Here is a 452588-nt window from a genome sequence, read left to right on the forward strand (position 1 = left end):
CGGAAGAAAATGACGAACACCAGCTCAGGCGGCAGGCCGAGTACCGTAGCTACGGCTTGAAGCCCGGCACCATCGCCTATCACTTCCAGCCCGAGTTCGGGTTGCTCTCCCTCAAGGAAGCTCTCTTCGAGAGCCCCTACGGCAACCCGAAGACTCTCGAAATACCCCTGACGGAGGAGCCCATCCACGTCGTCGTCACTATGGCATCCCCGCAATACCTGCGCTGTGACAACAGCGATGATGGCTCGCGTGGGATTGCCTACTACGACAGACCGAACTGGTACTTCGAGGGCTGGATCGTCGGTTCAGGCTACAACCCTGGCGGCACGCTCGTACGGGTGCGTGTGTCTCTCGCCTGTGACGACACCGGACGCTTCGACACTGGCTACGTCCAGGAGATTTCGGAGAACTTCGACCCGGAGGACCCGATCATCGTGAAAGACACGCCAAGCCTCCCGTAGTCGTACCAACACCTCACCCCGCACCCTGAAACGAGAGCACCCCGCTGCCCGTTCAGGCTGGCGGGGTGTTTCTCATTTCAGGGGTTCGCTGAGTTGGCGTTACGCGACCTTGGCCTTCGCGTACGCCTCCTTGATGTCCGCCGGGACACGGCCACGGTCGTTCACCTCGTAGCCGTTCTCCTTGGCCCACGCGCGGATCTGTGCAGTGTCGCTGTCGGCAACCCGCGCTGTACCTCCACGCTTGCCACCACGCGCCTGGCTCGTCTTCCTGCCCTTGTCGACGTACGACTCAAGAGCCTTACGCAGCTTGGCCGCGTTCTTCTCGTTCAGGTCGATCTCGTACGTCTTACCGTCGAGGCCGAACACGATCGTCTCGGACGCTTCGGACCCGTCGAGGTCATCGAGCAGTTGGATAATGGTTTGCTGCGCCATCGTCGGTTAGTCCTTCTTCGTGTTCCATGTGAGCAACCTGTTTTGTTGCTGACTTTTTATCAGCGTGGTGACTGTGGGCGCAACGCGACGAGAAAATCAGTGCGGTAGAACCTGCCTGACGGTCGCGGGGTTCTTCATTTCTGGAGGTGCCGCTTGGAGCCGATCGACCACCAGGTCGTGGCCGGCCCACGCTGGATCGCCTCGTTCAAGACGACCGCGGAGCAACCTCGCGCCCGAGCTGCCATCGGTAGCGCTGCACTCGGACGAACTCCGTTCCTTCCTCCAGCACGGTCCGGACGGCTTGAAGGTCGACCGCCGGCTCATCGGGAAAGTGCGCATAGATCAGCTCGTGTACCTCAGCAGCAAGCAGCGGTTCGGCCTGCCGTGCCAAGACGATGGCCACTTGCTGCCGGATCGTAGGCCGCGATGGTGCAGCGAGGATGACCTCACGCAGCTTCTCAACGCCCCGTCGCTCCCTCGCCATTGCCGCTTCCAGCTTGGTGCCGACCACTTCGAGTGCCTTGACGGCAAACGAAGCAGCCGCCTTCCTCCTGTTGGACTTCTTGAGGAGTAGCGCGCCGCCACCCAGAACGACGGCGCCAATCGCCCACGGGGAGATGCCGGTCTGCCGTCCCAGGAGCTTGACCAATCCCACTGCACCCCTGGCCGGAAGCGCGGCTGCGTTCACCGTGACGGCCTGGTCCCTCACACCATCGGCAATGTCGAGGACGGACTTCGCCGCTCGTTGCCAATCCTTCGGGGCGAACCCAGGCTTCTTCAGGTGCTTGTCATCTGAGAACACGACGCATGGCGCAATGAGCTTGGCCAACCAACCTGTTGGCACGTCGTCAGTGTCGGTGATCGCCAAGACCTGTTCGTCCGGGCCGTCGACGTCTGACATCGTGACGAACCGCAGCGCCGGTAGGTACTCAGCTTCAAAGTGGGCGCGGAGGGTGGCGAGTGGCACCAAACCACGCTCAGCCATCCTCGGAAGGTGCTCGTACGTCTCATCAAGGACGTGGTCGGCAGCATAGAGAGTTGCGGTGCCAGCGTCGCTCATCCGTAGCAGCCGCGACCGGAACCCCTTGCGGCAGTCGTTCTCGATACTGCTCAACAGCGCGTTGGTGTCCACGATGCCGACCAGATGCGGCGCGCTTGGACTGTAGGGATCAAGCGACGTGCGTCTGGCGATCGGTGCGCGCTGGTCTTCCGTCATGGATCAACGGTAGTCGTCGGGTATGACAGCCTCCATCAGGTTTCTGCGGTGAACAGGAGGCAGCCTCACGGCATGACGAACGCTGCGCTGTACTTCGCCCGTGTCACCGCGACATACAGCTTCGCTCTGTCCCCGGCCTGACTAGCGTCCTTCGTCTTGCAGTACTTGATCATCGGTGCCGTGGGAAAGATGAGCACCCGGTCGAAGGTGCTGCCCTTCGAGGTGCCCATGTTCATTGCTTCCAATCCGCACGTGTCAGAGTTCTTGTTGTAGCGCAGCACGACCGGGGCATACTGCTCTGCATACGCCGGAGCGTCTGACTTCTTGATCTCGAAGATTCCGTCGTGGCCCGTGATTTCTGTGTTCTTAGAAACTGTACGTGCAAGGTCGGGGTACAAATCATCCGCAAAATCGCAGATTTCTTGGTTGCACCGATAGCTCTCCACACGGTTCTCAACCAGGCATAGCTCAGCACGCTTACTGAGCCAGTCGACGATGCCGCTTCCCTTGAACTGCTTGTTCTTAGCCGCGTTGTTCGTCACGAAGGTGGCCTGGCGAGGGTCGCCGACGACAGTGACGGCAATCGGCGACTTCATGAGAAGGTCCAGGAGTTCGAGGTCATACCCCGCCATGTCCTGGATTTCGTCAATGTAGATGTGGTCGTACATCCGAGACAGCCGGTCGACGACCATACCCTTACTCAGCCTGTTAGCCTCGAAGGAAAATGCCGATACGCCATCCCGATAGGCAGACTTGCCACGGTCTAGGTAGTACTGCTGAGGCTTACTCTTGGGGATGTACCTTGAGCGCTGACCTACGAAGTTGAGTCCACCCATCATGCCAGTCTCGCCAAGAACGAAGCTTTGATAGGGACGAGCGCACTCATTGAGAAGGAACGTGAACCAGCCCATGACTGTGACGTGTCCTGGAAGCACTCCCGTGCCCGCACTCAGCCGGTTCACGATCTGATGCAGGTTCTCGTTGGTATAGGTCGTCACCAACACGCGTTTGCTCGGATCAGCAACGACGCAGTCGATGATGTGCTGGGTCTTCCGCGAGCCGGCCGCCGCGATGACGGCCAGGTTATTAGACGACTGCATCCCTGATGTACTCCGGCATGTTAATGGTTTGGTCGCTCTCAAAGATTGCCAGAGCGCAGGTTGTCTTGTTGTTCTTCATGTCCTTGAGCAAGTCGTCTTCGGTTGTGAAACTCTGGCCAAGTACAGTGTTCATCGTCGCCAGGTCATTCACCTTGAAGAGCTGCGGTTCCAACGTCTTAACGTTCGCGTCCTCGCCCACATGGATAGAGATGTTCGTGAACGCAGCGTAGACGCTGAACCCCTGCTTTACGACACTAGCGTCCTTACCGTCATTGTCAGTAATGACAGCGACGCGGTTCTGAGTCAGTAGCGACGCAATATCAAGAAACCGCTTGAAGGAGAGGCCACGGACGTTGATAACGTCCACTCCATCTTCGGCGGGCAGTGCACCGTGCACGTCCTTGTAGGCGCGTTGGACGACAAGCTCATCAGACGGCCCTTCAACGAGGAGTGACCGCTTCGCCAGCACCACACGAAGCGTGTCGTAGCCGGAAAGCTTCCTGAAGTAATTCTGTGTGTCGGCGGGGAGGCTGTCGAGCCGGATACCTTCCGCCGAAGAGAGCAAGACGAGCTTTTCGAGTCCAAGTTTATTCAATACGTAGGAGCTGTGCGTGGTGATGAAGACCTGCTTATCCTCGCACTTGTCACTGATCTTCTTGACCAACTTACCCAAGTTCGGGAACGACAGGTGGTTTTCTGGCTCCTCAACGAGGACTACGTGTGCGTCCTCAACCTTCTTGTTCAGGGCAAGCAGAATCTTAAGCGTGCTCTGCTCTCCCTTGCCGACGAACTGAAATGGTAGTTCGTCCAGATGCGGCACGATGCCGCTTTCCCAACTAGTTCTCTGCGATACGTCGATGTTCAGCGTTAGCTCGCGGTCACTCACGTCGCTTGGAGCGCCCCGCAGTGCTTCGTTGATTTTCACGATCGCCTCATCCTCCGCGAACGTCTCACGGAGATTGCGGTACGCACGCGTCAGCTTTACGCGTTCATCCGCCTTAAGGTACGAATCGATGATGTGCTTCATGTAATAGTCGACGCCACTTTGAAGATGAATATTCGCAGCATCGATGAGTGAGGCTGTGGCCGGGATACTTCGGAAGGTGATGCCATTCCCTGAAAAGGCCAGCCAATCAACCTTATAATACTCAGTCGGAACCAAGCGGACCTGAGCAGGGTTGGCGATGAACTCCTTGTACTCAGGCTCGTAATCCGGATTAAGCGCAACGCGGATACGCACACCCGGCTCATTGGCCTTCAAGAGATTATTGGTTCCCGACAGCTCGGCAGGCGCCGTCTTACTGTCCAAAAAAAGATCAATGATGATCTCTGGTGGCCTTGCTTCCCGCCCTTCTCGCAAGGCAGTGATGTATTCGTCGGCGGCATCTTTATGGAACAGATAGGGCGAGAGATCCTGGGCTAGGAGTCGACCACGGAGCCTGCCGGTAAGTGCAAGACTGATGGCTTCCAAAATCGTCGACTTACCAGCGTCATTGTCGCCAACCAAGATGTTCATCTTGGGGTCGAAGTCGAGCTTGAAATTACGAAACGTCCGGTAGTTCTGAATGACGATTTTAGAAAGCATACGTCCCCCTAGTATAAAACTTTCCCTTTCCGAAGGCGAGCATAAGTTTGATCAGTGGAACCACACTCCCCATGAGGTTCCACAGCACGCCTTCGAACAAGTGACGAAGAGCGTAGCAGGCGTCCCGTCAGTTACAGAGGCAGAGCCGACAAAGTCGAACAAGCTATCTATTTACTCTGGCCAAAGCTTTTGGATATCGCGGAATCTTTTCAGCCATCTGGCTTGAAAGCGACGCTAGCTCTACACCCTGAACGGAAATGACTTACCAGTAACAAAGGAGCGCCTGTGCTTGTACGAAGCAGAGGCGCTCCTTTGTGAAGTTGACCACCCAAGGGCTACGTGCGTTCAGAGCTCTCGCCCGCAGCAACCCTGCTTTCGTCCGTGTCGTAGCTGCTCCATTTCCTGTAGCGCAGCCACCCAAGGGAAAGCGGTCGTGTCCTCCGTGACCCGCCACGGGGCGGTAGTTGCAGCCGTTCAAGGTGCCAGGCACGTCGTCCAGTCGCGAACCAATGTGACTGCTGCATGCGAAAGATGCAGCGGTGACAGGCGTACAGCGGCAGCGTCGAGTCGTGTGCAGTCATGTCGCCGACGAGCGCCACGGGTACGCGCACCGCTTCGCAGCGGAAGCACGCCCCGTGGTACCAGTCGAACAGATCCCATATCTGGCCTGGCTTCATCGGGCGGTCACTCGTCCTAGAACGCCACCACCAAGAGTCTGCCGGCCGCGGCCCCTAGCTTCCATCGTCCAAGTGCGCAGCACACATATGCTCAACGGTCGTATCCATCAGGTGCTCGAAGAGGCCCGTACGGGCCTGCTGTTCCACCGGTCCGCTGGCGGCACGGATACCTTCGGGCAGCATCAGCGGCGGACGCTGGTGGTCGAAAGAGGGTTCCTCTACCGCCGCCCCGAGGGGCAACTCAGCCCACACGACCTTGCCACCGCTGCGAGGACGAAAGACGTCCCACTGTTTAGCGAGCGACTCAACAAGCACCAGGCCACGTCCGCTCTCCGCGTCAAGCATGGGGTTCTTCCGCACAGGGATCGCGGCGATTCTGTCCCAGACATCGGCGTACAGACTGGCCTCGATGGCGCGGAGCTGTATTCCGATGACGTGTTCAACCTTGATCTGCCAGGGTTTCGGCTTGAGGGCAGTGATACCGCTGGCCTTGACGGCGTTGGTGACGAGCTCGCTCATGATGAGCGTCGCTACCTCGGCGTGCTCTTCCAACTGCCAGCGCTTCAAGGTGTGTCGGACGAACATCCGCGAGCACGCCACGGCCGAAGGCACGGCGGTCATCCGGACCGAGGCAGCAAGCAACGGGATCGGGGTCACGGCGTCGGAGGGCATGACACCTCCTCATTGGTAGAGGCGACGATCCAGACCTGACCGCCGATTTCTTCTTGCAGCAGCTCTTTCGCGAGGGTCGCGAGCATTGGCAGCGTGTTCAGGTGCTCGCTGGTCGGCACCACTACGTTTCGGATGTCGTGTCGCTGGCAGTACCGAGTCATCGCCTCAAGCGCGGTCGTCCGCGCGGGCTCCTTCTCGATGAACACTTCGGCGAGCGTGAAGCCCTCGTGTTCGGCGAAACGCGCCATGTCACCGCTCAGGCAGACAACGTCGCCCATGTCGACTCCAGGCAGCACGCGGACGTACCCCAGTGCTCGTTGCTTCGCGTTCACGGCCTGACCCCTTGGACGATCCACAGCCGCGCGCCGATCTCGCTTTCGATGTGGTCGCGCATGGCCGCCTGGAGTCCTGGCAACCGAGCGAAGTGCCACAGCGACGGCACGATGACGTGCTTGACGCCGCTGGTTCTCAGCGTGTCGACCAACAAGAAAAAGGCCGACTCGTCGTCGGCACCCAGTTGTTCGATAAACAGCCGCTCCAAGATGAAGCCCTCGCGGCAAGCGTGAGTGGTCAACTCCGTTCGAATCGTCTCGATTTCATCGCTGTCGTCATCGCCTGCGGTGAGTCGCATGTAGCCGTACATGGCCGGTGGCATCCGTTCCTCCTGGGGACTGGAACGGCTGGCGAGCGGTGGCACCGTCCTCAACCGCTCGCCAACCTGCCTGCCAGACAAGCGCTTTGACCTGCAAAGACACCACAGCAACCGTGCCGCACCAATGACGCATCCGTGTTGCACTCTGCGGTCTGGCCTGCACGGATGGTGTCAACGTGGCTATGGTGATAACCCGCCCTGTACACCCGGAGGGATGGCGATGGCTGCGAAGCGCATACGCCTCGCCAGGCGTCGCAAAGCGGCAGGCTTCACGCAGGAGGGGCTTGCCGAGTTTCTCGGCGTCGAGCGTTCCACGGTAGGTCGCTGGGAGAACGCCGAAACCGAACCACAAGCTTGGTTGCGGCCAAAGCTGGCGAGCGCGCTCAGGGTGTCGGTCGAAGAGCTTCAAGCGCTCCTGGACGACGTGACCGTCACCGACACGCGCCCCAGTGACCGGATGTCGTACGCCTTGGAGAATCCAGCGTCCGCCGACCTGATGGTGGTTGCCTACCTTCACGAACGGCTGCGTCAGCTGGATGAGTCGTACGACAAAGAAGCATCGACGGCGCTGCTTGGTCGAGCCGGACAACTGCACGGCCAGGTGAGGTTCCTTCGGGAGAACGCAGCGAACCCACGGGTACGCCGGGCGCTGTACGAAGTCGAAGCTGATTCAGCGACGTTCATGGGGCAACTGGTCTGGGACGTCAGCCAACGACGTGACCACCACGCACCCCTTGGGTACTTTCAAGAAGCGGTCGAGGCTGCTCGTCATGCCCGTGATCCATCGACCGAGTCATACGCCACGCTGCGGATGGCGTACGTGGCGCTCTACGGTGAGAAGAACCCTGGCCGGGGTGTGACACTCGCGGAGCAGGCCGCCGAAGCCGCCAAACTGGTCAGTCCTTCGCTCACTGGGTTGAGTCTTCTTCACGTCGCCGAAGGTCACGCCATGACCGACGCGACCACCGAGTGCGAAGCAGCGCTGAAGAAGGCGGAAGACCAGTTCGACCGCGTCCACCCTGATGACATCGCCGCCCCGTTCTACACGGTGAACGAGTACAACCGGCTGGCGGGCTCCTGCTACCTGTTCCTCGGTCTGCCTGAACGTGCCGAACCCATCCTCCGTATGACCACGCGGGCACTGGCAGCCAAGAAGAAATCTCAGGCCATCGCGCTCGGCAACCTGACGTTGGCGCTCATCCAGCAACGAAAGCTCGACGAAGCAGCGTCGGCCATGCACCGGACGATTGATGCAGTGGAGCTGACGCGCGGTGGCGGCGGGCTTAACCTGGCGTTTGCTGCTGGTCGGGAGCTGCGGCAGTGGCGACAGGAACCATGGGCGCAGGAGATTAACGATCGGCTGCTGGCCTTGATGGCAGCGATCTAAGTACGGGCGGGGTGTGCGTGAACGACATCGACCAGGCCAAGCAGGAGCTGCGCGAGAAGGTGTGGCGTCGTCTCATCGACGGCGGCGGCGCACCCGCCGACTCGTACGGCAAGATCCCTGGTTTCTACGGTGCCGAGGGCACTGCGGAACAATTGGCTGGTCAGGACTTCTGGCGACGTGCCACCACCGTGAAGGCCAATCCCGACTGGGCGCAGCTTCCAGTACGCGTTCGTGCCCTTCATGACGGCAAACGGGTCTACATGGCCGTGCCGCGCATGGCGTCGCTCGAACCCTTCTACCTGCTCGATCCCAAGAACCTAGAGCTTCCACCCGAGGAAGCTGCCGAGAAGAAGGGCGCGGCTCAAGTTGCCCGCCGGCTCGCGCCAGAGTCGATGGAACCTATCGACGTGGTCGTGTGCGGCAGCGTCGCCGTGAACCGATCCGGGGCACGCATCGGCAAGGGTGCCGGGTACTCCGATCTGGAAGTTGCACTCTTGATCGAGGCGGGCCTCGTGACAGACAAGACGGTAATCGTCGCGCCCGTTCATCAGCTTCAGGTCGTTGACGACGACATCCCCGAGACTGAGCACGATTTCTCCGTGGACTACATCGTCACGCCTGACGAGGTGATCCCGTGCACCAACCGCCGCCGGCCGTCGGGGCTGGTGTGGAACGACCTCACTGCCGAGAAAATTGCCCAGATTCCGGCGCTGGCAGCGCGTCACCAGGCGTAGCTAGACTCCCCAACCAAAGAGCGCCCGACTCCCCCCGTGGTCGGGCGCTCTTTGCGTGTTGATCTTGTTGGTAGATGGCTGGTTTCTCCTCTCCTTCAGACGATCGGCGCGACGCTCCCCCGGAGCGCCCTGGAGGGGTGCTGAAACGCCCGTCATACCCCATCTGACCTGCACGTTTGTGCGCCTCGTCGCCCTGTCCAGAGGGTCTCTCAGCCGATAGAATGACCCCTGTCGGGATGGGTGCATAGCCAGACCTTTGACTACGCGATCGGCAGCAGACCAAGGAGGCGTCGCCAGCCGCGGGCGCGCAGCAGCAGGGCGGCGCCGAAGGCGTCGATGGTGCCCCAGGCCAAGTGGAGGTTGGTGCCCAGGCTGGTCTGGGTGTAGCTCATGTCCAGGCTGCCGAGCTGGGCGGGCAGCCAGTGGCTGAGGACGGTCGGCAGGTCGGGAATGTAGGGGGCGCCGCCGCCGATGCCGTCGAGTCCGGCGGACAGCATCCAGCCCCCACCGCCTGGCAGCGGGAACGCACTTTGGGCATCCAACAGGTGGGCGAGCAGCGTCTCGAACAGGCCGAGCCCAGCGCCGGTCGCCGCGCCGAGCACGACGACATCGGTCATGCCCAGCTGCGAACGGATCTTCAGATTCCAAGCCGCCAACAGCAACGGGACAATCTGGGCAAGCTCCTCCACGGCCGGCACGAGCGTGTAACCGCCGCTGCCCAGGGCCTCGGGCAGCGACTGGCCCGGCTGAGTCACGGCGGCTCGCGCTGCGATGTACTCAATGAGGACAGCGACAACTCCGCTGCCGTACATACCGACCGCGATCGTCACCAGCACCGTGGAGAGTTTCAGCGACCTCACCGGCGAGGCCAGCAAAGCTAATTGCAGCACGCCGTATATCGCCGCGGCCGCCATGACGACTGTCACACAAACCCCCGAAACCCCAAAGACCACGCGCCCAAGCCCCAGGACGTTATCAAGGGCCTCACACAAGCAAACATCCACACCACCACGGCGGACACCGCGTCAGGGCTTGGGCATAGTTTGCGTGCCGAGAAGAACCGCTTGCGCCCACCCGTCCTGACCTCGACACGCTTGTCGTTCACCCGCGGCGCCTTCACCTCAACCGCCCCGGCCAAGGTCGTCACTGACCTGGGCTGGTGATAGCCATTGCGCACCACCAGACGGTGGCCCTTGTCATCGCGCTGATCGGCCAACTCGGCTATGTGGGCGTTGACTTCAGCCTCCAGAGCGGCCGCAAGCATCCGCCGCGCACCCTCACGGACAATGTCGTCGATCAGGGAACCAGTCTCGGTCGTCCATCGGCATTCACTACGCTCAGCACGGGCGTGCCTTCCCGGCCGGCGGTGCAACGTCGGCCTACTCGATGACCGGAAGTCGATCACTCGGGAAAGGTATGCCCCCTTCGCGTCCAACCCGAGGTCGATCCACAGGTCATGAGCATTGCTCGGTGTGGAAGAACAATGGGCGTCTCTTCACCGCCGACCAGGGCGAGATCCTCCAGGACGATCCCGTGGCCGGGCGGACCTACGGCAGGCGCGTGCCCGTGCGCCTGCGCGCGGTACCCCGCGCGGTGTCGTAGCGGGCTGGTAGGGCAGCATCTGCTCAGCCGTCGCCTGCCTGTGAGGGGTCATCATGCGTTCCACCCGTCGTGCCGCATCCACTGTGGTGCTTGCCTGCCTGCTGCTGGCGAGCTGTAAGTCCGGCTCGCTCGGCACGTCGACGTCGTCCGCAAGCCGGAGCCCGGCGGCGGGAGCGTCGGGATCGGCCGCGTCGGCCGGCGGGTCGTCCGGCCCGATCGCGGTGGGGGCCGGTCCGCAGAAGCACTACACGGTGCAGCAGCAGCCAGCCGCTGGCTCCTGCCACTTCCGCTACAAGAACGGGGAGCCGCTCGAGGACCCGAAGTGCACGCCGGGTGCGATCTCCCCGGCGGTGACGCAGGCGAACCTGAAGTCGACGATCTGCCGCAAGGGCGGCTACACCTCCGCCATCCGCCCCTCCGCGTACGTGACCGGCAAGGAGAAGAAGCTCAACGCCGCCTCCTACGGCTACACCGGCAGCATGCGCGATGCCGAATACGACCACCTGATCAGCCTTCAGCTGGGCGGCGACCCCAACGACTACCGCAACCTGTGGGTGGAGCCCGCCGACCCCGGCCACCGCTCGGGCTCGGGCGTCAACAATAAGAAGGACCCGGTGGAGACCAAGCTGCACACCGCGGTCTGCAAGGGTCAGATCACGCTCGCGGCCGCGCAGAAAGCGATCGTCACCGACTGGACCACCGCCCTCGCCACCCTCCACCTCGGCTGACAGCAGCGGATATCACGCAGGGCGCCGCCAACGACCAGGGGCGTTCCTGACCGGGCCGCACTGATGTCGAGTGCAAAAGAGCCCCGGCCGGACGGGGAGACCAGCCGGGGGCCGGCCTCGGTGAGAGCGCCGGACCCGCCGGGGCGCACGGCTCGCCCGGCCTGGCCCGTGTGGGCAGGCCGGGCGAGTCTGCTTCGGGGCGGGGATCACCGTTTTGCGGCTTCTCCCCATTGCCGCTGCACCGTCTCGCCGGTCTCTGCAGAGGAAGGGCGGGAGAGAGGCAGAGGGGCATCGTGTGGGGTGTGCTCGCGTGAATCGGGGCGTGCGGGGAGGGTGTTGGTGACGTCGGGCCGGCTGGCGGCCGTGGCGAGCAGGGTGCTGATCCGGCGGGCGAAGTCCGCGCCGGGGGTGGGCAGGTCCATCTCGGGCTGGCGGAGGTAGCCGACAGCGACGGCGGTGGGGACGTAGGCCATGAGTTCGGTGACCGCGGCGGAGCGGGGGCGGACGCTGTTTTTCGCCAGGTGGCGCAGGACCCGCAGGATCGTGGTGGTGGAGGTGCTGGTGATCCGGTGGTCTGCCGGGTGCCAGGCGGTTGGGGCATCCGCGGTGGGGCCGGGGCGCGGGGTGTCCTGAGTGGGCGGCTCGGGTGAGGGCTGGACGTCGTCGGTCTGGCGGTGCCACCAGAGGGCGGTGTCGCTCTCCCCCAGGGCCAGGTTGTGGAGGTAGAGGCAGTACGCGGCGGCGGCCTGGCCGGCGCCGGCGGCGTACTGCCACCAAAAGCGTGCCCCCGCATCGGTGTCGGTCAGTTGCAGCACGCAGGCGAGGACCAGGGCGCTGCGGGGTTGGGGCACCTGGTCGGTGACGAAGTCGGTGACGGCGGTGGCGGGGGTGTGGGTGACGCGGTCATGGTCCCACCCGAACACCACGCCTGTACTCCCGAACATCTCGTCACAACACGGCCACACCGCTGCCGCCGTCCCTGCTGCGCGCCCATGATCGGGCGCATGCGACGAACTCTCACCACCACTACGACCACAGCCGTGCTCCTGGCCGCCCTCGCGGGATGCAGCAACAGCAATCCAACCACCTCCACCAGTGGCGCCGGGAAGACCTCCACGCCGTCCTCGACCAGCACATCACTCACCGCCGCCACAGCGTTCACGCAGATCTCCGCCAAGGTCGCTACGGCGAAACTGTCCGGCACGGTCACCGCCGCCAACGACCCGGACCACCTCCTTGGCCGACCGAACCAGTACACGTCGAAGGTCACGTTCTCCGACTCCCGAATCAAGGCCAGCGACGTGGCAGGCACGAGCAAGGGGGATGTCAGCCGCGGCGGCGAGATCGAAGTGTTCGCGGACCCTGCAGCCGCGGCAGCGCGCGCGAAGTACATCGAGACGGTCACCAAGTCGATCTCTGCGCTCGCCGAGTACGACTACGTCCACGGGACAGTGCTGGTACGGGTGTCGATGCTGCTGACGCCCACGCAGGCCGCCGGGTACAAGGCGGCGTCCGACGGAATCGGCTAAGGGGTCCTATGTGGTGACGGGTCGTTGGACTGAACATGGGCCGTGGTACGTGGAGTTGGATCGTTCCGGACGGGCTGTGGGAGATCGCGGAGCCGCTGATTCCACCGTCCAAGGTGCGGGTGCAGGGTGGCGGGACCCAGGACACCCCTGATGAGACGCTGTTCGCGGCGATCATCTACGTGCTGGTCAGTGGGTGTGCCTGGCGGGCGCTGCCGCCGTGCTTCGGGATATCGAAGTCGACCGCGCACCGCAGATTCCTGATCTGGTCCCGGGCCGGGGTCTGGGGCCGGCTGCACGAAGCGATCCTGCACCGGCTCGATGACGAAGGGCTGCTCGACCTGTCCCGCGCCGTCCTCGACTCCGCCCACGTGAGGGCCAAAAAAAAGGGGGGCGAACTTGCAGGTCCGAGCCCCGTGGACCGAGGTAAGCCCGGTTCCAAGATGCATGTCCTGTCCGACGCGAACGGACTGCCTCTACGGGTCGGGCTCTCCGCGGCCAACACCCACGACAGTCTCGCTCTGAAGCCCCATGCTGTCCCATTTCCACATGGGACACGAATCCCACGCTGCTGACTCCAAACCCGTGCGCCTTCATGCAGACAAGGCGTACGACATCCCTCACCTGCGGCGATGGCTGTGGGCAAACGCATCGGCGTCCGTATCGCCCGCAAGGGCATCGACTCCAGCGAGCGGCTTGGCCGTCGCAGGTGGGTCATCGAACGCACCATGTCCTGGCTGACCGGCTACCGCCGTCTCAACCACCGCTACGAGCGGAAAGCAGGCAACTACCTGGCCTTTCTCGGACTGGCATCCGCTCTCTGCTGCTACAAGCGGTTCCTCAAACTGACCATGTAGGACACGGTCTTAGTTGTCGGCGTGCTCCGACAGGCAGAAGCGCGGCCCCGCACCTTGAGAGCGGTCTCCTGCGAATACGGTTCCACACCGCGCCGCCACGGAACGGCCACATCGCCACCGCATCTCCCGCCATGCGCGACACCATCGCGGTCATGAGACGAACCCTCGCGGCTACGGCCGCCGTCCTCGCCGCCCTGATATGCGCCGGCTGCTCCAGCAGCAGCTCGCCCAAGTCCTCCCCGGCGCCCACCGGTACGGACTCCGGCCTCGACGCGGCCAAATACCTGAACGGGCTCGAAGGCGACAAGCACTCCAAGCAGCAGATCGACGCCCTGCTCGGCAAGTTGGATGCCCGCTGCGCCGACGACCTTGGCGCGCTGACCGCGGCCGCCACGGTCACGGCGACCAACGTGACCGACGCGAAGGGCACACAGACGACGTACGGCGTCCTGCAGAAGCTCGCCGACGGGCTGCCCTCGTCTGGGAAGGCGTCGTGCCAGAAGCGGCTCCCGGGCGTGGAGAAACAGCTGAAGGCCGGTCGCTGACGAGGCCCATACTGACCCCTTGCCGTCCGCCTGCCTCCCCGATCATTCGAGGAGTCCCGGCCGACCACCGGACCTTATTCGACGTACCTCGTTCTTGGGGATACATCGCGGTATGCTTGCTGCATGACCAGTCGACAAAGGCGCGTCCGCATGACGCTTCCGACGATCACGGTCCTGGATGTTCTCGCAAACAGTGCAGGCGAGAACATCCACGGCTTGGAAATCTGCAGCCGAGCGCACCTCGGCACGGGCACCGTCTACCCCATGCTGTCCCGGCTTGAGAAGGCCGGCTTGGTTTCAGCGCGCTGGGAAGACGACCAGACCTGGCAGGAAGCCGCCAATGAAGAATGGCGCCCCCGCCGCCGCTACTACGAGATCACCGGCGCAGGCAAGGTAGCGCTGACCGAATCACAACAGAAACCGAAGTTCCGAGCCCGCACCGCTCAGGCGGAGGACGTCTGATGGGCATGCACGCGGCGCGGAGACGCAGAGCGCGGCAGATTCACCGCGAGTGGGCGGCGGAGCGGGCCGCGTCCGGCGAATCGACGCAGCCCGGTGTGCACCCTCTGATCGTCTTCTACGCCGTCTCCATGACGTTGATGATGATCCTGTTTTGGGTCGGCGTAGGCCTGGCCCTGAACGACGTCCCGATACCTGATACAAATACAGGCAAGGATGAGACGGTCGCATTCATTGTCAGCACGGGCGGGCTCGGCGCCTGGGCTCCATGGTTTTGGTGGGTGGTCCTCACCGAGTCACTCCCGCCGGAGTCCGCGTGGCACCACCCTCTTCGAGCGTTCTCGAGGGGACTCGCCTACGTCGCCAGCCCTGACGATGCGGCATGGCGCGAGGAATGGCCGGCCCTTCTCACCCGGCGCCCCGGAGAGCCGCGCCACGTAGTACGCACGGCGCTGACCGTCACGGGCTGGGTGTGGGCCGCGTTGTGCTCCCGCGCGGGGTGGATACTCGACGTCTGCTTGCAGTCCGACGCCGTCTGCGCGTTGGCCGCCTTCGGCGCCACCTTCGCGGCCACGTGGGCCGCTTGGGACGCTGCTGGGATCGCCGAGGCTGTCATGACCGCGATCCTCACCTTCACCGGCTGCGTTGCCTCGATCGACGGCCTCTGCAGGTGGCGTGGTATCGAACTGCCCCGGAAGCGGAAGTAGGCCGATTCCGCGGATGCAGGCAGATCAGCGGCCGGGCGGGGGAATCCTGTCTGGCCGCACTGCATTTTGAGGCCCACGGGCGAGTGATCACGGGTTGTGCAGCATAGGGCCCAACACCCTCAGCATCACCGGGAGGCCCTCATGCCCGCTCCCTGTCCTGGCCCCTGCAACAACGCCTGGCGCACCGCCGAAGCCAATGGCACCGACCACGATCTCACCCCCACCTGGGGCGACCCGATCCACTGCGGCCGCTGCACAACGCGCACACTCGCCCAACTCGCCGAGCTCCCCGAGCTGGTCGCCGCGATCAGCCTCGAAGCCCTCAACGGCACCGCCCCGAAGACCACCGGCACGATCAGCCGTACAGCTGTCCCCTCGTGGCCCGGGCAAGCCGCGCGGATCCTCACCGAGCACATCATCGGAGAGCTCCTCGGCCTCGAGGACACGAAGGAGCACTCCTCTTCATGACCAACACCACCCACCTCACCCGCCTGCGCACCCGGATGCTGGCCACCGCGTACAGCAACGCGGACTTCTGGGCTCGCCGTTGGGCCTTCCTCACCGACCAGGCCGTGGGCACGCTCGCCCGCCGTGACCCCGCCGCAGCCGAAGCCCTCGCCGCCTCGCTCTTAACCTCGCGCTTTCGCGAGTGAGTCTGTCCGAGTCTTGATCAAATAAATGGAGAGTGCTGCTGACCTGCAACGATGGGACTTGTCGAGGGTCCTGTCGCTGTAAGGAAAGAAGCACTCTCCAGGTGAAGAAGAGTAGCGGGTCGTACCCCCGTGTCCGTGTCGAGGGCGGCGGCCGTGGAGTTGTTGCCCAGGCCGGTGCCGTGCTGCTGGTCGAGACGGTCCGCAAGTCCGGCCTGGACACCGCGATATCCGCGGCGCTGGCGCCGTGGCGCAAGCCGCGGGACGTGCACGATCCGGGCAAGGTCTTGCTGGATGTGGCCCTGGCCGTTGCACTCGGCGGCGATTGCCTGGCCGACATCGGCATGCTGCGGGCCGAGCCGGATGTGTTCGGCCCGGTGGCCTCCGATCCGACCATCTCCCGCCTCGTCGACGCGCTCGCCGCGTTCGGTCCGAAAGCTCTTGCGGCGATCCGGGGTGCACGTTCCAAAGTACGCACGCGGGTCTGGGAATTGGCCAAGGCAAGCAGTCCGGCCGCCGGCGGCCAGGTGATCGTAGACATAGACGGGGTGCTGGTGCTCGCGCACTCCGAGAAGCAGGACGCCACCGCGACCTGGAAGAAGACCTTCGGTCATCATCCGCTCGTCGCGTTCGTCGACCACTGCCCAGCCGGGTCCGGAGAGCCGGTGGCCGCCCTGCTGCGGCCCGGCAACGCGGGCTCCAACACCGCCGCCGACCACATCGAAACCGCGAGGCTCGCCCTCGCCCAGCTGCCCCAACGCCTGCGGCGGGGACGGCAGACGCTGATCCGCACCGACTCCGGCGGCGGCACCCACGCCTTCCTGGAGTGGCAGCGGCTCTCCCTTGAGATACCGGTAGTGGCAGGAGCCCGCGGCTGGCTGCTGCTGCACCGTGTAGTGCCTTTGCGGACCAGCCCCCGCCGCGATGGGGCCGGACGACCCGCCCGTCGGCACTGCCGTTCCCGACGCTCCCCCCACCGGACTCTGAGAGTCCCAGACGACGTCGACGTACCGAGTGAGACGGACGAACAGCCCGTCAGCAGTAGGCAGGTGAGCAGGATGGGCGGCACGGTACGGCGGGCAGAGCGCATGACGGATCCTCACGGGCAGACGGTGGCTGAGCAGATGCTCCCCCACCCCGATGCCCCTTTACTACACGCCCGTCCGGCGCGAAGACGCACTCGGGCCGGACGGGCGTGGTCCCACACCGGCCTGCTGCGCCATGCGGGACCACACGCGTGCACGAGACGGTGGTCAGCCGCTCTGGATGACCGCCAGGTCCTTGAACGTCAGCGCGCAGTCGGTCTGGGCACGGCTGATTCCTCCGCGGCCTGAGACCGGGCGCCCTCGGAAGGAGCCCTGAGCCGAAGCCACGCGGGCCCGGCTGTCTGCCGGCGGTGGGAGGCACGGCCGGGCGCGAGGTGCGCCGGAGCGCTTCGGCTGGATTTTCATGCGACGGCGCACGGTGTATCAGGAACGTTCTCTTCCAGCGTCGATCGCTTCTTTTCAGAGGCGATCAGATTCCGGAGGCGTTAGATCACCTGCAGGCGGAATCCACCCTTCAGATGCTGTTTTCGCACGCCGATGCGGCTGCTTAGCCGTTAGTAACTCACTCTGATAGCCGAACGAATCGAGAGCACGCTAGTGTCGCGCCGGAGATGGGCCCCGGCTCAAGGCTGGCTACCAACGGACCAGGGCCCCTCCGCATTTTGACCAGCCGTCAATTCCTTGAGGAGAAAAGGTGACTGCTCCCAATGTCGTCCGGGGCACCGTGGTGTCCGGGACGCACCCGGACGGTAGCAATGCCGGTGGGTATTACGCACGCCTGCGTGCCTTCGCTGTCACGGTCAGCCTGGGCCCCATCGTCGTGCTGATTTTGTCCTTCGTCCTGCCGTCCGCCGGCGAATGGCCTGCGGCCGCGGGGGTGGCGCTCGCCGGTGTCGCGGCGGCAGCGGCGCGCACGTCACGGATCGATTTCTTGTGGGCGCGGCTGGACTGACAGTGCGGCTGGGCCGGCGGGCGGTTTCCGCCGGCCCCGGCCGGGACGTAGCTGCGGGGCATCGGTGAGGTGCTGCTTGCCCGGGTGCAGGCGGCGGAGAGGACGGCACAAGTGGCGACTGCAACGCCGCAGCCGGGGGCGTGCGTGGTGTGTGCGGGTCCGCTCGTGCAGAGCTCGGGCGCGGGCCGGCGCCGCAAGTACTGTGGCACTGCCTGCCGTCGGCGGGCTCAGCGGCATCGGCAGGCGCGCCAGGTGGTGCGTGTGGAGCAGCAGGGTCCTTTGGGCGGGGCGGTGGCGGCCGAGGTCCGCCGGCTGGCGCAGCAGTTGCTGGACAGCGAGATGCGCGAAGAGGAGCTGGGCTCGCTGTTGGAGCGGGCCGAGGCGATCCGGCGGGAGCTGGATATCTATACCGCGGCTGCGGTGCAGGATGCCCGGCACCGCGGTGAGAAATGGGAAGTGGTGGCTAGGGCCGCGCATGTCGCGCCGGAGACGGCGCGGGCGCGCTGGGGGCCTGAGCGGGTGGCCCGGATGATGGATCTGCATGCCAACGAGAAGCGGGCTGCTCCCGCCCGCTGGCGTGGGCCGGGTGCGGGCCGGCTTGCTGATGCGACGGAGGGCACGGACGCCGAGCCGCGGGCTGAGGGGGTCTCCCCGGGGGGTCAGTTGGCGTCGGCACTGGCGCAGTTGCAGGCGGCCAGCGGGCTGACCATCAAGGAGGTGGCCGATTTCACCATGCTGTCGCCGTCGTTCATCTCCCGTGTCCTGTCGGGTGATCGCCTGCCGACCTGGGATCTGGTGTGCGCGCTGGCCGTGTTGTTTGGTTCCGATCCGGCTGAGTTGCGGGTGCTGTTCGAGGCGGCGCACGGGCTGACGGCGCCGGGGCGGCAGCCGGTCTCGGCCGCCATCGGGCAGTTGCACGCGGCGGTGCGTGGGCTGTATCTGGCGGCCAAGTCGCCTTCGCCGGAACGGATCGAGCTGCTGAGTTCGAGGGCGGTGAGCGCGCGGACAGCGCGCCGCGTGCTGGCGGGCGTCGATGTCCCGGAATGGGAAGTGCTGGCTGCTCTTGTCTGTGCGCTGGGGGGCCGGCCGGTGGATGTCCAGCCGTTGTGGGAGGCGGTGCACTACACGTTCTTGATGTGCGACGACCCCCGTCTTCCGGAGGGCACCGCGCACATTGTGGTGCCGGGCCGGGGTCGGTGAGCGGATACCGCCGGGCAGCGGCTGCGGGGACGCCCGGAGCCGCTGGGGCCACGGCACGGCACCGGCCACCTGTCCGCGCAGGGGAAGTGTGGGCCGAGCGGGCGGCGCTGGCCGCCTATGCCGCCTTCCGCGAACGCCACTATGAGCCGTATCTGCAGTACGCCGCCCTGCGCATCGGCCGGCGCGAGGCCGCAGAGACGGCGGTCACTGCCGCGTTCACCGAACTCGCTGTGTCCTGGACGGCGGTTTTGGGCAGTGCCGGTCCGGCTGCCATCGCCTGGCGGATCCTGCACCACCACATCGATCATGCCCTGGGGCTGAGTCCCGGGCAGGCGTCCGGCGGGCGGCCGGTGCGGGCGCTGCTGCACGATGTGCACCTGCTGCACCAGGAGATGCACCTGAGCTGCGAGCGCATCGCCGAGGTTTTAGGGATGCCGCCTGACCAGGTGCTGGGGCTGCTGCCGCCTTCCACACGGGAGTGAGAATCTACGCCGGTCCACCTATACGGGTGTGACTTTACGGCTACACTCTGTCACTACTGGGGGCGCTGTCGGGGCGTGCCGGGGTGGGAGGGGATGCGCGTGAGCCTGCCGTACGGGGTCGACGTGACGGTTCCGAGCGTGGCCCGTATGTACGACAGCCTGCTGGGCGGGAAGGACAACTATCCCGCGGACCGTGCGGCGTGCACCGAGCTGCTCAAGCAAGTGCCGAGCATGCGGGAACTGGCTCTGAACAACCGGCAGTTCCTGCGCCGCGTGGTGCATGTGCTGGCCGCGAAGTACGGCATCCGCCAATTCATCGATCATGGATCCGGGCTGCCGACCCAGGACAACGTCCATGAGATCGCCCAGCGGGTGGATGCAGCCAGCCGAGTCGTCTACATCGACAACGACCCCATCGTCCGCACCATCGGCGGCATTCTGCTGGAGAGCAACGAGAACACCGCTGTGCTCCAGGCGGACATACGGGATACCGACGCGATCTTCTCCAGTGAACCGGTGGAGCAGCTGATCGACCTCAACGAGCCGGTGGCGGCGTTGTTCGTGTCGGTCCTGCACTGCATCCCGGATGCCTCCGGGCCGGCCGATCTGATCGCCCAGGTCGCCGGCCGGCTGCCGGCGGGCAGCATGATGGTCGTGTGCCAGCTGGTCAGCGACTCCGCGCAGGTCCGCAACTTCGTCACCGGCTTCATGGACGAGCAGACCCAGGGCCACTGGGGCCGGGTGCGCGAGAAGAGGGATGTCGCCGCCTTCTGCGCCCCGCTGGACCTGATCGAGCCCGGCCTGGTGGAGGTCTCCGCCTGGCGGGCCGAGAAGGACGACGTGCCGGCCCAGCTCAGCTGGGAGTGGGAAGAGTACGGCGGGGTTGGCTTCGTCAGGCCCTGACCGGCGTTCTGGCGGGAGCAGGCGTAGTGAAGGAAGTGGTCAACGCCAGTTGGCGAGGGCTGCTTTCAGCAGCGCAGGGGTCTGTACGGCGGGGCTGGCCACGCCGCACAGGTTGTTGAGCACGGCCTGGTAGCGCTCGGACTCCGAGGGCTTCTCCCGGTATTGGGCACCTTCGTACTGCTCGAGGTACACCATGTCGGGCAGGTACTCGGGAGTGAAGAACCTCAAGTGCACGATCGGGTGCCCGATGGCTCCTACGGCGCCCACCGACAGCGGGGCGATCTGGAGATAGAGGCGATAGCGCAACTCCTCCAGCAGCGCGAGCAGGTACTTGATCTGCCGGTACATCACCCCGGGTGTGCCGACCTGGCGGCGGAAGACTTCGGAGTCCATCACGGCGAGCAGGACCGGTGGGTCCACTTGCCGTCGCAGCATCTCGATGCGCTGCCGGCGCAGGCTGACGCGCTCGGCGATCTCCTTGGCCGGCATGGTCGGATGCGCGGCCCGGATCACGATCTCGGCGTACTCCTCGGTCTGCAGCCAGCCCGGCACCAGTTGGGGCTCGTAGGAGATGATGCGGCGGGCGGCCGGCTCCATGGCCAGCAGGGGGCGCAGAAGGGGCGGCGCGGCGTGGGCGTAGGGCTGCCACGGCTCCGGTTGCGCCGCTTCGTGGACCAGGTCGGCGATCCTGCGCCGCTCCGGTTCATCCCGCACTCCGTAGACGTCCAGCAGTTGCTCGACCTCCGCCTGCTTGAGCGCGGCCAGGCCGTTCTCCATGCGGCTGATCGTCGACTCGGAGGCGTCGATGCAGCGGGCAGCGTGACGGGGCCCGATCCCGGCGTGGTCGCGGCAGCGCCGCAGGTGCCCGGCCAGGGCCTTGCGGTGAGCAGCTGGCCCCCATTCCGGGCGGTGCGGAAATCCGAGAATGGACGGCGCCCTCCGCTCGGCTGCCATACGGGTACTCCTAACGCGCTGTTGAGGAGGCCGAGTATGGCAGCCGGCGGGTGGTCATGTCAGGAACTGGCCATGGCCCTACCTTGAGTTATTTGAGCGCGAAATCGAACTCGCCGTCTTTGACACCGCCGAAGAAGGCCTCGATCTCCTCACGCGTGTAGATGAGAGCGGGCCCGGAGGGAAACCGCGAATTCCGCATCGCGACGCCGCCACCGGGCAGGGCGGCAATCTCCACACAGTTGCCGTTTCCGCCGCTGCGGCGGCTCTTACGCCATTGCGCGCCCTCGATCTCACCCGCACCGACCCCGTTTTCCACCCGTTGCATGCCCCACCGCGCCTTTCTGAACCAGTCCCCGGCCAGCGGGCCCCATGAGGGCGCCTGGCCGGTCATGCGTACGAATATAAGGGCTCCGCAATTGCAGGCCCACGCTTGCAGGAACGAGGAGTGGACCGGAATAGTGACGGTCAAGACGGCACGCCGTGTCCGGCACGGCACACGGCACCAGTTCCGGGGGACGGACGATGACGCCACGTCACGACGAGACCTTGCTGCCACCACGCACGGCTGCAGCGTCCGGCTCCCGAAGACCGCAGGCTCTCTTCCTCGGCGACCCCCCGGCCTCCACCGCGAATCTGGCCGTGCGCAGCGGCCTGGGCAGCACCCCGTTCACCGCCCGCCGCATCCCCGCCACCGCCAACAGCTGCTACATCGCACGGAAGTTCACACGCCAGGCCGTGCTGCGGTGGAACCTCGACGCCATCTGTGACGACGCCGTCCAGATCGCCTCCGAGCTCGTCGCCAACGCCATCCGCCACGGTCAGAGCCACACCGCCGCATCGGACGAGGAGCAAAGTGCCGTGTGGCTGGCACTGGCCCTGCGCCCTCAGACACTGCTGTGCGTGGTACGCGACCCGAGCCGACGCCGCCCGATGCTCACCCCTCCCCCACCCCTGGCCGAACGCCACCGCGGACTGCCCATCGTCAACGCACTCAGCAACACCTGGGGCTGGACCACCAACCCCCAGACACGCGGCAAAACCGTGTGGGCACGCGTCACTTTGCCTGCCGCCTGAGGCACCAGCTCATCTGGTGACTGGCGACGTAGATGGGGGCTGGCAGTGATGCTGCGGATAGGCATGTCACGGGCAGGCCGAGGCGCCTCGCCTTGCCGCTTGTTGCCTGAGCTTGGCGTTTAACGTCGCAGGTCACTCGACCTGCTGATCTGCGGTTCTTTCCGAGACAGCGGAGGCGGCCGTTCTCCACGCTTCGAGATGTCGAGTCACGAAGTACAAGAGAACGGCCGCTGTGTATGAGTCTGTCTGTCGACGCGCCCGCAGGCGAGGCGTTGGACGTGTTGTCCCGCTTTCGGGTCGAGTTCTACGAATGCCTCTACGCCCGCGCGGATGCGCTCTTCGAACTCACCGACGCGGTGCTGTGCGCGGACGGGCCGGTGAAGACGCTGGTCGAGCTGTCGCTGGCGGTCGAGCATCGCCGTGGGCACGGCGCCCTGTACGCAGCCTTGGACCGGGGCTGGACGGAGCCGACGCGGTTGCGCCGGGCCCTGGCCGGCCTGCCGCTGCCAAGGGCGGCCGACGGGCGCATCGTGCTGGCCGTGGATGTGTCCAACTGGTTGCGCCCGGACGCCCCCACCAGCGACGACCGGCTGTTCTGCCACGTCTATGGACGCGGTGACCGCAAGACGGACCAGCTGATTCCCGGATGGCCGTACTCCTTCATCGGCGCGCTGGAGACCGGCCGCACCTCGTGGGTCGCGCTGCTGGACGCCGTGCGCCTGGGCCCCGCCGATGACGCGACCGCCGTCACCACCACCCAACTACGCGATGTCATCAGGCGGTTGACGCAGGCAGGGCATTGGCATCCGGGCGATCCCGAGATCCTGATCGTGATGGACTCCGGCTACGACGTCGCCTACCTCTCCCACGCCCTCGCGGATCTGCCGGTCGTGCTGGTCGGGCGCCTGCGCTCGGACCGCTTCATGCTCCGCGACCCGGGCCCGGCCCGCTGCGGCCCGAAGGGCGGACGGCCCCGCCGGCACGGCGGCGTCCTCACCTTCGCCAAGCCCGACAGCTGGCACGAGCCCGACGTCACCACCAGCACGGACACCACCCGCTACGGCAAGGCCCAAGCGACCGCCTGGGACCGGATACACCCACGACTCACCCACCGCGGCCCCTGGCTGGACCACGCCCAGGAGGAACTGCCCGTCCTGCACGGCACGTTGATCCGTCTCAAGGTCGAGCGCCTGCCGGGCGACCGCGACCCGAAACCGGTCTGGCTGTGGTGCTCCGCCACCGCCGCCACCAGCGCTCAGGTGGACCTGTGGTGGCAGTCCTTCCTGCGCAGATTCGATCTTGAGCACACCTTCAGGCTCATGAAACAGACGCTCGGGTGGACCGCCCCGCAGGTCCGCCACGCCGACACCGCCGACCTGTGGACCTGGCTCGTCATCGATGCCCACACCCAGCTCCGCCTCGCCCGCCCCCTCGCCGAAGACCTCCGCCGCCCCTGGGAACGCCGCACCGAACCCCGCCGCCTCACTCCCGCCCGCGTCCGCCGCGGGTTTCGCAACCTCCGACCGACCACGGCCTGCCCGGCAGCCGCACCGAAACCGTCCCGCCCCGGCCCGGGACGGCCACCCGGTTCGAAGAACAGCAACCGCGCCAAGCGCCACGACGTCGGCAAGACCGTCAAACGCGCCGAGACCATCAAGGAACACCAGGCCCGCCGAGGATAAACGTCAAGCTGAGGGCCACTCAACTGTGCGACTAAACCTGGAAGTTCGGAAAGGCTTGACCAGGGCGAGGCCACCGCGCGCCTACCCCCGACCGTGGAATGCTCACCACCGCCGTCTGTCCGTTGAAGGCAACCAATGCACCTTCCACTGGGACTCCGATCCCCACCCCGAAGACCTTCGCGCCGCCCTCACCGACCCCGTCATCGGACTCGCCGGCGCCGCCGCCCACCCAACCCGTGACGGATGGCCCCTGCACTACAAACTCGCCCGCCTCACCGTCCACGCCGCGACATACACACCCCAGCTGGCATGACCCTGAGGGGCTAATGACGCTCTTGAAATGGCTCTGTCCGCAGTTCCGGATGCTGTTGGTGATCTCTAGCTGTTGCGGGCCAGGACGTTGGTGTCGGCCGCGTGTGGCATGGCCAAGGCCCCTGGTTCGTGGCCGCCCGGGATGGCCGCGGCGGCTCTGTTACCTCCGGGGAGGAAGGCCTTGCACGCGTCCGGGCTGCTTCGGTGGGCCAGCGCTCGTGCCCGACCTGACAGTTGGGTATGACGGCCGCCGACATGCAGGCCGCATACGGATGGAGGGCCCAAAGCCGTATGGTTTTGGGCCCTCCACCTGCAGTAGCGGGGACAGGATTTGAACCTGCGGTGTATTGACCGAACTAACTTAGGCGTTTTCGCAGGTCAGGGGGTGTTTCTGTTAAGTTCCGGCAGTGCGTGATGCAAGGACAGTTGAACGAGATCTGAAGACCTTTGTGCTGCCCGAGATCGGGCGGTTGCAAGCGACGGGAGACGCCTGGGAGCCGTACCGACTGATCGACCCGGAAGGCCGGCCCGTCGAACCCGTCGCGGTCTACTTCAAGGACCTGCTCGCCGCAGACAGCCCTGCCACCACGCTGTACTCGTACGGCAACGACCTGCTCCGCTGGTGGCGATTCCTGTGGGCTCACGACATCAAGTGGGACCGCGCGGTACGTGAGGACGCCCGGGACTTCACCCTGTGGATGCAGCTCGCCGACAAGCCGGTCCGCGTGCACTGGCGACACCGCAGCAAGAACCCGGCCGAGATACCCCGCCGCAAGCCCCCGACCCTCGCGCCGGGAACGCCGAACCCGGTGACCGGGAAGCCGACGGTCGGCAAGAAGTACGCACCCAGCACCCGGGCCCACTGCGAAACCGTGCTGCGGACCTTCTACGACTTCCACCTCGGCCTCAACAGCGGCCAGTTGCTGGTCAACCCGTTCCCTCTGGACCGCAACCGCCGCAAGGGGCGGCCCCACGCCCACCACAACCCGGCGGACGAGTTCAAGCACGAACGGACCGGCCGCTACCGGCCGACCGTCCCGGAACGGATCCCCCGCCGAATTCCGGACGACAAGTACACCGAGGTCTTCGCCGGCCTGCGCTCGCATCGCGACCGCGCCCTGCTCGCCTTCTGGGCCTCCAGCGCCGCCCGGTCGGAAGAGTTGCTGACCGCGACCGAACGCGACGCCCTGCCCGGCCAGCAGCTCATCGGCGTGATCCGCAAAGGCACCCAGGACTACCAGCAACTCCCCACGTCCCCCGACGCGTTCATCTGGCTCCGGCTCTACCAGGAAGAAGCCTGGAAGAAGGGCGTCCCACGAGGCCGCAACCAGCCGCTTTGGTGGACTCTGCGGCGCCCCTGGCGGCCTCTTGAATACGACGCGGCCCGGATGATGTTCAACCGCGCCAACGAGCTCCTGGGCGCCAACTGGACACTCCACGACCTGCGGCACACCGCCACCTACCGCATGACCGAGGATCCCGAAATGTCGCTGACCCACGTCCAGCACATCCTCGGCCACAAGGACCAGCGCACGCTGCAGAAGTACATCCGCCCGAGCCGGGACGAGGTCATCTCGGCCGGTCTGGCACACCACGCCCGACAGGAGGCGAAGAAGAAGAACCCGCCGCCGGCTCCCGCGGCACCCGCCTACAACGAGGACTCGCTGAACACCCTCTTCGGAGGGCTCGTCGCATGACCACCGCAACGCTCACGGCGCCGCCGCAGACTCCGCGCACGCTCGCCGGCGCCGAGGCCACCACGCTTCTGCAGAAGTTCCCGCCCCGCCAGAACCCCGAAGCCTGGCACATGACCGAAGCCGACACCGACTACATCCTGGCGTTGCTCGGCCACCGGCCTCTCCGCGCCGACGGCCGGAGCGCACAGGCCACGCGCATGGTCGGTGCCCGCGCGATCCTGGCCTGGCTGACGAGCTTCCCCGGCTCGACATGGCAGGCCAGTTGGGACGCGAGCCCAGCCGCTCTCTCACCCGGAGGCTGGCACAGCACGGTCCTCGAGTGGGCCGTTCCCACGGTCGGCCGACGGCCCACTTCGTCCTGCTTGGCCTCCGGCGCACTGGCCTTGATCTGCGCGGACGTCATCCGCCCGTCCCCGGCATGGCTGGCGGCCAGTTCCTCGAATGCCCTGCGCCCAGCCATGGCCGCGGCCCGAGATCCCGAAGGATTCGCCCGCCTGGAGGCCGCGTTCCCCGCGGACATCCGGACCACGCGGCATGCCTCCGGGGCACTCAAAGCCGTCGCCCGCATCCTGGCGGCCTTCGGCGGCCGCGTCGAGGACATCGTCGTCGGCGACCTTCTCGCCCTGCTCCAGCTGACCAGTCACGACGGGGCCCGCGGCACCCGGATCGCATACTCCGCCTTGCGTGACCTTGGTCAGTTCCCGCCGGACGCCCCGGCCACGCTGCTGCGGCTACACACCCGCACCGGGCAGGTGACCCCGGCGGAACTCGTGGACCGCTACGACCTGCGCTTTCGTCTAGTCCGCGACCTCCTCGTCGACTACCTCACCGAACGTCAGCCCTCGCTCGACCACAACTCTCTGATCAATCTGTCGGCGGCCCTGGCCAGCAACTTCTGGAGCGACCTGGAACGCCATCACGAGGGCATCGACTCGCTCCACCTGACCCCGGACGTTGCGGCCGCCTGGAAGGCCCGGGTCAGCACGGTCACCCGTCGCCGTCGCCTGCCGGGCGGCCAGGTCGTCGAGACGACCGAACCGCGCAGCAGTGCACCCTCGATCAAGAATCTCGTCCGGTCCTTCTACCTCGACATCGCCCAGTGGGCCCTGGACGAGCCGGCCCGGTGGGGCCCTTGGGCGGCACCTTGCCCCATCACCGAAGCCGACTGCTCGGACAAGAAGGTCAAGCAACAGCAGAAGACCGCCTCGGACCAGCGGACGCGTGAGCGACTCCCCGTCCTGCCCGCGCTCATCCGTGTCGCCGACCGCCAGCTCAGAGAAGCCCGCGTTCGCCTGGATGCGCTCCACGCTGCCCCGCTCGGCACCCAGTTCACCGTCCTCGGCGAGGTCTTCTCCGCACCGAAGAGCACTTCCCGGGCCGGTCTCACGGGCCAGGCATACGACTCCTCAGGCCGTCGACGCGACTTCGAGGCCGAAGAGAAGCGGGCCTTCTGGGGCTGGGCCACCATCGAAATCCTGCGGCACACCGGCATCCGCATCGAGGAACTGCTGGAGCTCGGACACCACAGCATCATCCGTTACAAGCTTCCCACCACCGGGGAAGTCGTTCCGCTTCTCCAAATCGCGCCGTCGAAAACTGACCAAGAACGTCTACTGCTGGTCACTCCCGAACTGGCCGACGTCCTGAGCGCGGTGGTCACCCGAGTCCGCGCTGCGAACGGGGCAATCCCGTCCGTCCATAGCTACGACATCCACGAGAAGGTCTGGAACGAACCAATTCCGCTTCTCTATCAGTGGAACGTCGCTGGCGAAAGGCGGCCGATCTCGTCCAATACCGTCCGCGATGCCCTCAACGATGTGCTCATGGCGACCGGATTGACCGACGTCACCGGAAAGCCGTTGAAGTTCCAACCTCACGACTTTCGACGGATCTTCATCACGGACGCCATCCTCAATGGGTTGCCGCCACACATCGCTCAAGTCATCGCAGGTCACAGCAATATCAACACGACCATGGGTTACAACGCCGTCTATCCGGCACAGGCCATCGAGGCCCACCGGTCGTTCATCTCGCGCCGTCGCACCCTTCGCCCCAACGAAGAATACCGAGCGGTCACATCGGAGGAATGGAAGGAGTTCCTGGACCACTTCGAGCGGCGCAAACTGGCGCTGGGATCATGTGGGCGAGCATACGGGACGGACTGCATCCACGAGCACGCTTGTGTTCGCTGCCCGGTCCTCATCGTGGATCCCGATGAACGAGGGCGACTTGTCGAAATTCGCGACAACCTCAATGCCCGGATCGCCGAAGCCGAACGGGAAGGCTGGCTCGGCGAGGTCGAGGGTCTCTCAGTGAGCCGGGACGCCGCAGATGAGAAGATCGCTCAGCTTGACGCAAGGCAGAAGAAGAAGGACTCGCCAGTGTTCATGGGGATTCCGAGCTTCAACCAGATTGCCGCTCGCACCAGCTCTGCAACCAACGGAGCCTGAGTGTCCCCGATCCGCCCCCGTATCTCAGGACCGGGGGCGGTCGCATTTTCGCCGGTCCGTGACCGGCAACCTTTGCCACGTTGGCGGGGTTTTGCCGGGCGCAGCGAGAAAACGATCGTGCAGCTAGCGGGACCCCGACGGGTCACTGCAGCAAACTGACGATCAAGCGTCATTACGATTTCTACGAGAGTGCATCATCGGCAGATCCGGGGACCACGGAATACTCCTAACTTCCTGATTAATCGCCTCGTCAAGCCGCGCTCGCTCTGGTGTGACCCGCTCCCGCCACAACTCGGCACGCGCCTCTAGGGGCAAGCCATCGACGGATCTAAGGATCTGCTCAGCTCTTCTTTTGACTGCCCATGCAAAATTTCGCACTTCTCCGCTAGCCACCATACACAAGACGTGCTCGAGCTCATGGATGTCGTGATAGGCGTCTCGCATTTCATCAGTTCTAACCGTCTCCGCCAGTGCAGCACGCCGAAGGCGGTCGATCGCACCCTGAAACTGCACGGCGGTGTTGTGACTCAACTGCTGCATTAACCGCTCCCGCTCTATCACAGCCGCTCGGTGAGCCATCTCCATATCGTTTTGGTGCGTAGCCCTCACGACCTCAAGGGCGCTCCGCCGTGAGGCTTCCGCCACGCTCAGCGCAGTGCGGTGATTAGCCTCAGCTTGCTCTAGTGCGGCGCGATGGTTCGCCTCCGCCACCTCCGTCGCCGAGCGGTGGCTCGCCTCGGCCTGTTCCAGAGCCGCGCGCTTCTGCCAACGAGCTACAACCAAGGTCGCTGGTATGCCTGCTAGCGCCAACAACGCTGCAATGCCACTTAGGTCCATGGTCATACATGATGAAGCCGGGAAGCTGCATCTGAACCACAGAAGGGAATCCGTCGCTGCCAGTTCGGCGACTGGAGGAGGCCGCTGGGTTCGCGCTCGGTTCCTTGGCGTGTCAAGCAGCCCTGCCTGTCACGGCACTAGTTCGGAGAAGACCTCTGGGTTATGAGGGCCCAGCGAGCTACCGAGCTGCTCCACCCCGCGTCGATAGACCGCAGCCTACGGCATGCGAGTGGTCCGAGCGCGCCATTACTCGCGGCCGGAGCTGTACGGGCGACTCCAGACGGTGCCTCAACCCCGGTCCGCTGAAGCGATCTACGGTGCGGTGTCTTCAAGGAGTTGAGGGCCGTTGTTGCGGACGTTGTTGACTGCTGTGGAGACCGGCCGGGCGTCCAGGTGGCCGTCGGCGGGCTGGGGCAGCAGTGCACGCAACTCGTCGGGGTCCTGGTGGTGGGGGTCGAGCCACGCGTCGTAGTGCTCCGGGGTGAGCGCCAGCGGCATGCGCGGGTGCACGTGGCCAGCTGCGTCGGTGGCTTCGGTGGTGATGATGGTGCAGGTCATCAGCCAGGCGGACGGGTCGTCGTCCTGCTTGACTGCTGGATCGCGCCAGTACTCGTACAGTCCGGCGAGCGCCATCATCTGGTCGTTCTCGGGGTGGATGAAGTACGGCTGCTTGCGGGCCTTGCCCGTGTCCTGATCTTTGAGCTGCTGCCACTCGTAGAAGCCGTCGGCGGGCAACAGACAGCGGCGCTTGGCGAACGCGCGGCGGTAGGCGGGCTTCTCGTGCACGGTCTCCACCCGTGCGTTGATCATCCGGGCGCCAACCTTCACATCCTTCGCCCACGACGGCACCAGGCCCCAGCGCAGCGGCCGCAACTGCCTGCCCTCCGGTGCGGCGTGATCATGTCCGCGCGCGGTGCGCTCGAGGACAGCCCACACATCGTTGGGCGGCGCGACATTCCAGTTCGGCGCGAGCGTCTCCTCGGCACGCCAGTCGGTGACCTGGAAGAGCTGGACCACATCCTCGGCACTGCGGGTGGAGACGTATCGGCCACACATGCAGCCACTGTGCCACCGGCCGGGCGGATCGAAGAACTGTCTGGCGCCCCCGTGCCGGGTCGTGTCCCGAAGCTGCGGCAGGGCGTCCGTAGTGCCGACGCGGGACATGGTCGCGGTTCTCATAGCCGGGCCCGTGCTCGTACGTGATGAATTGAACCGGTTGGCCAGCTCAACATCGTCACCGAGGGCCGCGACACGACAGGTCGGAGGTGCCGTTGGCCGCGCGAAGTGGACGGTGCTGGCAGATCGCCCGGGGGTGTCGGGTTCAGTCGAGGGTTTCGTCCGACAGGACGACTTCGGCTTGGGCGGCCCACTCCCGTACGGCGGGGCCGTACCGTTGCGCGCTCCAGTACTGGCTGCGGATCATGCCGTCCGTGGTCATCTGCGGCGTCTCGGGGTAGCCGAAGTGCTGGATGAGGCCGGCTGACATGGCGGAGGTAGCCGCGATCAGTGCTGGCCCATTCTCGGCGAGGTCGTCGATGTCGAAGACGGACGTTACTCGGGGTGTCTCCGTTGTCTGATGGGTGCCGAGCTGACCACCGATGTGCCCGCGTGGGTGCCGCAGTTCGGCTGGCAGTTCGGGTGCGACGGGACAGATGGTCGCGGAGACCGTGGCAGGACCGCCGGCGGCAGCCCGATCCCGCGCATGGCGGGCCAGCAGGCGCAGACCGGACCAGATGTCCACGACCAAGTCCTCGTCGAGGATCCGGCTCACAGCCGCGGTCTTGTCCTGGTGGCCCGGCGGGGCAAGGGAGGCGCGGTCGGAGGCGAGGGCGGCGAAGGAGCCGGCGCCACTCTGGTGCAACTCGCACGCGATCCAGCTGGCCTTGGCTGGCTCGCGGCCGCCGTGCGCGATCAGGCGGCGGCTGCCCACCATCACGTGGCGGACATGCACCCCTCGCGGGAAGACGAGCAGGTCCTTGTCGCGGGTTTCCTGCTGGAAGGCACGGAGGGTGCTGGTGTCGAGGGTGAAGTCGCCGCCGAGATCCGGGACCAGGGTGACGACGACGTACGTCTGGTCGCTCACGTCCAGTCGGCTGATCAGGTCGCCTTCGTAGCGGAGCAGGTCCTCGTGGCGGGTCTGGCGGCGGGCGAAGCGGTCCTGATAGGCGGCTGCGACCTCGGACTCGGACAGGTAGATGATGCTGGCCCCGTTGCGCCTGGGGTAACGCAGGCCCTCGTTGACCAGCACCCCGTGCGGGGCGGAGGGGCTGCGGAGCACCGCGATCATCAGCAAGCCCTGACCGGGCTTGTCCGGGTCCTCGATCTGGCGGACGTCGAAGGTGGGCAGCGGGTGGACCATGTCGGCGACGATGCTGCGGTATCGCAGCACCTCGCTGTCGCTGAGCGCGACGCCGGGAAGCTCGGCCGCTCGGGCCTGGTCGTCTTCGGCAACCCCGAGGAGCAGCACTCCGCCGGCCGTGTTGGCGAGCGCCGCCACGTCACCGGCCAAGTCTCGTTTGGCCTTGTCGTTGCCGCCGTAGAGCTCCCCCTTGAACTCCAGGTCGTAGGACTCGGAGACCGAGTTCGTCTTCAGGGCGGCGATCTGGGTGTACGAGACCGTGTCCAGCGGGGCTCCGAAGAGCCCTTCCAGACGACGGGAACGAAGAGCGACCATGCCGCCAGATCCTGCCTGAACCGCCCCCTTTTGTCACCGGGATTACCACCTGTCCCGCTGGTTCCGGCGTGGCACCACGACGGGGTCAGGGAGCGTGTTCCATGTGTTCCTCGAGCTCGACGGCGAGCGCGGGGTCGGGACGGGGCACGAGGCCGTAGTCCTCGTCGGAGTCGGCTTCGAGGCGGCACACGGCATCGGCGAGTTTGAAGTGATCAAGTGCCCAGCTGAACACTCCTGCGGTCGCGCAGGTCGGCACGTCTGCGCGATCGCCGGAAGCGAGCGGGGTGATGGCGGCGATCGCGGCGGCGACGGCGCGGGGGGTGTGGCAGCTGTTGGTGAGGGGCGTGGGGGGCTCGGTGTCGATGCGCGGGTAGAGGTCGCCTCCGGTGTGGTGGTGGAGGGTGAGGGCCTGGCGGTACCAGAAGCGTGCAATGTCGTCCTCGCTGCACTGCGTGTGGTGCAGGTAGAGGCAGTAGGCGGCGGTGGCGACGCCGGAGCCTGCGGCGAACTGCCACCAGAACTGGGCACCTTCGGAGCGGTCGGAGAGGTAGAGCAGGCAGGCGAAGGTGAGCGCCCCGGCTGGCTCGATGCGGGAGCGTGAGTTGACGAGCTGGGCCATGGCCTCCACCGTGTCGGGGTCGCGTACGACCCGGCAGGAGAGGTCTGCCAGGTTCATGGCGGCCCGCCGGTAGACCGGTGGGTTCGCGGGCATCGGCTCTGGGCGCGGCCGGCCGGGGGCCTCGGCTGTGACGAGGCGGGCGCATTCGTCCATGGCGTCGGTGGCCCGGCTCAGCGCCCGGCGTGCGATCCGGCTGAGCATCGCGGCGCTTTCGGCGTCGTCGAACTCGAAGCCGGGCACCATCACCTGGGCCTGAGTCAGCAGGTCGTCGATGTGGTCGTGGTCCTCCCTGCGGGTCATGCGATCTCCTCCGCTTCCGTTTCCTTGCTGTACTGCACTCCGAGGTCACGCGCTAACCGCCGGCGCGCGGCATGAACGTGCGAGCGCACCGTCCCCGCCGAGACGCCCATGATCTCGGCGACCGTCAGCACGTCGTAACCCAGCACGAAGCGCATGACGACGACGTCCATCTGCCGTTCGGGCAGGCGCGCGATGGCGGCGTACAGGCCGAGCGAGGACTCCAGCACCTCCAGCTGTCGGCGCGTGGCCATGCGCACCTTGGCGAAGGTCGCCGTCTCCACCAGGGCCGTGTTGCCGTGGCGCAGCACCATCTGGTTGGCGAGGGTGCGGCGCAGCACGGAGTGGGCGTAGCGCTGCACGCTGGGCTGCGTGAGGACGTCGGACCAGCTCTCCAGGAGCTGGACGAAGACTGATTCCACCGTCTCGATCGCGGCCTTGCGCTCCCCGAGGTGTAGGTACGCGTAGCGCAGGTAGGCGCGGTGGTAGCGCTGGTAGAAGGCCTGGAAGTCAAGCGGCGGGTCTGGCACCGGGCGGGTCATCGGGCCTCCTTCGCGCTCTCACCTGAGGCCGTCGGCTCGGTGGTTCCACGCCGTTCACGGGCGATCTCAGCCGCTCCGACACGAACCCCGGCGCCCAGGAGTCGCCGTCCGAACAATGCGACGTCCCGGCCGAAGACGCGCGCCGCGACTGCCGCTGACGTCACGTCGCCCCATCCCCAATCCACCACGGCTCCCCTATCGGGTCGACGCCGGACGAAGCCCGGCGCGTGATCACTGTATGAAGTCATCCCATCGCACAGAGGCCTCGAACGTTCAGTCGCTCCACAAGACTTTTTGGCGAACAGGCGCACGCCCGTTTACGCGCGCCCCCTTCCCGAAGACGCCGCACGGCCCCTGGTGACGGCCGCTGTTGGTGCCTTCCGCAGATCGAGGAAGAAGATCACGCTGCGGGTACGGCCGTGCCAGCCACCGCTGTAAAGCCCGCCTCACGCGACATGAGGACGAAGTCATGCCGCGCATTCGAACGTATTATCGATTATGGTGGAGGTCTGAGGGGACGCAGATCAGGGAGGGGCACGCGAGAGGCGGGAGGTGCAGCACTGTGGATTTACTCATCTGCACGTCGCCTCCGGATACTCCGCCCGCTACGGCGCATCCCTCCCCGGTGCCCTCGTGCAGCGCGCTGCCGAGCGTGGGATGACGACGCTCGCGCTCACCGACCGGGACACCGTCGCGGGCACGGTCCGCTTCGCCACCGCCGCCGCGGCCGCCGGTATCCGCCCCGTCTTTGGTGTCGACGTCGCCGTCGCCCCGCTCGCCCCGCCCGACCCGGCCGCGGGCCGGCCGCGTACGCCCGTGCGCGGCGGCGCCCACGTGGTGGAACCGCCGTTGCGGATCACCCTGCTCGCGCAGAACGCGGCCGGGTGGGCACGGCTGTGCCGCCTGGTGTCCGCCGCGCACACCGAGGCCGACGGCGCGGCGCCGGTCGTGTCCTGGCCCACCCTGCGTACGTACGCCGACCAGGACCTGGTGGTGCTGCTCGGCCCGGCCTCCGAACCGGTGCGGGCCCTGTCCGCCGGCCGCCCCGACGTCGCCGAGCAGCTGCTCGCGCCGTGGCGGGAGCTGGCCGGAGAGCAGCTGCGGCTGGAGGCCGTATACCTGGGACGGCAGGCCACCGGCGCGGGCTCACTGCGGCTGGCCGCGCGCACCATGGGCCTGGCCGACCAGCTCGGCGTCCGCACGGTGGTGACCAACGCGGTCCGCTACGCCGACCCCGGCCAGCACCGGCTGGCCGACGTACTGGATGCGGCCCGGCTGCTGCGGCCCGTCGACCGCCGGCACCTGGACGGCGGCGAACGCTGGCTGAAGGACCCGGCCGTCATGGCCGCGGCCGCCGACCGCATCGCCCAGGCCGTCGGCGACGACCCCGCCCGGGCGGCCCGCCTCCTGGCCGAGACCGAGGCCACCGGCCAGTCCTGCACCCTCACCCCGGCCGATCTCGGGCTCGGGCGTCCTCACTTCCCCGAACCCTCCGTCGTCGGCGCCGGCCCCGAGCGCGGTTCGGCCATGCGGCTGCTGCGGCAGCGGTGTGAGACCGGGATGGTCGCCCGGGGCCTGGACACCGACGAAAGTGCCGTACGACAGCTCCGCTACGAGCTGGAGGTCATCGGCCGGCTGGGCTTTGAGGGGTACTTCCTGGCCGTGGCCCAGGTCGTCGCGGACACCCGGGCGCTGGGGATCCGGGTCGCCGCGCGCGGCTCCGGCGCCGGCTCCATGGTCAACCACAGCCTCTTCGTCGCCACCGCCAACCCGCTCGAACACCGGCTCCTGTTCGAGCGCTTCCTCAGCGAGAGGCGTACGTCGCTGCCGGACATCGATCTCGACGTGGAGTCCGAGCGCCGCCTGGAGGTGTACGACGCGATCATCAAGCGGTTCGGGAAGGAGCGGACCGCGGTCACCGGCATGCCCGAGACCTACCGGGCCCGGCACGCCCTGCGGGACACCGGCCTCGCCCTCGGGATTCCGCCGCAGGTCGTCGGCGACATCGCCAAAAGCTTTCCGCACCTCCGCGCCCGGGACATCCGCGGCGCCCTGGCCGAGCTGCCGGAGCTACGCCAACTCGCTGCGCAAGCAGGGAAGTTCGGACCACTGTGGGAACTCGCCGAAGGACTGGACGCGCTGCCCCGCGGCTACGCCATGCACCCATGCGGAGTGATCCTGTCGAACGCGGCACTGCTGGACCGGCTTCCAGTACAGCCGACCCCGGCCGGCTACCCGATGGTGCAGGCCGACAAGGAGGACGTCGAAGATCTCGGCCTCCTGAAGCTCGACGTCCTGGGCGTCCGCATGCAGTCCGCGATGGCGTACGCGGTCGCTGAAATCCGCCGCACGACCGGACGCCTGCTTGATCTCGACAACCCCGACCACGTCAGCCTGAACGACCAGCAGGCCTTCGAGATGATCCGCGCCTCGGACACCGTCGGCCTCTTCCAGCTCGAAAGCCCTGGTCAGCAGGATCTGGTGGGACGTCTGCAGCCGCGGCACATGCAGGACGTCGTCGCGGACATCAGCCTCTTCAGGCCAGGACCCGTCTCAGGGGGCATGCCCGCTTTGTATATCGCCGCCCGGCACGGCGCCGCGCCCAAATACCCGCACCCGGACCTGGAGCCGGTGCTCAACGACACCTACGGCGTGGTCATCTGGCACGAGCAGATCATCGCCATCCTCGCAAGGATGACCGGCTGCGACCGTGCCGCCGGTGACGTCGCCCGCCGCGCCCTCGCCGACCCCGACCGGCTGCCGAAGGTCGAGGCCTGGTTCCGTCGCACGGCCGGGGAGCGCGGCTACGCCAAGGAGGTGCTGGATGAGGTGTGGGAGATCGTCTCCTCCTTCGGCGCGTACGGCTTCTGCCGCGCGCACGCGGTGGCCTTCGCCGTCCCCGCTCTGCAGTCCGCATATTTGAAGGCGCACTTCCCGGCGTATCTGTACGCCGGTCTGCTGGAACACGATCCGGGCATGTGGCCGCGCCGGGTCCTCGTCGCCGACGCCCGCCGCCACGGCATCTCCGTGCTGCCCGTCGACGTCAACCACTCCCGCCGGCAGCACAGTGTGGAGGAGACCGGGCAGGGCTGGGGGGTGCGCCTGGCGTTCTCCACGGTCAAGGGCATCAGCGAGGCGGAGACCGCCCGCCTGGCGGCCGGCCAGCCCTACACCGGGCTGCAGGATCTATGGTTGCGCGCCCGCCCGTCCCTGCCGCTCGCCCAGCGCCTGATCCGTATCGGCGCCCTCGATGCCCTCTCCCCCGGCCTGACCCGGCGGGACCTGCTGCTGCAGGCGGTCGAGTTGCACCGGCAGTCCCGCAACCGCACCGCCACCGACGGGCAGCTGCCGCTGGGCGGAGAGCTGGTGACCGCGGCCCCGAGCGGCCTGCCGGAAATGACGAGCCGCGACAAGCTCGGCGCCGAACTCGACACCCTCTCCATCGACGTGAGCCAGCATCTGATGGAGCACCACCACCGGCTGCTGCGCGAGCTCGGCGCGACCGATGCCGCCCACCTGCGCGGCATGGTGCCCGGACAGAAGGTGCTGGTCGCCGGAGTGCGGGCCTCCACGCAGACGCCGCCGATCCCGTCCGGCAAGCGCGTCATCTTCTGCACCCTGGAGGACGGCTCCGGCCTGGTCGACATCGCCTTCTTCGAGGACTCGCACGAGCACGTCGCGCACACCGTGTTCCACTCCGGGCTTCTGCTGGTACGTGGCACCGTCACCGCCCGCGGCCCGCGCCGCACCGTCGTCGGCGAGATGGCCTGGGACCTGGACGAGGTGGCCGCCGCCCGCCGCGACCACGGCCCCCAGGCCGCCCTCGACCTCCTCGGCCGCACCGGCCCGGCCCCCACCCCGGCACAGCCGAACACGCCCCAGCGCACGCTCGCCGACGGCACGGCCGGGGCTCGGATTCACCCATATGCCGATCTCCAGCCCGCCGGGACCCGCTCCGCGGACCTGCGCCGACTCGGGCACCGAAGCCAGGGAAGCGCAGGGTGATCATGATGAGCGGCCGCAGCATCCTCCGACTATCCTTCGACCTGCCGCCCGACGCCGACCCTGAACTCCCGGAACGGCTGCGCCGCTTGCTGGAGGACTTCACACCGCGCGTGCAGATGCTTGAGGACGGTGCCCTCCTCGATCTGACCGGGGCGACCCGATGGTGGCAGCGCGATGCCTGCGGCGTCACCGAACTCGTCCAGCTCCGCGCGCTCGCCTACTTCGGGGTGCGCAGCTCGGCGGCCGTGGCCGGCACCCCGATGCTCGCCACGATGGCCTGCGCCCTCACGCCGCTCGGGCGGCGCACCGTCATCGACGACTCCCCCGAGGCGATCGCGTCCTTCCTGCGGCCCCGGCCCGTACGGGAACTTCCCGGCGTAGGCGGGAAGACCGCCGCGCTGCTGGGCGAGTACGGCCTGCACACCGTCGGCGACGTCGCCGACGTCCCTCAGCACACACTGCAGCGCCTCCTCGGTGCCCGCGCCGGCCGCGCCCTCCACGAGCACGCCCAGGGCCGCGACACCACGGTCGTCGACCCCACCCCGGCCCCGGCGAGCCTCAGCACGGAACACCGCTTTGCCCGGGACGAACTCGACCCGGCCGCCCACCGGCGCATCCTGCTCGCTCTCGCCGACGACCTCGGTGCCCGCCTCCGCACCACCGACCAGATCGCCACCGGCGTGACCTGCACGATCCGCTACGCCGACCTGAGTGCCACCCGCCGCAGCCGGACCCTGCCCGAAGCCACCCAGCACACCGTCCTCCTGGCCCGCGCCGCCTACGCGGTGTACGACTCCCTCGGCCTCCAACGCGCCCGAGTCCGCAACATCGCACTGCGCGCCGACGCCCTTCGGCCCGACGACCGGGCCACCCGGCAACTCACCCTCGACGCGTCGGACGACAAACCCCTCGCGATCGAAGCCGTCGCCGACCGCGCCCGCACCCGCTACGGGCACCAGGTGATCTACCCCGCCGCCCTCGCCATCAGCTCCCGGTCCTCGTCAGCCCGGCAGCGGAACGGAGGCGGTCGTGCAGAGGACGCGCACGGCCGTCGTGCGACATAAGCTTTCCTACCGTTTTGGCGCGGGTCCACGCCGGTCATTCGTAGGATCGGTGAGCCCGAGGACTCCGGGTATGGCAGTGAGCTTGTCGCCGCTCGATGGCTGAAAAGACTTGGCCGCCCGGAGCCCGTGACGGCCACAACCGCTCATTGGGATATGCGACTTGATCGCTGTGTAGGACAACGTCGGCAGGGCCTTCCGCGGGACCGCCTCGTCCGGATCCCACTGGCACCATGGCAGCAGCCGCTGCAGTCCGTACGGGGTGCTGTGGCCTGCGTGCTCGGCTATCTGCCAGCTGTTTTGCGGCCCACCGGGCCCAGCAAACCGCGCAGGTAGTCCCGCATCCGTCGCCGTGGCTCGATCCGGCCGAACCGCTCTCCCACACGCAGCAGCAACGCGTCCTCTCGTCACATCCTGCACTCCGACGTGGAAACGATCACTCACGGGGCCAGGGGACGGCAAGCCACTCATTCGGGTGTTTCCGCACGCCAGAGTGGCCCGCGTCGCAGATTCAACCGGTGCGACCCGGTAACGTTCCGTGGCGTTGGCCGAGGGGGTCCCTCCGCGGACGATCATTTCCTCGCAGCCGCTTTCGCCAAGCTGCGCTCTAAGAGACGGCTGAACACGCCCTTCGGGATTTCCGTTTCTTTGCATCTGGATCAGGAGTCCACGATCATGAACCGGTTGGCGCGCCCTGAACGCCGCATCTCCCTGGACTTGGCAGTGTGACGCACCTGGACTTGATCATGCTGCCGTCGGGGCTGCTGTTGGGCTGCGGCTTTCCTGGAAGCACTCCCGCTGGGCGAAAGCACGCGGCGGCCTGGAGTTCGGCCGTCGGCACCTGCCCTTCATGGCTGCCGCCTGCCTCGGGCTGTTAGTCGGGATTCCGGCCGAAGCAGCCCTGGTCCCCTCGTCCGCAGCTGACTGCCGTGCTGTTCACCGCGGCTAACGCGGCTGTGCCAGGTCTTCCCCGAGGCCGCTCAACGCCCACCGACCTGCGGCACAGCAGACCGTATCCACCATGAAGCCGACAGGAGTTACGAGATCAGTATCGACGAGCAGTACGACGTGATCGTGGTCGGAGGCGGACCAGCAGGGGCGGTGACAGCCGGCTTGCTGGCCAAGGATGGCCGCCGGGTGCTGTTGCTCGAGCGAGAGAAGTTCCCCCGTTACCACATCGGGGAGTCACTCAATCCCGGTTTGCTGCCCGCACTGGAACGGATGGGCCTGCGCGAGCGACTGGACGAGATCGGATACCTGCGCAAGTACGGAGCGACGTTCGTGTGGGGCGCGGGCGTAGAGCCCTGGGACTTCCGCTTCAACGAAGGATCGCCGTACGAGTACGTGCATCAGGTGCGCCGGGCCGACTTCGACGCACTGCTGCTGGCGCGGGCCAGGGAGCTCGGTGCGGTCGTCGTCGAGGAGGCGACCGTCAAGGACATCGTCCAGGACGGCGAACGCGTCACGGGCGTGACCTACCAGACGAAGGCAGCGGTGACCCCGCGGACCGCGCGATGCCGGATGCTCGTCGACGCCTCGGGACAGCAGCACCTGCTGGCACGCCGGTTCGACCTGCTGAACTGGCACGACGACCTGCGCAACATCGCCGTGTGGTCGTACTGGCAGGGCTGCGAGCTCTACGCCGGCAACCGGGCGGGTGACACCCTCGTCGAAAACCTTCCCGAGGGCTGGATCTGGTACATCCCCCTGGCCGACGGCACGGTCAGCATCGGCTACGTGACCCCTGTGGAGCAGTACAAGAAGGCAGCCCCCCAGAACGCGGAGGCATTCCTTCACGAGCAGCTCACCCGTACCTGCGAGGTCAGCCGTCTGACCCGGAACGCGGTCCAGGTCAGCGGCGTGCGCACCATCAAGGACTGGTCGTACCAGGCGACACGCTTCCAAGGTCCGGGGTGGGCCCTGGTCGGGGACGCCGCCGCGTTCGTCGACCCGCTGCTGTCCTCGGGCGTGACGCTCGCAATGCGAGCCGCCGAGCGTCTCGCCGATGGCCTCGGGCGCGTCCTGGACCACCCCGAGTCCGAAGAGGAGGTGCTCACCCGGTACGAGAAGAACTACCAGGAATTCCTCGGCGTGATCCTGGAGTTCGTACGCGTCTTCTACGACCGGACCCGGCTCAAGGAGGAGTACTGGGACGAGGCCCAGCGCGCCATCGACCCCGACGCGTTGCTGAACAGCAAGGTCGACTTCGTCACCCTCATTTCGGGGCTCTTCGGCACCGCCGAGATCTTCGCCCCCGTCGACGTGCCGTAGCGCTCCCACTTAGGCCACCGCGGGAATCCTTCAGAATCTCTGGCCACGCCCCCTGAGGGTGACCGACGATGGGCCTCGCCGACACAGGCGGGGCCCGTTCGATCGTGCTCCCGTGCGCCGGTGTCGCCCCGTCATATTGAGGGCATTCTCGATGCGACCCTGCTCCGCATGAACAGGGTGATCCCCGACCCGTTCGTGGGTGCGCTGCGGGGTGTCGGTGTCGGCGGCTTCGCGGTCCCGGCTGGAAGCAGGGCTCTGCTCATATGATCGGAAGCATAGGAACTCTTCCATGACCGGAAGCACCGTCGCAGACTTCTTCCTGGCCCTCTCGCTCGTCCTCGGAGCCGCCCACGTCTTCGGCGGACTTGCCCGCCGCGTCGGCCAGCCTGCCGTTGTCGGAGAGATCTGCGCCGGACTGCTCGCCAGCCCCATGGTCATCACCACCGCCAACGCTGAGGCCGTCCTGCCCGTCGAGGTGAAGCCGCTGCTCGGCGCTCTCGCCAATGTTGGGCTGGCCACTTTTATGTTCCTCATCGGCTACGAGCTCGACGGTGGCTTCCTGCGCGACCGCCGCGGCGCGGCCCTAGGTGTGGCCGCCGGATCCGTTGTCGTCCCGATGGCCGCGGGCGTCGCGCTGGCTGTTCCGCTGGCCGCCATGTACGCCCCTGGCCATCACACCGCATTCGTCCTCTTCGTCGGTGTGGCGATGTCGGTGACGGCCTTCCCGGTACTGGCCCGGATCCTCGCCGACTGCGGTCTCAACCGGCACTCGGTGGGCAGCCTCGCCCTGGCCTCTGCGGCGATCGGTGACCTGGTCGCTTGGATCGGCCTCGCGGGCGTCGTCGCGTACGCCAGTGCCTTCGGCCAGTGGCAGATGGCGCTGTTGCCGGTCTATCTGGTGCTCATGATCGCCGTGGTACGCCCCGTCCTCGGTGCTGTCGTGCGCCGCGTCCAGGACCGTGACCGGCCCGTCGAACGGCTGATACCGCTGCTGGTTGCTGGTCTGATGCTTTCCTGCGCCGCCACGGAGTGGCTCGGAATCCACTTCATCTTCGGCGCCTTCGCCTTCGGCGCGGTCATGCCGCGCAACGTGCTCGGCACCCTGCGCACCCAGATCATGCGGCAGATGGAGCAGGTTGGGCACATCCTGCTGCCGCTGTACTTCGTCGTGGCCGGAGTGAAGGTCGACCTGTCCACCTTCACTCCGGCCACGGTGCTCACCCTGATCGCCGTCATTGGTGTGGCCGTGCTCTCCAAGGCGGGCGGAGCGTATGTCGGTGCCCGACTGTCCGGGCTGGCACACTCGGTGGCCATGCCCATCGCCGTCCTGATGAACACCCGTGGGCTCACCGAGATCGTCATCCTGGCTGTCGCACTCGAGAAGGGCCTGATCGACCAGAGCTTCTATTCGATGATGGTGGTCATGGCCGTCGTCACCACCGCCATGACCGGCCCGCTGCTGAGACTCCTCGGCGTACATCTCCGGCCAACAATGGGGTCGAGACCGGCACCCTGCCTCGAACTTGGGTGAGCGCACGACCGTGCTGCGGTCCCCTGTGGGACGCTCACGCCGAACGGGCCCGGCCTCCTGCGATGACGGTCATGAACCGTCTTCCACCTGCCAAAGCGGGGCGGCAGGTCCCGCCAAGGGAGGCCGGTCTGCTGCCGGAACAGAATCCCGTTGATCACACGACGGTGGCTTTGCCAGCGTCCACCCCGGCCGCGATTCGCCGGCAAGTGCGGCTCCAGCCGAGCCCGCTCTTCATCCGAAAGACCCCCCGGCCCCATGTCCCCCGAAACGAGTTCCCAGCCAGAGCGTCACACGACCCATCGGACACGGCCTAGCTGTCATGGCGCCGAACCGGTGGTGACGTTCCCGGGACTTGATCGTTTGCAGCGTATGAAGCCCATGCCGCGCATCCTCGCTGTCGCCCTGTTGGCCGCAGCCCCGCTCACGGTCGCTGTTCCTGCCTTCGCCGACGGCCCGAATGGCCTTGGCGACATCACCGCCGGCATGGTGCCCGAAGCAGCCATCGCTGGGTCCGCTGGGCAGGCCAAGCCCAATGTCCCGTTCGGGGTCGCCAAATTCGCCCAGGATCGCGCAGGGGAGGTCTTCGCCAAGGCGCAGGGCAAGTTGAAAGCGGTAGTCAACTCGTAGCGCGGCTGTCGGCCCGTCGACGCCGGGGTGTGTACGAGCCGCTTTACAGGGACGGCCATGGGAATCAGGCCACTGCGTCAGAGCTGTAAGTGCCTGCGGTTCGCGGCCTGAGGGGCCGCAGGGCAACTCCCGGTTCCCCCGAACCGTGTGAGGGGTATCGCCGAGGTGAAGTTCAGAAGGGACATATCTTTGTGCCGTGACCGCGATGCGGACACCAACAGCTCAGGTGACTTCGTCTTCTCCCCTGCCCCGCGCCACGCTGGCGCTGACCCGGCTGCTGCGCAGACAGTCGTACGGATCCGGGTGCACCGGGAGCGATGCCGTCGGGTCCTGGAGAAACGCCACTGTGCGGTGCTGGGGCTTTCCCCGTTCAACTCCTTCTTCACCCCACGGACCATCCGCCTTCTGGTGGCCTGGGCCGACGACTGGTTCGACCAGGTGGAGATCCTGTTGCCCGGCTACGAGGCAGCGTACGGGCAGATCGCTGCCGGGATGGCGCCGCGCGCCGCGGTCCGGCACACGTTGAACGCGGTCAGGACACTGCGCGGGGCCGCCAAGACAGCACTGGCCCGGGTGGGCCGCGAACCGCGGGTCCACACCTGGACGGCCAAGGCCGCCCATCCGCATTACCAGGCTCTGCACCGGGCAGGCATCGACGCCTTCCACAGCGAGCCCCTCTTCCGTGACCTGTGCGAACAGAACGCGCGCGCCTACCTCCGCACAGTAACCGACCGAGTCCCCGACGCCGATACAGTCGCCCGCAACGTCGACTACATCCTGGCCGAAGTTCCCTACTTGCTCGATGTCGCAGGGATCGTCGACGCCGAGAGCGCTGTCTTCTGCTACCCCAAACCCTGGCCTCTCCAGATGGCCCTCTTCGACGGCCAGGTGCCCGCACTCGTTCCCGCAGACCGCCACGGCTACGCCCAGGTCACCTTGGATGCCGTACCACCGGAGGGCCCACATGAGCGCTGACATCCTCGACTGGCCTCTCCCCCCTGGCCCGCATGGCACGCCACCGCCCCTGTACGAGACGCTGCGCAGAAAACGACCCGTCTGCCCGGTGCGCATGCCCTCCGGCGAGGTCATGTGGCTCCTGACCCGCCGGGAAGACATCTGCGCGGTCGCCACCGACCACCACCGCTTCACCCGCAACCTCACCTACCCCGGCGCGCCCCGCATCGCCGGCGAGGACTTCAACAGCGTCAAGGGCGGCATCTTCAATCTCGACCCGCCCGACCACACCCGCATCCGCACCATCCTGACCCCCTACTACACACGCGCCGCAGTCACCCGCTACGCCGGCACGATCCGTGCCCTGGCTCACGCCCTGCTGGACGAGATGATCCAGGGCCCCAACCCGGCGGACCTGATGACCGGATACGCCGAACCGCTGGCCCTGCGATTCAACTGCGACATGCTGCGCATTCCCCTGGCCCTGCGCACCCGCTACCTGGAGTGCTTCCGTACCCAGACCTCCCAGACCGCCGACGGTGCCACCATCGCGGACGCCACCGCGCAGATCAGCGCCCTGGCCCGCACCGTGCTCGACGCGCACAACGGCTCCGCCGCCGACCACCCCATCGGTGCCCTGCTCGCCGCCCACCGCGAGGGCACCATCAGCGAGGAGGAGCTCATCGGCACCGTCGACTACCTCATGGTCACCGGCGTCGACCCGCTCATCTCACCCACCGGCACCTTTGTGGTGACCGTGCTGCGCCACCCGCGCTACCACCACGGCTTGGCCGCCGACCCCGACAGCTGGCCCGCCACGATCGAAGAGCTCCTGCGCTACCACCACAACGGCTACCTCTCCAACCCTCGCGTCGCCACTGAAGACATCACCCTGCACGGCCAGACCATCCACGCCGGACAGGCCGTCATCACCCCGTTCCTGGCCGCCTGCTGGGACCCGGACCGCTATCCCAAGCCGGCCAAATTCGATCCCGGCCGCAGCACGGACGGCTCGCTGACCTTCGGCCACGGTGCCCATTACTGCCTCGGCTCCAGCCTCGCGCGCCTCTACCTGGACATCGCCCTGCGCGAACTCTTCGCTCGACTGCCGGATTTGGCCCTCGCCGTCGACGACATCCCCTGGGACGAGAACATCCTCTTCACCCGCCCCGCCCTACTGCCCGTCACCTGGTGAAGCCTGCAAGGAGACCGCTGTGGACAGCGCATTCGACGACCTGGCCCCGGCCTACGAACGCACCGCCCAGCACATGCCGTTCCGCGAACATGTGGAGGCCCACAGCCTCCTTGCCGTCATCGGCGACATCACCGGCCAGGCCGTCCTCGACCTGGGCTGCGGATCCGGCCTGTACACCCGCCGCACCAAACAGCTTGGAGCTGCCCGCGCCGTTGGCATCGACAGTTCCCACGGCATGCTCGACCACGCCCGCCGCCTCGAACAGCAAGCCCCTCTGGGGGTGACCTACCTGCACCGCGACGTAGCCCACCAGGGACCGGACCCGATGACCGATCACGCCTTCGATCTCGTCATCGCCATCCATCTGACCCCCTACGCCACCACCCACGACGAACTCACTGGCATCTGCCGCACCGCCCGCAGGGCCCTGCGCACCAACGGCGGCCGTTTCGTAGCGGCATGCCTTAACCCTGACTTCAACACCACGCCCGGCTGGTACCACCCCTACGGCTTCGACCTGACCTGCACTAGCACCGCAGAAGGCGCCCCCGTCACCCTCCACGGTCACCTCCCCGGCCAGGAATTCCGCCTCACCGGCTACTACTGGTCCACCCACGCCCACGAAACCGCCCTGGCAGCCGCCGGCTTTGACCACACCACCTGGCACCGCCCCACCGTCTCCCCCCAAGGCTCCCGTCTCCACGGCGCCCCCTACTGGAAGCCGTACCTCGACTTCCCGCACACCCTCATCACCGAAAGCACCGTCCAGCCGACACCACGGCCTACCGGCACGGAACAGCAGGCCGGCACCGAAACCCTCGGTTCCGGTGTCTCCGCCCGGACGCCGCCCCTCGGTTGAAGCGGCTGCCAGGAAGCGAGACACGGCATCTGCGGAGGGCCTGTCCGAAGGGTCGTGTTGCGCACCCGGCCGGAAGGCCGTTCTCTTCGACGTGGGGCGGAACGACGGATTACGTGCTCGAAGTCCTCACCCGGCGCGGTCTCCTCAGCCCAGAGGCAACTGACCGAGCGGCCGACCGTGGTCGGCCTGTGCCTCCAGCAGAGCGGTCACGTCCGGCCCCCTCGTGAAGACGGGGCCTTCCCAGCCCTCTGGAACGGGCGCAGGTTCAAGACGCACCTGGGTGCCATGGGCGCTGGCGGCGTCGAGGAGAGCCTGCAGCACGTTCAGTCCCTCCAGATCGAGGGCGCCAAGGCGCGCCTGCCACGTCTTCGTGGTGTCGTCGAACGATGCGATCGTGCGGAGCCGGTTCAGCTGCGCTTTCCATTGCGGATCGGCGGCTGGCGCCGCCCAGATGGTGACCTGTAACACCCATGCTTGGTCAGGGGGGTTCGGCGAACTGGTCATGCCCTGACGGTAGATGCTGCCACTGGCAGAGCCCGATCGGGTGAATCCGCGCTTGGCGCAGAACCTCCGCCGTGCCGAGCACGTACTGACAGACGTGGACCCGATCCGAGAAACTCACCTGTCCGAACCCGGCCTGCTCGTCATCGACGTGGCGGGCTTCGACGATGCCACCGTCTTCGCCTTCCAGGCCGCGATCGCCCGTTTGTGGGGGACCTCGACGGCCGAGAGCACCACCCGGGATGCCGGCCAGCCCGGTGTGCGGCTGCGGATGTACACCGATCTGCGACAGGTCCTCGGGGAGGCATCTCCGCCGGAGCCCGCGCCGTCGGCAACGTAGACAAGCGTGGTCCGCCACCACGGGGGGAGTGGCGGACCACACCTGCGTCCAAGGTGCCACACACCTCCCTGGCGCGCCCGGTCTGCGGGTGAAGCCCCTGCAGTACAAGGCGACTTCGTCCGAGTACGGGGCCCTCCCCTCCCCCTTGAAGCTCGCTACGCGGGTCCACGAGCTGCTCGGGAGGTGAGCCGATCGGCGGCTGCGGCCACGCCCGTTGTGCCCGCAGCCGGCTCGTCATCGGAAGCCGACGAGACTAGGCGCCGTACCGTTCGGGCTTCGGGGTGCGGGCCATGAGCAGGCGGGCGGCGTCCTGGACGTCGAGTTCGGCGTCGATGACGGCGGCCACGACTTCGGTGATGGGCATCTCGATGCCGTGACGGTGGGCCAGGTCGAGGATGGCCTTGCATGACTTGACGCCTTCGGCGGTCTGCCGGGTGGCTGCGGTGGCCTCCGCCACCGTCATGCCCTGGCCGAGGTGTTCGCCGAAGGTGCGGTTGCGGGAAAGCCGGGAAGCGCAGGTGGCGTGCAGGTCGCCGACGCCGGAGAGGCCGGAGAAGGTAAGGGGGTCGGCGCCGAGGCGTTCGCCGAGGCGGGCGGTCTCGGCAAGTCCGCGGGTGATGAGGGTGGCCTTCGCGTTGTCGCCGAAGCCCAGGCCGGTGGCCAGGCCGATGGCAAGGGCGATGACGTTCTTCACGGCGCCGCCGAGTTCACAGCCGACGACGTCGGTGTCGGTGTAGGGCCGGAAGTACGGGGTGAGAAAGGCGGATTGGAGGGCCTTCGCGGTTGCCTCGGTGGTGCTGGCGATGACGGAGGCGGCGGGCTGGCGGGCGGCGATTTCGCGCGCGAGGTTGGGGCCGGAGATGACGGCGACGTGCTCGTCGGGGATGCCGGTGACCTCGGTGATGACCTGGCTCATCCGCAGACCGGAGTGGCTCTCGATGCCCTTCATGAGGCTGACGAGCACGGCGTTCGGGGGGATGTGGGGGGCCCAGTCGGCGAGGTTGGCGCGCAGGGTCTGAGCGGGGATGGAGATGAGCACGCTGTCGGCGCCGGCCAGGGCCTGGGCGGGATCGGTGGTGGCGTGAATCGAGGCGGGCAGGACGACGCCGGGCAGGTAGGCCGGGTTCTGGTGCCGGGTGGTGATCGCATCAGCGATCTCTGGCCTGCGGGCGTGCAGCGTGACGGAGTTGCCGGCGTCGGCCATCACCATGGCCATGGTCGTGCCCACACGATCCGGCGGACAGCACCGCGACCTGCTGGTTCATCCTGTTTCTTCTCCTTCAGTGGGGTCGTGCGAGCCTAGCGGGCGGGTGAGTTGCGGGTGGGTTCAGCGCGGCGCAGCGTGACGATGACGGCGTGGCGGTCATTGAGGCGGGGCAGCATGCGGTGGGCTTCGGCCAGCATGTGGTCGGCCTGGTCGTGGCCGAGTTCGCGGCGCAGGTCATCTTCGTGGGTGATCCAGAGCTGATATACGCGCCGCCACAGCTCGGGTTCGTCGCGCCGGCGGTCGATGTGCTCGACCGTGAAGCCGGCGGAGCGCGCCTGTGGCCTGATGGTGTGGCGGAGGCCGACGGGCAGGCCCCGGGTGATGACGGCGCGGGCGTCGGGGGCCAGGATGCGGTGGAACTCGGTGAGGGCCGCGGTGCGGTCGCCGGCGTTGAAGAGGGCGTCGAGGCAGACCAGGCCGTGCACGTGGGTGTCGGGCAGTCCGGTTTTTTCCAGGGTGCCGACACGGAATTGGGCGCGCTCGTCCGGGACGAAGTCACTTCGGCGTTCGGTGGCGAGGCGAACGGCGACGGAGGAGACGTCGATGCCGACGAGCTGCACGTTCAGGGCGCGGGCCAGCCACAGTCCGGCGCCGCCCGTGCCGCAGCCGACGTCGGCGAGAACCTGATGGGGGCGCAGCTGCAGGCGGCCGATCAGGGATCCCAGGAGCGTCCAGTCGCAGGAGCTGTAGGGGCCGACTTCGGCCGGGTAGGCGTCGCCCATGGCCTGTGCGTACAGCCGGTAGACCAGGGGGCTGCCGGCGCGGGCGGCGTGGAATCGGTCGTAGTGGGCATCCTGTTGGCGCTCGCGGTCGGTGAGGAGTGTCATCGTGGGATCGCCCTTCGAGTACGGGAGCGGGCACCGGGGGCGATGACCTTGACCGCGGCCAGCGGGTCATCGGGGCCGGAGAGAGTGACGGCGATCGGCTCGTATCCGGTGACGTCCTGGAGGCGGCCGGCGATGGCCTGGACTTGGTCTGCGAAGGTGTCCGCGAGGGCGGGTCCGTCCGCCAGCTGATTCCAGCTTGTCGCGGCGGCCGCGGCCTTTGGGGCGGGTGGGCTGGTGTCGAAGACTTCGTCGCGGGAGGGCAGGTCGTCGCGGGTACCCGCGATGCAGGTGAGACGGGATTGCGCGGCCTCAGTGATGGCCCGGGTCAGGGCGATAGCCGGGTCGGTGTCGCAGCCGGAGCCGGCGAACCAGGCCGGGTAGTCCTCGGACCACAGGTACGCCAAGCACACCGGGATCCCGTACGGGCCCTCGACGGCGGCGAGTTCGAGCAGGACCTGCCGTTGGTGCAGGCGGTCGATGAGAGTGCGGGCGTACGGGTCGTCGACGGTGGCCGGGCGGATGAGGCGGCGCAGGGCGCCGTCGCGCATCTCGTCGGTGTGCAGTACGTCGCGCTCGATGACCTCGTACAGGGCGTGCAGCAACGCCTCCTCACGGGTGTTGCCGCAGGCGAGTCCGGTGCTGGTGGCGCGCAGGACGTCGGGCGTCCACATCGTGCGCGGTGCCCGGGAGATGAGGCGGGTGGGCACGGGCGTGGGCCGACCGGTGGTCAGACCGGTGCCGGTCGTCCATTCCAGCGGGAGATGCGCGAGGCCGGGGTGGGGGACGCGGACGGGCAGCGACCACAGCGGGTAGGGCGGATTGAGGTCCTGGGCGCTGCCGTACTGGTCGACGGGGAGGGGCTGTTCGGCGTGCCACAGCTCGATCGCCTCCATGGCGGCCGAGATGGCGGCGAGGCGGTCGGTGGCGCCCTTGCCCTGGGAGGCGGCGAGCGTGCGGGCGCCGGGGCGGATCGCGGTCGACACGGGTAAGCCGAGGTGGTCAAGGCCGGTCAGGTCGGCGATGCGGGTGATGCCGTAGCGGGGTAGGTGCGGGGCGATGATGCTCCAGGTGTCGTCGGGGGTGCGGGCGCGGACGGTTCCGTTGAGCCGGATCGTCTCAGTGGGCATCGGAGGCCGCCTCCATCTCGGTGCCGGACTGGGCCTGTTCGTCGAGGAGACCGGCCATGAAGACCTTCACGGTGTCGAGGGCGTGCGCAGCGCCGCGGAAGCCGCGGGCGGCCGCCGCGTCCTCCAGCGCGGTGGTCGGGCACCGCCACAACTGCTGGAGGGTGTGCCGGGCCTCGGCGTCCTTGACGGTCTCGGGCATGAAGCCGGTGATCGTGCGGCGGGCCTCCTCGTTCGCGGCGAGGCAGCGAGCCAGGGATGTGCGGTCGGGGGCGCTCTCGTTGGCCAGGAGCCGCGTCACGGTGTTCTCGTCGCGCACGTCGACAGGGATACGGAAGACGACATGGACGGGCAGCGGGCTGCTGTGGTTGCCGGTCAGGCGGCCCATCCGCTCGGCCAGCGGCATCTCCGCCTCGCCGTCGCCGGGATGGCGCGAGAGCTGGTCGAGGTGCTCGTGCCACAGCTGGGGGAAGTCGGGGTCGAAGATCTGCTGGTAGGCGATGCGCAAGCTGGTGGGCAGCTGCAGGCCGTCCACGGGCTCAGCCGCGAAGTGTGCGTGCCAGCGCCGCAGGTACGGGGTGTCCCAGTGCAGGGCGTCCGCCCGGGCCTGGAGTAACGGCTCGATGCCGGACCGGCCGGTACGCAGCGCCTTGAGGGCGTCGAGACGCTTGAGGTCGCCGAAGTGGGGGTCCACGGTGCGTCGGACGGGCAGCCAGACCATCAGAGCGCTGGCGTAGTGGCGGTGGCAGATGGCACGGATCGCGGATTCGGTGCGCTGCGGGTAGTACACCGCGCGGAACTCCTCCAGCAGCACGGTGGCGGTCGCGGCGGAGACGATGCCGTCCTGCTCGGCGAGATCCAGGACATGACGGAGGTTGACGAGCGGCCAGGTCAGCGCCTGCCGGTCGCCGTCAGGTGCCTGGCCGACGGCGACCTCGTCGTCACCGGTGAGCTCGCCGGTCAGGTAGCGGCGGAAGATGCTGCCGACTCCTTGCATGCCGAAGCGATGCAGTTCGGCGGCACGCAGGGCGCCGATGCTGGCGGCGCCGATCACGCGTACGCCCCGCGCGAGGGCAGCGAGGATCTCCTTGTGCCGCAGGGCGGCCGCCTGGTGGTACAGGCCGTCAAGGAGAACCACCGTGTCCGTGTCGGCGATCGCGGGATCAAACAGATCACCGTGGCGCGCGGGAGGCAGAACGCGGACGGCAGGGTCGGCGAGAAGGGGTTCGTCGGGGGGCAGAGTGGGCCCGACGTACACGTGGATCATGAGGGCTCCGGTTGGGGACGGGGAGAGGAAGTGCCCCTCGCAGGTGTGCTGTGAGGGGCACTTCCGTGGTGTCGGGCCCGGCCCGGTCGCCCGCCGTCACACGGCGGTTAGCGGGCTGGGCTTTCGCGCCGGGTCAGATGGCGCTGCGCGTCAGGGACCTTCGTCCTCGACGTCCTCGATCCGTACCGGGCTGGTCGGGTCGATGAGCGTGGTGACCGTCTCGGCGGGCACGGGCCTGAGCTGCGCGGCGATTTGTGACTTCGAGTCCTCCATGGGTTCCTCCTCTCGTCCTGTGTGTTGTGGCAGTTGCGGAGCGGGTGCTCGCGACTGGTGGTGCCACGGATCCGGCACGGGCCGGATCCGCCTGCCCGTCCTTGCGGACGGGAGGTCTGGTGATGCGGACCGCACCGCCGCATGTCGGCCAAGAACCGTGGGCCGGGCGGCGGCGCGGTCATGCTCTGGCCGGGGGCGAGGCTGAGCAGGCCAGCGGGGTCGGGGAAGCGGGCCCGGCCGCCGGGCACGGCGGCGCGTGCTGCGCGGGCGGCTGGCCCGCCTTCGGCCCGCCTGGGCAGCCGGGGCCGGGACCCGGCGCCGGGGCGTAGCTCTCGGGGGAGGGAGCATCGCCGCCGGCGCCGGGCGTTTGAAGGACTCCCCCGTGGCCGAGGGACCGGTCGGGGGTGGTGTCGTCGTAGCCGCGCAGCACGATCACCTGGCGCTGTGGACTGAGCTGGTGCCGCTTGTGGTGGGCCCAGCCGGAGCCGATCGTGGCGAGCTGCGGTGCGGTCAGTCCGCGGCGGAACGCCTCAACGGCGGAATCCGGCCCGGCTTCGTCGGTGAACTTGCCGTCGGTGCCTGGAGGAGCGGGGAGGACGCGGACGAGGGCGTAGAAGGTTCCGGTGGGCTTGAGCCAGCGGCCCACGTCTGTCAGCAGGCGTCCGAAGTCCAGGTACGGAAGGGCGTACCTGCAAGTGATCAAGTCGAGGCATCCTGGCTTCAGTTCGGGCGGGATCGCCTCGGCGTTGATGTCCCACCGGTCGTAGGACAGTCCGCCGCGCAGGCCGGCGGCGGTGGCTTGGCGCAGGGCTTCGGCGGAGAAGTCGTAGCCCCTCACGCTCACGCCCCAGGCAGCGAGTTGCCGGGTCCACTGGCCGCTGCCGCAGCCGAGGTCGACGGCCCTCATGCCCGGCCGCGGCCGGACGAGGCGGTGGAAGTGCATGGTCTCCTTGTCGCTGACGAGCTGGGGGTGGCCGGTGGTGAACCACTGGTCCCAGTCGGCGGCCGCCAGCCTGGGGGTGCTCGCTGGGGCGCTCATGTGTGGGTCTCCGTGGCTTCGTCGACGACGCGGACGCGGCGCAGTCGCGCCACGTCGAAGCGCTTGTCGCCGACCGGCACGCCGAAGAGGTTCACCGGCGAGGGTCCGTCGGGCAGGTCGGGATGAGGTCGGACCGTGCGGCCTGCGGTTCGCGGCCCGGCAGCTGCTCGGGCGGTATTTGGTGGGGGGATGCCTCAGCCATGGGTCTCAACTTCCGTACAGGACAAGGGGGACGATGAATGCGGCGACGGTGAGGACGATGAGGAGCTGCAGGACCCACTGGCGCCAGCCCCAGCCGCGCTCGTCCATCCGGCGGATCGGGCCATTCATCGGGACTCCGGGATGATCAGGTCGATGAACGCGAAGTGGTCGCCGATCCACAGCAGTTCGCGCTCGTAGAGCGCGTCGTCGGGGCTGATCACATGGCGGGAGATGGCGATCACGCCGTCTGCGGCGCCCTGGCGCATCAGGAGGCGGGCGGCCAGCCACCCGTTGCGGTGTTGCGGTGCGGGAGCACGGTCCGGGCGGGAGGCCGTGTCGTGGATCTCGCGCTTGATCTGAAAGGCGTCCTGGGCATATGCGCGCAGCCGTGTGAAGTCGGTTTCGGGATCGCCCTGGGAGGTGGTCAGCGTGTAAAGGATCACGCGGAGTGTGCGGGTGCGGCCGGGCCCTTCCATGGCCGCCCGGATCAGGTTCTTGCGTAGCCGTTCCAGCCGTAACCGGGGGTCAGGCTGCACGTGGGGCCCGTTCTGATGCAGCCACCGGTGCGTCGCGTTGTCCCGGTCCATCCAGCCGGTGGTGTCCCCGGGCGCCGTCGCGCCGGGCGGCGGAGTGCGCGTCATACGGGAACCTCCCCCGGCACCATGCGGGCCCGGACGGTCTTGCTGCGGCCGTCCTCGGCCAGGCTCCAGGTCACGTCCGCTCCGAGGAGGCGTACCTGACGCAGGCCGCGCCCCTTCTTGCCGTGGACGGCGGCCTCGCTGTCGGGGAAGGCGGGAGAGGGGTCCGTCACGTCGATGCGCAGCGCGTCGTCCTCGGTGACCGCCAGGAGCACGTCCAGGCGCGCGTCGGCCTTGTCGGCGGGCCGGGCGTGGCGGATGGCATTGTCCGCAAGCCGGGCCAGGACCTCGACCGCTGCCACGACATCTCCAGGCCAGCCCAGAATGGTCAAGTAGGTGAAGGCTTCCGACCTCACCCGCCGCAGGCTTGCCCGGTCGAGCGCGTAGGAACGCGTCGGCCAGATGCGGTCGATGGGCGCGTCGACGGCAGACGTCGTGCCGGTGTGGTCTTCGTCGGGCCCGCGGTGATCGCGTCGCTGTCCGGCCTGCGGGTACGCGGCGAACGCCGGCACACCGAGCAGCCAGACCCGAAGTGCTGTGCGATCCCCCGGATGCCAAGCGATCTCGTGCTCCGCGGGGGCCACCACCCCAGCAGCCTCGCCTCGGACGAGTGCGCACTCGACTGTCAGCCAACCGGCACGTCGGCGGCGTGGGACGTCGAGCGGCGCGAGATCGTACGCGTGATGCAGGACCGTCCAGCCCTGCGCGCGGGCGAGGTCACCCAGCAGCCAGTGTCTTTGCCGCTATCGACGAGTCAAAGCTGCTGGTGTAGAGGACGACGTGAGCGCCGCTGGAAGGCGTGCCCACGACTTCAAGCGGAGGGGCTGCTGGTGTCACGGTCGGCGCGATCATGTGCTCAGCTCCGGAGCTTTCAAGGCGCGGTTTCCGGACTGGGGGTAACGGTCGCCGTCGGATGCCACGGGGGTCACAGCTCCCCCTGCCGGTCGACTTCGGCCCAGATGACGGAGGTTCCGTCCTTTCGCACGCTGTGGCCGAAGCGATCGGCCGTGTTGAAGAGGAAGTCGAGGAGGTCGAGCCGTGCGGACTCGCCGAGGGAGACAGGTACCTCGGCTTCGACGCGAAACCGCTCGTCCGACTCGTCCTGGCTCGGAGCCGCGCCAAGCGCGGTGGTGAGCATGGAGACGATCGCGGTGGCCTGGACTTTCGGCGAGCTCACGGATCTCCCCTGCATGCATTCGATCACGTAACGTAGTTCTGATGCATTAGCTTGAACCTGATGCATTAACTTGTCAATCGGGATGCTGAAACCCGGTGTCCCACGAGCCGACCAATACGGAGTCCTTGCATGGGTCACGACGAGCCGCCGCAGCACCAGGTGGTTGCCAACGACCTGCGCCGTCGACTCGTCGCTGGAGAGTGGCCCGTCGGAACGAAACTGCCCTCGCGTGCTCAGCTCGCCCAGCACTACGGGGTGGGCTCCAACGTGCTGCAGAAGGCGCAGGAGCGCCTCATCATCGAAGGCCTCCTGGAAGGACGCGCCGGCTCCGGCACCTACGTGGCCAACCCCCGCGAACGGCGGCGCATGGTCCGCTCCCGACACAGGGAACGCCGTGGCGGCAGTCCGTTCCGCGCTGACATGGCCGAACTCGGCCGCCAGGGCACGTGGGAAGCACACTCGCAGGCCCGCACCCCTGCTCCCGAGAACATCGCTCAGCGTCTCGGGATCGAGCCCGGTGACCTGTGCGTGCACACCAGCTACGAGTTCCTCGCGGACCACCAGCCGGCCCAGCTCTCGATCAGCTGGGAGCCCATGGCGATCACCGGTGAAACACCCATCGTGCTGCCAGAGATGGGGCCGCTCGCCGGCAAGGGCGTCGTCGAGCGGATGCGGTCGGTCGGCGTGGACATCGTCACCGCGGTGGAGGTTCCGCGGCCGGGGCGAGCCACTCAGGAGCAGGCCAACCTCCTGGGTGTGCACCTTGGCGACCTGGTCCTCATCATCGAGCGGACGTACTACGACGGTGACGGCCGCGCGGTGGAGACGGCGGACATCACCGTGCCGGACGTCCGCTGGGAAGTCGCCTACGAGTTCGGCATCGAACCGCCCGCTGTCTAGTGCGTTGACCACTAACCTTCGCCCGGGTTGATCGTTCTGTCGCTCGAAGGCCGAGCGTTCTCAGCGAGGCTCGGTGTGAGGGGTACGTTGTCTCATCGAGTTGATCAAGCAGGTCGGGGAACGGGGGAAACCGGTGCATCGGCTCGATGGTGGTGCGGAGGAGGGCTTCACCGAGGTCAAGCAGGTGTTCGCCTCGTTGGCGGAAGCCGACCCGGATCACGACATGCAGGTGGCGGTTTATCACTGCGGGCGGTTGGTGGTGGATCTTTGGGCTGGTCCGGAGATGCGGCAGGACTCGCTGCTCAACGTCGCGTCCGTGGGCAAGGCTGCCGCATATGTCTGCGCCGCGCTGCTCGTACAGCAGGGCGACCTGGAGCTCGATCGGACCGTGGCACGGTACTGGCCGGAGTTCGCGGTGGCCGGCAAGCAGGACGTGACGGTTCGGCAACTGCTGAGTCACCAGGCCGGTTTGGTTGGCGTGGACGGCGGTTTCACCCTCGACGAGCTCCACGATGACCAGGCGGCAGCCGTCCGGCTGGCTTCCCAGCGCCCCTTTTGGCGTCCTGGCACCGCGCACGGCTACCACGGGTTCACCATTGGCCCGATGATCGGCGAGCTGGTGCGGCGGATCACCGGCAGCACTCTGCCCGATTTCCACGCTGCTATGGTGCGCGAGCCGCGGCGCATCGACATGTTCGTGGGGCTGTCCGCCGAATACGAGCCTCGCGTTCTGACCCTCCAGTCACCCGTGCCGAGCGAGCAGGCCGGCTCCGACCCCGTGCCAGCACCGGCGCCCGACAGTCTTGCCGGCCTGGCATTCAGCGTCCCGGTCGCCGACAGGCTCGGCCTCGTCAACGCCCGCCGATTCCGTGCAGCCGGGCCGGTGTCGATGGGAGTCCTGGCCAGCGCACACGGAATCGCGCGCATGTACGCCTCATGCCTTGACGCCGTGGATGGCCTGCCTGCCCTGCTTGCCGCGGAGACACAGGAGGAGTTCGCGCAGATTCATTCTGTCGGCCACGACCTGACACTGGCCTGCCCTAGCCGCTACGGCTTGGGCTTCCAACTGCCCGGCGATGCACAGCCCTACCTGTCCGCCCGCACCTTCGGCCACGACGGTGGAGGCGGTAGCTGGGGGTTCGCGGATCCCTCGACCAGACTCGCCTTCGGCTATGTCCGGCGCCGTATGACCAATCCCGGAGGTCTCGGTCCCGACGCGCACCTGCTGGCTCGCGCTGCCCGCGCCTGCGCCGCCGGTCAGCTCGCCTTCTGATGGTCTTACGCGGGGCTGAGGCCACGACCCCATGTCGGGATCAAGCAGGTGCAGGTGCTCAAAGTTCTTGCTCAACCTTCACTGCGGCAGGACATTGATCAGACGGCTTCGGTTCGTGGGCGGCCCCAGCGTTGCCGGCGTTCGCTGCGGACCTTGGCGCGTTCCCGCCGCTGGGCGGCCAGGACGTCGGGATGGCGGGCGTTGGCGTTGCGCCATCGCAGGTAGTCCTGAAGCCTGCGGGCAAGCACGGTGTGGTTGGGATGGTTCGAGCCGCCCATGACGAAGGTGCGTAACGGCCCGAACTGGGCTTCGATCGGGTTGGCCCACGACGCGCTGGTCGGTGTCAGGCACAACTCGACCTTGTTCTGGCCGGCCCAGGCCCGGATGGCTGGGGTCTTGTTCGCCGAGAGGTTGTCCATAATCACATAGATGGGGGCGCCGTCCGGGCGGGCGGCGCGGATCGACTTCAGTGCCGCCAGGCTGTGGTCGCCGCCTTTGCGGCGGCGGGTCACGCCCCACAGGCGGTCGTCCCCCAGGGAGTAGCACCCGTGGAAGTACCGGATGCCATGGGTGCGGTGGTAGGTGGCGGGCAACCGGTCGGGTTTGCTGCGCCGTGCCCAGGCGGTGCCGTGACAGGGCCGGATCGACAGCGGGCCGAACTGGTCGAATGCGAAACACCGATCCGGGAAACGGCTGGTCACATACTCGATGTGGTCGAGCTTGGCGTCCTTGTCCGGGTCCGTGGACTCCTTCCAGGTGCGGGTGTGCTGGAAGGAGATTCCCTTCTCGTTCAGGACCTGCCGCAGCCGCTCGCGGCCTATGCGCACCCGGCGGCCGGGCTTGCGGGCCAGGTAGTCGCACAGCTTGCGCAGACTCCAGTGCGTGAAGGGCCGCCCCAGCGCCGTCGGGCGGGTCGTGGCCGTCGCGATGATGAATTCGCGGTCCTCATCGCTGATCAGGCGAGGACGGCCTCCCGCCCACCGAGGGTCCAGCGCGGCCAGGCCCTTCTCGTTGAACGCATGGATCACGTCCCGGACGGTGTCCTCATGCGCGGCAACCAGACGGGAGATCGCCGTCACGGGCGTACCCGACGCCGACGCCATGATGATCAGCGCCCGGCGCACCCGCACCGACTCATGCCGGCCTCGCCGGACAATCTGCCGCAGCCACTGACCTTCCTGATCACTCAACCGCCGTGCCCTGACCGGCCCTACCATCCACGACCTCACCCTCAACAACAATCACGTCGCCGTCAACGATGAGGCCACCACCCCGCGCCGCCAACATCCACCAACCAGTCCCCACCCGGCAAACGTTCATGGACAACGCACTAGCCGGCCGCTGTTCGGCTTCACGTGCTCACTGGCCCTCACTGGCCCCACCCAGGGGCAGGCGCACAAGAGGACCGTGGGGCAGCCACAGTTCTCGAGACGCGCAGGCCAGGTCGCTGTTTTGCCCCGCACTTCCAACGCCCGGCTCCCCCGGCGCTGTCGGGTCGGCGGCTTCCTCCAGCGCTTGGCGCAATTCGGCGGCCTGGGTGACTCCTTGCGCGCGCTGGACCAGCCAGTACGGGCCAGGTGGCGTCTGCTTGTGATCTGGCGGCAGGACCACGTGCATCGTCCGCCCGAAGGCCGTGGTCTGCGGCATCCGCCAGTCGGCGGCGGTGCCCGCAGGAACGAGGAAATACAGCACGGAGGCGGCCGGACGCGGATCCACTGTGATCGCACCGGGGTTGCCCAGGTTCTCGATCGCCCGCAGTGCGAGGAACCGCGACGACACCTTGATGGCGTCCCAGCCGACGCCGGCGAGCGCAAGGTGCGTCCCGGCTTCACTCCTCAACTCAGCCGCGCCGCCGATCATCCGCTACTCCGCCCTTCACTGCGCTGAGCGTGAAGGTAGGGCCGGTGAGGCGTGGCGGACGGAACTGACAGTTCCCGGGAACTGCCAGTTCCGTCAGACGAGTTGGAGGCGCTCGGCGAGCCCGGTGACCTGGGAGCGGAACACGGGCCGGACTCGCTTCTGCAGTCCCAGAACGATGTCCCGGACGAGCAGACTGCGGGCGAAGTCCTCCGGGGCGAGGTCTTCGAGGCTGAGCAGGTGGACCAGGACGGCGGCGTCCTCGCGGCGCAGATCGTGGCAGCGGGCGACTTCCAGTCCGAACGTGAACTGCCGCTCCCTGGAAGGAAGTCGGCTGGTGTTGACCTGGTCCGCGAGGTGCAACCCCTCCGTGGCCTCGCCGGCGAGCATCTCGATGCTCATCGCGTGCAGGGCCACGTTGGTGGGGCCGAACACCGTCCATTGGACATTGCTCTCCCCGGCCCTCGTAGCGAGGGGGGCGGCGCGCTGCTCCAGGCGCTGTCGGGCCTGCCACCAGTTGCGGCGGCGAGCGTCGGAGACGACGGCCACCAGTTCAAGAGCGCCCTGGACCGCGTCGGACTCGGGGCTGTCAGGGGCCCGGCGCAGCCGCTCGACGGCCAGCAGCGCGACCTCCTTGGCCTCTTCGACGGCGCCTGCATCGCTGTGCGAGAGCAGGACATGGCCGAGGTTCCACGCCGCGGCGGCGATCCGGACTGGGTCGTCGGCGTCCTCGGCGGCGCGCATCGCTCGGTCGGCGACCATGAGTGCGAGGTCGAGACGGCCGGTTCTGCGGCAGTACGAACGCAGCAGACCGTAGAGGTCGGCAGCCACCCGCAGCGCTTCGCGCCGTGCTGCCGGATCGCTGCTGTGCCGGTGGCTTCGTACAGCGTGCTCCACGTCCGTGATCAGGCCGGGAAGGATGCGGGCGGCCTCGGTGAACCGGTCTTTGGAGGCCTGCCAGGTGTGCCAGGCCTGCTCGACCCTCTCGCGCAGCTGTGCGTGAGCTGCCGGATCAACGCCGCCCGCGGGGGCCTGCCGCATGAGGGCGTGGACAACACCCGAAGCGGCGGTGTGGGGCGCCGGGGGTTCCTCGATCGGGTCCTCGGTCAACAGAGCAGCCACGGGCACACCCAACTCAGCAGCAAGGCGGGCCAGCACGTCGGCGGACGGAGTCTTCTGTCCGGCCTCGATCAGGCGCAGGTAGCGCTCGGTGATACCGCACAGTCCCGCGACGACGGCGACAAGTTACCGTTCGCGCGGCGGTAGTGCTTGATCCTGCGGCCGATGGGCAGGCTCGGCGGAGTCGACGGCACGTCCGCCCCCTTTCCCGGGCATCTCTCGTACCGTCAGCGTAGACACCTGATGGCGGCCGCACGTCCGGTCCGCACGCGTTCGCGAGACCTCGTGAGAGCCGGTCACGGCTGGGGAGTTGGGAGGCACCACCATGACTCGACTGGTCCTGTGGGACATCGACCACACCTTGATCGACACACGGGGCGTGGGCCGCGAACTCTCGGCCTCCGCTTTCGCACGGACCACCGGGCGGCCGATGCACGAGCAAGCGAAGATCGACGGCATCACCGAGGCCGTGATCTTCCGGGAAACCGCGCGCCTTCACGGCATCACGACGGACCGGTCGGACTTCAAGCGATTCGCCCGCGCCCTCACCCACGAGCACCTCAAGCGCCTCGCCGAACTACGGGAGCGCGGCCATGCCCTGCCCGGGGCAGCGGCCGCCCTGGCCGCCCTGGCCGCCGACGGCGTCCGGCAGACCGTGGTATCCGGCAACATCCGAGCCGTCGCCCAGATCAAGCTCCAGGTGTTCGGCCTCGACACCCGAATCCTTTGGGACTTGGGCGCCTTTGGGGAAGACGACGATGTGCGCGCCGAGCTTGTTCGTCTCTCCCTGCAGCGCGCGAATACGACCGCGGACAACGCTGTGTTGATCGGCGACACCCCGGCGGACATCGCGGGAGCCCATGCCAACGGAGTCCGCGTCATCGCAGTGGCTTCCGGGCGCAGCGACGAGGCCACTCTCCGCAGCGCCGGCGCGGAAACGGTCCTCTCCGACCTACGCGACACGGAGCTGCTCGTCAAGCTCGTACACGCCAGCGCCTAGCTGTATTGACCTGAAGCGTTGTTGACACGGCTGATGGGTGGGTGGCCGCCGAGTGCGGAGGACGCCCCTGCGCCTTGTGATCCACCGCATCTGACGCCGCATGCTGCTCCACCAGGAATTACGGGAGCCCTGAGTGGGGGTCCTGAGCCATCGCCGCGTTCAACTTGCCAGTCGGGGCATGGCGAACAGGCCGGTTCGGAGCTTGAGTGCAAGGCGCTCGTCGCTCATGCCCGGCATGACGTCCGTCTCCGGATCGCGGCATGCAGTGAACGGCCTTGTTCAGAGCATGAGTTGAGGTTGGTCAGTCGTTGGGGTTGGTTCCGGGGACGGCTGCCCGAATAGCTTGTGCGGCTTCGCGAGCCGCCGGAAATTGGTCGGCGAGCTTGCAGAAGCTTTGGAGGGTGTGGCGGTCGTCGAGCTGGTCGTCTGGGCCAAGCTGGATGTCGATGAGGTTGTGGAGTTGGAGCCAGCGTGCTCCCCATTCGCTGACGTGGTAGCCGATCATGTCGTCGAGGAAGCGGACTGCAGGTTGGGTGCCATTGAGGCGTCGTTGTCGGGCGAGTGATTCGCGGCCGGCGTAGACCTTTTCGAACTGCCAGAGCAGCGAGAAGTAGTGGTTCATGACTTCAGGCAGGGCTTGGTCGGCGGGTGCGTTGCCGCGTCGGTAGAACTCGAGGGCGCTTCGAGATTGGGCTGTGGCTTCGGTGGTGAGGTCGTTGTAGAGCGTGCGGGCGAGGTCGAAGCCGGCTCGGGCGGCGTTGCCGCGGGCTGCGTAGAGGGCGATGAAGGCGGCGATGGCTGCGATGCAGGCGGAGACGAGGGTGGTGATGGCGGCGTCATGCCGACGAGGTTGTCCTCGCGTCGTCCCGCGCATGCGGCCAAGCGTGCTTCCCAGAGGGAGATTTGAGCTTTGAATGTGCATGCCGGAGAACACCGGGCGCAAACCCCCGATGGCGTCCTGTTGAGCCAGCTCGCCCTGGCGCCGGCCAGGATCAGTCCTGGCGCCAGGAACGCAGCTTCTCGGCGATGCCGTACGAGTCCAGCCGCAGCGCTCGGATGTCGTAGATCAGTTCCCGCCAGAGCTCAAACTTCGTGTCCACGCGTTCCCCGGAGGCCTCCAGGTAGGCGATGGCGACGCCGTATCCGTACACCTCGTTGCGGGCCGGGAGCGGGCGCAGCAGCACGCACTCCTCCAGCATGACCGCAGCCCGCCAGAAGGCGTCGGGATGGTGCTGGTCATGCCGGGGCGGGTCGACCCGGTGGCGCTGGGCCAAGCCGACGAGCACAGAGAAGTCGTTGACGGTCAGGTCGTCCCGGAGGATGTCTTCCTGGCGCTCGAGGAACCACCGGTAGTCGACGTATACGACGGGAGGCACAGGTCAGGCCGCCCGCGAGGTGTCGTGCGCGACGGCCGGCAGCCCGCCGAACTCGGCGTCGAAGGCGTCCATGATGCCGGGTTCGCTGATGGTGCGGCGGAAGGCGGCGGTCGCCGTCTGCAGGGCCCGCTCCTGTTCCTTCTCCCCCGCCACCTTGGCGATGTAGGCCTTCACGGACAGGCCCTCAGCAGCAGCGAGGCCCTGCAGGGTGTCCCTGGTACTCGTGTCGACCTTGACAGTGGTTTCAGCCATGCCTGAAGTATCCCTCAAGGTATACGTGCGGCGCTACCTCCTCCGCTGCTCCGCCCGCTCACGGGCGGTACCTACGCATTGCCTCGCGCTGAAAGGAAGAGCTAAGCCCGTAAATGATCTACGGCGGGCTGGCTGACCTGATCGTCTTCTCGGTCACCCGGCGAGGGCGAGGTTGTGCAGGCGGGCGATGCCGAGCATGGCCTGGTGGACGCCGTCGCCCTTGAGGCGGCAGTCGCGCAGGATCTTCCAGGTCTTCATGCGGGCGAAGGCGTGCTCGACGCGGGCGCGGACCTTGCGGTGGGAGGCGTTGTGTTCCTCCTTCCAGGCCGGGAGTTCGCTCTGGCCCTTCTCTCGGCGGTGTGGGATGACCAGGCCGGTGCCCCGGTAGCCGCCGTCCGCGATGACGGTGGTCGTACCGACGGCGGCTTTCGCTCCGGACAGTTCCCATGCCTTGCAGTCGTTGCGGTTGCCGGGTAGCGGTCGGCCGACGGCCAGGCGAGTGCCGGCATCGCTGACAACCTGGTGGTTGGTGGAGTACCGATAGTTCGACCGTTAGGGCCAACCTCCGACGCCAAAGCCCAGCGAGCTGGGGGCACTGAGCACGTGGGGTCTGGGGAAATTCCCGGGAGACGAAAATATCTGGTTGGTGAGGACACCAAACACGGGACCTACGGCACGGCACGGCTCGGCTCGGCGAGGCTGTCGGCGGCCATGTGGTACCTGGATGAGTGGTGGGTTGCTGCTCTCCAGGACGATCCGTTAGCTGATCAGTTGGATGAGAGGTTGCGGCATCAGTCTGGCGAGCTGGCTGAGATCATTGATCACGCGATGAGGTCAATGCGCTGATCGTATTGGTGGTTAAGGGTCTACGCGGTTTTCTGTGAATGTTTCAATAGCCTGATCGCGAACAAGAGAATCGATCACCTGGGCATCTTCTTGTTCCGCCTTATATTTTTTCTCAGTTTTCTTAAATTTTCGATCTGCCGACTGATATCTGGTTTCGATGTGCGGGCACTCAGGTCCGGACGGGAAAAATACTACCGTGCGGGCAATGGGGTGATCTTCAAGCACCTCTCTCATCAAACTCTGCGTGGGCAGATCTGTCTGAACGCATCTATATGATCCCTGAAACCCAGTGACCTTGAAATGCTTTTTGTTACATGCGCTGGTGCGCGAATGTTCAAGATGGGTAAGCAGGGAGAGTGAAACGGTCAATCTGACCAGGTCTTCATTTTCGGCCGGAGCGTCAAAGACGAATGATGTTGACCACCTTTGTCCTGGTGACATAACTTCGCCCGCCTGCATTACATCATCAAACCTAAGCAGCTTTGTTGGTTTGTCAAAATGGCGCCGGTCGGGCGAATTTAGGTCAAGAAACTTGCTGGCTTGATTGGTGGACATCGCTTCCGCTGATGCCATTCTATGTCCGGTCACCATATACATTGACCCCAGGACCTGCGCCGAATTGGTTCCAGTATTTTTCAGAGTGATGGTCGCTTGGAGTTTCGTGGAGCTCCCTGTGTGACTAATTTCCCTGATTGAGGACGTTACATCCACGCTGGGTCGATCGTGGGATGGCTTATAGAAGTTGAGGTACCAAAACTGAATTAGCCCAGCAGCGGGCAGTAGTGCAGTAAGTGCAATCCATGTCCCAGGCATTGAGACGTGCCGCGCAAAGGCAGCAACGATAACCGCGCTCGCGAAGATGAACATTGCCCATGCGCCGTAAAGGATCACCATATCAATGCCGTCATTGATTGGGCTCCCAATTTCGATCCAGATGGGGATCAAGACCATAGGAATGGCTGAAACCTGGGCTGCGATCACTGCTGGAAGTGCCCATGGGTCGCTGGCGGATAGCTGCCTTCTGCCTCGACGCCTAATAAGCCGAGGCGTGGGTTGTTGGACATTTGCGTAGGGCCACACGTTCCATGCCGCAACTAGGTTCAGAACGCCAACAATGAATCTAATCGCCGCGGACACCCACTGTTCCCGCGGGTAATTTACCATGTCGTATGCGGCACTGGCCCAGAAGACCAAACCATCAACGGCGAGAAAGAATACCAATAGAAATACTCCTGCGCGGCGCATGTTGCCATGCTATACACGCTGCGGGAGTTGCATTTGGACCGCCACGCCATGCTATATCTCTAATAGCGCATTTCTCTGATCATCGGCCCCTTGTGGGAATTGGCGGAATCAGGTTTGGCGGGTGCGCTGCGCGCTTTGGGGTCGAGAATGGTCAGGGCGCGCCGCGTTCGCTGGCGGCTCTATGCGAAGGCTTCTCGACCGTCGAGGATTATGTTTGCTAAGGGCTGTCCCGTAACTGTGGCCGTCATGGTGAGTGGACCCGGATCAACGGAAGTCACAGGAAGAGGAGTTCGACGTCCTTGTCGATGCAGAGGCGTAGAACGAGCGCCAGTTGTCGGGCGTCTTCGATGTGCTGCCCGAGCAAGGGGTCGGCGGCCTGCTCGTGCCATTCGCCGGTGATCGCTTCCAGCCGGGGCAAGATCGCGGTGCACTCGGCCGTCGAGAGCTCACCGCCGCCGTCGTCCGGACGGTCAAGAAGAGGCTCCAAAGTGGTGGAGACATCGCTCCATGAGCGCTCTCCGCCGAAGCCCCGCATCTCGTCGAGGACGAACCCTTCCGCCTGCGCCAAGCGGCAGCGGAATGCGTTGAAGCCGGTGTAGGACCAGGCGACATCCGGACTGGTGGTGTCCCCGTCGCCCGGGAACAGAATCAGCCCCACGCCGTCCTCCTCATCCGTCGAGTACACAGGATCGGCTGGAGAGCGCCACACGTGCAACTGAGATGATCACGCGATGGCTGGTGTGATCACGGCGTCGGAGCCGACCTGGATAGCCCCCTTTACTGGGCTGAGCCCGCGCCAGTTCGCCAAGCTGGTGACCATGTTGCGCCGCGGGGGCGCGGATGCGGTGGGGCGGGGCCGACCGTGGAACCTGACGCTGGAGGACCGGGCACTGCTAATGGCGGCGTACTGGCGAACCAACTTGACGATGCGCCAGCTTGCCCCGCTGTTCGGGGTCTCGAAGTCCGCGGCCGGCCGCATCATCGATCACCTCGGGCCAATGCTCGCTTTCCAGACTCGCAAGCGGTTCACCAAAGACACCGTGCTCATCGTGGACGGCACTCTGGTGCCCACCCGCGATCAGGCCGTGTCTGAGCAGTCCAAAAACTACCGGTACTCCACCAACCATCAGATCGTCATCGATGCCGATACCCGGCTGATCGTCGTGGTCGGCCGGCCTTTGCCCGGGAACCGCAACGACTGCAAGGCGTGGGAGGAATCCGGCGCCAAGGCCGCAGTGGGCAGGACGCTCACGATCGCCGACGGCGGCTATCCGGGCACCGGGCTCGTCATGCCCCACCGTCGGCCCAAGGGCGAGGACCTGCCCGGCTGGAAGCAGGAGCACAACAAGTCCCACAAGCAGGTCCGCGCGCGCGTCGAGCACGTCTTCGCTCGCATGAAGACGTGGAAGATCCTCCGCGACTGCCGCCTCAAAGGCGACGGAGTCCACCACGCCATGCTCGGCATTGCCCGGTTGCACAACCTCGCCCTCGCGGGATAGACGAGCGCCTCGGTCCGCGGCCCGTCACGCCCGAGGCAGCTCGGAGATCATTTACGGGACAACCCTTAGGCGCTGCGCGGCCTCCGCCCCGCCTTCTTCGCGGTCGTCTTCTTCTCCGTGGTCTTCTTGGCTGGCTGCTTCCTGGCCGCCTTCTTGGCGGCGGCCTTCTTCTTCGGCAGCTCGTGCACCGCACCGGACCCGGTGTTCTCGCCGCGGGCGGCCTTCGACTTCTCCACTGACTCCTGCAGGGCGGCCATCAGGTCAAGGACCTGGCCGGGTCGTTCGGGCTCGGGAGCCTCGGGGAGCTCCCGGATTCCCCGCTTCGCCTCGATGATCTTCGCCATGGCGTCGGTGTAGGCGTCCTCGAACTCGGGGCCCTCGATGTCGTCGCGGCTCATCGACTCCATCAAGGCCAGCGCCCCCACGATCTCCTCCTCCGACACCTTCTCGTTCGGCGGGTCGACGGCGCCCGGATCACGGACTTCGTCAGGCCAACGCATCGCATGCAAAACGATCACGTCTTCGCGCACCCTGAGCAGGCCCAGGCGTTCCCGGCCCGACCAGGCGTATTTGGCGATCGCCACCTTCGATGACCTGCTGAGGGCCTGCCGCAGGAGCTTGTACGGTTTCGCCGCCACCTGCCCGTCCGGCACCAGGTAGTACCCCTCGGCAATGCTGATCGGGTCAATCGCCTCCAGCGGCACGAAGGCCTTGATTTCGATGGCCTTCGCCGTCGGCAGCGGCAGTTCCCGCAGCTCCGCATCCGAGATCGGAATGACGTTGTCCTTCGACACCTCATAGCCTTTGCCGATCTCCGACTGGCCGACCTCCCGGTCCTCCAGTTCACACACCTTCCGCACCCGCACCCGGCCCATGTCCTCAAGGTGGTACTGGTGGAACTGGATGCTGTGATTCTCGGTCGCGGACGCAACGTGAATAGGCACGGTCACTAGACCGAAACTGATCGCACCTGACCAAACGGTTCGGGGCATGGCAAACCTCCGCAAAAGCCCCGAGCTCTGCCAGCCTACGAGGGGGCCAGCCGCCGCGCGAGTAGGGCATTGTCAGTGCAGGCGGCGAAGATGACCACATGCCGATCACGATGCAGAACTATGCGCTCACCTGGACCGACCGCGACGGTGTCCCCCGCTCGTCCGCCGTCGCCTACGACAAGCCGAGCGCTGGCAGTCGCCAGCAGGATCTCGAAGCCGCCGGATGCAGCGATGTGCTGATCGTCGAGACCAAGCCCGGTCAGCTGCCCGACCCAGCGGTGTGACTCCCGGGCCTGGCGTGGCGGCGATGGCGGAGGACTCGACGGTGTCGGCGGACGAGACTGCCTTGGCAGGACTGCTCCTCCATACGCCGTGTCGCAGGCCGCAATGGTGAGCCAACGGGTGATCTTCCGCGTGTTCACGCCGCATCCCGAACTGCTTCGGGATCCCGGTCTGGCGAAAGTGCAACAAGGTGACCGGTCGACGTCCTACCCTGCGCTCGGGCCTTCCTGGGGGTAACTCGCGTGACGGACGCAGCTGGGGATCGAAAGCAGTCACCGGTCGATGAACCCGTGACGGCGGTGCGGCAGTTGAGGATGAGCCGCGGCGACCCGTCGAGCCACGAGATCACGGCACGAGGCCTGCTACTCGACCTGGATGTCAACCGGAACAGCGTCCTCACAGTGCTCCTCGATGTCCGCAATTCGAGGGTGAGTGACTGGAACGGCATAAGGGAGGTGCTCATCACGCTTCTGTGCTGGGACGACCCTGACTCGATCCCTACCGAGCAGGACCTCGAGCCCTGGCACACCCTTTGGCGTCGTGCGGACCAGGTCAAACGGGCGGAGCGGGACGCCGAGTTCGAGGCAGAGCTTGCCGCCATGCCCCAGATTCCCTCTCGCCCGCCCACGCTGCCCACGTGGGTTCGCCCCGTTGAAAGCCATGCCAGGCCCCCGAGACCGACTGCGTCTGCAGGGCCCTTGTTGCGGGATGTGTTGATCTTCGCGGGAACGGCCAGCCTGATTCCGTATCTGCAGGCAATCGCCTCGGAGGCCGGATCGCGCACGTTCGCCAGACTGTCACGGGTGGGGATCCGGTTCCGTCCGCGCCGGCTGCGAACTCAAGAGGCACTCGGCCCGAAGATCGCCGTCGCGCAGCGCGCCACGGGACTGCGATTCGAAATGCCCTCCACGCTGCCGACCGAGGCACTTGAGGCACTGGCGACGACGGACCTGGAACAACTTGCCGGGCCTCCCACGCCTGAGTTCATCTTCTGGGACTCAAGTTCCAGGAGTTGGAGGCGTCAGGAGTCACCAGGAGCGTCGCCGTCACGATGAACCAGCGAGCCCACTCAACAAGGAGACCTCGACTTGGCCGAGCACACCCTTGTCTGAAGTGAGTGCGTGGCGGCACTCCATCGCCAGGCGTGGGCGTAGACCTCACGAGCGGTGTGGGCCAGTTCATTCTCTGCCCGTCGCGTACCGTGCGCTGCCAGCGGCCTCGGAGTTCATGGCTATGACGTCCGAGGCCGCCGTCACCGACCGGCCCCACCGAAAGGGCACGACCCGGGTCCGCCGGCCGGGCAGACAGGCGGGCTCAGGCCGTCGACAGACATGCACGCGTCGTGTCACGAACAGAACGAACCGAACCCGGTGAGCGACACGGTCGCGTCAACCCGGCGGCTCGTGCGACCCACCCCGGTCGACCCCGTGAGCGCGCGCCCATAGGGGTGGGCGCCTGCCCGTGCCCGCCCCAGCAGTGCAGCAGCAAGCTCTCAACCGCCTTGCCTGCGGGGAGAGATGGCCGGGCGCTCACGATGGTCGATGATTGAACTAGCTGCTATCAGACCGATACTGACCGTAACTTTTTTGGGGGTTCGGGTGCACGTTCCGGCCTCCGCATGCGCTTCATGGGTGGAGGCGGATGGTGCCTCTGGTGCCAGGGGCGGGGAGAGCGGCACCCGGAGACAGAACAGGTAATGGGGAGGACCTCGTGCAGCAGAGCGCTGCCGCGTGGTTGTTCGAAATCGCGCTCGCCTTCAGGGTGTTCGGCCCGGACGTGGTCCGTGCCTGCCGCCGGCTCTCACGGCCGGCGTGCGGATCGGCATCACCGGGCTGTCGGTCACCCGCGCCCCATCCCGTACCACCGAGCCGACGCGGGACGTGCCGTGAACGGGGAGGCCGGGCCGGAGGAGTCCGGCGGCGCGGTCGGCGTGTCGAAGGCGGTGCCCATCGACCAGTGGGACACGCCCACGCAGATGGCGTTCTGGGCCTTTCACCAGCAGCGCCGCACCGATTACATGCGCTACGCCTACCTGCAGCTCGGCTCCGACGCCAACGCGGAGGAGGCCGTCGACCTGACCTTCGACCAGGCCATGGTCCGCTGGCCGCAGATGCTGCAGATGGAGAACCTGGAGGGCTACGCCTGGACCATCCTCAAGCGCCGCATCATCGACCTGCACCGCAAACGCCGCCACCGCCCGGAACTGATGGAGACCGCCGCGTTCGAGGCCGCACTCGCGGACCCGACCGAGGACCCCTACGACACCCTCACCGACGCGATCGCCCTCTACGGCGCGGTCGCCGCCCTGAGCGAGCGCCAGCGCGACGCGATCGTCCTGTACTACGGCATGGGCTTCAGCGCCGCCGAGGCCGCCGTACTGATGGGCAACGAGGAAGCCACCGTCCGCTCCCAGCTCCGGACCGGCCGCCTGCGCCTCGCCACCCTGCTCAAACTCCGCTGCCCGGAGCCCCCCCGACGGGAAGAACCCCTGATGATCCCCCAACCGCTGCCGCCCGACCGGCCCACCATCGACGACCTGCTGGCCAAGGCCCGCACCCACAACCGCTACGCCAGCTACGACATGGCGGCCGCCGAAGCCCGGATGCGCAGCCGGCAGGCCGCCCGCCACCGCCCGCCCCGCCAGCGCACCGCCGACACCGCCCGCGTCTGGGCCGCATGGACCGCCCCCGAGGACGACCACACCCCAGACGCCGACCGCGCCTGGTGGGACCTGAACGCCGTCAGCCTCCTGGTGCTGTCCGCCCCCGACGCCGACCACCAACTCGGCGACTTCATCGACAGCCAGTACGCCGACAAGACCGGCGCCCTGGTCTTCGCCTGCCTGCTGCACCTGGCCGGCGACAGCAGCGGCGCCCGCTTCTGGTGGCGCTTCGCGGCCGGCGTCGGCCACCTGGTCGCCGAGTACTGCCTCTTCCTCGAGCACGCTCACAGCGGCGAGTACTACGACGCCGACTACTGGCGCGGCCAGCTGCTGCGCCACCACTTCGAACCCACCTACATGTGCGGCGACCGCGCCGATGCCCCCCTGCTCGCCCCGGAACTCATCGGCCAGGTCCACCCGCACATCACCCGCTCCCACCACCCCGAGATCGGCACCGTCCCACTCCCCCGCCCGCCCCTCGTGCAGGAACTGCGCCACCTCACCACCCTGCTGTAGGACGGCGTCCGCCCGGCCGGCACGAGCAGGGCGCCGGGCGACCGCGGAGGTGTCCTGGTTCACACGGCACCTGGCCTCAACAGCGGAACACTCAGGGGTGATTGATGGTCCGTCACTATGTGACCGCGGAGGGGACAGTGTCCCCGGGCCTCACCTATAGCCCATGGGGACGATCGTCCGGCTGAAGCCCCATGGAGCCTTCCGCCGAGTGGCGACCGCCCTCCGCACACGGCCCCGGCTGGCCCCCCGTCCAGCCGGGGCTTTCACGCGCTGACGAACGTATGGGCCCGTCCGGGGCGTTCGACGAACGCTATCCGCCAGCAGTCACCACTTCAGCCGAGGTGAAGGGTGCTCAGGGCCGTGGTCCAGTCGGTCACGATGGCCTTCTGCGCGGCCGCGAGGGTGACCTGGCCCTTACAGACCGCGGTGTGCAGCTTCGTCTCCACCGGGTCCTTCTTGTTGTTCACCCCAGCACCCTTGCGGTGGCCGGGGTCGGCGGGCTCCACCCACAGGTTCCGGTAGTCGTTGGGGTCCCCGCCCAGCTGCAGGCTGATCAAGTGGTCGTACTCGGCGTCCCCCATGCGGCCGGTGAAGCCGTAGGAGGCGGCGTTCAGCTCCTTCTCCTTGCCCGTCACGTACGTGGAGGGGCGAATGCCCGAGGTGTAGCCGCCCTTATGGCAGATCGTCGACGCCAGGTTCGCCTGCGTCACCGCCGGGGAGATCGCGCCCGGCGTGCACTTCGGATCCTCCAGCGGCTCCCCCTTGAGGTACCTGTAGTGGCAGGAGCCCGCGGCCGGCTGCTGCTGCACCGTGTAGTGCTTCTGCGGGCCCGCCCCCACGGCGATCGCCCGCCCAGATGACCCACCGGAGGTGGCTGTCCCGGACGGGCCCGCCGCGGGCGTCCCGCTCGCGGACAGGCCACCGAGCGAGTCGGGCGAGCAGCCCGCCACGAACAGGGCGGCGAACAGGACAGACGAAGCAACATGGCGGGTGGAGCGCATGACAACCCCTCACGGGCAGGCGACGGCTGAGCAGATGTTGCCCCACCCGTCTGCTGCGCTATCACGCGGGGTACCGCGCGAAGGCGCGCGGGCATCGCGCGGCAGGTATCAGTGAGACGGGCGAGACGCCACATACGAGGCCATGAGCGCTCTCCGTGCCCAGCTGGCCTGAATGTCGCCCGGATCTCACCCGCTGCTTGAAGCCTGCCTCTTGAAGAAGTCACCTGCGAACCTTGAGGTCTCCGTCAAGGTGATAACGCTATCGCTCCAGTCTCGTGCGGCTGTCACGATGGCGAGGATTTCTTCAGTGCCTGTGTCTGATGCAAACACGCCAAAACGGGCTTCAGGGTGTCGATCGACGCGCTGCTCGACGGAATCGAATGGGTTCCGGAAGGGCTAGCGACGGGTTCGTTTCGGGTCTGCCCTGCGCTGGTATACCTATGCGCCGCCGATAGTCACCTATGGAAGAGGCGTCGATGCCAGCCGACCAGAACAAGGATCTCATCCGGCGATACATCGAGGCGATCGACGAGAACCGTACCGGCGACTGGGCGTTCCTCGATCACTACATCGCGGACGACTTCGTTGCCCACAATGCTTTGCATCCCGGGGTCAGCATGGACCGTGAAGGAATCAAGCAGGGGGCGGAGCTCTTTCGCCTTGCTGCTCCGGAGTCCCGTCACGACATCAAGATGCAGGTCGCGGAGGGGGACGTTGTCGTCAGCCATATCGTGGGACGCGGCGTACACACGGGAGAATTGCTCGGAATCCCTCCGACCAACAAGGAAATCGAGACCGAGGGCATCGTGATCCATCGCGTCCGCGACGGGCAGATCGTGGAGTACTGGGCAGTGACCGACGTGGCCGGTGTGCTACGGCAGTTGGGCGTGCTACCAGGGCCGCCGGGATAGGCGCTGCCGAACGTGGCTCTGACCGCAGTTGCGTGAGTGCCTGTTTGCGATCCCTGAACCGCTGATCGGCCTATTGGCACCCGGCCAGATCGTTTTCCTCACGTTTGGGCCGGTGGCGATGACGAGGGGGGCTGGGGGCTGCGGTTACGGTTGCGTGGTGGACGTCACAGTCGTGGAGAAGGTGCTGATCGTAGGTGGGGTGTTGAACCTGGTCTACGGGGCGTTGTTGGGCTTTCCCATCGTGGTGATTCGTGCGAAAGGCGCGCCTGCTGCCCCGAAGTATCTGATGTCGGCGCACGTCAGCACGCTACTGCACGGAGCGGCGTTGCTCGGCTTGGTGTGGGCGGCCCGGTTGTCCACCTTGGGGGCGGGTTGGGAGGAGTTGGCCGCCTGGCTGCTCGTTGTCTCCTCCGCGCTGGTCGCGGCGAAGGACACCCTGAATTGGCTCACCGGGGTGCAGGACGAATTCGGCGAGAAGGCCAAGCCCGCGCTGCTGGGTGCGCTCGCCGCGCTGCCCGAGACGGTGGGCATCGGGATCTTCGTCGTCGGCGTCCTCCAGGCGCTGTGAGTGCCTGATTGCGATCCTTGCGCCTCGTCTGAACAGCGATGCGGTGGGCCGGAGGAGTGACAGGTCAGGCGGCTTCTGGCAGCACGTAGCCGTGGGCGACGTCGTGGCGTTCAGTGGGACGCGCCTTGCCGCGGGTGAGCCGCCTGGTCATGAGCGTGATGGCCGCCCATGTGATCAACGATTCGCTCACCGGGGGAAGGTGCAGCGGACGGTGGCGGAGGCGGGCAGGGCCTGAGGGACGACGGGGCGGGGGTCGATGCCGCGGGCCCGGTCGGCGGCCAGGCGGCCGCTTTTGCCGCCCAGCAGGCGCTGCACGGTGGCCGGCGGGACGCCGGCGAGCTCGCCGACGCAGTGGATGCCGTACTCGCCCAGGACCTGCGCCTGGCGGGGACCGATCCCGTGCAGGGCTCCGACGGGCAGCGGCCCCAGCCACTCCGCCACCCGGCCGGGCTCGACAGCCAGGACGCCGCCCGGGCCGGCGACCTGGGCGGAGGCGGTGGCCGCGACGGTGACCGAGGAGCCAATCCCCACCCGTACATCGACCCCGAGCCGCGAGAGCGTACGCACCCGCAGCGCCTCCCCCAGCCGCCGCGGCTGAACGCCGTGGTAGCTCAGCGCCCCCCTTCAGCTCCACCAGGGCCGCGGACGGAGGCAGCGCCTGGACGACCGGGGACAGCTCCGCGAGCAGCTCCAGGACCTCCCGGTACATCTGCTCCGGCAGCCGGTCCGGGCAGCGCACATGCATCACACACGACCCCGACGGCCGCGATCCGGCACCTGCAGTCATCACACCCACCTCCCACACCCCACGTTATCGAACTAGTATTCGAACACGCGGGCGTGAGGATCTAGAATCAGAAATATGTTCGATGACCTGCCTCCCGACCGGGAACGGCTCCACGCACTACGGGTGTGGCACGCCCTGTGGCTGGGGCGCATCGACCGCAAGATCGCTGCAGTCCGGAAGCAGCAGGCCGGACGGGAACAGGGAGAACGCGCCCGGCCCGACCCCCCGCTCCGCCTCCCCGGCTGGGGTCCCGACACCCCGCCGACGGCTCCGGCGCTTCATGACCGCATGTGGGGACGTGCTACTGCAGTGTGTCTGCGCCGGGTAGGGCCTTGGTACTGGTGGGGTCGCCTATTCAACTGTCGCCAGTTCCCCGTGGAACACGCCCTGCCGGTGACTGTGTGTGGTCGCCAGGGTGAATAATCCCCCGCATGGACCAAGGACTTGCGGCGCTGTTGGGCGCAACGGTCGGCGTTCTCGGCACGGTTGCGGCGTCGGCGATCTCCAGTGGGGCGACTCGGCGGCAGTTGGAGGGACAAGCCAAGATCGAGCACTCCCAGTGGCGCAGACAACTGCGGCGAGACGCGTACAGCGCCTTCCTGGCCCCTGCCAACGAGTCGCGCAGCGTTCTGAAGATGGCTGCACGAGCGCTGGTAGGCGGTGCCCCAGATGTGGCGGAGGCTGATCGGCGGCTCCAGATCGCGCAAGATCAGTTGGTTCGAGTGCAAGCAGCTTGGGCCAGCCTCGCAGTCGAGGGACCCGACTCAGTGGAGCAGGCCGCCCACAGCGTCCACCTGGGGCTCCACTCGATGCACACAACCCTTCTCGCCTGGCGCGACTCCTCGGGCGCCCCGGATCGCAACGTCAACTTCGTTGAGCGTCACGCCGTCGAAGTGACCATGGTCTCCGAGCGCCTCGGCAGCTTCACGGCGGCGGCGCGGGCCGCCTTGGACGACGCAGACCTTCCGTCCAGCAGGCGCAGCTGAGGGTCGGCGCAGGCCACGGCAGACTACTGGTGGGCTCGCGTATTCAACTGTCGCCAGTTGATCAATCTGGCTCCGGAATCACTACTGACCGTGAAGCTCCTGGCAGGGATCTGGGTGTGGAGCCCATAACGTCGACGGGACGTAGTACCGCGTCGTAGTGGCGATGACCGGGCCGTGTTGGCGTCCTTATCCTCAGTGGGTGAGTCTGATCGAGGTGGTTCCTGGGCAGGTCGAGCTCGTCGTTCAGGGGCGCTGCACCGGATTGGGATGCGCGGACGGAGCTGCGGAACACCAGTTTCGTGCAGCTGCTCCTTAGTTCCGGACTTCGCCGGCAGGAGGGTGGGTCGCTGCTGACGTTCGAGGTTCCGACCCAGCGGCTTCGCTCCGGCCGATACTGCCACGGACGTGTCGCGGGCGCCGTCACCAGGTCGAAGTGCGGGCGAGTCTTCTACGCCTCTGTCGATGCGGTCGGTCAGGTCGAAGCGTATGTGGCGTCCGAGCGGGCCTGGGCAGTACAGCGCGCTCAGGCCGCGGGCCGCTACGAGCGGCTTCCTGGGATTCGGCTGCTCACGAAAGTGATCCGTGGCCCGAAGCCGAAGGTCGAGTGGGTAGACCGGGACGGCGTCGCTGGGGCCCGCGAGCTTGGGCTGCTGGGCTGGCGGGAGCGTCAGTGGCTCTTCCTGGATGGCCCGGAAGGGCCCGAGCCGGCCTGGTTGTGGCTGACCGAGCAAGGGCTGCCGATGCTCCCGGACCGGTGGAACAGCGCGTTCAGGACCGCGAATCTGCGTTGCGACCAGGTGCTGCTCGCCCCGCCGGAGCGGGTGGTCAAGCGGGAGCTGCGGCTGGCGGAGGTCCGCGGGAAGAGTCCCTACGCGACCCCTCACGCCGCGCGGCATTTTGTCTCTGCTTAGTTTCCGTGTAGTGATTGGCTCCAACTGGGTTGATGGCCTGGGCATTTGGGCTTTGCGCTGAGCCGTGTGGTGTTTCTATTGTCAGCGCCCATGATCTTGAGTTTCTTCTCGTCCCGGGGCTGGGAGTCTTGGGACGTCGAGCATCGGCCACTGATCCCCGAGGGGATGCCTGTGCTCGTCGACGACGACCTGTGCTTCGAGGACGGTCCGGCAGCGCCGCGTTCGGCGGCGGTGGTGAACCGGTGGTTGCGTGAGCTCCCGGCCAGTGGGGCGCCGGCGCCGAGTTCGTGGGAGAACTACGCGCGGGTGGTCAAGGAGTGGATGGAGTTCCTGGCCGAGCACGGGGTGGGGCTGTTCGACTCGCGGGTGCGGCTGAAGGCCGTGTTGAGCCGGTACGCCGAGCACCGGGCGGCGGGTCCGGTGAAGGCCCGGTTCGCGGCGACGACGTGGGGCCAGCATATGAGCATCCTGTCGCTGTTCTACCGGTGGTCGATCAACGAGGGATACGCGACGGCCGAGCCGTTCACCTACCGCGCCGCGCGGGCCCTGTTCGCCGGGACCGGGCGGGAGGTGCGGGTGAATCTGGCGGTCCGCCGCACACCGAAGCCGCACGTGACGATCAAGTACCTGGAGCCTGACTTCACCGAGCTGTTCCGCAAGGGGCTGCGCGGGCTGGCCCCGGACGGCTCGCAGGACACCGGTTTCCACGGGCGGGAGCTGTCCCGCAACGGGGCTGTCGGGGATCACGCGCTGGCTACCGGGATGCGGTTGCAGGAATTCACCTATCTGCTTCCCTGGGAGATCCCCGCGCTGCCGCCGGAGCCGACCGCAGCTCCTATTCCGTTCCCGGTGCCGGCCGGGATCACCAAGGGCAAGAAGTTCCGCACGACGTGGACCTCTTACGAGGCACTGGCAGGGCTGCACGACTACATCGAGCTGGACCGGGCCGCTACGACGGACGGCTCATTCTGGCGGCCTCCGCGGCGCTGGGGCGAGCCGCTGATGGTGACCGAGCCGGATTCCCGGGGAGGGCTGATCAACGGGGTCCGGCGCCCCTGGGAGTCACTGGCTCCGGCCGAGCGGCGCCGGCTGGTCGCTCCGGAGGGCGGTTCGTGTCTGCTGGCGGTGAAGAACGGCGGCGGCCCATTCACCGCCTGGGGCACGGTCTTCGAGCGCACATCAGACCGGGTCCGGGCCCGCTTCGAGCCCCGGTTCCCGCACGTCTGGCCCCATCGATGTCGCCACACCTTCTCCATGAGGACCCTCGAATACCTGGTCACCGGGCACTATCGGCAGGCCGCGAAGCTCGTCCGGGACACCGATGCTGACGCCGCCCTGGTCTTCTACCTGAGCAAGGCGGACCCACTGCTGGTACTTCGTGATCTTCTAGGCCATTCCACCGTCCTGACCACGGAAAAGTACCTCCGCCGCCTGGATACGACCCGTATCTACCGGGAGGCATACGAGGGCGCCGGAGTCGCTGCCGGGCTGACGGATCATCCAGCCGCCGAGCGGGAAGCAGCAGCCGAGTTCGCCGACGAGATCGAGGACGGTGACCTCTGATGCCGACGATGCTGATCGAGGAACCACTCGGCCTCACCTGTGTGTTCAGTGACGGCAGTCGCGCGGAGTACAGCCTGGACGGACTGCCCAACCCGTGTCTGGCCCGGGACCTGGCCCTCGGTCTCGTGGACCTGATCCATCCGCACGGCACCGCGGACTCGGAGGGCACCGTCAACTTCTACGTCCAGTCCCTGCGAAGCATGGTCCGCGTCTTGGCCGCTCAGAGCTTCACCGGTGGTGCCGCTCAGTTGCGGCGAGGGCAGCTGGCCGAGTTCTGGATGTCCAGTCCATCAAGGCTGGAGGCCATGACCCGCAGTCTGCTGGAGGGCTATGCCCAGAGCGGAGGCAAGCTCGGTGAAGAGGTGCTGGAACTCGCTGCCGGACGGCACTTCAACATCCAGCCCAACCGCCAGGCGCTGCCGCCCTATGCGGAGGAGGAATGGCAGCGGCTGACCGAGGTCTGTCGGACCTTGGTCGACGATTCGTACGCCGCCCACCGCCGGGCCCTGGCGGATGCCGCCGACGGACGGCATCCCCTCGAAGGCGGCTGGGAACCGGGCAGTCTGCGCTGGCTGCTGGCCCGGGTCGGGCCTGTCAGCATCGGCGAGTTCGGCCAGCACCTGGAGGTCTCGGCGGCGGTGGTCCGCAATCGCGGCGGCTTTCACGACGCGACTCGGGCCGTCTTCCCGCACCTGGACGTGCTGATCGCCTACCGGCTGCTGTTCGGCATCTACTCCGGCATCGTCCCGGATGGCATTGCCGACTTGGTGGTCGAGGACATCGACTGGGCCGGTGACTCGACGGTCCTCCTCTCCTACATCAAGCGCCGCACCGCGGCGGAGAGCCTGAACCTGCCCCGCCGGGCGGTCCGTTTGCTGGAACAGTGGCTCGCGCACTCCGCTCTGCTGCGGACGTTTGTAACCCCCGGGGAACGCCGCAAACTCTGGGTGGGAGTGAGCCAGGCCGGCAAGTCCCGCCGTGTCCGCCAGGTCGACCGTGTTGCCGTCCAGCGGTGGGCGCTTCGCCATGCGGTTCTGGGGAACGACGGACAACCCCTCAAGATTCACCGCTCGCGGATCCGGACCACCCACGAAGCCATGCGGGACAAAACCTCCTGGACAGGCAGCGGGCGGGCCACGATCGATCCGAACCACGCCCCGCATGTTGAGGGCGATCACTACCTCACCGCCACGACTCCAGCCCAGCAGCATGCTGTCGAGACGGTCATCGAGGACGCCCAGCACGACATGCTCCGGCGGGCTCACCCACCGACCGTGATCACCGAAGAGGACGCGGCCGCTTTGGCGGACGGCTACCCGCAGTTGGTCGCAGAGCTGAACCTGGACGATGCCGTGATTGCCGAGCTGGTCGGCGGACAGCGCGATGTGTTCACCGCCGCCTGCGGGGACCAGCTGTCCGGGCTGCACGGACCGAAGGGGAAGCCCTGTCCGGCCCGACCCTGGGTCTGCCTGCTCTGCCCGCTGGCCGTCTTCGCTCCCCGGCACGCGGGCAACCTGCTGCGGCTCAAGGCGTTCTTCTCCCGGCAGTGGCAGCAGATGCCCGCCGCCCACTTCATGGCCGTCTTCGGCCCTTACACAACCCGCGTCCAGCAGGTCCTGGACCGCTTCGATCCATCCGTCCTGGCCGCGGCGGCCCACCAGGTCGAGGACCTGGACGACGAACTTCCCCTGCGGCCCGAGGAGATGAGCGCGTGAGAACAGCCCTCGCCGCTGCTGCCGCCTTCGACGGCCGGTCCGCGGTCTTCGCCGGCGCCGATGTCTGCCGCGAAGCCGGACTCCCCCTCCCTGAGGGATCCCGCCGTCCGGTATTCGAGGACGACGTCTGGGACTTCACCGATGTCGTCGGCCTGCCTGTCCAACTCGCCCTCAGCACACGCCGTTTCGAATTCACCGGGATCACTGATGAGCGGTGGCGGCTTGTGGGCAAGGAACTCGTCCTGGCCATGCTCGCCCCGCGGCACCCTGCGGTCGCTCCGCTGCCTCGGGCCCATCGCACCGCCCTGCACCTGAGCAGTTGCGCGGGCCGTCTGGACGAGATCATCCGGTTCTGCCGCTGGCTGTCCGAGCACGGGGTGACGAGCCTCGGGCAGGTCGACACGCGCATCTGTGACGCCTACACGGCTCACCGGCGTTATGTCCTCGACGAGCACGGAGCGGTCGTCGGCGAACAGAGTCCGGCAGTCCGTCGTGCGGCCGCACAGGTCGTCGTCGACTTGGTCAACTACCGCGAGTTGTTCACCGCCGACCGGGTCGCGGCAGATCTGCGGCCCTGGGGCGGGGCCACCGCCTCCGCCATCGCCGAAATGCCCAGCGGCCGGACAGAGAACAAGACCCAGCCCGTCGACGACACGGTCCTGCAGCCGATGCTCGCCGCCGCCCTGTTCCTGGTGTCTGCCCTGGGACCGCACGCTGTTGAACTCGCCCACCAGATCCGGGAGGCCGACAAGTTGTCCGCCCGAAAGGCGCGAGGACTTCGCGCGGTCCACGTCGCTCCGGTGGCCGAGTTCACCGGGCTGCTGAGCGAGTACACGGAAACGTGCACACCTTTGCCGATGCTCGCCGACCACCACGTCGCCGACCGGCTTGCCAACGGCTGGTCCGCCGACGACCCCCTCCTGACCGTGGCCACGGGAGTTTTGGCCCGTCAGGCCGGGATCACCCAGTTCGAGGCCCGCTGGATGAGCCGCCTGCGCGACCCACTGGAAGACGCGGTCGCGTCGGTCGGGGTGAAGGAGGTCTTTGCCCGGAACTCTGTCGAGATCACTACGGCGGACACCTTGTCGGTGTTGCCCTGGACGCTGCCTCTGCATCGTCCCCAAGCCGCCGCTCTGGTCGGCATCGTCCGCACCGCCACGATGATCGTGCTGGCCACAGCCTCGGGCATGCGATCGAGCGAGCTGATGGAGCTTCGCATCGGCTGCCGACTTCCGATCGAGGAACCCGTCCCGGCGCTCACCCGATACCGGCTCGCCAGCAAGGTCATCAAGGGACAGCCGCTGGGGGGCACCGACGACGAGTGGGTCGTCATCGAGCCCGTCTATCGCGCCGTCGAACTCGCCGAAGACCTGCATGACGACCGGAAGGAGGGCACCCTGCTCTTCGGGCGATTCGCCTTCTCCGTCCGTTACAAGTGGTTCCGCAACTGGATCAACTCTCCGGCAGGGCAGCGTCTTGGACTCGCCCCCATCCCAGACGGACAGGTCAATCTGAGGCGACTGCGTCGCACACTGGCGCTGGAAATGGCCTACCGGCCAGGCGGCGTGCTGGCCGCCAAGATTCACCTAAAGCACATTGCCGTGGCCACGACAGAAGGGTATGCCTCCCGCCCCGGCGGGGCCCAGGCCGAGCTGCTGGCCGAGGTCAACAAGCACGAGAGCGACCGCAATCTCCAGCTGGTACTGGAAGAGTTCCAAAATTACCAGCAGGGCATTCTCCCGGCCGGGCCCGGCGCCCGGAACCTCACCGAGTTCTTCGCCAGCATTGACGAGAAGCTCGACGCAACGGCAGCAACAGCACCCAAAACACAGCGCAGTGACCGTGACGTGCTGAACCTCCTGACCAAGCGCGCCAAGGTCCTTCACCTCGGGCCCGCTAACTACTGCTGGTTCACCGACCCATCCCGAGCCCTCTGCCTCAAGCTGGCCGGCACTCCGACGGCGGACCGTCCGCTGGTCGGGATGTGTGACTCCGCCCGTTGCCCGCAGGCCACCCATCACCCCTGCCACCGTCCCGTCTGGGCCGAGCACGCCGAACGCACCGGAACCTTTCTTGGACAGCTCGGCACCACACGAAAGACCGAACGCACCCGCCTGCAGGCCGACTACGACCGGGCCACCCGCGTCGTCACCGAGATCGACGCCGCCTGCACCACTATGAACGAGGACTCCGCATGAGAATCTCCGCAGCCCAGCGGACCGAGAACGAGAACCGCATCCGGGCCGCCATGGACCGGCTCCTTCGGGGCGAGATCCCGCCCGGCGGAAAGTGCGACATCAAGACCCTCGCCATCGAGGCCGCAGTCGACCGCACCGCGTTCTACGGCACCCGCCCCTACGCTCACCTCCGCGCCGAGTTCGAACACCGCCTCCAGGCCCTGCAGCAGGCCGGAGAGATCCCCGACCCCCGCGAAGCCCAAATCACCCGGCTCAAGGCTGCGATCGCCAAGCTGAAGGAGCGGTTGGCCCAGTCGGAGCAGACGATCGACGAGCTCACGGACTTCCGCACCCAGGCCCTGGCCCGGCTCGCGGCACAGCACGAAGAGATTCTCCGGCTCCGTGAAGCCGCCGCAGGAACAGAGCGGGTCATCCGCCTTCCCGCACCGCGAACCACCGTGATCGGAAGCTGCAGTTGACCATCCCTACCTGCCCCCGGTGCCACCGTAGTCAGGCGGCTATCGTCGCCAGATGCCTGATGCTCCTGAGAAGTTCAACACTGCGATGACCACCTGGCAGGAGTGGCAGGACGCCCCCTGGGGGCGGCTGCGCTACTCGATCGCCGAGGCGAACTTGCTCCGCCATCTCGACGGTCTGGGCAGCAAACCGCTGCGGATACTCGACCTCGCCGGCGGCGACGGCGGAGACGCCATCCGCCTCGCAACCCGCGGGCACCATGTCACCATCGTTGACTACGCGCCCGCCATGCTCGCCGCAGCCACCGAGCGAGCCGTGGCAGGCGACGTGACAGAGCTGATCAACTGCGTCGAGGCCGACGCCACAGATCTGCCCCGCGACCTCGCCAACGGCGAATTCGACGTCGTGCTCTGCCACAACCTCCTGCAATACATGGACGACGTCCCAGGCACCCTCGCCGCAGCACTTGCCCCGCTGAAGCCCGGGGGCTTGGTGTCCGTCATGGCGATCAACCGGCATTCGGCGCCCTTGAACATCGCCGTCCGCGAGATGGACCCCGCAGCCGCGCTCGCCGCACTCGACACCGATCAAGCCCGGACCCAGATGTTCAACTCGGCACTGACACTCCACACAGCCGAAGAGATCGTCCCCACCCTGCGGAAGCTTGGATGCCGGGACATCGCCCACTACGGCATCCGCAGCTTCTGCGACTACATCACCGACGACGCACGCAAGCACGAACCGGGTTTCTACGCGGAACTCGAACGCCTCGAACTCGCCACCACCGCACGCCCGCCTTACATGCACACCGCCCGGCTCTTCCAGCTCACCGCCTGGAAACAGAACGACTGATGCTGGACCAGCCGCCTGGATTCAGGCGTCCCTCTCGTCATCCAGGCGGCTATGCATCACACCTCAAGGATGTGATGCCAGTCACTCGTGCCCCGCTGAATCGCTACACAGCCCCAGCATCCAAGTCGCGAACGCAGCACCGAACTCGCCCAGGTGAATCGCGACACGGCCATCCCCGCACACAGCCTCTGCGGACACAAGGCATTCGTATGCGCTCTACATGCTCATCGTGCTGAACCAGCTCATGGAAACGCGCTACGGCCTTACTGCGGCAGACCGGCGGGACTTCGCGCTGCTGTTCGGTGACCCCTGGTGGTTGGTGAAGACCCTCCTCGGGCACGCGGACGTGGAGGTGACCAAGCGCCACTACCTCGCGCCCGTCGCGCACCTGCAGCTGGAGTCCATCCTCGCCACTGCTGAGATCACCGACGGCCAGGGCGCGGGGAGGGGCGAGGGCATCGACGACGTGTTCACCCGGCTGGCTCGGGAGACGGCCGACATCCAGGACGTCGAGACACTGCTCGGGGTGACCAGATGAGCGGGCGGGGACGGAGGGCCGTGTTGCCGCCGGCCGACTACCGCACCGAACCGCCGCGTCCCCGGGACGGACTGGTAGTGACGGTAGGCAACAAGGCTGGCGAGAGGAAGGAGTTCGACTTCGCGAAGCTGCCCGCCCGGAGCGTATGCAGCACTCGCTGGCCGCGCTCTTTGCTGCCCAGTCCCGTCGGTGGACGAGCCACTCCTCCGCCGACCACTACTGGAACCAACTGCTGGTCTTCGTGCGCTTCCTTTCCCGCCTGGACAACCCGCCTGAGGATCTCGACGGCCTGACCGCCGCCGCCCTGAAACGCTGGCGCGAGCGGAACATCAACACCAACACGGGCAGGATCACGCTGGCCACGATTCGGGTCCTGCTACGCGCGGACCCGAGGCTGCACACCGGTCAAGTGGCGGAGGAGCTCGCCCGCCGGGTGCCACAGGGAACGCCGAGCAAGCAGTCCTACGAGGATGCGGAACGCGAGCAAGTGCTGCTCACCGCGCAGCGCCAGTTCCGCGCCGCTTGGATGCGCATCCGGGACAACACCATCGTGCTGGAGCGCTGGCGGCTTGGGCAATTGCCCGAAGGCAGCCATGAAGCGCAGCTCGGCAAGGTCCTCGAGGTGATCGCGTGCACCGGAGACGTGCCCCGCGCACGGCGGAGCGATGGCCTGACCAACCTGAGACACCGTGGTCTCCTCGGCGGGGCGCCGTCGAACGGACCTGGGGACGGCTGTTCTTGACCCGGCACGAGCTGACTGCCTTGGCCGTGCTGCTGACCGACCGCTTTGCGTGGAACCTGTCCGTCTACGACCGCATGCCCGCGCCCACCCGGGCGCCGTCGGTTGGTGAGAAGACGACGGTGACATACCTGGTGCAGGTGGAGAAGCGACGGCCCGGGGCGGGCCGGTGGTTCAGCACGGAGAACATCACCGACTCGGGAGCCGCCTCCCCGGGACGTCTGATCACCCAGGCCCTGGACGCCACCGCGCACGGCCGCGCGCTTGCCGCGACGCTGGCCCCCGGCACCGACCTGCTTATGACCGCACGCCTGCAACAAGTCGGGCGCGAGCGCCGCGATCTGGATCGCCCACCGCGCATTGGCCCGCTGGTCTTCGGTGTTTCCCGTGTCGACGCCACCAGCTGGGCTCGAAGCCACGGGCTGAGCGGATCGCCGTTCCAACGCACCAGGCGCACGACGGTCACTCGCGAGGGCAGACCCATGCAGCACACCCAGGGCACCCACGAGAGCGTCTACGTGCTGCCCGACCAGCGTGTCCAGCGAGCATCCCAAGCAGTCTTCGAAGCTGGCGCCCACGAAGCACTCCAGCAAGCGCAGGCAACCGTCTTTGGCGGACACCTCGCAAGGGATCCGAACCCCGCGCATCACGAGACCGCGACGGCCGATTGCGAGGATGACATCACCAGCCCCTGGCCCGCCCCGGACGGGGGCTGCGCAGCGGACTTCCTGCTCTGCCTGGCCTGCGGTAACGCCCATGTCCACCCCGGTCACCACCCCCGCCTCGCCCATCTGCATCAGCAAGTGATGAGCCTGCGCTCGGTGCTGCCCGATCGCACCTGGACGACGCGCTGGCACGACCACCTGCTGCGTCTGAACGACATACGCGACAAGGTCGGCCCGGCCACCTGGAATGCCGCGCTGGGCCGGGTCAGCGACCGGGACCGCACGGTCGTCGCGCTCTTACTGAAGGGGGAGCTGGCCTCGTGACCTCCGCTCTCGTCGATGAAGTCGACCCGTACGTGCTGCCCATGCCGACGCCGGATTCCCCGGTCGTGCTGGACCGGTGGATCAGCCCCAGCAACCGGCACCCCAACGGCCCGCTACGGCGACGCGGTCTGGCCCTTGGCGCCACTCATCGATAGTCCGGGCGCCACACTCTCCAAAATCCATTGGAACAGGTGCCCCACGGGGCTGTGCGGCCAGTTGAAGCTGCCAGCCTGGATCATGATCAACGGCGAGCTGCGACCCACCGTTGTCCAGACCCGCGGCTCCGCCGGCGACATCTTGGATACCTGCCGCGAGTGGATCCGCCTTGCGCACTGGGCGCACGAGCGCGGCATGTCCGACCTCGGAGCTTTTACCGACGAGTGGTGGAGCGCATACACCAGGGAGCGTTGGCAGAGCGGCATCACACGCGCTTACTCCGAAAAGGTCCTCGCCCGGCTGACCGACCTGTGGGCCTACGACCAACTTGCTGCCCACCCCGCGGGGATCCCACGACCTCCCTGGGACACCGAGGGCGTCGACGACTACCTGCCCTTTGCCACCGGTGAAGGCGGTCGTGAGAACACCACCGAACCCTTGGACCCGCAGGTCATCGGGCCACTGCTGGTCTGGGCCGGCCGTATGGTCGACGACCTCGCCGAGGACATCCTGGCCGCCTGGTCCGAACGGCGCCGGCTGCTCAGCATCGCTTCCGCCGGCACCGCCACTCCCGCGGGACGGGCCCGAATTGAGGAGACCCTGCTGCCCCTCATCGCCTCCGGAGCCCCGATACCCAGCACGGGATGCGACGATGGCCACACCCTGGCCCGCGCTTTCATCGCCGCAACCACCGGTGCCAGCCTCGGCCAGGTCGATCGCTTCAAGAAGCAGCACGGGTTGACCAACCTGGCCGCGTACCGGCCCGGCCCCTGCCCACTGGACGTTCCGGTGACCGGCCAGGTCGCCGGACGCCCCTGGCGCCGAGGCCTCGACTTCAATGAGGCCGCCGACCTGATGAAGCACCTCGGCACGGCCGCCATGATCATCATCCTCTATCTGACCGGCATGCGGCCGCAGGAGGCGCAAGGCTTGCGCTCCGGGTGTTGCCCTGACCCGGCGCCCAGGCCCGACGACACCCCCGGACGCCACCTCCATTCGCAGCCACCACGACAAGGGCGTCACCAACGACGACGGCCACCACATCTCCGCCGGCGTCGAGCGGGAGGTCCCCTGGGTCGCCATCGCCCCTGTCGTCCGCTCCATTCGCATCCTTGAGCGCATCGTCCCCGAGGGCGAGCTCCTTTTCAGCGCCGCCCATCACGACTTCCAGGGGGTCAAAGCCCACCATGGGGCGCTGAAGAACGGGACTCTGAACCGCCGCATCGACGGCTTCGTCGCCTGGGCCAACCGCGAAGCCGTCGCCCAGGGCCTTCCGGAACAGGCCATCCCCGAGGACCCGCACGGTGAGCTCGGCATGGCCCGGTTCAGACGCACGCTGGCCTGGCACATCGCCCGCCGCCCGGGCGGGCTGATCGCCCTCGCCATCCAGTACGGCCACATGCGCACCGTCCTGGACGCACGCACGTCCACCGGCTACGGAGTTCGCGGCCGCCGGGGCATCCACGGGGTGCTCGATGTCGAGACGGCCCTTGCCGCGGCCGACACCGCCGCGCGGCTCCGTGACCGCATGGCCGCCGGTGAGAAGATCTCCGGACCGGCGGCCCGTCGCGCTGTCACCGGCGCGACCCAAGCCCCGCACTTCGAGGGCCGCATCGTCCCCTCCACGTTCGCGAGGAAGGCAGCCGCCTATCTCGCTCGGGACGGAATTGTCCTGTTCGACAACCCCGACGCCCTCCTGATCTGCGCATTCAAGCGCGAGACGGCATTGTGCGAACCGACACCGAACGCGACCTCGCCGAATGTGCTCGACTGCCGGGCAGGCTGCGGAAACATGGCCCGCACCGACACTCACGCCAGTCAACTGCGGGATCGCGCCGACGAGATCGACCAGCTCGCCGCGCATGCACCCATGCACATCGGCAACCGGCTGCGGGCCCACGCCGTCCGACTCCGCCAGGCCGCCGTCACCCACGCCGCCACAGCCGAAACTGCCGAGGTCCTGAGATGACCGAGCAACCCACCGACGAGCGCACGCGCATCCGCGCGGCCATGGACCGCCTCCTGGCCGGGCAGGCCACCGCCTCCGACGGGAGTCTCACCATCGCGGCCCTCGCCGTCGAGGCAGACGTCCACCGCATGGCCTTGATGAAGCGGCACGCGGATCTGAAGAAGAATTCTACGAACGGGTACGCACCGAAGCACAGCAGGTCCCCGAGGCGGAGCGCCGACTGCGCCAGTCCGTGGTCAAGCTCAAGGAGACCGTCTCCGACCAGCGAAGAGAGATCAAGGAACTGCGGGAGCTAGTCACCCGTCTCACCCTCGCCGCTGCGGTCCTGACCGACCAGCAAAGCCAGTCGGCGCCCCGCTCGCAGGTCTCAGAAAACGTCGTTATCTTCCGTCCGTCGGAGGAATGAGGCTCCGGGCCGGCTCGAGGGCGATCCCAGGTCGGCGCGAGGCGGGTGCAGGAAGGCTTCGGTTGCCGAGTTCCAGGCCATGGTCCCTTGCTGGCTAGGGCGGCGTTCAGCGGCCCCACCAACGCCACCCTGATCGAGACCGGAACAGAGTCCTACCGCCTGGCCCGCTCCAAAGCGAACAACCAACAGGACCAAGTGATCACCTGCCGCGGAGGTCAAGAACTCACATGCCTGGTGACGGGGCTCGGCCCTGGCTGCCAGCCGGTTTCGGCTGACCAGTGTTCGGCTGCCGTCATCAACACCTCCGTCGCCGGGGCCTTGATCTGCCCGTAGTCCAGCAGGTCCGGAACGCTGAGGGCCAGACGTCTCTTGAACGCCCCCCACGACCGACGAGCAGCCTCATTGGCACGCAAGTAATCCCGGAAGAGAAGAGCGAATCGGGCATTCGCGCCCCCTTCCTCTCGCAGATGCACATTGCACCGTCGAGCGCCGACCGGCGGCGCGAACACCAGCTTGCGGCACTCCTGGCCGCCCGAGATCTCGGTGCGGTTCCACGGCTCAGGACGGCAACGAAAGCCGATCGCCGCAAGCAGTCCGGTCTGCTGGTTTTCGTCGATCGCCTCGACGCGGACCTGGATGTCCACGCAGTCCTTGGCAGCCAGTCCCGGCACCGAGGTGGAACCGACGTGATCTATTGACCGGGCATGCTCGCCCAGAGCGCCGCGCAGCGTCCTGGCCAGCTACTCGAACTCCACTGCCCACTGCGGCTGGTAGTCCACCACTGCTACCGCAGCCGACTCATCGGGAAAAGGCATGCCTACAGCATGGACGACCACGCCGACGCAAGACACGGTGGTCCCAGATCGAGCCGCGCTTCGGGCATCTCACGACGCCTGATCTTCACGAAGCATCCGCGAACCGGGGCCACTTGGAGTCGCCTTGGTGCGGCCGCTGAACACCGCCCTAGCCACCCTTGCCGGTATCCGCGCGCCGGAAGCCGTTCTTGGCCGTTCGGCGCGCGGACCTGAGGGCTCGTCACGGCCATATGGATTTCAGCTGCCACGCCTGCAGGTGGTTGAGGGTGGCGGTGCCGTCTTCGGCGAAGGTGTCGATGCCGGTGCTGGAGGGGTCGGGGAAGATCTGGTCGGTGAGGGTGACCTGTTCGCCGCGAGTGTTCTGGGCGTAGACCTCGACGGAGGAGGCGTCGACGAGGATGTGCAGGCTCAGCCGGCCGCCGTGGAGTTCGAGGGGGGCGCGCTGGATGCCGCCGAAGGTGGGGTCGAAGTCGGTGGCACCGGAGGCAGTGCGGTCAATGTAGACCTCGCCGGTGGTGGTGTCGTAGCCGATGCGGGTGCGCTGTCCGGCGCCGGTGCGCACGTCCACGCCGGAGCGGTCGGCGGTGCCCGGGGTGAGGTCGGTCTGGAGCTCGAGGGCGCTGCCGTGTACGGCGAGCGGGGTGGCGGTGCTCGCGACGCGGGTGCTGGGCACCCGGGTGCCGGCGCCGCGCAACGTGGTCAGTTCTCTGATCGGCTGCTGGTTCAGCTGGACCCTGCCGTTCACGGTCTTCAGGGAGAGCTGGCGGGGGAAGGAGTCGGCGCTGCGCCACGGGGTGGTGGGGATGGCCTGTCCGTAGTTCCAGTTGTTCATCCAGGCGGTCATGACGCGGCGGCCGCCGGGTGCGTCGGTCCACGTGTTGGCGGCGTAGAAGTCGGCGCCGTAGTCGAGCCAGTGGGCGCGCTGGGTGGTGGACAGGGCGGGCTTGTCGGCGGCGGTGAACTGGTCGGCGAGGACGTGGCCCCAGCCGCCGGTGTTCGCGTCGGCGATTTGGAGCTGGACCTTCTTGCCCTTGTAGGCGGCGGTGTTGAAGGAGGCCCAGTCGAGGTTTTCGGAGTCGGCGCCGGTGGCGCTCTGGACGATCTTGCCGTCGACGAGCAGGTTGACGCCGGTCTCATCAGAGCGGGGCTTGGCCTGGGTGTCGGAGAGGACGACCTGGTCGAGGTTGAGGTGGCCCCAGCCGCCCGTGTTGGCGTCCACGACCTTGATCTGGGCCTGCTTGCCCTGCAGGTCGGACAGATCCCAGGAAGCCCAGTTCAAGGCCTCGGAGTTGGGGCCGGTGGCGGAGCGCACCACCTTGCCGTCCACGATGAGTTCGACCGCTGTGGGGGCGTCGGAGCTCGCGGCGTGGTTGCCGCCTCCGATGAGGAAGTCCAGGTACTTCTTGTCGATGGTGAAGGTCGGCGAGGTGAGCGTGCCGGTGGAGGCGTCGCCGTCCAGGAAGCTGTTGGCGAGGCCGCGTCCGAGGTAGCCGGTGACCTGCCCCTGGCCGGGGAGGATGCCCTGGGCCGGTCCGGTGCCGAAGGCGTCGCCGGTCGTCGTCCAGTCGCCGATGGGGCTGGAGTAGGTGCTGGCCTCGAAGTCGGCGAGGGTTTCCCCGCTGGGTGCCGGGCTGTCGCCCAGGACGGAGCCGGGCTGGTACGGGTGGTTGCCGCCGCCGACCTTGAAGTTGATGTAGTCGCTGGTCAGGGTGAACGCGGGCGAGGTCAGGGTGCCGGTGGAGGCGTCGCCGCCGTGGAAGCTGTTGGCGAAGTCCTTGCCCTCGAAGCCGGTGACGGTCTGTTGGCCGTCCACTGGCCCGGTCGCCGGCGCGCTGCCGAACGCGCTACCGGTGGCCGTCCAGTCGCCGAACGAGCCGGACTCGAAGTCCTGCACGGCCGTGCCGCTCGGCGGCGTGTAGGTGGCGCTGTCGTCGGAGGTGAACTTCTTGCCGTCGAAGTCGCCGACGAAGTACTGGGCGCCGGAACCGCCCGCGATGCCACCGGGGTTGAGGTTGACCGCCAGCACCCACTTGGTCTTCTTCGGGTTGCCGTCCACGGGCAGCGGGAACAGGTCCGGGCACTCCCACACCCCGCCGGTCGCGCCGGCCGGGCCGAAGTCGCTCAGGTGGGTCCAGTCCTTGAGGTCGGGAGAGCTGTAGAAGGAGATCTTGTGCTGGTCGGCGAGGGCGACCGCCATCAGCCAGCTCTTGGTGGGGGCGTACCAGAACACCTTCGGGTCGCGGAAGTTGTTCGAGCCGATGTCGAGGACCGGGTTGCCGGCGTACTTGGTCCAGGTGGTACCGCCGTCGGTGCTGTAGGCGAGGGCCTGCTCCTGCTTGCCGGTCGCCTTCTGCGCACTGGTGTACACGGCCACGAGCGGCGGGTTCTTCCTGGTGCCGAAGCCGGTGGTGTTGTTCTTGTCCATCACCACGCTGCCGGAGAAGATCATCTCTTTGTCGTCCTGGGGGATGGCCAATGGGAGCTGCTTCCAGTGGACCAGGTCGGTACTGACGGCGTGGCCCCAGGACATGTTGCCCCAGGTGTTGCCGTCCGGGTTGTACTGGAAGAACAGGTGGTACCGGCCCTTGTACCAGATCAGTCCGTTGGGGTCGTTCATCCAGTTCTGGGCCGGGGTGAAGTGGAACTGGGGGCGATACTGCTCGTGGTAGAGCCCGGTGTCGGCCACGGCCGGGGAGGCGGCGACCAGGCCGAGCCCGGACAGGACGGCCAGCGCTGCGAGGAGTCTGCGGCGCGGACGGGTCGTTCTGGACATGGCGGCTCCTTGCAGGCATACGGGCTTCGGGCCAGCCGCACGGGGACTGGCGCGTGACACGCTTGAGGCATGTCGGGTACGGGCGGGCGGCTCCGCCGTAATCCCGTCCGAGGTCATCGGCGGGGTTGCCTGTCGGGACGGCACGGCACCGGCGGCTCCCGCTCCAGGCTGGAAACGTTTCGCCGAACGTACGGGCAACCCGTCGCCGAAGTCCAGACCCTGCTCAGGAAAACCGCGAATGCGAGGATGAGGACGCTGCACGGTGCCATCGACCACAGGGGGAAGCGTTGCCCAGCCAGCACAACGGCACAGGCCGACGAGCGGCGACGATGCGTGATGTCGCGACCGCGGCCGGGGTGGGGCTTGCCACCGTCTCCCGCGTCGTGAACGGCAAGTCCGTCACTCCTGACCTGGCGGAACGGGTGACGCGCGCGGCCGAGTCGCTCGGCTACCGCCTCGATGTGACGGCCAGCAGCCTGCGCCGGGCCGACCGCCGCACCCGCACTCTCGGGCTGGTCCTGGAGGACGCGGCCAATCCCTTCTCCGCCGCGCTGCACCGTGCGGTGGAGGATGCCGCCGCCGAGCGCGGCGTGCTGGTCCTGGCCGGGTCCACCGACGAGGACCCGGTCCGCGAACGCGGCCTGCTGAAGACCTTCACCGGCCGCCGGGTCGACGGCCTCATCGTGGTGCCCACCGGACAGGCCGACGCCAGCCTCGACGCGGCCCGCCGGGCGGGTACACCCGTCGTCTGTGTGGACCGCCCCAGCACAGCGTCGCAGGTGGACGCCGTGACGGTGGACAACCGGGCGGGCGTACGGGCGGCGGTGAACAAGCTGCACGCGGCAGGTCACCGGCGCATCGCCTTCCTTGGGGACCTTCGCTCCATCTGGACCGCCGAGGAGCGCTACGCCGGGTTCGCGGAGGGGCTGGCGGAGGCGGGATGTGTCCTGCACCGCTCGCTCGTGCGGCGTGGCCTGCACGGTGCGGAGGCCGCCCAGGAGGCGACCCGCGAACTCCTGACTCTGGCCCATGCGCCCACCGCGTTCATCTCCGGCCAGAACCTCCTGACCGTCGGGGCCCGCATGGCCCTGCAGGAGCTCCGCCTGCAGCACCGGGTGGCGCTGATCGGCTTCGACGACCTGCCGCTGGCCGGGCTGCTCGAACCCGGCATCTCGGTGATCGCCCAGGATCCCGCCGCGATCGGCCGGGAAGCCGCTGGCCTGCTGTTCGACCGTCTCGACGGCGAGGACGGCCCGGCCCGCCACCGCGTGCTGCCCACCCGCTACCTCGCCCGCGGCTCCGGCGAGATCCCCGCCGCAGAGGACCGCTGACGACCGTCTCCGCCACGGCGCCCCCGTGCCTGCGGGGTGTCCGAGGCTTGGAAATTCTCTGTAAACGAGTTGATTCCGATGTGTTGACGGGCCGAGCCGCTCGGTGCTTCACTGCCGGAACCGGTACCGAAACCGGTTCCGGAACCGCTCCCGGTATCGGTTCCGTGAGTCTCTGTACGATCGGCCCTTCGGTGCGGGAGGACAGTCCCGCCGCTGCGTGGAGGAGAGGAGGTGGCATGGGAGTCACCATCGCCGACGTGGCCGCCCGGGCCGGCGTCAGCAAGACGACGGTCTCACGCGTGCTGAACAGCAAGGGCGAGATCAACGAGAACACCGTCTTGAAGGTCCGCAAGGCGATCGCGGAGCTCGGCTATGTGCCGAGCGCCGGTGCGGTCGGCCTCGCCCGCGGCACAACCCAGATGATCGGCATGCTGGTCCCTGACCTGGCCTGGGCCTGGGCCGGCATCGTGCAGGCTGTCATCGAGACGCTGGAGACCGAAGGCTTCGGACTGCGCATGCTGACCTGGAACCACGGTGAGGAGTCACTGCGCCGCCTGGGTCTGCAGGTCGCTGCCAAGTCGTTCGACGGTCTGCTGGTGATAGAGCCCGAGGGCGCCATGGGCTACATCACGGAACTGCACGAAGCGGGGCTGCCGGTCGTGCTGATAGACGACCGCTTCCAGCGGCCGGGGTTCCCCTACGTGGCCACCACCAACCGGGAGGGGGGCGCGCAGGCGGCGCGGCACCTCCTGGAAATCGGGCGCCGTCGTCCTCTGGTCGTGACCGGTCCCGAGGCGTTCGGCTGTACCCGGGAACGGCTGGGCGGTTTCGTCGACGTCTATGCGGAAGCCGGGCTCGAGATCGGCCAACGCAGCATCATCTGCGGCGACTTCCAGTTCGACCGCTGCCGGAGCGCGGTGGCGCGCGCTCTCGCGGACGGCGTGGAGTTCGACGCGGTCTTCGCACACAACGACCCCTCTGCGGCCGGCGTGCTGACCGCCCTGCACGAGGCCGGCCTGTGGGTTCCGCAGGATGTCGCCGTGGTGGGCTTCGACGACGTCGAGATGGCCTCGTACACCTATCCGGCACTGACCACCATCCGCCAGCCTATGCGGGAGATGGGTGCGGCGGCGGCGCGTCTGCTGCTGGACCACGTGCACGCAGTGCCGAAGGCGGCCCCGTCGTGCGTCATTCCCACCAGTCTCGTGGTCCGCGGCTCGACGTTACGGCCGAGCCCGAACTGACGCCACGTCATCGCGACGCGTAAGGCGTCGGCGTCTCATCGAACCGTCCGTCTCCGCCGCTCCTGCCCAGCCCCGCAGGCGGAGACGGACCCCCTCCCGACACGGAACTGACCCCACCGGACTTCGCGCAGGCCGGTAGGTCGTCCAGCTCAACCTGAAGCCGGTGCACGTACCGGCACGACCGGCCCCTTCGTCTTTCGGCCGGCCTCACCACCCTGCACGCGCAAGCCTGTTCACGCGTCATCGCCGAGGTGCCCTTTCCGTCGGCGCCTCCCCGATCCGGCACTCCCAGCGACACGCCTGGCCCACCCCCGCCCGGCCGCTACCGCTCCGGGACGGACGCTCCAGCCGCGACCTGCGGCTGACCGTCGATGCCATGCCACCGCGGGCGGCCTCCCCTTCACGAGCCGGCCCATCCGGACGCCCGCCCGCTCCCACTCTTCCTCTTCGCCCCCCGCGCCTGTTTCGCTCAATGGCAAGGAGCCGCACTATGCGTACCCCTACTCGTCACACTGTCAGAACTGTTCAGGTCTTGTGTGTCACCGTCACGGCGGCCCTGGTGGCCACCGGCTGCGGCCGCAGCGCCGACTCCGGGCCCGGCGCGGACGCCCCCGCGAAGCTGGGCAGCGGCAAGGCCACCGGCAAGGTCGTCATGTGGTCCATGGGTGATCCTGACAAGTCCCTTCAGAGCCTGGCCAAGAAGTTCGAGGAGCAGAACCCCGGCGCGAAGGTCCAGATCACGCCGGTGCCCTGGGCCTCCGCCCACGACAAGCTGACCACCGCCATCGCCGGCGGCAACACACCGGACATGTCCGTGATCGGCACCACCTGGATGGCCGAGATGGCCGGCATGAACGGCTTCCAGGCCACCCCGACGTCGATCAAGTCGTCGGACTTCTACCCGGGTCAGTGGGACACCACGAAGTACAAGGACGCCTCCTACGGCGTCCCGTTCATCGCCGACACCCAGGCGGTCTACTACCGCAGCGACCTCGCGGCGAAGGCCGGCATCACGGGCGCCCCGGCAAGTGACTGGGCCGGTTACCTCAAGGATCTGAAGGCCATCCAGGCCACCGCGGGCAAGCAGAACCCGAAGCTGCGCTACGCCAGCGGGTGGCAGATCGGCTTCAACTCCTGGATCTTCCTGCTGCCGCTGGTCTGGCAGCAGGGCGGCGACATCTACGACCCGAGCACCAAGAAGTTCACCTTCGACTCGCCTGCGGTCGCCAAGGCGCTGGAGTACTACGCGAGCGTCCCGACGGAGGGCTTGGGTCCGACCGACAAGACGGACAGTCTGCAGGCGTTCCAGGACGGACAGATCGCCGTCTACAAGGACGGCGCGTGGGTCAGCGGCAGCCTCCGCAAGGATGCACCGAAGCTGGACAGCAAGTGGAAGACCATGCCGCTGCCGAAGGGCAAGCAGGCGGCAGGGTTCGCCGGCGGCAGCGACCTGGCGGTGTTCAAGGACGCCAAGAACTCCGACGCGGCATGGAAGTTCGCCCAGTTCCTCACCGAACCCGCCAACCTCGCCGCCTACGCGAAGGCCACGGGTTCCCTTCCCGCCACGCCGGGGGCGTGGGACGAGGCGAAGCTGAGCGACGACGCGGCGATGCAGGCGTTCGCCGAGCAGCTCAAGGTCAGCAAGGCGCCGCCCGCCATCACCACCTGGCAGCAGGTCGCCGACGCCATCGACTCCGAACTGGAGAGGCTGAGCCTGGGCAAGGCCACTGTCGCCCAGGCGCAGCAGGACTTGCAGTCCAAGGCCACCAGCATCGGCACGGGCCGCTGAACGGCCGCCACGTGAGCACCCCTCGTAGGGACGGATGACATCCATGTCCACGAAAACGCTCCCCGGGCGGGGCGACACCCACGAACCGACCGCCGCACAGCCCGACAGGAGTGCCGGCCGCCGGCGTCTCGCGGTCCGCAGCACCGCGCGCGGCAGGCAGACCCGCGCCGCGTGGATCCTCGCGGCTCCCTTCCTCGCCCTGTTCCTGGCGTTCATGCTGTTGCCGGTTGTCTGGTCGCTGCTGATGAGCCTGACCGACACCCAGAGCGCCGACCTGCGCACTCCGTTGAACGTGTCGTTCACCGGCTTCGACACCTATGTACGGCTGTTTGAGGACGAGCAGTTCGTTCACGCTCTGCGCAATACGGCCGTGTTCGTCCTGGTGGGTCTGCCACTGACGCTGGCCACCGGACTGGCCGCGGCGGTCGCCCTCAACAGCGGCATCGGCCGCTTCCGGGCCGTCTTCCGAGTCGGCTTCTACCTCCCGGTGATCACCAGCGTCGTGGCCATCGCCGTGGTATGGAAGACGCTGCTGGAGCCGCGGGCGGGTCTGGTGAACACCGTTCTGGGCTGGTTCGGGATCGACGGCCCGGCATGGCTGGCGGACACCCGGTTCGCTCTCCCCGTCATGATCGTGATGGCGGTGTGGCGCAACCTCGGCACCGTCATGATCATCATGTTGGCGGGTCTGCAGTCCGTGCCGCAGTCCCTGATGGAGGCGGCCGAACTCGACGGTGCCGGGGCCTGGCAGCGGTTCTGGCGGGTCACCTTTCCGCTCCTGCGTCCGGCCCTGCTGCTGACCGCGGTCACGACCGGTATCGGCTATCTGCAGTTCTTCGACGAGCCGTTCGTGATGACCGACGGCGGGCCGCTGGACTCCACCCTGTCCGCCACGATGTACGCCTACAACCAGTTCGGCAACGGCAACTACGACGTTGCGTCGGCCGCCGGTTACGTCGTCTTCGTCCTCATCATCGCGCTGACCGTGCTGCAGTTCCGCGTGCTGCGAGACAAGGACTGATGCCCCATGAGCACTCTCTCTGCCCTTCGGACGGCCGGGCCGGGCACGGACCGGACTCTGCGGCGGCGTCGTATCCGGCAGAACTGGGGCCATCCCTGGCTGTATCTGCCGCTGTTCGGCTGCCTGCTGCTGATGGTCGCGCCGTTTTTGTGGATGCTGTCCGGCTCCTTCAAGCCCGAGGCGGACATCCGCCGGGTGCCGCCGGTCCTGGTCCCCACCGCGCCCACGCTGGCCAGCTACCGGCAGCTGTTCAGCAGCCTGGACTTCACGACCATGTTCGCCAACTCGGTGATCGTGGCGCTGGCCGTGACCGCGGGCAACCTGCTGTTCTGCTCGATGCTCGGCTACGCCCTGGCCAAGCTGGACTTCCCCGGCCGACGTGCCGTGTTCAGCCTGGTCATCGGCACCCTGATGGTGCCGGGCCTGGTCACCTTTGTCCCGCTGTACGTGCTGGTGGCCAACATGAAGCTGACCGGCTCCCTGCTCGGGCTGATCCTGCCGTTCCTGGCCGCCCCGTTCGGGGTGTTCCTGATGCGGCAGTTCATCTCCACCCTGCCCGATGAACTCATCGACGCCGCCCGTGTCGACGGCTGCCGTGAACTGGCCATCTACTGGAAGATCATCCTGCCCCTGGCCAGGCCGGCCCTGGCCACGCTGGGGATCATCACCTTCCTGGGCTCCTGGAACAACTTCCTGTGGCCCCTGGTCGTGGCCCAGAACGCGGACCAGTACACCCTCCCCGTTGGCCTCGCCCTGGCCAGCAGCGGACAGGACTTCACCCGCTTCGGCGTCCTCCTCGCCGGCGCCGTCATCGTCCTGCTCCCCGTGATGGTCGTCTTCCTGCTCTTCCAGCGCCACTTTGTCGCCGGCATCGCCACCACCGGCCTGAAGTAACCCCCCTCGCCTACCCCCGTCACCTCTCTGACCTGTGACGACTCATGACTTGGAGACCATAGTGGGACACCCGGTCCGCTCTGCCGTGTACCTGGATCCGGACGCGTCCATAGAAGCGAGAATCGAGGACTTGCTGTCCAGGATGACCCTGGCGGAAAAGGTCGGGCAGTTGCTGATGCTCGACGCACAGCACGGGGACCTCGAGGACATCGTGTCGGCCAAACTGGCCGGGTCGGTGCTCCACGTGACTCCCGAACGAATGCCGGAGGCCATGGAACGGGCCACGCGGACGCGGCTCGGCATTCCGCTGCTGACCGCCGACGACTGCATCCACGGCCACTCCTTCTGGCCCGGCGCGACCATCTTCCCGACACAGCTGGGCATGGCCTGCACCTGGGATCCCTCTCTGATCCACCGGATCGCCCGGGCGTCCGCGATCGAGATCTCGACGACCGGGATCCACGGGACGTTCTCTCCGGTGCTGTGCATCACCCGGGACCTGCGCTGGGGCCGGATCAACGAGACGTTCGGCGAAGACCCGTACCTGATAGGCGAACTGGGGGCCGCGATGGTGCGCGGCTACCAGGGCGAGGGCCTCGGCGACCCGACCGCCGTGCTGGCGTACGCCAAGCACTTCGCGGGCTACTCCGAGACCCTGGGCGGCCGCGACGCCAGCGAGGCGGATCTCAGCCCGCGCAAGCTGCGCTCCTGGTTCCTGCCCCCGTTCGAGCAGGCGGCCCGGGCCGGCTGCCGCGGCTTCATGCTGGGCTACCAGTCGATCGACGGGGTGCCCATCACCGCGAACCAGTGGCTGATCAACGACGTCTTGAAGGGGGAATGGGGCTTCACCGGCACGCTGGTGACCGACTGGGACAACGTCGGCCGGATGGTCTACGACCAGCGCACCTGCGCCGACTACGCCGAGGCGGCGGCGGTCGCGGTCAACTCCGGGAACGATCTGATCATGGCCACGCCGGCGTTCTTCGAGGGCGCCCAGGAGGCGGTCGCCCGCGGACTGGTCGAGGAGAAACAGATCGATGACGCGGTACGGCGGGTGCTGCGGCTGAAGTTCGAGCTCGGGCTCTTCGAGGACCCCCGTGCCCCCGACCCCGAGCGGCAGGCGCAGGTGATCGGCTGCCGCGAACACGCCGACCTCAATCTCGAGACCGCCCGATGCTCCCTGGTGCTGCTGCGCAACAAGGGCATCCTGCCCCTTGACGGCGGGCTGACCGCGGACGGCACCGGTCGCGCCGCAGGCACGGGCACGCCGCGGACGATCGCGGTCATCGGCCCCAACGCCGACAGCCCGGAGGCCATGCTCGGCGACTGGGCGGGCGCCACCGGCCAGGTGCCGTGGATGTCCGAAGGACACCCACGCGAGTTGGTGGAGACGGTGCTGGACGGCGTGCGCGCCGTCGTCCCCGCCGACTGGACGATCACGCACGCACGCGGAGCCGACATCGAAAGCCCTGCCTTCGACCCCGACCAGTGGGTCACCGGGCCCGACGGCCAACCGCAGCCGCCCGCCTTCATCCCCGCCCCGGTCGACCAGGCGCAGCTTCGGGAAGCCACCGCCGCGGCAGCGGCCGCCGACTACGCCGTCGTGGTCGTCGGGGACACCATCGCCCTCACCGGCGAGGTGCGCTCCACGGCCACCCTCGACCTCCAGGGAGGCCAGATCGCGCTGCTGGACACGGTCGCCGCCACCGGCACACCCATGATCGTCGTACTCGCCCAGTCCAAGCCGAGCACCCTCCCAGAGTCGGCACTGAACGCGGCAGCGCTCATCGAGGCGTTCAACCCGGGCATGCGCGGCGGCCGCGCCCTCGCCGAACTCCTCCTCGGCCTCACCGAACCCAGCGGCCGGCTCCCGGTCTCCTTCGCCCGCCACGTCGGACAGCAACCCGTCTTCTACAACCAGGTGCGCGGCCAGCACGGCGACCGCTACGCGGACCTCACCCAGGACCCCCTGTTCGCGTTCGGTGAGGGCCTGAGCTACACCACCGTCACCTACTCCGACCTCGTCGTACACGACCCGGAGGTGTCCGCGGACGGGACCGTCCACGCCACGGTCCGGCTCACCAACAGCGGCAGCCGGCCGGCACTGGAGACGGTTCAGGCGTACGTCAGCGACCTGACTACCAGCGTCACCTGGGCCGAGCAGGAGCTGAAGGGCTTCACCCAGGTCGAGGTCCCTCCCGGCGAAAGCCTGGACGTCCGACTCAGCGTCACCGCCTCGCAGTGCTCACTCGTCACGGCCGACAACCGCCGCGTGGTCGAAGCAGGAGAGTTCGCACTTCACGTCGGACCCAGCTCACGACGGCAGCAGCAGCTCAGCGCGGGCTTCCGCATCCGGGCCTGAAAAAACGCCGCTTGAAGGGCCATGTGAAGGCCACGGAGGCCGCTCGAAGCTCCCGCCCAGCCGATCCCTGACCCTGCTGGGCGGGCCCTCCGAACCACCGAAAGGCACGCGCGTGTCCACCCCACCCCGCGATCCGCACCACCCCGTGGCGCACCTGCGCCCGCTCCGCAACTGGATCAACGACCCCAACGGGCTGGTCTTCCACGACGGCCATTACCACGTCTTCTACCAGTACAACCCGTACGGAGCGACGCACGCGAACATGCACTGGGGCCACTTCCGCAGCCCCGACCTGCTGAGCTGGGAGCCGCTGCCTATCGCGCTGTCCCCGACCCCCGGTGGCGTGGACACCGACGGCTGCTTCTCCGGCAACGCCGTCTCCGACGGCGACCGTCTCATCGCCTTCTACTCCGCGCACCGCGAAGACCGCTCGTTCCAGCACCAGCCGGTCACCTCCGCCGTCTCCCACGACGGCGACCGGACCTTCAGCCCGCGGGGCGAACTGCTCATCCCCGAGCTGCCCGAGGGCTGCACCATGTACCGCGACCCGTACGTGTGGCAGGACGGCGACGGCTGGCGGATGCTGGTCGGCGCCGCCCTCACGGACGGCCGCGCCGCCGCCCTCCTGTACGAGTCACCCGACCTGGAGCACTGGACCTACCGAGGACCCTTCGCCACCCGCCACCCGGAGCCCGTCGGCGGCACCGAGGAACTCACCGGCGAGGGCTGGGAATGCCCTCAATACCTCCCGGCAGACGGCGGACACGGTGCCCTCATCGTCAGCACCTGGACCGAACCCACCGGCCCGCAGCGCGTCGCAGCCCTGATCGGCGAAGAGCACGACGGCCACTTCAAGGCCAGCGCACCGGTGTGGGCGGACCACGGCCCCGACTGCTACGCACCCGCCCTGCTGCGCGCACCGGGCGGGCGATGGTTGCTGTGGGGCTGGTCCTGGGAAGCCCGCGACCCAGCCTGGGCCATCGCGGACGGATGGGCCGGCGTCCTCACCCTGCCCCGCGAGATCCACGTCGACGACGACGGCATGCTGCGCCAACAGCCCGCCACCGAACTTCTCGCCCTGCGCGGCGAGCACACCCTCCACGCCGCAGGCGAGACACACGGCCCGCAGCCGGTCGACCTCGGCAGCGTGAGCCGCGCCTTCGACCTGACGGCCCGCCTGGAGCCCACCACAGACGCCGGTCTGCGCCTGCTCACCACCCCGGACGGCTCCGAATACCTCGACATCCGCCTCGATGCCGAGGCCGGCGAACTGGTCGTCGACCGCGACCACGCCTCACTGGACACCCGGGCCCACGGCGGCTTCTACCGGATGCCCTGCCCCACCGGTCGGCCCGTCGATCTGCGCGTGGTCGTCGATCACTCCATCGCCGAAGTCTTCCTGACCACCACCGGCCAGGTCCTCACCCTGCGCTTCTACCCCACAGGGCAGGGCCCGTGGCGCCTGCAGGCCCGCACCGCATCAGGTGCGCGCCTCGGCTTCGCGGTCGACGCCTGGCAGCTGCACCCGCTCGTGATCAAGGAACCGAGCACCGGCGCCGCGTAACCGGCCCTGACGCCGATACGGGCGTCGCTCTGGAGCCGACTCGAAGCCGCTCCCCCTCCCCCCACCTGCCTTTCAAGCACCCGACACACAGGTCCGAAGGAGGATCTTCGATGAGCTCATACGGTCTCGGACGACGCCAGTTCCTCACCACCGCCATCGGCGTCGCCGCCGGCTGGACGCAGGTTTCCGAAAACGCCGTCGCCGCCCCGCAGCGGGAGGAAGCCTCACACGCCAACTCCGTGCGTGTCTGGCTGACAGACGTCTCGGCAGAAAAGTGGGTCGCCCCTCAAAGCGCCGTGCGCTTTGAGACCAAGCGCACGGCCAACCCGCTCACGATCAAGATCGACGACAGCGTCACGTACCAAAGAGTCCAGGGCTTCGGTGCGGCCATGACCGACTCCGCCGCCTGGCTCATCAACAAGCTGCCCAGCGCCGATCGAACGAAGCTGATGCACGAACTGTTCGACCCCTCCACGGGCATCGGCCTCAGCATGGTCCGCTCCCCGATGGGCGCCACGGACTTCAACGCCTCCGGCAGCTACTCCTACGACGACATGCCAGCAGGACAGACGGATCCGGCGCTGTCCCACTTCTCCGTCCAGCATGACGCGCCGTACATCATTCCCGCCCTGCGGCAGGCCCTCTCGCTCAACCCGTCCATCAAGATCCTGGCCACCCCGTGGAGCCCGCCAGGCTGGATGAAGACCTCCGATTCCATGGTCGGAGGCACCCTCAAGAGCGAGTACACCGCCGAACTGGCCGACTACTTCATCAAGTTCATCCAGGCGTACCGCAAAGCCGGCGTACCGATCGCCTACGTCTCACCACAGAATGAACCGATGGGCACGCCCACCTGGCCGGGCATGTTCCTGTCCGCCTACCAGGAATCCCAGGTGATCCACGAGATCGGCAAGGCGTTCGAGGCCAACGGGATATCCACGAAGATCCTGGCATGGGACCACAACTGGGATGTGCCCTCGTATCCCGAGACGATCTTCAACGACCCCGCGGCCTCGAAGTACGCCGCCGGAACCGGATGGCACATCTACAGCGGCAACCCGAGCTACCAGACCCTGGTCCACAACGACTATCCGGGCAAGGAAACCTATCTCACGGAAGCCACCGGAGGTCTTTGGCAGGGCGACAACCAGACGGCGTTCAACGACGCACTGGGCACGTGGATCATCGACAGCATGCGCAACTGGGCGAACGGCGTGATGCTCTGGAACATCGCACTCGACCCCGACATGGGCCCGCTCAACAGCGACACCAACGGCACCCCCATGTGCCGGGGACTCGTCACGATTGACCCGGCCGGCGGCAAGGTGTCCTACAACGTGGACTACCACGCCCTCGCTCACGCCAGCCGGTTCGTCCAGCCCGGAGCGCATCGGATCTACTCGAACACCTTCGGGGAAGGAAGCATAGAGAACGTCGCCTTCCGAAACCCGGACGGCTCCAAGGTCCTGATCGCCTACAACTCGGGGAGCTCCGCGAAAACCTTCAGCGTCGCAGACAAAACACAGTCCTTCGACTACACCCTGAACGCCGGCGACGCCGTCACCTTCACCTACTCAAGGCTCACGCAGAGCGGCAGGAGCCCCGCCGCAGCCAAGGTCTCGGACCCGACGCACGACTTCACGTTCACCTCGCCGTCCGGTCCGGTCACCATCACCTACGATCCGGCACTGCTGCCCTACCAGAACACCATCCGCGCCGGAAAGAACCTGATCACATACTCCCTGCCGATCGGAGCTTCCGTCCAGACGGCGGGAGCGGCGCTGAGCCGCGGCGAGTGGGCCGCCACGGCGTCGGCGAGCGCGGACTGGGGTGTGGCCGCGAGCGCGATCGACGGCGATATCAACACCAGGTGGAACCTCGGGCACGGGATGACGAGCGGCGACTGGTTCCAGATCGATCTGGGCAGCCCCACCAGCTTCAGCAAAATCGTCATCGACACCGGCAAGGACAATTCGTTCGACTACATCACCAAATATCAGGTGTATGTCTCGAACGACGGCGTCAACTGGGGCGGCGCGATCGCGAGCGGCAGCGGCGGCATAGGAAAAGTGGCCGTCGCGCTGCCCGCCCAGACCGCGCGGTACATCCGCGTCGCCAGTACCGCGACATCCGGCTTCTGGTGGTCCATCGCCGACATCGATCTGTACGGTTCTCCGCGTGGAACCGGATCGATCGCGGCTCCGGCAGCGGTGTCGAAGGGCCTTCAGCTGAAGACCTGGACCAGCTCGGAAGGGTCGCACGTCACCGTCGTGTTCAACGGAACCGCCAGGAGCCAGAGTTTCCCGGTGCCCGACGACGGCTCCTCTGTCTATACGCTCCCGAGCGGGACCTCGGCAATGTTCACGACCGAGACGTTGTCGAGCCTCCCGGCGCCGGCGTTCAGCGGTTTGACGCCGAGCGAAGGCATGCCGCGCTCCAGGTTCACGATCAACGGTTCCGGTTTCGGTGCCACACAGGGGCTGGGCACCGTGTATTTCGGATCGGCCTTCGCCAGCATCGATACTTGGTCGGACACCAGCATCACTGCGTACGTTCCGGACGGAGTTCCGTCGGGGAAACACACCGTTTCCGTGAACGGAGCCAGCGGAGCGGCTGCGGGCGGATCTTCCTTCAACGTCGTGGACCTGGCCTCCGGGCTGCCCCGGACGGGATGGGTCGCAACGGCATCAGACGCGAGTTCCGGCGACGCACCCGCAAACATGCTGGACGGCGACTCCGGCACTCGGTACAGCTCCGGAACAGGGCAGTACAACGGCCTCTGGATTCAAGTCGACATGGGGCAGACGCAGACCTTCGGCAAGATCGTGCTGGATGTCGGCAGCAGTACCGGCGACTACGCGCGAAGTGCAGACGTCTACGTGTCCACGGACGGAACCGACTGGACCAAGGTTTCTTCCGTAACAGACGGCCAACGCGTCCAGCTGGTGTCCTTCCCGACACAGACGGCTCGCTACATCAAGGTCGTCAACACCGGCGACGTCGCGAGTAACTGGTGGTCCATCGCGGAATTCAACGTCTACAACTGACCTCAGGCGAAGTCCTGCAGGAGTTCGGTGCCAAGCGTAGGACGTGTGCTCGAGCGGTGCCTCGCGCCCGGGACCGGGGTCTGAGGCCAATGCAATCGCTCTCGGCAGGCAGCCTGTGAAGGCTGCCTGCTGAGCTTGGTCCCGGGTCCAGCGGCGGCCGTACATCGTTCACGACGCAGCACGTGCTGATCACTCAGCAGGTACGTCGGAGCGCAACCCGGTCGCACTCCGGCGCGAAGGCCCGACCTTCACTCTCAGCTCGGCACCATCAACTCGGAGGAGCACGTGGAACGAGTCGCCATTGACGAGGGCTTTGTCCGTGATCTCGTACGGGACCAGCATCCCGAATTGGCCGACCTCGAGATTCGACCGGTCCCCTCAGGCTGGGACAATCAGCTCTGGCGACTCGGCGACGAACTGGCTGTGCGCTTGCCGATGGCCGAACGCGCCCCGGCGCTCTTACGCAAAGAGTTCCGGTGGCTCCCCGAACTCGCCAAGCGCCTGCCTCTGCCCATACCGACGCCCCAGCACTTCAGCGAGCCGACAGCGCGTTTCCCCAGGCCGTGGATCGTCGCAAGGTGGGTTCCCGGCGAACCGGCGGACGGCGCGGAGATCAGAAACGTTCATCAGTCGGTGGACAACCTGGCCCGTTTCCTTCGCGCCCTGCACCAGCCCGCGCCGGTGGACGCACCCACGAACCCTGGGCGCAGCGTTCCCTTGGCGACGCTCGCAGAGGTCTTCGAGTCGAGGCTCGCTGCTGAGGCTGAAGCGGTCGACGTTCGCAGGGTCCGGCAGGTGTGGAGCCAAGCCATCGCCGCACCGCACTGGACAGGCCCAGCGGTCTGGCTGCACGCCGATCTTCACCCCGCCAACGCCCTCGTCTCCGACGGAACGATCTCCGGCATCGTCGACTTCGGTGACCTGTGTGCCGGCGATCCGGCCACTGACCTGGCCGCCGCTTGGAAACTGCTGCCACAGGACGCGGCCGACAGCTTCTTCAGCGCTTACGCCATGACAACGGAAGCGGCGATTCACCGCGCCAAAGGATGGGCGGTGCTGTCAGCGCTCGATCTCCTCTCCATCGGCCGAGCATGGGAACGAGGTCTTCCAGGCGGACAGCCGACCTGGGGCCGTGTCGGCCGCCGCATCCTTGAGCGGGTCTTTGCCTTCGCGTAGCACGACGACACAGTGCGAAAACGTTGCCGCCGTCTGGGACCTGCTCTGGCGCCTGCGGCTCACCCACCTGGTTTCGTAAGCGAGAGCGGGCACCGCTTATCGCTGGTGTTGGGCAGCACTTAACGATCAGTTCGCTCGGAAATATCGATGAGAGCCGACAACACTGGCGCATGTCTGCCGTCGTTGGGTGACCTGTTCCACCATCGTCTACCGGTGATCTTCGCTGATACGGTCCGATCATGCCGCGCCTGGTGGAAGTCCCTGGGTACGTACGTTTCTTGACCGCCTCGGCTGTGTCGGCGTTCGGTTCTCAGGTCACGGGGCTGGCGTTGCAGATCCCTACCGCCGTGGTGCTGAGCGCATCCGCCACGGCAGGGCTTCGGCGTAGTCGCCGGGCGTCCGGTTCATGACGGTCCGCCAGGTTGGTCGGTCGGGGAGAGCGAAACAGGCACGGCTTCCAAGATCATGGAGTTCTCGACGCCCCGTGACCTGCCTGGAAGACCGTGCCTGCCGAAGCATCATCGCTGATCCCGCCTGCCCTTGACCAACTCCGCGAGCATCCAGAGGTCGCGCCGGGAGAAGTGCCCGGACTGCTGGGCCGCCTCGCCCAGGTGCCCGATCCGCGTGATCCCCGTGGAGTGCGGCACGCCCTGGTCGGCGTCCTTGCCCTGGCCGCCCGCGCGGTGGCTGTGGACGGTCACGTAATTCGGCTCTGTCGGTGTCGACGGTCAGCCAATTGGCGTACGACGACCTCCAAGAGCTCCGGTCTGACCGAAGGCAATTCCCTGCGCGGGCGCGCCAAGCCCTACATCAGTAATCGCTCAGGTCGATGAGGACGTTGGCATGCGGGTCATCGGACGGGCGATGCAGGTGGGGATTGTTGAGGTATCCCGGAGACTGAACAGCCCCCAGCAAGCCGGGGCCGGTACGCGGCAGCGGCACATCCACCCCCCACACCTTCCGTTCAGGCGAGTTGATGTAGAGGCGGAGCGTCTGCGCCGGACGCATCAGGAACCCGAGCAGGAACGGCTCACCCTCCTCATCCTCCTCATATGCCTCAGCCAGCTGCCGCAGCACCTCCACCGCCTGAGCGCCCTCGCCCAGAGGCGCAGGCGGGATCTTCTCCACGTCCAGGCGCACGTGATGCATGCCCATCACGTCCTTCACCTTGGAGGTGGAATACAACTGCAAGCCGCTCACGACCTGCGCGAGCGCGCCCGGGATCGCCGCAGGCAGCATCCCGAACGGAAGCTCATACAGGAAGTCGATCCCTTCCGCCTCTTCACCGCAATGCACGGCCACCCGCAGCCCCTCGCGCCAGGGCGGGCAGCCCCGCACCCATGCATACGGCGCGACAGGAATTGCGGTGTAGTGCAGGAGCAGGCGACAGAGTGCCGCCTGCTCCTGCCTTTGCTCAGATGCGGTTAGAGCTTCGCCCATGCCGGACACTTGTTTCCTCGCTGGTTGTGGCAGTACGCCGTGATGACGCCGATGGTGTTTCCCCGCCCGGCGTCGTACCGGCCATCCAGGCTCTTCCTGGCCTGCCACACCACGACGGTGATCTTGACCTGGCGAGGGCGAGGGACACCGGTCTCGAACTCGATGGCATCGTATTCGAGCTTTCGCCCCTGCTCGAATTTACGGTCTACCTCGCCGTGCAGGGCAGCGTAGAGAGTGGAGCACTTCTTGATGTTGTGGGGCCCGCTGAAGTGGATCCAGCCGAACTCGGAGTTCCCGTGGTGGGCGACGATCTTGCGGTCGTCGGGGTCTTTGGTTTCGCACTTGACCCGGTGGTCCCATGGATGTGGCTGGGCAGGCATCGGTACAGCGTTCGCGGTTCCGAAGAACGTAGTGGCACTGATGAGCGCGGCGGCTGCGAGAGTGGTGATCTTCTTCATGGCCATGATCAAAACAGGCTCATCTGGCAGCTGGTAGAACAATCTGAGACAGATCGGGGCCGATTGGAGACGCCCTGCTGGTCCCAATCGGCGGCTCTGGCACCAGATCTGGCCGGTTCGACTCAACCGGCTCGGGTCTCGTTTCCGTGGTGGCGCGGGTGATGAGCGGCATGGTGGCGACCGCGGCACCCGTGCCCAATACCAGCCAGTTCAGGTGGCCGTGGCCGTGGCCGCTGCGGCGCAGCAGGCCGACTCAGCTGTCATGCCGCCGCCGGCTGGAAGAAGATCGTTTGCCTGACCCTTCTCGGCGGTCGCTGACGGATAAGGGGTGGCCCGGCCACGCGGCCGGGCCACCCCTTGGGGCATGCAGCTGTCAGGCGGGCTGTGCGGCGGGCGCCGGGGCGGTGGCCTTGTGAGCCTTACTGGTCTCCCGGAGGGTCAGCAGGCCGGTGATCGTGATCAGCGCCGAGGTCAGGCCGTGGATGCCGAATGCGGCGGCGAGGGGGCCGTGGTGGGCCAAGACGTTGATCATGTCGCCGAACGGGGCGACGGCCTCCATCAGCAGGACCCAGCCCAGGGCGCGGCGGTGGCCCGCCAGCAGGAGGATGCCGATGACCAGGCCCATCGAGAATTCGCGGGTGCCCTTCATGATGAGGAAGCCGTCGCCGTTGCCGGCGGGCCAGGTCGGCAGGCCAACGCCTTGAGTGGACGCTTCCGGGGCCAGGATGAAGGACAACCCGAGGTAGAGGACGAACAGGGCGCAGACGGTGGCCAGGACGGTGTTGACGTTCTTCAGCGACATGGTTCTTCTCCTTTGACGTTCAGCCTGGGGTGGGGCAGGGGTTCAGCGGCGGATGCGGCGGGCATAGCGGGGGCGGTCGATGACGTGCCAGATGACGCGGACCGGCGCGGGTGGGGGCAAGATCGCCTTACTCGGTCTCTGACCGCGCCGGCCTGCCGGTTCGTCTTCGCCGATGCCGGTTTTCCCGCGATCCCGCCACCACCAGTGAAGCCGTGATCCGCTGGGCCGCCATCGGCCTCACGACCCGGCGCCGCCCGGGGTGAGGATTTCCATGAGATGTCCGTCGGGGTCGCGGAAGTAGGCGCCCCTGCGGCCCATGGTGTGCTTACCGCGATAGATCTGCCTGATCTCTTGGCATGCAGGATCGCCGTAGTGGGTGATCCCGCCGTGCTGGATGCGGGCGAGGGCGGCGTCGAACTCCTGCTCGCTGACTATGAACGCGTAGTGGTGTGGCTCGAAGTCGTCCAGCTGGTCGTAGTCCAGACTGACCTGGTTGGCCAGCGTGACCGGCGTGAAGTGTGCCACCGGCGGATCGACACTCAGGCCGAGGATGTCGGCCAGGAACTGCGCCGAGGCTTGCGGGTCACGGGCGGGGACGATGGTGTGATTCAGTTCCACGGGCATGGTGACTCCTCTTCAGGGACGGGACTACGCGTGGTGGGGCGCAAGGCGCGGCCGGCTTCGGGCTCGGCCTTGGCGACCCGGCATGGTGCATGGATGCGTGACTGCCGGGGGGAGGGCAGGGCTTCTCCGGCTGCTCTCTCTGGCTGCAGCTGCCGTGTCATACGTTGATCTGCTCGAATATGTGCGGGTACGACACGATGTCGTCGCTGAACTCGGCCGCCATGCGCTGGAACTCCGGGCTGCCGAACGCCGTGGCGAGCGCCTCGGTCGACTCCCAGACCGCGACGTTCATCAGAAGCTGGCTGTCCGCCGTTCCCTTGTGCATCTGCAGCGAGACGAATCCCGGCTGAGCCTTCATGAACTCCGCCTGCCTCCGAAAGAGGGCCAGGAACGCGTCAGTCCTCTCCTTCGGGACGACGAAGGTGTTGGCCAGGACGATGGGTCCGGTCTTCTCCTTGAACTGCGCGAACATCGGCGTATTCGGGTCGAGACTCTGCAGCTTGGCCATTTTCGGTACTTCCTCTCGCTGTCGGTTGCCCCGCGGCACTGAGGCCGGCCACCGCCGTACCGGGGCCGGCGACGCTCACGACGCTCGCTATCTGTGGCACGAGGGGATCTGACGGTCACTCAAGGGCATCGCTGGTGACACCAAGGCCTCCAGCGACCGCGACCTTGCCAACGCTTGTTGGTCAACTCCGTTGGCCAACGTTGTTGGCAAACGTAGAGCCGCAGCTCTGGACTGTCAACACCTGTTGGTCTACGTTGTTGGCATGACCGGCACCACGGAGAACCAGCAGGCCGCACGGCGTTCCGACGCCACCCGCGCCACGATCCTCGACGCGGCCCGCGAGCGGTTCGTGGCGGACGGCTACGAGAAGGCGACCATCCGGGCCATCGCGCGCGACGCGAAGATCGACCCGTCAATGGTGATGCGCTACTACGGCAACAAGGCGGGCCTGTTCGCGGCGGCCGTCGCGATCAATCCCGGGTTGCCGGGCCTGTCCCTCGAACCGCGCGAGGAGATCGGCCGTACGCTGGTGCGCCACTTCCTCACCCTGTGGGAGGAGAACGGGGAGCTCACCGCGCTGATGCGGGTCGGCGCCACCGACCCGGCCGCCGCCGATCGCATGCAGAGCGTGCTGCGCGAGCAGATGATCCCGCTGGCCCGCCGACTGGGCCACGAGCCCGAGCAGGCGCAGGCGCGGGCTGCACTGTGCGTCTCGACCGTGCTGGGGCTCGCGCTGACGCGCTACGTGCTGCGGTTCCCGGCGAGCGTGGCGCTCGGCCTCGAGGAGATCGTGGACTGGCTCGGACCCACGGTTCAGCGGTATCTCACCGCACCCACGCCCTGAAGAACGCGTCCAGGCACCCAACGCGACCTCGGTCACGGCGGATGCCCTCAAAGGGAAGACCGAAAGGATCAGCCCTGCTTCTGCGGCTTGCCGGACTTGCCGCCGAGCATCATGAGGCCGGCGGGCACGCAGCCGGAGGTCCACACGGCGCAGCCGCAGATCGCCGGGCCCCGTACCCCAGACGGGCATCCACCCCGGAAGCTGCGATGCTCATTGATCACGACCCCATACGCGCCCTAACGCCGCGTCATTCGCCGGTGCCCTCGTCGTCCTCGTCGAGGTGGACGGTCGCCGGGTCACGCAGTGGGCGCAGGCCCTCACGTGGCGGGCGGGCGGCGAAGCTGTATCGGCCCAGGCAGTTGAGGTTGGCGTGCTTCAGCGGGGAGACCCGGGCCACGTCCTCGTTGAGGACGTCATGCTCCCGCTCCTCGGGCGGCCCCCAGACCCTGGTAGCCGGCATCGGCGAGGATCTCGACCGCGGGCCCGTCGGCCAGGAGCTTGACCAGCCCCAACTGGCGGGCGTGGGTGATGTCCGCGCAGCTTCCGGGCTTGGTCGGGCTGCAGAACAGCACCCGGCCGTCCTCGTCCGTGACCACCATGGATTTGACGGCGTTCTGCTTGTTCTTGCCGGAGATGAACTTGTCCCGGTCCTTGCGTCCTTGTGCGGGGCGGCGGACCCGGATCTCGGTGCCGTCGATGATGCCGGTCTTCCCGGACGCGCCGAGATGGTCGACGACCTCGGCCAAGCTTCGCAGCCGCATGTCGGGGCTGATGGTGCACCCCCGCTCGGCGAGCAGGGGCCGCACCTTGCCGACAGCCCGGGTGATGGTCGAGCGGTCCACCCCGAACCAGCAGGCCAGCACGTCGTGGGTGGCCCCGTGACGGAGATGGACCAGGGTGGCCAGCAGCCGGTCGACGAACACCAGTTGGTGCTTCGCACCAGCACCTACGGCCCGCTTCCGTTGCCGGGATACGAGCCTGGCCTGCTGGCGCTCGTGCCACAACGGGCCGATCTCGGCGACGAGTTCAGCGATCACGTCAGCCGTCAGGCCCGTGATCCGCCGGTTGCTGATGATCACTGCACGAGTCGCGTTCCCCACCACATGACCATGATCAACGATCAAAAGCTCGACGTCTTACGGCCAACCATGCACGAGCTCGTAAGGGCTGTCCCGTAAGCCGTGCTTCAGTTGACGGTGGCAGGGTGCGGGGGTGGAGAAGTCGGTGGCAGGCTGACCGCCAGTAAGGGACGATCACGACGTGCACGGCCCTGCTCTTGCCGGACGCGCCCGAACGCGTTGAGCGGTGTGGTGCCGTGCTGACGTCGGATCGATGCTCGGCTTGGTGCCTTCCACGCCGGGCCGGAGAGGACGCATGTGTCGCTCGCTCTTGAAGATCGCTTGGCCATCATCGAACTGGTCTCGTTGCACGGTCACCTCGTTGACGACGGGAGCCTTGACCGCTTGGAGGAGTTGTTCACCGCCGATGTGGTCTACGACCTCACCGACTTCGGCCAGGAGCCGCTGTCCGGGGTGGCAGCCATCCAGGAAGCGGCATGGGCGCTGGGAGCGGCCAACCCTGTCGCGCATCACGTCACCAACGTCGTCGTAACCGCATGGGCGGACGGCCGGGCGCAGGTCCGTTCCAAGGGGCTGGGTGTCAAGGCGGACGGCTCCTGCGGTTCCGTCTCCTACGACGACACTGTCGTGCGTACCGCTGACGGCTGGCGGATCAGCTATCGCAGGCTCTCGCCACGCCGAACTCCCCTGGGTGGGATGACAAAGCCTGGCTGACCAGGCACGTCTCGCCTGGTTCTAGCCGGTGAGGACGAGATTGTGCAGGCGGGCGATGCCGAGCATGGCGTGGTGGACGCCGTCGCCTTTGAGGCGGCAGTCGCGAAGGATCTTCCAGGTCTTCATGCGGGCGAAGACGTGCTCGACGCGGGCTCGGACTTTGCGGTGGGAGGCGTTGTGCTCCTCCTTCCAAGCGGGAAGTTCGTCTTGGCCGCGCTCGCGGCGGTGCGGGATGACCAGGCCCGTGCCCCGGTATCCACCGTCGGCGATGACAACGGCCTTCCCGACAGTGGCCTTGGCTCCGGACAGTTCCCATGCCTTGCAGTCGTTCCGGTTGCCTGGCAGGGGTCGGCCGACGGCGACGACGAGCCGGGTGTCGGCGTTGATGACGACCTGGTGGTTGGTGGAGTACCGATAGTTCTTCGACTGCTGGGCGACCGTGTGGTCGCGGGTGGGGACCAGGGTGCCGTCCACGATCAGCACGGTCTCCTTGCGGAACCGTTTGCGTTGCCGCAGGGCGCGTAACGGCCCGAGATGACCGATGATCCGGGCGGCAGCCGACTTGGACACACCGAACAGTGGGCCGAGCTGTCGCAGCGTCAGGTTCGTCCGCCAATACGCGGTGACCAGCAAGACCCGGTCCTGCAGCGGCAGGCTCCACGGCCGGCCCTTGCAGGCCGAATCCGTGCCTTCGCGCCGCAGAGCGGTGACCAGCGTGCCGAACTGCCGCGGGCTCATCCCGGCGAACGGGGCTATCCAGGACGGCTCCGACGCCGTGATCAGACCAGACACAGACAAGATCATGTCGTCAAGATCAGCCGTTACGGGACAGCCCTTAGGCTACGAATTGCGGGCTGCCTCTATGCCGTGAGGGTCGCTCAACAGTCGGGCGGCAGCCGGTCCGGCGGGTCCCCTCATCGCGAGTAGTGCACCCCGTCTGCGGAGAGGAAACGGGAAACAGCGCCATTTGCCTTGTCCGTCCAGTCAGGGGTGCCGCACTCTTTCGTGCAGCACCCCTCTTGCACCTGGATGGACGGTCCTGGAGGTTTTCCGTGCTGCAGCCGTCCAGCGAGTTCGGCGAAGAGCTGAGGAAGCGGCGTTTGGGCGCCGGATTGAGTCTCACAGCGCTATCCGCCGTCGTGCACTACAGCAAGGCGCAGTTGAGCAAGGTCGAACGAGGCATTAAAGCGCCCAGCCGTGATCTGGCTCGGTTGTGCGACGCCGCCCTCCACGCCGGCGGAGCGCTGATCGCTTTGGTCGCCCCGCCCGTTACCGACGTGCCGAAGGAACCGGCTCCATATGGGGCCAATGAGGAGGAGTGGGTGATGAGGCTGTCACCAGATGGTTCGAGCGGGTTTCAGCCCGTGGGCCGGCGGCAGATCGTAAGCGCCGGGGCAGCCTCGTTGATGAGCTGGCGCACGAGCTGCCAGGGCCGGGTATCGCCGACCGGGGGCGTGGGAATGCTGGATGCATCCCGTTCGCTGTTCACGCACTACCGACGGCTCGGCCAGAGCGTTGAGCCCGGCTTCCTTCTGCCCGGGCTGATAGCGCAGACCCATACGTTGCGGGAGTTGTCCGCACACGTGGATTCCCTCACCCGCAAGGAGTTGCTGGCGCTGGGCTCTCGGTACGCCGAGTACGTCGGCTGGCTGGTGCAGGAGACGGGTAACGAGCAGGCGGCGCTGTGGTGGACACAGCGTGCGGTGGACCTTGCTGCAGCCGGTGGCGACCGGGCACTGGCCGGGTATGCGCTGGTCCGGCGAGCCCTGATCACGCTGTATCAGGACGATGCCGAGCAGACCGTTGCTCTGGCACGTCGGGCGCAGAGCGGCACGCTCCCGCCGCGGATCCGGGGTCTTGCCGCGCAGCGCGAGGCTCAGGGGCACGCTCGAGCCAGTCTCCGCCGTACGGGCCAGATGGGATCTCCTTGGTGAACAGCGCTCACGCCGCCGCTGACGATGGCTTCCGGTTGGTAGTGACGGGCGGCGGGACCGGGGGGGCACACCTACCCCGCCCTGACCGCCGTTCGGGCGGACGGGCTGGAGGCCCGGGTCGCGCCCGCCGAGGGGATCGCGTTCACGACGGTCGCCACGGGCAAGATCCGCCGGTCGTCGAATCCGCTGAAGATGCTGTCGGCGGCCAACGTGCGGGACATGGCGCGGGTTCCGCTGGGTGTGGCGCAGGCCCGCAAGGCGATCTCGGACTTCCGGCCGGACGTGGTCCTGGCGACCGGCGGCTACGTGGCCGTTCCCGCGGGGCTGGCGGCACGCCTGTGCCGACGGCCGCTGGTGTTGCACGAGCATCGCCTGTCGTACTCCGGCAAGGCGGTGCATCTTCGCCTCCTGCGGCCAGGAGGCGTTCTTCGAAGGCCACGTCCACGCTCTCAGCGTGCTGGGCGGCGTCGCCTGCGGCAAGGTGCGCTATGACAACCGGCGGGCCGCGGCCTCGCCATCACCCAAGCCCGGGCAGCTGCCCAGGACGGCAAGGCAGGCTGACCGCTCTGGAACTCACTTCACCAGGAGGCGTCGCTCCCGTTGAGACCGGGAGCCAGGTCCGGAGTTGTGTTCTGCTCGTCGGGACGCCCGGCCAGACAGTGGCGTTGTGCAAGCGGCCGGCGGCCGTGTCACTTGACCGGTGACGGCAAGTGTCACGCCTGGACGGTGGGGCGAACGTTGATCTCGCCGATCTCGACGTCGCTGGGCTGCTCGATGGCGAAGGCCACCGCGCGGGCGACCGCTGCCGGAGGGATGCCCACCGCGTCCATGTTCTTGCGCGTCTGCTCGCGGATGTTCGGGTCTGCCATGGAGTCGGCGAGATCGGTGCGGATGTATCCCGGCGAGATGGCTGTCGTGCGCACCACCCCGTCGGTGGACTCCCTGCGCAGCCCCTCGTGGACGGTGCGCACCGCGTTCTTGGTCGCGGCGTAGACAGCCATCGAGGGGGACACGCCGGACAGGCCGGCCACGGAGACGATGCTCACCAGGTGGCCCGAGCCTTGCTCGCGGAAGGCGGGCAGCGCGGCGGCGACGCCGTTGAGCATGCCGCGAAGGTTGACATCGATCATGGCCGACCAACTCTCGGTGTCGAGGTCGGCCAGCGGGCTGATCGGGGCGATGCCGGCGTTGTTTACCATCACGTCGATACGGCCGTACTGGTCGATGGTGGTGGCGACCAGGCGCTGCAGGTCCTCGGCCTTGGTGACGTCGACGACGCACGTGGCGGCTCGGCCGCCCTGCTCCCGGACCTCCTGCGCTATGGCGTCGATGCGCTCGCTGCGGCGCGCTGCGAGGACGACCGTAGCGCCGCGCTGGGCGAGTAGCCGGGCCGTGGCTTCGCCGATGCCGCCACTCGCTCCGGTGATAGCGACGATCTTGCCGTGAAGAGAAAGCACTACTGCCTCCAAGTAAAGTGGACACGTGTCCGCTACGTTGTCAGCCTACCGGACACGTGTCCACTTGTCGGAGCCGGAACATCAGGAGAGGCCCATGAGTGCGCCAGCACGCCGTCCGGATGCGGTGCAGAACCGGACCCGCATCGTTGAAGCTGCCCGCGCAGCCCTCGCCGAGTCCCACCACGTCCACCTCAACGAGATCGCCAAGCGCGCCGGTGTAGGACAGGGAACGCTCTACCGGAACTTCCCCAACCGCGAAGCGCTCCTCGCCGAGGTCTACCGGCGCGACGTCGAAGAACTCGTGACCGCCGCCTCCGCTCTACTGGCGGAACACGAGCCCGTGGAAGCCCTGCGTCACTGGCTCGACCGAGTGATCGACTACGCCGAGATCAAGTACGGCGTCCTGGCAGCGCTCGAGCCGGCAGCGTGGCAAGACCTTGTCGCCCACAGCCAGAACCCCATCGAAGGCGCCCTCAGCCACCTGCTGGACGCCGGGAAAACAGCCGGTTCCATCCGCACGGACGTGGACGCCCGCGGGGTCCTCCTGCTCATCGCCTACCTCGGCCGACTGGACCGAGAAGAATGGGAAGCAACAGCACGGCCCCTGATGAACGTCATCCTCGAGGGCCTTCGCCGACAGCACGCGGACCGGCGAGGGCAGCAAACCCCGAAGACATCCTGAACAGCAACCGCAGCATCACCAAATAGGTGAGAAGAGACGTCGACACTCCGCCACCGAGCGGTGTCAGTTCTCATCGACATTTCACTGCTCGGTGATCGACAAGTGCTGCCCAAACTCGGGCTCTGGTCCACTTCGTGTGGTCGCGTACACCGGGTGACTGTTGATCTTCGCCTGACGGTGGTTTTAGTGGTCGTAGGCGGTCAGTGCGCGCATGACTGGCTGGCCGCGCATGAAGCTGGCTCCCCTCGTCAGGCCCCTTGGAATCGATCTTCTAGGCTGGCGTGGTGACTGATGAGCAGGAGTGGGTGCAGCCGTCGGGAGTGTGGGCCACGGCGGTGGGGGTGGCCAGGGTGCGGGCGCTGGAGACCGAGCGGGAGAACGCGCTGTTCCGCGACCCACTGGCACAGGCCTTCGCCGCCGCCGGCGGCCTGTGGCCCTCCTCGCCGCCGCTGCCCGATGACGCGGCCGCACGACGCCGCCGGCTGGCCGTGTCGTTCTCGATCGTCATCAGGACGAAGTTCCTCGACGACCTGTTGCAGCAGGCCTCCGCGGCCGGGGTCCGGCAGGTCGTGCTGCTCGGCGCCGGCATGGACAGCCGGGCCTTCCGGATGGAGTGGCCCGAGGGCACCCGGCTGTTCGAGGTCGACACCGCCGCGCCACTGGACTTCAAGGCTTCGGTGCTGCGCCAGGAGCGGGCCGTTGCACGCTGTGAGCGGATCTCCGTCGCGGTGGATCTGCGTGAGGACTGGCCAGGCGCGCTGGCCTCCGCAGGGCACGACCCGGCCGTGCCGACCGCGTGGATCGCCGAAGGACTACTGATCTATCTGCCCGAGGATGCGGTGGAGCTGCTGCTGGCCCGGATCAGCGCGCAGTCGGCGGCAGGCAGTCGGATGGGGCTGACGTTGGGCTCGCGCGGCGTGATCGAGCGCTTCGGCGCGGACGCCGTGCCGGGATCGGCGGCGTCCATGTGGGTCTCGGAGATGCCCGACGACCCGGTGGGCTGGCTGGCCGGGCACGGTTGGGAGGCCGACAGCCACACCCTGCGCGAGCGCGCTGCCGCCTACGGCCGCCCGATCAGCACCCCGCCGCAGCGCGAGGAGCGGCCCGGCGGGCTGATCTCGGCGGTCCGCCGGTAGAGCGCCTCCCGGCTCCCTGGATGATCGATTCCAAGGGGGCCTGATGAGTGGAGCCAGGTTCATGCGCGGTCAGCCGGTCATGCGCGCACTGACCGCCTACGACCACTAAAGTCCGCCCGAAAAAATGCCTGGCTGGACGGTGGTGTGGTCGACAGTCCTTCGCTGTGAACGAAGTGCTGCCGCAGTTGAACGAGCTGCTGTTTTCCTCGGTCGAGGGCGTGTTGGCGGAATCGGTCGAGGTGATCGACATGGTCGTCCGGGTCGAGGCCCGTACGACCGCAGGGCGGGCGGCCTGTCCGGGGTGCGGGTGCTGGTCGGGGCGAATACACGGCTCCTACCTGCGATTTCCTCGTGATCTGCCGACGGCGGGCAAGTTCGTCGTGGTGTCGTTGCGGGTGCGGAGGTTCGTCTGCGAGGAGGAATCCTGCGAGCGCATGACCTTCGCCGAGCAAGTACCCGGTCTCACCCGCAGGTTCGGGCGACGGACCGAGCGGCTGCGGTCGACGCTGGTGTCGGTCGGTCTTGCGCTCGCGGTGCGGGCCGGCGCCCGAATGACGGACGCCTTCAAGGTTCCGGTCAGCCGCAACACCCTGTTGAGGCTGATCGCCTCGCTTCCGGACCCTGCCACCGCAGTACCCCGTGTGGTCGGCGTGGACGAGTACGCCCAGCGCAAGGGCCCTGTCTACGGAACCGTACTCGTCGATGTCGAGACACGTCGCCCGGTCGACCTCCTTCCCGATCGGGAGGCGGACACGCTCGCGGCCTGGCTCCCCGAGCGGCCCGGCATCGAGATCGTCTGCCGCGACCGGGCTCCCTTCATCGCCGAGGGCGCCACCCGCGGCGCCCCGCAGGCCCTCCAGGTCGCCGACCGATGGCATCTCTGGCACAACCTGGGCGAAGCCGCCGAGAAGTGCGTCTACCGGCACCGTGGCTGTTTGCGTCTCACGCCGGCCCAGCCTGAGGAACCGCAGGAAGAGGCGGAGCCTGCTGCGTCGCCCTGGCCGACAGGGCACCGGTTCGCCGAACGCACCCGCGCCAAGCACGCCACCATCCACGCTCTCCTCGCCGCCGGGCACAGCAAGCGGTCCGTCGCCCGGCAGCTCGGGATGACCCTCAACACGATCTTGCGTTTCTCCCGTGCCGCTACTGCGGAGGAGATGTTTACCGGGCAGTGGCAAAGCCGTGCGACCGGGCTCGATGACTACAAGCCCCACCTCGATCAGCGTTGGCAGGAAGGCTGCACCAACGCCTGGAAACTGTGGGAGGAGATCAGGGAACAGGGCTATCCCCGCGGATACGCCAGTGTCCGTGCCTACGTCAGCAGGACGCTTCGCGGCAAACCCCAACCGGTCGGCCCCCGCCCGCCGTCAGCCCGGGCCGTTACGCGCTGGATCCTCACCCACCCCGACGCCCTACCCGAAGGGGATCGGCTCCAGCTCAAAGCCGTCCTGGCCAATTGCCCCGAGCTGACGGCACCTGCCGAGCACGTGCGCTCCTTCGGGCACATGGTCGCTCACCTCCAGGGCGACCAGTTGCCGACCTGGATCGAAGCGGCTACCTCCACCACCGAACTGCCCAGCCTCCGGAGCTTCGCCCAACACCTCGAACGCGACCTCGACGCCGTCACCGCGGGCCTCACACTGCCCTGGAACTCCGGCGTCGTGGAGGTCATGTCAACCGGATCAAGATACTCAAGCGCCAGATGTTCGGCCGCACAGGATTCGAACTCCTGCGCAAACGAGTCCTGTTGGCGTAACCGAGAGTCACGCGACCACACGAAGTGGACCAGAGCCGCTGCTCGGCGACATAGCCACAAGGTCGGCGCGGCGCTGTTCGTTCGGTGTCATGGCGCCATCCTGCTGCCTTCACGAGCGCTCCGCCGGGAAGCGAAGTGGTCGGATCCCGGTGTGCCTGGTCGCAACAAAGAAGCCATCGAGCGCTGGCCGCCTCGGTGCCGTTCACCTACTTCCTGGCCAACGAGGCACCGGTAGCCGCGTCAATCGAAAGTCAGGTGCAGGACCGGAATTGATCGGCCCCTCGAACCGGGTTCCTGATCAACTCCCCGGCCCTGCAAACTCAGGACTGCCGGAACCGACAGGACAGAAGGGAGCGGGGCCACGTCCCGTTCGCTCCGCAAGCGACTCTCCGGCGAGGCCGGCGCCAGTCATGCCGGCCTGGTCCCGCGAATCCAGCCCGGCGGTTCTCGCCTCTATCCCTCGCGGGAAAGAGAACGAACAGTCAATGAACACACTTGGAAAGGTGCACCAACGATGAAGCTCACGCTTCGCCGGAACGGGCGCAAGCTCGTCACCGCGCTGACCGCTGCTCTCACCCTGGGAACGGGCGCTGTCATGGTGAGCGCCGGGCAGGCGTCCGCCGCCTCCGGCTTTTTTCCGTACGCCTTCGCCAGCTCGCTGCCCGGCGGGACTGCCGCTATCGGGATCAAGGTGAACGGTACGGATGGCGGGTGCCACCTCCTGCGGGCGGGTGACACCGTCGTCCCCCTGACGGGGACGGTCTTTGCCAGCGGTGGCGACCACGTGGTGGTAACCGCCTATGGCAGCCAGACCTGCAACCTCGGCACGGGTATCAGCACACAGGCGTACGACCTGCAGAGCAATCTGACGGCTCCGAGTGGCGAGAGTTCGATCGTGTTCTCCGTAACCCAGAACTTCTGGCAGTTCCGCCGTTAGGGACTGCCCTGAGTCGGGATCCCCGAAGGTGACTGCTGCCAGAAACCCCAGGTCAGAGGCCTGCCCTGGGGCAATGCGGTCGATGATCCCCGCCGTGGGTCCGGGCTGCGAAACGGGCCCGGGGTGCACGCGGCCTGCTCGGGGCAGCGGCCGCACTGGCGGGCGTCGAACCGGACCACCACCGATGTCGGCTCCGCCACCGGAAGGTCCCGCCAGTTGCCGCTGACCTGCCCGTTGGGGCAGGTGACCTCGCGTTGGTCGAAGCCGATGACGAAGTTCTCCCTGCCGAAGCCATCCCCGGCCCGGTGCTGCGGCGAGGTGCTGGAGGGAAGCGGCCCGCCCAGGGTGACGCGGTGGAGGCGGGCGGCGGTGTCCATGCCGTCGACGGAGGTATAGCCGCCGTCGACCAGGTGCTGCCCGGGCAGCAGGCGAAGCCGCTTGAGGCGGGCATGGATGCCGGGCAGCGCCTGGCCGTCCGCGCTGGAGACGACGGCGGCCACATCGGTGATGACGTTGATCCGCTTGTCGTCGCAGGTAACCTTGTCGGGCATGGGGGTGCCTCTCGGTCTCCTGATGGGTCGGGTGTCCTAGTCCAACCCGCGCCACGGGTCAGGTGAGCACCGACGGTGCCTCCCCGGATTCCCCCGTGTCGGCGTCGTCCGGCAAACGGGTCAGACGGACGGCCATGTACGGGTGACCCGGCAGCTCCACGCGCACGCGGGAGTCCGCCGTCACGCCGACACGGTCGATCGTCATGGCCCACGTGTCGATCACGTCGATCGCGTAGCGCCCGTTGGCGGGCACGCTGATGTCCCGGAACCGTGGGCGGTTGAAGCCGAAGTAGATGAGTTCGCACGCGTCCTGGACCCCGCCGCGGGGGGCATCCCAGTCGGAGGGCAGGGGGTCGAAGACGCTGGTGGGGGACTCGCGGATGACGCGGTGCAGGAACGCGATGCGTTCAGGGCTGGTCCCGGCCAACTCGCCGCCCTTGGACCACCACAGTTCCTCGGCGTCGTTGAGGTAGGTCTCGCCGTGCTGGACGTACCCGCCACGCACTGCGCCCTCCCAGCAGCGCCGCACAAGTTCCTCACCCGTGAGGTTCCCCCAGCCCTGGTCGATATCGCCTTCGTACCCGCACTCGTCGATCACGATGGGCTTGCCCCACTGTTCCCGCCAGGTGTCGGTGTTCTCCGCGGTGCGGTAGACGTCGACGCGCTGGATGCTGCAGTGAGTGATCCACGGCTTCGCGTAGTCGTAGAACGGGCCGCAGTTGTGGATGGAGGTCAGGTGACCGAGCGGATCCTCTTCGGCCACGATGCCGGCCAGACGCTCCCAGTCGGCCTCGCTCTTGGCCTCCACCAGGTCGTACTCGTTGGCCATCGACCACCACACGTTCGACAGCGCCGACAGCCGCCGGACGGCGTACCGCGTCAACCGGTCGTCGGCGTCGCGTCCGAGCTGGGCGAAGCCCCACCGGTCGTAGGGGTGGAAGAGGATGACGTCCGCCTCGATCCCCAACTCCCGCAGCGCGCGCACCTCCTCCTCGAAGCGGCGGAAGAACCGGGGGTCGAAGCGAGTGGTGTCCCAGCCGGCCGCCACGGAGCCGGGGAACGGGTACAGCTCGGGCTCGTCCGTGTTGTAGGTATACGCCTTGGGCAGCAGGCACATCCGCACCTTGGTGAAGCCGCTTGCCGCCAGCGTGCGCCGGGTCGCGGCCCGCAGGCGTTCGACCTGGTGCGTCCAGGCGTGCGCGGTGGTTCCGATCGGCAGGTACCGGGTGCCGTCGGCGTACGCGAAGTGATGGCGCTCGGCCACCCGCACCGGACCGTGGCGGCCCGAAGCGGCCGGCCCGGTCAGGAAGTCGCCGGAGAGGCCGTCAAGCGAGCGTGCGGTGGACGATGTGACGAAGGTCCAGGATCCCTCGACGTCGGGCATGAATCGGATCCGGTACGTTCCGTCTCCGTCGTAGAAGCCGCCGACGCGCAGCTCGCGCTGCCCGTCGCTGAATATTGCGCCGAGTTCGACATCGGTGAACGGGTTGCCGTCTGACGGTCCATCGAGCTCGATCTCGAACACGTCCCATCGAGCGCAGTGCTCGTCGTGACGTATGCGGGCAGTAGTCTCGACATGGTGATCCATAAAACCCACGATAGTGGTCTGCGTCGTAAGTCCGTCGGGGGTTGATCACGTTTCCGGGGCGGTGGAGGATTCTTCTGAGTGATCGGCGGTGTGTCCGTCGAGTCTGGCCCAGATTGTCCAGGTCGGAGGTGGTGAACCTCCACTGGAACGGCTGTGCTGTGACGTTGTAGCGGTCTTCGAACCCTCGGAGCCGTTCCCGGACCTCGGCGAGGTCTGTGAAGTCGTTGGGCGAGACGACCTTGCGCTGCACGACGGAGAAGTAGATCTCCACCTGGTTCAGCCAGGAGGCGTGCACCGGGGTGTGAATGAGGACCGCGTTTCGGGAACGCCTTGGTCAGGCGGTCGGCGGCTTTCTTGCCGCGTTGGGAGGAGCCGTTGTCGACGCCCCAGAGCACCCGCTTGGCGCTCGCGTAGGGCTCATGGCCTGGGCGACCAGGGCCATGAACGGGTCGATGCCGATAGTCGGGCCGCGCTGTGGTCCGGCGACATCCCTCCCACCTTCGGCTCTCTCGCACGCCAGATCAGGGCCGGACTGAACGTCGCGATGAGCGGTATCCCCTGGTGGAACACCGACATCGGCGGTTTCTCCGGCGGTGACCCGGACGATCCCGCGTACCGCGAGGTGCTGCTCCGCTGGTTCCAGTTCGGCACCTTCAGCCCCGTCGTGCGGCTGCACGGGGACCGCCTGCCGCACTACCCCGACTTCTGCACGGAGGCGACCGGCGGCCCGAACGAGGTCTGGTCCTACGGCGAAGAGGCGTACGGCATCCTCCGCGACCATCTGTCGCTGCGCGAGCGCCTGCGCCCGTACCTGACGCGGCTGTCCGAGGACGCCCACCGCACCGGCGCACCGCCGATGCGCCCGCTGTTCTTCGACTTCCCCGACGACGGGCACGCCTGGGACATCGACGACCAGTTCCTACTCGGACCCGATGTGCTGGTGGCCCCCATGTACGAGGCGGGCGGGCGGACCCGCCGGGTGTACCTGCCGTCCGGAACGCGCTGGCTCGACCCGGCCACCGGAAGCGTGGTGGAGGGCGGTACGACGCTCGACGCGGGCGCGCCGCTGGAGCGCATTCCCGTCTTCGTGCGCGAGGGAGCGGCCATCGCAGCTCTGCTGCGCTGACCCCTCGCCTCCCCATCTGCCGGCGACCGGTGACGCCCCTGCGAAGGACTGCAAAGCGATGCAGTCCGCACGCCCTCCCCCAGCCGGCAGGACCGCACCCCTGCCGACGGAGCCCGATCGGCTGCTGAGAGCAGCCGGCGGGCAGGAGGGCGATTCTTGATCCCGCACGACCAACCAAGGTCTTCCCGCCCTGTGGCCGTGCCCGCAGGTCGGTCCGCAGTACCGGTCGGGACGCGAATCCGTGCGACCCGCTCTTCCCGCGGGGCCGCAGCGTTCGAACGAAGAAAACGAGCACCCATGCAGTCACTTCCCCGCAGCGCGGTACGCCTTCTCCCCGGCCCGTACTTCGTCGACAAGGTCCACGATGTCGTCGGCCTCTACCTGGACCCGCCCGAGCGGGCCCTGGTGTTCTGCGTCGACGAGAAGTCTCAGATCCAGGCCCTGGACCGGTCCCAGCCCGTCCTGCCGATGATGCCCGGGGTTCCCGAGCGGGCGACGCATGACTACGTCCGGGCCGGTACCACCACTCTGTTCGCGGCTCTTGAGGTCGCCACCGGAAAAGTGATCGGCTCCCTGCACCGCAGGCACCGTGCCGAGGAGTTCAAGAAGTTCCTGACCAAGCTCGACAAAGAGGTGCCTGCCGGCCTGGATGTCCACCTCGTCTGCGACAACTACGCCACCCACAAGACCCCCGCCATCAAGAAGTGGCTGCTGACCCACCCCCGCTTCCACCTGCACTTCACACCGACCGGCTCGTCCTGGCTGAACCTCGTCGAGCGATGGTTCGCCGAACTGACCAACAAACAGATACGGCGAGGCGTCCACAGGTCCGTCCAGGCCCTGGAGAAGGACATCCGCAACTGGATCGCCGCCTGGAACACCGACCCGAAGCCCTACGTCTGGACGAAGACCGCGGACGAGAACCTCGAACGCCTCGCCAGTTATCTGAACAGAATTCCTGACTCAGAAGACTAGGGCCGTGACCGGGAAGGTTCGCCGGGTTGGTGCCTTCGGATTCTCATCGTGAGGGTGTGAGTGAGGCCAGTGCGGTGGGTTGTACTGCGCCGGCGGCGGCCGAGCCGAGTAGTAGTTCGGTCAGGTTATGGGGCTGTGCCTGTTCGCCGGTTGGAGCCGCTGCTGCGATCCGGTCCAGCCGGAAGCCCCGGCCAGCCCGGCGTATGCGGCACCAGGCGATGAGGTACCAGCGGCCGTCGGCGGTGAGCAGTCCGGCCGGTTCCACGACGCGGTTGCTTTCGTGTCCTGCCGCGTCGGTGTAGGACAGCCGCAGCACCATGTTGTTGGCGAGGGCGTGCTCCACCGCGGTACGGATCACGGAGTCGCCGTGCGTCGGCAGGGCAACGATCCGTGCGGCGAGTTCTTGGGCCGCCGCCGAGGCGGGGCCGGCCATCGAGGCCACGATCTTCTGAGCCGCCGTGCGGGCCGCGCCGGCGTACGGGGTGGAGGCGTCGGCCGCGGCGAGCGCGGCGGTCAGTGCCGAGGCTTCATCGGCGGTGAGGTGGATCGGGGGCAGGGTCATCTCCGGGTCGATCGACCAGCCGCCGCCTCGCCCGGGTATGGAGCGCACCGGGACACCGGTTTGCATCAGTGTCTGAAGGTCGCGCTGTACCGTGCGTGTGCTGACCTCGAACCGCGTGGCGAGCGCGGCGACCGTCAGCGGCCGCGGCGCCGCCGCGCGCAACTCTTCCACCAGCGCATACAGCCGGTCAGTGCGGTTCATGCCGCCGACGCTACCGTCACGCGGAGGCCAGGAAGCCCCGCTCTCGCCGTAGTTCCCGCTCGGTGATGGTCAGGGGGAACAGAGTGAAGCCGTGCATCGCGCCGGCGACGACGCCGAGCTGCACAGGCGCACCCGCCGCCTGCCACCGTGCGGCCAGGAACAGCGAGTCGTCCAGCAGAGGATCTTCGGTGCCGACGACGATCCGGGCTGGCGGCAGCCCGGCCAGGTCCGCGAACAGGGGCGAGACCTCCGGGCTACGGCGCTGCTCTTCCCCCATCCCCGGTGTGAACAGCTCATAGCCGCCCCGAAGCGTGTCGGTATTGCTCAGCAGCTGTCGGGGGCCAAACCTCCGCTGGCTTGGTGTCATCGACAGGTCGTAGGGGCCGAAGAGCAGGTGAGTTGCCCGGAACGCGCCGGTGATGCCGTGCCGGTCGCGAAGGCGCAGCAGCGTCACGACGCTGAGGTGAGCACCGGCCGATTCACCGCCGATCAGCAGCCGGTCGGTACCGAACTCGGCCGCGGCGTGTTTCACCAGCCACCGGGCAGCCGCTTCGCAGTCGTCGGGCCCGGCGGGGAACGGGTGTTCCGGCGCGAGGCGGTAGTCCACGCTCACCACGGCCAGCCGTGCCTGCTCGGCGAGCCGCCAAAGCCGCTCGTCCTGTCCGTCCGCGGACCCGAACGCCCAGCCGCCTCCGTGGATGTGCAGGTACACGCCGTCGACGTGGTCCGGCACGAAGACCCGTACCTTCACTGCGCCCTCAATGACGCGGTCTTGGCCGTGCGGCAGTCTTACCGGTGGCGTGTCGCCGCCGAGCCGGTTGCGCCGCAGGAGCGCCAGCCTGGCGGCGCTCGGCGCCTGCCCGCGAGCTGGACGGCTCGCGGCGGCAGCCTCAAACTGCTCGTTGAACCCCAGGGTCTCGGGGAGGCAGTCCTCATCTGTGATCGTCATGCCGTCGACAGTCTCAGCGGCCCGCGACAACGCCCTGTCACCCTTTCTTTGTGAACTGCGTCATGCTCCTGCCGTGCTCCTGGTGTGACCGGGATCGAACACCGGGTTGGTGCAAGGTGGCCTCACGTCGGCCGTCTGCGGTGACATGTCCGATCAGCACGGGGGAGATCTGATGGCAGAGCCGGTCAGGGTGCGCAGGCTGTCCGAACAGGAGGGGCAGACTCTGCAGCGGATCGTGCGGCGGGGCAATACCAGCACGGTGCGGTTCCGCACGGCGATGATGCTGCTGGCATCGGCGGGCGGCAACAGCGTCCCGGTCATCGCGAGGCTCGTTCAGCCCGGATCCACCGGCTGGATGTCTGTGGATGGCTCTCGCGGAAACGAGAATGTGCCTTGTGACCTGCGATGATGGGGTTTCTCTAGGACCACATCAGGCACGATCGACAAGGCACTTCCGAGATGCAATCTTCCCATGCCGCCGCGAGGGTCTCCGCACGGTTCGATGATCCGAATCTGGTCGGGTACGGCGGGCTGGCGCCGGTGGTGCGCCTGGCCGAGCGGTGCGGACTGCCCGCCCTGGCCGGCGAACACGTCCGGTTGCCGGTCTCGAAGGACGGCACGGGTGCCTTCCCCGCAGCGAAGCTGATGTCGCTGGTGGGCGGCATGGTCGCGGGCGCGGACAGCATCGATGACATGGACCGGTTGCGGCACGGCGCTCTGCCGCGCCTGTTCGCCGGGGTGCGGGCGCCGTCCACGCTGGGCTCGTTCCTGCGTTCCTTCACTCACGGGCACGTGAAGCAACTGCACGCGGTGGCACGGAGGTTCCTGCCCGAACTGGCCGCGCACACCGGGCTGCTGTCCGGCGCCGAATCGGTCGCCCATGTGGACATCGATGACACGATCCGCCGCACCTACGGCTACGCCAAGCAGGGGGCGGGTTACGGATACAGCAAGGTCAAGGGCCTCAACACGCTGCTCGGGATCGTCTCCACACCCCTGTCCGCCCCGAAGGCCACCTTCGCCGAGCAGGTCACCGGGTTGACGGTGCGATACCAGCGCCGCACCCCGGCCCTGCAACACGTGGTGAACACAGTGGCCGTGGCACCGGCGGGCTCGGCCGGAGCCCGGCTGCTGACCGTGCTGCACTGCGCGCTGTCCTGGGCGACCGTCCTGACCTGCCTGATGCGCATCCCCGTACCGATGCCCATCCTGCGCGACAGCGCCGCCGCCGGCCCCAGGTCATGACACGGCGCGACGAGCTTGGTCGGCACAGGCTGCGTTCAATCACACGGACCGTCGGGGTAGAAGTACGCTCTGCCGATGGCGTAGCAGATCGTGACACTGCAGCCGGGGACGGGTCGGTGGTGCGCGGCAACGGCCGCTGTGGGGGGCGGGGTCAGCCACGGGCTACCAGAAGATGGCAGAGCGCCTCCACCTCTACATCGGGGAGTACGGCAGCTGGGCGAACGACGGACGCAGTGCCGCCCCATGGACTGGTGGGTAGCCCGACAGGTTCCTGGAAGGGGATGCCGTCGAAGCCCTCGTTGCGCAGCCCGGCGCCGAGGCGGCCGTGCCGGTGGCCGTGGTGTGCAGGACGGCGTGCTGCGGGTTGGCCGGGTGCAACGGAGCCTCAGCCGGCACGGCGACCGCCCCGGCGGCGCCCTCCCGCTCCAGTACCTCCCACGCGGTCAGGGCATGCCAATCAAGCCGGTCGGCGCGGCTGTACGCGAAGGAACGGTTCTGGATCAGCTCGGCGTACAGGCCGCCGTCCGCCGCATGGCTGAGGTCCTCGAAGAACGCCCCGAAGGATCGGGCGAGATGGCGGTGCCGGACGCCACGGTGTCGCCGTGGATCACCGTCCCCACGGCGATGTCGGGCGTCCGGCTCGTCATGACGGCTCCTCAGTGCGCGCGGGCCACGGGGGCCTGGACGGTGACGAACGAGTGGGGAGGCAGCGTCAGAACGAGCCCCTGACCTGTTGGCTTCACGCCGTCGAACGGACGCGGAACCACCGCCTCGGGCGAGTCCGGGGAATTGTGGACCTGGAGTCTGTCCGCGGTCAGCAGACGAGCGGTCGGCTCGCCGACCGCTCCCCCGCGCAGGTCGAGTGTCACCTCGACCGGTTCCTCGGCGTCCAGATTGGACACTGAGATCAGCACCGCGCCGTCCTTGATGCTGGCCGAGGCGGACAGCGTGTCGAGCTCGGCGTCCCCCACCCGGCGCCGGGCATCCTCGGTGCGCAGGTGCACGGCGAGTGAGGTGGCGTCCTGGTGGCCCTTGTTCATCTCGAAGACGTGGTAGGTGGGGGTGAGGACCAGCGCGTCGCCGTCGGTGAGGATCATGGCCTGCAGGACGTTGACGGTCTGCGCGATGTTCGCCATGTACAGGCGTGCCGCGTGCTTGTGGAAGATGTCGAAGTGGGTGCTGGCCACCAGCGCGTCGCGCATGGTGTTCTGCTGGAACAGGAAGCCCGGGTTGGTACCCGGTTCCACGTCCCACCAGGTGCCCCACTCGTCCAGGACCAGGCCGACCTTCCGGCCCGGGTCGTAGATGTCCATGACGGTGGAGTGACCGGTGAGGATACGGTCGATCTGCTGTGCCGAGGCCATGGTGCGGTAGTAGCCCTCGGTGTCGAAGCCGGTGGCACTGCCCTTCGACTCCCAGGTGCCGGTCATCGTGTAGTGGTGCACGGATATGGCCTGGAAGAACGTGCGCGGTGTGGCCACGCAGCCGAAGCAGTTGATCTGCTCCATCAGGGTGCGCGTCCACTTGTAGTCGTCGCCGGCCGCGCCCGAGGCGATGCGGTACAGCTTGTTGTCGCCGTGGTCGCGGCAGTACGTGGCGTACTGCCGGGCCAGATCTGCGGAGTACTCGGCGCGCATGTTGCCGCCACAGCCCCACGTCTCGTTGCCGATGCCCCAGAACTTCACGTGCCACGGCTGGTCGCGGCCGTTGGCCCTGCGCAGCCTGGCCATGGGGCTGTCGCCGTCGCGGGTCAGATACTCGACCCACTCGCTCATCTCCTGCACGGTGCCGGAGCCGACGTTGCCGCTGATGTAGGGCTCGGTGCCCAGGAGTTCACACAGCGCCATGAACTCGTGGGTGCCGAAGTGATTGTTCTCCTCGACGTCGCCCCAGTGGGTGTTGACCATCCGGGGGCGCCGGTCGCGGGGGCCGATGCCGTCCTTCCAGTGGTACTCGTCGGCGAAACAGCCGCCGGGCCAGCGGAGGTTGGGGATGTTCAGGGCACGCAGCGCCTGGACGACGTCAAGGCGGATGCCGCCCTCGTTCGGGATCGTCGAGTCCTCCCCGACCCAGAAGCCGCCGTAGATGCAGCGGCCGAGGTGCTCGGCAAAGTGACCATAGAGATGTCGGCTGATCGTCGGGCCCTCGATGTCGAGGTCGACGATGGCGGTAACGGTGGACATGGGGGCTCCAAGGGGCTCGGGAGAATTCTGTATCGGTAAGAGAGTTGGGGGTACCTGGAGGGGAGGCCGTCAAGAGACCCGGGTGAAGGGCGGCTGCGCACCTCCCCGTACGGAGCCTTCGAGACAGCTGTCGAGGAACTGGTGGACGCGACCGACCCGCTCGTTGCCGGTGTCAAAGGTGTGCGGTCGGCCCCTTCGTCGCCTGAGGAAGACGCCGGGGCCGGGCGCCGGCGGTTACAGAGCCGCGGCCTCCTCGGTGGTGAGGAAGCGGAGGCTGTGAACATGCTCGTTGGCGAACATGGGCACGCCGTCCGAGGCCAGGTACCAGGCCGGCTTGCCCCCGCTGTCGCGGATGACCCGCCCGTTGACGACGAGGTTCTCGAACGTGACGTCCTTGATGAGGTGGTCCCCGTCGAGGCCCAGGAGCAGCGACGTACCGGCGTGAGTGCCGGTGTAGGTGAGGTCCTTGATGTAGACGTTCTCGATGCCGCGGCCGGGTGCGGTGTTCCACTTCGGCATGTAGGTGACCCGCATCTGGACGAGCTGGCCCCAGCGGATGTCCTCGACGCGGATGTTGTCGCACCTGACGTCGCGGATGAGGTTGCCGTGGATGCCTATGTTGATCGGGGGGGGCCACGTCTGCCCAGAGGCTGCAGTTTCCTGGTCCGTCCAGGTCCGAAGGTGTTCCCGCAGGTACGCGAGACATGGTTCGGCCGCCCGTTGACGAGGTTGTACGCGGGCATCACCCCGGCCACGGCGCCGGCCTCGGCGGGGCGGCGGAAGGCGCGCATGTCGTACTCGTGGAGGACCCTCGGCCGTACCGAGGAGGACGAAGTCGACCTGTCCGTCTCGTTGTTGTGGGCCGGCCAGTGCTTGAGGACGGGGGCCGTCATCCAGTACGCCGGGTCGTCGCCGCGTAGGCCGCGGGTGTACGCCGTGGCGATCGCCGCCGTCAGGTGCGGGTCCTCGGCGTAGCCCTCCTCGTTCCTGCCCCACAGCGGGTGCCGCAGCAGACTGACCGTCGGCGCCCACACGTTGAGCCCCACCCGGTCGTCGCGTGCGCGCATCGCCCGCGTCTCTTGGGCGACGGCGTCGCCGACCCGGCGGACGAGGCCGTCGTTCCAGGTCGCGCCGAGGCCGACCGCCTGCGGGAAGACCGTCGCCGGGCCCCATCCAGGCCACACCGTGCAGTGCCTCCTGCCCGGTGCGGAAGGCGGCGAGACCGAGACGGTCCACCGCGGGGGTGAACTGGTGCAGGAATGCGATGCGTTCGTCGAGTGTGAGGCGGGAGAGGAGGTCGTCGACGCGCTGGTCCAGGGCGGCGGTGGGGTCGCGGAAGAGGGGCGGCGAGCTTTCGGTCACGTACTCAGATCCCTTGAGGAGGAGAAGCAGGATGCGAAGCAGTAAGAAGACCTGGAGGCCGAGCTGGAGGTGGTGCGGGAGCAGATGAGTCGAGGTTCGAAGCGCTTCGATGTTCCGTCGCCCCGACCCAGACGTCAAGGCGTTCACCCAAGCTCACGCAGACCCGCAGAAGACCCCGCCAACCTCCCACTCTCCAATAGTCTCAGGGAAAGTTGACGCGAGTCTTGTGGCCCCACAGGTGGTCCCTTAACCTCGCTGCACTATCGAAGCGCTTCGAAGACTTGTACTCCTGCCCGCGCTGCTCGTTCCGCAGTGTCGCGCCACGAAGGGTTGAACAATGACGCCGAACTCGTCGCCGGTTCCCGGTCCCCGGGCCCCCAGCCGGAGAAGCTTTCTCACCTCCGCCACTGTCGCTGCCGCGGCGGTCGCCGGTGGTGCCTCGTTCCTGACCGCCTGCGGAAGTTCCGACAGCGGTAAGCGGGAGGGGGCCACCTCGGACAAGGCGGCCCTGAGGGCGTGCGGCGCGTCGCGGCGAGCGGTCTCGCGGACGGCGTGATCCTCATGGACGTCGAGCTCGACGACCCGCGCATCCCGGTACTGCGGGAGCAGGGCACGCAGGCCGCGCTCATCGGTCTGCCCGACGATTCGCGCCAACTGTCCTGCGTGGACCATGACTTCGCCGCGGCGGGCGCGCTGCGCGCGGACCACCTCGGCAACCTCGGCCACCGGGACATCGCCTTCATCGGCTACGGCTCCCGGGATCTACGAACGGCACGCCGGGTACGCCGAACGTACCCTCGCAGGGTTCGCCGAGCGGGCCGGACAGCGCGGCCTGCGCTTCCTGCACCGCCCCTGCGAGGGCACGTACGAGAGCACCGCCCAGGCAGTCGACCGCATCTTCGCCGAGCGGCCGGGAACCACCGGGTTCGTCGTGCAGAACGAGGGGGCGACCTCCGTGTCGGGACCGTCCAGGGAACTGGGCCGGGGCACCACCCGTGGTTTCAGCACCCACCAGCCAACTCCCCCGACGGCATCGCTCAAGGGGTTGATGTTATCCACGGGGCTCCTATCATTTTGATGCTCGACGTTTCGATCGTAGTTCGTAATATCGAACAGAGCGGAGCGTTCCTTTTTGCGCTCCCCCACCCCCTGACGCACCGACTTCCACACCGTCATCTCCTGGGAGCTCTCCCAGACTTCCTGGCGCCCCCACGGCATCCGCACTCGAGGAGACACCATGGTCACCCACGGAACGTCACGCTCGCATCCACCAAGTACCCTGCAACAAAGGCGATTTGAGCTGTCAGGACGAAGAAGCGTGACAGCCCCCCTCAGCACCGTGCCCGGCCGCGATCTGGCCCACGCGTTCGCTATATGGCTCGCGCCTGCCGTTACCCAGGCTCCCGTGGACGTGGACCTGACCGATGCCCCCGGGAGCGGCCTGTGACGTCTGTCAAGCAGGCCTTGGTCGTCCGCGGGGGCTGGGACGGGCACGTCCCCGTGGCCGCCACCGACCGCTACGTCACGGCACTCAAGGCGGACGGCTACGCAGTGACCGTCTCCGGCACGCTCGACAGCTACCTCGACGAGGAGCTGCTGGCCGCCACGGACCTGGTGGTGCAGTGCTGGACGATGGGCGAGATCACCGGCCCGCAGGCGGAGGGCCTGAGCCGGGCCGTCCGGGCGGGGACCGGTCTGGCCGGCTGGCACGGAGGCATCGTCGACGCGTTCCGCGCCGAGACCCGCTATCAGATAATGACGGGCGGCCAGTTCGTGCACCACGCACGGGAGTTCACGACCTTCGAGGTGCGTCCGGTGCCGGGAAAGGACGATCATCCGGTGCTGGCCGGAATCGCACCCTTCACCGTCACCACCGAGCAGTACTACCTGCACGTGGATCCTGCGATCGAGGTACTCGCCGTCGCCGGGTACGGCCCCGATCCCGACCATCCCGAACTCCTCGGCACGCCGGTGCCGGTCACCTGGGCCAAGCGCTGGGGCGCGGGCCGGGTGTTCGTCACCACCCTCGGACACAACTTCGCCGACCTGGAGGTTCCCGAGGTCGACTCGATGATCCGGAAGGGCATGGCATGGGCGACCCGTTGACGGAACGCCCCACAGCCCTGCGGATCGGGCTGGTCGGCGCCGGACAGATCAGCGGCGCCTATCTGCGCACCCTCCCCTCGCTGGCGAATCTGAGCGTCACGGCCGTCGCCGACCTGGACGCGGCCCGCGCCCGCGCCGTCGCGGCCACCGTCCCCGGCGCCCGCGCAACGACCGTCAAAGAGCTGTGCGCGGCCGACGACGTCGACCTCGTCCTCAACCTGACCGTCCCTGCCGCCCACGCCGAGGTCGCCCATGCCGCGATCGCCGCGGGCAAGCACGTCTACGGCGAGAAGCCCCTGGCCGCGACCACGGCTGAGGCCCGATCCGTCCTCGACGAGGCCGAAGCGGCGGGGGTACGGGTGGGCTGCGCGCCGGACACCGTCCTGGGCACGGGCGTGCAGACCGCCCGCGCGGTGCTGGACGCCGGGGAACTCGGCACACCCGTCGCCGCGACCGCCTTCATGACGGTCCCCGGCCCTGAACTCTGGCACCCGGGACCGGAGTTCTACTACCGGCCGGGCGGCGGCCCGCTGTTCGACATGGGGCCGTACTTCCTCACCGCGCTCGTCACCCTGCTCGGTCCGGTGCGCAAGGTGGTCGGCATGGCCTCCGCCTCGCGGTCCGAGCGCACCGTCGGCCACGGTCCGCGCGCGGGCACCACATTCCCGGTGGAGGTGGCCACGCACGTCACCGGCGTTCTGGAGCACGCGAGCGGGGCGCTGTCGACGCTGGTGATGTCGTTCGACGTCTGGGCAGCGGGCCTGCCGCACATCGAGATCTACGGAACGGAAGGCTCGCTGTCCGTCCCCGACCCCAACCACTTCGATGGCCCGGTGCGCCTCTTCCGGGCCGGCGCGGAGACCAAGGACTGGGAGGACGTCCCCGTGCGGGGCGGCTACCCGGGCGCCGAGCGCGGCTACGGCATCGCTGACCTGGCAGCCGCCCACGCCTCCGACACCCCGCACCGCGCGGACGGCCGCCTCGCCTTCCACGTCCTGGAGGTCATGGAGGCGCTGCTCGCCGCGGCCGAAGCCGGACAGCCGGTCCACATCACCAGCACCCCCGTGCGGCCCGCTGCCGTACCGGCGCACGCGGGCCGGGCGTTCGCCGCGCATACCGGCCGCTGACACCGAAGAAGCGAAGGAACACTCATCATGAGCGACACCCGCGTTCTCCTCGACTGGGGCCACGACGCCCTGCGCCTGATCATTGACGCCGACCGGGACGACCGTCCGCGACTCCGTCACCTTGGAGCCCCCGACGCCATGCCCAGGCCGGCCGGTTCGAGGGAGTCGCTGCCGCTGGTCGAGGCCGTCGTGGGCGCCCGGGGCACGGACTCGTCGAGCCGGCGCCTGGTCGACAGTGTCGGCGCACGGCTGCGCTACCTCAGCCACGACGCCCGGCGCGACGGGGACTGGCACCAGCTGACCGTCCGCCTGCACGACCCCGAGACGGACCTCGCCGCTGACGTGGTCTACCGCTCGCCCGACGGCATCCCGGTCCTGCGTGCACACGTGGAGCTGCGCAACGGGGGCAGCAACCCGCTCGACCTGGAGTCGGTCACTTCCCTCGTCCTCGGCGTCCTCACCACGGACCCGGCTCAGTTGGTGACCGCGGACCTGCTGTGGGCGGAGAGCGACTGGATGGACGAGCACCGCTGGCAGCGGCGCCCGTTGCGCCAGGCCGTCCCGCACATCAACGGCCGCGTCCACCAGCCCTACCGCATGGGGACCTTGACCATCGCCGGGAAGGGTTCCTGCTCTACCGGCGGTCACCTGCCGATGGGCGCGCTGAGCGACCGCGAGACGGGCCGCACGTGGCTGTGGCAGCTGGAGACCAACGGCGGCGGCTGGCAATGGGACTGCGGGGAGAACATGGACACGGGATTCCTGTCCCTGTCCGGTCCCACCAACGTCCGGCACGGCTGGTCGCACCGTCTTGAGCCGGGGGCGAGCTTCACGACCGTCCCCGTGGCCCTCGCCCTCGCCGAGGCCGGCGGCACCGACGAGGCGTTCGCCGCGCTCACCCGCTACCGGCGGGCGATCCGCCGCCCGCACCCCGACCACCAGCACCTTCCCGTCATCTTCAACGACTACATGAACTGCCTGATGGGCGACCCGACCACGGCCCGCCTGCTGCCGCACATCGACGCCGCCGCCGAGGCGGGCGCCGAGTATTTCGTCATCGACGCCGGCTGGTACGACGACGGGGACGGCGGCTGGTGGACCACCGTCGGCGCGTGGGAGGCCGCCCCCTCCCGCTTTCCCGGCGAGGGCGGCCTGGGGGAGGTCATGGATCGGATACGGGAGCGCGGCATGGTGCCGGGACTGTGGCTGGAGCCGGAAGTGGTGGGGGTGGAAAGCCCGGTCGCCGACGCTCTGCCCGACGAGGCGTTCTTCCGCCGCCACGGCGCCCGCGTCAACGCGAACGGCCGCTACCACCTCGACCTGCGCCACCCCGCCGCCCGCGCCCACCTGGACGAGGTGTTGGACCGGCTCGTCGCCGACTTCGGCATCGGCTACTTCAAGCTCGACTACAACGTGGACGCGGGTTCCGGCACCAGCAGTCACCCCGGTGAGGCCCCGGCGGACGGCCTGCTCGGCCACAACCGCGCCTTCCTCGACTGGCTGGACGGCGTGTTGGACCGCCACCCGGGCCTCGTCCTGGAGAGCTGCGCCTCCGGCGGCAAGCGCGCCGATTACGCCCTTCTCTCGCGCGTCCAGCTGCACTCCACCAGCGACCAGCAGAACCTGGAGTTGTACGCCCCGATCGCGGCGGCCGCACCCACCGCGGTCACGCCGGAACAAGGGGCGGTGTGGGCCTACCCGCTGCCCGACGACTCCCTCGACGAGGTCGCCTTCACCATGGCCAGCGCCCTCCTCGGCCGCATCCACCTCTCCGGCCTCCTCCCCGAACTCGCCCCCGATGCCCTCGCGTTGGCGCACGAGGCGGTCGCCGTCCACAAGACGATCCGCGGTGACCTGGCCACCGCGGTCCCCGCCTGGCCGCTGGGCCTGCCGGGCTGGTACGACCCGTGGGTCGCCCTGGCTCTGCACACACCCGGCACCACGTACGTCACCGTGTGGCGCCGTCCCGGTGACGACTCCGACGAGTCGGCCGTTCTCCCGTTCCCGACCCTTCGCGGCGCCCGGGTCGGCGTCGACGTGCTGTACCCCTCCACCACCAAGGCGCAAGCCACGTGGGACCCGGAGGCCGCGACGCTCGACGTCTCCCTCCCGTCGGCCCCTTCGGCGGTGCTGCTCCGTCTCTCCACCCGCCCGGAGTGAACCGACAGAACAAGTAGCGACGGCTCCGCACCGGGGAGGTGCGGAGCCATTCATTCTCGGTACGGACAGGGGGACGCGGGACAGCGCCCCCGGTCAGGACCGCCGCGACGACGACCGCGACGGTCGCAAGGGAATCCGCAGCTCCTGGCGCTGCTGCTGCTCGGCGGTGAGCCACAACGCCGATGCTTCGGCCCAGCCCCAGCCCGGCTCGACCAGCCGGGCGCGCACAACGCGACGGACCGGGCGCCCGGGGTAGTCGTCCACCGGGCGGCCGACGGGCAAAGTGCCGTTCGCCTCGTCCCAGCGCAGCTCGGTGCGGGTGCCGGCGCCCTGCTCGTAGTCCTGTAGCCGCCCCACCACCGAGACCGAGGAACACCCTCATGCCACAGCGCCCCGACACCACCCCGCGGGGCGCGGGCCCTGCGGGAGGACTGTCCGCGACGGCTCGTGGAGCAAGCGGGTGTGATCAGAGTTACGGCGGCTATGAGGCCGCAACAACGGCACTGAGCTTGGCCGTGGTCACGGTACGAGGGCGATGGAGCTGGTGGCGGCTGGGGTACCGGTCCGGCCTCGTCGTAGACGAGAGGCTCGGGCGCGAGGAACGCCGCTGCCGCGGGATCGCCCTTGGAAGTCAGGACGTCGTATCGATCGGCCAGCGCTTCGAGAAGCGCCTGAGCGTCCTGGAGCGCTCTGCTGTGGCGCTTCGCATCGGCCTCGGGGTGCTCCCCGCCCCGGGATCGGCATGGGGCCGGAGGGCTCAGTCCCAGGACCGGATGCGCAGCTCGCCCCACTGGCGGCGAACGACGTCCTCGACGCGCCCCGGCACCGCGCTCGGCAGCGCACCCAGCGAGTTGCCGTCCAGATAGACAACGTCGTCGAGCAGGAACCGCTCGCGCATGGCCCTGCGGGTGGCGACGAGATGGTCGTTGCGCCAGCGCCACACCAGCTCGGCGGCGTCCGTGAGGGCCTCGCCGAGCCGTACGAGCTCCGCGTCCTGCTCACCGCGGTACAGCTCGGTCCACGCCTCCTCGACCCCGGCCGACGGCTCGTAGCGCAGCGCGAGGTCCCGCTCCAGGACCTCCGCCGGGATCGCGTGCCCGCGCCGCGCCAGCAGCCGCGGCGCCTCGTCGTACAGGCTCGGCTGCTGCAGCGCCTTCTCCAGCTCGGCGTGCACGCGCGGCGCGCCCCGGTGCGGGACCGGCATGGACGCGGACTTCTCGCCGAGCAGGAACTCCATCCGCCGGTACAGCGCGGACTGGAATCCGGAGCCCTCGCCGAGGGCCGACCGGTAGGAGTTGAACTGCGCGGGGGTCAGCCCGGCGAGCGGCGTCCAGGAGGCGCCCAGGCTCAGCGTCTGGCCGCCGTCGGCGGAACATCCGGTCACGGCAGGTGCGGTCGCGGTGACCGGAGTCAGACGTCACTTCGGGTCGCCGTAGATGATTCCGCGTCCGTTGGTCCCGAAGTAGACGCGGCCGTGGACCCGTGGGTCTCCGGTGATGGTGTTGCCGGTCCAGGCGTACTGGTGGCGGTCGTCGTTGATACGGATCCACGTCCGGCCCGCGTCGTCGGACCGGAAGATGCCGCGCACGCCGTCGATCTTGGAGCTGGTGTAGACGGCGGGATACGTGGCGCCGGGTGCGGCCTTGCCGAATCCGACGACATCGCCCTCGTCCACCGCCTCGAACCTGGCGAAGGACGATCCGGAGTCGGTCGACCGCCACATCCCGTACGTCGTGGGGGTGGTGGGCTTGTTGGTGCCGCCGGCCAGCCAGATGTCGCCCTCCTGGCCCGGTACCGGCTTGAACCGGACGTTCCCCGCAGTGGGCAGACCGGTGGCCGCCGTGGCCTTGAAGCTCTTGCCGCCGTCCGTGCTGAGGTAGAAGACGCCGGAGCCGTAGGCGTAGAACCGGACGTCCGTGGCCGCCGTCCTCCAAGCCGCGTACGCGTGTGCACTCGCCGAACACATGGGCATCGACAAGTGCATGTTCAACACCGTGACAGCCAACCGGCAGAGCGCGTTGGCCCGCGAGGCGGTGGCCCATGTCGCCGGCAGGGTCCTCGTCCCGGTCGACACGTCCCTGGGAAGCGACCGGTTCCCGGCGCTGTGCCGGGCTGTCGACGCGGCACTCGTCAGGTCCGCCTCAGTCAGCCTGCGAGAGCCTGACCGCTACGCCAAATCCTTGGACGAGGCCTCGGCCGAACTGGGCCGCTCCGCGCACAATCCGTACATGGTCAACATCCGGCCCGTAGCGCCCGGAACGCTGATCCGGTCTCGCCCGGGCAGGGCACAGGAAATCGAGCGCTCCATGGCCTCCAGCCGGTACGGACGATTCCCCAAACCCGTCGACGCGTACTCCGGACAGGTCAACTTCGATGTGTGGAGTGTGTGCGAGACGGCCGGAGTCAGTCTGGGGACGGATGCGACGTCGTTCGACGCGACGGATCTCGAACACATACTGCTGTCCTTCGAGAGCCGGCTGGTCAGGGCCGCGATCGGCGGGCACGCCGCACGGAGCGGCTCCTTCGCCGGCGTGTGACCTCTGTGGAAACGAGGCCCTCGGGAGCCTTGAGTTCTCGTGGCGACCGCAAGGTCGTGAACGAACGAAGCCGGCCGGGGAGCTTGCCCTGCGCCGCCAGTTCCAGATGCTTGCGCTTCGTACGCCGCGAGGTGTCCGCTGTGACCGAGCTCGCTAGGGCCTGTCTCTTCGATCTTGGGGGATCTCTCGTGACCGAGGTGGTGTAACCCCTACGCTGCGGGAATGCGGGAGTTGACGTTGCGTGTCCGGGTGGCTGCCTACGTCCTGCGCCGGCGCGCGGGACAGTCGGTGGAGTTGCTCGTGTTCGACCACGACGCGGACCTGCCGCCCGGCACGCACGTCCCGGCGGGGGGTGTGGCTCCGGAGGAGCCACTGGAAGAGGCAGTGTTGCGGGAAGTCACGGAGGAGTGCGGGCTGACGTGCGTTCGGGTGCTGCGCCCCCTCGCGGAGGAGCACACCCCGCACCCGATCCGCCACTTCCCCCGCCACACCACCTTCTTCGAACTGGAGGTGGACGGCGACGCAGATGTCCCGGATGCGTGGGACCACCACGTGACGGGCACGGGGCGCGACAACGGCATGACGTTCCACTGCCGTTTTGAGCCGCTACCCCTGGGCTTCCCTTTGGCGGATGGTCAGGACGCCTGGCTGGATCGACTGGAAGCATAAGCGCCGTCGCTTGGTCGCCTCCACAGCTGGTACATCACGTCGTGGATCGAGCGGGCTGGTGCGTGCCACCTCGGTGAGAAGGTGTCTCTGCGGCCAGTGACTCGTTGTTCTGGTCATGCTCAGCAGGGGGGACCTCACGGATGGCGAGTGGGCGGTGCTCGCGCCGCTGCTGCCCAGGAGCAATAGCCGGTGCGGCCGGTGGCGGGACCACCGCCAGGTGATCAACGGGATCATCCAGCGGCTCAGCACCGGCTGCCAGTGGCGCAAGCTGCCCGAACGCTTTGGCCCGTGGCAGACCATCCATAAACGCCATGCGCTGTGGTCGGTCGACGGCACCTGGGAGCGGCTGCTCCAGCACGTCCAGGCCGTCGCCGACGCAGCTGGCGATATCGACTTGAACATCAACATCGACTCCACCTCGATCCGCGCTCACCAGCACGCAGCTGGGGCTCCGAAAGACCCGCCACCAGCACCGCCAAGTGCCTCAAAAGGGGCCGCACAAAGATCAGTTCACGTGCGCGCGTACTTGCGCCTGCGTCCGTTCCTGGCGGAGGCGGTGCGGCAGGCGAAGCACTCGGCCGCTCCCGCGGCGGACTGACCACGAAGATCCACCTGAGCGCGGACGGCAGGTGCCGCCCTCTCTCGCTGATCGCCACGCCCGGGCAGCGGGCAGACTGCACCCAGTTCGAGACGGTCATGGACAAGATCCGCGTCCCCCGGCTCGGCGCGGGCCGGCCAAGGCGGCTGCCGGACAGCGTCGGCGCCGACAAGGCCTACAGCAACAGACTGATTCGCCGCTATCTGCGACGACGCGGGATCCGGCACGTCATCCCGGAGAAGAGCGACACCAAGTCCGCCCGCCGGCGCAGAGGTTCAGACGGCGTCCGACCGCCCGGCTTCGACAAGACCCGGTACAAGGCCAGGAACACTGTCGAGCGGGCGATCAACAAGATCAAGCAGTTCCGAGGCGTCGCTACCCGCTACGACAAGCGCGGATACGTCTACCTCGGCACCGTCACCGCTGCTGCACTCCTCATATGGCTCCGCTCATGATCGAAGAGACAGGCCCTAGCTGAACCAGAGGCTCAGGTGAGCGACCTGGTCGGGGTCCGTAATGATCACCAAGCCCGCGCCCGCACCGCTACCTGCCCCTCACGCCAAAGACCCGTACAACCACGGGACTTGAAGCCGCCTGGTTTCAGCCTGCGAACGTTTCTGCCCGCGAATTGTGCGAGAAGTATTGACGTCATTCATGGGATCTCTAGCATTCTCCTGATCGACACTTCGACCCTTGTTCGATATATCAGACAGGTCAGGCCGGCAGCCGGACAGCCCTGACGGGCCAAACCGGAGTCGCTTGCTCAAGGATGACGAGGTCCTTATGCACAGACGTAGTTTCAGCCTCAGACGCACGTCCGCGGTGCTCGCCGCCGCGGTCGCAGCTCTGGCCGCGTTGGCGGCGCTGCTCGTCGCCGGCCCGGCTCAGGCGGCCACCACCAGCGACGTGCGCGGTGTTGATTCCGGCCGGTGTCTCGATGTGGAGGGCTTCAGCCAGGCCGACGGCGCGAACGTGCACATCTGGGACTGCCACGGCGGAGTCAACCAGCAGTGGACGTTGACGGACAGCAGCCAGCTGACCGTGTACGGCAACAAGTGCCTGGATGCCCGGGGCGCCGGTACCACGGCCGGGACCCCGGTGCAGATCTGGTCGTGCAACGGCAGTGACAACCAGCAGTGGCGGGTGAACTCCGACGGCACGATCGTCGGCGTGCGGTCCGGGCTGTGCCTGGAGGCCGCGGGATGGGGCAAGGCCAACGGCACGGAGGCGCGGCTCTGGTCGTGCACCGGCGGCACCAACCAGAAGTGGACCGGCCTGTCCGGGGCGAGCAACGCGTGTGCTCTTCCGTCGACCTACCGGTGGACCTCGACCGGCCCGCTGGCGGAGCCGAAACCAGGGTGGGCCTCGCTCAAGGACTTCACCAGCGTCGTCTACAACGGCAAGCACGTCGTCTATGCCACGTCGCACAACAACCTCGCCGGTAACGATGGGCGCTGGGGATTGGCGACCTTCAGCCCCTTCACGAACTGGTCCGACATGGCCACCGCCACCCAGACCACGATCCCCTTCGATGGCATCGCGCCGACGCTGTTCTACTTCGCCCCGAAGAACATCTGGGTGCTCGCCTACAACGGGGGTTGGCCCTACAGCTTCTCCTACCGCACCTCGACCGACCCCACCAACCCCAACGGCTGGGGCCCGCAGCAGGAACTCTTCACAGGCACCCTCCCGAAGGGGGGCCCCCTCGACGTGACCCTCATTGGCGACGACACGAACATGTACATGTTCTTCGCCGACGATGAGGGCGGCATCTACCGCGCCAGCATGCCCATCGGCAACTTCCCGGGCACCTTTGGTTCGTTCACGAAGATCATGAGCGACACGGCGCTCAACCTGTTCGAGGCGCCGGAGGTCTACAAGGTCCAGGGTCAGAACCAGTACCTCATGATCGTCGAGGCCCAGAATTACACGGGGTACGGTCGCTACTTCCGCTCGTTCACGGCCACCAGCCTCGACGGCACCTGGACACCGTCACCGCAGGCCAACACCGTGACCAACCCCTTCGCCGGCAGTGCCAACAGCGGCGCGACGGCCTGGACCAGGGACATCAGCCACGGCGATCTGGTTCGCACCAACCCCGACCAGACCAAGACCATTGACCCCTGCAACCTGCAGTTCCTCTACCAGGGGCGCGACCCCAGCACCGACGGCGGGGACTACGGCCTCCTGCCGTACCGGCCGGGAGTGCTGACACTGCAGCGCTAGCCGGTGGCGTGACACAGGTCCGGCTCCGGTCCTGACGTTCGCGGGCAACGACGCACGCCGGGCCCGGTGAGTGTCACAGCGAGCGATCAGGAACGGGTGGAGTTGGGGCGGGCTCGGTGCAAGGCCGAGCCCGCCCGTGGACGCGGAGAACCCGGATGGTGGCGGTCTCGTCCTGGTCGAAGCCCATGTCCATCGTGATCACGGCCGGCCAGCGGGGCGATTCCCCGCAGTTCGAGCCTGTCCTGAACAAGGTACGTGTCCCGCGTCGTGGGCCGGGCAGGCTGCGCACTCGGCCCGACCGTGTGCGCGCCGACAAGGCGTACGCCTCCCGAAAGAACCGCGCTTACCTGCGGCGGCGCGGGATCCGCTGCACCATCCCGGACAAGGCCGACCAGGCGCTCAACCGCAAGAAGCGCGGCTCGCGCGGCGGCCGACCGCCGAAGTTCGACCCGCAGGACTACAAGGCTCGGCACGCGGTCGAGTGCGGCATCAACCGCCTCAAAAGGCGCCGAGCCGTGGCCATGAGGTACGACAAGCTCGCGGTCCGCTACGAGGCGACCGTCCTCGTAGCGGCCATCAATGAGTGGCTGTGACCAGCACTTTCGAGACACGCCCTAGTCGCCCAGGCCTCTGGCCCAGAACTCGCTCGGGCCGTGGACGGCGACGTCGGTCGCCCTGGCGATAGCGCGGTCGATTTCAGCGTCATCGCCGCTGCCGATCGCAGCCCAGAGACGGCTGAAGCCCGTGCCACTGCGGCGGTAGACGACGACCTCGGCTGCGGCGTCGTTGGGCAGAGGCCAGGCCGGGAGTGTGGCCAGGCCCAGGCTCGTGAGGTAGCCGAGCGCGTAGGACTCCGTCAGGTTGCTGTGACGTGCGGGAACGCAGACCCCGCGACTGTCGGCCCGGCGAACCGCCGGGTGGGCTCGCGCAGGTCGACGCTGCCCTTGCCGCCGGTCGGCGAGACCGGCGGCGAGGTCCGCGAACAACGCTGACTGGGAGCAGTACCTTCAGCTGCTCGCAGTGATCAACGGCTGGTCGCCCCCGGAAAACCTGGCACCGGTACTCGACTGGTTCATCCAGGCCGTGCGTGCCCGGATATCGGGGCAGCGGCCCGGTCCCGACGGGGCGTGGCCGGACCGGTTCACGTCACATTGCCTTCGCCTGGACGGCGGGTTCTGGGCTGGGCCGCGCCCTGGCGGCAACTTCCGAGTGGCGGCGCGGCCGCCCGTACCGCGGGAGGCGATGCCGCGCGGCTTGACGTCGACCGGCCCGCCGCAGCCTCCGGACTCCTCCCGATATCACGCTGTACGGCAGCCAGGACGGTGTCGACATCCTGCTCAGCCACCAGGAGGCACAGGCCACAGACGGCTCGGCCCCCTGCTTCCCGAGTGAGGCAGGGGGCCGAGCCGTCTCCGCCGTCAGGCGAGCGGCGGAAGCTGTTCGCCCTGGACGGCCTGGAGGTCGATCCCGACGCCGAGCGTGGTGCCGATGGCGGCCATGCCGGCCTGGACGACCTGGACGGCCTGGTTGTAGTTCATCGCGAAGTCCTCGCGCGGCAGTTCCACGGTGGCCCGGAACGCGGCCCGTGGGCCGCCCCACGGGTCGGGACCGGTGCCGAGGTAGGCCAGGTCGAGGTCAACGACCCGGGCCTTTCTTGTTTTCTGACCGCCGACGCCGGCGCGGAGGCCGACGGCCCGGCGCGCACGCCACGGGTGGGTGGCGTTGCTGCCGGGCCGTCAGTCACTCACGCGGTCTCATTTCCCGTGCAAACCCCTGCGGCGACGTCCGCGAAGCACCAGCACGCCGCCGGCAGCGATGACCAGCAGGCCACCGAGGGCGCTGTACATGACAGCGTTGCTCGCCCCGGTGGAAGCCAGGTCGCCGGACGCGCTGCTCGGGGTCGCCTGGCCGACGGGTGCGCCGATCCCCCCCTGCGCACGGGTGCCGCCGATCGTGCCGGAGGAGGAGACAACCGGCGTGGGGGCGGTCGGCGTGGGGGCGGGCGTCGGCTTGTCAGCTATGGCAGTCCCCGACGCGGGCTTCATCTGAAGAGTCGTGATCGAGTACGGCGGCAGCGTCTGTGCGACCGCCGTGCCCCGCTTCGCCGTCGTCAGGGCGGTGCCTCCCTTGGCGTACGAAACGGTCGTGACCGCCCCTGCGGCCGGGGTGAATCCGGCGTACGAGAGCGACACCTGCGCCGCGTTCTGCGGGCTCTTGTTGGTCAGCATGACGTTCAGACCGCCGGTGCTGTTCCGCACCGCGTGCACAGTGACCGACGAGTTGCCCGAGGACGACTTGACGATGGTGTCGCCAGGCTTCGCCAGTGCGGTCAGCGAGCGGATGCCCCAGTAGGTGGGGAAGGTTGTGTCGCGCGGCGGTTGGCACTTCCCCCCGGCGCAGGTGCCGGCGGAGAGAATGCCCCCGTCCTGGTAGTCGGTCTGGCCGTTGACGGTGGTGGGCGCTTGGTCCGTGCCGTTGTGCAGGTTCCACCAGTCCACGTGGGTGGCGCCCTGCTCGAACCAGGTCATGTAGGTGTCCGGCGCGAACAGGGCCGCGGCCTGACTGGTCAAGGCGGGCGAGCCGACGCCGTCGGTCTCGGTGACCGCGATCTCCACCGAAGCGGCGCGCGAGCCCGCGTACTTGGCGATCAGCGAGCGCAGCTCGGACGTGGTACCGGCGATCCGGGAGGGGGTGTTCAGCAGGTCGGCCGTGGTTTTGCCGCCCGGATACCAGTGGACGATGGCGAAGTCGATCGACTTCGCCGCGATGGAGAGCACCGTGTTGTTCCAGTCGGCGCTGTCACCGGGAGCCTTCTCCTTATCCGGCCAGCCGCCGGGGGTGGTGAGCACCGCTCCGATCTTCACCGTCGGGTCCACGGCCTTCATCGCCTTCGAGTAGGCGATCAGGTTCTTCGCGTACGCCGTCGGGCTCTTGTCGGCGTGATCGTCACGTTCCCAGCCCTTGCCGTCGCCGTAGTGCCCGTTGCCGTAGACCTCGTTGCCGATCTCCCAGTACTTCACGCCGTAGCCCTTGTCGACGTTGGAGTACTTGACCCAGTCGGCGGCCTCCTGGGGGGTGCCGGAACCGTAGTTCGCGGTCAGGATCGGCCGGGCGCCGACCTTCTTCGCGGTGGCCATGAAGTGGTCGAAGTCGGTGTTGGAGGGGATCCAGCCGGTGCCGTCGCCGGAGGTGTGGGTCTTCCAGTGGTAGTCGTCCGCGCCGGAGCCGCCGGGATAGCGCAGCTGCCGAACTCCCGCGGCCTTCATCAGCGAGGTCACCTTGGCGTCCCCCATGTGCTCGTCGCCGAAGCCCGTGTTGAGGCCGACACCACTGCTGGGCACCTTGCCCAGGGAGGTACGGGCATCCACACGGATGCCGATGGTCGGCGCGGCGCCCGCGCTGGGCGCCAGGGCGCCGACGCCGACCGAGGCGGCGAGCACCGCCACCGCCCCCGCGACAAAGCGGCGGCGCATCCGGCTACGGCGGGGCGTGCGACCCCGAGGCATCGGCTGCTCGGCGGATCTCGGGTTGTCTGGTGACACGTGGGGCTCCGATCGGGTGTTGACACAGAAGGCGTAGGGCCGCTGACCACGGCTCGCCCTCGTCGGTACGCCCCTAAGTAGCCACTCAGAGCGGAAAGGTTGCCATCTCAATCGTTTTTTTCGCCGAGACGCGGTCGCACCGTCTCACCGGACCCGGTGACCCCGTGACCCGGTGACACGCCCGGGCTCCTTTCGACCTCGACGGCGCGAACCATCACATGCTTCCGGCCGCACACCGACCCGCGGTGGCCGAGCGGCTGAAGCCGCACAGGAAGCACGGGAAAAGACAGACGGCGGCCGCCGCCACCGCGACGGCCCTGTTCTCGTATAGCTACCGCCAGGTGATGTGTGGCGCTGAGTAGCTACTTGGGGCTGCGGTCGTGCTGCTGAAGGGCGGCGAAGTCGGCGTGTGCTGTCTCGACGGCCTCGGGGTACGCCTGGGTCTTCTCGTGTTCGGCGAGGGCCCGGTAGATGCCGACGACGGACGGGCTCGGTCCCTTGCGCTTGCCGGTGGGGATGACCAGGGCGGGTTGGATCTGCTCGACGGACTCGCCGAGTGCCTTGGGCCGCAGCACGGTGTGCAGCATGTCGTCGGTCATGACCGGGGCCGGCCACCGTACTTGCCCTTGCGAGCCGCGGTGTCGAGTCCCTCCAGCGTCGACTCCCGGATGTTCTCCCGCTCGGTCTCGGCCATCGCGGCGAAGAAGCCGAACAGCAGCTTGCCGGGGCCAGTGGGATCGTAGATGCCGGGCAGCGGGCCGGCGAGCATCTCCAGCACCAGGCCGTGCTCGGTCAGATGGTCCGCGAGGGCGGCGAGTTCTGCCGCGTCGCGCCCCAGCCTCTTCATCTCGAACACGGTGAAGATGACCCGGCAGTGCGGGGCGTGCGCCTTGATCTCCCGGGCGGTCTTCAGCGCCTCCTCGAGCTCATTGGGGATCTCGCGCGGGATGTCTCCGCCGACCCCGACCGGCCCTCGCGCAAGGGAAGGCAGGGCCGGCTTGACTACCTCGAAGAGCGCGGCGCCATCGACGCGGCCATCGAGACGCTCGAACGTGCCTGGACTCAGTACGAGGTATACCGGGCCGCTCAAAGGGATTGAGAACAGGGCCGCCGACCGGGCTGGTCCCGGAACCTCTCTGGGACCTCCGAGGGCGACCAACGACGACAGGCAACGACCACTGACGACCGGTCGACCGCAGGTCAGTTGGGGTAGCCAGCCCCCGACCAGGGCCAAAAGGCGGGCCCGCCAGACCCAGGGCATGGAGAAGTAACGGGACGCCAGTAAGCCCCCACCCCGCGGTTTCCTCGCGGGGCGGGGGCTTTCTGGTGGGGCTGGGCCGTCTCCGGGCCAAATCGCCAGGGCATGGTGGACCACGTCATCGACTTGATCCACCAGGCCGACCAGCCGGGCACCAGCGGCGTTCGGCCACGACTTCCTCGAATGCGGGATCGTCGTCGAATCCTGCCGGACTGCGCGCGGATGTCAGGTACGGATCAGTGCACGCTTGCCCGTTACGCCGCCATGCACCCGCGGGGGAAACCCACGAGAGGGAGGAACCCCGGCCGACCCTCGACCGGGGTTCCTCAAGGTGGTGAGTATCGGTCAGCAGGTGGAGTCGCCCACGCCGTAAACCGCTCGTCTACGCGCCGGCGGACCGCCCCACATCGCGATCACCGTGGATCAGGCGGGTCAGCGCTGCAGGGTGAGCAGACCCGGCCGGTACGGCAGTTTCAGGTAGTCGGGTTCCTGTGTGTTGTTGGGGAGGCCCTGGTAGAGGAACTGCAGGTTGCAGGGATCGATGGTCATGGTCTGGTCGGGGTTGTTGCGGACCAGGTCACCGTGGCTGACGCCCTGGGCCCAGGTGGAACCGCTGTTGGCCTGGCCCGCGAAGGGGCTGCTCTCGCTGCCGGCCTGGACGGTCCACGGACCGTTCAGGCTGGAGGCGGTGAACGAGCGGAAGTAGCGCTTCGTCCCCTGCGCCTCAACGATCATGAGGTACTGGTTCTGCCCCTGGACCTTGTAGACCTCCGGCGCCTCGAACAGAAGGTCCCGTGCGTCGCTCATGACCGTCGTGTACGAGGAGCCGAAGTTGCCCGGGAAGTTCCCGATCGGCATGCTCGCCCGGTAGATCTTGCCGTTGTCAGCGGCGAAGAACAGGTACATGTTCTGGTCGTCGGCGATCATGGTCGGGTCGATCGGGGCGTTCTTCTGGTTCGCGTCGGGGCCGTCGGGGAGGCTGCCGGTGAACAGCGGCTGCCGGGCGGACCAGCCGTTGGGGTTGGTGGGGTCGCTGGACGTGCGGTAGTGGAGCGGCCACTGACCCCACTGGGACACCATCACCCAGATGTTCTTGGGTGCGAAGTAGAACAGTTCGGGCGCCACCGCGTCGTCGTTCATCTGGGTCTGGGTGGCCGCCCCCATGTCCGACCAGTTCGTGAAGGTACTGAACCCCGTCGAGCCCCACTTCGTTCCGTTGGAGGTGGTCGAGTAGACCAGGTGCTTGCCGTTGTACGTGGTGGTGGTGAAGTCCTTCAGCGCGAGCTGCCCGTTCGCCGGCTCCGCCAGCGGGCCGGTCGAGGTCCAGCGGTAGGTCGACGGAAGAGCACACGCGTTGCTCGCCCCGGACAGGCCGGTCCACTTCTGGTTGGTGCCGCCGGTGCACGACCAGAGCCGCGCCTCCGTGCCGTTGGCCTTGCCCCATCCCGCGGCCTCCAGGCACAGCCCGGACCGCACGCCGACGATCGTGCCGTCGGAGTTCACCCGCCACTGCTGGTTGTCACTGCCGTTGCACGACCAGATCTGCACCGGGGTCCCGGCCGTGGTACCGGCGCCCCGGGCATCCAGGCACTTGTTGCCGTACACGGTCAGCTGGCTGCTGTCCGTCAACGTCCACTGCTGGTTGACTCCGCCGTGGCAGTCCCAGATGTGCACGTTCGCGCCGTCGGCCTGGCTGAAGCCCTCCACATCGAGACACCGGCCGGAATCAACACCGCGCACGTCGCTGGTGGTGGCCGCCTGAGCCGGGCCGGCGACGAGCAGCGCCGCCAACGCGGCCAGAGCTGCGACCGCGGCGGCGAGCACCGCGGACGTGCGTCTGAGGCTGAAACTACGTCTGTGCATAAGGACCTCGTCATCCTTGAGCAAGCGACTCCGGTTTGGCCCGTCAGGGCTGTCCGGCTGCCGGCCTGACCTGTCTGATATATCGAACAAGGGTCGAAGTGTCGATCAGGAGAATGCTAGAGATCCCATGAATGACGTCAATACTTCTCGCACAATTCGCGGGCAGAAACGTTCGCAGGCTGAAACCAGGCGGCTTCAAGTCCCGTGGTTGTACGGGTCTTTGGCGTGAGGGGCAGGTAGCGGTGCGGGCGCGGGCTTGGTGATCATTACGGACCCCGACCAGGTCGCTCACCTGAGCCTCTGGTTCAGCTAGGTGCCCGACCCGCGCTTGCGGCGGGGCCGGTGGCACTCAATGACGCCGGTCCGGTCGACGTGTGCCTGCGGCGGTCGTCTGCGGAGCGGGGAGCGTCGAGAACTCGCCGAGCGGGGTGCGAGTGACGGGCGAGCAGTCCTGCTCATCCCGCACCGCAGCGACGCGGCCGATGAGCGCGCGCTGCCCGGCGACTACCGCAAGATCCTGGCGATCGTGCGGGAGGCCGACGGCCCGGTGCAGGTCAGGGCGGTCGGCGAGCGGCTGGGCCTGGACGCCTCGGTGCGCGGCAAGCTGGAGCCGCTGCGGGCGAAGATGACCAAGCTCGCCGACCGCGGCCGGCTGCACAAGCGTCCCGACGGCAGGTTCACCGCACGCGCGCAGGCGTAGGGAGGCGGGCGCCGACGGGGCGTAACTCGCACTCCCCCGGCGGCAGTTGAGTTTGGTGTGAAGAAAAACAACTGCCCGCCTGCCGCTGTCGAGTGCCACCCTGAACTGGCTCGCCGATCTGATACGCGGCCACTACAAGAAGACCAGATCACGGTGGCGGGCCCTGCCCTCGGGGAAGATCGCCGCCATCGTGCTCGCGGTACTGCGCTGTGACCAGCGGCCGGGCGACCTGGCCGGCGGCAACGGGATACACCGCACCACCGTGACCCGGTGAGTGCGGGAAGTCGTCGGCCTGCTGGCCGCCCGCGCCCCGCGCCTGGACCGCGCCCTCAAAAAGATCGCCCACAAGGGTGGCGGGGTGGTGCTGTTGGACGGCACGCTGATCCGCACCCGGCGGCGCACCGGCAAAGAGAACCGGAAGAACTACTCCGGCAAGAGCAAATGCCATGGCCTGCTCGTCATCGCGCTCACCGACGGCCGCGGCCGACTGCTCTGGGTCTCGGCGGCCCAGCCCGGACGCACCTCGGAGATCACCGCCTGCCGCCACGACCAGCTCACCGCCAGGCTGCGGGCGGCCGGCCTCGGCGCCATCGCCGACCTGGGCTTCGTCGGGCTCGACGACAGCGGTCCCGACGCCGACCCGGCGGTGATCACCGGCTACAAGGCCGCCCGGAACCGGCCCCTGACCCGCGGCCAGAAACTGTCGAACACCGCACTGGCAGCGGTCCGGGCACCGGTGGAGCACGGCTTCGTGTGAGATGACGATCGAGCAAGAGCCGGTGGTCGAGTCGGTCGGTGCGGCCGCGTCGGACGACCAGTTGAACGCGATGCTGGTTGACCGGGCCCGTGGTGACTGGGGGCGCTGTTCGGCGGCGACAGCGACAGCCGGTTCGCGGACTCGCCTTGGCGGCAGGCGAAGGGCGGGCCTGCAACTGACCGGTGGGGGTGGGCTGTTGCAGCAGCTGACCTAGCGGGTGCTGGAGTCCGCCCTGGAAGGCGAGATCACCGATCACGTCGGTTATGAGAAGCACGATCCAGCCGGGAAGAACAACGGCAACAGCTGCAACGGCACCCGCGCCAATGCAGTGCTGACCGATGTCGGCCCGGTCGAGGTCAGGGTGCCCCGGGACGTGGCCGGGACCTTCGAGCCGCAGATCGTCAAAAAGCGGCAGCGCCGGCTGACCGGGGTCCAGGGGGTCATAAGAGGTCCTAACAGAAGCCGTTGATCATGTGACTTTCGGCTTGGATGGTCGTTGGTCTGGTCGTGGGGAAACATCAGTCGCGGCCACGCGGTGGGCGAGGGTGCCGGGGGTGGCGGCGGCCGTGGCCAGGGCCACGGCGGAGGTCAGGCCGATCGCCGGGTGCGGGGCGTGCATGGAGACCATGCGCACGGCCAGGTCGTCCCTTCTCGTCAGCGGCCACCATCCACTCGCCGGCCGCGACGCCACCTCACTCGCCGACTTCGCACACGACCCCTGGATCACCCGCGCCGAACATCACCCGGTGGCCGAAGCCCTCGTCCGCGGCTGCCACGCCGTCGGCTTCGAGCCCCACATCGCCTACGAGGCCCACGACTACCAGGAAGCCCAGGCCATGGTCGCCGCCGGCATCGGCGTCGCCCTCGCCCCCACCCTGGCCCTGGAGGGCATCCGACCCGGCGTCAACGTCCTGCCCCTCCAGCCGCCGGCCCCCATCCGCCGCATCCTCCTGGTTCGCATGGCCGACCACTCGCTCACCCCCGCCGCCCTGACCTTCGCCAGACTCCTCCGCGACACCGCCGCGGCCCGAACACCCTGACGCTCACACCGAACCACGCCCACCGGTCATGGCACCGTCGCGCTCACCGCCGCCCGATCCAGGCCCCGCGCTTCGGTGTTGGACGTGGGCAACGGGCGGCGGCAAGCCACCCTGGCCATACCGGGTTCGTGATCCGCAAGGAGCACGGGGTCCGAGGTGGGCGCGGCGAGCGTCGGCTCCGGCAGTGACAGGCCGAGGGCACGGTCGATGTCTTCCACTGCGGGGTGATGGCAGTGGGCGGTCCGCCTGGTCAGCGGATCCGGGGCAGCGCCCTGTCCGGGGGCGCGGCTTTCACGTACTTGACGGCGATCTCGAGGTGGCCCACCTGAAGAACTGGCGCATCCTCACCAAGCTCCGCCTGCACGTCTGTCACGCCACCGCGCTCCCTGCGCCCTGCTATTTCTGACCAACATCGAGTTCGCGAGCCGACAGACGATCTTGACGTCGGACAACCGCCCCCGACAAGCACGAGTGCACAACCCACCACCCACACCAGCCCCGTGACCAGCGAATTCAAGATGGTAGATCCTCAGCGGATGGGTGTCACGGTGTCGGTCGTCGATGCACGGGGCGGCGCGGCTGCTGGTCGTCCTGCTGGGCGGTCACGGTGCCGGGTTCGTCCGTCGTCACCGTCCGGCTGTCCGCCGCTTCTGGGTGCGGAGCGCCGCGAGCGGGGACCGGCGGCCCTTGGGGTCGCACGGACGGCTGCCCAGTCGATCCGGCGGCTCCGCGTGACGCGGTCCAGGTCGGCCTGGCGGTAAAGCAGGACGACGTCGTGCTTGTTCCACGAGGAGCGGGCCGTGGCTGCGTGGGTGAGGAGCCCGGCGCGGACAAGGTGGTCGAGGTCCGACTCCCGGATGCCGAGGAGCTTGGCAGCGGCGTCGCGCATGTGAAGCTGCCCGGCGGCAGAGGCGCGTTCGACTTTCCGGCGGTCCGTGAGGTTCTCCAAGGGGAGCCCGCAGTAGAGGGGGTGGCCCTTGTGGTCGCCGACCACGGACAGGTGGCCGCGACGGGCGAGTTCGGCGGCGGTGCCGGAGTGCACGGTCATGTTGAAGCGTTCGGCGAGGTGTTCCTCGGCGCGGACGGCGCCGACGTCGGGCATCGCCCCGACGGCCTGCCGGATGGCGTCGACGCGGTCGAGGGCGTCGTCGAAGACGGCGGCGGACCAGCGATCGCCGGCGACATCAGGGCCGGGAATGAGCCCGAGGCGCTGGGCGCGGGCGAACTGCCACAGCGTCATACCGGCGCGGTCGGGGAACTGCAGGGGCCGTACGACGCGAGCGGCGCGGTGGTGGTCATGGCGAGGTCTCCGTCCGAGAGGCTGGGACTGGGGGCAGGCGGGGCCGTCCCACCCCCGAAAGAGGGCTCGGCCGACGGGGCAGTGACGCCGCCCTTCGGTGAACTCCCGTACACGGGGTCGGCCTCGCACCACTCCCGAGCATCGGAGGGAGGCGAGATCAGCTCCACTGGTCCAGCCGCGGTGATGACGTGTCGCGGAGGACGGTCACCGACCCGAATCCGAACGGCTGAGAGCCATACCGAGGAGTGCGTACGGTGAGGCCGGAGAAGAGCACCAGCCGGACAAGGCGGCGCAGGCTGGGTGAAGGCCAGGGGAGGGCGTTGCGAAGTTCCTTGCGCCCGACCGATGGATGCGGTGAACTCTCTGATCGGCCCGCACGATGGTGCTGTCGCTCGACTGGTCCGGTCGAATCCTGCCCCGCCCGTCCGCTGCATGATCGGTACGGTGGTACCGAGACGAGCAGAGGGGGCGGCGCGGCCGTGGGTGAGGAAGCGGAGATCAGGACGGCGAAGGAGGCCGCCGACCACGAGCTCATTCTGGCGTTCGGACGGCTGCAAGGGGCGGCCAACCGGCTGGAGTACATCCTCGGCCGGGCGCTCGAGGTGGAGTGCGGTATCAGTCATCTGGTCTTCGAGGTTCTGCTGATCCTCGGCAGGGCGGGTGAGCCGGGGCTGTCGATGCGGGCCGTCGCCCAGGAGCAGGTTCTGACCACGGGTGGTGCCACCCGGCTGGTGGACCGTATGGAGGCGGCGGGTCTCGTCGAGCGTGCGGAGGATCCCGACGACCGGCGCGGGCGGCTGGTGCGCCTGACTCCGCTGGGTGAGGAGACGGCCGTACGCGCGTCGCGGGTCCATCTGGAGAACATCCAGCGGTACTTCGTGCAGCCCCTCCCCGCTGCGGACCGCGCGCGATTCGCAGCGGATCTTCGCATCCTCAGCCACTCAGCCCGGGACGTGCTGCCCCGGCTGCCCTGAACTGCGGTCCGGCGGCAACGCTGATGTAATGACGTCAGCCATCCCGGTGTGACACAGGTCACAGGAGTCGAGAAATATCTGATGTGTCAGTTACTGTTTGGTCAGGTGAATCGCTCGCAGGAAGTGCGGGCACCCCACCCTGCCGAGGTTTTCGATGAAGCTCGTCTATGTGTTCGACGCCTACTGCGGCTGGTCCCACGGCTTCGCCGGGACGCTCCGCGAGGTCGCCTCCCGCCACCCCGGACTGCCGGTCGAGGTGGTCTCCGGTGGTCTGTTCACCGGGCCGCGCCGGGTCCCGATCCGCGAGTTCGGCTATGTCCAGGGCGCCAACGCCAAGATCGCCGAGCTGACCGGCGCCGAGTTCGGTCCCGCGTACGAGGGGCTGATCGCCGACGGTTCGTTCGTGATGGACTCCGAGGCCGCCGCCCGTGGTGTCGCGGCCCTGCGCCAGGTCGCTCCTGACCGGATGGTGGAGCTGGCCACGGCTCTGCAGGACGCCTTCTACGTCGATGGGCGCAGCCTGTCCGAGGCAGCCACCTATCGCGCCATCGCGGAGGCCGTCGGGCTCGACACCGATGCAGCCGACGCCGTCGTGGCTGCCCTCGAGGCGCCCGAGGCGCAGGCGGCGGCCAGGGCCGACTTCCGTCGCGCCGCCCAGCTCGGCGTCACCGGCTTCCCCACCCTGCTCGCCGTCGACGGCGACTCCGTCACTCCCCTGGCCTACGGCCACGCCACCGCCGACGAGGTCGACGAACGCCTCGCGTCCGCGGCCGTCTGACCTTCCGCCTACCCCTCTGCAAGGAGCCCCGCATGACCACGCTCTCCTTCAAGATCCTCGACCTCGACTTCCCGGCCGGCAGCAAGAACAAGACCGCCACCCTCGTCACGGGCGAGACCGAGGCCCTCCTGGTCGACGCCGCCTTCACCCGCGCCGACGGACACCGCATCGCCGCCGAGATCCTCGACTCCGGCAAGACACTGAAGACCGTCTTCGTCAGCCACGCCGACCCCGACTTCTACTTCGGCGCCGAGGTGATCGCGGACGCGTTCCCGGACGTGACATTCGTGGCCACCCCGCTCGTCATCGAGCACATCAAGCACTCCTACGAGGGCAAGCTCAAGGCGTGGGCGGCCCTCGGCCCGAACCTGCCCACCCGCCTGGTCGACCTCACCCCGCTCACCGGTGACCTCACCCTCGAAGGCCACCGCTTCGAGCTCAAGGGCGGCCCGGAGGGCCTCTCCGACCGCCACTACCTGTGGCAGGCCGAGCACCGCACCCTCCTCGGCGGCGTCCTGCTCTTCCAGCAGGAGCACGTCTGGGTCGCCGACACCCCCACGCCCGACGACCGCGCTGCCTGGATCAAGCTCCTGGACGAGATGGCCGCCCTCGACCCGCAGTTGGTCGTGCCCGGACACCGCCTCCCGGACACCGCCGCCGACGCCAGCGCCATCACCGCCACCCGCGACTACCTCGTCGCCTTCGAGGAGGAGCTCGGCAAGGCCGCCGACGGCGCCGCGCTCACCGAGGCGCTCGTCAAGCGCTACCCCGACAACGGCATGCTGATCGCCGCGCAGATCGGTGCGAAGGTCGCCAAGGGCGAGATGAAGTGGGGCTGACCATGACCGAGTTCGCCACCTCCACCGCGCCCGCCGACGTCGTACGCCGTCAGTACCTGGCCTCCGCCGCCGGCGACCTGGAAGCGCTGCGGGCCACCCTCGCCCCCGACGTGGAGTGGACCGAGATGGCAGGCTTCCCGCTCGCCGGTACCTACCGGACCCCGGACGGCGTCACCTCCCACGTCATGGAGCAGCTCGGCAAGGAGTGGGACGACTGGGCAGCGCACGACGACACGTACGTCGTCGACGGCGAGAACGTCGTCGTCCTGGCCCGCTACACGGCCGTCAACAAGGCCACCGGCAAGCCGATCGCCGTCCGCGTCGCCCACCACTTCGTCGTACGGGGTGGACTCATCGTCCGCTTCGAGCAGTTCGTCGACACCGCGCTCGTACGCGACGCCATGACCGCCTAGACGCACCCCCGGCACCCGAAGACAGCAGAAGCGCATGTCCGCTGCCGACAACAAGGCGCTCGTCATCGCGTTTTATGAGCAGGCGTTCAACGACTACCAGCCGGAAGAGGCCGCCGCCGCGCATCTCGGCGACAGCTACATCCAGCACAACCCGGAGGCGCAGGACAGTCCGCAGGCGTTCGTCGGCTACGTCCACTGGCTGCGCGGGAAGTTCCCCGACCTGCGCCTGGACATCAAGAGGGCCGTCGCCGAAGGGGACTTGGTCGTCACCCACAGCAACCTGCACTTCGAACCCGGCGACCGCGGCATGGCCGTCGCGGACTTCTGGCGCCTGGCCGACGGAAAGATCGTGGAGCACTGGGACGTGATCCAGGAGGTGCCCGAGAAGAGTGCCAACGACAACACCGTTTTCTGAGTTCCGCGACCGCAGCCGCGCCGGGACCGGTCCGCATCACGAGTCGTGCGACCCGGCGTCGCCTTCTGCGCAACCCCGCCGTGTGTCGTGGCACATGTCGCGGCGCACGGCACACACTTGAGTTGAGGATGCTCCAGTCGAACGCCCCCGTCGTCCTGGGACATGGTTGCTTCCGTCGGCCTTCCGCTCTCCCATCGTGGCCGGCGAGGACCCGGCCAGGCAGTTGGCCGTCCGGGAGGAGCGGGCCGCTCGGGCCGCGCCCGGTATCAGCATCCCCTCCGGCCGCTCATCCCCTCTGGCTCATCTGACCAGGTCGCGGCCGTCCTGAGCCGCGTTTCCGGCTGTGGCGCCGCACAACATCCGGGCGCCGCAGCACCGGCCCTTGTTTTCCCATCAGAAAGGTTCCCCCACATGACCAGCTTTCCCAGCCGACGCCGTCTGCTCGTCACGGGCGCGGGTGCCGCGCTCGGCTTAGGTACGGCCGCCGCCACAGCCTCCCCCGCCGCGGCGTCCACCGAGGCCCGCAGGACAGGAGGTGTCGAGGAGACCCGCACGCTCGACGAGCTCTACCTGACCGCCCTCGCGGAGGGCGGAAAGCTCGTGATCTACGCGGGCGGCGATGTCTCGACGCAGGCGGACGGCCTTCGCGCCGGCTTCAAGAGCCGTTTTCCCGGGATCGATCTGACGGTTGTCGTCGACTACAGCAAGTACCACGACGTCCGGGTGGACAACCAGGTCGCCACCGACACCCTCGTGCCCGACGTCGTACAGCTGCAGACCGTCCAGGACTTCGTGCGCTGGAACGAGCAGGGCCATCTGCTCACCTACAAGCCTGCCGGATTCTCCAAGGTCTACGCCCCCTTCAAGGACCCGCACGGTGCCTGGGTCGCCGTGCAGGTGGCGGCCTTCAGCTACATGTATGGCCCCGCGGTGGTCGGTTCGGACGTACCCTCCAGCCCCCTAGACCTCGTCGACGCCAAGTGGAAGGGGAAGATAGCCTCCTCCTACCCCCACGACGACGACGCGTCCCTCTACCTCTACACGCTCTACGTGCAGAAGTACGGCTGGGACTGGCTGGCCCGACTGGCCGCGCAGGACGTGCAGTTCGCCCGCGGCAGCTTCACTCCCCGAGACGCCGTCACCAGTGGGCAGAAGGCGATCGGTGTCGGTGGCTCCGGCGCGGCCCTGGCCACCGGACCCGTCAAGTGGGTGCTTCCCGACGCGGCGACGCCGTTCATGTCCTGGGGGCAGCGGGCCGCGATCCTGAAGCAGGCCAAGAACCCGACCGCGGCCAAGCTCTACCTCAACTGGCGGCTGTCCACCGGAGAGCAGCAGGCCGCCACCAACGGCTGGTCGGTCCGCACGGATGTCACCCCGCCGACGGGCCTGATGCCCATCTGGCAGTACCCGAACGGGAACCTCGACGGCTTCCCCCGCTTCATGGCGGACCGCGCCGCGATCGAGCGCTGGAAGCAGACCTTTGCTCTGTACTTCGGAGAGGTCAAGGGAGACCCGTCGCCGGGCTCGCTCGGGCTGCATCCAGGGGCCTGACCCGCACTCCGGCGGTTTCTGGGCAGGCGGTCCTTTCGGTCGAGGGGCTGCCTGCCCAGGCAGGTACCGGTTGCGTCAGCGCCTCCCACGGCGACGTTCAATGTGGGGCCGCTTCATTGGTCTACCAGACGGCCCGACAGCGGCACTTGCAGCGGAGTCCGGGGCCCCGTGGCCAGTCGTCGGCGGCGAGGGGAACCTGGTGCCCAGCCCGCCGCCTGGCCGGCCCCGTTCGTGCTTCGCGAGCTCGCTGAAGCCGACTTCTCCCCTGGACGTCGGCGTGCCGGGAGCGGCTGCGCGGCGTGTGCGTTCCGGGCCCGCTGCGGGATGGCGTTCAGCCCGCAGTGACGCGGGCGTTGACCCTCCGGATCCAGTCCCGGTCGGTGTGCCACTTGGGTGGTGCGGGGCCGTGTTGGAGGTCAGGACGGCGAGCAGGGAGCGAACGTCGCGGATGGCGGCGGAGATCGTGGAACGGTCCACGTCGTACAGTTCGGCCAGCACCGCATGCGGCATATCCAGCCGCAGGTGGACGAGCGTGACCAGCACCCGATCGACGAACTCCAGCTTCGGCAGGCGCCCGGCTCCTGCCGCGCGCCTGCGTTCCTCACCTCGCTGCTTGTGCAGTTCCGACTCACGCCGCGCCTGCCACTTCGGATAGATCTCCTCGAGCGACCCGCCCAGATGTGCACGCGAGATGCCGGACAGGGCGGGATGGGAACAGGCCGCGCGGGCCCAGGTGCGCTTCACAACTCACCGAATCTGGAGGGATCTTCACGGGTCCCTGCCCCGCCGGGGACAGGGCTTCTCATTCCCGGTCGTTAGCCGACGGTCTTCGGGGTGGTGACGAGGGTCTGCAGGGCCCGGACCAACTGGTTTGCGTCCGAGGAAGAGAGCGGGGCGAGGAACTGACGTTCCATCTCCTCGCGGGCGCGCTCGGCCTTGCGCAGGGTGTCCTGACCCGTTGGGGTCAGCTGCACAGTGTTCTTGCGCCGGTCCTGGGAGCTGCGGCGGCGCTCGACGAGCCGCTTCTCCTCCAGGGCATCGACGAGCGCCACCATCGTCGTGCGGTCGACACTGAGTCTGCCCGCCGCCTCCAGCTGGGACAGCGGGTATTCCGCCGCGAGCACGACCAGGACCGCCAGCTCGCGGCCGTCGATGCCGAACGGCGCCAGCGCCAGCGCGGACGCCTCAGCCAGCCGCAACTGCACGTGCTTGAGCAGATAGCCGAGTCGGGAGGCGAGGGCCTCGGAGGCTGCATCGTCCGTCATGCCCACATCGTATCGCGGGACTGATAGTCAGCATCACTGACGATCATCTATGGTGACAGTATTGCCGTCATCAGCGGCGCCACGTCGAGCCGAAGGGTGTGTGTGCACCATGACCGACCAGATTCAGCACCCAGTGACGTTCGGTATCAAAACCACCCCGATGCGCGCCTCCTACGAGGAAATCCTCCGAGTGTGGCAGGAGGCTGACGCCCTGCCGGAGATCGCGGACGCGTGGCTGTGGGATCACCTGATACCGATCGCAGGCCCCAAGGACGGGCAGATCCTCGAAGGGTGGACGCTCCTGAGCGCCTTGGCCGCACAAACCCAACGGCTGCGGCTGGGACTGCTCGTGACCAGCAATCGGATCCGCCAGCCCGCCGTCCTGGGTAAGATCGCCACAACGGTCGACGTGATCTCCCGTGGCCGGCTGGTCATGGGCCTCGGCGTGGGCGGCACACACCAGCCACCCAACGCCGGTGGCGTCACAGGCGAGAACCCCGCCGTCGCGGAGTACGACGCCTACGGCCTGACCCTGGTTCCGCCGGCCGAGGGCATCGCACGCCTGGCCGAGACCATCGCCATCCTCAAGCACATGTGGACGGAGGAAGTCTTCGACTTCCACGGCCACTACTACACGCTCAAGGGCAATCGCAACGAACCCAAGCCCGTCCAGCAACCAGGCCCGCCACTGCTGATCGGCGGCTGGGGAACCAGAACCCTTCGCCTGGTCGCCGAACACGCGGACATCTGGAACATCCCCGGTCCGCCGCACAACACCCTCGACTACATCACCCAACGCAGCCGGGTCCTAGACGCGCACTGCGTGGCTGTCGGCCGGGACCCGCAGACGATCACCCGCTCGGTGCAGTACATCGTCTCCTACGACGACCCAGCCGGTGACCGCAAGGCCATCCGGGATCTCATCGGCGCTGGCCTGACGCACATCGTGCTGAGCCTGCGAAGCCCCTACCCCCCGCAGGTCGCACACTGGCTCGTCGAAGAGATCATCACGCCCCTACGCGTGGAGTGCGACGGGCGCTGAAAGCCGCAGTCGCGTCGGGCGACTGATGGGCCATCACCTAAACTGATCGACCGTTTACGCCGGGCCGACGCCCTCGAACTCAATTTCTCCCGAGGTCGTAACATGCGATCGTGCCAGCTCGGGAAAGGGGCTCGAACTCGTTCGCAGCGGAGTCACATTCCAACGCACGGAGGCTCCGTTCCCCGGATAGAGGGGAACGGAGCCTCGTGGCCGTTTCGGCAGGCCAAACGTGGGGGCGCGCCTACCTGTCCTACCGCCCCTAGGTGGCCGGCCAGTTGGAGCGAAGGGCCGACCGGCTCACAACTGGGCGCCAAGATCGGTGCCCAGGCATGCCGCCCCGGGGTTCGGGTCCACTCCGACCGGGGAGGCGTGCACGATCCGCAGCGTTGTTCGGCCCCCGGGCGGCCACAGCCGGCTCGACGCGCGACAATGCAGGTCAGCAGCTGTCACCCGGTGTGCTCGCCGCTGGGCTCTGACTTGGCTGTATTGACCTGGTGCCACCGCCGATCGGTGCCACAGGACAGCCGCCGACAGGTACGTCCGTACCGTGTGTCACCATCCGTGAGTGAGTACGTCGTCGAGGGCGTCGACGAAGACGTCGGCGCTCGTCGTGGTCAGGCACAGCGGTGGCTTGATCTTCAGGACGCACATCCGGTCCGAAGTCGGCTGCATCAGCACGCCCAGCTCTCGTAGCCGTTCGCAGATGGCGGCTGTCTCCTCGGTCGCCGGCTCCCGTGTCTCGTGGTCTCTGACGAACTCGACGCCCAGATACAGGCCACTGCCGTGGACGGCGCCGATCAGCGGGTGCTTGTCGGCGAGTCGCAGCAGCCGCGTTCGCAGGTGTGCGCCGACCGTGCGGGCGTTGTCCTGGAGACCTTCGTCGCGGAGCACGTCGAGCACGGTCAGTCCGACCACCGAACTGACCGGGCTGCCGCCGGCCGATGAGAAGAAGTAGCCCTGCGAACGGTAAGCGTCGGCGATCTCGCGTCGGGTGATCACCGCCCCAAGGGGGTGGCCGTTGCCCATCGCCTTGGCGACAGCGACGATGTCCGGTTCGACGCCCTGCTGCTCGAAGCCCCAGAAGTGGGAGCCCAGCCGCCCATAGCCGACCTGCACCTCGTCGGCGATGCAGAGACCGCCGGATTCCCGGGTGGCGGCGTAGACCTGCTCGAGGTAGCCGTCGGGCAGAGCCATTCCGCCGGCGTTGCCGTAGTAGGGCTCGCACACGAACGCCGCTGGAGGGCGTCCGGACCTGACCAGGTCGGCGATCACGGCCGCAGCCTCGGGGCCGTAGAGGTGCGCCTCAGGGCCGCGGTGCGGGCCGCGGTAGCTGTTCGGTGTGGGGACTGTGTGAACCCACGCGGGGCGGGTGGCCAAGGCGTTCGGGTTGTCGGCCGTCGAGGTGGAGATGGCGTCACCGGCGTAGGTCCAGCCGTGGTACGCCTCCTCAACCGCGACGACATCGCGCCTCCCAGTAGTGGCCCAGGCCAGCCGCAGTGCCAGATCCACGGCCTCGGAGCCGCTGTTGACGAGGAAGACGGTGTCGAGTCCGTCCGGCAGGAGCGCGCTCAGCCGCTCCGACAGCTCCACCACCGAGGCGTAGTGGAAACGGGAGTTGGTGTTGAGCCGCTGCCACTGCCGGTGCACTGCTTCAACCAGTCGCGGGTGACCGTGTCCCAGGACGGTCACGTTGTTGAGCATGTCCAGGTAGCCGCGGCCGCGGGTGTCCACCAGGTGGTGCTGCCAGCCTCGCTCGATCTGCGGAGGCGTTTCGAAGTAGTGCTCCTGCACGGTGGCGAAAGACCTCACTCGACGCTCCAGCAGGACGCTCTCCGGCTCCGGGGGCGTGTCCGCCACGGGGCGGTCCGCCCGGGGGAGGATCAGGCCGGTGGGATCAGGGCACATCGTCAGCCAGCCCGCGTCCAGCCCTGGCGGAGTGAAGCGTGGTGCCATTCCCGTGCCCAGCCGGGACAGTTGCACATCCAACCGATACCAGCTGCCCTGTGCGGCGACGGTGCCCAACTGCTGACCGGATACGGCCTCTCCCCCGTCGATGACCGCGACAGCCGGGTTGATGCCGTCGAGCACCAGGTGCAGCCCCCCGGCGGTCAGGGTCACTCCGTGCTCGGCGTGCCGGGTGACCGTGCCAACCCACGGCGCGTGGACCGCCAGCGGGCTGGTGAGGTGCACCTCCACGCCGAGCGCGAGCGTGGCGCTCTCCTCTGTGTTATCGACCCGTGTGCGGGTGAGACGGCACTCTCCGTGCCGGGTCAGCACTGCCGTGCCGCCCGAGGCGAGTGCCCGTGCGACCACAGCGGACTCCGCGTCGGGATCGAGCCAGCCGCCGCCGTGCAGCGCGTCGCTGGTGACGGACAGGTCGAGCACCGTTGGTTCGGAGGGAAGTTCGGGGAGAAGAGGGTGGCTCGAGGTCGGCGGATCGCTGTGCGGGGCGGGTTCGCCGATCACCTGCCGGAAGTGGGCCGCCATCACCTCGGCCGGTACCGAGGCACCGGCCTCGAACATGGCCCACTCACGGTCAAGGGCCGCCGTAGCGTAGCCGTTGCCGGGGTCCTGCAGTGCGGCGTGCTGCCCGCATACCACCAGCACGCAGCCGCGCAGCACGATAAGGGGCCACAGCAGGTCCAGCTCGTCTCCGACAAGTGGCCGTACGGCGTGGAACGCGCGGACCGCGGGCAGCACCGAAGCCGGTGTGGCTCCGTGATGATGCAGGACGGAAGTGCAGGCGACCGCCAGCTCGGCCACGGCCCAGCTGTGTGTGAGATCTCCGAAGTCGATCAGCCCGACCGGTATGGGGCGGCCGTCCGGGTCCGTCCGGCACACCACGTTGTTGTCGGCCACATCGCCGTGAATGACCTGTACGGGAAGCCGCGCGGCGCGCCGCTCCACCAGTTGTTGTGCCGCGCGGGCGGCTCGCAGCACACGCTCGGCCCTTCGCTGGTCGACCATGTGCGGGGCCAGGGCCTCGACGACTTCGAGGGCGTTGCGCAGGTCCCACAGCATCGGCCTGTCCGGAGTCGGTATGTCGAGGCCTTCCAGGCCCGCGGTGATGCGTCCGGCCAGCTCTCCCATCCGCGCCACCACCCGCGGAGCCAGATAGCGGCTGTCCATGATGGGTTCACCGGGAACATAGTCGAGCAATTGGCAGTCGTAGTCCTGGCCGTCCACGGAGACGGTCTGGATGTGCTCCCCGTCGACTCCAACCCGGGCCCGCGGTAGCCGCAGCTCCGGCAGCGCCCGGGCGAGGCGCTCGGTGGCCTCGGACTGCGCCCTCAGTACCGCGCGGTCGATGACCGGGTTGAAGACCTTGAAGACGTACCCGTGCTCATCCAGACCGGTACGCACCCGGAAGTTGCGGTCGTGGTTGCTGCCCAGATCCTCGAGTGTTCCCTCGATGCCGAATCGCTCCGTGAGGAGGGCTGCGGCCCGCTCCTCCTCGATTGCGACCATCGGCGCCACCAGCCACTCGGCAGAGGAGATGCCCATCGAATTCTCCGTTCATCAGTTGGTTGACCCGCGACAGCCCGGTCATTGCGGATCGGCGAGCGTGATCAGACAGAGGTGATGCAGGGCGGCGGGCCCCGCCATCGCGCGGATCACTGAAGTGGGTTCAAAAAACAAAGAGTTGGAGGTCCGCAGTAGCGTCGAGGGTTTTCCTCGCCGCCTCAGTCCGCCGCCACAGAGTCCACGGATGCCTCACCCGGGTGCGCGCCGCGGTACTCCTGGCCCTCGGCGAGACCGCGGCGGTCGGTCTCCTGGTGCCCATCGGAGTTCGGCGGCCCGGTACGGTCCGGCGGCGACGTCAAAGGCTGCGCCGCATGGCCGCCAGTTGGGCCGGGGAGAGGCGTTCGGGCTCGTACTGCTCCATGCGCGTGCTGGCCTTTCGGGAGGGCGGCCTGGTCAGGGCCCATGGTGGCGATCGGTCCCCCGGGCGGGGTGGACGGTCCCCGACTGTGTGGCGGGCTATCGGTGTCCCAAGATCGTGCGGTGCCAGTCCTTGCGGCCAGGCGGTGTTGTCGAACATGACGTGCTTGTTCGGCGGAGGGCCATGCCATGCCCGGCAAACGTGTGCAGCGGTTGCCGATCTCGACAGTGGCCTCAGGCCGACACGAGCCGCTCACGTACTGCGGGCGGACCTGTGCGGCTGTCCCCTTCCGGGTGCCGTGTGCGGGGGGTGCGGAAACGGTGATCAGGGCGCTGCTCAGCCGACGTTCCAGAAGAACCGGTGCGTGTGAATCCCGAAGTAGGGGAAGCTCTCCACCTTTGTCACGCCCTCGACGGGACGCACGACGTCGTTGACGAAGTCCAGCAGGTCACGCGGATGGCGACAGACGGCCTCAGCGAACAAGTCGAAGGTGCCAGCGGTCAAGACGGCGTAGACGACCTCGTCGTGGCGTGAGAGTTCGTCGGCCACCGCTCTCGGATCGCCGTCGACGCGGAGCCCGAGTAGGGCCATGGCCTGCCCGCCCATCGCCATCGGGTCGGTGACGCCGACGACCTGCACCGCCTTGGTGTCGATCAGCCGCTGCAGCCGTTGCCGAGCGGCCGACGCCGACAGGCCGACCTTCGGGCCGAGATCGGCGTAGGGGATGCGACCGTCGGTCTGCAGTTCGCGCAGGATGGCCCGATCGATGTCGTCCATAAGGACACCTCCTAGGTGCGCGAGCAGCTAAGCATGCAATCGATTCACGCGCAATACGTACAGAACACCGCCGATTTGGTCGCCGAGAAGATTGAATCAATCGTTCGGATCTTGGAAGCCACGTGGCACCGGACATGGAACCTGCCTCGCCGGCAGCCCTGCCGAAGCCCCGGCCGGGAGGCGCTGCCAAGACCCAGTGACCGACTGGCCACTCACGCTCGGCGCACGACCTGGCGGCTCCGGGCGGGATCGTCATGTCCCCCACACGTTCCGGCCCCTCAATTGACACGGAAGCAGACCGCTTCGAGGGCAGGCAGCCCTGCTCGCCGAGCGAGCCGGGCTGCCGGATGTTCTCGATCGACAAGGGCCGCGCGATGGCCGGGCGGCAGGTGCCGTGGCAGCACGTTCCGTCTCCCGTCGACGAGGCTCTCGTCGTCGCTCCGACGGGCCTGAACGTGCGGCTCGGCGCTGGGGTACGACACCGCTCGGAGGGTCGCCGCAGGGCGGGCGCTCCACGCCGCTTCAAGGGCGTCTTCCTTACACCCTGCTGGCCACTTTGCAGTGCAGTCGCAGCCCGCGTCGTTCTGGACTGAACTGGCGAGTTCTCAGGCAGGCAAGACGTTCCGCAACTCCCGTACAGCGCACTCGCGGTGGCGCTTGGTGGGGATCGCCTCATACAGGTCCAGGGCGCGGCGGCGGACCAGGCCGGTGCGGGTAGCCGGTGTGTGATGAGAGTGGTGGGCCAACAGCGGCATGAGTGACGGCGTGAGGGCGCGTGCGGCGCAGTGTGCCGTGCACGGGAGTGGAGTGGGCCAGGGGTGTGCGTCGCGCGCTGGTTGTTACTCCCTGCCTCTCTTGCCGCTTGCACCCTGATTCTGGCGTGGGCATGGCCTGATCCCTGGAAGGGGTTCGAGTGGCTGACTCACTTCGTGACTGCGAGACGGTTCTCGCGCAGGCCGCGACCTTGGTGCGGCCGTTGGTCCGGTCCCGGGTTCACAGCTTGCCTCCTCAGGTCCGGCATGTTGCGGGGCTGCATTTCGGCTGGTGGACCGACGACGGCACGGTCCTTGACGCTCCGGCCGTCAGCAAGGGCGTGCGCCCGGCCCTTGCCCTGCTGGCGTGCCGGGCGGTGGGCGCCGACCCGCACGCCGCGCGGGCGGCGGCCGTGGCGGTGGAACTCGTGCACAACGCCAGCCTGCTCCACGACGACGTCATCGACCAGGATCCGCTGCGCCGAGGCCGGCCCGCACTCTGGGCGGCGAAGGGCGTTCCGGCGGCGATCCTCGCAGGCGACGCGCTGTTCTTCGCCGCCGTCCAGACCCTTGCCGAAGCGCCGGACGCGGGCCGGACGGTACCGGTGCTGCTGGCCGCCGTGCAGGCGCTGATCGAGGGCGAGTACCTCGACACGCTCATGGAGTCGGGCGCTGACGTCAGTGAGGACCGGGCCGCGGCGGTCGCGGCCGGCAAGACCGGCGCGCTGCTCGCCTGCGCCTGCGAACTCGGTGCGATCGTGGGTGGCGCCAGCCCGGAGCGTGCCCGGCTCCTTCACGGTTTCGGACGGCGTCTGGGCATCGCCTACCAGTGCGTCGACGACGTTCTGGGCATCTGGGGCGAGGAGGCGGTGACGGGCAAGCCCGCCCTGTCCGATCTACGCTCCCGCAAGGTCACCGTTCCCGTCGCGGCCGCCATGGCCAGCCACACCCCACAGGCCCAGTCCCTGCGCGCCCTCTACGGCACGAGCGGCCCGCTGGGCGAGGACGACTACGCACGGGCCAAGGACCTGATCGAGCAGACAGGCGCCCAGGAGGCCACGCTACGCCGCGCCCGCCGCCACGCCGCCGATGCCCTGCACCTCCTGGACCAGGTGCAGCCGGAGCCGGTGGCGGCCGCCGAGCTGGCGGCCCTGGCCGACCTGCTCACCCGCCGCGACCACTGACCTTTCGGGGGCAACGCCGTTCCCGAAGCCCGCCCCCGTTTCCTCACGCCGTTCGATCATCCGAAGAGGGAGGACTCACCTCGTGCACCCTGCCGAGCTCCCCGAGGGGTTCTGGACCTTCTACTGCCCCCTCGAGGAGGAAACCGGGGCCGACGCGGAACACCTGAGCGCCAACAGTGCCGCCTGGGCAAGGAAGTTCGACCTGGGCCGCGGCGATCCGAGCCTCTCCGCGCTGTACGGGGCGGGAGGAGCCACCTTGATCACCCATGTGTTCCCGCACGCCACCACGGACCCCGACCTGGCCCAGGCTCTGGCCGACTACAGCGGCTGGGCGTTCATGGCCGACGACTTCATCGTGCCCGACCCCGACGCCAGGGCCGACGTTCTCCACGCCGTATACCGCTGGGCGCGCACCATACTTTCCGCGCGCTCATGGGAGAACCGAGGCACCCACCTCGACGACGCGCTGCGCAACACCCTCGAGCGCCTGCGCGCCTGCATGAGCGATGTCCAGTACGAGCGGTTCACCACCACGCAGGCCAGCTGGCTGCACGCCATGCTCTGGGAAAGGGCCCTGCGCGAACGCGGCACCGCTCTCACGGTCAACGACTACCTGGCCGTACGCATTGGCGCCGTCGGCGTCCACGCCACGCCCGGCTACCTCGACGCGGTCGAAGGCACCGAGCTCACCGCCCAGGAATGGTCCTCGCCCCTCGTGAAAGCAGCAACCGAAGCAGGTCTCTTCGCTGCCGCTCTGGACAACGACCGCTACTCCTTCTGCAAGGAGAGCGACCTGACGCAAATCAACTACAACCTCTTCGGCGCACTCCAGCACGAACATCCCGACTGGACCCTCGCGCAGGCCATGCGCGAAGGCATCACGATCCGCGACACCATGCTCGCCCTCTATCTCCGACTGCGTGAGCAGATCCTTCCCACCGCCAGCCCGGACCTGCGCAAATACCTCACCGGCGTGGAGCGGGTGATCAGCGGCGACATCACCTTCGGCACCACCTGCATGCGCTACTTCGCCCCCGAAGCCACCCCGGACATCCGGCGCACCCTCACACCCCCCGCACACCTGAGCGATGAGCCGCTGCCCTACCCGACCATCGCTTGGTGGTGGGAGCACATCGCACCATGACAGCGCCGCCGCGTGCCACGCACCCGGACAGGGCCCTGGCAGTGCTGTGCACCGGACTGTTCCTGATCGGCCTCGACGTCACCGTCATGAACGTGGCCCTGCCCAGCCTCCAGTCCGATCTGCATCCCGGCCCCGCAGGGCCCGCTGTGGATGGCCGACGCCTACACCCTCGCGCTGGCCTGCTGCGTCCTGGCAGCCGGAGTGTGGAGCGATACGCACGGCCGGCGTCGCGCCTTCATCCTCGGCCTGGCCCTGTGCGGGACGGCCTCGGCGGGCGGCGGGCTGGCCAGCGGCACCGGGCAGGTCGTCGTGGCGCGGCTGGCGATGAGCTGCGGTGCGGCGCTGCTGATGCCCTCCACATTCTCGTTGATCACGGTGGTGTTCCCCGATCCGTCCCCGCGCCGCAGGGCTGTTGCGGTGTGGACGTTCGTGGCCGGACTCGGGGCGCTGGCCGGGCCGGTCATCGGCGGCCTGCTGGTGGAGCATTACGGCTGGCGGGCCGGGTTCTGGATCAACGTGCCGGTGGTCGTCGTGGCCCTGGTAGCGACCGGGCGGTGGGTGCCCGAGTCCCGGCACCCCCGCCCCGGACCCCCGGACCGGGCCGGAATGGGGGCGGTCACCTGCGGGCTGGGGGCCCTGGTCTGGTCGATCATCCAAGGCCCGGTCCGCGGCTGGACCGATCCTGCCATCGGCGCCGGATTCACCCTCGCAGCCCTGGCGTTCGCCTTCCTCCTGCGGTGGGAGAAACGCCATCCCGCACCGCTCCTGCCGCCCCGGCTCTTCGCCGACCGCCGTTTCACCGCCGCCGTGGCCGCGCTGGCCTGGATGTTCTTCGCCCTCTTCGGCTCCCTGTTCCTGCTCACCCTCTACCTCCAGACCCAGCTCCATCACACCCCCGCCCAGACCGGGCTGCGGCTGCTGCCGCTGGCCGCGGCCCTGGGCGCGGGGGCAGGTGCGTCGCTGCTGATCGCACCGCGCTGGGGTGACAGACTCCCCGTCGCCACGGGGATGGTGCTGGTCGCGTCCGGGTTCGGATTCCTGGCACTGGCCCCGCCCGCTTCCGGATACGGTCCCGCGCTCGGCTACCAGCTGGTCGCCGGCTTCGGGGCAGTTCTCGCGGCTGCGCCCGCCACCGAGGCGGTCCTGGGAGCGGTGCCCGGCGAGCGGGCCGGCACCGGGGCCGCCATCAACGACCTGGTCTGCGAGGTCGGCGGAGCCCTCGGTATCGCCATCCTGGCTCCCTCCTCGCCGCACATCACACACAAGCTGGCACCCCTCAGGGACCGTTGCCGCCTTCCACGCCGGCAGGCCCCTCCGCCGCCCTCACGGACGCGTCCTCGGTGACGTTCATGTACGGCCTGCACGCCGCCTCCTGGGCCGCCGCGGCGGCCGCTGCGTCACGGTCGACAGCCCGTCCCGCCCACTCGGCCCAGACCGAGCTGCCACGACCAGTTGCCCCAGCAGGCTCCGTCCCGCTCACCCCAGAGGCCAGCTGGCTCATCATGACCCGCGCCACTACTCCGGCCCCAGAATGGAGGCATGCCCTCCAGCCCACAACACCCCGCACCCATGCCGAAGAACCTCTCGGGGGCGGAGGCAGAGGACCTCGCGCTGTACCGGGAGAAGTTCCGGCTCCGGCTGCCGGAGTCGCTGGACGAGTTGCACGGCCCGATCCAAGGGGTCGTAGAGCTGCCTCTGCACATGGCCTGGTCGGGGATGACCTCGTATGACATGAGCAAGCCTCGCCAGCGCATGGGCCTGTACCGCGCTGTCCTGCACGAGGGACTGCGCGACGACCTGCCCCGCTACCTGAACCAGGACCTGCTCATCCAGTTGTGGCCGGTGCTGCGCGCCCTGGTCGGTCGCACCGTGCGCACTGTGTGGGAGGACACCCTCCCCCAGCTCGCCTCCCGCACCCGGGCAGCCGCGTGACGGACATGCCAGAACTGCACACGCGGCTCCTGGCGAATGTGATCGCCCTCGGCTCCCCGTATCCGCTGGTCCTCACCGGCGGATACGCCAGGACCTCGATGTCGCCACCGAGAACCCGGTACCCATGGCCGATGGCCGCGCTGGCCGGCACCCCGGCGTCCGGCGCCTGCGGGCTGGGCATGTCGAGGTCACGGGCATCGACGACGAGACGACATTCTTCAGCACCTTCGAGGACGAGATCCGCAAGGCCCGCGCCTCGGTCTGGCTGTGGGCGCCGTGGGTCGCGAACCGGGTGCGCGGCATCGTGCCACTGCTGCACGAGGCGGCCGGACGCGGCGTGCGCATGACCGTGTTTATCCGCGACGACAGGACGAGCTCCAGGCCCGCCCGGACAGCCAAAGCCTCATCGCGGACCTGCGGGCCGTCGTCCACACGGTCGTCCCCTCAACGTCATGCACCAGAAGATCGCGGTGATCGACGAGCGGACGGTGATGATCGGCAGCCTCACAACCCTGTCCCAGGCGTGGACCCGCGAGGTCATGGTGACGATGCGCGGCGGCTACTTCGTCCGCAAGCTCCTGGAGCACGAGCACGCCGAGCTGTTCACCCGCCCGCCGAAGTGCGCCCGCTGCGGCGGCACGAGCATCGAGCTGCGGCGCCGCTCTGGCGCTGCTACGACACGGTCTGCAAGACAGGACCGAACGGCCGAAGCAACGCAAGGAACCAGGACATCAGGGTGGAGAGGGGCAGGAGCTGAGGGATCGAACAATGTTCACCCCAGCTCGGGATTCGTGAACTCACTGGCATTCCCGGCACCTTCTGTGGCAGGCTTCCGCGTGCCAGCAACGGGGTCTCGCTCGTAGCCAGATCACCAGCTGCGCTTCAGCCAAGGAGTCCGCGGACGCACCCGGAACACCGGCTTGTCTCTCACCTCATCTTTCACGTAGTAGGCACGAGCCTGCGGCGGTGTTCCCTGCCGTGCCCGCGCTCGATGCCCGCGCGCGCCACTCGGAGGCTCAGCCATGCCGGCACGTTCCGCACCGTCGCATCTCTTCTTCCTGACCCAGCCCAAGGGCAACGGCGCCATCCTGTTCAGCTTGCGGGGGGCACTACGCGGACCGGAGCTCTCGAAGATCGGGACGTTCGATGATCGCGACGAATCCCAGCTGCTCGCCCTCACACTCAATGCGGCTCTCCAGGGAGGAACAGGCGCCCTCGCGAAGGTTCACCGGTGTTCGGCTTCCCTGCCTGGCCCCCTCAGGAGGGCAATCACTGACATCGCGGAGGAGATCGAGGACGCAAATGGTGACGCCCCACGGGCCCAGGCTGCGCGCAGAACCGCGCGGGCCGTTACGGAGAGCCTGGGACAGCGCAACGCGGCCGTATTCTCGCTTTTCAGCGCTACCGACTGCGGGAGCTGCCGGAACTGCGGCTGCACTGTGGACGAGGACTGCGCAAAGTGCGCTGTCTGCGACTCGTCTCCCCGGGGGCGCGGCTGCGGGGACTGCGGCGGTGTTGGTGTAACGCCCAGGACCGCATTCGTTCTCCATCGGCAGCTGAAGGACCTTGCGGGCAAGACGTATCTCGCCGCTTATGACCCCGACTTTTGGGAAGACAGCGTTCCGGTCAGTGCGGAGGCCCAGTCGAACTGGTTCCTGCTTCACTGCGCTCGCGCGTACGACGACCTCGCGGCCGATCTGCTCGCCGGTGGCATCCCGGAACCGCGCTGCCTGGCCGAGAGCGTGCTATTCGGCCATGCCGTGAGCAGCATCGGCGGGTTCAGTATCGAATCTGTCTGCGCGGACGAGGTCTACCAAACCCTTCCGGCCTCTCGGTTCGACTATGACTGGGAGTTCCTCGCTAACGAGAGCGGCCTGCTCGACGTCAGCGACAGGGCGCACGACTTCCTGGAAGCAGACGTAGCCGAAGACGACCTGTGGGACGAGTGGTTCAAGCCTTACACCGACGTCGAGCCCCGGAGCACGACCCACCGGTTCCGCTGCTGACGTTCGCCCGGACCCAAGCCATGGCCGGGACGGGCGTCCAGTCCGCACGACTGAACGCCCGTCCACGGGACCCGGCTCGACTGCTCCGTGGTGCCCTTGCCCGCCGGGAACGGGCAGGTCGGTCGCGACTCCAGCTGCATAACGAATCGAACAGGTGACCCGACGCACGGGATCACGGTAATTTCCCCGGCCACAGGACCGCCTGGCCTCGATGGTGCCACCGCAGGATCTTCGCCAACTGGTGGGAGGGGAAGACCGGAGACAAGGTCCACGAACTCGGCCACGCATCACCCACGAGCAGATCAGCCTGCTGTAACCCCACCTACAACGGCTGGGCCCGCTGGGTGGCTACGGGGCCTTCGGCCTATGTCGCCAAACGGCATGCTCCAGTGCACCCTTGTCGTGCCCGAGAAGTGCGGCGGCTTCCTCATACACTGCGCGCAACTGGTCGTATGGGAGATCCGGACTACCAGCATCCACGGCGAAGGCGCGCAGATGTACGTCAACGGCGACGTGCGAACGGCCGACGGGATTGCCTATGTAGTCGATGCTCTTCGGCCCCACTCCCTTCACCGTGCGCAGAGCGGCGCGATTGGCCTGATGATCGAGCCACGTGTGGAGGTCCTCGCGGGTATCGACCCCGTGGGCAGCGAGGAGGTCGGTGATGGCGTGGGCCGTCGCGACCTTCTGTGCGTGGTTGAACTTCATGGCCACGGCGAGGTCTTCCGTGACGAGCCGGCGCTGGAAGCCGCGGACTGTTCTCGCATCAGGCCAGCTCAGTTGCAGATGGAGGAGCCGCGGTCGGAGAGTTTCCTCGTAGTTGCACCGTGGCTGGAAGCTGACGTCGCAGATGACGGCACCCATGTGGGTCCATCCGCCGGGCTGGGGAAACGGTCCGCTGCCAAGGAGGTGTTGAACGTGGTCGGCGAGCCCCTGGGCAGGGCTGGATGCGGGCATGGATCAATGATGGCGCTGCGGTCTGACAATCTGGTCGGGAAGTTCAGAACCCGCGGTGGAAGCGCTCCTGGCTACGGTGGCACCTCGCGCGGTGATCAACGTGACAAGCGGCGGTGCGGACTGGGCGATCACTGCGGACGGCTCCATCCACATCGCCATGGCCACCGCGAAGCTCGGAATCCGCCTGGTACACGTCTCCTCCGATGCCGTGTTCTCCGGCATCGGCAAGGCCCGTTACGACGAGACCTGCACCCCAGACCCGATCACCCCGGCCTCGGCGCATCGGGCCGGCGCTGCCTCGGTGGTTTCTTCACGGTCTTCAGCCACAGGGCGAAGTCCCTGGCCTCCGCTCGCCCCGCACGGTCACACGCAACGTCGATTGCAGCCAAGAACCGGAACCAGGAAAGGAGTTCATAGGCGTACGAGCGCAGGGAAGCGGGGCTGTCGTCGTCGGCGAGCATGTGATGGAGGAACTCGGTTACCGCGTCGACCTCGACGCCATCGTTTCCGATCAGCCGGTACGGAAGCAGCGGGTCACCGGTCTCTTCGACCTTGCCCGTCCTCAGTACCTCCAGCGCCGCTATGTCTCGTACCAGTGCCGTGTGTTCTGGCATCCCTACCTCCGCGAGCCGTCGTTGGCTCGAGATCACAGCAGATCCGGGAGCACAAGCGGGCGAGCTTCGGGAGCACTGGGCGACACTGCCAGTCACCGTCCGCCGCTTTGGCGGACCGACGGACTGTCGAGGCTAGTTCGGTCAACGGGGCATCCGCTGCCCGATGCTCCACGTCAACCCCAAGATGCTCGCCCGGCTCACGGAGCTGGAAGCCGACCTCCTCGACCGTAAAGGGCGCGCCGCGGCCGAGGGCTGGGGCGGTGAGATCGAAGGCATCGACCTCACCCTCACCTTCCTCCGCGCGAAGCGAGAGGAAACACAGCGCCGAGCCCAGCGTCCGGCCGTGGACCTGGGCATCCCCCAGCCCAGGTCCCGAGCGAGGAGAAGCCAGGAGTGATCACTCCCCCCGGAAGTTCAGCTCCGGACGCATCAACAGCAGATCTTCGCCCCAGGCATCGAGCGTGGGATCGTGGCCGTCCTCGCGTGCCACAGCCTCGACCTGGGAAAACAGGCTCCGCTGGAGGTCCACGTCACCCGTCCCTGCGATCCGTCCGATCTTGTCCAGGAGCGGGCCCGCTTCCCACCCCGGCAGGGGAAACCTCTCCAGCTCCCACTCCAGGTACTTGTTATAAGGACGTGGACGACGATCCATGGCAAACAGCAGCTCCAGCAGGAAGCCCACGCTGTCGGCCGCGTCGAGACGGGCGGCCAGCAGATTGCCGTCTCGGGCGTTCTTGACAGATCGGTACAAAGAGTTGGCATAGGCGTCCAACCAACCGGCCGCCGCCGCTGACGCCTCGGCACGGTCACGTCGCCCCTTGCCGGCGACGATCTCGGCGATCTCACCGCCGAGCCGGTCCATCACAACCCGGGCACGGGAAAGTGCATAGCGCTCGTACCCGTCGAGCTGACGGAACTGGCCGACGGTGGTCACGGAGACATCGAGCTCAGCAGAACGATGACCGTGGAGACCCGAGAGGCCGGTATCCGCACCCTCCGCAACTACGACGTACACGTCGTGGTCCGAAAACTTGGTGGCCATGCCGTCGTGAGCATGGGAGCCCTTGAGGACAAGCCCGACGACAGCCGGGTCGCTGGTAACGCGGGTGAGCAACGCCGCATAGGTCAGTTTGGGAAGCATGCCGGTGATCTCCGGTGAGTTGGACGGACTGCACACGTCTGTTAGCCCTCGCCGTAGCCGACGGGAGAGCGGTCACTCCGTCTGCGGCGGCCGTAGTGCCGCCGCCCTGAAGATCAACGCACGGCCGGGACGTTACCGGACCCACCCCACCTCTGCAGCCCCTTTTCCCCGCCCGGCTACGGATGCCAGCAAGCACAGCGCAGTCATGACGTTGAACGCGACTGCCGTTCAGGTGCCTCATGTCGGCGCGCGACTCCCACTGGCTCGGTCCTGGAACTCACACCCCTCACACCAGCAAAGGAGACCCATTGACGAACTACCTGCGTGACATGACACGAACGAGTGAAGTGCAGAGAAGCACCGGCGAATATAAGGTAAAACCGATAAAGCAGAAGGTTCGCGAACTGCTCGGATACCCATACCCGACCCGCATCCCGAAGGGCGTCTTCGTCGAGCAGTGGGTAGGAATATCGATTGATGAATTCCACCGCGCGAAGGACGCGGACGTCAAGTACATGCGCAACGGGCACCCCCTCCTGGACATGTCCTGGAGCAGGGCCGACTGCACGCGATACCTGACCTCACTCGGCCTCACCGATACACCTAAGTCGAGTTGCCTGGGATGTCCGTTCCACGGAAATTCTCAGTGGAGGCATATCAGGGACACCTCTCTGTCCGAGTGGGCGGACGTCGTCGAATTCGACGCGGCCATTCGGCAGGGCAATGCCCGCGCCAATGCGTCGGGCAGCCGACTGCTCGGCGAGGCGTTCCTGCACCGCTCCCGCGTCCCGCTGAGCCAGGCCCCGATCGACCACGTCACCGCAGCCGAGCGTGCCGCCCTGCGGATCGGCGCGGACGAGACCGACGTCCTGGAGAACGGCGTCGAGGACGGCTGCTCACCATGGGCATGCCGCGGCGACGCCGAAGCGCTGACGCAAGACGACTTCGGGCTGGCCACGTGATACTCGACCTCTTCGCGGGGCCGGGCGGCTGGAGCAGGGCACTGCACGTCCTGGGCGTGCGCGACGTCGGGCTGGAATGGGACGAGTGGGCGTGCAAGACCCGATCCGCGGCTGGGCAGTTGACGATCCGCACCGACGTGGCGATGTATCCGACCTGGCCGTTCATCGGCCGCACCAGCGGCGTGATCGCGTCGCCGCCGTGTCAGGCGTGGAGCATGGCCGGCAAGCGCCTCGGCCTGCTCGACCAGCCGCTGGTGCACACGGCGGTCGAGGACCTGGCCGCCGGACGCGACACCCGCGAACGCCTCCTCGCCGCGTGCCGCGACGAGCGCTCCCTGCTCGCTGCCGAGCCGATGCGGTACCTGTACGCACTGAACACGGTCGGCGAGCCCGACTGGGTCGCCATGGAGGAAGTACCGGACGTCCTGCCCTTGTGGAAGCAGTACGCGGCCGTCCTACGCGGGTGGGGGTTCTCCGTCTGGTACGGGATCCTCAACGCTGCCGACTTCGGCGTCCCGCAGACCAGGAAGCGAGCGATCCTCCTGGCCTCCCGCGTACGCACGGCGCAGCCGCCCACGCCCACGCACGCCCAACTCGCCGAGCCGGAATCGCTGTTCGGTCCGGGCCGCGCCCGCTGGGTCAGCATGGCCGAAGCCCTGGGATGGGGCGCGACCGACCGGCCCGTCCCCACCGTCTGCGCAGGCGGCGGGCCCGGCGGCGGCCCCGAACCGTTCCCTTCGGGCTCCCGCAAGACGCTGTCCGACGCCCGGGAGCGCGGCACCTGGATGCCCCGGCCGGACGGGGTGGTCCTGCAGTCCCGCCGCGAAGGCGCCGGATGGGCGGCCCGGCACGGCACCCGCGACAACCGGGCCGCCGACGCTCCGGCGCCCACGTTCACCGCCGAGGCCCACCGCTGGTCCTGGTCCCTGCGCAGCAACAACCAGGCCAACGCCACCGTCCGCTCTATCCAGGAGCCGGCCGGCACGCTGTTCTTCGGGCGCGCCGCGCGAACGAGTGCACCTGGGTCGCCGAACCCGCCACACCTTCGGCCAAGGACAGCGATGCACCGGCCGTCCCCGAGCCGATCCGGATCACCGCCCGCGAGGCCGGCCTCCTGCAGACCTTCCCCGCCGACTACCCGCGGCTATCTAGGGGTGTCAGGTTGTTTCACTGGTCAGCAGCCTGCATGACCTTGAGCGACGTGAGGCACCAGGGTCGCAGGCGGAGGTACCGCATCCGGCACGTAATGAATCCGCCTGACGGCAGGTCGTCTGCGGGACAGCATCTGCCCGGGTGATCAACCGTGAGTGCGAATCCCCGGCTCAGGCCGCCGGAGGCTCGGCAGTGGGGCCGTCAGGACGACCGGTCCCGTTCACGCACCATGCTTCTCATCGCTTCACGGACCACGATCAGATCGTCCTGAGCCTCCTGCAAGGCCGCTGAAGAGGATCGGAGCGGCTAGGTGTGGTGTCTCGGGACGTTGGTTACACGACGTCTTCGAAGGTGAGCTGCTGCGGGATGTCGATGAGCGGTTCGGGCGGCTGGTCGAGGACGAGGCGGTAGTCGCTCCCGGCGGTCCGACTGATGGGTGGTCGGCCGCCGAGCGCGGCGTGGGGCCGGTCGTGGTTGTAGTAGTTCACGAACTCCGCGAGGGCGACGCGGCATTCATGCTCGGACGAGTAGTTGCGGACATAGGCCCACTCGCGGGCGAGGGTCCCGTTGTAGCGCTCGACCTTCCCGTTCGTGCGCGGGGTGTACGGACGGGTGCGCTTGTGCTTCGTACCGGTCGCGGAGAGTGCGTTCGCCCAGGTCGTAGAGCGGTAGCAGGAGCCGTTGTCGGTGAGGCAGCGGCGGATCGGGGTGATGCCGTGGGCGGCGAAGAAGGCGACGGCGCGGTGCCAGAACGCGACCGCGGTGACGGCCTTCTCGTCGTCCAAGGCCTCGGTGTAGGCGAGGCGCGAGTGGTCGTCGAGTGCCGAGTGCAGGTACGTGTATCCGACCTTGCCCGTGCCGGGGCCGGTGCGTTTGGAGGCGCGGGCGGCGTCGGTGCCGACGCCGTGCATGCGCCAGCCGCCGCCCTCGGGGATGCGTCCGAGCTTCTTGACGTCGACGTGGACCAGGTCGCCGGCGCGCTCGTGCTCGTAGCGGATGACCTCGCGCAGCTGCTCGCCGGTGGGCGGGTCCAGGTCGCGGAGCCGGTTGAGGCCTCGCCGCACGAGGATGCGGTGGACGGTGGCCAGCGCGACCGTGACGCCGTGCAGCCGCTTGAGGTCGGCGGCGAGCCGGGCGGGCCCGTGCTTGGTCTGCCGCCGCAGCGCCTCGACCAGATCGGCAAGCGGCTCGCTGGTGCGGGTCGGGCTGTGGTTCGGGCGGGAGGAGTGGTCGAGCAGCCCGTTCTCGCCGTGCGCGCGCCAGCGGGCGTACCATCGCCAGGCAGCGGCGGGAGATCCCCGCCTCGGCAGCGACGTGCGCGATCGGACGTCCGGCGTCCACGCGCTCGCATAATCGGCGACGCCCTTCCGGCGTCAGCGGAGCGTTGGGGTGCCCCGCCATATCGGGACACCGACGAAATGCGGTGCGGTGGGTGACGGAACGCTGCGCGGTCCTCGCCTCGTGGGCCGGCGCTTCATCGGGTGGCGGGGAGGGTGGGCAGGATGCGGGTCTGGAGGAGATCGAGGAAGACCTCAGGGCGTTTGTAGATGGCGAAGTGGCCGGCGTCTTCGATGAGGGTGAATGCCTTGACCGGTGCCTGGACGTCGTCGAAGTAGGCGCGGGCGCGAGCGGGTGTGTTCACCAGGTCGCAGGCGCCTTGGATGATGAAGAACGGGACGTCGAAGCGGGTGCCGTCGGCCCAGTCGTCGAAGGCCGCGGTGTCCGGCAGCACGACGGCGGAGACCATGAAGCTCTTGAAGAAGGTGACGATCTCGCGCAGCGAGTGCAGGGGCGAGTACCACAGCGACTTCATCACCACGGACTTCATCGCGGCGAACGTGTGGGGGTCGGTGGCGGAGGCAAAGCGGCTGAAGTGGCTGAACCGCTCGGCGCTCCAGCTCCGCTGGTCGGGGCCCATCTCGCGGACGGCGGCCAGTTCCTTCTGCTTGCCTGCCTGGGCCAGCCGGTCCAGAGCGGCGTAGTAGTCGGTGGTGTCCCGGCCGCCGTCGAAGATCTTCTGATCGGTGCCGATGTACGCGCTGACGAGGTGCGGGTGGGTGCGTGCGATGCGCATCGCAATGGCGCTGCCGAAGGAGCAGCCGAGCAGGATGACCTGCTGCACGCCGAGGCGCTCGCGGACGTGCTCCACCACCTCTACGGCGTCCTGCACCAGCCGCTCGAAGGACAACTTGCCCTGGCCGTCCGGCCCGGAGCGGCGCAGGGTCTTGCCGGTGCCGCGCATGTCCCAGCGCACCAGGGTGACGTAGCTCTCCCAGTCGCGGGAGACGCCCGCCAGGATCGAGTTGGACGAGCCGGGGCCGCCGTGCAGTTCCACGATGACCGGGTTGGCGCGGTCATCGCCGCGGATGTGGAGCCACTGATCGAGGCCGCCGATCGTGGCGAAGTACTGCTCGTCGATGCCGTGGCTGCCGGTGATGCGCAGCCGGCGGGCGCTGGCGGAGCGGACGAGCGCGCGGCGCCCGAGGAGGCCGACGGCCGGGGCGGCGACGGTGGCGCAGGCCGCCGTGGTGATGACGGTAGCGAGCATGGCGTCCTCCAGAGGATGCGGACCCAAAAACCGTGTACGTGCTACACGATTAATTTCTGTGTATCTTATACACAGTTGACTGGGGGGTGCGCAAGACCCCTGGCGGAAAGGAGGCCGGTGTGCCAGCGAACAAGGAGAGTGATCGCGACCCGGGCGCCAGCCTCGCGCTGCTGTGGGGAGCCGCCGACGACCGTCCGCGGCGCGGGCCCAAGCCGAAGTTCACGCCCGCCCAAGTGGCCCGCCGCGGCATCGAGATCGCCGACGCCGAAGGGCTCGAGGCCCTGTCCATGCAGCGGGTGGCCGAGCTGCTCGGGGTCACCACGATGGCCCTGTACCGCTACGTCCCGGGCAAGCCCGACCTCATCGACCTGATGGTCGACACGGTGCTCAGCGATCCGCCCGACCTCACCCGCGTCCGGGGCGGCTGGCGCCCTCGCCTCGAAGCCTGGGCCCGCGCCTGCTGGGACGTCTACCGCGCCCACCCCTGGATCCTGACCGCGACGGGTCTCCGCCGGCACGCCATGGGCCCGCACCAAGTGGCCTGGCTGGATACCGTCCTGGCCTCCCTCGAGGAGACCGGACTCACTGCCCGCCAACGTCACGACGCCGCGATCCTCGTCCTGAGCCTGGTGCGCAACCTCACCCAGGAGGCACTCGACCGCGACGAGCAAGGCGACCGGGAGTGGGACCGCCTCACCACCGACCAGCTCACCGCACACGCCGACCGCTACCCCGCCCTTACCCGGGCCATCGCCGAGGGCGCCTTCGCCCCCACCGGCGACGACCCCCTCGCCTTCGGTCTCACCTGCGTACTCAACGGCATTCAGGGACTCGTGGCGTCGTCCGCGTACCTAGGAGCGGGGCAGCCATAGGACCGCATCGGCCGGGATCCCGACCTTCAACGGCGGGAATCCGTCACCCCCGCTCGTCCAGCACTGCAGGTGAGCGCATTCCGTCAGTGGCCCATATCAGCCCACCACGGAATCTGCGATGAGTACCCATCACTTTCAGCGTGCACGCACCCACTGACAGCGACCGCCCCGCAGGCCCCAACTCGGAGCCCACGATGGCTCGCCGCCTGGCGCAACCAGCCCCTCCCCAACACCGTCCGCCGCCGCGCCACCACCCGCCGCTGACGCGGCACCAACCTCATGAGACAGCACAGCAGGGCGTGTTGAAAGTGCTTGCTGTGGGTTCGGGGCGAGCGGAGCGGTGGCCCTTGATCAACGCGGCCGGGCTTCATAACCTCGCTCGATGGGACATGACGACCTTCCGACTCTTGAACTCGCCTTCCCGGGTCCGGAACGTGACCGTGGTGTGGCGGCGATCCTGAGCGGTCAGAAGACCGCGCTCACGGGTCTCCTGGAGATCTACGAACACGCCGACGAGGCAGTACCGGTGACCGGACAGCGATTCTGGGTGCTTGATTCCGAAGGTCGTCCGGCCGTCACGATCGAGCTCGTCGACGTGCGCATCGTTCCCATGAAGGAGATCGACGACGACTTCGCGCGAGCAGAGGGACGCGGCTACTCCGACGTGGCGGAGTGGCGGGCAGCGCACGAAGAGTTCTTCCGGAGCGACGGCGTGAGCGAGTACCTGGGACGCACCCCGGTCATTGATGACGACACTCTTGTCGTTGCGGAACGCTTCCGAGTGGTCGAGCCCGACGACTCGGGTGGTCCGTGACCCGCGTCCGACTCGATGGGAGTCCGGGAGGATCAGCGACGCTTCACGGGATGAACTTCACCTCTGGGAAGGCCATGCTCGGGCCTTCGAGCAGATACGTCCGGCGGTGCCGCAGGTGCAGGTCGAAGAACGCGAGCGGGTATGCCTGTTGGATCCGTACCGCCTGGGCCGGGTCGAGAGTGCCGATCATGTCCTGGATCTGCTGGGTGGTCATGCCGAGGATCTTGCCCGCTTGCGGGATCAGCGTTGCGTCGTCGCCGTACGACTTGTGGATGGCCCCGTCGGCCTGGATGTTCAGCCGCCAACCACGAAGGTGTGTCCAGAACTCGGCGACGTCCGACATGGCGGCCCGGGTAAATGAAGCGGTCATCATCATGAACGGCCGGTCCAGGTCGGTGGTGATGGTCGGCTGCATCGGGCCGTCGATGCTGAGCCCGGCGCTGACGCGCTGGTCGGCGAGCATGGTGAGCGCGGTGGCGGTGCCGCCCTTCGACCAGCCGAACGCGCCGATGCTCTTCGGGTCGAGGGCACCGAGTAGGCCCTGGGGCAGTGGCCTGCCGTCGACGTCGGGGTTGTGGCCGCCGGCAAGGGCCTCGACGACGTCGAGCACGAACCGGAGGTCCGTGGCGAAGTCCCGGGGACCCAGGAACGGCGGGACCTCTGCCGGCACGGTGAGCCGGCCGTCGGGGAACTCGCTGAACCCGTCGTACGTGTGGTCGACGGTGACCACCGCGTAACCGTGGCTGGCGAGTTCCTGGACCATGATGGTGTGGTCGCCGCGATGGCTGCCCGAGCCATGCGAGTACACGAGGACGGGCAGGCGGTGGCCCGTTTGGTACACGGGTACGCCGACGTGTGCGGCGGTGAGTGGGCCGAGGGCGGGATCAAGGGGGAAGCCGACGTCCGCCAGAAACGCCCGCAGCGCACCCTGGGTCATCCAGGGAGCACGCGGCAGGTCCTTTGCCTTGCAAGCGGGGTACCACACGCTGGCCATCAACTCGCGATGATGCCCGGGGCCTGTCACGGGATCCGGACGTGAGGTGTCGACGAGGTGGAGCGGTACCGAGCCCACCGGGTGCGGCCCAGTGGTTCTGGGCAGCGTGAGTTGCACAGGTGCGGGAGCGGTGGGAGCCGCCCACGCCTGGCGCGCTGCGCTGATCGGCACGGCGGCCCCGACCCCCGCGGCCAGTGCGGCTGCGAGCATGCGGCGGCGCGTCAGATCCGTCTTGGTGACCGGTGTGTTGGTCACGTGTCCTCCCCAGGTTTGTTGGATGGTGTTCGGTTCGCTGGACGTCGGAGGGAGTCGCTCACTGCCCCAGGGTTTGCAGAAGTGCAGATCAGGACTCCTGGGCTGAGCTGCCTTGCTCGATCTGGTGGATGAGTCGCTTGAGCTGGGTGACCTCCTCCTGCAGGGCGCGGCCACCGGCCGGGGTGAGGGAGAGCCAGGTACGGGCACGTTTCCCCTCGTAGCCCTTCTCGATCTCGACCAGTCCGGCCTTCTCCAGTACGGCCAGGTGCTGGCTGAGATTTCCGGCGGTGAGTCCGAGCGCCGTGCGCAGGAAGCCGAACTCGACCCGGCGCGCCTGGTGGGCGACGGCGAGGATGCCGAGGCGGACACGCTGGTGGACCACGTCGTCCAGGCCGGTGACGGGGTGCTGCTCGGGCTGATCAGTCATGACGCGTTGCGCCGGGGCAGCTCGGCCAAGCCGAAGCCGAGGGCGCCTAGCAGGAGGAGCACGCCGGGGACGGCGTACTGGGGCAGGAAGAACCAGGGCGAGGTGAAGGGGATCCCCGCCCAGCCGGTGGTGAGCGGCACCAGCTCGATGGCCAGGTACACCGCGGTGAGCAGCAGCAGGGTGCGGCTGCGTTCCACCCAGGACAGCACCAGCAGTGGCAGCCCGACGGCTGTGGCGTTCCCAGTGAGTCGCTCCAGGAACCTCGTCACCCCGGAGCGGGGGTCGAGGTGCATGCCCCAGAAGTCAAGATGGCCGCCGGGCTGCGGCATCCCGTGGCGGGTGCTCCAGATCTCGGTGGCGGTCACCAGGCCGACCAGGGCGATCCCGGTGAGGATGTACGGCCGGACCGGGGTGCCGACCCCGCGGTTGCAGGAGCGGCGGATGTAGAAGAGCGCCGTCGCGGTGTAGGCAAGGGCGAGCCCGATGGGCCAGTACACCGGCGAGCCCTGCGTGACCTGCGTGACCTGCGTGACCTGCGTGACCATGGTGCAGCCGGTGCCTGCCGCGGGGTCGGCCGCCGGACACGGCACGGCCTCGACCTTGAAGGTGAAGCGGCTGACCAGAATGCCGCCCAGCGTGAGCACGCCGAGCAGCATGAGGGGGAACCAAGCGCCGCGCTGGGCGGCACGGACCCGGCGGGTCAGGTCACCAAGGCCAGCGAGGATTTCATGGGGAGTGCCCGGCGTGGGCACCGACGCGTCTGCCATGCCATCAGCTTTGCATTACAAACCAGTTCTGGCAAGAAACCTGCGTGCACTCCAAGGTCAGGTCCTGAGAAACCGGCGGTCCGAGGTCGACACCCACGGCCCTGATCGAACTGCGCGCCTCCGGCCGCGTTCCGAAGCACCTCACAACCGGCTGACCCGAACGGCAGGTCAGTACTGCCAGACATGTGAGTCACGTGCGGGACGCTTCCCCTTTGCTCTGGTTCTTGATCATTCGACGGAGGCTGGTCCGTGCCGCGCCGAGCTCGTCCTCCAGATCGGTGATGTGGCTCTCAAGGCGGGACTTCGCGACAGTCGCTTCGTGCAGGTTTGCTTCAAGGCGAGCGTTGGCCTCGGTGAGCTCCTGGACACGGGTGGCAAGGTCCCGGGCGCCGAGTTGGTCGAGTTGTTGGCCGAGGTGGCGGCGGACGGTTTGCTGCAGCTGGTCGCGCTCGCCGCGGAGCCGGCGGATCTCCTCGCGGGCGAGTGCAAGGTCGGTGCGAAGGCCCGCAGGGCTGGCCTGAGCCGTCGTGGCTGGATGCGGTTGCGTGGACCGCTGCTGGTGGATGGCGGACTCGATGTGTTCGCGCACTCCGTCGGCGTAGGTGAGCCACGTTGAGACGTCGGCGGCGCGAGCGACGGCGGCGAAGGTGATGCGGTCGCCGTTGCGCATCATCTCTTGGACGGCGTCCAGGACGCGGGCGCGTTTCGTGCGGCTGTCACGACGGCGGGCCTCGCGCAGGACCTGGGCCGGTGTTCGGCTGGCCGGACCGCTGGCGGGCGGAGCGGTGGAGTGAGGGTTCATGAGGGCCTCCGGTTGACGACGGTCAGTGGCAACGTCGTGCGGCCGTGGCTGGCGCGGGCTTTCCGCAGGACCGCGCTGGCTTCCTCGATCTCGGACCGTTCGTCGTCGGGCAGGCCAGCCAGCTCGTTCTGCATGGTGGCGATGACCTGCTGGAATGCGGCGATCTGCTAGGTGAGGTTGCGGATGACGAAACTGTCGACATCCATCGCCTGGGCGGTCTCGCGGTCGGCGCGAAGGGAGTTGATGTGTTCCTCGATCGCGGGGAGGTAGGACGGGTCCGGGCGATAGAAACCGCAGCCGGAACACTGGAAGCGGATCGGGCAGGCAGTTCCGCCTGCCTTGACGTTCGACGGCTCGATGCAGTTGCCGAACGGGACCGCGACGGAGCGGGCCTCGTATCCGGTGTTGGAGCTCATCGGGGCGGGGTTGCCTGCGCGGTCGATGACGTGCAGGCGCATCGTGGAGACCGCGGCGCGTTTCCGCTTCAACGAAACCGTGTAGTAGCCCATGGTCGTGCTGATTTGCCGGTGGTCCATGAGCTCTCTGAGCACGTCGATCGGGACGCCGGCGTCGGCGTGACGTTGGGCGTAGGAGTGCCGGAACGCATAGGGGTAGATGAGCGTCCGGTCGAAAGGCAGCGGACTGCCGTCCGGGCCGGTGGTGTTGGAGTCGAGCTTCGGGATGGCGTTCACCCAGCGCCGCAGATACCGCGACAGGTAACTGGGGTTGAGGTAGGGATCGATGTGATCCCCGGTGATCGTCGGGAAGAGATAGCCATCGCTGATCGACGGCGTCCGCAGCCGGCTGCGGACCGGCAGCCAGTCATGCACGGCTTGGGCAGTCTCCCTGGTGATCGGCAGGCGGCGCCCGTGACGCTTGCTCTTGTAGTTGTCCCAGATCAGCTCGTAGTCGTCGCCGGAGTGCTCCAGGCAGTTGGAACGCAGGCTGCAGATCTCGCGTGGGCGTCGGCCGGTGTCGCGAACCAGCACATAGACGGTGCGGAGCATGTGCCGGACTTCGTCGTTGGTGAGACGCCCGTAGGGGATGCCTGCGCCGAGCGTCTCCAGGTGGGCGTCAAGCTGGGCGATGATCGGCTCCGGGATGGCCTTGCCGTTCTCGTCCTCTTCGTCGTGTCCGATGCTGTGCCGCCGGTGGTGGCGGGCGAAGGCGGTAGGGGCATCGGTCATCAAGCCCGTCCGGCGGCCGAAGTCAAGCAGGGCGAACAACTTGTAGGCCATGCTGCGGGCACTGTTTCGCGTGACAAGTGCGCCGTCCTTGCGGCGGGCTCTGCGGATGGCGTCCACTGCGGCGTCCATGTCGGCGGCGGTGAGCCGGGCCGGGTCCATGGCGCCGCCAGGCCGCTGGTTCAAGGCGCAGCGACTACGAGCACGGCGACCCTGAAGGTGTCACGCAGGACCTCCAGCGAGGGGTCGATGTTGCGGGCCCATTCCAGCGTGAGATCCCGCAGCCATGGTTGGGTGATGGCGGTGAAGTCCAGCTCGCCGTGCGTCGACCGAGCCCGTCCGGTCTTGGACTTCCGGGACGGTGCCTTGATGGACGGCAGGTGCCAGACGAGCTTGTCGGTGGGCTTGATACCGCGCATCTCCTCGTGGCCGACGTGCACCACGCGGTAGATCTCGTTGATGTGTGCCGAAGCGCCGGCGCAGGTCTTCGTGTGAGCGAGTGCCATGAGCTCGCTGCGATCAGCGTCCAGCAGATGCGGTCGGTCGCCCACCAGGCCGGAGAGCATCCGGACCAGAGTTGGGTCGATCTTTCCGCCGCGGGCATCGCGCTGCTGGAGGGCGTAGAGCATCTCCCAGCGCATCACCGGCTGGAAGGGGACCAGCGAGAACTGGTGAGCGCGCAGGAATGGTGTCTGCCGCGAGGCCCACTCCTCGACGGGCTCGTTCGGTGCGTCCCTCCGGTGCTTGGCGACGTGGTACGAACACAGCGTCTTCAGTCCCGACCGCTCTTGCTCGCATCGGGCGATCGCGCAGGCCGGCAGGGTGTCGGTGAGCGGCACCGGCCCAGTGCGGGCCCAGACCTCGACCTCCGGGCTGCCGCTGGTGCACCAGGCGCGGTAATGGGTGAGGCAAAGTCGCCGGCAGTACTTGCCATGCGTGCAGCGTCGGCCATCGCGCTCGACCAGGCAGCGCGCCTGGTGCCGCCCTGGCGCGTATTTCCGCTCCTCGGGGACATGGGTGTCCAGGAACGTCTCACGGTCCAGGCCGCTGGCGCGGTGCTCGCGGATGCAGGACTTGCACATCCCTCGGCTGTTGCTGATCGAAGGACAGGCCCGGGTCGGGCACCACCAGCCGACCGTGCGTTCGTTGTCGGGATCGCCGTTGAAGAACCAGGAAGCAGCGTCCACTCATCCGGCCGCCAAGCGGGGTCGATCCGGCCCTGCAGCCACTCCACCCAGCCGTCGAGGTCGAGCGGCGGCAAGCTGGGCGCCGGCGGTGCAAGTGCTGTTGACGTCGTCATCGTCGTGCCTCCCTGGTTCGCCGGGCAGTGGATTCCACGGCCTCGCGCATATCGCCTTCGGTGGGGTGCAGGTAGGGCTGCATCGACGAGCGGGAGACGTGGCCCAGCAGGTGCTGGGCCACGTCCTCGGGCACCCCGGAGCGGATCCAGCTCGTGGCGGCGGAGTGCCGCAGCATGTGCGGGCGGGCGGGGAACCCGGCCCGGCGGGCGAGCCGGTCGAACATGTCCTTGGCGTTGTGGTAGGTCATCGGCCGGCCCAGCGGTGCCCGGAACAGGTTCACGAACACCATGTCGGTCATCTCTGCCGCCGAGACCTGGCCGCGTTCGTACTGGTAGTCCGCGTAGAGGCCGACCACTTGCTCAGTGACCGGGATCCAGCGGGAGTAGGCAGACTTCGCCAAGGCCCCGTTGGGGTTCAGCCGCCTCCTCACGTGCACGTGTGGGCCGGTGATCTGGCAGCCGAAGATCTCCGACCGGGTCAGGAAGTGCATGTCCTCCCGGTGCAGCCCCAGGCCCTCACCGATGCGGATCCCGGTGCACCGCAGCAGGGCCACCAGGGCCACCACGAACTTGATCGTCCGGCTGTTGACGCTCGGCATGGGCGCGGGCGTCCTGATCGTCACCTCCTTCCTCGCCGTGGGCCGGGAGGGCCTGGAGACCGCACTGTTCCTGTGGACCACCGCGCAGGCGGCCGGGGAGTCCGCCGGGCCCCTGACCGGCGCCGCGATCGGCCTGGTGCTGTCAGCCGCACTGTGCTGGGGCCTGTACCGGCGGGTGCTGAAGATCAACCTGACGAGGTTCTTCACGGCCACCGGCGTGGTCCTGATCGTCATCGCGGCCGGTGTCCTCCGCTACGGCCTGCGCGACCTTCAGGAGGGCGGTGTACTGCCCGGGAAGGCGGCGTACGCCGTCGACCTGAGCGGCAGCGTCGACGGCAGTTCCTGGTACAGCACCCTCGTCCAGGGCGTGTTCAACGTGACGCCAGCCATGACCTGGCTGCAGGTCGTCGGCTACCTCGCCGTGGTGATGACGCTGTTCGTCCGCGGTGCGCGTGCCGCGGCACCCACTCGCACGGCTGCAGAAGCTCCTCGACGCCGCCCACCACGGCAGCTCCTGGACCCCCGTCGACCCGCTCGACGAAACGACTCGGGCGCACCTCAACGGAGCCACCGGCCAACTCCTGGAGGACCTCGCCCCGGTCCCGGACCTGCTGGAGATCAGGAAAGCCGCCTGATGCCGCCCGCTCACAACAGCGACAGACCCATACGCATCGAAGGGAACGCCCCCATGCCGTCCGCCGAATCCCCCGCCCCGCAGGGCGACTGTCCCGCCGGTGCCGGCCGCCGCTCCTTCGTCAGAACGGCCCTCGGCGCGGGAGCCGCCGGCGCGGTCCTGGCCGCGGGGGCCTGGCCCTAGCCGAGAGCGGCGGTGGCACCGCCGAGGCCGCCACGCAAACGGAGAACGCCGCCAAGGTCCCCTTCCACGGCGCCCACCAGGCCGGCATCATCACGCCCGCACCCGCGTCCGCCACCTTCGTCTCCTTCAACGTCATCGCCGACGACCGCGACGCGCTGGCCGAGCTCCTGAAGACGATCACCACGCGGGCCCGCTTTCTCACATCCGGCGGCACGCCCACCGACCTCGGCGTCGGCGCCCCGCCCTCCGACAACGGCATCCTCGGCCCGACCGTCCCCGCCGACGGCCTCACCATCACGGTCGGCGTCGGCGCCTCCCTCTTCGACGACCGCTACGGCCTCGCCAAGGCGAAACCCCGCCGTCTGGCGCAGATGCGGACCTTCCCCAACGACAACCTCAATCCCGCCGAGTGCCACGGCGACCTCTCCCTGCAGATCTGCGCCCACCGCCAGGACACCGTCCTGCACGCTCTGCGCGACATCGCCAAGCACACCCGGGGCGCCATGCAGATCAAGTGGCGCGTCGACGGCTTCCAGAGCGCGCCACGCCCCACCGGCGCCCAGCGCAACCTGCTCGGCTTCAAGGACGGCATCGCCAACCCGGACGTCACCTCGGCCCGCGAGGCCAACCGTCTGATCTGGGTCGGGGACGGAGACGGCGAGCCGGCCTGGGCCAAGGGCGGCAGCTACCAGGTCATCCGGATCATCCGGATGCTGGTGGAGTTCTGGGACCGCGTCTCGCTCAGCGAGCAGGAGCTGATGTTCGGCCGCCGCAAGGACACCGGCGCCCCGCTGGACGGCGCCCAGGAAACCGACACCCCGAACTACGCCAAGGACCCGCACGGCAACGCTATCCCGCTGGACGCCCACATCCGCCTCGCCAACCCACGCACCGCCTGGACCGACAACTCCCGCATCCTGCGCCGCGGTTACAACTACGACCGCGGCATCGACGACATCGGCAACCTCGACATGGGCCTGGCATTCTGCTGCTACCAGCAGGACGTCAAGCGGCAGTTCGAGGCCACCCAGACCCGCCTCATCGACGAACCCCTCGTCGACTCCATCTCCCCCACCGGGGGTGGCTATTTCTACGCCCTGCCGGGAGCACGCGACGGCAAGGACTGGCTGGGCCGCGGACTGCTCGCGACCTGAACCCACGTAACCGACAGGGCCAAGTGCCGCCTCGCTAGGGGCGGTGCTCCTGAAGTTCCGAGTGGTCGTGGTCCCTGCGGCAGAGGTCGGGCCCGTGCAGGCGGTCTCCCGCCGACGGTGGGCTCACAGCAGCGGCGTGCGCCGCACACTCCGCGCTGTCCACCATCCGATCGCTGTCGGACGCGGCATTGGCGAGGCTCACACAACACACGGCAAGCAACAGGCCGCCCGCAACAAGGGGCAGACTCCGGCGTGCGGGCGGCGGGGCCAGCAGGGCCCGCACCCGCTGCGGAACCTCCCCGCCGGTCGCAGCCAGTGCCGCAGGCGGGGAGGCACCAGCGGATGCGAGGGCGGCGCGCCCGACGGCGTGCGCGACGATCCTACGGTTGCCGACGCGCTGCGCGGCCTCCTCGTCTGCCCAGCGTTCCAGGACGAAGCCGCCCGCAACGGCCAGTGGCCGCAGCAGCGGATTCAGGGCCGCGGTGAGCCTCCACAGGCTCTGAAAGAGGTGGTGACGGCCACGCAGGTGAGCCCGCTCGTGTGCGAGCAGGGCCTCGCGCTCGCGGTCGCTGAGACAGCGCAGCATTCCCCGGGAGACCACGATCCGGCCCGTCGGCCCGGGCAGCGCGAAGGCCAGCGGGGCGTCGTCGTCCACCACGACCAGCTCCGTCTCCGCCGGCAGCCGGGCGCACTCCCGCCGCGCCCGGACCACCTGTCGGGTCTGCCGTACGGCGGCCACGCCCAGCGAGACGACGCCCGTGGCCAGCACCAGTGCGCTGCCGCCCGCGACGACGAGGTAGACCGGGTCCTCGGCCCGCAGCGCGGCCACCGACCAGCGGCCCTCCTCCGCGATCTCCGGAATCTGTGCCACACCGGTGAAGGCGAGCAGGGCGAGCGCCCCCGCCCAGCCGATCGCTGTCACGAGCGCGGCGCATGCCAGGGCCCAGGCGGCGCGGCGCGGGGGCAGCACCTGCGCCAGTCGGGGCGCGATCACGGCGAGCACGGCCGTGACCGCGAAGGGGACGTACACGCTGATCAGCACAGCCTTATGCCGTCCCTCCGGAGCGATGGTCCTCGGCGTGAGCATCGTGCCCGGACAGGAGCTGGTGCAACACGTACTCGTCCTGCTTGGACAGTTCGGATACGAAGCGGGCCAGGACTGCTTGCCGGTCGGAGCCGCCTTCCAGCAGCGACCGCATGCGCTGGGCGGTGTGCGACGCCTCGTCCCGCACCGGCTCGTACGCATTGCCACGGCCCTCGCGGTGCCGGACGAGCATCTCCTTGTCGTACAGCCGGGACAGGATGGTCAGCACGGTCGTGTAGGCCAGGTCACCCGGCAAGGCCTCCCGGACCTGGCGGGCCGTCAGGGCCCCGTCGGCAGCCCAGAGCACGGCAAGGACATCGCTCTCCAGTTCACCGCGGGCCCGCCGGCCCGACACCTCGGAAATACCCTCATCCCCTCGCTCCTCCACCGGAATCCTCCCTTCGCCATCCGTCCGCACAGACTACTCGGCATCCTCCTACTAGTTGTAGGAGGTATGCTCCGGGCTTCGAACCTTGAACTAATACAACTCGTAGAGTTCCGCTGCTCCCGTTCTGTGCGGAGGAAGACCCATGCCCCACGCCGCAATCACGGCGCCCGGACCCGCGCTCGCAGGCACTGTTCCCCGGCAACGCTCCGCGACGCCCGCCACGGGGCGGGTCTCGATCGTGTCCGCGAGTGTCGGAGCCGGTCACGACGGTGCCGCCGCCGAGCTCGCACGCCGCCTCATCGCGCAGGGCTACGACGTGGACCGCTTCGACCTGCTGGATCTGCTGCCCGCCCACCTCGGCCGGACCGTCCAGGAGGGCTACCACCGGATGCTGGTGCGGGCCCCGTGGGCCTACCAGCGGATCTACACCAGCACCGAACGTGCCGGGGGCGGCGGGCCGGTGGCACGGGCACTGCTGCGCACGGCGCAGGACCGGGTGCTGCGCGCTCTGCCCCCGGGCACCGGTGCCGTCGTCTCCACCTACCCCGGGGCCAGCCGGGTCCTGGGGAACCTGCGCCTGGACGGTCGGCTGGCCATGCCGGTCCTCACCTATCTGACCGACTTCTCGGTGCATCCCCTGTGGGTCGCACCGGGCGTGGACGTCCACCTCGCCACCCATGGCGTGCCCGCCGCCCAGGCGCGGGCCGTCGGGGCCCGCGACGTCCGCGTATGCGGACCGGTCACCGACCCGCGTTTTGGGCCCTGCGACGCAGAGCGGCGCGAGCGGGCGCGGGCCGTCTTCGGGTTGCCGCGCAACGCACCGCTGGCCCTGCTTGTCGCCGGGTCCTGGGGAGTGGGCCCGGTTCGCAGGGTGGCACTGGAACTACGCGACTGCGGCGCCGCCGTCCCGGTGGTCGTCTGCGGCCGCAACGAGGCCCTCGCCGAGCAGCTGCGCGCGGACGGTATCGACCACGCCTTCGGCTGGGTCGCCGACATGCCCACCTTGATGCACGCCGCCGACGTTCTCGTGCAGAACGCCGGCGGGCTCACCTCGCTGGAGGCTTTCGCCTCGGGCCTGCCCGTCGCCAGTTACCGGTGCATACCCGGGCACGGGCTGACCAACGCTGCTGCCCTGGACGAAGCCGGCGCGGCCGTGTGGATACGCGACCCGGCCGATCTCAAGTCGGTGCTGTGCGACCTGATCGACGGCTCGCTCGGACTCCAGCAACGGGCAGCGGGTCTCGCCCTGTTCGCCCCGACCCCGGATGGTGGTCCGGCAGCCGAGATTGCACGCGTGCACCAGGCAGGAGTCCCCGGCCGGACTCCGCGTCCCGCCGCGCGGCAGCGACGCCGTCCGACGCGCCGGCTCGCCGCCACCGCCGCCCTCGCGTCCGCCGTGTGGGCAGGCGCCGTCGCCACGGGAGTCTCGATGACGTACGGCGCTCCGGACCTCATCCACGCCATCGGCCACCGTCTCGACCCGGACGGCTTCCCACCAGATCACACCACCTCTCGCTCGAGAGACCGCCACTCGTGACCGCCGCCCGGATCCTGCGCACGGCCGCCCTCGCCGCCCTGCCCGTCCTCACCGCAGCCCACTCGGCGCCCGTCATCTCCACTTTCGGGCCGCTGCGCAACCGCCTCATGCCCCGTCTCTCGGGCCGCGGCCGCCCGGACCACATAGCCCTGACCTTCGACGACGGCCCCGACTCCCGCTCCACCCCGCACTTCCTGCGCCTGCTCGCCGAGCGCCAGGTGCACGCCACGTTCTTCCTGCTCGGTCGCGAGGCACACCGCTCCCCCGGCCTCGTCCGCGAGATTGCCGCGGCCGGCCACGAGATCGGCATCCACGGCTGGCAACACCGCCCCCTGCTGCTGCGCGGCCCACGCGCCACTCACGACGACTTCAGCCGGGCCCGCGACACCGTCGCCGCGATCACCGGGCGCCGGCCGACGCTGTTCCGGCCCCCGTACGGCGTCATGTCGACCGCGGCCCACCTGGCAGCCCGCCGCCTCGACCTCACCCCGGTGCTGTGGACCTGCTGGGGAGAGGACTGGACAGCACGCGCCACCCCGCAGTCAGTCCACCGCACCGTCACCGCCGACCTGGACGGCGGCGGCACGATCCTGCTCCACGACTCCGACTGCACCTCCGCCCCCGGCGCCTGGCGCTCGGCACTGGGGGCACTCCCTCAGATCCTCGACACCTGCGAGGAACGGGGTTACCGCGTCGGCCCGTTGCGCGATCACGCACGGCCCTAGCGAGCCGCCCCGTTCCGGGTGGTCCGGGTGGTCCACAGCAGCATCAGAGCGGCGGCCTGGACGGCGGTGACGGTGGCGATCAGGGCGGGGACCGAGACGTCGTACAGGACCCCGATGTCCTCCTCCGTCCTCTCTCGTCGTCGGAGGTGTCGCAGCCCTATCGCTGTACGTCCCGACGGGAGACGGCCAGGTAGCCCACGAAGCAGACGATGGCCGCCGTCCAGGCGAGGGTGACCGGTCCGAGTCCGAGACCCAGCCCGCCCCGGGCGTGTCCGAGCGCCATCCAGTCGGCGAGTGAGGCACCGAGGGGGCGGGTGATGACGTAGGCGGCCCAGAAGGCGGTCACGGCGTTCAGGGCGGCGAAGCGGTGGGCGAACGCGGGCACGCAGATCGCGACGGCGAAGAGGACGACCGACCCGAAGTAGCCGAAGCCGACGGTGGCGGTGAGGTCGCCGGCGGCGGTGCCGAGGGCGAAGGTGGCGAGGACGGCCGCCCAGTAGAAGGTCTCACGGCGGCGGGTGCGGATGCCGTGGATGGAGAGGGTGCGCTCGACGGCGTACCACAGGGCGAAGACGGCGGTCAGTACGGCGAGAAAGAGCGGCGTGGAGAGCAGGTAGGGCACGCCGAGTCCGACGTGCAGGACGTCGGCGGCCATCGTGCCGAAGACGCTGACCATGACGACGGCCGTCCAGTACACCCAGGCGATGTACCGGCGGACGGCGAACTGCACGGCCAGGGACGCCGCCAGGGCGAGACCGCCGAGCGCCACCGCCGGCACCGGGCCGAGCAGCCGGGCCAAAAAGTCCGAGGCGGTCTCGCCCATCCCGGTGGTGAGCACCTTGATGATCCAGAAGTAGGCGGTCACTTCCGGAACCTTGTTCGCCAGGGTGCGAAGGGGCGTGAGGGGGCGGTCGTCGAGGAGGTGCTCGGTGGTCATGGACCGCACGATGGCACGGTGAACTCCCGTTGCCACAGATGCGTTTGCCATTGTTTTGGACGTTCTGGTGCATGACTTTCAACATCGTGCGCCGAACCTGACCGCAACCTGAACGCCGCGACGAATTCCCTGGTCAGGGCTGGTGAGTTGGTGATAGTCGGGCGCGTTCCTCATGAAGGAACCGCCCGGATGTGGGCGCTGGTGATCGTCATCGGGGTGCCGGTGACGGCGATGAGGTAGGTCCCGGGACCGTGGCCGCCGGGAAGGGCGCGGAAGCCGCTTGCGGGTTCCACCCGGTAGTCGGCGGAGGCGTGCGGGGCCAGGACAGCGGGGCCGGAGGCGATGGTCCACCAGTTGGAGGCGCCCTGGCCGGTACGGCTGGCGAAGTGCGGGGTGAGCGCCGTACCGGTGGTGTTGACGGCCCGCACGTCGATGGCGGTGATACCCACGCGCGCGTGGTGCTTGGCGAAGTGCGGCGAGAGGCTCATGCGCAGGGGCGGCGGGCTCGCCGCGGCGATCGCGACGCACACCAGGGCGGGGGCGAGCAGTGCGGCGGCCAGCACGCCCTTCGTACGGTCGCCGGTGACGTGGGGAAGGCGCGGCTGCCAGGCGGTGGCGAACGCGGTGGCCGGGACGGTGGCGGCGGCCGCGAGCCACAGCGGGGTCATCATCAGGAAGTAGCCGTCCTGGGAACGGGTGGCGAGGTAGAACGCGATCCACGGCAGGACGGTGAGGGCGGGGCCGAGCCGCCGAACGAACAGCAGGGTGGCGGTGAGCAGGCCGAGCAGGAGCAGTTGGCTGCCGTAGGAGTAGTAGTCGAGGCGGCTGCTGCCGTCGGTGAAGTAGTAGGAGATGCCCATCAGGCCCTGGCCGTGCAGGATCGCCTTCTGGTCGAGCGGCAGCAGCACGCCTTGCAGCCAGGCGGAGAAGCCCTCGACGGCGAAGAACGCGTTGGCCGCGGCCCAGGTGAGAGCGGCGGTGGCGGCATAGCGGGCGGTCACCGTCAGAGCCCGCCGCGGGCCGAGTTCCCCGCGCCTGACGGCGTACAGGCCGATCAGCAGGAATGGAGCAAGGAACCAGGCGAGTTGCTGGGCCGCGCAGGCGGCGCCCAGGCAGGCCGCCCGCAGCACTCCCCCGGAGCCGAGTCGGCCGCCTTCACCCGTGGCGGGCCAGCGGACGACAACAGGGACGAGCAGGGCGAGAGCCGTGATCGCCGGGTAGCCGGCGTAGGCGTAGTGCGGCAGGAAACCGAAGCCGAGACAGACCGCGGTGGCCGCTGACCTCCAGGGTGCCGGCAGCAGGAACCACAGCAGGACCGAGGAGGCAAGGAGCGCGGCCGTGGTGACCAGGGTGGCGGCCGCCGTCGAGTGGACGACGGCGTGCACCGGGGCCGCGAGCAGCGCGGTCAGCGGAGGGTAGCCGTAGGTGTAGTCGGCACCACCGGACATGGTCTTGGTGATCCCGACGCGCGAAGTGTCGAACAGCCCGGGCCACGGCTGACCGTAGACCGGATGGCCGTGCAGGATCTCGTTCGCCGCCTGGGCGGTCAGCACTCCCTCGTCGGTGCCCGCGTGATCGAGCAGGTAACCGCAGATCACCAGTACGACAGCCGTCATCAGTACGACGGCGTCGACCCTGATCAGCGCGCGACGGCTCCGCACGAGGATGCTGAGAACGGCGCAGACGAGGATCGAGGCGTAGCAGACGGAGATGACGCCGGCGACGGCCGGACGTGAGGCCATCGCGGTGGTCCAGGCGGCCCGTGTCCCGATGAACAGGCTGATCGTGGCCACGAGGGTCATCCCGCGGTGCAAATGCTGGGGCCCGGCGTCCGGAACACCGGGCGTCCGGACCGGGGTCGGGGGCGGCGCCGTCGGGTTCGTGACCACACGCCGCCAAGTTCCCGTGCCGGCCACGGTGCGGTAGATGTCAGCCATGACGCCCGTCCCCTCTGCCTCGTCTCTGCCTCGTCTTCCGTTTCAGTGACCGTGTACATCCGGTCACTCACAGAACATCTACTACATCTTGTAGAGTTGAGCTCGGCGAGTGCGGTTCCCCGGAGGCCGGGAACGTCCGTCCAGCCGAATCCGGGACACAGGATTCGCCACTGCCACTACTTGGGGCGGAGGCGGGAACCGTCACCCCCTGCTCGATCGTCTACAGTTCACCGCGCGTCTACAAGACTGTAGTCAGTAAGCGGTTTGCGTGAATTTGTCTGCCGGAAAGGGCTCCTCGCCATGACCACACCGATCCATCCGGCATCACAGCTGGCAGTGAACGTGCTGGACGCGCATTCGCTGCTGGCGGCCTTCGGCGTGCTGGGCGTCGGGGTGGTGATGTTCGCCGAGACGGGACTGCTGATCGGGTTCTTCCTGCCGGGCGACTCACTGTTGTTCACGGCCGGACTGCTGTGCACGGGCTCGGCCGAGGGGGGCGTGCACTTGTCCCTGGGACCGTTGCTGGTGGCGGCGGCGGCAGGTGCGCTGGCCGGGGCGCAGTGCGGATATCTGCTCGGCCGGAAGGCGGGGGGCGCGTTGCTGGCCCGTAGCCGCTCGCGGCGTCTGCACGAGGGTGCGAAACGCGCCGAGGAGCTGCTGGAGCGGTACGGACATGGGAAGGCGATCATGCTGGCTCGTTTCGTGCCGGTGGTGCGGACCGTGCTTAATCCGGTGGCGGGCGCGCTGGAGGTGCCGGTGCGGACGTTCACGTTGTGGCAGGTGGTCGGCGGGCTCGTGTGGACCCTCGGCCTCACTCTCGCGGGGTACGCGCTGGGCTCGTCGATCCCGAACGTCGACCGTTACCTGCTCCCGTTGGTGGCGTTGATCATTTTCCTGTCGCTGATCCCCCTTGCTGCCGAGGTGTATCGGGCTCGGCGGGACGCCCGGCCCGAGGGGGGACACAGGTGATCATGGCTTTTGACGGGTCTTCGGTAGACGGCTCCGCCTACCTCGACGTGGTGCGTCTGGCCCGGGATGCGCCGGGCTGGCTGGACGGCGCGGCTTCGTTCTGGTCGACGTACGGGCTCGCGGTGTTCGCCCTGCTCGCGATAGTGGGCTGGTGGTTCGCTCGACGGGTTGGGGATGCGGCCGCAGTGAGGGCGCTGGCCGTTCCGGTGGTCGTGATCGTGGCGTATGGCGTGGATGCCCTGGTGAAGCTGGCGGTGCGCGAGGACCGGCCGTGCCAGAGCCTTCGGGTGAAGACCCTGGAGACGTGTCCGGCGCCCGGCGACTGGTCCTTCCCCAGCAACCACGCGGCGATCGCGGCCGCCGCCGCTGTGGCACTGCTGTTCGTCTCGCGTCGGCTGGGGGCGGTCGCGGCCGTGGCGGCACTGGCGATGGCGGTCTCCCGGGTGTGGGTCGGCGCGCATTATCCGCACGACGTCGTGGCCGGCGTGCTGGTCGGTGGACTCGTCGCGCTGCTGTCGATGCTGACGCTGAGGCGGTGGTCGCGATCGGTGGGCCGGTGGATCGGCTCCGGCCGTCTGCGCCCGCTGCTGACCGCCTCATGAACCGGCGCGACGCAGCGGACCTGGCGGGCACCATAGGTCTGGGCGCCTACGTGGCATTCGGCCTCCTCACCATGGTGCTGATCGGCCAGGATGGCGCTCCGCTGTGGGCGGACGACGGCTTCCTGGTCTGGTCGCTCGGCCATCGCCCGGACGTGGCCGTGGCTCTGGCCCGAGGGGTGACGTACACCGGCAGTGGTGCCATCCCCTACGTCCTCGCCGTGGTGGCCGGCGTGACGGCGGGGCGAACCGTGCGGCACCGCATCTGGGCCGCCGCACTGGCCCTTGCCTGTCTGGGCGCCGGGCAGGCGGTGCGCTACGGGGTGATGGCCGCCGTCCACCGGCCGCGCCCGGCGCATGCCGACTGGGCTGCGCAGGCGAGCGGTTGGGCGTTCCCCTCGGGGCACACCACCACGGCGGCCCTCACCGCGGGCCTGCTGATCGTCGCGGTCTCGCTGCGCGCCCCGCGCGGCGCCACCTCGCTCCGGGTCGTCATCGGGTGCTGGAGCGTGCTGGTGGGACTGTCCCGCTTCTATCTCGGCGTGCACTGGTTCACCGACGTCATCGGTGGCTGGCTGTTCGCCACCGGGTGGCTCGGCGTGTGCCTGTGCGCGATGGCCCGATGGCTGCCCGCATCGTTCGTCTCGGCCATCACCCCCACGGCCGAAGATCCGACGGAGGACCATGCACCACAAGATCCTGGTCGTCGAGGACGATCACGCCCTGCGTGACGTGCTGCGCCGCGGCCTGTCGGACGAGGACTTCGCGCCCGTGCTCGCCGCCGACGGTGCGACCGCGCTGCGGCTGGCCACCGACGACATCGCCGCGGTCGTCCTGGACGTCGGCCTGCCCGACGCGGACGGCCGGGACGTCTGCCAGGCGCTGCGCGCCAACGGCTTCGCCGCCCCGATCATCTTCCTGACAGCCCGCCACCACCTCACCGACCGCCTGTCCGGGTTCTCGGCCGGAGCCGACGACTACCTGCCCAAGCCGTTCCACCTCGCCGAACTCGTCGCCCGGCTGCGGGCTGCACTCAAACGCGCCGGGCCACCGGCCGTGGTCACCGCCGGGGATCTCGTCCTGGACGCTACCCGGCACAGTGCGCAAGTCGGCAAAATCCATGTCGACCTGTCCCCCACGGAGTTCCGGCTGCTGGCCACGCTCGTGGCCGCGGGAGGCACGCTGGTGCCCCGCCGCGAGCTGGTCAGGGCCGCCTGGCCGGACGGCGCACAGGTCAGCGACAACACCCTCGACCAGTACCTGAGCCGGCTGCGCCGCAAACTGCGCGAAGTGGGCAGCGACCTGAGCCTTACGACGGCGCGCGGCATCGGACACCGACTGTCGTGAACCGTCGTCTCCTGCGCCGCCTGGCTCCCCGCACCCTGCGCGGCCGGCTCTCCCTCGTCGCACTCACCACCGCCGCGCTCCTGATGACCGTCCTGACCGTGGCGTTCAACACCGTGATGGACCGGCACCTGCAACACCAGGCGGACGACGAACTACGCGCCCGTGCGGCCGCCGTCGCCACCACCATCGACACCAGCGGCCCCCGGGTGCGGGTCCTGGAGACCGTCAACGACAGCCTCCTCGACGCGAACGTGTGGATCTACGCCGGACCACGGCCGCTGGAGAAGCCGCCGTCCACCACCGCCGACAGCACGCTGACCCTGGCCGCCGACCGGCTCGCCACGCAGGGGAAACGGGTCTGCACCACCGTGCACTCCGACAGTCCCCGCTTCGTCCGCCTGTGCTCCCGGCCCGTAACCGGCCACCGCAGCACCGCCACCGTGGTGACGGCCCTGGACCTCGCCCCGTACCGCAACTCGGCGGACACCCTGCTGCTGGGTTCGCTGATCCTGGACGCTGTCATGCTCGCATGCACCTACGCACTCACGCGCCTGGCCGTCGGACGGGCGCTGCGCCCCGTACGCACCATGACCGACCAGGCCACCCAGTGGAGCGCGATCGGCTCCGACCAACGTTTCGGCGCCGCGCACCATCCGGCCGAACTCGCCCGCCTGGGCTCCTCATTGGACGCACTGCTGGACCGCATCCGCACCGTGCTGCGCCACGAGCAGCAGCTGACCGGCGAGCTGTCCCACGAACTGCGCACCCCACTCACCCAGATCATCATCGAGCTCGACTGGTGGCGTGCCCGCCCCCGCTCGGCCGACGAAACCCACGCCACCCACGAGGTGATAGCGGAGGCCGCCCAGTCCATGCGCACCATCTGCGACACGCTGTTGAACGACGCCCGCGACAGCACGCAGAACACCACCACGGCCGTCGGCGCCACCGCCGTCGCTCCCGTCCTGCGTCAGCTGGTCGAGCACCTCGACACACGGGAGCAGGTGAGGACCGTCGTCGACGTACGGGGCTCGCACCTTGAGGCGGGCGTCGCGCCCGCTCTCCTCGAACGCATCGTCAGCCCGCTGCTGGCCAACGCACTGCGCTACGCCCGCTCCACGGTGACCGTGTCGGCCAGGCAGCTGCCGGGCGGCGTCCGCATCGACGTCATCGACGACGGTCCGGGCGTACCCGAGGAATTCCTCGACGATCTCTTCCAGCCCGGCCGCCGAGCCGACCCGGGCGACAGGCACGACGGCGCGGGCCTGGGGCTGCCGCTCGCACGGCGCCTGGCCCGCACCGTCGGCGGCGAGGTCTCCCACGACCCCGGGTACACCTCCGGAGCGCGCTTCCTGGTCGACCTGCCGACGGGCTGACCGGACTCAGTCAGCCCGCTGGGCGACTGCCTCCCGCTCCGATGTGACCGGGGCGACGGTCCGGCGCTCCTGGAGCTGCGCGTAGGCCATCAGGCCGACCAGAACGGCCAGCAGCACGGCCGAGGAACCCGCGGTGCCGAGGTCCAGACCGCCCTTGGCGACCGGCTTGGTCAGGAAGTCACCCGCCGTGGCACCCAAGGGGCGGGTGAGGACGAAGGCGATCCAGAACAGCAGCACGTTCGGCACCACCGGCACCTTCATCAGGGCGACGAGGACAGCGAGCGCGCCCGTGACGAGCAGCGCGCCGCCGGCGTAACCGAGGCCGGAGCTGTCGGAGAGGAAGTCACCCATGGAGGTGCCGAGGGTGTTGGAGACGAGGATCGCCGACCAGAACAGGGCCTCGCCGCGGAAGGTGACGATGTCGCGGATCTGGAAGGTCATCCCGGTCGCCTTCCAGACGGCGAAGATGACCAGCAGGATCGAGATGAGGATCGCGGCGCCGGTCGGATAGCCCATACCAAGGCCCTGCGGACCCCAGCCCAGCGAAGTGGCGCCGCCCGAGAGGTACTTGGCGCTCGCGTCACGGTTCATGAAGTCGGACATCGTGGTGCCGGCCATGCTGGTCGACAGGATGACGGTCCAGTAGAAGAACGGGTTGTAGTGGCTGGACCTGAGCTGGACGACCAAGGTCACCACGAAGATGAGGAACAGGGCGATGGTGGTGAGGAAGTAGCCGAGCTTGAGGGTCTGCGCGAAGAGGTCGCCGGCTGTCTCGCCGACGGTGGTGGCGGCGATCTTCATGATCCAGAACGCCGGCGTCACTTCTGGGAGTTTTTTCATCACCGACTTGGTCGTGCTCGCGACGTCCAAGGGGGTGAGGAGTTCCGGTTGCTCCAAGGTGGGGGGCTCCTGTTCGGGAGTACGGCAGGGCGCCCGCCCCGCGATGGGGGACGAGCGCCCTGTGACAAGAGGCGACCGTGAGGGCAGTCGCCGGAGTCGACCTTGACAGCGTCAGCCTGAACGCATCCTGAACGCCCGCAACTTGCCTGCTCAGGCCGCGTGCCGGGCGGTTTGCTGCGGCTGCTCCACGTCCTTGCGGGTCACCGACAGATACACGACCAGGCCAAGGATGACCGTGAGGAACAGGGCGCTGGTGACGACGGTGCCCAGGCCCAGGCCGCCGTCTCCGCTGGGCTGGGAGAGGTAGTCGCCGATGGACGCGCCGAGCGGACGGGTGAGGACGTAGGCGATCCAGAAGCTCCACACCGCGTCCAGGCCGAGCTTGAAGTGGGCGAGGGCGACCGCGGCGATGGCCAGGCCGAACAGGACCGCGGAGAGCCAGTAACCGAGGGCCATGCGCTCGGACACCAGGTCACCGGCCGCGGTGCCGAGGGCGAAGGTGAACAGGACGGCGAGCCAGTAGTAGGACTCGCGGCTGGTGGTGTCGATGTGGTGGATGGACAGGGTCCGCTCGCGCCGGTACCAGACCACGAAGACGATCGCGAGGATGACCGCGAAGACAGTGGTGCTGGTCTCCAGCGGCACGCCCATGTTGTCGGTGAGGTTGTCGCTGATCAACGTGCCCACGACGCTGATCAGGGCGACCGCGAGCCAGTACACGCCCGCGCGATAGGCGGTGGTGCGGAACTGCACGACCAGGACGACCGCCAGCAGGGCGCTCATCAGGACCGACACACCGGTCAGGCCGAGACCGGCCTTCTCGTTGAGCAGGTCTGCCGCGGTCTCGCCGACCGTCGTGCACAGCACCTTGATGATCCAGAAGTAGGCGGTGACTTCGGGCACCTTGTTCCAGCCGAGTCGGCGACCGGAGGGCGCCACCTGGGTGTCGCCCTCCGAGGAAGCGGGGCTCTGTGAGGTCTCGTATGTCATGAGGCCCGACCGTGCCACGGGAAACCTGAACGCATCCTGACTGCCGTGCGGCACCGGCTGCCCCATCCGCCTCGCCCGAGCACTATGAGTGGCATGACGACTCATGATCACGGCTCCTGCATAGCGGCGTTCCGCCCCGTCCCGTCCGCCGCCATGGAAGAAGGCCGCCTTGAGCCGTCCGACTGCATCCCCACCGCCCTCTGACCGGGTGACGGCCTGGCTGCGCCGTCGGCTCGGCCGGGCCGTCGTGCTGTCCTACGTCGCCGCTCTTCTCCTGCCCAGCCCCGGTCTGTGGCTGCGCCGCGACCACACCGTGCCGCTGGGCACCGTCACCGGCCTGACCCTGAGCACCGCCCCGCTTCTGTTGTCCCTGGTGCTCTTCTCCGCCGGACTTCAGGTACCCGTCCGCGAACTGGGCCGCCTGCTCCACAAGCCGACCGCCCTGCTGGCCGGGCTGGTCCTGCACCTGGTGATCCCGCTCCTGGTCATCCCCGTCGTCGCGTTCGGACTGCACCGCACCCCCGACAGCGACGGTGGCAGCGGGCTGACCACCGCGATGATCCTGATCGTGGCGATGCCCGTCGCCGCCGGAGCCACCGTCTGGACCGGCAAGGGCGACGGCGACCAACCCACCATGGTGGGACTCGTCCTCGCCTCCACACTCCTCAGCCCGCTCACCATCCCGCTGGTCATCACCACCTTGGGGCCGCTCCTCGACGGCGGCTACGCGGACACACTGGCAACGACCGGCCATACAGCCCACGGCGGCTTCGCTCTCGTCACCGTGGTCCTCCCCTGTGCAGTCGGTATCCTGTTCCGACTCGCGCTGCCGACGGCGTGGCTCAGCCGGACCCTGCGCGTGATCGTGCCCGTCGCCCTGCTCGGATCGCTCGTCCTGACCTACGTCAACGCCAGTGGCGCCCTGGGCTCCTTCCTCGCGCATCCGCGCCCGCTGCTGTTCGGTGCGGCACTGGTCGTGGCGGCGCTCGTCTGCCTGCTGTCCTTCGTGCTGGGCAGAACCGCCGCTCGGCTCCTACGCCTGGACGCCCCCGCCTCCTCGTCGCTGACGCTCGCCTGCGGGATGAACAACAGCAGCGCGAGCGCGGTCCTGATCACCACCGCACTGCCCGACAAACCGCATCTGCTGCTGCCGGTCCTCGCCTACGGGCTGCTGCAGAAGACGGCGGCGAGCCGGGTCGTCGCCGCGGCCTCGCGTGCGTGAACGGTCAGACGGTGGCGGCCTCAGGGCGGAACAGGCGGTGCCGAGCGACCAGTTCGACCGTCACGGCGACGGCAATGGACTGTACGGCCATGAGCGCGATCAGTACGAAGAGTTGAACGGCTCCGGCCATCACCGGACTCGCCCCGCTCAGGAGCATGCCCACGAACGCCCCTGGGAGCGTGACCAGTCCGACGGTTCGTGTCTGGTCCAGGCCGGGCAGGAGCGCGTCGGACGCCGCGGGTCGCGCGATCTCCATCCGTGCGTCCCGGTCCAGGAACCCCAGAGCCATCGCAGCCTCGACCTCACCGCGGCGCTGCTCCAACTCGTCCAGTGCCCGGCGTCCGGCGAGCACCGTCACCGTCAGGGTCTGTCGGAGAGGCGCCCGGCTCAATGGACGATCCGGTAGCGGTGTTCGGGACGGCCGGTGGCGCCGTAGCGAAGTTCGAGCCGGACCATGCCCTCACGTACGAGGTAGGAGAGGTACCGCTGGGCCGTGGCGCGGGAGACGCCGGTGAGTTCGGCGGCCTGGGCCGCGGACAGGGCGTCGTGGGTGGTGCGGAGGACCTGGTGCAGGAGGGCGAGGGTCGGGGCGGAGTGCCCCTTGGCCGGAATCCGGGGGACGGCTGGTGGCCGGGCAGCGCTGAAGAGGGCGTCCACGTCGGCCTGGTCGGTTCGGGGAGCCTGGCCGAGGGCGTCCACGCGGTGCTGGAGTTCGCGGTAGGCGGTGAGCCGCTCGGCCAGGTCGGCGGAGCCGAACGGCTTGACCACGTAGCCCACGGCGCCGAGCTTCATGGCGGTCCGCACCGAGGTGATGTCCCGGTCGGCGGTGATCATGATCGCGTCGGGGCGGGCGCCTCCCGCGTCTCCGCTGAGCTGCCGCAGCACGTCGAGTCCGCTGCCGTCCGGCAGGAAGACATCGAGCAGCAGCAGATCGGGGTGGAGGGTGCGCACCGCGTCCAGCGTCTCGGCCACGGTCGCCACCTGGCCGACGACCCCGAAGCCCTCGACGCGGGACGCGTAGTCGCAGTGGATGTGGCTGACGCGGAAGTCGTCTTCCACCACCAGAGTCCGGATCATCCGCGGTCACCTCTTGTCGGCGAGGCCGTCGTGAACTGTGCCTCTCGTGGTAGGGGGGTGGCGTCCGGCAGCGGCAGCGGCAGCGGCAGCGGCAGCGGCAGCCTGACGGTGAAGACAGCGCCCGGCCCCTCGCTGACCGTGATCGTCCCGCCGTGCCGCTGGGTCAGCCGGTGGACGAGGGCCAGCCCCAGGCCGCGCCGGGCGGTGCCACGGTCGGGTCGGGTCGACCAGCCGTCCTCGAAGATCGACTCGGCGGCGTCCGGCGGAATTCCGGGGCCGCTGTCCGCGACCCGCACCATCACCAGGTCGACGGCCTCGACCAGAGAAAGCTCCACCTCGCGGCCACCCGCCGGAGGCGGTCCGCCGGCCGCCGCGTCGATCGCGTTGTCCAGCAGGTTGCCGACGATGGTCAGCAGCCGGCGCAGATGCGGAGGGTCCTCGCCGAGCGCGGAGTCGTCACTGAGCACCATCCGTACCCCGCGTTCCGCGGCCACCGTGGTCTTGGCGACGATCAGCCCCACGAGCAGCGCGTTGCCGATCCGTTCGCGTACGGACTCGGTCAGCGCCTGGTCGGCACCGGCCGAGTCGACGGCGTACTCGTAGGCGGCATCGTGGTCGCCGATGTCCAGCAGCCCGGCCACGGTGTGCATGCGGTTGGTGAACTCGTGCTGTTGGGCGCGCAGGGCGTTGGTCAGCCCGCGCACCGAGTCCAGTTCGCGCAGCAGCCCGATCAGCTCGGTGCGGTCGCGGACGGTGACCACCGCGCCCAGTTCACGGCCGTGCAGGGTCACCGGCATGCGGTTGACCACCAGGCAGTGGTCGTCGGTCAGCACGTTGAGGTCGGTGCCGGTCAGGGCGCCGTCCAGGGCGCGACGCAGCCGCCCGTCGGGCAGCACTTCCTCGAGCGTGCTGCCGAGCGCGGTGCCGAGGCCGAGCAGGTGGCGGGCCTCATCGTTGACCACGGTGATCCGGCCGTCGGGGTCGAAGGCGATCACGCCCTCCCGGATGCCGTGGAGCATGGCCTCGCGGTCCTGGAGCAGTCCGGCGATCTCCTCCAGCTCCAGTCCGAAGGTCGACCGCTTCAGCCGCCTGGCCAACCAGAACGCCGCCGCCGAGCCGAGCGCGACGGCGATCGCGGCATACAGGCCGAAGGTGGGCAGCTCCCGCCACAGCTCGCCGAGCACATCGCGTTCCGGGATGCCGGCCGACACCTCGCCGACCAGCTTGCCCGTGGGCCCGTACAGCGGAGCTTTACCGTTGGCGGACCGCCCGGTCGCGCCCTGGTCGGAGCCCACGTGGGGGCGGCCGTCCAGCACCGGGATCGGATCGCCCACGGGCTCGCCGATCAGCGCCGGGTCGGGGTGCGAGTGGCGGATTCCGTGCAGGTCGATCACCACCACGTACGACGCTCCCGACGCCTTCCGGATCCGTTCGGCGACGGTCTGCACGATGCCGTCGCCGCCCCCGTGCGCCATGGCCTGCTGGATCTGCGGGTCGGCGGCTGTGGTCTGCGCGATGTCCAGTGCCCGCCCCTCGTACGCCCGGTCGATCTCGGCCCGCTGGGCGAACGCGAACAGTACGAAGCCGATGGCTCCGGTGAGGGCCAGAATGGCCAGTTGGTTGGCCAGGATCCGCGCGGAGAGCCTCCCGTTCCCGCCGCGGCCGATCCGGATACGGATGGGCATCACAGGTGCCTTCGCCCTTGTCGTGCTGCCGGGCCGGCCCCTTCGCCGTACCCGTGGTGGCGTGATTGTGTCCCACCGTGGCCACTCTGCCCACCCCCCGGCCGGCTGAGCAGAACGCGCAGAACCCCTGTTAACACGTCTAACGCGGGATACGTCTGAAACAGCGACGTAACTCTCGGCGGCCTTTAGCGTCTGCCTTCCTCGACCTCCGAGGTCAGGAAGGAGACAGCCTCAGATGGCTTCGCGAAACGATGTTGCGACGAGCCCCGCCGCCGAGAAGATCGGCCGGGACAGCGCGCGAGTCGAGATTTCAGGACTCACCAAACGGTTTCTGACTCCCGCGGGTGAGGTGTTCACGGCACTGCAGGACGTTTCGTTCACCGTGGAGCCGGGCCAGTTCTGTGCGGTGGTCGGCCCGACCGGCTGCGGCAAGTCGACGACGCTGAGCATGGTGTCCGGGCTCGACCGGCCCAGCGAGGGCTCGGTCAAGGTCGGCGGCCGTGAGGTGGACGGCGTCACCGACGGCGTCAGCTTCATGTTCCAGACCGACGCGCTGCTGCCGTGGAAGACGGTCCTCGGCAACGTCCTGATGGGCCCGGTCTTCCGCAAGGTGCCCAAGCAGCAGGCCCAGGCATCGGCACGCGACTGGCTGCGCCGGGTGGGCCTGACGGGGTTCGAGGACCGCTACCCGCACCAGCTCTCCGGCGGCATGCGCAAGCGCGTGGCGATGGCCGCGGCGCTGATCAACGAACCCAAGATCCTGATCATGGACGAGCCGTTCGGCGCCCTGGACGTACAGACCAAGGCGATCATGTCGACCGAACTGCTCGGCCTGTGGGAGCAGATCCGCCCGTCGGTCATCTTCATCACCCACGACCTCGACGAGGCCGTGGCGCTCGCCGACCGGGTCGTCGTCATGACGTCCAGCCCCGGCTCGGTCAAGGCGGTCTTCGACATCGACCTGCCGCGCCCGCGCGGCTCTGTCCAGGAGATCCGCTTCCAGCCCCGCTTCATCGAACTTCAGCACCAGATCTGGGACTCGCTGCGCGAGGAGGTGGAGCGCGCCTACGCGCGCACCGCAGGAGGTACGGCATGAGTACGACATCCACCGTTTCCACCGCCCCGGTCGAGGACGGCTCACCGGTCTCGGCCGCGGCCGCCGCCAAGAGCGCCGTCCGGCGGCGCATCGCGTTGGTGTGGGCGGGTCGCGTCGGTCTCGCGGTCTTCGTCCTCGGTGGCTGGCAGGCCTTCACCGCCTGGGGGATCGTCGACAAGTTCTTCTTCGGGCAGCCGTCCGGCATCGCCCAACGGCTGGTCGACCTCATCCGGCACGGCACCGAGTTCGGGTCCTTCTACGCCAACATCTGGACCACTCTCCAGGAGGCGCTCGCCGGCTTCGCGCTCGGGTCCGTCACCGGAGTGATCTTCGGTGTGGCACTCGGCCAGAGCCGCTATCTGTCCGACGTGCTCGGCCCCTACATCAAGATGGTCAACGCGATCCCGCGCATCGTCCTCGGCTCGATCTTCATCGTCGCGTTCGGCATCGGCGTGCTGCCGAAGATCCTGCTCGCCGCCGTGCTGGTGTTCTTCATCGTCTTCTTCAACGCCTTCCAGGGCGTCCGCGAGGTCGACCCCAACATCCTCGCCAACACCAAGGTGCTGGGCGCCTCGCAGATGCAGATCACCCGGCATGTCATCGTGCCCTCCGCACTCACCTGGATCATCGCCAGCCTGCACAGCGCCTTCGGCTTCGCCATCGTCGGCGCCCTGGTCGGCGAGGTGCTCGGCGCGCAGAGCGGCCTCGGCCTTGTCATCAAAACCGCGCAGAACAACTTCGACCCCAACGGCGTGTTCGCCACGATGCTCGTCATCTCGGTCATCGTGCTCGGCGCCGAGTGGCTGATCGGCAAGCTCGAGCACCGGCTGCTGTCCTGGCGCCCGCTGGCCCCGTCCGAGGCCGCCAACACCATCTGACGCCCCCGCCCTTCCCCTCTTCACTCAACACCCTCAGCAAAGGAATGTGATCAGCCATGTCCAGACGACACGTCGCCGTCGCCGCGTCCGTCCTCACCGTTCTCGCCCTCGGCGCCACCAGCGCCTGTTCCGGCAACTCGTCCGCCTCGACCGGCGGTTCGGGTGGCACGCCGACCGTCAAGCTCATGGCCGGCGGCCTCGACAAGCAGATCTACCTGCCGTACCAGCTGGCCCAGCAGCTCGGCTACTACAAGAAGTACGGCGTCAACGTCCAGCTGAGCACCGAGCAGGACGGCGGTGTCGGCGCCGAGGAAGCCATGGCCTCGGGCCAGGTGGACATGGCGGGCGCCTGGTACAACCACACGATCGAGTTCCAGGCGAAGGGCAAGGCGGTCGAGGACGTCGTCCAGCTCTCCGGCGCGCCGGGCGAGCGCGAGATGTGCACCAAGAAGTCGGGCGTCCACTCGGCCGCCGACTTCAAGGGAAGGACCCTCGGCGTCACCGACCTGGGCTCGGGCACCGACACCCTCACCCAGTTCCTGGCCGCCAAGAAGGGCATAAAGACCAGCGACTACCACCGGATCGGGGTCGGCGCGGGCTCCACCGCAATCGCCGCGCTGCAGAACGGCAAGGTCGCCTGCGTCATGACGACGCAGCCGACGGTGGCCGCGATCCAGAAGAAGGGCGTCGGTACCTCCGCGGTCGACCTGGCCACCACGAACGGCGCCACGGCGGCGATGGGCGGCGCCTATCCCGCCGCCAGCGTGCTCGCCCGCACCGACTGGGTGAACTCGCACAAGGACACGGTGCAGAAGGTCGTCGACGCGCTCGTCGCCACCATGCACTGGATCAACACCCACAGCGCGGCCGACATCGCGAACAAGCTGCCGGCGTCGTACGTGTCGAACCAGTTGGTGACCAAGGCCGACTACATCTCGGCCCTGACCGAGGACAAGGGTCAGTTCCTCCCGGACGGCCTCATGCCGGCCGGCGGTCCGAAGACCTCTTTGGCGACGGAGAAGCTGGTCGGCAACGTGAAGTCGTCGGTGGACCTCAGCAAGACGTTCACCAATGACTTCGCCATCCAGGCCAACAAGACCGAGGGCTTCAAGACCACCACGACCCCGGCAGGACCGAACGGCTGAGCCTTCACCACCCACGCGGCCGCCCAGGTGCAGTCGACTGGGCGGCTCCAGGCCGTGAGAACGGGCAGCCCAAGAGGGCGGCGGCAGACAGGCCGACGAGCCAGTCCTTGCGACGTATGGGCGAGACCGACCGAACCCGGGTTCAAGGGGGGTTGTACGGGCTCACCGATTGCGCCTGTCATCACCTGGTGTGGCAGTTGGTCGCTGACTGCGGCCCGTGCGCCCCGCCCGCGTCAGGCCGGGGCGCACCGGACTGGTCAGCGGACCGGCAGCACCGTGGTGTGTTCCTCGCGCACGGCCTGCAGGGAGCGGGGGTTGAGACCGAGCAGGCTCAGGATCGTCGGTGCGATCTGCTTGGTCTGCACGCTCGCGGAGTCGCGCACGCCGTCAGGAACCGAGGCGCCGGACACCACCAACGGGACGTTGAGGTCGTCGGAGTGGGCGCCGCCGTGCTCGGCGATCTTCTTTGTGCCGCCGGTGTAGACGACGCCGTACTGCGCCAGGCCGAAGACGTCCGGGACACGGGCGTCGCCGGCTTCGACGTGGAAGTAGCGGGCCGCGGCCTTTCCGGCGTACACCTTGCTGAGCCCGCTGCGCGTGTAGGCCTTGGGCCCGGCATAGATGTCGGTACCGGTGCCGCTCCGCGCGAGCAGGTACATCTTGGCGAACTCGGTGGCGGCCTGCGAGCGGTCGGTCAGCCACAGCAGCATCGCGTCGTCGTCCACGGAGTGCGCGACCAGGTCGCCGGCGGTGGGATGGAGCTTCTTCCAGGCGGCGTTGAGGCCGTCCAGCAGCGGGCCGTCGTCGATCCGGGTGAGCGCGGTGGGGTCGGTGGGCGACTGGCCGTGCTTGGCGGACAGGATGATCGTGGTGCTGTCGGCCAGGTGTCGCTTGGCGATCTCAGAAGTCAGGGCACCGATCTGCGCGTTGACGAAGTCCAGGTTCTTCGTCAGTAGCGGTCCGGGCACGTTCTTGGCGGTGTAGCCGCCCTGGAGGCCGTCGGAGGCGGGCAGCTTCTGCGCGGTGGAGACCGACTGGAAGTTGAGGCCGAAGATCGCCGGGGTGCCGACCTTGTGGGCGCGGCTGTGATCGTAGCCGTCGATCTCGTTGAGGACGGCCTTCACCTTGTAGCGGTCGTACTGCTCGGTGGCCTGGTTGTCCTTGGTCCAGTCGTTGCCGGCCGGGTAACCGAGGGCGTCGCTGTTGATCTCGGGCGTGAACAGGTCCTGGACGCCGGTGCCCGAGGGCCCGTTGAGGATTTCGTACGCCGCATGCTTGTCCGACCAGGCGGTGCGCAGACCCGCACTGCGAGCCACCTCGAAGACGGTGTTCACCTTGAGGTAGGAGTGCGGATAGACCGGCTTGCAGGTCTTGGGGTCGACGGGCAGCTTGGCGGCGTTGATCAGGCTAGCCGGGTTGCCGGTCATCGACAGGATGCTGTCCGGCAGGCCGGTGAGCCCCTGACCGGCGTCGATGGATGCCTGGTTCTTGTCCAGGTCTTCGGTGAGATCCACCTCGACACCGGGCTTGACGGCCTTGCAGCTGGTGGTCCCGGCGGGCAGGAGCGCCGCGTTGTAGGTGTCGTCGTAGTAGACGCCGGTGGTGCCGGGGCCGCCACCGGTCGCCTGGGCGACCATGCCGGGGAAGGAGTCGGACGGCGTGGTGGTCTTGGCGTGGGTGTACTCCACGCCGCCGCCGACCAGCCGGGCCAGCGCGGAGTTCGGGTGCCGGGAGACGTACCAGGCCAGGTCCGACTGGTGCAGTCCGTCGACCGAGATCAGCAGGACGTGCCTGGCGGGGGCCCGGTGGTGGGAGGCGGCGAACGCTGAGGGTTGGGCGCCGGTCACGCCGGTCAGGACTCCGGTGGCTGCACTAACGGCTACGAGTCTGACGTAACGTCTGGACATCTGGGCATCTCCCGGGTGTTTGGGGCGAGTTGCGAGGGCCGGGCCCATCAGAGTCGCGCCTTGCGTACCTGAAACGGCGCATGTGTGAACGCACACGGAAGGAGTGGTCGTGTCTTCATCAAGCAGGTCTGTTTTTGGCCAAGAAGGAGGGAGTCCACAGACCCGGCGAGCAGCCCGGTCCATTCGCCACCCGTGCGGACGCCGTGAACTGGACGAGGCCGTCGACTCTCGGCGACCATCCCAGCGGCCCGACAACCCGCACCTGCTCCTGCCGGTGCTCGCCTACGGGCTGCTACAGAAGACAGCCGCCAGCCGGGTCGTGCGGACAGCGGATCGTCGGCACCCGCCCTGCACTGCGTAGCGAACTCCGCGGACCCCTCCCTGATGTCACGAAAGGGCCCGTGACACGGCTGGGCGAATCAGCCAAGGAGCAGTTGGCCTGGGCCAGGTTGAGGTCCTGGCCGCTCGCCGCGCGGAACTCGTTGCCCCGGAACCACTCGTGGAAGCTGCCCCGGTCGTCGGGGAAGACCTTCGGCTCCAGCACCCACGCGCCTTCGATACCCAGGGGTCGCATTCTGTCCGTTCTCTTACTTCTTGAGGGCGCGGCGGAGCTTGCCGGCCAGGCGACGCAGCGTCGACTTGCGCGCAGTGACCGGCGGCTTGGCGACGGCAGCGACCGGCTTGACGACGAGCGTGCCGCCATCGGCCCGCAGGGCCAGGGCCAGCGCGGCGGACTTCTCCTTGCCGGCGGCGGGCAGGGTCAGCCCCAGCCGCCAGTGGCCGTCGGCGAGGTCGCCCAGCGGAAGGTCGGCGATCAGGTCGGCGCCGCCGGCCGGGCGGTCCGCCAGCACGGCGGGCACGGTCGAGGTGCGGCTCGCGCGTAGGCCGGTCAGCTTGAGCGTGACGTCGGCCCTGCCCGGGACGTGCAGCGGCAGGGCGGCGGTGAGGCGGGCGGTGTCGCCGGTGACCGTGACCTCGGGTGGGGTCAGGGCGGTGAGGTCGCACGAGAGCCGGTCGGTCTTCTGGCCGATGTCCAGCGAGAGGTTGCCGTAGGGGTCGGTCCAGTACGGGAGAACCAGGCGTTCCGGGGAGCCGAGCAGAGCGCCGATGCGCCCCTGACGGACGTCGTCGCTCCGCACGGAACCCAGGCGGGTGTCCTTGGTCCAGCCGCAGGAGCTGATGCGGATGAGCACGTCCCAGATGCCGTCGCCCAGTTCCGCGCCGTTCGCCGCCGTGAGCGGGTCGACCTCGGCGGTGGCCCGCAGGATCTGCCGGAAGGACCCGTCCCGGCCCTCCACAACGGCCTTCTCGCGGGTCAGCTCGACGGGCTGGAAGAACTCCGCCGCCGTGTCGCGCTCGCGCACGACCAGGTCCACCTTGGACTTGCCCAGCGGCGCGGAGGTGTCCGCGCCCACCAGCGCGATGGCGTCCAGGCTGCCCTGCGGCAGCGGAGGGACGAGCAGGTCCTTGTCGCCGTCCGAGCGGAAGGTGACTGGCCCGCCGCCCGAGGTGTACTCGGCGGTGAAACCGATGCTCAGCTTGCCGTTCTCCCAGCTCAGGCTCTCCAGAGCGCCGGAGGGTTTGATGCCTCTCTCCCACTTGGCGAATACCTCGATGTCGCCCAGGCGGTTCGCCGCGATCAGCCCGGCGACGATCTGCTGCGTGGGCTGCATGCCCGCGGCGACACCGGGGCCGAAGCGTTCGATGACCACCTTGTGGATCTCGTCGAACAGCTCCCGGCGGTAGTCGGCGGGCAGCTTCAGCAGCCGCTGCCCGCGCATGCGCTCGACCATCTCGACGCGCAGCCAGCGGCGGAAGAGCTTGTCGCGCAGCGGGCCGGGCTCGATAAGTTCCTCGACGACGTCGAGGGCCTCGCGGAGGTTCTTGAAGTAGCCGACCGGGTCGAAGCGTTGGAAGCCCGCGTTTGACGCGTCGTCCCGCTTGACGTGGTAGTAGCAGATGTAGTCGCTGAGGACGGAGACGTTCTCGGCCCGCAGGTAGGCCTCGGTGACGAAGACGTGGTCCTCCAGGCGGCGGCGCCCCTCCAAGTACCGGAGGTTGTGCTTGTCCAGGAATGCCTTCCGGAACATCTTGTGCGGGGTGAGGCTGTCGATCAGAGGGGCATTGTCGACGTTCGCGTGCGGGCGGTTCCTGCGGAACAGCTCCCGCGGGACCGGGCGGCCCTTTCCGGCCATCTTGCCCACGATCACGTCGGCGTTGTTCTCCACGCCGTAGTTGTGCATACGTTCGAGAGCTTCGTCGCCCAGCCAGTCGTCGTTGTCCAGGAACTGGATGAACTCACCCTTGGCGGCGGCAACACCGACGTTGCGCGGCTTGCCCGACCAGCCCGACGCCTCCTGATGGATGACGTGCATGTGCGGGTACTCGGCGGCGAGCCGGTCCAGGCGCTGGGGCGTCCCGTCGGTGGAACCGTCGTTCACGAAGATCGCTTCGTACTCGTCGTCCGGCATGCTCTGACGCAGAAGAGAGGCGATGCAGTCCTCGATGTACCTACCCGGGTTGTAGACCGGGATCACCACGCTCACCTTGATCGGCACGAGTCTTCTTCCGCCTCCGCTACAGAGTGACTTCGGGACGGCCAGCTCGGACGCCCCGCCCCACACGGCCGCACAGGCATCGCCGCGGCCCGCCGGGGGCGTTCCAGCACGCCCGCACCGTAGGACCTCCCAGTCCATCTGGATCTACTACGACTTGTAGAATTCAAGAAGAGGCGACCGCCGCCGGAACTACTACATCTCGTACGACTTAACCTACTACATGTTGTAGAGTTTGACCGTCCGCCCCTCGCATCAGAGGTGCCCGAAGCGTTCGGCCGCCGTGGGCCGCGGCGATCGTCCCGACGATGGCGAGGCCGAGCCCGCCGGAACCCGCGTCAGGACGGGGGTTCGGCGGCGGCCCGGCGAGCATGTCGGGCGCGAAGCCCTGTCCTTGGTCGTGCACGCACAAGTGCACCACGCCGTCCGCGTGTTCGGCGCCGAGAGTGATGCGGCCCGGTCCGGAGGGGCCGGAGTGGCGCAGCGCGTTGTCGAGGAGGTTGTGCAGAACTTGGCGCAGCCGTACCGGATCGAGGTTGGCGGTTGCTTCGCGGCTGCCAGGAGATTCCACGGTGATCGTCGAGCCGTCGGCAGTCGCGCGGGCGCGGAACGCCTCGGCCGCTTCGGTGAGCAGCCGCGGCAGGGACACCGGTTCGCGGCGCAGCGGGAGCCGGCCCTGTCGAGTGCGGGCGAGGACAAGGAGATCCTCGGCGAGTCCGACGAGGCGGTCGGTCTCGGCGGCGGCGGAGCGTATGGCGGCTTCGAGTTCGGTGCGGTCGCGCGGGCGCGCCGTGGCCAGTTCGAGCTGGGCCCGCAGGAGGGCCAACGGGGTGCGCAGTTCGTGTCCTGCGGTGTCGATGAAGCGGTGCTCGCGTTCCAGCGCCTCCTGGAGGCGCGCGAGCATGGCGTTGAGGGTGTGCGCGAGACGGGCCAGTTCGTCCCCGGTCGGCGGGACGGTAAGGCGCCGTTCGGGCTCGGTCTCGGAGATCGCGGCGGCCTCCCGGCGGATGCGCTCGACCGGTCGCAGGGCCGCGCCAGGCAGCGAACGGCGCCGCCAGGAACAGGGGTTGCTGCGGCTGCGCGGGCTGCGGCCCCGTCAGATCGCAGGCTTCGCGGGCCTGGAAGCCGCCCTGATCGGCCTCGCCGGGGGCCTCTCTGGGCTGGGTGTCGCCGCGCTCACCGGCCGTCTCGCCTTCGGCGCGGCCTCGTTCGGCGCGAGCGCAGGGACGTGGACCGTCTGGTACGCGATCGCCTTCGTGCTGGGAGCCGTGGTGGCCGCCGAGGCCGTCCTCGTCCCCGCCTTGCGGGACCTGCGCTCGGTCACCGTCGCCGACACCAGGAAACAGGAGGGCGTACAACACTCCCGGTCGCCCTGGTGGCTGCGGTACGGCCTGGACTTCGCGCTCCTGATCGGCTCGTGGCTGGTCTTCCGCGCATCCTCCGGCAACCAGTACGCGCTGGTCCTCGCCCCCGAGGGCGTTCCCAGCATCTCCGTGTCGTACTGGGCCTTCCTCGGCCCCGCCCTGCTGTGGATCGGCGCGGTCCTGCTGCTGTGGCACCTCACCTTGCTCGCGCTCAGCCACGGCCGGCCCGTCGTGGCCCGGCTGGCCCGACCGCTGACGGCGACCCTGTCCGGCACCACCGCGGCCATGCTGGCCCGGCGCCGGCGTCCGCTCGCCCGATCCGTGGTGCTGCTCGCCCTCGCCGTCTCCTTCGCCATGTCCACCGCCGTCTTCAACGCCACCTACAAGCAGCAGTCCGAAGTCGACGCCCGGCTGACCAACGGCGCCGACGTCACCGTCACCGAACCACCCGGAGCCCAAGTGCCATCCGGTGCCGGCTCCGCCCTGAAGATCTCCGGCGTGCGGCACGTCGAACCCCTCCAGCACCGCTTCGCCCACGTCGGCTCCGATCTGCAGGACCTCTACGGCGTGCGCCCGGACACCATCACCCGGGCCACCTCGCTCCAGGACGCCTACTTCGCCGGCGGCAGCGCCCACCAGCTGATGCGACGCCTCGCCCAGCGCCCGGACGACCTCCTGGTCAGCGTCGAGACCGTCAACGACTTCCAGCTCTCCCCCGGCGACACCGTCAACCTGCGCATCCAGGACGCCCGTACCAAGGCACTGCGCACCGTCCCCTTCCACTACGCGGGCATCGCCAAGGAGTTCCCCACCGCCCCCAAGGACAGCTTCTTCGTCGCCAACGCCTCCTACATCACCAAGGCCACCGGCAGCGACGCGGTCGGCGCCTTCCTCCTCGACACCGGCGGCAGCCACCAGAAGCAGATCGCCGCACAGCTGAGCAAGCAGCTCGGCACCGGGTGCCACCGTCACCGACCTCACCCAGGCCCGCGGCACCGTCGGCACCAGCCTCACCTCCGTCGACCTCGTCGGCCTGACCCGCATAGAACTCGCCTTCGCCGTCCTGCTGGCCGCCGTTGCCGGCGGGCTGGTCCTCGCCCTCGGACTGGCGGAGCGCCGCCGCACCTTCGCGATCGCCACGGTCCTCGGCGCGCGGGTACGCCATCTGCGCGGCATGGTCCTCACCGAGGCCCTGCTGCTGGCCGCCGGCGGCCTGGCCGGAGGCGCCCTGATCGGCTGGGCCCTGTCACAGATGCTGGTCAAGGTCCTGACCGGGGTCTTCGATCCCCCGCCCGCGAGCCTGTCGGTCCCTGGCACTCACCGCGACGGCCGCCGTCGCCGCCATTCTCGCCGCAGCCCTCAACGGCATCCGCAGCACCCGCCGCCCCGCTGTGGAAGAACTCCGCGACCTGTGAACGCAACCTGCACCGACGGCGAGCCCCTCGGCCGGGCCGCTCCTGGGCTGTCGACCATGCGCATGCCCGCAACACCGGACCGCAGCAGCCGCCTGCGCGTCCTCGTCGTCGAGGACGACGACACCATCGGCCGTCACCTGGAGTCCGGCCTGCTCGGCCACGATTACGCGCCGACATGGTGCCGCACGGGAGCAAGCGCGCTGGCCGAGGCCACCCGGGCCCCGTACGACGTACTGCTGCTGGACCCGGGACTCCCGGACATGGACGGTCTGGACGTCGCCCGGTATCTGCGCCCCCGCCTGCCCGACCTGCTGATCGTCGTGCTGACCGCGCGGACCGAGGACATCGGCGTCATCGCCGGACTGGACGCCGGGGCCGACGACTACCTCGTCAAGCCGTTCAGCCTGACCGTGCTGCTCGCCCGGCTGCGGGCGCATCTGCGGCGGCACGCGGTGGCGCCCCCGGCCCGGGACCCGGTGCGGCTGGGCGATCTGGTCGTCGACGTGGCGGCCCGGCGCTGCGCGCTGCACGGTGTCGAAGTGCCGCTGCGGGCAAAGGAGTTCGACCTACTCGCGGTGCTGGCAGAGCGTGTCGGCGAGGCAGTGTCGCGGGAGGCGCTGATGGCCGAGGTCTGGGACGAGAACTGGTTCGGGTCCACCAAGACCCTCGACGTGACGATGGCGGGCCTGCGGCGCCGACTGACGGAGGCTGCCGAGGCAGGCGGGCGCCCGGCCCGGTTGCCGGAAATCACGACGCTGCGGGGGCACGGGTACCGGCTGGACAGGCAGGCAGATCCATCAGGGTGAGAAGGGGCCCATGGCTCCGCCTCACGGCGCACCACGCTCGCCGGCTCCGTGCCCCGGTGGCTGCCCGTCGCCGACAGATCGAAGAACCGGCAGACCGAAGAAGTCGACCCGCCATCCGCGAGTCGACGACACCTGGAGGCGATTCACAGGACGGAGCGGCGGGCCAGCAGACCCAGCACCAGGAGGCCGGGGGCCATGGGCAGCCAGCCGGTCAGCAGGCGGTAGCCGATGACCGCCGAGATCGCCGTCTGCCCCGGTGCTCCGGCGGCCGTGAGCGCCAGGGCGAGCGCGGCGTCCAGCGACCCCAGTCCTCCGGGCGTGGGAAGCAGCGCCGCCGCCCCGCTGGCTACGAGGTAGGCCATCACCACATGGCTCGTGGGCAGCGCGAGACCGAGCGCGTGGACCACGGCCACGACAACGCCCGCGTGCAGCAACGCGAACGCGACCGAGCCGCCCCACAGCGCGCAGGCCCGCCCGCGGGAGCGATGCACCTCCCGCACGTCGGCCACGGCCCGCCCCACCGCCCGCCTGAGTCGGCGGCTGGCCGCGACCGCCAGCACGAGGGCTGCCACCGCCGCCGGCGCCAGGACCAGCACATTCGGGACCCGCGCCGACAGCGGGACAGCGCCCGGCGAGGCCACCAGCAGTGTCACGCCCAGCACGCATCGGACGATCCCGCCGACAGCCGCCTTCACGGCCAGCGCCGTCGCCGAGCGCCTGGTGGACAAGCCACACCGCGTCAGGAACCGCAGATTGACCAAGCTCGCCCCGGCCCCCGCGGGCAGGATGTGGTTGGCTGCGCACGCCGCGAACTGCGCGGCCACCAGCCGTCCCCGCGGCAGCCGCTCGATGACCGCCCCCTGCTGCGCCACAGCCGCGCACACCCACGTGGCGACGGTGGCGCAGCAGGCGAGCAACAGCCATTCCCCATCGGCGGCGGCCAGCTGGTCGGTCCCGCTGTCGAGCGTGGCCCGGTGCACGGCGAGCATGGCACCCGCGGCGACCAGCACCGCCAGAGTGATCCCCAACCGGAGACAGAGGCGCCTGCCCGCGGTCACGGGCACGCAGTCCGACACAGCCACCGGAGTCACCGCCCCTGCCGGACGAAGGGAGCGACATAGGCGTGGAGGACGCCGGCCCTCTCCAGGGGCCAGGTGCGTGCGTAGGCGGGCGGACCGTCTCCCGGAGGGGCGAGAACCGCGACGGGTGTCCGGTGGGCGGCCTGGGTCAGTGCGGGCACCGTGGTGCTGGCGTCGTGGCCCGCGGTCTGTGCCGAGCCGCAACCGGTGTAGAAGGCGATCGGCACGGCCTCGTAGCCGCTGAGCAGGCACGGCGGCCGTACGCCGAGCGCGTGGAGGGCGGACGCGGTGCGGGACCAGTCGTCACGGTTGGCGACAGAACCGTGCACGGTGCGTTCCAGGACGACGTACTGCACGGCCAGATGGCATGCCAGGCCGGCCGCCACCAGGCTCACGGCGAGGCTCCGCGCGGTCCCCCGAGCCTGGGCGCTGACCAGGTGAGCGAGGCCGTGTGCGACAGGGAGGGCAAGCAGGGCGTAGGCGGGCAGCAGGAAGCGGGGGGCCGCGTAGCCGATGAGGAACAGGTAGGGGACAGCAGCCGTGACAGCGCAGGCCAGCGGGAGCAGGACGGGCCGGGCGTGCCGGGCGCGGACGGCGGCCACCGCGCCGAGCGCGGCGAGGACCGGCAGCGCGAACCACCACAGGGTCACCACCGGGTTGGGGGCCGATCCGGTGCAGGGGCGGCAGAGGGTGCGCCCGCCGAGACTGCGCAGCTGGTCGACCACCGCCAGGTGCCAGCCGAGGCCGCCCTGGATGCGGGAGGCGTCGGAGAGACGTTGCGAAAGGCCGCCGTAGCTCAGGTACGCCTCGATCACCCACTCACCGGCGCCGGCCAGGAGTCCGGCGACCAGCACGGCAAGGAGGCGGGGTCGGCGCAGGGCGAGGGCGAGCAGGGGCAGTACCACGTAGACGGCGTCCATCGGGCGCATCCACGCCATCAGCGCCGCGCCCGCGAACACACCCCACCAGGCTGCCCGGTCACCTGCGTTCGCCCGGATACGAACGAAACAGCCGACGCAGGTCAGGGCTCCTACGGCGACCCAGTAGTTGGGCATGGCCTGCGGGCCGTAGAACACCGTCACCCACAAGGAGGCGAACAAGGCGCCCGCCAGGGCCAGGACGCGCGGCATGACGTGAGCTCGCCAGACGCGCAGGGCCAAGTAGAGGGCCAGACCGGAGAGGATCGCCAGGTAGACCCGCAGAACGGTGGTGGAGTGCGACCACGACGCAATCGGCGCGACAAGGAGAGAGATGCCGCGGGCGCGGGGTGCGCTGAAGAATGCGGCGGGAACGTGGCCGCTGACCTGGCTGACGTAGACCGTCTCGTCCCAGCCGAGACCGAGATCCGGTCGTACGAGGACGAGCTGGGCAAGCGTGAAAGCCCCCGCGACGGCCGCGAGCCACGGTTCGCCCCATCGGCCCCGAGGCCGGGCGGTCCGCGGTGGGAGGCCGGTGCGAGGGGCACTGGTCTTCGTGACGTTGGAGCCGTCGGCCATCTTGCGCCTCTCGTCGTCACGCGCCCCGGAATCATCTTCTCCTACATTTCGTAGGAGGGACCTCTCACAGTACGGTTCGTCGGTTGGAGGCGGGTGAGAAGCGCCCCCTCACCTCTCCAAAGTGAGGGAGTTGACAGGCAGCAGCCCACACGACAGGCCCGAACGGCGTAGTGCCGACGAGCTGGAGTGGCCTCCGCCGTCCGCTCACCCCGTACCGGGACGGGCGAGTTCGAGGTCGTAGGCGAAGATCACGGCCTGGATGCGGTCGCGGGCACCGATCTTGGCGAGGACCCGGCCGACGTGGGTCTTCACGGTGGACTCGGACACGACGAAGCGGGCGGCGATCTCGCCGTTGGTCCAGCCTTGCCGATGGCGACGAGGATCTCACGCTCGCGGTCGGTGAGGGAGGTCAGCCGCGGGTCCTCGCTCGCGTCGCTCCGGCCGGCGGGCACGTGCTCGGCGTACTCGTCCAGGATGCGGCGGGTGGGCGCCGGTGCGACGCACCGCACCCACGACACCGCCACCGCAATCACGGCGTTCACCCGCGAAGCCACAGTGATCGACGACGGCAACACCTACGAGGGCACCGAGGCGATCGAGGCGTGGCTCAACCGATCCGCCACCGAATTCACCTACACCATCCACCTCACCCACGCCCAGCAGACCGACGCAACCCGCTACATCGCCACCCACCACCTCGAGGGCAACTTCCCCGGCGGCACCATCGATCTGCGCTACCAGTTCACACTCAGCGACGGCCTCATCGAACGCCTCGTCATCGAACCCTAAGTTGCCCCACGCAACCCGTTGCCGCGTATGCGCGAAGGCCGCTCGCCCCGGACCGCTGTTCCCAACCGTCGTGCCCAGCCACCCAGACCACTGGGCTGGCCAGCCCTCCAGTTCGGGAGCAAGGCACACCTGGGGATCCAACATGAACAACTCCGAGGCCACCCCGAGCATCGGGTGGGGAAATCCAAATAGCCCCATCAAGGGAGGCCACGGGAGAGGGATTCACCCGTGCGCGTGGGGGGCGACGCTGCGTCCTTGGTGACACGGCAGGGGAACGCGGCGGTGGAGACCAGCCACGCGGCCCCTCAACACACGGTCCTTCAACCGTCGCCCGCCCGGGGGACCGGCTCTGTGAGCCACACGGGTGGCAGCAGGCTGCCGACACCGACTCCGCCCTCGACAGGATCGCCCTGGTCTCGGGGGTCGAGTCCCGTGCGACGCAACTCGGCCGGTACGCGCAGATGATGGGCGAGGATCTGGCACAGGCCGGTGACTATGTACGCCAGGCGGCACGGATCTGCGCATCGATGCAGCACTCGTTCCTGGCGACCGCGGTGATCGCCGAACGGGTCCGCGGGACCGCCTGGGAAACCATCGCGGCCGCCCTCCGCATGGAGGCAGTCGGCGCGTAGAAGCGGTGGGAGGGCCAGGAAGAACGGTGGCTTCACGCCTCCCGCGTGGACAGTCCGCTACGCAAAAGCCCGGACGCCTCGCGGTCACAGCCGACCGGTACATCACTACCGACGCGCCGTACCAGTTCAGCACCGCCATGCGCCGGCCCTTGTCCGCTTCGCTGGACGCGGCCGCCCACCTCACGGGACGTGATGCCGCCGCGGCGGACCGCGCGTTCGCCGGAACCGCCTGTTCACACTGCTCTCAGACGAGACGGTCCGTACAGGCACCTGCCAGATCACGGAACGGGACTACGTGACCTTGGAGTAGTCAGAAGTGGCCATCTGCTGCTCGATCTCCCGTGCCGTCTTCATCAGTTCGAGGGCCTCGCGGCGCAGGTCCTTGGCGCGCTCGCGCAGCTGCTTGACACGTCGGCGCTGCCAATCGCGGCTGGAGTGGTTGACGTACTGCCCGCGCGGCCCCACCAGTAGCCCTTCGGCGACCAGCCGACGCACCGCGGCCGCGGCCTCCTTGGTGCCGATGTCGAAGGCCTGGCCGATCTCGAAGCGGGTCATGAACCGTTCGCCAGGCAGGTAGCTGCGGTGGATGACGGTGCGGATAAGCCGATACGCGCGCGCGGTCGGGGACATCGTGCCGACCCTGTACAGGCGGTAGCCCTCGTGCAGGGTCCAGGCCTCGCCAGCGAGTCTTCTGACAGGTCGTCCAGGTCTGCCTTCACCCGGTTGATCAGGCGGCGGACGCGGCGGTCCTCCTCTTCGGAGGGTATGGCCTCACTGCGGGCCCAGTCGTCGGCCTCAAACGTCGACATGAGCCGTTCGCGGCTGCGGAGCAGGTCGGAAAGGTAGCGCTCCAGGTCGGCGTCGCGGGTGGCCTAGTGCCCCGGTAGGCAACGTTTGCCCGCAAAGGAGCGGCGTCCGGTGCGTGCTCTCGGCGTGCCGGGTGCGGGCCCTCGTACTGGACGTACTTGGGTCTGTGCCCGGTGCGGCGAGTGGGGGCACCTCCCACGCCCTTAAGGCAGTGGGGGAGCGTGCCGGGCGTCGCGACGGGGCGAACGTTGCCTGCCGGGGCACTAGCTCTCCGTCACGGCCGGCGACGTTCCGGACAACCGCACAGAACATACCCCCAGGGGGATACTCACGGTGGACGCAACCGCCACGGGAAGGGTGCCGAGCTGTGGATGCGATCGGCCACGCGTTGTCCATCGCCGGGTCGATGACCTGGGAGGTCACCTGGGCACTGATCCTCGGCTTCACACTGTCCGCCGTGGTGCAGGCGGTGGTGCGCCGCTCGACGGTCGTAGAGCTGCTCGGCGACGACCGCCCGCGCACCCTGACCCTGTCCGCCGGGCTCGGCGCGGCCTCCTCGTCCTGCTCGTACGCGGCAGTGGCGCTGGCCCGCTCGCTGTTCCGCAAGGGCGCGAACTTCACCGCGGCGATGGCCTTCGAGATCGCCTCCACCAACCTGGTCATCGAACTCGGCATCATCATGGCCCTGTTGATGGGCTGGCAGTTCACCGCGGCCGAGTTCGTCGGCGGGCCGGTCATGATCGTCGTGCTCGCCGTGCTGTTCCGGCTCTTCCTGCGCGAGCGGCTGCTGAGCCGAGCGCGTGAGCAGGCAGAGCAGGGGCTGTCCGGCTCCATGGAGGGCCACGCGGCGATGGACATGTCGGTGCAGGGCGAGGGGAGTTTCGCGCGCAGGCTGTTCTCCCGGGACGGGTTCACGTCCGTGGCGCACATCTTCGTCATGGAGTGGGCGGCGATCCTGCGCGACCTGGTGGCCGGGCTGCTGATCGCGGGTGCGATCGCCGCCTGGGTGCCGGACGACTTCTGGCGCACGTTCTTCCTGGAGGGCCATCCGCTCGCCGCCAAACTGGTCGGCCCGCTCGTCGGGCCGCTGGTGGCGATCGCGACCTTCGTGTGCTCGATCGGCAACGTGCCGCTTGCCGTGGTGCTGTGGAAGGGCGGCATCAGCTTCGGCGGTGTGATCGCCTTCATCTACGCCGACCTGCTTATCCTGCCGATCCTGAACATCTACCGGAAGTACTACGGCGCCCGGATGGCAGCGTTTTTGCTGGTCACCTTCTTCGCCGCGATGACCGTCGCCGGCTACGTCGTCGAGTTCTCCTTCGGCGGCCTGGGGCTGATTCCCGACCAGGCCGACGCCACGATCCCAGAAGAGGGGATTACTTGGAACTACACGACCTGGCTCAACATCACCTTCCTGCTGCTGGCCGCGGCGCTGCTCGCACGGTTCTGGCGCACCGGCGGATCGTCCATGCTGCGGATGATGGGCGGCTCGCCCGATCACGCTGACCACGAGCACGGCCACGCCCGTATGCAGAACGGACACCATCACTGAGCCGACGTCCCACTCCTGTCCAGGAAGAGCCCGATGACGAGCCACGGCAGCACCTCCCCCGGCCGCCCCTGCGGCGCCGGCGGGCGCTGCTGGTATTCGGGCTGCTCGCCGGACTGCGGGGCATGCACGCGCTGGCTCCGTTCGGCGGCGGCCCCAAGGACACGGGTTCGCGGCACATGACGGCCGTGGTCGGCGCCTCCGATGACGACTGTCCCAGAGACGGCCGCTGCGGCAGAGGCCACCTCCACCGACCTGCGTGTCGGGCGCGGTGAGCACGCCTACCTGCGCTGGCGCAACGCCAACGCCCGCCGCCCGGGCGTCCTGGCGGTGGTGTTCCACCAGACCGCCAGCGCACCGCCCGCTCGCAGTACACGCAACGCCTCCGGGACAGACCGGCCGGGACCGGTCCACTGCCAGGACCGGGCATACGTGATGAGGTCGCAGGAAGCCTCGGCCGGCGGCAGCGCATCATCACCTCCCCGCACCAAACACTCGACCACCACCAACGCTGTGAACGTTTCCGGTCACAGCACTAGGTATTGCAGCAGACGGGTGGCACAGGCGGACGTGGACGGACGGCGCCCGCCCCAGGACAAGAAACACTGATCACGAGGACCGATGCCCCTTTCGGTCTTCGCCCCTTTCCCCTTCGCCGACATTGCCTCAGTGCTGGTGGCCGTCTTCGGGCTCTTCCCTGGTCGCCGCCCCTCCGGACCGGACCGGACCGTGAATGACCGGACCGGACCGTGAACGTGAACGCCGCGTTTGTGGACCGCTCCCTGGTGCCTGCGGCTCAGGAAGCCCGATCGGCCACGCTGAGGGCCGACCGATCGCACGTCAGTCGGGGCCGCTCCAGTCGAAGGGGAAGTACTTGCTGGACTTGCCGCTGCGGCTCCAGTTGAAGCCGAAGGCGTCGGCCTGGTCGGTGGTGGCCCGGCCCCAGGTGGCAATCTGCCCCGGGCCGACCTCGGCACCGGGGGCGTTGTGGACCTGGACCCGCGCCCCGTCAGGCGTGGTGGGACCGGTGAGGGCTTCGGCACGGGCGGTGACCCGGCCGGGGATCTCGGCACGCCACGACCCCAGGTCCTCGTCGACCTCGACGGTGATGGGAGCGACGTCCATGCCACGCATCTCGGGTCCGAACACCTCGACGAACTGCTGCGGCCAGCCGCCGGCCTCCCCACCGAAGATCGCGCCGAGTGCGGCGCGCTGCTGGTCATCGGCCCGCTCGTCAACAAAGACAGCGGCATACGGGTCGGTGTGCTCGCCGGTCCACACGTTTCCGGTGAACGACGCGAGCATCAGGACATTCAGATCGTCGAGCCGGACCTCCCCGAACCGTCCCTCACGGATGTGCCAGGCGAGCACGCCCTCGCAATCGCCCTCGGACGGGGGCTGGGCGAATGTGCACGGGCACGGTATGGCGCACTTGCAGGCGTCGAACCAGTCACCGACCACACGCCAGGGCGGGCTGCTGCTGGTCTGCTCAGCCATCTCGCTCCTCCTCTCCCACCACCACGGAGCGGCGTCACTTCCAGAGTGCGCCTCGCCGACGCGAAAGCGAAGTGCCCTCCGGAGGCGAGAGGAGCTGATGGGCCCCACGCGCACAGGACGTCATGGCCTCGGTCCCCCGGCTTTTGAGACCCGTGATTGTGTGCTCTGCTGAAGATGTCTTCGGAGTGCTCGCCACGGCCGCCGGAACGGCGGGCATCCTTGGGAGGCACGCCATGCCGCATCTCCGGCTCGCTCCACCGGAGCCCACCCGCCCGGGAGTCCTCCTGCCGAGGCGCGATCTGGCCCTCGGCTGGATTCTCCTGACTTTGATCGCCGCTTTGGCGTGGGTGCTCACGGCCGCACAGGCCCGCGACATGGGGATGGAGCCGGGCACCATGGGCCTGGCGCTCCCGCTGTTCCTCCTCCTGTGGGTGGTCATGATGGCGGCGATGATGCTGCCGTCACTGGCACCGGTGGCTCTCACCTGGGTCCAGACGATCAACCGCAGCACCGCGGGCCGCATCCGTGCGCTGCGCCTCACGGAGTTCGTCGGCGGCTATCTGCTGGCCTGGGCCGGGTTCGGATTGCTCGTGTACGGGGCCCTGGCGGCGACCGGGCACCTGGTCGACGATCACCCCGAGGCGGGGCGCTGGATCGGTGCGGGCGTGTTCCTGCTCGCGGGAGTTCAGCAGTTCGGGCCACTGAAGCGGGTCTGTCTGCGGCACTGCCGCAGTCCGATGTTCCAGCTGCTGCGGTACGCGCGATTCCGACCCTGGGCGAAGGACCTGCGAGTGGGCGCTCACCACGGGCTCTACTGCGTCGGCTGCTGCTGGGGGCTGATGATCGTCCTGATCCCGCTCGGCGTGATGAACGTGGCGGCGATGGCGGGTCTGGCGGCGGTGATCTTCCTGGAGAAGCTGTGGCGGGGCGGTCCCTGGCTCAGCTGGGCGGTGGGCGTCGTGTTCCTGGTACTGGCCGTGCTGGCCCCGTACCATGAATGGCTGCTGCCGGGCCTGCAGATGTCGGGTCCGTCGATGGACCAGATGCTGGATCCGGTGTCCTGACCGGCTGTCGATCATCCCGCCGGGTGCCCTTGCGGCAGTTGCAGTTGCAGTTGCAGTTGCAGTTGCAGTTGCCACGCAGGTTCTCCCTGATCAGGCGCTCGACTGCAGACGGACGCAGCACTGTCCGGGCGCCGGCGCCAGGCACGCCTCGAGTCGACTCTCGCCCAGCGCCTTGAGCACCCCGCGCAGCAAGTGCAGGTTCATGCTGCACACCGTCTCGGTGTGATCCCGCGCCAGCACGTGGAAGGGACAGTTGCCCAGAAGGATCGCGTCACCTTCGCCACGTGGCTCAAAACCGTGGCTCTCCAGCAGGTCCGTCAGGCTGATTCCCTGCGCGCCCAGCTGCTCGCCCAGTTCCGCCGCCTTGCGGTGGAGCACCGTACGGACCGGCTCACCTGTGGCGTCGGACTCCTCGACCGCCTGCGCCAGCAGCCGCCCTGCCAGCCCGTAGCGCCGCTCGGGCAGGCTGACGCTGACCTCCCTGTTCGAGCGCCGGTACAGCTTCGCGGGCCTGCCCGCCCCCGGGCCGCTACGTCCACTGCGGCGCTCGTACACCACCTCGAGCAGCCCCTGATCGGCCAGCCGGTCCAGATGGAAGGCCGCCGTCTGCCGCGCCAGCCCGAGGGCCTGGGCCGCCTCGTCGCGGCCCACTGGGGCGGCCTGGCGCACTACGTGCTCGTACAGCCGACGGCGGGTCGGCTCGTCCAGGACTGCGACCGCGGAGACGTCACCGCCAGGTGCTTCCTTCGAGTGGTCCACGAACACCAGTGTAAAACCAACAGCCATTGACTAAAGAGGCGGGCCACGCTTCTATCGTTAATGAAAGTTGTCGATAGAAGGAGGCCATCGTGTCGTCCACCACCACCGCCCCGGTCACACCCCGGCGCAACCTGGCCGCTGACCCCGCCTACCAGGCGTTCTGGATCCTCCGGACGGGGTTCACCGTGGCCCCGATCCTGTTCGGCCTGGACAAGTTCGCCAATCTGCTCGTGGACTGGCCGACGTACCTCGCCCCGTGGATCAACGGCCTGGTTCCGGGCAGCGCCCAGGCCGCCATGTACGCCGTCGGCGTCATCGAGATCGTCGCAGGCATCACTGTCGCTGTGGCCCCGCGGTTCGGGGGCTGGCTGGTGGCCGGCTGGCTCGCGGGCATCATCGTCAACCTCCTGACCATTCCCGGCTACTACGACATCGCTCTGCGCGACTTCGGACTCCTGCTCGGCGCCGTCGCCCTGGCCCGGCTCGCCGGCCACTACCACGCCACGCGGCAGCCGCGCTGACCCGGCGCCCCGCGCACACCCGGGCGGGTGAGCGGCCGCACTCACCCGCCCTGAACTGCCCAGGCGCCCCTCGAACGCCCTACGCGGCTTGCGTACAGGCACCCGAGCCTTCCAACTCATCGGGTGTCCGGGTCGTCGCGCGGGTCATGTCGGCTACAGCGAGGCCCGTCACGCGGTGCCGACAGTTGTGCCGATCACCCGGCCCTGCCCCAACACGAGGACCCGTCACCGTGACCGCGCCGGGCCCCTCAAGGGGGCCTCGTCCTGATGCCATGGATGGCAAAGGCGAGCGCCGTCAGTCGGGTCGAAGGCCCGACGCTGCACGCGTACGGTGGACGGGAGGACGGACGGGTACGCCGATGCAGTCACGACCGGCAGCCGCTGCAGGCGGCCACACGCAGTCCGGAGGTCTGCTCCCACACAGGAGGGAGAGGCAATGCCCGAGCACAAGGTCGGCACACAAAAGGAATTCGAGGCAGCCCGAGCCGAGCTGCTGGCGCAGGAGAAGGAACTCACGCGGCGTGGTGACGAGCTCGCGCGGAAGCGGCGGGCGCTTCCCTGGGTGCCGGTCGACAAGGACTACCGCTTCGAGACCGAGGACGGGCCCAAGTCGCTCACGGACCTCTTCGACGGGCGCTCACAGCTGCTCGTCTACCACTTCATGTTCGGCCCGCCCTACGAGGCAGGATGCACGGTCTGCTCCTCGATCGCGGACACCCTCTCTCCCAACGTGGTCCACCTCAAGGCCCGCGACGTGACGCTGATCTGCTCCTCGCGGGCGCCGATCGACAAGCTCCTCGCGTACCGGGACCGGATGGGCTGGAGCTTCGGCTGGGTCTCCGCGGGCGGCAGCGACTTCCACCGCGACCTCGGCTTCCAGTACACCGAGGAGGAGCTGCGGCCATTCCTGGAGGGCGACATCCCGCCGACCGTGACTCAGATGGCCGCGCTGTCCGGCACGGACGTACGCAGTTACGTCACCGAGGGGCCAGGGCTGAGCGCCTACGCGCTCTCGGACGGCACCGTGTACCGGACGTACGTCACCACCGCGCGCGGCCTCGAGCCCGCCATGGCCTACTACGGGCTCCTCGACCGCGCGCCGCTCGGCCGCCACGAGGAGGGCGAGGAGACCCACTGGCTGCGCCGCCACGACGAGTACGGCAAGACCTGAATGGTCGTCTGGTCCCGACCTGCATGTGGGGATCCTGAACTCAGCACACGGTGAACCCGGAGCTCGCCGATACGAGGACGAGGTGGCAGCTCCATGACGATCGACGGGTCCGCACCCGCGTGATCCCCACTGTCGCCGAGCAGGTGGCCGGGTACGTCACGGACTGGCGCCACGACGCCGAGTGGACTCAAGGCATCCATACCGCGGAGCCAGCCGTGAGGCGGACGGGGGCAGCTTCAGCATCGCATGGACCGTTGCTTGGCTTCGCGGCGTCGCGTGGCCTTACTGCGGCGTCTCCTTTTCGCAGTGACCACGCCTCCTCGTACATCCTCGCGGAACTCTTCCGGAAAAGGCTTGGGCACAGCGACATGCTTCCCACCCACCCCACAGGGCAAGTCAGTTCAGATGCCACCCGACCGTGCAGCCGACGCCTGGGGCGTGTTGTGCAAGTGCTGGTCGCAGTGTCTCGTTGACCTCTGTGACCAGCACGGTCGCTTCTGTGGCGGCAAGTGACTGGTCAGTTCACCAGCAGGTCGATCACGCCCGTTAGGTCCTCCTCACCGCTGCCCTCGGCCAGGCGGCGGCGCATCAGCTCGAAGTACGGGCTGAGCAGTGCCGGGCTGACACCCTGTTGCTCGGCGGTGCTCACGAAGGTTGGCGTGCCGGCCACCTGCATGGCGAGGTTGGAGACGACGCCCTTGGTGTAGTCGCCGCTCCGCAGCTGGTCGGCGGTCTGGTGAACTGCCGGGGCCATCGCGATGAGCCAGTCGGCGAGCAGCGGGGCGAGCGCCGCGGGGTCAATGTCCTCCTTGCGGATCAGGGCGAAGGCGTGTGCGGCGCCGGCGAACATCCCGTACATGGCGCTGAGCAGGGCCACGTCATGCAGGGCCGCGAAGCCCGCGTCCTCGCCGACGTAGGTAGTGCCGGCCGGAACGCTCAAGGTCTCCTGGTGCCGCTCGAACAGCTCCCGTGAGCCGCTGTAGAAGACGTAGCCGCCGGCTTCTGAGACGCCGATCATCGGAGGGACGGCCATGATCCCGCCGTCCAGGTAGCGGGCGCCGCGCTCGCGGGCCCACTCGGCGCGGGCGCGGGCCTGGGCGGGGGTGCTGGTGGACAGGTTGACCAGGTCCCTGTCGGCCAGGTCGGTGCCGGCCAGCACCTCATCGACCGAGGTGTCGTCCAGCAGGCAAAGGACGATCAGGGTGTTCGCCGCGACCGCCTCAGCGGCGGTGTCCGCGACCCTTGCACCCTCGGTGGCGAGCGCTGCGGCGCGGGCTGGGGTGCGGTTCCAGACGGTGAGTGGGTGGCCGGCGGCTAGCCAGGTGCGGGCCAGCGCGGCGCCCATCGCGCCGAGACCCAGCATCGTGACGGGAGTCTTCTCAACAGTGTTCTGTGCCATGCCGATTAGGCTGGCCACAGGTCCGGAGGTGATCAAGTACGCACTTGGTAGTGGGTGGTTACCTCGAGGTGAGCGAGCACATCAGAAGGGTGAGGCATGACGACGCTGAACCGCCCGGGCACACCAGACGGACACGTCTGCGGGATCGACACCGCGATGGAGGTGATCGGCGGCAAGTGGAAGGTGCTGATCCTCTGGGCGCTCCACGAGCGTCCCCACCGTCGCTTCGGCGAGCTGCGTCGACTGCTTCCGGGGATCACCGAGAAGGTGCTGGCCTCTCACCTACGTGAGCTGGAGGCGGACGGCGTCGTGCACCGCGTCTCCTACGACGAGGTGCCGCCCCGCGTCGAGTACTCGCTGACCGAGGACGGCATACGCCTCAACGACGCACTACAGCCGCTGGCCGCCTGGGGCCGCGAGCGGCCGACCCTTCGACGGGGAGCGGAGAAGTCGGGCTAGGCCAGATATCGAAAGTGGATCTCGGGGCACGAATGCTCGAGATTCATGGGGCGGGGAGATCTCGCTGATGAACAGTGGGCGATGCTGGAGCCGTTGTTGCCGAAGGGGGCGAGGGCGGGCCGTCCGCGGGTGTGGACCCGGCGGCAGCTGATCGACGGCATACGCTTTCGGGTTCGGACGTGTGTTCCGTGGCGAGACGTCCCCTTCGAGTACGGGCCGTGGGCCCGCATCTACGACCTGTTCCGCCGATGGCCGCGGGACCGCACTTGGCACCGAGTCCTCACCCGGCTCCAGTCCCTGGCCGACGCGAAGGGTGCGATCACGTGGGACCTGAGCGTCGACTCCACGGGTGCCGCGCCCCTCAGCATGCGGCCGGGGCCAGGAAGCGGGGTGACTCGCAGAAGGAACCGCCAGGCGGTGTCGCCACCGAGCCACCTGATCACGGACTGGGACGTTCGCGCGGCGGGTTCACCACCAAGCTGCACTTGGCCGTCGAGCAGGGCCAGAAGCCTGTGTCGATCGTGGTGACGGCTGGGCAGCGTGGTGACTCGCCGCAGTTCGAACCCGTCTTGGAGAGAAGATCCGTGTGCCCCGCGTCGGGGCGGGCCGGCCACGCGTCCGCCCCGAGCGAGTGCGGGCTGACAAGACGTACGCCTCCCGCAAGAACCGCGCCTACCTGCGCCGCCGCGGAATCCGCTGCAGCATCCCAGACAAGGCCGACCATGTACGTAACCGCAGGGAAGCCGGCTCCCGCGGTGGCCGGCCGCCACATTTCGACCCGCGCGACTACCGCGAGCGCCACGCGGTCGAGTGCGGGATCAATCGCCTCAAGCGTCACCGGTTGTGGCCACTCGCTATGACAAGCTCGCGGTCCGCTATGAGGCGCCCTCGGGCATGCGGTGGGTGTGGTGGGCAGCCCAGTAGGAGCGTTGCCAGGTGAGCGGCCAGGGCGGGTTCCACCACGGGTCGAGCGCGGTGAGCTTGTGGCGGAGACGGGTGGGCCGGCCGGCGGTGATGTGTCATCTGCCAGGGGGCGCGTGCGGCGTCGAGGCGGGTGAGGCGTTCGAAAATTCATCGTCGGCCTTCGGACGGGATACCACGGACGGGTGCACAGCCCATCTGCGCCCCGAGCACGGCGCGCAGCAGCAGGACGATGAGTCGGTCACCACCGAAAAAGGTGGGACGCCTGGCCCATCGAAGGAGACCGAATGAAGCGTCTGCTCACTGCGTTGGGGGCGTTGCTTGTGCTGGTGGTCGGGGAGATGACCGCGCCGACGGCACAGGCGGATGCGGCTGTCTTCCCGCTGTCCGGCTACGAGGTGGTCAGCGCCACTGTGCCGGTGGCTGCGGGAGCCACCGGAGCTTCGGCGGTGGACTGCCCCGAGGGCAAGAGGCCGGTCGGTGGCGGAGTCCATACAGGGAACGACGACATGAGGCTGATCGAGTCGTTCCCCTTGGGAGGGGCCGGCGACGTGACCGGCTGGCTGGGAGCTGCGTTCAACGGCGGCACCGACTCCGTGTTCGACGTGTACGCGGTCTGCGCGCGTGTCAGACCTGAGGCGGACTATGAGGCAGTCGGAGTCACCAACGTGCCGGTGGCCGTCGGAACCACCGGAAGCGCGGCCATGCGTTGTCCCGCGGGCAAGAGGCCACTCGGCGGCGGGGTATATACCGGCGACGACGACATGAGGGTGGTCGAATCGTTCCCCACGAGCTCACGCCGTTGGGCGGGAGCCGTGTTCAACGGAAGCGGCTTTGAGTCCGTCATGGACGTGTACGTGATCTGCGCCCGCGTCAGCCCTGGGGAAGGCTACGAGGTGGCCAGGGTCGGCAACGTGCCGGTGGCCGTCGGAACCACCGCGAGCGCGGCCGTGGACTGTACCGCGGGCAAGAGGCCGCTCGGCGGCGGAGTCAGCGCGGCCAGCGACGACGTGAGGTTGGTCGAGACGTTCCCCCAGGGAGCGCCCCTTTCCCCAACCGGCTCGACGGGAACCGTATTCAACGGCGGCGGCGCTACGACCACCTTCGACGTGTACGCGGTCTGCGCGCCCGTCCCCACGGACTGAGCCCGTTCCCTGATCCCTCAACCATCCGCCGCGACAAGGCCCTTGTATGGGCAGCCTCCCCGCCTCACTCAGCCTGTCGTTCAACTGCTGGCTCAGTCGTCTCAGTTGGCCGGAGGAAGCTGTTCCCGGATGAGCACTGGATCTTCAAGATTCAGCGAGGTCGCGACTGTATCTTTGCGCATGGCTTGTCGCAGCTGCCACAGCGCGGACGCGTAGCGGGCATACGCCTCTCGGTAGGCTTCCGCTTCGGTGGTTCCACCCGATCCGATGGGGTCACGGAGCTGGTGTGATCACGGCGTCGGAGCCGTCTTGGATAGGTCCATTCACCGGGCTAAGCCCCCGCCGCTTCGGCACGTTGATGACTGGGGTGCTGGGCGAGAGTGCAGCCCAACCTCGGACGGGGCGTCCGTGGGGCCTGCCGCTTGAGGACCGCATTCTCTTGGTCGTGGCCTACTGGCGCACCAACTTGACCATTCGTCAGCTGACCCTGTTGTTCGGGTTTTCGAAGTCGGCAGGCCGCTCGAATCATCGGCTACGTTGGCCCTCTACTGGCCTTGTAGGCCCGCCGCCGGTTCGCAAGGGGCACTGTGCCGATCGTGGACGGGACCCTGGTGCCCCCACCCGCGATCACGCGGTGGCCGAGCAGTCGAAGAACTATCGGTACTCCACCAATCACCAGGTCGTCATCAACGCCGGCACCCTCTTCGTCGTTGTGGTCGGATGGCCGGTGCCGGGCAACCGAAACGACTACGCCAACGCAACAAATGGTGCGACATACACCTGCTATTCCTATTACAGTAATGCATAAATATGTCCACCGCGATGAGGGTCGATTCCCCCTCGGGTGGGGCATTACTCCGGACACACACGGGCCCGGACTAATGTCATATTAGGACCGGAAGGGGAAAGAGTGAACTTTTGGGGTGCTCGGGCCGCGTCGTTTGCGGTGCCACTCGGGCTTGGCTTGTTGCTTGGCCTGATAGGGCCTACCGCTGAGCATTGGGGCGGGCATCCAGGTACGGCCGTGGGCGCCGTTTTCACCGGTGGGTGGCCGTGGGCCTGTTACGCGTTTCTGGTGGGTTATTTCCGCCGGTCCAAAATCGAATCGGTTGTTCTCGCGCCCCTGGGGCTGGCTATCGGTGTCGTGACCTACTACCTGACAAAGGGAAACCTGGCCTCCCTGAGTGGACTGGATTCCTCAGGTGCGGGATCATCCGGAATTGCCCTCTGGGGTGTGCTGGCATTCTTGTTCGGAGCGCCCCTTGGGCTCCTGGGGAACCTCGCACAGGTGCCGGGCATCGGCGGCCTGTTCTTCCGGCTGCTTGTTCCCCTGGTGGCTTACTATGAGACCTCCATGCGTCTGGAGATGGAGTCGCGCGGGCCGAGTCAGGTTGTTCTGGGCACCTGGACCACCGTTCGGTTCACGGCTGTTGCCGTTGCGGTCGCTCTGGTGGGCCACACGGTCTGGGGTTGGTGGAGGTCTCGCCGCATTCGTTCCGCCAGGGTGGGCGTTGGCTAACGAGCTCGTGCATGGGTGGCGGTGAGGCGTCAAGCCCTTGATCGTTGATCATGGTGGCGTGGTGGCCTGGTGAGGAACACGACTCGTGCAGCGGTCATCAGCAACCGGCGGATCACGGGCCTGACGGCCGATGTGATCGGTGAACTCGTCGCCGAAGTCGGCCCGTTGTGGCAAGAGCTTCACCAGGCCAGGCTTGTCTCCCGGCCGCGGAAGCAGGCCGTGGGCGCCGGCGCGAAGCACCGGCTGGTGTTCATCGGCCGGCTCCTGGCCACCCTCGTCCATCTCCGTCACGGGACAACTCATGACCTCGGGGTCGCCGTAGGCATCGGCGAGTTCCTCCAGGAAGAGCGGCGGCGCCAGGAGGAGAATGAAGTTGCAGGAGGTTCGGTGGACGTGCTGCCCTGCGTGCCCTGATGCCACGGTGGCGGGGTGCGATGAGGCCGACGGGAGATACGATCGGGAGTCATGACGCCGGAACCTCCAGGCGGGGAACGCGCCCTGCGGAGCAAGTTCATGTTGATCTTTCGTGGAGGCGCTGTCTCGCGGCACGACCTGTCGCCTTCGGAACTTCAGGCCCACGTCGAGAAGTGGTATCGCTGGTCCGATGAGCTGGCCCGACAGGGTCGGCGCAACACCGGGACCGCGCTCGACAACCCGGGCGCCGCGGTCCGGGGTCATGAACGCGTGGTCACCGACGGCCCTTACGCGGAGTCGAAGGATCTGGTGACCGGCAGCATGATCATTGAGGCCGCCTCCCTGGAAGACGCCATCGACGTGGCGCGCGCATGCCCGACATACGAGTTCGGCGGCTCCGTCGAGGTGCGGCCGATCCAGGACCCTCGGATCTGAGGCTCGTGGACGAAGAGTCTGCCCCGGTGTCGTCTGCGGAGCTGGTCGAGAACCTGTTCCGGAAGGAGTACGCGCACCTGGTCAGCGCGCTGACCCGCGTCCTGGGTCCGTCCAACATCCCGCTCGCCGAGGATGTCGTCCACGATGCGCTGGTCAGCGCCATGCACGCCTGGCGTTTCGGATTGCCGCAGGACCCGAAGGCGTGGCTCATCCGGGCCGCCCACAACCGGGCGATCGACATCATCCGCCGCGAACAGCGCCACCGCTCGTTCCTGCCCGAACTGGCGACAATGACGTCGCTGACCAGCACGATCGAGGCGGCACTGGCTCCCGCCGCCGAGAGCGCCGGCCAGCTGGCGATGATGTTCGCGGTGTGCGACCCCAGTCTGAACCGCGAGACGCACGTGACCCTGATCCTGCGGTGGCTGTGTGGTCTGTCGCCCAAGGAGATCGGTCAGGCGTTCCTGGTCGACACCCAGACCATCGACCGACGGCTGCACCGGGGTCGCGGGCGGCTGCGTCAGCTGGGCCGGTTGCCCGACGTGGACAGCTTGCCTGACGTCGACAACCGGCGGGACTCCGTCCTGCGATCGCTCTATCTGCTGTTCAACGAGGGCTACCACGGCAGCAACCCGCACGACCCAGTACGTCCGTTCCTGTGCGAGGACGCGCTGCGTCTGACCGAGCTGCTGCTGGACGCCAAGGCGACGGCGCAACCGGACGTACACGCCCTGGCCGCCTTATTCTGCTTCGACGCCGCCCGCCTGCCGACGCGCCTGGATGAGCACGGTGTGTTCGTGCCCCTCGAGGACCAGGACCGGAGCCGCTGGGACCGGGCGCGCATCCAGCGCGGTCTGATGCACCTGGCCCGTTCGGCCGCCGGGGATCACATGTCTCACTGGCATCTGGAGGCCGGCATCGCCTGCGAGCACGCGATTGCGCCCTCGATCCGGGAGACCGACTGGGACCGGATCGTCGGCTTCTATCAGGTGCTCGCCCAGCAGACGCGGAGCCCGGTCGTGGCGCTGAACCGCGGGCTGGCCGTGGCCGAGCGGGACGGCATCGATGCCGGCCGCCGTGAGCTGATCGCCTTGGCCGGGGAGCCGAAGCTGTCCCGGTATCCCTTCTACTGGGCGGCCCGGGCTGACCTGGAGCGGCGGGCCGGCTGCCACACCGCGGCCCGGGAGTACTACTCGCGCGCCATTGCGCTGTCCCGGAGCGCGGCCGAGCGCGTGTCCTTCGAGCGGCGGGTCGAAAGCCTGGAAATCTCCTAAGGGTTGTCCCGTAAATGATCTCCACTGAGACGGTGGTATGGACGCCCGTCGGGCGGGTCGTTCACTCAGCCCGTGAGGACGAGGTTGTGTAGACGTGCGATGCCGAGCATCGCATGGTGCACACCGTCGCCCTTGAGGCGACAGTCACGCAGGATCTTCCAGCCCTTCATGCGGGCGAAGGCGTGCTCGACGCGGGCGCGGACTCGCTTGTGGGAGCGATTGTGTTCCTGCTTCAAATCGGGGAGTTCGACCTGGCCGTTCGCGCGGCGGTGCGGCATCACCAGGCCGGTGCCGGGATAGCCGCCGTCCGCGATGGTCGTCGTCTTGCCGACGGCGTCCTTTGCGCCAGATTCTTCCCATGCCTTGCAGTCGTTGCGGTTGCCGGGCAGCGGTCGGCCGACCACGACGATGAGCCGGGTGTCGGCGTCGATGACGACCTGGTGGTTGGTGGAGTAGCGGTAGTTCTTCGACTGCTCGACCACCGTGTGGTCGCGGGTGGGCACCAGGGTGCCGTCCGCAATGAGCACGGTGTCCTTCGCGTATCGCTTGCGCGGCTGGAGCGCGAGCTTGGGCCCGAGGTGGTCGATGATCCGGTCGGCCGCGGACTTGGAGACGCCGAAGAGCGGGGCGAGCTGGCGCAGCGTCAAGTTCGTGCGCCAGTACGCTGCGACCAGCAGCACCCGGTCCTCCAACGGGAGGCCCCAAGGCCGTCCTCGCCGCGGCTCGTGCGCGACTTCGCGGCGTGCCACGCTCATCAACTTGCCGAAGCAGCGCGGGCTCAGCCCGGTGAATGGGGCCATCCAGGACGGCTCCGACGCCGTGATCACACTAGCCACGCCAAGATCATCTCATCTGAAACCAACGTGACCGCTCGCGTATCGGGCCAGACTTGACGCATGGAAACGAACGCCCCGTGGCCGTTGGCAGAAGCCTGGGACTGGATGGAGGAATGCGCGCGGTCCGCCGACGCCGCGGTGCGAGGAACCGACTCCTGGGTTCCTGATGGGGATATTTGAATCTCCCCACTCCCTGCTCGGGGTGTCCTCGGAGTTGCGCGGCTTGATTCCCCAGGCAGACTCGCTCTGACAGTCCAGGCGGCCACCGTCATGGTCGAGGTGTTCCTCGCCGGGTCCCGCCAGGATGAGCCGGTCACCGTCTCGGTCGGCTGTGCCGGCGGTCTCTAGCCACAACCAACTGTTGTTGGGATTTCAGTGACTGTGAGGGGCCGACGCCGGCGGAGTGGGCGCACACGCACGGCACGCAGATGGGACAGCCGGTGCTGCTGCGGGCCGATGGTTGGTCGGTGCCAGAGGTCAACGGGTTCTTCGCCTCAGCGCGGATGCGTAACGCGAGCGCGGGCACGCGGAGGAAGTACGCCTTTGCGGTAGCGGTCTGGCTGGGGTTCCTTGATGCGGCGGGCCGGGCTTGGCACGACGCCGGCGAAGAGGACGTCGCCGGGGTCAAGTTCTGGCGGATGACTGACGAGGCGAGAGTTTGTGCCTGACGCCCCTAGGTCAACGTCGACTCCGCCACCAAGTCGGACAGTACATCCCACGATCGTGTCCCACCGGGAACCCATCCATGCCACGCGCCGGCTCCGGCTACCTCCAGCCGGCGCAGCTCGACAGTCAGCGGGCGATTGAGATCGCGAAGGGTGTGAATCCGGTGGAACGGATGACGTGAGGTACGAACAGGATCGCGGCCTCTGTGGCGCGGGCGGTCTGGATCCCGCCGAGGTCGGTGATCCATTCCTTTTGCCAGCCGAGGTCGGTGAGCAGTTCGCGGACGCTCTGCTTGGCCTGCGCGTCCTCGCCGGAGAGGAACACGGTCGGTGTCTGGGCGAGCGTGTCCGGCGAGGTCATCACCGGGAAGAGCATGGTGTTGAGTGTCTTGACGACGCGCGTTTCGGGGAGCGCCTTCTGGAGCTGTTCGGCCAGGCTCGAGCCGGGGTAGATCAGATCGGCGGGCAGTCCGTCCGGTCCGTCGGTGGTGGCGTTGGAGACGTCGACGAGGATCTTGTCCCGGAGTTCTTCGCGCAGAGCGGCGAGCCGGTCCAGCGAGCCGGTGCCCGGGGTGGCGTTGATGACGATCCGGGCAGTCCGGGCGGCGTCGGCGGCGGTGCCCGGCGTGCGGTCCGCCACTGTCACTTCGTGTCCTGCCCGGGCGAGGGCTGCGGCCAGGTTGCCGCCGACGCGGCCGTTTCCGAGAACTGCGATCTTGGTCATGATGATCTGGTCCTTCCGTGGGCGTGTGGGTTGTAGTGCGCGGTCAGCGCGAGAGCGTGGACACGGCCTCGGCGTGGACGCCCGGCGCGGCGGCCACAAAGCTCTGGCTCTGGGGGGTCCAGGGGCGGCCCTCGGCGTCGGAGATCCGTCCGCCGGCCTCGGTGACGAGCAGCGCTCCGGGAAGCAGGTCCGCGCGGGCGCCGGCGAACTGCCAGAAGGCGTCGATCCGGCCGGCGGCTACGTTCAGCAGGTGCAGGGTCGCGGGTACGGCGACGCGGACGACGAGCGCGTCGAAGAGCATCGCGGTGATCGAGGAGCCGACCCGCCGCACGACCTTTTCGTCCTCGTCCGGCCGGGCCTGGCTGGTGGCCACGATGCTCAGGCCGAGGTCGGCGGTCTGGGAGACGTGCAGCGGCCGGCCGTCGAGGTGGGCGCCCGCGCCGGTGAGCGCGGTGTAGGTCTCGCCGGTCAACGGCAGGTGCACTGCGGTGAGCACCGGCTGATTCTCCCGCACGAGGGTGGCGGTCACCGCCCACTCCGGCAGGGCGTGCAGGTGGTTGACGTTGCCCTCGGCCGGATCCACGACCCACCACTCGCCGGCCGGCAGCGCCCCGCCGTCCAGTTCGTCCTCCACCCAGCCGGCCTGCGGACGCAGGCTCGTGAGACGGGGACGCAGGATGTCGAGAGCCGCGTCGTCGTTGACGGCCAGCGCGCGCATCAGCTCTTCGCGGCTCTGGTAGCGGACCACCTCGCCGAAGCGCTCGCGCAGCGCCGAACCCGCCTCACGCACGGCGATCGCGGTCTGGGCGAGCAGGTCGGCGTCGGAGGCGGCGACGTCGGTGGTCTGAAGCGTTTCGGACATGGCGGTATTCCCGTCTGAGGAGGGGTGCTGAGGCCGGTCGAGGGCCGAACTGCGCGTTACTTCTTGCGCTTTCGCCTCAACGGTAGGCAGCCCGGCGATTAACTTCAAATGCATGTCAGGCACGGTTAGAATTACTCACATGCAATTGGATTTGAACCTGCTCGCCGCGCTCGACGCGCTGCTGGAGGAGGGCAGTGTGGCCGGGGCGGCGGCGCGCCTGCACGTCACCGCCCCCGCGATGAGCCGGAGTCTGGGCCGGATCCGGCGCACGACCGGGGATCAGATCCTCGTGCGCACCGGCCGCACGATGACCCCGACGCCGTATGCGATCGCCGTCCGGGAACAGGTGCACGAGCTGCTGCACCAGGTCCAGGGGGTGCTGGCACCGAGCCGTGAACTCGATCTGGCAACGCTCGAGCGCACGTTCACACTCCGCTGGCACGATTCCCTCGTCGCCTTGAGCGGCCCCGCACTGCTCGCGGCCGTGCGCGGACAGGCGCCGGGCGTGCGACTGCGCTTCGTCGCGGAATCGAGCATCGACACCCCCGAATTGCGGCGCGGCGAGGTCGACCTGGAGGCGAACTCCAACCGCCCGAGCGCACCGGACATCCGTGCCGAGAACGTGGGCGAGACCCGCCTCGTCGTCGTCGCGAGGCAGGGGCACCCCCTCACCCGCGTCAGGACCCTCACCGCACAGCAGTACGCCGACGCTGAACACGTCACCGTCTCGCGACGTGGAAACCTCACCAACGCCATCGACGACGCCCTCGCCCGGCTCGGCCTCACCCGCCGTGTGGTGGCGACCGCGCCCACGGAAGGGGCCGCTCTGGAGTTCGCGCGCGGCTCCGACATCCTGATCAGCGTCCCCGAAGCCACCACGCGGTCAGCGGTCGCCGACCTCGGCCTGGTCGTGCTCCCCCTCCCGCTCGAACTGCCGTCGGCACCGATATACCTGTCATGGCATCAGCGCTACGACACCGATCACGCCCACGCCTGGCTCCGCGGACTGGCGCGAACCGCGCTGGCCCTGTGAGGAGCGTCGTAGTCGGCGCCGTGGCTGCGTCACTCATGCGTCCACGGTCCACGCGACCACCACGGCGATCTGCTTGAACGTCAGCAGCGGCTTGTCCGTGCGGGTGCTGGCCGTGGAGGCGGCTCACAATCGCGGCTCGCCGGTGTGCCGATCAATCTCACCGGGATTTCCTGTACCTCAACTACTTTCCAGGAGTCGGGCGTTCACTGGCACAGGACCCACCGCCCTCAAGCCATAACAAGGGCGAGTTGGGCACCGCCGGGCTACGCGAGGACGGCCGTTGAACCGTGATCGATTAACGCCGGAAGCAACAACTCGGGATAGGCGAGAGAACTGACAAAGCAACTGTTGCTGGAATTTCAGTGACTGTGGGTGTCTGTATGTTCACTCGTTGATGATCGATGAACTTGAGGTGGAAGCCGGTCCGTTGGCGCGGTGGCAGGTGCATTGGTGCGACCCGCGGCGGGAGGTGCCGTGGTACGCGGCCGATCCGGTGCTGGCGGGCCTGCCGACGCTGGCGGAGTGGGCGCACGCGCACGGTACGCAGACGGGGCAGCCGGTCCTGCTGCGGACCGATGGTTGGTCGGTGCCGGAGGTCAACGGGTTCTTCGCCTCGGCGCGGATGCGCAACGCGAGCGCTGGCACGCGAAGGAAGTACGCCTTCGCGGTAGCCGAACTACGCCTCGGGCTTCCCCGACGACCTCGCCTTCGAGGACTGGCTTGCCCGGCTGGACACCCTCGCCGACGCACACCAGCGCCTGCGTGAAGGCGAGCAGGTCAGCGGCCCAGCAGCCGAGACCTACCGGCACCGCGTCCAGGCCGCCACCCGCTTCGCCGGGAGAGTCCTGCGCACCAAGCGGCACGCCAACGCCATGCTCACCAACCCCGACCTGCAGATCTTCCCCGGCAAGGGCATGACCTGCGTCCTGGACCCGAAGCGAGCAGCCTGCCGCCTGCGGAGTGAGGAGGACGGCACCCGCCGCACCCCCGACCTCGACGACTGCCGCCCGAACTGCGTCAACATCGCGCGGACCGATCGCGACATCGAACACGTCCACGTCCAGATCGAGCAGCTACGACCGCTCGTCGACGACCCGCTGGCGCCCGCCTTCCGGCACGCCCGCGAACAGCACGAACTCGACCGCCTGGAACGCATCGTCACCGCCCACGACGCGACCGGAGAACCCCACGATGGCCACTGACCACGACGACGAACGCGACGCCATCACCGCAGCGATCCAATGACTCCTCGACGGCCGCCCAACCCGGTCCGCCGGGGCGCTCACCACGCTGCAACTCGCCGCCGAGGCAGGCGTCAAGCGCTGGGTCCTCACGCACAAGCACGTCGACCTGAAGGAAGAATTCGTCCGCCGGAAGTCCGAGGCGAACGGCATTCCGCCCGCGTTCCAGCATCTGCACGCCCGCGCAGTAGATGCCGAAGCCGCCGCCCAGGCCCTGCGGGAGGACAACGACCGGCTTCGCGAGCGCGTCGCCGTCTATGCCCAGGTCATCCACGAACTCCGCACCGAGCTGGACCGGCGCACCGACAACAGCCCCCAGCGCAGCCCCCTCCGGAGCCTCCCTGCCAGCAGCCCCTGATGCGCGAGGCGGTCGCGGCATGCCTAGGACGTCAAAGGGACTGGTGACCTGCGACGTCCCCGCCAGGGTCGTCGGCGAGTACGACGGACGCGGTGATCCGCCGAGCAACCGCGCGGTCCGGCCAGGGACTGAGAGTCCGGTGTCTATACCTTGCTCGCGACCACCATGTAGTTCTCGGCCTCAAGATCGAACGTGCTCAGTTCCGTTTGGAGTCCGACCCGGCGCAGCTCGACTTCGAGTTCCTCGTACCGGTAGGGCCAGCAGGACAGCAGTTCCGAGCGGACAAGAACCAACCCGGTCGCATCAACTTGCGCGATCGCAATTTCGATGTGGTGCTCCTCATCCCAATGCGGCGCAATCTCCCAGCGGTAGACCACGACGGCATCGTGACCGTTCCGGCGGACGAGTCGGTCACTGATCTCCAGCCGGGAACCTCTGGCCCTCACGAGTTCCCAAGTGCGGGATGTGAGTACCAAGCGCCCGCCGGGGCGCAGAAGCCGTGACATCGACTCCAGAGCAGCACCCCTGCCTGTCGCGCCCGCGGCATGGTGAAGCGAGTTGCCAACGCAGAACACCATGTCGAACGTGTTGTCCTGGAAATGGTCGGGCAACTCTTCCCAGTTCGCCCGTACGGCCCGGACGGATGCCCCGAACTCCTCAGACAGCTCGGCAGTCCGACGAACCATCGCCTCGCTGGCGTCAGTTGCGACAACCTGCATGCCACGACCGGCGAGGCCAACCGCCAACTGTCCGGTTCCGCACGAACAGTCGAGGACGTGAGCGTTCGACGGCAGGAGATTGAGGACGTCGTCGAACGACGCAGCGAACTCGGCTGGAGGCAACTTTGCATCCGAGATGAGCCATGCGTACACCTCGGCAAGCACGTCATAGCCTGTCACAACCACTACCTCCGTCACGCGGCAGACTCACGGTAGGACGTCAGTCCATCAGCGGAGCAAGCCGGGTACCAATGGTTTTCGCAAGGATGACTCTGACGGTGTTTGCAGAGCTGAAGGGACGGAGCCGTGAGCGAGCAGGCTGGGCAGTGGCACTTCCTCACCAACCACGCCCGCGTACTGGTCGCCATCGCACGCGACCCTGCCACCCGGCTCCGCGACATCGCCGCGGTCTGCCGCATCACCGAACGCACGGCGCTGAGCATCGTCACCGACCTCGAACAGGCCGGCTACATGCGCCGCGAGCGCGAAGGACGGCGCACGGCTACATCCTCTGCCTGGACGGCACCCTCCGTCATCCAGCAGAGGCAGACGTGCCCGTCCGGGAACTACTGGAAGTGTTCACCTCACACGAGAGCCCGCACTGACCGACAGCCCTGCCCCCCCTCGGAGCCAGGGCCTAGTGCTGCCCCTGCGCGTTGATCAGCCGCTTGAACCGCGGCTACGCGGTCCGCAGGAGCAACAGCTCGCAATGGGCGAGAGAACGGGCGGCCGGCACCCAGCTGTTGACTGGACTAGCGGGCGACACGTCGTGTAACTCGGCGACGCCGATCGGAGGGTCGCACCACCCCATTGGCCTAGGCCGGCGGCCGTGCTGTAGCGCCGGGCGCGCAGGCTTCCGATGCTGGCTCAAAGGGGGCATGAGCTCCCGGACCAAGTGCACGGAACGGATGATTCCCATGGATGGGGGCTGGCGGCCACCAATACAAAACTGGCCGTGGCCCTTGCCGTGGCCACGGCCACGTCAAAGTGCGCGGTACCGGACACGAGATGCCTTGGGAACACCAACACCAGAATCTGCACAACCTGTCGCTGCAGTGGCTCAGTGACCGGAAGGTCCTCGGCACGGGCCGCTTCGTCATGAACGAGAATGGCCTGATCAGCCCGGCGTGAGGCGGCGAAGCCCCGTCGCGAACGGCCCGGGGCTGCGATGTCTCAGCCGCCGGTCACCAGCGCCACCGTCAGCACCGGGTGGTGAACGTCCCGTACGCCTCGGCCTGCTCATCAGTCGGAAACTCCACCGGTACGAGGCGGACCATAGCGGCTATTCGCAGTTGGCCCCCCGAGTGGGGCGACGAGTACCCCTGGTCGTTTTCAGAGATCCCCATCGGTGCTGGCCGCCAGGGCAAGCCCGTTGAGCCAGTGGTATCCGTTCAGCAGCCACAACCAGCTCAGGCTGCCTCCTGGAGCAGCGCTCCAGGAGGTCTTCCGCCATCAGCGCCAGCCGGGTTGAGACCAGCCCGGACGAGCATGACGTGTGCGGAGTTCTTGTCCCGTGGGGACACGTTTCCGCATACGGTGCAGGTGTAGGTGCGCTCACCCAGCGGCAGGCGATGCTTGGCTCTCGCATCGCAGTGCGCGCAGTCCATCGTGGTGTGCGCGGGGTGGACGAGGCGGATGTCCCGCCCGTGCTTGCGGCCCATCTCGATCAGCGCGGCCTTGGTGGCGCCGATGGCGGCGTCAGCGGCCTTGCGGGCCATCGTGGTCCTGGCCAGGAACTTCGGACGGAAGTCCTCGACAGCGATGGCATCGTGGTCGCGGACAGCCTTTTTGGCCCACTTGCGGCCGGTGTCCTGACGCTGTCTCGCAACCTTCTTGTGCGCCTTCGCCCGCAGTCTCTTCGCCTCGCGGTAGCCCTTCGACCCGGGCCGGCCCTTCTTCGGCCTGCGGCGGGCCATCATCCGGTCATACCGGGTCAGCTTCGCCTTCGCCTTCTTGCCGTGCCCGGCGTGCGGCAGGTCGTGCGCGTCGGATGTGGTGGTCGCGGTCTCCTTCACACCCCAGTCGACGCCGAGTACACGGCCGGTCCGAGGCAGGGGCTGGACCTGGGCGGGGACGACGAACGAGCCATGCCAGTGTCCGAGACTGTCCTGGTAGACGCGTACCGAGGACGGTTCGGCCGGCAGTTCCCGCGACCACACCACCGTCACGACGATGCCACCCGCCAGGTGCAGCCGGCCGTCCTTCAACCGGAACCCGCGCCGGGTGTAGTTGAGGGACGGCAGCGCCTCGCGTTTCGTCTTCCACTCCGGCATCCCGGCCTGACGCGCCATGGGCAGGCGCGCCTTGATGTCCTTCTGTGCCTTGGTGCGGGAGCGGCCGAAGTCGCGGATGACCTGCTGCTGGACAACCGACGAGCCCTCCCGCAGCCACGGCGTACGGGCGCGGGCCCCGGTCAGCATCCTGTCGAGCTGAGCCGGACCGCACGTGGCCTTCTGCCCGGTGGCCTTGTTGTGCAGGTGTATGGCCCTGGACTTGGCGGCGCATTCGTTCCACACCCAACGGCATCGGTCCCACTCCGCCGCCAGGGCGGTACGGGCGGCGGACGACAGGCGCAGCCGAAAGGTGTACCGGGCATGCCCGGCCTCCGCAGTCGCCTCCACCTGCGCCATCTCGCCCCCTCATGGCCCTGGGCCGGGACATCGCGCCGTCCCGAACCCTCCGAAGGACCATACGTACGACAGCCGCACACACGGACCATGATTCCCCGGCCATCACCCCGACCAGCGATCACGGGTACACGCGTTCGCATCACCTCGGCGGTGCCGACAGCGGCGGGCGCTCCGCGCCCCTAACCGGATGCGGCGACGCTCCGCGTCGCGACACCCGGATGCGATTCCTCCCCGGCGTGAACGCCCGGACCTCCTCGCAAGAAACAGGTGAACGAGCTGCCAGGGTCCGTCTCCTTCGACTCCGGCGGACCGGAGGGCCGCCCCGCCTTCCGGGTCTGGAGCGGTCTTCTTCTACGGAAGCCCGACCCCGTACTCGTACTCGCCACTCCGAACGCTGCCGAGGCCGTAGACGCGCTGGTAGGGCTACTGAGCCTTTTCCAACCTCGCACTGAAGCTGCGAGGTATAGCGTCTGAACGAAAACACCTTGCGACCAAGGGTGGTGATCGCTCTACGGTTGCTCCCCGTGACCATGGAGATGCCGTACCAGCCACTTCCGATCGACCAGTCCGACGTGCGCTACATCCACGGACCCGATTCCGCTCTACAGCCGGGTGTGCCCGCTGGTGAGACGGTCGAGCTCGAGTGGAGGGGCAGCGAGGTCTACCCGGGAACCTTCCGGAAGTTCTGGGTACACGTGCCTGCACAGTACGACTCAGCGGAACCGGCATCCTTGATGGTGTTCCAGGACGGATGGTGGTATCTGGACCCCGCAGGGGAGGTACGCGGCGCGATCGTCCTGGACAACCTCGTTCACCGCGGCGACATCCCCGTCACCATCGGCGTGTTCGTCGATCCTGGCGTCTTCCCCGATGCGGAGAACCCGAAGAACCGCAACAACGAGTACGACGCCTTCGACGACCGGTACGTCACCTTCCTCCTCACCGAGATCATCCCGCAGGTTGCGGAGCGCTATAGCATCGCCCAGTCGCCCGAAAGGTGGGGCATCTGCGGCGGGAGCAGCGGCGGCAACTGGGCCTTTACCGCCGCGTGGCTGCGTCCGGACAAGTTCCGCCGCGTCATCGGATACCTGTCCAGCTTCGCGCAGATGCCGGACGGCAACCCCTACCCAGACCTCATCTCCCGCGTCCCCCGCAAGCCGCTGCGCATCTTCATGCAAGGCGGCCACCGCGACCTGCACTGGAATGAGCCACAGTGGAACTGGCTCGCCGAAAACCTGCGCGTGGCAGCCGCTCTCGCTGAAGCGGGCTACGACTTCCGCCTTGTCCTGGGAGACGGCGGACACAGCCCCAACCACGGCGGCGTCCTGCTGCCGGACGCTCTGCGCTGGCTGTGGCGGCCCAACGAGGATTGATCGATACCTGCATCATCCAACCTGGCGCCGGCTGCGGTGAGGTGGGCTGCACCCTGGTCGCATAAAGGCGTGAAGCTCCTGGTAGGCGAGTTCACAACCAAGATCACTCGCTTGACCAGGAGCGTCGTCGTGCTTGTCTACCCGTCCGCTATCGACCTGTCCAGCTCACACTTGCGCTTCCTCACCGGGCAGCTCGCCGAGCGCCGCCGACAGGTCGGCACCCGCTGGCGGCGCTTGCCCCCGAATCGGCAGGCCCTGCTCGTCCTGGCCCACTTGCGTTGCGGTGACACCTACACCCGGCTCACGGCCTCCTTCGGCATAGGTGTGGCCACGGTCTACCGATACATCCGCGAGGCCGTGGACCTCCTGGCCGCGCTGGTTCCCACGCTGCAACAGGCCCTCAAACGCGCGGCAGCCAAGGCGTTCGTGATCCTGGACGGCACCCTGTTGCCCATTGACCGGATCGCCGCCGACCGGCCCTTCTACTCGGGCAAGCACCGCAAGCACCGCATGAATGTCCAAGTCATCGCCGACCCGTTCGGCCGCCTGCTGTGGGCCTCCGCCGCGCTGCCCGGCGCCGTGCACGACATCAAGGCGGCCCGCACCCGCGGCGTCATCGACGCCTTGGCCGAGGTCGGCCTGGTTTGCTACGGCGACAAGGGCTACCAGGGCGCTGGCGGCACCGTACGGGTGCCCTTCCGTGGCAAACACCGCGACCTCTCCGTCGGTCAGCAGGCCGTCAATGTCGCCCATGCGCGCATCCGCGCCGTCGGCGAACAGGCCATGGCCACCCTGAAGAGCTGGCGTCTCCTGCGCAAACTGCGGTGCAGCACCACCCGCATCACCGGCCTCGTGCAGGCAGTCCTCGCGCTTCACATCGGATGGGCCTGAGATTGGAAAAGGCTCAGTGACTGTTGGTGTTCCGATCTTGAGGTCTGCCGGCCGAACGGGAGTCGGGGGTTGTGGAACATCCGGGCCGGATCGGCCTCGCGCCCAAGCTCGTGGTCTCGGCCGACGGACGCGGGGTGGTCAACCACGCCGGGTCCCGCCTGCTTGCCGATCTTGCTGACGCCACCGGCCTGACCGCATCCTTCACCGACGCGCTGCGTCGGCTGCGGCACCGGGCACGCCCCGAGCAGGATCGCGGTGGCCTGAACCGCGGCACCGCCCTGACCACCCACGACCCGAGGAACCCTGGAGAACCCGACCCACGCCTCGGGCCCCAGCCATGCCCGCCCAGCCGCCGACGGCCCGAGCCAGCGCTTCACCGCGATCCGACCAGCTCAGCCACGCGAAGCGAAAGGGGAGGCTTGCGCGTGTCCGGTTTCGGAGCCCGCCGTTCGTCGTCCTGGTGAAGGCCAACCGCCAGGAGGAGAAATGAACGATCTACTCGACGCCGCCGTCGCCGCGCACGGCGGCCTGGACCGATGGAACCAGGTCAAGTCGATCACTGTCGACGCCTCTATTACCGGGGCCCTCTGGTCCCTCAAGAGCCAGGATGACGCGCTCAAGGACGTTCGCTTCGAGGTGGACACCACGCGGGAGCGGCTGACGATGGACTTCACCGGCCAAGACAAGCGGTCGGTCTTCGAGCCCCGCCGCGTCGTCCTGCAGCGCCGTGACAGCGCGCTCATCGACGCACGCGACGACCCGGAGATGTCGTTTGTCGGTCATCAGCTCCAGACCCCGTGGGACGACATTCATCTCGCCTATTTCGCCGGGGAAGCACTGTGGACGTATCTGAGTACGCCGTTCCTCTATACCTTGCCCGGATTCGTCACCGAAGAGATCGCCCCTGTCGAGACCGACGGTGAAACGTGGCGGCGGCTGCAGGTGACGTTTCCCGACCACATCAAAAGCCACACCCGCCGGCAGATCTTCTGCTTCGGCCCGGACGGGCTGCTGCGCCGCCATGACTTCACCATCGACATCCTCGGCGGGGCGACCGGGCTGCTCTACGCCACCGGCTACCGCGACGTCGACGGCATCATCATCCCCACCACCCGACGTGGCTATGCCTGGCAGGGCGACCACCAGCTCATCCCGGAGCCGCTTCTGGTCGGCATCGACATGGCCGAGATCACCATCCGCTGACCTCCGGCGTCTGGCCGACGGCCCGTCAAGACTGGCCAGTGATCACCAGATCAACCACTCGGGAAAGAGAACGGCAATGCGCAAACTGATCGAATCGACCCTCGTCTCGCTGGACGGTGTCATCGAAGCGCCCGAACGATGGGCCGGCTTCGATGACGAGGCCACGGCGTATTCCACCGAGGAACTGGGCAACTACGACGCGTTCGTGATGGGCCGGGTGACCTACGAGAAGTTCTTCGCGAACTGGGGCCACATCACCGGCAACCCCTATATCGACCTCATCAGCACCATGCCCAAGCACGTCGCATCCCGATCCCTCACCAAATTGGCATGGAATGCCACCGTCCTCGGGCCCGACCCATCCACCGCAATCCTCCGGCTCAAGGAACAGCCCGGAAAGGACCTCATCAAGTACGGCACCAGCCGTTTCGACGACACGCTCGTGCGAGACCACCTGATCGACGAGTTCCGCTTCTGGATCATGCCCATCGCGGTCGGCTCAGGGCAACGGCTGTTCCAGGACGTGGACACCTCCGGCCTCCACCTCAGGCTCACCGAACACAGGAGGCTGGGGAACGGGTCGATGATCCTCACCTATGCGCCCAACTGACGAAGGTGCAGCACCTGCTGCGGCGCAGATTGATCGGCGGAGGGACTGCGGCCGGGGTGGGTGCCCCGGCCGCAGTCACCTATGCATGCGCACCGCCACCCGGCCCGTTCCCTGATGGCCCGGTAGATCTCAGCTGATTCCGGACGCCCGGGCAAGACTCCCTTGCACAATGGTCAAGAATCGTTGACCATTGAGCGCATGCCTACAGATGATCTCCCCGAGACCTTCCACGTCACCACCGACGACCAGCTACGCGCCGTCTCCAACCTCACGCGCCACCGGATCATGGCCGTGCTCCGCTTCGAGCCGGCGACGATTACGCAGATCGCCGAGCGAGTGGGCCTTGCGAAGGGGAGCTCCAGCTACCACGTACGGCTGCTGGAGCGGGCCGGCCTGGTGAAGGTGGTGCGAACACGTAAGGTCCGGGGGGTCACCGAGCGGTACTACGCCATGGCCGCGCGGGCGATCGTGCTGCCGGATCCGGGCGAGGGAGGGCCGGATGTGTTGATGCGGCACGCGGTGGCCGACCTGGAGGCAGCGCCGGCGGCCGGTGAGCGGCACGTACGGATGGCACATCTGCGGCTCACCGAGGAGCAGTTCGCGGAGCTGGGGGCGCGGCTGCAGGCACTGGCCGACGAGTACCGGGAGCTGTCCGATCCGTCGCTGCCGGACGCGTCACTCGTCTTTGCACTGTTCCACCCGGCACCGCCCGAGCAGGTCGAAGGGGACGCCAAGTGACCTCAGAGGTCCGGAAGTTGCCGACCGGGTTCGGACGGCTGTGGACTGCGCAGACAGTGTCCTCACTCGGTGACGGGGTGACGCATGCCGCGCTGCCGCTGCTCGCGTTGACGTTGACGCGGGACCCGATGGCGCTTGCCGTCGTCACGGCCGCCGGAACGCTGCCGTGGCTGCTCTTCGGGGTGCTCGGCGGTGCGCTGGTGGACCGCTGGGACCGCCTGCGCACGATGTGGGTCACGGACGCGGCGCGTGCGGTGCTCCTCGTGATATCGGCGGCGGCGGCCGCACTCGACGTGCTGAGCATTCCGCTGCTCGCGGCCGTCGCCTTCCTGCTCGGCCTCGGCGGACTCTTCTTCGACACGGCCGCCGCGGCCTATCTGCCGGATCTGCTCGGCCGCGACCCCGCGCTCCTGGAGCGCGCCAACTCCCGCCTGCGCGGCACCCAGACCGCCGCGTCCGGCTTCGCGGGGCCGCCTGCGGGCAGCGCGCTGCTCACGCTCGGGCGGGCAATTCCGCTGCTCGCCGACGCGGTGTCGTTCACGCTCTCCGCACTGCTTGTACGGTCGCTGCCTGCCGCACCCCGGCCCGTACCGCAGGCCCGTGAGTCACTGGTGCGGCAGGCGCGGGCCGGCGCCTCGTACGTATTGCGGGATCAGTTGCTGCTCGGACTCGCGCTGCGGCCGGCCATCGGGAACATCGCCTTCCTCGCCGTGGAGACGGTTCTCGCCCTCTTCGCGCACGATCGTCTCGGCATCGACACCTTCGGCTTCGGCCTGCTCCTCACGGCGGAGGCCACCGGCGGCCTGCTCGGCGCGGGCATCGCCTCTCGCCTCGGCCGACGACTCGGCACCGGCACCGCGCTGACCTGCACCGCCTCAGTCGAGGCATTCGCCATCCTGGGGCTTGCCGCCGCCCCGAACCCGTACGTCGCCGGCCTCGCGCTCGCCGTCTGCGGAGCGGGCATGGGCGCCACGATGGTGCTCGGCCCCTCCCTCCGGCAGGCGATCGTCCCCGCCCACCTGATGGGCCGCGTCGCCTCCACCTCCCGCATGCTCGCCATGTGCGCCGCCCCGTTCGGCGCCTTCCTCGGCGGCTGGCTGGCCTCCACCTACGACGTACGCACCCCGCTCTACACCGCCGCCGGCCTCCTCCTCACCATGACCACCGTCACCGCGACCATGACCAGCAACCGCCGAGTCGAAGCGGCGCTGAGTGCCGCCACCCCGGCCGATGATCCAGGTCACCCGGAATCCCGGGCTCCCGTTCCGGAGGGCGCACCCGAATCGTTGTGATGCTTTCGCGGAATGCGTCACGTAACGAAAGGCTGGGACCGAGCATCGACCGACAGGTCGCCGGAAGTTCCAGCGCCACAGGTCCGGCCCTGCCAGGAAGCCCTGGGACACCAGCAAGTCCCCCCGCGGCCACCACTCACGACACCACCTCCAGCGGCCAGCGAAAGCCGCAGGGTCACCGTGCTGTGCACTGGCGGCTGCTACCAGTGCACGGCCGCCGCGACGACTTGAAGACCACCATCCCGACCACCCCGTGCAGACCCGAGCCCTGCACGCCCACCAGCGGTGGTGCCACGCCAACACCCTTCACCGCCACGTCCTGGCCGCCGAACGCAAGGGACGCGCCCGTATCCGAAGCGAGAGACGGCATCCGCTGGGGCGGACGCCCTCTCAAAGCCGCAGCCGAACCGCCACCCGGCGAACCTGCACGGTCACGGCACTGTCCGGGATGGTCATGTCTACGCTGGTGGCGTGACATTGGTGTGGGTGACGGGCAATTCAGGGACTGGAAAATCCACGGTCTGCGGGGTGTTACGAGCGCGGGGCTACGTTGCACTCGACGCCGACGAGGACGGCTTCAGCACCTGGATCGACCGAGCCAAGGGCGAGATGGTGGTGGATCCTCCGTACCCGGTTCCTGGAGGGTGGCTCAACCGATACGGGTGGGCAATCATCCGTGAGCGCGTTGAGACCCTCGTCGAGGAGTCTCGTTTCCGAACCGCATTCCTGTGCGGGTCGGCGGAGAACGAGGCAGACGTCCGGGATCTTTTCGACCTCACCGTGTGCCTGGTGATCGACGAGGACACGCTCCGCCACCGGCTCGCGACCCGCACCACGAACACATTCGGTCAACACCCCGAAGAACTCGCAGCGGCCCTGAAGTGGAACCCTCGGATGCGAGCGACCTACGAAAGCCTTGGCGCGACGATCATCGACGCGTGCAAGCCGGTGACCGAGGTGGTGGACAGCGTGATCGACGCAGTTCACGGGCTGACAGGCTCCACCCGATAACTCGGAACACGTCTGCCCGCCGCGTCGTCGCTCAGCGGCAATCCAACCGTCGGCGCTCACGAGGTATCCAATCCAACGCAGCGCAATTCTCTCGGATTTCGGCGGCCGGATTGCCGCTGTCGCGGGTTCCGCCGGAGCACAGCAGCGTGTCACTGCGGCGTCATAAGTGGCTATTCGTAGCCGGCCGCGGTAGCGCATCGATTCAAGCGTGTGCGCCGTGGGCGCTCGGGTGGGTCGCTTGGGTGGAGTGGTGGCGTGGCTACCGTGGGCGCACGGCATAGGTCAGGTGCGTCACTCGCGACGACGGCTCCGAACGGACCGGCTCCAGCGCGACCCTGGACGCGTCCACGCCGTCGAACAGGCGGGTGCCGGCGCCGAAAAGCACCGGCGACAGCGTGATCGAGAACTCGTCGACCAGGCCGGCGTTCAGGTGCTCCAGGATCGTCGCGCCGCCGCCGGCGATGCGGACGTCGCGGTCGCCGGCGGCCTGGCGCGCCTGGTCGAGGGCGGACTCGATACCGTCGTTGACGAAGTGGAACGTGGTGCCGCCGGGCCGCTCCCACGGGTCACGCTTGGTGTGCGTCACGACGAAGACCGGAGTGTGGAAGGGCGCCTCGTGCGGCCATGACTGCTCGCCGAGGTCGAACATGCGCTTGCCCATGACGCTCGCGCCGGTGCGTTCGAACGTCTCCCGCGCGACGTCGTTGTCGCGGCCCTCCTCGCCTCCCTCACCCAGCTTCAGGTTCTCCCGGAAGAACCGCAGCGGGAAGATCCACTTCTGCAGTGCCGTCCACTGCGCCATCCAGCGCTGAACGTCCGGGTCGTCCTGCTTATCGGGCGCGAAGAAGTCGTCAACGGGCACGGATTCGGGCGCGATGAAGCCGTCCAGCGACATCGTCACGCTGAAGAACACCTTCCCGGCCATCAGCCCTGCGCCCCCTTCCGCGCGAGGTCGCTGACGTAGGCCGCCAGGCTGCTCAGGGTCTGCCGGCCGCCCTCGATGGCGTGGTACTTCTCGACCGCCTCGTCGCGCAGTTCCTTGGTGGGGAACACCGTGCGCATCTCGATCCGGGTCGCCGCCCCGTCCGGCGCGAACGTGATGACCGACTCGAAGGCGTTCGGGTCGTCGCGGGACTCGCCGTGCAGCAGCGCGATCCGCTCCGGTGGGGCGATCCGCAGCCAGCGGATCCACTCGGAGTAGTCGGTCCCGTCCGGCCCGTGCAGTACGAAGGCCCACTCCCCGCCCTCGCGGAACTCGAAGGACCGCGTGGTGGTGGTGAACCCCTCCGGACCCCACCACTGCGACAGGTGCCTCACCTCGGTGAACGCCTCGAACACCAGCTCCCGCGGGGCGTCGATGACCCGGGAGATCACGATCTCCCGGTCGGCCGTCGCCGGCTCCGCCCGCGTTTCATGCCTTGCCCCTGCCATCGGTCATTCCTCCTGCCGTGTCTGCTTGAGGTCCTGCACGTAGGTGTCCAGTCGGTCGAAACTCTCGTTCCAGAACTGCTCGAATCCGCCGACCCACTCGTGGACCGGCCGCAGCCCGCGGGCGTCCAGGCCGTACAGGCGCCGCTTGCCCGCCTCGCGGACCCGCACCAGCCCCACCTCCCGGAGCACCCGCAGGTGCTTGGACGCCCCCGGCTGGCTCATCCCCAGCTCCTGGGCCAGGTCGGTCACCGGCCGCTCACCCGCCCGCAGCAGCGCCAGGATGTCCCGGCGCTGCGGCTCGGCGATCGCGTTGAACGCATCTGACGTCGTCGCTGCTCGTGCCATGACAGCCATCATATTCCCATATCGGCATGCGTCAAGCGGGTAGGGAACCGAGCGAGTTTTGTCGGATGACGATTTATCCCGCGAGGGTGAGGTTGTGCGGGCGGATGGTGCCGAGCATGGAGTGGTGGACGCCATCTCCCTTGAGGCGGCGGTCGCGGAGGATCTTCCAGGTCTTCATGGGGCGAAGGTGTGCGCGACGCGGCGCGGACTTTGCGGTGAGAAGCGTTGTGTTCCTCTTTCCAAGCTGGGAGTTCGGTCTGGCCGGGCTCGCGACGTCGCGGGGTGATCAGCACCGTGCCGCGGGATTCGCCGTCCGCAATTACGGTGGCGTGGTCAACGGCGACGACAAGCCGGGGGTCGGCGTCGATGACGACCTGATGGTTCGTGGACTACCGAAAGGTCTTCGACTGCTCGGCCACCGTGTGGTCCCGAGTGGGAACCAGGGTGGTGCCGTCCTGTCGTTCTTCTCCACCCAAGCCATCGAGTCGATGGTGCCCGGGTCGATGGCCGCCGCCGCGAGTGGAGGCTTCACTCTGGAGTTCCGGGTCACTGACGTGGATGCACGCCACGAACATCTGTTGGCCCGGGCTGTTGAGATCCTCAAGCCACCGACAACCCAGCCATGGGGACGCCGATCGGTGTGGTTGCGTGACCCGGACGGCAACATCGTCAACCTCTACCAGGAGGCGTGAGGATTAGTCCCCACGCCTCACTTCGGTGCTGGTCGGTGGCGTGATCGGTAGCAGGTGATCGTCTGGTCATGGAGTGATTCGCCGGAACTGGGGGCGCGGGTGTCCGTGCCGTCTACTGCCCACGGAATCAAGGGAGTTCACGGGGCGGGAGAGGGGGGTGGAGGGTGGCCGCGGTGCTGCCGCGGGTGACTCAGCGGCGGGTCGTGCCGGCGGACCGGGGCGAGCAGTTGCGCAGGGAACTCGTGGAGGCGGAAGTCGAGGTGGCCCGCCTGGCGGCGGCCGCAGCAGCGGGCCGTCGCCAGGCACGAGGCACACCGGCGCCACCGTCGGCGGCCGAACATGTCAAAGAGGCGTTGGAGCGGATCGCGGCCGAGGTGGCGCCGCGGCTCACGTGAAACGCGCTGCACACAGGTGTCCTGCCTCACTATCGAGGCCGTCGGGCAACCTTTCCGGCGCTGAAACCTTCTCCTTGGCATGAAGATCCTCAAAAGACGGCCTCGCCTACTCATATTCCTGACCCTGGCCGTGGTGGCGGCCGTGACGGTGACCGTCGGCATGGTCATCCAGGCGAACAAGATGGAGACGGTCTCCCCGAGCGAGGAACGTGACCGGGCCGCGTCCGGAGCAGTCGTAGCGTTGGGGCAGGTGGACTGCCGGAAGGTCAAGTGCATCGCACTCACCTTCGACGGCAACCCGGGCGAACCCACCGACCGGCTGATGGACCTCCTGAAGGAGTACAAGGCGCCGTCGACGTTCTTCCTTGAGGGCCGGCGCATCCACAAGTTCCCGGATGTGGTGCGGCGGATCGCCAAGGACGGCCACGAGATCGGGGACCACACCTGGACGCACGCGGTGCTGACCGATGTCTCTGACGCGCAGATCCGCGACGAACTGCGCCGCACGGCACGGGCCATCTCCGGCATCACCGGCAGTGAGCCGACGCTGATGCGCCCGCCCCAGGGCCGCACCGACGACCGCGTCTCCAAGGTCTCGAAGGAAATGGGGATGGCGCAGGTGCTGTGGACGGTGACCGCGAAGGACTACGAGACGGACGACACCTCGCTGATCACCAAGCGCGTGCTCGCGGGCGCCGACCGCGACGGGATCATCCTGCTCCACCCGCTGCACAAGGGCACCGTGCCGGCCATGCCTTCCATCCTGAAGGCGCTCCGCAAGCAGGGCTACACCTTCGCGACCGTCTCCCAGCTGCTCGCTCCGTCCAAGGCCGAGCCCGGCAAGATCTACAAGTGACCGGCTGACGCGCGAAGCGTCCGCCTCCTTGGGCCTCTGGCCACCACGGAGCGGCGGCCTCCGCTCGACCCCGCAGCGGGCCAGGCGCAGGCGTCCGGTGTCGGACAGGGGTGCATTTCAAGATCGGTCAGCCGTGAGCCCTGTCACCGTCCACAACCTGCCCGGACAGAACACCTGGCGCAGGGTGGTCCACGATGGGACTTCTCCTCCCGCAGTCGGTTCTCGGACTCGGAGACTGTGCGTGGTGGCAGGAGCAGGTCATCAGCGCACCGTGGAGCAGCTCGTAGCCCGACCGCGTGACGTGCCCGGCCGAAGTGCGGCTGCCCTGCGCGCCGGTCAGTTCCACCCCCGACGCAGGGTGCTTACGTCAGGGGGCCGGGTATGCGACGGCTCCTGTGTCGGTCCTGACGGGTCGGCCGACGTCCAGCCATTCTCCTGCGCGTCGTCCGATTGCCGAGGGCGTCGTCCGCAACGCAAAGGAGAGATCGTGGTGGCAGGAAACGTCAGCGAGAGCCGCAGGGCGCTGTCCGCGCAGCTTCTCAGGGGCCAGAAGGCGCTGGTGACCGGTGCCAACTCGGGCATCGGCCTGGCGACCGCCATCGCCCTGGGCCGGGCCGGAGCGGACGTAGTGGTGAACTACGTCGTCGGTGCGCACGAGGCCGAGAACGTCGTGAAGGAGATCGAGAGCTTCGGAGTTCGCGCCTACGCCCACGAGGCCGACGTGTCCGACGAGGACCAGGTGACTGCCATGGTCGCGCGGATGGTCGAGGAGTTCGGCACCATCGACATCATGGTGGCCAACGCGGGCCTGCAGCGGGACGCGGCCCTCACGGAGATGACGCTCGCCCAGTGGCAGAAGGTCATCGACGTCAACCTGACCGGCCAGTTCCTGTGCGCGCGGGAAGCCGCCAAGGAGTTCATCCGGCGCGGCGTGGTGGAGAACGTCTCCCGGTCTGCGGGAAAGATCATCTGCATGAGCTCGGTCCACCAGGTCGTCCCATGGTCGGGGCACGTGAACTACGCCTCCTCCAAGGGCGGTGTGGGCATGCTGATGCAGACCCTCGCCCAGGAGCTGGCCCCCAAGCGGATCAGGGTCAACGCAGTAGCGCCCGGCGCCATTCGCACACCGATCAACCGCGACGCCTGGTCCACCCCCGAGGCCGAGGCCGACCTCCTGCGGCTGATCCCGTACCGCCGCGTGGGGGACCCGGACGACATTGCCAACGCCGTCGTCGCCATGGCGTCCGACCTGCTCGACTACGTCGTCGGGACCACCCTCTACGTCGACGGCGGAATGACGCTCTTCCCCGGCTTCGCCACCGGAGGCTGATTTCCGGTGGAGGATCACGTCACGCCCCGCCGGGTGGTCATCCTCGGCGGAGGGTTCGCGGGGCTGTTCGCCGCCCGCGCACTGCGGAGGTCACCGGTCGCGGTAACCGTGGTCGACCGCCGAGCCCACCACCTCTTTCAACCGCTGCTGTACCAGTGCGCCTCCGGGATCCTGTCCGAGGGGCAGATCGCACAACCGCTCCGCGGCGTTCTGCGACGCCACCACAACGTGAGCTGCGTGCTCGCCGAGGCCACCGACGTGGATGCCGGCGCCCGGCTGGTCCATGCCCGGCGGCCCGAGGGCGGAGCCGTCGTGCTGCCGTATGACGATCTGATCGTCGCGGTGGGCATGCGTCAGTCCTACTTCGGGCACAACGAGTTCGCCGCGCACGCCCCCGGCATGAAGACCCTGGACGACGCGCTCGATATCCGTCGACGGATCTACCGGGCGTTCGAGATGGCCGAAACGGCCGCAGACGACCTGGAACGGCAGCAATGGCTGACCTTCGCGCTCGTCGGCGGTGGGCCGACCGGTGTCGAACTCGCGGGACAGATCCGGGAGATCGCCGGCCACACGCTTGAGCGGGAGTTCCGGACGATTGATTCCGCCAAGGCCCGGGTGCTGCTTTTCGAGGGGTCCGACGCGGTGCTGGGTGCGTTCGGTCCTCGTCTGGCCCACCGTGCGGAGCGGACTTTGCAGGGTCTCGGTGTGGAGCTTCACCTCGGCACGATGGTCACCGACATCAACGCTCACGGTCTGGCCGTACAAGACCATGCCGGCAGGACGACCCGCTTCGAGGCACGCACCGTCTTGTGGACGGCGGGCGTCGAGGCTCCGCCCATCGCAGCCGCGCTGGCCCGGGCAACCGGTGCCGAACAGGACCGGGCCGGCCGCATCCTCGTCGAACCCGACCTCACCGTCCCGGGCCATCCGGAGATCCGCGTCACGGGCGACGTGATGAGCCTGAACAGGCTGCCGGGCCTCGCCGAAGTCGCCATGCAGTCCGGTGCGTACGTGGGCCGGAGCGTGCGCCACGCCGTCGAAGGCAGGACGAAGAAGCCGAAGCCCTTCAAGTACGTGGATCTCGGCAGCGCCGCCTACATCGCCCGCGGCCGGGCCGTGGTCAAGGCCGGCCCGCTGCATCTGTCGGGCTTCACCGGCTGGCTGGCCTGGCTCTTCATCCACCTGGCCTTCCTCACCGGCTTCCGCAGCAGACTGGGAGCGGTGCTCAGCTGGTCCGTCGCCTTCGCCACCAGCTCGCGCCGTGAACGCGCCTTCACCATGCCCAACACCGGCGTGTCGGCGGCCCGGGCGGGCGGCCTGGAGACACCTCCGCCTCCCTGACGGGCCCCGGCCCATCCTCTACGGGCGCCCCTTCGCATCCTGTCCCTCCTCAGCCCTGCCACCCCCACAGGGCGGATCATCGAGGCGCACATGCTCAGCATCGTCGGCTTTCTGGCGGGCAGCACCCCGGACCAACTCCTGCCGGCAAGGGAGTTGATGGCCTTCACCCTGGCCTCCCACATCCTGCTGGTCCCCTTCGGCGTCGCACTGCCGTTCATCACGTTGGTCATGCATCACCGGGCGCTCCGCCGCAACGACCCCGTCGCCCTCACACTCGCCCGGCGCTGGTCGGCGGTGATGGCCGTCCAGTTCGCCATCGGCATCATCACCGGCACCGTGCTGTCCTTCGAGTTCGGTCTGCTGTGGCCCGGCATGATGGGCCGCTGGGGAGACGTCTTCGGCCTCGGGTTCGGCGTCGAGGCGTGGGCGTTCTTCCTGGAGGCCGTCCTGATCGCGATCTACCTCTACGGCTGGCGCCGGCTGAAGCCCTGGACCCACTTCTGGCTGGCCGTGCCACTGCCGCTGGCCGCCCTGATGGGGGCGTTCGGCATCATCGCGGCCAACTCCTGGATGAACACCCCCCAGGGATTCAGCCTCGACGCCCAGGGCAAGCCGATCGACGTGAATGTGCAGCAGGCGGTCTTCACACCGATGTTCGGCCCGGAGTACTGGCACTTCACGGTCGCGATGTTCATGACCGCCGGCTACGTGGTCGCCGGCGTGTACGCGGTCGGCTGGCTGCGCGGGCGCCGCGACCGCTACCACCGGCTCGGCTTCACCGTGCCGTTCACGGTTGCCGCGATCCTCACTCCGATCCAGTTCATGCTGGGAGACTCCGCTGCTCGGGCCGTCTTCCACAAGCAGCCGGTCAAGTTCGCAGCCACGGAGATCGTCTGGAAGACCGACACCCATGTGCCCGAGTACATGTACGGGCGGCTGAACAGCGACGGCACGATCTCCGGCGGACTCAAGATCCCCCAGCTGGACTCGATCCTCGCCGGCTTCAAACCCAGCACCCAGGTGACGGGGCTGACCTCGGTGCCGGCCGCCGACCGCCCCACCGCCGTCCAGGCCACCATCGCCCACTGGGCCTTCGACACGATGGTCACCATCGGCAGCGTGCTGATCCTGCTCGCCCTCTGGTACGCCTGGTCCTGGTGGCGGCACCGGGACAACCCCGGTAGCCGCTGGTTCTACCGCTGCGCCGCGCTCGCGGGAGTCGCGTGCCTGGTCACCGTGGAGTGCGGCTGGATCACCACGGAGGTCGGCCGCCAGCCCTGGATCGTCTACAACCACATGAGGGTCTCGGAGGCGGTGACCAGCACCCGTGCCGGATCGCTGTGGGCGATGCTCGGCATCGTCATGGCCGTCTACATCGCTGTTTTCGGCGCCTTTCTCGCCGTCGTCCTGAAGATGCGCACCCGATGGCGCATCGCCGACGAGGGCCAGGCCGCCGCACGCGCGCAACTGCCCCCGGAAGCCGACACCCCGTACGGACCCAGAAGCGAGCCCGAGCCCGCAGCCGCCGGTTCCGGCCACACCCCTGGGGGTGCGTCCTGATGGCCGACTTCATCGCCTGGGTGCTGGTGATCGCGATCGCCGCCTACGCCTGCGCCGGAGGCACCGACTACGGCGCCGGATTTTGGGACCTCCTGGCCGGCGGCGCGGAGCGCGGCAAGCGGCCCCGCCGGCTGATCGACCAGGCCATGGCGCCGGTCTGGGAGGCCAACAACGTCTGGCTGATCTTCGTCCTGGTCATCATGTGGACCGGCTTCCCGACGATGTTCCAGGCCGTCTTCTCCGCGATGTGGCTGCCGCTCGCCCTGGCCGCTGTCGGCCTGGTGCTCCGGGGTGCCGGGTTCGCCCTGCGTAAGCCGGCCCGTCGCCTGGCCCAACGACGCATCTACGGCGCGGTATTCGCCATCGCGTCACTGCTCACGCCGTTCTTCCTAGGGGCGGTGCTCGGCGGCATCGCCTCCGGCCGGGTCAAGGTCGGCACGAACGCCTCCGCGGACGCCTGGGCCAATGGAACCTCCGTCCTCACGGGTCTGCTGGCCGTCGCCGCCACCGCCTTCCTCGGAGCGGTCTTCCTCTGCTGTGACGCCCTGCGGCTCGGCGCACCCGATCTCGTCGACTACTTCCGCGTACGGGCGCTGTGTGCCTTCGGCGCCGTTGTGGTCCTCGGGCTCATCGCCCTGCCCGTCACGCACGATGACGCCCGCTACGTCTGGGACGGCCTCACCGGGGGCTTGGGCCTGCTGCTGATCATTCTGGCTGCGGTCTGCGGTCTGGCCACGGTGTTGCTTCTGCTGCGTCGGTCCCACGGCTGGTCCCGCTACACCTCGGTGGCGAGCGTGGCCCTGGTCGTCGGCGCCTGGGGCTTCGCGCAGCGGCCCTACGTGCTGCCCACCTCGCTGACGGTGACCGAGGCGGCCGGGGCCACCCACACCCTGCGCTGGCTGATGATCGTCACCGCCATCGCGATCGTGCTGGTCGGTCCTGCGCTGGTACTGCTCTACCGGCTCGACACGATGGGTGAGCTGGAGGAACTCACCGACGCCGACACTCGGGCCGCCAGAACGTCCGGCGACAACCTGTAGCGACGCTCAGCCGGTTCACCGAGCGGCGGTGTCCAGTCACCTCAGCCGGGCGGCGATGTGGTCGCCGACCCGTAGGGCGTTGGCGATGGCGGTCAGTGACGGGTTCACCGCGCCGATGCTGGGGAAGAAACTGGTGTCCACGACGTAGAGGTTGTCGAGGTCGTGGGCCTTGCAGTTGACGTCGAGTGCCGAACTTCGTGGGTCGTCGCCGAAGCGCACGGTGCCGGCCTGGTGTGCGGTGGCGCCGATCGGCATGCCCTTGTGCAAGTAGATGCTGTGATCCAGCAGATGGTGCTCGTGCATGCCCAGGTGTCCGAGCATTCCCCGCAACTTGTGCTGGAGGCGCTTCAGCCCGGCGATGTTGTTCTTCTCGTCGAGGGCCAGGTGGATGGCGTCGTCCTTGTCGAGGGTGACCCGGCTCTCGGGCAGCGGAAGGTCCTCTCCGCACAGCCAGAAGTCGACGGCGTGGTGCGCGAGTACCTCGAAGGGCATGTCGGGCATGGCGGCACCGGCCCAGCGCGGTGCCTCGCCGTGGATCTGGTCGGCGTCCGACTTGCCGAGCATCTGGATGCCGCCGAGCGGAAACTCCCAGTCGTCCGCGCCCAGGTACCAGTCGTTCAGCGCCAGGGTCTTCTGGAAACTTGTGGGGTTCGGTTCCTTCGACACCGCCATCAGCGCCAGGTTGTTGTGCCGCATGTAGTGGCGACCCACCACGTCCGAGCTGTTGGCCAGACCGGCGGGGTGCTTGTCGCCCGCCGAACGCAGCAGCAGAACGGCGGAGTTGACCGCGCCGGCGGCGACCACCACGATGTCGGCGCTGAATTCCTCGGTCGCTCCGTTCCTGAGTTCGGCGACGACCCTGGTGACGGTGCGTCCGGTCGGGTCGGTCTCCAGGCGCTGCACGTCGGCGTTGGTCACCATCGTGACGTTGTCGTACTTCAGCGCCGGGTCGACGCAGATCACCTGTGCGTCGGACTTGGCGCCCAGCAGGCAGGGGAAGCCGTCGACCCGGTCGCAGCGGATGCAGACGCTGTCGTGGGTGGCCCGGCCGTGCTCGTCCTGGGTCAGGTTCACGCCGATCGGCAGGTGAAAGGGGTGCAGGCCGGCCTTCCCCAGATCGTCGCTGAGCTGCTGGATGCGCGCCTCGTGCTCGACCGGCGGGTAGGCGTACTGCGCGCTCGTCGGCCCTCCGGTGGGGTCCTCGCCGTGCCGGCCGTGCACCAGGTAGAGGTGCTCGGCCTGGGTGTAGTACGGCTCCAGGTCCTCGTAACGGATCGGCCAGGCCGGAGAGATGCCGTCGTGGTGGCGCAGTTCGCCGAAGTCCTCGGGCCGGAGCCGGAAGAGCGCGGCGCCGTAGAACTTGGTGTTGCCCCCGACGTAGTAATTGACCTCCGGCGGGAACTGGTTGCCGTGCTTGTCGTACCAGAACTCCGGGGCACGGTACTTGCCCTTGACGAAGACGGTGGTGGAGTCCCAGTTGTCCCGCTCCCGCGGCAGGTAGTCGCCGCGTTCCAGGATCAGGATCCGCTTGCCGGAGGGGGCCAGCCGGTGGGCGAGCGTGCCGCCGCCCGCTCCCGTACCGATGACGATGACGTCGTAGTGCTGATCGTCGGCCATGAGAGGGTCCCGTTCTAGAAGTCGTCGGCTGTCCTGGCCGAAGCGCCCGTCCGGGGGGCTCCGGCCTGTGCTGTTCCGCACGGACATTCACGCATTCGGAATATTCAGGACATTCGGCGCCAACTACCAAACTATCGGGTGGGTCGGCCTGCGGCGACCCGGCGGATTCGATCAGGCGCCCGGTCATTTCACAGCACGGACAGCGCGCACCGCCTGGTCGACGAGGGTCTGCGAGTCGGCCACCGCGTCGACGGTCAGGCCGGGCTCGTCCGGCCGCAGCGGTTCCAGGGCGGCGTACTGGGAATCCACCAGCCGGGCGGGCATGAAATGGCCCACACGGCCTGCGAGCCGCCGGTCGGCGATCGCGCGGTCCAGCGCCAGATACAGGAACAACACGCCTGCGCCTGCCCTGCGCAACTCGTCCCGGTACTCGCGCTTGAGGGCCGAGCACGCCACCACCCCGCCCTGTCCGGCCTCGGTCGCCTCGCGGATCCATTCGGCGACAGCCCGCAGCCACGGGCGGCGATCCTCGTCGTCGAGTGGGTGGCCTGCGGACATCTTGGCGCGGTTCGCGGCCGGGTGGACGTCGTCCGCCTCCAGGAAGGGCACCCTCATCCGCTGCGCGAGCAGCAGTCCGACGGTGGACTTGCCCGATCCCGAGACACCCATGACCACCACGACCGAGGGTGCCGGGGTCACAGGACGGCAATCGGATTGACCGGCGAGCCGGTGGCGTCCGGCAGTCTCAGTGGGGCGATCACGCACAGGAAGGACCAGCGTCCCTCCGCCTTGCAGACCGGTGCCAGGTCCTCGAACTGCAGGTAGTCCAGCAGGTGCAGGCCCATGGCGTGGATCGCCAGCACATGCACGGGAAAGTCGACGCCTTCGGTGGAACTCGGGGCCGTGTCGTTGTTACCGTCGCCGCCGAGCACAACGACCCGTCGGTCGGCGAGGAACTCCAGTGCCGACGGGTGGAGTCCGGCGCGCTCACGCGCCGCGTGCCACGGTCCGAGTTCGGCACGGCGTCGGCGATGCCCGACGCGGACGAACAGGAGGTCGCCCTCGGTCACGCGGACGTGCTGGGCGGTTTCGGCCGTGGTGAGGTCGCCGACCGTCACGTGATCACCCGGTTCGAGCCAGGGCACGCCGCGCAGCCGCGCGATGTCCAGCAGCACGCCGCGCCCCACGATCCCGTCGCGCACCGCCTCGACCGAGAGCGCCGTGGCTCCGTCCGCCGTGACGCTGCTCGCGGCCACGCCGCCGTGCAGGGTGCCGTCGTAGATCACGTGACAGAGGGCGTCCAGGTGGCTGTCGGCGTCGCCGTGCACGTTCATCGCGAAGCTGTCCCTCGCGAAGTGCAGTCCGCTGGAGACGTCTTCGCCTGGCTGCCCGCTCATCCGGTGCTTCGCGGGCTCCGGATTGTCCGGGCCGGGCAGTGTCTCCACTGGCGCGGCGAGCGTCACCGTCCGGCCGGTCCGCACCTCCCGAGTGGCGGCCGCCACCCGGGCAGGAGTGAGCGCGTCCAGAGCGCCGCGGTCGCCTGAGGCCCAGGCAGAGCGCGAGGACAGGCGCCGGTACAGCTCGCCGAATTCCTCCTCGGTCAGCCGTGGCGGTCCTGGCGGATGGGCATGGGTGACCATAGGTCAGCGCCTGTGCTCCGCGTCGAGCGCCTGGTCGAGGGTGGAGGCCGCCATGATGAGCGACAGATGGGTGAACGCCTGCGGGAAGTTGCCCAGTTGTTCCCCGGTCGGACCGACCTCCTCGGCGAAGAGCCCGACGTGGTTGGCGTAGGTCTGCATCTTCTCGAAGGTGTAGCGGGCCTGAGGCAGTCGCCCCGCCCGGGCCAGCGCGTCGACGTAGAGGAAGGTGCACAGACTGAAGGTGCCCTCCGAGCCGCGCAGCCCGTCCGGCGACGCCGCCGGGTCGTAGCGGTAGACGAGGCTGTCGGAGACGAGCTTGCGGTCCATCGCGTCGAGGGTGGAGAGCCAGGCCGGGTCCTTCGGGGCGACGAATTCGACCCTGGGCATCAGCAGCAGGGAGGCGTCCAGGACGTCGCTGCCGTAGTGCTGGACGAAGGCGCCCTCCTGCTCGCTCCAGCCGCGTTCCATGACCTGTTCGAAGATGGCGTCTCTCGCGCCGCGCCACTTCTCCAGGTCGGCGGGCCTGCGGAAGTGCTCGGCCACGCTCAGTCCGTGGTCGAAGGCGACCCAGCACATCACGCGGCTGTAGGTGAAGTCCTGCCGGCCGCCGCGGGTCTCCCAGATGCCCTCGTCCGGCCGGTCCCAGTGGTCGGCGAGCCAGTCCAGCGTCCTGGACACCGTCTTCCATCCCCGGTACGTGGTCTGCTGCGCGATCTCAAGGCCCTGGGACACCGCGTAGAGGGCCTCGCCGTAGATGTCCAACTGGAGCTGGTCGGCGGCACCGTTGCCGATGCGGACGGGGGCAGAACCGCGGTAGCCCTCGAAGTGTTCGAGTATCTCCTCCGGCAGGTCGGGGTTGCCGTCGATCCGGTACATCGTCTGGAGCGGCTCCTCCTCCTTGCCCTCGCGCTCGTGCAGCCTGTCGACGAGCCAGTGGACGAAGGAGGTGGCCTCCTCGACGAAGCCCAGGTCCAGCATGGCCCGCACGGACAGCGCGCCGTCGCGTACCCAGGTGAACCGGTAGTCCCAGTTGCGCTCTCCGCCGACCTGCTCGGGCAGGCCCGTGGTGGCCGCCGCGACGAGGGCGCCGGTGGGGGCGTAGGTGAGGAGCTTGAGGGTGATGACCGAACGGTGCACCAGCTCGGGCCAGCGGCCCCGGTAGTGGGACTGGCGCAGCCAGTCCTGCCAGAAGCGGCCGGTGTCGTCGACCTGCGCGGTGAGTCCGTCGACGGTGAGGGGCGGGGGTGCCTCGCCGCCGGACGCGCAGACGGTGAACACGGCGCCACCGGACTCGCCGGCATTCAGTGTCAGCCGGCCGCGTACGTCCTGGCCGTCCCGCTTCAGCGGGAACGAGGTCTGCAGATGCGCGTCCATCCCCGCGGACCGGAACAGGCCGTTCTTTCCGCCCTCGCCGAGTTCCAGCTGGTGCTCGGCCCGGCCGTAGTCGAAGCGCGGCCGGCATTCGAGGGTGAAGGGGACGCTCCCGCGCACGGCACGCACGAGGCGTATCAGGGTGTGACGGTCGGTGGCGGTGCCGGTTCGGTCCGGAGGCATGAAGTCGATCACTTCACCCACTCCGTCCGGTGACATGAACCGGGTCACCAGAATGGCCGTGTCGGGGTAGTACAGCTGCTTGCAGGTCTGGTCCGGGTGCTCGGGGGCCAGCCGCAGGTACCCGCCGCCGTCGTGGTCGAGCAGGGCGGCGAAGACGCTGGGTGAGTCGAACCGGGGAGCGGCGAACCAGTCCACGACACCCTGCGACGAGACGAGCGCGGCGGTCTGCAGGTCGCCCACCAGGCCGTGTTCGGCGATGGGAGGGTAGCGGTCCATGGCTGCTCCGAAATCTCGGAAAGATCCCCCTGTGTCCACTATCGGCCAATCGGGTGATCCTTGCGCGCCGGAAGCGAACGGAGCGACTGGGGGCGCCGCAGCGCGAGCAGAACACCCGCCTTGCCGACCCCCACCCAGCGAGCGTTACTTACTGGAGTCGGCCGGTCACACGCGGGAGGGCTCCGGCACCCGGGCACCGTGACGCCGCGGTGGCGTCGTCGGCGAGCGAAGGAGGTGGTGCATGGAGATGATCCACGTCCGGCTGGTGAGCCCCACTGATCTCACCCCCCGGGCGGTCGGGCTGCTGACCGACGACCGCTATGTCTTCAACCTGGTCGTCCTCGCCGAACTGGCGCACAACCCCGACGGTGACGCGATCGAGTGCGACATCCTGGCGGGTGCGGCCAACGCCGTGCTGCGCGGCCTGCGCGAGCTGGAACTCGACCGCCGCGGATCCATCGTCATCGAACCGGTCGAGATGGCCTTCTCCGGCACGGCGGCCGAAGCCGAGCAGCGGCAGCTCGGGGCGCTCGCGCACGCGCCGGTCTGGGAGGAGGTCGAAGCGCGGATTCGCGCCGAGGGCACCTATCTGCCGAGTTTCTACATCTACTTGGTCATCGCAGGCGTCATCGGGGCGGTGGGAATCATCACCAACTCCCAGATCCTCATCGTCGCGGCGATGGTCGTAGGACCGGAGTACGGCGCTGTCACCAGCGTCGCACTGGGCATCGACCGCGGCAACGGCACCAGGATCCGCCAGGGCCTGTTCGCCCTGACCGTGGGATTCCTGCTGGCCGTCCTCGTGACCTTCCTGTTCTCGTGGGCGGTCCGGGGCCTCGACTTTCAACCCAAGGCATTCGAGCTGGGCTTCAGGCCCGTCTCCACGCTGATCGACGCCCCCAACGCCTTCTCCGTCGTCGTCGCGGTGCTGGCCGGCATCGTCGGGATCATGTCCCTGACCCAGGCCAGGACGAGCGCTCTGCTCGGCGTCTTCATCTCGGTCACCACCATCCCGGCCGCCGCCGACATCGGCGTCTCCTGCGCGTTCTCCAGCTGGAGCGAGGCGCGCGGATCCCTGATCCAACTCCTGCTCAACATCGTGCTGCTGATCCTGGTGGGCGTGTTGATGATCAGGTTCCAACGGGCTGTCTGGCGGCGCATCGGCCGTCGCGAAGGGCGCGCGGGCAGCGGGTGACGCCGCCATCCGGGAGCCGGCGCGAGCGCCCTGGCGTCGGCCGCCGCCCGCTTCTGTGGCCTCAGCGGGCGAACCTGCCCGGTGATCGCGCCGAGGGGAACGTGTCGTGCTTGACCGGGCCCATGGCGGGGCCGCACGCTCCCGACGGGAGGGCCGGCACCACAGGCCACCACCACGTCGGCGTCCGAGGACGGCCGGGCGGACCGAGGAGGCCACGCGTGCAGGAGAGCCGCACCGGACGGCAACTGACCCTGCGTCACGGCACACACCGTGCCGTTGTCGTCGAGCTGGGCGCGGCCCTTCGGTCGTACGCGGTCGGTGAGCGCACCGTGATCGACGGATTCGCCGAACAGGACCGGATCACCGGCGGACGCGGCCAGATCCTGGTGCCGTGGCCCAACCGGATCCGCGACGGCCGCTACCCCTGGTCCGGGCAGGATCTGCAGCTACCGCTCACCGAGCCGACCGGCGGCAACGCCATCCACGGGCTGCTGCGGTGGGTCGCGTGGCGGGTCGTGGAGGCGAGCGGCAGCCGCGCCGTCCTGGAGGTCTCGCTGTGGCCGCAGCCGGGCTACCCGTTCCACCTCCACGTCCGCGCCGAGTACACCCTGGGCGAGAGCGGGCTCGAAGTCGCCGTCACCGCGCGCAACCTTGACGCGAGCGCCGCACCGTACGGCTTCGGACAGCACCCCTACGTCACCGCGGGCACCGCCGTCGTCGACCAGGCGCTGCTGACCGTCCCCGCACGCACCTGGCTGCGCACCGATGAGCGTGGACTGCCGGTCGCCGCCGAGCCGGTCGCCGGGAGCGAGTACGACCTGCGAACGCCCCGAGCTGTCGGTGCGCTCCGGCTGGACACCCCTTTCGGCGACCTCGACCGGGACGCGGACGGTCGGGCCGTGGTGCGCCTGGCTCACCCGTCGGGTGCGTTCGGCACCGACGTGTGGCTCGGTGAAGGCGCCGACTACGTGCAGCTCTACACCGGCGACACGCTCCCGCCGGGGCAGCGCCGTCGGGCGGTCGCTATCGAGCCGATGACCTGTCCGCCCGACGCCTTCCGCAGCGGCACCGGGCTCGTCAGCCTTGGCCCCGGCGAGCAGCACACCGTCCGCTGGGGGATCACCCCGTGGGGAGAGTGACGACGCCGTCACGGCGCCCGACCGTCACACGGCACTCGGCGGAGATCTGACCCGGACGGCCACGCAGCAGGTCGGCACGAGCACCCGCTCGTCCCACCACCCCGCACCGAAAGGGCCGAATGTGACGACGAACCAGGTATTCATCGGCGTGGGCGTGATCCTGCTCCTGGCCGTCGGATCGCAGATCCTGGCCGGCCGCCTGCACATCCCCGCCCTCATCGTCCTGCTGCCGGTCGGCTTCGCCGCCGGCGCGCTGATCGACGACGTCGCCCCCGAGCAGCTGCTGGGCACCGCGTTCTCACCGCTGGTGTCGCTGGCCGTCGCCGTGATCCTCTACGACGCCGGCCTCGGGCTGGACCTGGCGGCGCTGAAGGGCCACACCCGCCGCGTCGTCGTCCGGCTGATCTGGATCGGTGTCCTCATCACCGGGCTGCTCGGCGCTCTGGTTGCCGCGCCGCTGCTGGGGATTTCCGCACGGGCGGCCATCATGATCGGCACGATCCTCGTGGTCTCGGGGCCGACGGTCGTCGGACCACTGCTCAGTTTCGTGCGACCGAAGGACCGGCTCCAGCGCATCCTGGTCTGGGAAGGGTCCCTCATCGACCCGGTCGGCGGCGTCCTGGGCGCACTGGTCTTCCATGCGGTCGTGGCGAGCTCACACCACGTCGGCAGTGGGGCGGCGCGGTTCCTGGCCAGCGTGGGCATCGGAGTGGCCGGAGGCGCGGTCGGAGCGGCTGTGCTGTGGGTGCTGTTCCGGGTGCTGCGGCTCGGCGAGGTCCTCGGCACCACGGCGCAACTCGCCCTGGTGATCGGCGTGGCGGCGTTCTGCGACGTCCTGCGCGACGACACGGGACTCATCGCCTCCGTGGTGATGGGCCTGGCCGTCGCCAACCTCCCCGGCATGGACGTACCCGCGCGTCGGCCCTTCTTCGAGACCCTGGTCAGCCTGATCCTCGGCGTGCTCTTCATCTCGATCTCGGCCACCGTCACCCCTCACTCGCTGCGCCACGTATGGCTGCCCGCGCTCGGGCTCGCCGCCTTTCTGGTGCTGGTCGTCAGGCCGCTGGTCGCCCTCGTGGCCACCCTCGGCACCGACCTGACCCGCGGCGAGCGGAGCTTCATCGGCTGGATGGCGCCACGCGGGATCGTCGCGGCCGCCACGGCCTCCACGTTCTCGGCCGGCCTGGTGGCCAATGACATCGGCGGCGCATCGAAGATCCTTCCGGCCACGTTCGTCGTCATCGTCGCGACCGTGACGCTCTACGGCCTGACCGCCTCGCCCGTCGCCCGTTGCCTGGGCGTCGTGCGCCCGTCCCGCTCGCGGCCCCTGCTGGTCGGCGGCGACCCCTGGGTGGTCGACCTGGGCGTGGCCCTGAAGTCAGCAGGGCTGGAGGTGCTGATGTGGGCGGGGGAAGAGGAACAGCGCGAACGTATCCGACAGGCCGGCATCGAGCTGGCGCCCGGTGAGCTGTTGGGCGCCGCCGCGGGCGAAGCGGCCGAGCTGGAGGGCATCACGGCGGTGTACTTCCTCACCTCCGAGGACGACTTCAACGCGCTGGCGGCGGTGCTTCTGCGAGGCAGCGTGGAGGGTACGGTCCACCGCCTCAACGCACCGGCCGACAGTCACGGCGTGGTGGCGCCGTTCATCGGCGGTGAGGTTCTGTTCGGCCCGGATCTGACCTGGCCGACGTTCTCCCGCAGGTACGAGGAGGGGGCAGCCGTGCTCGTCCAGCCCGTCGGCGACGCCGAGCGGCCCGGCAGCGATCTGCTGTTCCTCGTACGGCGGGACGGCCGCCTCGATCCGGTCACGGAAGCCGGCACGCCCCTCCCCCGGCCTGGGGACACGGCCGTGCTTCTGGCCCCGGGCGCGCGGGGTACCGACAGCACGCCGGAGTAGGACGACGTCGGCTGTCGGCCGTCCGAAGCTCCACTCCAAGCACCGGGGGCCGAGCCTCTGCGCGTTGGAAGGGGATTCCGCTGCGTGCTGGCCACCCTGCCACCCTGCTTCTGCGCCCAAGAGGGGCTTACCGTCATGCCGCTGGTGATCGTGGCGGTCGTGGCGGTCGTGGTCTCCTACCTCTTCACGCTCGGGCTGACCCCGCCGCCGACCACCTCACCCGCCACCGAGCAGGAAGCGCGCCTGTACTTGCGCGGCGGCATGACGGCTGCGGGGGTACGGGCGCCTCTCGGAGCCGCCGACAGGGCCATCGGCCGCGGTACCCACGAGCCGGTCCCCCGAGAGCACAGGCTTCCGCGCAACACTCATGGGCCACTACCGATTGCGGGCTGGGGTGGTGCTGCATCTCATGGATCCCATGCAGCAACAAACCTCTCCACCAGACGGTGCCGTCCCCCCGATGGAGCGATCGCACTGGGTGGCCTTCGCCGGAATCCTGCTACTGGTCAGCGCCCTCTTCAACCTGCTCAACGGATTTGTGGCGATCTTCAATCACGGCTACTACTCGACCGTCTATTCCGGAGGCAACCGGCTGCTCATCTTCAACTACACGGCTTGGGGCTGGATCTGGGTCGCCATCGGCATCGTGATGGCCCTGGCGGGTCTCGGCGTGCTCGTGGGCTCCAGAGCGGCGCGGCTGACGGGCGTCTGTCTGGCAGCGTTCTGTCTCGTCGGTCAGATGATCTTCCTTCCGGTCTACCCATTCTGGTCTCTGTTCACGATGCTGGTGTCCGTGCTGGTCATCTACGGTCTGCTGGCCGAACCGCGACACGTGCACGGCGCGCGCGTGTAGCGCAGCGCAGGCCCGGAGGACATCGCCGCACCGGGGCCCGGCTCGCGGCGGTTGTCGCGCCTGTGGTGGCACCGCTACTGGCACCCTGCCCGCTCGGTGTCGGTGGCGCACACCGAGCTGCGATAGTCGACCCGTGCCCGAGGAGCAGCGCGGACTGCATTCCGCTGCGCGAGCTTGGCTGGGGAGGAGACGAGGAGGGCGACACCCTGAACGTGTTCGGCCGCGGTATCCCGTTCAGGGCAGCGGGCCAGGACGTCCTTCAGCGCGGCACGCTCGTCCTCGCTCGGGGTCGCGGGCCGACGAGTGAGCCAGCCGGTGACGCGCCGCACCGTCCGCCGAGGAGGCAGCGCCTGCGGCGGCGCGGCGCGCAGGGCGGCGATGTAGGCGCGGAGCACCCGGTAGGCGCCGGGGGCGTTCTGGGAGATCAGTTCGTGATGCAGGCGCTTGATGTTCGTGCGTCCTGCGGCGAACCGCCGCTCCAGATAGAGCTCGTAGGGGGCCAGGCGGCTGGGGCGGGGACGGTTCCCCCGGAGGGTGTCCTGACAGGTGGCCGTACGTGCGTATCGCAGCACGGTGTTGAGCCCCCAGCCCAGATTCCGGGCGACCGCCCGGCACAAGTGCCCCTGAGCGAGCAGCTCGTGAACCAGGGCGTGCGCGACCTTATTGCGATGCGCTCGCCGGCCATCAAGGTCCGGTCCGCCGTGCACGCAGTCGTCGGTCGACGCTCCAACGGCCCTCGGTGTTCGTGGCGTTGGCCCATTCAGGCATTCGCGGTGGGCCGCGACACAGGTTTCCACTGCCCGGCCGATGCCCTGGCGGCAGGTGGAACCGGTCGGCGACCTGGATGGCCGCGGGAGCGCCGAGCCGCATGCCGTCGACGTAGACGCCCGCCCTGTCCCGGCAGATGATCTCTACGCCCGGGTGGGCTGCCGGCCTGCGACCCTCACAGCCCGGGAGCATCGAATCCATTGAGAGCCCACAGTGCGCCGGAGTACCACAGCAGTCCGATGAGGCAGACCAGGACGCTGCCGGTGACTGGGAGCATCCAGCCCGGCAGTCGGCGGCTGTGAACCACGAGTACCTTGGCGACGAACGCGCCGTACAGGGCGCAGCCGGCAACGGAGTGCAGGAAGACTCGTGTGCTTGTGGTCTCCACGCCGTACGTGCTGAGGCAGTGGTAGCTGATGGGCAGCGACAGCAGGAAAGCGACCCACCCCACCACTCGGTGCCCGGTACGGACCGGGCGAGGCGCCGCCTGCAGGCCGGGAAGGCGGTGGTACATCCACAAAGCCAGTAGGAGTTGGACGAGAGCAAGGCCGAACAGGGCGCTTCCGAGACGGGCCTTGAGGTCGACCGCGTCGGTGCCGTGGGCGCCGAACAGTCCCATCCCGTACTGAGGGCTGTGGTGACGCCCGGTCACCCAGATCGCCACCGCGACGGCCACGGAGGCGGCCAGCACCAGCGCAGCGGCGGCCCAGGCAGACCGCCGCCCAGAAGTAGGGTGGTCCGCTGTCATCGTCGCATCCTCTGTCCGGCCGCGAATTCGGTGGTGGTCAGCTCAATCCACCTTCTGGCCGCTCACGTCGAGCACGTACCACGCGGCGCCGAACTGGTTGAGATCCTGGCCGTTCGTGTCGCCCGGCTTGGAGTCTCCGGCATACCCGTACAGCGGATGTCCGTGATAGGTGACCTGGGTCTTGCCGTCGGACCGCTTTGTCGTGCCCAGCAGTCCTGACTTGGCCGAGCCGCCCGCCGTCGGACTACCGGACGTCAGCAGCGGCGGCCAGGCCGCGGCGCACGAACCGTTGCAGGTCGACTGCGTCGATTTGTCGGCCTCGAACAGGTACAGGGTCCGGCCCTTCGCATCGACCAGGATCGTGCCGAGCTTGCCGGCCGTGGCGGTCTTGACCGTGGCCTGCGCACTGGCCGAGGCGCTGCTCGCTGGTGCGGAGGGGCTTTTGCCGTAGCCAGAAGCAGCGCTCGAGGCCTCGCTCGACGGCGTGGCCGACGACGAACCACCACCGCTGGAGCAGCCACTCGCTCCGACGGCGAGCGCCACAAAGGCAGCGGTACATGCAACATTAGCCAGGCGGATACGCCTCATCACAGCTCCTCAGCATCGGCCGACCCAGTCGATCGGTCCAATAGAGCCATGCTTGCCCCGGTCTCCGGGATCCCGTGCCCTACGGCGCCACGGCGCCGGGATTTTTCGCTCAGTTGGACGACTCGGCCCGTCGCCCGGCTGACGTGCTGCGCGGTTGTCCGAACTGTGCGGGTGGCCGACCGGCACTGGACAGTGATCGTGAGCCAACCCTGATCGTTGTAAGAACAGACTGGTGCCGGCGACAAACCCAGTCAGTCACCTGGTGGTGGCGCAGGCGCGGGGCACACTCCGGCCTGGTGCCCCCGGTCAGGCCGACCTGCTAGCGGCCGAGTCGTCGCGGAGCTCCGGACGGCCAAGTTCTTTGAGCCATCCAACGCCGACAAGCTCACAGCCATACCCAGACCCCAGTTCGAGTCGTCCGTCGCTCAGTGCGAACGCCTGCGCCGACGGACGACGAGGACCGCACCGCCCAGCAGGGCGGCGCAGCCCGCCGCGGTGGCGATGAGAGCCGTCCGACTCTCGCCCGTGGCGGCCAGGGTGCCGTCGGATGACGCCGTCGCGGTCGGTGTGGCCGACGCGCCGAAGGCGAAGGTGACGCTGTCGTTGGAGGCGTCCGGGTCATGGAGGGGGATGCCGGCCGGGACGCACGCTCGCCGTGCCCTTGGCGCCGTCGTACCCCTTGGCAGTCTTCCCCCACAGCACGAACAGCTGGCTCTTGCCGGCGGCGACACCGAACGGCACGGGGCACACGTAATGCCGGTGACCCGCCTCGAAAGGCGCCGTCCTGGTGCTGCTGACCCAGACCAGGCACTGGCCGTACGGGGTGTCCTCGCCCTCCTCGAAAGCGTTGCCGGTCGCGACCGTGCCCTTGGGCAGGACGACGTCGACCAGGGCGACGGCCTTGCCGGTGATGCTGTACACGGAGGCCGGGCCCTGGTTGACGGCGTTGAGGTCGAGGGTCCATGCACCCGCCTTGCGGCCCGGCTTCGTCGTGGCCTTGGCCGCGAGATCCGCGAAGTTGTCGGCCGAGACGGTGAACCGACCCTTGGCACCGGTCTCGAATCCGCTTCCCGACCCGGAGGCCGGGACCAGGGTGAGTGCGGGTCCGGTGCCCCGCTCACTGCCGCCGCCGGGTTGTACGTTCGGCCTGAGGAGTGTGACCGAGTAGTCGGTCACGGCGTTCAGGACACGCTTGCCGACGGTGGCGGTCAGGGGACTGCTCAGCTCCACAGTGGCCCCGGCGGGCACGGGCGCCGTGAAGATACAGGTGACGGATGTGTGGCCGCCCGGTTCAACCGCATCGTCCCCTGCGCCGTAGGTGCAGTTGGAGAACTTCCGGTCGAAGGCCAGACCGCCCTCCGATTCCCACCGCACCATGACGCGCCGGTCAGTGGTCAGATCCCCGCTGTTGCGGAGCTGAAGCGGAAGAGCGATCCGGGAACCGATCTTGGCGTGAGACACATCAGGAATCTTGCCGACGACCAGGTTCGGAATTCCGACGACCACCTTCGCGTTCGCGGTGGCCCCGGTGGCTTTGTCCGCGGTAATCGAGTACTTGATCGTGCCGGTGTCGCCGAGCCTCGCTTCCGCGTCCGCACGCACGGTGAAATGGACCAAACGGCTCTGTGCGGAATCCGAGTTGACGCAGGTGATGACCTGCCCGTCGGCCTTGCATCTCGGGTCGTCGACAGCGACTCTCGCGATGCCCGTCAGGTCACGTGCGTCGATCACGAGCGTGTCGTTCGTGGGTACGGGCACCTGTGCTCCGCCGTCCCAGAACATCCAGCTCACATCGGCCGACTGCGCCGCCGACCCCACGTTGAGCTGCTTATCCGCCTCGATCGTCGCGTATGCCCGCGTCGGCAGGGGTGACGGTGTCGCAGACGGACCGTCGGCCCCGGCGGCTGCACAGGGCGCCAGGGCGAGCACCACGGCGGCCAGCACTGCCCCAACCACCTTGCCCTTGGATTTCATGCACATTCGACGCGCGAGACACCCCGAAAGTTGCCCAGCAGCCGCCTGCTGCTCATTGGCTGTAGGGCTGGCGCCGCGGTGACGCGGTTTCTGGAAAGAGGAGGGCCCTCCGGCGACCGCGTCCTCGCGGACAACCTGCCCGCCCTCCACGCCCTGGTCAACGGCATGAAACCGACCTGGCCGCGGACACCGCCGGCCTGTCCACGCACTGGAACTCCGGCCAGGTCGAGGGGCCAGCGAGATCGTGAATCTCCAACCTGGGTATCCGGTTGCCGGTGTTCGTGGACGCCCGGTCCGGCGGGCGGGATTTCAACCAATTCCTGCAATTCCTGACCGCACCGCCGGCTCCTCGGCTCGGCAAGCACGGGGGCAAACACGAGGACCCCGACCGTGAACCGCGCCGCAGGATCCTCGGCGATCCGCGCCACCGGGATGCCCTGCGCGGACGGCAGCGCCATCTGGGCCCGCCGCCAGGTCACTACCGCGCCCCTGCGGATGATCCGCAGCAGCCGCCGGCCCTCGTCATCATCGATCTCACGGACCTGCACTCGTATCGCCACCCGGGCAGCTTGGCGGGACGGCGCTTGCCGCACCAGGAGACAGCTTCGGTTGGTCCCCGTGCTGTCGCGCTCCGCAGGACCTACGCTCGCTTGAACCCGTGGCTTCGCTCCACTTTCGCCACGTGCAGCGTGTAGCTCTGGTACCACTCGGCTTGCCCACGCTTTTGCGCCGCGCGGTGCTCGGGGTTGGTCCGCCACTCCGCGAGGGCGTCGGCGTCCCGGAAGTACCCGACGGTGATGCCGAGCCCGCCTGGAGTCTGCGCGTGGTCCATCCCCAGGAACCCCGGGACGTCCTTCACCAGGTCTTCCATGCGGGCGTTGGTCTCGCTGTAGCCGCTCTGTTCCTGGGCTCGCACCGTGGTGAAGACAGCTATGTAGTAGGGGGGTTCATACGCTTCGACGGGTGTGGCAAGCGCTTCCGGGTGATCGCTCATGGCGTCACCGTAAGGCGGGACGTGCCCAACGATCCAGCGTCTTTCCTGACCGGGATACATGAGGCATAGGGTCCCTGACCGAAGCCGTCCGAGTTCTGGCTCTTGCTCCGTACCGTCCACGATATGACGGTACGGAGCACGCGCGGTGCCCGTCGTGGCGCAAGGTTCATACGGCTTCAATCAGGTACGGGGAAACGTCGGTACGTGAAGTACGGCTCCGACAGCAGCAGTTGGCGGATTTCATCCCGGAGCAGTAGTGGTCGGCCGTATGGCACTTCCGTCAACCTGCGGGTCGCCGGTTCGACACGATGGTTCGGCCGTGGCGGCGAGCAGGGCGGCGTCGTCGTCGACCCGATCGGGCGTGTTCAGCAGCTCCAGGGCTCGTTCGGTGATCTGCTGGGGGTCGCTGCGGGCGGCGGCGGGCAGCGCGCCGCAGGTCTGGCGCAGGGCCGCCAGGCAGCTGTCCAGGGACAGCGCCCGGTTTTCCACGAGGCCGTCGGTGTACAGCAGCAGGCTGGTGCCCGCCGGGAACGCCACCTCGCGGTCGACTGGGGTGCTGCCCAGTCCCAGCGGCAGCGCCGGGGGCAGCTCCAGATAGGAGGTGTCGGCCGCTACCAGCAGGGGCGGCAGGTGCCCGCTGGCGGCGTAGCGCAGGCGGTGGCGGTGTGGGTTGTAGACCGCGTACAGGCAGGTGGCGAAGCGTTCGGTGGCGAGCGACTGCAGGTAGGCGTCCAGCCTGGCCAGCACCTGGGCCGGTCCGGCGCCCTCCATGGCGAGGCTGTGCAGGGCGGAGCGGAGTTGGCCCATCACGATGGCGGCTTCCACGTCGTGGCCCATGACGTCGCCTATGGCCAGTCCCACGGCACCGTTGGGCAATGCGAGGACGTCGTACCAGTCGCCGCCGACCTCGGCGCCACGGTTGCTGGCCCGGTAATGGGTGGCCAGGCGTACCCCGGGCACCTGGGGCAGGCGGTGGGGCAGCAGAGCGCGCTGCAAGGCCAGGGCGATGCGGCGCTCGTTGTGGTACCTGGTGGCGTTGTCGTAGGCCAGGGCCAGGCGGTGGGCGAGGTTCTCCAGATACTTGTGTTCGACCGCGGAGTAGTCGGTGTGCCGGACCAGTACCAGGGCCCCCAGTGTCTGGTCATGGGCGTGCAGCGGCAGGGCCAGCACGGCGGCGGGCGGCGGGTGCGGGCCGGCTGGGGCCGCCGGGGCGGTGCCGTTGATCGCATGGTTGGCGGCGGTTGCCAGGGCCTCGCGGGCAAGAAGGGAGGTGCCGGCGATGTATGACGGGGGCGACTGCGCCGGGGCGGGTCTTGCGGCGGTGAGGTGGATGCTGATCTGGTCGGCGAAGTCGGGCAGCAAGATCTGGCCGGCAGTCTGCAGTATCTGGTCCGGGTCGAGGGTGGCGGACAGCCGCAGGCCCGCGTCGGCCAGGGAGGCCAGCACGGCCAGCTGGTGGCGGGTCTCGGTCAGGGCCTGTTCACGCAGCCGGGACAGCTCCAACCCGGTGCGGACGCGCGCCAGCAGCTGGCGCGCGGAGAAGGGTTTGGCCAGGTAGTCGTCGGCGCCGGCCTGTCGGCCCTGCACGGATTCCTCCTCGCCGGCGCGGGCGGTGAGCAGGACGATGGGCAGGCGGGCGGTGCGCGAGTCGGCGCGCAGCGCCCGGACCAGCTCGAAGCCGTCCATGCCGGGCATCATCACGTCGCTGAGCACCAGTTCCACCGGCTGCGCCAGGGCCATCTCCAGGGCGGCCAGGCCGTCGGCGGCGAGCAGCACGTCGTACTCGGGCTCCAGGAGCTGGGTCAGGTAAGCGCGCATGTCGGAGTTGTCGTCAACGACCAGCAGGCGGGCCCGGTGGGCGCGGTCGGTTTCGTGCGGCCCGGGGCCGCGGGGGGCATCGTGGTTCTCGGGGGCCTGCGGGGTGCGTGCCGCGGGGGTGGCCGGGGCGGGGACAGGGTCAGCCGCCAGCCAGCCCAGCGCCTCGTCCACATAGGCCGCGGCGCGGCCCGACCGGCCGCCTCCGCCTTCCCTGGGGGTTTCTCCGGGGGATCCGGCGTCCGTAGCGGGCGGGGCCGGGCGGGGCCGGTGGGCGGCGGCGAAGGGGAGGTCCACGGTGACGTTGGTGCCCTGGCCGAGCCGGCTGTCCACGCCGACGGTGCCGCCGTGCGCCTCCACCAGGTCCTTCACCAGCACCAGGCCGAGGCCGCTGCCCTCGTGGGAGCGGGAGCGGGCGCCGCGGACCCGGTGGAAGCGCTCGAACAGGCGCGGCAGCTCGTCCGCGGGGATGCCGGTGCCGGTGTCGGTCACGGTCAGCCGGGCCCGGTCGCCGGCCGCGGCCACCTGCACCCGGGCGCCGCCGGTGAAGGTGAATTTCAGGGCGTTGCTGAGCAGGTTGAGGACGATCTTCTCCCACATCTCCCGGTCCAGGGACACCGGCTTGGACAGCGGCGGGCAGTCCACCTCCAGCGTCAGCCCGGCCACCTCGAAGGCGGAGCGGAACACCCCGGCCAGCTCTGCCGTCGCACCCGCGAGGTCGACCGGCTCGAGGGCCGGGTGTATCTGCCCAGCATCGGCCCTGGCGACCTCCAGGAGGGTGTTGACCTGCTTCAGCAGACGCAGGGCGCCGCGCTCGGCCAGCTCCAGCTGCGCACGCCGCTCGGTCCGGTCCTCGTCGGCCAGGGCCTGCTGGAGCGGGCCCAGAAGCAGGGTGAGCGGGGTGCGCAACTCATGGCTGACGTTGGCGAAGAAAGTGGTCTTGGCCCGGTCCAGCTCGACCAGCGCCTCCGCCCGTCGGCGCTGCTCGTCGTGGGCGAGCGCGGCCGTCAGCGCTCCGGCCACGGCGGCGGCGAGCACCTCCAAGAAGTCCCGGTAGGCCCCCGCCGGCGGGAAGCAGGGGTTGACGCCTACCACCAGGACGCCTCCCACCTGGCCCGCAGAGTCCAGCGGCAGAGCCAGCCCCTGCTCGACCGGGAGCCGGGAGGCTTCGGCGTGCTGCCCGGCCGTGTTACCGCCGGTGAGCGCGGCGGCCGACAGCGTGGCGGGGGCACCGTCCGCGAGCACCTGCGCCAGTCGGGCCGCGACCTCCGACCTGTCGGCCTCACTCAGCGAGACGGCCTCGGGCGCCGGCCCGAGCCCGGCGGAGGCCACCAGCCGCAGCATCCCCGGCTCGGAGGCCAGGTACAGGCCCAAAAACGGGACCTCCTCGGGATAGGAACCCAGCACCTCAGCGACGACGCAGGCGACGTCGCCCGGGGTGAGCAGCCCGGCGGTGCGCGCGCCGATCTCACTCAGCAGGCGCAGCCGGCGCTCGCCCAGTACCCGGCCGGTGGTCTCGGTGATGATCTGCAGCACGCCGCCTGCGGTGCCGTCGTCCAGCAGCACGGGCTGGAAGGATGAATCGAAGTAGCACTGTTCCGGAAAGCCGTGGCGCTCCATGATGAGCGGCTCATCCGGGATCAGCAGTGACTTGCGGGTGTCGATCACATAGTGGAAGTGGGAGCTCACGGGGTGGACCCAGACCTCGGGGAAGATCTCCTTATAGGGCCTGCCGAGCGCCCAGGGGTGTTTGGCGCCGACAATGGGTGTGGAGCTCAGGTTGTACAGCGTGGCGAATTCGGCGCCCCAGTACAGAGCCATCCCATGCTCAGAGGTGAGCATGAGGCGCAGGGTGTCCACCAGGGGCCCCGACCAGGATTCGGGGAGCCCGAGCGGCGTCGCCGCCCAGTCGATCCCGGCCAGAAGCTCGCCGAACGCGCCGGCCTCGGCGAACATCCGGGCCGCCGCGGTGCGGGGGTCATCGGGCCGGGTCATCGACACATGTTCCTCCTGGCGCCTACGTGACCCGCCTGCGCCCTCCCAGGTCTGCCGACGGCCACTCGCTGCGGACCCTCCAGGCAGATCGGACGCCGGATCCGACAATTCTGGCTACGCTCTCGCCAGAATTGCGCTGCTAAAAGTACAAACACTATGATTTCCAGAGAATTCTACGCTTACAGCCGGATGTCGACGGCGGCGATCGTCGACTCGTACCCCCTGCGAGCGGCCGCCACAGTCGGCGCCACGGTGGCGGCCGGGACGGCGGGACGAAGGTGGCGGGCCGCGAAAGGCAGGTCGTGGACTGCCTGGCTTTGCTGCCGGTGGTGCTGATCACGCGGCGAGCGCGTCTACCAAGAGCAGGTGCGATCACAGCCGCGAAGCGGCCTGCCCCGTGACGCTCTGCACTCGCCCCCAAAGATCTGGGCCAGAGCCGCGTTCTGACGGCACCAGCGAGCGGCCGCGGCGGCGCGTGAACAAATCGCAGTTCCCTGCGGTGCCGTGTTCGTAAGGTTCCTGCATGGCGGATGACGGGCGGGAGCAGGCCGTGCAGGCGGCTATTGCCGGAGAGATGCGGCTGCTCGATCCTGAGGTGCGAGCTTCCCCGGCCCGTGTCCTGGAGCTCCTGGACCCGGAGTTCACCGAGATCGGGGCTTCCGGACGCAGGTGGGACGTGGAGTCGATGCTCACCGTGATGAGTGGCGGCAGTGTCTCCCCGGAGTCTCCGGTCAAGGTCAGTGACGTGTCCGGAGCCGTCCTTGCCCCCGGCATCGTCCATCTGACGTACTTCGCCGACAACCAAGGCCGCCGGGTATGGCGGAGTTCCTTGTGGAGGCTGACCGACTCGGGCTGGCGGATGTACTTCCACCAGGGAACTTTGGCCAGCTGAGTTTGTGCACCGCCGCCCATCAGCACGGCGGTCGAGTTGCCGTCGCCGGTGGAGTGGACGCCGGGGGTGAACCGCCCTGGCTGTAATGCATGGGCCAAAGTTTTGGGTGTCCTCCCCGGATTCTCAGCGACCTCGGCCCGACGGACCCGCCCACCTAGTCGTCTGCCTGCCTATCCAGCCGTCTGCCTGCCTCTGTGTCGGCAACCTCCTTGGACGGGCAGCGAAGCGAGCACGTACTTTCGACGGATGGTCGATGTCGCCACCGGCGACGGTGTCCTGGCCTCGGCAGTCACCCGAGTCGCCCGCGCCGAGCGCGGGATACCCGCCTGACACGGTTCCCTTGAGCAGTCGTACCGGCAGGTGACGCAGACCACAGGAACTCCACCCGCTTCGTGGAGAGAAGAGGGTGTGAAGGACTCAGAGAACGAGGTGCGCCGCCGCGTGCGCGAAGGGGACCGCGCGGCGTTCGCCCAGCTGTACGAGGAGTTCGCCCGCGCCGTGTACAACCACGGGTTGCGCCTGACCGGCGACTGGTCGACAGCCGAAGAGATCATGTCGGAGACGTTCCTGGCCGCGTGGCGCACACGCACGCGCGTACGGGAGGACGGCGGTTCCCTGCTGCCCTGGCTGCTGGGCATCGCCACCCACAAGGCGGACAACGCCCGGCGGAGCCTGCGCCGACGCCAGCTGTTCCTGGCGCGTCAGCCTCAGCCCCCGAGTGTGGAGGACTTCGCGCCCCAGCTGGCCGGACGCATCGATGACGCGCGCTACCTGCATGCCGTTCAGGTCGCCCTGGACCGGCTGAGACGCCAGGAGCGGGAGGTGCTGGCCCTGTGCGTGTGGTCCGGCCTGGACTACCAGCAGACGGCCGAGGCTCTGGGCATCGCGGTCGGGACCGTACGTTCCCGGCTCTCGCGTGCCCGCAAGAAGCTCGCCCGTCTCGCGGAGGAAAACCTGGAACCGGGCTCTGCCCGCGGAGAGATGACAAGTGCGGCCGCGATCGCGGCCCTGCCCGTGCGGGAGGAGCTCACATGAAGGACAGAACCACCTCCACTTCCCGGGAGTGGCGCGGCGACCGCGAGGAGATCGCCCGCCTGCTACCGCCCCCGGCCGACTGGGACGTTCCGCGCGAGCAGCACCTTCGTCACAAGGATCAACTGATGCACACCATCGACCGCGACCAAGCCGTACGTACCTGGTCGGCCCGTCGGCTGCTGCGGCCCACGCTCCTGGCGCCGGCGACCGCGCTGGCCCTGGCCTGCGCACTGACGGCGGGAATCGCCCTGAGCGACAGCGACAAGGAGTCTTCCGGCACCGCGTCGCACGGCGCGGCCACGGACATGCAGCCTGCCGCGGCCCTGCTCAACCGGATCTCCGCCGCCGCCGGGAAACACACTGCCCCCACCGTCCGGGACGATCAGTTCGTCTACACCAAGGAGAAGACCCGCGGCGCCGATCTGACCACCGGGAAGGCCGTACTCGGCCCGCTGACGGACCGTGAGGTGTGGTCCGCCCAGGAGCCGGGGCGTCTGCTCAAGCTCGGTCTGATCCGGGAAGACGGTGAGACCTCCCCCATCAACGCCGAACTCGGCGACACCCACGGCACGGCGGCCGGCATCAACCGGCCCACCTACCGCTGGCTCAGCTCCCTGCCCACCGACCCTGACAAGCTGCTGACCTACCTGTACACGAAGACCCCGCACGCCCAGGGCCGCGAGCGCGACCAGGCGGTGTTCGAGCAGATCGGCTCGCTGCTCGGCGGGCTGATGCCGCCCCGCACCGCTGCCGCCCTCTACCGGGCCGCGGCGAAGATCCCCGGAGTCACCCCGGCCCCGAAGGCGCGCGACGCCATCGGCCGCCAGGGCCTCGGCATCGCCCGTGACGACACCCGTTACGGCATCAGGACCGAGTGGGTCTTCGACAAGAAGGACTACGCCTTCCTCGGCTCCCGCAGCTATCTGACCAAGGACGAGTCCTACGGAGAGTCCGGCACACTGCTGTCCAGCAACGCCGAGTTGGAGCATGCCGTGGTCGACAAGGCCGGCGAGCCGCCTGCCGCTGGTTAGCGGACGTGGAATCGGCGGGCCCGGCACTTTCGTCGAGCCCGCCCATCACGTGCGGTGCGCGTACACATGGTTACTGACCTTGAATGCGTGCAGTCGTCATGGTGGTACGGACACCAGTCCGCGGCTCCTGCGAGGCAGCCGCCGAGAGCGTCGTGGCGGTACTGGAGCGTGGTCCGGCCAGCCGTGCGCCGTCGGCCGCTTGGCAAGCTCCTGCTCCTGCTCCTGCTCCTGCTCCTGCTCCTGCTCCTGCACAGCGAAGAACTCGTCACTGCGCAGCGGCAATGACGCCGGCCCTTCGAAGGCCAAGGCGCTCAGCCCGCCCTGCGACCATGCCTCGCGCCAGCGCTGCACGGACCGAAGCTGACCCGCAGGTCGTGTCCGATGACCGCGTTCTCGTCACCCTCGACGAACCGCTCGGCCGCCTCCACCCGCAGTTTCTCGCGGAAGACCCGCCGCTCGTCGGTCCGCCCCCTTGCGCACTGACGATCAACTACCGGCGATGGACACCGGGCTCCCGGCTCAGAAGGCGTGCGCCATCAGCTCCGCGAACAGCGCGTCTTCATCGGCATCGAGGCCCCGCGAGCGGAACCAGCGGCACATGTTGGCGCAGTCGCGCTGGAGGAAGTTCATCCCGTTGAGGTTGCCGACCAGGTCGACGATTTGCGGCAGGTCGATGATGACCAGCCGTTCGCCCGCCGCCAGGATGTTGTACGCCGAGAGGTCGCCGTGCACGAGGCCGTTCTGCACCATCGTCGCGAGCGCGTCGGTGAGCTGCTCGAAATACGCCGCCAGCAGCTCGGGTGAGGGTCGAGCCTGGGCGAGCCGGGGCGCGGTCGCGACGTCTCCGTCCTCGTCGACGACGGTGATCCACTCCATCAGGATCTCGGTGCCGTCGATCTGGACCGGGTAGGGAACCGGCAGCCCGAGGTTCCAGAGCCGCACCAGCGCACCCCACTCGGACACCGCCCACTCGCCGGCGGCGACCTGCCGGCCGAAGGCGCTCTTCCGGTTGAGGGCCCGCTCGTCACGTGAGCGCTTCATCGAGCGGCCCTCGGTGTAGGACGCCGCGCGGTGGAAGGTCCGGTGCTCGGGAGAGCGGTACCGCTTGGCCGCCATGACCACGCCGGCGGAGGCGTCGAGCGGGTCGGCGCGCTCGACGAGGTGGACGTCGGCCTCCTTGCCGGTCTTGAGAACGCCGAGCTCTGTGTCGATCGCGCCCTGCGAGGTCACCACCCAGTCCGGGAGCGGCTGGGGGCCTCGGCAGAGGGGTTCGACGCTGAGCCAGGTCGACCAGCGCTGGCCGTCCTCCAGGTCGTCGTAGGAACGGAAGTCGAACACGAACCGTTCGTCGACGTCGCGCAGGTCGTCCGGAGGCGGGACGTGGCGGTAGGGGTCGGTGCTGAACTCGTCAGAATGTGCCGGGTGCTGAGGGTGCTGAGGGTGCTGCGAGAGATCGTCGCGAGACATCGCTGAAGGTGCTCCATGAGGCGAGAGAGAGGCGGTCTGCGGGCAGGCCTAGGACAGTCGTGGTCACGGTCGTGCCTCCTCTCGTGGAGCACCGGGCAGCTCCCGGTGTCCGGCCCATGGTGCGGGGCGGACACGGGGAGCGGCAACCGAATTACGTCGGCATTACGTCGGGCCGCGTCGAGCGGCCCAGCGGTGCCGTAGGTTTCCGGCGGGATCCTCCGCATGATGATGTGTGACGGTAGGCGCGACCACATACCGAGCTCCTCTCGGCACCGTCTCTCGACGGGCAAGCCATTGCCACCGCAGAGCCGGACCGGGTGGAACTTGGCATGGAGCCCCGCCTCGTCGACTCGCAGGTCCGCGACCGTGCCCGGCCGGCGTCGAGGCCTGCCGGGCACGGCCGTCTCATGCCGCAGGCCGTTGGAACTGCTGGTTGGTGCCGGTACCACAGGGCCACTGGATGAGGCGGGCGCCGTTGGCGGTGGAGGCGTTCTGGATGTCCAGGCACTTGCCGCTGTGCCGGGCGACCAGGTGGTAGTAGCCGCCTCCCTGGTCATCGAACCGCCACTGCTGGTTGGTGCCCGCCGTGCAGTGGTACTGGTTCACGAAGGCACCGTCGGCTGTGGAACCCCCGTGGACGTCCAGGCACTTGCCGCTGTGCTGGGCGAGGACGCGGACATAGCCGCCGCCGGCATCCTGGAGCCGCCACTCCTGGTTGAGGCCACCGCCGACACAGGTGTACTGGAGGGCGATCGCGCTGTCGGCGGCGGAGTTGTCGGTGATGTCGAGGCACTTGCCGCTGTGCCGGGCGATCAGGTTGTAGTACGGGCCTCCGCCCACGCCGGTGATCGTGCCGGCGGCCGTGTCGATGGTGACCTGCGGGTACCACGGCAGGTTCATGGTGGTCCTGGTCGGGAAGGTCAGCGGCAGCCAGACGTACTGGGAGTCGTTGACGGTGCCGCCCATGGAGTTGCCCCAGCGGTCGCCCATATAGAGGTAGGAGGTCCCCGATGTGCCCTGCACCGGCAGCACGTACGCCGTCTGGGAGCCGTAGGCGGTGGCGTCGCCGATCTCGGTCATGGGGGTCCAGGGGCCGGCCAGGCTGGTGGCGGTGGCGTACCTCTGCTGGTTGGGGTTCCAGCCACTGGTGCCCGACGTGAGCATGAAGTAGACGCCGTCACGCTTGAACAGAGCGGGTGACTCACGGAAGTTGTTCGGCCAGGGGTTGGCGACGAGGCTGTCGTATCCGGTGTAGTCGGCGGTGAGCTTGTAGATGTGCAGGTCGGCGTTGCCTGCCGCGGAGGTGATCTGGTAAGCCGTTCCGTCGTCGTCCTTGAACAGGGTCATGTCCCGGGACGTCGTACCGGACGGCGGCCGGAAGCTGCCCCGCCAGGAGTAGTCGCCGTCGACGGTGTCGGAGACGGCTACCGCGGCACGCGACTCGTTGTAGTCCTTGCCGTTCTCCTTGTGCATCCACATCACGAACTTGCCGGTCGTGCTGTTGTAAATCACCTTTGGCCGCTCGATGTTGGCGACCGCCAGCTCGGAGGCGCTGGCCTGGGTCAGCACGTTGCGCCGGAACTCCCAGGTCTTCAGGTCGGTCGAGCGGTACGCCGAGACGGCCTTGAAGGTGTTGTCGGCGTTCCGGTTCTCGCCGAACCAGTAGTAGAACGAGCCGACCTTGATCACGCCACCGCCATGGGCATGCACCACGGCACCACTGGTGTCGGTGAACTGCGTCCCGTTGGTCACGGTGACCGCGGCGGCCTGGGCCGGGGATCCGGTGGCGATCAGGGTGAACACGCCCAGGAGCAGGACGAGAAGAGGTGTGAAGGCACGTCTGAGCATCGGTACCGCGCTCCCAAGTGCAGACAGTTTGCTGATTGTTGAAATGTGTTCGATCCGTCGCAGGACCTTAGGCACCCGGCATGAGCGCGTCAACGGTTACCGCAAAGTAAATACATCCCATGTCTAGGGTTGAAGATCACGGATAATCTTCAAGTCCTCTGCAATTTTGTGGATTTTCGCCCCGGGACTGGACAACAGCCCTACTGGTGCCTGCTAATCCATCCCATGTCCCTGGCGTGTCGCCCATGCGATCCACCGTCAGGTCCCCTCCCATGCCTGTTCCCGCGCCTGAGCCGCACGTGCTGTTCTGTGAAGAGTCAGGAGAGTTCCTTGTCCGAACCGATCGGTCGCCGCAGAGTGCTGGCCGGCCTGGCCGCCATGACGGTTGCCGCAGCCGTCTCCCCCACCCTGGCGACCCCCGCACACGCCGCCGCCTCCTCCCCCCAGCCGCTGCCGCTCCTTCCGCTGCGGATCCCCAAGTCGGACCTGGGCATCGAGCAGCAGTCCGACGAGAAGATCAAGTGGCTGCAGGACGCCAAACTCGGCATGTTCATCCACTGGGGCGTGTACTCCGGCCCGGCCAAGGGCGAGTGGTACATGGAGAACTCCGCCGTCACGCCGGAGAACTACCGGAAGTACTTCACCGACTCGACCGGCGACCAGTTCACGGCGAGCGCCTACAAACCCGCCGACTGGGCCCAGTTGGCCAAGGACATGGGCGCGAAGTACACGGTCCTGACGACGCGTCACCACGAGGGTTTCGCCCTGTGGCCGTCCACCCACCCGAACGCCTTCCACGCCGGTCTGGCCCCGATGCGACGGGACCTGGTCGGCGAGTACGTCACGGCCGTACGCGACGCCGGGCTCAAGGTCGGTCTCTACTACTCCCCCATGAGCTGGCGCTATCCCGGCTACTACGACGTCACCGGCACCAACTGCCTGACCAACACATGGGGTTACACCACCGATCCAGCGCACAAGGAGAACGCGCGGATCATGAAGAACGAGGTCTACCAGCAGATCAAGGAGCTGATGACCCAGTACGGCAAGATCGACGACATCTACTTCGACGGCGGCTGGCTGGGCCAGCACGGCTCCGACTCGGACTCCGCCTTCTTCTGGGAGCCCGGCAAGCTCCGCGACAGCGCCAACCAGTGGGCGGTGGACGCCGCCTACAGCGAGACCGACTCCGCCACCGGCAAGGCCCTCGGTGTGATGGGTGTGGTGCGTAAGCACCAGCCCGACATCGTGGTCAACCCCCGCTCCGGCTGGATGGGCGACTACCTCAGCGAGGAAGGCGGCTCGATCCCCACCGGCGCGATACGCAACGGGCGGCTGGCGGAGAAGAACTTCACCATCTGCGGAACCTGGGGCTACAAGGCCGGCGCACCCGTGATGGGCTTCGGCAACATCATGAACATCCTGGTCAACTCCTGGGTGCGCAACATGACCGTCCTCCTCAACGTCGGCCCCGACCGCACCGGCACGGTCCCCGCCGACCAGGCCGCCGTGGTGCGCAGGGTCGGCTCCTTCCTGTCCACCTGCGGCCAGGCCGTCTACGGCACGCGCGGCGGACCGTGGGAACCGCTGGACGGCAAGTACGGCTACACGTACAAGGACAACACCTTCTACATCCACCTGCTGCCCGGCTACAGCGGCACATCGTTCACCACCCCGTCCACCGGAGACGCCAAGGTCACCCGCGTCTTCGACGTCGCCACGGGCGGCGACCTGCCGTTCACCACCGGCGCGGACGGCAGCGTGACGGTCACCGGCATCAACCGCACCCGCATCCCCGAGGACAGCATCGTCGGCGTCACGCTGGACCGCTCCGTGCAGCCGGCCGACATCGCCGCCGGCAGGACGGCCACGGCCAGCAGCGAGGAAACCTCCAAGGGCAACACCGCCGCCAAGGCCGTCGACGGCTCCACCACCACGCGCTGGTCCGCGAACAACGGCAACACGGGCAACTGGCTGAAGGTCGACCTGGGCTCGGAGAAGTCGCTGACCGGCACCCGTATCGCCTGGGAGTCTCCGGACACCAACTACCGCTACCGGATCGAGGGTTCCACCGACAACAGCACCTGGACCACGCTCGCCGACCTGACCGCCACCACCGGCACCCGCCAGGTGCAGGTGTCCGTGTTCCGCGCGCAGGCACGCTATGTGCGGGTGACCGTCACCGGGCTTCCCAGCGGCGTCTGGGCCTCGATCCGCAACCTGGAGGTCTACGACCGGCCGTTCAGCGGGGACATCGGCACCTTCCGGCTGGTGAACCGCAAGAGCGGCAAGGTACTGGACGTCAGCGGTGCCTCGACCGTCGACGGGGGCGCCGTCATCCAGTGGCCGTCGAGCGGCGGTACCAACCAGCAGTGGAAGCTGCTGCCCAACGCCGACGGCTCACTCCAGTTGTCCAACGTCCGTAGCGGCAAGGTCCTTCAAAGCCCGGGGGGCTCCGCCCAGGGCGACGGACTGAACCAGTGGACCGCCGACGGCGGCGACAACCAGTCGTGGAAGCTGGTCCCTTCCTCGACCAACGGCTACCACCAGCTCGTCAACGTCCGCACCGGCTGGTGCGCCGACGTCAAGGACGCCTCCACCGCGGACGGCGCCGCCGTCATCCAGTGGCCCGCCACCGGCGGCTCCAACCAGGACTGGCAGATCCTCGCGCTGTAGCTGTAGCTGTTGCGGCGCAGGTGAGGGGGGTGAGGTGCAGGGACGCCCCGATCCCTCACCCCTTTCCCGGCGAGCATCGCAGGGGTGCCGGCCTCAGCGACTCGCACCGGCCCGGCTGCCGCGGTCGCCGGGACATTCGTCCCGGCAGAGGCTGCTCGGCCGCCGCCTCCACGGCAAAGGCACGTCCGGGGCGGCGTTCAGATCGACAGTTTCCTGTTGTCGGCCCGCGAAAGGGAACGCCGAGTGAGCTGCGGGACCTTGCCCACGGCCTGACTGAACGGCTTCTGGCTTTCCGAGAGCTCCAGCCAATCGCTGAGCCTCTGCCAGGTCGCGGCGTATCGCACGGCGATCTTCCGGACCGCCTTCGCGTTGAGCCAGGTCAGGCCGTCCGCCGCGGCGTCCCGGAGGACCCTTTGGCCTGCCTGGCTGTTTGAATACGGGGTGTCGCTCCAGAAAGGTGCCTCCAGGTCGAGTTCCTGGCGAGTGATCCCCGGCTCCATGTAGCGCCTGAGGTCCTTGAGTCGTTGGTCTATTCGTCGGTGGCTCAGGTCATGACGGTTCGCCGTCGGGTCCTTGTGCAGCCCCATCTTGGGCGGAAAGCCCGGAGTGGAGGACGAAGCCGCGTGGCAGTTGGTCTCGATCTGGTGGATGAGATCCACGCGATCCTGCCAGTTGTATTTGCGGTCGACGTCCACGATCTCATGAACCGACTCCCAGGCCTCGCTCTCCGCCCGAAGCCACGAAGCCGCCGTGTGGATATCGACCCCGGCTCTCTCGCTCCGTGCCTGCCAGACCTGTTCCATGACCTTGGCGACCGCTTCGAGGAGTCGGTAGTCGTACTCTCTGAGCTGCTCGTCCGCAAAGTTGTCCGCAGGGGGCGGCAGGGAGAACTCCGGGCTGGGGTAAGCGGTACGGATGAAGTCGCGGAATATCTCCTCGTTCTTCCAGAGCGCCCTGAGGTCGATGTCCTCCTGTGTCATCCAGGCCCGCTCCACCATTGCGAAGGATCTCCTGGGGATGAGCACCGCCTCCTCCAGGTGGTCGATGGCGTGTCTGGCGAAGTCGCTCCTCGGGTTCGCCCTCTCTCCTTCCGGAGGCGATTCGGCGTGCATGCCTATGGCGCACACACATGCGGCGTTGTAGTGGGCCAGCCAGTCCCGGTGAAAAGTCGGCCATCTTCGCGCCCAGGTGAGTCTGCGTTCCAGAAACCGGATGTCCAGAGCGCTCCAGGAAATACGGCTTCTCCATCGCCAGGCGTACCGTTGCCGCCACTTGTACGGCGGCTCCTGCGTGTTGTATTCCCAGCTGGCCCACGCCAGCCGCAATGGCGCCCACACTCCTCGGTTCGTGAGGAACGCGCCACGAGTGACGGCTTGTTGAGCGCCGCGGAAGGTCTGGACGTATGCGGCGGGCCAGAGGAAGCGCGTCCAACTCCACAGCGCGGTCGGCCAGTAGAGCAGAAGGCGAGCCCACATGTCATCTGAGGCAAGGCGATTCGTCTCCTGGAGGGAGGCCCTCTGGAACACCAGCCGGATGCTCCGCTCCTCCTCCCCGTGGCAGTGGTCGCGGGCACCGCTCCTCTTCTTCTTCTGGAGAATCCTCCGCAACGCGCGCTTGGTCTCTTCAGGCGCCTTTCCGTCTACCCGCGTGCCGTCCAGTCCGACGGCAGTCGGCCAGTAGCGCTCCACGAGAATCGGGATGAGTTCCTCATGGATCCGACTGCTCTGCGCGCCCTCTCGTCTGTACCACTGTTCCGCCGTCACCTCCGCCGTGCCGAGGATGATCGAGTTCCTGTAGCGGAGACCGAGGACCTCGCGGTACCGGCGAGGGTGCCGGAGGTACCGGAGCCGGCGCCAGTGAGGGCTCCAGCGGCTCTGCCACAGACGCTTCTGGTAGGCGCGCGCGGTCTGCCCGTCGAGGGTGAGAGCCCGCTGGGTGGTGTTGAGCGCGTCGACGTACAACCCCATCTTCTCCTGCATCTCGGCCAGTTCGGCTCGCAGATAGGGATTCGTCGGATCCAGCTGTACGGCCTTGAAATACTGTTCCAACGCCTCGTGATGCCGTCCAGCGCGACCGAGTTCGGTCGCCTCCTGGTAGGCCTGGTACAGCTCCGGCCTGAGCTCTCCGCCCCACCAGTGGCTCCAGGGAGGGAGTCTCCCGGCGCGGGTGACGGGCAGCAGCGTGCTCACGATCCAGATGCTCGCCTTGCCGATCACCTCGTCCCAGTCCCGCCCCCATACGGTCAAGGCGCGCGAACCACCGAACAGGAACGCGGTGACGGTGATCGTCATGCCGTACTGGTCGGGCACGGCATCTCGGGACTGGAGGATCCCGCTCACCCGGTAGGCCAGTTTCGGACGAAGGCGGCTCAGCACCTTGGGCAGGACGCTGCCCAGCTTGTGCGGGTCGAGTTCGACATCGCCGAGCAGCTCCAGGAAGCCCTCCACCGGAGCCTGCGCGGGCAGGGTCGTCGGCGGGTACATGCTGCTCTCGGACAGGCAGCGGCGCAGTTTCGCGGTGAGGTCGGTGTCGGACGGTTTCACGGTTCCCGGCCGGGTGGCGTCCTCGAGCTGCTGCACGTCGACCGGACCCGGTCTGAAGGCCAGCCAGGCACGGGTCGCCCGCCACCACACGTACAGGAGCAGGAGCAGGGCCACGATGAAGGCCGCACGGGCACCGAGGGAGGCGCCCCGATCGCCGACCCGGAAGGCCGTTCCGAGGCCGCCGAAGACCCTCCCCAAGAAGCCCACGAACCCTACGTATCCTTCGTCCCGCCAGGCGGGCCGCCTGCCTCCCGCCCACCACAGTGCAGCGACCAACGCGCCGAAACTGATCGCGGTCCACACCCACCAGGCGATGAATCGGGGACCGGGAAGCGGCGCCGTCAGGCTGCGTTCGGCTTCACCTTGGTGGTTGAACATGGCCGTCTCCGGCGGGGGGAGGGACGCCGACGAGGGGTGGGTCGCACCTCTGCGCGCCCTGCTGCTCGTCTCAGCACCACGTTACGCTGGAAGGGTGTAGTAGACAGAACAACCACCTGTCCCAGAACAACCATCTGTCGCCTGATCCGCCACCCGACCAACGTCGCCCGTCGATGTACCCCGCGGCTGCATACTCCTGGTGGGGTTCCGTACCTTCGACACGCACAGGACGCCGGCTCGCCCTGGCCGCGATTCCGCTCCCGTTCCCTGCTCCGCAGGTGTCCGATTCCTCCCCGGCCGAGAGGGCCGGGGCATCCTCGGAGGCTTCAGGTGATGGCCGGGTGTGCGCAGAACGTCCCGATGTCAGGTTGACCGAGCGGGTGCTTGCGCCTCGCCTGGGATCGCGGGATCCAGATGTTTCTCCAGAAAGGCGATCTCCGCCGCGACGGCCTCTTCGTGCGACTCGAGGAACGGGGCGTAGTGACGGCCCGTCAGGTGGACCACTTCGGACCGGGGTGCGTTGCGGGCGGCCCGGACGGCGGGGCCGGGGAGAGCGCTCTGGTCCTGGTCGCAGACGACGACCAACAGGGGGCACCGGATCCGGGAGGCATGGCGGCCGGGCCGGTACCCGCCGATCCGCAGGGCGATCCGTGCGGCGACCGTCTGCTCCCAGTTCGTGTGGCGTCGGTCGGGATCGAGGGCCTGGTCGCCGTCCATGGCGTCGAGCGTGGTGAGCGAGGCCACCGCGCCGCGCGGTCCAGCGGTCGGGACCAGGAGCGGCTGACGCCCGGCGAGGCCCCCGAGCGCGTCCGCAACACCTCGACCGAACAGACGTAGCGCCGCGAGGGGCGTCATGGAGCGCAGTGCGTGGGGAGCGACCGCGCGGCCGTCGACCAGTGGGGTCTGCGCGATCGCGCAGGCCAGTTCCGGGTGGTCGGCCGCGACGCGGAAGAGGTGGCCGCCCGCGAGCGAGAAGCCCCAGACCGAGATCCTGTCCGGGTCGACGTCCGGCAGACCGGATGCGTACTCGATCGCGGCGTGCCAGTCGGCGACCTGCTCGTCGAAACTGACGATCTGGCGCGGCGCTCCCCCGCTCTCCCCGAACCGTCGGTGGTCGAAGGCCAGGACCGCGAAACCGGCGTCGTTGAACCGCGCGGCGAACTGGTCCGAGGCCGGCTCCTTCGTCACCGAGGTACCGCCGGCCATGATCACGCAGCCGCCGTTGGACCCTGGATAGTGCCAGGCGGCACAAGAGGTGTCACCGCTGGCGAAGCGTACTTTCTCTCGTTGCTTGAACGCGGGCACATGGACCTCCGTGGTGAACCGTCGTTGTTGTCGGGTGCTGTGACCGTGGGCCTGCGGCCTCATGGCGTCGCGGCGCCTGGAGCGCCTGGAGATGCAGGGGCAGCCGGTCAGGCCGGGAACCAGATGTACGGGTCGAGGGTCATCGGTTGCTCCTTCGTGGCTCGGGTCCGCCGACGTTGCCTCGCGTCCCGGCCGGGACGAGACGGGCCGGGAGGGGCGGGGGCGGGACGGAGTGGATGCCATCCATGCTTGGGGACCTGTCCCCGACATGAGCCCCGTACGGCGGCGGAATGAGCGAAACTTGCTCTCATGGCGCGTGCATCGGCGGATTCCGTACTGACTCTCATGGATCAGCGGCTGGTGGCCGCGCTGCAGTGCGACGGCCGCCTCACCGCGGAGAGGGCGGCCCACGTGCTGGGGCTCAACCCCGCCACCGTGCGTCGCCGCTTGCACGCGCTCGGCGCCGACGGCACCGTACGCGTGGTGATCTCACCGGTCGCGCGACCGCGCAACGGGGGCTCGGCCGGGGCCCTGTTCCTCCGCATCCGGGTCCTGCGGGGAAAGCTCGACACGATCGTGGCCGCGCTCGCGGCGCGCGAGGACATCCCGTTCATCGACGTCACCACCTCGGGTGACGAGATCTTCGCGGTTGCCCGCACCGAGCCGGGTTCACGCGACCCTTTGGTCTTTCGGCAGTTGCCCTCCACCCAGGCGGTCACGTCCGTGCAAAGTTCCACGATCCTGCACGTCTTCCGGCTCACCTCCGAGTGGCGTCACCAGGTGCTGACCGCGTCCGAACGTGCGGCGCTGAACCCGGCCGAGCCGGTCATCGCGGCGACGGCTTCCGGTTCTGCGGGCCCGTACGGCGTCGACACCGATGTCCTGGAGCAGTCCCTCATCGACGCCCTCACCCCCGACGCACGCCTGACCGCGGCGGCCCTGTCCACCCACACCGGGCACCCGGAGAGCACGGTGCGCCGCCGCCTCGCCCAACTGACCACCCAGGGCCGCCTGATCACCCAGGTCCTGGTCGATCCGCGCCGCCTCGGGCTGCCCATCGAGGCCAAACTCCTGCTGCATGTGGCCCCCGACCACCTCGCCGCCGCCGGGCAGGCGCTGGCCGACCACCCCGCGGTGCACGGCGCGTTCGCGACATCGGGACCCTCGAACCTGCACGCGGCCGCGTACTTCCCGGACCTGACGGCCCTGTACGGCTTCCTCTCCAGCGACCTCGTCGGCCTGGGCATCACGCACGTCGAGACGGCCGTCGTCAGCCGCGCCGTCAAACGCACTCCCCCGCCGGTTCAACGGGTACCAGTCGGCCAGGGCGGGGTGAACCCCGCGTCGACAAGCTGGAAGTGACGAACTGACACCTACGGACCGTAGCCCCAACTCATGATCAACATGATCAAAGGGCCGTGCGACGCAGGAACGGCGAGACCGCCGCGCCTCGTACAAGCCTCGTACAAGGCGCGACGGTCTCGTAGTGCATCGATTCTGTTCTGGGCAAGGTCTGCTTGCAGGCAGTCCCTAGGCCCTGTCGTCGTGCATGGCGTCGCGAGGCAGACGGGAAATTGACGACAGGGCCTAGCCGCAGGTCAGCGTCGGTGTCCCCCAGTCACCGTGGTCGTTGCCGTTGCCGTCGCCGGCGTCGCCGACCTTGAGGTCGACCAGTTGGGCGCCGCTGACGTCGACGTCGATCGGAACCACAGGCTGTTTGCCGTGGATCGTCGGCGTGGTCACCAAGGTCTTGCCGTCGGCGATCACGGAGAACGTCACCGTGCCCGCACCGCCCGTCTCGTCGTCGACGCCGACGTCCGCCGTCAACCGAGAGCAGTTTCCGGCGAGGTAGAGCTCGACGTCGCTGACCGAGTTGGTGCCCAGGCCCTTGGTGTGAGCAGTGCCGTCGATGGTGATCGGGCGGCCGTCTCCGGCCGCCTGTTCGCCGACGCTGCTGTCGCGCTCGACCGGGCCCCATCCGTTGGTGGACGACAAGAACGGCAGGTCGCTCACGGCGTTCTTCCCGGCCGACGGAGCGGGCGGGATCCCGCCGACGATGCGCTCGTCACCGGCGGCGGCCTGCTGCCCGTTCTGCCGGTAGTGCACCGTGGTGGTGAGTGCCGAGGCGGACGGCAGCTTCCCTGCGGGCGGTTCGACTTTCCAGGCGAAGGTGGCTGATTGGCCGGGTTGCAGGCGCTTGACCGACGTTGGGCTCGGGGCGCTCACGTTCCAGCCGTCGGGTGCGGCCAGCGAGGCGGTCAGCTGGGAGGCGGCGAGCCTGTCCTTCGGTACCTGCACCGTCGCCTTGGCCGTGAAGGGCTGTCCTGACTGAGCGGTGTCCGGGACGTCCAGGGTGACATCCGCACCCGGACGTTTCGGCATCGCGTACGTCCGGGGATCGTAGCGGGGGCTGTCGTTCTGCGCGACGCGCAGGGACGAGGCATAGCTGCCGTAGTCGGTGAGTGAGACCTTGCCCAGCCCGCCGGTGCCGCCGTCCAGGTTCCACACGGCGATGGCGATGCTGTTGTGGCCGTTCGGGTTCAGGATCCCGTTGGGAACCGGGAAGGTGTGCTGCGGGCCCAGGTAGTTGACGTAGTTGCCGACCTGCCAGCCGTTCACGAAGATCGTGGCACGGTACTTGCGTGACGGGTCGTCGGTGAACGTCAGCCCGAGCGAGGTGTCCTGGCCGTGCGGCAGGTCCAGGTCGGCGTCGGTGCGGTACCAGGACACCCCGGGACGGCTGTCGGTCGTCGGCAGGGACACACGCTTCCACTTGTTGTCCGGGTAGCCCGGCAGGGACCAGCCGGCCCGCTCGCCGTACAGACCGCCCGTCGAGAGCGGGCCGCGCACCGTGTCCTGGAGGTCCTCGCCGCCCCGTACGCCCTGCAGCCGCCAGGTGACGGAGGTCAGCGGAGCCCCGACGAGGGATGCGCTGGTCAGGCCGCGCGCGGTCTTGTTGCCGTTGGTCGAGTTGTAGTCCTCCTCGTGCCCCATGTTCACGGTGAGTACGGAGATGACGTTGTCGCCCTTGGACTTCACAGAACCGGTCGGGAACGTGAAGTCGGCACTGCCTGTGGTGGAGCTGCCGAGGAAGGTGCCGCCCAGCCAGGCGGAGAACGCCTGCGCATTTCCGCCGGAGTCCGAGACCAGGTGGATGCCGGTCTCCTTGCCGGTGGCGCGGAAGCGTCCGCGGTACCAGGTGTTGCCGGTGTGGAAACCGTAGTCGTCGGCGTAGAGCACCGGGAGCGAGTTGACGCCGGAGACGCTGTTGGTGGTTGTCTTGTCGGTCACCTGCCAGCTGGAATCGTCGAAACCGGGGGCCGCTTCGGGGGATTCCTCGGCGTGCTTCCAGTTGGTCAGCGTCGGCAGGTGTATCGGGGCGGCCACCGGGATCTTCCCGGTGCGGCTTGCCGTGTCGGTGGCCTTGGCGTCCAACTGCCTGCCGTTCCAGGTGACATGGGCAGCCGAGCTGAACACTTCGATGTTCTTGTCGTCGGCGTTGTCGCCGGTGAGGGCCACGGTGCGGCCGTCGTTCAGGCTGGTCGCCGTCCGCAGCAGGTGGGTGCCGCGCACGAGCACCGGGCCGCTCGCCGTGTCCTGACGCCAGAAGGTCTTCGCCATGGCCTTGTCGCCGACGAGCAGGAGCAGCGGGCGCTGTCCGGCGCCGCTGACGCTGATGCGGGTCAGGCCCTTGTGGGTGTAGTTCAGCCGCAGGTCACCGGTGGCCGCGTCCCAGGAGGTCGTGGCCGTGCCGCCGGTGGTGGTCACGGTCGGTTTGGACGCGTAGCGAAGGACGGTTTCGCCGTCGGTGCCCGGGTCGCCGTACAGCACGGCGACATCCCGGTTGCCGATGGTCGCGCTGGTCATGATCTCCGAGGTCGAGTACTGCAACTGCGCTTCCCCGAGCCGGTAGTTGGCCACGATCACATGCGCGTCGCGTCCGTCGAGTGTGATCGCGGTGCCCGGTTGCTGCGGCACGACCGGGTAGGTGGGCTCCGAGGCGGCGGTTCCCGTCGGCACGTCGATGGCGTCGATGGACACGTAGTTGTCCGTGGATCCCGAGCTGTGGTTCCCACCGACGACGATCTTCAGCGTGTGCGCCCCGGCCGTCAGGCCCGTCTTCTGGAAGATCACGGCCTGGTTCTCGCTGCCGGAGTCGTCGACGGTCGCCACCTTGGTGCCGTCGAGGTAGACGTCGGCGTTGCCGTGGTTGCTGGTCTTCGGGCCGATCCAGCGGACCGCGGTGCCGTCGAAGGGCACGGTGAGCGAGTCGCCGGCCTTGTTGGAGAACGACTCGGTGTGCTTGTAGTCGCCGCCGGTGTAACTCTGGTCGGCCACGTGCGACCACGAACCGGTGTACTGCAGCGCGGAGTCGGGGTCGTCGTAGGTGTACGTGGTGTCCGTGGACGGCTGTGCGTTGAGGTCCAGCGAGATATGAGCCTTGTCGACCGCGGTGGACGTGGAGTTCCCGTGCCGCAGGGCGTGGAACTGCGTCTTGGTGTCGGGGTTCATCCGGGCGGTGTCGACGACCGCGGAGTCGTCCGGCGGTGTGGCCCTGATCGTCTCGGTCTTGGTCAGCGGGGCGACGGACTGGGTGAAGTACCCGATCAGCTTGTCCTCGTCGTACTTCGGGTCGAGCTGGCGGTTCTCCCGGATGGCGGCGCCGTAGTCGTACGACGTGTAGTTCTCCGGCATGCCAAGCCAGCCCCAGTTGGTGCCGCCGTAGGTCATGTAGAAGCTCTGCGCGGTGGCGCCGACGGCTATGTTCTGCTTGTAGAAGACGTTGGCGAACTGGTCGTTGATCAGCTGGGCGCACTTGTCGTAGCCCGGTCCGCCCCAGGGGTCGAAGGCGCCGCCCTGGAACTCCGGCGAGTACAGCGGCTTGCCGGCAGGGTGGTCGTAGCTGATGTCGGGGACGCCGTTCCACTTCGAGGGGTTCGAGCAGTCGAAGCCCTGCGGGTACGAGTCCGGGCCGTCGACGTCCAGGGCGCCGGTACCGGAGTTGAAGGTGCCGTTGTTGTTGCCGGTCAGCGGTACCGTGATGCCGTCGGCGCGGGCCTTGTCCTCCAGGTGCTTCATGTAGGAGCGGCCGGCCGCCGAGCCGTTGTAGTACTCGTTCTCGACCTGGTAGGCGATGACCGACCCGGTGCCGTTGGTCAGCTGGTGGCGGGCGATGATCCGGTCGATCTGCGTCAGCCACTCATCCGCGTACTTCAGGAACTGCGGGTCGTCACTGCGGTTGCGCCCGGCCTTGGTGGTCATCCAGCCGGGCAGACCGCCGCTGTCGACCTCGGCGTTGATGTACGGCGCCGGGCGCGCGATCACGTACAGCCCGGCCTCCTGGGCCATGTCGAGCAGCTTGTCGACGTCGCGCACGCCGCTGAAGTCGTACACGCCCGGCTTCGGCGAGTGGTATCCCCAATCGAAGTACAACGAGGTCGAGTTGAAGCCGGCGGCCTTCATCTTCTGGAAGATGTCGCGCCACAGGTCCGGGCTCGGGAGCCGGAAGTAGTGGAACTCGCCGGACCACAGGTAGGTGCGCTTGCCGTCGACGAGGAACGAGTAGCCGTCGAGAGTCACCGTGTGCTTCCGCGCACTGGCGGCGGGCGTGGCGGCAGGTGCCTGCCCGCCGACGTCCTGCGCCGCGGCGGGCGCGGTCATGCCTGCGGCCAGGGCGATGGTCGCGGCGGCCGCGAGGGCCGCCCTCCACCATCGGCGCCGACCGGGTCTCGCACCTTCTGAACCGATCCGATTACCCCGCACTGCGGCCTCCCTACCGCCTGAGCAATCAGAGTCAAACAGACTCAGGCAAAGCCGAACAGTAAAGGGGCACAAGGCGCAACACAATGGGGCGGGAGAACACAGCTGAGGTAGCACCGAGGCAGCGCCGATGTAGCAGGGGCGACCCGCTGCCTGCGCCCAGCAGGTCCGGTAGCCCTTCGACCCGCCTGGAGCGGTGTACACCTACCCGGAACTCGGCAACCGCTCAGTGCGTCCGCTGAGTTGTTCCTCGGACACTCCTCGCTGGTGCTGTCTGTCCGGGTCACCAGCGAGGGGTCAGTGATGCATGAGCAGCATGATGGCCGTGCCCATGGCCGTCGATCCCTGCCAGAAGCGGTCGCACGGCCCGCTGATGCTGGTGGACATGACCGTGCTGCCCGAAGCCCCGCGCAGCGCGGGCATGTCCCGGGTCAATGACCGAAGGGCGCAGGCGAGGAGACACAGCGTCAGTACGCCGGTGACCGCGTCGCCGGTCCGTACGTCCGTGTAGCCGCCGTGACGCACCGGCATCCATGCCATGGCAGCCATGGCGGCCATGCCGACCGCGTCCGGCGGCCTCCGCACAAGGTCGGCCGATCCGGGCCACCGGCGACTGAGCCGCGCCGTCAGCGGGAACCACAGGGCAGCGGCCGCGAAGAAGACCGTCTGCCGCTGCGGCGACTGTTCGCCGCCCCAGTGCCACGGCATCACCGTCATGGCCAAGGCCATGACGGTGTGCAGGAGATGGTCTCCGCGGCTGAGCCATCCGGAACTCCAGGACAGGACTGAATGCCGCAGCGCGTGGACGGTCGCGGCCCCGAACAGCACTGTCAGCATGCCGTACACGACATCAGGGGCGCTCATGCCTCACCGCACCCTCCCACGGAGCGGACAGGCTCCGTTGACAACCGCCTTGGACGGGCCGGACGGGGCGGACAGGGCAGACGGGCGAACGGGCGAACAGCGGCCAGTCAGCCGGTGGGCCGCGGGGCGCGCAGGTGGGCTCGCCTGGACAGTTCCTCCTCCTCGACCAGTTCGAGCATGGGCTTGCCCGGTGCGCAGAGCATGGTCACGACGAATCGGGTCCGCGCATCCGTCAGGGCGTTGCCGTCCTGGTAGTGGATCACGTCGCCGCCCGGCTCCCAGAACGTCCCGCCGGCCTCGACCACGCGCTCGGGCTCCCCCTCCAGCTCGAAACGGACCGCGCCTTCGACCACGTACCCGAACGCGGGCCCGGGGTGACGGTGCGGCGGGCTGCCCGGGTCTCCGGGCTCCCACTCCACGAGAATGGTCATCGCGGAGGCACCGTCGGGGATGGCGAGCGGCGCGGCGTCCTGCAGCATCTTCACCGCCGTCTTCCATCCCTCTGGCCGTGTCTGCAGACCGGTGCCGTGCTCTGCGTCCTTGTTCGACACTGTGCCGACCTCCCTTGGATCACCGGGCCATGGCCGCCATGGCCGTCTCCAGTGATGACCGGGCTCTCGGTGGATCTGTGACACCAGGGACCGGTACCGAGACCGGTACCGGTACCGAAACCGCGTCACAACGTTGGTAGGTGCCCTGTCGTAGATGGCGTGAGGGGTCTGCGTCACCGCCACCTCACGAAGACATCAGCGGAGTCACGCGGTGAGGGCGCCCTCTCCGGGGAGTAGGACCCCGCCCTCTCCTGTCCCCCACGCCTCCGTCCCCGTCCTACGCCCCACGCCCCACGTCCTGACAGGAAACGGCCATGAGTGAGCTCGACCATCGGACACCCGGGATGCCGTACGCCGTTACTTCCGTGTGGATGCCGAGTCGATCGTCGTCGCCGCCCTGGACCGGTTGGCGCGCGCCGGCGCGATCGATCCGGAGACGGTCGTGCGGGCCCGCGACCGGTACGGATGGCACGGGTGACCGTCGCGAGGCCGCTGTCGGTCGACTCTGCCGGGTGGGAGCAGCAGGACGCCTATGCCATCAGTGCGGAGTTCTACGACCTTCTGCAGGCGGAGCGGGACGAGTCGCGGGTGCGCGCGTTCTACCGCGACGATGTCGGCAGGGCCCGTGTCGGCGTGCTGGATGTCGGCGCCGGAACCGAGCGGGTCACGCTGATGAGTCTCTTTGAGTCATGGGTTCCCGTGCACGCGGTGGAGCCCGCACGGTCCATGCGTATCCCGCTGATGACGACTGGGTGTGCGGTGAGGGGCGTGTGCTGCGCCGACACCACGAAACGTTCTGGATGTGGCCGGCGCCCCGCGGGGAGGTGATCGCGGAGCTGGAGGAACGCGGTTTCCTTCCGCTGCCGGAAAGGCCGGATCCTTCCGTGCTGGCCGTACGGCTCGCGCAGCCGTGACCTGATATGTCGGCTGGATCCGTTGCGTGCTCCGTGGCGTGCCCTGATGGAGGAGGTCTCGGCCCAGGGAAGCCTCGCCGAACAACTCGGTGTCACAAATCGCCCTCCCGTCCTGTCACTTCTAGTACAGGAATCTGAGAACTCCGAGAGGAACCCGTCATGAAGGTCGTAGTGATCGGTGGAACCGGGCTCATCGGCTCGAAGGTGGTCGCCAGGCTCACGGAGAACGGCCATGAGGCGGTCGCTGCCGCGCCCAACACCGGCGTCAACACGCTGACGGGCGAGGGCCTCGCCGAGGTCCTGCAGGGCGCGTCGGTCGTGGTCGACGTCTCCAACTCCCCGTCGTTCGAGGACGAGGCGGTCATGGAGTTCTTCCGTACCTCCACGACCAACCTGCTGAAGGCGGAGACCGAGGCCGGCGTCGGACACCATGTGGCCCTGTCGGTGGTCGGCACCGACCGCCTCCAGGAGAGCGGGTACTTCCGGGCCAAGCAGGTCCAGGAGGAGCTGATCAAGGCGTCCGGCCTCCCCTACTCCATCGTCCACGCCACCCAGTTCTTCGAGTTCGCGAAGGGACTGGCCGACGGCTGCACCGAGGGTGACACCGTGCACCTGCCCGATGCCAAGATCCAGCCCATGGTCTCCGACGACGTGGCCGCGGCCGTCGGCCGCACCTCGGTCGGCGCCCCGGTGGGTGGCGTGGTGGAGGTCGCGGGCCCTGAGGCGTTCCAGCTCGATGAGTTCATCCGCACGGCGCTCGCCGCCAAGAACGACCCTCGGAAGGTCGTCACGGACCCGCAGACCCGTTACTGGGGTGCCGAACTGCAGGAGGACACGCTGCTGCCGGGGCCGGACGCACACATCGCCGCCACCAGGTTCGCGGACTGGCTCGCGCAGCAGAAGTAATTCCGGTTCTCGGGTGGCTCTTCCGTCCTGGGGAGGGCCACCCCGCCTTTTCCCTTTTCGGAAAAGAAATGCCGCCTTCGGAAAGAGGATGTCGCAGAAATGGGCGAGACCCTGATCCGGCCGACCGGCCGACCGGCCGACCGGACCCGCTGGTCAGGCCGGACCCGTGGCCGCCCAGAACGGCACACATCATGGGCGGTGGTTCGCGTCGGCGGACAGCACCCTTTCCAACCGTTCCAGATCACCGGAGCGGGCCGCCGCGAAGAACGCCTCCACCAGGCGCCGATGCGCGACGGAGTCCACCGGCTGCCGGTGACCGTCGCTGACCAGGCGTTCCTGTGCGCGTGAGACATGCTGCCTGCTGTTGACCACGCTGAGATGCAGCAGCTCGGCGATACGGTCGTACGGGTAGCCGAAACCCTCTCGCAGGACGTACGCGGCACGCTGCCTCGGCGTCAGCCTCTCCATCAGCAGCAGAACCGCACGCTCGACGGCGTCCTGCCGCTCGGCCACCGTTTCCGGGGTCACCCCCGTGTCCGCCCGCTCCGGGAGCCAGGGACCGGCACAGGCCACCCGGCGTTTCCAGGCGGACTGAATGACGTTGATGGCCAGCCGGACAGTGGTCGTCCGGAGCAGTCCGGACGGATTCGAGACAACCGCACGGTCGGTGCCCTGCCACCGCAGCCATGTCTCCTGAAGGACGTCCTCGGCCTCCTGCGCGTTTCCCAGAATGCGGTGGGCGAGGTCGAACAGTCCCGGCCTGGCACGGACGAACACCCTTGTCGCATGGTCAAGCTCGACGTTCGTCGGGATGGCCGTCGTGCCCGGCGTCCCCCGGCCCTGCCTCGCTACCGCCAGATGTGTGTCCACGCCCAGCTCCTGTCCTCGTGGGCCGGCGGACGGAAGGTCCAAAGGTCCGCTGACACCAAACTCGCGCCGCAGGAGTGGTCGGCGCGCCCTTGGAAGGCCGTAGTGGACTCCGTGGTCGTGCCTTGACCGATTCATGGCGGACCTTTCCGGAGCCGCCCGGCCACCGGGTCCGCGGGCAGCGCCTCGGGACGGGCGGCGAGCCACAGGCCCGACGCACGCACGACGCACGACGCGCGACGCAGCGGAGGCCTCGGCACTCGTTCCGCCAAGTTCGCTCACCTTTGGACGTTGCCGGCTACCCCCGCCTTTACGATGGACACGGCTCGCCTCGGTCGTCCCACGGCTGCAGTGATCCGCAACACCTTGGCCGACGGGCCTCGAGTATCCGCACAGGGAGGCTGCGCATGACGAGCCGCGGTTCTCGGGCGGGACTCCTGGGGCGGCAAGGCGAGTGCCAGGCCCTCGACAACCTCCTCGCGGAGGCCAGGGCCGGACGGAGCGGGGTCCTCGTCGTGCGCGGCGAGGCGGGGATCGGCAAGACCGAGCTGTTGAAGTACCTGATCGAGCGCGCCACCGGATGCCGTACCGTCAGCGCGGCCGGCGTCCAGTCGGAGATGGAGCTCTCCTACGCCGGCCTGCACCAGCTCTGCGCCCCGCTGCTGGCCGGTCTCGACAACCTTCCCGAGCCGCAGCGCGACGCCTTGTGCACGGCGTTCGGGCTGCGCGGCGGCGCCACGCCCGACCGGTTCCTCGTGGGCCTGGCGACGTTGAGCCTGCTCGCGGACGCCGGCGGGGACGAGCCGCTGGTGGTCGTCGTCGACGACGCGCAGTGGCTGGACCACGTGTCGGCGCAGGCGCTGGAGTTCGTCGCGCGCCGGCTGCTGGCGGAATCGGTCGTGCTCGTCGTCGCCGTGCGTGAGCCTTCCGCCGGTGAGCTGTTCACCGGCACGCCCGAGCTGCCTGTGCCGGGGTTGTCCGAGGACGACTCCCGCCGGCTCCTCGCCTCGGTCGTCACCGGTCCGCTGGACCGGCGCGTGCGTGACCGCATCGTCGCGGAGACCCGGGGCAACCCGCTGGCCCTGCTTGAGCTGCCGCGCGCGCTGATCGCGTTGGATCCGGCCGGCGCCTTCGGGCCTCCCGAGGCAGAGCCCCTCGCCAACCGGCTTGAGCAGGACTTCCTGCGGCGCGTCGAGTCGCTCCCGGACGAGACGCGACGCCTGCTGTTCGTCGCCGCCGCCGAGCCGGTCGGTGACGTGACCTTGCTGCGGCGTGCGGCGCAGCAGCTGGGCATCGCCATGGACACGGCCGCGGTGCGCGCTGAGGCGTCGGGTTTGATCACCTTGGGCACCTGGGTGCGCTTCCGGCACCCGCTGGTGCGCTCGGCGGCCTACCGCGCGGCGGACCCGGAACACCGTCGCGCGGTCCACAAGGCGCTGGCGGACGCGACGGATGCCCGGCTGGATCCGGACCGTCGGGCGTGGCATCTGGCGCGCGCAGCGACGGGACTCGACGAGGGGGTGGCCGCCGAGCTGGAGCGCTCGGCGGGCCGGGCGCAGGCACGCGGCGGAGTCGCCGCGGCGGCGGCCTTTCTGGACCGGGCCGCCCAGCTGACCCCCGACCCCGTGCGCCGCGGAGCGAGAGCGCTGGCCGCGGCGCAGGCCAAGTACCAGGCCGGCGCGTTCGACGCGGCGCGGGAACTGGCGGACGCGGCGGAGCTGGGTCCCCTCGACGAGCTGGGAGCCGCACGGTCGACGTTGCTGCACGGTCGGATCATGGCCGCGTCCAGGAGCGCCGGCGCGGGCCTGCCGCTGCTGCTGCAGGCGGCCAGACGGCTTGAGCCGCTCGACGCCGGGCTGGCTCGTGAGACCTACCGGGACGCGATCTACGCGGCGCTCACCGCCGGCCGGCTGCCCGAGGGCAGCGGGATCCGCGAGGTGGCCCAGGCTGTCCTGAGAGCACCGAAGCCCGCCGAGCCGACGCGGGACGATCTTCTCCTCGACGGCCTGGCGCGGGTGTACACGGCGGGGTACGCGGCCGGGGCGCCGATGCTGCTTCAGGCGATCGGCGCCTACCGCGCCGACGGCGTCTCGGGGCGCGAAGGTCTCGGCTGGCTGCCGCTCGCCTGTCGTCTGGCCCACAGCATGTGGGACTTCGCCAGCTGGTCCGTGCTGTCGGCACGGCTGGTCGACCTGGCCCGCGAGACGGGCGCCCTGTCGGTGCTGCCGTCGGCTCTGCTGTTGCGGCTGTCGAACCGGGCCTTCGCCGGCGATCTCGACAGCGCCCATGCCCTGGTCGCGGAAGCCACGGCGATCGGCGAAGCGACCGGCAGCACTTTCTTCGCGCACTACAGCGCGCTGGTCGTCGAGCCCTGGAAGGGCCGGGAGTCCACGACCCGGCAGGCGATCGAAGCGCTCACCCGGGACTCCCTCCTGCGTGGGGAAGGCAAGGTGGAGACCGCGACGCAATGGGCGGCAGCGGTGCTCTACAACGGTCTCGGCCGGTACGAGGAGGCCTACGCGGCCGCCCGGCGTGGTTGCGAGAACCCTGACGAATTCGGCCTGTCGCTGCAGTCGACGATGGAGCTCGTCGAGGCGTCCGCACGACTGGGCAGACCCGAGGACGCGGCCGAGGGCGTGCGCTGGATCGGCGAGATGGCGCAGGCCAGCGGCACCGACTGGGCTCTCGGCACCGCCGCCGGTGCCCGTGCCCTGGTGAGCGAGGGGCCCAGCGCCGACGCTCTCTACCGTGAGGCGATCGAGCGGCTCGGCGCCACCGAGATGCGCATGTATCTTGCCCGCACCCGGCTGCTCTACGGCGAGTGGCTGCGCCGCGAGAACCGCCGCGTCGACGCCCGTGTCCAGCTGGGCGCGGCCCACGACATGCTCAGCAGCATCGGGGCCGAGGCGTTCGCCGAGCGGGCGCGCCGCGAACTGCAGGCCACGGGGGCGAAGGTGGCCAGGCGCCCGACCGCGACCCACGAGCCCCTCACGCCTCAGGAGGAGCAGATCGCCCGCCTCGTAGGCGACGGCCTCACGAATCCAGAGATCGGCGCCCAGCTGTTCATCAGCCCCCACACCGTCGAATGGCACCTGCGCAAGGTGTTCTCGAAGCTCGGCATCACCTCCCGCAAGGAGATCCGCACCCTTCGGCTCGCGGGCGAGGCGACTCCTGCCTAGGACGTGTGTCGATAGTGGATCTTGGCGATGCGCTTGCCTTACCTCGGAGGTAATCGTCTAGGCGTACCCGCGCCGGCAGGATTGGTGATCTCTCCGCGTCGGAGGACGCGGACCAGAACGGAGAGGTCAGCCATGTCCATAGCCGCACTTACGAACACACGCACTGTAGTTGAGGAGTTACTGCGCAGAATCGGCGAGGGCGACCCTGAGCGCATCGCCGAACTGTATGCCGAGCACGGCGATTGGAAGCTCGACTGGCCGGAGGCGGAGCACGGCCGTGCTGCCACGCCATGGATCCGTCACCGGTCCACCCGGGCCGACGCGGCCGCCCACTATCGCGAGCTGGCCGAGTACCACGTACCGCAGCGTGTGGCGACTGAGGTCGAGCGCATCCTTGTCGACGGAAGCGACGCGGTCGTGCTCGGCGAGATCCGACAGACCGCCCGGCCCACCGGACGTGCCTATCACGCGCGTTTCGCTCTGCATCTCACCGTCGAAGACGGTCTAATCATCCGGCACCATGTCTACGAGGACAGCCTGGCCGTCGCGCAGGCATTCGAGGCGGAGAACCGTTGAAGGCCGCCAAGCCAATCGCGAACGTGCCGCGCACAGCCGCCTTCTGAGGCAGTTGACACCGCACTCGACCGCGTGCCGAGCCTTGTGCTCCTGCGGGTCGAACATAGGTGGCCCGCCGCCACGTAAGCCGCGGTTCTTGCCCGATCGCTTACGCCTTTCGGCGCGCACGCGATCGGGCCGGGTGCGGGATCTGCCCGGCCTCGGACGCGGGACACGGATCTTGTTGAGGAGCGGCTCGACCTGCAGGGGAATCTCCGAACTGCCCGGCCGTGATCACGATGGACATGGGCTTCTGGCCCTGTTCGACGGCGAGGTGCAGCTTGGCGGTCAGGCCGCCCCGTGAGCGCCCGAGCCCGTGATCGTCCGGCTCGACGGTGCCGCCGCCATGCGGCTCCTTCGGCAGCTCCCTTTCCCCTTGCCCCCGGCGTCCTGGCGGGCCCGGCACAGCCATGTGGCGTTCCGGCGGCGCGCGGCGGGCGGTGGCTGGGGGTGAGCGGGCGGGACGGTCTCGTCGCCGCCCCGCCCTGTTGTGTACGCCCGTCAGTGGACCGTGCGTCGTGTCACGGGTCGGTGGCGCCCGGCGTTTTCACGCCCGCTGTGGGCCACGTCATCCGCCCGCGGCATCCTCGGCCACCCAGCGCAGCAGGTCGCCCGGCTGGCACTTGAGCACGTCGCAGAGCGCGGCGAGCGTGGCGAAGCGCACCGCCTTGGCGCGGCCGTTCTTGAGTACCGCCAGGTTGGCGGGCGTGATCCCCACGCGGTCCGCGAGGTCGCCCACGGACATCTTCCGCCTGGCCAGCATCACGTCGATGTCGACGACGATCGGCATCAGATCACCTCGTCCAACTCGGCCTGCATCTCCGTCGCTTCGACGTCGCGCGCGACGGCCTGGGCGAGCAGCATCCGCAGAACGAGCACGATGAGCGCGACCCCCAGGATGGCCAGGCCGACCCCGCCCATGATGACGGTGACGCCGGGGTCGTCCCGCTGGCCCGGCGCATTGACGGCGGTGACCGTGAACCACAGGAGGGCAGCCGCCACGATCGCGCCGATGACGGCGTCCACGTACCGGAAGGCGGCGTGGGAGAACACGGTTCCGCGTCGCACCATCGTCACCAGCCGCCATACGCTGACCAGGGCGACCTGGGCCGACGCCATGCCCAGGATCGTGATCACGCGCAGCGGGGTCAGCGGGAGCGACCCGTCCTCCGGGTCGTTCCCGCTGATCAACACCCACACCATCGACGCCTGTACGAACACGGTGCCGGCGAGCACCACCACGAGCACGGCGCGAAGCGCACGCACGGCCAGCTTTCCCATGACTCACCCTTCCATCGAGTTGCGATGGGAATCTATCGAATCTCGATAGGCCAAGCAAGGGCTGGGTTGGCCGGACCGGACCGGAGGGCTGGCGGCGGTTTCCTACCGTCGCGGAACGCCGCCGCCCCCTCCTCAAGGACGGCGGTGGCGTTTGCCGGACGCATCAGTGGCGGCGCTCGCCGGTTGTCTCCTTGTATTCCGGCTCGGTTGGCTTGGTGACCTGTACCTGTGTGCCTTTCCGGTAAGGGATGTGCTGGGTCAGAGCCTGGCGTCGTTCTGGGCCGAGCGGCTCGTGCACCTCGATGAATTCTCCGTTGGGCAGGCGCTTGATGATGCCCGTCTCGCGTCCGTGCAGCACTTTGTCCCGATCGCCGAGTTGAAGGCCGAGCGCCAATCGTCTCGTCACGACATAGGCCACCACGGGCACGACGAAGAGGCCGATGCGGACCGCCCACGTCACCGACTCGACCGAGACATGGAAACGGACGGCGATGATGTCGTTCCCGGCGCCGATCAAGGACACCAGATAGAAACTGAGCCATGCGACGCCGAGTGCCGTGCGTACCGGACGATTGCGCGGCCGGTCCAGAAGGTGCTGGTCCTGTCGGTCACCGGTCGCGCGGGCCTCGATGAACGGGTATGCGGCCAAGGCGAGAAAGAAGATGACGCCCACCGACAGAGGAATCAGGTTGTCCAGCGCCAGGGTGTGACCCCAGAAGTCGACTTCCCACCCCGGCATCACACGCAACAGTCCGTCCGCCACGCCCATGTACCAGTCGGGCTGCGAACCGGCGGAAACCTGGTCGGCACGGTAAGGGCCGTATCGCCAGACGGGGTTGATCTGCGCGACCGCAGCGATGATGAAGACGGTGCCCGAGACCAGGAGGAAATAGCCCGCGGACTTGATGACCCGCACCTTGGCCGGAACGCCCACGACATTGCTGTTGGTGCGCCCCGGGCCCGGATACTGGGTGTGCCTGTGGTGGAGCATCAGAACCAGATGGGCGGTCAGCAGTCCCACCATGAGGGCGGGGATGACCAGCACATGGATGGTGTTGAAGCGTGCCACCAGCTCGTTGCCCGGGAACTCGCCTCCGAAGAGGAACATCGACAGGTACGTTCCGACGATCGGGATAGAAAGGATCGTTCCGTTCACGACGGCGAGCCCGGTCCCGGAAAGCAGGTCGTCCGGAAGGTCGTATCCCGTCAGTCCTCCGAACATGGCGAGGACCAGCAGCAGGAATCCCGTCAGCCAGTTGAGTTCGCGAGGCTTGCGGAAGGCGCCCGTGAAGAACACCCGCATCAGGTGGGCGAGTATCGCGGCGACGAAGACCAACGCCGCCCAGTGGTGGGCCTGCCGGATCAGCAGACCGCCACGGACGTCGAAGGAAATGTGCATGGTCGAATCGAACGCCTCCGACACCATCTGCCCCCGCAGCGGTGCGTAACTTCCGTTGTACTGCACCTCCTTCATCGACGGATGAAAGTAGAACGTGAGATACACGCCCGTGACGACGAGAACGATGAAGCTGTAGAGACAGATCTCCCCCAGCATGAACGACCAGTGATCCGGGAAAACCCGCCGCATTTTTCCTCTGACCAGACCGCGAACGCCCAGGCGTCCATCGGCCCAATCGGCGACCCTTTCCCCCTTGCGTATGCCGCTGCCGCTGCCGCCCATCACAGATCGCTCATGCAGGGTTGTGTGCGCGGGAGCTCGCGGCCCCGCATCGCTCGGCGTTCGCTTTCCGTCGTGCCGCCCCAGATACCGTCCACCTGTCCCACCCGCACGGCCCAGTCGAGGCACTGCCGCGCCACGGGACAACGGCCGCACACGGCCTTGGCGTCGTCAATCTGCCGAAGTGTCGGACCGCTGTTGGATATGGGGAAGAAAAGCTCGGGATCCACGCGCAGGCAAGCTGCCTGTTCACGCCAGTGCATGGCATGGTCACCTCGTTCAGCAGTCAAGGAAAGAATGTGGCGCTGCCGTATAAGACCGCGCACCGGCCGCATGTGTGACACCCGCCCGCTGCGGCCCGTGTCACAAGTCGTGGGACTTCCCGGTCTTACGGTTTGAGCCGACGCCCCTGCCCCGTGCGGGGTCGTACGAGCGAGAGGGAGGGAGGAGGCCGTATGGACCAGGGCGATGCGGTGCCGATCTCCGAGCTGTGGGAGGAGCGTCGGTTCCTGCTCGATGTCGCCCACTGGATGCTGGGCGATCGGAGTGCGGCGGAAAGCATCGTAGATGAGGCCTATCGCCGGTGGTATGGGCTGTCCGACGCCGCGCGTCGGCAGATCACCGTTCCCCGCTCATGGCTGGCGAAGACCGTGGGCACGATCTGCCTCGGCCTTCTCGCGATGCCCGCCTGGGGTGCGGCCGGCCAGGAAGAAGAGCACCCGGCACCGCCTACGGAGCCGGCGGAGGTGGAGGTGGCGGCGGGCCGGATCGTGCTGAACGCGCTGGAGTCGCTGCCGACGGTCGAGCGTGCGGCGTTCGTGTTCCGCGCCTTCGGGCTGGCCCCCGGGACGGTCGCCGACATCGTGGGCCGCACGGAGCCGGAGCTCGCCGAGCTCGCCGAACGGGCCAGGCAGTGGCTGCGGCTGCAGCGCGCCCACTCCACAACGCCGCAACAGCACGATGCCGTCGCCCACGCCGTGCGAAGGGCGTGTGTCACGGAGGACGGCGAGTTGCTCGCGTCGTTGTTGTGTCCGGACGTCACGGCGTTCTTCGACGGCGGCGGCAAGGTACGGGCGTTGACGGGGCCCGTACACGGCACGGAGCCGGTAGCCGGCAGCCTGCTGACGCTCCTGGCCCGCCGCCCACGCACCTCCCTGACCACCCATTCCGTCAACGGCCGTACCGGCCTCGTGGCCCGCTACGGCCACCAGGTCGCCGCCGTCATCAGCCTCGATGTCGCCGGCGACCGCGTCGCCCAGGCCTGGGTCATGCTCAACCCCGACAAACTCCGGTCCTGGAACCAGCCGCACGCACGCGATGATTCCGGCTCGGATTCCAGTCCGTGACCGCGGAGCGAACGGCACACCGGCGCCGCCGCCCTCACACACCGTCCGGCACAGCGCCGGGGAGGACCCCGAATCGGCGACGCGAATCGAGGAACGCGGCGATCTTGCCCGGGGAGAACACCCACATCACCTGGTGAATGCCGTCCTTCGAGGCGGCGACCGTCATAAAGGCGAGGGGCCGGTCGTCCCGGGAGACCATCACACCCGTAACACCGTTGGCATCGACGAGCTCGGGCACGGCTCCCTTCCAAAGCTGTCGATAGATCGACAGTCTGGCCACACGGTCACGCCCCAGCACAGGCACACGAGCACAGCCCCGCATGCCGTTGCCGTCGGACAGACTCACGGCATCCGGAGTGAGCAGGGCTTCCAGTGACGCCACGTCTCCCTTGCGAGCCGCCGACACGAACGCGTCCAGCAGGCGGCGGTGCTCGGCCACGTCCACACTCCCCCGCTGCTCGTCCAGCAGGTGCCGACGCGCACGGCTGACGATCTTCCGCACGTTGACCAGGCTGAGCTCGAGCATGTCGGCGATCTCGGCGTAGGCGTAGTCGAACGCCTCGCGCAGTACATAAGCGGCGCGCTCGACGGGATTCAGTCGCTCCAGCACCAGCAGCAGCGCCAACTCCAGGGCCTCCGCACGCTGCGCGCCGACCTCCGGGTCCGCGCTCGTGTCGACGGGCTCCGGTAGCCACGGCCCGATGTAGGTCTCCCGACGCACACGCGCCGACTGCGCGACGTTGATGGCCAGGCGGGTCGTCGCACTCGAGAGAAAGGCGACGGGGTTGACCACCACCGAGCGGTCGGTCATCTGCCAGCGCAGCCACACCTCCTGGACCACGTCCTCGGCCTCGACCGCGCTGCCGAGCATGCGGTAGGCGATCCCGAAAAGCCGCCTGCGGTGGTGCACGAACACGGCGACGGCCTCGTCGAGATCGTCAGGTGGGGTGAGGGACTCTTCGAGGTGCATGTACCAATGGCCTCCGTTGCTCCGCTATCTCTGCTTGATAGACCGCGGCCCACGGACGCCTGTGACAGAACTCGACGGTGTTTTCTCGAACCGCGGCACTGGATGCCGACAAGAGCCGAGGAGGGGAGAACTCATGTCCCCGCAAGCCGTACGGCACACAGCGTCCAGGCCACGACCGAGGGCCCGGGGCCTGCAGGGGAACTCGCCCGTCTACAGATCCAGAAGCAGTCGCTGGAAGGGGCGTTGGCCGCTCCGCTGCTACGCGCAACCGCGGCGCCGCTGAGCAGCAAAGGAGCCGTTTTCGACGTGCCGAACTCTCCATATACCTCGTGATAGAGGCGCAGACCGTTGATCGGCATGTGATCACTGCGCGAAGGCTTCAACGCTGCCCCTGTCCTGACTCAGTCATACGGCCACCTGGTGGCCGGCCCGGCGAAGCACGCCGACGGCTTCCTCAAGTCGGCCGGCCGGGACGAGCACGAGGTCTCCGTCGTAGCTCGCGGCGGTCCAGACCGGGAGCCCGCTGGCGGCGAGCGGCGCGACGATGGCGCTGAGCATCCCCGTCGCTTCCGGGTCGTGCGCGTCATCGCCGTTCCACAGCGCCACCCATCCGTCCTCGGCCGTGTCGTCGCGCCGCATCGCCGCGCCTCCGTCCGGACCGAGCACGAGCGCGAGCAGGTCGGATTCAGCGGCGACCGTGCGGACGTCGGACACTCGCCCGAGAACGAAGCGGCCCTCGAGCACGCGCAGGTTCTGAGTTCGAGCGGACGGCGTCGAGGTCATGCGCCGCGAGGGCGGCGTACCCGGTGATGCAGTACCAGAATCCGCGCCATTACCTTGGTCGTCGCCGTCATGAGCCATTGACGAGTCCTCCAATTGCGTCATTGCAATCCCGGGCGCAGGCATCCCGGGTCGGTATCGAGGGGAACCGTCACGATGGAACCAACTTGCATTCTTGATCACCAGTAGGCGGCCCTGAGCGTCACTCTCGACGCCGGGTTCCTGGCCGCCACCGGCAGCGACATGACGGCCTTCGGCACCGGTGGCCGCCTCGCCGGATTCGGCGGCGTCGCCCCGGGACTCCGGGAAGATCAGCGGCACCTGCAGCGCCCACAGCGCTATAACCGTCGGCTGCAACGCGTCTTCTACACCTCAGCGTTGTTCAGCGTCCCGCACTGCGACGAGTCGCCGCCGGTTCTACGATTGCAAACGCGCCGTGGTAAGTATTTGACGCTGTCGGGAATCTTGGTTTCCGTGCTTTCCAGACGGCGCTGGAGAATCCGCCGCGGCATGCGTCCACCTGACGTCACGGCGACTACGCAGGACGCGGCCCCCGTTCGGAATAGAGAGAATGCTGAGCCGGCTGATGCGCTCGCGCCGCCTGGTGCGCAATGTCGAGACATCGCGCGCCTTACTGAGCTTCTTCAGCGTTGCCGCTCCAGCGTGAGGATGGCCTTGACGATTGACGTCATGCGGTTGGGGCTGCATCGGGACCTGCGGAAGATCCGCCAGGACTTCAGGCTCGCGACACCGCGTTCGACGGGCGCTCGTGCTGCGGCCAGCGCCCGGTTGAGGGTCTTTTCGGTGGGAGTGAGTTCCTGCAGGGGTCTGCGTTTGATGCCGGTTGTCAGCCATGGTCCGCCGCCTTGGTAGGCGAGATCGGCCAGGATGGGAACGCCCTGGCGCTCGCAGATCCGGATGATCCGGTGGGTGCGGGCGGCCGTCAGGTCGTGGGTGCGGCCCGGCAGGGCGGGCGAGAGCCACAGCAGCCGGCCGCCGGGGTCGGTGATGACGTGCACGTTCACGCCGTGGCGACGGTGCTTGTGGGAATAGTCGGCCCGGCCGTCACCTACCCGGTCGCACTCGGCGAGGGTGCCGTCGAGCAGGATGAAGTCGGGATCGTGCTCGCGCAGCGTCTTGAGCAGGCCCGGTGCTCGTTCGGCGAGTAGATCGACGACCGCGCGGGTGTAGGCGTGGGCGGTGGACTCGCTGATCCCGAACCCGGCGGCGATCTTCGCCAGAGTGGTGTGCTCTCGTAGGTACACCAGTGCCACCATCGCCCGCTGGGACGGACGGAGCTTGCAGCGCCGGTCGCCCTCACGGGTGACAACCAGCATGGTGACCCACTCCACGAGTGCATGCGGCAGGTCAAGTGCGGCAGGATGGATGACCAACGAGGCCCCCGAGCAACGTGATTGAGACGTCAGACATCTCGATCAACAGCTCGGGGGCCTCGTTCGTTGCGCTTCCCGGCCCATCACCCGATCGGTGGCCAACTCGAAGAAGCTCACTGATCGTTTCAGAAAGACTTGACTCGCAAGTCTTGTGCCCGGTGATCTTCGTGGGCAGGGTGTCCGGGTGCGTGCTGATCTTGTTCCGGATGACCTGTGGGAGCGCGTGGCTCCGCTCCTGCCGCCCGCTCCGGAGCGTCGCCGCCGCTACCCCGGCCGACTGCGCGTTCCCGACCGGGCGGCACTGGCCGGGGTCATGTTCGTGCTGCGGACCGGTGTCGCCTGGCGCGACGTCCCGGCCGAAACGGTCGGTTGTTCCGGGGTGACGGCCTGGCGCCGGCTTCGGGACTGGACCGAGGCTGGCGTCTGGCCGCGCCTGCACGCGCCTTGCTGGCCGACTTGCGCCGCGCCGATCTGCTGGACCTTGAGCACTGTGCTGTTGACGGCTCGCATGTCCGGGCCCTGAAAGGGGGGATCACGTCGGCCCCTCACCGGTCGACCGCGCTCGTCCCGGTTCCAAGCATCACCTGATAGTCGACCGGCATGGAACCCCGCTCGCCGTCACGCTCACCGGCGGCAACCGCCACGATGTCACCCAGTTGCTGCCGCTGCTCGACGCGGTTCCACCGATCCGGGGGCTGCGAGGACGGCCTCGCCGCAGGCCGCGGCACCTGTATGCCGACCGGGGCTACGACTTCGACAAGTACCGCCGCTTGCTGTGGAGGCGCGGCATCAAGCCGATGATCGCCCGACGCGGCGTGGCCCACGGTTCAGGGCTCGGCAAGGTGCGTTGGGTAGTGGAACGGGCCTTCGCCTGGCTGCACCAGTTCAAACGGCTCCGGATCCGCTACGAAAGACGCGCAGACCTCCATCAGGGCCTGCTCGAACTGGACTGCAGCCTCATCTGCCTCCGTCGCCTGCGCACTTCACGATGAAGCGAGCGGTCAGTTGAGGATGATCGGATTGGTGAGTGCGGCGACGTGCCCGTTGGAACGGCGGACCTCAATGCGAACGAACGCCGAGTGCTCCGCCGTCGTGTCCCACTGCACCACGCCCGCCCCGTCAGCAGGGAGAGACGCCCGGTGAACCTTCCCCCGATCGGTGTGGAAGCTGACGGTCCCCACCGGCACACCTCGTGCTGCTACCTGCACTTCCACCTGCCCACCATGAGTCGGGAGCCGTTCGCCCACCCCGACAACGCGACCATCGGCATTGGCGGTGAACGATACGTCCACGTCCGCCGACTCGGCGATCCAGCTGCGGCCGGCACGGATTCCGGCCAGGACCGCCTCGGTGCTCAGCTCCTCGGCGAAGACCACGGTGTGAGGGCTGCCGATCTGCCCTTCCAAGTGGGTGTCGCTGTTTCCCATCGCCGGTCGCCACGAGCCCGTGCGGATGTCCTCCGCGAGGCTCCGCCCCCACTCCGCCAGAGCCGCCTCGTTGTCAGCATTCCAGGGCCGGTCCGAAGTCCACAGTCCGTTCCACACCTCGACCACGTCGAAGCCCCGGAAGGGGAACATGAAGTTGCCCGACGGGTAGGGCGCATGCGGGTGCGCGGCCACGCACAGGCCCCCTACTCGATGGACCTGGTCCAGGAACTTATCAACCAATCCGTCCCTGACCTGGTGATTCCAGTCGACGACCTCGCCGGGATTGATGCCGAGCGCGAGCCAGTGCCCGGTCTTCGTGGTCACTTCCTCACCGAGGACGATCAAGAAGTCATCGGCGGCCAAATGCCCCCATGCACCGGGGGCCGCGGCTGAGTTGTGCTCCGTCGTCGCGATGAAGTCGAGCCTGGCGGCGCGCGCCCGAACGGCCAACTCTTCAGGGGTGAGTTCCCCGTCCGAGTGGACGGAGTGGACATGGCAGTCCCCGCGGTACCAGGCCGCCCCGCGTCCGACCGCCCGCGCCGACGGGAAACTCAAGCTCGACAAGGTTCTCCCTCCAAAGTCCTGTCGAGCCAACGCGCAGGCAGGGCAGGCGGTTCCGTCGCACCACTGAACACCATCTCAGCCGAAAGGCCAGACCAAGATCTCATTCTGAAACGATCAGTTAGAGCTCGCGCAGATAGGCGCGGGCGTACCCGTGACAGCACGGCAGGCACAGGTCAGCCGCTCTGGGCGATGGCGCGCAGGGCGTCGAAGGTCTCCTGTTCGTCTTGCTGGTCGCCGTAGTCGCTGAGTTTGACCACGACGGTCCTGTTTACGGGGTCGACGTAGATGTACTGCCCGTATACGCCGAGGGCAGAGTAGTCCTTGCCGTTGCCGCCGGGCGGATGCCACCACTGCGCGGAGTAGCCCCAGCCGTCGACCTTGTGGGGTGCTGGGGTGGCGATGCGCTTGATCCATGCCAGGGGGATGATTTGTTTGCCTTGGGCGCGGCCGTTGTCCAGAACGAGCTGGCCGAGCTTGGCGTAGTCGCGGGGGGTGGCGTTGATGCAGCAGAACGCCTTCTCATGGCCGTTGTCGTGGTCGAGGTTCCAGGTGGCGCTGTCCTGTGCTCCCATCGGTGCCCAGATGTTGTCCGCCAGGAGGACGGCCAGCGGCCGTCCTTGGACCTTGGCCAGGACCTGTCCGAGGAGTTCGGTGTCGATGCTGCGGTAGGCGCCTTGGCTGCCCGGCGGGAATTGCAGGTCGCGATGGCCCTGGGCGAAGGCGGGCAGGTCCCGGGTGAGGTACATCCGGGCGGTGCCGGTCAGCGGGGAGTACTCGTTGTAGTTCTCGGGGACGTCCACACCCGACGTCATGTCCAGCAGGTCGCGCACGGTGATGGTGTCGTAGGCTCCGCCGGTCTTCAGCTGGGGCAGGATGTCGACCAGCCGGTCGCCTTCCCGGAGTTTGCCCTGTTCGATGGCTTGCCCGGCGAGAAGGGACACCACCGACTTGGCGGCCGACCAGGAGGACAGGCGGGTGGTGGGGCCCACCCCGTCGCGGTACCACTCGTGGGTCAGCCGGCCGTCCCGGAGGACGAGGAAGGCGTTGGTGTGGGTGGTCGTCAGGAACTGCTCGACCGGTACCCGCCCGCCCTTCCACGGCACGGCGGCAGGAAGCGGCTCGTCGTGGACGGGCAGGGGTGCCGGCGTGGCGGAGGCGGGGACTGTGCGGGTGGCGAACAGGTCGCCCTGCCGCGAGGGCTCGGTGGTCAGCAGTTGGACCAGCGTGGGTGGGGAGGGGATGTCCAGCAGCGCGGTGGCCGTGTAGGAGCCGGCCACCAGCACGCCAAGCGCCACTGGCAGCGCGATGAGGGTGCGCCGAAGTACGCGCCGTGTCCGCGGCTTTACAGAACGCGAGGCGGCCACGGTGCGGTCGGTCGGCTCCAAGGCCCGGGTGGTGGGACCGGCAGCGGAAGCAGACCGGGAGCTGGCTGCCGGTTCGGGACCGCTGTCCTGGGGGGCTTTCTGGCTCGTGTCGACAGCCTCGTCGGCGGCTTCCACAGCAGGACGCTGGTCAGACATCGGCGTCGTCCTTGGGGGTGGTGCGGGCGGTTGCGTCGACCGCCAGCCAGAACGCCTCCATCAGCGTCTGGAAGACGGCCTCGTCGTCCTGCGCAGCCAGGTGGGGCAGGTGCGTGGTGATGGCCGGATAGCGCTCGGGGGAGATGGTGGCGTACGCCCCGGCCCAGGCATGCTCGTCGGCGGCGCGCACCTCCTGCGGGAGCGCGGCATACCCGGCACGCATGCCCGCGTACGCCAGCACGGTGTCGGCGAGCATCCGTTGGTAGCGGGCCACACTGCCCTCGTCCAGACCGATCTCCTCCAGCGCCGCGAGCATCATCTCCATCGCGGCGAACTCCCCCGGGCCGCGGGTGGTCCGGCACGCGACGGCCGCACCGACGTAGGGGTGGGCCTCGAAGACCTCCACCAGGGAGCGGGCCAGCTCCTGCAGCACCTCCCGCGGCCCCAGGCCGTCGGGCACCCGCTCCACGGCCATGGCCAGCAGCCGGTCACCCACCGCCAGCAGCAGCGCGTCCCGGTCCGCGAAATGCCGCCACACCGCCGACCGGTCCACGCCCAGTTCCTCCCCCAGAGCCCGTCCGGTCAGCCCGTCCGGCTCCGCCCGCGCCGCGATCCGCACGGCCGCCTCCACGATCAGCTCCGGCGACAACCGCACCGCCCGGCCCTTGCCCACAGCCATACCTGTCCCTCATTCTCGAAATCATCAGTGCTGTCATCAATGATGACATTGTTGGGGTGGGATGGTCAACTCTGGAGTGCCACCATGAATGCGGTGACGTTCGGGAAGGGCTTATCAGTCGGACGCAGGCAGTCGAGGCGATCGCTGCCGCCAGCCCCAGCGCGACGCTCTGCGATCACCGGGGAGACCTGTGCCTGTTCTTCCGTCATGGCTGACCGAACCGCTGTGGGACCAGTTCTCGGCGCTGCTGCCCCAGCGGCCGCTCTACCACCCGGACCATCCTCTGCGCTGCCACCGTCCGCGCATCAGTGACCGGATCGTGTTCGACAAGCTTCTGCAGTTGCTGCGATTCGGCTGCCCCTATGAGGCGATTGCTGACACGACCTGCTCGGCCAGCACCATCCGCAGCCGTCGCGATGAGTGGATCCGCCTGGGCATCTTCAGCCAGTTGAAGCAGATCGCGCTCGACTCCTACGACCGCATCGTCGGCTTGATGCTGGATCAGATCGCCATCGATGGCTCCCTCACCAAGGCACCCGGCGGCGGCGAGGTCGCCGGGCGTTCGCCGGTCGACCGGGGAAAACAGGGCCTGAAGCGCTCCGGCATGACTGACGGCTACGGAATCCCGCTCGGCCGTGTTCTGGCCGGGGCGAACTGTCACGACTCTCCGCTGCTGACCCCGCCCCTGGACCGCCTCGCGGAACTCGGGCCGCTGCCCGACGACATCACGGTGCACCTGGACGCTGGGTACGACTCGAACAAGACCCGCGCCCTGCTCGACGAACGCGGGCTGCACGGTCGGATAGCGCACAAGGGCGAGAAAGCCCCGATTCAGGCGAGCCGGCGGTGGCACGTCGAGCGCACCCACGCCTGGCAGAACGCCTTCCACCGTCTTTCCCGCTGCTACGAACGCCGCACCGTCGTGATCGACGCCTTCTTCGCCTCGCGGACACGATCATCACCGTCCGCCGCCTGATCCGACGATCCTGGACCACCCACCGCTGGGACAACCGCCCGAGGCGATGCCCGTAAGCCCACGCCTATCTGCGCGAGTTCTTACACGAGGCCATGGTGCCGTGGCCGATGACGATGCTCGTGAGCGGTCGCCTGGCCGGACGCCGCCCAGACGCCTTCAGCCGGCCGTGCCGAGCGCGGTGAAAACTTCCGGCCGCCGCACCTGCCGGGCCCACCCTCGCTCCACCAGGCGTTTCGCCTTCGACCGCAGCCCCTCGACCTTCGCCGGGGCCGCCTCCAGCCCCAGAGCCGCGGCCAACTGCTGACCGCGCACGCCCTCCCGGCTCGCTTCCGACTCCAGCACCGGCACAATTCGCTGGTGATCCGGCGCCCGCGCCGACGCCTCCTGCCTTCCGCCCGGTGCGGCACCACCGATCGGCTCGTGCTCCAGCCGCGCAGGCGGTTCACCAAGGACACCGTGCTCACGGACCGCACCGGCATCTGCTGCGGCTGCTGGGCATGCCGAACTGGTGCAGCGCCCAGGCGGCTCGTGGAGGCCAGCCGGCTATCCCGGCGGCTCAACGCGGGGATCAGACAGGTAGTCCTGCACGACCGTCTCAAAGCTGGGGTCGGGCCGCAGGCCGAGAGCGGCGGCCCGTCGGTGGTCGAAGACGGCCGGCCATGAGCCGACCATGGCCTCCACGAGCGGGTCGGGGGCGATCGTCACCAGGTCGGCAACCGCGTCGCCGGCCATCTCCCGCAGCGTGGCGAGTATCTCGGCAATAGAGACGGTGAGGGCGGGCAGGTTCACCGGCATGGGGCCGTCGAGGCGACCAGCCCCGGTGCCGCGTTCGGCCTCGGCGATGCGGAGGATCCCGTGGATGGTGCGGCGCGGCGAGGCCAGAGCCACACGCAGGCCGGGGTCGACCGGGCAGACGGCGGGCAATCCCGCGAGCGGTTCGCGGACGATGGCGGACACGAAGCCGGAGGCTGCCGCGTTCGGCCGTCCGGGCCGAACCGCAACGGTCATCAGCCGGGCAACACGTCCGTCGATGAAGCCGCGGCGGGTCATGTCCGCGATCATGTGCTCGCACATCAGCTTCTGCGTTCCATAACTCGACTGCGGCAGCGGCAAGGTCGTCTCACTCACCACCGGCGGCAGAGGCATCCCGGGCGGGGAGCCGTAGACGGCGAGGCTGCTGGCGAACACCACCCGTGTCCGCGGCCCGCCGGCGGCCAACTGCGCCCGGGCCGCGTCCAGCACGGCGCGGGTGGCGTCCACGTTGGACCGCATGCCGAGGTCGAAGTCGGCCTCGCACTCGGCCGACACCGCCGCCGCGAGATGAAACAGCACATCGACCGGCGTCGCGAACACCTCATCCAGGCGGTCGGCCAGGTCACCGTGCACCACCTCCATGAGCGGGTCGGTACGCCCCTGCGAACCGGGCCACGGCACACGGTCGACCAACACCAACCGAGTGATCGGCACGCCGGCGAACACCCGCGCCCGCAGCAGGCTCCCGGCCAGCAGACTTCCCAGGAACCCCGACGCGCCCGTGACCACAACCCGCACCCGGCACCTCCTCGCACGGCGACTGCCACCCCCACGATGCCGCACCCGACTGACCCCCGACAGCCCGCCCTACCCTGCGCACCCCCACAGACACGCCCCTGGGCACGTCCAACGGCGGTTGCAATGCGGCGGCCGACGCGGGCTGCCGCGCCGCCTCCGAACACCGCGCACCCGGGCACCAGCCGACCTCTGCGGAACCATTCAGCGCCGGGCGCGCAGCCGCGATCGTAGGCATGACGACGTACCAGATCGGGAGGGTTCCGACCCGGTTATCGGAACCTTGGGGTCCGGAGCATGCCCTCGAACTGGGTGACAGCAGGCTCGGGATCCTGGGCCTGGGTGAGGTCGATCGAGGTCCATGCCACCAACGGCCCGTTCGGAGCGTCGATGACGACGACTCGAATCTCGTGGTCGGGCTGGAGACCGACGCAGTCCTTGTCGGGATCCGAGTCGGTCGTGGGACAGCCGAGTGATCCGTCCATCGGTTCATTGGTCGTGCCGGTCAGTTTGCGACAGCAGCGGAGATGTGCGATTCGATCGCCACGGTTTCCGTGCCGCACGAGGCGCTCATCCAAACGTCGTGTCCCGACTACGCATGACCGACCGACGGCACGCCAGTCGGGCACCGCGCACTTCAGTCGGCGGTTCGGGCGCTCGCGAGGCAGTGGGCGGCAACGGCAAAAAGTCTCCGTGTCCGTCCTGATGCGAATACACCGCTCGAGCCATGAAAGCCAAAGGCCCGAGCGACGCCTCGTTGGGGATGCTGTTCGCAAGCTGATCGAGATTCCGGTCGTCACCGTCGGCAAGCTGCGGTGAAACAGACCCGGAAGCGCGGAGGCGGCCGACGCCGTGCAGGCGCGACGGCAGCCACTACGCAACCGTTCGCGCCCACGGCCACGGAGATGGCAGAACTGGCAGCCGCTTCCGTGCCCCGGCTAACGATTGACGCTGCGCATCCCCGCCTCGTCATACCGCTCCCCCGCCGCCTCCGGCAGCTCCGCGTCGATGCGGCCGAGGTCGTCCTCGGTCAGCGTGATGTCGACCGCGGCGGCGTTCTGCTCCAGGTAGGTGCGGCGCTTGGTGCCCGGGATCGGCACCAGGTCCTCCCCCTGGGCCAGCACCCAGGCAATGGCCAGCTGGGCCGGGGTCACGTCCTTCTCGGCGGCGATCTCCTTCACCTTGGCCGCCAGCCGCAGGTTCGCCTCCAGGTTGGTGTCCTGGAAACGCGGGTTCTCGCGGCGCCAGTCGTTCGCGTCCAGCTCGTCCGGCGAGCTGAACCGCCCGGCGAGGAAGCCGCGGCCGAGCGGCGAGTACGGCACAAAGCCGACGCCCAGCTCCCGGCAGGCGGGCAGCACCTCGGCCTCCACGTCCCGCGACCACAGCGAGTACTCGCTCTGCACGGCGGTGACCGGGTGCACGGCGTGGGCACGCCGGATGGTCTCCGCGCTCGCCTCGCTCAGCCCGATGTACCGCACCTTGCCCTCGGCGACCAGTTCGCCCAGCGCGCCGACCGTCTCCTCGATCGGCACGTTCGGGTCGACCCGGTGCTGGTAGTACAGGTCGATGTAATCGGTCCCCAGACGCTTCAGGGAGCCGTGGACCGAGCTGCGGACGTGCTCGGCCGAACCGTCCTGCGGGCCGACCGTGCTGATGTCGCCGGGTACGGCGTTGTCCATCCGGTAGTTGAACTTCGTTGCGATCACGTACTCGTCGCGACGTCCCTGGATCGCCTCGCCGACGAGCGATTCGTTGGTGAGCGGCCCGTACATCTGCGCGGTGTCGAGGAAGGTGATGCCGAGGTCGAGGGCGCGCCGGATGGTCGCGATCCCCTCCTCCTGGTCGGTGGATCCGTAGAAGGCGGACATGCCCATGCATCCGAGGCCGATGGCCGATACCTGGAGGTCCCGCAGACTGCGCTTCTGCATGCCGTGTCCCAGCCTTTCTTGCACACTCGTACGACGTTCGGACGGCACCAGGCCCTCATCCCTCTGGCAACGGATTCCGCCGCCCGACATCCTGTGGGCACCGGACGGCGGGGGCCTCGTGCGCCACGGTGTCTCCGACGCTACGACTTGAAGCGCACTCCAAGGCAAGTCGGTCCTTCAGGCGACGGAGGCTTTTGGAGCGAGCACGGTGCTGAACGGGCTACTGGCCAGGGCGGACGCTGCCGGGCTGATCACTTGGGTGGTCAACGTCGATTCCACGATCAGGCGGGCCACCTCATCGATCATGCCTGGAGCCTGGTGAGGTGGTCGGTGTCGAGGCTGACCGCCCCTGGACGGTGGGAGGCATTCATGATCGGCTTGGGACATGAGTTCTTTGATACGCCATGTCACCATCGACGCCGCCGACCCGTTCGTTCTTGCGGGCTTTTGGGCGCAGGCCCTGGACGGCTCGCTGGCTGATGACGACTTTCCCGGGGATCCGGAAGCCGTCGTCACGAGTGCTGCTGCCACCCTGCTGTTCGTCAGGGTCGATGACCGCAGGACGGTGAAGAACCGCGTGCATCTGGATCTCCAACCCCAGGACCGCACCCGGGACGAGGAGGTCGAGCGCCTGCTCTCGCTCGGTGCCACGGTTCAGGGGGACCACCGGAGGCCGGACGGAACAGGGTGGGTGACGTTGTATGACCCCGAGGGCAACGAATTCTGTGTGGAACGCAGCGGGGCGGAGCTGGCGAACGGTTGATGTCCCTGTCGCCTGGCCCGGTTACGCCTGTCAGATTCGGAGCGACGTGCCGGACCTGCTGGACGTGCTGGACGTGCTGGAACAGCCTTGCGGGACATGGCGTTGGTTCGTGGCGCAGGCCAATGCCGGGAAAATCAACGTGCCTTGATGTGAATCGGTCGGATACCGTGCGGGCCATGTCGAGTCCTGAGTCAGACAACCACTGAGCTCGTAGGCCTGTCGTCGTGCCGCATTCTGCGGCCGGGCGAGGGTGCCCTTGGGGCTGGCCGCGGTGACGAGAGGACCTTCTCGTGCTTCTCCTCACCTCGGAGCCACTCGATGCCTCTCCCGCTGTATCTGCTTGCCATGGCGACATCGAGGGACGCCGCAGGCTCACCGAACGTGCCGCAGCACTCCGATCGCCCACACCGCCGGTGCCGACCAGTCGCCCACGCAGCCGCAGCCCGTGTACGCGATGCTGCCGGGCTTCCAGAGGCGGGTGGTGGCCTGCCGTGAGGGCGTGGTCGAGGGCTGCTTTCCGGGCCGATTTCCGGCTAGTTCTTCGGGACCGCATCGCCGGCGGGCGCGTCTCCGCGGCCGTAGTGGTGGGTGGTGAACATGTACAGCAGGCCGACGCCCAGTACGACGGCGCCGCACAGCAGCACGATCCAGTTGTCGTACCAGGGCTCCTGCGGATTGCGGGCCCAACTGATGTTGATGATGGCGAAGATGCCGTACGCCAGTGCCGTGGCGTTCACGGCGATGCCCCAGCGGCCGAGGGTGAACTCTCCTGCGGGGCGCCAGCCCTTGAGCCGAGCGCGCAGTGCGGCCAGGACCACCATCTGGAAGGAGGCGTAGATGCCGAGGATCGCGAAGGAGACGATCTTGGTGAGGGCGTCCTCGGAGACCAGTGAGCCGAAGGCGATGAGCATGGGCACCACGGCGGCCACGAGGAGTGCGTAGCCGGGTACGGCGCGAGCGTGGGAGAACTGGCGCAGCAGCCGGTGCCCGACGATCATCTCGTCGCGGGCGTAGGAGTAGATGAGCCGTCCGGCGGCGGCCTGGAGGCTGATGGTGCACGACAGGAAGGAGATCAGGACGACGGCCATGACCAGCCGGGCTCCGGTCTCGCCCATGGCGTCGTACAGCAGGTGGACCACCGGGTCGGTGTCCTTGCCGGAGATCACCGCGCCGATGTCGGTGACCGACAGGAGCAGCGACATGCAGGTGAAGGTGGCCGCGGCGCCGCCGATGTAGATGGTGCGGCGCATCGCACGGGGGATGACGCGGCCGGGGTGGGCGACCTCCTCGGCGGTGTCGCCGCACGCCTCGAAGCCGTAGTACTGGTAGAAGCCGATGATGGCGGCCGCCAGGAACGCCGGTGCGTAGGAGCCGTTCTCGGAGATGCCGTAGGTGTCGACGATGACGCCGATGCCGTGGGCGCGGTGGGTGGACAGCAGGTAGATGCCGACGACGAGGGCACCGATGAGTTCGCCGCTGAAGCCGATGAGGGCCGCCGCCGAGAGGGCTTTGGTGCCCGCGTAGTTGATGACGACCGCGACGACGATCAGGACTGCCGTGCACAGCACCGTGGTGTGCACGGTGGGGCTGAATCCGAAGAGGATGGCGATGAAGGGGCCGGCGCCGTAGGCGACGGAGGTGATGGTGACCAGCAGCGCCCACATGTACACCCAGCCGGTCATCCACGCCCAGCGCTTGCCCCACAGCCGTCTCGCCCACGGGTAGACGCCGCCGGCGATGGGGTACTGGGCGACGATCTCGCCGAAGACCAGGGCGACGAGGAACTGCCCGCATCCGGCGAGCAGGAACGCCCAGATCATCGGCGGGCCGCCGGTGGCGAGCGCGGTGCCGAAGAGGGTGTAGGTGCTCACCACCGGCGAGAGGTAGGTGAAGCCGAGGGCGAAGTTGGCCCAGGGGCTCATGTCCTTTCGGAACTCCGAAGCCGGCTGGCCTTCGGGGGTGCCGGCAGATGCTGCCGGGGTTTGTGGGCCGGTCATCGGCCGATCTCCCGGGCGGCGGGGCCGGGGCGGCCGGTGAGGAGGTCGGCGGCGCGTTCCGCGGCGAGCAGGACCGTCACCATGGGGTTGATCGTGGGCATCGTCGGGAACACCGACGCGTCCACGATGCGTACGCCGTCGAAGCCGCGGAGTCTCAGCAGCGGGTCGCAGACAGTCGTGGGGTCGTCCGGGACGCCCATGCGGCAGGTGCCCGCCGGGTGGTAGACGGTGTGTGCCGCGCGGCGCCCGTACTCCGACAGGTCGGCGTCGGAGGTGACGTGGGGGCCGGGCGCGACCTCACGGACGAGCCAGCCGCGCAGCGGGTCGGTGGCGGCGACCTCGCGGGCGACCTTCAGGCCCTCCACGATGGCGCGTTCGTCGTGGCCTTCCGGGTCGGTGAAGTACCTGAAGTCCAGGGCGGGTTGTTCGGTGGGGTCGGCGCTGCGCAGCCACATGCGACCGGTGGAGCGGGCACGCGGCACGTTCGGTGTCATGCACACTCCGTGCTCGGGGACGGCGTAGCCCAGACGTTCCGTGTTGACGGTGAACGGCACCTGGTAGAAGTGGAACATCAGGTCGGGTCGCGGCTGGCCGGTGTCGCGGCGCAGGAAGAGGCCCGCGTCGGAGTCCATCGCGGAGTTGGGCGGCAGTGGGCCGGCGGTCTCCCAGAGGATCACGGATTCGGGGTGGTCCAGCAGGTTCTCGCCCACGCCCGGCAGGTCGGCCCGCACCTCGATGCCCAGGGCGCGCAGGTCGTCGGCCGGTCCGATTCCGGAGAGCATCAGCAGGCGCGGGGTGTCGATGGCGCCGGCGCACAGCAGCATTTCGCGTTCGGCACGGACGGTCGCCTCTTGGCCGTCGGCGCTGCGGACGGCGACGCGGGTGAGCCGCCCGGAGGCGTCGGTGAGCAACTGGTGGGCCCAGGTCTCCAGCCGGAGGGTGAGGTTGGGCCGGTCCAGGACGGGGTGGAGGTAGGCGACCGAGGCGGACGAGCGCAGGTTGCCCTCCGGCCGGTAGGCCAGGGAGAAGAAGCCGGTGCCGTCGGCGAACGGTTCGGCGTTGAAGTCGTCGATGACGGGCACGCCGGTGGCGCGTGCGGCCGCGGTGACGAAGTCCCTGGCGATGGGATTGCGGTCGGCCTCGGCCACCGGGACGATCTGCGTGCGCAGCCGGTCGCGGTAGGGCAGGATCGTCGCCGGGTCCCAGCCGGTGCAGCCGTGGGCCACCCAGTCGTCGAGGTCCTGCGGCAGCGGCAGGAAGCTGATCAGCGTGTTGTGGGAGGAGCAGCCGCCGAGCACACGGGCGCGCGAGTGGAGGATGTGGGAGTTGCCGCGCGGCTGCTCGACCGTGGTGTATCCGTAGTCGAATTCCGAGCCGAGCAGGTTGATCCAGTTGCGCAGGCGCAGGATGCGGTCGTCGCCGACATCGCTCGGGCCGCCCTCGATGACACAGACGCGGCAGTCGGGGTCCTCGCTCAGGCGGGCGGCGAGCACGCAGCCGGCGGTACCGCCACCGACGATGACGTAGTCGTAGGCGGACTCGGCGCCGGGCGGGGTGGTCGGTGCCATGCGGGGCCTTTCATCGGTGGCCGTGGGCCTTGGTGCCAGGGGCGGGTGTGCCGGCTTCCGTCAGCCCTTGAACCATCCGGAGGGGGCGGGGGCGAGGTTCTGGTAGATGTGCTTGGCCTCCTGGTACTCGCGCAGCCCGGTGGGTCCCAGCTCGCGCCCGACCCCGGAGTGCCCGAAGCCACCCCACTCGGCCTGCGGCAGATAGGGGTGGAAGTCGTTGATCCACACGGTGCCGTGGCGCAGCCGCTGAGCGACCCGCTGGGCGCGGCTCGCGTCGGACGTCCACACACCGCCGGCCAGGCCGTAGCGGGTGTCATTGGCCAGCTCCACCGCTTCGTCCTCGGTGCGGAAACGCTCGACGGTGACGACGGGTCCGAAGACCTCCTCCTGGACGATCCGCATGGACCGGTCGCAGTCGGCGAACACCGTCGGCAGCAGAAAGAAGCCCTGGTTCAGGGCGGGGTCGTCGGGGCGAGTGCCGCCGGTGACGAGCCGGGCGCCCTCCTCCTGGCCGATGGCGATGTACCGTTCGACCTTCTCGCGGTGCTCGGCGGAGCTGAGCGGGCCGCTCTCGGTGCGCTCCTCCATGCCGCTGCCGAGCCGGATCGTCGCGGCTCGTCGGGCGAGGGCGTCGACGAAGCGGTCGTGCAGCACGTCCTGGACCAGAAGGCGCGAGCCGGCGGAGCAGACCTGCCCGGAGTGCAGGAAGGCGGCGTCCAGCGCGTAGTCCACCGCGGCGGCGAAGTCGGCGTCCTCGAAGACGATGTTGGGATTCTTGCCGCCCAGTTCCAGGGCGATGTTCTTCGGCCCCTCGGCGGCAGCGGCCATGATGGCCCGCCCGGTGCCGAGGCCGCCGGTGAAGGACACCAGGTCCACTTCGGGATGACCGGTCAGAGCGGCGCCTACGGTGGCTCCCGAGCCCAGCACCAGGTTGGCGACCCCGCGCGGTGCACCGGCTTCTTCGATCAGCCGCACCATGGCGATCGTGGTGAGAGGTGTGATCTCGCTGGGCTTGAGGACGAAGGTGTTGCCTGCGGCCAGCGCCGGCGCCACCTTCCAGGAGGCCTGCAGCATTGGGTAGTTCCAGGGTGCGATGAGCGCGCAGACGCCGACCGGCTGGTAGACGACACGGCTGAGGACGTCCGGGCCCACGTCCACGACCCGGCCGCCGTCCTTGCCCGCCAGCTCGGCGAAGTAGCGGAAGGCGTTCGCCACGTCCTCCACATCGATGCGGGCCTCGGTCAGGGTCTTGCCGGTGTCGAGGGTCTCCGTGCGGGCGATCTCCTCCTTGTCACGCAGCAGGAGGTCGCGCACCCGCAGCAGAACGTCGGCCCGGCGACGGGTGGGAGCGTTTGCCCAGTCCTCCTCGTCGAAGGCACGCCGGGCGGCGCGCACCGCGCGGTCCACATCGGTGGCATCGGCCTCGTCGATGACGGCGACGACGGAGGCGTCATACGGATTGATCACCTCTCGGCGCCCGCCGCCCGCCGCCTGTGTCCACTCGCCGTCGATGTACAGCTCACCCACCGCGGGGCCTCCTTCACGTCGGGCCCATGCCGGTCATTGACGGACAGCACACTGGCCTGCCCGGCGAACGGCTACCGCAAGGCTCACCGCCATCAACCCGGTCCACGATCCGCGGTGACCCGAGTGGCCCAAGCCTCGTCCGGCACGCTCGTCCGGCATGGAGGGGGCAGACCTGGCGCCCAGCAAGATCGCCGCTGCGCACGGCAAGTCGAGCCCGCCTGCTGCGCAGCGCCGCGACGCCACCAGTGGGTCCTCGTATCGCCTGCCCGAACGGGTCGGCAGGGCGGCAGGCCTGGCACTGCACTGCACCGCACCGCACCGCGAGCTCGCCCGTCGGGCGTGCGTGCCAGCGTGCTGCGAGTCCTCTCGGACCATGACGACGGGCAAGTTCCGCTTATGGGCTCTCGGGCGGGGCGGCCATCACTAAGCTGGGATGGGGCGGTCGGCGCCCGGGGCGCCACACCCGAAGCGGCGCCACACCCGAAGCACCGACGAAGGCGGTGTGGATATGGGCTCCACGGTCCGCGACCTTCTGGACAGCCTCCATACGACGGCGACCGAGGAAGAGCGCCGGGTGTGGGCGGTTGCCTGCGCGCAGGCCCTGGGCCTTGGCGGGATGGTCTTCCTGTCCCACCCCGGCTCCCGCCTGCACAGTCCCGCGCCCTGCCGATGCGCCTTCGCCAGGACATCATCAGCAGCCTCCTGCTGCTGCACACAGCGGACCGGCCACTGAACGCCAACGACCTCGCCCTCGCCCTCGCCCTCGCCCAGGCGCTCGCCGACGCCGCCACCATCGGCCTGATCCAGGCCCGCAGCATCCGTCAGCAACACGCCGTGAACGAACAACCGCACTCCGCTCTGCAGAGCCGCATCGTCATCGAACAGTCGAAGGGTGTCCTCGTGGCTCGTAGCAACATCTCCCTGGACGAGGCATTCGACGCGCTGCGAGCAAAGCAGCCCGCCCCTTGCAGCCGGGCAGTCGCGCAGCATCCCGTCACCGGCGCGAGCTGCCGCCAAGTGCTCTCAGACGAGGGCCGGCTTGCCGGGGCCGGGAACGTTGCGGAAGCGGAACGGCTCCGGTTCGCGGCCGGCCTGGATGAACCAGCACTCCCCCGTGCCGTCGCCGGTGATGATCCGCAGAATCGTCTCCGCCACGAGTTCGGCCGGGATGACCGGCAGCTCCTGTTCGGAGAGCATGTCGCGCAGGTGGTCGATGATCCGCGACTCGGCGAACCCCGGGCAGACCGCGTTGAAGCGCACGTTGTCCGGCACGAGGGCCGGCCCCAGGGAGCGTGCCAGACCCACCACCGCGTGCTTGTTGGCCGCGTACAGGGGGTCGAGCGGTACGGCCGCCAGGCCGGCCAGGGACGCGGTCGCCACGATCGATCCTCCTCCGCGGGCCCGCAGCGCAGGCAGCACGGCGTGGGTGCCGTAGACGACCCCGTCGAGGTTGGCACCCATCGCCCGGCGGTAACGCGTGGGGTCGAAGTCGTCACCGACGCCGCATCCGGTCGCCACTCCCGCGTTGAGCAACGCGATGTCGACACCGCCGTACTGCTCCTGGGCGAAGTCGACCAGCGCGCGGTTGGCGTCGAGATCGGAGACGTCACAGGCGCGGAAGCGGCCACCGGTCATGTCTGCCACCTCCCTGCCACCCTGCGCGTCGAGGTCCGCGACGACCACTCGGGCTCCCGCCTTCGCGAGGGCCAGCGCGGTGGCCCGGCCCAGTCCGCTGGCACCGCCGGTGACGATCGCCACCTTGTCCTGCAGCGCGGCCCCGTTCGTCTGTGCTCCTCGCGGGGCGGCGGCCCCGCTCTCGGCGGCGGTCACGCCAGCTCCAGCACGAGCTTGCCGACGTTCTCACCGCGAAAGAGCATCTGCAGCGTCTCGGGGAAGTCGTCCACGTCGCCTCTCACCACATGTTCCTTGACCTTGATGCGGCCGGCGCCGATCCAGTCGGCGATCTCCTGCGTGGCCTCGGCGTAGCGCTTGGCGTAGTCGAAGACGACGAGGCCCTCCATACGGGCGCGGCGTACCAGCAGGGAGAGGTAGTTGGAGGGTCCCTTGACCGGACTGGCGTTGTTGTACTGACTGATCGCACCGCAGATGACGACGCGCGCGTGCATCGCCAGCCGGGTCAGGGCTGCGTCGAGGATGTCCCCTCCGACGTTGTCGAAGTAGACGTCGATCCCGTCGGGGGCCTGCCGGCGCAGCGCCTTCTTGACGTCGTCGGCGCGGTAGTCGATCGCGGCGTCGAATCCCAGCTCGTCGGTGAGCAGCGCGCACTTCTCGGGGCCTCCGGCGATGCCCACGACCCGGCAGCCCTTGGCCTTCGCGATCTGCCCGACCATGGTGCCGACCGCGCCGGCCGCCCCCGACACCACGACGGTTTCGCCGTCCTTGAGCGCCCCGACCTCCAGCAGGCCGAAGTAGGCGGTCATGCCGGGCATGCCCAGCGCCCCCAGATACGTCGCGGGCGGCGCGAGGGCGGTGTCGATCTTCAGGGCGCCCCGGCCGTCGGAGACGACGTGTTCCTGGACGCCGAACATGCCGACCACGTGATCACCGGGCTGGAAGTCGGGATGGTTCGATGCGGTGACCTCGATGACCGACCCGGCGCGCATCACCTCGCCCATGCCCACGGGCGGCAGGTAGGAGGGGCGGTCGTCCAGCCAGCCACGCATGGCCGGGTCCAGGGAGATGACGCGTGTCCGGCCCGCGAACCGGCCCGGGCCCGGTTCCTCGGCGGGTGCGGAACAGTGCTCCCAGTCGTCCGGTTTCGCCTCACCCACAGGGCGGGCAGCCAGACGTATCTGGCGGTTGGTCGCAGGCATCGCGGCTCCTGTCGTTCGTGGCTCCCAGCGACCATACCGACCAGTTGGTACGCGAGTGGAGTGAGGTTCGCCACATGCTGGCACTCGCCCCGATCATCCGAGCCACGCCCATGAACGCCGCACCGCCCGCCATGACCGGCCGGCAGAGCCGGCGCCGACACCGTGCCGCCGCATCGAGCGTCACGTGGCCGCCGCGTCGAGTGTCGTCACGTGCGTTTGGGTGGTTGGACCCAGCCCACGGACCGCTCGACGGCGCGCTGCCAGCACTCGTACTCCCACGCTCGTCTTTCGGGATCCATGTCGGGCAGCCATTGGGCGGCCCGGTGCCAGTTCCGCCGCAGGACCGCCAGATCCGGCCAGTAGCCTGCCGCGAGGCCCGCGGCGTAGGCCGCGCCGAGCGACACCGTCTCGGCGACCATGGGCCGTACGACGGGAACGTCCAGCACGTCGGCCAGCAGCTGCATGAGCAGGTTGTCGGATGTCATGCCTCCGTCGACCTTCAGCTGTTTGAGGGCCAGACCGGAGTCGGCGTTCATGGCGTCGACGACTTCCCGTGTCTGCCACCCGGTGGCCTCCAACGCGGCTCGGGCCAGGTGGCCCTTGGTGATGTACGAGGTGAGGCCGACGATCACACCGCGGGCGTCGCTGCGCCAGTGGGGGGCGAAGAGGCCGGAGAACGCGGGGACGATGTAGCAGCCGCCGTTGTCCTCGACGGTGCGGGCCAGGGTTTCGATCTCGGGTGCGCTGTGGATCAGGCCCAGCCGGTCGCGGAACCACTGGACCAGCGAGCCGGTGACCGCGATCGGGCCTTCGAGGGCGTAGACCGGCGGCTGGTCCGCGATCTTGTACGCGACGGTGGTGAGGAGTCCGTGGCGGGATCGCACCATGTCGGGACCGGTGTTCATCAGCAGGAAGCTGCCGGTCCCGTAGGTGCATTTCGCCTCTCCGGGCGAGAAGCAGGTCTGTCCGAACAGGGCCGCCTGCTGGTCCCCGAGGGCGGCCGTGATGCGGACGCCGGGGAGCACCGTGCGAGCTTCCCCGTAGCTCTCGGCGGAGGAACGGATCTCCGGCAGCATCGGGCGTGGTACGCCGAAGAACTCCATCAGCTCACGGTCCCAGGTCAGCGTCCGGATGTTGATCAGCATGGTGCGGCTGGCGTTGGTGACGTCGGTGATGTGCAGGCCGCCCTCCGTGCCGCCGGTGAGGTTCCAGACCAGCCAGCTCTCCATGGTGCCGAACAGCACGTCGCCGTCCTGGGCACGCTTGTCCAACCCGTCGACATGGTCGAACAGCCAACGGATGCGGGGCGCGGAGAAATAGGTCGACGGCGGAAGACCGCAGCGGTCGAGGAAGAAGTCGTCCCCGGGCTGCTGCCTCAGCTCGTCGACGAGCTCAGCCGTGCGCGTGTCCTGCCAGACGATCGCCCTGCCCAGCGGGACACCGGTCCGCCGGTCCCAGAGCACCGTCGTCTCCCGCTGGTTGGCGATCCCCACGGCGGCGATCTGTCCGGCGTCTATGCCGGCGTTGGACAGCGCCTCGGGCACCACGCGCTGCAGGTTGCGCCAGATCTCGACCGCGTCGTGCTCGACCCAGCCGGGGCGGGGGAAATGCTGCTGATGTTCCCGCTGGGCGACCGACACCAACCGCCCGCCGTGGTCGAACAGGATGCACCGAGTGGACGTGGTGCCCTGGTCGATGGACATCACATACCGTTCAACCATGATCGGGCCTGCCTTCCGATGCGTCGCGAAGGTACGGGGACCTACCAGCGTCCCGCGCCCAGGTCTCTGGAAATCGCACGGGCGGCCTCCCGGAGCAAGGTGATCGGGGTCGGCCGCGGACGGCCCCTGGTGTCGCAGAGCCGCTCCAACGGGCCGGATACGCCGATCGCACCCACCACCAGGCCGCCGTGCCCCCGGATGGGCATGGCGATACCGGCCTCGCCCATGCTCATTTCCTGCACCTCGGCGCCCCAGCCCAGCTCCCGGATCTCGCCGAGCGCCCGGTTGAGGGCCTCCGGGAAGACCAGGGTGTGCCGGGTGTACGCCTCCAGTCCCGCCTCCAGCAACGGATCGACGGGCGCCGCCCCGAAGGCCAGGAGAACCTTGCCGAGGGAAGACGCGTGCAGCGGCAGGAGCGCGCCCACGTCCAGGGTCTGGAGGGTGTCGTCCGGCCGGAAGACGTGGTGCACGATGAGCACCTTGCCCTCCAGGGGCGTGCCCAGGCGGACGGCCTCTCCGCTGCGGGCGGCCAGGGCGTCGGCCCAATTCAGGGAGCGCGACCGCAGTTCGTTCACGTCGAGGTAGCTCGTGCCGAGGTGCAGCAGCGCCGCCCCGAGCTGGTATTTTCCGGTCGCCTCGTCCTGTTCCACGAAGTCCACGTGTTGCAGGGTGCGCAGAATGCCGTGCACGGTGCCCTTGGCCAGCCCGAGCGACGACGCCACTTCGCCCAGTCCGAGCCGTCGGGGACCGCCGGCCAGCAGGCGCAGGATCGCCGCCGCCCGTTCTATGGACTGGACTGGCCCGGCCATACGGCGATCGTAGCCGCGTTTGCCTCCGTCGGGGACTGCCGTTCGGTAATGCCGACCGATGTTCATTGACCGATCGCACATCCCTCCATAGCGTCACATGACGCCCGGCCTCCAGCCGGCAGCAGCACCTTCCTCGGAGGAGATCGGCACATGACTGCAGCGCCGCCCAGCGCCGCGCTTCGCTGGGAAGTCGAACACGTCTTTCCGCTCCAGCACGCCGCCAGGGCCGTCTCGGCTGTGCGCCAGCGCGTAGCCGCAGTCCTCAACGGCTGGAACCTGTCCGCCGAGGGCACCGACGACGTCCTCCTGGTGGTCTCGGAGCTGCTCACGAACGCGGTCGTCCATGCCCTGCCCCCGGCGACGTTGCGCGTGTCGCGGGCCGCGGCCGACGGATGCCGTGCCGTCCGCGTCGAAGTGAACGACACCGGCCCCGTAGCACCGGCCGGGCCGTCCACGTCCATGTCCGACCCGGATGAGCACGGGCGGGGCCTCGACATCGTCACCGCCCTGTCCGCCCGATGCGGAGTCCAGGTGCACTCCGGCGGAACCTGCCGTTGGGCAGAGGTGCCCGTGGGTTGAGGGCAGAGAGACTACCTGGGTGATGCCGCCTACGACGCCCTCACCGACGACTGGTTCGCGGCCGCGCTCGCCGAACCGGGCAAGCCGGTCAACGGCCTTTCTCACCCCTGCGCCGGATCCGGCCGCGTGCGGGGCGGCGGGCGCGCGCTCCAGAGGGCGGGCCGGGATACCCTGTGTATTCCGCGGCGTCACCGGGCCTGACGAGTACAGCGCGATCGCCGACGACAACGCCTACACCAATGTGATGGCCCAGCAGAATCTGCCCGCGGCCGCCGACCCAGCCGAGCGCCACCCCGACCTGGCCGCCTCGCTCGGCGTGGACGACGAGGAGACCGCGGCCTGGCGCGATGCCGCCCGACGGATCGTGTTGCCGTTCAACAAGGAGCTCGGCGTGCACGAGCAGTCCGCGGGCTTCACCTCCCACCAGGTGTGGGACTTCGCCGGCGGACCGCTACGCGCTGCTGCTGCGTTTCCCGTATTTCGACCTGTACCGCAAACAGGTGATCAAACAGGCCGACCTGGTCCTGGCCATGCACTTGCGCGGCGACGCGTTCACCAGGGAGGAGAAAGACCGCAACTTCACCTACTACGTACCGCTCACGGTCCGGGACTCCTCGCTGTCCGCCGGCAGTCAAGCCGTGATGGCCGCCGAGGTCGGCCAGCTGCGCCTGGCCTACGACTACCTCGGCGAGGCCGCGATGATGGATCTGGCCAACCTGGAGCGCAACACGCGCGACGGCCTGCATATCGCCTCACTGGCCGGGACCTGGACCGCGCTCGTAGCAGGATTTGAGGTTCCCCCGCTGCGCGGGAGTGACTGACTAGCGGGTCAGGGCGGGTTGAGTGTTTTCAGGTTCACTGGTTCGGCCGCTGCCTGGTCGGCGTAGTGCTTCTCTTCGAACTCGATGGGACTGAGGTAGCCGAGCCGCTTTTGGATGCGGCGGGGGTTATGGAAGCCGTCGATGTACTCGAAGAGCGCGAGATTCGCCTCGGCCCTGGTGTCGAAGGTCCGTCCGCGGATGCACTCGGTCTTGACCAGCATCCACAGGCTCTCCGCCAGGGCATTGTCGAAGGAGTCGCCGACCGAGCCCATGCACGCTTGAACTCCTGCTCTGAGCAGGCGTGTTGTGAGCTTGATAGACGTGTATTGCCGTGCCGTGATCGGCATGGTGGACGAGTTCGCCGGGGGTGACCTCGCGGCTGGCCGGCGCGTACTCGAGGGAAGTGAGGACCAGGGCGGCGTCCGCGCGGGCGGAGGTCTTCCAGGCCATCTTCGGCATGAACGGGTCGATCGCCTTCGGCCGACTCACCGGACCGCTCGTGGGACGACCCGCGTCCCTCATTCGTGCGTACCGGCGCACGGTCTTCGGATCGACCCCCGCCGGCGCAGCCGCCGAATGCGCTCACTCGGTGGCGTCGAGAGCCTCGAAGCTTTCCATGATCTCCCTGTCAGACTTCTTCACGATCCCTCCGGAGGATGAGTTGGTTCGCTGCCAGGCAGCACCGAGCCAACCCCCGGAGGGATCACCTGTTCGGAATTGACACGAATGGGTCCACGAAAAGGAGAACAACTGTCCGCAGCAGGACCTGACTTGTTCGCCTACAAGGATCTTGCGCTGTCCGCTCTCAACTCCTACGATCTACGCCGTCCGAAGGCTCGGTCCATGTTCGCAGTGTCGAACACGTCCCGGCCGAAGCGGCTTGCGCATGGCACACATGCCAGGCATGACAGCACCCGCATCATCCGTACCAGTAAGGCTCTCCCCCACACGCCAAGTGCCGGACTTGGAAGGGCGCACCTGGCATTCGTGCGGCGAACCCCGATCGCCTCCTGGAGCTTCGTGTGACGTCATCCGCACCATGCCCGCGCCCGCGCCTGTGCCGCGCGGCCGTGGTCCTCGTGTTAGGCCTGGCGCGGCTGGCCCGTCGTCCAACTCGTAGGCGGTGCCTGGGGCACGTCGTATCCCAGCCCCGTCCTGCCGCCCCCCACCCCGTCAGGTCACCCCACTGGCCGGCGTCGACACCTTCGACGGAACGACCGTGAAACCGAAGTGGGAAATGGAACCACAATCCGGACAACGGCAAGTGGTCCGTCAACAACGGCCTGGCCCTGCGCACCGCGACGTCACCAACGACCTGTACTGGGCCCGCAATACCCTCACCCACCTGATTCAGGGACCCACCTCCACCGCGACCATCCAGCTGGACTACGCGACGATGCGCGACGGCGACCGGGCCGGACTCGCCCTGCTGCGCGACTCCTCCGCGTGGATCGGCATCAAACAAGACGGCGGCACAACACGGCTAGTGATGGTCAACGGCTTGACCATGGACAGCAACTGGAACACCACCGGCACCGAAGTCGCAAGCGCCAACGTCACGGGTGGTCGCATCCGGCTGCGCGCGGCCGCCGACATCCGCCCCGGCGCCTCCCGTCCGGGAACCTTCTCCCACAGCACCGACGGCACCAACTTCACCCGCCTGGGGCCCGCGTTCACCATGGGCAACACCTGGCAGTTCTTCATGGGCTACCGCTTCGCCCTTACCAACTACGCCACGCAGACACTCGGCGGCTCCGTCGGCATCGCACGGTTCGCACTGACCACACCCCGAGCACAGCAACGTCCCTCCCCCGCATCTGACCAGCTGCTCAGTCCCCGACCCGCAACACCAGGAAGGACCACACCATGGCCAGTACCGCCGTCCACAGGCCAACGGCTCACCCGACCGCAGTGAGATCACCCGCCACCGGTACGAGACTCGCCCGGGCAATCTGGGGGCTGATCCTCATATTGGCGTTCGCCGTCCTTCCCGCCGCGGTGCATCCCACGGCGGCCAGGGCCGACAACCCGATCGTGCAGCACGTCTACACCGCCGACCCGGCCCCGCTGGTGTACAACGGACGGGTCTACCTCTACACCGGGCACGACGAGGACGGCTCCACCTCCTTCGTGATGAAGGACTGGCGGGTGTGGTCCTCCGCCGACATGGTCAACTGGACCGACCACGGCTCACCGCTCAGCCTGGACACCTTCAGCTGGGCGGGCGCCAACGCGTGGGCGGGCCAGGCCGTCGAACGGGGCGGCAAGTTCTACTGGTACGTGCCGGTGTCGGTCCGGGCGACCGGCCAGTTCGCCATCGGCGTGGCGGTGGCGGACAGCCCCACCGGCCCGTTCCGGGACGCCCTCGGCCATCCGCTGGTGGAGAACAGTGAGATCGACCCGACCGTCTTCATCGACGACGACGGTCAGGCCTACCTGTACTGGGGCAACCCCAACCTGTGGTACGTCAAGCTGAACGCCGACATGACGTCCTATTCAGGCAGCCCCACCAGGATCCCGCTCACCACCGCGGGATTCGGCACCCGCACCGACAACCCCGACCGTCCCACGCTGTACGAAGAAGGACCCTGGGTCTACAAACGGGGCGGTCTGTACTACATCGTGTATGCGGCCAAGTGCTGCCAGGAGTTCATCGCCTACTCCACGGCACCCAGCCCGACCGGGCCGTGGACCTACCGGGGAACCGTCATGCCCGCCCAGGGCGGCAGCTTCACCAACCACCCGGGGATCGTGGACTTCAAGGGCAACTCGTACTTCTTCTATCACAACGGCGCGCTCGCGGGCGGCGGCGGCTTCACCCGCTCGGTCGCGGTGGAGAAGTTCTCCTACAACCCTGACGGAACGATCCCGACGATCAACATGACGAGCACGGGTGCTCCGCAGGCCGGCCCGCTCGATCCGTACGTACGCCAGGAGGCCGAGACGATCGCCTGGGGTTCCGGGATTGAGACCGAATGGACCAGTGACGGCGGAATGGACGTTGGCTGGATCGAAAACGGCGACTACACCAAGGTCAAGGGAGTGGCCTTCGGGGCCGGCGCCTCCTCCCTCGCCGCACGCGTCGCCTCGGCCACCAGCGGCGGCACCCTCGAAGTGCGCCTGGACAGTCCGAGCGGGTCGATCGTGGGCCGGTGCGGTGTGCCGAACACCGGTGGCTGGCAGGCCTGGACCACGGTGACCTGCCCAGTGAGCGGCGTGACGGGAACCCATGACCTCTACCTGACGTTCAGCGGCGGCAGCGGCTACTTGTTCAATGTCAACTGGTGGCAGTTCACCCGCGCCGCCGTAACCGCACAGCGTTGACTTGCTCCTCGGGCTGAAGCCCGAGGATTCTGGCCTTCCTGTCCGAAGACCGTGCCGCGTAGCGGCACGGTCTTCGGACAGGAAGCCGTGGCTACGTGCTTCGTCGCGCTGTGCCGGGACGAGTCCTGGTCTGACCTGAGCTCCACAGGCTGTCACCGCCAGTCCGGCGGCCGTTTTCACGTTCTTCGCGGCGTTGTGGTCCCGGTCGTGGACCGCACCGCAGGCGGCACAGGTCCATTCCCGGATATGCAGGGGCTTGGCGCCGTCCTTGGCCCCACACTCCGAGCAGACCTGGCTGGTCGGAGTGAACCGGCCGATCCTGACCACGGTCCGGCCGTACCTGCCGCTTTGTAATCCAGCATGTGCACGAACTGCGCCCAGCCCGCGTCATGCACACCTTTCACCAGTCTGGTGCGCGCCAGTCCGTTGACCGCCAGGTCCTCCACACCGATCGCTTGGTTGTCGCGGTGAGGTTCCCCCGAGACGCGGGGAAAAGTGACAGCAGGTCAGATGGGTCTCATGAGAGGAGCCCTGTCCTTCGCCCCGCGACTGCCCGAGCACATCAGTCGGGTGGCTTTCGCCATGCAGGTCCGCCAGCGTTGCGTGCGCGTGGACATCTCCCACCAGCAGGCCAGATACACCTTGCTGGCGGGCATGGAGCTTGGGATCCACCACCATGGCAGCCCGTTGAAGGTGACCAAGGACGTCCCCTGCAGCGGGCCGCTACCCGCTGTCCCCGATCTGCCGGAGCCACAGCAGCCCCCCGGCCGTGGTCCGGCTCACCGCAGATGGGCGGATCGCGACTGAGTCCACATCCGAGCAGCCTCATAGCCAGGGCATCCGTGACAGCGCCCGGAGCAAGGGAGTCACCTGCGCTCCTCCCAGAACCCCGAGATCTCCACGGAGTTCGTCGCACCCGCACCCGCCGCAGCCAGGCGGCGGACTGTGGACGTGGTCATTTCGTTGACACATCGGGAGGGGCGCCGCGAGAGTCTGCCGGTACGACAACGACGGGCAGGTGAGCGTGGTGCACGACCTCGGTGCTGGTCGATCCGAGGGGGAGGCGCCCCCAAGCGCCCGAACCGCGGGTGCCGACCACCAGCAGAGAGGCGTCCTTGCTCGCGTCCAGCAGAACCTGTGCCGGGCGGCCCGCCTCGGCGAGGATCTCCACCTCCACGTGGGGCCCGCCGAGCTGCTGCCGTAGTTCGTGGACCGTGTCGGTCACCGCCTGCCGGGCGACATCGTGGAGCTGTTCGTACAGGCCGCCGTCGCCCTCCGGCACCGCCATCCATCCGTAGCCCGTGTAACGAGCAGGGGTGTAGTCGTAGGCACAGACCGCCCGCAGACCGGTGCCGCGCAGCTGTGCCTCGCGCAGAGCGAAGAGCACGGCGTGCCGGGCGTGCGGGGAGCCGTCCGTGCCGACCACGATCGGACCAGCGGGAGCGGGCACGGCACTGTCGTTCATCGGGAATCCTCCATGGGCAGGCGGAGCGCTGTCAGGCCCGTGAGAGGGGCAGCCGGACCTGCTCTCGGGGGTGTTGTGAAGTTGCGGATTGCGCGGTCCGGAGCCACTGCTCGTCGATGGCTCTCTATTCAACGGGCTCACGATCGGCACCAAGCAAGATCGACGTCCTCCGGACGGGCACCACCACCCCGATTTTCCCGGCCTCGGGCGGGACCGGAAGGGCCCGGGACGACTATTCAGCGTTGTGCAGGAGCGATTCGATGGGCACCTGTGGGTCGGCGAGTTTGCTGGTGTCAACCTGTTGGCCGGAACGTACGAGGGCCTGGATCGGTTCGGTGACGTCCCAGATATTGACATTCATGCCCGCCAGCACCCGGCCGCGTGCGAGCCAGAACGCGACGAACTCACGTGCGTCGACATCGCCGCGGAAGACGACCTGGTCGTATCCGCCGGGCTCGGCGTATCCGGCGTACTCCATGCCCAGGTCGTACTGGTCGGAGAAGAAGTACGGCACCCGGCCGTAGGCCGCTTCACGGCCGAGCATCGCCTTGGCGGCAGTCTCTGGCTGGTGCAGCGCGTTGGCCCAGTGCTCCACGCGGATGCGCCGGTCCAGCAGGGGGTGGAAGGCGTTGGCGACGTCGCCCGCGGCAAAGATGCCGGGCACGGAGGCGCGCAGCCGCTCGTCGGTGAGAATGCCGTTGTCGACCTTAAGGCCCGCGGCCTGGGCGAGGCCGATGTTGGGCATGATGCCGATGCCGACGATGACCGCGTCCGCGTCGATGCGGGTGCCGTCGGACAGCAGCACGCCGTCGACGGTACCCGCGCTGCCGGTGAGCTCGGTGACCTGCACTCCGAAACGCAGGTCCACCCCGTGGTCACGGTGCAGGTCCGTGAAGACCTGGGCGACCTCGCGGCCAAGAACATGCAGCAACGGCAGCTCGGCCCTCTCCAGCACGGTGACCTCCACACCGGCGGCGCGGGCCGCGGCAGCACTCTCAAGGCCGATCCAGCCCGCCCCGACGACCGCCACCCGTGAGGCGGAGGAGAAGGCCTCCTTGATCCGGTCGCTGTCCTGGACCGTGCGTAGGTACAGCACCCCGTCCAGTTCCGCGCCCGGCACCGACAGGCGGCGCGGCGCGGAGCCCGTGGCCAGCAACAGCTCGGCGTACCCGAGGCGGCTGCCGTCCGCGAGCGTCACCTCGTGCGGCGCTGGGTCGAGCGCGGTGACCGCCGTGCCCAGGCGCAGGTCGATGTCGTGCTCGGCGTACCACTGGGGCGGGTGGACGTAGATCTGCTCCCGGGCGTCCTCGCCCATCAGATAGCCCTTCGACAGCGGCGGCCGCTCGTAGGGCCGCTCGCTCTCCTCGCCGATCAGGATCAACGTGCCGTCGAATCCCTCCTCGCGCAGCGCCTGCGCGGCCTTGGCCCCGGCCAGACTGGCTCCGACGATCACATACGCGCTGTTGTCAGTCATGATCAGCCCCCGGTCCGCGCCGGGCGCACGATGCTGAGAGTTTCGGCGAGCTGCCGGGAGAGCTGCTCCCAACTGGCGTCGAACTTCGACACGCCCTCGTCCTCAAGGGTCTGCACGAGGTCGACGTAATCCACGCCGACTGCCCGCAACTCACGGAATACCCGCTCAGCGTCGTCGAAGTGGCCGCGTACCGAGTCGGCCGGCACCTCGCCGTGGTCGGCGACCGCGCGCAAGGTGCCCTCGGGCATGGTGTTCACCACGCCGGGCGCGACCAGTTCGGTCACGTACCGCGTGTCGGGGTAGCTGGGATCCTTGACGGACGTCGAAGCCCACAGCGGACGCTGCGGGTGGGCCCCCACCTTCTCCAGAGCCTGCCAGCGGTGCGAGGAGATCACCCGCTCGTAGTGCTGGTACGCCAGCCGCGCGTTGGCGATCGCCACCCGGCCGCGCAGCCCGGCCGCCTGTGCGGTGCCGGTCTTGTCCAGGCGTGCGTCTGCCTCGGCGTCGACACGGGAGACGAAGAACGAAGCCACCGAGCCGATCCCGGACAGCTCCCGGCCCGCATCGCGGGCGCCTTCCATCCCGTCGAGGAAGGCATCCATGACCTCGTCGTAGCGGGCCAGGGAGAAGATCAACGTGACATTGATGCTGACGCCCTCGGCCAGACACGCGGCGATCGCCGGCAGGCCCTGCCGCGCGGCCGGGATCTTCACGAACAGGTTGGGCCGGTCGACCAGCCACCACAGCGCCCGCGCCTCCGCGATCGTCGCCGCGGTGTCGTGCGCGAGCCGGGGATCGACCTCGATGGAGACGCGCCCGTCGACGCCGTCCGTCGCGTCGTAGACCGGACGCAGCACGTCGCACGCCCACCGGACGTCGGTTGCGGTCAGCGCCCGCAGCGCCTCACCGACCCCAACTCCGCGGGCCGTCAGATCACGGATCTGTTCGTCGTACGCATCGCCGCTCGTGATCGCCTTGGCGAAGATCGTCGGATTGGTGGTCACCCCCACCACCCGGTCCCGCGCGACCAGGTCCGCCAGGCTCCCGGACACCAGCCGCTCCCGGCTGAGATCGTCCAGCCAGATCGACACTCCGGCATCACTCAGTGTGTTCAAGGGATCCATGACGCTGCCGCTCCTCCCGCGCGCCGGGCGGAGCGACCAGCTCAAGTTTTCTTGCTGCTCGTCCGCGACCCGCACCAGAGCTTGCCTGTCGCTCCATCGTCCCTGGAAGGCCACTGGCCCGCAATCCGCACACCGAGCGGGGCCAACGGCGTGTCCGGCCTGCACGGTTCGTCCGCCGCCGATTACGCTCCGCATTCCTGACGTCTCGCTGTTGACCGGCTGCCTCGACGAGCACCTCGCGCAGCATGGCCGGAGTGAGTCGGCTGGTGAAGACGTCGAACTCCACCCAGCCGGCTCCGACTGCGCCGCCTGGGTCACGGCCTCGGTCCGGCCGTTCTGGAGGGCGGCAGCGCCCGGATCGTCTCCGACATCCGCGCCGACATCCGCCGGATCGAACAGGGTCCCCGTCCCACTTGGCCCGGCTCTGCAGGTGCGGCATGCCGTCTGGGGTCCTCGCGCCAGCTCACTCGGCGATGGTCCAGCGGTTCTTGCGCGGCCACCGGCAGCAGCCGAGTGCCAACTTCCGCATTCGGCGGCAAAGTGCGATTCGCGCGAACCGGCCGCTGTCCGTCCCGTCCGAATCTCGAACGCCTCCGGCCAACGGGCAGGGTGGCCGCACCTGTCTCCCACTGGTCAGGCCGGCCGGCGGCGCCGATACACAGCGGCTGCCGTACACAGCCTCAAAGTGCTGACGATGCAACTCCCGCCCCCGGACTGACCAGTTGGAGCCGGTCCGTGATACGCGCGCAGCTGGCTACGACGGGCGGGGGATGGTGAGCAGGATGCGGCCGTGGCCACCGCCGGCGTCGACGTGGTCGTGGGCCTTGGCGATGTCGTCCAGCGGGTGACGGTCGCCGACGGCGACGGTGAGGGCGCCGACGGCGGCGGCGGAGGTGAGGTCGCGGGCGGCCTGGCGCTTGGCCTCGGCGGGGAAGTCGTCGCTGCCGAGCAGCCGCAGGGTGACGTTGTTGAACAGCAGCGGCCAGAAAGGGATTTCGGTGCGGTCCGAGCGGGTGGCATAGGCGGCGATGACGGCGTTGTTGGCGGCGACGGCGTTGTCGAGATCGGCGTTGTCGGACAGCGCGACCTCGATGATCCGGTCGACGCCCCGCGGCGCGTACGAGCGAATGGCCGCGGCGGGGTCGCCGGTGTCCAGGGCGACGGCGTGGGAGACGACGGCCGGGTCGACGCGGTCGAGGTCCGCGGTGCGGCGGACGGTGGCGATCACAGTCGCGCCGGCCCAGTGGGCGAGCTGGGCGGCCAGGGAGCCGACGCCGCCGAGAACTCCGTGGACCAGGACCAGTCGGCCGTCGACCGGGCCATCGGCGAAGACGGCGCGGTGGGCGGTGATGCCGGGGATGCCGAGGCTCGCGCCCAGCTCGTCACTGAGGTGGCCGGGCAGGGGTGCGGCCTGGTGGTCGGGTACGACGGTGTACTGGGCGGCGGTGCCGAAGGGGCGGTAGGACTGGGCGCCGTATACCCAGACCCGCTGTCCGACGCGGTGGACGTCGGCTTGGGCGCCCACGGCGTCGATGACTCCGGCGCCGTCGCTGTGCGGGACCACCCGCGGGAAGGGCATGGACGAGCCGAGCCAGCCGCGCCGTTTCTTGGTGTCGCCGGGGTTGACGCCCGAGACGGTGACGCGGACGCGGACCTCGCCGGGGCCGGGGACGGGATCAGGGAGTTCGCCGACGTGCAGGACATCGGCGGCGGGTCCCTGGGCGTCGTACCAGGAAGCAAGCATGGGGTACCTCCGTGGACAGTCAGCCCGCGGGAGCGGCGGGCGCATGTGGATCGCTGTCGGTGCATGCGGTGTCGAATGCGGGCGGTTCCTCGCCGAGGGTCTCGCGCAGCCAGGTCCGTTCGGCGCGGCTGGTGGCGCGGGCGGTGAGCAGCATGCCCCGCCGGTAGGGGTCGGCGATCTCCTCGGCACGCAGGGGCCGCTCGTTGTCGTAGAAGAAGCTCGCCGGTTCTTCGAGGAACTCCAGCCGTCTGCGCAGCACCGCGTGCTGTTCGGCCACGTCGGGCAGGTGGGAGAGGAAGGCCAGGACGACGTAGAACCGGGTGAAGTCGGTGATCTCGTGGTCGGCGGGCTTGCGCAGGCGCTGAAGCATGTCGGCCCGTCCGGCCGCGGTCAGGCTGAGCACGTACCGGGCCGCCCCCGCGGCCGGGTCGGCGCGCCGCTCCATCAAGCCCGCCCTGGTCAGGCGATTGATCGCCGGATAGAGGCTGCCGTCGCTGACCGGCCGCGTATAGCCGGTCAGCTGGGAGACGCGGCGGCGCAGCTCGTGTCCAGCCAGGGGTCCCTCGGCGAGGAAGCCGAGTATCGCGAGTTCCAGCATGAGTCCATCTTCCCACGCGAACATCGAATCGATGTGAACATCGATTCGATGTTACGCTCGCGGGTACCCGCCCAAACGTCTCTGGAGAGGCACAGCACGATGCCATCGCAGTCCACCGAGTCAGTGATGAACCGTTTCGTCGAGTTCATCAACACGGGCAACGAGGATCTCGCCCGCGAGGTTATTTCTCCGGACGCGGTGTTCCACGCGCCAAGCCACCCGCAACCACTGCGGGGGCCCGATGGGTACTTGGAAGTCATCGGGATGATGCGCAGCGCCTTCCCCGACGTCCAGTGGACGCTGGAGGAGACGGTCACCGAAGGCGACACCGTGGCCGCGCGGTTCACCATGCGGGGAACCCACGACGGTGAATTCTTCGGGGTCCCGGCGAGCGGCAACAAGATCTCGGTGCAGGCCATGAACTTCTACTACCTGGCCGACGGCCGGATCGTCGGCGAACGGGGCCAGCCCGATCTCCTCGGGGTGATGCAGCAGATCGGTGCCGTACCGGCGCCGTGAACCTCGTAGCGCCGGGTGAGCCTTCTGCCGCGAGGGATTGCCGCTGCGGGGAGGGGGGCCGTATGGCGCGGTGGCAGGGGGCTGGCTTCGAACGAGTCTGTTGGCCCCACGGGAACGAGTTCTCCGGCCCCAGACAGCGATCTTCGGGCCATGATCTGAACGAGTATTTTGGCCCCACCCTCGCAGCGGATCGTGGATGCGATCCACGAGGGCGATGCCACGGGTGCGCCCGAACACTATCCGCACTGAGCGACCCGCGGCCTGGCATGCATGTGCCGGGCCGTCGGGTCCGGGAAGTCTTGGGGTGTGACCGAGGTACGCGCCAAAGGGGCAACGAGATGATCTTGAAGCCCTGAGGGCTCGGCCCCCCATTTCAGAGGGACACGCGCGCTGTTCTGCCAGCGGCAGAACAGCGGCCGGGCCGGGCTCGACGATCACTACAGTCCAGTCTCATGACGGCGATTACGACGCGTACGGTCGAGTATCCGGCGGACGGTTTGACGATGATCGGGCACCTCGCGCTCCCGGCCGGTGTCGACCGCCGGCCTGCGGTGCTGCTCGGACCAGAGGGCATGGGGCTCAGCGACATCGAGCGCCGCCGGGCCGATGCTCTCGCCGAGCTGGGATACGTAGCGCTGGCCTTCGACCTTCACGGCGGGCGCTATTTGCGCGACCCCGAGGAGATGCTGGCCCGTTGCCTGCCGCTGCTCGCTGATCCCGACCGGATGCGGGGCATTGGCCATGCAGCGCTCGACGTGTTGCGCGCCGAACCGCGAACTGACCCCGACCGGATCGCCGCCGTCGGCTACGGCACCGGGGGCGCCGTCGGGCTGGAACTCGGGCGCGACGGCGTCAACCTGCGCGCGATCGGCACAGTCAACGCACTGACCACGGGCCGACCGGGCGAGGCGGCTCGCATTCGCTGCCCGGTGTGGGCCGGGGTCGGGTCGGAAGACCCGATCATGCCGCCCGCGCAACGCAAGGCGTTCACCGCTGAGATGCAGGCCGCGGGCATCGACTGGCGCCTCGCGGTCTACGGCGGCGCCTTGCACGCCTTCCACCACCCGCCGGTCGACCACCCCGTGGTCCCCGGCGTCGGCTACCACCCACAGCACGCGCAGCGAGCCTGGCGCGACGTCGTCGACCTGCTCGCCGAGTGCCTGCCCGTGACGGAGGATCTGGGAGCATGACCCCGGCAAACAGCCTGGCGCCAGGCCTGGTCCGCGTCGTGCACTGACAGTCCCCTCCCCTCAAGTCCGCACAGCAGAACCACATTCGAGGGGATGCTCGATCACGGAGAAGCGTTCGCAACTGCCGCAGTAAATAGCGGATTTACTGCGACGGAGCCCCTGCCGTGATCGTTGCGATCTGCGGCGGTCCGTTCCGGCCGCCAGGGCGAGGTGTACGCATTTACTGCGGCTTCACTGTGCTGACCACGTGCGAAGTCGCATCAAGATCAACTCATCGCCCCTTTGGTGCGCCGGTAACTCCCGAATGGAACGGGAGTCCTTGGGCTTTCCCCTGAGCTCCGCCCCACGCCGTTACCGGCATCGCACGTCAAGGGCGGGGACGGGTCATACGGACACGGACCGGCGGCACTCCGCTGTCGGCTGCATCCGCCATCCGCCCTGTGAGCCACTCGGTGTCGCACGTCTCAGGGCTCTCAAGGCCGGATGGCGGCAGTGACATTCCCGAAGGTCGAACACCACGGCGTGAGTGAATAGGGGACATGCTCTTCGACTTCACGCACGCCCACGACGGTGAACGGCTCAGTGGTGTGTACGGCGGTGAACTGTTCGGGGCCACCACTGTGGTGTTGCACGGAGCCGGCACCAGCAGCAAGGAGCGACTGCTTCCGCTGGTGCGGGAGTTCGTGGCCCACGGCTGTCGAGGGATCGCCTTCGACTTCTCTGGGCACGGCGAAAGCAACGGGAAACTCAGCGAGTTGAGCCTGCGGCGACGGTTCGAGCAGGCCGTAGCCGTGATCGATGCGTACGCGGGGGTGGACGGGCCGCTGGTCCTGGTGGGATTCAGCATGAGCGGGCAGACGGTGGCCGATCTTGTCCGGCACTACGGGGATCGCGTGTCGGCGCTGGGGCTGTGCGCACCCGCCGTGTACACCGCCAAGGCGTGGGACGTGCCCTTCGGGGACGGGAACGGCCCGTTCAGCAGCATGATCCGGCGGCCGGACAGCTGGCGGGAGGCGTCGGCGCTCAAGGTACTGCGGACGTACGAAGGCCGGGCCGTGCTCGCCGTTCCGGGCACGGACACGGTGGTCCCGCCCGCGGTGACGGAGGCGGTACAGGACGCGCTGGCAGCGCGCGCCCAGTACACGCGGTTCGACGTTCCGGACGCGCAGCACCAGCTGGGGCTGTGGTTCCGCGATCACGGCGACGACCGGCGGGAGTTCGTGGAGGCGGTGCTGACCGGCCTCGACAACCGTGGCTGGTCAGCCACGCACGCATGGGTGGCCAAACAGCTTCCCCACGGCCGCTCGGTCGCCGACTCACGCCTCCTGTCCGGTGGTTGGAGCTCCCAGATGCGCCGACTCACGCTTGACGACGGCGCGGCCCTGGTTCAGCGGGCCTTCGTGAAGCCGTTCTTCCGCCGCCACGGGCCCGGGCTGCTGGCCCGCGAGGCGTCCGTCCTGGCGCTGCTCGCCGGGCAGGAGAGCATCCCGGCGCCCGGACTCGTCGCCGTGGACGCCACGGCCGAACACTGCGACCATCCGACCCTGTTGATGTCGGCGCTGCCGGGCCGTGTCCGCGTGGACGAGGACGACCTCGACCGGCGCCTGGACCTGCTCGCGGCCCAGCTCGTCCGCGTCCACGGCGTCGTACCGGCCGAAAAACCGCGCCCCTACCAGGCGTGGACGTCCCCAGAGCACGTCCGCACCCCGGACGGTCCCCTGTGGGAGCGGGCCGTGGACATGATCCGGCGCGACCCGCCGCCGTACGAAAGCTGCTTTCTGCACCGCGATTTCCACCCCGGGAACGTGCTTTTCACGGGAGTCGGGCCAAAGCTGCGGATCACCGGTGTCGTGGACTGGGTCGAGACCTCGTGGGGACCTCCAGATCTCGACGTTGCGCACTGCTCGACCGCGCTCGCGCTGCTGCACGGGCCCGCGTACGGGCTGGACTTCCGCGAGCGGTACGAGGCACACGGCGGCCGCGACCTCGCCGACGGCCACGACCACCTGTACTGGCGGCTGCTCGACGCCCTGCACTACTGCCCCGACGCGGCCAAGCTGGCCGGGCCGTGGCGTGAACTGGGGCGGGTCGATCTGACGTCCGAGGTGCTGGGAGAACGGTTGAAGGCGTATGTGGACGGACTGCTGCAGCGATACAGGTGACGGGGCCCTGGATCACTCGTCCGACACCGACAGCGACGCCGCGGGAGCCGAGGTCGTGGTTCTCGACCTCCGCCGGGGCTCATTGCCCGCCGGCAGAGCCGCGGTCCGGGCTGTCGTCGACTCGCTGTCGGAGCCTGTGCACCGTCCAGCCGGTGACCGCGGTGCCGTCTCCGCTACGTCGTCGCGCTACGAGCTCGTAGGAAATGGTTTGAGCGAGGCGGCGTGCCGCTGCTACTTTCGCGATGGACCGTGAAGTCGTCGTATGGAGGTGAGCCCCGTGAACACAGTTACCCGTGGGTGCTCCCTCAACCCGTCACGGTCCGGCGGCTGACGTTCGGTGTCGCCAGGAGCGCCTGAGATCGAGGCACTCCTGGAAGGACACTCCGATGGATACAAAATCTTTCGCATCTGGCCTGAGCGATAACGCGGTGATGATCACGCGCGTCGCGGACAGGCAATGGCATGCGCTGGACGACGACCTGGTGGTCGGCCGCGGGCATGCGCAACACCGGCCCGACGGACGCTTGTTCGTCAGCATCGACGCCTGGCACGACGCCACCTTCGACCGGCTCGCCGAGGCGATGCTGGCGGAACTGCCGGAGCCGCTGTACACGGTGGTCGACGAAGCCGATGTCGAGTTGACGGACCGTTGGCGGCGGGCCGGTTTCACGATCCGGCGCCGCGAGTGGGAGTACGTCGTGCCGACCGACCCGCGGGTCACGGGGCTCGCCGAAGTCCTGCCGCCTTCAGGCGTGGCGATCGTGCCTGCCGGTCAGGTGGACGTGAGTCTGCTGCGGGCGGTGGACCGCGCGATCCGTGACGAAGTCGAGGCGACCGTCGGGTGGCAGTCGATGCCCGCGGAGGTGATCCCTCGCCCCGAGGGCGACACCATCGTCGACCCGTCGAAGTACGCGGTGGCCGCGGCGCCGGATCGCTATCTGGGTCTGATCCGGGTGGTGACGGTGAACCGGCCGCGCATCGGGCTGGTCGCGGTCCGGGCCGGTGAGCAGCGCCGCGGCATCGCGCGGGCGCTGCTGGCCCACGCGTTGGGGACGCTGGACCGCTCCGGGTTCGCCACGGCCTGGACGGAAGTCCAGGAGTCCAACCAAGCGGCCTCGGCTCTCTTCGAGGGCATCGGCGCCCGGCCGATGAGCAGCAACCTGGAGCTGGTGCGATGACGAAGAACAGGAACGTCATCGAGGTCGAGGGCAAGGTCGTCGAGTGCCTGCGCAGCGCCATGTTCACCGTGGAGCTCGAGAACGGCCACCAGGTGCTCGCGCACATCAGCGGGAAGATCCGCAAGAACTACATCAAGATCGTGCTGGAGGACCGGGTGCTGGTGGAGCTCCCGCCGTACGACCTGACGCGCGGCCGGATCGTGTTCCGGTACCGGAACTAGCAGCGGTACCAGCGGCGGTCGGCGCCTTCCGCGACAGCCCTGATCCTGAGCCCCGGTCACGACGTTTCCGTGACCGGGGCGCTGATGGTGTCTCGCATGGCTGCGGCAGGCCATTGTCCTCGTCACCGTCGTCCTGCGTCCGTCTCCGGGCTGCGTGTGGACCGGCGAGGGGCCAGCTCCGGCTGCACGATACGGCGCCGGTCCACACCGCCGCGGGCGTTGATGACGGCGATCAGCAGGTCGACCGCCGCGTCCGCCACCCGGTCCGGGCGCAGGCTGAGCGTGGTGACGGGCGGGGTGGTCGTCGCGTAGTCCGGATCCTCGCTGATACACGCGACCAGGAGATCCCGCGGCACCCGAAGTCCTCGGTGACGAGCGGCGGCAAGGATGTTGTGACCGGAGTCGGAGTAGACGCCGATGACAGCGTCCGGTCGCGGATCGTGGTCGAGCAGCCGGGCGACCGCGTCCTGTTCGGCCGTGAAGTAGTCGGGCAGCGAGTCGTACTCCTCCACCAGGGCGGGCATGCGGTGTTCGTCGCACCAGGACCGGTAGGCGTCTGCAACCAGGTGCGGGTAGGCGTCGTCGTGCAAGGGCAGGGTGAGCCCTATCCGCCGGGCGCCGGACTCCGCGAGGTGGCCGAGCAGGAGACGCAGGCATGCGTCGTAGTCCGTGTCGACCCACGCGTCGCACCAGTGCGGCTGGGGTGGGCGGCCTCCGCAGACCATCGGTATGCCACGCTCGCGCAGGATGGAGCGCACCGGGTCGTCCGCGCGCGGTTCGACGTGAATGACGCCGTCCATCGGTGTGTTCAGCCACATCCACGGCGACATCGAACTCGGCATCACCTGGAGCAGGTAGCCGCGCTTGTGCGCCGCCGCCATGGCACCCAGCACCAGCTGTGCGTAGTACGGGATCTCGGTGTAGGGGACGGGCAGGTCGCCGTAGGTCGTCAGGGTCAGGCTGAGCACTCCGGTGCCACCGCGGGCCAGGGCCCGGGCCGTGCCGGCCGGGGCGTAGCCGAGTTCGGCCGCCGCGGCCAGTACACGCTGCCTGGTCGCCTCGGACAGCCGCCCGGTGCCGTTGAGCGCGTTCGACACCGTGGCCGTGGACACCCCGGCATGTGCGGCCACGGCATCCAGCGTGGGACGCCGCCAGACACGCGAGATCGTCATCGCTACCTCGTGTTGTTCAACTGCCCTGGTACGGCTTGTGGTTAAAGCCTTAATCAATCAGCCTTCCCGGCGACGGCAGCCGAGGACAGCCGCCGGGTGAGGAGTTAATCAGATGCCAGATGCCTACGACGGCACCTCCGCGTCCGCCGCGGGCGGCCCGCTGCAGCGGCGGACGTTCCTGGCCGCGGCCGGGGCAGGCGCCCTCGCGGTCGCCGGTGCCGGAACGGCCACACAGGCGGCGACCGGACGGCATCCGGTGCGGGTGTCCACCGTGCTGCTGAACGGGCGCGTGTGCACCGCAACCCACGGCCGCGCGCCGGCACAGGCGGTGGCTGTCGGCAGCGACGGCTCGGGGATGGTCCGGCCTGGCCAACGGGCCGACCTGATCGTCCTCGACCGGGACATCAGCAAGGTGCCGGTGAAGGACATCCGCGCCACCAAGGTCCGGTACACCCTGGTCTCCGGACGGGTGGTCCACGACGCGGCGTCACAGACGGGACACGCCGGCCGGTGCCGAGGCGGCGCAGCGCATGGGTGTGCTGGGCGCCGGCCGGACGCGCGGCGGTTCCTGCTGCCAGGGGCGCTGACCCGCGCAGACAGACCCGCCGGGCAGCAAGCAGAACGGTCATGAACAAGAACCCGCGTCACATGAACAAGAAGAGGAAGCAGTGGAAGCGACACATACCCAGGTGCCCCGAGGCGCCATCTCTCCGGTCGTCGCGGCGCGGTGGGCGCTGTGGACGTTTGTCGTCGTCAATCTGGTGATCGTCGAGGTCCTGTCCCTCACCGCCGGGACCGGCCAGAACGGGGTGCTCACGGTCGCCAAGTTCTTCGGCCTGCACGCCGCCGTGCTGATGCTGTTCCAACTGCTGCTGGTGGCCCGACTGCCCTGGCTCGACCGCCGTATCGGCATGGACCGGCTGACGGTGTGGCACCGGTGGCTCGGCTTCACTCTGCTGTGGACCATCCTCACCCACGCCACGCTGGTGGTGCTGGGCTTCGCGAGGCTCGGCGACACGTCGATGACGAAGGCGTTCCTCTCGCTGGCCGACGTGCCGGCCTCCCTGCTCGGGATGGGGGCCGCGGCGATCGTCGTGGTGGTCGCCGCGGTCTCTGCCCGCTTTGCGAGACAGCGGCTGCGGTACGAGATCTGGCACGGCCTCCACCTGCTGCTGTACGTGGCGTTGGGGCTGTCGTTCGTCCACCAGTTGCAGGAGACCACGACCTTCACCTCTTCCGCGCTCGCCGAAATCTACTGGTGGGCCCTGTGGTTGTTTGCGTTCGGTGCCCTGGTCACGGGCCGGATCGTCATGCCTCTGTGGCGCAACGCCTACCACCGATTTGAAGTCACCGCGGTGGTCCCGGAGTCGGACAACGTGGTGTCGGTGCACGTCACCGGCCGCCACCTCGACAGGCTGCCAACCCGGGCCGGCCAGTTCTGCATCTGGCGCTTTCCCGGGCACAACCACTGGTGGCTGGCGAATCCGTTCTCGCTGTCGGCGGCACCGGACGGCCGCACGTTGCGTCTGACCGCCAAGGCGGTCGGCAGCACCAGCGCCGGCCTGCGGCACATTCGGGTCGGCAGTCGCGCGTTCGTGGAAGGCCCGTACGGGGCGTTCACCTCGTTGCACCGAACGCAGCCCGGCACCCTGCTGATCGCCGGAGGAGTCGGCATCACACCGATCCGAGCCCTGCTGGAGGAGGAACCGGCCGGCGACATCGTCGTCCTCTACCGGGTGCGCAGCGAGAACGACGCCGTGCTGGTCGACGAGGTACGAGACCTCGTCGCCGACCGTGGCGGGCGGCTGCACCTGCTCACCGGCCACAGGGGCGAGGGGGCAGCGCCGTTCGAGCCGGACAGTCTCCGTGCTCTGGTTCCCGACATCACCGAACGCGACGTGTACGTCTGTGGCCCGCCCACGATGACCTCGGCCGTGCTCGGCTCCCTGCGCAGGCTGGAGGTTCCTCACCAACAGGTCCACGCCGAGCGGTTCGGCCTGGCCTGACCGCGGGGCCAGGACGGCACGGTGCCGTCCTGGCCTCGTGTGTCAGTTCAGGCGCCAGTGCTGGTTCGCACCGCCCGAGCAGCCCCACAACTGGACCTTCGTCCCGTTTCCGGTGCCCTGGCCGCTCGCGTCCAGGCAGAGACCGGACTGCGCTGCGGTGATCGTGCCGTCGGGATTGACGTTCCACTGCTGGTCCGCCTGCCCGCCGCAGTCCCCGATCGCCGCCGGGGTGCCGTTGCCCGCGGACTGGCCGACGCCCAGGCACTTGTTGCCGTAGACGACCAGTTGCTTGCCGGTGGAGTAGGTCCACCGTTGGTTGGAGCCGCCGTTGCAGTCCCACAGTTGTGCCTGCGTGCCGTTGGTGGTCGTGGAGTTGTTGATGTCGAGGCAGCGCCCCGACTGCTGGCCGATGATCTCCTGGTTGCCGGAGGGAGGCGGCTGCTGGTTCGAGCCGAACTGGGTGAAGAACTGCCACACCGCTGCCGACGTCCAGGTGCGCCAGCCGTCACCGGTGGAACCGTCTATCGGGCCGGGGTCGTGGCCCGCTCCGTCGAACGCGGCCCATACGACGGGGTATCCGGACTTGCATCCGGAGTAGGTGGTGATGATGTGCGTCAGGCTTCCGTTGGCCGGCTCGGGCGGGTTCTGCGGGGTGCAGCCGTTGGCGCGGACGAACGTGTCGCGCAGTTCCCGTCCCGACGCGATGGGCAGCACGTTGTCCCTGAGGCCGTGCAGACCCATGTAGGCGATGGGCTGGTTGCCGCCGCTGCAGCCGCTGAGGTTCGCGCCGGAGTAGACCGCGACCGCGCGGAAGACCGTCGCCCGTGAGCAGGCGAGGGCGTACGACATTCCGCCGCCGTAGCTGAAGCCGCCGGCGAACAACTGGGTGGTGTCGACGCACAGACCTGCTTCGATCTGGTTGACCATGGCGTCGACGAAGGCCACGTCCTGGCCGCCGGGGTTGGCCCAGCCGTTGCCGTTGCCCTGGGGGGCGACGAAGATCGTGCTGTTGTTCGCGTTGTCCGCCAGGCGCCTCAGACCGTAGTAGGACCAGTTGTATCCGTCCGTTCCGCCCGAGTCGACGTCGTTGGCCGTGCCGCCACGCCAGTGGAAGCCGAAGACCAGCCGGTAGGGGTGGTTGTTGTCGTAGCCGGCGGGGACCCTCAGGATGTAACTGCGGTTCTGGCCGCCGCTCTGGATCGTGTGGGTGCCACTCGTCAGGGCCGGGGCCTTGCCACAGCCGGCGGTCGCCGCGGCGGCTGCGGTGGTGGCCGAGGCGGGCGCGCCGAGACCGCGGCCTAACGAGGTGCCCGCAGCGGACAGGACGAGAAGTATCGCCGCCGCGATGGACAGAAAGAGCGGTGTGCGTTTCATGCACTCCTGCTTCCGTGGTCGGGGGATGGAGGGGGGTGTCGGTCGATCGCCGCGGCGCTTCACACGCCGGTGATGGTCCATTCGTTGTTGGTGCTCGAGTTCGGCGTCCACAGCACGGCCGTCGAGCCCACCGCGGTGCTGCCGCTGCCGTCGAGGGCGGTGCCGGTGCCCCGGTTGACGATCTGGTAGCGGTTGCCGCCCAGGCTGCCCAGCGACCACTGCTGGTTGTTGCCGCCGTTCCACGCCTCCTGCCGGGCGGGAGCGCCGTTGGCGGAGTTGCCCCAGCTGTCGGCGGCCATACCGTTGGCGCGGTTCATGATGCGGAGGTAGCCGTTGCCCAGGTCGATGAGCTGCCACTGCAGGTTGGCACTGCCGTCGTAGCTCCATTGCTTGAGGTTGGAGCCGGAGGCGACGTTGCCCCCGCTGTCCAGCGCCAGCCCGCTGGTCACGTTGGCGATCTTCACCCAGGTCGTGGAGCCGCCCGGTGCGCCCAGGACGGGAATCTCACCGGAGAAGGTGAGCTTGACCGTGTAGGCCAGGGCGCTGAACGGCGGGTTCGACGAAGGCATGGCCAGGTGCAGGCCGGAGGCGTCCTGGGTCGGGGTGGGCAGGTTGGTGTAGGTGCCGGCGGCGTTGTTCAGCAGTTGGGCGTCGGTCAGGGTGCTGAGGTTGATCTGGTTCGAGTTCAGCGTGGTGACGGTCATGGTGCCGCCCTGCCAGCCCAGCGCCGTGACGTAGAGGACCTTGTTGTCCTGGCTGCGGGTGAACCGGACGTCCTGGGGTTTTCCGGCCACCGGTCCGCTGAACGAGCCTCCGCCCATCTTGGTGGGGCCCTCGCCGTAACTGGCCCAGGAGCGGGTGCCGTAGACGGCCTCTCCGAAGCGGCCGAGCCAGTCCCCCATGGCGAGCAGGATCGACTGCTGCCCGGCGGGGATGGTGCCGTCGGCCATCGGGGCGATGTTCAGCAGCATGGTGCCGCCCTTGCTGACCCGGTCGATCAGCGAGTGCAGCAGTGCCTGCGTCGAGTAGTAGCCGATGCCCACCGTGTAGCACCAGCTGGACGAGGAGATGCTGTCGTCGGTCAGCCAGTAGGGGGTGAGCAGCCCGGCCGGGCCGCCGCGCTCGAAGTCGAAGACCTCGCCCTTGTTGTTGAGCCCGTCCTTGTAGGTCGCGGCCACGTCCTTGTTCCAGGAGACCGCCTGGTTGTAGTAGTGCGCGAGGAACTGGAGCCGGTAGGACTCCTGCACCAGGTTGAGGTCGAAGTCCTGCCAGAGCAGGTCCGGCTGGTAGCAGTCGATGACCTCGGCCAGCTTGTCGTACCAGAGCTTGTTCTCCGTGTCCGAGCCCTGCTGCCCGTAGAGAACGCGGAGCGCCGGATCCGACTGGGACGGCACGTGGTCGTAGAAGCCGTTGAAGTGGTAGGCGTGGTGCAGGGAGGCCATGAACTTCAGCCCCTGCCCGCGGATGGCCTGCGCGTGCAGCCCCACGAGGTCGAGCCGGGGACCGTGCCGGACGGAGTTCCACGGGTTGGCGCGGCTGTTCCACATGGAGAAGCCGTCGTGGTGTTCGGCGACCGGGCCGGCGAATCTGGCGCCCGCGGACTTGAACAGCCGGGCCCAGGCGTCCGGGTCCCAATTGCCGCCCTGGGAGGCCGGTTTGGGGGCGAACTGCACGAAGTTGCCCGCCTTGTCGCGGGCTCCGTCGATGAAGTTGTTGTACGGCCACACCGAGGGGTCGCCGTAGGTGGCGATGTGGTGATTGTTCTCGGCCGATCCGCCGATGTACATGTTGCGCGGATACCACTCGTTGCCGAACGCGGGGACGCTGAAGGCGCCCCAGTGGTAGTAGATGCCGAACTTGGCGTCCTTGAACCAGGCCGGGGCCGGGGGGTGCTGGTCGACGGAGGACCAGCTCGCGGTGTAACTCGCGGGGCCGTCGGTGGCGGCGGCCTCGGGGGCGAACCGCAGCAGGCCGTAGATCGTGGCCGCGCCGGTCGCCGCCAGCAGCCGGCGTCGGCTGATGGGGAGGGGGGAGGAAGTCATGCGGGACCTCTCACGTCATTGACGGGATGGGGTGACGGCGGCCGGCGCCGGATCACTCGCGTGCCCACTTCTGGTTGTCGGCCCCGCTGCAGGTCCACAGCTCCAGCAGGGTGCCGTTGGCTGTTCCCGCACCGGTGGCGTCCAGGCACAGGCCGGACTGGGCGCCGGTGATCGTGCCGTCGGCGTTGAGCGTCCACTTCTGGTTGCCGCCGCCCTCGCAGGTCCGGATGTCGACCTTGGTGCCGGGGCTGGTGCCGCTCCCCGAGGCGTCCAGGCAGACGCTGCCGTAGACGCGCAGTTCACCGGCCGAGGTGCTCGTCCACTGCTGGTTGCTGCCGCCGTTGCAGTCCCACAGCTCCACCTGGGTGCCGGACGTCTGGGACTGGTTCGGTACGTCCACGCACCGGCCGGAGCCGGCCCCGACGATCGGGGCGGTCGTGCCGCCGCCGGATCCGCCGCTGCCGGGGGTGAGAGAGAGGTTGTCGAACTGTGCCGTCTCACCCTGGCTGGTCGCGTAGCCGACCTGTCCGCCGGCCCAGGTGCGGTCGTTGGCGGAACCGGCCGTGGCACCGTCGATGACGGCGGTGACGGAGGTTCCGGAGAAGGTGAGCGCGAGAGTGTGCCACCGGTTGGTGCCCAGGGCCGCGGTCGTGCCATGGGCGAGGGTGGAGACGGTGCCGTTGGTGCCGGAGTTCAGGATCGACCAGGCTCCGGTGTCGCTGACCCTCAGGTGGTAGGCGTTCAGTCCGCCGGTGCTGCTGTAGTCCTGCCCGTTCGCGCGTCCTATCAGCTCGGCGTATCCCGGCTGTTCTAGCAGCACGTCGGACGAGACGGTGTAGTTGCTCCAGCTCACGTCACCGAGCAGGGCGTGCGGATCGGACAGGGCGTCCCAGGTGATCGGTTTCTGGGGGCTCATCTGGCGCACGCACTTGCCGCCGCGTCCTCCGCCGCAGCCCGCGACCTCGAAGGCGCCCTGCCAGTCCATGAGGTACTTCGCCTCGGTGCCGGTGGCGTTGCCGTCGAAGGAGTCGCTGTACGGCAAGCTCATGGCGCCCTGGGCGGGAGCGGTCGCGGTGCCCTTGCCCTGACCGGTCGTGGTGGTCAGGGTGTAGAGGCGATGGGGCTGCAGGGTCAGGCTGAGGCCGCCGCCGGACGGGGTGATGTCCGTGGTGTGCACGAAGTAGTCGGCGGGATTGGCGGAGTTGACGTCGGTCGACCAGACGTGGACGGTGGCGTTGGACAGGCCTCCGGTGACGTTGAGGTTCAGGGTCTGGGCGCTGCCGGCGTCCATCGTCTCGATGACGGTGGACCAGTCGGCGTTGTTGGTGGACTTCAGCGAGACATAGCTGCCGTTGTTGCGGTTGCCGCCGATGTAGCCGCTGGAGGAGTCGAGGTACTTCCAGCCCGGGGCGGTGAACTGGCTGGTGTGCGCCATCACCCAGGTGTTCTTGCCGATAGCGTAGTGGCCGGACCACGGCTGCGAGGCGAGCGTGAGACCCATGGTGGGGTACGGCAGGTTCGGTGTGATCGCCGCGACCACCGGCCAGTTGAGGTACGCGGTCATCCGGCCGTCGATGTATCCACGGTTGATGCCGCGGGCCATGGCCGGTGCTCCCCCGTTGTAGTCGTCCGAGCCGTTCTCGCTGGCCCACAGCGGCTTGCCGGACGATGTGGCGGCCGACGGCACCGAGCAGTTGGACTGGGAGGAGCGGTAACCGCAGGGGTAGTGCGTGCCGATGACGCTCACCGCTGCGGCGAACGCCTGGTTGGAGTTGACGTCGTTCGCCACGGACCAGTCCGAGTCGGCTGCGACGATCTTGACGCCGGTGTAGCCGTTGGCGTTGAGCGCACTGCGCAGTTGCTCGTACCAGGAGACGTTGTAGCCTCTCTCGTTCCAACCGCCGAGGTAGTCGATACCGAGCCCGTGCTGTTTGGCGCAGCCCAGCCACGAGACCAGGTAGTTGATCATGTCGGTGGACCAGAAGTTGCCGCCCCCGATCCAGCCGGGGGCGCCCCAGGCCAGTCCGTACAGCTTGATGTTCGGGTTGCGGGCCTTGGCCTGCTCCATGAGCCACCATTCGTAGCCCCGGTCGCAGTTCAGGTCGGAACGGGTGTGCTGGTGGCTCGGCTCGGCTCCCGAGGTGGAGTTGGTGTCCCCGCCGATCTCGGCCTTGAGCATCTGCAGGGAGGCCCCGTAGCCGGGCCGGAAGAGGTAGTCGAGGATCTGGCTGCGCTGGGGCTCGGGATAGTCGGTCAGAAGTCTGCTGTTGCCGCCACCGCCGCTGATCGCGCCGACGCCGTCGAAGGTCCGTCCGACGGAGGCGCCGTTGATGGTGACGGAGGTCGCGGCGTGAGCCGGCGCGGCGACCGTGCCGACGAGGCCGCCGGCGGCCAGGACGAGGCCCGTGAGCACGGCCGTCGAGGCGCGCAGGCGCCGCAGCAGCCGTCTGAGTGCTGACACGGTGGGGGTTCCTTTCGCAGGTCGGTGGGGTCCGCGCCGGGTGCGGGATCAGCGGACGGCGAAGTCCTGGTTGGTGCCCGGCGCGTTCTTGCACTGCCATTGGTCCAGTTGCTGTCCCGCGTTGCTGCCGGCGCCGTACACGTCCAGGCACAGACCGCTGTTGCGGTTCTGGAAGGCGTACGTGCCGTCGGACTGCCGTACGGGCAGCCACAGGGCGCCCGCCGCCGTGCCGGGGGCCTGCTGGACGATGTCCGGGGTGCCCGCCGCCGTGGAGCTGCCGGCGACCGCCACGTCCTGGCCGGAGTTCTGGGCGCGCAGTTCGCCGTAGCCGTCCGAGGCCGGCATGAACCGGAACTGCTGGTTGCCCTGCCCGTTGCAGGTCCACTGGTCGATCACGGTGCCCGCCGTTGTGGAGTTGCCGTACACGTCCAGGCACAAGTCGTCGTTGGCGACCACGAGTTGGTGGTAGCCGTCCGGGAAGCCTCCGCCGCCGGACGACGCCGGAGTCAGGTACACGGCGAAGGCGTCGTGCGCGCCCTGGAACGTGAACGGCACGGTGACCGAGCCGCCGGAAGCGCTCACGTTCTGGTCGTACACGGTCTGCGGCGCACCCAGCGGTGCCTGGTCCGGGATGCGGTGCACGGTGACGTGCACACTGCCGGCGTTGGTGAGCCAGGGCACGGACGCGAGCCCGTTGAAGGTCACCGACGCGGCGCCGGTGTAGCCGTTGGAGTCGCCGATGACGGCCACCGCGCGTTTGGCGGCGGCGTCCTCGGCGGCGGCGATGGCCGTCGAGCCGACCTGGCCGGAGGTGTCGACGAGGGTTCCGGTCAGGTCGGCGTAGTCCCGAAGCGCCCACCAGTTGCCGGTCGGCTGCCAGGTCCCCCCGCTCTGGGTGAGCACTCCCGTCAGGTTCGGGGTGACACAGCACACCCAGTTGCCGCGCATCGCGTTGGCGTACCCGGACTGCGCGAACCGCGCCAGGTACCAGGCCGTCACCCCGGCGGTCTGCCGGTCGGCCGGCTGGTACTCGTTCGAGGACAGCGGCAACGGGCCGATGCCCGCCGCGCTCAGGGCGTTGCGGAGGCTCTGGGCGACGGTGACCGGGTCGTCGACGTCGCCCTCGTTGTGGTTGGTGATCATGTCCGGCACCGTCCCGGCCGCCTTCACGTGCGCGAGCCAGGTCCGCCATTCGCCCGGGTTGCCCTGCGGGGTGAACGCGAGGGACGGGCCCACGATCTGCGCCCCCGGGGCGATACGCCGGATCTCCCGGTAGGCGGTGTCCCACATCTGGAAGTACTGGGCGCTGTTGACACCCCGGGTCCAGAAGGCGGAGATGTCCGGCTCGTTCCAGATGTCGTAGGAGAACGTGAGCCCCGAAGCCTGCAGTGCGCCCACCGTGGAGTCGATGAAGCCGATCCAGTTGGAGCAGTCGCCGTTGTCGCAGGGGTACCTCGTTTTCGAGGGCTGGCCGCCGTTCGCGCCGTAGATGTCGCTGACCAGCACCTGGTACTGCGCGTGGTAGGGCGGCCGGGTGAGGCGTTTCGCCTGTGCGACGATCGAGTCGACGTCGGCCCGGGTTGCCGAGGCGTACTGGTAGCCGTCCCTGATCCAGCCGCCGGAGAACCATCCGCCGCCGCGGAACGCGTTGATCCCCAGCGGCTGGAGGAACTGGTCGACAGGCTGGCTGCCGTCCTCGCTGATGCCGTAGAGGAACCCCTCCCCCACGCCGGTCGACGGTCCCCGGGCCGATGCCAGGTCGACGCTCAGCGACGTGCCCGCGGCGGCCCGGCTCGGGGCCGTCGACAACAGCGCCAGGACGAGTGCCAGGACGACACCGCTCACCAGTGCCAGACGGCCGGGTCTCGCTCTCGTCGTCATCAGATCCTCCTGAGATTGGGCGGCGTGCCTCACCGGGTCAGCTCAGCGTCCATTTCTGGTTGGACTGGCCGTTGCAGGTCCACAGCTGCACGGGGGTTCCGTTGGCGGTGGCGGCGCCCGAGACGTCCAGGCACAGCCCGGACAGGGTGCTGGTGACGGTGCCGTTGGTGTTGAGCGTCCACTGCTGGTTGCTCTGGCCGTTGCAGGTCCAGGTGATGACCTTGGTGCCGGGGCTGGTGCCCCGTTCGGAGGCGTCCAGGCACAGACGGCTGCCGGCCAGGGAGACGGTCAGCTCGTGCGAGGAGCTCTGGGACCAGGTCTGGTTCGCCGCGCCGGAGCAGTCCCTGATCTGCGTCTGCGTGCCCGGAGTCGTCGAACTGCCAGGCACCTCAAGGCACTTGCCCGCACCCACCGCGTGCAGCGCACCCGTCGTGCCGCCCCCGCCGCTGCCCGATCCGTAGCCGGCGGCGGTGATGGCGGACTGGACGGCGTTCTCGGTGGCGTCGGAGGGGTAGCCCGCCGTCATCGCGCCTTCGAAGAACTCGCCTTGCCCCGAGACGCTGTTGTCGCCGCCGGTGCCGAGGAGGACGGAGTTGTCGACCTTCATCGGGGAGTATCCGTTGGGCAGGGGGCCGGAGAACGTGGTGGTCAGGCCGCCGCCGGCTCCGTTGCCGTACTTGAGTGTGAAGTTGCTGGTTCCGTTGTTCTTCAGCCACGCGCTGACGAAGGGGTAGTGCACGCCCTGGTTGTTCGGGTCCTTGTTGGAGCCGGTGTTGGTGTGGAACATGCCGTTCTCCAGGTCGGCCTCGACCCACGGGCCGTTGCCGGTGCAGCCGTTGAACCAGCAGGCGTTGCCCCAGTAGATGGCGTTCATGGTGGCGTTGCCGGTGTCGGTGTGGGAGTTCTCGCCGCTGCCGTAGTCGAAGCAGCACCACTGGTTGGTGTAGTTCGACGACGTCACCATGTAGATGCCTTCGGGCTGGGAGCCGGTGGCCACTCCGCTCGCGTGGTCGATGCGGTACCCGACACCTTGGGTACCCTTGACGCCGAAGACCTGGTGGCCGGCCGCGGTCACCGGCAGGGCCATGGCGTCGGCGCCCACGTCCGATCCGTTGGGGCCGGGCCCCTTCCAGTAGCCGCCCCAGGAGATCGGCAGGTCGTTGTGCCGGGTGGTCTGGTCGTAGATCTTCGTGATCGTGCACGATGTCCCCGAGCAGAACGACACCTGGGACGCCGCGTCGGCGTACCCGCCCGCGGCGAGCACCCCGATGTCGCGGTAGCTGTGGTCGGAGGACCGCTGGATCTGGTACAGCGGCCCGTTGTACGCCGCGAAGAGCGCCCTGGTCGTGGCGTGCGCCGTCACGCACGGCGTTCCGCCCGCCGCGTAGAGGTCGCACGGAAGCGACGCGTCCGCCGCGGGCGCGGGCGCCGACGCGTGGCCGACGGCGGGTGTGCCGGTCCGCGCGGAAGTGGCGAACGAGGGTGTCCCCAACGCGGCCAGAGCCATCACCAGGGCGATCAGGAGCACCGCCGGGAATCGCCTGCGCCGGCGATCGGTTGCTGATCCGGGCATGGAGGAGACCTCCTTTGTGGCGGTGCCGCCGTACGGCGGCACCGAAGCTGCCGGTGGCCGGAGAGAGGGGCGAGTCATCGCAGCGCCCATCCCTGGCTGCTGCTGCCGTTGCAGGTCCACAGCTCGGCGAGACTTCCGTCAGCCGTGGCCCCTCCGGTGACGTCCAGGCACAGGCCGGACTGGACGCCGGTGATCGTGCCGTCGGTGTTCAGCGTCCACTGCTGGTTGCTCTGGCCGTTGCAGGTCCAGATCTCCACCTTCGTTCCCGGCGTGGTCCGGTTGTTGTAGGCGTCCAGGCACCTCTGGCCGCTGCCGGAGTAGACGGTGAGCGAGCCAGAGGCGGAATGCGTCCAGGTCTGGTTGGCGCCGCCGTTGCAGCTCCAGATCTCCGCCTGGGTGCCGGCGGTCGTGGTGGAGTTCGGCACGTCCAGGCACTTGTCCGCGCCGGCCGCGTGCAGCTCGCCGGTCACGCTGGTGCCGCCACCTCCGCCGGTGCCGCCCGCGACCCGGTACATCACGGTGCCGTGGGCCGGCACGGAGGCGCTGATCGTGCCGGAGGTGGTCGAGGACGCGCCCGACCACAGGTCGGTGAGGGTGTAGGCGGACGCCCCTGTCTTGCCGATCGCGGCCGCGGTGGTGGTGATGGTCGCCGTGGAGTTCGTCTCGTTGAACAGGGCCACCGACACGTCCCCGTTGGCGAGCGGCTTGGCCAGCACGTCCAGGCCCCCCGAGGAGGACACCATGGTGCCCTGCTTGCCGAGGGGGTCCTGGTCGACCGCGATCACCCGGGAGTTGGTCAGGACGGACAAGGTGGAGGAGCTGGCCGAGGGGATGTCGGTGCCCGCGATCAGCGGTGCGGCCATCTCCGCCCAGAGACTGAACTCGCTGCGGCTCTCGGTGGCCGTCATCGAGCCGTTGCCGACTTCCAGCATGTCCGGGTCGTTCCAGTGGCCCGGGCCGGCGTAGGAGGCCAGTCCGACGTTGCTGTGGAAGATCGACAGCATGCTGGAGAAGCTCGGGCTGATGTCGCCCGTGGTGCGCCAGCTGTTGCCCACGTCCGCGCCCCACGTCCACACGTTGTCCTGGCCCCAGTTGCACAGGCTGTACAGGATCGGCCGGCCGGTGGCCGCCAGGGCGTCCCGCATCGCGGTGTACCGGGTCCGTGCCGGCGCACCGGTGTTGTTGCAGTTGTCGTACTTCAGGTAGTCCACGCCCCACGACGCGAACGACTGCGCGTCCGTGCTCTCGTGGCCGAGGCTGCCCGGGTATCCCGCGCAGGTCGCGGTGCCCGCGTCCTCGTAGATGCCCAGCTTCAGGCCCAGTGAGTGCACGTAGTCGGCGGTGCCCTTGATGCCGTCGGGGAACTTCGCGGGATCCGGCACCAGGTGGCCGCCGGAGTCGCGGTTGTGGGTCATCCAGCAGTCGTCGATGTTGACGTACGAGTAGCCGGCCGCCTGCATGCCGTTGGTGTGCATCGCCTGGGCGGTGGACTTGATCAGCGACTCGGAGACGTTGCAGCCGTACGCGTTCCAGTCGTTGAAGCCCATCTGCGGGGTCGGCGCGAGTCCGTTGCCGAGTGCTGCGGCGGGTGGCGCCGTGCCGAGCGAGAGGAGGGGGGCGGCCGCGACGAGCAGCACGGCCGAGAAGGCGAGCGCCAGGCTTCTGCGCAGGGACAGCAGCGGGGGCAGCGGCCGAACGCTCCTGGCTCTCGCGGTGGTCGTGGGCATACCTCATCGACTCCTGGGACGAGTGGGAGGGGAAGGTGAGAGGGTTCAGCGGTAGCCGGCGGCGGTGATGTCGGCCTGCACCGCGCTGTCGGTCGCGTCGGAGGGGTAGCCGGCGACGACGGCGCCCTCGTAGAAGGTGCCGGCGCTCAGGTTGGCGCCGCCGCCCGGCTTGCAGCAGTCGCCGCCGCTGCCCAGAACGATGGCCCCCTGTTTCTTCATGGGGCTGTATCCGCTGGGAAGGCCGCCGTCCCACAGGGTTGTCAGGCCGCCCGACTGGGCGTTGCCGCCCTTGAGGGCGAATCTCGACGTGCCGTTGTTCTTGAGCATCGCGGTGACGAACTTGTTCGCGAACGCCCGCTGGCCCGGATTCCAGGACTGGCTGCCGCCGGAGTACAGGCCCCATTCGAGATCGGCCTGCACCCAGGGACCGCTGCCGGAGCAGCCGCCGAACCAGCACTGGGTGCCGAAGTTGATCGCGTCCATCGCCCCGGCGGCGTCGGCCTTGCGGTCCGTCTCGCTGTTGCCGTAGTCGAAGCAGCAGCCGCCGTTGACATGGGTGCCGCTGGTCACCATGTACGCCCCCTCGGGTGCGGCACCGGTCGGCACGCCCGTCAGGTGACCGTCCCGCCAGTAGCTGTTGCCGGGGTTGATGTACAGCGAGTAGGCCTTGGTCCCCCCGGCGGTGAGCGACTCGGAGGTCGCCTTCGCGGGGCTGCTCTGACTGGAGCCCGGGACCTGGGCCGAGCCCTGGTACCACAGGTCGTTGCCGTGCCCGGACTGGTCGCGGACGACGGTGATCACGCATGCGGTGCCCGCGCAGAACGAGTCCTGCGCCGCCGCGTCGGCGAAGCCACCGGACGCCAGTACGCCGATGTCCTTGGTCGCGTTGTCCGAGGCGCGCCTGACCTGGTAGAGGGGGCCGTTGTACGAGCCGTAGAGCGCGCGCACCGTGCTGTGCGCGGCCACGCACGGCGTCGCGCCAGCGGCGTAGATGTCGCACGGACCCGACCCGTCCGCCGGAGGCGCCGGCGCGGTCCACTTCTGGTTGCTCTGGCCGTTGCAGGTCCACAGGATGACCGCGGTGCCGTCGGCCGTGCCCGCCCCGCTCACGTCCAGGCAGAATCCGGAGGCGGCACCGGTGACGGTCGAGTCGGGGTTCTGTCGCCACATCTGGGTCACCCGCCCGTCGCACGGCCGGATGACCACCGCGGCTCCGGGAGCGGTCCGGGTGTCGTAGGCGTCCACGCACCGGGTGCCGTTCATCGTCCTCAGCTCACCGGCCGCCGTGAACTCGAACGCCTGGTTGGCCTGGCCGTTGCAGTCCCAGATCTGCATCCCCGTACCGGAGGTGTCGACGTTGCCCTTGACGTCGAGGCACCGCCCCGACGCCGAACTCACCAGGGCTGCCGCGGACGTCGGCGCCGACCATGCCGGTGCGGCGGTCAGGAACATGGCCAGCAAAGCCATCACGCATACGGCGGCATGCGCCGGCAGGCGTGGTGCACGAGCGGCAAGGCTGCGGGGCGGAGCGCATGGAGGCTGCATTCTGTGTCCTCGGATATGCGGGGGAAGGGGACGGAGAGTGCCGTGCCTGTCCGAAAGGGTTCGGAAGGGGTGCCGACCGCTCCCGTCAGCGCGCGCCCTGGAGCACTCACGAGGACACTCATACATCCCATGTCGCATAGTGATCCCACAGGCCCAATACACTGTCAATAGACCTGTCTTCGCGATTTCAGATCTGATCCATCCCATGTTTTTCCTGGTCAGGGCGTTCTGAGGGCGCGCCGAACCCGCGCCCGGCGACGATTGCCGTACCGGGCGCGGGGGTTCGTCAGAGTGCGGGTCCGCGCGCTGGGCGCGGGTCACCTCACCTGAAGCTCCAGTGCTGGTTGGCGCCGCCGTTGGCGTCCCAGATCTGGACGGGGCTCCCGTTGCCGCCCTGCCCTGCCGGAACTTCCAGCGCCCGGCCGGATGCGGCGTTGGTCAGGGTGTAGGAACCGTCGCCGTTCTGGCTCGCCCTCCAGTGCTGGTTGGCGCCGCCGTTGGAGTCCCAGATCGCCATCCGCGTCCCGTTCCCCGTCTGACCGCCCGGCTCGTCCAGAACCCGTCCGCTGGCGACGTTGGTCAGGGTGTAGGAGCCATCGCTGTTCTGGCTGGCCCGCCACTGCTGGTTCGCAGCGCCGCTGGAGTCCCAGACCTGCAGGGGCGTCCCGTTCGCGTTCTGCCCGCTGGGGACGTCCAGCGCCCGGCCCGCAGCGACGTCCACCAGCGAGTACACGGTTCCCGAGACAATGCCACCGGGGTTGCCCGAGCCGCCGCCGAGCGCGGACAGGGCCGCGTCGTAGGCGGGCTTCTTGGTGCCGTTGCGGTCGAACAGCAGGGGGTTGTCCCCGCTGCGCCAGGAGTCGCTGTCGCGGATGCCCCAGACGGTGATGCCGGTGCAGCGCGCGACGTTCATGCACGCCTTGACGGTGTTGGCGTACGCCGTCGGCGACGCCTGGGCGATGTCCAGCTCGGTGATCTGTACGTCGACGCCGAGCGCGGCGAAGTTCGACAGTGTGGTCTGGAAGCTCGACGGCGGGCCGCCGGCGCCGAAGTGGGACTGGAGGCCGACGCAGTCGATGGGCACGCCGCGGGACTTGAAGTCGCGCACCATGTTGTAGACGCCCTGGGTCTTGGCGTCGGACCAGTTCTCGATGTTGTAGTCGTTGTAGCAGAGCTTGGCCGCCGGGTCGGCCGAGCGTGCGGTGCGGAAGGCCTGCTCGATGAAGCCGTTGCCCAGCACGTCCTGGAACACCGAACTGCGGTGCTGGCCACTGCCGTTGTCGGCGAAGGCTTCGTTGACCACGTCCCAGGCGTAGATCTTGCCCTTGTAGTGGTTCATCTCCGTGGTGATGTGGTTGTTCATCACGCTGCGCAGGGTGTTCGCGTCCCTGATGGAGCTGACCCAGCCGGGCAGTTGGGAGTGCCAGACCAGCGTGTGTCCGCGCATCCGCTGCCCGTGCGCGGCGGCGTGGCTGACGATCTGGTCACCGGGCCCGAAGTTGAAGTTGCCGCGGGACGGCTCGATGGTGTCCCACTTCATCTCGTTCTCCGGGGTGATCATGTTGAACTCCCGGTCGAGAAGGGTGGAGTACGTCGAGTCTCCGAGCCTTCCGGCGGCCACGGCCGTGCCGAAGTAGCGGCCGCTGTCGGCCGCGGCCGCGCCCAGCGTGCCGGAGGCGGCGTGGGCGGCGGTGTTCGCCGGCCCGGCCAGCGCCAGTACCGTGCCGGCTGTGAGTCCGACGGCCAGGGCCAGTGTCTTGCGCAGACGGGGCTCTTCGTTGAGCCAGGACATCAGAAATCATTCTCCTTGTGTGTGGGAGTGGGGGGTGAGACACCGACCACGAGTCGGTGCCGCGGTCCTGTCGGGTCAGGGAGCCGAGGTGGTGACCGGCAGCGCGGTCCACTGCTGGTTGGCTCCGCCGTTGCAGTCCCACAGGACCAGTTGTGTGCCGTCGGTGGTGGACGAGCCGGGGTCGTCGAGGCAGCGGCCGGAGGCCGGGTTGCGGTAACCGCCGTTGTACGCCTGCCATTGCTGGTTGCTGCCGCCGTTGCAGTCCCAGATCTGGATCCTGCTGCCGTTGGCGGTGGCGCGGCCGGTCACATCGAGGCACTTGCCGAGCGCACGCAGGGTGTTGTCCGCGTGCGCGGACCACTGCTGCGCGGCGGAGCCGTTGCAGGCCGCGATGTCCGCGGCGCTCCCGTTGGCGCTGTTGCCGCCGCTCACGTCCAGGCACTTCCCCGCGATTCCGGAGCGCACCTGACCGCCCGCCGAAACCGGCGGTTTGATCCAGCCGTCCGCGTCGGCGGCCTGCACCCCGGCGTTGAAGGCGTCCGCCATCTTGCGGAAACCGTTGTCGTTGGGGTGCAGGGCGTCGGACAGGTCCGCACTGGTCAGCGCACTCATGTCCACCAGGCGTACGTGCTTGCCGGCGGCCTGCGCGTCCTGGACGATTCCCGGAAGCCTCGCGTTGAACGCCGGCCGGTTGGCCTCCTCGGTGCCGCTGGTGGAGACGATCACGGTGCCCAGTAGGACGGTCGCGTCGGGGGCGGCGCGCGTGATCTGGTCGATGAGTGCGCGGAGCCGGTCGGGAGCGGTCGGGATCTGGTAGTTGCCGTTGAGGTCGTTGGTGCCGATCTCCAGGGTGATCACGTTCGGGCGGTATCGGGCCAGCACGGAGTCGGCGATCCCGGCTATCTGGTCGATCCGCCACCCGGAGTGGCCTTCGTTGTCCGGGTCGGACAGGGTGCCGTTGCGGCCCGAGCCGACGAAGTCCGGGGCGTGCCCCTCGGCCGACAGCTGGTTCCACAGGTAGCCCCGGTAGCTGTTGCCCGACGGGCTGCCGACGCCCCAGGTGATCGAGTCGCCCAGCGGCATCAGCCGCACGGTGGCGGGCGCCGCGGCGAGGCGTGCGCCGGACGGCGGCGAACCGCTGCCGGCGGCGGCCGTCGCGGGTGACGCGGCGCCGACGCCGAGCGCCGCCGTGAGCGCGGCGGCCAGGAGTGCCGAGTACGTCTTCATCGTCGTTCCTCACTGGTGCGGGACAGTGGGTGGGGTGAACGAGCGCGCGAGCGGTCAGCGGGGGGTGAAGTCCTGGTTGCTGCCCGCCGTGTTCTTGCAGGGCCACTGGTCGAGCTGCTGGCCGAGGTTGCTGCCGGCGCCGTAGACGTCCAGGCACAGGCCGCTGTTCTGGTTCTGGAAGGAGTACGAGCCGTCCGACTGCCGTACCGGCAGCCACAGACCGCCTGCCGCTGTGCTCGGGGCCTGCTGCACGATGTCGGGCGTACCGGCGGTGGTGGAGCCGCCCGACACCGCCACGACCAGCCCGGAGTTCTGCGCCTGCAGCTGCCCGTAACCGCCCGAGGCGGGCAGGAACTGGAACTGCTGGTTGCTCTGTCCGTTGCAGGTCCACTGGCCGATCGCGGCACCCGCGGCGCCGGAGTTGCCGTTCACGTCCAGGCAGAGGCTGTTGCTGCCGATCACCAGCTGGTGGTAGCCGCTGGGGAACCCGCCACCGTCGCCCGGGGACTGGACGCCTGCCTGCTGGATGACCTGCCGGGCGCCCTGCGGCCAGTTGGTTCCGCTGACCTGCACGTTGCCGGTGAGGACGTTGTTGTGCGGAGGTCCGGTGGCCACGTAGGTGTTGCCGCCGTTGTACCAGTTGCCGGAGAAGGTGCTGTCGTCGGTGTGGTTGTTCGCGTTGGCGTTGGTGAGCGCCCAGTTGCCGGCGTCCTGCACCACGTTGTGCGACAGCGTCAGATACCGGGAGCCCTCGTCGAGGTACAGCGCGGTGGTGCGGCCGTTGTCGTACATGTAGTTGTCGGAGATCACCGAGCCGGGGCTTGCGGACAGGTTGTAGATGCTGCCGCCGTCGAACATCGCGTTCTTGGTGTCGTAGATCAGATTGTGCGAGACGGTGTTGTTCTTCAGCGTCGTGGGGGTGCTGTAGACGGGCTGGTAGTTGTACGTGCCCCGGTTGACGTAGTCCTGGCTGCCGCCCGGGTCGTTGGCGCCCCAGCCCCAGCCGATGTCGATCCCGTCGTAGGGCAGGTGGTCGCACTGGTTGTGGCTGATCGTCGCGTTGGTGACGTAGGTGGACAGGATGGCGGCGGTTTCCTTGTAGTCGGTGCCCACCCCGCTGACCTTGTTGTTGCTGATCGTGATGTTCTGGTTGGTCATCTGCGGGTTGCTCGGGTGGTGGGCGTCCGGCTGGATCCCGCCGACCTGGATGCCGCTGCCGGCGATGTCGGTGAAGGTGTTGCCGGTGATGGTGACGCCGCCCGCGCCGAGTCCGGTGCCGGAAGCCGTGGCGACGCCGTCGTTGCCTATGCCGAGGCCCGCCTGGCCGAGTTCGGAGAACGTGTCGCCGGAGAACGTGATGCCGGTGGCCGCGGAGACCTGTACGGCCCCGGGCATCTGCGCCCAGCGGTTGCGGGTGGCCTCGAACTGCGTGCACCCCGACTTGCAGGTGCTCAGCCAGTTGGCGGGCATCGCGTAGGCGCCGGTGATGTGCGCGCCGCTCTGCTGGTCCGCGTAGCCGTCCGGTCCGCTCGGGCCGAGCCAGGAGGTTCCCGTGAACCGGATGCCGGTGAAGCTCAGATTGGCCGCCGGTGCACCGTAGCTGCCGCTGACGCCGAGCAGGCTCTGCAGCCGGGGCAGTTCGACGTCGAGGCCGTTCGGATTCTGGCCCGGCTGGGCCCGGTAGTACAGGTCGCCCGTGGAGGCGTCGAGATACCACTGTCCGGCCTGCTGCAGGAACGCGTAGTTGTTCTCCAGGTACATCGTCCCGCCGGCGAACGGGGCGTTGATGGTGTCGTAGCCCCAGGAGTTGTTGTTCCACGCGGGCTGCTGCATGGTGACGGTCCTGCCGCTGATCGACTGGACCGGCGCGTAGCGGTCGGTGAAGGAGTTGATGCTCTCGACTTCCATGTGGCTCTGGTCCGAGAGGCCGGCCAGGTAGTCGAGGGAGGAGTCGGTGATGGTCAGGCCGGTCTGGGTGAAGGCGAAGCCGGAGCGGGGCACCGGGATCGCCGCCCGCGGCGCCTCCTTGCCGTTCACGTACAGCTGGCGCGTGTTCACGCCGGTGCCGACGTGGACCGACCAGATGTTCTTCAACTGATCATGCACCTGCCAACCAGTGATTTGCTTCGCACCGGACACGACCGGCTGCTGACCGGACCCGGCCTGGTAGGTGATGGTGTGGCCGTTCTGGCCGCCGTCGCCGGAGCCGAAGGTCAGTGGCTTGGTCAACCGGTAGGTGCCACCCGCCAGATGGACGACGATGTCCGAGTCGGCGGAGAGCCGGTGCGCGGGCTGCTGCGCCTGGTCGATGGTGGTGAACGGCTGCCCGGCGGTGCCGTCCCCGCCGGGAGCCGCGTCCGGCGCCACGTACAGGTCGGCGGCCGCCGCCTCACGCTGTGCCGGTGCCGCGTACGCGACCCCGACCGTGGCCTGGCCAGAGGCCAGTAGGGCGAGCAGCGCCATGGGGGTGGCCCACAGGCCACGGAGCGCTCTGGCTCTGGCTCTGGACATGGTCATCCTCCGGTGATGTCACGTGGGGTTCGGCAGTGAGCCTGCCGCGAAGCGGGGCCGTTCAGGTCAGCCGAGGCTCCATCGCTGGTTGGATCCGCCGTTGCACGGCCACAGTTCCGCCAGGGCGCCGTTGGCCGTGGAGGCTCCCGTGACGTCGAGGCAGAGCCCGGACTGACTGCCCGTGACGGTGCCGTCGGAGTTCACCTGCCACTGCTGGTTGGCGCCGCCGTTGCACGGCCAGGTCACCACCTTGGTGCCGGCGGACGTCTGGTTGTCGTAGGCGTCGAGGCACATCTGGCTGTTGCCGCTGTAGACGGTCAACTGGCCCGAGGACGTACGGGTCCAGGTCTGGTTGGCGGCGCCGCTGCAGTCCCAGATCTGCAGTTGCGTGCCGGCCGTGGTGGACGAGTTCGGCACGTCCAGGCACTTGCCCGCGCCCACCGCGTGCAGAGCCCCGGTGCCCGTCCCGCCGGAGGAGTTGCTGTACCCGGCCGCCGTGATGTTGGCCTGGACCGCGTTCTCGGTGGCCTCCGACGGATAGCCGGAGGTCATCACCCCTTCGTAGAAGGTTCCCTGGGCGCCCTTGCTGTTGTCGCCACCGATGCCGAGGATGATGGCGCCCTGCTTGCGCATCGGGTTGTAGCCCGCGACGTTGGGGCGCGGACCGTCGTAGAAGGTCGACAGGCCACCGGACTGCGCGTTGCCGCCACGGATCGCCCAGTGGTTGGCCCCGCCCTTGATGACGGCGGTCGTGTACCGGTGGTTGATGGTCGGATCGTTGGCGTTGTAGTGCTGGTTCACCCCGGAGAACAGACCGTTCTCCAGGTCGGCCATGATCCACGGACCGTTGCCCGAACCGTAGCCCCACACCTTGATGTTGCCGAAGTAGATGGCCTCCATGGTGCCGTTGCCGTCGTCGTTGCTGTCCGTCTCGGCGTTGCCGTAGTCGAAGCAGCAGCCGCCGTTGTAGTGCGTGCCGTCGAGGATCGCGTACATGCCCTCGGGGCTGTCCCCGGTGGCGACGCCGTTGGTGTGGTTGTTTCGGTAGCCGGTGCCGGGCGCCACGAAGACGCCGTAGGCCTTGTGACCGCCCACAGTGGTGGGCGCGGCGGTCGCGTTCGCGAGGTTGTCGGGGCCGCCCGCGGCACCGCCGCCGGGTGCCTGGGTGAGGTTGTTGCCGCGGCCCGACTGGTCGTAGATGACCGTGATCAGGCAGGTCGTGCCCGAGCAGAACGAGTCCTGGGCAGCGGCGTCGGCGTACCCGCCCGCCTCCAGAACACCGACGTTCCGAGTCGCATTGTCCGAGGCACGCCGAACCTGGTAGAGCGGTCCGGTGTACGAGGCATACAGCGCCCGCGTCGTGCTGTGCGCCGCCACGCAAGGGGTGTTGCCGGCCGCGTAGATGTCGCACGGACCGGACGTGGCGGCACGGGCCGTCCCGGCCGTGGCCGTGGCACCGGCCAGGGCTCCGCCGACGAGCGCGGCCGCGGCCGCCGCCCGGGCGAGCGTCCTCCAACGAGACCGTGCTGAACGTGCCGGTGAAGGCACGCCGCCCGACCTGTCACGGTGCTGTGCCACCGCGAACAGTCGCGCGACGCCTCCTCGCCCGGACAGCGGACGGCGTCTTGTACGTGTGGTTCCCATCTGGTCTCCCTACCGTGCCGGCGCAACCCCGTCGGGTTGTGGTGGTGGCGCTCATGCATACCGAGGCGCTTGAACGTGCCGTTGTGCAGTGGGATGCAGAGAGGTTCGGCGGGAGACGGTGCTCCCGGTGCCGCGGTGCTGCCAAGGGTGCACGGGCCTCTGCTGCGCACCTTGTTGCGGAATCGATTCGACTGCTGATTCCCGTGTTGCGCAAGCCGTCAGCACCGTCGAAAAGTTGCGGTCCGAAACGAGTGCACGACGCCGCAACCGCTTGCCGCGCGGGCACTGAGGGAAGGCCCGCAGCGACCGGCGGCAGAGTCCGGACCATCCGTGTGACCCACCATCAGGCCGGTGAACAGCAGTGCAGCCGAGCGGATCGGGCCCGCAAGCGCCGCCGGCATGGAGGGCACTGGCCGAGGCAGCCGAAGCGGCCGAACCCCGATCAGGTGCCGGTGACGCATTCACCTACGGCACGCCATCGACCCGACACGTGGCCGGTCGCACCTTCCCGTCGAAGCGCTTACGTCGAACCGATTCGCTCCATTCCTTCCGGTATTTCGGGAGACCGGAACGTACGCCGTTTCGGACGACTCGGCTCCGCTGAGCCATCGGCTCGGCAGGCTGAGCCGGGTGCGTACGGCGATTCTCGTCACGCCGATTCGCGAACGACCAGTTCCGTACGGAGGATGACGTGGCGCCACGCCACGTACGGCTCCTCGATCTCCTCAAGCAGCAGCCTGATCATGGCTCTTCCGATCTCCTCCAACGGCTGACGCACAGTGGTCAGGCGCGGCTCGGTGCGCTGGGCCAGCGGAAAGTCGTCGAAACCGATCACGGCGACGTCCTGGGGCACGCGCCGTCCCGCTGCCTGCAGTGCCTGCAGCGCCCCGGCGGCCGTGGTGTCCGACGCGGCGAGCACGCCGTCGATCTCCGGGTGCCGTTCGAGGAGCTCCGTCATGGCGCGGCGCCCGCTGTCCTGTGAGAAATCGCCTTCGGCCACCAGGGAGTGCGAATTCTCCAGGCCGGCCAACTCCAGGGCGTTCCGGTAACCCTGCAGCCTTGACTGCGCGACGTACATGTCCAGCGGCCCCGTAATGGTGGCGATCGCTCGACGGCCCTGTTTCAGCAAATAGGAGACGGCACTGCGGGCGCCGCCCGTGTTGTCCGCGTCCACATGGCTGACGTACTCGTCGGCCGAACGACGCCCCAGCAGCACGGTCGGCAACCGTGCCTCGGCGAGCATGTCCGGCAGCCGGTCGTCCGCGTGGACGGACATCAGCAGGACTCCGTCGACCCGGCCGCCGCGTGCGTACTCCAGGAAACGCTGCCGTTCGGACTCCGAGCGGACAAGGGTCAGCATCAGTTGCATGCCGGTGTCCGCCAACCCGTCGCCGATCGAACTGACGATTTCCGAGAAGAACGGCTCCGCGAACTGCCTCCAGTCCGGCTCCGTCAGGACGAGGGCCACGGCGTCGGCCCGCTGCCCGGCCAGGGACCGGGCGGCGAGATTGGGCACGTACCCCAGTTCCTCGATGGCCCGCTGTACGGCCCGGCGCGTCGAATCGGCCACACCGGCCGCGTTGTTGACGACTCGGGAGACCGTGCCTCGCCCCACCCCGGCGTGGGCGGCCACCTCTTCCAGCGTGGGCGCCCCAGGGCGTCGCCTGCCCATGACCACCTCCCCCACGAGATCACCGATCCTACGGCGGAAGGCACCGCGGCGCAGCAACATCGGTGGCTGGCAACTCGATGCCGTGCAGGCAGAGTTGACCACCCGTGGGCAGGGCAGCCCTGGGGAACGAGTCGGCCGTCGAAAGGCGGCCCACCTCGTCCGAGCCCGGGAGTCGGGAAGGGGGTGGGCCGGCCCTTTCACGCGGTGGTGCAGGCCGTACCGTTCAGGCTGAAGCCTGCCGGTTTGGCGAAGGTCCCGCTGTAGGTGCCCTGGAACCCGAAGGACACCTGCCCACCGGGTGCGATGTCCCCGTTGTACTGCTGACCACTGGCGGTCACCGCACCCGATGACGAGGAGACATTGGCGTTCCACACACTCGTTGTCTTCTGCCCCGAAGGCAGTGTGAACGCGAGATTCCAGCCGTTGACGGGAGAGGGACCGGCATTGGTCACGGTGACGTCGGCGGTGAAGCCTCCCTGCCACACGTTCGTACCGTAGGCCACCTTGCACGCCGTTGAGCCGCCCGGGTCGCCCGGGTTGCCCGGGTTGCCTCCGCCGAGGTTCACGGTCGAGGAGAACGACGTCACCGCCAGCCCCGCCCCGTTCTGCCAGGGCTCGAAACCTGCCTGAACACTCGTCAGGTACCAGTTGTCCTGCGCGAGTCCCCGGGAGACGGTCTGACGGACGAAGTCCATCACGTCGAAGTTCCAGCTGCTGATCGCTGACGGCGCGACGAAGGTCAGCACGTCGTTGGTGCCGTTGTTGCCGGCCCACACCTGCCATGACCGGCCGGCCACGCTGGTGGTGCCGGTCTGCGAGCCGACCGGCTGCACGGGCCCCACGCGGTTGAACCAGATCATGATCTCGGTGCGGTTCACCCCGTCGGTGCGGGGTGTCGGGTCCAGCCAGATGTCGTACGCGGCGTCGTAGACCGCGCCGCTGACATAGTTGTAGGAGATGTTCGTGGGCGCGCTCGAGATCGAGCTCAGCCGGGCCGGGAGGTTCGTGCCGGGTGAGCAGTTGGTGTAATGACAGCCGTTGAAGACGGACGGGTAGGACTTCGGGCCGCCATTCGTCGGAACCGAGCCGTCGGCCTGGGCGATCCTGAAGCCGGAGTCCGTGGCGGTGACGCACTGGGTGGCGTTGGTGCCCCAGCGGTTGTTCTGGACGACGTAACGGCCCTGGATGGTGGTCGAACCGAACTGCTCACAGATGGTCGAGTCGGCGTGTGACGGCGGAGCGGCGGTGAGCAGCGTCGTGAGGGTGAAGAGTGCCGTGAGCAGGGTGCCGAGCACGGCTCGTGCTCTGCTCAGGGGGTTGGGGAGTGGGAGTTGCATGCGGATCCTCCGCGGGGTGTGAGGGGAAGCGGGGATGTGAGGGGAAGCGGCGGAGCGCCCTCGATTCGGGAGCGCTCCCACGGGAGTTCTGCGGGATGCCCAACGGAACGTTTCACCGGGAGGGGAAGCAGCGGTCTTGCTCCGGCGAGAACGCCGGGCAGCCCTCTGGGGACTGAGGACCGCCCGGCTGGTGCCCCCGTCAGGCTGGGACGGGGTGTGACGCAGCCTCTGTCAGCGACGCCTCGTGCGCGGCTGTGCTCTTGCGTCCGCGATCCATGGTTCTGGTTCCTCCTTGCGGAGTGCGGCTCGATGGGGGTCAAGGCTTGAACCAGTGGGAGCGCTCCCAATAGTGGGGACAGGTGTGCCCTCGGTCAAGACATCAAGAGGTTGAATCCTTCGATCTGGACCAGTCGAGAAAAGTCGGGCAACACCCCTGTGCTTCCAGCCGTGTTGGCGCTACCGTCCGATGCACCAGTGGGAGCGATTCCATCAGCCGACCCGTCCGTCACGGCGCGCCGAGCTGCGAGGAACCGCTCGGCAGATCGCGTGGGCCGCCCTCGCAGTGCCCGCGAGCGTGATCATGAGCGCGGGAGCATTCGGCATCGCCTACGGCGTGGCGAGCACACCCAGTTGGTGGAGTTCGTTGCTGGTGGTGATGGGTTCCATGATCGCGGTGGGTTGTCTGCTCGGGTTGGTGGGCCTCCTTCTGGCGGTCCTCGGGATGGACGAGCTGAACAGGGACTTCGGGAAGCTCGACATCGTGGCGGCGGTCTGCTTCGTGCTGACCACGTGGGCGTTCTGCTCCGCGCTGCACAACCAGGCACTGCACGACCATGGCCGGGCGGTACGAGCGGTCGTGGTCTCCGTGCACCCGGCCAGGGACGGAACAGGCATGGAGGTGGGTGAAATGGCGGCACTGTCGGACTCCTCGGGCCGTCGCCATCTCGGCCAGATCAGCGCCGGCCGACTCACCGCCGGAGACAAGGTCACAGTCACCGTCGACCCCTCGGGCAAATACGACGTGCAACGCGGCCGCCCACCACAGAATCCCGAAGACTCCTGGGAGTTGGCCATCGCGCTCACTGTCCTCCAGGCTCTGCTCTGCGCCGCGATCGGCTTCTCCTCGGCCAGGTACCGGTAGTCGTTGGTGCCGCGGCATGTCGGGATCGAGGACCTCGAAAAATCCTCAGTCGGCTCCTCAGGGCAGTTGGCCAGAGGCATGAAGCGCGTCAAACACCATCTGGTCCACTGCCGAGACCCGCGCACGATCGCCATAGCCGAACCAGTCCGTCTCTGCGATCTCCCTTGAGGCAACCAGCGGACCGGTGTACTCGGCGGTGTAACAGATCATCCGGAACTCGGTGCGGCCGTCGGAATTGCTCCGTGTCTCGAAGGTACCGACGTGCACCATCGTGGCCGTATCGACCCGGGACCGGAGTTCCTCGGTGATCTCGCGCGCCAAGGTCTCGGCGTCGGACTCACCCGACTCCCGCTTCCCGCCCGGGAAGTAGAAGACATCAACACCACGGTTGCGCGTCAGCAGCACCCGCCCGTCACGCACCAGAACCCAGGCCACTTTCTCCGGAACGACCTCGATCTTCCCCATCCCCGGACCCTACCCACCCACGCCGACACAGCAACGAGACCACAAGGGTCCGGCACCACAGGAGCCACCGAAACGATCAAGGGCCAACGGGGCGATCTCACCCTGACCGTGCCGGGACCGCTGGGCCGCCCGGCCAAAACCCGTGCTCGCGCACCGCGCACCGCGCACCAGTGCTGGATGCTGACCCGACGAACAGGGAGATCCTGGGCAGGGATATTGTCCCGTACAGAACAATCTGGGGGCTCTCATGTCATACGGCTCAATGATGTTGCTCAGCCTGGGCCTTGTCGCCGTCGTCTCGCTGTGCGTGGGCTCGCTGGGCATCTATGCCTTCATCCGCAACCGTGTGCCCAGCCGACTGCTACGCCGCATCGTGCGCAACCCCCGATTGTGGGGGTTGGGCCTCCTGGTCCAGGTCGCGAGCCTGGTCACCTACTCCGGGGACCTCCTGGTCGTGGGCGTGGTCTGCACCGTCTGCGGCCACGCAGTGAAGCCGGGCGGATATGACCGCGGTCCGGGTCGCCCGCGACGTGGCCGATCCGCATCGGGCGGCACGCTCGCGGCAACCCCACCGGATGTGGCACCGACAACCCGCTAGGCGGCTGACCGACGACGAAGAGCGGCCGTACGGCACTGATGCCGTACGGCCGCCCCTGTCGGGAAGCTCCCGAGTCGAACGGGTCAGTTCTTGCCGGAGAGGCGCCAGATCTGGTTCTTCTTGTTGGCCAGGGCGCTTGCGGGGTCGCAGGTCCACTGGTGGATCTTCGCGCCGGGCGTGGTGGAGATGCCGGTGACGTCGACGCACTTGCCGCTGTGGACGGCGACCAGCTGGTAGTCGTGGCTGTTGCCCAGTGCCGTGACGGGGTTGAGGGTGAACTGCTGGTTGGTGGCGCCGTTGCAGGTGTACTGGACGACCGCGGCGTCGTCCGCGGTGGAAGCCCCGGACACGTCAAGGCACTTGCCGCTGAGCTCGTTGACCACGGTGTAGGTGTCGGTCTTGCCGCTCACCGGCTTGAGGTCGAGCATCTGCTGGTAGCCGCCCTCGCAGTTCCACTGCTGGTACTGGGTGCCGTTGGCGGTACTGAGGTTGGTGTCGTCCAGGCACTGGCCGCTGTTCTCGCTGACCGCGACCGTGGAGATGGTGGTGTTGGACGGCGGGAGCAGGGTGACGGTGTAGCCGTCCTTGGAGTTGCTCCAGGGCAGGCTCACCGAGGCCGCGTTGTTGCTGACCGTCAGGGTGGAGTCGGAGATCGTCTCCGGGCCTGTCACCGCGGCGCCGTTGTTGTACGGGACGCGCTGGACGACCGCACGGACCTTGCCGCTCTCCACCACCGAGGTGGTGCCCAGGCCGGTGAGGTTGACGGTGACGTTGCCGGTGTTGCCGTTGCTGCCGAGCAGCACCTTGGCGTTCTTCGCGGAGTTGTCCTTGGTGGCGAGGCCGTCAGTGCCGGAGCCGGGGACGAGGTTGACGATGTTGCCGGTCTGGGAGCCGTAGTAGCGGTACATGAACCACTCGCCCAGCGGCAGGTACTGGCCCGCGCTGTTCTTGGTGAGCAGGTTCGCCTCGTTGTCGTGCAAGGCGGTGCCGGAGGCCCAGTTGCCGCGCAGGCCGTCGGCGCCGGCCCGCTCCAGGCGGCCGATGAACCAGGCGCCGCCGCCGGGGTTCTGCTGGGAGAGCGCGGCATACTCGTTGATCTGGTACGGGCGGGTGTTGGTCAGCCCCGCGGCGGCGAGGGTGGAGTTGGCGCTGGCGACGCCCGGGACCGGGTCGGCGGGTTCGTCGTGCCAGCTGTAGATGTCGGGGGCGACGTTGTTGGCCTTGACGTAGTTGAGATACGTGGTCCACCAGCTGTTGGAGGAGGTGGGCTGGTTGGCGATGCTGGGGCCGACGATGAGCTGGCCCGGGAACGCCGCCCGGACGCGGGCGTAGAACCGCGACCACATCTGCAGGTACTGCGCCTGCGAGGCGCCCCAGAAGTTGCTGCCGTCGGGCTCGTTCCACAGGTCCCACTGGACCGTCATGTTGTTGGCTTTGACGTCGCCGATGAGCTGGGTGACGAAGTTGTCGAACTGCGTCCAGTTTCCGTTGTCACCGGGCCAGCCCACGTGGGTGGTGCTGTCGGCGCCCCACAGGTCGTGCGGCAGGATCACGAAGGTGCCGCCTAGGGCGGCGGTGCGCTTGTACTGCGCCAGGGTCGAGTTCCAGCGGGTCTGGTACTCGGCGAGGCTGGTGGCGTAGCCGCCGCTGTTGAGCTGGGCGCCGCCGGCCCGCATGAAGTGCCACTTGATGTCCTTGAAGAAGTGGTCCTGCGGGAGCGAGCCGTTCGGCGTCATGCCGTAGATCATTCCGGAGGCGCGGTACGTGGGGGCGCCACCGGCGTTGGCGAAGTCGACGGTGACGCTCGTGTCCGCGGCCCGGGAGGGGGCGGCCGGTATCAGGGTCGTCGCCAGCGCGGTCAGGAGGACGGCGACGGACGAGACGGCCCGACGCCTTGTGCTTGTCGTGGGTCTGGGGAGGGTTGTGAGCGAGTTCATGGTGCGGCTCCTGGAGGGGGAGGACCGGGGCTCGTGACGGCCCCGGGGTTTGGGGGAGGCGGCCGGTCAGCGGCTCTCTCGGTGGGCGTGTGCTTCGGCGAGGAGGAGGTAGCTGCTGGCGGTCCAGGTGTAGGCGCGGTCGCGCAGGCCCGTTCCGGTGAGGGCGTCGAAGTTCTCGGCGAAGCCGTTGGTCTCGCACAGGGCCCGGAAGCGGGCGCTGATGTCGTCCGCGAGGCGCTGGTGGCCGGCGCGGCGCAGGCCGTCCTCGACGAGGACGGTGGAGGGTGCCCATATCGGGCCGCGCCAGTAGCCGTCGGCGAGGTAGTGCGGTGAGGTGGTCAGTTCGGTGGCGAGGCCGTATGGCGTCAGGTGGGCCTTGATGTGGTCGGCCAGCGCGCTGCTGACCTCGCCGGGCAGGTGCTCGCCCAGGACGACGGGCATCAGGTCGAGGAGGCTGGCGCTGCTCCAGGTGTCCCCGGTGGCGACCGACCGGGCGACGAACCTGTCGCCGGTCCAGAGCTGGTCGAGCAGCGCCGTCTGGGTCTCCTCGGCTGTCGCCGTCCACCGGTGCGCCTCGTCCGGCTTGCCCAACTCCTCAGCCAGGGCGGCGAGTTCGTGCAGTTGGAGGACGAGGAAGGCGGCGAGGTCGGCGGTGACGACCACTCGCTCGGGGTCGAAGGTGGTGGCGTTGTCCCAGCCGCTGTCGTTGCCGTGCTGGTAATGGGGCAGCTGGGCGTCGGGGGCTCTTCGTACGGAGAGCCAGAAGTCGGTCCAGCGCTCCAACCGGTCGTACGTCTCGGCCAGTTCGGCCTCGCTGGGAGGGGTCGGCAGGCGGCGGCGCAGGTGGCCGAAGGCCCAGCCGTGGATGGGGGGTTTGACGAAGTTGTGGAGGACCTCGGAGTGGGTGACCGAGTCGGGCAGGGCGCCGCTGTCGTCCTGGTGGTCGAAGGGCAGGTGGTACTGGTCCAGGGCGAGTTCGGGGCAACCGGGGGCCAGGGCAAGGGCGTTGAAGCAGTGGTCCCAGCTCCAGACCTTGTCCATCCAGTGCTTGGACATCAGTACGGCGGGCCGGGTGACCAGGCCCGTCGGCCGTACGGTCGCCGACCAGACGACGTAGGCGGCGAGTTCGGCGGCCGGCGTGGCGGACGAGCGCCAAGGGGCCACCGCGTCGACGAAGTCCGCGAACGCACCCCGAGCGGACTCCACGACGTCGTCGAACGTCGCTGCGGACACGTAGGGCGGGCGGGAGGTTTCGAGTTCCTCGATCGCTATCTCCCAGGCTCCGTCCGCCCGCGCGGTCACGGTGAGACCGCGTTCGCCGCTGCCCAGGAGCTGGGCTCCGGCCGTGTCGGCGATGGTGCCGGACAGCACGGTGACGCGGTAACGGCGTCCGGTCTCGTACGACGTGAACACGTGGGCGTCCGCCGCCGGATCGTGGAAGAAGTACGTTCCGCTGAACGGGGTCAGGGTGTGCGCGGCGGCGAACACGCCGATACCCAGGCCGCTCCCCCGCAGGCGCACGGTGTCGGGCGAGTCGTAGGCGAGGTCTGTGCGCCCGCTCTCACCGATCCAGCTGAGCCGGCCGGGTGTCGCCTCCACACGGGTGGCGGCCCGGTCTCCGGTGGCCGGGTCCACGGGGATCAGGCGCAGGACGGCGTGCATGCCGTTCTGGTGCGAGACGAGGTGGAGGTCGTCGGCGTACGTCTTTTCCGCCACCACGGGCGAGATGTCGAACCAGGATCCGTAGGTGCTGAACGGTATGTCGTGGACGGAGAAGGCCGGGCCGGACGAGGCGGCGGTCATGGGGCGTGACTCGTTTCTGGAGCAGGAGGCAACGGTCGGCTGGCGCACGGACGCTTCAGCCGCCGGGCGGAGTTGGGGGACTCAGTCCTTGACCGCGCCGGCGGTCACACCGGCGGCGACGTAGCGCTGGGCGAGGACGAGGATCACCGCGGCGGGCAGCGAGGCCACGACGGCGGTGGCCATGATGGCGTTCCACTGCTGGTTGTTGTTGCCGATGTAGTGGTAGATGCCGAGGGTGATCGGCTCGTGCGCGCCGCCGTTGACCAGGGTGCTGGCGAAGACGAAGTCGGACCAGGACCACAGGAACGCGAACAGCGACACCGTGACGACGGCGTTGCGGCTCGTCGGCAGGACGATGGACCAGAAGGTGCGCAGGATGCCGGCTCCGTCCATCTGCGCGGCCTGGAGCAGTTCGCCGGGGATGCCGGACATGAACGCGGTGAAGATCAGCACCGCGAAGGGGACGGCCAGGGTGGAGTCGGCGACGATCAGGCCAGGCACGGACTGGAGCAGGCCCAGCTGGAGGTAGATGGCGTAGAAGCCCATCGCCATGATGATGCCCGGGATCATCTGGGCGGCCAGCAGCACGAAGCTCAGGATGCCGCCGCCACGCGGGCGCAGCTTGGCGAGCGCGTATCCGGCGGGGGCGGACAGGACGACGGTCAGTACGACGGTGCCCAGGGCGATGACGAGGCTGGTGCCGAGGTAGGGCAGCTGCTCGCCGAGGACGGTGCGGTAGCCGGCCAGGGTGCCGTGCAGCGGCAGCAGGTCCGGTGGGCTCTTGCGCATGTCCTGGTCGCGGGTGAGGGACACGTTGAGCATCCAGTAGACCGGGAAGAGCATGACCGCGGTGAGTGCTACGCCGATCGTGGTCTTGCCCCATGTGCTCTTGCGGCTTCGGCTCATGACAGGGCCTGCTTTCTCTGCACCCGGACGTAGATCAGGCCGAAGACCAGTGCGGCGACGACGAGCAGGTTGCCCACGGCCGCGCCGGGGCCGAACGCGGGCAGGAGGTTGCCGAAACCGAGCTGGTAGGACCAGGTGGCGAAGGTCGTGGACGAGTCCGCCGGGCCACCCTTGGTCATGATCCAGATGATGTCGAAGACCTTGAGCGTGTAGACCAGCCCAAGGAGCAGGGTGATCGCCGACACCGGGCGCAGCAGCGGGAAGGTGATGCTCCAGAAGCGGCGCCAGGGACCCGCGCCGTCCAGGGCGGCGGCCTCGTACAGGCCGGCCGGGATGGACTGCAGGCCGCTGTAGAGGACGACCAGGTTGAAGGGGACGCCGATCCAGATGTTCGCGATGATCACCGAGGTCAGCGACCAGGACGGCGAGGTCAGCCAGTTCACCGGCCCGATGCCGACGGCGTGCAGGACGGCGTTGACGATTCCTGAGTCGCTGTTGAGCATCCACGACCAGGTGGAGGCGGAGACGATCAGCGGCAGCAGCCAGGGCACCAGGAACAGGGCGCGCAGGGTGGCCGACAGCCGGAAGTGCTGGTGGAAGAAGACCGCGAGGGCCAGCCCGATGGCGTACTGGAAGACCAGACAGACGGCGGTGAAGACCGCGGTGTGCAGCAGGGCCGGGGCGAAGGTCGGGTTGTCGAAGACGGTGCGGTAGTTCGCGAGGCCCGTGAACGGCGCGTCGCCCTGGACGAACGAGCGGACGGTGTAGTTCCGCAGGCTCAGGTCGATGTTGCGGTAGAGCGGATAGGCGTAGAAGAGGGCCAGGTAGAGGGTCACCGGGGCGAGGAATCCCCAGGCCGCCCACTGGGTGGAGGCGGCTCGGCGGCGCTTCCTGCGGCGGCCCGGGGGCGGGGCGGCGGTGGCCGCCCCGTTCCGGACGCCCGTGGACCGGCGGTCCGTCGGATGTGTCGTCTGCTTCATCGGGCTCTCGTCACTTGGCCGCGGCCTGCGCCGAAGTGAGCGCGTCCTTGGGCGACTTGGATCCGCTGAGGGCGGACTGGACGGCCTTCCACATCTGCTCGGAGATCTTGGGGTACTTGATGCCCAGGTCGTCACTGGTGCGGCCCTTGGCCGCCTTGACCGCCTCCACCCACGGCTTCAGCTCGGCGTTCGCCGCCACCTGCTTGTCCTGGACCTCGCTTGTGGGAGCAACGTAGGACAGGGCGGTGTCGGTGTTGTTGAGGTTGTCGGTGCTGGTCAGGCAGGTCACCAGCTTCTCGGAGGTGCCGTAGCGGCCGGTGTCCTTCTGGACCGGGAGGGTCACGAACTCGCCGCCGGTAGGAGCCGCGGCGTTGCCGCCCGTGGCCGTCGGGATGGGCAGCACCCCGTAGTCGAGGCCGGCCTTCTTGGCGTTGGCGAGCTGCCAGGTGCCGTTCTCGCTGAACGCGTAGTCGCCGCCGGCGAACTCCTGCCAGCTGGTGGTCTGGGTGTTGTTGAGCACCGAGTTCGGGGCGTAGCCCTGCTTCAGCCAGTCCTTCCACAGGGACAGCGCGGACACCGCCTGGGAGGAGTCGAGTTCGGTCAGCTTGGCGCCCGATCCCCAGAACCAGGGCAGGAACTGGAAGCTGCCTTCCTCGGTGCCGATCGCCGAGAAGGTGATGCCCTTCTTGCCGGCGCTCTTGACCTTCGCCAGCGCCGCCGTCAGCGACTTCCAGTCCTTGACCGAGGAGACGTCCACCCCGGCGGCCTTCAGCACCTTCTTGTTGTAGTAGAGGGCCAGGGTGTTGGCGCCGATCGGCATGCCGTACGTCTTGCCGCCCGACTGGCCGGCCGCGAGCAGGTTGGGGTCGATCTTCGAGGTGTCCAGCTTGCTGTCGTCGGTCGTGGTGAGCACGCCCGCCTCGGCCAGGGTCGACACCACCGGGTTGTCGACGATGAGGACGTCCGGCGAGTTGCCCTGCTGTGCCGCCAGCAGCGACTTGTTGCCCAGGTCGCTGGTGTCGAAGGCGGTCCGCTTGATCTTCACTCCGGCCTTGGTGCCGCACTGGTCGAGCAGCTTCGCCCAGGGCGAGGTCTTGTCGAACTGCGGGTAGGGGTCCCAGACGGTGTACGTGCCGCTGCCGGCGCCCTTGGTGTCGGTGCTGCCCGAGCCGGAGGAGCAGGCGGTGGCACTGACGGCGACGGCCAGGGCGGTCAGGGCCGCGGCGGTCAGACGGCGCTGTCTGGAGGAGCTGTTCATGGCAGGAGTTCCTTTGTTCAGGGCATGCGGGTGCCGAGGGCAGGGGGTGCCGAGGGCACGGGGTGACGGGAGGGACGGGCGCGGCGAACGGCGTTGTCGAGCGGTTCGAGCATCCGGTGAGTGAGGAGATCTATGTGAGGTCGGGAAGGTGTCGGGAGGGTTGTGCCGGTGAGGTCAGGACGCCGTACCGGCTCCGACGGGCCCGGTGCTTGCGCGTAGCGAGATAGGCGGCGTGAGGAGATGGTGCCGGGGCGGCGCGTCGGGATGGTCGAGCCGCTCCACCAGCAGGTCGACGGCGTTCCGGCCCATCTCCTCCGCCGGCACGTCCGCGGCGGTGAGCTGCGGGGTCACCGTCTCCGCCCAGCGGCCGGCCACGACGCCCGTGACGGAGAAGTCGCGCGGCACATGGCGGCCGGCCTGGGCGAGCCCCCGGTAGAGGCCGCCCAGGGCTGCCTCGTTCAGGGTGACCAGGGCGGTGGTGGCGGGGTCGTCGTGCAGGATCCGTTCCAGGCATGCCTGGCCCGAGGCGGCGTCGTCCCCGCAGCAGTAGGTCCGTCCGGTCAGCCCGCGTTCGGCGGCGGCTTTGGTGAAGCCATCGAGGCCGCGCTGCGCGGACTCGTATCCGGCCCGCAGCAGCTGCTCGGGACGGTTGACGAAGGCGACCCGGCGGTGGCCGAGGTCCGCCAGGTGGTGGACGCACGCCGCCGCCAGCGCGGTGTGGTCCAGGCCCACCCACCAGCCGCGCTCGGGGTGGGCGGTGCGGCCGATGGCGACGGAGGGGAAGCCCAGGGCGGCCAGGTGATCGACCCGGTCGTCCTCCAGCCTGATCTCCATGAGGATGGCGCCGTCGACCCGCCGCTCCCCCAGCAGCCGCTGGAAGGAGCGGTCCCTGTCCACACCGCTCGGCGAGAGCAGCACGTCGTAGTCGTGGGCCGCTGCGGCCTCGACCACGCTGCCGATGAAGTCCAGCTGCATCCCGGTGTAGTGGTTGCCGGCGGGCGGGAACACGAGGCCGATGGTGCTGGTCCGGCCGTTGGCCAGGGCGCGAGCGCTGGCGTTCGGGCGGTAGCCCAGCTCGTCGATGACCTCCTGGATCTTCCGGCGCGTGTCGTCCGAGACAGGGCGCTTGCCGCTCAGCGCATAGGACACGGTGCTCCGCGAGACACCGGCTCGCCGGGCGATCTCACCGATGTTCACGGCGACTCCTTGCTCGAACCGGTTCGACTCCTCGGTGGAGGAGGCGCCCGCGGTCGTGAGGGCGTGGGGTGGGACGAGAAACGCGGACCGTGTGTCGAACCGGTTCGCGTGAAGTGAAGGTAGGAACTGCCCCGGCACCTGTCAACACCCTCGGCCGGAATTTTCCGACCCGTAATGCGGCCGCAAAAACCTTATGCTCAAGGGATTGCTGGCTGAAGGCCCCCGATGCTAGCTTCCCCGAACCGGTTCGATGACGTAGATCCCTCCGACAGCCAAGGCCCCGATCCGACCTTCCCCAAGGCGCGCAGGGCCCACCACCCCCACACATCAGACGTTCTCCGTTCCCTCGTGCCGCACGTCATCGAACCGGTTCGATGCACATCGACATCAAGGATTGAGGACGCAATCCATGCCATCCGCTGACAGATCCGCCCGGCGCCGGGTCCCGGCCGCCGTGGCGCTGGCTCTGGGCGGGGGCCTGCTGGCCGCGCCCGCCGTCCCCGCGCAGGCAGCCGATACGCCCCAGCCCGCCGCCCACTACACCTTCGACCAGGACGACCTCACCTCCGGCAAGATCACCGACAGTTCCGGCAACGGCCTGACGGCGACCCTGGTGAACGGCTCGACCGCCCAGTCCGTCACCGGCACCGACGGCGGCCGGGCGCTCGCCCTGCCGGGCGGAGCGCCCACCTCCGACGGGGCCTATGTCCGTCTCCCCCGCGAAGTACTCAACGCGGCAACCGACTTGACGGTCTCGGCCCGCGTGAAGTGGAGCGACGACAAGTCGTCCTGGCAACGGATCTTCGACCTGGGCACCGACACCACCAGGTACCTGTTCACCACGCCCTCCAACGGCAGTGTGCTGCGTACCGCGGTGACCACCGGCGGAGGCGGCGCGGAGGCACAGGTCCTGGGCTACGCGCCCCTGCCCGCCGACGGTTGGCGGACCGTCACCGTCACCCTCGACACCTCCGCTCACCGGGTCACCACCTATCTCGACGGCGTGGCGGTCTCCTCCGCCGCGACGACCGTCAAGGCGAAGGATCTGCTGGACGGTTCGGCCACGGCCGCCGGCTACATCGGCAAGTCCTTCTACCAGGACCCTCTGCTCAAGGGCGCGATCGACGACTTCAAGGTCTGGCACTCGGCGCTCAGCCCCGAACAGGTGGCCGGCACGGTCGGGAACCTCCCCACCCTCCAACAACTCTCGCGGACGTCCTTCGAGGTCCGTACGACCGCCGGTACCGCACCGTCGCTCCCCGCGGCGGTCCGCGCCTCGTTCTCCGACGGCTACGACCGCGACACACCGGTCACCTGGGACGACGTACCGCCTGAGAAGTACGCTAGGCCGGGGACGTTCACGGTGGCCGGAACCGCGGCCGGACGCGCGGTGAAGGCGACCGTCACCGTGGTGCGCGAGGGGCAGCTGACCGTCGACCTCGGTTCCGACACCGGCGCGTTCCACGGCGGCGCCTCGGGCACGCTCTACGGCGTGTACGGGCCCGGCGTCCCGACCAACAACCTCATCGAGGGCATGGGCCTGCGCACCGTTTCCACCAAGGCCCAGGACGGCCCGCAGCATCCCGGTGCCGACGCGCTGGACGTGGTGAAGCCTCTGGCCGACTCCACCGACGGTGACGTGTACATCTACATGACCGACATCCACCGCGGCTTCCCGTACGAGTGGCCGGGCGACACCCCCGCGCAGAAGCTCAAGCTCTACGAGGAGAAGCTCGCCAAGCAGGTCGACCAGGTTCTGCGGCTGCCGAAGCAGTACCAGGACAACGTCGTCTTCGTGCCGTTCAACGAGCCCGAGGGCAACATGTTCGGCACCGGCCAGTGGAGCTACAACAAGGTCAGTTGGCTCAACGACCCCGACGACTACTTCGCCGCCTGGGACGAGGCGTACAAGCTCATCAAGGGCAGAATGCCGCACGCCCGCATCGCGGGCCCCAACACCAGCGTCCTGTACGACCAGGTGAAGGGCTTCCTCACCCACACCCTGGCCGCCGGCACCCTCCCGGACGTGATCACCTGGCACGAGCTGAGCCATCCGGAAGCGGTGCGTGAGAGCGTCGCCAGGTACCGGGTGTGGGAGAAGGAGTTGTTCAAGGGAACCGACCGCGAGGGCACCCAACTCCCCGTCAACATCAACGAGTACGCCTTCAACTACCACACCTCCGTCCCGGGCCAGATGATCCAGTGGGTGTCGGCGATCGAGGAGTCCAAGGTGGACGCCGACATCGCGTACTGGAACATCGACGGCAACCTCTCCGACTCCGCCGTGCAGTCCAACCGCGGCAACGGCCAGTGGTGGCTTCTGCACTCGTACGCCTCGATGAGCGGCCACACGGTCAACGTGACGCCGCCGTTCCCGGGCGAGAACTACACCATGCAGGGTGTGGCCACGCTCGACGCGAAGAAGAAGCAGGCCCGGCTTGTCTTCGGTGGTTCCACCGGCAAGGGACACATCACTTTCGCAGGCGTCCCCAGGAAGGTCTTCGGCGACCGCGTGCACGCCTGGGTGCGCGAGATCGACTGGAGCGGGCAGGTCGGCGACAACTCCGGCCCGAAGCTGCTGACGGAGACGAACCTGAAGGTCGGTGACGACGGCCAGGTCGTCGTCGACTTCGGCGACGGCGGGCTGCCGAAGCTGAAGGAATCCTCGGCGTACGAGATCGTCCTCAGCCCGGCCGGGAAGGCCAGGGCCACGCAGTCCCCGCCCGTGCGCTGGCAGGCTTCGTACGAGGCGGAGGACGCCGCCCACACCGGGTCCGGCTACACCAAGAACGGCCCGGAGGGCTCGACCGGCGACGTGTCGAAGTTCTACACCTCCGGCGGCTACGACGTGGGCGGTCTGCGCACCGGTTCGGACGTCACGCTCGACTTCGGCGTGGACGTCCCCGAGGACGGAACCTACGACCTGAGCACCTTCGCCAACTCCCTCAACACCTTCGACAAGGTCAAGGAACAGGGGCCCACCAACGTCTTCCTGCGGGTGGACGGCAAGGCTGACAGCGAGCAGGAGCTGTACCTGCCGCTCGGCTACAAGTGGGTGGTGTGGGACCACACCGACACCAAGGTCCACCTCACCAAGGGGAAGCACACCCTGACGCTCGCCGCGAAGAGCCTGGACGGCAAGAGCGCCACCAAGGGCGACGCCATCGTCGACCGCCTCACCCTGTCCTTGCCGAAGGCGTCGGCGGCCACCGAGGTCTACGAGGGTGAACTGGCCTGGACGGGTGGTGGCGCACGGCCCGTCTACGACCTGCCGAAGGGCACCGCAACCCCCGCCACCGGCTCGGGCGCGGTCCGGCTCGCAAGGAACCAGACGGCCACGTTCTGGGTCTACTCCCCCGCCGACCGGGAGGCCACCCTCCAAGTCGACACCCTCGGCGGCGCGGACGCTCGGTTGTCCGTCAACGGTCACGACGTCCTGCACGTGACCAAGGGCCGGCACAAGGTGGCCGTCTCCCTCTCGGGCGGTGTCAACAAGGTGACGGTGACCGGTGGTTCGGCTCGTGGTTCGGCCGCAACCCTTGTCGATCGTCTGACGGTCACGCCCACCGACGGCACGCTCAAGGGGCGTGTCTACGAGGCGCAGGATGCCAAGCTCGCGGGCTCGGCCACGCTGACCCCGCTGTCCCTGGCCACCGACGGCACAGCCATCACCGGGATCGGCGGTGACCCGGGCAACGGCAACACGGCGACGTTCACGGTCGCCGCGGACACGGCCGGCCTGTACGCGCTGCGCATCCGCTACTCCAACCCCGAACAGTCCGAAGCCACCCACTACAACCCGGACCCACTCGCCCGCCACGCCGACATCGCTGTGGGTGGCGGCGAGACGCAGCGGGTCAGCTTCCCCCACACCTTCCACCAGAACAACTTCTGGGAGCTGACCGTCCCCGTCCGCCTCAAGAAGGGCTCGAACACGATCACCTTCCGCTCCGAGGAACTGCCGAACTTCGACGGCACCACCTACGCCTCGGACACCTTCCCCGGCGTGCTGCTCCGCTCCCGCTTCGCACCACTGATCGACCGGATCACCGTCGCACCGTACGCGCGGGAGACGCGGGACACCCAGGATGCCCGGGAGACACGATGAGGTAATGGCCGCCGGCGGCAAGCTCGCACCCACTGCGTCGCCGGTAGCTACAAGCAGAGCCTCGCGCCCGGGTCCGTCACACGGCGGACCCGGGCGCTTTGTCATTCGAGGCAGGCTCCGGCCCCGGCCCCGTGAAGGCCGTCAGGCGCAACCGGCGTACGGGCTGCCCGGTCGGGACCTGTCGCTGATGAGCGGGGTGATCCTGCCTCCCCTGGCGCCGTCGTGGTTCCCGGACGCCACCACCCTGGGCCTTCGCCGCCGCTGGAGTCTGGCCCTGCCCATGCTGCTCATCACCGGCTCGTACGCCCTCGCTGGGCTGGACGGCAACACGACCGCGGTCGTCAGCTCTCTGGTGTCTTTGCTGTGAGTCGGCCTCAATGAGGAGGTCCACAGCCGCGGCCTCGTGCAGCGGGCCCTCACCCCCCTCGGCCCGCTGCGCACGGCGATCGGCGTCGGCGTCCTCTTCGGTGCCGGGCACCTGCAGAACTACCTGTTCTTCGGCGCCCCGTTGGACGACACCCTGTGGCAGATGCTCTCCGCCGGACTGTTCGGCTTCACCTGCGCCTGCCTGCGCCTCGCGATCGGCTCCGTCTGACCCATGGTGGCCGTCCACGGGCTCGACGACTTCTTCCAGATCCACTCCCCCGGCGCCGCCCCGGACGAGTTACAGGTGGCGTATACCTCTTCCATGCCGCCTACGGCTGGTGGCTACTGCGCCACTACGGCGACAAAGACGTCCTCGCGCGATACGGCACCGCCCACGCGGAAGACGACGAGCGCCCCGAACAGGCCGGGGCACTCGACTGACGTATCACCACAGCACCAACGCGCCAACGCACCACTGCAGCGCGGCAATTGCCGCCGAGGCGAGTGGCCGCGTGCCGAGGCTTCCGGGGAGAACACCATGCGTCAATTACAGATTGACGGCCGCGGATCGTCAATCTAAGATTGACGCATGAGCCCACTCAACATCAGCCTCAATGACCTGATCGCCCGTCTCGACGAGGAGCTCCCCGACGCCAACAACCTGGCTCGCATCAGCGAGGCACACCTACGGGCCCAGACCCTGTCCGACCTCGGTGACCAGCTCGTCGGCCACTACGTCGGCAAGGCCAAGGAGGCCGGTGCGTCGTGGAGCGAGATCGGCGACGCCATCGGAGTGTCCAAACAGGCCGCCCAGCAACGGCATGCGCCCGCCCCGTTCGAGCGGTACACCAACCTGAACCGGCACAGCATCGTGCTCGCGCAGGAGGCCGCCCGAACCCACAAGCACGACTTCATCGGCACCGAACACATCCTGCTCGGCCTGCTCGGCGAACCGCAGGGCCTGGCGTACGAGGTACTGACGGCGAAAACCGAGTCGGAGCAACGCGTCCGCGACGCGATCGAGGAAGCGCTGCCGCCGGCCGGGCAGAAAGCGCCGCGGGGTCACATCGCGTTCCGACCGGAGAGCAAGAAGGCCATCGAGCAGGCACTCCGCGCGTCGGCCGAGCTGGGCCACGACTGGGTCGGCACGGAACACTCGCTGCTGGGCCTGATCCGTACAGAGGAGAGCCCCGCCGCCCAGATCCTGCGCGACCTCGGCTTCACGTCGGACGAGTTGCACAAGACCGTCAAGACCGCGATCACCAAACGGTTGGCCGCGCGGGACAAGCAGTAACGAAACGCCTCGTCACCGGGACGGTTGTTCGTCGTGCGCGGTCAGGACCGGGGAGGGTTGCGGCACAGGCAGAACGGGTGCCCGGCCGGGTCGACGTAGACCTGCCAGCCGTAGCCGGACTCGCCGACGAAGCTCTTCTGGAGGGTGGCGCCCAGCTTGGTCACGCGGCGATGCTCGGGTTCGAACTCGTCCACTTCGAAGTCGAGGTGGAACTGCTGCGGATGCTCCTGGCCCGGCCAGCTGGGCCGCTTGTAGTTCTCCACCCGCTGAAACGACAGCTCGACGCCGTCATTGCGCAGGTTGACCCAATCCTTGGTGCTGATACCGGTGTTGATCTCCCAGCCCAGCAGCTCGGCGTAGAACTCGGCCAGCTTCCAGGGGTCAGGGCAGTCAAGGATGACGTCGGTGAACGTCAGCATCCGATCATCATAAGGAGCGGCGCCGGACGTCCGCGACACATTAGTCGGCACCGCGATTCGAGCCCGAGGGCCCGAGGGCACTGGCCCGACGCACCGACTCCGGCCCGATTTCCGCGGTGCGCTCGGCCTCGCCGTATGCGGCCAGGAAGTCGACCGTCGGGTCGAGCACCTCGGGCACGAACGCCCGGACGAGAACCCGCCGTACGGACGGCGGACTCCTCGTCCCGTCAGTCGCCGCTCGTCACTGCGACCCCGCGGCCACGAGCGTCGCGGTGATGGGTTCGAGCTCGGCGACCAGCTCGTCCAGCTCGGCGGGAGACAGGGCGTCGTACGGCGGGGCGGCGAGCTCGTCGGTAAGGGCTTCGATGCGTTGCTTGGTCTCGCGGCCCGCGTCGGTGAACCTGCCATCGGTGTCGACGAGCCCGCGCTCGCGCAGACCGCCCATGACCGCGGCCAGCCGCTCCTTCGGCAGGTGATGGACGCGCCCGAACGACTCCGGCGGGTGAATGCCCTGCTCCAGCGCGGACAGCACGTGGGCCTCCGTTCCGCCGATGCGCGCACCGACGAGAGCGGCGACGTGCCCGTCACCGCGGTGCTCGCGCAGCATGGTCGCGGAATGCCACAACCGGGCGACCGGGTCGCTCGGCACCGGAAGGGTGCGCATCCCGGCGTACATCACCCGACCTTCCGTGGACGCGTTCGTCGCGGCTTTGGTGGTCAGGTCGGCCGCACGCACCAGGCCCGGGGAATCGGCCAGCTTCTCGCCGAGGATCCGCCGTAGGGAGGCCGCACTGCCCCGCTCCCGCGCCGCGACGGACGCCTCGGGCGGGATCGTCTCCCAGGCGCTCGGGATGTGCCGCGCGGCCTCCCCGTCGGCGAAGCTGTAGAAGGCCGCGTGCACGACCTGCGCCGGCACCCGCCCCAGCGGCGCGGCGCGGCTGGCGAAGTAGCCGTCCCAGTAGGTGCGGTGGCCGAGCGCGGCCAGCTCCTCGTTGCACTCGTCGGCCATGTAGGTGACCAAGCAGATCGGCTCCAAGAGCTCGTACATGCGGCGGGGAGTGTGAGTCATGGACTACATCATGCCTGCGGTCACGCCCCGTGGAGCGGTGCCGGCCGAAGTCGAAGCCCCGGTCCTCCCGGAGCTCGTCCTACCGGCAACTCGCATATCCACAGCGGGATATGAGCAACAGAGCCCCCTGCTATGGTGCGCCGATGTCATCGATCAAGCAGTTCCAAGTCACCTTCGACTGCGCACAACCCGAACGCGTCGCTCGCTTCTGGTGCGAGGTGTTGGGGTACGTCGTGCCGCCGCCACCGGAGGGGTTTGCCACTTGGGACGATTACAATCGCTCGCTGCCGCCCGAGCGTCAGGATGCGGGGTTTGTCTGCATGGACCCCTCGGGTGTCGGCCCGCGCATGTACTTCCAGCGCGTCCCCGAAGGCAAGGTCGTCAAGAATCGGGTCCACCTTGACGTGCGGGTCGGCACCGGGCTCGTGGGCGAAGAGCGCCTCGCCACACTCGAGGCCGAGTGCACGCGACTGGTCGCGCTCGGTGCGGTCCGCGAGCGACTGCTGCGTGCCGATGGCGTCAATGAGTCCTGCATCGCGATGCAGGACATCGAGGGCAACGAGTTCTGTCTCGACTGAGCATCCGCCGAGACGGCAAGGTTGTGGTGACGGGCGCGCGGTCTCGGCCGGGCGATAGGCCGGATACATTCCGTCAGCCCTTGTAATATCGACGGACATGACAGCAGAGTCGCCGGCGCAAACCGTGCAACGCCTGTTCCCGCTGCTCGCCGAGGGGAAAACAGCGGAGGCGGCGCTGTTCGCGGACTCGGTGTCGTTCTCGATTCCGCACCCGCCGGGCATTCCGTGGGTACCGGAGGTCGACTCGGCGGAGGGCATGCGGACATTCTTCGAGCTGCTGCGGACCCACGTGCAGCCCAAGGAGTTCGACCTCCGGCACGTCATCGTCGACGGCGCCGACGTGGTGCTCATCGGGCGCATGGTCTCCGAGGTCAGGAAGACGGGCCGGGACATCGACACCGCGTTCGCCCTCCACACCACAGTCCGGGACGGGCGGATCACCCGCTACCACCTCTACGAGGACACCTACGCCGTCGCCAAGGCCTGCTCCGACGGCTGAATCGCCCGCCGGGCTCGTCCGCCGGGCTCGTTCACCGCTGCCACGTGTCGATCGACGCGGGTGGGCCGGTCGGGCGGTTCCCTGGGGAGCACGCGTGCGATGGACGGCCTCGGAGGCCCTGTCCAGGCATGATGTGTCGCCATGTGCGACCCCGCAGTGGCGGGACGCGCTCCGGTCGGGTCCTTGGAGAGCAACGCATGCCGAAGCTGCCGTCGCTGACCGAGTCTGTCGGTGCGGGCGGCAACGCCGTACGCGTCACGGTTGCCTCGCTCGCCGGTTTCTATCCCGCGGCGCACCTGCTGGAACGACCCGTTCTCGCTGTCTACGCCCTGTTCGCTCCCATCGCGTTCGGCGTCATGTCGCCGCTGCCGGGTTCCGGCCGACGGCGCGCCGGCACCCTGCTGCGGGCTGTCCCTGCCGCTGCCGCACTGGTCCTCCTCGGTACGCTCCTCGCCGTGTCGACGTGGTCGGCCGCGGCAGGCGTTCTGCTCGTGGGGGTCGCCCTGACCTACGGCGCGGCGTGTGCACCACGGCTCGCGGGCATCGTTCCCGGACTGCAGCTCTTCTACATCCTTGTCTGCTTCCCGCCGTACGCGCCCGCCACCCTGCCGGAGAGGTTGGCCGGGCTCGCCGTCGGTGTGGCGCTGCTGATCGTGTGTGAGACGTTGCTCCCGCAACCGGCGCAGCCGTCGTACCGCGCACGGATCGCGGACGCCCTCGACCTCGCGGCACGGGCCGCGACCTGCCTGGTCCGGGCCGTCCAGGTTCCGGATCACGGCTTCGTCGAGCGACTCCGAACGACCGGCCGCGACCTGCGCCTGTCGCGGCAGCCCGCAGGTGGCAGACCTACCGGAGCGGGCAGGCCGGACCGTGCACTGGCCCAAGCCGGTTCGGCCACCCGCCGCCTGCTGGACCAACTCGCCGCTCTCGCCGAACTCCCCGCCGCGCCCGCGGACATGCCGTCGGAAACCCTGCTCCGCGGTATCGCAGCCACGTGCGCCGGCACAGCGCAGATCGTGCGCGGACAGCGCGCCACCGCCGGCCCTGAACTGATGGAGGAAATGACCGCCCAGTTCCTGGCCACGCGCGGCAGCACTCCGAACGCGCGCGTGAGCGGCCTGCACGGGCTGCTGCGGCGGCAGTCGACCGTACTGACCGTCGCGGTGTCGGCCGTGACCGTTCGCACGGCCGTCGCCCTGGCGAGCGGTGTCCGCCACTCGGTGCCCGGACTGCCCCACGAACAGTTCTGGTATGCCGAGAAGTCGACAGCCCGGCTGTGGATCGTCCGGGCGACAGGAAACCTCACCCCTCGCTCCGTCGTCTTCCAGAACGCCGTCCGTACGGCGCTCGGCCTCGCACTCGCCCGCTTGGTGGCGGGGTCCCTCGACCTGTCCCACGGCTTCTGGGTTCTGCTGAGCGTGCTCACCCTGTGCCGCACGACCGCCGGCGCCACCTGGTCCGCCGTTCGCTCGGCTGCCGCCGGGACACTGGCCGGTGCTCTGGCCGCCGGGCTTCTCCTCGTCGGGGCTGGTGACGCCATCGAGGTGTACGAATACCTGCTGGCGCCGACGATGCTGGTGGCCTTTTCCGTGGGGCCCGTCGGCGGGCCGGCCTGGGCGCAGGGACTCTTCACGCTGGTCGTCTCCACGGCGTTCGCACAGATCGCGCCCGTGACATGGCAGCTCGCCGAGGCCCGCCTCGTCGATGTCCTGACCGGGAGTGCGGTCGGGCTGATGTGTGGACTGCTGGCCTGGCCGTCCGGGGCACACTCCGAGATCCGGCGCAGCGTGGGGGCGCTGTTCCGGGCCGCCGCCCCCCTCGTACGGGCCACCGCCGACGCGATGACGAGCCCGACACCGCGTCAGGACGTCACCGCTCAAGCACTGCAACTGACCCTGCATCGGCTGCGCATCGCGCAGGCCGCGTACGCGCAGTACCGTGCGGAACCCGCTCCCCGGGCGGCCGAAGACGGACCCGACTGGCTCGCCGCCCTCAACTACGGCTCCCGAGCGCTGGTCGGCGCCTACTGGCTGCCGCCCTCAAGCGGCACGGCGGACATCCCTGCGGCCGCTCTGCGATGGGCCCATGAGGCCGCCGGTGACGTCGCGGCGGCGACCGATCGGGCCGCGGACTTCCCGACGGAAGGCGCCCACATCCCCCTCCCCGCGCTGCCGTCGCACCTCGCAGCGCCGATGCCACCCGAGGCGCTGTCCCTCCTGGTCGACCTGGAGGTCTGGTTGCGCGCCCTCACCGCGGACCTCAGGACGGCGACCGGCGCGGACGTCCACCTCGATGCCAAGGCCAAAACCGGTTCCCGCCCCCACGGGACGCAGTGACAGCGTGGCCCACGAGACTCACTGGATCAGCTGATCCCAACGCTGTCGCGTCGGTCGTCGACGCGAACCTCCAGGTCCGGCCAGTGCGCGGTCCACCGTGTCAGATCGCCGACGGTCAACGGCGCTTGCGAGTTGAGCGACGCAACCGGCAGGAAACGGACGAGCGTCCCGGTGGTGCCATCGCCTCGGACAGGCTCCAGGCCAGTCACCGGAACACCATGCTGGTAGCGCTGCGTCCAAGCCCCGTTGTCACGGCGGTTGGTGTGAATCAGCCATTCACAGAGTCCCGCTACGACGGACATGCCTCGACGTGGATGCCCGTCCGGAAGTCGCTCGGCGTCCGGCGAGTCGAAGAACCGCAGGTCCTTCGATGCCATCACCGGCTTCTTCACGATCCGGCCGTGGTCATCGACGCGAGTGTCGGTGCCTCGTCCGTTGTCGACCACGGACACAGAGCCGTCGCGGTGCAGAGTGATCGCGCAGCGTCCACCCGCCCGACTCGATGCCTCGTCGGCCGCATAGGCAACGACTTCAAGGACGAGGTGCCCTGGACCACCGGGAGCAAACTCCGCTGGCCCTCGGCGGATCCGGGCGAGATGGCCCAGGTCCACGGCGCCGGCCCAGTCGTGCGTGGTGTTGATCCACGAAGCCCTTGATCCATCCATCCGGCGAGTATCCAGCATCCTGTTCGGCTCGGAACGGCGACCATCGCGGAGCCCTCCACAAGCGCCCGTTCCGCACCTTGACGATCACGGGTTCGCGAGTGCTTTTCGCGCGCCGGGACCTGGCCTGACCTCAGCTCGCCGTCTCCTCGGGTTTCCAGCCCCATGCGGTGAGCATTCCGGCTGACAGTGCGGCGCACTCGTCGGAATCGAGGTACCGGAGAGCCGAGTCGACGGCTGCGTCGTCGACCAGGCCGGTGGCAACCATCGCCCCTCTGCTTCGCTCCCATGTGTCCGCCCAGAAACGGCTGATGGGGCTGCCCGGCATCAGCGGCGGCACATGGACTTCGGCGGCAACGGGCCCGAGTCCCGCCCCACGCAGCAGGTGCGGGTACGACGGTACCCAGGAGACATCGGTGCCGATGGTGGCGCGCAGCCCCCGCCACATCGACCGCATCACCGTGGTGTACGGCGTGCTCGGTGTCCGGTCGCTCGTCAGGTCGACCGCGTCGCTGAGCACCAACACACCACCGGGCGCGACAAGTTCGGCCAGTGCCGTGATCAGCCGTTCGCGCTCGGGCAGGTGCATCAGCACGAACCGTGCGTGGACGAGCCGGAACCGGCGGCCCGTGACGAAGCCCGGTGCAGTGATGTCGGCCTCAGCCACGTCCAGCCCGGGCACGGCCCGCTCGGCGAGGAAACGGACATCGCGGTCCACGGCGAGCACGCTCGTCACCTCGGCCTCATCCAGCAGCCGGCGGGCGACCGTGCCGGTCCCGGCCCCCACGTCGAGGCAGCACCAACCCGGGCCGACCCCGAGTGTCCGCAACCGCGCCATGGTGATGTCGTCGTAGGCGAGGGCGCCGAAGTCGATGCGCTCCCCCTCGCCCGCCTGTTGCGGAGGGAAGACGGCTTCGCCGTAACGGCCATCGCCCGCCGCATCTCCGCGCGCAGCGGCACTCACGACGCGACCGACGCGACCGGCGTGACCGACGTGACGCTGAGAGTGCCATCAAGCCGGTCGAACACCCGCTGCGCGGACAGGGAGCGGTTCCGGTTCCATCCCCCGGTGTGACCGAGCCTTCCGCAGGCGGTGCGCCGCACATACGGGAGGCCGCACGCAGTGCGCCGGAGAGACGGAAGGCATTTCAGGCTGGTGAGCTCGTCCAACGGTTTCATGGCCGGACCTCATTCACGCGATGGGGCGATGCGGTGCCGGGCGGCCCGTCCTGAGGCAGCCGCCCCACCGATCCTCCACCGGCGCCCGCCTCCACACCCAAGGCGCGCCGTTGCTACGCCGATCGGCGCAAGGAGGTCGGTGGGCATGGTCGTCGCGGGTTGCCCATGAGCCCGTTCGGGACGTTGCACGCTGCCGGCCAGGGCGGCCGACCACCGGCCGGCCGCCCGCACGCTGCGGTGTTCATCAGCGGCGTGCAGTACGACTCCCCGGGCCGGAACGACCGCTCCAACCGTTCACTGAACAAGGAGTGGTTGGAGCTCACCAACAGCACCCGTCGGACGGTGAACCTGGACGGCTGGACCCTCTCGAACAAGGACGGCCGCACGTACACGTCCCACCACTACCGCCTGGAGGGCCGGTCCACCGTCCGCGTGCACACCGGCGTCGGCCACAACAACACCACCGACGTCTACCAGGACCGGCGCACGGACGTGTGGGACCACCACTCCGACACCGCGACCCTGCGCAACGACCACGGCCGCTTCATCGACGACACCTCCTGGGGCCGAGGCCACCACGGCGGACACCGCCACTGACAACCCGGTAGTTGACGCCACCTCATGAACCGGCGTCCAGAGGTGGGTCACCCCCAAGGTGGCCCACCTTTGTCGCCTTCTCAGCAGAGACTGCCCCCGTATCCGGGCCTGTCCTCCAGAACATGTCGGCGTTGGACTCTCGGGTCGTCTCCCTACACTGACGGAATGGCATGCCGCATCAGTGAACTGGTCATCGACTGCGCCGACCCCGACCGGCTCGCCGAATTCTGGAGCAAGGTCCTCGGCTACGTCGAACTCGGCCGGGAGGGCGACGGAAGCATCGAGATCGGGCCGCCCGACGTCGGCTTCGGCGGCCCCCAGCCCACCCTCGTCCTCAGCCCCAGCAGCGACCCGCGGCCCGGGAAGCTCCGGCTGCACATCGACGTCAGCGCCACCGACCGCGACCAGGACGCCGAGCTGGAGCGGCTGCTCGCCCTCGGCGCCAGACCCGCTGACGTCGGCCAGACCGGCACCGAGAGTTGGCACGTCCTGGCGGACCCGGAAGGCAACGAATTCTGCCTCCTGCACACCCGGCTCCAGCCGCTCTGACCACCCGCGCCGGCGCCCCGGCGAAGCGCCCGCTTGTGACTGCCCAGCACAGATTCGCCTGCTGAAAGCCCTCGACTCCGTGAATCGCCGAAGGACGGAGCGGACGACCTCGCGGTCGATTCCCTACGAATCCCTACGCAGCGGTTAGCCGAGGTTCGTGATGGGCAGCCGAATTGTCGTGGGACTCCGGGCGGCCGGTAGACAGGAGCCTCAAGTAGCAGAGGTCGGACAGCCAGTCCCGGCGCTCCTGAGCGGCTGGACCATCCGAAGGCTCCCGCAGCACAAGGTCAGGAGGCTTGAGTGACGTGGATCACTAAAGATCTACGTGCCGCACGCAACTGCGGCCCATGCCGTCACCATCTGACAGAGAGTGGGGCCCGTCAGGGCCGGGGCACGAGAGAGTGGGGCAAGTCGTGGGACGGCGCAGGGGCGGCATAGGGATCGCATTCGTCACGGTCGCGGTGCTGGTGGGCGCGAGTGCCTGCGGCGGGGGTGACAGTGACAAGGCGAGTGGGGGCGACGCAAAAGCGTCGGGAACGGCGAGTACGAGTGCCTCGCCCAAGCCGACGAAGCCCGCGGGCCCGCCGATGCTGCTGGACACGATCACTCCGCAGACGGGGAACACGGTCGGCGTGGCCATGCCGATCTCGGTGATCTTCACGAACCCGGTGGCGGCGAAGGCACGGGCCACGGTCGAGAAGCACATGAAGGTGAGCGCCTCGCAGCCGGTGGCCGGCGCCTGGCACTGGATGGGCGACAGGCGTGCCGACTGGCGGCCCAAGACGTACTGGCCGGCCAACACGAAGGTGAAGATCGACGCCGACCTCAAGGGCGTCAGCAACGGCAACGGACGCTACGGCGTGCACGGCTACACGCACAGCTTCACGGTCGGCGACGACGTGCGCGCGGACGTCTCGGTGACCGGCCACACCATGAAGGTGACCCGGAACGGCAGGCCGGTGCGCACCCTGTCGATCAATGCGGGCAGCCCCGAGTACCCGACGTGGAACGGCACCATGGCCGTCATCGACAAGCAGGAGAAGGTCCACATGACCTCCTGCAGCGTTGGCATCAGCTGCGACAAGGGCAGCCCCAACTACTACGACCTGACACTGCCGTGGGACGTCCACCTGACCCAGTCCGGCACGTATGTCCACTACTCGACGGGCGACCCCAACCCGGGCAGCGGCAGCGCCCGCGGCTCGCACGGCTGCGTCCACCTGTCGATGTCGGACGCCAAGTGGTTCTACGGCCAGGTCAAGCAGGGCGATCCCGTCACCATCACCGGCTCTTCCCGCGCCAAGGCCCCGGCCGACAACGGCTACGCCGACTTCAACCTCGGCTGGGACCAGTGGCTGGCCGGCAGCGCGTCCGGGGAGCAGACGACCGCGACACTGTGATGCGGTGCGGCGACGACACCGTCAGCGGCACGTCGCTCGAACCTTGACCAGGCGCCCCACCCCCAATCGGCCACTGCGCGCGGCGCAGTTGGCCGATTGGCGTTCGCCGTCTCGCTCAGGGAGACCCCGTGGGATTTGAGCTGCGGGAGCGGTGGAGCGGGCAGCCCCTGTGGGCGAGATGGGTTCTCGCGGTGTACCTGATCGGATTCCTTGAGGGAGCCTGTGCCCATCTCCTCGACTTGATCCGTGGGGGGGATGCACGCCTGTAGCCGCACAGGGAGAGCCGCATGGGAGAGCGCTGCTGGCTGACGATCCGCTGCACACCGCCTCAGCGGGTGCAGACGTAACGCTCGTCCTGGAACGAGGTGGCGTCGGAGCTGCTGCCACCGGGCCGGATGCTCCACACCTTGTCGTCCTGGCTCGCATCGAAGAAGTCGACGTAGACGGACTGGTTGTTGCGGTAGGACCCGACGCTGCTGATCCCGAAGTCGAGGAGGTTCCGGCAATAGCCGTGCCGCTGAGTCATGTAGGCGATGTCGGTGAAGTTGCGGCCCTTGTAAAGGCACAGCCATCCGGCGCCGCACGGCTCGGCAGCCGATGCCGTCGGGGCGAGCACCACGCCGCTGACCGTCATGGCGAGCAGCGTGAGCAAGAGGGCTCGAAGTCGCAACTTCTGCATGGACATCTCCTGGGCTTGACGGCGCGCATTGACGAGATGGGCTGTCCAGGGGACGGATCAGAACAGCGCAGACTGGTCCTACCCTGCGAGGGACGGAGCCAGTCCGCGTGTTCAGGATCAGCGTGCCGAGCGGATGCGGTTGAAGATGCGTGCGGCGGTCAGGGCAGCCGGTTCCGTACCCTGGCGGCATGCGCACGCGCCCCACACTGAGCTGGACGCCCACCGAGGACCTACCTGCGGGCACCACGGATCTGGCGCCGGTCGCCGATGCGCTGCGCGCCGGCGGTGTGCTGGTGCTCAGCGGGGCCGGCATCTCCACGGAGTCGGGCATCCCCGACTATCGGGGTGAGGGCGGGAGCCTGAGTCGGCACACCCCGATGACGTACCAGGACTTCACCGCGGGCGCCAAGGCCCGGCGCCGGTACTGGGCCCGCAGCCACCTCGGCTGGCGCACCTTCGGCCGTGCCCGCCCCAACGCCGGTCACCGGGCCGTGGCCGCGTTCGGCCGGCACGGACTGCTCGCGGGCGTGATCACCCAGAACGTGGACGGCTTGCACCAGGTCGCGGGCAGTGGGGACGTCGTCGAACTCCACGGAAGCCTGGACCGGGTCGTCTGCCTTTCGTGCGGCGCCGTCAGCCCGCGCCGCGAACTCGCCCGCCGACTGGAGGCCGCCAATCCAGGTTTCGAGCCCGCGGCCGCCGCGATCAACCCGGACGGTGACGCCGACCTCACCGACGACCAGGTCGGCGACTTCCGTGTGCTGCCTTGCACACTCTGCGGCGGCATCCTCAAACCGGACGTGGTCTTCTTCGGCGAGACCGTGCCGCCGCGGCGAGTCGATCACTGTCGCGCGCTGGTCCATGAAGCGGCCTCGCTACTGGTCCTGGGGTCCTCTCTGACGGTGATGTCCGGACTCCGGTTCGTCCGCCAGGCAGCGAAGGCCGACACGCCGGTACTGATCATCAACCGGGATCCGACCCGGGGCGACCGGCACGCACTCACCCGCATCATGCTCCCGCTCGGAACCACCCTCACCACCCTCGCCGACCAACTGGGCATCCCCCTCGACGACCACCCCGCGGCCCGGCCGCAAGCGTGACGACTACCGGCGCCTGGCCGCCTGTCCGCCTGCCTGCACGCAACGTGTGTGACGACCGTTGAAGCATCCGTTCGGGGGCAGTCGAAACAGGCACACGCCGGGGAGGTGGCCCCGGCCCCGAGGGAGGGAGCCTGTCCGTGATGGGAACCGCCGTGCACGTCCCGCAGACCAGGGACATGATCGGGGAAGAGCTCTCGGGCGACGAGGCTCTGGCCGCGCTGCGGCGGTACGGCGGGGTACGGCTGCTCATCGACTCCTTCGCCCGGTTTCGCTATGCCGACGGCTTCTCCCACGCACGGGCTCTGGGATTCCAGATCGTGGTGGGCCTGGTACCGCTGACCCTGGCGCTGGTCGGCGTGGCCACGTCCGTGCACACCGACGCGGTGGGCCGGATCGTCGAACGGGTCTTCAGCGACGTCGTGCCCGGTGCCGGTGACGGGGTGCTCGCGGAGGCGTTCGCAAGGTCCCGGCGCAGCGCCCACGGCGATGTCCGGAGCGCCCTCGCACTGTGGCTCGGTCTCGCCTTCGCCGTGGTCAACCTCGCCTCGGCGATGGGCCAGATCGAGCGGGGCGCCAACCGCATCTACGGCATCGAGCGCGACCGCCCCTTCACCCACAAGTACGGCCGTGCCGTGCTGCTTTCGATGGCGGCCGGCCTGCCGATGGTGCTCGGGTTCGTGGTGCTCGTGGCCGGCGAGGCGGTCGGTGACGCCGTCGCTTCGACGCTGGGCTCCCCCGGTGGCGCAGACCGCTGGTGGGGCGTGCTCGAGATCCCGGTGGGGCTGACGCTCGCGTGGATCGCCTCCGCCGTGATCTTCCGGTGGTCGCCGCGCCGCAGGCAGCCGGGCTACACCTGGCTCGCCTTCGGCAGCGCGGTCCACCTCCTCCTGTGGGTCTCAGCCACCTGGCTGCTGGCGCTGTACGTCGGCAAGAGCACCGCGTTCGGGGCCGTCTACGGACCCTTGACCGCCTTCGTCGCCCTGCTGCTGTGGGCCAACGTCACCGGTGTCGCCCTCTTCCTCGGCATCGCCTTCGCCGCCCAACTGGAAGCGGCGCGCGCCGGTATCGCCTCCGCCGTGCATGCGGATCCTGGGCCTGGCCGCTGACGCCGCTGACTGCCCGACATCGGACTACGACCGCCTGGCCGACATCGGACAGTGGCCCGCCGAAGGGCGGTGCGCGACCCGAACACGGCCGAACCGGACGACGATGACGAGACGAGAGCGGCGAGGACGTGTCGCTGCAGTCGTCGCACCGGCCGTGCCGTCAGCGCGCCTCGCGGTCGAGGGCGGCCACTTCGCGTACGGCCTCGGCGATGGCCGGGAACTCCCTTTTCAGGATCGCACCGTGGTTGCTGGCGACCTTCGCGCCGATCCGGATGTTCGGGTTACGGGCGATCACCGCATCGAGGCCGGTGCGTATCTGTTCCTGCTCGTCACCGCGGCTTCCGAAGGACGTCCCCGAAGCGACCACGTACCGCACCGGGACGGTGATGTCGTCCAGGACAGGGCCCAGCTCCCGCTCGCGCGACAGCCTGCCGAGCTCGATGTTGCTGTCCGCCTGCTGTTCGGCGGTCATCCGCGGAGCCAGGCCCGTCGGGCGCAGCAACGGCAGAAACCAGCCGAGTCGCCGAAACAGCTTCCGGATCCGCTCCTCCATCGCGGCGTCGAGCCAGTCGTACGGGAACGCGCCGTCGACCAGGACCGCGCCCACGGCACGTTTCGGGTTCCGGCCGGCCCAATGCGCCGCGACGCACGCCCCGTAGGACCAGCCCACCACCAGCGCCCGGTCCACGCCCCTGGCCGCGAGAACAGCGTCGACATCCCGGACGGCGGCTTCGAAGGAATAGTCCGCCGAACGTTTCGATTTGCCGCGCGCCCGCTCGTCGTAGCTGATGTGCCGCCATTCCGTTCCCAGTTCGGCGATGACTCGCCGCCAGTAACCCTGAGTGGCGAACTGCCCATTGAGGTAGAGCACGGGCACACCGGGGCCGCCCGTGTCGGTGACGGCCAGGGCCGTATCGTCAACCGGCACCATGCCGGTCCATGTCGAAGCTGTTGAGGCAGTGCTGTTCTTGGGCATGTGTTCCACCTGATCGCGTGAGGTTGGGTACGACTTCTCAAGGCAAGGCGGCCCTGCGCCTGGATCGCAGACCGCTGGGGACGGACGGCCGCGTCCTCGGCGACGACCGACAGGATCTCGATCGCGGGGACCCGGCCGGGCGGTCCTGGCGGTCCTGTCCTGTTCCGCTCGTTCAGAGGCTGCGGGCGGTGATGTCGCCGCGGGAGGTCGTGGCGCGGATGTCGAGTTCGACGGAGCCATCGTTCTTGAGGGCGTTGCTGATGCGGCCGTAGTCGGTGTCGGCGGCCAGGGCGGCCGAGACGCTCGCGGCGGCGCCGACCGTGATGTCGCCGGACTGGGTGGTCAGCACGACCGCGCCGCGCACGGCCTCGGTGATCCGGATGTCGCCCCGCGCGGTGCTGATGTTCGCGGGGCCGCCCAGGCGACCGACCTCGACGTCGCCGTCGACCGCGGTGAGGCGGAGGCTCGCGGCCTCGTCGATCTTGATCCGGCGGTACGCGCCGTCGAAGGCGACGTCGCCCAGGCGGCCGACGCCGCGGAGCTCGCAACTGGCAGTCCTGGCCTCGATACGGGAGCCCGCGGGCAGTTGGACGGAGACCTCCAGGGATCCGGAGGGGCCGAAGAGCTGGTTCTTGAGCTCGGGAGTGTGAATCCGCAGGACGCCGTCGGCGTAGGCGACGGTGGTCTGCTCCGCGGCCTGGACGTCGCGGGTCTTGGAGGGGTTGGCGGGCAGGACCTCGACGGTGGTGTCTGCGCGGTCGGCGGCAATGAACCGGATACGTCCGGCGGGGATGTCCAGGACGGCGGAGATGGGCGCGGGGGTGTCGAACTTCTGCATCATGCTCTCCTGTTAGTCGCTCGCGTTTTCCGACACCAGAAACGCTACGTTGCTTTCCATCGCCCGGCAACAACTTCGTTGCACACAATTACTATCTATGCAGGTCACATGCGCCTTATCGTTGCAACGGCCACGCCAGTAATGCAACGCCCGTCGAACCGATCATTGCAATGGTCGAGAAGTGAACGCTATAATGGGCGGAACAGGGACCGCCGCGAAGAATCACCGAGGGAGATCGCGATGCCGGGAGGCAGGCTCACCCAGCAGGAACGCCAGCAGATCGCGCTGGGGCTGGCCGACAGCCTCCCCTACGCCGAGATCGCCCGACGCCTGGAGCGTCCGACCTCGACGATCACGCGTGAGGTGATGCGCAACGGCGGCCCCACCGCCTACCGCGCCGACCTGGCCCACCGCGCCACCGAACACCGCGCCCACCGGCGCAGGCCCGCCTCCTCCCGAGAGGCGCAGTCACTCCCCCAGCCACACGGACGCGACGCCGAGGCCGTAGCGCAGTACGAGGAGACACTCACCACCGTCCTCATGGCTTCGGGCCTGCCCAAAATGGCAGCCCGCCTGCTGACCTGCCTGTTCACCACCGACGCGGGCAGCCTCACCGCGTCCCAGCTCGCCCAGCGCCTCCAGGTCAGCCCGGCGTCCATCTCCAAGGCGATCGCTTTCCTGGAGAGCCAGAGCCTGGTGCGCAGAGAACGCGACGAACGCCGCCGCGACCGCTACGTCGTCGACGACGAGCTCTTCTACCAGGCGACGATCGCCAGCGCCCGAGCCAACGACCAACTCGTCGAAACCGCACGTCAGGGCGTTGCCGTCCTCGGCCCCCGCACCCCCGCGGCCACCCGCCTTGAGAACATCGCCCGGTTCCTCGACTTCATCAGCGAAAGCATCACCCGCGCCGCCGAACAGGCCCGCGAAGTCCTCCACACCAAATCCGAAGCAACCTCGGCCGACGCCACCGAAGCAAGCGAAGGTTGAACACTCAGCGCGACAGGTGCCCTCGACGCGGCGCGCAGCCCTGACGCTGAGGACGCCGACGAGTGTGCGGCCCCAACCAACAGGCGCATCATGAAGGCATGACCGACCACGACGATTTCCTGACGTGGGTCAAGACGGCCCTGTACGAGGCGGAACTCGCGCTGCACAACGGCGATGCGACCCCCCGAAGGGCGCTCTGGTCGCGCAACGAGCCCGTGAGCATCCTGGGGGCGTGGCGCAACGTCTACGGCCGGCGAGAGATCGACGAGCTGTTTGCCGCCCTTGAGAAGAGCTTCTCGAACTGCACGTCGTACGTGTTCGAACTGCAGGCGTACGACGTGTCGGGAGACATGGCCTATACAGCCGGCCTTGAGCACACCTCTGCCTCCGTCGACGGAGAACCGCGCACTTACACCTTGCGGGCAACCCAGGTGTACCGCCGCGAGGACGGCGAGTGGAGGGTGGCTCATCGTCACGGCGACACAGTGACAGACTGAGAGCGCCCGAACTCGACCATCGGAACGCCGAGTTGACCGCCGCGTCGGATGGCGTCCGGTCCGAACTGACAGACCTGCTGGCGGCGCTTGGATCGGTGGGAGCAGGCCGCGACGACGGGGCGTCGTCCCCTGGCGCCCCCCCGGGGGGGCGGCGCAGGCACGCACCACCCCCATCGCCCCGGCGGCGTGGGCCCAGCTGGTCGAGGCCGGAACCCAATGCGGTCAGTCGCGGGCCGGTTCCGGTGTCGGGGCGGGGCCCGGAGGCGCCGGTTCCGGAGCCGGGGGTTCGGGTGCGGGGGCCGGAGGACGCGCGGGGGTAGGCGCCGGGCCGGGCGGGGCGGGCTTGGGATGCGGGGTGGGACGGGGCTCCGGGTCCGGTGGGGAGGCGACGTTTTCGGACTGCGCGCTCATCAGGTACTCCTGCCTGTCGTCGAGTCGCTGGGTCTCTGGGTCTTTGCTGTGGATTCGTCTCTGTTGTGGATTCCTTCCGCGCGTACCCCTTGAACCGAGCCCGACTCACCCTCGCGGACGATCCGCTGGTGCAGCCGGCGCAGAGGCGGAGCGAACGCACCCAGGAGGTGCGGATCGAGCGAGGGCGAGAAGGAGAGCGTCAGTTGGGGCTGGAGAAGGTCACGAGGTGTGCTCGTGCCCGTTGAACATATTGATCATGCTGTGGGGTGAGTCGTCGCCGAACATGTGCTCATAGAGCTCGTCGCCGCCGGTGGCGGAGTCGGTGCTGCGGGGGAACATGGCCTGCTCGTACTCGGTGAGCGCGGCCTCGACATCATCGGGGTGCGCGGCGAGGGCCTGGCCGAGTTCGGCACCGTCGAGCATCGCCAGGTTGGCCCCTTCGCCGTTCGGGGCCGCGAGGTGGGCGGCGTCGCCGACCAGGGTCACCCCTGGCACCCGATCCCACCGGTGCCCCGTCGGCAGAGTGTTGAGGAGGCGCAGGACCGGCGCGGTGTCACTCTCGGTGATCAGCGCGGTGAGTTCCGGCGCCCAGCCGTCAAACTCCTGCGCGATTCGTTCGGTGGCCGCGGCGGCGTCGGTGAAATCGATGGCGGCGAACCAGTCCTGAGGCCTGGACAGCGCCACGTAAGTGTGAAGGGTGCCGCCGCTCTCTCGGTGAGCCTGGATTCCTTTGCCCGGCGCGAGTGCGAACATCGCCCCATCGCCGACCGCTTTCGCGGCGGCAGGGTGCCGGGTGTCACAGTCGAACAGGTAGGTCTCGACGAACGACCGGCCGGCGTATTCGGGTGTGGCGGTGGAGAGCAGCGGCCTCACCCGTGACCACGCGCCGTCCGCGCCGACCAACAAGCTCGTGACGACGGTGCTGCCGTCGGCGAAGGTCACCTCGCAGCGGCCCTCGCCGAGGGCACAGGTGCTGCTGACCTTGCGGCCCCACCTGACGGTGCCGTCCGGGAGCGAGTCGAGCAGGAGCTGTCGCAACTGGCCGCGCTGCACCTCGGGGCGTCCACCGGTGCCGTCGTCGGGTTCGTCATGCAGTACGGTCCCGTCCCATGCGACGACGCGTGTCGCCTGGCGGCCATCCAGGATGAGGCTGCGGAACTCGTCGATCAAACCTGCCGCCCGCAGAGCGACTTGGCCGCTGTGGTCGTGGATGTCGAGCATCCCGCCCTGCGCGCGAGCTGTTGGCGAGGCCTCGGCTTCGTAGACCGTGACCGGGATTCCGTGGGTATGCAGCACGCGGGCGAGCGTGAGGCCGCCGAGTCCGGCGCCGATGATCATGACGTCAGTGGTCATGGTGATTCCCTACCTGTCGCACGCCTGCAAGCCGAGCACCCGCAGGATCTGTGGAAAGGACACCAGGCCCCGCCTGCAAGCCACCGACATCGATCCGACAGCCCCCGACAGATGACCGACACCGCACATCGGCGCCGACACCAACTTGGGTGGAGGCCACCCCAAGGGCATGGCGAGATGTGCGCACGACAATCAGGGGCGTGGTCAGGGCAGCTGGTTCACAGCGACCTCCGCGACGGAGCACTACGGCCTTGGCCCGCCGACCACACGGCCGCGCACGTCGGCAGTCCTGGGCGCGGCATACACGGCGCCGCGTTCCTTGACGCCGTACGACGGAATGGGAAGAGCCCGACAGAGCTCGACTCGGACGGCTGGTCACTCGGGCGTCGTAGAACCCGTTGCGCGAACACGACGACTGCCCGCAGTTCCGCGCAGCGGTCGAGCTACCTGACCGTGAAACGTCGCCCGGTCGACATCACGGGCGAGAGTGTCGCTCACGGTGAACGAGTTGAAGCGGCTCTGCCGCGAACGCCGCCGAAATGTACGCGCACACCGACTGTCTCGCCGCCACAGCCTGGCGCTGGAGGTGGTTGCCGGATAGCTCCGGGCGGCGGACGACCTGAGCGAGCACGGCCGGCTGCCGTTTGCCCTCGTTGCCGCGATGGCGGAGATGGATCGGCAGAACAACAACCCTGCGCCCGTGCTCGAACGGCCCGACTCCACACGTGGAGGCTCGCTCGCGGGCGTTCTCAGGGGTATCGCATCGCGCGCACGCCCTGGGGCCTCGGCCACAGGGCGTGCGATTTCAGTGCCGCCAGGAGGTGGTGCCGCGCGGTCAGCTCTCGAAGTGGGCCGGCTCAGCCGCCACTCTTGCGCTTGAACGACCGCTGGCTCGCGGCGGGGCCGTGCGCCCCACGCACCTTCGAGGCACCGGGGTTGGCAGAAAGATCGGCACCATCCGTCTGCACGCCCTTCTTACGCGCCAAGGCCTCGCGGAACTTGCGCTTCAGGTCGTACTGGCCATCGCTGTCGGGCGCGAGAGCGGACGTCTCGGGGTCAGCCTGCTCCGAACCTTCTGGGGATGCAGCCTCTTCGGTCATGGTGACCTCCTGGGATCGGGCGGTGGGAAGCACAGCTTGTCATGCCTGGCGGTGTGCCGAGCACCGGCACCATCCTCGGGCTCCGGCTTCATGAGGGTCGCCTCGCGGGTATCGCGTCCCAGCCGGGCGCACCACGAGGGTGTTCGTCTCACAGAGGTGAGCATGGAAAGGCTACGGGACGGGCTGGCGGGAGGCCCTTCCTCCACCGTTCGGCGGCCAGGGGCTCAACCTCGGGGTCGGCGACCCGATGAACCTCGGCTGGAAGCTCGACGCCGTGGTCACCGGGAGGGCACCCGAAGGGCTGCTCGACAGTTATGACGCCGAGCGCCGGCCCCTCGGCGCTTGGGTACTGGACTGGACACGGGCCCAGATCGGGGTGCTGCGCGCAGACGCCAAGTCGGCTGCGCTCCGGGAGATCGTCGCCGAGCTGCTGAGCACCCGGGACGGTACGACCTACGCGGTCAAGAAGATCTCCGTTGTCACGCAGCGGATCGACCTGCCCGGCGACCATCCGCTGGTCGGCCGGCTCGTCCCGACCTGTGGCTGAGGGACGGTTCCCGTCTGGTCGACCACGGTCACGGCGGCGGTTTCCTGCTGCTCGATCACACACCGGACGGCGCGTTCGCGCGCCTCGCCACGGCATGGACCGGCCGAGTCAGCAGCGTGACCGACGACCACGCGACGCCGACCGGAGTGTTGGTACGCCCGGAGTGTTGGTATGCCTGGACGGAGTCGTCGCATGGGCCACCGACATCACCGAGACCGCCGACACCATCGGCTTCGCCGCCGGCGCAGCCCTCGAAGCCGCCCTGCGCCGATGGACCGGCGCGCCATCGTCCTCACCCGAGCACGCGCCGGTGGGTTGATCCCAGTCCGTGGCGAGGGCGATCCGGCCGTCGGTGGTGAGGGCGGATGCTGTCGAATTTGCCGAGGGCGCACCGGCCGCGATGAGTTCCGGCCGAGTCACGAGTCTGATCTGGTGACCGTCGTAGAACGGCGTACGCCGCTGCCCAGCACCAGACACGCGACACGCGACAACACGGAGGACACCATGACCACCACGCCGGATGACCCGACCCCCACGCTGCCCGGCCGCCCGCCCGTGGTCGACCTGGCCACCTGGCAGACCGCCCGGGACGAGCTGCTGGTCCGCGAGAAGGCCCACACCCGCGAGGGCGATGCCATCGCCGCCGCCCGCCGCAAACTGCCGATGGTGGAGTTCGACGGGACGGTCGAGGTCGTCGGACCCGACGGCCCGGTCCCGTTCCTCGATCTGTTCCAGGACCGCGACGAACTCGTGGTCTACAAGCACATGTGGTACGACGGCGCGCCGCACCAGGGGCAGTGCGAAGGCTGCACCACCACGGCCTGGCACCTGAAGGACGCCGTCTACCTCAACGCGCGCGACGTCTCGTTCGCCGTCCTCACCTCGGGCCGCCCGGACGAGGTGGCCTCCTACGTCGAGTTCATGGGCTACACCCAGCCCTGGTACTCGGTACGCGACCTGGACGCGCCGGTCGGCCACAGCATGGGGTCCATCACCTGCTTCCTGCGCGACGGCGACGGCGTGTTCCTCACGTACTCCACAACCGGCCGTGGCAACGAGCGGGTCAACGGGTCCCTCGGCCTGCTCGACCTGACCCCTTACGGCCGCGGCGAGGCGTGGGAGGACAACCCCGAGGGCTGGCCCGAGGGACGCAGCGCATGCTGGTCCTGGCGCTCGGATGCGGAAGGGAACGCCACCTGGGGCCCGACCAGCCGCCCCGTGCCGCAGTGGACCCGCCCCGGCGCGACCCCCGTGGAGGCCCTCGGTCGGAACGGCCACCACCACTGACGCGCCGTCGTCGCATGCGTTTCGCCGCATTCGCGTTGCCACTACCCGCTGCCTCGACCTTCCCTGACGGTCATCGCGGTGTCCTGGCGAGCAGCAGTCGGTTGCACTGGTCGGGCACACGGTTGCTGTGCCCGACCAAGCGCTCCTCCGATTACAAATACGGCTGGGTGATCAGCTCAATGGCGTGACCGGCGGGGTCCTTGAAGTACACCCCTCGACCACCGTGCTCATTGTTGATCTCGCCGGGGCGCCGCATCTGCGGATCGGCCCAGTGCTCGATGCCGCGATCACGCAGTCGTCCGTAAGCCCGATCGAACAGTTCCTCGTCGACCAGGAACGCGTAGTGCTGCATCTGGATTTCCACCGGAGGCTCGGCGAACTGAAGCAACACCCCGTCGGACAGCTGGATGTTGGTGAACGGGCCCCAGGACGGTGCTTCCGGAAGTTCCAGCAACTCACGGAAGAACCGAGCCGAATCGTTGCGATCCTTGGAGGCGATGATGGTGTGGTTGAACGTGACTGCCATGTAGCTGACCTCGCTGTTGCTCGACACGAAAAAGGACTCGTGGTGCACGAGCACTGGGAGGTCCGCGTGCCGAACGGAGGGGGTGCCTTCCAGGCACCCGCTGTGCGATCAGCCCACCACCGGGTAGCCAATCCGTGTGTGGCGTAGCGCCGGTCCGGTGTTCACACCGGGGACACTACTTGATCCCATTGGCAGGGACAACGGCACAGCGCCCGGCTGCTGTTGGGCTCGTCACGCAGCATTGGACGAGGTCAGTGGTCCACGGAACGCACGGGTCAGTGGTCCACGGAACGGAGGTCTCGGTAGAGGAACCACGCCGTACCTGCGACGACCACCCCGCAGACCGTGGGCACGAGCAACCACGGCAGGCCCGTCCATACGGTACACAGGCCCACGACGGCGCAGGAGGCACCCGCAACGATGAGCAGCCACTTGCCATACGGGCGCCAGCTGAAGACGCCGGGATCGCGGGGCCTGACCAAGCGCACTGCGCCGAACGCGAGGGTCAACGCAGCCAGCAGCCCAGCGAACGTGCCGACAGCGGCGGTCATTTGGGGTTCGTCGCGCGGTGCGTCGGAGGAATTCTGACGAACCTCTCCCCCGGCGACCACCACAACGACGCCGCGCCAGACAGTACCGGTGACACGGTCCCCCCGCTGAAGCCCCCTCAGCACCGGCCCCGGGTCCCCGAACGGCACGACCACCCTCGCGAACGGCGCCTGGCCGAGCAGGGTCGCCCTCATGTTCTTGTTGGAATTACGGGTGCCTTCGACAGTGAAGGTGAGCTGCCGCAGGCAGTCCTCCGACCTCGGTATCACCGTGCGGGCCGCACACGCCTCGGCCGCCGTGTACTCCCGGTAGAGGGCGCGGTCATTGGGCAGCCAGGTGGAGAAGACGAGATAGCAGGCCAGCGCGGCGGCCAGGGACGACAACACTTTAGACTGCAATTACAGTTCTAGACAGATATGACAGGCCGGAGTACCGTGCCTTCAGGAGGTACAACGGGTTCCAGGTCGCCCACCCGCCGGCACGCCGGACACAGAGCCGACAGCGATCAGGGGCCGTTCTCAGACGCGCTTCATTGCCGAGGTTTGCGTCCTCGTCCCCTCCGCCGCACGCCCCGTATCCGCAGCCGGCAAAAGAGGATTCATGGATCACGTCGCCACTACCGCGCCACAAGGCCGGCGTGCCGAAACCGACGGACTCGGCCCTGCCGCGGAGGATGAGCACCTCATCCGGGAGGCCGAGAAGATCGCCGTTGCGCTGGGCCGGATGTTCCCCGGGTTGTGCGAGGTGGTACTGCACGACCTGCGCGATCCGCAGCACGCGATCAGGACCATCGAGAACAACCTCTCCGGACGCCAGGTAGGGGACTCCGCCACCGAGTTGGGCCTGGCTCGTATCGCCGACCCGGCGTATCCCAGCGTGATCCAGAACTACCCCAACCAGTTCCCGGACGGACGCCCGGCCAAGAGCACGTCCATCGGCATCAAGAACGCCGCGGGCGACTACATCGCGGCGCTGTGCCTGAACCTCGATGTGTCCGTACTGTCCCCGGTCACCCTGGCACTGTCGAATCTGGTCGCCACCGACACCGAGGACCGTGACCGGCCCTTGGAGAGCCTGCGCGACCGCAACGCTCGCGAGCTGCGCCAGACCATCGAGGCCCTGGCCGCGGAACGCGCCGGCACTCCCCGCTCGCTGAGCCGCAAGGACAAGAAGGAACTGGTGCAGCAACTGCACCGGGACGGCTTCTTCGACTCTCGTGACGCCGCGCAGGCCATCGCCGATCTGCTGGGTGTGTCCCGGGCGACGGTCTACAACTACACCAAGTGAAGGGGGGGTTCATGTCCCGCGCCGGTTGGCCCGGCCCCACGTTCACGGCGCTGTCGCTGATTGACAGTGTGGGCGCGATGTCGCCGGTCGGCCACGCATCGCATGTCGCCGTGCCCGGCGGCCTGCCCCCTCGCGCCGATCGGCTGCCAGTCGCGCTTGATGGCGGCGACCTCGCCGGTGAGCCGTTTGCCGTGCAGGCCGAGCAGGTGCTGTGCAATGTCGACAAGACGCCCGTGTGCACAGGCACCGGCCGCGCGAAAATGCCGCCCCCGCCTCTGCTGCGGTCTGTCCGCGCCGGCCCGCCGCACGGGCGAGAGCCGGGATCGGTCTCCAGGACCTCTACGTCGACCTTTACCTCTACGTCGGCCTCTACCTCTCCCCTACCTCGGACTGGCCTGCTCTAGACACTGGACATCGCTCTGTGAACACCACGCACACCACGCACACCACCGCAAAGTCGCTCGCCGACCCCGACACGCCCTTCGCGGTCGTCGACAAGTACAAGGCGCTGCGCAACATCGAGCGCCTCGCGGCCAGGACCGACCAACTCGGCGTCACCCTGCGCCCGCACGTCAAGACCGCCAAGAGCCTCGACGTCGCCGCCCTCCTGAACGGCGGCACGCCCCGCCCCGTCACCGTCTCCACGCTCGCCGAGGCCGAGGCATTCGCCGACGGCGGCTACACCGACATCACGTACGCCGTCGGCATCGACCCGCACAAGCTCCCCCGTGTGATCGCTCTCCTGCGCCGTGGCGTGCGCCTGCGCATCCTGCTCGACAGCCGTGAGCAGGCAGAGTTCGTCACCGACGCAGCCCGCCGGGCCGGTATCGGGATTCCCACCCAGATCGAAATCGACTGCGACGGCCACCGCGGCGGCCTCAAGACCGACGCGCCCGCGCTGGTTGAGATCGGTCGTCTCCTGCACGACGCCGGCTGCCTGGACGGCGTGCTGACGCACGCAGGCGAGTCCTACTTCGCCTACTCCCCTGTGGAGCAGTGCCTCGCCGCGGAGAACGAACGCGACGCCGCAGTCACCGCCGCCGAGAAGCTGCGCTCAGCCGGCCTGCCCGTCGCCACTGTCAGCGTCGGCTCCACACCCACCGCCCACGCCGCCGAGGACCTCACCGGCGTCACCGAACTGCGCGCCGGCAACTACGTCTTCTTCGACCTGGTCATGGCCGGTCTCGGCGTCTGCCTGATGGACGACCTCGCCTTGTCGGTCGTCGTCACCGTCATCGGTCACCGACCCGAGTACGGGTGGATCGTCACCGACGGCGGCTGGATGGCCATGTCCCGTGACCGCGGCACCGCCGTCCAGGCCCAGGATCAGGGTTACGGCCTCGTCACCGACCTCGACGGCCGCCTTGTCCCCGGCCTCGTCATGACGGCTGCGAGCCAGGAGCACGGCACCCTCACCGCCCGCGACGGAGCCACGCTGCCCGGCCTGTCCGTGGGCACACGGCTGCGCATCCTGCCCAACCACGCCTGCGCCACCGCCGCCCAGCACCACGGCTATCACGTCACCGACAGCTCCCGAAGCACCGCCGGCCCCGCGCCCGCGATCGAGGCATTCTGGCCGCGCGTCACGGGCTGGTAGCTCTCGCCCGAGTACACACAGGCTTCTGGTCCGACTTCTCACCACCGCAAGGAATCCACCATGGCCGCTGCACAGCCTGTTTCGTTCGACGACGTCCGCGAGGCCGCCGCACGTCTCGACGGGATCGCCCACCGCACCCCCGTTCTCACCTCCCGCACCCTCAACGCCCTGGTCGGCGCCGAGGTGTTCATCAAGTGCGAGAACTTCCAGCGCATCGGCGCCTTCAAGTTCCGCGGCGCCTACAACGCCGCCGCCCAACTGCCCGCCGAACAGCTGGCCAAGGGCATCGCGGCCTACTCATCCGGCAACCACGCCCAGGCCACCGCCCTCGCCGCCCGCGAACTGGGCACCACCGCGGTCATCCTCATGCCCGAGGACGCCCCTCGGAACAAGATGGATGCCACCGCCGGCTACGGCGCGGAGATCGTCACCTACGACCGGTACACCCAGGACCGCACCGCCCTCGGCGAGGCCCTCGCCGTCGAACGCGGCCTGGCGCTCATCCCGCCCTACGACCACCCTCATGTCATCGCCGGACAGGGCACCGCGGCCCTGGAACTCTTCGCGGAAACCGGCGAACTCGACGCTCTCGTCGTACCCGTCGGCGGCGGCGGCCTCATCGCCGGCAGCGCCATCACCGCCACGGCGCTTCACCCCGGCATCAAGATCATCGGCGTCGAACCGGAAGCAGGCGACGACACCAAACGTTCCCTGGCCGGCGGCGAACGCGTGACCATCCCCGTGCCCCACACCATTGCCGACGGCCAAGCCCTGCCCACTCCCGGCGAGATCACCTTTCCCATCAACCAGCGGCTGGTCAACGCCATCGCCCTCGTCAGCGACGACGACATCATCGACGCCATGCGCTTCGCCTTCGAACACCTGAAGATCGTCCTCGAACCCAGCGGCGCCACCGCCCTGGCCGCCCTCATGGCCCGGCGTCTCGAACATCTCCCGCGCAGGATCGGCATCATCGCCTCCGGGGGCAACATCAGCGCCCAACGGTTCGCAGAACTCATCAACCGCGGCGAGCACGATGGCGCGGCGGCCACAGGCTGAGGTCCTTGACGACCTTGACGACCTTCACCCGCGGGCGCGTCGACAGTGCCTTGTCACCAAGCACGTTGGGGCCGCGACGGGGAAGGAGCCGAAGTCAGTGACTGACCGAGGGGTCAGAGGGCAGGGTCCACGGCGCTGTCGACGGGGGCGCCGTCTGCCGCCGGTTCGGGGAGAGCCGGGCCAGGCATGTGAGGCCTCGTCGTCGTACCCGCGGGCCAGTTCCTGCCGCTCGACTCGGCGCGCGCAGACGAGACCGCGGTCTGGCTCGAGTTCGCGTTGCCCGCACGTACGGATCCCGCTCTGGGCTCGATCGCCGACGAACTCCACGACGGGCTGCGGACGGTCGCCGACCGTCTGCTGGACCGCCTGAGCGTGCAGGCCCCACTGGCGACGGAACACCTCGCCGCAGTCCTGGACGGCCTCGTCCTCAACGCGGCCCTCCACCCCGATCGACTGCAGCCCGACACCCTGCGGGCGGTACTGCGGCGGCGGCACTTGGCGCGCAGCTACCTGCGGCCCCACAACCCGAGCCGCCACCCCCGTCGCGGGTGGCGAGCGCTACCCCGGCTCCCCCGGCGTTGCCGTCGGCGGTGCGACGTGAGTGGCTTCGCCCATCGGCCGGCCCGCAGTGGCGTGCCGGGCTTCCGTCGAGGTTTCCACGGCCGACGCAGTGATCACCTCGGAGCGTCGGCTGCCCCGGTCCATGAGGCCGCCGGTGAAGGCCAGACCGAGGCCCGCTACGGCAAGTGCGGCGCCCACCAGGTTGGGCGAGGCCCAGCCCCAGCCCGCGGAGATGGCCAGTCCGCCCAGCCAGGCGCCGCCCGCGTTGGCCAGATTGAAGGCGGAGTGATTGGAGGCCGCGGCCATCGTGGGAGCGTTCTTCGCCTTGGCCATGAGCAGCATCTGGACGGGCGTGGTGATGAAGGAGCCCATCGCGCCGATGAAGGTGATCGTCACCAGGGCCGGCACAGTGCTGTGGACGGCGAAATAGAACGCCACCAACCCTACGGCGAGCAGAGTGAGCCCCGCATACAGGGTCGGGCGCAGGGCACGGTCCGTGAGGGGGCCCGCGATCAGCGTGCCGAGCGTCATGCCGACTCCGTACAGCGCGAGGACCAGCGTGGTCGAGGAGTCGGAGATGCCCGTCAGATGCGTCAGCATCGGCACGAGGTAGCTGTAGACGGCGAAGAACCCGCCGAACCCCACAACAGCCGTGGCCAGGCCGATCGCCACCTGCCTGTTGCCCATGGCCCGCATCTCGTGCCGGATGCCGGACTGCCGGCCGCGTGGCTGGTGGGGGACGAACAGGGCCAGCGCGGCGAGGGCGACGAGGCCTATGACGGCGACGGCGCCGTAGGCGGACCGCCAGCCGAACTGCTGCCCGAGGGCGGTGCCGGCCGGGACGCCGACGATGTTCGCGACGGTCAGCCCGAGGAACATCTTCGAGACAGCGCGCGCAGCCCGCTCGGGAGCGACCAGCCGGGAGGCGACAACGGCACCGACGCCGAACAGCGCCCCGTGCGGCAGCCCCGCCAGGAAACGCGCCGCGAACAGCAGACCGAAGTCAGGGGCGAGCGCGGACGCGACGTTGCCGACCACGAACAGGCCCGAGAGGAGCAGCAGGAGCCGTTTGTGCGGTACGCGCGCACCGATACCGGTCAGCAGAGGGGCACCGACAACCACACCGAGCGCATAGGCCGACACGAGGTTGCCGGCGTGTGGCACCGACACACCGACCCCGTCGGCTATCTGGGGCAGCAGCCCCATCGTGGCGAACTCGGTCGTGCCGATACCGAAGGCGACGACAGCCAGGGCCAGCAGAGCCAAAGGCATGGTGCGGGAGAACCTTTCAACGACAGCAGTCCAGCGACAGGAGAGCAGAGAACGGCCGAGGTCGTCGAACTCCCGCGGCCGGCCGGGTCGAGCGCCATTGCCCGCGCGTCCCCAAACAGGGGAAGCCCACAAACAGTGCAGCAGCGGCAGGACACCACGCATTCCAAGATCGGGACACACCCCTACGTGACCTATGTCATGCCATGCCACATCCTGCGGATTCCCGAAGGGCAGGGCCTGCTGGGCCAGGTCGAAGACCGCGCCCCCAGCGACGTGCCGGCCTGGCCGGCAACCACCCCCAAGCCCTGGCGTGAGCAGATCGCTTACGTCGCCATCGACATGTCCCCCGGCTACCGGGCCGCCGTGCGTACCGAACTGCCCCACGCCACCGTGGCAGTCGACCACTTCCACGTCGTCCGGCCGGCGACCAAGATGCTGAACCTGGTGCGCCGCCGCACCACCGCCACCCTGCGCAGCTGGCGCGGATGGGCCGGCGGCCCGGAATGGAAGGCCCGGCGCCGCCTGTTGCGCAACGGCGAAGACCTCACCGACACTCAGTTCAGCACGATGTGGAACCAGTTCATCGGTACCGGCGACGTCGGCATGACGCTGCTGACCGCGCACCGAACCGGCCACCTGCGCTGGAAGTTCCTCACCTGGTGCGCCGATTGCGACATCCCCGAAGTCCGCACCCTCGCGCGCACCGTCGGCCGCTGGTGGCCCGAGATCCAAGCCTTCATCGCCACCGGCCACAGCAACGCCAAGAGCGAAGGCATCAACCGCATGATCAAGCTCGCCGCGCGAGCCGCCCATGGCTTCCGCAACCCCGCCAACCAACGCCTACGCACACACTGCGACACCGCCCGCCGGGCCCGAGGCCACCTCCACCCCGGCTGAATTCGAAGGCTCCGCAAACCGAAACCTTGCCGCCGGAATTTGTCGTTCGAGGCCCGGCGGCAAGGTCTGCGTTTTGAGAATCGCTCCGGCGTTAGTCTCTATGCGCGGACGGAGTGCAGCGCCGTGTCGCGCGTATTGCGGCTAGATGTTTGATCCGCCGCCGGAGGTGTTGTTCCACCAGGCGCTGTAGGAGTTCAGCGAGTACCGCTTCTGCACGCCGTTGGTCGAGGTGATCTCAAGGCCGAACTGCATCGTGTCGAAATTGGTGTTGCGCAGGAGGTTCTGCGACGCGGCCCAATGCCAGACCGCCGAGGCGTCGACGCTGCCGGTGTTGGTCTGCTGGGCGGGGATGAGCTGCAGGACGTTCCAGCCGGGATCGGCCTGCCAGACCTCCGCGTATTGGACGCCGCCGATGGTCACGTTGGACGCGATCTGCCTTCCCCAGCCGCCTGTCCTCCCGGCCCAGCTGGTGAAGACCATGATCTCGTCCTGGTTGTTGGTCGACCAGAGGTCGCTCGTCCAGTTCCAGTGGTCACTGCCGCTGACGGGAGCCGACGACGTGTTGTACCAGAAGCCCGCCGAGTTCAACTGCGACAGCGGCGTCTGGGGCCGGACCCCGATATTCGGGTAGGACTTGATCCCGCCGCCGGAGTGGTTGGCATCGACGTACCAGGACTTGATGCTGTCGACGGTCAGGCACTGCGGGCCTTGGTTTTCGCCCCAGACGTCGTTGTAGATCGTCCAGGTGCCCTGGGTGTACTGACCCCACCGGTCGCAGGTGGAGTAGACCGCGGCCTGCGCCGGAGACGCGATGCTCAGGAACCCGGCAATCACGGCGGCTATCAGGGCCAGTCGACCGAACCCGGCCGACTTGCTGCTGATGGATTTAACGGTTTGCCATCTCATGTGTCCCTCCAAGGACGGCGATGGGTTGTTCCGGACCCCCCGGTCTGGTGGCGGACTCTGGCGCCGCGAGGTGTCGCTCGCCGGCGAGTCCGGGCTCTGTACGGCGCGGCTCAGCCCCGTCCGAGGTGCTTGCTCAGTTGGCCGACTGATCGGCTCGATGGCCGGCCCTGGGCGAAGTGGTTCCTTCCACCGCTCGCAGTTGGAGTCCCCGCCGAAAGCGAGCCGGCCGAGACGGTCGATCAGCTGACGTGTTGACCCCTTCGCTCCTTTCGCATGCGGTGCTGCTCGCGATGGTGGGTGGCTCGTGTCGTCGAGGTGGCGCAATCAAGAACTGCGGGAAAGGTGCTCGGTCCCCTTGCTTTCAAGCACCGGGCTTGTCGGCGCAGGTGATGAAGTGTCGAAGCGCTTGCGTCTGCGGACAGTAATGATGAGGCCTCTGAACAGCAAGACGCTGCGCACGAAGACACACATCTTTCACCAGCGAACATCGTTGTCGAAGCGCTTCGAATAGCATCGAACGCGCCCACCACCTGGCCTTCACGGCACCGCTACTGGCCCTGGTGGATGTGGTGGAAGGTGCCGGCGCAGGCGTCGATGTGACGGGTGAAGAACTTCCCGAAGTCGGTGGGTCGGAAGACTCGGACGGCGGGCGATGGTCGCCATCGGCTCATCCGTGTGTGCCGGCAACGCTGCACCTCCAACGCGACACGGGCATCGATCACATGCTTCACCGGCAGTGCGGTGGCAGCCATGCACGCACGGGTCAGAGGCTGGACCGTGTAACCCAGACGGTGCGCGTGCCACCGGTCGTCCCCGGCCGCACATACCGCTGCACCTGTGCAGATCTCATCCTCGGTGCCCGGAACATGGCCCGGGGCATCGCCACACGGGTCCCGGTGGGCGGGCACACGGCCCCGGTGGGCGGGCACATAGTGACCCTCACCGCCAAGGATCCCGCCAAAGCCGCGCGACCCGCCGGCGAGCCGGGCGCGCACGCCAGGAACTTGCCCACCAACACCGCCACCGGATACGGCGCCGGCATGCCCCTGAGTCGTGTTCCGGCCTCGCCCACCTACAGCGCCCTGGTCAACGCGGCCCCCAGCAGCTGCCTAAGTTCTACGGCCGCTGGCTCGGCCTCGGAGGTCCGGACCTGCAACGGCGCCACCACCAGCAGCTCGCCCGCGCCTCCAACAGCGAACCCATGGTTCCTGAACGATCGTTCTGCGTCGAGAACAGAAATGATCACTGACGACCACGGGCGTCCTGCTACCAGACCCGCCCTCACCGCCCCCGAACCTCACCCAACGTGACAGCCGGTCAGCCTCTCAGTACCGCACACCGCTCAACTTCGAAGGCCCGGCGTTGTTCAACGACCCGGACGACGTCGGTGGCCGACCTGTGCAGGTCGGCCACCGGAACTGCCGACGGCGTGATCACCGCAGCGGTGGCAGGGGTGACAGGAGTCGAACCTGCGGCATTCGGTTTTGGAGACCGGCGCTCTGGCCTCTGAGCTACACCCCTTGGCGAGTGACACCATGGCATGAGCGGCAGGTCCCACTCCAGTGGATTTCCGTCTGTTCAGAGAACGCGGAGAACGCCGACGACCTTGCCGAGGATCCGCGCCTCGTCGCCGCGGATCGGCTCGTAGGCCGGATTGCGGGGCATGAGCCACACCTGCCCGTCCTGCCGGCGCAGTACTTTGACAGTGGCCTCGTCCTCAAGGAGCGCGGCGACGATGTCGCCGTGATCGGCGCTGTCCTGTCGTTTGACGGCGACGATGTCTCCGTCGCAGATCGCCGCGTCGACCATGCTGTCGCCGGACACCGTCAGCGCGAACACCTCGCCGTCGCCCACGACCTGACGGGGCAGGGTGTAGACGTCCTCGACCATCTCGTCGGCGAGCAGGGGCGCGCCGGCGGCGATCCGGCCGACGAGCGGCACATCGACCTGTTCCACGGCTTTGCCATCGAGGTCAGGCGCCCATGACGGCCTGACCCGGTAGGCGCGAGGCCGGTGCGGGTCGCGATAGAGGATGCCTTTGCGCTCGAGCGCGAGCAGTTGGTAGGCGACCGAGGAGGTGCTGTTGAGGTCTACGGCCTTGCCGATCTCCCGCATCGACGGCGGGTATCCCTGTCGGTCGACCGTCTCCTTGATGTAGCGGACGATGGCCGCCTGGCGGCCCGTCAGCTCTCCTTCGGCAGTGCCGGGGCCTTGAGGTCGGCCCCGGCGGGCGGGCGTGGTGTTCTCCATCCGGGGCACCTCCGTGCAAGATCCTTGCTGAACATGACCTTATCCCGCCCTCCCCTTTATTGGAACACTGATTCGAACACGTTGTCAGCAGCTTCACGCTCGGAAGTCGCCCGGCTGGCCTGGGCCGGCGAGGCAGTCACGATCACGGTCGGATGCGGCACTCGTGCGCACAATCCGTAGGCCGCTGCCATTGATGCCCCGTCATTGACGCCGCGTCATTGATGCCTTGCCATTGGCGCCCCCCGGCCCAGGTGCGTAGCCCGCGCTCTGTCGAATCCGCGGAGCCGCCTCTTTCCGCCACAGGCCAGTGCACGAAGCGCGGCATGGGTTCGAACTTCATGTCATAGGAGTCGAGTTCGTCAACGACGAGTTTGCGCAAGAACTCGGTCATGCCAAAAGGGAACACTGTGAAAGGCTCGACCAGGTTCTGGCGGTCAAAAATCAACACCGGCCAATGGTCAGGATCCGGATCAGAGGTCAGGCGGTACAGGATGTCGGCGCCGGTGGTGGAACCGCAGGCGAGGATGGGAGGCGGACATGAAGGCCACGTAGTCCCGTGGGAACCGGGTGAAAGTCTAGAAGGCAGCACTGACAAGCCCTCATCGTCTCATCCGGCGATGTCAGATGGCGGCTGCTGCGTCATCGTCAGTGATGAACAACAGCAGCACGCCGATTCGCGCAGGAGCAGGCCCAATGGCCCACCGGCACATCACCGCCCACGTGGCTGCGTGGAGACGCGAGGTCAGGCGGGCTGCCACAGCTCGATACGATTGCCCTCGGGGTCGGTGACCCAGCCGAAGCGGCCGACGCCCTCCATGTCCTCCGTTTCCTCGGCCACGTCTGCTCCCTTGGCCCGCAATTGCGCGAGCATCGCATCCAGATCGCGCACCCGGAAGTTGAGCATGGTCTGCTGGGCACGGGACCCGAAGTAGTCGGTCTCGGACTCGAACGTAGCGAACACCGTCGCCCCGGCTTCGGGACGCCACAGGCCGTTCTCATCGGCATCCAGACCCAGGCAATCGCGATACCAGGCATTCAAAAGCGTCGGGTCGGAGGCCCGCATGAAATATCCGCCGATTCCAAGCACACGTTCCACGCCGCCATCTTGCCAGGCCGGCGATCGGGCGCACCGGCACCACATCATCACCCCCGCCCCCGTCGGCCGCCGATACCCGGGGCCCATCCACCCGGCCGCTCACCTCAGTGAGACCGGGCCAGCGTGGCACGCCAAGCGCTGCGTTCTTCCACTCGTGCCGTTCGCCTCGCGGGATGACCGGTGGTCCCGTAGGGTCGCCATGCCCCTATGTCAGGGCGGGCGGTACGGCGTGCCACTGGCGTTGCTTCCCAGCGCAGCTGTCACGTGACCCGGCGAGTCGTCCGTTGTTGGCCAGGAGGACGCGGACGTGTCGTGGCTCGACCGATGAGGAGTGGCCATGTCGGGACAGTTCGAAGCGGTGGTCGAGGTCGATCGGCCTGTCGAGGAAGTGTTCGCCTACCTCGCCGACGGGCGCAACGATCCACAGTTCAGCCCCCGGGTGCTGCGGATCGATCGAGTCCCGGACACCGAGACCGCGGTCGGTACGGTTTTCCGGAGTTCGGTGAAGGACGCCGGGATGAAGACCGCCAGGGAGTTCCGCATCACCGAACTCGAGGCTCCGGCGAAGATCCGCTGGGCCGAGGAGTCGAAGAACACCGTGATGGTACGTGAGGGCGGCTACGACCTTGCGGCGCTCGGAGACGGCAGGACGCGCGTGCGTATCTTCAACGTTCTGGAGGGGCACGGCCTGGGCAAGGTCGTCGTCTCTCTGGCGCTGGCCGCCGCCCGCAAGGACGCCGACGCCTTTGGCGCCCGTATCAAGACAGCGGCCGAGGCGGCGATCGGTCCGCGCTGACGCCGCGCGGGCGGCACCACAGCTCGGGCTGGAGATGGGACGCCGCTGCGCGAGCGCGAGTCGGGAACCGACCGTCAAGCGCCGGACGAGGGCGGAGCGAGTGCCACGACCGCTTCGCTGGTGTGGACGAGGAAGGTCAGCGTCTCCTCCAGGTACAGGGTGACGCTGGTCGCGTCGTGGGAGAGGTAGCCGATCGACACGTCCTGGCCGACATGCATCTCGAAGTCGCCGCCGCGGGTGGACAGGAGGAAGGCGCCGTCGATGGCGGGCGCCCAGACGATGTCCCCGTCCAGGAGTCTGGCGATGTGCTTGATGATCGGATAGCCGTGGTCGGAGGTCTCGCTGACGGCCGTGTACGCCTCGGCGCTCAGGGCCAGGGAGTACACGCCGTCTACGCCTGCCAGGCGCAGGGCGGTGACCGCCTGGCTGATCGCGTCCGGGTAGTCGCGGGCATCGGCGGGCAGCGTCACCTGTGAGTTGGCGGAGCTCTCGCGCAGGCCGACGATGCCTGCGGCCGCGTATCCCTCGAAGACCGCCCGGTCCTCGGCGAACGCAAGCTGCCGAGCGGCGTCCTTGGCGGGCTGCCAGTCGGCGTCCTTGGCTCCGCGGGCGACGTCGTCGACCTGCCGGCGGTCAACGGTGAACGGAACGCGCAGCTCGACCAGCGGCTGAAAGCGGCGCGTGTGGGCGATCACGCCGTCGGCAGGAGCGTCCACGGTATCGAGGTGCCCGGTGCCCACGCCCGCCAGTTCGACGCCGTACGGCTCGGGGACGTCGACGATTCGGCGTGCCGCGACGTGCCGTTTGAAGGTGCGCCGTGCCTCTTCCTCCAGGTCGTTCCATGCGGCGCTGGATAGGGGCGCCAGGTCACGGTGCAGGTTGTTCATAGGGAGTGCTCCGCATTCATGCTGCCGATCCCCAGCGAGGAATCCGAGGACCGGGACTGGTCGGCGTCCGCTTCCTCTTTTCTCGCTTCCTCTTTCGCCGCTTCCGCGCCGGGTGGTTCGGGCAGGTCGTCGAGGAAGTCCGCTGTGGGGACGTGGAACAGGCATCCGGTGTGAGGGGTCGAGAAGTCCAGGATCCGGTCGTGCGATGCGCCCGGGGCGCCCAGGAACATGCGCTCAAGCATCGTCTCCGTCACCGTCGGAGTACGGGCGTAACCGATGAAGTAGGTACCGAACTCGCCCCGGCCGACTGTGCCGAAGGGCATGTTGTCCCGGAGGATCTCGTGTTCCGTGCCGTCGGGGTCGGTGATGGTGGTGAGGGCGACGTGCGAGTCCGCCGGTTTGGCACTGTCGTCCAGCTCGATGTCCGACAGCTTCGTCCTGCCGATGATCTTCTCCTGCGTCTCGACCGGGAGCGCGTTCCACGCGTCGAGGTCGTGGAGGTACTTCTGGACGATGACGTAGCTTCCGCCGGCGAACCGGGGGTCCTCGTCCCCGACCAGGACGGCGGCGTTCGCGGCGGGCCCGATGGGGTTCTCCGTGCCGTCGACGAACCCGAGCAGGTCACGTTTGTCGAGGTACTGGAAGCCGTGCACCTCGTCGCAGACGGTCACCGCCTCGCCGAGGCGGACCATGATCTCCGCGGCGAGCGCGAAGCACAGGTCCAGACGTGCGGCACGGATGTGGAAGAGCAGGTCGCCCGGTGTCGACACGGCGCGGTGTACGGGCCCGCTCACCTCATGGAAGGGGTGCAGGTCCGCCGGGCGGGGGCCGGCGAACAGCCGGCTCCACGCCCGCGAGCCGATTCCGATGACGCAACTGAGCTTGCCCTCGGGCTCGGCACGAAAGCCCACGGACCGTTGCAGGGAGCTCACCTGGGACAGCACGTCCCGGGTGACGGCTTCGCCGCCAGGGTCGATCGTGGCGACCAGAAAGATCGCGGCTCTGGTGAGCGGGGACAGGACCAACTGCGGAGTCGGTGCCTGGGCCTCTCCGGCCATGCGCCCCACCCTTCCCGGTCATCGTCTGCGGCTCAGCGTCAGCACTCGCACCACGGTCTCGCACCACGATCTCGGAGTGACTGAGGCATCGTGAGTTCGGCCTCCTCGCTCGTGCCGACTCTATGGCGGAGCACGCGACGCCGCAGCCGGGCCGACGAACACGATGTCGGCGTGTGTGATGCTGGCGCGGGCGCCGGAGGCTTCCATGATGTGGAACTGTCGTTTTTCGTCCTGCTGCCGGACAGGTGACGGGGTGGACGACCGGGCGGATGACGGGGCAGGGGAGTGATGTGAGCGACGATTCGGCCGTGCCGGTTCGGTGGCCGCCAGCGGACGAGGAACGGCACAGGCCAGTTGGCTGGAGCTGTTCTTCGACCTGGTGGCCGTCGCGGGCGTGGCGCTGATAGCCCATCTGCTGCACGGCGCACCCGATCTGGCCGACGTCGGGCTGTACGCGCTGCTCTTCCTGGCGTTCTGGACGGCATGGGTCTGCTTCACCCTGTACGCCTATGTGGCCGACGAGGACACCCGTGCGCGTACGGTGCTGGCCGCGATGTTCGGCATGGCCGTCATGGCGGCCGCGGTGCCGGGGGTGCACGAGGGCGACGACCAGCAGGCCAGGGTGTTCGCTCTCGCCTACATCCTGACCCGGGGGCTGGCGAACCGGGCGTGGCAGTATCGACGGCAGATCCTCGTCGACCGGCCCGCCGCGCAGATGTCGCTCGGCGTGATTCCGTGGATCGTGTCCATCTGGGCGCACGATCCCGTCCGGTACTGGCTCTGGGCGCTGGGTATCACCCTCGACCTGTACGTCACCTTCGTGGTCTCCGCACGCGGCATCGTCGAGCGCCAGGCGGCCCGCGGGCGGCGCGACGACAGGCACTCCCGGCCGGGCGCGGTCGGCCTCGGCCTGTCGGCGCGCTTCCTCGGCCGCTTCCCGGCGGCCCCATGTACCCAGCGGCCCCTTCCTGATGCCGGCGATCGTCGGAGGCAGGTGCTGCCGTGCACGTCATTCGACCTGAGCGTGGCCAAATGGAGCCGTGCGAAAGGAAATTGACGGCTCTTCAGTTTCACGATCAACTACAACTTTGCCAGTTCTTGGTGTAGCTGGGCCATCGTTTACGTGAGCCTCGTGGGCACCAGGCGGTGACCGCAGCCCCGCCAGACAGGGCGCAGCGTGATGACCGTCCCCCCACGTACAGTGAGAGGCAACAACGATGACGATGAACCGCGCGCTGCGGCACGGCGGCCGCGCGCTGGGTCTGACCGCGGTCGTGCTCGGGACGATCGCGGCGGCCGTGCCCGCTGCGGCCGACGAGCAGCCGACCTCGGAGCAGATCATGGCCGACTGCGCTTCCGGTGAAGGCAAGTGCAGCTTCAACTCCCCGAAGATCGGCGAGGCCTACCTCGGCAAGCCCCGCCAGGTCTCCGAACTGCTCTACAACTGCACCGCCTCGTCCGCCTCCCAGTCGATGTCATGGGCCGACACCGTGGGCTCCTCCCAGTCGGTGGGAGGCTCGGTCACCGTCGGTGGAGGGATCGAAGGCATCGTCACGGCCAGCGTGACAGCGACGTACAACTACACCTGGCAGAGTTCGCACACGGAGACCAGTTCCTTCACCGTGACCGTTCAGCCGGGAGAGGTCGGCTGGATCTCCCGTGCGCAGGTCATGCAGCAGATAACCGGCACCTGGCAGACCCACTACGACGACCCCAAGTGGGGTCACTACTACTGGTTCGTACCGGACGTGATCACCGGCCCTGCCACGAACGGCACCGACGGCAAGCACAGCGCGGTCGTGGTCAAGTCCCGCAAGATGACGGCCACGGAGAGGAAGCTCTGCTCCACCGGCTCCACCGAGGACAAGGTCTTCACTCGCAGCCACTGACGCAGCCCGGCTTCACGAGGCGGACGAGCGGGCCGGAAGCCCGGCCCGCTCTCCGCCCGCCGGGCCGGCGCCGGGCTCACCGACGGCGGACTCCGACGCCTGTCGAGTCGTCTGCGAGGGCGTTGTCAGTGGTGGCAGGCAGGATGGCGGGCATGACGACACCCGTTGCACAGATCGTGGATGCCGCCGCCTACGCGCAGGCGGTCGAGGACGCGGTCAAGGCCGCGGCCGCCTACTACGAGGGCGGCTCCACCCCTCTGGACGACGACGCCTACGACCGGCTGGTGCGGGGCATCACCGAGTGGGAGTCGGCTCACCCCGACCAGGTGCTGCCCGGCTCGCCGACCGGGAAGGTCGCCGGCGGCGCGGCGGTGGGCGATGTGCCGCACACGGTGGCGATGCTGAGCCTGGACAACGTGTTCTCGCCGGAGGAGTTCACCGCCTGGACGGCCTCGCTGGCCCGACGGATCGGCCGCGAGGTGGAACGCTTCAGTGTCGAGCCCAAGCTCGACGGACTCGCCGTCGCGGCCCGCTACACCCGCGGCCGACTGACCCGGCTGATCACCCGTGGCGACGGCATCGCCGGGGAGGACGTCTCGCACGCGATCGGCACCCTGGAGGGCCTGCCGAGGACGCTGGCCGAGCCGGTCACCGTGGAGGTGCGCGGTGAAGTCCTCATGACGACAGCCCAGTTCGAGCATGCCAACGAGGTGCGGACCGAGCATGGTGGGCCGCCGTTCGCCAACCCGCGCGGCGCGTCCGCCGGCACCCTGCGCGCCAAGGAACGCGCGTACACGGTACCGATGACGTTCTTCGGCTACGGACTACTGCCGCTGGCCGATACCGACCCCGCACTCGCCGGACGGCTCGGGGAACTCGCACACAGCGACCTGATGGCCCTGGCCGTACGGCTGGGGGTGAACACCACCGCCGCCACCGCGGTGCCCGGCGTCGTCGTCACCACCGGGGAGGAGGTTGTGGCCCGGGTGCGCGAGATCGCCGCCCTGCGCGCCGAGCTGCCGTTCGGCATCGACGGCATCGTCATCAAGGCCGACCTGGCCGCCGACCAGCAGGCAGCGGGATCCGGGTCGCGGGCACCACGCTGGGCGATCGCCTACAAGCTCCCCGCCGTGGAGAAGATCACCCGCCTGCTGGAGGTGGAGTGGAACGTGGGCCGTACGGGCATCATCGCCCCCCGGGGCGTCCTCGAGCCCGTGGAGATCGACGGCGCCACCATCACCTACGCCACCCTGCACAACCCGGCCGACATCACCCGCCGCGACCTGCGCCTGGGCGACCACGTCATGGTGCATCGCGCCGGCGACGTCATCCCCCGCATCGAGGCCCCCGTCGCCCACCTGCGCACCGGCGACGAACAGGCCATCACCTTCCCGGAGGTGTGCCCGCGCTGCGGATCCGGCATCGACACCAGCCAGGAGCGCTGGCGGTGCGAACAGGGCCGCAACTGCCACCTGGTCGCCTCCCTCTCCTACGCCGCGGGCCGCGACCAGCTCGACATCGAAGGCCTGGGCGCCACTCGTGTCGTCCAGCTCGTCGAGGCCGGCCTGGTCGGCGACCTCGCCGACCTGTTCACTCTCACCCGCGACCAGCTCCTCGCGCTGGAGCGGATGGGTGAGACCAGTACCGACAACCTGCTGGCCGCCCTCGCGACGGCCAGGACGCGGCCGCTGTCGCGGGTGTTGTGCGCGCTCGGCGTCCGTGGCACGGGCCGCTCCATGTCCCGCCGCATCGCCCGGCACTTCGCCACCATGGAACACATCCGCGCCGCCGACGCCGAGGCACTGCAGCAGGTCGAGGGCATCGGTCCGGAGAAGGCGCCCTCCATCGTCGCCGAACTCGCCGACCTCGCCGGTCTCATCGACAAACTCGCGGCAGCCGAGGTGAACATGACGGAACCCGGCGCCACTCCCCCGCCGCCCGTCGGCAGCGACACGCCCGACGCCGGCGATGCCTCGGACAGCGCCCCGGCCGACGCCCCGCTCGCCGGCATGACGGTCGTGGTCACCGGCACCATGACGGGACCGCTGGCGCAGCTCAGCCGTAACCAGATGAACGAACTCATCGAGCGGGCCGGCGGCCGCTCCTCGTCCAGCGTGTCCAAGAAGACCACCCTGGTCGTCGCCGGCGAGGGCGCCGGATCCAAACGGGCCAAGGCAGACGACCTCGGCATCCGGCTCGCCACACCCGACGAATTCGCCGCACTGGTGGCCGAGTTCATCAACTGAATTCGAGGGACAACTCGATATTCACGCGGGTTGGCCCTCTGACCGCTCCGGCCATACCCGGACAATCCGACAACGGGCGTCCGCGGTAGCCCAGTTGGGCCTGATGCAGCGGCCCGCCCTGTCCTGCCACGCAGGCAGGGGGCGGCGCACGACCTCCCCAGGCACTGCGCCGCCTCCCTGCCCACATCCCCGTTGCCCGCACGCGGCCGAATTACGCCTCGCCGGTCCGAGGACGTCAGGCCACCGCCCGACAACGGCGGCAAGGTGTGGTCCTGGCCGGCCCGCCCGACCCAACTGGCATGCAGCGGCGGCCAGATGAAGACGTAGGGACATGGGGACGATGCCACCACCGCGAAGCGCCGCCGCACGCAAGCTATTCGCCGGTACAGCGGTTGTAAGGCGCGGCCGTGGCGCAGGCGCACGGAGCGGCGCCCACCGTCGTCCGGCGCGATCCCACCCGGCGGCGCTGTCCTGCGCGCTCCTGCCGCCAGGGGGCGGCCTCGCTCCCGGAGCGTGCCCTGCGGACCGGGAGACCTGCGACAAGTCACCGCACCGCACGCTTCTCGACTCCTGACGCCGCCCGCCGGGGGGCGTCGACCCTCCCGGGCGGGCTCGCCTCGTCCGGCCCGGCTCAGCCCGCGCGGTCCAGCGGGCCCTCGAACAGGGGGAGCCGGGCGGTGATGCGCTTGCCGACGGGCTCCCGGTGCGCCTCGAAGCCCTGCACCACCGCCATCACGATCTCCAACCCGTGCTGCCCGACCCGCCCGGCGTCGGCGGTCTCGGCCGACGGAAGTGTCGGTTCGGTGTCCCACACCGCGATCTCCAGCGCGCCGCCGGTGATGCGCAGGTGCAACAGCACCGGTCCGGGCGCGTATTTGAGCGCGTTGGTGACCAGCTCACTGACCACCAGCTGGGCCAGGTCCAAGGCGCGGGCCGACACGGGCAGCCCGTACGCGGACCGGGCCCGTGTCAGGAACTCCGTCGCCCGGGCCCTCGCGCCGGCGATACAGCCTGCGGCTCCGTCCAGGGCCACCGTCACCTCGGCGGGTGCGACATCGTGCATCCAGGAACCCTCCTCGGGCACACAGGCTCCCTGTCATGATCCACGATGTCCCGTTCGTGGGCGCGTGAAGATCTGCGATACCCCGTTCATGGGCGCGCGTCTACCCCGTGCGCCGCGCAGTACTCCTGTGCCGCGAGCATATGAATGGGCCACCCGCGTGCATCGCACCTACGATCCCGGGGCAGCGTTGGCAACAAAGACGTGTGCCGACCCCACCGATGTGCGCGAAGGATGCGAGTGGCAGACAAACAGGAACCAGCGGTTCACGGCCGGCTGACCGTCGTCCGCACCGACGCCGAGGGCATCACCGTGCTCAGCCTCGACGGAGAAGTCGACCATCAGAGCGCGGGCGCCCTGACCCGGGCCATGCCTCCGGCGGACGCCACCGCCGGACACCGGGTCATCGTCGATCTGAGCCGGGTCACCTTCATGGACTCCAGCGGCATCAACACCCTGATCGCCGCTCATCAGGCCACGCAGGCCGCACGGGGGTGGCTGCGGCTCGCGGGCGCGCGGGGTGCCGTGCTGCGCACCATTCAGCTCGTGGGGCTCGACACGATCGTCACGTGTTGTCCGACCGTCCGGGACGCCCTGGCGCCATGACGGCCGGGCGCCCGGGCGGGCGGTCCGGCGGCACCGGCGTGCCCGCCGCCGGTCCCGATCCCCTTACGGCCTGCCCATCGCGGCCCGCCCAGCGGGCTCGCCGTCGGCCTGTGCGAAAACCCTTTGGGTACCCCGGTTCAGCACCGTCATTCCGCCTTCGCAGGGCCTTTTTCGGCGAGCTGTGATGCTCACGCCAGACTTTTGTTGCCGCGCGGCAACTGAGCTAATCTTCCACCGATTTCTCATCGGGCAGATCCGTGAACAGCGGAAATGCCGCTATTGAGCGGGGCCTTCCCGGCCCCGTCGCGGTTCCGGGTCCTCGGGGTGGGGACTCTTGGGGAGCGGAACGAGGGTGCGCATGACCACCAAGTCGATGGACGCCCGGGAGCAGGCTCCGGGCGAGCAGGAGCTGCGGCAGCTGCTGACCGGTCTGACCGCCGTACGGGACGGCGATTTCGGCACTCGGCTGCCCTCCGACGGCCAGGGTCTGCTGGGTGACATCGCCACCGTCTTCAACGGCATGGTCGACCAGTTGTCCGTGTTCACGTCGGAAGTGACCCGGGTGGCCCGCGAAGTGGGCACCGAGGGAACGCTGGGCGGTCAGGCAGAGGTGCCGGGAGTCTCCGGTACGTGGGCGGATCTGACCGATTCGGTCAACGCCATGGCGGGCAATCTCACCACGCAGGTCCGCGACATCGCCCAGGTCGCGACAGCGGTCGCCAGGGGTGACCTGTCCCAGAAGATCGACGTGCCCGCACGCGGGGAGATCCTGCAGCTCAAGGAGACCGTCAACACGATGGTCGACCAGCTCTCCGCGTTCGCCGACGAGGTCACCCGCGTCGCCCGCGAAGTCGGCAGCGAGGGGCGGCTGGGCGGCCAGGCGCAGGTGCCCGGTGTCGGCGGTGTCTGGCGCGACCTGACCGATTCGGTCAACTTCATGGCGGGCAATCTCACCTCCCAGGTCCGCAACATCGCCCAGGTGACGACGGCGGTGGCACAGGGAGACCTCTCCCAGAAGATCACCGTCGATGCCCGCGGCGAGATCCTGGAACTCAAGAACACCATCAACACGATGGTCGACCAACTCTCCGCGTTCGCCGACGAAGTCACCCGCGTCGCCCGCGAAGTCGGCACCGAAGGACGCCTGGGCGGGCAGGCGGACGTGAAGGGGGTCAAGGGCACCTGGCGCGACCTCACGGACTCCGTGAACTTCATGGGCGGCAACCTCACCTCGCAGGTCCGCAACGTCGCCCAGGTCGCCACGGCGGTGGCACAGGGAGACCTCTCCCAGAAGATCACCGTCGATGCCCGCGGCGAGATCCTGGAACTCAAGAACACCATCAACACAATGGTCGACCAACTCTCCGCGTTCGCCGACGAGGTCACCCGCGTCGCCCGCGAAGTCGGCACGGAGGGCAATCTCGGCGGCCAGGCGATCGTCCGGGGCGTGTCCGGGACCTGGAAGGACCTGACGGACAACGTCAACGTGATGGCGTCGAACCTGACCGGGCAGGTCCGCTCGATCGCCCAGGTCGCCACGGCGGTGGCGCGCGGCGACCTCTCCCAGAAGATCACGGTCGAGGCCAAGGGCGAGGTCGCCGCCCTGACGGACGTCATCAACACCATGGTCGACACGCTCTCCGCGTTCGCCGACGAGGTCACCCGCGTCGCCCGCGAGGTCGGCACCGAAGGCCGCCTCGGCGGCCAGGCGCACGTGCCGAACGTGGCCGGCACATGGAAGGACCTGACGGACAATGTCAACTCCATGGCCAACAACCTCACCGGGCAGGTACGCAACATCGCCCTGGTGACGACCGCGGTGGCGGGCGGCGATCTGTCGAAGAAGATCGATGTCGACGCCCGGGGCGAGATCCTGGAACTCAAGACCACCATCAACACGATGGTCGACCAGTTGTCGTCGTTCGCCGCCGAGGTCACCCGCGTGGCCCGCGAGGTCGGCAGCGAGGGGCGCCTCGGCGGCCAGGCCGAGGTGGAGGGCGTCGAGGGCACCTGGAAGCGACTGACGGAGAACGTCAACGAACTGGCCGGCAACCTCACCCGCCAGGTCCGCGCGATCGCCGAGGTCACCAGCGCCGTCGCCGAGGGCGATCTGACCCGCTCGATCACCGTGGAGGCCTCCGGCGAGGTCGCCGACCTCAAGGACAACATCAACTCCATGGTGGGGTCGCTGCGCGAGACGACACGGGCCAACCAGGAGCAGGACTGGCTCAAGACCAACCTCGCCCGGATCTCCAGCCTGATGCAGGGTCACCGCGACCTGCCCGTGGTCGCCGAACTGGTCATGGACGAGCTCACCCCTCTGATCTCGGCGCAGTACGGCGCCTTCTACCTGGCGGAGGACACCGAGCGCGGTCCCGGACTGCGACTGGTGGGCTCGTACGGCTGCCCCGACGACGCCGACCGGCCCACCCGCATCCCCTTCGGCCGCTCACTGGTCGGCCAGGCCGCGCGCAACCGCCGTCCCATCTCCGTGGAGGAACTTCCTGCGGGCTACGTGGCCATCTCCTCGGGTCTCGGGCAGGCGGTGCCCAGTGCCCTGGTGGTGCTGCCCATCGTGGTCGAGGAGCAGGTCCTCGGCGTCATCGAGCTGGCCTCGCTCAGCCCCTTCACGCAGATCCACCAGGACTTCCTGACACAGGTGATGCCGGCCATCGGCGTCAACCTCAACACCATCGTGGCCAACGTCCGCACCGACGAACTGTTGGACGAGTCCCAGCGCCTGACCGCCGAACTGCAGGCCAGGTCGGAGGAGTTGCAGGTCCAGCAGGACGAACTGCAGCGCTCCAACGCCGAACTCGAAGAGAAGGCCTCCCTGCTGGCCTCGCAGAACCGCGACATCGAGGCCAAGAACCTGCAGATCGAGCACGCTCGGCAGGAACTCGAAACCCGTGCACAGCAGTTGGCGCTGGCCTCCAAGTACAAGTCGGAGTTCCTGGCCAACATGAGCCACGAACTGCGCACTCCGCTCAACAGCCTTCTGATCCTGGCCCAGTTGCTGGCACAGAACCCCTCGCGCAACCTCACCCCGAAGCAGGTCGAGTACGCGGGCATCATCCATTCGGCGGGCTCGGACCTGCTGCAGCTGATCAACGACATCCTGGACCTGTCCAAGGTCGAGGCCGGAAAGATGGACGTCGCTCCCGAGCGGGTCCCGCTGCGCAAGCTCCTGGAGTACGTCGAGGCGACGTTCCGGCCGATGACGACGCAGAAGAGCCTCGACTTCACGGTGGACACGGCCCCGGGCACGCCCGCGGACCTGCTCACCGACGACTCCCGGCTGCGTCAGATCCTGCGCAACCTGCTGTCCAACGCGGTGAAGTTCACCGAGCAGGGTCGCGTGGAGCTGCGCATCGAACCGGCCGCCGACCGGGAGGTGCCCCCGGGGGTTCACCGCGGTGGCCCGATCGTGGCCTTCCGGGTCAAGGACTCCGGCATCGGCATTCCCCAGCAGCAACTGGAGACGATTTTCGGGGCGTTCCAGCAGGCCGACGGCACGACCAGCCGCAAGTACGGCGGCACCGGCCTCGGGCTGTCCATCACGCGGGAGATCGCCCATCTGCTCGGCGGCGCCGTCACGGTCGACAGCACACCGGGCCAGGGCAGCACGTTCACGCTCCATCTGCCCGTCGCACGCGCCGACTTCGAGGAGCTGCTGGACCACGGCGGCCGGCCGCCGGCCCAGGCCCACGCCACCGGCGAATCCGAGGTGGCGCCGGCGCTTCCTGCCGTCTCCGACCTCATGGCAGCCCCCGAACAGCGCAGACGCCGCCTGCTGGTCATCGAGGAGCGGCCTCGCGGTCTGCTCACCCTGGTCGCCGAACGGGCCGTAGCCGACATCGCGCACGACCCCGACGATCCGCGCGGGGCGATCGACATCATCACGGCCGTCGGGGCTCAGGAGGCGGCGAGCACACTGGCCGCCGAACCGTGCCACTGCGTCGTCCTCGAACTCGGCGGGCCCGACGACGAGGGCGCGGGCTTCCTCGCCGCCATGCACGGCGACTCCGCGCTCGCCAGCGTGCCCGTACTCGTCCACACCGGTCATCGCGTGGACCTGGCCCAGGAACAGACGCTGCGCGCCCGGGCGGGCGACCGGCCGCTGGACTTCCTGTCCAGCCTGGACGAACTGCGTGAGCGCATCACCCTGCACCTGTCCGCCGAACTGCCGGGCGACGTACTGTCGCTGGTGCGCGCCGAGGAGCCTCAGCACCCTGCCGCACAGGTCCTGGACGACTCGTTCCTCGGCCGCAGCGTCCTGGTGGTCGACGACGACGCACGCAACCTGTTCGCTCTCAGCGGGGTGCTGGAACTCCATGGTTTCCAGGTCCTGCACGCGGACAACGGCCGCAAGGGCATCGAGATGCTCCTTGCGCACCCCGAGGTCTGCCTGGTGCTGATGGACGTGATGATGCCGGAGATGGACGGCTACGCCGCCACCGCGGAGATCCGCACGATGCCGCAGTACGCGGATCTGCCCATCATCGCCGTCACCGCCAAGGCCATGCCGGGCGACCAGGAGAAGAGCCTCGCGTCGGGTGCCAACGACTACGTCACCAAGCCCGTAGACACCAATGACCTCATCGCCCGCGTCCGACGCTGGCTGCCCGCGTGACCAGGCGTCACAGCAGTGCGCACCAGCCGACCGTGTGACGTCCCCGGACGTCCCAGCCGAGGAACAGGCCAGCCGTGAGTGATCTGCGTCAACCGCCCGAGCCGCACCGTGCCCAGAAGCCCGAGGGCGACCAGCCCACGCCGCGGGACTGCGCGGGCCCGCCCGAGTCCGGCAGCGGCGGCGACGCCGGCCCCGGACGGACGTCCCCGGTCGGCAGGCTCGCAGCGACCGTGGAGCGCCTGCGCCAGGAGGTGCGGGCGGCCCAGGCCGAGGCGGACGGGCGTGCACTGATCGAACTGGCCAAGGGCATCCTGGTCGAACGGCTGGGCTGCGGACCGACTCAGGCCGCGCGGCAGCTCGCCGAGCTCACCGAGCAGGCGGGGATGACGGCGCTCGAATTCGCGGTCGAGGTCATCAACCAGGCCTCGCGCGACCAACTGTCCGAGGTGGCCACTGCCTTCCTCGCCGCCACCGCGGCCAGGACCGAGGCCGCCGCCTCACTGGGAGGCCCATCCTCCGCCGTACGGCTGCGGGCGGCCGAGAGCGGTGCACTGGCCGCCCACGACACCCAGGCCGTCGCCGATGCCCTGCTGGAACACGCCCTGACCCCGCTGGGTGCGGAGGCGGTGGCCATCTGGTCTCTGGGCACCGACGGCTCCCTCACCCTGGCGGGCAGCGCGGGGTTCTCTCCCGCCGAGGCCGGACGATGGCGGCACGTGCCCCCGGGCGTGACAACGGTCGCGCGGCGCGGGCTCGCCGATCGCGCGGGCCGGTGGATTCGCAGCCTGTCCGAGACCGGACTGCCCTCGATCGGCCAGCACCACCATCCCGACGGCGGCCGGGTCGCCGTACCGGCCGGTGCCGTCGGAAGGATCCACGGGGTGCTGGAGATCTCGTGGGCCACCCCGCTGGACACTCCCGCCCCGCAGATCGTCCGCCAGATCGAGGCCCTGGCCGAGCTGTGCGCACACACCCTGGAGACCTACGTCCCCCAACACCCCGACGGAGAGGCGAGTTTCGGAGTTCCGCAGGACGTGGCCGAACTGATGGACCTGTCCGACGGGCTCCACGACCCGGCCCTGGTGCTCGTGCCGCACCTGGACGCCGACGCCAACCTCGTCGACTTCCGCATCCGTCACGTCAACAGCCGCTTCCTGGACCCCGCCGGCCGGCCGCGCGGCGTCATCAACGGCGCCCTGCTGCTGGAGACGTACCCCATGGCCGCCGGCCAGAGCGAGCTCTTCGGACACGTGGAGCGCGTCTACGCCACCGGCGAGCCCTACCGCACCCGCCGGATGAGACTCACCGCCCTGGAGGACGTGCCCATGGCGGCGGTCGCCGACATCAGCATCAGCCGGCACGGCGGCAGCGTCCTGCTGATCTGGCGCATCGAGGACGAGACGGCCCGCCTGGCGAGCCTGCTCCAGCATGCCCAACGCCTGGGCCGTATCGGCGGTTTCGAGGAGAACCTCCTCACCGGCGAGATCTCCTGGAACGCTCAGCTCTACCACCTCTACGGCAGGCCCGTCTCCAGCGTCCCCGTGCCGCTGGAGGACCTGGCCGCCCACGCCCATCCCGACGACGCCGTCACCATCGGCCGGTTCCTGCGGACGCTGCTGCACCATCGCCGGCCGGCGTCCACCTCGTTCCGCCTCCAGCGTCCCGACGGGGTGACACGCCACATCCGCGTCGTGGCCGAGCCGGTGCTCGACTCCGACGGCCAGCTGTTCGTCGTACGCGGGGCGTATCAGGACATCTCGGCCCACCACTGGACCGAGGTCGCGCTCGCCGCCACCCGCGATCAGCTCGCCCACAGCGAGCAGCAGGCCAGTGAACGCAACCGGCTCACCCTCCAGTTGCAGCACGCGATCATGCCTCCCGCGCAGGCGCCGCTGGAGGCTCCCGGACTGCGTGTGGCCGTACGCTACCGCCCCGCGGAGACCCAGCATCTGGTCGGCGGCGACTGGTACGACGCGGTCGTCCTGCCGTCCAGGCTGGTCCTGCTGTGCGTGGGTGACGTCGCCGGGCACGGCATCGAGGCGGCCACCAGCATGGTCGTTCTGCGCAACGCGCTGCGGGGGCTCGCCGTGACGGGCGCCGGGCCGGGACAGTTGCTGTCCTGGCTCAACATGGTGGCCCACCATCTGACGGGCTCCGTCACCGCCACGGCGGTCTGCGGCCTGTACGACCCCGACCTCCGCACCCTGCGATGGGCCCGGGCCGGCCATCTGCCGCCCGTTCTGGTGCGTGGCACCGAGGCGGCGCCACTGCCCCTGATCAAGGGACTCCTGCTGGGTGCCGTACCCGAGGCGACCTATGAGGAGCACGAGGTCCAGCTGGCCGTCGACGACACGTTACTCATGTACACCGACGGTCTGATCGAACGTCGTGACCGGTCGGTCGAGGAGTCCCTCGCCCAGCTGCTGACGGCCGCACGCATGCTTTCTCCCACCCTGGACCAGCAGTTGGACCGCATGCTCACACACAGCAGGTCGGACACGGACGACGACACCTGCATCGTGGGCATCCGCGTGGCCTGAGACGCGCCCCGGGGTCGTGGCGGGCCCGGGACGCCCTATTCGGCAGTGGTGGATGCGCCGACGGTGTAGGTGTCCTTGACCTTCACCTCGGTGACGGCGCGCCCTTCAGGGAACACCGCGCGCCAGTCGCCGATGACGTGCAGTTCGTCGGTGCCCATGGCACGGACGACCACCAGGCCCTCGTCGTAGGCCCGGTGCGCCTTCCACCAGAGGTTCACGAAGGCCTGGGAACGGATCAGGTGCATCCAGTCGGTGCGATACAGCTCCCGGTTGTAGTTCGACTCCCCCATCGTGGAGACGAACTTCGAATACATCGCCTTGACGTACTCCAGCGTCACCTCGTCGTCCTCGGCGATCGCCCGGTCCCGGGCGTCCTTGAGCGCCACGCGGAACTTCTCCAGCAGCCCCTCCGTGGCTCCCGACGTCCACGACTCGTGGATCTCCGGCGGTTCGCACAGCCCGTACTTCGGACCCGACAGACGCAGCAGGAGGCGCAGGGTCGGCTCGGTCACCCACAGCGGTCCCGGTTCGTCCCGGCTGCCGATCGGGTTCGGCAGGCAGGTGTCGTGGTCCCAGACAGGCGGGGTGATCAGATGGATGCCTGCGCGGCGGCGGTCGTGGTGGTCGCCGGTGGAGTGCTCCAGCTGACCGAGCGGCAGGTGCGTCTTGAGAGCGGACAGGTAAGCGCCGTTGATGTCGAGCGCGGTCACCTCGTGCTCTCCGTGCGGGAGTTCGGGGCGCGACCACTTGGGGCGGGCCTCCCAGACCTGGTCGGGGCCGCGGGCCGTCTGCTTGCGCAGGACGTCGGGGAGCCATGGGTGGGCGACGACGTCGTAACGGCCGCCCTTGCGGCTCTCGTCGAGCAGCGCCATCGCGTCCGGGATCGCCCTCTTCACCAGTGCCGTGGTCGCTGCCGCGACGTCGCCGGAGTGCTCGGCGAGGGCGGCTGTGACGGCTCGGGCGATCAGGTCCGGGGTGTCGGCGGTCTGCATACGACGGCCGACGGGCACCACCTTCACTCCGCGGGTCGGCTGTTGCGGCCTGCCCGCGGGGGCCGTCCGGGTGGCGGCCTGGTGCGGTGCGGGTTTCTCCGGCTGCGGGGGCTCGGCCGTGCCGCACTCCGCGGGGTCCAGGTGCTGCGGGAATCCCGTGACCTGGTGGCGGGCGGGCTGACCGCACAGCACACACGGCCGGGGTGCGGCGAGCACCTCGACGTCGTCGTCCTGGTCGGCGTCCCCAGGAGCGTCGCTCTCAGGTTCCTCCGCCGACGCGACGTCCTCGGTTTCGGTCGCGGTTTCGCTTTCGGTTTCGGCCTCGGCCTCGGCCTCGGCCTCGGCGGCCAGTTTGGTCCGTGCTCCTTCGAGGAAGTACGCGTACTTCTCACGTACTTCCCCGCTCGGGTCACGTCCGGACTCCCAGCCGCCGACCGTGGACGGACTGACGCCCAGTGCCTGCGCGAGCTGGGTGCGCGAGAGGTTCAGCTCCTCGCGCAGGGCGCGCCGCTCCTCCGCGGGCGGTAGCGGGACCTCCTTCTTCGCCCCCGCGAGCAGCGCGTCGATCGCGTTGAAGTCCGTCATCACACTCCCCCGTCGACGGCCGCAGGGCGTACGGCGGTGGTCTGACGGCCCAAGACGCGGCGCCGCTCGACGGGCAGCGCCTCAGTGGCCCGGGTGGGTCCCGCGAGGAGCTCAAGGACGTCGATGCCGTAGTGCACGGCGACCGCCTCGCAGTCGGTCAGACTCCAGGCCGCGGTGCCGGACTGACGGCGGCTCACCTGAGCCTGGCTCACGCCCAGGGCGATGGCGAGCTCGGTCTGCGACTCACCGGCCGCATGCAGGAGCGCCGCCACCGCGGACCGCACACGTTCTTCCAGGCTCATGCCCATGACGCAGAATCTACCACGTACATCACATGTTCTATGCGCATATCGCATCGATGGCGTCGCACCGCAGACCGATCACAGCTCTCCGGTCGGTTGCCGGTGCGTCTACAGCTCGATGTGCGAGCCCATGATGACGGTGCGTTCGCGGGGCAGGCCGAAGTGCTCGGCGGCGTCGGCCGTGATGTAGGAGGTGGCGATGAACAGGCGTTTGCGCCAAGGGGCCATGGTCGGGGCGCTGCCGCGCAGGAGCTCGATCTTCGACAGGAAGTAGGACGCGTGGTCGAGCTGCAACTGTCCTTCGGTCTGGCCGGGGTTGAGCATCGCCAGCGTGCCGGGCACATCCGGCGTCTCCATGTAGCCGATCCGAGCGGTGACGTGGACGATCCCGTCGTCGGCGTAGCCGAGATCGTCGATGACGATCCGTCGGTCGGCCGGGACGCGGGGCACGGGCTCGGTCTCGATGGAAAGGATCACGACCTGCTCGTGCCGCACATGATTGTGTTCCACGTTGGCCCGCATGGCCAAGGGAGCCGTCTCGTTCCCCCGGTTGAGGAAGACGGCCGTGCCGGGGACCTGGACCGCCGACAGCTCTCCGCTGCGGAGGTCATCGACGAAAGCACGCAGGGGACCTTCGTGGCGAGCGCGTTCCGCGGTGACGGCCTCGCGTCCGCGTTGCCAGGTCGTCATGACGGTGAACACGGTGAGGCCGATCAGCAGGGGCAGCCATGCGCCGTGGACGAGCTTGGTCAGGTTGGCCGCCACGAACAGCAGGTCCACGGAGAGCAGCACGATCGCGCCGATGGCGATCAGCCACCTGGGCGTGCCCCATTTCGCGCGGGCGACGTAGAAGAACAGCAGGGTGGTGATGGTGATGGTGCCGGTGACGGCCATGCCGAACGCGAAGGCCAGCGCCGTGGAGCTGCGGAAGGCGAACACCAGGGTGAGCACCGAGACCATCAACAGCCAGTTGATCCAGGGGACGTAGATCTGACCGATGGTGGACTCGGAGGTGTGCGCGATGCGGAGCCTCGGCAGATAGCCCAGCTGGGCGGCCTGGGAGGTGACCGAGTACGCGCCGGTGATCACCGCCTGGGAGGCGATCACCGTGGCCGCCGTGGCCAGCAGGACCAACGGCCACCGTCCCCAGTCGGGCACGAGCAGGAAGAACGGGCTGCTGATGTTGTCCGCATCGTCGAGGATCAGCGCGCCCTGGCCGAGGTAGCTGAGGATGCAGGCGGGGAAGACGAGGAACAGCCAGGCGCGGGTGATCGCCGGGCGACCGAAGTGGCCCATGTCGGCGTAGAGGGCCTCGGCGCCGGTGACCGCGAGCACCACGGCGGCCAGGGCGAAGAAGGCGATACCGAAGTGGCCGAACAGGAAGCTCAGCGCGTACGTCGGTGACAGTGCCCGCAGAATGCCCGGGTGGTCGGCGATGCCGGCGACGCCGCACGCGCCGATGGTCAGGAACCAGGCGATCATGATCGGCCCGAACACCCGGCCCACCGCCGCCGTTCCGCGGCGCTGCACCAGGAACAGGATCACGATGATCACCGCGGTGATGGGTACGACCGCGTCGCCCAGCGACGGCTCGACGACCTTGACACCCTCGACCGCGGACAGCACCGAGATCGCGGGGGTGATCATGCTGTCGCCGAAGAACAGCGACGCGCCGAAGATGCCCAGCGCGGCCAGTACGACGGCGGCCCGCCCGCCCCGCTGTGAACTCCACCGGCGCAGCAGCGTGATGAGCGCCATGATGCCGCCCTCGCCGTCGTTGTCGGCTCGCATAGCCAGCAGCACATAGGTGATCGTCACGATGATCATGACCGACCAGAAGACCAGCGACACCACGCCGTACACGTTCTGCGTACTGACCGGGACCGGGTGCGGGTCGCTCGGATTGAACACGGTCTGGAGGGTGTAGATCGGGCTGGTCCCGATGTCGCCGAAGACCACGCCGAGCGCACCGATCACGAGCGCGAGCCGCACCGCCTGGCGCGCGCTCGCCGGTCGGGCCTCCGGGAACCGCGTCGCCGGCCCCTCTCCCGACGGGGTCTCGGCCTGGCGATCGGCCATCGTGATCCTCCTCCTCGCGGACTGCGGTGGCACGGGCCCCGCCGCATCGGGGCGGACACTACCCATGCGCCGGCGCAATCGCCGGTAGGAGTGCGCCGACCCGTCTCGAACGGTGGGCCGAGTCCGCATTTGAACACGTTCAAATATCTGGTTAGGCTGAGTCCACCAGAGCTGAGGGGGCTGAATGAAGGTAGTGCTGCCCGGGGGAACCGGACAGGTGGGCGCGGTCCTCGACCGCGCGCTGACGGCGGCCGGTCACGAGGTGGTGGTGCTGACCAGGAGCCCGAAGCGGGAGCGTGAGATCGCCTGGGACGGGGAGACGATCGGCCCCTGGGCCGAGGCGATCGACGGCTGCGAAGTCGTGATCAACCTGGCGGGGCGCAGCGTCTCCTGTCGCTACACCGACGAGAACCTGCGGGACATGATGGATTCCCGGGTGAACTCGGCGCGGGTCGTCGGCGAGGCGATCGCCGCCGCCGTGCGACCCCCGCGGGTCTGGCTGCAGATGAGCACCGCGACGATCTACGCCCATCGCTTCGATGCGGCCAACGACGAGGCCACGGGGGTGATCGGCGGCTCGGAGGCAGGGGTGCCGGACTACTGGGCGTACAGCGTCGAGATCGCCAAGAACTGGGAACGGGCGCAGGCCCAGGCGCCCACGCCGGGGACCCGCAAGGTGGCACTGCGCTCGGCGATGGTCATGAGCCCGGACCGAGGCGGAGTCTTCGATGTCCTGCTGCGCCTGGCACGGCTGGGGCTGGGCGGGCCGGTCGGCGGCGGCGCGCAGTACGTCTCCTGGATCCATGACGAGGACTTCGTGCGGGCGGTGGAGTTCCTGATCGCCCGGGACGACATCGAAGGGCCGGTGAACCTCGCCTCGCCCGACCCCCTCCCGCACCGGCAGTTCATGCGGGCGCTGCGCACGGCACGAGGCGTCCCGGTGGGACTGCCGGCAACGCGCTGGATGGCGCAGCTGGGGGCGTGGGCGATGCGCTCGGACACCGAACTGTTGCTGAAGAGCCGGCGCGTGGTTCCGGGTCGGCTGTGTGCGGCCGGGTTCACCTTCGCCCATCCCGAGTGGGACAAGGCCGCCGCCGACCTCGTACGACGGGCCAGGGCACCTCACTCGACACAGACGGGCGAGCGCGGGCCCAACCGCCTGCTGTCCCGCCAACGTCCCTGACCCCTGACCCCTGACCCCCGCCCCCTGCGCTTGCGACAGCGACAGCGACAGCGACAGCGACACGGTGCAGCGCGGTGCGGGTGCAGTGCTGCGGGTCCGGCCCCAACTCCCGTATCCGACAGGCCATATGACACGCGCGTACGATGACCGCGCACTCGGCCTGCCCTGATCCCCGGCACGATGGAGTTGCCATGACGACCGGCCCACAGCCGTCCCTTCGGATCGACACCAGCAAGGCGCACACTGCCCGGGTCTACGACTGGCTGCTCGGCGGCAAGGACAACTACCCGATCGACCAAGCGGTGGGCGAGCAACTGCCGCCCGAGGCGAGGGACGCGGCCCGGCAGAACCGGCAGTTCATGCACCGGGCCGCCGCCTGGCTCGCCGCGCAGGGCATCGACCAGTTCCTGGACATCGGTGCAGGGATTCCCACCGAGCCCAATCTCCACCAGATCGTCCAGGGCGTCGTGCCGACGGCGAAGGTCGTCTACGCCGACCATGACCCGATCATGCTGCGCCACGCCGAAGCGCTGTTGGTCAGCTGCCCCGGGGGAGTCACCGACTACATCGAGGCCGACGTTCGGCAGCCTGACGAAATCGTCCAACATGCCCGGCGCATACTGGACTTCAATCGTCCCATCGCGCTGTCGCTCATCGCGCTGATGCACTTCATCACCGACGAGCAGGGGGCCCACGACATCGTCCGCGACCTCGTGAGCACCCTGCCGCAGGGCAGCTGTCTGGTGCTGTCGCACGCATCGTCCGACCTGTTTCCGGAACTCGCCGAACAGGTCACCGCCGAGTACGCGAAGGGTGGCATCGAGCTCGGTTTCCGTACCCGTCCGGGAGTTGAGCGTTTCTTCGACGGCCTGGACCTCGTCCCGCCCGGCCTGGTGACGGCCACGGAGTGGAACGCACCCGGCCGGACGACGGAGCCGGAGGCGAGTGGCATCTACGCGGGAGTGGCCCGCGTCCTCTGAGTCGACATGCCGTCAAAGCGCCGCAGGGACAAGGCACTTGACCGACCACCTCCCGCGCGCCGACTCAGCCGAGGCGCCCGAGGAGCCAGGTGACGGCCCAGCGGACGAGCGTTCCCAACGCGGCCGCCAACGCCACCTTCCCAGTCTTGCGTGCGACACGGCGAACCCTTCCGGGCTCGTGCTCAGGCTTCGTCATGGGACCCACCATTCAGTGAACAGATGGACACTGACTGATCAGACTAAGGAGCGACGCGCGAATCGCTCCGGGTGAGACACCACTCAACTCGCCAGTGTTTCTTGGCCACTTCCCACAGGTGCCGCACGCCGTGAAGCGCCCGGCCGCATCACCTTCGCCTTTGCCTTCACCTCTTGACGGAGCTGGTTCAGACCTTTAGGTTCTGCCACACCTCATCGGTTCACGGACAAGCACCACGTTCATCTACGTGAATACGCGAATGCGAGAGTTCGGGAACGTGCTCCCCTCCCCCACCGTCAAGAAAGCAGGGCACGCCATGATCCGCTCGAGATTCCTGGCCGGCGTCAGCGTCACGGCCGTCGTCGGCGTAATCGCGGTTGTGAGCACCGGGAACGCCATCGCCGCCGATACCGGCAAGGCACCCGGCGGCAACTTCGACCTGTCCGTATGGCAACTCCAGGAGCCCGTCGGCTCACCCGGTTCCCCCACGACCATCTCCTCCTCCCGCCTGCAAGGGGCGAGCGGATACCAGGACGCGTACTTCTACACCGACAAGCGCGACGGGGCCATGACCTTCTGGGCTCCGGAGAAGGGCGTCACGACGCCCAACTCCAACTACGCGCGCTCCGAGTTGCGGGAGATGAACCGCAGTGGCAGCGCCGCCAACTGGTCCCTCGGCGGCAGCCACAAGTTGAACGCCACTCTGCGGGTCGTGTCGGTGACGAAGAACGTGTGCGTCGGCCAGATCCACCTCGGCACCGGCGGCTCCTCCACCAAACCGCTGCTGGAGCTCTACTACCGCGCGAGTGGCGACATCGTCCTCGGCACCGAGAACTCCCCCTCCGGCGGCCAGACACCGCACACCGTCGGCCATGTCTCCGTGGGCAAGACATGGACGTACACCATCGCCGTCTCGGGCGGCGACACCATCGACCTGACGGTCAACGGCAGCACCACCCACTACCCCATCCCGTCGTCCTTCTTCTCCTACAAGCAGTACTTCAAGGCCGGTTCCTACAACCAGTCGTCCTCCGACAGCACCACGAACGGTGCCCGCGTCGCCTTCTACGGGCTGGCCGTCTCCCACAGCGGCTGAGCGGAGCCGGCTCAGCGGAGCATTTACTTACAGTTGATTGAGCAGTTCCAACTGATAAGCCTAGTGTTAGTACCTATGAAGGTGGATGACGGAACAGGGAACGGCGGCACCCGCGACCCGATCGACACCGCCAGGCTGGCATCCGACCTCCGGCTCGCGATGGGCCGCGTGACCCGGCGTCTACGCCAGGCTCATGCGGTGGGGGACGTGTCGCTGTCCGGTATGTCGGTGCTCGCCCGGCTCTCCAACGACGGTCCCGACACGCCGACGGCCCTCGCCGACATGGAGCGCGTGCGTCCGCAGGCGATGGCGAGCACCCTCGCCCAGCTCGAACAGCGCGGGCTCGTCCGCCGTAGCCCTGACGCCTCGGACGGGCGGCGGAGCATCGTGGCGATCACCGAGGAGGGACGCGCCATGCTGGCCGAGCGGCGTTCCGAGTCGGTGCACCGGCTCGGAACCGTCATCGACGGGTTCACGGCCGAGGAGCGTGCCGCACTCGCGGCGGCGCTTCCTCTCCTCGACCGGCTGGCGGAGCAGCTGTGAGCGGGCCGTTCGGGTTCGGTGCGCTGCGCTCGGCGCGCGGGAAGGACGCTCCCGTCGGACCCGGCTACAAGTGGGTCGCGCTGTCGAACACCACGCTCGGCGTGCTCATCGCCACGATGGACGCCTCCATCGTGATCATCTCGCTGCCCGCGATCTTCCGCGGTATCGGACTCGACCCGCTCGCCCCGGGCAACATCGGCTACCTGCTCTGGATGATCCTGGGCTATCTCCTGGTCTCGGCCGTGCTGGTCGTGGTGCTCGGCCGGCTCGGCGACATGTTCGGCCGGGTACGGATCTACAATCTCGGCTTCCTGATCTTCGCGTGTGCCTCGGTGGCGCTCTCCCTGGACCCGTTCCATGCGGGGGCGGGCGCCCTGTGGCTGATCATCTGGCGCATCGTGCAGGCCTTCGGCGGCTCCATGCTCACCGCCAACTCGGCCGCCATCCTCACCGACGCGTTCCCCGCGCGGCAGCGTGGCATGGCCCTGGGCATCAACCAGATCACCGCGCTCGCGGGCCAGTTCCTCGGCCTCCTCGCGGGCGGCCTGCTCGCCGCCGTCGACTGGCGCGCCGTGTTCTGGATCAGCGTCCCGATCAGCATCACCGGGACGATCTGGTCCTACCTCAGCCTCCGTGAGACCTCGGCAGGCCGCCCCGGCCGTGTCGACTGGCTGGGCAACCTCACGTTCGCGGTGGGAGCCGGAATCCTGCTGGCCGGCATCACCTACGGCATCCAGCCCTACGGTGGCAGCGCCACCGGCTGGGCGAACCCATGGGTTCTCACCGGTCTGATCGGCGGCGCCGCCCTGCTGCTCCTCTTCTGCTACGTCGAGACGCACGTCGCCGAACCCATGTTCAACCTGGGCCTGTTCAAGGTGCGCGCCTTCGCCGCGGGCAATCTGGCCGCCCTGCTGACCGCGATCGCGCGCGGCGGCCTGCAGTTCATGCTCATCATCTGGCTGCAGGGCATCTGGCTGCCCCTCCACGGCTACGACTTCGAGGACACGCCGCTGTGGGCCGGGGTCTTCATGCTCCCGCTCACCATCGGATTCCTGATCGCCGGGCCCGTCTCGGGGTTCCTGTCGGACCGATTCGGCGCGCGCCTGTTCTCCACGACCGGCCTGGTCGCCGTGGCGTGTTCCTTCCTCGGCCTGCTCGCGCTGCCCGTCAACTTCGACTACGGCCTGTTCGCGGCGCTGCTGCTGCTCAACGGGCTGGGCCAAGGCATGTTCTCCGCGCCGAACACGTCCTCGATCATGGGCAGCGTGTCGCCCGAGTACCGGGGCGTCGCATCGGGCATGCGCTCCACGTTCCAGAACTCCGGTACCGCCCTGTCCATCGGCGTGTTCTTCTCCCTGATGGTCTCGGGGCTCGCCTCCTCGCTGCCCGGGACGCTGAGCAGCGGGCTCCAGGCGCACGGCGTGCCGGCCGGCGCAGCCGAACAGGCGGCGGCGCTGCCACCCGTGAGCACACTGTTCGCCACCTTCCTCGGCAACAACCCCATCGAACACCTGCTGTCGTCCAACGGCGCCCTCGATCACGTCTCAGCGGCGCAGCGAGCGGCGCTGACCGGCCACACGTTCTTCCCGCAGCTGGTCTCCGGTCCCTTCCACCACGGCCTGACCATCGTCTTCAGCGTTGCCGCGGGCATGGCTCTGGTCTCCGCGGTCGCCTCGGCGCTGCGCGGCAGCCACCGTGCCGGGTACGACGGTTCCCGCAAGGACGGGCCGAACCCGGCCGGCGACGTCCAGGAGACGTCACAGCCCCAGGACAACGCGGCGTCGTAACAGCCGCCCGGCCCCCACACGTTCGGTGCCGGCCGGGGCGTTGTCGGGCAGCACACCGCCCCCTCCCCTTCGGCGTCAGCGAGCGCCGAACCCTCGCAGAAGACTGTCGACGACCACGTCCGCGGCCTGCGCGGCAGTGAGATCGGGCAACTCCTGTGAAGCCAGCTGCATCAGCTGCGGCAGCAGCGCGCCCGGCCACCCCACCGGGAGATCGGCACGGAACAGCCCCTCGTCCGCGGCGCGCTTCAGAAAAGCGTCGACTTCCCGGATCAACGCGTCGCGCCGCTCACGGATGGCCTCAAGCGTGGACGAAGGGCCGCTGTCACCAACGCCCGCCCACGGGCGCGGTCGCAGCCACCTCCGCGCACCCCTTCGCGCACACCCTTCCGCGTAGCTCACCCAATCGGCTGCGCTCGGCGCGAAATTGGCCGGGCGGCCGTAGAGGGTGACTGCATGAACACACCACTGCACAACCACCCGAACACGCCCGAACACGCCGAGAGGACCAGCACCCGGATTCCGCGAATACTCGCGATGGGTGCCGCCCTGGGCATCGCCTGTGCGGCGCTCGTGGGAGCCGCCGGATCCGCCGTGGCCGCGGCGCCCACCCCGTACGACGACGCCAGGGACAAGGCCTCCTCGTCCGCCCCGGCCCGAGGTCACGGCCAGGAGGAACATCGCGGCCACGGTGGTCACGGCGGCTACGGCGATGACGGCGACGACTGCGACGGCCTCATCGTGCTCATCTGCCACGGATAACCGACCGGGCGCGGACAACCGTCGGCAGACAACTGGCTGCAGTTTCAGCGGACTTCGAGGCCTGCGGCCGGGAGCGGCCACGCCGGTCGGGGCGCCCGCCTCCTGCCTCGACTCCGCCCGTCCGGCGCCCACGTCGGCGTCTCATCGACGAGGATGCGAGCGGCACTCCAGGTCCCGTGTTCTGCACGTCGGCGACGATGTGCAGAACACGGGGCTTTCTGACGTCTCGGGTCGAGAGGGCCGAGCGGCGTGTGGCGGCGTCGGACGGCACGTCGTCGACGAGGTCGACGGTCTCACCGGCTCACACCGGACGCGGTGGGAGACAAGGCAGGGGTGGTCCTGGGCGCGCGCCGTGTGTCTCGACGGCCAGGCGCCCGGGTCCGATGCCGCACCCCGAACAACCTGGTGAACGGCGTCGTATGCGCCACGGCAGACATCATCGCTCCGCGGGGACCGGCAGGTCATCCAGGCCCCCTGAACGACGCGGTCGGCCCGGGCATTAGCCTGGCAGTGCTGCTGGATCACTTCCGGACGCCTGGCCGCCCGAGAACAGACGAGAACGGAGCAGGCGACGTGAGCGACACGCAGACCGGCGACCGCGAGGGGGCTGCTGCACCGACGGCGAGAGCCGAGCTGCTGGAGCGCGTACGCCGGCACCGGCGGCACACCCTGGAACTGCTCACCGTCTGCTCCATCGCGCTCGTCCCGTGGACCGTCCTGCTGGCGCTGACGTTGCCGTCCGGGTACCGGGTCCACCACTGGCGCGCGGCCTGGGTGGGATTCGACGTTCTGCTGTTGGTCGCGATGGCGTCCACCGCGATACTCGGCTGGCTGCGGCACCGTGCCGTGATGGTGTCGGCACTCGCGACGGCGGTGCTGTTGGTCTGCGACGCGTGGTTCGACGTCTCGCTCTCCTTCGGTACCTCGGAGGTCTGGCCGTCGGCCGCGCTCGCGGTGTTCGGCGAACTGCCCCTCGCCTTCTACTTGATCCACCGCGTGATGGGGATGATCTCGTTGGCACGGTGGCCGTCCGCCGAGACCGCCACCGACGGTCACGGGCAGCCCAGCGGCCCGGACGTCTGAAGAAGATCACGCCAGGGCGGGTCGGTGCCTGGTCGCCGAACGCTCCCATGGCCATGATTGGCTGGTTCCAGCCACCGCAGCCGATACACAGGAGGACGTCGCAGCCATGAGCCACGCCTACACCTACGAGTACAAGGTCGTCACCTTCAGGGAGTCGCTGATCGGTGATGCTCTGGACAGCGACAAGCTGGAGAAGGTCCTCAACAAGCATGCCGAGGACGGCTGGGGCCTCAAGGCGATCACCTCCGCCGACGTGAAGGGCCGCATAGGGCCCGGATCGGTCGAGGGCCTGCTGCTCACCTTCGAACGGCCCCGCGCCTGACACAGAGGCATCGCTTCCGCTGACGGGTCCGCGCACAGCGCGGACCCGTCACTGTGTCAGCCGACCGAGCCTCGGTGGGAGGAGGCGTACCGCGTGGCCTCCCACGAGTCATATCAGGAGATCAAGGCGCAGACGGAACGCAAGGCGCCGCTGCTGTCACCCGACGATCACTGGCGGCCCGGGGGCCGGGACGGCATGCGGACGGAATCTGGGCCCCGGCCATCTCCGCCGTCCCGTCCGCGTCGAGGGCGGGCGAGCGTCAGGCGCCTGGCTCGGCGCTGGCGTCAGAGGCGCTGACCGGACCGTCCGGGCCGCCGCCCCGGCGCCCAGGCCACCGGGGCGGCGTGGACAGAGTTGGTTCGTCTGCGTCGAGGGCCG

General features: G+C 68.5%; 402 protein-coding genes, 1 tRNA gene and 49 pseudogenes (2 of these 452 running past the window's edge). 230 read left to right on the plus strand and 222 right to left on the minus strand.

Going from position 1 to position 452588, the window contains the following annotated elements; all coding sequences use genetic code 11:
* Window positions 1–461: the 3' portion of a hypothetical protein gene (locus OG870_RS00780; protein WP_266593176.1), read on the plus strand. The gene continues 4 nt to the left of window position 1, outside the view; the window shows 461 of its 465 coding nt (coding positions 5–465); its start codon lies beyond the left edge, outside the window; its stop codon occupies window positions 459–461.
* 99 nt (window positions 462–560) lie between these two features.
* Here OG870_RS00780 and OG870_RS00785 read toward each other — a convergent pair whose 3' ends face one another.
* The 7 genes from OG870_RS00785 to OG870_RS00815 all read right to left on the minus strand — a co-directional run bounded on the left by OG870_RS00785 (window position 561) and on the right by OG870_RS00815 (window position 6786).
* On the minus strand, window positions 561–893 hold the full coding sequence (locus tag OG870_RS00785) for a histone-like nucleoid-structuring protein Lsr2 (protein ID WP_266593174.1): 333 nt from the start codon (window positions 891–893) through the stop codon (window positions 561–563).
* Window positions 894–1098: 205 nt separating this feature from the next.
* On the minus strand, window positions 1099–2109 hold the full coding sequence (locus OG870_RS00790; protein WP_266845084.1) for a hypothetical protein: 1011 nt from the start codon (window positions 2107–2109) through the stop codon (window positions 1099–1101).
* 65 nt (window positions 2110–2174) lie between these two features.
* Window positions 2175–3209, minus strand: coding sequence for a UvrD-helicase domain-containing protein (locus tag OG870_RS00795; protein WP_266593170.1), 1035 nt, complete (start codon window positions 3207–3209; stop codon window positions 2175–2177).
* Window positions 3196–4794, minus strand: coding sequence for an ATP-dependent nuclease (locus tag OG870_RS00800; RefSeq protein ID WP_327690533.1), 1599 nt, complete (start codon window positions 4792–4794; stop codon window positions 3196–3198). Before OG870_RS00800 ends, OG870_RS00795 begins: the two co-directional genes overlap by 14 nt.
* A 731-nt stretch (window positions 4795–5525) precedes the next feature.
* The gene (locus tag OG870_RS00805) at window positions 5526–6143 is read right to left on the minus strand and encodes an ATP-binding protein (protein WP_266593166.1); all 618 of its coding nucleotides are present in this window, start codon (window positions 6141–6143) and stop codon (window positions 5526–5528) included.
* Window positions 6125–6475, minus strand: coding sequence for a hypothetical protein (locus tag OG870_RS00810; RefSeq protein ID WP_266593164.1), 351 nt, complete (start codon window positions 6473–6475; stop codon window positions 6125–6127). The genes OG870_RS00805 and OG870_RS00810 overlap by 19 nt, the downstream gene beginning before the upstream one ends.
* Window positions 6472–6786, minus strand: coding sequence for a hypothetical protein (locus tag OG870_RS00815; protein WP_266593162.1), 315 nt, complete (start codon window positions 6784–6786; stop codon window positions 6472–6474). The genes OG870_RS00810 and OG870_RS00815 overlap by 4 nt, the downstream gene beginning before the upstream one ends.
* A 229-nt stretch (window positions 6787–7015) precedes the next feature.
* On the opposite strand from OG870_RS00815, the gene OG870_RS00820 reads away from it, so the two are divergent.
* The gene (locus OG870_RS00820; protein ID WP_266593160.1) at window positions 7016–8182 is read left to right on the plus strand and encodes a helix-turn-helix transcriptional regulator; all 1167 of its coding nucleotides are present in this window, start codon (window positions 7016–7018) and stop codon (window positions 8180–8182) included.
* Between the two features lie 17 nt (window positions 8183–8199).
* Window positions 8200–8916, plus strand: a complete 717-nt coding sequence (locus OG870_RS00825) for a 5-formyltetrahydrofolate cyclo-ligase (protein WP_266593154.1) — start codon at window positions 8200–8202, stop codon at window positions 8914–8916.
* Window positions 8917–9176: 260 nt separating this feature from the next.
* Here the strand turns inward: OG870_RS00825 and OG870_RS00830 are convergent, their stop codons facing one another.
* Complete coding sequence (locus OG870_RS00830) at window positions 9177–9842, minus strand: PrsW family glutamic-type intramembrane protease (protein WP_266593152.1); 666 nt, start codon at window positions 9840–9842, stop codon at window positions 9177–9179.
* Between the two features lie 122 nt (window positions 9843–9964).
* Window positions 9965–10260 (minus strand): annotated as a pseudogene (locus tag OG870_RS00835) (transposase); the annotation flags it as partial.
* Between the two features lie 126 nt (window positions 10261–10386).
* Between OG870_RS00835 and OG870_RS00840 the strand changes: the two are divergent.
* Both OG870_RS00840 and OG870_RS00845 read left to right on the plus strand, forming a co-directional pair.
* Complete coding sequence (locus OG870_RS00840; RefSeq protein WP_266593150.1) at window positions 10387–10518, plus strand: hypothetical protein; 132 nt, start codon at window positions 10387–10389, stop codon at window positions 10516–10518.
* A gap of 53 nt (window positions 10519–10571) precedes the next feature.
* Complete coding sequence (locus OG870_RS00845) at window positions 10572–11246, plus strand: hypothetical protein (protein ID WP_266593148.1); 675 nt, start codon at window positions 10572–10574, stop codon at window positions 11244–11246.
* A gap of 206 nt (window positions 11247–11452) precedes the next feature.
* Here the strand turns inward: OG870_RS00845 and OG870_RS00850 are convergent, their stop codons facing one another.
* Window positions 11453–12172, minus strand: coding sequence for a hypothetical protein (locus tag OG870_RS00850; protein ID WP_266845092.1), 720 nt, complete (start codon window positions 12170–12172; stop codon window positions 11453–11455).
* 78 nt (window positions 12173–12250) lie between these two features.
* Here OG870_RS00850 and OG870_RS00855 point away from each other — a divergent pair, with 78 nt between their 5' ends.
* From OG870_RS00855 to OG870_RS00910, 12 genes and pseudogenes are all read left to right on the plus strand, one after another.
* Complete coding sequence (locus tag OG870_RS00855; RefSeq protein ID WP_266593144.1) at window positions 12251–12775, plus strand: hypothetical protein; 525 nt, start codon at window positions 12251–12253, stop codon at window positions 12773–12775.
* A 35-nt stretch (window positions 12776–12810) separates the two neighbouring features.
* Window positions 12811–13629 (plus strand): annotated as a pseudogene (locus OG870_RS00860) (IS5 family transposase).
* Window positions 13630–13781: 152 nt separating this feature from the next.
* Entirely contained in the window at window positions 13782–14174 is a 393-nt protein-coding gene (locus OG870_RS00865) for a hypothetical protein (RefSeq protein WP_266593142.1), read from the plus strand.
* A gap of 150 nt (window positions 14175–14324) precedes the next feature.
* The gene (locus OG870_RS00870) at window positions 14325–14636 is read left to right on the plus strand and encodes a PadR family transcriptional regulator (RefSeq protein WP_266593140.1); all 312 of its coding nucleotides are present in this window, start codon (window positions 14325–14327) and stop codon (window positions 14634–14636) included.
* A complete protein-coding gene (locus OG870_RS00875; protein ID WP_266593138.1) occupies window positions 14636–15340 on the plus strand; it encodes a hypothetical protein in 705 nt (234 codons plus the stop codon). The genes OG870_RS00870 and OG870_RS00875 overlap by 1 nt, the downstream gene beginning before the upstream one ends.
* Before the next feature lie 141 nt (window positions 15341–15481).
* Window positions 15482–15808, plus strand: a complete 327-nt coding sequence (locus OG870_RS00880; protein ID WP_266593136.1) for a hypothetical protein — start codon at window positions 15482–15484, stop codon at window positions 15806–15808.
* Window positions 15805–15993: a hypothetical protein gene (locus tag OG870_RS00885; RefSeq protein ID WP_266593134.1), complete on the plus strand. Its 189-nt coding sequence runs from the start codon at window positions 15805–15807 to the stop codon at window positions 15991–15993. The genes OG870_RS00880 and OG870_RS00885 overlap by 4 nt, the downstream gene beginning before the upstream one ends.
* Before the next feature lie 101 nt (window positions 15994–16094).
* A pseudogene (locus OG870_RS00890) lies at window positions 16095–16820 on the plus strand (transposase); the annotation flags it as partial.
* Window positions 16821–17730: 910 nt separating this feature from the next.
* Window positions 17731–17988 carry a hypothetical protein gene (locus OG870_RS00895; protein ID WP_266593132.1) on the plus strand — a complete coding sequence of 86 codons (258 nt, stop codon included), beginning with the start codon at window positions 17731–17733 and terminating at the stop codon, window positions 17986–17988.
* Between the two features lie 261 nt (window positions 17989–18249).
* Window positions 18250–19188 (plus strand): helix-turn-helix domain-containing protein, encoded by a 939-nt coding sequence (locus OG870_RS00900; RefSeq protein ID WP_266593130.1) that lies wholly within the window; start codon window positions 18250–18252, stop codon window positions 19186–19188.
* Between the two features lie 86 nt (window positions 19189–19274).
* Window positions 19275–19670, plus strand: coding sequence for a hypothetical protein (locus tag OG870_RS00905; protein ID WP_266593128.1), 396 nt, complete (start codon window positions 19275–19277; stop codon window positions 19668–19670).
* 93 nt (window positions 19671–19763) lie between these two features.
* A complete protein-coding gene (locus OG870_RS00910; RefSeq protein WP_266593126.1) occupies window positions 19764–20573 on the plus strand; it encodes an SAM-dependent methyltransferase in 810 nt (269 codons plus the stop codon).
* A gap of 39 nt (window positions 20574–20612) precedes the next feature.
* Here the strand turns inward: OG870_RS00910 and OG870_RS00915 are convergent, their stop codons facing one another.
* Both OG870_RS00915 and OG870_RS00920 read right to left on the minus strand, forming a co-directional pair.
* Window positions 20613–21527, minus strand: a complete 915-nt coding sequence (locus OG870_RS00915; protein WP_266593124.1) for a helix-turn-helix domain-containing protein — start codon at window positions 21525–21527, stop codon at window positions 20613–20615.
* Window positions 21528–21615: 88 nt separating this feature from the next.
* Entirely contained in the window at window positions 21616–21852 is a 237-nt protein-coding gene (locus OG870_RS00920) for a DUF397 domain-containing protein (protein ID WP_266593446.1), read from the minus strand.
* A gap of 197 nt (window positions 21853–22049) precedes the next feature.
* On the opposite strand from OG870_RS00920, the gene OG870_RS00925 reads away from it, so the two are divergent.
* The 4 genes from OG870_RS00925 (at window position 22050) to OG870_RS00940 (ending at window position 28742) form a co-directional block, all read left to right on the plus strand.
* Window positions 22050–22601 (plus strand): ATP-binding protein, encoded by a 552-nt coding sequence (locus tag OG870_RS00925; RefSeq protein ID WP_266593122.1) that lies wholly within the window; start codon window positions 22050–22052, stop codon window positions 22599–22601.
* A gap of 236 nt (window positions 22602–22837) precedes the next feature.
* Window positions 22838–24283 (plus strand): NF041680 family putative transposase, encoded by a 1446-nt coding sequence (locus OG870_RS00930; protein WP_266593120.1) that lies wholly within the window; start codon window positions 22838–22840, stop codon window positions 24281–24283.
* A 719-nt stretch (window positions 24284–25002) separates the two neighbouring features.
* Window positions 25003–26292, plus strand: coding sequence for a tyrosine-type recombinase/integrase (locus OG870_RS00935; protein ID WP_266593118.1), 1290 nt, complete (start codon window positions 25003–25005; stop codon window positions 26290–26292).
* Window positions 26289–28742 (plus strand): site-specific integrase, encoded by a 2454-nt coding sequence (locus OG870_RS00940; RefSeq protein ID WP_266593116.1) that lies wholly within the window; start codon window positions 26289–26291, stop codon window positions 28740–28742. Before OG870_RS00935 ends, OG870_RS00940 begins: the two co-directional genes overlap by 4 nt.
* A gap of 1149 nt (window positions 28743–29891) precedes the next feature.
* Here OG870_RS00940 and OG870_RS00945 read toward each other — a convergent pair.
* From OG870_RS00945 to OG870_RS00960, 4 genes are all read right to left on the minus strand, one after another.
* Window positions 29892–30635 (minus strand): SOS response-associated peptidase, encoded by a 744-nt coding sequence (locus OG870_RS00945; RefSeq protein ID WP_266593114.1) that lies wholly within the window; start codon window positions 30633–30635, stop codon window positions 29892–29894.
* 265 nt (window positions 30636–30900) lie between these two features.
* Entirely contained in the window at window positions 30901–32253 is a 1353-nt protein-coding gene (locus OG870_RS00950) for an AlbA family DNA-binding domain-containing protein (RefSeq protein WP_266593112.1), read from the minus strand.
* A gap of 85 nt (window positions 32254–32338) precedes the next feature.
* A complete protein-coding gene (locus tag OG870_RS00955; protein WP_266593110.1) occupies window positions 32339–33172 on the minus strand; it encodes a hypothetical protein in 834 nt (277 codons plus the stop codon).
* Window positions 33169–33711: an RNA polymerase sigma factor gene (locus OG870_RS00960; RefSeq protein ID WP_266593107.1), complete on the minus strand. Its 543-nt coding sequence runs from the start codon at window positions 33709–33711 to the stop codon at window positions 33169–33171. Before OG870_RS00960 ends, OG870_RS00955 begins: the two co-directional genes overlap by 4 nt.
* Before the next feature lie 552 nt (window positions 33712–34263).
* Here OG870_RS00960 and OG870_RS00965 point away from each other — a divergent pair.
* The gene (locus tag OG870_RS00965; protein ID WP_266593105.1) at window positions 34264–37716 is read left to right on the plus strand and encodes a DNA polymerase III subunit alpha; all 3453 of its coding nucleotides are present in this window, start codon (window positions 34264–34266) and stop codon (window positions 37714–37716) included.
* 2 nt (window positions 37717–37718) lie between these two features.
* Window positions 37719–38780 (plus strand): DNA polymerase Y family protein, encoded by a 1062-nt coding sequence (locus OG870_RS00970; protein ID WP_266593444.1) that lies wholly within the window; start codon window positions 37719–37721, stop codon window positions 38778–38780.
* Window positions 38781–38987: 207 nt separating this feature from the next.
* On the opposite strand, the pseudogene OG870_RS47980 reads toward OG870_RS00970, so the two are convergent.
* A pseudogene (locus OG870_RS47980) lies at window positions 38988–39172 on the minus strand (IS701 family transposase); the annotation flags it as partial.
* A 679-nt stretch (window positions 39173–39851) separates the two neighbouring features.
* On the opposite strand from OG870_RS47980, the gene OG870_RS00975 reads away from it, so the two are divergent.
* Both OG870_RS00975 and OG870_RS00980 read left to right on the plus strand, forming a co-directional pair.
* On the plus strand, window positions 39852–41048 hold the full coding sequence (locus OG870_RS00975; protein ID WP_266593442.1) for a tryptophan 7-halogenase: 1197 nt from the start codon (window positions 39852–39854) through the stop codon (window positions 41046–41048).
* A gap of 289 nt (window positions 41049–41337) precedes the next feature.
* Window positions 41338–42579: a cation:proton antiporter gene (locus OG870_RS00980; protein ID WP_266593103.1), complete on the plus strand. Its 1242-nt coding sequence runs from the start codon at window positions 41338–41340 to the stop codon at window positions 42577–42579.
* Window positions 42580–42635: 56 nt separating this feature from the next.
* Here the strand turns inward: OG870_RS00980 and OG870_RS00985 are convergent.
* A pseudogene (locus OG870_RS00985) lies at window positions 42636–42836 on the minus strand (transposase); the annotation flags it as partial.
* A 121-nt stretch (window positions 42837–42957) separates the two neighbouring features.
* On the opposite strand from OG870_RS00985, the gene OG870_RS00990 reads away from it, so the two are divergent.
* From OG870_RS00990 to OG870_RS01005, 4 genes are all read left to right on the plus strand, one after another.
* Window positions 42958–43206, plus strand: coding sequence for a hypothetical protein (locus tag OG870_RS00990; protein ID WP_266927617.1), 249 nt, complete (start codon window positions 42958–42960; stop codon window positions 43204–43206).
* Window positions 43207–43509: 303 nt separating this feature from the next.
* Complete coding sequence (locus OG870_RS00995; protein ID WP_266593099.1) at window positions 43510–44181, plus strand: tRNA-dependent cyclodipeptide synthase; 672 nt, start codon at window positions 43510–43512, stop codon at window positions 44179–44181.
* Window positions 44171–45355 carry a cytochrome P450 gene (locus OG870_RS01000; RefSeq protein WP_266593097.1) on the plus strand — a complete coding sequence of 395 codons (1185 nt, stop codon included), beginning with the start codon at window positions 44171–44173 and terminating at the stop codon, window positions 45353–45355. Before OG870_RS00995 ends, OG870_RS01000 begins: the two co-directional genes overlap by 11 nt.
* Window positions 45273–46214 carry a class I SAM-dependent methyltransferase gene (locus tag OG870_RS01005; RefSeq protein WP_266593440.1) on the plus strand — a complete coding sequence of 314 codons (942 nt, stop codon included), beginning with the start codon at window positions 45273–45275 and terminating at the stop codon, window positions 46212–46214. Before OG870_RS01000 ends, OG870_RS01005 begins: the two co-directional genes overlap by 83 nt.
* 144 nt (window positions 46215–46358) lie before the next feature.
* Here OG870_RS01005 and OG870_RS01010 read toward each other — a convergent pair whose 3' ends face one another.
* The gene (locus OG870_RS01010; RefSeq protein ID WP_266593095.1) at window positions 46359–46718 is read right to left on the minus strand and encodes a hypothetical protein; all 360 of its coding nucleotides are present in this window, start codon (window positions 46716–46718) and stop codon (window positions 46359–46361) included.
* 52 nt (window positions 46719–46770) lie between these two features.
* Between OG870_RS01010 and OG870_RS01015 the strand changes: the two genes are divergently transcribed.
* Window positions 46771–47055 carry a DUF6207 family protein gene (locus OG870_RS01015; protein ID WP_266593093.1) on the plus strand — a complete coding sequence of 95 codons (285 nt, stop codon included), beginning with the start codon at window positions 46771–46773 and terminating at the stop codon, window positions 47053–47055.
* A 253-nt stretch (window positions 47056–47308) separates the two neighbouring features.
* Here the strand turns inward: OG870_RS01015 and OG870_RS01020 are convergent, their stop codons facing one another.
* From OG870_RS01020 to OG870_RS01065, 10 genes are all read right to left on the minus strand, one after another.
* Complete coding sequence (locus OG870_RS01020; RefSeq protein ID WP_323179506.1) at window positions 47309–48271, minus strand: NAD(P)H-dependent glycerol-3-phosphate dehydrogenase; 963 nt, start codon at window positions 48269–48271, stop codon at window positions 47309–47311.
* Window positions 48272–48354: 83 nt separating this feature from the next.
* Window positions 48355–49149 (minus strand): class I SAM-dependent methyltransferase, encoded by a 795-nt coding sequence (locus tag OG870_RS01025; protein WP_266593089.1) that lies wholly within the window; start codon window positions 49147–49149, stop codon window positions 48355–48357.
* Window positions 49146–50276 carry a YcaO-like family protein gene (locus OG870_RS01030; RefSeq protein WP_266593087.1) on the minus strand — a complete coding sequence of 377 codons (1131 nt, stop codon included), beginning with the start codon at window positions 50274–50276 and terminating at the stop codon, window positions 49146–49148. Before OG870_RS01030 ends, OG870_RS01025 begins: the two co-directional genes overlap by 4 nt.
* On the minus strand, window positions 50266–51540 hold the full coding sequence (locus OG870_RS01035; protein WP_266593085.1) for a TfuA-like protein: 1275 nt from the start codon (window positions 51538–51540) through the stop codon (window positions 50266–50268). Before OG870_RS01035 ends, OG870_RS01030 begins: the two co-directional genes overlap by 11 nt.
* A gap of 150 nt (window positions 51541–51690) precedes the next feature.
* Window positions 51691–51813, minus strand: a complete 123-nt coding sequence (locus tag OG870_RS01040; protein WP_266593083.1) for a hypothetical protein — start codon at window positions 51811–51813, stop codon at window positions 51691–51693.
* 178 nt (window positions 51814–51991) lie between these two features.
* Entirely contained in the window at window positions 51992–52852 is an 861-nt protein-coding gene (locus tag OG870_RS01045; protein WP_266593081.1) for a class I SAM-dependent methyltransferase, read from the minus strand.
* 207 nt (window positions 52853–53059) lie between these two features.
* The gene (locus tag OG870_RS01050; protein WP_266593079.1) at window positions 53060–53182 is read right to left on the minus strand and encodes a hypothetical protein; all 123 of its coding nucleotides are present in this window, start codon (window positions 53180–53182) and stop codon (window positions 53060–53062) included.
* Window positions 53179–53694 (minus strand): hypothetical protein, encoded by a 516-nt coding sequence (locus tag OG870_RS01055; RefSeq protein WP_266593077.1) that lies wholly within the window; start codon window positions 53692–53694, stop codon window positions 53179–53181. Before OG870_RS01055 ends, OG870_RS01050 begins: the two co-directional genes overlap by 4 nt.
* Complete coding sequence (locus tag OG870_RS01060) at window positions 53691–54278, minus strand: ATP-binding protein (RefSeq protein WP_266593075.1); 588 nt, start codon at window positions 54276–54278, stop codon at window positions 53691–53693. The genes OG870_RS01055 and OG870_RS01060 overlap by 4 nt, the downstream gene beginning before the upstream one ends.
* Before the next feature lie 338 nt (window positions 54279–54616).
* On the minus strand, window positions 54617–54868 hold the full coding sequence (locus OG870_RS01065; protein ID WP_266593074.1) for a hypothetical protein: 252 nt from the start codon (window positions 54866–54868) through the stop codon (window positions 54617–54619).
* Between the two features lie 129 nt (window positions 54869–54997).
* Here OG870_RS01065 and OG870_RS01070 point away from each other — a divergent pair, with 129 nt between their 5' ends.
* A complete protein-coding gene (locus OG870_RS01070; RefSeq protein ID WP_266593072.1) occupies window positions 54998–55768 on the plus strand; it encodes a GntR family transcriptional regulator in 771 nt (256 codons plus the stop codon).
* Between the two features lie 100 nt (window positions 55769–55868).
* Window positions 55869–57041 (plus strand): serine hydrolase domain-containing protein, encoded by a 1173-nt coding sequence (locus tag OG870_RS01075; protein WP_266593070.1) that lies wholly within the window; start codon window positions 55869–55871, stop codon window positions 57039–57041.
* A gap of 98 nt (window positions 57042–57139) precedes the next feature.
* On the opposite strand, the gene OG870_RS01080 is transcribed toward OG870_RS01075, so the two are convergent.
* The 3 genes from OG870_RS01080 to OG870_RS01090 all read right to left on the minus strand — a co-directional run bounded on the left by OG870_RS01080 (window position 57140) and on the right by OG870_RS01090 (window position 60122).
* Window positions 57140–58258 carry an IS630 family transposase gene (locus tag OG870_RS01080; protein WP_266593068.1) on the minus strand — a complete coding sequence of 373 codons (1119 nt, stop codon included), beginning with the start codon at window positions 58256–58258 and terminating at the stop codon, window positions 57140–57142.
* A 142-nt stretch (window positions 58259–58400) separates the two neighbouring features.
* Complete coding sequence (locus OG870_RS01085; RefSeq protein WP_266593066.1) at window positions 58401–58901, minus strand: hypothetical protein; 501 nt, start codon at window positions 58899–58901, stop codon at window positions 58401–58403.
* A gap of 93 nt (window positions 58902–58994) precedes the next feature.
* Window positions 58995–60122 (minus strand): helix-turn-helix domain-containing protein, encoded by a 1128-nt coding sequence (locus OG870_RS01090; RefSeq protein WP_405663629.1) that lies wholly within the window; start codon window positions 60120–60122, stop codon window positions 58995–58997.
* A 220-nt stretch (window positions 60123–60342) separates the two neighbouring features.
* On the opposite strand from OG870_RS01090, the gene OG870_RS01095 reads away from it, so the two are divergent.
* Window positions 60343–61017: an HAD family hydrolase gene (locus OG870_RS01095; protein ID WP_266593063.1), complete on the plus strand. Its 675-nt coding sequence runs from the start codon at window positions 60343–60345 to the stop codon at window positions 61015–61017.
* Window positions 61018–61318: 301 nt separating this feature from the next.
* On the opposite strand, the gene OG870_RS01100 is transcribed toward OG870_RS01095, so the two are convergent.
* The 6 genes and pseudogenes from OG870_RS01100 to OG870_RS01125 all read right to left on the minus strand — a co-directional run bounded on the left by OG870_RS01100 (window position 61319) and on the right by OG870_RS01125 (window position 65394).
* Window positions 61319–61891 (minus strand): hypothetical protein, encoded by a 573-nt coding sequence (locus OG870_RS01100; RefSeq protein WP_266593061.1) that lies wholly within the window; start codon window positions 61889–61891, stop codon window positions 61319–61321.
* Between the two features lie 118 nt (window positions 61892–62009).
* Window positions 62010–62393: a toxin Doc gene (locus OG870_RS01105; RefSeq protein WP_266593059.1), complete on the minus strand. Its 384-nt coding sequence runs from the start codon at window positions 62391–62393 to the stop codon at window positions 62010–62012.
* Between the two features lie 3 nt (window positions 62394–62396).
* Window positions 62397–62645: an antitoxin MazE7 gene (locus tag OG870_RS01110; RefSeq protein ID WP_266593057.1), complete on the minus strand. Its 249-nt coding sequence runs from the start codon at window positions 62643–62645 to the stop codon at window positions 62397–62399.
* A 153-nt stretch (window positions 62646–62798) separates the two neighbouring features.
* Window positions 62799–63191, minus strand: a pseudogene (locus OG870_RS01115) (transposase); the annotation flags it as partial.
* 312 nt (window positions 63192–63503) lie between these two features.
* Entirely contained in the window at window positions 63504–64736 is a 1233-nt protein-coding gene (locus tag OG870_RS01120; protein ID WP_266593055.1) for a hypothetical protein, read from the minus strand.
* 274 nt (window positions 64737–65010) lie between these two features.
* Entirely contained in the window at window positions 65011–65394 is a 384-nt protein-coding gene (locus OG870_RS01125) for a hypothetical protein (protein ID WP_266593053.1), read from the minus strand.
* Between the two features lie 73 nt (window positions 65395–65467).
* Here OG870_RS01125 and OG870_RS01130 point away from each other — a divergent pair, with 73 nt between their 5' ends.
* The gene (locus OG870_RS01130) at window positions 65468–66235 is read left to right on the plus strand and encodes a transposase (RefSeq protein WP_266593051.1); all 768 of its coding nucleotides are present in this window, start codon (window positions 65468–65470) and stop codon (window positions 66233–66235) included.
* Window positions 66236–66300: 65 nt separating this feature from the next.
* Here the strand turns inward: OG870_RS01130 and ku are convergent, their stop codons facing one another.
* Window positions 66301–67227 (minus strand): non-homologous end joining protein Ku, encoded by a 927-nt coding sequence (gene ku / locus OG870_RS01135; RefSeq protein ID WP_266593438.1) that lies wholly within the window; start codon window positions 67225–67227, stop codon window positions 66301–66303.
* A 98-nt stretch (window positions 67228–67325) separates the two neighbouring features.
* Here ku and OG870_RS01140 point away from each other — a divergent pair, with 98 nt between their 5' ends.
* The 3 genes from OG870_RS01140 to OG870_RS01150 all read left to right on the plus strand — a co-directional run bounded on the left by OG870_RS01140 (window position 67326) and on the right by OG870_RS01150 (window position 70687).
* On the plus strand, window positions 67326–67511 hold the full coding sequence (locus tag OG870_RS01140) for a hypothetical protein (protein ID WP_266528559.1): 186 nt from the start codon (window positions 67326–67328) through the stop codon (window positions 67509–67511).
* Window positions 67512–67751: 240 nt separating this feature from the next.
* A complete protein-coding gene (locus OG870_RS01145; protein ID WP_266593049.1) occupies window positions 67752–68564 on the plus strand; it encodes a hypothetical protein in 813 nt (270 codons plus the stop codon).
* 830 nt (window positions 68565–69394) lie between these two features.
* Window positions 69395–70687 carry an RNA polymerase sigma factor gene (locus OG870_RS01150; protein ID WP_266593047.1) on the plus strand — a complete coding sequence of 431 codons (1293 nt, stop codon included), beginning with the start codon at window positions 69395–69397 and terminating at the stop codon, window positions 70685–70687.
* Window positions 70688–71019: 332 nt separating this feature from the next.
* Here the strand turns inward: OG870_RS01150 and OG870_RS01155 are convergent, their stop codons facing one another.
* Entirely contained in the window at window positions 71020–71688 is a 669-nt protein-coding gene (locus OG870_RS01155; protein WP_266593045.1) for a hypothetical protein, read from the minus strand.
* Window positions 71689–72164: 476 nt separating this feature from the next.
* Here OG870_RS01155 and OG870_RS01160 point away from each other — a divergent pair, with 476 nt between their 5' ends.
* Both OG870_RS01160 and OG870_RS01165 read left to right on the plus strand, forming a co-directional pair.
* Window positions 72165–72599 carry an ester cyclase gene (locus OG870_RS01160; protein ID WP_266593043.1) on the plus strand — a complete coding sequence of 145 codons (435 nt, stop codon included), beginning with the start codon at window positions 72165–72167 and terminating at the stop codon, window positions 72597–72599.
* 157 nt (window positions 72600–72756) lie between these two features.
* A complete protein-coding gene (locus OG870_RS01165) occupies window positions 72757–73167 on the plus strand; it encodes a hypothetical protein (protein WP_266593041.1) in 411 nt (136 codons plus the stop codon).
* 64 nt (window positions 73168–73231) lie between these two features.
* On the opposite strand, the gene OG870_RS01170 is transcribed toward OG870_RS01165, so the two are convergent.
* Both OG870_RS01170 and OG870_RS01175 read right to left on the minus strand, forming a co-directional pair.
* Window positions 73232–73357, minus strand: coding sequence for a hypothetical protein (locus OG870_RS01170; RefSeq protein ID WP_266530137.1), 126 nt, complete (start codon window positions 73355–73357; stop codon window positions 73232–73234).
* Window positions 73357–73954 (minus strand): annotated as a pseudogene (locus OG870_RS01175) (DNA polymerase Y family protein); the annotation flags it as partial. The gene OG870_RS01170 and the pseudogene OG870_RS01175, both read right to left, overlap by 1 nt.
* Window positions 73955–74385: 431 nt before the next feature.
* Between OG870_RS01175 and OG870_RS01180 the strand changes: the two are divergent.
* The 14 genes from OG870_RS01180 to OG870_RS47985 all read left to right on the plus strand — a co-directional run bounded on the left by OG870_RS01180 (window position 74386) and on the right by OG870_RS47985 (window position 87432).
* The gene (locus tag OG870_RS01180; protein WP_266530134.1) at window positions 74386–74940 is read left to right on the plus strand and encodes a hypothetical protein; all 555 of its coding nucleotides are present in this window, start codon (window positions 74386–74388) and stop codon (window positions 74938–74940) included.
* A gap of 299 nt (window positions 74941–75239) precedes the next feature.
* Window positions 75240–75851, plus strand: coding sequence for a hypothetical protein (locus tag OG870_RS01185; RefSeq protein WP_323179496.1), 612 nt, complete (start codon window positions 75240–75242; stop codon window positions 75849–75851).
* A 165-nt stretch (window positions 75852–76016) separates the two neighbouring features.
* Window positions 76017–77414: a site-specific integrase gene (locus OG870_RS01190; RefSeq protein ID WP_327690534.1), complete on the plus strand. Its 1398-nt coding sequence runs from the start codon at window positions 76017–76019 to the stop codon at window positions 77412–77414.
* Window positions 77414–79129 (plus strand): hypothetical protein, encoded by a 1716-nt coding sequence (locus OG870_RS01195; protein ID WP_266593037.1) that lies wholly within the window; start codon window positions 77414–77416, stop codon window positions 79127–79129. Before OG870_RS01190 ends, OG870_RS01195 begins: the two co-directional genes overlap by 1 nt.
* Window positions 79126–81327 carry a site-specific integrase gene (locus OG870_RS01200; RefSeq protein WP_266593035.1) on the plus strand — a complete coding sequence of 734 codons (2202 nt, stop codon included), beginning with the start codon at window positions 79126–79128 and terminating at the stop codon, window positions 81325–81327. The genes OG870_RS01195 and OG870_RS01200 overlap by 4 nt, the downstream gene beginning before the upstream one ends.
* Window positions 81324–81785 carry a hypothetical protein gene (locus OG870_RS01205; RefSeq protein WP_266593033.1) on the plus strand — a complete coding sequence of 154 codons (462 nt, stop codon included), beginning with the start codon at window positions 81324–81326 and terminating at the stop codon, window positions 81783–81785. Before OG870_RS01200 ends, OG870_RS01205 begins: the two co-directional genes overlap by 4 nt.
* Before the next feature lie 52 nt (window positions 81786–81837).
* A complete protein-coding gene (locus OG870_RS01210; RefSeq protein ID WP_266593031.1) occupies window positions 81838–82635 on the plus strand; it encodes a class I SAM-dependent methyltransferase in 798 nt (265 codons plus the stop codon).
* Window positions 82636–82855: 220 nt separating this feature from the next.
* Window positions 82856–83173 (plus strand): hypothetical protein, encoded by a 318-nt coding sequence (locus tag OG870_RS01215; protein ID WP_266845119.1) that lies wholly within the window; start codon window positions 82856–82858, stop codon window positions 83171–83173.
* Between the two features lie 145 nt (window positions 83174–83318).
* Complete coding sequence (locus OG870_RS01220; protein ID WP_266593027.1) at window positions 83319–83915, plus strand: hypothetical protein; 597 nt, start codon at window positions 83319–83321, stop codon at window positions 83913–83915.
* Window positions 83912–84901 carry a hypothetical protein gene (locus tag OG870_RS01225; RefSeq protein ID WP_266593025.1) on the plus strand — a complete coding sequence of 330 codons (990 nt, stop codon included), beginning with the start codon at window positions 83912–83914 and terminating at the stop codon, window positions 84899–84901. Before OG870_RS01220 ends, OG870_RS01225 begins: the two co-directional genes overlap by 4 nt.
* Window positions 84898–85056 carry a hypothetical protein gene (locus tag OG870_RS01230; RefSeq protein ID WP_266593023.1) on the plus strand — a complete coding sequence of 53 codons (159 nt, stop codon included), beginning with the start codon at window positions 84898–84900 and terminating at the stop codon, window positions 85054–85056. Before OG870_RS01225 ends, OG870_RS01230 begins: the two co-directional genes overlap by 4 nt.
* On the plus strand, window positions 85037–86173 hold the full coding sequence (locus tag OG870_RS01235) for a hypothetical protein (RefSeq protein ID WP_327690535.1): 1137 nt from the start codon (window positions 85037–85039) through the stop codon (window positions 86171–86173). The genes OG870_RS01230 and OG870_RS01235 overlap by 20 nt, the downstream gene beginning before the upstream one ends.
* A gap of 199 nt (window positions 86174–86372) precedes the next feature.
* On the plus strand, window positions 86373–87026 hold the full coding sequence (locus OG870_RS01240; RefSeq protein ID WP_266593019.1) for a hypothetical protein: 654 nt from the start codon (window positions 86373–86375) through the stop codon (window positions 87024–87026).
* 232 nt (window positions 87027–87258) lie between these two features.
* Window positions 87259–87432, plus strand: a complete 174-nt coding sequence (locus OG870_RS47985; protein ID WP_405626573.1) for a hypothetical protein — start codon at window positions 87259–87261, stop codon at window positions 87430–87432.
* A 215-nt stretch (window positions 87433–87647) separates the two neighbouring features.
* Here the strand turns inward: OG870_RS47985 and OG870_RS01250 are convergent, their stop codons facing one another.
* Window positions 87648–88172, minus strand: a complete 525-nt coding sequence (locus OG870_RS01250; RefSeq protein WP_323187459.1) for a GrpB family protein — start codon at window positions 88170–88172, stop codon at window positions 87648–87650.
* Between the two features lie 295 nt (window positions 88173–88467).
* Complete coding sequence (locus OG870_RS01255; protein ID WP_266593017.1) at window positions 88468–91020, minus strand: glycoside hydrolase family 32 protein; 2553 nt, start codon at window positions 91018–91020, stop codon at window positions 88468–88470.
* 329 nt (window positions 91021–91349) lie between these two features.
* Between OG870_RS01255 and OG870_RS01260 the strand changes: the two genes are divergently transcribed.
* From OG870_RS01260 to OG870_RS01305, 10 genes and pseudogenes are all read left to right on the plus strand, one after another.
* On the plus strand, window positions 91350–92351 hold the full coding sequence (locus OG870_RS01260) for a LacI family DNA-binding transcriptional regulator (protein WP_266593015.1): 1002 nt from the start codon (window positions 91350–91352) through the stop codon (window positions 92349–92351).
* Window positions 92352–92587: 236 nt separating this feature from the next.
* On the plus strand, window positions 92588–93595 hold the full coding sequence (locus OG870_RS01265; RefSeq protein ID WP_266593013.1) for a LacI family DNA-binding transcriptional regulator: 1008 nt from the start codon (window positions 92588–92590) through the stop codon (window positions 93593–93595).
* Between the two features lie 532 nt (window positions 93596–94127).
* Window positions 94128–95384, plus strand: coding sequence for an extracellular solute-binding protein (locus OG870_RS01270; RefSeq protein ID WP_266530113.1), 1257 nt, complete (start codon window positions 94128–94130; stop codon window positions 95382–95384).
* 34 nt (window positions 95385–95418) lie between these two features.
* Window positions 95419–96405: a carbohydrate ABC transporter permease gene (locus OG870_RS01275; protein WP_405626569.1), complete on the plus strand. Its 987-nt coding sequence runs from the start codon at window positions 95419–95421 to the stop codon at window positions 96403–96405.
* Window positions 96406–96411: 6 nt separating this feature from the next.
* Window positions 96412–97299: a carbohydrate ABC transporter permease gene (locus tag OG870_RS01280; RefSeq protein WP_266593009.1), complete on the plus strand. Its 888-nt coding sequence runs from the start codon at window positions 96412–96414 to the stop codon at window positions 97297–97299.
* 61 nt (window positions 97300–97360) lie between these two features.
* The gene (locus OG870_RS01285) at window positions 97361–99661 is read left to right on the plus strand and encodes a glycoside hydrolase family 3 N-terminal domain-containing protein (RefSeq protein WP_405627047.1); all 2301 of its coding nucleotides are present in this window, start codon (window positions 97361–97363) and stop codon (window positions 99659–99661) included.
* Between the two features lie 112 nt (window positions 99662–99773).
* The gene (locus OG870_RS01290) at window positions 99774–101225 is read left to right on the plus strand and encodes a glycoside hydrolase family 32 protein (RefSeq protein WP_266593007.1); all 1452 of its coding nucleotides are present in this window, start codon (window positions 99774–99776) and stop codon (window positions 101223–101225) included.
* Between the two features lie 110 nt (window positions 101226–101335).
* Window positions 101336–104272 (plus strand): discoidin domain-containing protein, encoded by a 2937-nt coding sequence (locus OG870_RS01295; protein WP_266593005.1) that lies wholly within the window; start codon window positions 101336–101338, stop codon window positions 104270–104272.
* 285 nt (window positions 104273–104557) lie between these two features.
* On the plus strand, window positions 104558–105448 hold the full coding sequence (locus OG870_RS01300; protein ID WP_266593003.1) for an aminoglycoside phosphotransferase family protein: 891 nt from the start codon (window positions 104558–104560) through the stop codon (window positions 105446–105448).
* Window positions 105449–105687: 239 nt separating this feature from the next.
* Window positions 105688–105819, plus strand: a pseudogene (locus tag OG870_RS01305) (MFS transporter); the annotation flags it as partial.
* 147 nt (window positions 105820–105966) lie between these two features.
* Here the strand turns inward: OG870_RS01305 and OG870_RS01310 are convergent.
* From OG870_RS01310 to OG870_RS01335, 6 genes are all read right to left on the minus strand, one after another.
* Window positions 105967–106149: a hypothetical protein gene (locus OG870_RS01310; RefSeq protein WP_266530100.1), complete on the minus strand. Its 183-nt coding sequence runs from the start codon at window positions 106147–106149 to the stop codon at window positions 105967–105969.
* A 109-nt stretch (window positions 106150–106258) separates the two neighbouring features.
* On the minus strand, window positions 106259–106897 hold the full coding sequence (locus tag OG870_RS01315) for a hypothetical protein (protein WP_266530097.1): 639 nt from the start codon (window positions 106895–106897) through the stop codon (window positions 106259–106261).
* Complete coding sequence (locus OG870_RS01320) at window positions 106873–107346, minus strand: hypothetical protein (protein WP_266593001.1); 474 nt, start codon at window positions 107344–107346, stop codon at window positions 106873–106875. Before OG870_RS01320 ends, OG870_RS01315 begins: the two co-directional genes overlap by 25 nt.
* 373 nt (window positions 107347–107719) lie before the next feature.
* The gene (locus OG870_RS01325) at window positions 107720–108148 is read right to left on the minus strand and encodes a DUF4267 domain-containing protein (RefSeq protein ID WP_266592999.1); all 429 of its coding nucleotides are present in this window, start codon (window positions 108146–108148) and stop codon (window positions 107720–107722) included.
* A 237-nt stretch (window positions 108149–108385) separates the two neighbouring features.
* Window positions 108386–108772, minus strand: coding sequence for a VOC family protein (locus OG870_RS01330; RefSeq protein ID WP_266592997.1), 387 nt, complete (start codon window positions 108770–108772; stop codon window positions 108386–108388).
* A gap of 157 nt (window positions 108773–108929) precedes the next feature.
* On the minus strand, window positions 108930–109280 hold the full coding sequence (locus OG870_RS01335) for an antibiotic biosynthesis monooxygenase family protein (RefSeq protein WP_266530084.1): 351 nt from the start codon (window positions 109278–109280) through the stop codon (window positions 108930–108932).
* 262 nt (window positions 109281–109542) lie between these two features.
* Here OG870_RS01335 and OG870_RS01340 point away from each other — a divergent pair, with 262 nt between their 5' ends.
* Window positions 109543–110124 (plus strand): TetR/AcrR family transcriptional regulator, encoded by a 582-nt coding sequence (locus OG870_RS01340; RefSeq protein WP_266530081.1) that lies wholly within the window; start codon window positions 109543–109545, stop codon window positions 110122–110124.
* Between the two features lie 247 nt (window positions 110125–110371).
* Here OG870_RS01340 and OG870_RS01345 read toward each other — a convergent pair whose 3' ends face one another.
* Both OG870_RS01345 and OG870_RS01350 read right to left on the minus strand, forming a co-directional pair.
* Window positions 110372–110584 carry a hypothetical protein gene (locus OG870_RS01345; protein WP_266592995.1) on the minus strand — a complete coding sequence of 71 codons (213 nt, stop codon included), beginning with the start codon at window positions 110582–110584 and terminating at the stop codon, window positions 110372–110374.
* Window positions 110538–111227: a transposase family protein gene (locus tag OG870_RS01350; RefSeq protein ID WP_354006201.1), complete on the minus strand. Its 690-nt coding sequence runs from the start codon at window positions 111225–111227 to the stop codon at window positions 110538–110540. Before OG870_RS01350 ends, OG870_RS01345 begins: the two co-directional genes overlap by 47 nt.
* Window positions 111228–111500: 273 nt before the next feature.
* Between OG870_RS01350 and OG870_RS01355 the strand changes: the two genes are divergently transcribed.
* On the plus strand, window positions 111501–111917 hold the full coding sequence (locus OG870_RS01355) for a nuclear transport factor 2 family protein (protein ID WP_266592991.1): 417 nt from the start codon (window positions 111501–111503) through the stop codon (window positions 111915–111917).
* Window positions 111918–111938: 21 nt separating this feature from the next.
* Here the strand turns inward: OG870_RS01355 and OG870_RS01360 are convergent, their stop codons facing one another.
* Window positions 111939–112709: a transposase gene (locus OG870_RS01360; RefSeq protein WP_266592989.1), complete on the minus strand. Its 771-nt coding sequence runs from the start codon at window positions 112707–112709 to the stop codon at window positions 111939–111941.
* Between the two features lie 260 nt (window positions 112710–112969).
* Between OG870_RS01360 and OG870_RS01365 the strand changes: the two genes are divergently transcribed.
* Together OG870_RS01365 and OG870_RS01370 are read left to right on the plus strand one after the other, a co-directional pair.
* A complete protein-coding gene (locus OG870_RS01365) occupies window positions 112970–113851 on the plus strand; it encodes a helix-turn-helix domain-containing protein (protein ID WP_266592987.1) in 882 nt (293 codons plus the stop codon).
* Between the two features lie 41 nt (window positions 113852–113892).
* Window positions 113893–114217 (plus strand): annotated as a pseudogene (locus OG870_RS01370) (glycosyltransferase); the annotation flags it as partial.
* Window positions 114218–114564: 347 nt separating this feature from the next.
* Here OG870_RS01370 and OG870_RS01375 read toward each other — a convergent pair.
* Complete coding sequence (locus OG870_RS01375) at window positions 114565–115308, minus strand: SDR family oxidoreductase (RefSeq protein WP_266592985.1); 744 nt, start codon at window positions 115306–115308, stop codon at window positions 114565–114567.
* A 94-nt stretch (window positions 115309–115402) separates the two neighbouring features.
* On the opposite strand from OG870_RS01375, the gene OG870_RS01380 reads away from it, so the two are divergent.
* The 4 genes from OG870_RS01380 (at window position 115403) to OG870_RS01395 (ending at window position 119819) form a co-directional block, all read left to right on the plus strand.
* Window positions 115403–115990: a TetR/AcrR family transcriptional regulator gene (locus tag OG870_RS01380; RefSeq protein ID WP_266592983.1), complete on the plus strand. Its 588-nt coding sequence runs from the start codon at window positions 115403–115405 to the stop codon at window positions 115988–115990.
* Window positions 115991–116274: 284 nt separating this feature from the next.
* On the plus strand, window positions 116275–117126 hold the full coding sequence (locus tag OG870_RS01385) for a class I SAM-dependent methyltransferase (RefSeq protein ID WP_323179494.1): 852 nt from the start codon (window positions 116275–116277) through the stop codon (window positions 117124–117126).
* 164 nt (window positions 117127–117290) lie between these two features.
* A complete protein-coding gene (locus tag OG870_RS01390) occupies window positions 117291–119117 on the plus strand; it encodes an ISL3 family transposase (protein ID WP_266927613.1) in 1827 nt (608 codons plus the stop codon).
* 279 nt (window positions 119118–119396) lie between these two features.
* Window positions 119397–119819 (plus strand): hypothetical protein, encoded by a 423-nt coding sequence (locus tag OG870_RS01395; RefSeq protein WP_266530042.1) that lies wholly within the window; start codon window positions 119397–119399, stop codon window positions 119817–119819.
* On the opposite strand, the gene OG870_RS01400 is transcribed toward OG870_RS01395, so the two are convergent.
* The gene (locus OG870_RS01400; RefSeq protein ID WP_266530039.1) at window positions 119816–120370 is read right to left on the minus strand and encodes a hypothetical protein; all 555 of its coding nucleotides are present in this window, start codon (window positions 120368–120370) and stop codon (window positions 119816–119818) included. The two genes, OG870_RS01395 and OG870_RS01400, sit on opposite strands and share 4 nt — an antisense overlap.
* Before the next feature lie 58 nt (window positions 120371–120428).
* Window positions 120429–121958 carry a DUF5605 domain-containing protein gene (locus OG870_RS01405; protein ID WP_327690536.1) on the minus strand — a complete coding sequence of 510 codons (1530 nt, stop codon included), beginning with the start codon at window positions 121956–121958 and terminating at the stop codon, window positions 120429–120431.
* 466 nt (window positions 121959–122424) lie between these two features.
* On the opposite strand from OG870_RS01405, the pseudogene OG870_RS01410 reads away from it, so the two are divergent.
* A pseudogene (locus OG870_RS01410) lies at window positions 122425–123084 on the plus strand (glycoside hydrolase family 31 protein); the annotation flags it as partial.
* A gap of 336 nt (window positions 123085–123420) precedes the next feature.
* A pseudogene (locus OG870_RS01415) lies at window positions 123421–124059 on the plus strand (IS630 family transposase); the annotation flags it as partial.
* Between the two features lie 43 nt (window positions 124060–124102).
* Here OG870_RS01415 and OG870_RS01420 read toward each other — a convergent pair.
* Together OG870_RS01420 and OG870_RS01425 are read right to left on the minus strand one after the other, a co-directional pair.
* Complete coding sequence (locus OG870_RS01420; RefSeq protein ID WP_266592979.1) at window positions 124103–124822, minus strand: helix-turn-helix transcriptional regulator; 720 nt, start codon at window positions 124820–124822, stop codon at window positions 124103–124105.
* Window positions 124823–124838: 16 nt separating this feature from the next.
* Window positions 124839–125771, minus strand: a complete 933-nt coding sequence (locus tag OG870_RS01425) for an alpha/beta hydrolase (protein ID WP_266530030.1) — start codon at window positions 125769–125771, stop codon at window positions 124839–124841.
* Window positions 125772–125943: 172 nt separating this feature from the next.
* On the opposite strand from OG870_RS01425, the pseudogene OG870_RS01430 reads away from it, so the two are divergent.
* A pseudogene (locus OG870_RS01430) lies at window positions 125944–126108 on the plus strand (IS630 family transposase); the annotation flags it as partial.
* Window positions 126109–126230: 122 nt separating this feature from the next.
* Window positions 126231–127016 (plus strand): hypothetical protein, encoded by a 786-nt coding sequence (locus tag OG870_RS01435; protein WP_266530027.1) that lies wholly within the window; start codon window positions 126231–126233, stop codon window positions 127014–127016.
* Between the two features lie 500 nt (window positions 127017–127516).
* Here the strand turns inward: OG870_RS01435 and OG870_RS01440 are convergent, their stop codons facing one another.
* The 4 genes and pseudogenes from OG870_RS01440 to OG870_RS01455 form a co-directional block, all read right to left on the minus strand.
* Window positions 127517–127663 carry a hypothetical protein gene (locus OG870_RS01440; protein WP_181867906.1) on the minus strand — a complete coding sequence of 49 codons (147 nt, stop codon included), beginning with the start codon at window positions 127661–127663 and terminating at the stop codon, window positions 127517–127519.
* 9 nt (window positions 127664–127672) lie between these two features.
* Window positions 127673–129199: an alpha-N-arabinofuranosidase gene (locus OG870_RS01445; protein WP_181867907.1), complete on the minus strand. Its 1527-nt coding sequence runs from the start codon at window positions 129197–129199 to the stop codon at window positions 127673–127675.
* Window positions 129200–129433: 234 nt separating this feature from the next.
* Complete coding sequence (locus OG870_RS01450; protein ID WP_323179511.1) at window positions 129434–129733, minus strand: hypothetical protein; 300 nt, start codon at window positions 129731–129733, stop codon at window positions 129434–129436.
* A gap of 93 nt (window positions 129734–129826) precedes the next feature.
* Window positions 129827–130561: pseudogene (locus OG870_RS01455) on the minus strand (glycoside hydrolase family 3 N-terminal domain-containing protein); the annotation flags it as partial.
* Between the two features lie 495 nt (window positions 130562–131056).
* Here OG870_RS01455 and OG870_RS01460 point away from each other — a divergent pair.
* The 5 genes and pseudogenes from OG870_RS01460 to OG870_RS01480 form a co-directional block, all read left to right on the plus strand.
* Window positions 131057–131510 (plus strand): annotated as a pseudogene (locus OG870_RS01460) (substrate-binding domain-containing protein); the annotation flags it as partial.
* A gap of 369 nt (window positions 131511–131879) precedes the next feature.
* Entirely contained in the window at window positions 131880–132008 is a 129-nt protein-coding gene (locus tag OG870_RS01465) for a hypothetical protein (RefSeq protein ID WP_266530012.1), read from the plus strand.
* Entirely contained in the window at window positions 132005–132667 is a 663-nt protein-coding gene (locus OG870_RS01470; RefSeq protein WP_266530009.1) for a ThuA domain-containing protein, read from the plus strand. Before OG870_RS01465 ends, OG870_RS01470 begins: the two co-directional genes overlap by 4 nt.
* Window positions 132652–133794 carry a Gfo/Idh/MocA family protein gene (locus OG870_RS01475; protein WP_266530006.1) on the plus strand — a complete coding sequence of 381 codons (1143 nt, stop codon included), beginning with the start codon at window positions 132652–132654 and terminating at the stop codon, window positions 133792–133794. Before OG870_RS01470 ends, OG870_RS01475 begins: the two co-directional genes overlap by 16 nt.
* A 27-nt stretch (window positions 133795–133821) precedes the next feature.
* On the plus strand, window positions 133822–135954 hold the full coding sequence (locus tag OG870_RS01480) for an alpha-galactosidase (protein WP_266592977.1): 2133 nt from the start codon (window positions 133822–133824) through the stop codon (window positions 135952–135954).
* A 93-nt stretch (window positions 135955–136047) separates the two neighbouring features.
* Here OG870_RS01480 and OG870_RS01485 read toward each other — a convergent pair whose 3' ends face one another.
* The 3 genes and pseudogenes from OG870_RS01485 to OG870_RS01495 form a co-directional block, all read right to left on the minus strand.
* Window positions 136048–136311 carry a hypothetical protein gene (locus OG870_RS01485; protein ID WP_266530000.1) on the minus strand — a complete coding sequence of 88 codons (264 nt, stop codon included), beginning with the start codon at window positions 136309–136311 and terminating at the stop codon, window positions 136048–136050.
* Window positions 136312–136849: 538 nt separating this feature from the next.
* Window positions 136850–137302, minus strand: a pseudogene (locus OG870_RS01490) (tryptophan 2,3-dioxygenase family protein); the annotation flags it as partial.
* 69 nt (window positions 137303–137371) lie between these two features.
* Window positions 137372–137863: pseudogene (locus tag OG870_RS01495) on the minus strand (xyloglucanase); the annotation flags it as partial.
* Between the two features lie 73 nt (window positions 137864–137936).
* Here OG870_RS01495 and OG870_RS01500 point away from each other — a divergent pair.
* The 5 genes and pseudogenes from OG870_RS01500 to OG870_RS01520 all read left to right on the plus strand — a co-directional run.
* Window positions 137937–138491, plus strand: a complete 555-nt coding sequence (locus OG870_RS01500; protein WP_266592975.1) for a hypothetical protein — start codon at window positions 137937–137939, stop codon at window positions 138489–138491.
* 222 nt (window positions 138492–138713) lie between these two features.
* Window positions 138714–139160, plus strand: a complete 447-nt coding sequence (locus OG870_RS01505) for an NUDIX domain-containing protein (RefSeq protein ID WP_266845135.1) — start codon at window positions 138714–138716, stop codon at window positions 139158–139160.
* 115 nt (window positions 139161–139275) lie between these two features.
* A protein-coding gene (locus OG870_RS01510) for an IS5 family transposase (protein WP_405626556.1) occupies window positions 139276–140213 on the plus strand; the annotation gives its coding sequence in 2 pieces (ribosomal slippage) (window positions 139276–139654 and window positions 139654–140213; 939 coding nt in all).
* Between the two features lie 328 nt (window positions 140214–140541).
* Window positions 140542–141984, plus strand: coding sequence for a non-reducing end alpha-L-arabinofuranosidase family hydrolase (locus OG870_RS01515; RefSeq protein ID WP_266845137.1), 1443 nt, complete (start codon window positions 140542–140544; stop codon window positions 141982–141984).
* 170 nt (window positions 141985–142154) lie between these two features.
* Window positions 142155–142577 (plus strand): annotated as a pseudogene (locus OG870_RS01520) (transposase); the annotation flags it as partial.
* A gap of 21 nt (window positions 142578–142598) precedes the next feature.
* Here OG870_RS01520 and OG870_RS01525 read toward each other — a convergent pair.
* From OG870_RS01525 to OG870_RS01550, 6 genes and pseudogenes are all read right to left on the minus strand, one after another.
* On the minus strand, window positions 142599–142970 hold the full coding sequence (locus tag OG870_RS01525; protein ID WP_266845139.1) for a hypothetical protein: 372 nt from the start codon (window positions 142968–142970) through the stop codon (window positions 142599–142601).
* Between the two features lie 432 nt (window positions 142971–143402).
* Window positions 143403–143630: pseudogene (locus OG870_RS01530) on the minus strand (YceI family protein); the annotation flags it as partial.
* Between the two features lie 108 nt (window positions 143631–143738).
* Window positions 143739–145457 (minus strand): LPXTG cell wall anchor domain-containing protein, encoded by a 1719-nt coding sequence (locus OG870_RS01535; RefSeq protein WP_266845141.1) that lies wholly within the window; start codon window positions 145455–145457, stop codon window positions 143739–143741.
* 431 nt (window positions 145458–145888) lie between these two features.
* Window positions 145889–146125 (minus strand): hypothetical protein, encoded by a 237-nt coding sequence (locus OG870_RS01540; protein WP_266529982.1) that lies wholly within the window; start codon window positions 146123–146125, stop codon window positions 145889–145891.
* Window positions 146122–146616, minus strand: coding sequence for a recombinase family protein (locus tag OG870_RS01545; protein WP_266592965.1), 495 nt, complete (start codon window positions 146614–146616; stop codon window positions 146122–146124). The genes OG870_RS01540 and OG870_RS01545 overlap by 4 nt, the downstream gene beginning before the upstream one ends.
* A gap of 600 nt (window positions 146617–147216) precedes the next feature.
* On the minus strand, window positions 147217–148647 hold the full coding sequence (locus OG870_RS01550) for a non-reducing end alpha-L-arabinofuranosidase family hydrolase (RefSeq protein ID WP_266845144.1): 1431 nt from the start codon (window positions 148645–148647) through the stop codon (window positions 147217–147219).
* Window positions 148648–148999: 352 nt separating this feature from the next.
* On the opposite strand from OG870_RS01550, the gene OG870_RS01555 reads away from it, so the two are divergent.
* The 3 genes and pseudogenes from OG870_RS01555 to OG870_RS01565 form a co-directional block, all read left to right on the plus strand.
* Window positions 149000–149347 (plus strand): hypothetical protein, encoded by a 348-nt coding sequence (locus OG870_RS01555; protein WP_266529974.1) that lies wholly within the window; start codon window positions 149000–149002, stop codon window positions 149345–149347.
* Window positions 149348–149426: 79 nt separating this feature from the next.
* Window positions 149427–150098: pseudogene (locus OG870_RS01560) on the plus strand (transposase family protein); the annotation flags it as partial.
* A gap of 7 nt (window positions 150099–150105) precedes the next feature.
* Window positions 150106–150549 (plus strand): annotated as a pseudogene (locus OG870_RS01565) (transposase); the annotation flags it as partial.
* 81 nt (window positions 150550–150630) lie between these two features.
* Here OG870_RS01565 and OG870_RS01570 read toward each other — a convergent pair.
* A pseudogene (locus OG870_RS01570) lies at window positions 150631–150747 on the minus strand (PrpF domain-containing protein); the annotation flags it as partial.
* A 1-nt stretch (window position 150748) separates the two neighbouring features.
* Here OG870_RS01570 and OG870_RS01575 point away from each other — a divergent pair.
* Window positions 150749–151144 (plus strand): annotated as a pseudogene (locus OG870_RS01575) (LysR substrate-binding domain-containing protein); the annotation flags it as partial.
* 250 nt (window positions 151145–151394) lie between these two features.
* Here the strand turns inward: OG870_RS01575 and OG870_RS01580 are convergent.
* Window positions 151395–151517, minus strand: coding sequence for a hypothetical protein (locus tag OG870_RS01580; RefSeq protein ID WP_266529969.1), 123 nt, complete (start codon window positions 151515–151517; stop codon window positions 151395–151397).
* Between the two features lie 156 nt (window positions 151518–151673).
* Entirely contained in the window at window positions 151674–152384 is a 711-nt protein-coding gene (locus OG870_RS01585; RefSeq protein ID WP_266845147.1) for a hypothetical protein, read from the minus strand.
* 539 nt (window positions 152385–152923) lie between these two features.
* On the opposite strand from OG870_RS01585, the gene OG870_RS01590 reads away from it, so the two are divergent.
* The 6 genes from OG870_RS01590 to OG870_RS01615 all read left to right on the plus strand — a co-directional run bounded on the left by OG870_RS01590 (window position 152924) and on the right by OG870_RS01615 (window position 157414).
* Window positions 152924–153418 carry a MarR family winged helix-turn-helix transcriptional regulator gene (locus OG870_RS01590; RefSeq protein WP_266529963.1) on the plus strand — a complete coding sequence of 165 codons (495 nt, stop codon included), beginning with the start codon at window positions 152924–152926 and terminating at the stop codon, window positions 153416–153418.
* Between the two features lie 154 nt (window positions 153419–153572).
* Window positions 153573–154196, plus strand: a complete 624-nt coding sequence (locus OG870_RS01595; RefSeq protein ID WP_266592951.1) for a DsbA family protein — start codon at window positions 153573–153575, stop codon at window positions 154194–154196.
* A gap of 32 nt (window positions 154197–154228) precedes the next feature.
* Window positions 154229–155035 (plus strand): MBL fold metallo-hydrolase, encoded by an 807-nt coding sequence (locus OG870_RS01600; protein ID WP_266592949.1) that lies wholly within the window; start codon window positions 154229–154231, stop codon window positions 155033–155035.
* 2 nt (window positions 155036–155037) lie between these two features.
* Window positions 155038–155448 (plus strand): nuclear transport factor 2 family protein, encoded by a 411-nt coding sequence (locus OG870_RS01605; protein ID WP_266529956.1) that lies wholly within the window; start codon window positions 155038–155040, stop codon window positions 155446–155448.
* A 34-nt stretch (window positions 155449–155482) separates the two neighbouring features.
* Window positions 155483–155863, plus strand: coding sequence for a nuclear transport factor 2 family protein (locus OG870_RS01610; RefSeq protein ID WP_266529954.1), 381 nt, complete (start codon window positions 155483–155485; stop codon window positions 155861–155863).
* A 411-nt stretch (window positions 155864–156274) separates the two neighbouring features.
* Window positions 156275–157414, plus strand: a complete 1140-nt coding sequence (locus tag OG870_RS01615) for an ABC transporter substrate-binding protein (RefSeq protein ID WP_266529952.1) — start codon at window positions 156275–156277, stop codon at window positions 157412–157414.
* 75 nt (window positions 157415–157489) lie between these two features.
* On the opposite strand, the gene OG870_RS01620 is transcribed toward OG870_RS01615, so the two are convergent.
* Both OG870_RS01620 and OG870_RS01625 read right to left on the minus strand, forming a co-directional pair.
* Window positions 157490–157924 carry a hypothetical protein gene (locus tag OG870_RS01620; protein WP_266927881.1) on the minus strand — a complete coding sequence of 145 codons (435 nt, stop codon included), beginning with the start codon at window positions 157922–157924 and terminating at the stop codon, window positions 157490–157492.
* A gap of 305 nt (window positions 157925–158229) precedes the next feature.
* Window positions 158230–158679 (minus strand): MarR family winged helix-turn-helix transcriptional regulator, encoded by a 450-nt coding sequence (locus tag OG870_RS01625; protein ID WP_266592943.1) that lies wholly within the window; start codon window positions 158677–158679, stop codon window positions 158230–158232.
* A gap of 109 nt (window positions 158680–158788) precedes the next feature.
* Here OG870_RS01625 and OG870_RS01630 point away from each other — a divergent pair, with 109 nt between their 5' ends.
* Window positions 158789–159721 carry an LLM class flavin-dependent oxidoreductase gene (locus tag OG870_RS01630; protein WP_266927609.1) on the plus strand — a complete coding sequence of 311 codons (933 nt, stop codon included), beginning with the start codon at window positions 158789–158791 and terminating at the stop codon, window positions 159719–159721.
* A gap of 552 nt (window positions 159722–160273) precedes the next feature.
* On the opposite strand, the gene OG870_RS01635 is transcribed toward OG870_RS01630, so the two are convergent.
* Both OG870_RS01635 and OG870_RS01640 read right to left on the minus strand, forming a co-directional pair.
* Window positions 160274–163225, minus strand: coding sequence for an aminotransferase (locus OG870_RS01635; RefSeq protein WP_266927580.1), 2952 nt, complete (start codon window positions 163223–163225; stop codon window positions 160274–160276).
* Between the two features lie 715 nt (window positions 163226–163940).
* A complete protein-coding gene (locus OG870_RS01640; protein ID WP_266529943.1) occupies window positions 163941–164381 on the minus strand; it encodes an Lrp/AsnC family transcriptional regulator in 441 nt (146 codons plus the stop codon).
* Window positions 164382–165381: 1000 nt separating this feature from the next.
* Between OG870_RS01640 and OG870_RS01645 the strand changes: the two genes are divergently transcribed.
* From OG870_RS01645 to OG870_RS01670, 6 genes are all read left to right on the plus strand, one after another.
* Window positions 165382–166317 carry a polyprenyl synthetase family protein gene (locus OG870_RS01645; protein ID WP_266529940.1) on the plus strand — a complete coding sequence of 312 codons (936 nt, stop codon included), beginning with the start codon at window positions 165382–165384 and terminating at the stop codon, window positions 166315–166317.
* An 82-nt stretch (window positions 166318–166399) separates the two neighbouring features.
* Complete coding sequence (locus OG870_RS01650) at window positions 166400–167461, plus strand: terpene synthase family protein (RefSeq protein ID WP_266529937.1); 1062 nt, start codon at window positions 166400–166402, stop codon at window positions 167459–167461.
* A 150-nt stretch (window positions 167462–167611) separates the two neighbouring features.
* The gene (locus OG870_RS01655; protein ID WP_266927577.1) at window positions 167612–168805 is read left to right on the plus strand and encodes an MFS transporter; all 1194 of its coding nucleotides are present in this window, start codon (window positions 167612–167614) and stop codon (window positions 168803–168805) included.
* 195 nt (window positions 168806–169000) lie between these two features.
* The gene (locus OG870_RS01660) at window positions 169001–169393 is read left to right on the plus strand and encodes a hypothetical protein (RefSeq protein WP_266927575.1); all 393 of its coding nucleotides are present in this window, start codon (window positions 169001–169003) and stop codon (window positions 169391–169393) included.
* 452 nt (window positions 169394–169845) lie between these two features.
* The gene (locus tag OG870_RS01665) at window positions 169846–170256 is read left to right on the plus strand and encodes a hypothetical protein (RefSeq protein ID WP_266927892.1); all 411 of its coding nucleotides are present in this window, start codon (window positions 169846–169848) and stop codon (window positions 170254–170256) included.
* Between the two features lie 159 nt (window positions 170257–170415).
* Window positions 170416–171399 (plus strand): hypothetical protein, encoded by a 984-nt coding sequence (locus tag OG870_RS01670; protein WP_266927573.1) that lies wholly within the window; start codon window positions 170416–170418, stop codon window positions 171397–171399.
* Between the two features lie 348 nt (window positions 171400–171747).
* Here the strand turns inward: OG870_RS01670 and OG870_RS01675 are convergent, their stop codons facing one another.
* The gene (locus tag OG870_RS01675; RefSeq protein ID WP_266927572.1) at window positions 171748–172356 is read right to left on the minus strand and encodes a hypothetical protein; all 609 of its coding nucleotides are present in this window, start codon (window positions 172354–172356) and stop codon (window positions 171748–171750) included.
* Window positions 172357–172513: 157 nt separating this feature from the next.
* On the opposite strand from OG870_RS01675, the pseudogene OG870_RS01680 reads away from it, so the two are divergent.
* Window positions 172514–172564: pseudogene (locus OG870_RS01680) on the plus strand (hypothetical protein); the annotation flags it as partial.
* Between the two features lie 55 nt (window positions 172565–172619).
* Here the strand turns inward: OG870_RS01680 and OG870_RS01685 are convergent.
* Window positions 172620–173006 carry an integrase gene (locus OG870_RS01685; protein ID WP_266927571.1) on the minus strand — a complete coding sequence of 129 codons (387 nt, stop codon included), beginning with the start codon at window positions 173004–173006 and terminating at the stop codon, window positions 172620–172622.
* Between the two features lie 127 nt (window positions 173007–173133).
* Here OG870_RS01685 and OG870_RS01690 point away from each other — a divergent pair, with 127 nt between their 5' ends.
* On the plus strand, window positions 173134–173367 hold the full coding sequence (locus OG870_RS01690) for a recombinase (protein ID WP_266927569.1): 234 nt from the start codon (window positions 173134–173136) through the stop codon (window positions 173365–173367).
* Here OG870_RS01690 and OG870_RS01695 read toward each other — a convergent pair whose 3' ends face one another.
* On the minus strand, window positions 173368–174111 hold the full coding sequence (locus OG870_RS01695; protein WP_266529893.1) for a hypothetical protein: 744 nt from the start codon (window positions 174109–174111) through the stop codon (window positions 173368–173370). It abuts the gene before it with no gap.
* Between the two features lie 308 nt (window positions 174112–174419).
* Here OG870_RS01695 and OG870_RS01700 point away from each other — a divergent pair, with 308 nt between their 5' ends.
* Both OG870_RS01700 and OG870_RS01705 read left to right on the plus strand, forming a co-directional pair.
* On the plus strand, window positions 174420–175073 hold the full coding sequence (locus tag OG870_RS01700; protein WP_266927567.1) for a hypothetical protein: 654 nt from the start codon (window positions 174420–174422) through the stop codon (window positions 175071–175073).
* Window positions 175019–176214, plus strand: a pseudogene (locus OG870_RS01705) (DNA cytosine methyltransferase); the annotation flags it as partial. The gene OG870_RS01700 and the pseudogene OG870_RS01705, both read left to right, overlap by 55 nt.
* Before the next feature lie 343 nt (window positions 176215–176557).
* Here OG870_RS01705 and OG870_RS01710 read toward each other — a convergent pair.
* Both OG870_RS01710 and OG870_RS01715 read right to left on the minus strand, forming a co-directional pair.
* Window positions 176558–177626, minus strand: a pseudogene (locus OG870_RS01710) (IS481 family transposase).
* Window positions 177627–177699: 73 nt separating this feature from the next.
* Window positions 177700–178773 carry an alpha/beta fold hydrolase gene (locus tag OG870_RS01715; protein ID WP_266927565.1) on the minus strand — a complete coding sequence of 358 codons (1074 nt, stop codon included), beginning with the start codon at window positions 178771–178773 and terminating at the stop codon, window positions 177700–177702.
* Window positions 178774–178892: 119 nt separating this feature from the next.
* Between OG870_RS01715 and OG870_RS01720 the strand changes: the two genes are divergently transcribed.
* Both OG870_RS01720 and OG870_RS01725 read left to right on the plus strand, forming a co-directional pair.
* Entirely contained in the window at window positions 178893–179645 is a 753-nt protein-coding gene (locus OG870_RS01720; RefSeq protein WP_266529886.1) for a TetR/AcrR family transcriptional regulator, read from the plus strand.
* Window positions 179646–180027: 382 nt separating this feature from the next.
* The gene (locus tag OG870_RS01725) at window positions 180028–180459 is read left to right on the plus strand and encodes an ASCH domain-containing protein (RefSeq protein ID WP_266592930.1); all 432 of its coding nucleotides are present in this window, start codon (window positions 180028–180030) and stop codon (window positions 180457–180459) included.
* 43 nt (window positions 180460–180502) lie between these two features.
* Here the strand turns inward: OG870_RS01725 and OG870_RS01730 are convergent, their stop codons facing one another.
* The 8 genes from OG870_RS01730 to OG870_RS01765 all read right to left on the minus strand — a co-directional run bounded on the left by OG870_RS01730 (window position 180503) and on the right by OG870_RS01765 (window position 186787).
* A complete protein-coding gene (locus OG870_RS01730; protein WP_266592928.1) occupies window positions 180503–181708 on the minus strand; it encodes an alpha/beta hydrolase family protein in 1206 nt (401 codons plus the stop codon).
* An 88-nt stretch (window positions 181709–181796) separates the two neighbouring features.
* Window positions 181797–182135: a winged helix-turn-helix domain-containing protein gene (locus tag OG870_RS01735; RefSeq protein ID WP_266529881.1), complete on the minus strand. Its 339-nt coding sequence runs from the start codon at window positions 182133–182135 to the stop codon at window positions 181797–181799.
* Entirely contained in the window at window positions 182132–182902 is a 771-nt protein-coding gene (locus OG870_RS01740; RefSeq protein WP_266927562.1) for a hypothetical protein, read from the minus strand. Before OG870_RS01740 ends, OG870_RS01735 begins: the two co-directional genes overlap by 4 nt.
* Before the next feature lie 190 nt (window positions 182903–183092).
* Entirely contained in the window at window positions 183093–183704 is a 612-nt protein-coding gene (locus OG870_RS01745) for a DUF6262 family protein (protein WP_266927560.1), read from the minus strand.
* A complete protein-coding gene (locus OG870_RS01750) occupies window positions 183701–183838 on the minus strand; it encodes a hypothetical protein (RefSeq protein WP_266529871.1) in 138 nt (45 codons plus the stop codon). Before OG870_RS01750 ends, OG870_RS01745 begins: the two co-directional genes overlap by 4 nt.
* A 33-nt stretch (window positions 183839–183871) precedes the next feature.
* Window positions 183872–185074 carry a tyrosine-type recombinase/integrase gene (locus OG870_RS01755; RefSeq protein ID WP_327690537.1) on the minus strand — a complete coding sequence of 401 codons (1203 nt, stop codon included), beginning with the start codon at window positions 185072–185074 and terminating at the stop codon, window positions 183872–183874.
* A complete protein-coding gene (locus OG870_RS01760) occupies window positions 185071–186075 on the minus strand; it encodes a hypothetical protein (RefSeq protein WP_266927556.1) in 1005 nt (334 codons plus the stop codon). Before OG870_RS01760 ends, OG870_RS01755 begins: the two co-directional genes overlap by 4 nt.
* 109 nt (window positions 186076–186184) lie before the next feature.
* On the minus strand, window positions 186185–186787 hold the full coding sequence (locus OG870_RS01765) for a tyrosine-type recombinase/integrase (protein ID WP_266529863.1): 603 nt from the start codon (window positions 186785–186787) through the stop codon (window positions 186185–186187).
* On the opposite strand from OG870_RS01765, the pseudogene OG870_RS01770 reads away from it, so the two are divergent.
* Together OG870_RS01770 and efeB are read left to right on the plus strand one after the other, a co-directional pair.
* Window positions 186780–187283, plus strand: a pseudogene (locus OG870_RS01770) (FTR1 family iron permease); the annotation flags it as partial. The gene OG870_RS01765 and the pseudogene OG870_RS01770 sit on opposite strands and share 8 nt — an antisense overlap.
* Window positions 187284–187475: 192 nt before the next feature.
* Window positions 187476–188758, plus strand: a pseudogene (gene efeB, locus OG870_RS01775) (iron uptake transporter deferrochelatase/peroxidase subunit).
* 34 nt (window positions 188759–188792) lie between these two features.
* Here efeB and OG870_RS01780 read toward each other — a convergent pair.
* On the minus strand, window positions 188793–189800 hold the full coding sequence (locus OG870_RS01780; protein WP_266592920.1) for a M56 family metallopeptidase: 1008 nt from the start codon (window positions 189798–189800) through the stop codon (window positions 188793–188795).
* A gap of 4 nt (window positions 189801–189804) precedes the next feature.
* Window positions 189805–190230, minus strand: a complete 426-nt coding sequence (locus OG870_RS01785; protein ID WP_266531893.1) for a BlaI/MecI/CopY family transcriptional regulator — start codon at window positions 190228–190230, stop codon at window positions 189805–189807.
* 142 nt (window positions 190231–190372) lie between these two features.
* Between OG870_RS01785 and OG870_RS01790 the strand changes: the two genes are divergently transcribed.
* Window positions 190373–191767: a glycosyltransferase gene (locus tag OG870_RS01790; protein ID WP_266927553.1), complete on the plus strand. Its 1395-nt coding sequence runs from the start codon at window positions 190373–190375 to the stop codon at window positions 191765–191767.
* Window positions 191764–192492, plus strand: coding sequence for a polysaccharide deacetylase family protein (locus OG870_RS01795; RefSeq protein WP_266592916.1), 729 nt, complete (start codon window positions 191764–191766; stop codon window positions 192490–192492). The genes OG870_RS01790 and OG870_RS01795 overlap by 4 nt, the downstream gene beginning before the upstream one ends.
* A 157-nt stretch (window positions 192493–192649) precedes the next feature.
* Here OG870_RS01795 and OG870_RS01800 read toward each other — a convergent pair whose 3' ends face one another.
* Entirely contained in the window at window positions 192650–193429 is a 780-nt protein-coding gene (locus OG870_RS01800; protein ID WP_266927551.1) for a COG4705 family protein, read from the minus strand.
* 170 nt (window positions 193430–193599) lie between these two features.
* On the minus strand, window positions 193600–195366 hold the full coding sequence (locus OG870_RS01805) for a hypothetical protein (RefSeq protein ID WP_323180302.1): 1767 nt from the start codon (window positions 195364–195366) through the stop codon (window positions 193600–193602).
* Between the two features lie 300 nt (window positions 195367–195666).
* Here OG870_RS01805 and OG870_RS01810 point away from each other — a divergent pair, with 300 nt between their 5' ends.
* From OG870_RS01810 to OG870_RS01830, 5 genes are read left to right on the plus strand one after another with little or no spacing between them, the layout of a single operon-like run.
* On the plus strand, window positions 195667–196335 hold the full coding sequence (locus OG870_RS01810) for a DedA family protein (RefSeq protein ID WP_266927549.1): 669 nt from the start codon (window positions 195667–195669) through the stop codon (window positions 196333–196335).
* Window positions 196332–196937: a phosphatase PAP2 family protein gene (locus tag OG870_RS01815; protein WP_266845172.1), complete on the plus strand. Its 606-nt coding sequence runs from the start codon at window positions 196332–196334 to the stop codon at window positions 196935–196937. Before OG870_RS01810 ends, OG870_RS01815 begins: the two co-directional genes overlap by 4 nt.
* Complete coding sequence (locus OG870_RS01820; protein WP_266531880.1) at window positions 196934–197665, plus strand: phosphatase PAP2 family protein; 732 nt, start codon at window positions 196934–196936, stop codon at window positions 197663–197665. The genes OG870_RS01815 and OG870_RS01820 overlap by 4 nt, the downstream gene beginning before the upstream one ends.
* A complete protein-coding gene (locus OG870_RS01825) occupies window positions 197619–198281 on the plus strand; it encodes a response regulator transcription factor (protein ID WP_266927547.1) in 663 nt (220 codons plus the stop codon). The genes OG870_RS01820 and OG870_RS01825 overlap by 47 nt, the downstream gene beginning before the upstream one ends.
* Window positions 198278–199657, plus strand: a complete 1380-nt coding sequence (locus tag OG870_RS01830) for a sensor histidine kinase (RefSeq protein ID WP_266927545.1) — start codon at window positions 198278–198280, stop codon at window positions 199655–199657. The genes OG870_RS01825 and OG870_RS01830 overlap by 4 nt, the downstream gene beginning before the upstream one ends.
* A gap of 6 nt (window positions 199658–199663) precedes the next feature.
* On the opposite strand, the gene OG870_RS01835 is transcribed toward OG870_RS01830, so the two are convergent.
* Together OG870_RS01835 and OG870_RS01840 are read right to left on the minus strand one after the other, a co-directional pair.
* The gene (locus tag OG870_RS01835; RefSeq protein WP_266845178.1) at window positions 199664–200554 is read right to left on the minus strand and encodes a COG4705 family protein; all 891 of its coding nucleotides are present in this window, start codon (window positions 200552–200554) and stop codon (window positions 199664–199666) included.
* Between the two features lie 153 nt (window positions 200555–200707).
* Complete coding sequence (locus OG870_RS01840; protein ID WP_266927543.1) at window positions 200708–201547, minus strand: COG4705 family protein; 840 nt, start codon at window positions 201545–201547, stop codon at window positions 200708–200710.
* A 169-nt stretch (window positions 201548–201716) separates the two neighbouring features.
* Between OG870_RS01840 and OG870_RS01845 the strand changes: the two genes are divergently transcribed.
* On the plus strand, window positions 201717–202769 hold the full coding sequence (locus OG870_RS01845; protein ID WP_266531871.1) for a sodium-dependent transporter: 1053 nt from the start codon (window positions 201717–201719) through the stop codon (window positions 202767–202769).
* A 4-nt stretch (window positions 202770–202773) separates the two neighbouring features.
* On the opposite strand, the pseudogene OG870_RS01850 reads toward OG870_RS01845, so the two are convergent.
* The 3 genes and pseudogenes from OG870_RS01850 to OG870_RS01860 form a co-directional block, all read right to left on the minus strand.
* Window positions 202774–203136 (minus strand): annotated as a pseudogene (locus OG870_RS01850) (ABC transporter permease); the annotation flags it as partial.
* Window positions 203137–203156: 20 nt separating this feature from the next.
* Window positions 203157–203846, minus strand: a complete 690-nt coding sequence (locus OG870_RS01855) for a response regulator (RefSeq protein ID WP_266531869.1) — start codon at window positions 203844–203846, stop codon at window positions 203157–203159.
* Window positions 203843–205531 carry an ATP-binding protein gene (locus OG870_RS01860; RefSeq protein ID WP_266845183.1) on the minus strand — a complete coding sequence of 563 codons (1689 nt, stop codon included), beginning with the start codon at window positions 205529–205531 and terminating at the stop codon, window positions 203843–203845. The genes OG870_RS01855 and OG870_RS01860 overlap by 4 nt, the downstream gene beginning before the upstream one ends.
* Window positions 205532–205766: 235 nt before the next feature.
* Here OG870_RS01860 and OG870_RS01865 point away from each other — a divergent pair, with 235 nt between their 5' ends.
* Genes OG870_RS01865 through OG870_RS01875 form a run of 3 tightly spaced genes read left to right on the plus strand, consistent with a single transcriptional unit; the run spans window position 205767 to window position 208650 of the window.
* Window positions 205767–206627, plus strand: a complete 861-nt coding sequence (locus OG870_RS01865; protein WP_266531865.1) for an ABC transporter ATP-binding protein — start codon at window positions 205767–205769, stop codon at window positions 206625–206627.
* Window positions 206624–207505, plus strand: coding sequence for an ABC transporter permease (locus tag OG870_RS01870; RefSeq protein WP_266845185.1), 882 nt, complete (start codon window positions 206624–206626; stop codon window positions 207503–207505). The genes OG870_RS01865 and OG870_RS01870 overlap by 4 nt, the downstream gene beginning before the upstream one ends.
* 56 nt (window positions 207506–207561) lie before the next feature.
* Window positions 207562–208650, plus strand: coding sequence for an ABC transporter substrate-binding protein (locus OG870_RS01875; protein ID WP_266592892.1), 1089 nt, complete (start codon window positions 207562–207564; stop codon window positions 208648–208650).
* A gap of 257 nt (window positions 208651–208907) precedes the next feature.
* Here OG870_RS01875 and OG870_RS01880 read toward each other — a convergent pair whose 3' ends face one another.
* Window positions 208908–210497 (minus strand): alkaline phosphatase family protein, encoded by a 1590-nt coding sequence (locus OG870_RS01880; protein WP_266592890.1) that lies wholly within the window; start codon window positions 210495–210497, stop codon window positions 208908–208910.
* Between the two features lie 307 nt (window positions 210498–210804).
* On the opposite strand from OG870_RS01880, the pseudogene OG870_RS47990 reads away from it, so the two are divergent.
* Window positions 210805–210918 (plus strand): annotated as a pseudogene (locus OG870_RS47990) (sodium-dependent transporter); the annotation flags it as partial.
* 60 nt (window positions 210919–210978) lie between these two features.
* Here the strand turns inward: OG870_RS47990 and OG870_RS01885 are convergent.
* The 4 genes and pseudogenes from OG870_RS01885 to OG870_RS47995 all read right to left on the minus strand — a co-directional run.
* Window positions 210979–211131: pseudogene (locus OG870_RS01885) on the minus strand (dTDP-4-dehydrorhamnose 3,5-epimerase family protein); the annotation flags it as partial.
* Between the two features lie 13 nt (window positions 211132–211144).
* A complete protein-coding gene (locus tag OG870_RS01890; protein WP_266845190.1) occupies window positions 211145–213115 on the minus strand; it encodes a glycosyltransferase family 2 protein in 1971 nt (656 codons plus the stop codon).
* 208 nt (window positions 213116–213323) lie between these two features.
* Entirely contained in the window at window positions 213324–214016 is a 693-nt protein-coding gene (locus OG870_RS01895) for a sensor histidine kinase (protein ID WP_266927541.1), read from the minus strand.
* A 39-nt stretch (window positions 214017–214055) separates the two neighbouring features.
* A pseudogene (locus OG870_RS47995) lies at window positions 214056–214154 on the minus strand (hypothetical protein); the annotation flags it as partial.
* Between OG870_RS47995 and OG870_RS01900 the strand changes: the two are divergent.
* From OG870_RS01900 to OG870_RS01910, 3 genes and pseudogenes are all read left to right on the plus strand, one after another.
* Window positions 214120–214335 (plus strand): annotated as a pseudogene (locus OG870_RS01900) (FtsX-like permease family protein); the annotation flags it as partial. The pseudogenes OG870_RS47995 and OG870_RS01900 sit on opposite strands and share 35 nt — an antisense overlap.
* A gap of 1246 nt (window positions 214336–215581) precedes the next feature.
* Window positions 215582–215689: pseudogene (locus tag OG870_RS01905) on the plus strand (FtsX-like permease family protein); the annotation flags it as partial.
* A gap of 258 nt (window positions 215690–215947) precedes the next feature.
* Complete coding sequence (locus OG870_RS01910) at window positions 215948–216697, plus strand: response regulator transcription factor (RefSeq protein ID WP_266592874.1); 750 nt, start codon at window positions 215948–215950, stop codon at window positions 216695–216697.
* A 143-nt stretch (window positions 216698–216840) separates the two neighbouring features.
* Here OG870_RS01910 and OG870_RS01915 read toward each other — a convergent pair whose 3' ends face one another.
* From OG870_RS01915 to OG870_RS01925, 3 genes and pseudogenes are all read right to left on the minus strand, one after another.
* A complete protein-coding gene (locus OG870_RS01915; protein WP_405626526.1) occupies window positions 216841–217725 on the minus strand; it encodes a lysylphosphatidylglycerol synthase transmembrane domain-containing protein in 885 nt (294 codons plus the stop codon).
* Between the two features lie 59 nt (window positions 217726–217784).
* Window positions 217785–219272 carry a hypothetical protein gene (locus OG870_RS01920; RefSeq protein ID WP_266927537.1) on the minus strand — a complete coding sequence of 496 codons (1488 nt, stop codon included), beginning with the start codon at window positions 219270–219272 and terminating at the stop codon, window positions 217785–217787.
* 204 nt (window positions 219273–219476) lie between these two features.
* Window positions 219477–219772: pseudogene (locus tag OG870_RS01925) on the minus strand (helix-turn-helix domain-containing protein); the annotation flags it as partial.
* Here OG870_RS01925 and OG870_RS01930 point away from each other — a divergent pair.
* On the plus strand, window positions 219756–220061 hold the full coding sequence (locus tag OG870_RS01930; protein WP_266845196.1) for a nuclear transport factor 2 family protein: 306 nt from the start codon (window positions 219756–219758) through the stop codon (window positions 220059–220061). The pseudogene OG870_RS01925 and the gene OG870_RS01930 overlap by 17 nt on opposite strands.
* Window positions 220062–220522: 461 nt before the next feature.
* Window positions 220523–220693: a hypothetical protein gene (locus OG870_RS01935; RefSeq protein WP_266592865.1), complete on the plus strand. Its 171-nt coding sequence runs from the start codon at window positions 220523–220525 to the stop codon at window positions 220691–220693.
* Between the two features lie 291 nt (window positions 220694–220984).
* Here the strand turns inward: OG870_RS01935 and OG870_RS01940 are convergent, their stop codons facing one another.
* On the minus strand, window positions 220985–221323 hold the full coding sequence (locus OG870_RS01940) for a hypothetical protein (RefSeq protein ID WP_266592863.1): 339 nt from the start codon (window positions 221321–221323) through the stop codon (window positions 220985–220987).
* A gap of 544 nt (window positions 221324–221867) precedes the next feature.
* Here OG870_RS01940 and OG870_RS01945 point away from each other — a divergent pair.
* Complete coding sequence (locus OG870_RS01945; protein ID WP_266592862.1) at window positions 221868–223052, plus strand: permease; 1185 nt, start codon at window positions 221868–221870, stop codon at window positions 223050–223052.
* On the opposite strand, the gene OG870_RS01950 is transcribed toward OG870_RS01945, so the two are convergent.
* A complete protein-coding gene (locus tag OG870_RS01950) occupies window positions 223046–223180 on the minus strand; it encodes a hypothetical protein (RefSeq protein WP_266845200.1) in 135 nt (44 codons plus the stop codon). The genes OG870_RS01945 and OG870_RS01950 overlap by 7 nt on opposite strands.
* On the opposite strand from OG870_RS01950, the gene OG870_RS48000 reads away from it, so the two are divergent.
* The gene (locus OG870_RS48000; RefSeq protein WP_353962347.1) at window positions 223175–223324 is read left to right on the plus strand and encodes a hypothetical protein; all 150 of its coding nucleotides are present in this window, start codon (window positions 223175–223177) and stop codon (window positions 223322–223324) included. The two genes, OG870_RS01950 and OG870_RS48000, sit on opposite strands and share 6 nt — an antisense overlap.
* A gap of 51 nt (window positions 223325–223375) precedes the next feature.
* On the opposite strand, the pseudogene OG870_RS01955 reads toward OG870_RS48000, so the two are convergent.
* A pseudogene (locus OG870_RS01955) lies at window positions 223376–223540 on the minus strand (SAM-dependent methyltransferase); the annotation flags it as partial.
* 349 nt (window positions 223541–223889) lie between these two features.
* Window positions 223890–224546 (minus strand): DUF1326 domain-containing protein, encoded by a 657-nt coding sequence (locus OG870_RS01960; protein ID WP_266592858.1) that lies wholly within the window; start codon window positions 224544–224546, stop codon window positions 223890–223892.
* A gap of 233 nt (window positions 224547–224779) precedes the next feature.
* Here OG870_RS01960 and OG870_RS01965 point away from each other — a divergent pair, with 233 nt between their 5' ends.
* Window positions 224780–225610, plus strand: coding sequence for a DUF2182 domain-containing protein (locus tag OG870_RS01965; RefSeq protein WP_266845202.1), 831 nt, complete (start codon window positions 224780–224782; stop codon window positions 225608–225610).
* Window positions 225611–225700: 90 nt separating this feature from the next.
* Here the strand turns inward: OG870_RS01965 and OG870_RS01970 are convergent, their stop codons facing one another.
* The gene (locus OG870_RS01970) at window positions 225701–226375 is read right to left on the minus strand and encodes a helix-turn-helix transcriptional regulator (protein ID WP_266927877.1); all 675 of its coding nucleotides are present in this window, start codon (window positions 226373–226375) and stop codon (window positions 225701–225703) included.
* A gap of 83 nt (window positions 226376–226458) precedes the next feature.
* Here OG870_RS01970 and OG870_RS01975 point away from each other — a divergent pair, with 83 nt between their 5' ends.
* Both OG870_RS01975 and OG870_RS01980 read left to right on the plus strand, forming a co-directional pair.
* On the plus strand, window positions 226459–226890 hold the full coding sequence (locus OG870_RS01975) for a hypothetical protein (protein WP_328432688.1): 432 nt from the start codon (window positions 226459–226461) through the stop codon (window positions 226888–226890).
* Between the two features lie 436 nt (window positions 226891–227326).
* A complete protein-coding gene (locus OG870_RS01980; RefSeq protein ID WP_266592854.1) occupies window positions 227327–228061 on the plus strand; it encodes a DUF899 domain-containing protein in 735 nt (244 codons plus the stop codon).
* Window positions 228062–228578: 517 nt separating this feature from the next.
* Here the strand turns inward: OG870_RS01980 and OG870_RS01985 are convergent.
* Window positions 228579–229460, minus strand: a complete 882-nt coding sequence (locus OG870_RS01985) for an NAD(P)-dependent oxidoreductase (RefSeq protein ID WP_266845206.1) — start codon at window positions 229458–229460, stop codon at window positions 228579–228581.
* A gap of 96 nt (window positions 229461–229556) precedes the next feature.
* Between OG870_RS01985 and OG870_RS01990 the strand changes: the two genes are divergently transcribed.
* The 8 genes and pseudogenes from OG870_RS01990 (at window position 229557) to OG870_RS02025 (ending at window position 235627) form a co-directional block, all read left to right on the plus strand.
* Window positions 229557–229919: a winged helix-turn-helix transcriptional regulator gene (locus OG870_RS01990; protein WP_266845208.1), complete on the plus strand. Its 363-nt coding sequence runs from the start codon at window positions 229557–229559 to the stop codon at window positions 229917–229919.
* Window positions 229920–229964: 45 nt separating this feature from the next.
* Window positions 229965–230843: pseudogene (locus OG870_RS01995) on the plus strand (IS5 family transposase).
* Between the two features lie 284 nt (window positions 230844–231127).
* Window positions 231128–231985 (plus strand): hypothetical protein, encoded by an 858-nt coding sequence (locus OG870_RS02000; protein WP_266845210.1) that lies wholly within the window; start codon window positions 231128–231130, stop codon window positions 231983–231985.
* Between the two features lie 262 nt (window positions 231986–232247).
* Window positions 232248–232733, plus strand: a pseudogene (locus OG870_RS02005) (helix-turn-helix domain-containing protein); the annotation flags it as partial.
* A 276-nt stretch (window positions 232734–233009) separates the two neighbouring features.
* Window positions 233010–233504 carry a hypothetical protein gene (locus OG870_RS02010; protein ID WP_266592848.1) on the plus strand — a complete coding sequence of 165 codons (495 nt, stop codon included), beginning with the start codon at window positions 233010–233012 and terminating at the stop codon, window positions 233502–233504.
* Between the two features lie 69 nt (window positions 233505–233573).
* The gene (locus tag OG870_RS02015; RefSeq protein ID WP_266927532.1) at window positions 233574–233918 is read left to right on the plus strand and encodes a hypothetical protein; all 345 of its coding nucleotides are present in this window, start codon (window positions 233574–233576) and stop codon (window positions 233916–233918) included.
* Between the two features lie 99 nt (window positions 233919–234017).
* The gene (locus OG870_RS02020; protein WP_266524890.1) at window positions 234018–234353 is read left to right on the plus strand and encodes a YciI family protein; all 336 of its coding nucleotides are present in this window, start codon (window positions 234018–234020) and stop codon (window positions 234351–234353) included.
* Between the two features lie 26 nt (window positions 234354–234379).
* A complete protein-coding gene (locus tag OG870_RS02025; RefSeq protein WP_266592844.1) occupies window positions 234380–235627 on the plus strand; it encodes an RNA polymerase sigma factor in 1248 nt (415 codons plus the stop codon).
* A gap of 65 nt (window positions 235628–235692) precedes the next feature.
* On the opposite strand, the gene OG870_RS02030 is transcribed toward OG870_RS02025, so the two are convergent.
* Window positions 235693–236463 (minus strand): transposase, encoded by a 771-nt coding sequence (locus tag OG870_RS02030; RefSeq protein WP_327690538.1) that lies wholly within the window; start codon window positions 236461–236463, stop codon window positions 235693–235695.
* 428 nt (window positions 236464–236891) lie between these two features.
* On the opposite strand from OG870_RS02030, the gene OG870_RS02035 reads away from it, so the two are divergent.
* A complete protein-coding gene (locus tag OG870_RS02035) occupies window positions 236892–237131 on the plus strand; it encodes a hypothetical protein (protein WP_266845220.1) in 240 nt (79 codons plus the stop codon).
* 124 nt (window positions 237132–237255) lie between these two features.
* On the opposite strand, the gene OG870_RS02040 is transcribed toward OG870_RS02035, so the two are convergent.
* Both OG870_RS02040 and OG870_RS02045 read right to left on the minus strand, forming a co-directional pair.
* Entirely contained in the window at window positions 237256–237852 is a 597-nt protein-coding gene (locus OG870_RS02040; RefSeq protein WP_266524887.1) for an NADPH-dependent F420 reductase, read from the minus strand.
* A gap of 43 nt (window positions 237853–237895) precedes the next feature.
* Complete coding sequence (locus OG870_RS02045) at window positions 237896–238714, minus strand: 3'(2'),5'-bisphosphate nucleotidase CysQ (protein WP_053747145.1); 819 nt, start codon at window positions 238712–238714, stop codon at window positions 237896–237898.
* A gap of 139 nt (window positions 238715–238853) precedes the next feature.
* Here OG870_RS02045 and OG870_RS02050 point away from each other — a divergent pair, with 139 nt between their 5' ends.
* A complete protein-coding gene (locus OG870_RS02050; RefSeq protein WP_053747144.1) occupies window positions 238854–239747 on the plus strand; it encodes a LysR family transcriptional regulator in 894 nt (297 codons plus the stop codon).
* Between the two features lie 872 nt (window positions 239748–240619).
* Entirely contained in the window at window positions 240620–240949 is a 330-nt protein-coding gene (locus tag OG870_RS02055; RefSeq protein WP_266845223.1) for a hypothetical protein, read from the plus strand.
* Here the strand turns inward: OG870_RS02055 and OG870_RS02060 are convergent.
* Together OG870_RS02060 and OG870_RS02065 are read right to left on the minus strand one after the other, a co-directional pair.
* On the minus strand, window positions 240906–241262 hold the full coding sequence (locus tag OG870_RS02060; protein WP_266845225.1) for a hypothetical protein: 357 nt from the start codon (window positions 241260–241262) through the stop codon (window positions 240906–240908). The two genes, OG870_RS02055 and OG870_RS02060, sit on opposite strands and share 44 nt — an antisense overlap.
* 227 nt (window positions 241263–241489) lie before the next feature.
* A complete protein-coding gene (locus OG870_RS02065) occupies window positions 241490–242245 on the minus strand; it encodes a class I SAM-dependent methyltransferase (protein WP_266845687.1) in 756 nt (251 codons plus the stop codon).
* Between the two features lie 828 nt (window positions 242246–243073).
* Between OG870_RS02065 and OG870_RS02070 the strand changes: the two genes are divergently transcribed.
* A complete protein-coding gene (locus OG870_RS02070) occupies window positions 243074–243196 on the plus strand; it encodes a hypothetical protein (RefSeq protein WP_266524874.1) in 123 nt (40 codons plus the stop codon).
* A 278-nt stretch (window positions 243197–243474) separates the two neighbouring features.
* Here the strand turns inward: OG870_RS02070 and OG870_RS02075 are convergent, their stop codons facing one another.
* Window positions 243475–244695, minus strand: coding sequence for an RNA-guided endonuclease InsQ/TnpB family protein (locus tag OG870_RS02075; RefSeq protein ID WP_327690539.1), 1221 nt, complete (start codon window positions 244693–244695; stop codon window positions 243475–243477).
* 572 nt (window positions 244696–245267) lie between these two features.
* Between OG870_RS02075 and OG870_RS02080 the strand changes: the two genes are divergently transcribed.
* From OG870_RS02080 to OG870_RS02115, 8 genes and pseudogenes are all read left to right on the plus strand, one after another.
* Window positions 245268–246068 (plus strand): alpha/beta hydrolase, encoded by an 801-nt coding sequence (locus tag OG870_RS02080; protein WP_327690540.1) that lies wholly within the window; start codon window positions 245268–245270, stop codon window positions 246066–246068.
* Window positions 246069–246197: 129 nt separating this feature from the next.
* Entirely contained in the window at window positions 246198–246959 is a 762-nt protein-coding gene (locus OG870_RS02085) for a transposase family protein (protein ID WP_327692279.1), read from the plus strand.
* Between the two features lie 486 nt (window positions 246960–247445).
* On the plus strand, window positions 247446–248162 hold the full coding sequence (locus OG870_RS02090; protein ID WP_327690541.1) for a hypothetical protein: 717 nt from the start codon (window positions 247446–247448) through the stop codon (window positions 248160–248162).
* A gap of 76 nt (window positions 248163–248238) precedes the next feature.
* A complete protein-coding gene (locus tag OG870_RS02095; RefSeq protein WP_327690542.1) occupies window positions 248239–248772 on the plus strand; it encodes a dihydrofolate reductase family protein in 534 nt (177 codons plus the stop codon).
* A 198-nt stretch (window positions 248773–248970) separates the two neighbouring features.
* Window positions 248971–249510 (plus strand): ArsR/SmtB family transcription factor, encoded by a 540-nt coding sequence (locus tag OG870_RS02100; protein ID WP_266524865.1) that lies wholly within the window; start codon window positions 248971–248973, stop codon window positions 249508–249510.
* Entirely contained in the window at window positions 249507–250802 is a 1296-nt protein-coding gene (locus OG870_RS02105) for an MFS transporter (RefSeq protein WP_266592828.1), read from the plus strand. Before OG870_RS02100 ends, OG870_RS02105 begins: the two co-directional genes overlap by 4 nt.
* 235 nt (window positions 250803–251037) lie before the next feature.
* Window positions 251038–251206, plus strand: a pseudogene (locus OG870_RS02110) (IS630 family transposase); the annotation flags it as partial.
* 67 nt (window positions 251207–251273) lie between these two features.
* The gene (locus tag OG870_RS02115; protein WP_327690543.1) at window positions 251274–251813 is read left to right on the plus strand and encodes a hypothetical protein; all 540 of its coding nucleotides are present in this window, start codon (window positions 251274–251276) and stop codon (window positions 251811–251813) included.
* A gap of 259 nt (window positions 251814–252072) precedes the next feature.
* Here OG870_RS02115 and OG870_RS02120 read toward each other — a convergent pair whose 3' ends face one another.
* The 4 genes and pseudogenes from OG870_RS02120 to OG870_RS02135 form a co-directional block, all read right to left on the minus strand.
* On the minus strand, window positions 252073–252738 hold the full coding sequence (locus tag OG870_RS02120) for a dihydrofolate reductase family protein (protein ID WP_266524859.1): 666 nt from the start codon (window positions 252736–252738) through the stop codon (window positions 252073–252075).
* The gene (locus OG870_RS02125) at window positions 252738–253244 is read right to left on the minus strand and encodes an SRPBCC family protein (protein WP_266524857.1); all 507 of its coding nucleotides are present in this window, start codon (window positions 253242–253244) and stop codon (window positions 252738–252740) included. The genes OG870_RS02120 and OG870_RS02125 overlap by 1 nt, the downstream gene beginning before the upstream one ends.
* A gap of 3 nt (window positions 253245–253247) precedes the next feature.
* Complete coding sequence (locus OG870_RS02130) at window positions 253248–253589, minus strand: ArsR/SmtB family transcription factor (protein ID WP_266524855.1); 342 nt, start codon at window positions 253587–253589, stop codon at window positions 253248–253250.
* 73 nt (window positions 253590–253662) lie between these two features.
* A pseudogene (locus OG870_RS02135) lies at window positions 253663–254035 on the minus strand (transposase family protein); the annotation flags it as partial.
* Between the two features lie 42 nt (window positions 254036–254077).
* Between OG870_RS02135 and OG870_RS02140 the strand changes: the two are divergent.
* The 7 genes from OG870_RS02140 to OG870_RS02170 all read left to right on the plus strand — a co-directional run bounded on the left by OG870_RS02140 (window position 254078) and on the right by OG870_RS02170 (window position 260806).
* Window positions 254078–254281 (plus strand): VOC family protein, encoded by a 204-nt coding sequence (locus OG870_RS02140; protein WP_323179491.1) that lies wholly within the window; start codon window positions 254078–254080, stop codon window positions 254279–254281.
* A 173-nt stretch (window positions 254282–254454) separates the two neighbouring features.
* Entirely contained in the window at window positions 254455–254676 is a 222-nt protein-coding gene (locus OG870_RS02145) for a hypothetical protein (protein WP_327690544.1), read from the plus strand.
* 79 nt (window positions 254677–254755) lie between these two features.
* The gene (locus OG870_RS02150) at window positions 254756–255532 is read left to right on the plus strand and encodes a polysaccharide deacetylase family protein (protein WP_266845233.1); all 777 of its coding nucleotides are present in this window, start codon (window positions 254756–254758) and stop codon (window positions 255530–255532) included.
* Between the two features lie 490 nt (window positions 255533–256022).
* Window positions 256023–256862: an SDR family oxidoreductase gene (locus tag OG870_RS02155; RefSeq protein WP_266524847.1), complete on the plus strand. Its 840-nt coding sequence runs from the start codon at window positions 256023–256025 to the stop codon at window positions 256860–256862.
* Between the two features lie 6 nt (window positions 256863–256868).
* Window positions 256869–258206 carry an NAD(P)/FAD-dependent oxidoreductase gene (locus tag OG870_RS02160; RefSeq protein ID WP_266845235.1) on the plus strand — a complete coding sequence of 446 codons (1338 nt, stop codon included), beginning with the start codon at window positions 256869–256871 and terminating at the stop codon, window positions 258204–258206.
* 90 nt (window positions 258207–258296) lie between these two features.
* On the plus strand, window positions 258297–259766 hold the full coding sequence (locus OG870_RS02165; RefSeq protein WP_266845237.1) for a cytochrome ubiquinol oxidase subunit I: 1470 nt from the start codon (window positions 258297–258299) through the stop codon (window positions 259764–259766).
* The gene (locus OG870_RS02170) at window positions 259766–260806 is read left to right on the plus strand and encodes a cytochrome d ubiquinol oxidase subunit II (protein ID WP_266845239.1); all 1041 of its coding nucleotides are present in this window, start codon (window positions 259766–259768) and stop codon (window positions 260804–260806) included. Before OG870_RS02165 ends, OG870_RS02170 begins: the two co-directional genes overlap by 1 nt.
* A gap of 36 nt (window positions 260807–260842) precedes the next feature.
* On the opposite strand, the gene OG870_RS02175 is transcribed toward OG870_RS02170, so the two are convergent.
* The 4 genes from OG870_RS02175 to OG870_RS02190 form a co-directional block, all read right to left on the minus strand.
* The gene (locus OG870_RS02175) at window positions 260843–262423 is read right to left on the minus strand and encodes a GMC oxidoreductase (protein ID WP_266592806.1); all 1581 of its coding nucleotides are present in this window, start codon (window positions 262421–262423) and stop codon (window positions 260843–260845) included.
* Between the two features lie 183 nt (window positions 262424–262606).
* Window positions 262607–263122 carry a gluconokinase gene (locus OG870_RS02180; protein WP_266845242.1) on the minus strand — a complete coding sequence of 172 codons (516 nt, stop codon included), beginning with the start codon at window positions 263120–263122 and terminating at the stop codon, window positions 262607–262609.
* Window positions 263119–264063: a cyclase family protein gene (locus OG870_RS02185; RefSeq protein WP_266845244.1), complete on the minus strand. Its 945-nt coding sequence runs from the start codon at window positions 264061–264063 to the stop codon at window positions 263119–263121. The genes OG870_RS02180 and OG870_RS02185 overlap by 4 nt, the downstream gene beginning before the upstream one ends.
* A gap of 3 nt (window positions 264064–264066) precedes the next feature.
* Window positions 264067–265893: a glycoside hydrolase family 15 protein gene (locus OG870_RS02190; RefSeq protein WP_266845246.1), complete on the minus strand. Its 1827-nt coding sequence runs from the start codon at window positions 265891–265893 to the stop codon at window positions 264067–264069.
* Window positions 265894–266134: 241 nt separating this feature from the next.
* On the opposite strand from OG870_RS02190, the gene OG870_RS02195 reads away from it, so the two are divergent.
* The 4 genes from OG870_RS02195 to OG870_RS02210 all read left to right on the plus strand — a co-directional run bounded on the left by OG870_RS02195 (window position 266135) and on the right by OG870_RS02210 (window position 270977).
* Complete coding sequence (locus OG870_RS02195) at window positions 266135–267088, plus strand: DUF389 domain-containing protein (RefSeq protein ID WP_266592798.1); 954 nt, start codon at window positions 266135–266137, stop codon at window positions 267086–267088.
* Window positions 267089–267306: 218 nt separating this feature from the next.
* Window positions 267307–268227: an aldose 1-epimerase family protein gene (locus tag OG870_RS02200; protein ID WP_266845248.1), complete on the plus strand. Its 921-nt coding sequence runs from the start codon at window positions 267307–267309 to the stop codon at window positions 268225–268227.
* Window positions 268228–268348: 121 nt separating this feature from the next.
* A complete protein-coding gene (locus OG870_RS02205) occupies window positions 268349–270124 on the plus strand; it encodes a cation:proton antiporter (protein ID WP_266845250.1) in 1776 nt (591 codons plus the stop codon).
* A 418-nt stretch (window positions 270125–270542) separates the two neighbouring features.
* The gene (locus tag OG870_RS02210; protein ID WP_327690545.1) at window positions 270543–270977 is read left to right on the plus strand and encodes a DUF7144 family membrane protein; all 435 of its coding nucleotides are present in this window, start codon (window positions 270543–270545) and stop codon (window positions 270975–270977) included.
* 74 nt (window positions 270978–271051) lie between these two features.
* Here OG870_RS02210 and OG870_RS02215 read toward each other — a convergent pair whose 3' ends face one another.
* From OG870_RS02215 to OG870_RS02250, 8 genes and pseudogenes are all read right to left on the minus strand, one after another.
* Entirely contained in the window at window positions 271052–271549 is a 498-nt protein-coding gene (locus tag OG870_RS02215; RefSeq protein ID WP_266845254.1) for a hypothetical protein, read from the minus strand.
* A gap of 371 nt (window positions 271550–271920) precedes the next feature.
* Window positions 271921–272493 carry a DUF6529 family protein gene (locus tag OG870_RS02220; RefSeq protein WP_266845256.1) on the minus strand — a complete coding sequence of 191 codons (573 nt, stop codon included), beginning with the start codon at window positions 272491–272493 and terminating at the stop codon, window positions 271921–271923.
* 42 nt (window positions 272494–272535) lie between these two features.
* A complete protein-coding gene (locus OG870_RS02225; protein ID WP_266592788.1) occupies window positions 272536–273081 on the minus strand; it encodes a COG4315 family predicted lipoprotein in 546 nt (181 codons plus the stop codon).
* Window positions 273082–273506: 425 nt separating this feature from the next.
* Window positions 273507–273812 (minus strand): LPXTG cell wall anchor domain-containing protein, encoded by a 306-nt coding sequence (locus OG870_RS02230; RefSeq protein ID WP_327690546.1) that lies wholly within the window; start codon window positions 273810–273812, stop codon window positions 273507–273509.
* Entirely contained in the window at window positions 273700–275025 is a 1326-nt protein-coding gene (locus OG870_RS02235) for a hypothetical protein (protein WP_327690547.1), read from the minus strand. The genes OG870_RS02230 and OG870_RS02235 overlap by 113 nt, the downstream gene beginning before the upstream one ends.
* 440 nt (window positions 275026–275465) lie before the next feature.
* Window positions 275466–275615, minus strand: a pseudogene (locus tag OG870_RS02240) (IS630 family transposase); the annotation flags it as partial.
* An 80-nt stretch (window positions 275616–275695) separates the two neighbouring features.
* Window positions 275696–276049, minus strand: a complete 354-nt coding sequence (locus OG870_RS02245) for an antibiotic biosynthesis monooxygenase family protein (protein WP_266845260.1) — start codon at window positions 276047–276049, stop codon at window positions 275696–275698.
* A 240-nt stretch (window positions 276050–276289) separates the two neighbouring features.
* Complete coding sequence (locus OG870_RS02250) at window positions 276290–279859, minus strand: SpoIIE family protein phosphatase (protein ID WP_266845262.1); 3570 nt, start codon at window positions 279857–279859, stop codon at window positions 276290–276292.
* A gap of 523 nt (window positions 279860–280382) precedes the next feature.
* Here OG870_RS02250 and OG870_RS02255 point away from each other — a divergent pair.
* From OG870_RS02255 to OG870_RS02265, 3 genes are all read left to right on the plus strand, one after another.
* Window positions 280383–280751, plus strand: coding sequence for a nuclear transport factor 2 family protein (locus OG870_RS02255; protein WP_266592780.1), 369 nt, complete (start codon window positions 280383–280385; stop codon window positions 280749–280751).
* A 429-nt stretch (window positions 280752–281180) separates the two neighbouring features.
* Window positions 281181–281786: an RNA polymerase sigma factor gene (locus OG870_RS02260; protein WP_266525803.1), complete on the plus strand. Its 606-nt coding sequence runs from the start codon at window positions 281181–281183 to the stop codon at window positions 281784–281786.
* Window positions 281783–282817, plus strand: a complete 1035-nt coding sequence (locus OG870_RS02265) for a CU044_5270 family protein (RefSeq protein WP_266592778.1) — start codon at window positions 281783–281785, stop codon at window positions 282815–282817. Before OG870_RS02260 ends, OG870_RS02265 begins: the two co-directional genes overlap by 4 nt.
* A 96-nt stretch (window positions 282818–282913) precedes the next feature.
* Here the strand turns inward: OG870_RS02265 and OG870_RS02270 are convergent, their stop codons facing one another.
* From OG870_RS02270 to OG870_RS02280, 3 genes are all read right to left on the minus strand, one after another.
* On the minus strand, window positions 282914–283168 hold the full coding sequence (locus OG870_RS02270) for a hypothetical protein (RefSeq protein WP_327690548.1): 255 nt from the start codon (window positions 283166–283168) through the stop codon (window positions 282914–282916).
* A 168-nt stretch (window positions 283169–283336) separates the two neighbouring features.
* Window positions 283337–284284, minus strand: coding sequence for a serine protein kinase RIO (locus OG870_RS02275; RefSeq protein WP_266524786.1), 948 nt, complete (start codon window positions 284282–284284; stop codon window positions 283337–283339).
* 405 nt (window positions 284285–284689) lie between these two features.
* Window positions 284690–286132 carry an RICIN domain-containing protein gene (locus tag OG870_RS02280; RefSeq protein ID WP_266845265.1) on the minus strand — a complete coding sequence of 481 codons (1443 nt, stop codon included), beginning with the start codon at window positions 286130–286132 and terminating at the stop codon, window positions 284690–284692.
* 330 nt (window positions 286133–286462) lie between these two features.
* Here OG870_RS02280 and OG870_RS02285 point away from each other — a divergent pair, with 330 nt between their 5' ends.
* Complete coding sequence (locus OG870_RS02285; protein ID WP_266592772.1) at window positions 286463–288808, plus strand: alpha-L-fucosidase; 2346 nt, start codon at window positions 286463–286465, stop codon at window positions 288806–288808.
* A 197-nt stretch (window positions 288809–289005) separates the two neighbouring features.
* On the opposite strand, the gene OG870_RS02290 is transcribed toward OG870_RS02285, so the two are convergent.
* Both OG870_RS02290 and OG870_RS02295 read right to left on the minus strand, forming a co-directional pair.
* Complete coding sequence (locus OG870_RS02290; RefSeq protein WP_327690549.1) at window positions 289006–291558, minus strand: tetratricopeptide repeat protein; 2553 nt, start codon at window positions 291556–291558, stop codon at window positions 289006–289008.
* Window positions 291559–292092: 534 nt separating this feature from the next.
* The gene (locus OG870_RS02295; RefSeq protein WP_323178493.1) at window positions 292093–292935 is read right to left on the minus strand and encodes an alpha/beta hydrolase; all 843 of its coding nucleotides are present in this window, start codon (window positions 292933–292935) and stop codon (window positions 292093–292095) included.
* Between the two features lie 408 nt (window positions 292936–293343).
* Here OG870_RS02295 and OG870_RS02300 point away from each other — a divergent pair, with 408 nt between their 5' ends.
* Window positions 293344–294396, plus strand: a complete 1053-nt coding sequence (locus OG870_RS02300; protein WP_266592768.1) for an Lrp/AsnC family transcriptional regulator — start codon at window positions 293344–293346, stop codon at window positions 294394–294396.
* 225 nt (window positions 294397–294621) lie between these two features.
* Here the strand turns inward: OG870_RS02300 and OG870_RS02305 are convergent, their stop codons facing one another.
* From OG870_RS02305 to OG870_RS02315, 3 genes are all read right to left on the minus strand, one after another.
* Window positions 294622–298797, minus strand: coding sequence for a beta-galactosidase (locus OG870_RS02305; RefSeq protein WP_327690550.1), 4176 nt, complete (start codon window positions 298795–298797; stop codon window positions 294622–294624).
* A gap of 294 nt (window positions 298798–299091) precedes the next feature.
* Window positions 299092–299658 carry a DUF5134 domain-containing protein gene (locus tag OG870_RS02310; RefSeq protein ID WP_266592764.1) on the minus strand — a complete coding sequence of 189 codons (567 nt, stop codon included), beginning with the start codon at window positions 299656–299658 and terminating at the stop codon, window positions 299092–299094.
* Window positions 299659–299765: 107 nt separating this feature from the next.
* Window positions 299766–300137 carry a cupin domain-containing protein gene (locus OG870_RS02315; RefSeq protein ID WP_266525801.1) on the minus strand — a complete coding sequence of 124 codons (372 nt, stop codon included), beginning with the start codon at window positions 300135–300137 and terminating at the stop codon, window positions 299766–299768.
* A gap of 761 nt (window positions 300138–300898) precedes the next feature.
* Here OG870_RS02315 and OG870_RS02320 point away from each other — a divergent pair.
* Both OG870_RS02320 and OG870_RS02325 read left to right on the plus strand, forming a co-directional pair.
* A complete protein-coding gene (locus OG870_RS02320; RefSeq protein ID WP_327690551.1) occupies window positions 300899–301123 on the plus strand; it encodes a hypothetical protein in 225 nt (74 codons plus the stop codon).
* A 159-nt stretch (window positions 301124–301282) separates the two neighbouring features.
* The gene (locus OG870_RS02325) at window positions 301283–302029 is read left to right on the plus strand and encodes an SDR family oxidoreductase (RefSeq protein WP_266524765.1); all 747 of its coding nucleotides are present in this window, start codon (window positions 301283–301285) and stop codon (window positions 302027–302029) included.
* A 189-nt stretch (window positions 302030–302218) separates the two neighbouring features.
* Here the strand turns inward: OG870_RS02325 and OG870_RS02330 are convergent, their stop codons facing one another.
* Window positions 302219–302899, minus strand: coding sequence for a sigma-70 family RNA polymerase sigma factor (locus OG870_RS02330; RefSeq protein WP_266845278.1), 681 nt, complete (start codon window positions 302897–302899; stop codon window positions 302219–302221).
* 404 nt (window positions 302900–303303) lie between these two features.
* On the opposite strand from OG870_RS02330, the gene OG870_RS02335 reads away from it, so the two are divergent.
* Entirely contained in the window at window positions 303304–306075 is a 2772-nt protein-coding gene (locus OG870_RS02335; RefSeq protein ID WP_266845280.1) for a helix-turn-helix transcriptional regulator, read from the plus strand.
* Between the two features lie 132 nt (window positions 306076–306207).
* Complete coding sequence (locus OG870_RS02340) at window positions 306208–306651, plus strand: nuclear transport factor 2 family protein (RefSeq protein WP_266845282.1); 444 nt, start codon at window positions 306208–306210, stop codon at window positions 306649–306651.
* Between the two features lie 607 nt (window positions 306652–307258).
* On the opposite strand, the gene OG870_RS02345 is transcribed toward OG870_RS02340, so the two are convergent.
* The 4 genes from OG870_RS02345 to OG870_RS02360 all read right to left on the minus strand — a co-directional run bounded on the left by OG870_RS02345 (window position 307259) and on the right by OG870_RS02360 (window position 309912).
* Window positions 307259–307480, minus strand: a complete 222-nt coding sequence (locus tag OG870_RS02345) for a helix-turn-helix domain-containing protein (protein ID WP_266524757.1) — start codon at window positions 307478–307480, stop codon at window positions 307259–307261.
* On the minus strand, window positions 307480–307971 hold the full coding sequence (locus OG870_RS02350) for a DUF2975 domain-containing protein (RefSeq protein ID WP_266524755.1): 492 nt from the start codon (window positions 307969–307971) through the stop codon (window positions 307480–307482). Before OG870_RS02350 ends, OG870_RS02345 begins: the two co-directional genes overlap by 1 nt.
* 163 nt (window positions 307972–308134) lie before the next feature.
* Window positions 308135–309652 (minus strand): cytochrome bc1 complex cytochrome b subunit, encoded by a 1518-nt coding sequence (qcrB, locus tag OG870_RS02355; RefSeq protein ID WP_266845284.1) that lies wholly within the window; start codon window positions 309650–309652, stop codon window positions 308135–308137.
* Entirely contained in the window at window positions 309652–309912 is a 261-nt protein-coding gene (locus OG870_RS02360) for a WhiB family transcriptional regulator (RefSeq protein WP_266524751.1), read from the minus strand. Before OG870_RS02360 ends, qcrB begins: the two co-directional genes overlap by 1 nt.
* 192 nt (window positions 309913–310104) lie before the next feature.
* On the opposite strand from OG870_RS02360, the gene OG870_RS02365 reads away from it, so the two are divergent.
* Entirely contained in the window at window positions 310105–310995 is an 891-nt protein-coding gene (locus OG870_RS02365) for an RNA polymerase subunit sigma (protein ID WP_327690552.1), read from the plus strand.
* A 34-nt stretch (window positions 310996–311029) separates the two neighbouring features.
* On the opposite strand, the gene OG870_RS02370 is transcribed toward OG870_RS02365, so the two are convergent.
* Both OG870_RS02370 and OG870_RS02375 read right to left on the minus strand, forming a co-directional pair.
* Window positions 311030–311965: a sigma-70 family RNA polymerase sigma factor gene (locus OG870_RS02370; protein ID WP_327690553.1), complete on the minus strand. Its 936-nt coding sequence runs from the start codon at window positions 311963–311965 to the stop codon at window positions 311030–311032.
* Between the two features lie 405 nt (window positions 311966–312370).
* Window positions 312371–312871, minus strand: a complete 501-nt coding sequence (locus tag OG870_RS02375) for an ACT domain-containing protein (protein ID WP_327690554.1) — start codon at window positions 312869–312871, stop codon at window positions 312371–312373.
* Window positions 312872–312988: 117 nt separating this feature from the next.
* On the opposite strand from OG870_RS02375, the pseudogene OG870_RS02380 reads away from it, so the two are divergent.
* Window positions 312989–313087, plus strand: a pseudogene (locus OG870_RS02380) (hypothetical protein); the annotation flags it as partial.
* A 302-nt stretch (window positions 313088–313389) separates the two neighbouring features.
* Here OG870_RS02380 and OG870_RS02385 read toward each other — a convergent pair.
* A complete protein-coding gene (locus OG870_RS02385) occupies window positions 313390–314139 on the minus strand; it encodes a transposase family protein (RefSeq protein ID WP_327690555.1) in 750 nt (249 codons plus the stop codon).
* A 184-nt stretch (window positions 314140–314323) separates the two neighbouring features.
* Here OG870_RS02385 and OG870_RS02390 point away from each other — a divergent pair.
* Window positions 314324–315131: pseudogene (locus tag OG870_RS02390) on the plus strand (IS5 family transposase).
* 9 nt (window positions 315132–315140) lie between these two features.
* Here the strand turns inward: OG870_RS02390 and OG870_RS02395 are convergent.
* The 3 genes from OG870_RS02395 to OG870_RS02405 all read right to left on the minus strand — a co-directional run bounded on the left by OG870_RS02395 (window position 315141) and on the right by OG870_RS02405 (window position 318329).
* Complete coding sequence (locus tag OG870_RS02395) at window positions 315141–316160, minus strand: CehA/McbA family metallohydrolase (protein WP_327690556.1); 1020 nt, start codon at window positions 316158–316160, stop codon at window positions 315141–315143.
* A gap of 143 nt (window positions 316161–316303) precedes the next feature.
* Window positions 316304–317650, minus strand: a complete 1347-nt coding sequence (locus OG870_RS02400; protein ID WP_327690557.1) for a serine hydrolase domain-containing protein — start codon at window positions 317648–317650, stop codon at window positions 316304–316306.
* Window positions 317643–318329 carry a TetR/AcrR family transcriptional regulator gene (locus tag OG870_RS02405; RefSeq protein WP_076089569.1) on the minus strand — a complete coding sequence of 229 codons (687 nt, stop codon included), beginning with the start codon at window positions 318327–318329 and terminating at the stop codon, window positions 317643–317645. The genes OG870_RS02400 and OG870_RS02405 overlap by 8 nt, the downstream gene beginning before the upstream one ends.
* A 190-nt stretch (window positions 318330–318519) precedes the next feature.
* Between OG870_RS02405 and OG870_RS02410 the strand changes: the two are divergent.
* Window positions 318520–319361: pseudogene (locus OG870_RS02410) on the plus strand (IS5 family transposase).
* A gap of 100 nt (window positions 319362–319461) precedes the next feature.
* On the opposite strand, the gene OG870_RS02415 reads toward OG870_RS02410, so the two are convergent.
* The 5 genes from OG870_RS02415 to OG870_RS02435 form a co-directional block, all read right to left on the minus strand.
* Window positions 319462–319647, minus strand: coding sequence for a hypothetical protein (locus OG870_RS02415; protein WP_323179487.1), 186 nt, complete (start codon window positions 319645–319647; stop codon window positions 319462–319464).
* Window positions 319648–319848: 201 nt separating this feature from the next.
* On the minus strand, window positions 319849–320856 hold the full coding sequence (gene denD / locus OG870_RS02420; protein ID WP_266524741.1) for a D-erythronate dehydrogenase: 1008 nt from the start codon (window positions 320854–320856) through the stop codon (window positions 319849–319851).
* Between the two features lie 269 nt (window positions 320857–321125).
* The gene (locus OG870_RS02425; RefSeq protein ID WP_266592737.1) at window positions 321126–321338 is read right to left on the minus strand and encodes a hypothetical protein; all 213 of its coding nucleotides are present in this window, start codon (window positions 321336–321338) and stop codon (window positions 321126–321128) included.
* 453 nt (window positions 321339–321791) lie between these two features.
* Complete coding sequence (locus OG870_RS02430; RefSeq protein ID WP_266592735.1) at window positions 321792–322781, minus strand: aldo/keto reductase; 990 nt, start codon at window positions 322779–322781, stop codon at window positions 321792–321794.
* A 177-nt stretch (window positions 322782–322958) separates the two neighbouring features.
* Window positions 322959–323087 (minus strand): hypothetical protein, encoded by a 129-nt coding sequence (locus OG870_RS02435; protein ID WP_266524737.1) that lies wholly within the window; start codon window positions 323085–323087, stop codon window positions 322959–322961.
* Between the two features lie 79 nt (window positions 323088–323166).
* Between OG870_RS02435 and OG870_RS02440 the strand changes: the two genes are divergently transcribed.
* Window positions 323167–323544 (plus strand): VOC family protein, encoded by a 378-nt coding sequence (locus OG870_RS02440; protein ID WP_266525799.1) that lies wholly within the window; start codon window positions 323167–323169, stop codon window positions 323542–323544.
* A gap of 533 nt (window positions 323545–324077) precedes the next feature.
* Here OG870_RS02440 and OG870_RS02445 read toward each other — a convergent pair.
* The 3 genes from OG870_RS02445 to OG870_RS02455 all read right to left on the minus strand — a co-directional run bounded on the left by OG870_RS02445 (window position 324078) and on the right by OG870_RS02455 (window position 328636).
* On the minus strand, window positions 324078–325466 hold the full coding sequence (locus OG870_RS02445) for an APC family permease (RefSeq protein ID WP_266524735.1): 1389 nt from the start codon (window positions 325464–325466) through the stop codon (window positions 324078–324080).
* 71 nt (window positions 325467–325537) lie between these two features.
* The gene (locus OG870_RS02450) at window positions 325538–327109 is read right to left on the minus strand and encodes a GMC family oxidoreductase (RefSeq protein WP_266592733.1); all 1572 of its coding nucleotides are present in this window, start codon (window positions 327107–327109) and stop codon (window positions 325538–325540) included.
* A gap of 60 nt (window positions 327110–327169) precedes the next feature.
* A complete protein-coding gene (locus OG870_RS02455) occupies window positions 327170–328636 on the minus strand; it encodes an aldehyde dehydrogenase family protein (protein WP_327690558.1) in 1467 nt (488 codons plus the stop codon).
* A gap of 669 nt (window positions 328637–329305) precedes the next feature.
* Here OG870_RS02455 and OG870_RS02460 point away from each other — a divergent pair.
* A pseudogene (locus OG870_RS02460) lies at window positions 329306–329575 on the plus strand (ANTAR domain-containing protein); the annotation flags it as partial.
* An 84-nt stretch (window positions 329576–329659) separates the two neighbouring features.
* Here OG870_RS02460 and OG870_RS02465 read toward each other — a convergent pair.
* From OG870_RS02465 to OG870_RS02480, 4 genes are all read right to left on the minus strand, one after another.
* Window positions 329660–330466 (minus strand): SDR family NAD(P)-dependent oxidoreductase, encoded by an 807-nt coding sequence (locus OG870_RS02465; protein WP_266524730.1) that lies wholly within the window; start codon window positions 330464–330466, stop codon window positions 329660–329662.
* Complete coding sequence (locus tag OG870_RS02470) at window positions 330463–331470, minus strand: NADP-dependent oxidoreductase (RefSeq protein WP_266845298.1); 1008 nt, start codon at window positions 331468–331470, stop codon at window positions 330463–330465. The genes OG870_RS02465 and OG870_RS02470 overlap by 4 nt, the downstream gene beginning before the upstream one ends.
* A gap of 206 nt (window positions 331471–331676) precedes the next feature.
* Window positions 331677–333191, minus strand: coding sequence for a glycerol kinase GlpK (glpK, locus tag OG870_RS02475; RefSeq protein ID WP_266592727.1), 1515 nt, complete (start codon window positions 333189–333191; stop codon window positions 331677–331679).
* A 41-nt stretch (window positions 333192–333232) separates the two neighbouring features.
* Window positions 333233–334000, minus strand: coding sequence for an IclR family transcriptional regulator (locus OG870_RS02480; protein WP_266524724.1), 768 nt, complete (start codon window positions 333998–334000; stop codon window positions 333233–333235).
* A 150-nt stretch (window positions 334001–334150) separates the two neighbouring features.
* On the opposite strand from OG870_RS02480, the gene OG870_RS02485 reads away from it, so the two are divergent.
* Window positions 334151–334579, plus strand: coding sequence for an ATP-binding protein (locus tag OG870_RS02485; protein ID WP_266592724.1), 429 nt, complete (start codon window positions 334151–334153; stop codon window positions 334577–334579).
* Window positions 334580–334763: 184 nt separating this feature from the next.
* Window positions 334764–335370, plus strand: a pseudogene (locus tag OG870_RS02490) (family 65 glycosyl hydrolase); the annotation flags it as partial.
* A gap of 38 nt (window positions 335371–335408) precedes the next feature.
* Here the strand turns inward: OG870_RS02490 and OG870_RS02495 are convergent.
* On the minus strand, window positions 335409–335672 hold the full coding sequence (locus OG870_RS02495; protein ID WP_405626454.1) for an IS3 family transposase: 264 nt from the start codon (window positions 335670–335672) through the stop codon (window positions 335409–335411).
* Window positions 335673–336637: 965 nt separating this feature from the next.
* Here OG870_RS02495 and OG870_RS02500 point away from each other — a divergent pair.
* Complete coding sequence (locus tag OG870_RS02500) at window positions 336638–337315, plus strand: hypothetical protein (RefSeq protein ID WP_266927469.1); 678 nt, start codon at window positions 336638–336640, stop codon at window positions 337313–337315.
* A gap of 44 nt (window positions 337316–337359) precedes the next feature.
* Window positions 337360–338724 (plus strand): glycoside hydrolase family 43 protein, encoded by a 1365-nt coding sequence (locus OG870_RS02505; RefSeq protein WP_266593407.1) that lies wholly within the window; start codon window positions 337360–337362, stop codon window positions 338722–338724.
* A gap of 87 nt (window positions 338725–338811) precedes the next feature.
* On the opposite strand, the pseudogene OG870_RS02510 reads toward OG870_RS02505, so the two are convergent.
* Window positions 338812–339191 (minus strand): annotated as a pseudogene (locus OG870_RS02510) (RNA-guided endonuclease TnpB family protein); the annotation flags it as partial.
* 52 nt (window positions 339192–339243) lie between these two features.
* Here OG870_RS02510 and OG870_RS48005 point away from each other — a divergent pair.
* Window positions 339244–339531, plus strand: a complete 288-nt coding sequence (locus tag OG870_RS48005) for a glycosyl hydrolase family 65 protein (RefSeq protein ID WP_354006202.1) — start codon at window positions 339244–339246, stop codon at window positions 339529–339531.
* 148 nt (window positions 339532–339679) lie between these two features.
* Here the strand turns inward: OG870_RS48005 and OG870_RS02515 are convergent, their stop codons facing one another.
* The 5 genes from OG870_RS02515 to OG870_RS02535 form a co-directional block, all read right to left on the minus strand.
* Entirely contained in the window at window positions 339680–340189 is a 510-nt protein-coding gene (locus tag OG870_RS02515) for a universal stress protein (protein WP_266845305.1), read from the minus strand.
* A gap of 232 nt (window positions 340190–340421) precedes the next feature.
* Complete coding sequence (locus OG870_RS02520) at window positions 340422–341663, minus strand: NAD(P)/FAD-dependent oxidoreductase (RefSeq protein ID WP_266845307.1); 1242 nt, start codon at window positions 341661–341663, stop codon at window positions 340422–340424.
* 2 nt (window positions 341664–341665) lie between these two features.
* Window positions 341666–342787 (minus strand): transaldolase, encoded by a 1122-nt coding sequence (tal, locus tag OG870_RS02525; protein ID WP_327690559.1) that lies wholly within the window; start codon window positions 342785–342787, stop codon window positions 341666–341668.
* A gap of 754 nt (window positions 342788–343541) precedes the next feature.
* The gene (locus tag OG870_RS02530; protein WP_327690560.1) at window positions 343542–344531 is read right to left on the minus strand and encodes an NADPH:quinone reductase; all 990 of its coding nucleotides are present in this window, start codon (window positions 344529–344531) and stop codon (window positions 343542–343544) included.
* A 19-nt stretch (window positions 344532–344550) separates the two neighbouring features.
* Window positions 344551–345129, minus strand: a complete 579-nt coding sequence (locus OG870_RS02535) for a PadR family transcriptional regulator (RefSeq protein ID WP_266593952.1) — start codon at window positions 345127–345129, stop codon at window positions 344551–344553.
* A 126-nt stretch (window positions 345130–345255) separates the two neighbouring features.
* Between OG870_RS02535 and OG870_RS02540 the strand changes: the two genes are divergently transcribed.
* The 5 genes from OG870_RS02540 to infA all read left to right on the plus strand — a co-directional run bounded on the left by OG870_RS02540 (window position 345256) and on the right by infA (window position 350399).
* Window positions 345256–345648, plus strand: a complete 393-nt coding sequence (locus tag OG870_RS02540; protein WP_266593954.1) for an ester cyclase — start codon at window positions 345256–345258, stop codon at window positions 345646–345648.
* Window positions 345649–346100: 452 nt separating this feature from the next.
* Complete coding sequence (locus OG870_RS02545) at window positions 346101–346838, plus strand: dienelactone hydrolase family protein (protein WP_266524707.1); 738 nt, start codon at window positions 346101–346103, stop codon at window positions 346836–346838.
* Window positions 346839–347377: 539 nt separating this feature from the next.
* Window positions 347378–349000, plus strand: a complete 1623-nt coding sequence (locus OG870_RS02550; protein WP_327690561.1) for an alpha/beta fold hydrolase — start codon at window positions 347378–347380, stop codon at window positions 348998–349000.
* Window positions 349001–349386: 386 nt separating this feature from the next.
* A complete protein-coding gene (locus tag OG870_RS02555) occupies window positions 349387–350178 on the plus strand; it encodes a GNAT family N-acetyltransferase (protein WP_266524703.1) in 792 nt (263 codons plus the stop codon).
* Complete coding sequence (infA, locus tag OG870_RS02560) at window positions 350175–350399, plus strand: translation initiation factor IF-1 (protein ID WP_266524701.1); 225 nt, start codon at window positions 350175–350177, stop codon at window positions 350397–350399. Before OG870_RS02555 ends, infA begins: the two co-directional genes overlap by 4 nt.
* A gap of 122 nt (window positions 350400–350521) precedes the next feature.
* Here infA and OG870_RS02565 read toward each other — a convergent pair whose 3' ends face one another.
* A complete protein-coding gene (locus OG870_RS02565; protein WP_327690562.1) occupies window positions 350522–351571 on the minus strand; it encodes a LacI family DNA-binding transcriptional regulator in 1050 nt (349 codons plus the stop codon).
* A 112-nt stretch (window positions 351572–351683) separates the two neighbouring features.
* Here OG870_RS02565 and OG870_RS02570 point away from each other — a divergent pair, with 112 nt between their 5' ends.
* Together OG870_RS02570 and OG870_RS02575 are read left to right on the plus strand one after the other, a co-directional pair.
* A complete protein-coding gene (locus OG870_RS02570; RefSeq protein WP_266845336.1) occupies window positions 351684–352202 on the plus strand; it encodes an amidohydrolase family protein in 519 nt (172 codons plus the stop codon).
* Window positions 352203–352239: 37 nt separating this feature from the next.
* Complete coding sequence (locus OG870_RS02575; RefSeq protein ID WP_405626443.1) at window positions 352240–353577, plus strand: ferredoxin reductase family protein; 1338 nt, start codon at window positions 352240–352242, stop codon at window positions 353575–353577.
* 42 nt (window positions 353578–353619) lie between these two features.
* Here the strand turns inward: OG870_RS02575 and OG870_RS02580 are convergent, their stop codons facing one another.
* The 13 genes and pseudogenes from OG870_RS02580 to OG870_RS02640 form a co-directional block, all read right to left on the minus strand.
* A complete protein-coding gene (locus OG870_RS02580; RefSeq protein WP_266593947.1) occupies window positions 353620–354951 on the minus strand; it encodes a ricin-type beta-trefoil lectin domain protein in 1332 nt (443 codons plus the stop codon).
* Between the two features lie 59 nt (window positions 354952–355010).
* Window positions 355011–356993 (minus strand): alpha-L-fucosidase, encoded by a 1983-nt coding sequence (locus tag OG870_RS02585; protein ID WP_327690563.1) that lies wholly within the window; start codon window positions 356991–356993, stop codon window positions 355011–355013.
* 52 nt (window positions 356994–357045) lie between these two features.
* Window positions 357046–359454 (minus strand): ricin-type beta-trefoil lectin domain protein, encoded by a 2409-nt coding sequence (locus OG870_RS02590; RefSeq protein ID WP_327690564.1) that lies wholly within the window; start codon window positions 359452–359454, stop codon window positions 357046–357048.
* Window positions 359455–359502: 48 nt separating this feature from the next.
* The gene (locus OG870_RS02595) at window positions 359503–361335 is read right to left on the minus strand and encodes an RICIN domain-containing protein (RefSeq protein ID WP_327690565.1); all 1833 of its coding nucleotides are present in this window, start codon (window positions 361333–361335) and stop codon (window positions 359503–359505) included.
* 37 nt (window positions 361336–361372) lie between these two features.
* Complete coding sequence (locus OG870_RS02600; protein ID WP_327690566.1) at window positions 361373–362908, minus strand: arabinofuranosidase catalytic domain-containing protein; 1536 nt, start codon at window positions 362906–362908, stop codon at window positions 361373–361375.
* Between the two features lie 74 nt (window positions 362909–362982).
* Entirely contained in the window at window positions 362983–364635 is a 1653-nt protein-coding gene (locus OG870_RS02605; RefSeq protein WP_327690567.1) for a glycoside hydrolase family 27 protein, read from the minus strand.
* A gap of 45 nt (window positions 364636–364680) precedes the next feature.
* Window positions 364681–366102: an arabinofuranosidase catalytic domain-containing protein gene (locus OG870_RS02610; RefSeq protein ID WP_266524685.1), complete on the minus strand. Its 1422-nt coding sequence runs from the start codon at window positions 366100–366102 to the stop codon at window positions 364681–364683.
* 403 nt (window positions 366103–366505) lie between these two features.
* Window positions 366506–367972: pseudogene (locus OG870_RS02615) on the minus strand (endo-1,4-beta-xylanase); the annotation flags it as partial.
* 75 nt (window positions 367973–368047) lie between these two features.
* Window positions 368048–369199, minus strand: coding sequence for a ricin-type beta-trefoil lectin domain protein (locus OG870_RS02620; protein WP_327690568.1), 1152 nt, complete (start codon window positions 369197–369199; stop codon window positions 368048–368050).
* 54 nt (window positions 369200–369253) lie between these two features.
* Window positions 369254–371710 (minus strand): RICIN domain-containing protein, encoded by a 2457-nt coding sequence (locus tag OG870_RS02625; protein ID WP_327690569.1) that lies wholly within the window; start codon window positions 371708–371710, stop codon window positions 369254–369256.
* A gap of 66 nt (window positions 371711–371776) precedes the next feature.
* Window positions 371777–373354, minus strand: a complete 1578-nt coding sequence (locus OG870_RS02630; RefSeq protein ID WP_327690570.1) for an arabinofuranosidase catalytic domain-containing protein — start codon at window positions 373352–373354, stop codon at window positions 371777–371779.
* A 649-nt stretch (window positions 373355–374003) separates the two neighbouring features.
* Window positions 374004–375026, minus strand: coding sequence for a LacI family DNA-binding transcriptional regulator (locus OG870_RS02635; protein ID WP_266524666.1), 1023 nt, complete (start codon window positions 375024–375026; stop codon window positions 374004–374006).
* A 197-nt stretch (window positions 375027–375223) separates the two neighbouring features.
* Window positions 375224–376363: a GH12 family glycosyl hydrolase domain-containing protein gene (locus tag OG870_RS02640; protein ID WP_327690571.1), complete on the minus strand. Its 1140-nt coding sequence runs from the start codon at window positions 376361–376363 to the stop codon at window positions 375224–375226.
* A gap of 580 nt (window positions 376364–376943) precedes the next feature.
* Between OG870_RS02640 and OG870_RS02645 the strand changes: the two genes are divergently transcribed.
* A complete protein-coding gene (locus tag OG870_RS02645) occupies window positions 376944–377504 on the plus strand; it encodes a hypothetical protein (protein ID WP_266524662.1) in 561 nt (186 codons plus the stop codon).
* A gap of 57 nt (window positions 377505–377561) precedes the next feature.
* Here OG870_RS02645 and OG870_RS02650 read toward each other — a convergent pair whose 3' ends face one another.
* Window positions 377562–377969 carry an NUDIX hydrolase gene (locus OG870_RS02650; protein WP_266524660.1) on the minus strand — a complete coding sequence of 136 codons (408 nt, stop codon included), beginning with the start codon at window positions 377967–377969 and terminating at the stop codon, window positions 377562–377564.
* Between the two features lie 262 nt (window positions 377970–378231).
* Here OG870_RS02650 and OG870_RS02655 point away from each other — a divergent pair, with 262 nt between their 5' ends.
* Window positions 378232–378567 carry a hypothetical protein gene (locus OG870_RS02655; protein WP_266524658.1) on the plus strand — a complete coding sequence of 112 codons (336 nt, stop codon included), beginning with the start codon at window positions 378232–378234 and terminating at the stop codon, window positions 378565–378567.
* Between the two features lie 83 nt (window positions 378568–378650).
* Here the strand turns inward: OG870_RS02655 and OG870_RS02660 are convergent, their stop codons facing one another.
* From OG870_RS02660 to OG870_RS02685, 6 genes are all read right to left on the minus strand, one after another.
* Window positions 378651–380504 (minus strand): RICIN domain-containing protein, encoded by a 1854-nt coding sequence (locus OG870_RS02660; protein WP_266845346.1) that lies wholly within the window; start codon window positions 380502–380504, stop codon window positions 378651–378653.
* Window positions 380505–380570: 66 nt separating this feature from the next.
* Window positions 380571–382307 (minus strand): amylo-alpha-1,6-glucosidase, encoded by a 1737-nt coding sequence (locus tag OG870_RS02665; protein ID WP_266845348.1) that lies wholly within the window; start codon window positions 382305–382307, stop codon window positions 380571–380573.
* A gap of 81 nt (window positions 382308–382388) precedes the next feature.
* Window positions 382389–383213 (minus strand): carbohydrate ABC transporter permease, encoded by an 825-nt coding sequence (locus tag OG870_RS02670; RefSeq protein ID WP_327690572.1) that lies wholly within the window; start codon window positions 383211–383213, stop codon window positions 382389–382391.
* Window positions 383210–384193, minus strand: coding sequence for a carbohydrate ABC transporter permease (locus OG870_RS02675; protein ID WP_327690573.1), 984 nt, complete (start codon window positions 384191–384193; stop codon window positions 383210–383212). The genes OG870_RS02670 and OG870_RS02675 overlap by 4 nt, the downstream gene beginning before the upstream one ends.
* Window positions 384194–384203: 10 nt before the next feature.
* Window positions 384204–385451, minus strand: a complete 1248-nt coding sequence (locus tag OG870_RS02680) for a sugar ABC transporter substrate-binding protein (RefSeq protein ID WP_327690574.1) — start codon at window positions 385449–385451, stop codon at window positions 384204–384206.
* Window positions 385452–385625: 174 nt separating this feature from the next.
* On the minus strand, window positions 385626–386648 hold the full coding sequence (locus OG870_RS02685; protein ID WP_327690575.1) for a LacI family DNA-binding transcriptional regulator: 1023 nt from the start codon (window positions 386646–386648) through the stop codon (window positions 385626–385628).
* Window positions 386649–387057: 409 nt separating this feature from the next.
* On the opposite strand from OG870_RS02685, the gene OG870_RS02690 reads away from it, so the two are divergent.
* The 4 genes from OG870_RS02690 (at window position 387058) to OG870_RS02705 (ending at window position 392416) form a co-directional block, all read left to right on the plus strand.
* Window positions 387058–390756, plus strand: a complete 3699-nt coding sequence (locus tag OG870_RS02690) for a LamG-like jellyroll fold domain-containing protein (RefSeq protein WP_327690576.1) — start codon at window positions 387058–387060, stop codon at window positions 390754–390756.
* Between the two features lie 187 nt (window positions 390757–390943).
* Window positions 390944–391123: a hypothetical protein gene (locus OG870_RS02695; RefSeq protein ID WP_266845358.1), complete on the plus strand. Its 180-nt coding sequence runs from the start codon at window positions 390944–390946 to the stop codon at window positions 391121–391123.
* A gap of 36 nt (window positions 391124–391159) precedes the next feature.
* The gene (locus OG870_RS02700) at window positions 391160–391351 is read left to right on the plus strand and encodes a hypothetical protein (RefSeq protein WP_327690577.1); all 192 of its coding nucleotides are present in this window, start codon (window positions 391160–391162) and stop codon (window positions 391349–391351) included.
* A gap of 360 nt (window positions 391352–391711) precedes the next feature.
* Window positions 391712–392416: a Clp protease N-terminal domain-containing protein gene (locus OG870_RS02705; protein WP_266524639.1), complete on the plus strand. Its 705-nt coding sequence runs from the start codon at window positions 391712–391714 to the stop codon at window positions 392414–392416.
* A gap of 41 nt (window positions 392417–392457) precedes the next feature.
* Here the strand turns inward: OG870_RS02705 and OG870_RS02710 are convergent, their stop codons facing one another.
* Window positions 392458–392835, minus strand: coding sequence for a VOC family protein (locus OG870_RS02710; RefSeq protein WP_266524637.1), 378 nt, complete (start codon window positions 392833–392835; stop codon window positions 392458–392460).
* A gap of 241 nt (window positions 392836–393076) precedes the next feature.
* A complete protein-coding gene (locus OG870_RS02715) occupies window positions 393077–393904 on the minus strand; it encodes an SCO6745 family protein (protein WP_266593809.1) in 828 nt (275 codons plus the stop codon).
* 143 nt (window positions 393905–394047) lie between these two features.
* Between OG870_RS02715 and OG870_RS02720 the strand changes: the two genes are divergently transcribed.
* The 3 genes from OG870_RS02720 (at window position 394048) to OG870_RS02730 (ending at window position 397317) form a co-directional block, all read left to right on the plus strand.
* Entirely contained in the window at window positions 394048–394482 is a 435-nt protein-coding gene (locus OG870_RS02720; protein ID WP_266524633.1) for a VOC family protein, read from the plus strand.
* Window positions 394483–394579: 97 nt separating this feature from the next.
* Window positions 394580–394981, plus strand: coding sequence for a nuclear transport factor 2 family protein (locus OG870_RS02725; protein WP_327690578.1), 402 nt, complete (start codon window positions 394580–394582; stop codon window positions 394979–394981).
* Window positions 394982–395178: 197 nt separating this feature from the next.
* Window positions 395179–397317, plus strand: a complete 2139-nt coding sequence (locus OG870_RS02730) for an FUSC family protein (RefSeq protein WP_327690579.1) — start codon at window positions 395179–395181, stop codon at window positions 397315–397317.
* Between the two features lie 26 nt (window positions 397318–397343).
* Here the strand turns inward: OG870_RS02730 and OG870_RS02735 are convergent, their stop codons facing one another.
* Window positions 397344–397982: an ATP-binding protein gene (locus OG870_RS02735; RefSeq protein ID WP_266524627.1), complete on the minus strand. Its 639-nt coding sequence runs from the start codon at window positions 397980–397982 to the stop codon at window positions 397344–397346.
* Between the two features lie 130 nt (window positions 397983–398112).
* Window positions 398113–398943, minus strand: a complete 831-nt coding sequence (locus OG870_RS02740) for a class I SAM-dependent methyltransferase (RefSeq protein WP_266845366.1) — start codon at window positions 398941–398943, stop codon at window positions 398113–398115.
* Window positions 398944–399323: 380 nt separating this feature from the next.
* On the opposite strand from OG870_RS02740, the gene OG870_RS02745 reads away from it, so the two are divergent.
* The 3 genes from OG870_RS02745 to OG870_RS02755 all read left to right on the plus strand — a co-directional run bounded on the left by OG870_RS02745 (window position 399324) and on the right by OG870_RS02755 (window position 401704).
* Window positions 399324–399755 (plus strand): lamin tail domain-containing protein, encoded by a 432-nt coding sequence (locus OG870_RS02745; protein ID WP_405626425.1) that lies wholly within the window; start codon window positions 399324–399326, stop codon window positions 399753–399755.
* Window positions 399756–399920: 165 nt separating this feature from the next.
* Window positions 399921–400304: a VOC family protein gene (locus tag OG870_RS02750; protein ID WP_266593804.1), complete on the plus strand. Its 384-nt coding sequence runs from the start codon at window positions 399921–399923 to the stop codon at window positions 400302–400304.
* 413 nt (window positions 400305–400717) lie between these two features.
* Window positions 400718–401704 carry a L,D-transpeptidase gene (locus OG870_RS02755; RefSeq protein ID WP_266524621.1) on the plus strand — a complete coding sequence of 329 codons (987 nt, stop codon included), beginning with the start codon at window positions 400718–400720 and terminating at the stop codon, window positions 401702–401704.
* A gap of 328 nt (window positions 401705–402032) precedes the next feature.
* Here OG870_RS02755 and OG870_RS02760 read toward each other — a convergent pair whose 3' ends face one another.
* On the minus strand, window positions 402033–402383 hold the full coding sequence (locus OG870_RS02760; protein WP_266524619.1) for a hypothetical protein: 351 nt from the start codon (window positions 402381–402383) through the stop codon (window positions 402033–402035).
* Between the two features lie 188 nt (window positions 402384–402571).
* Between OG870_RS02760 and OG870_RS02765 the strand changes: the two genes are divergently transcribed.
* Together OG870_RS02765 and OG870_RS02770 are read left to right on the plus strand one after the other, a co-directional pair.
* Window positions 402572–403483 (plus strand): NAD-dependent protein deacetylase, encoded by a 912-nt coding sequence (locus tag OG870_RS02765; protein WP_327690580.1) that lies wholly within the window; start codon window positions 402572–402574, stop codon window positions 403481–403483.
* Window positions 403484–403623: 140 nt separating this feature from the next.
* Complete coding sequence (locus tag OG870_RS02770) at window positions 403624–404589, plus strand: YihY/virulence factor BrkB family protein (RefSeq protein ID WP_327692281.1); 966 nt, start codon at window positions 403624–403626, stop codon at window positions 404587–404589.
* A 160-nt stretch (window positions 404590–404749) separates the two neighbouring features.
* On the opposite strand, the gene OG870_RS02775 is transcribed toward OG870_RS02770, so the two are convergent.
* On the minus strand, window positions 404750–405565 hold the full coding sequence (locus tag OG870_RS02775) for an alpha/beta fold hydrolase (protein ID WP_266593802.1): 816 nt from the start codon (window positions 405563–405565) through the stop codon (window positions 404750–404752).
* A gap of 172 nt (window positions 405566–405737) precedes the next feature.
* Complete coding sequence (locus OG870_RS02780; protein WP_266593837.1) at window positions 405738–406403, minus strand: DUF4097 family beta strand repeat-containing protein; 666 nt, start codon at window positions 406401–406403, stop codon at window positions 405738–405740.
* Window positions 406404–406643: 240 nt separating this feature from the next.
* Here OG870_RS02780 and OG870_RS02785 point away from each other — a divergent pair, with 240 nt between their 5' ends.
* The gene (locus tag OG870_RS02785; protein WP_266524615.1) at window positions 406644–407393 is read left to right on the plus strand and encodes a helix-turn-helix domain-containing protein; all 750 of its coding nucleotides are present in this window, start codon (window positions 406644–406646) and stop codon (window positions 407391–407393) included.
* Between the two features lie 98 nt (window positions 407394–407491).
* On the plus strand, window positions 407492–407890 hold the full coding sequence (locus OG870_RS02790) for a nuclear transport factor 2 family protein (protein WP_266845376.1): 399 nt from the start codon (window positions 407492–407494) through the stop codon (window positions 407888–407890).
* 630 nt (window positions 407891–408520) lie between these two features.
* Here OG870_RS02790 and OG870_RS02795 read toward each other — a convergent pair.
* Both OG870_RS02795 and OG870_RS02800 read right to left on the minus strand, forming a co-directional pair.
* Complete coding sequence (locus OG870_RS02795) at window positions 408521–409654, minus strand: FAD-dependent oxidoreductase (RefSeq protein ID WP_327690581.1); 1134 nt, start codon at window positions 409652–409654, stop codon at window positions 408521–408523.
* Between the two features lie 857 nt (window positions 409655–410511).
* Window positions 410512–410754, minus strand: coding sequence for a DUF5302 domain-containing protein (locus tag OG870_RS02800; protein ID WP_266593799.1), 243 nt, complete (start codon window positions 410752–410754; stop codon window positions 410512–410514).
* A gap of 247 nt (window positions 410755–411001) precedes the next feature.
* Here OG870_RS02800 and OG870_RS48010 point away from each other — a divergent pair, with 247 nt between their 5' ends.
* From OG870_RS48010 to OG870_RS02810, 4 genes and pseudogenes are all read left to right on the plus strand, one after another.
* Window positions 411002–411301, plus strand: a complete 300-nt coding sequence (locus tag OG870_RS48010) for an FAD-dependent monooxygenase (RefSeq protein WP_405626420.1) — start codon at window positions 411002–411004, stop codon at window positions 411299–411301.
* A 14-nt stretch (window positions 411302–411315) separates the two neighbouring features.
* Window positions 411316–411435, plus strand: a pseudogene (locus OG870_RS48015) (hypothetical protein); the annotation flags it as partial.
* Window positions 411436–411467: 32 nt separating this feature from the next.
* On the plus strand, window positions 411468–411620 hold the full coding sequence (locus tag OG870_RS48020; protein WP_443063478.1) for a hypothetical protein: 153 nt from the start codon (window positions 411468–411470) through the stop codon (window positions 411618–411620).
* A 185-nt stretch (window positions 411621–411805) separates the two neighbouring features.
* Window positions 411806–412588 (plus strand): DUF899 family protein, encoded by a 783-nt coding sequence (locus OG870_RS02810; RefSeq protein WP_266593797.1) that lies wholly within the window; start codon window positions 411806–411808, stop codon window positions 412586–412588.
* Between the two features lie 151 nt (window positions 412589–412739).
* Here the strand turns inward: OG870_RS02810 and OG870_RS02815 are convergent, their stop codons facing one another.
* Together OG870_RS02815 and OG870_RS02820 are read right to left on the minus strand one after the other, a co-directional pair.
* The gene (locus tag OG870_RS02815) at window positions 412740–413114 is read right to left on the minus strand and encodes a VOC family protein (RefSeq protein ID WP_266593796.1); all 375 of its coding nucleotides are present in this window, start codon (window positions 413112–413114) and stop codon (window positions 412740–412742) included.
* A gap of 275 nt (window positions 413115–413389) precedes the next feature.
* Window positions 413390–414046, minus strand: coding sequence for a hypothetical protein (locus OG870_RS02820; protein WP_266593795.1), 657 nt, complete (start codon window positions 414044–414046; stop codon window positions 413390–413392).
* A 217-nt stretch (window positions 414047–414263) separates the two neighbouring features.
* Here OG870_RS02820 and OG870_RS02825 point away from each other — a divergent pair, with 217 nt between their 5' ends.
* From OG870_RS02825 to OG870_RS48025, 4 genes and pseudogenes are all read left to right on the plus strand, one after another.
* Complete coding sequence (locus tag OG870_RS02825) at window positions 414264–414950, plus strand: helix-turn-helix transcriptional regulator (protein WP_266524603.1); 687 nt, start codon at window positions 414264–414266, stop codon at window positions 414948–414950.
* Between the two features lie 421 nt (window positions 414951–415371).
* Entirely contained in the window at window positions 415372–416547 is a 1176-nt protein-coding gene (locus OG870_RS02830; protein WP_266593794.1) for a DSD1 family PLP-dependent enzyme, read from the plus strand.
* 60 nt (window positions 416548–416607) lie between these two features.
* Window positions 416608–417606, plus strand: coding sequence for a threo-3-hydroxy-L-aspartate ammonia-lyase (locus OG870_RS02835; protein WP_266593793.1), 999 nt, complete (start codon window positions 416608–416610; stop codon window positions 417604–417606).
* 276 nt (window positions 417607–417882) lie between these two features.
* Window positions 417883–418035 (plus strand): annotated as a pseudogene (locus tag OG870_RS48025) (hypothetical protein); the annotation flags it as partial.
* A 129-nt stretch (window positions 418036–418164) separates the two neighbouring features.
* Here the strand turns inward: OG870_RS48025 and OG870_RS02840 are convergent.
* On the minus strand, window positions 418165–419439 hold the full coding sequence (locus tag OG870_RS02840) for an MFS transporter (protein ID WP_266593792.1): 1275 nt from the start codon (window positions 419437–419439) through the stop codon (window positions 418165–418167).
* 186 nt (window positions 419440–419625) lie between these two features.
* Here OG870_RS02840 and OG870_RS02845 point away from each other — a divergent pair, with 186 nt between their 5' ends.
* Window positions 419626–420336 carry a transposase gene (locus OG870_RS02845; RefSeq protein WP_266845385.1) on the plus strand — a complete coding sequence of 237 codons (711 nt, stop codon included), beginning with the start codon at window positions 419626–419628 and terminating at the stop codon, window positions 420334–420336.
* Between the two features lie 141 nt (window positions 420337–420477).
* On the opposite strand, the gene OG870_RS02850 is transcribed toward OG870_RS02845, so the two are convergent.
* The 6 genes from OG870_RS02850 to OG870_RS02875 all read right to left on the minus strand — a co-directional run bounded on the left by OG870_RS02850 (window position 420478) and on the right by OG870_RS02875 (window position 424588).
* Window positions 420478–421242, minus strand: a complete 765-nt coding sequence (locus OG870_RS02850; RefSeq protein WP_266593790.1) for a hypothetical protein — start codon at window positions 421240–421242, stop codon at window positions 420478–420480.
* A 548-nt stretch (window positions 421243–421790) separates the two neighbouring features.
* The gene (locus tag OG870_RS02855) at window positions 421791–421994 is read right to left on the minus strand and encodes a hypothetical protein (RefSeq protein ID WP_405626414.1); all 204 of its coding nucleotides are present in this window, start codon (window positions 421992–421994) and stop codon (window positions 421791–421793) included.
* A gap of 693 nt (window positions 421995–422687) precedes the next feature.
* A tRNA-Trp gene (locus OG870_RS02860) sits at window positions 422688–422763 on the minus strand.
* A 57-nt stretch (window positions 422764–422820) separates the two neighbouring features.
* Window positions 422821–423492: a transcriptional repressor LexA gene (lexA, locus tag OG870_RS02865; RefSeq protein ID WP_327690582.1), complete on the minus strand. Its 672-nt coding sequence runs from the start codon at window positions 423490–423492 to the stop codon at window positions 422821–422823.
* 142 nt (window positions 423493–423634) lie between these two features.
* Window positions 423635–423940, minus strand: a complete 306-nt coding sequence (locus OG870_RS02870) for a hypothetical protein (RefSeq protein WP_266593788.1) — start codon at window positions 423938–423940, stop codon at window positions 423635–423637.
* Between the two features lie 294 nt (window positions 423941–424234).
* Window positions 424235–424588: a VOC family protein gene (locus OG870_RS02875; protein ID WP_266593786.1), complete on the minus strand. Its 354-nt coding sequence runs from the start codon at window positions 424586–424588 to the stop codon at window positions 424235–424237.
* A 337-nt stretch (window positions 424589–424925) separates the two neighbouring features.
* On the opposite strand from OG870_RS02875, the gene OG870_RS02880 reads away from it, so the two are divergent.
* On the plus strand, window positions 424926–425384 hold the full coding sequence (locus OG870_RS02880) for an SRPBCC family protein (RefSeq protein ID WP_266593784.1): 459 nt from the start codon (window positions 424926–424928) through the stop codon (window positions 425382–425384).
* Window positions 425385–425458: 74 nt separating this feature from the next.
* On the opposite strand, the gene OG870_RS02885 is transcribed toward OG870_RS02880, so the two are convergent.
* Window positions 425459–426271 (minus strand): family 1 encapsulin nanocompartment shell protein, encoded by an 813-nt coding sequence (locus tag OG870_RS02885; protein WP_266593782.1) that lies wholly within the window; start codon window positions 426269–426271, stop codon window positions 425459–425461.
* Window positions 426268–427329 (minus strand): Dyp-type peroxidase, encoded by a 1062-nt coding sequence (locus OG870_RS02890; RefSeq protein ID WP_327690583.1) that lies wholly within the window; start codon window positions 427327–427329, stop codon window positions 426268–426270. Before OG870_RS02890 ends, OG870_RS02885 begins: the two co-directional genes overlap by 4 nt.
* Window positions 427330–427648: 319 nt before the next feature.
* Between OG870_RS02890 and OG870_RS02895 the strand changes: the two genes are divergently transcribed.
* The 3 genes from OG870_RS02895 (at window position 427649) to ligA (ending at window position 431464) form a co-directional block, all read left to right on the plus strand.
* Complete coding sequence (locus OG870_RS02895) at window positions 427649–428386, plus strand: low temperature requirement protein A (protein ID WP_327690584.1); 738 nt, start codon at window positions 427649–427651, stop codon at window positions 428384–428386.
* Between the two features lie 160 nt (window positions 428387–428546).
* Window positions 428547–429218 carry a hypothetical protein gene (locus OG870_RS02900; RefSeq protein ID WP_266593776.1) on the plus strand — a complete coding sequence of 224 codons (672 nt, stop codon included), beginning with the start codon at window positions 428547–428549 and terminating at the stop codon, window positions 429216–429218.
* A 152-nt stretch (window positions 429219–429370) separates the two neighbouring features.
* On the plus strand, window positions 429371–431464 hold the full coding sequence (gene ligA, locus OG870_RS02905) for an NAD-dependent DNA ligase LigA (RefSeq protein ID WP_327690585.1): 2094 nt from the start codon (window positions 429371–429373) through the stop codon (window positions 431462–431464).
* Window positions 431465–432095: 631 nt separating this feature from the next.
* Here ligA and OG870_RS02910 read toward each other — a convergent pair.
* Window positions 432096–432527 (minus strand): ATP-binding protein, encoded by a 432-nt coding sequence (locus OG870_RS02910; RefSeq protein WP_266593768.1) that lies wholly within the window; start codon window positions 432525–432527, stop codon window positions 432096–432098.
* Window positions 432528–432758: 231 nt separating this feature from the next.
* Between OG870_RS02910 and OG870_RS02915 the strand changes: the two genes are divergently transcribed.
* The 3 genes from OG870_RS02915 (at window position 432759) to OG870_RS02925 (ending at window position 440303) form a co-directional block, all read left to right on the plus strand.
* The gene (locus tag OG870_RS02915; protein WP_405626407.1) at window positions 432759–433130 is read left to right on the plus strand and encodes an STAS domain-containing protein; all 372 of its coding nucleotides are present in this window, start codon (window positions 432759–432761) and stop codon (window positions 433128–433130) included.
* Between the two features lie 358 nt (window positions 433131–433488).
* Window positions 433489–437763, plus strand: a complete 4275-nt coding sequence (locus OG870_RS02920; RefSeq protein WP_327690586.1) for a HAMP domain-containing protein — start codon at window positions 433489–433491, stop codon at window positions 437761–437763.
* 74 nt (window positions 437764–437837) lie between these two features.
* Window positions 437838–440303 carry a SpoIIE family protein phosphatase gene (locus OG870_RS02925; RefSeq protein WP_266593762.1) on the plus strand — a complete coding sequence of 822 codons (2466 nt, stop codon included), beginning with the start codon at window positions 437838–437840 and terminating at the stop codon, window positions 440301–440303.
* A 35-nt stretch (window positions 440304–440338) separates the two neighbouring features.
* Here the strand turns inward: OG870_RS02925 and OG870_RS02930 are convergent, their stop codons facing one another.
* The 3 genes from OG870_RS02930 to OG870_RS02940 form a co-directional block, all read right to left on the minus strand.
* Window positions 440339–441880: a helix-turn-helix transcriptional regulator gene (locus OG870_RS02930; RefSeq protein ID WP_327690587.1), complete on the minus strand. Its 1542-nt coding sequence runs from the start codon at window positions 441878–441880 to the stop codon at window positions 440339–440341.
* Window positions 441880–442188, minus strand: coding sequence for a helix-turn-helix domain-containing protein (locus tag OG870_RS02935; RefSeq protein WP_266593758.1), 309 nt, complete (start codon window positions 442186–442188; stop codon window positions 441880–441882). The genes OG870_RS02930 and OG870_RS02935 overlap by 1 nt, the downstream gene beginning before the upstream one ends.
* A 102-nt stretch (window positions 442189–442290) precedes the next feature.
* Window positions 442291–444261 (minus strand): potassium transporter Kup, encoded by a 1971-nt coding sequence (locus tag OG870_RS02940; RefSeq protein ID WP_327690588.1) that lies wholly within the window; start codon window positions 444259–444261, stop codon window positions 442291–442293.
* Between the two features lie 184 nt (window positions 444262–444445).
* Here OG870_RS02940 and OG870_RS02945 point away from each other — a divergent pair, with 184 nt between their 5' ends.
* Both OG870_RS02945 and OG870_RS02950 read left to right on the plus strand, forming a co-directional pair.
* Complete coding sequence (locus OG870_RS02945) at window positions 444446–445444, plus strand: TIGR01777 family oxidoreductase (protein WP_327690589.1); 999 nt, start codon at window positions 444446–444448, stop codon at window positions 445442–445444.
* A gap of 191 nt (window positions 445445–445635) precedes the next feature.
* Window positions 445636–446424, plus strand: a complete 789-nt coding sequence (locus OG870_RS02950) for an SAM-dependent methyltransferase (RefSeq protein WP_266593752.1) — start codon at window positions 445636–445638, stop codon at window positions 446422–446424.
* Window positions 446425–446488: 64 nt separating this feature from the next.
* On the opposite strand, the gene OG870_RS02955 is transcribed toward OG870_RS02950, so the two are convergent.
* Window positions 446489–446620 carry a hypothetical protein gene (locus tag OG870_RS02955; protein ID WP_266524554.1) on the minus strand — a complete coding sequence of 44 codons (132 nt, stop codon included), beginning with the start codon at window positions 446618–446620 and terminating at the stop codon, window positions 446489–446491.
* A 316-nt stretch (window positions 446621–446936) separates the two neighbouring features.
* Here OG870_RS02955 and OG870_RS02960 point away from each other — a divergent pair, with 316 nt between their 5' ends.
* From OG870_RS02960 to OG870_RS02970, 3 genes are all read left to right on the plus strand, one after another.
* Window positions 446937–447716, plus strand: coding sequence for a polysaccharide lyase family 7 protein (locus OG870_RS02960; protein ID WP_266593750.1), 780 nt, complete (start codon window positions 446937–446939; stop codon window positions 447714–447716).
* A gap of 75 nt (window positions 447717–447791) precedes the next feature.
* On the plus strand, window positions 447792–448259 hold the full coding sequence (locus OG870_RS02965) for a MarR family winged helix-turn-helix transcriptional regulator (protein WP_266593748.1): 468 nt from the start codon (window positions 447792–447794) through the stop codon (window positions 448257–448259).
* A 116-nt stretch (window positions 448260–448375) separates the two neighbouring features.
* Window positions 448376–450046 carry an MFS transporter gene (locus OG870_RS02970; protein ID WP_405627035.1) on the plus strand — a complete coding sequence of 557 codons (1671 nt, stop codon included), beginning with the start codon at window positions 448376–448378 and terminating at the stop codon, window positions 450044–450046.
* A gap of 75 nt (window positions 450047–450121) precedes the next feature.
* On the opposite strand, the gene OG870_RS02975 is transcribed toward OG870_RS02970, so the two are convergent.
* Window positions 450122–450319: a hypothetical protein gene (locus tag OG870_RS02975; protein WP_323180299.1), complete on the minus strand. Its 198-nt coding sequence runs from the start codon at window positions 450317–450319 to the stop codon at window positions 450122–450124.
* A 180-nt stretch (window positions 450320–450499) separates the two neighbouring features.
* On the opposite strand from OG870_RS02975, the gene OG870_RS02980 reads away from it, so the two are divergent.
* From OG870_RS02980 to OG870_RS02990, 3 genes are all read left to right on the plus strand, one after another.
* The gene (locus tag OG870_RS02980) at window positions 450500–450805 is read left to right on the plus strand and encodes a hypothetical protein (protein WP_266593744.1); all 306 of its coding nucleotides are present in this window, start codon (window positions 450500–450502) and stop codon (window positions 450803–450805) included.
* Between the two features lie 573 nt (window positions 450806–451378).
* Window positions 451379–451888 (plus strand): hypothetical protein, encoded by a 510-nt coding sequence (locus tag OG870_RS02985; protein WP_266593740.1) that lies wholly within the window; start codon window positions 451379–451381, stop codon window positions 451886–451888.
* A 106-nt stretch (window positions 451889–451994) separates the two neighbouring features.
* Window positions 451995–452210 (plus strand): DUF4177 domain-containing protein, encoded by a 216-nt coding sequence (locus OG870_RS02990; protein ID WP_266524541.1) that lies wholly within the window; start codon window positions 451995–451997, stop codon window positions 452208–452210.
* Between the two features lie 259 nt (window positions 452211–452469).
* Here OG870_RS02990 and OG870_RS02995 read toward each other — a convergent pair whose 3' ends face one another.
* Window positions 452470–452588 carry the 3' end of a LysR family transcriptional regulator gene (locus OG870_RS02995; RefSeq protein ID WP_266593736.1) on the minus strand. 895 nt of this gene lie beyond the right edge of the window, so the window shows 119 of its 1014 coding nt (coding positions 896–1014); its start codon lies off the right edge, out of view; its stop codon occupies window positions 452470–452472.

This window comes from Streptomyces sp. NBC_00461 (assembly GCF_036013935.1).
Taxonomy (GTDB): Bacteria; Actinomycetota; Actinomycetes; order Streptomycetales; family Streptomycetaceae; genus Streptomyces.

What these genes read in the sequence shown, in the direction of transcription:
- OG870_RS02515 (WP_266845305.1), bottom strand. Translation starts at nt 340,189, where the DNA reads ATGAACGACAGTGCCGTGCCCGCTCCCGCTGGTCCGATCGTGGTCGGC.
- OG870_RS01445 (WP_181867907.1), bottom strand. Translation starts at nt 129,199, where the DNA reads ATGTCCACCGTTACCGCCATCGTCGACCTCGACATCGAGGGCCCGACG.
- OG870_RS02760 (WP_266524619.1), bottom strand. Translation starts at nt 402,383, where the DNA reads ATGCAGAAGTTGCGACTTCGAGCCCTCTTGCTCACGCTGCTCGCCATG.
- OG870_RS01265 (WP_266593013.1), top strand. Translation starts at nt 92,588, where the DNA reads ATGGGAGTCACCATCGCCGACGTGGCCGCCCGGGCCGGCGTCAGCAAG.
- OG870_RS48005 (WP_354006202.1), top strand. Translation starts at nt 339,244, where the DNA reads ATGAGAGGAGCCCTGTCCTTCGCCCCGCGACTGCCCGAGCACATCAGT.
- OG870_RS02780 (WP_266593837.1), bottom strand. Translation starts at nt 406,403, where the DNA reads ATGCAGAAGTTCGACACCCCCGCGCCCATCTCCGCCGTCCTGGACATC.
- OG870_RS02055 (WP_266845223.1), top strand. Translation starts at nt 240,620, where the DNA reads ATGCTCACCAACCCCGACCTGCAGATCTTCCCCGGCAAGGGCATGACC.
- infA (WP_266524701.1), top strand. Translation starts at nt 350,175, where the DNA reads ATGACGAAGAACAGGAACGTCATCGAGGTCGAGGGCAAGGTCGTCGAG.
- OG870_RS02445 (WP_266524735.1), bottom strand. Translation starts at nt 325,466, where the DNA reads ATGAGCCCCTGGGCCAACTTCGCCCTCGGCTTCACCTACCTCTCGCCG.
- OG870_RS02045 (WP_053747145.1), bottom strand. Translation starts at nt 238,714, where the DNA reads ATGTCCGAAACGCTTCAGACCACCGACGTCGCCGCCTCCGACGCCGAC.
- OG870_RS02320 (WP_327690551.1), top strand. Translation starts at nt 300,899, where the DNA reads ATGGGTTCCCGTGCACGCGGTGGAGCCCGCACGGTCCATGCGTATCCC.
- OG870_RS01480 (WP_266592977.1), top strand. Translation starts at nt 133,822, where the DNA reads ATGAGCGACACCCGCGTTCTCCTCGACTGGGGCCACGACGCCCTGCGC.
- OG870_RS01325 (WP_266592999.1), bottom strand. Translation starts at nt 108,148, where the DNA reads ATGTCGCTGAAGAACGTCAACACCGTCCTGGCCACCGTCTGCGCCCTG.
- OG870_RS02940 (WP_327690588.1), bottom strand. Translation starts at nt 444,261, where the DNA reads ATGGCCGATCGCCAGGCCGAGACCCCGTCGGGAGAGGGGCCGGCGACG.
- OG870_RS02125 (WP_266524857.1), bottom strand. Translation starts at nt 253,244, where the DNA reads ATGGCAGGGGCAAGGCATGAAACGCGGGCGGAGCCGGCGACGGCCGAC.
- OG870_RS01320 (WP_266593001.1), bottom strand. Translation starts at nt 107,346, where the DNA reads ATGAAGAAGATCACCACTCTCGCAGCCGCCGCGCTCATCAGTGCCACT.
- OG870_RS01605 (WP_266529956.1), top strand. Translation starts at nt 155,038, where the DNA reads ATGACCGAGTTCGCCACCTCCACCGCGCCCGCCGACGTCGTACGCCGT.
- OG870_RS00885 (WP_266593134.1), top strand. Translation starts at nt 15,805, where the DNA reads ATGACCAACACCACCCACCTCACCCGCCTGCGCACCCGGATGCTGGCC.
- OG870_RS00880 (WP_266593136.1), top strand. Translation starts at nt 15,482, where the DNA reads ATGCCCGCTCCCTGTCCTGGCCCCTGCAACAACGCCTGGCGCACCGCC.
- OG870_RS02890 (WP_327690583.1), bottom strand. Translation starts at nt 427,329, where the DNA reads ATGGCCGGAGAGGCCCAGGCACCGACTCCGCAGTTGGTCCTGTCCCCG.
- lexA (WP_327690582.1), bottom strand. Translation starts at nt 423,492, where the DNA reads ATGGAGAACACCACGCCCGCCCGCCGGGGCCGACCTCAAGGCCCCGGC.
- OG870_RS01985 (WP_266845206.1), bottom strand. Translation starts at nt 229,460, where the DNA reads ATGGCACAGAACACTGTTGAGAAGACTCCCGTCACGATGCTGGGTCTC.
- OG870_RS00950 (WP_266593112.1), bottom strand. Translation starts at nt 32,253, where the DNA reads ATGGTCGCTCTTCGTTCCCGTCGTCTGGAAGGGCTCTTCGGAGCCCCG.
- OG870_RS01070 (WP_266593072.1), top strand. Translation starts at nt 54,998, where the DNA reads ATGGGTCACGACGAGCCGCCGCAGCACCAGGTGGTTGCCAACGACCTG.
- OG870_RS02790 (WP_266845376.1), top strand. Translation starts at nt 407,492, where the DNA reads ATGACCGACCACGACGATTTCCTGACGTGGGTCAAGACGGCCCTGTAC.
- OG870_RS00955 (WP_266593110.1), bottom strand. Translation starts at nt 33,172, where the DNA reads ATGACCCGCAGGGAGGACCACGACCACATCGACGACCTGCTGACTCAG.
- OG870_RS01910 (WP_266592874.1), top strand. Translation starts at nt 215,948, where the DNA reads ATGCGCATGCCCGCAACACCGGACCGCAGCAGCCGCCTGCGCGTCCTC.
- OG870_RS02900 (WP_266593776.1), top strand. Translation starts at nt 428,547, where the DNA reads ATGACGATGAACCGCGCGCTGCGGCACGGCGGCCGCGCGCTGGGTCTG.
- OG870_RS02665 (WP_266845348.1), bottom strand. Translation starts at nt 382,307, where the DNA reads ATGACCGCCGCCTCGTCCGGCCCGGCCTTCTCCGTCCACGACATACCG.
- OG870_RS01740 (WP_266927562.1), bottom strand. Translation starts at nt 182,902, where the DNA reads ATGGCAGACGCGTCGGTGCCCACGCCGGGCACTCCCCATGAAATCCTC.
- OG870_RS02580 (WP_266593947.1), bottom strand. Translation starts at nt 354,951, where the DNA reads ATGAAACGCACACCGCTCTTTCTGTCCATCGCGGCGGCGATACTTCTC.
- OG870_RS02450 (WP_266592733.1), bottom strand. Translation starts at nt 327,109, where the DNA reads ATGGCACCGACCACCCCGCCCGGCGCCGAGTCCGCCTACGACTACGTC.
- OG870_RS02365 (WP_327690552.1), top strand. Translation starts at nt 310,105, where the DNA reads ATGGACCAGGGCGATGCGGTGCCGATCTCCGAGCTGTGGGAGGAGCGT.
- OG870_RS01535 (WP_266845141.1), bottom strand. Translation starts at nt 145,457, where the DNA reads ATGCGCCGCCGCTTTGTCGCGGGGGCGGTGGCGGTGCTCGCCGCCTCG.
- OG870_RS00970 (WP_266593444.1), top strand. Translation starts at nt 37,719, where the DNA reads ATGATGAGCGGCCGCAGCATCCTCCGACTATCCTTCGACCTGCCGCCC.
- OG870_RS00800 (WP_327690533.1), bottom strand. Translation starts at nt 4,794, where the DNA reads ATGCTTTCTAAAATCGTCATTCAGAACTACCGGACGTTTCGTAATTTC.
- OG870_RS01330 (WP_266592997.1), bottom strand. Translation starts at nt 108,772, where the DNA reads ATGCCCGTGGAACTGAATCACACCATCGTCCCCGCCCGTGACCCGCAA.
- OG870_RS01820 (WP_266531880.1), top strand. Translation starts at nt 196,934, where the DNA reads ATGAACCGGCGCGACGCAGCGGACCTGGCGGGCACCATAGGTCTGGGC.
- OG870_RS00930 (WP_266593120.1), top strand. Translation starts at nt 22,838, where the DNA reads ATGAGTCTGTCTGTCGACGCGCCCGCAGGCGAGGCGTTGGACGTGTTG.
- OG870_RS01660 (WP_266927575.1), top strand. Translation starts at nt 169,001, where the DNA reads ATGCCCTCCAGCCCACAACACCCCGCACCCATGCCGAAGAACCTCTCG.
- OG870_RS00845 (WP_266593148.1), top strand. Translation starts at nt 10,572, where the DNA reads ATGCGTTCCACCCGTCGTGCCGCATCCACTGTGGTGCTTGCCTGCCTG.
- ku (WP_266593438.1), bottom strand. Translation starts at nt 67,227, where the DNA reads ATGCCCCGAACCGTTTGGTCAGGTGCGATCAGTTTCGGTCTAGTGACC.
- OG870_RS02840 (WP_266593792.1), bottom strand. Translation starts at nt 419,439, where the DNA reads ATGCCTTTGGCTCTGCTGGCCCTGGCTGTCGTCGCCTTCGGTATCGGC.
- OG870_RS01000 (WP_266593097.1), top strand. Translation starts at nt 44,171, where the DNA reads ATGAGCGCTGACATCCTCGACTGGCCTCTCCCCCCTGGCCCGCATGGC.
- OG870_RS01690 (WP_266927569.1), top strand. Translation starts at nt 173,134, where the DNA reads ATGCTCCACGTCAACCCCAAGATGCTCGCCCGGCTCACGGAGCTGGAA.
- OG870_RS00920 (WP_266593446.1), bottom strand. Translation starts at nt 21,852, where the DNA reads ATGCAACGGGTGGAAAACGGGGTCGGTGCGGGTGAGATCGAGGGCGCG.
- OG870_RS01190 (WP_327690534.1), top strand. Translation starts at nt 76,017, where the DNA reads ATGCCTGTGCTCGTCGACGACGACCTGTGCTTCGAGGACGGTCCGGCA.
- OG870_RS02675 (WP_327690573.1), bottom strand. Translation starts at nt 384,193, where the DNA reads ATGAAGCAGACGACACATCCGACGGACCGCCGGTCCACGGGCGTCCGG.
- OG870_RS02315 (WP_266525801.1), bottom strand. Translation starts at nt 300,137, where the DNA reads ATGCTGCAGGACGCCGCGCCGCTCGCCATCCCCGACGGTGCCTCCGCG.
- OG870_RS01615 (WP_266529952.1), top strand. Translation starts at nt 156,275, where the DNA reads ATGACCAGCTTTCCCAGCCGACGCCGTCTGCTCGTCACGGGCGCGGGT.
- OG870_RS01990 (WP_266845208.1), top strand. Translation starts at nt 229,557, where the DNA reads ATGACGACGCTGAACCGCCCGGGCACACCAGACGGACACGTCTGCGGG.
- OG870_RS00795 (WP_266593170.1), bottom strand. Translation starts at nt 3,209, where the DNA reads ATGCAGTCGTCTAATAACCTGGCCGTCATCGCGGCGGCCGGCTCGCGG.
- OG870_RS01625 (WP_266592943.1), bottom strand. Translation starts at nt 158,679, where the DNA reads ATGACGGACGATGCAGCCTCCGAGGCCCTCGCCTCCCGACTCGGCTAT.
- OG870_RS01240 (WP_266593019.1), top strand. Translation starts at nt 86,373, where the DNA reads ATGGCCCGGTTCAGACGCACGCTGGCCTGGCACATCGCCCGCCGCCCG.
- OG870_RS01855 (WP_266531869.1), bottom strand. Translation starts at nt 203,846, where the DNA reads ATGATCCGGACTCTGGTGGTGGAAGACGACTTCCGCGTCAGCCACATC.
- OG870_RS02570 (WP_266845336.1), top strand. Translation starts at nt 351,684, where the DNA reads ATGCCAGATGCCTACGACGGCACCTCCGCGTCCGCCGCGGGCGGCCCG.
- OG870_RS02440 (WP_266525799.1), top strand. Translation starts at nt 323,167, where the DNA reads ATGAGTTCTTTGATACGCCATGTCACCATCGACGCCGCCGACCCGTTC.
- OG870_RS01810 (WP_266927549.1), top strand. Translation starts at nt 195,667, where the DNA reads ATGACCACACCGATCCATCCGGCATCACAGCTGGCAGTGAACGTGCTG.
- OG870_RS02530 (WP_327690560.1), bottom strand. Translation starts at nt 344,531, where the DNA reads ATGCTTGCTTCCTGGTACGACGCCCAGGGACCCGCCGCCGATGTCCTG.
- OG870_RS00790 (WP_266845084.1), bottom strand. Translation starts at nt 2,109, where the DNA reads ATGACGGAAGACCAGCGCGCACCGATCGCCAGACGCACGTCGCTTGAT.
- OG870_RS01405 (WP_327690536.1), bottom strand. Translation starts at nt 121,958, where the DNA reads ATGGATCACCATGTCGAGACTACTGCCCGCATACGTCACGACGAGCAC.
- ligA (WP_327690585.1), top strand. Translation starts at nt 429,371, where the DNA reads ATGACGACACCCGTTGCACAGATCGTGGATGCCGCCGCCTACGCGCAG.
- OG870_RS00945 (WP_266593114.1), bottom strand. Translation starts at nt 30,635, where the DNA reads ATGTGTGGCCGATACGTCTCCACCCGCAGTGCCGAGGATGTGGTCCAG.
- OG870_RS01045 (WP_266593081.1), bottom strand. Translation starts at nt 52,852, where the DNA reads ATGAGCGCCCCAGCGAGCACCCCCAGGCTGGCGGCCGCCGACTGGGAC.
- glpK (WP_266592727.1), bottom strand. Translation starts at nt 333,191, where the DNA reads ATGGTTGAACGGTATGTGATGTCCATCGACCAGGGCACCACGTCCACT.
- OG870_RS02070 (WP_266524874.1), top strand. Translation starts at nt 243,074, where the DNA reads ATGCCTTGGGAACACCAACACCAGAATCTGCACAACCTGTCGCTGCAG.
- OG870_RS01160 (WP_266593043.1), top strand. Translation starts at nt 72,165, where the DNA reads ATGCCAGCCGACCAGAACAAGGATCTCATCCGGCGATACATCGAGGCG.
- OG870_RS01505 (WP_266845135.1), top strand. Translation starts at nt 138,714, where the DNA reads ATGCGGGAGTTGACGTTGCGTGTCCGGGTGGCTGCCTACGTCCTGCGC.
- OG870_RS01335 (WP_266530084.1), bottom strand. Translation starts at nt 109,280, where the DNA reads ATGGCCAAGCTGCAGAGTCTCGACCCGAATACGCCGATGTTCGCGCAG.
- OG870_RS02250 (WP_266845262.1), bottom strand. Translation starts at nt 279,859, where the DNA reads ATGACCCGGCCCGATGACCCCCGCACCGCGGCGGCCCGGATGTTCGCC.
- OG870_RS02850 (WP_266593790.1), bottom strand. Translation starts at nt 421,242, where the DNA reads ATGAGATGGCAAACCGTTAAATCCATCAGCAGCAAGTCGGCCGGGTTC.
- OG870_RS02695 (WP_266845358.1), top strand. Translation starts at nt 390,944, where the DNA reads ATGAGCGGGGTGATCCTGCCTCCCCTGGCGCCGTCGTGGTTCCCGGAC.
- OG870_RS01120 (WP_266593055.1), bottom strand. Translation starts at nt 64,736, where the DNA reads ATGCGCCGCGCAGGAGTATTTCTATTGGTATTCTTTCTCGCCGTTGAT.
- OG870_RS02495 (WP_405626454.1), bottom strand. Translation starts at nt 335,672, where the DNA reads ATGGGCTCGGTCGGCGACTCCTTCGACAATGCCCTGGCGGAGAGCCTG.
- OG870_RS02720 (WP_266524633.1), top strand. Translation starts at nt 394,048, where the DNA reads ATGTCATCGATCAAGCAGTTCCAAGTCACCTTCGACTGCGCACAACCC.
- OG870_RS01515 (WP_266845137.1), top strand. Translation starts at nt 140,542, where the DNA reads ATGCACAGACGTAGTTTCAGCCTCAGACGCACGTCCGCGGTGCTCGCC.
- OG870_RS02935 (WP_266593758.1), bottom strand. Translation starts at nt 442,188, where the DNA reads ATGGGCATGAGCCTGGAAGAACGTGTGCGGTCCGCGGTGGCGGCGCTC.
- OG870_RS02960 (WP_266593750.1), top strand. Translation starts at nt 446,937, where the DNA reads ATGATCCGCTCGAGATTCCTGGCCGGCGTCAGCGTCACGGCCGTCGTC.
- OG870_RS02000 (WP_266845210.1), top strand. Translation starts at nt 231,128, where the DNA reads ATGAAGCGTCTGCTCACTGCGTTGGGGGCGTTGCTTGTGCTGGTGGTC.
- OG870_RS02600 (WP_327690566.1), bottom strand. Translation starts at nt 362,908, where the DNA reads ATGCCCGGATCAGCAACCGATCGCCGGCGCAGGCGATTCCCGGCGGTG.
- OG870_RS01940 (WP_266592863.1), bottom strand. Translation starts at nt 221,323, where the DNA reads ATGTCCCCGACCGCGCGCGCGTATCGGCTTATCCGCACCGTCATCCAC.
- OG870_RS00915 (WP_266593124.1), bottom strand. Translation starts at nt 21,527, where the DNA reads ATGGCAGCCGAGCGGAGGGCGCCGTCCATTCTCGGATTTCCGCACCGC.
- OG870_RS01395 (WP_266530042.1), top strand. Translation starts at nt 119,397, where the DNA reads ATGAAGCTCACGCTTCGCCGGAACGGGCGCAAGCTCGTCACCGCGCTG.
- OG870_RS02825 (WP_266524603.1), top strand. Translation starts at nt 414,264, where the DNA reads ATGGATCACGTCGCCACTACCGCGCCACAAGGCCGGCGTGCCGAAACC.
- OG870_RS00855 (WP_266593144.1), top strand. Translation starts at nt 12,251, where the DNA reads ATGCGACGAACTCTCACCACCACTACGACCACAGCCGTGCTCCTGGCC.
- OG870_RS01040 (WP_266593083.1), bottom strand. Translation starts at nt 51,813, where the DNA reads ATGGAGGACTCGAAGTCACAAATCGCCGCGCAGCTCAGGCCCGTGCCC.
- OG870_RS01205 (WP_266593033.1), top strand. Translation starts at nt 81,324, where the DNA reads ATGAGAATCTCCGCAGCCCAGCGGACCGAGAACGAGAACCGCATCCGG.
- OG870_RS01875 (WP_266592892.1), top strand. Translation starts at nt 207,562, where the DNA reads ATGTCCAGACGACACGTCGCCGTCGCCGCGTCCGTCCTCACCGTTCTC.
- OG870_RS48000 (WP_353962347.1), top strand. Translation starts at nt 223,175, where the DNA reads ATGCACGCGCTGGCTCCGTTCGGCGGCGGCCCCAAGGACACGGGTTCG.
- OG870_RS02225 (WP_266592788.1), bottom strand. Translation starts at nt 273,081, where the DNA reads ATGAGGCGTATCCGCCTGGCTAATGTTGCATGTACCGCTGCCTTTGTG.
- OG870_RS02255 (WP_266592780.1), top strand. Translation starts at nt 280,383, where the DNA reads ATGGCGGATGACGGGCGGGAGCAGGCCGTGCAGGCGGCTATTGCCGGA.
- OG870_RS02930 (WP_327690587.1), bottom strand. Translation starts at nt 441,880, where the DNA reads ATGACGGACTTCAACGCGATCGACGCGCTGCTCGCGGGGGCGAAGAAG.
- OG870_RS02745 (WP_405626425.1), top strand. Translation starts at nt 399,324, where the DNA reads ATGAGCCCGTTCGGGACGTTGCACGCTGCCGGCCAGGGCGGCCGACCA.
- OG870_RS01935 (WP_266592865.1), top strand. Translation starts at nt 220,523, where the DNA reads ATGATGGGCGAGGATCTGGCACAGGCCGGTGACTATGTACGCCAGGCG.
- OG870_RS02190 (WP_266845246.1), bottom strand. Translation starts at nt 265,893, where the DNA reads ATGGACCGCTACCCTCCCATCGCCGAACACGGCCTGGTGGGCGACCTG.
- OG870_RS01180 (WP_266530134.1), top strand. Translation starts at nt 74,386, where the DNA reads ATGGACCAAGGACTTGCGGCGCTGTTGGGCGCAACGGTCGGCGTTCTC.
- OG870_RS01965 (WP_266845202.1), top strand. Translation starts at nt 224,780, where the DNA reads ATGCCGCATCTCCGGCTCGCTCCACCGGAGCCCACCCGCCCGGGAGTC.
- OG870_RS02100 (WP_266524865.1), top strand. Translation starts at nt 248,971, where the DNA reads ATGCCTACAGATGATCTCCCCGAGACCTTCCACGTCACCACCGACGAC.
- OG870_RS01500 (WP_266592975.1), top strand. Translation starts at nt 137,937, where the DNA reads ATGTTCAACACCGTGACAGCCAACCGGCAGAGCGCGTTGGCCCGCGAG.
- OG870_RS48010 (WP_405626420.1), top strand. Translation starts at nt 411,002, where the DNA reads ATGAACCTCGGCTGGAAGCTCGACGCCGTGGTCACCGGGAGGGCACCC.
- OG870_RS01790 (WP_266927553.1), top strand. Translation starts at nt 190,373, where the DNA reads ATGCCCCACGCCGCAATCACGGCGCCCGGACCCGCGCTCGCAGGCACT.
- OG870_RS01055 (WP_266593077.1), bottom strand. Translation starts at nt 53,694, where the DNA reads ATGACGCGCACTCCGCCGCCCGGCGCGACGGCGCCCGGGGACACCACC.
- OG870_RS02855 (WP_405626414.1), bottom strand. Translation starts at nt 421,994, where the DNA reads ATGGCTGCCACCGCACTGCCGGTGAAGCATGTGATCGATGCCCGTGTC.
- OG870_RS01450 (WP_323179511.1), bottom strand. Translation starts at nt 129,733, where the DNA reads ATGCGGGTCACCTACATGCCGAAGTGGAACACCGCACCCGGCCGCGGC.
- OG870_RS02625 (WP_327690569.1), bottom strand. Translation starts at nt 371,710, where the DNA reads ATGTCCAGAGCCAGAGCCAGAGCGCTCCGTGGCCTGTGGGCCACCCCC.
- OG870_RS01035 (WP_266593085.1), bottom strand. Translation starts at nt 51,540, where the DNA reads ATGATCCACGTGTACGTCGGGCCCACTCTGCCCCCCGACGAACCCCTT.
- OG870_RS01960 (WP_266592858.1), bottom strand. Translation starts at nt 224,546, where the DNA reads ATGGCTGAGCAGACCAGCAGCAGCCCGCCCTGGCGTGTGGTCGGTGAC.
- OG870_RS02480 (WP_266524724.1), bottom strand. Translation starts at nt 334,000, where the DNA reads ATGGCCGGGCCAGTCCAGTCCATAGAACGGGCGGCGGCGATCCTGCGC.
- OG870_RS01030 (WP_266593087.1), bottom strand. Translation starts at nt 50,276, where the DNA reads ATGCCCACTGAGACGATCCGGCTCAACGGAACCGTCCGCGCCCGCACC.
- OG870_RS01550 (WP_266845144.1), bottom strand. Translation starts at nt 148,647, where the DNA reads ATGCACAGACGTAGTTTCAGCCTCAGACGCACGTCCGCGGTGCTCGCC.
- OG870_RS02810 (WP_266593797.1), top strand. Translation starts at nt 411,806, where the DNA reads ATGACCACCACGCCGGATGACCCGACCCCCACGCTGCCCGGCCGCCCG.
- OG870_RS02990 (WP_266524541.1), top strand. Translation starts at nt 451,995, where the DNA reads ATGAGCCACGCCTACACCTACGAGTACAAGGTCGTCACCTTCAGGGAG.
- OG870_RS00805 (WP_266593166.1), bottom strand. Translation starts at nt 6,143, where the DNA reads ATGCCCTCCGACGCCGTGACCCCGATCCCGTTGCTTGCTGCCTCGGTC.
- OG870_RS02535 (WP_266593952.1), bottom strand. Translation starts at nt 345,129, where the DNA reads ATGCTGGAACTCGCGATACTCGGCTTCCTCGCCGAGGGACCCCTGGCT.
- OG870_RS01140 (WP_266528559.1), top strand. Translation starts at nt 67,326, where the DNA reads ATGCCGATCACGATGCAGAACTATGCGCTCACCTGGACCGACCGCGAC.
- OG870_RS00870 (WP_266593140.1), top strand. Translation starts at nt 14,325, where the DNA reads ATGACGCTTCCGACGATCACGGTCCTGGATGTTCTCGCAAACAGTGCA.
- OG870_RS02210 (WP_327690545.1), top strand. Translation starts at nt 270,543, where the DNA reads ATGCAGCAACAAACCTCTCCACCAGACGGTGCCGTCCCCCCGATGGAG.
- OG870_RS02405 (WP_076089569.1), bottom strand. Translation starts at nt 318,329, where the DNA reads ATGGCTGTGGGCAAGGGCCGGGCGGTGCGGTTGTCGCCGGAGCTGATC.
- OG870_RS01155 (WP_266593045.1), bottom strand. Translation starts at nt 71,688, where the DNA reads ATGCGCTCCACCCGCCATGTTGCTTCGTCTGTCCTGTTCGCCGCCCTG.
- OG870_RS01130 (WP_266593051.1), top strand. Translation starts at nt 65,468, where the DNA reads ATGGCTGGTGTGATCACGGCGTCGGAGCCGACCTGGATAGCCCCCTTT.
- OG870_RS02360 (WP_266524751.1), bottom strand. Translation starts at nt 309,912, where the DNA reads ATGCACTGGCGTGAACAGGCAGCTTGCCTGCGCGTGGATCCCGAGCTT.
- OG870_RS02195 (WP_266592798.1), top strand. Translation starts at nt 266,135, where the DNA reads ATGGAGATGATCCACGTCCGGCTGGTGAGCCCCACTGATCTCACCCCC.
- OG870_RS02350 (WP_266524755.1), bottom strand. Translation starts at nt 307,971, where the DNA reads ATGGGAAAGCTGGCCGTGCGTGCGCTTCGCGCCGTGCTCGTGGTGGTG.
- OG870_RS02265 (WP_266592778.1), top strand. Translation starts at nt 281,783, where the DNA reads ATGAAGGACAGAACCACCTCCACTTCCCGGGAGTGGCGCGGCGACCGC.
- tal (WP_327690559.1), bottom strand. Translation starts at nt 342,787, where the DNA reads ATGGATCCCTTGAACACACTGAGTGATGCCGGAGTGTCGATCTGGCTG.
- OG870_RS01665 (WP_266927892.1), top strand. Translation starts at nt 169,846, where the DNA reads ATGCACCAGAAGATCGCGGTGATCGACGAGCGGACGGTGATGATCGGC.
- OG870_RS02655 (WP_266524658.1), top strand. Translation starts at nt 378,232, where the DNA reads ATGATGTTGCTCAGCCTGGGCCTTGTCGCCGTCGTCTCGCTGTGCGTG.
- OG870_RS02920 (WP_327690586.1), top strand. Translation starts at nt 433,489, where the DNA reads ATGACCACCAAGTCGATGGACGCCCGGGAGCAGGCTCCGGGCGAGCAG.
- OG870_RS01475 (WP_266530006.1), top strand. Translation starts at nt 132,652, where the DNA reads ATGGGCGACCCGTTGACGGAACGCCCCACAGCCCTGCGGATCGGGCTG.
- OG870_RS01195 (WP_266593037.1), top strand. Translation starts at nt 77,414, where the DNA reads ATGCCGACGATGCTGATCGAGGAACCACTCGGCCTCACCTGTGTGTTC.
- OG870_RS01805 (WP_323180302.1), bottom strand. Translation starts at nt 195,366, where the DNA reads ATGGCTGACATCTACCGCACCGTGGCCGGCACGGGAACTTGGCGGCGT.
- OG870_RS01095 (WP_266593063.1), top strand. Translation starts at nt 60,343, where the DNA reads ATGACTCGACTGGTCCTGTGGGACATCGACCACACCTTGATCGACACA.
- OG870_RS01870 (WP_266845185.1), top strand. Translation starts at nt 206,624, where the DNA reads ATGAGTACGACATCCACCGTTTCCACCGCCCCGGTCGAGGACGGCTCA.
- OG870_RS01860 (WP_266845183.1), bottom strand. Translation starts at nt 205,531, where the DNA reads ATGCCCATCCGTATCCGGATCGGCCGCGGCGGGAACGGGAGGCTCTCC.
- OG870_RS02725 (WP_327690578.1), top strand. Translation starts at nt 394,580, where the DNA reads ATGACAGCAGAGTCGCCGGCGCAAACCGTGCAACGCCTGTTCCCGCTG.
- OG870_RS02050 (WP_053747144.1), top strand. Translation starts at nt 238,854, where the DNA reads ATGCAATTGGATTTGAACCTGCTCGCCGCGCTCGACGCGCTGCTGGAG.
- OG870_RS02545 (WP_266524707.1), top strand. Translation starts at nt 346,101, where the DNA reads ATGACGGCGATTACGACGCGTACGGTCGAGTATCCGGCGGACGGTTTG.
- OG870_RS02915 (WP_405626407.1), top strand. Translation starts at nt 432,759, where the DNA reads ATGCGAGTGGCAGACAAACAGGAACCAGCGGTTCACGGCCGGCTGACC.
- OG870_RS01295 (WP_266593005.1), top strand. Translation starts at nt 101,336, where the DNA reads ATGAGCTCATACGGTCTCGGACGACGCCAGTTCCTCACCACCGCCATC.
- OG870_RS01920 (WP_266927537.1), bottom strand. Translation starts at nt 219,272, where the DNA reads ATGGCCGACGGCTCCAACGTCACGAAGACCAGTGCCCCTCGCACCGGC.
- OG870_RS02375 (WP_327690554.1), bottom strand. Translation starts at nt 312,871, where the DNA reads ATGCCTGCGCCCGGGATTGCAATGACGCAATTGGAGGACTCGTCAATG.
- OG870_RS02400 (WP_327690557.1), bottom strand. Translation starts at nt 317,650, where the DNA reads ATGTCTGACCAGCGTCCTGCTGTGGAAGCCGCCGACGAGGCTGTCGAC.
- OG870_RS01220 (WP_266593027.1), top strand. Translation starts at nt 83,319, where the DNA reads ATGCAGCACTCGCTGGCCGCGCTCTTTGCTGCCCAGTCCCGTCGGTGG.
- OG870_RS00875 (WP_266593138.1), top strand. Translation starts at nt 14,636, where the DNA reads ATGGGCATGCACGCGGCGCGGAGACGCAGAGCGCGGCAGATTCACCGC.
- OG870_RS02885 (WP_266593782.1), bottom strand. Translation starts at nt 426,271, where the DNA reads ATGAACAACCTGCACCGTGACCTGGCGCCCCTATCCAGCGCCGCATGG.
- OG870_RS02430 (WP_266592735.1), bottom strand. Translation starts at nt 322,781, where the DNA reads ATGCAGAAGCGCAGTCTGCGGGACCTCCAGGTATCGGCCATCGGCCTC.
- OG870_RS02670 (WP_327690572.1), bottom strand. Translation starts at nt 383,213, where the DNA reads ATGAGCCGAAGCCGCAAGAGCACATGGGGCAAGACCACGATCGGCGTA.
- OG870_RS02585 (WP_327690563.1), bottom strand. Translation starts at nt 356,993, where the DNA reads ATGACTTCCTCCCCCCTCCCCATCAGCCGACGCCGGCTGCTGGCGGCG.
- OG870_RS02175 (WP_266592806.1), bottom strand. Translation starts at nt 262,423, where the DNA reads ATGGCCGACGATCAGCACTACGACGTCATCGTCATCGGTACGGGAGCG.
- OG870_RS01280 (WP_266593009.1), top strand. Translation starts at nt 96,412, where the DNA reads ATGAGCACTCTCTCTGCCCTTCGGACGGCCGGGCCGGGCACGGACCGG.
- OG870_RS01840 (WP_266927543.1), bottom strand. Translation starts at nt 201,547, where the DNA reads ATGACATACGAGACCTCACAGAGCCCCGCTTCCTCGGAGGGCGACACC.
- OG870_RS02955 (WP_266524554.1), bottom strand. Translation starts at nt 446,620, where the DNA reads ATGACGAAGCCTGAGCACGAGCCCGGAAGGGTTCGCCGTGTCGCACGC.
- qcrB (WP_266845284.1), bottom strand. Translation starts at nt 309,652, where the DNA reads ATGGGCGGCAGCGGCAGCGGCATACGCAAGGGGGAAAGGGTCGCCGAT.
- OG870_RS01765 (WP_266529863.1), bottom strand. Translation starts at nt 186,787, where the DNA reads ATGCCGAGCGTCAACAGCCGGACGATCAAGTTCGTGGTGGCCCTGGTG.
- OG870_RS02710 (WP_266524637.1), bottom strand. Translation starts at nt 392,835, where the DNA reads ATGCTGACGTTCACCGACGTCATCCTTGACTGCCCTGACCCCTGGAAG.
- OG870_RS02980 (WP_266593744.1), top strand. Translation starts at nt 450,500, where the DNA reads ATGAACACACCACTGCACAACCACCCGAACACGCCCGAACACGCCGAG.
- OG870_RS01340 (WP_266530081.1), top strand. Translation starts at nt 109,543, where the DNA reads ATGACCGGCACCACGGAGAACCAGCAGGCCGCACGGCGTTCCGACGCC.
- OG870_RS02750 (WP_266593804.1), top strand. Translation starts at nt 399,921, where the DNA reads ATGGCATGCCGCATCAGTGAACTGGTCATCGACTGCGCCGACCCCGAC.
- OG870_RS01080 (WP_266593068.1), bottom strand. Translation starts at nt 58,258, where the DNA reads ATGGTAGGGCCGGTCAGGGCACGGCGGTTGAGTGATCAGGAAGGTCAG.
- OG870_RS02035 (WP_266845220.1), top strand. Translation starts at nt 236,892, where the DNA reads ATGGGACAGCCGGTGCTGCTGCGGGCCGATGGTTGGTCGGTGCCAGAG.
- OG870_RS01610 (WP_266529954.1), top strand. Translation starts at nt 155,483, where the DNA reads ATGTCCGCTGCCGACAACAAGGCGCTCGTCATCGCGTTTTATGAGCAG.
- OG870_RS01210 (WP_266593031.1), top strand. Translation starts at nt 81,838, where the DNA reads ATGCCTGATGCTCCTGAGAAGTTCAACACTGCGATGACCACCTGGCAG.
- OG870_RS01050 (WP_266593079.1), bottom strand. Translation starts at nt 53,182, where the DNA reads ATGAATGGCCCGATCCGCCGGATGGACGAGCGCGGCTGGGGCTGGCGC.
- OG870_RS02645 (WP_266524662.1), top strand. Translation starts at nt 376,944, where the DNA reads ATGAGCGCGGGAGCATTCGGCATCGCCTACGGCGTGGCGAGCACACCC.
- OG870_RS02970 (WP_405627035.1), top strand. Translation starts at nt 448,376, where the DNA reads ATGGACGCCTCCATCGTGATCATCTCGCTGCCCGCGATCTTCCGCGGT.
- OG870_RS01380 (WP_266592983.1), top strand. Translation starts at nt 115,403, where the DNA reads ATGAGTGCGCCAGCACGCCGTCCGGATGCGGTGCAGAACCGGACCCGC.
- OG870_RS00925 (WP_266593122.1), top strand. Translation starts at nt 22,050, where the DNA reads ATGACGCCACGTCACGACGAGACCTTGCTGCCACCACGCACGGCTGCA.
- OG870_RS02775 (WP_266593802.1), bottom strand. Translation starts at nt 405,565, where the DNA reads ATGCCCAAGAACAGCACTGCCTCAACAGCTTCGACATGGACCGGCATG.
- OG870_RS01010 (WP_266593095.1), bottom strand. Translation starts at nt 46,718, where the DNA reads ATGACCAGTTCGCCGAACCCCCCTGACCAAGCATGGGTGTTACAGGTC.
- OG870_RS02185 (WP_266845244.1), bottom strand. Translation starts at nt 264,063, where the DNA reads ATGGTCACCCATGCCCATCCGCCAGGACCGCCACGGCTGACCGAGGAG.
- OG870_RS02280 (WP_266845265.1), bottom strand. Translation starts at nt 286,132, where the DNA reads ATGCTCAGACGTGCCTTCACACCTCTTCTCGTCCTGCTCCTGGGCGTG.
- OG870_RS01260 (WP_266593015.1), top strand. Translation starts at nt 91,350, where the DNA reads ATGCGTGATGTCGCGACCGCGGCCGGGGTGGGGCTTGCCACCGTCTCC.
- OG870_RS00940 (WP_266593116.1), top strand. Translation starts at nt 26,289, where the DNA reads ATGACCACCGCAACGCTCACGGCGCCGCCGCAGACTCCGCGCACGCTC.
- OG870_RS02300 (WP_266592768.1), top strand. Translation starts at nt 293,344, where the DNA reads ATGGCGCGTGCATCGGCGGATTCCGTACTGACTCTCATGGATCAGCGG.
- OG870_RS01895 (WP_266927541.1), bottom strand. Translation starts at nt 214,016, where the DNA reads ATGCTCGCGCGCCTCCAGGAGGCGCTGGAACGCGAGCACCGCTTCATC.
- OG870_RS01215 (WP_266845119.1), top strand. Translation starts at nt 82,856, where the DNA reads ATGCTCATCGTGCTGAACCAGCTCATGGAAACGCGCTACGGCCTTACT.
- OG870_RS00910 (WP_266593126.1), top strand. Translation starts at nt 19,764, where the DNA reads ATGCGCGTGAGCCTGCCGTACGGGGTCGACGTGACGGTTCCGAGCGTG.
- OG870_RS00960 (WP_266593107.1), bottom strand. Translation starts at nt 33,711, where the DNA reads ATGACCCGCCCGGTGCCAGACCCGCCGCTTGACTTCCAGGCCTTCTAC.
- OG870_RS02040 (WP_266524887.1), bottom strand. Translation starts at nt 237,852, where the DNA reads ATGACCAAGATCGCAGTTCTCGGAAACGGCCGCGTCGGCGGCAACCTG.
- OG870_RS02795 (WP_327690581.1), bottom strand. Translation starts at nt 409,654, where the DNA reads ATGACCACTGACGTCATGATCATCGGCGCCGGACTCGGCGGCCTCACG.
- OG870_RS02130 (WP_266524855.1), bottom strand. Translation starts at nt 253,589, where the DNA reads ATGGCACGAGCAGCGACGACGTCAGATGCGTTCAACGCGATCGCCGAG.
- OG870_RS02500 (WP_266927469.1), top strand. Translation starts at nt 336,638, where the DNA reads ATGGAACCACAATCCGGACAACGGCAAGTGGTCCGTCAACAACGGCCT.
- OG870_RS01345 (WP_266592995.1), bottom strand. Translation starts at nt 110,584, where the DNA reads ATGCCGGCTACCAGGGTCTGGGGGCCGCCCGAGGAGCGGGAGCATGAC.
- OG870_RS01440 (WP_181867906.1), bottom strand. Translation starts at nt 127,663, where the DNA reads ATGACGAGCCGGACGCCCGACATCGCCGTGGGGACGGTGATCCACGGC.
- OG870_RS02090 (WP_327690541.1), top strand. Translation starts at nt 247,446, where the DNA reads ATGAACGATCTACTCGACGCCGCCGTCGCCGCGCACGGCGGCCTGGAC.
- OG870_RS01110 (WP_266593057.1), bottom strand. Translation starts at nt 62,645, where the DNA reads ATGGCTGAAACCACTGTCAAGGTCGACACGAGTACCAGGGACACCCTG.
- OG870_RS01620 (WP_266927881.1), bottom strand. Translation starts at nt 157,924, where the DNA reads ATGCCGCATGCGGTGCTGGCCGAACTGTACGACGTGGACCGTTCCACG.
- OG870_RS02310 (WP_266592764.1), bottom strand. Translation starts at nt 299,658, where the DNA reads ATGAGCGCCCCTGATGTCGTGTACGGCATGCTGACAGTGCTGTTCGGG.
- OG870_RS01595 (WP_266592951.1), top strand. Translation starts at nt 153,573, where the DNA reads ATGAAGCTCGTCTATGTGTTCGACGCCTACTGCGGCTGGTCCCACGGC.
- OG870_RS02880 (WP_266593784.1), top strand. Translation starts at nt 424,926, where the DNA reads ATGTCGGGACAGTTCGAAGCGGTGGTCGAGGTCGATCGGCCTGTCGAG.
- OG870_RS02950 (WP_266593752.1), top strand. Translation starts at nt 445,636, where the DNA reads ATGACGACCGGCCCACAGCCGTCCCTTCGGATCGACACCAGCAAGGCG.
- OG870_RS02370 (WP_327690553.1), bottom strand. Translation starts at nt 311,965, where the DNA reads ATGCACCTCGAAGAGTCCCTCACCCCACCTGACGATCTCGACGAGGCC.
- OG870_RS02770 (WP_327692281.1), top strand. Translation starts at nt 403,624, where the DNA reads ATGGGAACCGCCGTGCACGTCCCGCAGACCAGGGACATGATCGGGGAA.
- OG870_RS02120 (WP_266524859.1), bottom strand. Translation starts at nt 252,738, where the DNA reads ATGGCCGGGAAGGTGTTCTTCAGCGTGACGATGTCGCTGGACGGCTTC.
- OG870_RS02705 (WP_266524639.1), top strand. Translation starts at nt 391,712, where the DNA reads ATGAGCCCACTCAACATCAGCCTCAATGACCTGATCGCCCGTCTCGAC.
- OG870_RS02325 (WP_266524765.1), top strand. Translation starts at nt 301,283, where the DNA reads ATGAAGGTCGTAGTGATCGGTGGAACCGGGCTCATCGGCTCGAAGGTG.
- OG870_RS01600 (WP_266592949.1), top strand. Translation starts at nt 154,229, where the DNA reads ATGACCACGCTCTCCTTCAAGATCCTCGACCTCGACTTCCCGGCCGGC.
- OG870_RS01800 (WP_266927551.1), bottom strand. Translation starts at nt 193,429, where the DNA reads ATGACCACCGAGCACCTCCTCGACGACCGCCCCCTCACGCCCCTTCGC.
- OG870_RS00785 (WP_266593174.1), bottom strand. Translation starts at nt 893, where the DNA reads ATGGCGCAGCAAACCATTATCCAACTGCTCGATGACCTCGACGGGTCC.
- OG870_RS02540 (WP_266593954.1), top strand. Translation starts at nt 345,256, where the DNA reads ATGAACCGTTTCGTCGAGTTCATCAACACGGGCAACGAGGATCTCGCC.
- OG870_RS02605 (WP_327690567.1), bottom strand. Translation starts at nt 364,635, where the DNA reads ATGCCCACGACCACCGCGAGAGCCAGGAGCGTTCGGCCGCTGCCCCCG.
- OG870_RS02295 (WP_323178493.1), bottom strand. Translation starts at nt 292,935, where the DNA reads ATGGCCGGCGGTACCTCGGTGACGAAGGAGCCGGCCTCGGACCAGTTC.
- OG870_RS02640 (WP_327690571.1), bottom strand. Translation starts at nt 376,363, where the DNA reads ATGCAACTCCCACTCCCCAACCCCCTGAGCAGAGCACGAGCCGTGCTC.
- OG870_RS01400 (WP_266530039.1), bottom strand. Translation starts at nt 120,370, where the DNA reads ATGCCCGACAAGGTTACCTGCGACGACAAGCGGATCAACGTCATCACC.
- OG870_RS02730 (WP_327690579.1), top strand. Translation starts at nt 395,179, where the DNA reads ATGCCGAAGCTGCCGTCGCTGACCGAGTCTGTCGGTGCGGGCGGCAAC.
- OG870_RS01255 (WP_266593017.1), bottom strand. Translation starts at nt 91,020, where the DNA reads ATGTCCAGAACGACCCGTCCGCGCCGCAGACTCCTCGCAGCGCTGGCC.
- OG870_RS01825 (WP_266927547.1), top strand. Translation starts at nt 197,619, where the DNA reads ATGCACCACAAGATCCTGGTCGTCGAGGACGATCACGCCCTGCGTGAC.
- OG870_RS01715 (WP_266927565.1), bottom strand. Translation starts at nt 178,773, where the DNA reads ATGCTCGCTACCGTCATCACCACGGCGGCCTGCGCCACCGTCGCCGCC.
- OG870_RS02555 (WP_266524703.1), top strand. Translation starts at nt 349,387, where the DNA reads ATGGATACAAAATCTTTCGCATCTGGCCTGAGCGATAACGCGGTGATG.
- OG870_RS02910 (WP_266593768.1), bottom strand. Translation starts at nt 432,527, where the DNA reads ATGCACGATGTCGCACCCGCCGAGGTGACGGTGGCCCTGGACGGAGCC.
- OG870_RS02945 (WP_327690589.1), top strand. Translation starts at nt 444,446, where the DNA reads ATGAAGGTAGTGCTGCCCGGGGGAACCGGACAGGTGGGCGCGGTCCTC.
- OG870_RS01100 (WP_266593061.1), bottom strand. Translation starts at nt 61,891, where the DNA reads ATGCGCGGGACGACGCGAGGACAACCTCGTCGGCATGACGCCGCCATC.
- OG870_RS02340 (WP_266845282.1), top strand. Translation starts at nt 306,208, where the DNA reads ATGTCCATAGCCGCACTTACGAACACACGCACTGTAGTTGAGGAGTTA.
- OG870_RS02735 (WP_266524627.1), bottom strand. Translation starts at nt 397,982, where the DNA reads ATGGATGGATCAAGGGCTTCGTGGATCAACACCACGCACGACTGGGCC.
- OG870_RS02715 (WP_266593809.1), bottom strand. Translation starts at nt 393,904, where the DNA reads ATGACTCACACTCCCCGCCGCATGTACGAGCTCTTGGAGCCGATCTGC.
- OG870_RS02610 (WP_266524685.1), bottom strand. Translation starts at nt 366,102, where the DNA reads ATGGCTTTGCTGGCCATGTTCCTGACCGCCGCACCGGCATGGTCGGCG.
- OG870_RS01425 (WP_266530030.1), bottom strand. Translation starts at nt 125,771, where the DNA reads ATGACGATCACAGATGAGGACTGCCTCCCCGAGACCCTGGGGTTCAAC.
- OG870_RS01640 (WP_266529943.1), bottom strand. Translation starts at nt 164,381, where the DNA reads ATGGACGACATCGATCGGGCCATCCTGCGCGAACTGCAGACCGACGGT.
- OG870_RS02765 (WP_327690580.1), top strand. Translation starts at nt 402,572, where the DNA reads ATGCGCACGCGCCCCACACTGAGCTGGACGCCCACCGAGGACCTACCT.
- OG870_RS02275 (WP_266524786.1), bottom strand. Translation starts at nt 284,284, where the DNA reads ATGTCTCGCGACGATCTCTCGCAGCACCCTCAGCACCCTCAGCACCCG.
- OG870_RS02140 (WP_323179491.1), top strand. Translation starts at nt 254,078, where the DNA reads ATGGTGCCCGGGTCGATGGCCGCCGCCGCGAGTGGAGGCTTCACTCTG.
- OG870_RS01555 (WP_266529974.1), top strand. Translation starts at nt 149,000, where the DNA reads ATGACGCCGGTCCGGTCGACGTGTGCCTGCGGCGGTCGTCTGCGGAGC.
- OG870_RS02690 (WP_327690576.1), top strand. Translation starts at nt 387,058, where the DNA reads ATGCCATCCGCTGACAGATCCGCCCGGCGCCGGGTCCCGGCCGCCGTG.
- OG870_RS01020 (WP_323179506.1), bottom strand. Translation starts at nt 48,271, where the DNA reads ATGGCCATGGTGATGGCCGACGCCGGCAACTCCGTCACGCTGCACGCC.
- OG870_RS02485 (WP_266592724.1), top strand. Translation starts at nt 334,151, where the DNA reads ATGACTGCAGCGCCGCCCAGCGCCGCGCTTCGCTGGGAAGTCGAACAC.
- OG870_RS02345 (WP_266524757.1), bottom strand. Translation starts at nt 307,480, where the DNA reads ATGCCGATCGTCGTCGACATCGACGTGATGCTGGCCAGGCGGAAGATG.
- OG870_RS01420 (WP_266592979.1), bottom strand. Translation starts at nt 124,822, where the DNA reads ATGAACCGCACTGACCGGCTGTATGCGCTGGTGGAAGAGTTGCGCGCG.
- OG870_RS00990 (WP_266927617.1), top strand. Translation starts at nt 42,958, where the DNA reads ATGCCGCGCATCCTCGCTGTCGCCCTGTTGGCCGCAGCCCCGCTCACG.
- OG870_RS01735 (WP_266529881.1), bottom strand. Translation starts at nt 182,135, where the DNA reads ATGACTGATCAGCCCGAGCAGCACCCCGTCACCGGCCTGGACGACGTG.
- OG870_RS01980 (WP_266592854.1), top strand. Translation starts at nt 227,327, where the DNA reads ATGCCCGAGCACAAGGTCGGCACACAAAAGGAATTCGAGGCAGCCCGA.
- OG870_RS02165 (WP_266845237.1), top strand. Translation starts at nt 258,297, where the DNA reads ATGCTCAGCATCGTCGGCTTTCTGGCGGGCAGCACCCCGGACCAACTC.
- OG870_RS02550 (WP_327690561.1), top strand. Translation starts at nt 347,378, where the DNA reads ATGCTCTTCGACTTCACGCACGCCCACGACGGTGAACGGCTCAGTGGT.
- OG870_RS01630 (WP_266927609.1), top strand. Translation starts at nt 158,789, where the DNA reads ATGACCGACCAGATTCAGCACCCAGTGACGTTCGGTATCAAAACCACC.
- OG870_RS02335 (WP_266845280.1), top strand. Translation starts at nt 303,304, where the DNA reads ATGACGAGCCGCGGTTCTCGGGCGGGACTCCTGGGGCGGCAAGGCGAG.
- OG870_RS02095 (WP_327690542.1), top strand. Translation starts at nt 248,239, where the DNA reads ATGCGCAAACTGATCGAATCGACCCTCGTCTCGCTGGACGGTGTCATC.
- OG870_RS02635 (WP_266524666.1), bottom strand. Translation starts at nt 375,026, where the DNA reads ATGGGCAGGCGACGCCCTGGGGCGCCCACGCTGGAAGAGGTGGCCGCC.
- OG870_RS02075 (WP_327690539.1), bottom strand. Translation starts at nt 244,695, where the DNA reads ATGGCGCAGGTGGAGGCGACTGCGGAGGCCGGGCATGCCCGGTACACC.
- OG870_RS02470 (WP_266845298.1), bottom strand. Translation starts at nt 331,470, where the DNA reads ATGCCTGCGACCAACCGCCAGATACGTCTGGCTGCCCGCCCTGTGGGT.
- OG870_RS02020 (WP_266524890.1), top strand. Translation starts at nt 234,018, where the DNA reads ATGTTGATCTTTCGTGGAGGCGCTGTCTCGCGGCACGACCTGTCGCCT.
- OG870_RS02650 (WP_266524660.1), bottom strand. Translation starts at nt 377,969, where the DNA reads ATGGGGAAGATCGAGGTCGTTCCGGAGAAAGTGGCCTGGGTTCTGGTG.
- OG870_RS01745 (WP_266927560.1), bottom strand. Translation starts at nt 183,704, where the DNA reads ATGAACCCTCACTCCACCGCTCCGCCCGCCAGCGGTCCGGCCAGCCGA.
- OG870_RS02150 (WP_266845233.1), top strand. Translation starts at nt 254,756, where the DNA reads ATGAAGATCCTCAAAAGACGGCCTCGCCTACTCATATTCCTGACCCTG.
- OG870_RS01865 (WP_266531865.1), top strand. Translation starts at nt 205,767, where the DNA reads ATGGCTTCGCGAAACGATGTTGCGACGAGCCCCGCCGCCGAGAAGATC.
- OG870_RS00865 (WP_266593142.1), top strand. Translation starts at nt 13,782, where the DNA reads ATGAGACGAACCCTCGCGGCTACGGCCGCCGTCCTCGCCGCCCTGATA.
- OG870_RS00815 (WP_266593162.1), bottom strand. Translation starts at nt 6,786, where the DNA reads ATGTACGGCTACATGCGACTCACCGCAGGCGATGACGACAGCGATGAA.
- OG870_RS02620 (WP_327690568.1), bottom strand. Translation starts at nt 369,199, where the DNA reads ATGAAGACGTACTCGGCACTCCTGGCCGCCGCGCTCACGGCGGCGCTC.
- OG870_RS01675 (WP_266927572.1), bottom strand. Translation starts at nt 172,356, where the DNA reads ATGCCCGCATCCAGCCCTGCCCAGGGGCTCGCCGACCACGTTCAACAC.
- OG870_RS02630 (WP_327690570.1), bottom strand. Translation starts at nt 373,354, where the DNA reads ATGGGAACCACACGTACAAGACGCCGTCCGCTGTCCGGGCGAGGAGGC.
- OG870_RS01540 (WP_266529982.1), bottom strand. Translation starts at nt 146,125, where the DNA reads ATGACCGACGACATGCTGCACACCGTGCTGCGGCCCAAGGCACTCGGC.
- OG870_RS02245 (WP_266845260.1), bottom strand. Translation starts at nt 276,049, where the DNA reads ATGAGCGATCACCCGGAAGCGCTTGCCACACCCGTCGAAGCGTATGAA.
- OG870_RS01695 (WP_266529893.1), bottom strand. Translation starts at nt 174,111, where the DNA reads ATGCTTCCCAAACTGACCTATGCGGCGTTGCTCACCCGCGTTACCAGC.
- OG870_RS02800 (WP_266593799.1), bottom strand. Translation starts at nt 410,754, where the DNA reads ATGACCGAAGAGGCTGCATCCCCAGAAGGTTCGGAGCAGGCTGACCCC.
- OG870_RS01585 (WP_266845147.1), bottom strand. Translation starts at nt 152,384, where the DNA reads ATGACGCTGTGGCAGTTCGCCCGCGCCCAGCGCCTCGGGCTCATTCCC.
- OG870_RS01670 (WP_266927573.1), top strand. Translation starts at nt 170,416, where the DNA reads ATGCCGGCACGTTCCGCACCGTCGCATCTCTTCTTCCTGACCCAGCCC.
- OG870_RS02435 (WP_266524737.1), bottom strand. Translation starts at nt 323,087, where the DNA reads ATGATCGATGAGGTGGCCCGCCTGATCGTGGAATCGACGTTGACCACC.
- OG870_RS02835 (WP_266593793.1), top strand. Translation starts at nt 416,608, where the DNA reads ATGGCCGCTGCACAGCCTGTTTCGTTCGACGACGTCCGCGAGGCCGCC.
- OG870_RS01435 (WP_266530027.1), top strand. Translation starts at nt 126,231, where the DNA reads ATGCAATCTTCCCATGCCGCCGCGAGGGTCTCCGCACGGTTCGATGAT.
- OG870_RS01655 (WP_266927577.1), top strand. Translation starts at nt 167,612, where the DNA reads ATGGCCGACGCCTACACCCTCGCGCTGGCCTGCTGCGTCCTGGCAGCC.
- OG870_RS01275 (WP_405626569.1), top strand. Translation starts at nt 95,419, where the DNA reads ATGACATCCATGTCCACGAAAACGCTCCCCGGGCGGGGCGACACCCAC.
- OG870_RS02815 (WP_266593796.1), bottom strand. Translation starts at nt 413,114, where the DNA reads ATGGCAGTCACGTTCAACCACACCATCATCGCCTCCAAGGATCGCAAC.
- OG870_RS01635 (WP_266927580.1), bottom strand. Translation starts at nt 163,225, where the DNA reads ATGGGCATCTCCTCTGCCGAGTGGCTGGTGGCGCCGATGGTCGCAATC.
- OG870_RS01750 (WP_266529871.1), bottom strand. Translation starts at nt 183,838, where the DNA reads ATGCAGAACGAGCTGGCTGGCCTGCCCGACGACGAACGGTCCGAGATC.
- OG870_RS02660 (WP_266845346.1), bottom strand. Translation starts at nt 380,504, where the DNA reads ATGAACTCGCTCACAACCCTCCCCAGACCCACGACAAGCACAAGGCGT.
- OG870_RS02220 (WP_266845256.1), bottom strand. Translation starts at nt 272,493, where the DNA reads ATGACAGCGGACCACCCTACTTCTGGGCGGCGGTCTGCCTGGGCCGCC.
- OG870_RS02520 (WP_266845307.1), bottom strand. Translation starts at nt 341,663, where the DNA reads ATGACTGACAACAGCGCGTATGTGATCGTCGGAGCCAGTCTGGCCGGG.
- OG870_RS01085 (WP_266593066.1), bottom strand. Translation starts at nt 58,901, where the DNA reads ATGATCGGCGGCGCGGCTGAGTTGAGGAGTGAAGCCGGGACGCACCTT.
- OG870_RS02170 (WP_266845239.1), top strand. Translation starts at nt 259,766, where the DNA reads ATGGCCGACTTCATCGCCTGGGTGCTGGTGATCGCGATCGCCGCCTAC.
- OG870_RS02565 (WP_327690562.1), bottom strand. Translation starts at nt 351,571, where the DNA reads ATGACGATCTCGCGTGTCTGGCGGCGTCCCACGCTGGATGCCGTGGCC.
- OG870_RS01025 (WP_266593089.1), bottom strand. Translation starts at nt 49,149, where the DNA reads ATGACACTCCTCACCGACCGCGAGCGCCAACAGGATGCCCACTACGAC.
- OG870_RS02785 (WP_266524615.1), top strand. Translation starts at nt 406,644, where the DNA reads ATGCCGGGAGGCAGGCTCACCCAGCAGGAACGCCAGCAGATCGCGCTG.
- OG870_RS00980 (WP_266593103.1), top strand. Translation starts at nt 41,338, where the DNA reads ATGACCGGAAGCACCGTCGCAGACTTCTTCCTGGCCCTCTCGCTCGTC.
- OG870_RS02425 (WP_266592737.1), bottom strand. Translation starts at nt 321,338, where the DNA reads ATGGACGGATCACTCGGCTGTCCCACGACCGACTCGGATCCCGACAAG.
- OG870_RS02595 (WP_327690565.1), bottom strand. Translation starts at nt 361,335, where the DNA reads ATGACGACGAGAGCGAGACCCGGCCGTCTGGCACTGGTGAGCGGTGTC.
- OG870_RS00820 (WP_266593160.1), top strand. Translation starts at nt 7,016, where the DNA reads ATGGCTGCGAAGCGCATACGCCTCGCCAGGCGTCGCAAAGCGGCAGGC.
- OG870_RS01725 (WP_266592930.1), top strand. Translation starts at nt 180,028, where the DNA reads ATGGGACATGACGACCTTCCGACTCTTGAACTCGCCTTCCCGGGTCCG.
- OG870_RS02965 (WP_266593748.1), top strand. Translation starts at nt 447,792, where the DNA reads ATGAAGGTGGATGACGGAACAGGGAACGGCGGCACCCGCGACCCGATC.
- OG870_RS02680 (WP_327690574.1), bottom strand. Translation starts at nt 385,451, where the DNA reads ATGAACAGCTCCTCCAGACAGCGCCGTCTGACCGCCGCGGCCCTGACC.